Source organism: Paenibacillus anseongensis, assembly GCF_009757995.1.
GTDB classification, from domain to species: domain Bacteria; phylum Bacillota; class Bacilli; order Paenibacillales; family NBRC-103111; genus Paenibacillus_E; species Paenibacillus_E chondroitinus.
The window spans coordinates 165,375-553,491 of the sequence record NZ_WSEM01000020.1 but is presented as its reverse complement, the minus strand read 5'-3'; the positions used below and the strand labels follow the sequence as shown (position 1 = coordinate 553,491).

Annotated in this window: 342 protein-coding genes, 1 tRNA gene, 3 pseudogenes and 1 riboswitch (1 of these 347 running past the window's edge); of the genes and pseudogenes, 236 read left to right on the top strand and 110 right to left on the bottom strand. The window is 47.3% G+C overall.

The window, feature by feature from the left end:
- Window positions 1-425: 425 nt before the first annotated feature.
- From GON05_RS39460 to GON05_RS26150, 16 genes and pseudogenes are all read left to right on the top strand, one after another.
- Window positions 426-938: pseudogene (locus GON05_RS39460) on the top strand (TerD family protein); the annotation flags it as partial.
- A gap of 129 nt (window positions 939-1,067) precedes the next feature.
- Window positions 1,068-1,682, top strand: coding sequence for a vWA domain-containing protein (locus GON05_RS39455; RefSeq protein WP_246239474.1), 615 nt, complete (start codon window positions 1,068-1,070; stop codon window positions 1,680-1,682).
- A 190-nt stretch (window positions 1,683-1,872) separates the two neighbouring features.
- Complete coding sequence (locus GON05_RS26210; RefSeq protein WP_157323215.1) at window positions 1,873-2,457, top strand: DUF2269 domain-containing protein; 585 nt, start codon at window positions 1,873-1,875, stop codon at window positions 2,455-2,457.
- A 189-nt stretch (window positions 2,458-2,646) separates the two neighbouring features.
- Window positions 2,647-4,092, top strand: a complete 1,446-nt coding sequence (locus tag GON05_RS26205; protein ID WP_181646727.1) for a spore germination protein — start codon at window positions 2,647-2,649, stop codon at window positions 4,090-4,092.
- On the top strand, window positions 4,089-5,186 hold the full coding sequence (locus GON05_RS26200) for a GerAB/ArcD/ProY family transporter (RefSeq protein ID WP_157323213.1): 1,098 nt from the start codon (window positions 4,089-4,091) through the stop codon (window positions 5,184-5,186). Before GON05_RS26205 ends, GON05_RS26200 begins: the two co-directional genes overlap by 4 nt.
- The gene (locus GON05_RS26195; protein ID WP_181646726.1) at window positions 5,183-6,322 is read left to right on the top strand and encodes a Ger(x)C family spore germination C-terminal domain-containing protein; all 1,140 of its coding nucleotides are present in this window, start codon (window positions 5,183-5,185) and stop codon (window positions 6,320-6,322) included. The genes GON05_RS26200 and GON05_RS26195 overlap by 4 nt, the downstream gene beginning before the upstream one ends.
- Before the next feature lie 408 nt (window positions 6,323-6,730).
- On the top strand, window positions 6,731-7,111 hold the full coding sequence (locus GON05_RS26190; RefSeq protein WP_397371292.1) for a NucA/NucB deoxyribonuclease domain-containing protein: 381 nt from the start codon (window positions 6,731-6,733) through the stop codon (window positions 7,109-7,111).
- Between the two features lie 6 nt (window positions 7,112-7,117).
- The gene (locus GON05_RS38880) at window positions 7,118-7,309 is read left to right on the top strand and encodes a hypothetical protein (RefSeq protein WP_185157250.1); all 192 of its coding nucleotides are present in this window, start codon (window positions 7,118-7,120) and stop codon (window positions 7,307-7,309) included.
- The gene (locus GON05_RS40130; protein ID WP_157323207.1) at window positions 7,260-7,388 is read left to right on the top strand and encodes an S-layer homology domain-containing protein; all 129 of its coding nucleotides are present in this window, start codon (window positions 7,260-7,262) and stop codon (window positions 7,386-7,388) included. Before GON05_RS38880 ends, GON05_RS40130 begins: the two co-directional genes overlap by 50 nt.
- 428 nt (window positions 7,389-7,816) lie before the next feature.
- Window positions 7,817-8,362 (top strand): annotated as a pseudogene (locus GON05_RS26180) (GrpB family protein).
- A 112-nt stretch (window positions 8,363-8,474) separates the two neighbouring features.
- Window positions 8,475-8,825, top strand: a complete 351-nt coding sequence (locus GON05_RS26175) for a MerR family transcriptional regulator (protein ID WP_157323205.1) — start codon at window positions 8,475-8,477, stop codon at window positions 8,823-8,825.
- A gap of 256 nt (window positions 8,826-9,081) precedes the next feature.
- Complete coding sequence (locus GON05_RS26170; protein WP_157323203.1) at window positions 9,082-9,333, top strand: hypothetical protein; 252 nt, start codon at window positions 9,082-9,084, stop codon at window positions 9,331-9,333.
- A 282-nt stretch (window positions 9,334-9,615) separates the two neighbouring features.
- The gene (locus GON05_RS26165) at window positions 9,616-10,539 is read left to right on the top strand and encodes an NAD(P)/FAD-dependent oxidoreductase (RefSeq protein ID WP_157323201.1); all 924 of its coding nucleotides are present in this window, start codon (window positions 9,616-9,618) and stop codon (window positions 10,537-10,539) included.
- A 29-nt stretch (window positions 10,540-10,568) separates the two neighbouring features.
- Window positions 10,569-10,808 (top strand): glutaredoxin family protein, encoded by a 240-nt coding sequence (locus tag GON05_RS26160; protein WP_127457915.1) that lies wholly within the window; start codon window positions 10,569-10,571, stop codon window positions 10,806-10,808.
- Window positions 10,809-10,852: 44 nt separating this feature from the next.
- The gene (locus tag GON05_RS26155) at window positions 10,853-11,419 is read left to right on the top strand and encodes a peroxiredoxin (RefSeq protein ID WP_157323199.1); all 567 of its coding nucleotides are present in this window, start codon (window positions 10,853-10,855) and stop codon (window positions 11,417-11,419) included.
- 123 nt (window positions 11,420-11,542) lie between these two features.
- Window positions 11,543-11,809 carry a hypothetical protein gene (locus GON05_RS26150; RefSeq protein ID WP_181646725.1) on the top strand — a complete coding sequence of 89 codons (267 nt, stop codon included), beginning with the start codon at window positions 11,543-11,545 and terminating at the stop codon, window positions 11,807-11,809.
- A gap of 65 nt (window positions 11,810-11,874) precedes the next feature.
- On the opposite strand, the gene GON05_RS26145 is transcribed toward GON05_RS26150, so the two are convergent.
- Window positions 11,875-12,924: a LacI family DNA-binding transcriptional regulator gene (locus GON05_RS26145; RefSeq protein ID WP_309492879.1), complete on the bottom strand. Its 1,050-nt coding sequence runs from the start codon at window positions 12,922-12,924 to the stop codon at window positions 11,875-11,877.
- 209 nt (window positions 12,925-13,133) lie between these two features.
- Between GON05_RS26145 and GON05_RS26140 the strand changes: the two genes are divergently transcribed.
- Complete coding sequence (locus GON05_RS26140; protein ID WP_157323193.1) at window positions 13,134-16,265, top strand: alpha-amylase family protein; 3,132 nt, start codon at window positions 13,134-13,136, stop codon at window positions 16,263-16,265.
- Window positions 16,266-16,326: 61 nt separating this feature from the next.
- Here GON05_RS26140 and GON05_RS26135 read toward each other — a convergent pair whose 3' ends face one another.
- Entirely contained in the window at window positions 16,327-16,563 is a 237-nt protein-coding gene (locus GON05_RS26135) for an AbrB/MazE/SpoVT family DNA-binding domain-containing protein (RefSeq protein WP_127457910.1), read from the bottom strand.
- 264 nt (window positions 16,564-16,827) lie between these two features.
- Between GON05_RS26135 and GON05_RS26130 the strand changes: the two genes are divergently transcribed.
- The 9 genes from GON05_RS26130 (at window position 16,828) to GON05_RS26090 (ending at window position 29,356) form a co-directional block, all read left to right on the top strand.
- Complete coding sequence (locus tag GON05_RS26130) at window positions 16,828-18,144, top strand: ABC transporter substrate-binding protein (RefSeq protein ID WP_157323191.1); 1,317 nt, start codon at window positions 16,828-16,830, stop codon at window positions 18,142-18,144.
- A 79-nt stretch (window positions 18,145-18,223) separates the two neighbouring features.
- Complete coding sequence (locus GON05_RS26125) at window positions 18,224-19,015, top strand: Nif3-like dinuclear metal center hexameric protein (protein ID WP_157323333.1); 792 nt, start codon at window positions 18,224-18,226, stop codon at window positions 19,013-19,015.
- 48 nt (window positions 19,016-19,063) lie between these two features.
- Window positions 19,064-21,130 carry an alpha-glucuronidase family glycosyl hydrolase gene (locus GON05_RS26120; RefSeq protein WP_157323189.1) on the top strand — a complete coding sequence of 689 codons (2,067 nt, stop codon included), beginning with the start codon at window positions 19,064-19,066 and terminating at the stop codon, window positions 21,128-21,130.
- A 558-nt stretch (window positions 21,131-21,688) separates the two neighbouring features.
- Window positions 21,689-22,651 (top strand): carbohydrate ABC transporter permease, encoded by a 963-nt coding sequence (locus GON05_RS26115; protein ID WP_157323187.1) that lies wholly within the window; start codon window positions 21,689-21,691, stop codon window positions 22,649-22,651.
- Complete coding sequence (locus GON05_RS26110; RefSeq protein WP_157323185.1) at window positions 22,648-23,490, top strand: carbohydrate ABC transporter permease; 843 nt, start codon at window positions 22,648-22,650, stop codon at window positions 23,488-23,490. Before GON05_RS26115 ends, GON05_RS26110 begins: the two co-directional genes overlap by 4 nt.
- A 106-nt stretch (window positions 23,491-23,596) precedes the next feature.
- A complete protein-coding gene (locus GON05_RS26105) occupies window positions 23,597-25,354 on the top strand; it encodes a cache domain-containing sensor histidine kinase (RefSeq protein ID WP_157323183.1) in 1,758 nt (585 codons plus the stop codon).
- Window positions 25,355-25,537: 183 nt separating this feature from the next.
- A complete protein-coding gene (locus GON05_RS26100; RefSeq protein ID WP_181646724.1) occupies window positions 25,538-27,157 on the top strand; it encodes a response regulator transcription factor in 1,620 nt (539 codons plus the stop codon).
- Window positions 27,158-27,178: 21 nt separating this feature from the next.
- Window positions 27,179-28,246: an NAD(P)-dependent alcohol dehydrogenase gene (locus GON05_RS26095; protein WP_157323181.1), complete on the top strand. Its 1,068-nt coding sequence runs from the start codon at window positions 27,179-27,181 to the stop codon at window positions 28,244-28,246.
- Window positions 28,247-28,267: 21 nt separating this feature from the next.
- Entirely contained in the window at window positions 28,268-29,356 is a 1,089-nt protein-coding gene (locus tag GON05_RS26090) for a Gfo/Idh/MocA family protein (RefSeq protein WP_157323179.1), read from the top strand.
- Between the two features lie 46 nt (window positions 29,357-29,402).
- Here the strand turns inward: GON05_RS26090 and GON05_RS26085 are convergent, their stop codons facing one another.
- From GON05_RS26085 to GON05_RS26075, 3 genes are read right to left on the bottom strand one after another with little or no spacing between them, the layout of a single operon-like run.
- On the bottom strand, window positions 29,403-30,266 hold the full coding sequence (locus GON05_RS26085; RefSeq protein ID WP_157323177.1) for a transglutaminase family protein: 864 nt from the start codon (window positions 30,264-30,266) through the stop codon (window positions 29,403-29,405).
- Window positions 30,263-31,222: an alpha-E domain-containing protein gene (locus tag GON05_RS26080; protein ID WP_157323175.1), complete on the bottom strand. Its 960-nt coding sequence runs from the start codon at window positions 31,220-31,222 to the stop codon at window positions 30,263-30,265. The genes GON05_RS26085 and GON05_RS26080 overlap by 4 nt, the downstream gene beginning before the upstream one ends.
- Before the next feature lie 31 nt (window positions 31,223-31,253).
- Window positions 31,254-32,711 (bottom strand): circularly permuted type 2 ATP-grasp protein, encoded by a 1,458-nt coding sequence (locus GON05_RS26075; RefSeq protein WP_157323173.1) that lies wholly within the window; start codon window positions 32,709-32,711, stop codon window positions 31,254-31,256.
- A 347-nt stretch (window positions 32,712-33,058) separates the two neighbouring features.
- On the opposite strand from GON05_RS26075, the gene GON05_RS26070 reads away from it, so the two are divergent.
- From GON05_RS26070 to GON05_RS26040, 7 genes are all read left to right on the top strand, one after another.
- Window positions 33,059-35,266, top strand: coding sequence for a methyl-accepting chemotaxis protein (locus GON05_RS26070; protein ID WP_157323171.1), 2,208 nt, complete (start codon window positions 33,059-33,061; stop codon window positions 35,264-35,266).
- A 135-nt stretch (window positions 35,267-35,401) separates the two neighbouring features.
- On the top strand, window positions 35,402-35,932 hold the full coding sequence (locus GON05_RS26065) for a hemerythrin domain-containing protein (protein WP_157323169.1): 531 nt from the start codon (window positions 35,402-35,404) through the stop codon (window positions 35,930-35,932).
- 202 nt (window positions 35,933-36,134) lie between these two features.
- Window positions 36,135-38,483, top strand: coding sequence for an AraC family transcriptional regulator (locus GON05_RS26060; protein WP_157323167.1), 2,349 nt, complete (start codon window positions 36,135-36,137; stop codon window positions 38,481-38,483).
- A gap of 225 nt (window positions 38,484-38,708) precedes the next feature.
- Window positions 38,709-39,629 (top strand): ABC transporter permease, encoded by a 921-nt coding sequence (locus GON05_RS26055; RefSeq protein ID WP_309492866.1) that lies wholly within the window; start codon window positions 38,709-38,711, stop codon window positions 39,627-39,629.
- 19 nt (window positions 39,630-39,648) lie between these two features.
- Window positions 39,649-40,536, top strand: coding sequence for a carbohydrate ABC transporter permease (locus GON05_RS26050; protein WP_157323165.1), 888 nt, complete (start codon window positions 39,649-39,651; stop codon window positions 40,534-40,536).
- Between the two features lie 62 nt (window positions 40,537-40,598).
- Window positions 40,599-42,152: an ABC transporter substrate-binding protein gene (locus GON05_RS26045; RefSeq protein WP_157323163.1), complete on the top strand. Its 1,554-nt coding sequence runs from the start codon at window positions 40,599-40,601 to the stop codon at window positions 42,150-42,152.
- 191 nt (window positions 42,153-42,343) lie between these two features.
- The gene (locus GON05_RS26040; RefSeq protein WP_181646723.1) at window positions 42,344-46,333 is read left to right on the top strand and encodes a discoidin domain-containing protein; all 3,990 of its coding nucleotides are present in this window, start codon (window positions 42,344-42,346) and stop codon (window positions 46,331-46,333) included.
- A gap of 109 nt (window positions 46,334-46,442) precedes the next feature.
- On the opposite strand, the gene trhO is transcribed toward GON05_RS26040, so the two are convergent.
- Both trhO and GON05_RS26030 read right to left on the bottom strand, forming a co-directional pair.
- Window positions 46,443-47,348 (bottom strand): oxygen-dependent tRNA uridine(34) hydroxylase TrhO, encoded by a 906-nt coding sequence (gene trhO, locus GON05_RS26035; RefSeq protein WP_157323159.1) that lies wholly within the window; start codon window positions 47,346-47,348, stop codon window positions 46,443-46,445.
- Between the two features lie 84 nt (window positions 47,349-47,432).
- Window positions 47,433-51,191: a response regulator gene (locus tag GON05_RS26030; protein WP_181646722.1), complete on the bottom strand. Its 3,759-nt coding sequence runs from the start codon at window positions 51,189-51,191 to the stop codon at window positions 47,433-47,435.
- 173 nt (window positions 51,192-51,364) lie between these two features.
- Between GON05_RS26030 and GON05_RS26025 the strand changes: the two genes are divergently transcribed.
- The 10 genes from GON05_RS26025 (at window position 51,365) to GON05_RS25980 (ending at window position 62,750) form a co-directional block, all read left to right on the top strand.
- Entirely contained in the window at window positions 51,365-53,068 is a 1,704-nt protein-coding gene (locus tag GON05_RS26025) for a methyl-accepting chemotaxis protein (protein ID WP_157323155.1), read from the top strand.
- 681 nt (window positions 53,069-53,749) lie between these two features.
- Window positions 53,750-54,037: a hypothetical protein gene (locus GON05_RS26020; RefSeq protein WP_157323154.1), complete on the top strand. Its 288-nt coding sequence runs from the start codon at window positions 53,750-53,752 to the stop codon at window positions 54,035-54,037.
- 204 nt (window positions 54,038-54,241) lie between these two features.
- The gene (locus GON05_RS26015; protein WP_157323152.1) at window positions 54,242-55,369 is read left to right on the top strand and encodes a stalk domain-containing protein; all 1,128 of its coding nucleotides are present in this window, start codon (window positions 54,242-54,244) and stop codon (window positions 55,367-55,369) included.
- 158 nt (window positions 55,370-55,527) lie between these two features.
- Window positions 55,528-55,854, top strand: coding sequence for an SPW repeat domain-containing protein (locus GON05_RS26010; RefSeq protein WP_157323150.1), 327 nt, complete (start codon window positions 55,528-55,530; stop codon window positions 55,852-55,854).
- 52 nt (window positions 55,855-55,906) lie between these two features.
- Entirely contained in the window at window positions 55,907-57,979 is a 2,073-nt protein-coding gene (locus GON05_RS26005; protein WP_157323149.1) for a class I SAM-dependent methyltransferase, read from the top strand.
- A gap of 113 nt (window positions 57,980-58,092) precedes the next feature.
- Complete coding sequence (locus GON05_RS26000) at window positions 58,093-58,860, top strand: NUDIX domain-containing protein (protein ID WP_157323147.1); 768 nt, start codon at window positions 58,093-58,095, stop codon at window positions 58,858-58,860.
- 70 nt (window positions 58,861-58,930) lie between these two features.
- Window positions 58,931-59,473, top strand: coding sequence for a cysteine hydrolase family protein (locus GON05_RS25995; RefSeq protein WP_157323145.1), 543 nt, complete (start codon window positions 58,931-58,933; stop codon window positions 59,471-59,473).
- 63 nt (window positions 59,474-59,536) lie between these two features.
- Entirely contained in the window at window positions 59,537-60,370 is an 834-nt protein-coding gene (nadE, locus tag GON05_RS25990; RefSeq protein ID WP_246239431.1) for an ammonia-dependent NAD(+) synthetase, read from the top strand.
- An 18-nt stretch (window positions 60,371-60,388) separates the two neighbouring features.
- Window positions 60,389-61,834, top strand: a complete 1,446-nt coding sequence (locus tag GON05_RS25985) for a nicotinate phosphoribosyltransferase (RefSeq protein ID WP_127456769.1) — start codon at window positions 60,389-60,391, stop codon at window positions 61,832-61,834.
- Window positions 61,835-61,919: 85 nt separating this feature from the next.
- Entirely contained in the window at window positions 61,920-62,750 is an 831-nt protein-coding gene (locus GON05_RS25980) for an aldo/keto reductase (protein WP_157323144.1), read from the top strand.
- A gap of 262 nt (window positions 62,751-63,012) precedes the next feature.
- Here the strand turns inward: GON05_RS25980 and GON05_RS25975 are convergent, their stop codons facing one another.
- Complete coding sequence (locus GON05_RS25975; RefSeq protein ID WP_157323142.1) at window positions 63,013-63,432, bottom strand: winged helix-turn-helix transcriptional regulator; 420 nt, start codon at window positions 63,430-63,432, stop codon at window positions 63,013-63,015.
- Window positions 63,433-63,609: 177 nt separating this feature from the next.
- Here GON05_RS25975 and GON05_RS25970 point away from each other — a divergent pair, with 177 nt between their 5' ends.
- Window positions 63,610-64,248, top strand: coding sequence for a nitroreductase family protein (locus GON05_RS25970; RefSeq protein WP_157323140.1), 639 nt, complete (start codon window positions 63,610-63,612; stop codon window positions 64,246-64,248).
- Between the two features lie 116 nt (window positions 64,249-64,364).
- Here GON05_RS25970 and GON05_RS25965 read toward each other — a convergent pair whose 3' ends face one another.
- The gene (locus GON05_RS25965) at window positions 64,365-65,156 is read right to left on the bottom strand and encodes a hypothetical protein (RefSeq protein ID WP_185157249.1); all 792 of its coding nucleotides are present in this window, start codon (window positions 65,154-65,156) and stop codon (window positions 64,365-64,367) included.
- 149 nt (window positions 65,157-65,305) lie between these two features.
- A complete protein-coding gene (locus GON05_RS25960; RefSeq protein ID WP_157323138.1) occupies window positions 65,306-65,518 on the bottom strand; it encodes a hypothetical protein in 213 nt (70 codons plus the stop codon).
- A 225-nt stretch (window positions 65,519-65,743) separates the two neighbouring features.
- On the opposite strand from GON05_RS25960, the gene GON05_RS25955 reads away from it, so the two are divergent.
- The 3 genes from GON05_RS25955 (at window position 65,744) to GON05_RS25945 (ending at window position 66,965) form a co-directional block, all read left to right on the top strand.
- A complete protein-coding gene (locus tag GON05_RS25955; protein WP_309492861.1) occupies window positions 65,744-66,310 on the top strand; it encodes a Uma2 family endonuclease in 567 nt (188 codons plus the stop codon).
- Window positions 66,311-66,449: 139 nt separating this feature from the next.
- Window positions 66,450-66,683 carry a hypothetical protein gene (locus GON05_RS25950; protein WP_157323134.1) on the top strand — a complete coding sequence of 78 codons (234 nt, stop codon included), beginning with the start codon at window positions 66,450-66,452 and terminating at the stop codon, window positions 66,681-66,683.
- Window positions 66,684-66,965, top strand: a complete 282-nt coding sequence (locus tag GON05_RS25945) for a type II toxin-antitoxin system RelE/ParE family toxin (RefSeq protein WP_157323132.1) — start codon at window positions 66,684-66,686, stop codon at window positions 66,963-66,965.
- A gap of 3 nt (window positions 66,966-66,968) precedes the next feature.
- On the opposite strand, the gene GON05_RS25940 is transcribed toward GON05_RS25945, so the two are convergent.
- The 4 genes from GON05_RS25940 to yhbH all read right to left on the bottom strand — a co-directional run bounded on the left by GON05_RS25940 (window position 66,969) and on the right by yhbH (window position 70,153).
- Window positions 66,969-67,148: a hypothetical protein gene (locus tag GON05_RS25940; protein WP_157323130.1), complete on the bottom strand. Its 180-nt coding sequence runs from the start codon at window positions 67,146-67,148 to the stop codon at window positions 66,969-66,971.
- Window positions 67,138-67,395, bottom strand: coding sequence for a hypothetical protein (locus GON05_RS25935; RefSeq protein ID WP_157323128.1), 258 nt, complete (start codon window positions 67,393-67,395; stop codon window positions 67,138-67,140). Before GON05_RS25935 ends, GON05_RS25940 begins: the two co-directional genes overlap by 11 nt.
- A gap of 170 nt (window positions 67,396-67,565) precedes the next feature.
- Window positions 67,566-68,999: a SpoVR family protein gene (locus GON05_RS25930; RefSeq protein ID WP_181646721.1), complete on the bottom strand. Its 1,434-nt coding sequence runs from the start codon at window positions 68,997-68,999 to the stop codon at window positions 67,566-67,568.
- Window positions 68,996-70,153, bottom strand: a complete 1,158-nt coding sequence (gene yhbH / locus GON05_RS25925; protein WP_127456711.1) for a sporulation protein YhbH — start codon at window positions 70,151-70,153, stop codon at window positions 68,996-68,998. The genes GON05_RS25930 and yhbH overlap by 4 nt, the downstream gene beginning before the upstream one ends.
- A 287-nt stretch (window positions 70,154-70,440) precedes the next feature.
- Here yhbH and GON05_RS25920 point away from each other — a divergent pair, with 287 nt between their 5' ends.
- The 4 genes from GON05_RS25920 to GON05_RS25905 are packed head-to-tail and all read left to right on the top strand — an operon-like array spanning window position 70,441 to window position 74,251.
- A complete protein-coding gene (locus tag GON05_RS25920; protein ID WP_246239429.1) occupies window positions 70,441-71,484 on the top strand; it encodes a FecCD family ABC transporter permease in 1,044 nt (347 codons plus the stop codon).
- Window positions 71,484-72,515 (top strand): FecCD family ABC transporter permease, encoded by a 1,032-nt coding sequence (locus tag GON05_RS25915; RefSeq protein WP_157323123.1) that lies wholly within the window; start codon window positions 71,484-71,486, stop codon window positions 72,513-72,515. The genes GON05_RS25920 and GON05_RS25915 overlap by 1 nt, the downstream gene beginning before the upstream one ends.
- Window positions 72,516-72,544: 29 nt before the next feature.
- The gene (locus GON05_RS25910; RefSeq protein ID WP_157323121.1) at window positions 72,545-73,396 is read left to right on the top strand and encodes an ABC transporter ATP-binding protein; all 852 of its coding nucleotides are present in this window, start codon (window positions 72,545-72,547) and stop codon (window positions 73,394-73,396) included.
- A 21-nt stretch (window positions 73,397-73,417) separates the two neighbouring features.
- Window positions 73,418-74,251 (top strand): (2Fe-2S)-binding protein, encoded by an 834-nt coding sequence (locus GON05_RS25905; protein WP_157323119.1) that lies wholly within the window; start codon window positions 73,418-73,420, stop codon window positions 74,249-74,251.
- A 363-nt stretch (window positions 74,252-74,614) separates the two neighbouring features.
- On the opposite strand, the gene GON05_RS25900 is transcribed toward GON05_RS25905, so the two are convergent.
- From GON05_RS25900 to GON05_RS25890, 3 genes are read right to left on the bottom strand one after another with little or no spacing between them, the layout of a single operon-like run.
- Entirely contained in the window at window positions 74,615-75,691 is a 1,077-nt protein-coding gene (locus tag GON05_RS25900) for an aliphatic sulfonate ABC transporter substrate-binding protein (RefSeq protein WP_157323117.1), read from the bottom strand.
- A 34-nt stretch (window positions 75,692-75,725) separates the two neighbouring features.
- Window positions 75,726-77,090: an LLM class flavin-dependent oxidoreductase gene (locus GON05_RS25895; protein ID WP_157323115.1), complete on the bottom strand. Its 1,365-nt coding sequence runs from the start codon at window positions 77,088-77,090 to the stop codon at window positions 75,726-75,728.
- Between the two features lie 51 nt (window positions 77,091-77,141).
- Window positions 77,142-78,503 carry an LLM class flavin-dependent oxidoreductase gene (locus GON05_RS25890; RefSeq protein ID WP_157323113.1) on the bottom strand — a complete coding sequence of 454 codons (1,362 nt, stop codon included), beginning with the start codon at window positions 78,501-78,503 and terminating at the stop codon, window positions 77,142-77,144.
- A 357-nt stretch (window positions 78,504-78,860) separates the two neighbouring features.
- Between GON05_RS25890 and GON05_RS25885 the strand changes: the two genes are divergently transcribed.
- The 10 genes from GON05_RS25885 (at window position 78,861) to GON05_RS25840 (ending at window position 94,073) form a co-directional block, all read left to right on the top strand.
- A complete protein-coding gene (locus GON05_RS25885) occupies window positions 78,861-79,640 on the top strand; it encodes an ABC transporter ATP-binding protein (protein WP_157323111.1) in 780 nt (259 codons plus the stop codon).
- 30 nt (window positions 79,641-79,670) lie between these two features.
- Window positions 79,671-80,546 carry an ABC transporter permease gene (locus GON05_RS25880; protein ID WP_157323109.1) on the top strand — a complete coding sequence of 292 codons (876 nt, stop codon included), beginning with the start codon at window positions 79,671-79,673 and terminating at the stop codon, window positions 80,544-80,546.
- A gap of 238 nt (window positions 80,547-80,784) precedes the next feature.
- Window positions 80,785-83,115 carry a helix-turn-helix domain-containing protein gene (locus GON05_RS25875; protein ID WP_246239472.1) on the top strand — a complete coding sequence of 777 codons (2,331 nt, stop codon included), beginning with the start codon at window positions 80,785-80,787 and terminating at the stop codon, window positions 83,113-83,115.
- Between the two features lie 113 nt (window positions 83,116-83,228).
- Entirely contained in the window at window positions 83,229-85,616 is a 2,388-nt protein-coding gene (locus GON05_RS25870; protein WP_157323105.1) for a glycoside hydrolase family 95 protein, read from the top strand.
- Between the two features lie 309 nt (window positions 85,617-85,925).
- A complete protein-coding gene (locus tag GON05_RS25865) occupies window positions 85,926-86,780 on the top strand; it encodes an ABC transporter permease (protein ID WP_127456771.1) in 855 nt (284 codons plus the stop codon).
- Window positions 86,781-86,803: 23 nt separating this feature from the next.
- Window positions 86,804-87,703, top strand: a complete 900-nt coding sequence (locus GON05_RS25860; protein WP_127456723.1) for a carbohydrate ABC transporter permease — start codon at window positions 86,804-86,806, stop codon at window positions 87,701-87,703.
- A 114-nt stretch (window positions 87,704-87,817) separates the two neighbouring features.
- Entirely contained in the window at window positions 87,818-89,479 is a 1,662-nt protein-coding gene (locus GON05_RS25855; RefSeq protein WP_157323103.1) for a type 2 periplasmic-binding domain-containing protein, read from the top strand.
- 78 nt (window positions 89,480-89,557) lie between these two features.
- Window positions 89,558-91,939, top strand: coding sequence for a glycosyl hydrolase family 95 catalytic domain-containing protein (locus tag GON05_RS25850; protein ID WP_157323102.1), 2,382 nt, complete (start codon window positions 89,558-89,560; stop codon window positions 91,937-91,939).
- A 261-nt stretch (window positions 91,940-92,200) separates the two neighbouring features.
- Complete coding sequence (locus tag GON05_RS25845; RefSeq protein WP_157323100.1) at window positions 92,201-93,142, top strand: aldo/keto reductase family protein; 942 nt, start codon at window positions 92,201-92,203, stop codon at window positions 93,140-93,142.
- Window positions 93,143-93,176: 34 nt separating this feature from the next.
- Window positions 93,177-94,073: an aldo/keto reductase gene (locus tag GON05_RS25840; RefSeq protein WP_157323322.1), complete on the top strand. Its 897-nt coding sequence runs from the start codon at window positions 93,177-93,179 to the stop codon at window positions 94,071-94,073.
- A 75-nt stretch (window positions 94,074-94,148) separates the two neighbouring features.
- On the opposite strand, the gene GON05_RS25835 is transcribed toward GON05_RS25840, so the two are convergent.
- Window positions 94,149-94,991 carry a WYL domain-containing protein gene (locus GON05_RS25835; protein ID WP_157323098.1) on the bottom strand — a complete coding sequence of 281 codons (843 nt, stop codon included), beginning with the start codon at window positions 94,989-94,991 and terminating at the stop codon, window positions 94,149-94,151.
- Window positions 94,966-96,291, bottom strand: a complete 1,326-nt coding sequence (locus GON05_RS25830) for a WYL domain-containing protein (protein ID WP_181646720.1) — start codon at window positions 96,289-96,291, stop codon at window positions 94,966-94,968. The genes GON05_RS25835 and GON05_RS25830 overlap by 26 nt, the downstream gene beginning before the upstream one ends.
- A gap of 163 nt (window positions 96,292-96,454) precedes the next feature.
- Between GON05_RS25830 and GON05_RS25825 the strand changes: the two genes are divergently transcribed.
- From GON05_RS25825 to GON05_RS25770, 12 genes are all read left to right on the top strand, one after another.
- Entirely contained in the window at window positions 96,455-97,867 is a 1,413-nt protein-coding gene (locus GON05_RS25825; RefSeq protein ID WP_157323319.1) for an RtcB family protein, read from the top strand.
- A gap of 300 nt (window positions 97,868-98,167) precedes the next feature.
- The gene (locus GON05_RS25820) at window positions 98,168-98,944 is read left to right on the top strand and encodes a nucleotidyltransferase domain-containing protein (RefSeq protein ID WP_258567657.1); all 777 of its coding nucleotides are present in this window, start codon (window positions 98,168-98,170) and stop codon (window positions 98,942-98,944) included.
- A 15-nt stretch (window positions 98,945-98,959) separates the two neighbouring features.
- Window positions 98,960-100,381 carry an RtcB family protein gene (locus tag GON05_RS25815; RefSeq protein WP_157323094.1) on the top strand — a complete coding sequence of 474 codons (1,422 nt, stop codon included), beginning with the start codon at window positions 98,960-98,962 and terminating at the stop codon, window positions 100,379-100,381.
- Between the two features lie 14 nt (window positions 100,382-100,395).
- On the top strand, window positions 100,396-101,691 hold the full coding sequence (locus GON05_RS25810) for an AAA family ATPase (protein WP_246239428.1): 1,296 nt from the start codon (window positions 100,396-100,398) through the stop codon (window positions 101,689-101,691).
- Between the two features lie 33 nt (window positions 101,692-101,724).
- Window positions 101,725-102,297: an RNA 2'-phosphotransferase gene (locus GON05_RS25805; RefSeq protein ID WP_157323091.1), complete on the top strand. Its 573-nt coding sequence runs from the start codon at window positions 101,725-101,727 to the stop codon at window positions 102,295-102,297.
- Window positions 102,285-103,091 carry a TatD family hydrolase gene (locus GON05_RS25800; RefSeq protein WP_181646719.1) on the top strand — a complete coding sequence of 269 codons (807 nt, stop codon included), beginning with the start codon at window positions 102,285-102,287 and terminating at the stop codon, window positions 103,089-103,091. Before GON05_RS25805 ends, GON05_RS25800 begins: the two co-directional genes overlap by 13 nt.
- Before the next feature lie 213 nt (window positions 103,092-103,304).
- The gene (locus tag GON05_RS25795; RefSeq protein ID WP_157323089.1) at window positions 103,305-104,741 is read left to right on the top strand and encodes an SWIM zinc finger family protein; all 1,437 of its coding nucleotides are present in this window, start codon (window positions 103,305-103,307) and stop codon (window positions 104,739-104,741) included.
- A gap of 24 nt (window positions 104,742-104,765) precedes the next feature.
- Window positions 104,766-106,577, top strand: coding sequence for a HEAT repeat domain-containing protein (locus GON05_RS25790; RefSeq protein WP_157323087.1), 1,812 nt, complete (start codon window positions 104,766-104,768; stop codon window positions 106,575-106,577).
- Window positions 106,553-107,644 (top strand): ATP-binding protein, encoded by a 1,092-nt coding sequence (locus tag GON05_RS25785; protein ID WP_157323085.1) that lies wholly within the window; start codon window positions 106,553-106,555, stop codon window positions 107,642-107,644. The genes GON05_RS25790 and GON05_RS25785 overlap by 25 nt, the downstream gene beginning before the upstream one ends.
- Window positions 107,602-109,962: a DUF5682 family protein gene (locus GON05_RS25780; RefSeq protein ID WP_246239426.1), complete on the top strand. Its 2,361-nt coding sequence runs from the start codon at window positions 107,602-107,604 to the stop codon at window positions 109,960-109,962. Before GON05_RS25785 ends, GON05_RS25780 begins: the two co-directional genes overlap by 43 nt.
- A 3-nt stretch (window positions 109,963-109,965) precedes the next feature.
- Entirely contained in the window at window positions 109,966-111,177 is a 1,212-nt protein-coding gene (locus GON05_RS25775) for a VWA domain-containing protein (protein ID WP_157323082.1), read from the top strand.
- A gap of 123 nt (window positions 111,178-111,300) precedes the next feature.
- The gene (locus tag GON05_RS25770; RefSeq protein WP_127456736.1) at window positions 111,301-112,257 is read left to right on the top strand and encodes a 3'-5' exoribonuclease YhaM family protein; all 957 of its coding nucleotides are present in this window, start codon (window positions 111,301-111,303) and stop codon (window positions 112,255-112,257) included.
- A gap of 779 nt (window positions 112,258-113,036) precedes the next feature.
- Here the strand turns inward: GON05_RS25770 and GON05_RS25765 are convergent.
- Window positions 113,037-113,498, bottom strand: coding sequence for an Lrp/AsnC family transcriptional regulator (locus GON05_RS25765; protein WP_246239424.1), 462 nt, complete (start codon window positions 113,496-113,498; stop codon window positions 113,037-113,039).
- Window positions 113,499-113,771: 273 nt separating this feature from the next.
- On the opposite strand from GON05_RS25765, the gene GON05_RS25760 reads away from it, so the two are divergent.
- From GON05_RS25760 to GON05_RS25710, 11 genes are all read left to right on the top strand, one after another.
- Window positions 113,772-115,157: an amidohydrolase family protein gene (locus GON05_RS25760; RefSeq protein WP_157323080.1), complete on the top strand. Its 1,386-nt coding sequence runs from the start codon at window positions 113,772-113,774 to the stop codon at window positions 115,155-115,157.
- A gap of 70 nt (window positions 115,158-115,227) precedes the next feature.
- Window positions 115,228-116,223, top strand: coding sequence for an aromatic ring-hydroxylating dioxygenase subunit alpha (locus tag GON05_RS25755; RefSeq protein WP_246069242.1), 996 nt, complete (start codon window positions 115,228-115,230; stop codon window positions 116,221-116,223).
- 204 nt (window positions 116,224-116,427) lie between these two features.
- Window positions 116,428-117,522, top strand: coding sequence for an ABC transporter substrate-binding protein (locus tag GON05_RS25750; protein WP_157323078.1), 1,095 nt, complete (start codon window positions 116,428-116,430; stop codon window positions 117,520-117,522).
- A 23-nt stretch (window positions 117,523-117,545) separates the two neighbouring features.
- Window positions 117,546-118,925 carry an amidohydrolase family protein gene (locus tag GON05_RS25745; RefSeq protein WP_309492848.1) on the top strand — a complete coding sequence of 460 codons (1,380 nt, stop codon included), beginning with the start codon at window positions 117,546-117,548 and terminating at the stop codon, window positions 118,923-118,925.
- 8 nt (window positions 118,926-118,933) lie between these two features.
- Entirely contained in the window at window positions 118,934-119,644 is a 711-nt protein-coding gene (wrbA, locus tag GON05_RS25740) for an NAD(P)H:quinone oxidoreductase (RefSeq protein ID WP_181646718.1), read from the top strand.
- Window positions 119,645-119,748: 104 nt separating this feature from the next.
- A complete protein-coding gene (locus tag GON05_RS25735; protein WP_181646717.1) occupies window positions 119,749-120,561 on the top strand; it encodes a creatininase family protein in 813 nt (270 codons plus the stop codon).
- A gap of 39 nt (window positions 120,562-120,600) precedes the next feature.
- A complete protein-coding gene (locus GON05_RS25730) occupies window positions 120,601-121,404 on the top strand; it encodes an ABC transporter ATP-binding protein (RefSeq protein WP_181646716.1) in 804 nt (267 codons plus the stop codon).
- Window positions 121,405-121,413: 9 nt separating this feature from the next.
- Window positions 121,414-122,760, top strand: a complete 1,347-nt coding sequence (locus tag GON05_RS25725) for an FAD-binding oxidoreductase (RefSeq protein ID WP_246239423.1) — start codon at window positions 121,414-121,416, stop codon at window positions 122,758-122,760.
- A 136-nt stretch (window positions 122,761-122,896) separates the two neighbouring features.
- Window positions 122,897-123,676 (top strand): ABC transporter permease, encoded by a 780-nt coding sequence (locus GON05_RS25720; protein WP_246239471.1) that lies wholly within the window; start codon window positions 122,897-122,899, stop codon window positions 123,674-123,676.
- Between the two features lie 21 nt (window positions 123,677-123,697).
- Entirely contained in the window at window positions 123,698-124,945 is a 1,248-nt protein-coding gene (locus GON05_RS25715) for an amidohydrolase family protein (RefSeq protein ID WP_309492845.1), read from the top strand.
- Window positions 124,946-125,086: 141 nt separating this feature from the next.
- Entirely contained in the window at window positions 125,087-126,979 is a 1,893-nt protein-coding gene (locus GON05_RS25710) for a sensor histidine kinase (protein WP_157323073.1), read from the top strand.
- A 47-nt stretch (window positions 126,980-127,026) separates the two neighbouring features.
- Here the strand turns inward: GON05_RS25710 and GON05_RS25705 are convergent, their stop codons facing one another.
- Window positions 127,027-127,266, bottom strand: coding sequence for an NHLP leader peptide family RiPP precursor (locus tag GON05_RS25705; protein ID WP_157323071.1), 240 nt, complete (start codon window positions 127,264-127,266; stop codon window positions 127,027-127,029).
- 284 nt (window positions 127,267-127,550) lie between these two features.
- Window positions 127,551-128,489: a hypothetical protein gene (locus tag GON05_RS25700; protein WP_157323069.1), complete on the bottom strand. Its 939-nt coding sequence runs from the start codon at window positions 128,487-128,489 to the stop codon at window positions 127,551-127,553.
- 208 nt (window positions 128,490-128,697) lie between these two features.
- On the opposite strand from GON05_RS25700, the gene GON05_RS25695 reads away from it, so the two are divergent.
- The 6 genes from GON05_RS25695 to GON05_RS25670 all read left to right on the top strand — a co-directional run bounded on the left by GON05_RS25695 (window position 128,698) and on the right by GON05_RS25670 (window position 133,374).
- Window positions 128,698-129,144 (top strand): MarR family winged helix-turn-helix transcriptional regulator, encoded by a 447-nt coding sequence (locus GON05_RS25695; protein ID WP_127456750.1) that lies wholly within the window; start codon window positions 128,698-128,700, stop codon window positions 129,142-129,144.
- Window positions 129,145-129,180: 36 nt separating this feature from the next.
- Window positions 129,181-129,510 carry a DUF1904 family protein gene (locus tag GON05_RS25690; protein ID WP_157323067.1) on the top strand — a complete coding sequence of 110 codons (330 nt, stop codon included), beginning with the start codon at window positions 129,181-129,183 and terminating at the stop codon, window positions 129,508-129,510.
- A 9-nt stretch (window positions 129,511-129,519) separates the two neighbouring features.
- Window positions 129,520-130,440 (top strand): AEC family transporter, encoded by a 921-nt coding sequence (locus tag GON05_RS25685; protein ID WP_127456752.1) that lies wholly within the window; start codon window positions 129,520-129,522, stop codon window positions 130,438-130,440.
- Window positions 130,441-130,532: 92 nt separating this feature from the next.
- Window positions 130,533-130,835, top strand: a complete 303-nt coding sequence (locus GON05_RS25680; protein WP_127456753.1) for a hypothetical protein — start codon at window positions 130,533-130,535, stop codon at window positions 130,833-130,835.
- Between the two features lie 36 nt (window positions 130,836-130,871).
- Window positions 130,872-131,237, top strand: a complete 366-nt coding sequence (locus tag GON05_RS25675) for a DUF423 domain-containing protein (protein WP_164819722.1) — start codon at window positions 130,872-130,874, stop codon at window positions 131,235-131,237.
- A 286-nt stretch (window positions 131,238-131,523) separates the two neighbouring features.
- Window positions 131,524-133,374 (top strand): EAL domain-containing protein, encoded by a 1,851-nt coding sequence (locus tag GON05_RS25670; protein WP_181646715.1) that lies wholly within the window; start codon window positions 131,524-131,526, stop codon window positions 133,372-133,374.
- A gap of 44 nt (window positions 133,375-133,418) precedes the next feature.
- Here the strand turns inward: GON05_RS25670 and GON05_RS25665 are convergent, their stop codons facing one another.
- A complete protein-coding gene (locus GON05_RS25665; RefSeq protein ID WP_157323065.1) occupies window positions 133,419-133,916 on the bottom strand; it encodes a hypothetical protein in 498 nt (165 codons plus the stop codon).
- Window positions 133,917-134,033: 117 nt separating this feature from the next.
- On the opposite strand from GON05_RS25665, the gene ybaK reads away from it, so the two are divergent.
- The 13 genes from ybaK to GON05_RS25600 all read left to right on the top strand — a co-directional run bounded on the left by ybaK (window position 134,034) and on the right by GON05_RS25600 (window position 148,727).
- Window positions 134,034-134,507, top strand: a complete 474-nt coding sequence (gene ybaK / locus GON05_RS25660) for a Cys-tRNA(Pro) deacylase (RefSeq protein WP_157323063.1) — start codon at window positions 134,034-134,036, stop codon at window positions 134,505-134,507.
- 1,072 nt (window positions 134,508-135,579) lie between these two features.
- Complete coding sequence (locus GON05_RS25655) at window positions 135,580-135,882, top strand: YunC family protein (RefSeq protein WP_127456758.1); 303 nt, start codon at window positions 135,580-135,582, stop codon at window positions 135,880-135,882.
- Window positions 135,883-136,143: 261 nt separating this feature from the next.
- Window positions 136,144-136,938, top strand: coding sequence for a basic amino acid ABC transporter substrate-binding protein (locus GON05_RS25650; RefSeq protein WP_157323061.1), 795 nt, complete (start codon window positions 136,144-136,146; stop codon window positions 136,936-136,938).
- Between the two features lie 84 nt (window positions 136,939-137,022).
- Window positions 137,023-137,670 carry an amino acid ABC transporter permease gene (locus GON05_RS25645; RefSeq protein ID WP_127456760.1) on the top strand — a complete coding sequence of 216 codons (648 nt, stop codon included), beginning with the start codon at window positions 137,023-137,025 and terminating at the stop codon, window positions 137,668-137,670.
- 13 nt (window positions 137,671-137,683) lie between these two features.
- Window positions 137,684-138,406 carry an amino acid ABC transporter ATP-binding protein gene (locus tag GON05_RS25640; RefSeq protein ID WP_157323300.1) on the top strand — a complete coding sequence of 241 codons (723 nt, stop codon included), beginning with the start codon at window positions 137,684-137,686 and terminating at the stop codon, window positions 138,404-138,406.
- A gap of 183 nt (window positions 138,407-138,589) precedes the next feature.
- Window positions 138,590-139,279, top strand: coding sequence for an ABC transporter ATP-binding protein (locus tag GON05_RS25635; RefSeq protein ID WP_157323298.1), 690 nt, complete (start codon window positions 138,590-138,592; stop codon window positions 139,277-139,279).
- Window positions 139,269-140,303, top strand: a complete 1,035-nt coding sequence (locus tag GON05_RS25630; protein WP_157323297.1) for an efflux RND transporter periplasmic adaptor subunit — start codon at window positions 139,269-139,271, stop codon at window positions 140,301-140,303. Before GON05_RS25635 ends, GON05_RS25630 begins: the two co-directional genes overlap by 11 nt.
- A 20-nt stretch (window positions 140,304-140,323) precedes the next feature.
- Window positions 140,324-143,230 (top strand): ABC transporter permease, encoded by a 2,907-nt coding sequence (locus GON05_RS25625; RefSeq protein WP_157323059.1) that lies wholly within the window; start codon window positions 140,324-140,326, stop codon window positions 143,228-143,230.
- A 2-nt stretch (window positions 143,231-143,232) separates the two neighbouring features.
- Entirely contained in the window at window positions 143,233-144,117 is an 885-nt protein-coding gene (locus GON05_RS25620; protein WP_127456762.1) for an ABC transporter ATP-binding protein, read from the top strand.
- 170 nt (window positions 144,118-144,287) lie between these two features.
- Entirely contained in the window at window positions 144,288-145,583 is a 1,296-nt protein-coding gene (locus GON05_RS25615; RefSeq protein ID WP_157323057.1) for a homocysteine synthase, read from the top strand.
- 194 nt (window positions 145,584-145,777) lie between these two features.
- Window positions 145,778-146,626 carry a M15 family metallopeptidase gene (locus GON05_RS25610; RefSeq protein WP_157323055.1) on the top strand — a complete coding sequence of 283 codons (849 nt, stop codon included), beginning with the start codon at window positions 145,778-145,780 and terminating at the stop codon, window positions 146,624-146,626.
- A gap of 102 nt (window positions 146,627-146,728) precedes the next feature.
- Complete coding sequence (locus GON05_RS25605; RefSeq protein WP_157323053.1) at window positions 146,729-147,742, top strand: Gfo/Idh/MocA family protein; 1,014 nt, start codon at window positions 146,729-146,731, stop codon at window positions 147,740-147,742.
- A gap of 34 nt (window positions 147,743-147,776) precedes the next feature.
- Window positions 147,777-148,727 carry an AraC family transcriptional regulator gene (locus GON05_RS25600; RefSeq protein WP_157323051.1) on the top strand — a complete coding sequence of 317 codons (951 nt, stop codon included), beginning with the start codon at window positions 147,777-147,779 and terminating at the stop codon, window positions 148,725-148,727.
- Window positions 148,728-149,084: 357 nt separating this feature from the next.
- Here GON05_RS25600 and mtnA read toward each other — a convergent pair whose 3' ends face one another.
- Both mtnA and mtnK read right to left on the bottom strand, forming a co-directional pair.
- Window positions 149,085-150,155: an S-methyl-5-thioribose-1-phosphate isomerase gene (mtnA, locus tag GON05_RS25595; protein ID WP_157323049.1), complete on the bottom strand. Its 1,071-nt coding sequence runs from the start codon at window positions 150,153-150,155 to the stop codon at window positions 149,085-149,087.
- The gene (gene mtnK, locus GON05_RS25590; RefSeq protein WP_157323047.1) at window positions 150,152-151,378 is read right to left on the bottom strand and encodes an S-methyl-5-thioribose kinase; all 1,227 of its coding nucleotides are present in this window, start codon (window positions 151,376-151,378) and stop codon (window positions 150,152-150,154) included. The genes mtnA and mtnK overlap by 4 nt, the downstream gene beginning before the upstream one ends.
- Before the next feature lie 200 nt (window positions 151,379-151,578).
- Between mtnK and GON05_RS25585 the strand changes: the two genes are divergently transcribed.
- The 14 genes from GON05_RS25585 to GON05_RS25520 all read left to right on the top strand — a co-directional run bounded on the left by GON05_RS25585 (window position 151,579) and on the right by GON05_RS25520 (window position 163,034).
- The gene (locus tag GON05_RS25585) at window positions 151,579-152,037 is read left to right on the top strand and encodes a Dps family protein (RefSeq protein WP_127458389.1); all 459 of its coding nucleotides are present in this window, start codon (window positions 151,579-151,581) and stop codon (window positions 152,035-152,037) included.
- Between the two features lie 100 nt (window positions 152,038-152,137).
- Window positions 152,138-152,314, top strand: coding sequence for a hypothetical protein (locus GON05_RS25580; protein WP_157323045.1), 177 nt, complete (start codon window positions 152,138-152,140; stop codon window positions 152,312-152,314).
- Window positions 152,315-152,429: 115 nt separating this feature from the next.
- Window positions 152,430-152,999 carry a DUF1802 family protein gene (locus GON05_RS25575; protein ID WP_309492841.1) on the top strand — a complete coding sequence of 190 codons (570 nt, stop codon included), beginning with the start codon at window positions 152,430-152,432 and terminating at the stop codon, window positions 152,997-152,999.
- A gap of 166 nt (window positions 153,000-153,165) precedes the next feature.
- Window positions 153,166-153,996 carry a Fe-S cluster assembly ATPase SufC gene (gene sufC / locus GON05_RS25570; RefSeq protein ID WP_127458391.1) on the top strand — a complete coding sequence of 277 codons (831 nt, stop codon included), beginning with the start codon at window positions 153,166-153,168 and terminating at the stop codon, window positions 153,994-153,996.
- Between the two features lie 57 nt (window positions 153,997-154,053).
- On the top strand, window positions 154,054-155,349 hold the full coding sequence (gene sufD, locus GON05_RS25565; protein WP_157323042.1) for a Fe-S cluster assembly protein SufD: 1,296 nt from the start codon (window positions 154,054-154,056) through the stop codon (window positions 155,347-155,349).
- Window positions 155,346-156,572, top strand: a complete 1,227-nt coding sequence (locus tag GON05_RS25560) for a cysteine desulfurase (RefSeq protein ID WP_157323040.1) — start codon at window positions 155,346-155,348, stop codon at window positions 156,570-156,572. The genes sufD and GON05_RS25560 overlap by 4 nt, the downstream gene beginning before the upstream one ends.
- Window positions 156,559-156,993, top strand: coding sequence for a Fe-S cluster assembly sulfur transfer protein SufU (gene sufU / locus GON05_RS25555; RefSeq protein WP_127458394.1), 435 nt, complete (start codon window positions 156,559-156,561; stop codon window positions 156,991-156,993). The genes GON05_RS25560 and sufU overlap by 14 nt, the downstream gene beginning before the upstream one ends.
- Window positions 156,994-157,059: 66 nt before the next feature.
- Window positions 157,060-158,457: a Fe-S cluster assembly protein SufB gene (gene sufB / locus GON05_RS25550; RefSeq protein ID WP_127458395.1), complete on the top strand. Its 1,398-nt coding sequence runs from the start codon at window positions 157,060-157,062 to the stop codon at window positions 158,455-158,457.
- A 160-nt stretch (window positions 158,458-158,617) separates the two neighbouring features.
- Window positions 158,618-159,727: a C40 family peptidase gene (locus tag GON05_RS25545; RefSeq protein ID WP_157323038.1), complete on the top strand. Its 1,110-nt coding sequence runs from the start codon at window positions 158,618-158,620 to the stop codon at window positions 159,725-159,727.
- A 118-nt stretch (window positions 159,728-159,845) separates the two neighbouring features.
- Complete coding sequence (locus GON05_RS25540; protein ID WP_127458397.1) at window positions 159,846-160,067, top strand: hypothetical protein; 222 nt, start codon at window positions 159,846-159,848, stop codon at window positions 160,065-160,067.
- Complete coding sequence (locus GON05_RS25535; protein ID WP_181646714.1) at window positions 160,064-160,795, top strand: hypothetical protein; 732 nt, start codon at window positions 160,064-160,066, stop codon at window positions 160,793-160,795. Before GON05_RS25540 ends, GON05_RS25535 begins: the two co-directional genes overlap by 4 nt.
- A gap of 6 nt (window positions 160,796-160,801) precedes the next feature.
- Window positions 160,802-161,998: a glutathionylspermidine synthase family protein gene (locus GON05_RS25530; protein ID WP_181646713.1), complete on the top strand. Its 1,197-nt coding sequence runs from the start codon at window positions 160,802-160,804 to the stop codon at window positions 161,996-161,998.
- On the top strand, window positions 161,995-162,648 hold the full coding sequence (locus tag GON05_RS25525; RefSeq protein ID WP_246239422.1) for a hypothetical protein: 654 nt from the start codon (window positions 161,995-161,997) through the stop codon (window positions 162,646-162,648). The genes GON05_RS25530 and GON05_RS25525 overlap by 4 nt, the downstream gene beginning before the upstream one ends.
- Entirely contained in the window at window positions 162,645-163,034 is a 390-nt protein-coding gene (locus tag GON05_RS25520) for a DUF350 domain-containing protein (protein WP_127458400.1), read from the top strand. The genes GON05_RS25525 and GON05_RS25520 overlap by 4 nt, the downstream gene beginning before the upstream one ends.
- 7 nt (window positions 163,035-163,041) lie before the next feature.
- Here GON05_RS25520 and GON05_RS25515 read toward each other — a convergent pair whose 3' ends face one another.
- The 3 genes from GON05_RS25515 to GON05_RS39800 are packed head-to-tail and all read right to left on the bottom strand — an operon-like array spanning window position 163,042 to window position 165,919.
- Window positions 163,042-164,085: an HD-GYP domain-containing protein gene (locus tag GON05_RS25515; protein WP_157323036.1), complete on the bottom strand. Its 1,044-nt coding sequence runs from the start codon at window positions 164,083-164,085 to the stop codon at window positions 163,042-163,044.
- 46 nt (window positions 164,086-164,131) lie between these two features.
- Window positions 164,132-165,196: a ThiF family adenylyltransferase gene (locus tag GON05_RS25510; protein ID WP_309492835.1), complete on the bottom strand. Its 1,065-nt coding sequence runs from the start codon at window positions 165,194-165,196 to the stop codon at window positions 164,132-164,134.
- A gap of 21 nt (window positions 165,197-165,217) precedes the next feature.
- Entirely contained in the window at window positions 165,218-165,919 is a 702-nt protein-coding gene (locus GON05_RS39800; protein WP_181646712.1) for a molybdenum cofactor biosynthesis protein, read from the bottom strand.
- Window positions 165,920-166,048: 129 nt separating this feature from the next.
- Here GON05_RS39800 and GON05_RS25500 point away from each other — a divergent pair, with 129 nt between their 5' ends.
- The 8 genes from GON05_RS25500 to ytvI (GON05_RS25465) all read left to right on the top strand — a co-directional run bounded on the left by GON05_RS25500 (window position 166,049) and on the right by ytvI (GON05_RS25465) (window position 176,101).
- Window positions 166,049-166,519, top strand: coding sequence for a molybdopterin-binding protein (locus GON05_RS25500; RefSeq protein WP_157323034.1), 471 nt, complete (start codon window positions 166,049-166,051; stop codon window positions 166,517-166,519).
- Window positions 166,516-167,964, top strand: a complete 1,449-nt coding sequence (locus tag GON05_RS25495; protein WP_157323032.1) for a bifunctional metallophosphatase/5'-nucleotidase — start codon at window positions 166,516-166,518, stop codon at window positions 167,962-167,964. Before GON05_RS25500 ends, GON05_RS25495 begins: the two co-directional genes overlap by 4 nt.
- 103 nt (window positions 167,965-168,067) lie before the next feature.
- Window positions 168,068-168,883 (top strand): undecaprenyl-diphosphate phosphatase, encoded by an 816-nt coding sequence (locus tag GON05_RS25490; RefSeq protein WP_127458405.1) that lies wholly within the window; start codon window positions 168,068-168,070, stop codon window positions 168,881-168,883.
- A gap of 116 nt (window positions 168,884-168,999) precedes the next feature.
- On the top strand, window positions 169,000-170,133 hold the full coding sequence (locus GON05_RS25485) for an HD-GYP domain-containing protein (protein WP_157323030.1): 1,134 nt from the start codon (window positions 169,000-169,002) through the stop codon (window positions 170,131-170,133).
- Window positions 170,134-170,198: 65 nt separating this feature from the next.
- Window positions 170,199-172,427 carry an MMPL family transporter gene (locus GON05_RS25480; protein WP_157323028.1) on the top strand — a complete coding sequence of 743 codons (2,229 nt, stop codon included), beginning with the start codon at window positions 170,199-170,201 and terminating at the stop codon, window positions 172,425-172,427.
- A 118-nt stretch (window positions 172,428-172,545) separates the two neighbouring features.
- Complete coding sequence (gene yfkAB, locus GON05_RS25475) at window positions 172,546-173,673, top strand: radical SAM/CxCxxxxC motif protein YfkAB (RefSeq protein ID WP_157323026.1); 1,128 nt, start codon at window positions 172,546-172,548, stop codon at window positions 173,671-173,673.
- Window positions 173,674-173,702: 29 nt separating this feature from the next.
- The gene (locus GON05_RS25470) at window positions 173,703-175,040 is read left to right on the top strand and encodes a hemolysin family protein (protein ID WP_157323024.1); all 1,338 of its coding nucleotides are present in this window, start codon (window positions 173,703-173,705) and stop codon (window positions 175,038-175,040) included.
- Window positions 175,041-175,054: 14 nt separating this feature from the next.
- The gene (gene ytvI, locus GON05_RS25465) at window positions 175,055-176,101 is read left to right on the top strand and encodes a sporulation integral membrane protein YtvI (protein ID WP_157323015.1); all 1,047 of its coding nucleotides are present in this window, start codon (window positions 175,055-175,057) and stop codon (window positions 176,099-176,101) included.
- Window positions 176,102-176,372: 271 nt separating this feature from the next.
- On the opposite strand, the gene GON05_RS25460 is transcribed toward ytvI (GON05_RS25465), so the two are convergent.
- On the bottom strand, window positions 176,373-177,059 hold the full coding sequence (locus GON05_RS25460; RefSeq protein WP_157323013.1) for a C40 family peptidase: 687 nt from the start codon (window positions 177,057-177,059) through the stop codon (window positions 176,373-176,375).
- A gap of 205 nt (window positions 177,060-177,264) precedes the next feature.
- Between GON05_RS25460 and GON05_RS25455 the strand changes: the two genes are divergently transcribed.
- From GON05_RS25455 to GON05_RS25410, 10 genes are all read left to right on the top strand, one after another.
- On the top strand, window positions 177,265-177,489 hold the full coding sequence (locus GON05_RS25455; RefSeq protein ID WP_127458118.1) for a spore coat associated protein CotJA: 225 nt from the start codon (window positions 177,265-177,267) through the stop codon (window positions 177,487-177,489).
- Window positions 177,486-177,752, top strand: coding sequence for a spore coat protein CotJB (locus GON05_RS25450; RefSeq protein ID WP_157323011.1), 267 nt, complete (start codon window positions 177,486-177,488; stop codon window positions 177,750-177,752). Before GON05_RS25455 ends, GON05_RS25450 begins: the two co-directional genes overlap by 4 nt.
- A gap of 16 nt (window positions 177,753-177,768) precedes the next feature.
- Complete coding sequence (locus GON05_RS25445; protein WP_157323009.1) at window positions 177,769-178,338, top strand: manganese catalase family protein; 570 nt, start codon at window positions 177,769-177,771, stop codon at window positions 178,336-178,338.
- A gap of 225 nt (window positions 178,339-178,563) precedes the next feature.
- Entirely contained in the window at window positions 178,564-179,586 is a 1,023-nt protein-coding gene (locus GON05_RS25440) for a response regulator transcription factor (RefSeq protein WP_157323007.1), read from the top strand.
- Window positions 179,586-181,391, top strand: coding sequence for a cache domain-containing sensor histidine kinase (locus GON05_RS25435; protein WP_157323005.1), 1,806 nt, complete (start codon window positions 179,586-179,588; stop codon window positions 181,389-181,391). Before GON05_RS25440 ends, GON05_RS25435 begins: the two co-directional genes overlap by 1 nt.
- Before the next feature lie 95 nt (window positions 181,392-181,486).
- Window positions 181,487-182,461 carry an ABC transporter permease gene (locus tag GON05_RS25430; protein WP_127458113.1) on the top strand — a complete coding sequence of 325 codons (975 nt, stop codon included), beginning with the start codon at window positions 181,487-181,489 and terminating at the stop codon, window positions 182,459-182,461.
- 15 nt (window positions 182,462-182,476) lie between these two features.
- Window positions 182,477-183,370 (top strand): carbohydrate ABC transporter permease, encoded by an 894-nt coding sequence (locus GON05_RS25425; protein WP_127458112.1) that lies wholly within the window; start codon window positions 182,477-182,479, stop codon window positions 183,368-183,370.
- Between the two features lie 13 nt (window positions 183,371-183,383).
- Window positions 183,384-185,027 carry an ABC transporter substrate-binding protein gene (locus GON05_RS25420; protein WP_157323003.1) on the top strand — a complete coding sequence of 548 codons (1,644 nt, stop codon included), beginning with the start codon at window positions 183,384-183,386 and terminating at the stop codon, window positions 185,025-185,027.
- A 43-nt stretch (window positions 185,028-185,070) separates the two neighbouring features.
- Complete coding sequence (locus tag GON05_RS25415; protein WP_157323001.1) at window positions 185,071-186,552, top strand: sulfatase family protein; 1,482 nt, start codon at window positions 185,071-185,073, stop codon at window positions 186,550-186,552.
- Window positions 186,553-186,898: 346 nt separating this feature from the next.
- On the top strand, window positions 186,899-187,879 hold the full coding sequence (locus tag GON05_RS25410; protein WP_157322999.1) for an SGNH/GDSL hydrolase family protein: 981 nt from the start codon (window positions 186,899-186,901) through the stop codon (window positions 187,877-187,879).
- Here GON05_RS25410 and GON05_RS25405 read toward each other — a convergent pair.
- The 3 genes from GON05_RS25405 to nagB form a co-directional block, all read right to left on the bottom strand.
- Window positions 187,862-188,617, bottom strand: a complete 756-nt coding sequence (locus tag GON05_RS25405) for a YdcF family protein (RefSeq protein ID WP_157322998.1) — start codon at window positions 188,615-188,617, stop codon at window positions 187,862-187,864. The two genes, GON05_RS25410 and GON05_RS25405, sit on opposite strands and share 18 nt — an antisense overlap.
- 179 nt (window positions 188,618-188,796) lie before the next feature.
- Window positions 188,797-189,969, bottom strand: a complete 1,173-nt coding sequence (nagA, locus tag GON05_RS25400) for an N-acetylglucosamine-6-phosphate deacetylase (protein ID WP_157322996.1) — start codon at window positions 189,967-189,969, stop codon at window positions 188,797-188,799.
- Window positions 189,966-190,694: a glucosamine-6-phosphate deaminase gene (gene nagB / locus GON05_RS25395; protein ID WP_157322994.1), complete on the bottom strand. Its 729-nt coding sequence runs from the start codon at window positions 190,692-190,694 to the stop codon at window positions 189,966-189,968. The genes nagA and nagB overlap by 4 nt, the downstream gene beginning before the upstream one ends.
- A 242-nt stretch (window positions 190,695-190,936) precedes the next feature.
- Here nagB and GON05_RS25390 point away from each other — a divergent pair, with 242 nt between their 5' ends.
- From GON05_RS25390 to GON05_RS25380, 3 genes are all read left to right on the top strand, one after another.
- Complete coding sequence (locus tag GON05_RS25390; protein WP_157322992.1) at window positions 190,937-191,605, top strand: HAD family hydrolase; 669 nt, start codon at window positions 190,937-190,939, stop codon at window positions 191,603-191,605.
- A 72-nt stretch (window positions 191,606-191,677) separates the two neighbouring features.
- Window positions 191,678-191,902 carry a spore germination protein gene (locus tag GON05_RS25385; RefSeq protein WP_127458104.1) on the top strand — a complete coding sequence of 75 codons (225 nt, stop codon included), beginning with the start codon at window positions 191,678-191,680 and terminating at the stop codon, window positions 191,900-191,902.
- On the top strand, window positions 191,903-192,118 hold the full coding sequence (locus GON05_RS25380; protein WP_185157247.1) for a hypothetical protein: 216 nt from the start codon (window positions 191,903-191,905) through the stop codon (window positions 192,116-192,118).
- An 81-nt stretch (window positions 192,119-192,199) separates the two neighbouring features.
- Here the strand turns inward: GON05_RS25380 and GON05_RS25375 are convergent, their stop codons facing one another.
- Genes GON05_RS25375 through GON05_RS25355 form a run of 5 tightly spaced genes read right to left on the bottom strand, consistent with a single transcriptional unit; the run spans window position 192,200 to window position 198,374 of the window.
- The gene (locus GON05_RS25375; RefSeq protein WP_157322988.1) at window positions 192,200-193,333 is read right to left on the bottom strand and encodes a YheC/YheD family endospore coat-associated protein; all 1,134 of its coding nucleotides are present in this window, start codon (window positions 193,331-193,333) and stop codon (window positions 192,200-192,202) included.
- A gap of 6 nt (window positions 193,334-193,339) precedes the next feature.
- Window positions 193,340-194,467, bottom strand: a complete 1,128-nt coding sequence (locus GON05_RS25370; protein ID WP_157322986.1) for a YheC/YheD family endospore coat-associated protein — start codon at window positions 194,465-194,467, stop codon at window positions 193,340-193,342.
- Window positions 194,467-195,831, bottom strand: coding sequence for a YheC/YheD family endospore coat-associated protein (locus GON05_RS25365; RefSeq protein ID WP_157322985.1), 1,365 nt, complete (start codon window positions 195,829-195,831; stop codon window positions 194,467-194,469). Before GON05_RS25365 ends, GON05_RS25370 begins: the two co-directional genes overlap by 1 nt.
- Window positions 195,832-195,860: 29 nt before the next feature.
- Window positions 195,861-196,988, bottom strand: coding sequence for a YheC/YheD family endospore coat-associated protein (locus GON05_RS25360; protein ID WP_157322983.1), 1,128 nt, complete (start codon window positions 196,986-196,988; stop codon window positions 195,861-195,863).
- Between the two features lie 9 nt (window positions 196,989-196,997).
- Window positions 196,998-198,374, bottom strand: coding sequence for a YheC/YheD family endospore coat-associated protein (locus tag GON05_RS25355; protein ID WP_157322981.1), 1,377 nt, complete (start codon window positions 198,372-198,374; stop codon window positions 196,998-197,000).
- Between the two features lie 160 nt (window positions 198,375-198,534).
- Between GON05_RS25355 and GON05_RS25350 the strand changes: the two genes are divergently transcribed.
- The 6 genes from GON05_RS25350 to GON05_RS25325 all read left to right on the top strand — a co-directional run bounded on the left by GON05_RS25350 (window position 198,535) and on the right by GON05_RS25325 (window position 202,520).
- On the top strand, window positions 198,535-198,870 hold the full coding sequence (locus GON05_RS25350) for a YlbF family regulator (protein ID WP_127458097.1): 336 nt from the start codon (window positions 198,535-198,537) through the stop codon (window positions 198,868-198,870).
- A gap of 230 nt (window positions 198,871-199,100) precedes the next feature.
- On the top strand, window positions 199,101-199,460 hold the full coding sequence (locus GON05_RS25345) for a hypothetical protein (protein ID WP_157322979.1): 360 nt from the start codon (window positions 199,101-199,103) through the stop codon (window positions 199,458-199,460).
- Between the two features lie 18 nt (window positions 199,461-199,478).
- Window positions 199,479-200,465, top strand: a complete 987-nt coding sequence (locus GON05_RS25340; protein ID WP_157322977.1) for an FAD:protein FMN transferase — start codon at window positions 199,479-199,481, stop codon at window positions 200,463-200,465.
- Window positions 200,466-200,485: 20 nt separating this feature from the next.
- Window positions 200,486-201,058, top strand: a complete 573-nt coding sequence (locus GON05_RS25335; RefSeq protein WP_157322974.1) for a ferric reductase-like transmembrane domain-containing protein — start codon at window positions 200,486-200,488, stop codon at window positions 201,056-201,058.
- Between the two features lie 137 nt (window positions 201,059-201,195).
- Window positions 201,196-202,245, top strand: a complete 1,050-nt coding sequence (locus GON05_RS25330; RefSeq protein ID WP_157322972.1) for an acyltransferase — start codon at window positions 201,196-201,198, stop codon at window positions 202,243-202,245.
- On the top strand, window positions 202,245-202,520 hold the full coding sequence (locus GON05_RS25325; RefSeq protein WP_157322970.1) for a hypothetical protein: 276 nt from the start codon (window positions 202,245-202,247) through the stop codon (window positions 202,518-202,520). Before GON05_RS25330 ends, GON05_RS25325 begins: the two co-directional genes overlap by 1 nt.
- 256 nt (window positions 202,521-202,776) lie before the next feature.
- Here the strand turns inward: GON05_RS25325 and GON05_RS25320 are convergent, their stop codons facing one another.
- Entirely contained in the window at window positions 202,777-203,028 is a 252-nt protein-coding gene (locus GON05_RS25320) for a hypothetical protein (protein ID WP_185157246.1), read from the bottom strand.
- Window positions 203,029-203,391: 363 nt separating this feature from the next.
- A complete protein-coding gene (locus GON05_RS25315) occupies window positions 203,392-204,420 on the bottom strand; it encodes an NADH:flavin oxidoreductase/NADH oxidase (RefSeq protein ID WP_157322966.1) in 1,029 nt (342 codons plus the stop codon).
- A gap of 180 nt (window positions 204,421-204,600) precedes the next feature.
- Here GON05_RS25315 and nfsA point away from each other — a divergent pair, with 180 nt between their 5' ends.
- From nfsA to GON05_RS25300, 3 genes are all read left to right on the top strand, one after another.
- Window positions 204,601-205,329 carry an oxygen-insensitive NADPH nitroreductase gene (nfsA, locus tag GON05_RS25310; RefSeq protein WP_157322965.1) on the top strand — a complete coding sequence of 243 codons (729 nt, stop codon included), beginning with the start codon at window positions 204,601-204,603 and terminating at the stop codon, window positions 205,327-205,329.
- A 79-nt stretch (window positions 205,330-205,408) separates the two neighbouring features.
- Window positions 205,409-205,735 (top strand): hypothetical protein, encoded by a 327-nt coding sequence (locus tag GON05_RS25305; protein WP_181646710.1) that lies wholly within the window; start codon window positions 205,409-205,411, stop codon window positions 205,733-205,735.
- A gap of 190 nt (window positions 205,736-205,925) precedes the next feature.
- On the top strand, window positions 205,926-207,254 hold the full coding sequence (locus GON05_RS25300) for a DRTGG domain-containing protein (RefSeq protein WP_157322963.1): 1,329 nt from the start codon (window positions 205,926-205,928) through the stop codon (window positions 207,252-207,254).
- Here the strand turns inward: GON05_RS25300 and GON05_RS25295 are convergent.
- From GON05_RS25295 to GON05_RS25285, 3 genes are all read right to left on the bottom strand, one after another.
- A complete protein-coding gene (locus GON05_RS25295; protein WP_127458088.1) occupies window positions 207,251-207,544 on the bottom strand; it encodes a YtpI family protein in 294 nt (97 codons plus the stop codon). The two genes, GON05_RS25300 and GON05_RS25295, sit on opposite strands and share 4 nt — an antisense overlap.
- A gap of 94 nt (window positions 207,545-207,638) precedes the next feature.
- Entirely contained in the window at window positions 207,639-208,130 is a 492-nt protein-coding gene (locus GON05_RS25290; protein WP_157322955.1) for a sporulation membrane protein YtrI, read from the bottom strand.
- Complete coding sequence (locus GON05_RS25285) at window positions 208,127-208,459, bottom strand: YtrH family sporulation protein (protein WP_127458086.1); 333 nt, start codon at window positions 208,457-208,459, stop codon at window positions 208,127-208,129. The genes GON05_RS25290 and GON05_RS25285 overlap by 4 nt, the downstream gene beginning before the upstream one ends.
- Before the next feature lie 123 nt (window positions 208,460-208,582).
- Here GON05_RS25285 and GON05_RS25280 point away from each other — a divergent pair, with 123 nt between their 5' ends.
- From GON05_RS25280 to GON05_RS25245, 8 genes are all read left to right on the top strand, one after another.
- Window positions 208,583-212,185, top strand: coding sequence for a DNA polymerase III subunit alpha (locus GON05_RS25280; protein WP_157322953.1), 3,603 nt, complete (start codon window positions 208,583-208,585; stop codon window positions 212,183-212,185).
- 70 nt (window positions 212,186-212,255) lie between these two features.
- Window positions 212,256-212,756: a phosphatidylglycerophosphatase A family protein gene (locus GON05_RS25275; protein WP_157322951.1), complete on the top strand. Its 501-nt coding sequence runs from the start codon at window positions 212,256-212,258 to the stop codon at window positions 212,754-212,756.
- A gap of 173 nt (window positions 212,757-212,929) precedes the next feature.
- Window positions 212,930-213,118 carry a hypothetical protein gene (locus GON05_RS25270; protein ID WP_057307280.1) on the top strand — a complete coding sequence of 63 codons (189 nt, stop codon included), beginning with the start codon at window positions 212,930-212,932 and terminating at the stop codon, window positions 213,116-213,118.
- Window positions 213,119-213,185: 67 nt separating this feature from the next.
- Window positions 213,186-214,052, top strand: coding sequence for an acetyl-CoA carboxylase, carboxyltransferase subunit beta (gene accD, locus GON05_RS25265; protein WP_127457415.1), 867 nt, complete (start codon window positions 213,186-213,188; stop codon window positions 214,050-214,052).
- Window positions 214,042-215,016 (top strand): acetyl-CoA carboxylase carboxyl transferase subunit alpha, encoded by a 975-nt coding sequence (gene accA / locus GON05_RS25260; protein ID WP_127457416.1) that lies wholly within the window; start codon window positions 214,042-214,044, stop codon window positions 215,014-215,016. Before accD ends, accA begins: the two co-directional genes overlap by 11 nt.
- Window positions 215,009-216,763 (top strand): pyruvate kinase, encoded by a 1,755-nt coding sequence (pyk, locus tag GON05_RS25255; RefSeq protein ID WP_127457417.1) that lies wholly within the window; start codon window positions 215,009-215,011, stop codon window positions 216,761-216,763. The genes accA and pyk overlap by 8 nt, the downstream gene beginning before the upstream one ends.
- 159 nt (window positions 216,764-216,922) lie before the next feature.
- Window positions 216,923-217,375: an acyl-CoA thioesterase gene (locus GON05_RS25250; RefSeq protein WP_157322948.1), complete on the top strand. Its 453-nt coding sequence runs from the start codon at window positions 216,923-216,925 to the stop codon at window positions 217,373-217,375.
- A 13-nt stretch (window positions 217,376-217,388) separates the two neighbouring features.
- A complete protein-coding gene (locus GON05_RS25245) occupies window positions 217,389-217,784 on the top strand; it encodes an FxsA family protein (RefSeq protein WP_157322946.1) in 396 nt (131 codons plus the stop codon).
- Between the two features lie 37 nt (window positions 217,785-217,821).
- Here GON05_RS25245 and ytvI (GON05_RS25240) read toward each other — a convergent pair whose 3' ends face one another.
- Entirely contained in the window at window positions 217,822-218,958 is a 1,137-nt protein-coding gene (gene ytvI, locus GON05_RS25240; protein WP_127457420.1) for a sporulation integral membrane protein YtvI, read from the bottom strand.
- 174 nt (window positions 218,959-219,132) lie between these two features.
- On the opposite strand from ytvI (GON05_RS25240), the gene ppk1 reads away from it, so the two are divergent.
- Window positions 219,133-221,265, top strand: a complete 2,133-nt coding sequence (ppk1, locus tag GON05_RS25235; protein ID WP_157322944.1) for a polyphosphate kinase 1 — start codon at window positions 219,133-219,135, stop codon at window positions 221,263-221,265.
- On the opposite strand, the gene GON05_RS25230 is transcribed toward ppk1, so the two are convergent.
- Window positions 221,231-222,766 (bottom strand): Ppx/GppA phosphatase family protein, encoded by a 1,536-nt coding sequence (locus GON05_RS25230; RefSeq protein WP_157322942.1) that lies wholly within the window; start codon window positions 222,764-222,766, stop codon window positions 221,231-221,233. The genes ppk1 and GON05_RS25230 overlap by 35 nt on opposite strands.
- A 300-nt stretch (window positions 222,767-223,066) precedes the next feature.
- Here GON05_RS25230 and citZ point away from each other — a divergent pair, with 300 nt between their 5' ends.
- The 4 genes from citZ (at window position 223,067) to GON05_RS25210 (ending at window position 227,827) form a co-directional block, all read left to right on the top strand.
- Window positions 223,067-224,179: a citrate synthase gene (gene citZ, locus GON05_RS25225; protein ID WP_127457423.1), complete on the top strand. Its 1,113-nt coding sequence runs from the start codon at window positions 223,067-223,069 to the stop codon at window positions 224,177-224,179.
- A 368-nt stretch (window positions 224,180-224,547) separates the two neighbouring features.
- Window positions 224,548-225,846, top strand: a complete 1,299-nt coding sequence (gene icd / locus GON05_RS25220) for an NADP-dependent isocitrate dehydrogenase (protein ID WP_127457424.1) — start codon at window positions 224,548-224,550, stop codon at window positions 225,844-225,846.
- A gap of 57 nt (window positions 225,847-225,903) precedes the next feature.
- The gene (gene mdh, locus GON05_RS25215) at window positions 225,904-226,845 is read left to right on the top strand and encodes a malate dehydrogenase (protein ID WP_157322941.1); all 942 of its coding nucleotides are present in this window, start codon (window positions 225,904-225,906) and stop codon (window positions 226,843-226,845) included.
- 553 nt (window positions 226,846-227,398) lie between these two features.
- Entirely contained in the window at window positions 227,399-227,827 is a 429-nt protein-coding gene (locus GON05_RS25210) for a hypothetical protein (RefSeq protein ID WP_157322939.1), read from the top strand.
- A gap of 67 nt (window positions 227,828-227,894) precedes the next feature.
- Here GON05_RS25210 and yfbR read toward each other — a convergent pair whose 3' ends face one another.
- Both yfbR and GON05_RS25200 read right to left on the bottom strand, forming a co-directional pair.
- Window positions 227,895-228,491, bottom strand: coding sequence for a 5'-deoxynucleotidase (gene yfbR, locus GON05_RS25205; RefSeq protein ID WP_127457427.1), 597 nt, complete (start codon window positions 228,489-228,491; stop codon window positions 227,895-227,897).
- Between the two features lie 17 nt (window positions 228,492-228,508).
- Complete coding sequence (locus tag GON05_RS25200; RefSeq protein WP_157322937.1) at window positions 228,509-229,651, bottom strand: polysaccharide deacetylase family protein; 1,143 nt, start codon at window positions 229,649-229,651, stop codon at window positions 228,509-228,511.
- A 77-nt stretch (window positions 229,652-229,728) separates the two neighbouring features.
- Between GON05_RS25200 and GON05_RS25195 the strand changes: the two genes are divergently transcribed.
- The 4 genes from GON05_RS25195 to GON05_RS25180 all read left to right on the top strand — a co-directional run bounded on the left by GON05_RS25195 (window position 229,729) and on the right by GON05_RS25180 (window position 235,291).
- Entirely contained in the window at window positions 229,729-231,279 is a 1,551-nt protein-coding gene (locus tag GON05_RS25195; RefSeq protein ID WP_157322936.1) for a fumarate hydratase, read from the top strand.
- Between the two features lie 139 nt (window positions 231,280-231,418).
- Window positions 231,419-233,215 carry a two-component system histidine kinase PnpS gene (gene pnpS, locus GON05_RS25190; RefSeq protein ID WP_157322934.1) on the top strand — a complete coding sequence of 599 codons (1,797 nt, stop codon included), beginning with the start codon at window positions 231,419-231,421 and terminating at the stop codon, window positions 233,213-233,215.
- 96 nt (window positions 233,216-233,311) lie between these two features.
- The gene (locus tag GON05_RS25185; protein WP_127457431.1) at window positions 233,312-234,028 is read left to right on the top strand and encodes a response regulator transcription factor; all 717 of its coding nucleotides are present in this window, start codon (window positions 233,312-233,314) and stop codon (window positions 234,026-234,028) included.
- Window positions 234,029-234,208: 180 nt separating this feature from the next.
- The gene (locus tag GON05_RS25180) at window positions 234,209-235,291 is read left to right on the top strand and encodes a Gfo/Idh/MocA family protein (RefSeq protein ID WP_127457432.1); all 1,083 of its coding nucleotides are present in this window, start codon (window positions 234,209-234,211) and stop codon (window positions 235,289-235,291) included.
- Window positions 235,292-235,347: 56 nt separating this feature from the next.
- Here the strand turns inward: GON05_RS25180 and GON05_RS25175 are convergent, their stop codons facing one another.
- Complete coding sequence (locus GON05_RS25175) at window positions 235,348-236,226, bottom strand: helix-turn-helix domain-containing protein (RefSeq protein WP_157322932.1); 879 nt, start codon at window positions 236,224-236,226, stop codon at window positions 235,348-235,350.
- Window positions 236,227-236,343: 117 nt separating this feature from the next.
- On the opposite strand from GON05_RS25175, the gene GON05_RS25170 reads away from it, so the two are divergent.
- Window positions 236,344-237,195 carry a phytanoyl-CoA dioxygenase family protein gene (locus GON05_RS25170; protein WP_246239420.1) on the top strand — a complete coding sequence of 284 codons (852 nt, stop codon included), beginning with the start codon at window positions 236,344-236,346 and terminating at the stop codon, window positions 237,193-237,195.
- A 9-nt stretch (window positions 237,196-237,204) separates the two neighbouring features.
- Here the strand turns inward: GON05_RS25170 and GON05_RS25165 are convergent, their stop codons facing one another.
- The gene (locus GON05_RS25165) at window positions 237,205-238,083 is read right to left on the bottom strand and encodes an AraC family transcriptional regulator (protein WP_157322930.1); all 879 of its coding nucleotides are present in this window, start codon (window positions 238,081-238,083) and stop codon (window positions 237,205-237,207) included.
- Between the two features lie 123 nt (window positions 238,084-238,206).
- On the opposite strand from GON05_RS25165, the gene GON05_RS25160 reads away from it, so the two are divergent.
- Both GON05_RS25160 and GON05_RS25155 read left to right on the top strand, forming a co-directional pair.
- Window positions 238,207-238,980 carry a phytanoyl-CoA dioxygenase family protein gene (locus GON05_RS25160; RefSeq protein ID WP_127457435.1) on the top strand — a complete coding sequence of 258 codons (774 nt, stop codon included), beginning with the start codon at window positions 238,207-238,209 and terminating at the stop codon, window positions 238,978-238,980.
- Between the two features lie 86 nt (window positions 238,981-239,066).
- A complete protein-coding gene (locus GON05_RS25155; RefSeq protein WP_157322928.1) occupies window positions 239,067-239,855 on the top strand; it encodes a DUF975 family protein in 789 nt (262 codons plus the stop codon).
- A gap of 70 nt (window positions 239,856-239,925) precedes the next feature.
- Here the strand turns inward: GON05_RS25155 and GON05_RS25150 are convergent, their stop codons facing one another.
- Window positions 239,926-240,717, bottom strand: a complete 792-nt coding sequence (locus tag GON05_RS25150; RefSeq protein WP_157322926.1) for an HAD family hydrolase — start codon at window positions 240,715-240,717, stop codon at window positions 239,926-239,928.
- Window positions 240,718-240,981: 264 nt separating this feature from the next.
- Between GON05_RS25150 and phnX the strand changes: the two genes are divergently transcribed.
- From phnX to GON05_RS25110, 8 genes are all read left to right on the top strand, one after another.
- Window positions 240,982-241,779: a phosphonoacetaldehyde hydrolase gene (phnX, locus tag GON05_RS25145; protein ID WP_157322924.1), complete on the top strand. Its 798-nt coding sequence runs from the start codon at window positions 240,982-240,984 to the stop codon at window positions 241,777-241,779.
- Window positions 241,780-241,796: 17 nt separating this feature from the next.
- Window positions 241,797-242,903, top strand: a complete 1,107-nt coding sequence (phnW, locus tag GON05_RS25140; RefSeq protein WP_181646730.1) for a 2-aminoethylphosphonate--pyruvate transaminase — start codon at window positions 241,797-241,799, stop codon at window positions 242,901-242,903.
- A 133-nt stretch (window positions 242,904-243,036) separates the two neighbouring features.
- On the top strand, window positions 243,037-244,140 hold the full coding sequence (locus GON05_RS25135; RefSeq protein ID WP_157322922.1) for a putative 2-aminoethylphosphonate ABC transporter substrate-binding protein: 1,104 nt from the start codon (window positions 243,037-243,039) through the stop codon (window positions 244,138-244,140).
- A 131-nt stretch (window positions 244,141-244,271) separates the two neighbouring features.
- Window positions 244,272-245,309: a putative 2-aminoethylphosphonate ABC transporter ATP-binding protein gene (locus tag GON05_RS25130; RefSeq protein WP_157322920.1), complete on the top strand. Its 1,038-nt coding sequence runs from the start codon at window positions 244,272-244,274 to the stop codon at window positions 245,307-245,309.
- Complete coding sequence (locus tag GON05_RS25125; RefSeq protein ID WP_157322918.1) at window positions 245,310-247,031, top strand: putative 2-aminoethylphosphonate ABC transporter permease subunit; 1,722 nt, start codon at window positions 245,310-245,312, stop codon at window positions 247,029-247,031.
- A gap of 47 nt (window positions 247,032-247,078) precedes the next feature.
- Window positions 247,079-247,867 carry a DeoR/GlpR family DNA-binding transcription regulator gene (locus tag GON05_RS25120; RefSeq protein WP_157322916.1) on the top strand — a complete coding sequence of 263 codons (789 nt, stop codon included), beginning with the start codon at window positions 247,079-247,081 and terminating at the stop codon, window positions 247,865-247,867.
- Window positions 247,868-247,917: 50 nt separating this feature from the next.
- Window positions 247,918-248,937 carry a hypothetical protein gene (locus GON05_RS25115; RefSeq protein WP_157322914.1) on the top strand — a complete coding sequence of 340 codons (1,020 nt, stop codon included), beginning with the start codon at window positions 247,918-247,920 and terminating at the stop codon, window positions 248,935-248,937.
- The gene (locus GON05_RS25110; protein ID WP_157322912.1) at window positions 248,934-249,758 is read left to right on the top strand and encodes a hypothetical protein; all 825 of its coding nucleotides are present in this window, start codon (window positions 248,934-248,936) and stop codon (window positions 249,756-249,758) included. The genes GON05_RS25115 and GON05_RS25110 overlap by 4 nt, the downstream gene beginning before the upstream one ends.
- A 582-nt stretch (window positions 249,759-250,340) precedes the next feature.
- Here the strand turns inward: GON05_RS25110 and GON05_RS25105 are convergent.
- Window positions 250,341-250,889, bottom strand: a complete 549-nt coding sequence (locus tag GON05_RS25105; RefSeq protein ID WP_127457445.1) for a hypothetical protein — start codon at window positions 250,887-250,889, stop codon at window positions 250,341-250,343.
- Between the two features lie 227 nt (window positions 250,890-251,116).
- A complete protein-coding gene (locus GON05_RS25100; RefSeq protein ID WP_181646709.1) occupies window positions 251,117-252,805 on the bottom strand; it encodes a DUF2339 domain-containing protein in 1,689 nt (562 codons plus the stop codon).
- 160 nt (window positions 252,806-252,965) lie between these two features.
- Here GON05_RS25100 and GON05_RS25095 point away from each other — a divergent pair, with 160 nt between their 5' ends.
- Window positions 252,966-253,244: a hypothetical protein gene (locus GON05_RS25095; RefSeq protein WP_157322909.1), complete on the top strand. Its 279-nt coding sequence runs from the start codon at window positions 252,966-252,968 to the stop codon at window positions 253,242-253,244.
- Between the two features lie 324 nt (window positions 253,245-253,568).
- Here the strand turns inward: GON05_RS25095 and GON05_RS25090 are convergent, their stop codons facing one another.
- The gene (locus tag GON05_RS25090) at window positions 253,569-253,760 is read right to left on the bottom strand and encodes a hypothetical protein (protein ID WP_157322907.1); all 192 of its coding nucleotides are present in this window, start codon (window positions 253,758-253,760) and stop codon (window positions 253,569-253,571) included.
- A gap of 217 nt (window positions 253,761-253,977) precedes the next feature.
- Between GON05_RS25090 and GON05_RS25085 the strand changes: the two genes are divergently transcribed.
- Window positions 253,978-255,735: a glycoside hydrolase family 2 protein gene (locus GON05_RS25085; protein ID WP_157322905.1), complete on the top strand. Its 1,758-nt coding sequence runs from the start codon at window positions 253,978-253,980 to the stop codon at window positions 255,733-255,735.
- Window positions 255,736-255,767: 32 nt separating this feature from the next.
- Here the strand turns inward: GON05_RS25085 and GON05_RS25080 are convergent, their stop codons facing one another.
- The 8 genes from GON05_RS25080 to GON05_RS25045 form a co-directional block, all read right to left on the bottom strand.
- Entirely contained in the window at window positions 255,768-257,450 is a 1,683-nt protein-coding gene (locus GON05_RS25080; RefSeq protein ID WP_157322903.1) for a DUF11 domain-containing protein, read from the bottom strand.
- Complete coding sequence (locus GON05_RS25075) at window positions 257,447-264,157, bottom strand: DUF7507 domain-containing protein (protein WP_458351858.1); 6,711 nt, start codon at window positions 264,155-264,157, stop codon at window positions 257,447-257,449. Before GON05_RS25075 ends, GON05_RS25080 begins: the two co-directional genes overlap by 4 nt.
- A 148-nt stretch (window positions 264,158-264,305) precedes the next feature.
- Window positions 264,306-265,061, bottom strand: coding sequence for a class I SAM-dependent methyltransferase (locus GON05_RS25070; protein ID WP_157322902.1), 756 nt, complete (start codon window positions 265,059-265,061; stop codon window positions 264,306-264,308).
- A 156-nt stretch (window positions 265,062-265,217) separates the two neighbouring features.
- Window positions 265,218-266,093: a carbohydrate ABC transporter permease gene (locus GON05_RS25065; protein WP_181646707.1), complete on the bottom strand. Its 876-nt coding sequence runs from the start codon at window positions 266,091-266,093 to the stop codon at window positions 265,218-265,220.
- A gap of 16 nt (window positions 266,094-266,109) precedes the next feature.
- Entirely contained in the window at window positions 266,110-267,039 is a 930-nt protein-coding gene (locus GON05_RS25060; RefSeq protein ID WP_157322898.1) for an ABC transporter permease, read from the bottom strand.
- Between the two features lie 70 nt (window positions 267,040-267,109).
- Entirely contained in the window at window positions 267,110-268,762 is a 1,653-nt protein-coding gene (locus GON05_RS25055) for a type 2 periplasmic-binding domain-containing protein (protein WP_127457454.1), read from the bottom strand.
- 260 nt (window positions 268,763-269,022) lie between these two features.
- Window positions 269,023-271,392 (bottom strand): AraC family transcriptional regulator, encoded by a 2,370-nt coding sequence (locus GON05_RS25050; protein ID WP_157322896.1) that lies wholly within the window; start codon window positions 271,390-271,392, stop codon window positions 269,023-269,025.
- A 160-nt stretch (window positions 271,393-271,552) separates the two neighbouring features.
- Window positions 271,553-272,818 (bottom strand): MFS transporter, encoded by a 1,266-nt coding sequence (locus GON05_RS25045; RefSeq protein ID WP_157322894.1) that lies wholly within the window; start codon window positions 272,816-272,818, stop codon window positions 271,553-271,555.
- A 155-nt stretch (window positions 272,819-272,973) separates the two neighbouring features.
- On the opposite strand from GON05_RS25045, the gene GON05_RS25040 reads away from it, so the two are divergent.
- The 7 genes and pseudogenes from GON05_RS25040 to GON05_RS25010 all read left to right on the top strand — a co-directional run bounded on the left by GON05_RS25040 (window position 272,974) and on the right by GON05_RS25010 (window position 278,162).
- Entirely contained in the window at window positions 272,974-273,207 is a 234-nt protein-coding gene (locus GON05_RS25040; protein ID WP_127457457.1) for a cold-inducible protein YdjO-related protein, read from the top strand.
- 120 nt (window positions 273,208-273,327) lie between these two features.
- On the top strand, window positions 273,328-273,771 hold the full coding sequence (locus GON05_RS25035) for a DUF2663 family protein (protein WP_157322892.1): 444 nt from the start codon (window positions 273,328-273,330) through the stop codon (window positions 273,769-273,771).
- A gap of 864 nt (window positions 273,772-274,635) precedes the next feature.
- A pseudogene (locus GON05_RS25030) lies at window positions 274,636-274,972 on the top strand (PadR family transcriptional regulator).
- Window positions 274,973-274,985: 13 nt separating this feature from the next.
- Window positions 274,986-275,852: a pentapeptide repeat-containing protein gene (locus GON05_RS25025; protein ID WP_157322890.1), complete on the top strand. Its 867-nt coding sequence runs from the start codon at window positions 274,986-274,988 to the stop codon at window positions 275,850-275,852.
- Between the two features lie 27 nt (window positions 275,853-275,879).
- On the top strand, window positions 275,880-276,641 hold the full coding sequence (locus GON05_RS25020) for an ABC transporter ATP-binding protein (RefSeq protein WP_246239465.1): 762 nt from the start codon (window positions 275,880-275,882) through the stop codon (window positions 276,639-276,641).
- Window position 276,642: 1 nt separating this feature from the next.
- A complete protein-coding gene (locus GON05_RS25015; protein ID WP_157322886.1) occupies window positions 276,643-277,410 on the top strand; it encodes an ABC transporter permease in 768 nt (255 codons plus the stop codon).
- Window positions 277,411-277,541: 131 nt separating this feature from the next.
- The gene (locus GON05_RS25010) at window positions 277,542-278,162 is read left to right on the top strand and encodes a carbohydrate-binding family 9-like protein (RefSeq protein ID WP_157322884.1); all 621 of its coding nucleotides are present in this window, start codon (window positions 277,542-277,544) and stop codon (window positions 278,160-278,162) included.
- 266 nt (window positions 278,163-278,428) lie between these two features.
- Here the strand turns inward: GON05_RS25010 and GON05_RS25005 are convergent, their stop codons facing one another.
- The gene (locus GON05_RS25005; RefSeq protein WP_157322882.1) at window positions 278,429-279,628 is read right to left on the bottom strand and encodes an ornithine--oxo-acid transaminase; all 1,200 of its coding nucleotides are present in this window, start codon (window positions 279,626-279,628) and stop codon (window positions 278,429-278,431) included.
- A gap of 443 nt (window positions 279,629-280,071) precedes the next feature.
- Here GON05_RS25005 and aspA point away from each other — a divergent pair, with 443 nt between their 5' ends.
- A complete protein-coding gene (gene aspA / locus GON05_RS25000; RefSeq protein WP_157323281.1) occupies window positions 280,072-281,490 on the top strand; it encodes an aspartate ammonia-lyase in 1,419 nt (472 codons plus the stop codon).
- Window positions 281,491-281,552: 62 nt separating this feature from the next.
- On the opposite strand, the gene GON05_RS24995 is transcribed toward aspA, so the two are convergent.
- The 4 genes from GON05_RS24995 to GON05_RS24980 form a co-directional block, all read right to left on the bottom strand.
- Window positions 281,553-282,242 carry a DUF1361 domain-containing protein gene (locus tag GON05_RS24995; RefSeq protein ID WP_157322880.1) on the bottom strand — a complete coding sequence of 230 codons (690 nt, stop codon included), beginning with the start codon at window positions 282,240-282,242 and terminating at the stop codon, window positions 281,553-281,555.
- A gap of 121 nt (window positions 282,243-282,363) precedes the next feature.
- Complete coding sequence (rocF, locus tag GON05_RS24990) at window positions 282,364-283,281, bottom strand: arginase (protein ID WP_157322878.1); 918 nt, start codon at window positions 283,279-283,281, stop codon at window positions 282,364-282,366.
- 157 nt (window positions 283,282-283,438) lie between these two features.
- A complete protein-coding gene (locus tag GON05_RS24985) occupies window positions 283,439-284,671 on the bottom strand; it encodes an aminopeptidase (RefSeq protein WP_157322876.1) in 1,233 nt (410 codons plus the stop codon).
- Window positions 284,672-284,739: 68 nt separating this feature from the next.
- Window positions 284,740-285,513, bottom strand: a complete 774-nt coding sequence (locus GON05_RS24980) for a helix-turn-helix domain-containing protein (protein ID WP_246239418.1) — start codon at window positions 285,511-285,513, stop codon at window positions 284,740-284,742.
- Between the two features lie 163 nt (window positions 285,514-285,676).
- Here GON05_RS24980 and GON05_RS24975 point away from each other — a divergent pair, with 163 nt between their 5' ends.
- From GON05_RS24975 to uxaC, 3 genes are all read left to right on the top strand, one after another.
- Entirely contained in the window at window positions 285,677-286,486 is an 810-nt protein-coding gene (locus GON05_RS24975; protein WP_157322874.1) for a phytanoyl-CoA dioxygenase family protein, read from the top strand.
- 161 nt (window positions 286,487-286,647) lie between these two features.
- On the top strand, window positions 286,648-287,580 hold the full coding sequence (locus GON05_RS24970; RefSeq protein WP_157322872.1) for a VanW family protein: 933 nt from the start codon (window positions 286,648-286,650) through the stop codon (window positions 287,578-287,580).
- Window positions 287,581-287,703: 123 nt separating this feature from the next.
- Complete coding sequence (gene uxaC / locus GON05_RS24965) at window positions 287,704-289,104, top strand: glucuronate isomerase (RefSeq protein ID WP_157322870.1); 1,401 nt, start codon at window positions 287,704-287,706, stop codon at window positions 289,102-289,104.
- An 802-nt stretch (window positions 289,105-289,906) separates the two neighbouring features.
- Here the strand turns inward: uxaC and GON05_RS24960 are convergent.
- A complete protein-coding gene (locus tag GON05_RS24960) occupies window positions 289,907-290,749 on the bottom strand; it encodes a helix-turn-helix transcriptional regulator (RefSeq protein WP_221435260.1) in 843 nt (280 codons plus the stop codon).
- A gap of 137 nt (window positions 290,750-290,886) precedes the next feature.
- Between GON05_RS24960 and GON05_RS24955 the strand changes: the two genes are divergently transcribed.
- Genes GON05_RS24955 through GON05_RS24945 form a run of 3 tightly spaced genes read left to right on the top strand, consistent with a single transcriptional unit; the run spans window position 290,887 to window position 293,929 of the window.
- Entirely contained in the window at window positions 290,887-292,170 is a 1,284-nt protein-coding gene (locus tag GON05_RS24955) for a Gfo/Idh/MocA family protein (protein ID WP_157322866.1), read from the top strand.
- A gap of 22 nt (window positions 292,171-292,192) precedes the next feature.
- On the top strand, window positions 292,193-293,233 hold the full coding sequence (locus tag GON05_RS24950) for a dienelactone hydrolase family protein (RefSeq protein WP_157322864.1): 1,041 nt from the start codon (window positions 292,193-292,195) through the stop codon (window positions 293,231-293,233).
- 36 nt (window positions 293,234-293,269) lie between these two features.
- Window positions 293,270-293,929: an SLOG family protein gene (locus GON05_RS24945; protein ID WP_181646705.1), complete on the top strand. Its 660-nt coding sequence runs from the start codon at window positions 293,270-293,272 to the stop codon at window positions 293,927-293,929.
- A 12-nt stretch (window positions 293,930-293,941) separates the two neighbouring features.
- Here the strand turns inward: GON05_RS24945 and GON05_RS24940 are convergent, their stop codons facing one another.
- Entirely contained in the window at window positions 293,942-294,805 is an 864-nt protein-coding gene (locus GON05_RS24940; protein WP_157322860.1) for a LysR family transcriptional regulator, read from the bottom strand.
- 138 nt (window positions 294,806-294,943) lie between these two features.
- On the opposite strand from GON05_RS24940, the gene GON05_RS24935 reads away from it, so the two are divergent.
- The 8 genes from GON05_RS24935 (at window position 294,944) to GON05_RS24900 (ending at window position 305,345) form a co-directional block, all read left to right on the top strand.
- Window positions 294,944-295,825: a DMT family transporter gene (locus GON05_RS24935; RefSeq protein ID WP_157322859.1), complete on the top strand. Its 882-nt coding sequence runs from the start codon at window positions 294,944-294,946 to the stop codon at window positions 295,823-295,825.
- 824 nt (window positions 295,826-296,649) lie between these two features.
- The gene (locus tag GON05_RS24930) at window positions 296,650-298,719 is read left to right on the top strand and encodes a bifunctional aldolase/short-chain dehydrogenase (RefSeq protein WP_157322857.1); all 2,070 of its coding nucleotides are present in this window, start codon (window positions 296,650-296,652) and stop codon (window positions 298,717-298,719) included.
- A gap of 33 nt (window positions 298,720-298,752) precedes the next feature.
- Entirely contained in the window at window positions 298,753-299,973 is a 1,221-nt protein-coding gene (gene rhaI / locus GON05_RS24925; protein ID WP_157322855.1) for an L-rhamnose isomerase, read from the top strand.
- On the top strand, window positions 299,967-301,469 hold the full coding sequence (gene rhaB / locus GON05_RS24920) for a rhamnulokinase (protein WP_157323277.1): 1,503 nt from the start codon (window positions 299,967-299,969) through the stop codon (window positions 301,467-301,469). Before rhaI ends, rhaB begins: the two co-directional genes overlap by 7 nt.
- Window positions 301,470-301,478: 9 nt before the next feature.
- Window positions 301,479-302,246, top strand: a complete 768-nt coding sequence (locus GON05_RS24915) for a DeoR/GlpR family DNA-binding transcription regulator (protein WP_127457829.1) — start codon at window positions 301,479-301,481, stop codon at window positions 302,244-302,246.
- A gap of 112 nt (window positions 302,247-302,358) precedes the next feature.
- Entirely contained in the window at window positions 302,359-303,102 is a 744-nt protein-coding gene (locus tag GON05_RS24910; protein WP_157322853.1) for a (Fe-S)-binding protein, read from the top strand.
- Window positions 303,089-304,606, top strand: coding sequence for a LutB/LldF family L-lactate oxidation iron-sulfur protein (locus GON05_RS24905; protein ID WP_157322851.1), 1,518 nt, complete (start codon window positions 303,089-303,091; stop codon window positions 304,604-304,606). The genes GON05_RS24910 and GON05_RS24905 overlap by 14 nt, the downstream gene beginning before the upstream one ends.
- A complete protein-coding gene (locus tag GON05_RS24900; RefSeq protein WP_157322849.1) occupies window positions 304,599-305,345 on the top strand; it encodes a LutC/YkgG family protein in 747 nt (248 codons plus the stop codon). Before GON05_RS24905 ends, GON05_RS24900 begins: the two co-directional genes overlap by 8 nt.
- A gap of 390 nt (window positions 305,346-305,735) precedes the next feature.
- Here the strand turns inward: GON05_RS24900 and GON05_RS24895 are convergent, their stop codons facing one another.
- Window positions 305,736-306,599: an aldo/keto reductase gene (locus GON05_RS24895; RefSeq protein ID WP_181646704.1), complete on the bottom strand. Its 864-nt coding sequence runs from the start codon at window positions 306,597-306,599 to the stop codon at window positions 305,736-305,738.
- A 337-nt stretch (window positions 306,600-306,936) separates the two neighbouring features.
- On the opposite strand from GON05_RS24895, the gene motA reads away from it, so the two are divergent.
- Complete coding sequence (gene motA, locus GON05_RS24890) at window positions 306,937-307,731, top strand: flagellar motor stator protein MotA (protein ID WP_127457824.1); 795 nt, start codon at window positions 306,937-306,939, stop codon at window positions 307,729-307,731.
- Entirely contained in the window at window positions 307,728-308,534 is an 807-nt protein-coding gene (motB, locus tag GON05_RS24885) for a flagellar motor protein MotB (RefSeq protein ID WP_181646703.1), read from the top strand. The genes motA and motB overlap by 4 nt, the downstream gene beginning before the upstream one ends.
- A 58-nt stretch (window positions 308,535-308,592) precedes the next feature.
- On the opposite strand, the gene GON05_RS24880 is transcribed toward motB, so the two are convergent.
- On the bottom strand, window positions 308,593-309,354 hold the full coding sequence (locus GON05_RS24880; protein WP_157322845.1) for a DUF1836 domain-containing protein: 762 nt from the start codon (window positions 309,352-309,354) through the stop codon (window positions 308,593-308,595).
- Between the two features lie 241 nt (window positions 309,355-309,595).
- On the opposite strand from GON05_RS24880, the gene GON05_RS24875 reads away from it, so the two are divergent.
- A complete protein-coding gene (locus tag GON05_RS24875) occupies window positions 309,596-310,891 on the top strand; it encodes a hemolysin family protein (RefSeq protein ID WP_157322843.1) in 1,296 nt (431 codons plus the stop codon).
- A 119-nt stretch (window positions 310,892-311,010) separates the two neighbouring features.
- Complete coding sequence (locus GON05_RS24870) at window positions 311,011-311,850, top strand: MBL fold metallo-hydrolase (RefSeq protein ID WP_157322836.1); 840 nt, start codon at window positions 311,011-311,013, stop codon at window positions 311,848-311,850.
- 62 nt (window positions 311,851-311,912) lie between these two features.
- Here the strand turns inward: GON05_RS24870 and GON05_RS24865 are convergent, their stop codons facing one another.
- Entirely contained in the window at window positions 311,913-313,910 is a 1,998-nt protein-coding gene (locus GON05_RS24865; protein ID WP_181646702.1) for a methyl-accepting chemotaxis protein, read from the bottom strand.
- A 288-nt stretch (window positions 313,911-314,198) separates the two neighbouring features.
- Between GON05_RS24865 and GON05_RS24860 the strand changes: the two genes are divergently transcribed.
- The 5 genes from GON05_RS24860 to phoU all read left to right on the top strand — a co-directional run bounded on the left by GON05_RS24860 (window position 314,199) and on the right by phoU (window position 318,558).
- On the top strand, window positions 314,199-315,125 hold the full coding sequence (locus tag GON05_RS24860) for a phosphate ABC transporter substrate-binding protein (protein ID WP_157322832.1): 927 nt from the start codon (window positions 314,199-314,201) through the stop codon (window positions 315,123-315,125).
- Window positions 315,126-315,305: 180 nt separating this feature from the next.
- Complete coding sequence (gene pstC, locus GON05_RS24855) at window positions 315,306-316,244, top strand: phosphate ABC transporter permease subunit PstC (protein WP_181646701.1); 939 nt, start codon at window positions 315,306-315,308, stop codon at window positions 316,242-316,244.
- Window positions 316,241-317,098 carry a phosphate ABC transporter permease PstA gene (pstA, locus tag GON05_RS24850; RefSeq protein WP_127457816.1) on the top strand — a complete coding sequence of 286 codons (858 nt, stop codon included), beginning with the start codon at window positions 316,241-316,243 and terminating at the stop codon, window positions 317,096-317,098. The genes pstC and pstA overlap by 4 nt, the downstream gene beginning before the upstream one ends.
- Before the next feature lie 3 nt (window positions 317,099-317,101).
- The gene (gene pstB / locus GON05_RS24845) at window positions 317,102-317,875 is read left to right on the top strand and encodes a phosphate ABC transporter ATP-binding protein PstB (RefSeq protein ID WP_157322830.1); all 774 of its coding nucleotides are present in this window, start codon (window positions 317,102-317,104) and stop codon (window positions 317,873-317,875) included.
- A 23-nt stretch (window positions 317,876-317,898) separates the two neighbouring features.
- The gene (phoU, locus tag GON05_RS24840) at window positions 317,899-318,558 is read left to right on the top strand and encodes a phosphate signaling complex protein PhoU (RefSeq protein WP_127457814.1); all 660 of its coding nucleotides are present in this window, start codon (window positions 317,899-317,901) and stop codon (window positions 318,556-318,558) included.
- Between the two features lie 94 nt (window positions 318,559-318,652).
- Here phoU and GON05_RS24835 read toward each other — a convergent pair whose 3' ends face one another.
- Window positions 318,653-320,221 (bottom strand): response regulator, encoded by a 1,569-nt coding sequence (locus tag GON05_RS24835; protein ID WP_157322828.1) that lies wholly within the window; start codon window positions 320,219-320,221, stop codon window positions 318,653-318,655.
- Window positions 320,222-320,413: 192 nt separating this feature from the next.
- Between GON05_RS24835 and GON05_RS24830 the strand changes: the two genes are divergently transcribed.
- Window positions 320,414-322,156, top strand: a complete 1,743-nt coding sequence (locus tag GON05_RS24830; RefSeq protein WP_181646700.1) for a GGDEF domain-containing protein — start codon at window positions 320,414-320,416, stop codon at window positions 322,154-322,156.
- Between the two features lie 5 nt (window positions 322,157-322,161).
- Here GON05_RS24830 and GON05_RS24825 read toward each other — a convergent pair whose 3' ends face one another.
- Window positions 322,162-322,911, bottom strand: a complete 750-nt coding sequence (locus tag GON05_RS24825) for an HAD family hydrolase (protein WP_157322823.1) — start codon at window positions 322,909-322,911, stop codon at window positions 322,162-322,164.
- A gap of 133 nt (window positions 322,912-323,044) precedes the next feature.
- Between GON05_RS24825 and polA the strand changes: the two genes are divergently transcribed.
- The 5 genes from polA (at window position 323,045) to GON05_RS24800 (ending at window position 328,631) form a co-directional block, all read left to right on the top strand.
- The gene (polA, locus tag GON05_RS24820) at window positions 323,045-325,708 is read left to right on the top strand and encodes a DNA polymerase I (RefSeq protein WP_157322821.1); all 2,664 of its coding nucleotides are present in this window, start codon (window positions 323,045-323,047) and stop codon (window positions 325,706-325,708) included.
- A gap of 34 nt (window positions 325,709-325,742) precedes the next feature.
- Window positions 325,743-326,603, top strand: a complete 861-nt coding sequence (mutM, locus tag GON05_RS24815) for a DNA-formamidopyrimidine glycosylase (RefSeq protein WP_181646699.1) — start codon at window positions 325,743-325,745, stop codon at window positions 326,601-326,603.
- A 105-nt stretch (window positions 326,604-326,708) separates the two neighbouring features.
- Entirely contained in the window at window positions 326,709-327,428 is a 720-nt protein-coding gene (locus tag GON05_RS24810) for an MntP/YtaF family protein (RefSeq protein WP_127458078.1), read from the top strand.
- 31 nt (window positions 327,429-327,459) lie between these two features.
- Window positions 327,460-328,056, top strand: a complete 597-nt coding sequence (gene coaE, locus GON05_RS24805) for a dephospho-CoA kinase (protein WP_157322819.1) — start codon at window positions 327,460-327,462, stop codon at window positions 328,054-328,056.
- Complete coding sequence (locus tag GON05_RS24800) at window positions 328,053-328,631, top strand: lytic transglycosylase domain-containing protein (RefSeq protein WP_127458076.1); 579 nt, start codon at window positions 328,053-328,055, stop codon at window positions 328,629-328,631. Before coaE ends, GON05_RS24800 begins: the two co-directional genes overlap by 4 nt.
- Window positions 328,632-328,734: 103 nt before the next feature.
- On the opposite strand, the gene GON05_RS24795 is transcribed toward GON05_RS24800, so the two are convergent.
- Window positions 328,735-328,950, bottom strand: coding sequence for an alpha/beta-type small acid-soluble spore protein (locus GON05_RS24795; RefSeq protein WP_127458075.1), 216 nt, complete (start codon window positions 328,948-328,950; stop codon window positions 328,735-328,737).
- A 110-nt stretch (window positions 328,951-329,060) separates the two neighbouring features.
- On the opposite strand from GON05_RS24795, the gene nrdR reads away from it, so the two are divergent.
- Window positions 329,061-329,540: a transcriptional regulator NrdR gene (gene nrdR / locus GON05_RS24790; RefSeq protein ID WP_127458074.1), complete on the top strand. Its 480-nt coding sequence runs from the start codon at window positions 329,061-329,063 to the stop codon at window positions 329,538-329,540.
- Window positions 329,541-329,594: 54 nt separating this feature from the next.
- Here the strand turns inward: nrdR and GON05_RS24785 are convergent, their stop codons facing one another.
- Both GON05_RS24785 and GON05_RS24780 read right to left on the bottom strand, forming a co-directional pair.
- Entirely contained in the window at window positions 329,595-330,017 is a 423-nt protein-coding gene (locus GON05_RS24785; RefSeq protein WP_157322818.1) for a DUF4183 domain-containing protein, read from the bottom strand.
- Window positions 330,018-330,324: 307 nt separating this feature from the next.
- Window positions 330,325-330,513 carry a hypothetical protein gene (locus tag GON05_RS24780; protein WP_127458072.1) on the bottom strand — a complete coding sequence of 63 codons (189 nt, stop codon included), beginning with the start codon at window positions 330,511-330,513 and terminating at the stop codon, window positions 330,325-330,327.
- A gap of 49 nt (window positions 330,514-330,562) precedes the next feature.
- Window positions 330,563-330,659: riboswitch (cyclic di-GMP riboswitch) on the bottom strand.
- 74 nt (window positions 330,660-330,733) lie between these two features.
- Here GON05_RS24780 and GON05_RS24775 point away from each other — a divergent pair.
- Window positions 330,734-330,916, top strand: a complete 183-nt coding sequence (locus GON05_RS24775; protein WP_157322816.1) for a hypothetical protein — start codon at window positions 330,734-330,736, stop codon at window positions 330,914-330,916.
- A gap of 52 nt (window positions 330,917-330,968) precedes the next feature.
- Here the strand turns inward: GON05_RS24775 and htpG are convergent, their stop codons facing one another.
- From htpG to GON05_RS39945, 5 genes are all read right to left on the bottom strand, one after another.
- On the bottom strand, window positions 330,969-332,846 hold the full coding sequence (gene htpG, locus GON05_RS24770; protein WP_181646698.1) for a molecular chaperone HtpG: 1,878 nt from the start codon (window positions 332,844-332,846) through the stop codon (window positions 330,969-330,971).
- Window positions 332,847-333,036: 190 nt separating this feature from the next.
- Window positions 333,037-334,242: an MFS transporter gene (locus tag GON05_RS24765; RefSeq protein ID WP_181646697.1), complete on the bottom strand. Its 1,206-nt coding sequence runs from the start codon at window positions 334,240-334,242 to the stop codon at window positions 333,037-333,039.
- Window positions 334,239-334,688: a MarR family winged helix-turn-helix transcriptional regulator gene (locus GON05_RS24760; RefSeq protein WP_157322812.1), complete on the bottom strand. Its 450-nt coding sequence runs from the start codon at window positions 334,686-334,688 to the stop codon at window positions 334,239-334,241. The genes GON05_RS24765 and GON05_RS24760 overlap by 4 nt, the downstream gene beginning before the upstream one ends.
- A gap of 351 nt (window positions 334,689-335,039) precedes the next feature.
- On the bottom strand, window positions 335,040-335,699 hold the full coding sequence (locus GON05_RS24755; protein WP_157323269.1) for an NAD-dependent epimerase/dehydratase family protein: 660 nt from the start codon (window positions 335,697-335,699) through the stop codon (window positions 335,040-335,042).
- Between the two features lie 48 nt (window positions 335,700-335,747).
- Complete coding sequence (locus tag GON05_RS39945; protein ID WP_157322810.1) at window positions 335,748-336,551, bottom strand: helix-turn-helix domain-containing protein; 804 nt, start codon at window positions 336,549-336,551, stop codon at window positions 335,748-335,750.
- 175 nt (window positions 336,552-336,726) lie between these two features.
- On the opposite strand from GON05_RS39945, the gene GON05_RS24745 reads away from it, so the two are divergent.
- The gene (locus GON05_RS24745) at window positions 336,727-338,979 is read left to right on the top strand and encodes an FAD-dependent oxidoreductase (protein WP_157322808.1); all 2,253 of its coding nucleotides are present in this window, start codon (window positions 336,727-336,729) and stop codon (window positions 338,977-338,979) included.
- A 594-nt stretch (window positions 338,980-339,573) separates the two neighbouring features.
- On the opposite strand, the gene GON05_RS39795 is transcribed toward GON05_RS24745, so the two are convergent.
- From GON05_RS39795 to GON05_RS24675, 15 genes are all read right to left on the bottom strand, one after another.
- Window positions 339,574-340,461, bottom strand: coding sequence for a carbohydrate ABC transporter permease (locus GON05_RS39795; RefSeq protein ID WP_220138897.1), 888 nt, complete (start codon window positions 340,459-340,461; stop codon window positions 339,574-339,576).
- A gap of 18 nt (window positions 340,462-340,479) precedes the next feature.
- On the bottom strand, window positions 340,480-341,382 hold the full coding sequence (locus tag GON05_RS24735; RefSeq protein WP_157323265.1) for a carbohydrate ABC transporter permease: 903 nt from the start codon (window positions 341,380-341,382) through the stop codon (window positions 340,480-340,482).
- Window positions 341,383-341,485: 103 nt separating this feature from the next.
- Window positions 341,486-342,859, bottom strand: a complete 1,374-nt coding sequence (locus tag GON05_RS24730) for an ABC transporter substrate-binding protein (protein WP_157322806.1) — start codon at window positions 342,857-342,859, stop codon at window positions 341,486-341,488.
- Window positions 342,860-342,948: 89 nt separating this feature from the next.
- The gene (locus GON05_RS24725) at window positions 342,949-344,550 is read right to left on the bottom strand and encodes a response regulator (protein WP_157322804.1); all 1,602 of its coding nucleotides are present in this window, start codon (window positions 344,548-344,550) and stop codon (window positions 342,949-342,951) included.
- Window positions 344,525-346,318, bottom strand: coding sequence for a cache domain-containing sensor histidine kinase (locus GON05_RS24720; protein ID WP_181646696.1), 1,794 nt, complete (start codon window positions 346,316-346,318; stop codon window positions 344,525-344,527). Before GON05_RS24720 ends, GON05_RS24725 begins: the two co-directional genes overlap by 26 nt.
- Window positions 346,319-346,563: 245 nt before the next feature.
- Window positions 346,564-346,788 carry a hypothetical protein gene (locus tag GON05_RS24715; protein ID WP_157322800.1) on the bottom strand — a complete coding sequence of 75 codons (225 nt, stop codon included), beginning with the start codon at window positions 346,786-346,788 and terminating at the stop codon, window positions 346,564-346,566.
- A gap of 116 nt (window positions 346,789-346,904) precedes the next feature.
- Entirely contained in the window at window positions 346,905-347,867 is a 963-nt protein-coding gene (locus GON05_RS24710; RefSeq protein ID WP_157322798.1) for an NAD(P)-dependent alcohol dehydrogenase, read from the bottom strand.
- Window positions 347,868-347,990: 123 nt separating this feature from the next.
- Window positions 347,991-349,712 (bottom strand): LuxR C-terminal-related transcriptional regulator, encoded by a 1,722-nt coding sequence (locus GON05_RS24705; RefSeq protein ID WP_309492794.1) that lies wholly within the window; start codon window positions 349,710-349,712, stop codon window positions 347,991-347,993.
- A complete protein-coding gene (locus GON05_RS39940) occupies window positions 349,663-350,628 on the bottom strand; it encodes a winged helix-turn-helix domain-containing protein (protein WP_309492792.1) in 966 nt (321 codons plus the stop codon). The genes GON05_RS24705 and GON05_RS39940 overlap by 50 nt, the downstream gene beginning before the upstream one ends.
- Before the next feature lie 200 nt (window positions 350,629-350,828).
- Window positions 350,829-352,664, bottom strand: a complete 1,836-nt coding sequence (locus tag GON05_RS24700; RefSeq protein WP_157322796.1) for a UbiD family decarboxylase — start codon at window positions 352,662-352,664, stop codon at window positions 350,829-350,831.
- Between the two features lie 114 nt (window positions 352,665-352,778).
- On the bottom strand, window positions 352,779-353,300 hold the full coding sequence (locus GON05_RS24695; protein ID WP_157322794.1) for a cupin domain-containing protein: 522 nt from the start codon (window positions 353,298-353,300) through the stop codon (window positions 352,779-352,781).
- Window positions 353,301-353,779: 479 nt separating this feature from the next.
- On the bottom strand, window positions 353,780-354,433 hold the full coding sequence (locus GON05_RS24690; RefSeq protein WP_157322792.1) for a DUF1796 family putative cysteine peptidase: 654 nt from the start codon (window positions 354,431-354,433) through the stop codon (window positions 353,780-353,782).
- Window positions 354,434-354,978: 545 nt separating this feature from the next.
- A complete protein-coding gene (locus tag GON05_RS24685) occupies window positions 354,979-355,452 on the bottom strand; it encodes a CBO0543 family protein (RefSeq protein WP_157322789.1) in 474 nt (157 codons plus the stop codon).
- Between the two features lie 126 nt (window positions 355,453-355,578).
- Window positions 355,579-355,722 carry a hypothetical protein gene (locus GON05_RS39430; protein WP_246239416.1) on the bottom strand — a complete coding sequence of 48 codons (144 nt, stop codon included), beginning with the start codon at window positions 355,720-355,722 and terminating at the stop codon, window positions 355,579-355,581.
- A 462-nt stretch (window positions 355,723-356,184) separates the two neighbouring features.
- The gene (locus tag GON05_RS24675) at window positions 356,185-357,447 is read right to left on the bottom strand and encodes a P1 family peptidase (RefSeq protein ID WP_246239415.1); all 1,263 of its coding nucleotides are present in this window, start codon (window positions 357,445-357,447) and stop codon (window positions 356,185-356,187) included.
- Between the two features lie 588 nt (window positions 357,448-358,035).
- Between GON05_RS24675 and GON05_RS39425 the strand changes: the two genes are divergently transcribed.
- Together GON05_RS39425 and GON05_RS24670 are read left to right on the top strand one after the other, a co-directional pair.
- On the top strand, window positions 358,036-358,185 hold the full coding sequence (locus tag GON05_RS39425) for an Rpn family recombination-promoting nuclease/putative transposase (protein ID WP_246239414.1): 150 nt from the start codon (window positions 358,036-358,038) through the stop codon (window positions 358,183-358,185).
- A complete protein-coding gene (locus GON05_RS24670; protein ID WP_246239413.1) occupies window positions 358,145-358,582 on the top strand; it encodes an Rpn family recombination-promoting nuclease/putative transposase in 438 nt (145 codons plus the stop codon). Before GON05_RS39425 ends, GON05_RS24670 begins: the two co-directional genes overlap by 41 nt.
- Before the next feature lie 316 nt (window positions 358,583-358,898).
- Here the strand turns inward: GON05_RS24670 and GON05_RS24665 are convergent, their stop codons facing one another.
- From GON05_RS24665 to GON05_RS24650, 4 genes are all read right to left on the bottom strand, one after another.
- Window positions 358,899-359,303, bottom strand: coding sequence for an ASCH domain-containing protein (locus tag GON05_RS24665; protein WP_157322787.1), 405 nt, complete (start codon window positions 359,301-359,303; stop codon window positions 358,899-358,901).
- The gene (locus GON05_RS24660; RefSeq protein ID WP_157322785.1) at window positions 359,281-360,324 is read right to left on the bottom strand and encodes an N-acetyltransferase; all 1,044 of its coding nucleotides are present in this window, start codon (window positions 360,322-360,324) and stop codon (window positions 359,281-359,283) included. The genes GON05_RS24665 and GON05_RS24660 overlap by 23 nt, the downstream gene beginning before the upstream one ends.
- 32 nt (window positions 360,325-360,356) lie before the next feature.
- Complete coding sequence (locus GON05_RS24655; RefSeq protein WP_157322783.1) at window positions 360,357-360,884, bottom strand: ATP-binding protein; 528 nt, start codon at window positions 360,882-360,884, stop codon at window positions 360,357-360,359.
- A gap of 1,108 nt (window positions 360,885-361,992) precedes the next feature.
- Window positions 361,993-362,065: transfer RNA gene (locus GON05_RS24650), tRNA-Ala, on the bottom strand.
- Window positions 362,066-362,264: 199 nt separating this feature from the next.
- Here GON05_RS24650 and GON05_RS24645 point away from each other — a divergent pair.
- Window positions 362,265-362,552, top strand: a complete 288-nt coding sequence (locus tag GON05_RS24645) for a hypothetical protein (protein WP_157322781.1) — start codon at window positions 362,265-362,267, stop codon at window positions 362,550-362,552.
- A gap of 15 nt (window positions 362,553-362,567) precedes the next feature.
- The gene (locus GON05_RS24640; RefSeq protein WP_157322779.1) at window positions 362,568-363,086 is read left to right on the top strand and encodes a VanZ family protein; all 519 of its coding nucleotides are present in this window, start codon (window positions 362,568-362,570) and stop codon (window positions 363,084-363,086) included.
- Here GON05_RS24640 and GON05_RS24635 read toward each other — a convergent pair.
- Window positions 363,061-363,210 carry a hypothetical protein gene (locus tag GON05_RS24635; RefSeq protein WP_157322777.1) on the bottom strand — a complete coding sequence of 50 codons (150 nt, stop codon included), beginning with the start codon at window positions 363,208-363,210 and terminating at the stop codon, window positions 363,061-363,063. The genes GON05_RS24640 and GON05_RS24635 overlap by 26 nt on opposite strands.
- A gap of 116 nt (window positions 363,211-363,326) precedes the next feature.
- On the opposite strand from GON05_RS24635, the gene GON05_RS24630 reads away from it, so the two are divergent.
- Together GON05_RS24630 and GON05_RS24625 are read left to right on the top strand one after the other, a co-directional pair.
- On the top strand, window positions 363,327-365,153 hold the full coding sequence (locus GON05_RS24630; protein ID WP_157322776.1) for an ABC transporter substrate-binding protein: 1,827 nt from the start codon (window positions 363,327-363,329) through the stop codon (window positions 365,151-365,153).
- A gap of 63 nt (window positions 365,154-365,216) precedes the next feature.
- On the top strand, window positions 365,217-365,621 hold the full coding sequence (locus GON05_RS24625; protein WP_157322774.1) for a hypothetical protein: 405 nt from the start codon (window positions 365,217-365,219) through the stop codon (window positions 365,619-365,621).
- Window positions 365,622-365,653: 32 nt separating this feature from the next.
- Here GON05_RS24625 and GON05_RS24620 read toward each other — a convergent pair whose 3' ends face one another.
- Window positions 365,654-365,917 (bottom strand): hypothetical protein, encoded by a 264-nt coding sequence (locus tag GON05_RS24620; protein WP_157322772.1) that lies wholly within the window; start codon window positions 365,915-365,917, stop codon window positions 365,654-365,656.
- Between the two features lie 174 nt (window positions 365,918-366,091).
- Here GON05_RS24620 and GON05_RS24615 point away from each other — a divergent pair, with 174 nt between their 5' ends.
- Complete coding sequence (locus tag GON05_RS24615; protein ID WP_157322770.1) at window positions 366,092-366,757, top strand: tetratricopeptide repeat protein; 666 nt, start codon at window positions 366,092-366,094, stop codon at window positions 366,755-366,757.
- A 13-nt stretch (window positions 366,758-366,770) separates the two neighbouring features.
- Here GON05_RS24615 and GON05_RS24610 read toward each other — a convergent pair whose 3' ends face one another.
- Together GON05_RS24610 and GON05_RS24605 are read right to left on the bottom strand one after the other, a co-directional pair.
- Window positions 366,771-367,817: an acyltransferase gene (locus GON05_RS24610; RefSeq protein ID WP_157322768.1), complete on the bottom strand. Its 1,047-nt coding sequence runs from the start codon at window positions 367,815-367,817 to the stop codon at window positions 366,771-366,773.
- 71 nt (window positions 367,818-367,888) lie between these two features.
- Window positions 367,889-369,121, bottom strand: coding sequence for a Gfo/Idh/MocA family protein (locus GON05_RS24605; protein ID WP_246239451.1), 1,233 nt, complete (start codon window positions 369,119-369,121; stop codon window positions 367,889-367,891).
- A gap of 351 nt (window positions 369,122-369,472) precedes the next feature.
- Between GON05_RS24605 and GON05_RS24600 the strand changes: the two genes are divergently transcribed.
- Window positions 369,473-369,904, top strand: coding sequence for a DUF86 domain-containing protein (locus GON05_RS24600; RefSeq protein WP_157322765.1), 432 nt, complete (start codon window positions 369,473-369,475; stop codon window positions 369,902-369,904).
- A gap of 84 nt (window positions 369,905-369,988) precedes the next feature.
- Complete coding sequence (locus GON05_RS24595) at window positions 369,989-370,618, top strand: helix-turn-helix transcriptional regulator (RefSeq protein ID WP_157322763.1); 630 nt, start codon at window positions 369,989-369,991, stop codon at window positions 370,616-370,618.
- 619 nt (window positions 370,619-371,237) lie between these two features.
- On the opposite strand, the gene GON05_RS24590 is transcribed toward GON05_RS24595, so the two are convergent.
- Window positions 371,238-371,870 (bottom strand): bifunctional 4-hydroxy-2-oxoglutarate aldolase/2-dehydro-3-deoxy-phosphogluconate aldolase, encoded by a 633-nt coding sequence (locus GON05_RS24590; RefSeq protein WP_157322761.1) that lies wholly within the window; start codon window positions 371,868-371,870, stop codon window positions 371,238-371,240.
- A gap of 177 nt (window positions 371,871-372,047) precedes the next feature.
- On the opposite strand from GON05_RS24590, the gene GON05_RS24585 reads away from it, so the two are divergent.
- Window positions 372,048-372,494 carry a DUF948 domain-containing protein gene (locus GON05_RS24585; protein ID WP_157322759.1) on the top strand — a complete coding sequence of 149 codons (447 nt, stop codon included), beginning with the start codon at window positions 372,048-372,050 and terminating at the stop codon, window positions 372,492-372,494.
- A 14-nt stretch (window positions 372,495-372,508) separates the two neighbouring features.
- Window positions 372,509-372,880 carry a YtxH domain-containing protein gene (locus tag GON05_RS24580; protein ID WP_157322757.1) on the top strand — a complete coding sequence of 124 codons (372 nt, stop codon included), beginning with the start codon at window positions 372,509-372,511 and terminating at the stop codon, window positions 372,878-372,880.
- Between the two features lie 53 nt (window positions 372,881-372,933).
- Here GON05_RS24580 and GON05_RS24575 read toward each other — a convergent pair whose 3' ends face one another.
- Both GON05_RS24575 and GON05_RS24570 read right to left on the bottom strand, forming a co-directional pair.
- On the bottom strand, window positions 372,934-374,049 hold the full coding sequence (locus tag GON05_RS24575; RefSeq protein ID WP_157323261.1) for a phosphodiester glycosidase family protein: 1,116 nt from the start codon (window positions 374,047-374,049) through the stop codon (window positions 372,934-372,936).
- 118 nt (window positions 374,050-374,167) lie between these two features.
- Window positions 374,168-374,836 (bottom strand): helix-turn-helix domain-containing protein, encoded by a 669-nt coding sequence (locus GON05_RS24570; protein ID WP_157322755.1) that lies wholly within the window; start codon window positions 374,834-374,836, stop codon window positions 374,168-374,170.
- A gap of 170 nt (window positions 374,837-375,006) precedes the next feature.
- Between GON05_RS24570 and GON05_RS24565 the strand changes: the two genes are divergently transcribed.
- From GON05_RS24565 to GON05_RS24535, 7 genes are all read left to right on the top strand, one after another.
- Window positions 375,007-377,043, top strand: a complete 2,037-nt coding sequence (locus GON05_RS24565) for a glycoside hydrolase family 15 protein (RefSeq protein ID WP_157322753.1) — start codon at window positions 375,007-375,009, stop codon at window positions 377,041-377,043.
- An 18-nt stretch (window positions 377,044-377,061) separates the two neighbouring features.
- A complete protein-coding gene (locus GON05_RS24560; RefSeq protein WP_157322751.1) occupies window positions 377,062-378,213 on the top strand; it encodes a glucose 1-dehydrogenase in 1,152 nt (383 codons plus the stop codon).
- A gap of 114 nt (window positions 378,214-378,327) precedes the next feature.
- The gene (locus GON05_RS24555) at window positions 378,328-378,747 is read left to right on the top strand and encodes a disulfide oxidoreductase (protein WP_127454697.1); all 420 of its coding nucleotides are present in this window, start codon (window positions 378,328-378,330) and stop codon (window positions 378,745-378,747) included.
- A gap of 69 nt (window positions 378,748-378,816) precedes the next feature.
- Complete coding sequence (locus GON05_RS24550) at window positions 378,817-379,827, top strand: polysaccharide deacetylase family protein (protein ID WP_246239411.1); 1,011 nt, start codon at window positions 378,817-378,819, stop codon at window positions 379,825-379,827.
- A 114-nt stretch (window positions 379,828-379,941) separates the two neighbouring features.
- A complete protein-coding gene (gene racE / locus GON05_RS24545; RefSeq protein WP_181646695.1) occupies window positions 379,942-380,751 on the top strand; it encodes a glutamate racemase in 810 nt (269 codons plus the stop codon).
- A gap of 933 nt (window positions 380,752-381,684) precedes the next feature.
- The gene (locus GON05_RS24540; protein ID WP_157322745.1) at window positions 381,685-382,575 is read left to right on the top strand and encodes a M14 family metallopeptidase; all 891 of its coding nucleotides are present in this window, start codon (window positions 381,685-381,687) and stop codon (window positions 382,573-382,575) included.
- 89 nt (window positions 382,576-382,664) lie between these two features.
- Window positions 382,665-382,874 carry a hypothetical protein gene (locus GON05_RS24535; RefSeq protein WP_127454690.1) on the top strand — a complete coding sequence of 70 codons (210 nt, stop codon included), beginning with the start codon at window positions 382,665-382,667 and terminating at the stop codon, window positions 382,872-382,874.
- 290 nt (window positions 382,875-383,164) lie between these two features.
- Here the strand turns inward: GON05_RS24535 and GON05_RS24530 are convergent, their stop codons facing one another.
- Both GON05_RS24530 and GON05_RS24525 read right to left on the bottom strand, forming a co-directional pair.
- Window positions 383,165-383,344, bottom strand: coding sequence for a hypothetical protein (locus GON05_RS24530; protein WP_127454688.1), 180 nt, complete (start codon window positions 383,342-383,344; stop codon window positions 383,165-383,167).
- Window positions 383,345-383,541: 197 nt separating this feature from the next.
- Window positions 383,542-385,788: an FAD-dependent oxidoreductase gene (locus GON05_RS24525; RefSeq protein ID WP_157322744.1), complete on the bottom strand. Its 2,247-nt coding sequence runs from the start codon at window positions 385,786-385,788 to the stop codon at window positions 383,542-383,544.
- A gap of 121 nt (window positions 385,789-385,909) precedes the next feature.
- Between GON05_RS24525 and GON05_RS24520 the strand changes: the two genes are divergently transcribed.
- Complete coding sequence (locus GON05_RS24520) at window positions 385,910-386,692, top strand: AraC family transcriptional regulator (RefSeq protein ID WP_157322742.1); 783 nt, start codon at window positions 385,910-385,912, stop codon at window positions 386,690-386,692.
- A gap of 47 nt (window positions 386,693-386,739) precedes the next feature.
- On the opposite strand, the gene ytvI (GON05_RS24515) is transcribed toward GON05_RS24520, so the two are convergent.
- Window positions 386,740-387,852: a sporulation integral membrane protein YtvI gene (gene ytvI / locus GON05_RS24515; RefSeq protein ID WP_157322740.1), complete on the bottom strand. Its 1,113-nt coding sequence runs from the start codon at window positions 387,850-387,852 to the stop codon at window positions 386,740-386,742.
- A gap of 31 nt (window positions 387,853-387,883) precedes the next feature.
- Window positions 387,884-388,117 carry the 3' portion of a type I methionyl aminopeptidase gene (gene map / locus GON05_RS24510; RefSeq protein WP_127454680.1) on the bottom strand. It continues 513 nt past the right edge of the window, so 234 of the gene's 747 nt are visible here — the last part of the coding sequence; its start codon lies beyond the right edge, outside the window; its stop codon occupies window positions 387,884-387,886.

The window sequence follows — 388,117 nt, the reverse complement described above, 5'->3', positions numbered from 1 at the left end:
CCAGCGTCGATGGTACTTGAACCGCAGGGTTCTGGGAGAGTAGAACGTTGCCAAGCACACAGACTTCACTATAAAAGTGGGGTCTATTTTTTTTGTAAACATTATCGATTATGCTAGCGGTATTTAGCGATCAGGGAGCAGTTTGCCATCTTAGCAGCTGCTCCTTTTGTCGTTGCGTTTACGAGCAGTGTTGTCTATAAGATTTAAGTAACTCATTTGGTTGTGAATAATTTCAAAAAAGTGATAAAATACAAACGATATATCCAGATTTTAAAAAATCTATGAGATTGAAAAGGTAATCTTTTATTTTCGAATCAAGGACTAAAAAGAATGATAGGTGTAATGTTAGGGTCCAACATTCCCAAATCTATGATACTGTCGAAAAGGTCAAATAAATTATCTAGTACTACTAAGGGGATATATGAATGCTTCTGTCAAAAGGACAAAAAATAGATGTTACAAAGGGTAAAACCCTATCGAACATAAGCTTGCAATTCGGGTGGCTTTCAGATTCCAGAATGAGTATAGACGCCTCCTGTTTTATATTATCGAATAATAACCGATGCGAAAAGGATGAAGACTTTATTTTTTATGCGAATCCGAACGCGTTAGGTGGGGCAATAACTCATATTCAAGTAGGCGGGGTTGACAAAGAGGCCATAAAAATATGTCTATCAAAACTTCCAGATAGTGCTACAAAAATTGCGTTCTCTCTAACTATTCACGAAGGTGAGAAGTACGGATATAGCATGAAGGATGTCTCAAATATGTATGTAAAACTAATGGATGCCGAGCGTAACGAAGAACTATTTTGTTATGAATATGGATCAGATTTGTTGAAAGAAACAGCAATAGTCGTTGGGGAGTTATATAGGTATAATGGAGAATGGAAATTTAACGCGATAGGTAGCGGATTTTTTGGTGGATTAGAGGCGTTATGCACAAATTTCGGCCTTGTAGTCGAAAAAGAAGATTCGCAGGAAATTATTAAAATTGAGGAGAAACCAGTCTTTTCCTCAATTGATCTACGGAAGAAGATCGTTCAGATAACATTAGAAAAGAAAAAAATGAGTCATGTTGCAGCTAGAGTTGGCTTAGTGCTAGACATTTCGGGATCTATGCAACCCTTATACAAGAACGGAACAGTTCAGGAGGTCGTCGAACGGATATTGGCAGTTGCATGTAAGTTTGATGATAATGCGACTTTGGATATTTGGATTTATGATAACGAATTCAGTCGACTGAATGCAGCAACTGAGAGAGATTTTGATCAATACGTGGTAAGAAATATTTTAAATAATAATAATATACATAAGTTTGGTCGTAATAACGAGCCACCTGTAATGGAAGACGTAATTCGTAAATATACGATTGAAGAAGACTCATCTATTCCGGCTTTCATTATCTTTATCAATGATGGAGGAGTTCTAAAGTCGATTAAAAAAGTAATAGCTGAAGCCTCACTCAAGCCGTTGTTTTGGCAGTTTGTCGGAATTGGAGATTCTGACTTCGAGGTTCTCAAGAAACTAGATACGATGGAAGGCCGAATCGTAGACAATGCTAATTTTATTCATATCAAGGATATTGCTTCCGTTTCCGATGAGACTCTTTATAATCAGCTACTAAATGAATTTCCATTATGGCTTAAAGCAGCGACGGATAAAGGAATTATCTATAAATAAACGCTTGGCATCGTTTTTGGGAAAGTGTTTGTCTATGTGAAATATTCAAAGGTTCATTAAGCTAAAAATCATGATTAATATCAATTACATTAATTTTTAACACTGACACATCGCTGTCAGCAATCGACCTGTAAGATAAAACTTGTAAACAGTTGCAAGTAAAATTTTATGGGCGAGGGGTCAGATATTAATGATTGCTTTTTTGTGGACATTATTAATGGTTATACTAATTGTGGGATCGGTCATCTTGGTTGGCAAATCGAGGGCTGCCAGATTAGATGCAAAACGGAAAAAATGGTGGGTAATCTTCCATGTTCTCTTTGTGATTATGTATTTTACAGGGGTGTTAGGTAATTTCGTCTTAACGCTATTTACACTCTATTTAAAAGATCGTGAACTTATTTATGCTGCTCATTATTTCATCAAATATTTTGACTATTATTTAATTGTTCCAGGGGCTTTGGGGAGTTTGGCAACTGGTATTTGGCTAGCTGTCGGAGCGTGGGGGATCACCACACATTACTGGATTATCGCGAAGTGGGTCGGCAATTTGATGACGATTTTCTTTGGTAGTATTTTTATTGGTATGTGGATTGAAGAGGCATTAAATGCACTTTCTCTAAAAGAGCTTGAACCCATGTACAATTCCGAATACCTTCATAGTCAAAATATGATACTGATTGGAAGCGCATTAGTGTTAGCCATATTAGTCTTTTTAACCGCAATCTCCTATCTAAAACCGTGGGGGAAGAGAAAGGTAAGACAACAACGATAATACTGCATACATCATTCATTTTAATTTGCAGCTCTATTGTAAAACAGTCGCCTGGAACAAAAAATGTTCTAGCCGGCTGTTTATTTTTTTGTGTTTTATACCATGTCCTCCACCAAAAATTGGAATATAAAAAGCTGTATGTGGGGAAAATAACCGAAACTTTCCATTCATAGAAGAGAGGGAACTCATGTGAAAGTCGATCCATCTCTAAACGTCAACGAGAAGTCGCTGCAAAATATGCTGTTCAATAGCGCTGACTTCAAATCGAGCACCTTTCAATCCGGTAACCGCAGTTGTCGTCTCTTCTATTTAGATACCATGATTGAACTTGCAGTGGTACAGGAGCACGTTATTCGACCCTTGCTTCAGCAAACGGAAGACCTTAATCTTCGTGAAACTGTGTCTGTATTGGAATTTACAGAGACGGAGCTGCTGAACGATGCGGTGAATGCCCTTGTGGAAGGTAAAACGGTGCTTCAAATCGACGGAGAAATGAAGTTATATTTGCTTGGAACGGAAACGAAGAAAGAACGTGCAGTTAACCTGCCCGTGAATGAACGAGTGCTGCGCGGATCGAATGAAGCGTTGATTGAAAATGTGAGTACAAATATCAATTTGCTGCGTAAAATGATTGTCTCACCAGATCTCGTTGTCAAATACTATCGCCTTGGCAGACGATCGAATACGAAAGTCGCCTTACTGTACTTGCAAGAGCTTGCTAACGAACAAGTTATCCAAGAGTTTGAGCGTAGAATTAGCCATATTGACATCGATTATGTTGAAGCACCAGGCTTTATTCAAGAACTCATTGAGGATCGAAAATTCTCCCTATTTCCACAATTGATGATTACGGAGAGACCAGATCGTGTTAGATCCTACTTAATGAACGGAAAAATAGGGATCTTAACCGATGGTTCGCCGGATTGTATTATTACTCCCGTCTCCTTCTGGGCATTCTTGCAATCCCCTGATGATTATCAAGTAGGTTGGTTACTTGGCAGTGCTTTCAGGTTTCTTCGTATAGTAAGCTTTATTATTGCAATGAGCTTGCCTGGCGTGTATGTTGCGTTAGTCACATTTGATCCACGTATGCTTCCTTTTGAAATTTCATTGACGCTTCAAAGCTCTATGCAATACGTTGCCATGCCTCCGGTACTCGAAGCGATATTCATGTTGGTCACGCTCGAAATATTAAGAGAAGCGACGGTAAGGCTAGCAAGTCCTATTGGACAAACCATTGGTGTTGTTGGCGGTATAGTCATCGGAACTGTTGTCGTTCAGTCAAATCTGGTTTCCACTATGATGGTCATCATCGTTGCCTTTACGGCTGTCGCATCCTTTAGTATTCCGTCTTATGAAATGAGCAGTGCCGCACGTTTATTATCCTTTCCTTTCATCTTAATGGCTGCTACCTTTGGATTAATTGGCTTGGAATTGTCATATCTGATTGTGCTGACGCATTTAGCGCGTTTAAACACGATGGGACTCCCTTACTTTTACAGCGGACTCAGCAAAAGCACAATTATGGATACCTTTTTCAGGGGGCCTATTAAGAGACTAAGGGAACGCACGAAAGAAAGCTTGTCCAAAGATAAAACGAGAATCCGAATGCAAAGGGGTGGTGATAATGAATGATTCACCTTAAGAAGCTATCTTTAACACAGCTTTTTAATCTCATTATTTTAACTCAAGTGGGTGTATCCGTCTTATCAATTCCCTTTGCAGAGTCCAAACACTCAGGTTATGACTCATGGATCTCTGTATTCATCGGAGGGGTTATTGCGCAAGCGATTATCACAATTATCTATTGCCTTAGTGCGAGATACGCCGATCGGGCGTTGCCTCAGTATATGTCTAGCATTGTTGGAAAGGTAATGGGATCTATTCTGAATATGATCATAGGGTTATATTGTGCCGAATCCAGTCTAATGGTCATTGTTTCTTATTCCGATGTGTTAAGTAGATGGGTATTGATTAGGACGCCCTGGTTAGTTCTAGTTGGGATCTCAGTCGGAATTGCTGCGTACATCGCTTCTTCTTCACTCCGATCTATTGCTGTCATTACACAGAACATCATGATGATGTTTTTTATTGCCATGGTCATCATTTTTATCAGTGGGATAGGAAAAGGGGATATTCGTCATTTTTTCCCAATCGGCAGTCATGGGATGGGAGCCATCATGAGGGATGCTCTTCCAGCTTTTTGGGCATATGCGGGCTATGAGCTCCTTCTGTATGTCTTTCCAACATTATGTTATCGAAAAAAGAAAGATGTCTTTCTTGTAATGACTGTCGCTAATGGATGTACGACCCTTTTTTATACGTTAATCGCCTTAATTGTAACGTTTAATTTCAGTGAAAATCAGCTTAAAGTAATTCCTGAGCCAATGGTTTTTATACTTCGCCAATTCAAGTGGCCTGTCGTACAAAGTTTAGACATCGTATTCATGACAATTTGGCTTTCGGTTACGACTGTAACCGCGTATATGTATTTGTTTTTGGCAGCCCGATACCTTTCTTTTACTTTTGGAAAAGAGATGGGGAACCATACCGTCATCGTCTGGTTATTAGCGATCTTATGTTTCGGATTAGGTGCATTTGGATCGGACCGCAAGGTTATCTTTCAATTTTCCAACTATCATAGTTTTTCTACCATCATCGTTATTGCCATTATACCGTTACTCCTTCTGTTGATATCGATAACGCGGGGGAAGGTAGGGGCAAGATGAAGAGGGTTGTCGTAAGTATTATGATTTTGTTGCTTCTCACCGGATGCTGGGACAGATTGCCGCTGCGCAACCTTAAAATAGTTGACATAGCTGCAATTAATTATGATGAGAAGAGTAGAAAAGTATTGCTGAATTTTGTTGTTACCAAATTAAGTCGGGCTGGGCAAGGGAGCGATGTGTCTCTTTCGGAATCAACAGAGATTTCAGATTCAAATGTCGTCGAAGCGGTTGGGCAAGGGTTATATAAAGAACAGGGTCCCTTTATTGGGGTTAATACAAGATTGTTTTTATTGAGCGAAAGTTTTGCAGCACATCAACCTGTTCGTGAGCTTGCTTTTTTGCTCGATACGCCATTTACGACAATCAATTCTCCGGTAATCATTCTTGACGACCAAGATTCGTCATTTTTCAAACAGTTTAATAGCAGTACAATCACTGATAAAACGAAACTGTTAAATGATTTTGTGAAATCTTTAGAAACATACGGGATTGTTCCCAATGTTACGATGATGGATTTTCTTTTATCTAAGGAAGAGCCATTAAATGATTTAGTATTACCTGTAATGAAACATGTCAATTCTCGAATGGAATTTAATGGTGCTTTATTATTTCGTCAGAGCGAAAGCACAGGTATTAAGCTGAATAATGAACAAGTTCAAAGCTTAATGTTTCTTGTAGGGAACGGAAATGCTATGCAGAAATTAAAGGGATTCTCATCCAAATTCAACTATGGGCGGGTTGCAAGGACGGGCCACTTGGATGATAAGAATTATGCTTTTTTTATTAAGCAAATAAGCAGCAAAATCATCGCACGTCAACAGTTGAGTGAACTTCCGGATATTAAGATTAAGGTAAGCATGAATATATATGCAACCGAACTTGGAGAAGAGCTTTCAGGTCTTAAGTCTGAATATGTTGATAAAATGGAAAAAGCACTAAGTAATCATTTAAATGAAATAGCAACCGATACGATAAAAAAAATACAAGAGGCGAATTCGGATGTTCTTGGCATTGGAAAGGAATTAAGAGCGTTTCATCCAGCTCTATGGAAAACGTTGGAGTGGAGAAAGGATTATCCTCAAGTGTTGATTGAGCCACAATTTGAAGTTCGGATTTTGAATACAGAGATTGAGTGATAGAGTATTTTAGCACAGGCAAATGAATGAAGAAGTGGAAAACAAGCGGTCAATTCAATTTGACACGCTTGTTTTTTGTTTTTTAATTTACGCGTGGTAGCTGCCGTGGCTGCTGCAGTTATAGTACGACGACAGAATAATCCCGCTTTAGAACCTTGATATATCAAGGTGAAACAATGAATCATATACAATGTCTATGTGAAATATTCAATGGTTCAATAGTTTTTAACGCTGACACATTGCATTAAATTTTCGATTACATATATTTATGTTATGATGCTCCTAAAAGGAAGATTTAATTGAATGAACAATGACCTAGGAAAAGTGAAATGAATCTTTGATTGGAAGGGCTGAACCAGCATTAAGAAAAGGTATCTTGCGTTACTAGGCATCATCGTATTTATTGGCATTTCATACTATAGCTTAACTCAACCATTTGGTAGTAATGTTTCGCAAACCGACAGTGTTGCATTGACCATTGTTCTTCCAGCTGAGCGCTACCCTGAAACAGCAGCACACATCAAATCAGCAGAAGAGCATGGTAAGACTAATATCTGTACGATTGATCGAAAAGGCGCTGAAGAGAATCGTAAAAAGTCATTGAAAGGAATTCCCACAAAGAAAGGATTTGACCGCGACGAATTCCCTATGGCTATGTGTGCGGAAGGTAGAACAGGTGCGGATATCATGTATGTCACCCCCGAAGACAATAGGGGAGCAGGCTCATGGATCTCAAATCAATTAGAGAAATATCCGGATGGTACAAGGGTTAAGATATTTGCGAAATAAGATGAAATGGAATTTTTGGAATGTACCCATCGTCCGGGATTTTCATATCGTTTTAATCTAGGTCAGGCAGTCGTCACCGGTATCTTGGCGACGGAGCAGCCAGCTCCGCAGCCTTCAGCCGACACTAAGACTACACCGGAGTTTACGGATGCTCGCGAATATTGGGGTCGCAGCTGCGGTGGAGAACGGCTTCGTTAGTAGCTATGAGAACGGCAGCTTCAAGCCTCATGCAAAAGCAACGCGCGCCGGAGTCGTAACCGTTATATTAAAACAATGAAATAATAATCAATAGCAGCTTAGAGGAAGAGGCCGGGCATAAGATTTTTTTGCCTGGCTTCTTCCTTCTTGATTTAAATATGCGAAAGTAGGCCGAAATAAGCCATTAAGTATACATACAGCTCAACATTTGATTCATTGGACGGGCGGAAGTACAACGACATAATAATCCCGATTTAGAACCTTGATAAATCAAGGTTCTTTTTCATTTGTCCGTATTTTCTTGTCGTTTTGTTTTGAACGTGAAAATCCCTGTATACTGTGCTAGCGACAAGAAAACCACTTTATTGAGTATTGTATGAGCAATATTAGAGCGTGTTAGACTGAAAAAATGTAATGAAGACAGACAAGAGTTCATTAAGCTAACGGACAGTATACTTCCAATATCTGTTATAATCGATATGAATATTCTTTAGGAGGATGGGGCTAATGCTTGGTCTACCGAAAGGGGAAGTTTATCTTGCTCCCTGGACTAATGAGTGGTTAACAGAATTTAGGAATGAGAGTGGAAATATTAAATCTGAATTAGGTGAACTTGTCCTAGCAGTTCACCATATTGGGAGTACAGCGGTATAGAACTTATCGGCCAAGCCAATAATTGACATCGCAATCGAACTGAATGATTATCAACTCGGCATACAGTGTGTTAAGGGTTTGGAGCGACTTGGTTATGAATATAAAGGAACAGATATACTACCGGAAAGGTATTACTTTAGTAAAGGGGAGCCACGAACTCATCAGATACACATGTTCCAATCGGGCAATATTTATATGAAAAAGCAACTTGCATTCCGGGATTATTTACTGAATGACAATGAGGCATTGAATGGATACCAGGCTTTAAAAGAGACGCTTTCCAGAACACATCAAACCGATAAAATTACTTATTCTCATGCTAAAACGGATTTTATAGATACTACTTTGGAGAAGTTAGGATTCAACCAACTAAGGTACTATAGTTCAATTACGACATGACGGCAGCCAGCGCACACGGCTGCCGTTGTCCGTTGAAGTAACGGGCCAGGAAAGTTCCAATATGTGGTATAATTATTTTCTTACTACTTGTCTAGAATTTTGGAGGGAAATCGTGAAAAAAGAAAACATCTTATTACCAATTTCGATTATTATTTTCGGATTATGCTTAATTTTATCAGCTTGGTTAATATCTAATGGCTTGAAAAGCCAAGAACATGTAGAAAAATCTCTAAAAACCTCTACTCAAACTAAAGCACTTATGACTTCTGGTGAAGCAGCACAATACATGGGAATTTCTTTAAAAGATTTTGATTTTCTTATTAAGAGTCAAACCGAGTTGAAATCAGGAATTAGCACTTACAACACATATATGTTCATTCCTTATATCGACATAGGTAATCAAAAATACTTTAATGAAGTCGAGATAGATAAATGGATTGAATACAATATGCTTAATAAGTAATGCCTTAAGAGTCCTGCCAATATATATAACACCGCATTTTAGAAAATGCGGTTATTTTTATGTCGTGAATCAATGTTGTACTTTAAACATAGAGTCTTGTAAAAAGATAATTGTTTAAAGGGGAGGGTGAACTAACGGGATACTAGAGACTATAGCTTCAACGAAGACGCGGATACGGGCATGGATCGGCTGTCGGGTTATGCTCACCACCGGGAGTGATTAGAACATTTAACCAATATCAGAAGGTGATAAATAGGTGAACATAAACATAGAGGCTCTAACCCAAGTAATTAATGATTGGGACCCTGTTGGTCTTTTAGCAGGAGGTGCTCCAGAAAACGAATATAGCATTGAAGTAAGAGAAATCGCTCAGAAATCCACGTCATGTAAGTCTGAAACAGATTTAGCGATATTTATTTACAGAGTGTTCAACGATAAAATGGGGGTAAAATTAAATCAACTTGTTTGCTTAAAGCAGGCATTTAAAATTATCGAATACGGAAAATAACCGCAACAAATGATGATTAAGCTAACGTGTAACGTTAATTAAATGGGACAGTGCAGCAGCCGGTTAATAATGCCGGCTGCTGACGTTGTATTTAAGGGCAAATACTTGTTCAAAACTTAAACGGGACTCTCTTGTCGTTGTACTGCGGAGAAGGTTTTTTCTCTTATTTATAATAATTATCAAAAAGTATTGACTTTCATTTAAATTTATTTATAATAATTATTATCTGATATCAATTATCAGTGGACAAGCAGTGGAACGGATAGAAAGGGTGCAGCGGCAATGTACGATGTCATTATTATTGGAGCAGGACCGGCAGGAGCTTCAGCTGCCATCTATACAGCTAGAGGAAACTTGAAGACGTTGGTGATTGATAAGGCACCGAACACGGGAGCATTGGCCATCACGCACAAAATTGCCAATTACCCAGGGGTCATTGGGGCCTTGTCTGGCAAGGAACTGCTGGATACGATGCGGGAGCAAGCAAAAGGCTTCGGCGCTGAATTTATTCAAACGACAATTACGGCTGTAGATGTGGAAGATGAGACGAAAGTCGTGTTTACGGCGGACGGTATGTATGAAGGCAAATCGATTATCATTGCGACGGGGTCGAAAGGACGCAACCGTATGCTTCCTGGTGAAGAGAACCTGCTCGGGCGTGGGGTGAGTACTTGTGCAACGTGTGACGGAGCTTTTTTTGAGGGAAAAACGGTCGCAGTCATCGGTGATTCGGAAGAAGCGCTGGAAGAAGCCCAAGCACTAAGCAAATTTGCGGAAAAAATCCACTTCGTGGTGCCGCGCCCTGAATTGCAAGGCGTTCATCATACCCCTGAGATAGCGGGCACGGACATCCTCTACAAAGCCAAACCGCTTGAAGTGCTTGGCACCAATAAGGTAGAAGGGCTTCGCATTCGCACAGGCGTTGGTACGGAGGAAGTGCTTGAGGTGGACGGCGTTTTCGTCTTCCTATCCGGCAGCAAACCGGGGACAGACTTCCTGCAAGGTCAAGTGCCGCTGGATGAAGAGGGCTTTATGATTCTCGACAGCTCGATGCAATCATCGGTGCCAGGCGTGTTCGGCGCAGGCGAAGTGAGACGCACACCTGTTAAGCAAGCGGTTGTTGCAGCTGCGGATGGAGCGATTGCGGCCATGGCCGTTGATAAATTTATTAATAAACGGGCTCAATTGATCCCGCAATATAAATAATCTTACAACTTATTAGGAGATGAAATCATATGTCTAATGTCATTGTTTATTCAAGCACGAATTGCCCTTATTGCCAGCAGTTAAAAAAATACTTAACCGATCAGCAAGTGGCCTATGAAGAAAGAAATATTGATCTCAATGACCAATATGGTCAAGAGCTTCACGATATGGGCATGATGTCGCTGCCGGTAACGGTAATTGGCGAGCACAAAATTCTAGGTCTCAATGTGACCAAGCTCAAAAAGGCTTTGGCTGAAGTAACTGTTTAATCCACAATCCACATAAAATAGATAGATAAAGAGGAGAGAGAACCATGACACAATTAACCGTACAACCATCCCAATCTTTTGCTAAAATAGGACTGCCTGCACCAAGTTTTTCACTTCTGTCCACTAAAAATATGGAAACTTTAGAAGAAAAAATTTCTCTTGAGGACTACAGAGGCAAGTGGTTAGTATTCTTCTTCTGGCCTTTCGATTTCACTTATGTATGTCCAACGGAAATTACGGCTTTCAGCGACAACTATGAAGAGTTCCTGGATTTGGACTGCGAAATCGTAGGTGCATCCGTGGATAGCGTGTACACGCATAGAGCCTGGACACAAACGCCGCGCGATCAAAGCGGTATCGGTCCCGTGAAATTCCCGCTTGTCAGCGATTTCTCCAAAGAAACAGCGCGCGCTTATGGCGTTCTGGATGATGAAACAGGTGCGGCTCACCGCGGGTTGTTCATTATCGACCCTGAAGGCGTGCTGCGCTACCAAGTCGTGACAGACATGAACGTTGGACGTTCGGTAGACGAGACGCTGCGTGTGCTTCAAGCGCTTCAAGCTGGAGGGCTTTGCCCGGCGAACTGGAAACCCGGTGACAAAACACTATAATTGATAAATTTAGCAAGCCCCAATCCGTATCTCATCCACGGGTTGGGGCTTTTGTGTGCATTCGGGACTGCATTTGCAGTATAATAGGAAGGCAAATGAGGTAACGACAGAAAGGTTAGATCGATGATGCAGTCCATTTCGGACAAACTATTTATGGGTTCTTTGATTTTACTGATGATTTCCGTTGTGGTCAGCGGTATCGGGTTTCAATTCGTGAACTGGCGCACGCAAGTGACAGATGAGTTGGATGAGGAGACGAACTCCAGTTCCGCCCGCAAGAAGGCGGTCATGGAGCGTCAAGATAAGAGTTTAAAACGTGTGGTTCGTTCCTATTTATTTTGGATCGCGATTGCCGGTATGCTCGTATCCGTCCTACTCTCTCGATTGTAGGCTCTTTTAATACAGAAAAAGGCGTATAGCGGCTCTTTGAGCCATGCTATAGGCCTTTTTCTCATTTAACCGGAATCTCGCGCGATGAAACGGGACGAGAGGATGATTTTCTCTGCTTGCCTGCCCGGGTGTTTAAGCCGGTACAGGAGAGTTTCCACTGCACGAATGCCAAGCGATTCTTTCGCAAGCTCAATGGTACTAAGAGGCGGATGCGCATAGGCGGAGGCATCAATGTTATCGATCCCGATGACCTTAACCTGGCCCGGAACATCGATGCCATGGCGCTTAAGAAGGGGGATCAGCTCCAGAGCTATTTGATCGTTAGCACAGATCATGCCTTCGGGCAGGCTTTCAGGTGAAAGTACCGACACTTTGCGCTCCAAGTACTGGAGGACCTGACGACTCTGGTAGGGAATGCTCCATTTCTTCAACGAGTAGTCCGCGTCCGGTTTGCTCAAATCTTCCATGGCCATTCGGCAGCCCCAGAAGCGCTCCTTGAAGCTGACGGCAAATTGATCATCGCCGACGAAAACAAGCTGTTTCAAGCCGGCGGCGAGAAGGCGTTGACAGGCCATTTTACCCGAGTCCAAATTATTGTTGAGAACGCAATCCACATCCACCAGAGGTTCGGAATGGTCAATTAATACGAGCGGGATCCCGGTTTGCTGGAGTGAGATGACCGAAAGGGTAGGAAAAGTTCCTGCCAGAAGATGGCCCGCGCAGTGGTCAGGATTCACATACGAAGGAATCTGCAGCTGTTCGTTATGATGAGCCGGAACAGGGATAATCAGATGCTCGAATCCCAGCTCCTTGCTGGCCGCCCCGATCCCCGCGAGAACTTTCCCCCAGAAGGGATTATCCTGCTGATAAATGGCTTGAATCCAAACCAGAATGTAAGGCGTTTGCCCGTTAACGCTCATAGATTCATTATTCAGGCTTGTCTGCGCTGCTGATTGGAGGAGATATCCCATGGCTTTCGCCATTTCTTGAATACGCAGCCGGTTCTCCTCGCTTACACCTGATTTTCCGGATAACGCTTGGGACACGGTATATTTAGACAGCCCTAGTCGATCTGCTATTTGCTGCATGGAAACTTTCTTACTCAAAGATTGCACCTACTTCATAAAAATCAAAATTAACATAACAAAACTAACAAACTCCATTGTCGACTAAAAAAGAAATCTTGTCAATCTACAAGGAAGTCTACGTATAAAAATGAATTGACGTTAAGAGTGGAAATGATTACAGTAGGGATGTTGAAGTGAGTGTTAGCCTAACAAAAATAACAAAAAATTAAATGCGAAACACAACGGGAGGTTTTAAAATGGGTAACTGTGTAATTTTTTATGATGCAGCGTTTCCTTATGAAGGCACTCGGCCGGACAGCCGCAGTTTAGAAGCATTGGCACAATTTGGCCGCATTGTTGGCGCCGAGGAGCTACCGGAAGCTTTACTGCAAGGGACGGCTGACAATTTCCTTCATCTTCATGGGCGGTATTTTCCAAAAGCGGCTTGGGAAGCGGTGATGTCGCATGTTCGCAGAGGGAAAGGGCTGCTTCATATCGGGAGCGCGCCATTTCGAGTACCGGTTTATCCAAGCAGCGAGGGATGGACGGCGGAAGCAGAGCAAACCGGCTACCATCAGCTTTTGCAGATTCACGAGGTGCTTCCTGTCGATCCTGCACCCATCGCCCGTTATGCGGCTCATGCGGATCTGCCTTTGCTAGCCGGCAAAGAGGCGCTGTTTCAAGGGCAGCCAACGGTTGGTCTGGCACTTCACGTAACTCGCGCGGATGATCATCCGGGTCAGGTTGGCTCGAGCGGACCGATGGACGCCCACCTTTTGCCGCTGCTGAAAGGAGTTTCTCCAGAGGGCCGCGAAGTTGCGGCGCCAATCGTGCTGCTGGAGAACACGAAGGGTGATTTTGCAGGCGGACGCTGGATTTTCGCCAACTTGGTAACGGATGATGCCTTCTGGACACAAGGGGGAGCGGAAGTTCTAAGGGACCTAGCGGCCTTTACGGCGCGGGGAGTAACCGAAATTTGGTTCAAACCGAACTACGCCTGTTACGATCCCGGTGACCGAGCGGCATTGACCATCCAATTGCAAACGCTTGCCAATCGCGAAGCAGCTGCCTCGGCTAATACATCGTGGACTTTCCATGTTCAAGTGAAGAAAGACGGCGTTTCGGAACCGTTATGGTCAACTTCTGTTCAAATGGATGCATCTCGCGAGCTGACTTATAAAAAAATGAATGTGCCGGTCGATCTAGAACCCGGTTATTATTCGGCGGTATGTACAGCCGTTGCCAATACAGGAGAGACGCGCATCTACCAGCAAGGTTTCTGGGGATATGATGCGGAATTGCTGCGCGAAGGAACACCGCTTTCCTGTGATCGCGACTATTTCATCAAAGATGGACGTCCGCTGCCGATCGTTGGCATGACCTATATGACGAGCGATGTGGCGCGGAAATTTCTTTTTCTGCCTAACGTATCGGTTTGGGACAAGGATATCGCACAAATGGTCAAAGCAGGGATTAACCTGCTGCGCACAGGGATTTGGTCCGCGTGGCGCCAAGTGATGTTCGTCGATGGCCATCCCTACGAGGAAGTGCTGCGTGCCATTGATGCTTTCATTTTGACTTGTAAAAAGCACAACATTGAAGTCACGTTTAATTTCTTCGCCTTTACACCAGAGATGTGGGAAGGTGTCAATCCGTATCTGGATCCGCGCAGCGTGGAGGCTCAGAAGCGATTTATTTCGGCAGTCGTGTCGCGCCATAAAGAAACAACGAATGTCCATTGGGATCTGATCAATGAGCCGTCCATGTTTAACCCGAATAAGCCATTTTCCGGGCCGCAATCCGCTCAGGACAAATTTGAGAAAGCTGCGTTCACAGCATGGCTGGAAAACCGTCACGGCGATATTCGCAAGCTGCAGGAGCGTTGGAATATGACGCCAATGGAGCTGCCTGATTTTCAGAGCGCAAAACTACCCGATGTTTCAGAAATGAACATGAAGACGACCGAAATGCTGGAGAAAAAAGGCGGGCCGTGGCTGGATTATACGTATTTTACGATGGATATGCATAATCGTTGGGCTCGGGAATTAATTGCGACCATTCGCAGCATCAATCCTGCTCATTTGGCAACGGTCGGTCAGGATGAGGGACTTGGTGCACTGCGTCCATCACCATTTTTCTATGCAGAAGTAGTAGACTATACAACGGTTCATACCTGGTGGTTAATGGATCAGTTAGTGTGGGACGGTATTTTCTCCAAAGCGCCGGATAAGCCGAGCCTGATTCAGGAAACCGGCATCATGTATATAGAAACAGCGGATGGACGCGCAAAACGTTCGGAACATGAGCTGCGGAACATTCTGGAGCGCAAGTATGCCTATGCCTTTTCGACCGGTGGGGCGGGCGCTGTGCAGTGGATTTGGAATATTAACTTCTATATGAACAATATTAATGAATCACACATCGGTGCGCTGCGTGCAGATGGCACAGAGAAACCGGAAGCGGATGTTTCCTATGATTTCGGCGCTTTTATGGGGAGTATTCGGGATTTGTTTGTAGACCGTCAGTTGGAGGAAGTTGTGGCTATTTTCCCTTACTCCAATGATTTTTCAACGAGAAGATTAGCTGGCGAAGCCACTTCCAAGCTTACTCGTACGTTGGCGTATTCAATGAATGTGCCTTTCCGTGGCATGGGTGAGTATCAATTGGATGCTTTGGAACAAAGTCCTCCCAAGCTGATTATTGTACCTAGTGCTCACAATTTCAGCGATGAAGCGTTGGAAAAGTTGACTCAGCATGTGCGCACGCATGGCGGAACGCTTTTATTCACAGGACCGCTTGGACTGAATGAATACTGGACACCGGTATCGCGTCTGACAGACGTGGTGGGCGAGACGGTGCTGAGCAACATTTTGCGGGAAGAAATGATGGTTTTGAACGGTAGCCAGTACCCTGTCTCATTCGGCGGTGCCCGAATTTCACAAGTGAACAAAGAGATCGCGCTCTCTGAAGGTGATGATGAGAACAGCGGATGGAACTCGGGGCATGGAACCACAAGGCATTATGCGCTTGGCAAAGGGCAGCTCATCTGGTGTCCGCTGCCGGTTGAATTAAATGAACGCGGTGAAAGTATAGAAGCGTTGTACAACTATGCTTTGGCGGAGGCTGGCGTATCAGAGGAAATGACGTGGGTGAAAGGCGGGCAACTGCCGGGCGTTTACGGACGCAAGCTGAGCTTTGCCCAAGGTTCATTGTATATTTTCGTGTCGGAGTATAGTGTAGATACAGCGATTGAAGTGAAAGATCCGGGTACCGGCCGAAGCTATGACTTTGAGCTTGAGTCGGAGCGTACCGTCATGTTCGCGACAGATCGGGAAGGTGCATTGTTAGCTGTTTACCGCCCGAATCAAGTGGTTGTCAACGTGAAATAAATAAAAAAGCCTCTGCGCCGCAGCAGCTGACGACAGTCAGCTTAGCGGACAGAGGCTTTTATTAGTTGATTTCCTCAACGCAGGAGCTACAAACCATTTTCCCTTTGAAATAGGTCATATCCTCGAAATTACCGCAGAATACACAAGCTGGCATATACTTTTTCAAGGTGATACGTTCCGGATCGACATAGACTTCAATTGCGTCACCAATATCAATGTGCAGCGTTCTCCGAAGCTCAATCGGCAAAACGATACGCCCTAACTCGTCAACCTTCCTTACAATCCCCGTTGATCTCATGTTAAACAGCCTCCTGGACAATTTGAGTTTAATCGTTTCATTACATGGATAACTACCTTATTCCACATTTGAACTTGAATTCCTTTTATTTACTCGAAGGTATTATGTTAAACTTTGCATAAGTATTGGAGGATGCCTATAATGGTGATCAATATCGGGCAAATTTAAAATAATTCGTGCATCTCTCTTATATAAAGCCTAATCCACTATTGGTACTATAAATGTAAGCAAAACATCACTGACGAAGTAGGGGGATTACAAACGATGATTAAATGGAAGCGTTCTCTAGGCGTTGTGTTAGCGACCGCGTTGGCCGGATCTCTAGTAGCCTGTGCAAACGGCGGCAATACAAATAGCAAGGCAGATACACAAGGCACAGCGACAGCAACAACCGCGGCGGCTTCGAATGAGCCGGTGAAATTACGTATTATGTGGTGGGGGGCTACGGTTCGCCATGAAGCGACACTCGCTGCATTGAAATTGTATACGGAAAAACATCCTAACGTTACTTTTGAGCCTGAGTATTCCGGTATTGACGGATACTTGGACAAGCTGTCCACGCAAGCTGCTGCGAATAATGCGCCGGATATTATGCAGCTTGATCCAGGTTGGATTTCCGATTGGGCGGGACGCAATCAATTGGCTCCGCTGACAGGTGTTGATGTGAGCAAAATCGATACGAAAGTATTGTCCGGTGGACAAGCTGGGGGCAAGCAGTATGCAATGCCTTTAGGTTCAGTAGCCTACGGGATGATCTACGATAAAGCTGCTATGGACAAGCTTGGTTTGAAAGCTCCGGAAAACGGCTGGTCATGGGATGATTTCTTCGCGCTTGCGAAAGAAGCAAAAACGAAGCTTCCGGAAGGTCAATACTTCACGAAGGATTATGCCGGTGACTATTTCGCTTACTCCGCCTTCCAATATGCAAAAGGCAAAGGCATGGTCGTATCGGATACAGGGAAATTCAATGTGGACCAGGCTACTTTCTTAGAGTGGACACGTAATTTTGACGAGATGCGTAAAAATGGCATCGTACCTCCTGCGGATGTGAACTCCTCGGATAAAGAGTTTGATCCGAAAATGGATTTGATGGTTAACGGTAAAATCTTGTTCCGCATGGGCTTTTCCAGCAACTATGGCTCTTGGGATAGCTTGAAAAAAGGCGCTTATGCCCTTGTTACCATGCCTCGTACGGTTGAAGCGGGCGGTTGGTTGAAACCATCCTTGTACTTGGGTGTTTCCGCAACATCGAAGAAAGCGGAAGAGGCGAAGAAATTCGTGGATTGGTTCGTCAACGATCCGGAAGCTGCCAAAATTTTGACAACCGTACGCGGTTTGCCGGTTAACAAAGACATTGCCGCGTCCTTGGAGTCCAGTATGAGCGATGTTGATAAAATCGGATCTGCGCTCCTGCACGCAACCGAGAAAGACGGCCAAACCTGGAATCCAGGCGTGAAAGGCTGGACGAATTATATTGATAAGGATTGGCCGCTTGTTCGCGATCAACTGAGCTTCGGGAAATCAACGCCGGAGCAAGCTTTCCAACAACTGAAAGTGGCTGCACAAGCCTACGAAAAATAAGGCAAAATGAGTCCGGGACATGCCTGTTCCGGCTCTTGTTTTATTACTGTATAAGTCGGGAGAGAAGGGACTGATGGTTATGGCGATTCGCGTTCAAGATGTCCTGAATCAGTTAATCGAGCCGGTTGGACGGCTGGAGGTATCGGTGGATACGCTGAAGTCGGGTGACCCCTCGATGGAAGTAAAGGGAATTGCTACGACGTTCATGGCAACCCATGATGTTATTCAAAAGGCCATTGAGAAGGGTGTGAATTTGCTCATAACGCATGAAGGCACCTTTTATCATCATCATGACCAGATTGGGCATCTCGTAGATGATTCGGTTTATCAAGCGAAGCGAAAACTGATCGAGGATTCCGGGATTGCGATTTTCCGGTTCCACGATTATTGGCATCGATATCGGCCGGATGGTATCATGACGGGTTTAATTCAGAGCTTAGAATGGGCGCCGTTTGTAACGGAAAATAGCCCTGCCGCTTCGTTGCTGACGATTCCGCCAGTAACAGTGAAGGAGCTTGCTCTTTATGTGAAAAATAAGCTAGGGATCTCCTTCGTGCGAGTTGCCGGCGACGGGTCAATGATTTGCACGCGTATCGGTCTGCTTGCGGGGTACAGAGGCGGGGGCGGCATGGCCATTCCTCTTTTTCAGGAAGAGGTGGATGTGGTCATTGCCGGGGAAGGCCCCGAATGGGAAACGCCGGAATATGTGCGTGACGCTGTGCACCAAGGTAGGAAGAAGGCTTTCATTGCACTCGGACATGCGGAAAGCGAAGAGCCGGGTATGAAATATTTGGCGGAGATGTTGGCGGCGTTATATCCGAACCTGCCCGTTCATTTCATTTCGGAAAAGCAGGTTTTTCAAGTGATGTAATCACTAAAATACTAGAATAATCATGACAGGGAGAGGAAGATTTTTCTCATGAGCGATACAACAACACAACAAACCGGCTACCAGGCTTGGCTTGAATACCACCCGATAGCGCTGAACCAAGTTGAACAATATGCCGGATACAGCGGAATTGTTTGTACGGAAAAGGAAGAAGCGATTCAAACAGCTGTCCAAGAACTCTCCCGCGGCATCAGCAAGATGCTAGGCAAGGAGCTTGCTGTCTCTGAAAATGGCGAAGACAGAGTTGTGATTGCGCTGGGTACATTCGGCGGCGGTAATGCGCTGGTAGATCGCGTTTTTGACGAAGGAGCTCGGTCAGCTGTTAAACCTGAAGGGTTTGCGATCAAAACGGATCAAGCGAGCGGCAGCCTTGTAATCGGTGCTTCGTCGGCGTCTGGTGTTTTATATGGCGTTTTTCATTTGCTTCGACTTATTAGCACTCATCAATCCGTGAACCAGTTAGATGTTATTGAAAATCCAGTGAACATGCTGCGCATGATAAATCAATGGGATAATATCGATGGTAGTATTGAACGGGGCTACGCAGGAAAGTCGATATTTTTTGAAAATAACCGCATCACAACGGATCTGACACGCGTTCGTGATTATGCAAGATTGCTGGCTTCTTCGGGGCTTAATGCCATTTCCATCAACAATGTGAATGTTCATCACTGGGAAACGAAGTTCTTGACCGGAGAGTACCTGCCGGATGTTGCTAGGGTAGCTGGTGTATTTCGATCGTACGGCATCAAGCTGTTCTTGAGCGTCAACTATGCCAGCCCGCTTGAAATTGGCGGCTTATCGACGGCTGATCCTCTTGATCCTGCAGTACGCGAATGGTGGCGTGTAAAAGCAGCTGAAGTGTACGCCGCGATTCCAGATTTCGGCGGCTTCCTGGTGAAGGCGGATTCGGAGAACCGCCCAGGGCCGTTTACGTATGACCGCGATCATGCGGACGGCTCAAATATGCTGGCGGAGGCTCTTAAGCCTTACGGCGGCATTGTGATTTGGCGCTGCTTCGTCTATAACTGCAAGCAGGATTGGCGTGACCGGGCGACCGATCGGGCGCGGGCGGCGTATGATCATTTTAAACCGCTGGATGGAAGATTTATGGATAATGTCATTCTGCAGGTGAAAAATGGCCCGATGGATTTCCAAGTGCGGGAGCCTGTTTCTCCGCTGATCGGTGCCATGGAGACGACGAATCAAATGATCGAATTCCAGATTACGCAGGAATATACCGGTCAGCAGCGCCACTTGTGCTACCTCGTGCCACAATGGAAAGAAGTCCTTGATTTCGAGACTTACGTGAAAGGGGACGGCTCCAGTATTAAGCGTATTGTCGATGGCTCTCTGTATGGCAATCGATTTAGCGGTTTTGCCGCCGTCTCCAATATCGGAAACGATACCAATTGGACAGGCCATTTGTTGGCGCAAGCGAACCTGTATGGCTACGCCCGTTTGGCATGGAATCCAGAGCTGTCCGCGGAAGAGATCGCGGAGGAGTGGATTCGCATGGCGCTTGGCGGGGACGAGAAGATGGTGAGCGTTGTTATGGGGATGCTCATGGACTCATGGAGCATCTATGAAGCGTATACGTCGCCGCTCGGCGTGGGCTGGATGGTGAATCCAGACCATCACTACGGTCCGAACGTAGACGGCTATGAGTATTCGAAGTGGGGGACGTACCACTTTGCGGATTGTCATGGCATCGGCGTCGATCGGACGAAGGCGACAGGAACGGGGTATGCTGCGCAGTACAAAGGCATGAACTACGACACCTACGAGTCGGTTGAAAACTGCCCGGATGAGCTGCTGCTGTTTTTCCATCACGTGCCGTATACGCATGTGCTGCATTCGGGCCAAACCGTGATTCAGCATATTTATAACACGCATTTTGAAGGCGTGGAGCGTGCTGAACAGCTGGTGGCGAAGTGGGCTAGCCTGGAAGGAAGCGTGGGCGAGCTGGTGCATAAGCACGTAGCGGATCGTCTCGCGGAGCAGGCGGCACATGCACAAGAATGGCGTGATATGATCAACACGTATTTCTTCCGGAAAAGCGGCATTGCGGATGCGCTGGGAAGAAAGATTTATTGAGATTAGTTAAGGAGCAGCGTATTTGGCTGCTTCTTTTTTTATCGCAGACTGGTTCTGGAATAAGCGAAGCTTACCCCCAATTTCTTTATGCTGAGCACTCCACCCCATGAAATTTGCTGCTATCGCTTGGACGGTGGTTCCCTGGAGGGAACTACAAGGCGCTATTTCATCGAAATAGGCTCTTTTTCGCACGGAGCGGAACTGTGGGTCGCTATTTGTCCGTTTTCTTAAAGAAAACGGGATGAGGCGCTCAAATAAAGCCCTGTAGTTCCGCTTGATCGCGGAAACGGTTTGAATTGGCTAGAATAGCGGCCTGTAGTTCCTCAAGGTTGGTATCGTCGACCAACTTAACTCAGAACGTGGTTACTGGGGCGACAAGTGGACCAGAGGCGGGAATTAGAAGGAGTTATCGGCGTTATTTCAGGGAGATACGACGCCATCCCCGCTCTTTTCGGGATATTTTAAAAGAATTCGAGGATTCCTCTCATTTAGTACCTGAAGATAAGCCTTTATACTTGAGATATACAAGTAAACAGACTAATGCAGAGGTGAACTTACATGAATCGTTCCACAGCCGTTGCCGTGAAAGCCGCTGCGAGCACGAAGAAACGCCGTTCTTTCCTAAGTCGCTGGGACGCGCCGATCGCGGGATATTTATTTATTTTACCGTGGCTGCTCGGATTTTTTGGGCTTACCGCGTATCCCATGTTTTTATCGTTGTACTACTCCTTCACTGACTACACGCTGATGGAACCCATTAGTTGGGTCGGATTTCATAACTATGAGAGAATCTTCACGGCTGACGCGAAGTTTCTGCAATCCGTCAAAATCACGTTTTTCTACGTGCTGGCCTCCGTACCTTTGAAGCTGGTAGCGGCTCTACTAGTCGCTGTACTGCTGAACAAAGCCATGAGAGGAATCTCCGCTTACCGTACTGCGATTTATTTTCCGTCCCTGATTGGGGGCAGCATCGCGGTATCCTTGCTGTGGCGGAACATTTTCGGCATCGATGGGATTTTCAATGAAATCCTTGCGAAGTTCGGCATTCAAGGTATTGGCTGGATTACTAATCCGAGCACGGCCTTGTGGACGCTTATTTTATTAACCGTATGGCAATTCGGCTCCTCGATGGTTATTTTCTTAGCGGGACTGAAACAAATCCCAAGTGATCTGTATGAAGCTTCCGGCGTGGACGGAGCGAACCGATTTGTACAGTTTTTCAAAATTACACTGCCGATGCTTTCACCAACTTTATATTTCAACTTGATTATGGGTGTTATTAACGCGTTTCAAATGTTCACCTCGGCTTACGTCATCACAAACGGCGGTCCGATGAACTCGACTTACGTCTATGCCATGTACTTATACGAGAGGGCCTTCAGCCGTTACCAATTGGGGTACTCCTCTGCATTGGCCTGGATCATGCTCATTATGATTGTTATCGTGGCGGCTATTATTGCGGGCACCTCCAAATACTGGGTATTCTACGAAACCGATGCAGGAGGTAAAAAGAGCAAATGACGATCAAATGGAGTCAAGCTGTCCGTCACTTATTCATGATTGCCTTCAGTTTATTGATGGCTTATCCGGTCCTTTGGTGGATCGGCGCATCGCTCAAATCCAATAGTGAATTAAGTTCGCCGAACTTATTTCCGGCTTCGCCGCAATGGAGCAATTTTGTAAAAGGCTGGAATTCGGTTCCGGGACATTCGTTCACTGACTTTTATCTCAACACGTTCGGATTAGAAATTGCCGTTCTTGCCGTAACTTTGATTTCCAGCACGCTTGTCGCGTTCGGTTTCGGCCGTCTGAATTTCCCGCTCAAAACCTTCTGGTTCTCGCTGCTTATGGTCACGTTGATGCTTCCAGGACAAGTGCTCATTATTCCGCAGTATGCGATGTTCCATCAGTTGGGCTGGGTGAACACGTACCTGCCGTTTATTGTGCCTCATTTGCTCGCTAGCGGCGCGGGTGGAACGTTCTTCGTCTTCCTGCTCATCCAATTCGTACGCGGTATTCCCAAAGAACTGGACGAATCGGCGAAAATAGACGGCTGTTCCTGGTTCGGTATTTACTGGCGAATTGTTATGCCGCTTACGAAACCGGCAATTGTTACGGTCATGATTTTCTGCTTCCTTTGGAACTGGGATGATTTCCTAGGGCATCTGCTCTATATTAACTCGGTCGATAAGTACACGGTCGGTCTGGCTCTTCGGATGATTAATGATTCCCAGACCGGCCAAGAGTGGGGCCAGCTGCTGGCGATGTCGCTTGTTTCGATTGTGCCTGCGACACTTGTATTCATGTTCCTGCAGAAGTACTTTGTCGAAGGGATTGCAACGTCGGGCATTAAAGGATAAGATGAAAAACAAATAAGGAATCCATAGAACGGTAAAGCGGCGAAGCAGTTTCGTTGTTTTACCGTTTCTTTCGCCTAATCGGATACTTAATGGGAGCGAAGACCGCATGACGAATCCTTTTAAAAAGTTTAGAATCGATCACCTGTTTTTCCGCAGTTTTGCCGGATTTATTATCGTTGTATTGGCTTGCAGCGTATGGGCCAGTTATAGCATATCGTCCAAAGAGCTTGCCCAAACGACGTTTCAATACCAACAGAAGCTGCTCGATGAGCTGAATAACGAAATCACGACAAGGCTTGTTACCATCGAGCAAATCTCTTTGTCTACATCGCGCGACAACGAGCTCATCACCTTCCTGGTTAATAAGCAGGATGAGTTCGACCGCTATCGGAGATCCATTGGCGTTGAGAAAGCGCTTGCGAACTTGACGTATTCCATTCCACTCATCCAAGGCATTGATTTGTATATGAACCGACCGTTAGAGGGCGATGCGAAGAGCTACATCCAGTTCCGGGACATGGCGGATTTGGATAAGCAGTCATGGTCAACGCTGTTGACAGGCAATGATTTTACATGGTCGATCGAGCATTTTATTCCCAGTTTTCAAGGCGATGTGCCGGTCCTGAGCTTTGCCAGAAAAATTATGTATGACGACAAATACTTAGGTGTGCTGGTTATCCACGTGAAAGCGGATCAGATTAGAAGCTTGCTGGCGGGTCATTCTTCGGAAGCGAACCGGATCATGATAGACTCGCGGGGAGAGCAGTTTCTAAAGATTGGTCAGATCCCGGATCATAACGAATTGTCCAAATGGATGGAAAGCGGTGTGAAACAGAAGCAGTCGGGTTACGTGCGCACCAAAGGCAGCAGCGAAGCGGGCGATTCCCTTTTGGTTTACTCAAAGTTACTCGATTCTAACTGGACGCTGGTTGAAATCACGCCTTGGCAGCAAATTACCGCAGGCAGTATCAGGCTGGCCGAAGTCATCGGCATCATTGGTATTGCGGCTGTCCTGCTGACACTGATTTTGACGCACTTTTTGAGCCGACAATTCACGAAGCCCATTAAGAAACTCGTGAGCGCAATGGGCGTCTATTCCGTAGGCGGTAATAATGTGGAGCTTCCAGTCGATTATCAAAATGAGTTCGGCTACTTGTTCGCTGGATACCGCAAACAGAATGAGCGGATCGAAGAGTTATATCTCTCCTTGCAGCGCAGGTACGAACAGCAGCGCAAGGCGGAAATTGAGGCGCTGCAGGCGAATATTAACCCGCACTTCCTCTACAATACGCTGGATCAGCTGAATTGGATGGCGATCGAAGCGGGGCAGGATGAGATTAGCCGTATTTTGGAGCTCATGGGACGTATGTTTCGGATTGGCCTCTCGAACGGGGACAGCTTTATTACGATCGGCGAGGAGCTTATGCACATCGAGTGTTATTTGGAAATTCAGCAGCTGAGGTGGCGAACAGGGCTTGAGTATGGCATCGAGGCGTCTTCGGATCTTCGCAACCTGTTTATCCCGAAGCTGACACTGCAGCCATTTGTGGAAAATGCGATTGTTCATGGCTTTAATTCACGCCGTCAAGGTCATATTCAAATTCGACTACTAGACTCGCTGAATAACATTCAAATTATAATTGATGACGATGGCGTTGGGCTTCAGCAAGTGGTGGAGAAGAAACATAAACGCCATACAGGCGGTTATGGTATTCGAAATGTGAGAGAACGAATAGCAGGATATTTTGGTGGCGAGTATGGCATTACGCTGCAGGAACGGCCAGAAGGAGGAACGCGTGTTGTCATCGTCCTTCCGCGTCTGGACCAGCCGCCCGTGAAGGATCAGATAGAGAAGGCGGAGTAGTTCGTTGTATTTTAAAATAAATCGTTCAATCCTCTCATTTCAAAGATGGGCTTGAATTGATAGTATAAAGATAAGTGATCAAATAGGAATAATGAAGCCTGGAACAAAACCATGTTCCGGGCCGATGTTATATGACATAGCAGTTATCATCAAATAAAGGTTGAAGGTAAGGAGGCAGGCGTCGTGTGGAAAATCGCGATCATTGACGATGAACGCCAGGTTCTTCAAGGGATGAAACGAGCGATCCCTTGGGATGAGCTTGATGCAGATTGGGTTGGCGAAGCGCTCAACGGGCAGGACGGACTGGAGCTTATTCGAACGGTTGCCCCGGATATTGTCATTACGGATATCTATATGCCGGTCATGAATGGCCTTGATATGATTGAGCAGCTAAGAAAAGAAGGCTTCGGCGGGAAGTTTATTATTTTGAGCGGATACTCGGATTTTGAGCATGCGAGGCAAGCACTTCGGTGCAATGTGAGTGATTATTTATCTAAGCCAATCAGCGTCCCTACGTTAAAAACGATTCTCGGCAAAGCCATCGGTGAGCTGATGGAAGAAGAAGAGAAGCGGATTAAGCAGGACGAGCTTCAACAGAAATTAATGCTGTACGAGCCTTTTATTGAAAAAGAGTGGGTCAAGTCTGCGGTTGCCGGAACCCTGGACAGCTCCTATCGGAATGAAGATCGGCTGCCGAAGCCTTACCGCTTCTGGTGTGAGAGCAAGCATGTGGTCATAGGCATTGACCTGATTCGAGATGTTCGAACGTCGGACCTATCGCTGCCGGATTGGAGCTTGTTTCGTTTTGCAATTAGCAATATCGTCTGCGAGGTGGCGCGCGAAACGTTTCCGGCCATTGAATATGTAGAACTTCATGGAACGAGGGCTGTGCTTATCCTTCATCCTCAAGCGGACAGCTCGCAGCAAGAGCTGGAGCAGAAGCTCAGCAAGCTGGGGATCAGGCTCATCGATTGCATCAAAAGCTATTTGAAGCTGGTCATTCGTGTGGGCATCGGTGGCACCAAAGAAGCTTGGACGGAAATGCCGGATTCGACGGAGGAAGCGTTTCGAGCGATCGATTTGCGGAACCGTCGTGTGGATTCGGCTTATGATTTGTTCGTGTATAGCGAAGAAATGCGAAAAGATCAGGGGACGCTGGTGATGCGGCCGGCCAAGTTTTATTTTGAATTAGCCGGTGCAATGAAGGCTTCACAGGAGTCGCAGGCACAGCAGCTTGTGGCGCAGTATATCGATCAGTTAAAGGAACAGAAAGGGATAACACCGGACTATGTGCAAATGCTGGCGGGTGAGCTATGGGGGATTTTTGCCTATTGCCTCTATGAGGTCGGCATGGTGCTTGATGATATTTTTCCGAACGATCAGATTGTGAAAGAAATGGTCGGATTGACGTTACCGGGGCAATTAAGAGAATGGCTTACGGCCAAAATATCGGTTATTTTCAACAGCAGACAATGGAAAGGGAACAGCAAACACAGACAAGCCGTCGATTTTATGACACAATATATTCATGAGCATTACGCGGATGACATGACGCTTGCCGACTTGTCGGATAAGGTGTATATCTCGCGGAATCATCTGTCAATTATTTTCAAAAACATGACCGGAGAAACGTTCAATACCTACTTAACACGCGTGCGTATTGAAAAAGCCAGAGAACTGCTTCTGGAAAGAAACATGCTCGTTTATGAAGTGGCGGAGCGAGTGGGCTACAAAAACGTGCCTTATTTCAGCACGCTTTTCAAGAAATTTACCGGCATGAACCCGACAGAACTCATTAAATGATGCCAAAGGGAGAGAGAAGAAATGAATGGACAACTACCTGCAAAAATGAAAGCGGCTGTCATGATGAAGCCGGGAACAATTGTAATGGAGGAGCGCCCAGTCCCGCAAGTTGACGAGAATGAAGTCTTGATCAAGGTGATGGCTGTCGGGGTATGCGGTTCGGATGTTCATTATTTTGAAAATGGCCGAATTGGCCGCTACGTGGTCGAGAAGCCAATTATTCTCGGGCACGAATGCGCGGGCATCATTGTCGCTGCAGGCGCTTCGGTGACTAACGTGAGTCTTGGCGACCGCGTAGCCATCGAGCCGGGCGTCACTTGCGGATACTGTCAGGCCTGCAAAGAAGGCCGCTATAATCTGTGCCCGGATGTGCAGTTCCTGGCTACGCCGCCGGTGGACGGTGCTTTCGTTCAATATATGAAAATCCGCGCGGACATGGTATTTGCGATTCCGGAACATCTATCCTTCGAGGCTGCGGCGCTCAACGAGCCCTTCTCCGTCGGCATTCACGCGGCTAAGCGCTGCAACTTGCAGCCGGGTTCGACGGTTGCCATCATGGGCATGGGCCCGGTCGGCTTAATGGCCGTTGCGGCAGCAAAATCATTCGGTGCCAGCCGGATTATTGTCACCGATCTGGAACAGGTCCGCTTGGAGGCCGCCAAACGGTTGGGCGCAACGGACGTCATCAACGTCAAAGATGAGGATGCGGTTCAGCGCATCAAGGAGCTGACGGATGGGATTGGCGCGGATGCCGCTTGGGAAACGGCAGGCAATCCGAGAGCTTTGCAATCAGCGTTGTATTCCTTGCGCCGCGGCGGTAAGCTTGTCATCGTGGGCTTGCCTGCGCAGGATGAAATCCCTCTCAATGTCCCGTTCATCGCTGACAATGAGATTGATATTTATGGTGTTTTCCGGTATGCCAATACGTATCCGACAGGCATTAAATTCCTTGCCGGTGGCGGCATAGACACACAAGCGCTCATTACAGACCGCTATCCGCTTGAACAGACGCAAGACGCGTTGGAACGGGCGATTCATAATAAAAGCGGCAGTTTGAAAGTCATGGTATATCCGAACGAAATCCTGTAAACGCAGAATGGGGAGGTAGTTATGATGAAACCAGTGAAATTCAGCTTGATCGGCGGTGCGGGTTTTCGCGCGCAATATTTTCTACGCATTGCACAGGCGTTGCCTGAGCGGTTTGAAATTAGCGGCATGGTTGTCAGAAGTGAAGACAAAGGCAAGGAAATGGAAGCGAAATGGGGAACAGCTACATACCGGTCGCTTGAACAGCTGTTGGAAAACGAGCATCCAGATTTTGTCGTCGTTTCTGTTTCACCTTCACAAAGTCTGGATTACCTTCTGGCGTTGGCGGAGCGGGGGATTCCCGTTTTATTGGAAACGCCGCCTGCTCCTGATTTGAGCGGACTTCAGCTATTGTATGAGCGATTAACTCTTACGGGTGCGCGTATTCAGGTAGCGGAGCAGTATCATTTTCATCCCGTTCAACAAGCGCGTTTGGAACTTATTCGTACGGGTCAGTTGGGTAAAATTACGGAAACGACGGTTTCCATCTCACAAACGTATCATGCTGTCAGCTTAATTCGGAAAATGTTAGGGGTCAATTTCGAAGATGTTCGCATTAAGGCGATGCGTTTCGAGTCCTCGTGGGTTCAGGGGCCAAACCGCAGCGGTCCGCCAACAGAAGATAAGCTGATTCCTTTGCAGAGAGATTTGGCTTGGCTGGACTTTGGCGATCGGCTGGGCATTTATGATTTTACGAAAGATCAGCACCGCTCGTGGACACGCTCCAATCATTTAACCGTTAGAGGGCAGCGTGGGGAAATTTTCGATAATCGGGTTCTGATTCAGCAGGAATCATGCACAGAGCTTCGAATGGAGCTAAAGCGCATGAACAGAGGCGAGCTGGAAAATGCGGAAGGATATTACCTGAAAGGAATTCTGTGCGGTGACAAATGGGTCTACGAGAATCCATTCGCTCCAGCCAGATTATACGATGATGAAATTGCCATTGCCGCATGCCTGCAAAAAATGGCTGAATATACCTTTGGTGGGCCAAGCTTTTATAGCTTGGAAGAGGCTTCGCAGGACCATTATCTCGGGATGATGATCGAGAAAGCTATTACAACCGGAGAAACAATCACGACAGAGCCGCAGTGCTGGGTGCCCAAATCATAAGTGAGGAGCAAGCGGGATACCTATTCCTCACTCATTCAAGAGAGGCTTACTCAATTAGTTTGACATCGACAATGACTTCAAGGTCTTGCCCGCCGGCTCCGCGATAGACTCCTTTGACAGGAACGATATCGTTATAGTCACGACCATGGCCTAACTTGATATAACGCCAGTTGACCTCGCAGTCGTTGGTAGGGTCATACCCGAACCAGCCGCTGCCTGGGACCAGGCACTCCACCCAAGCATGGGAAGCTTGCGTGAATTCAGCGCTGCCTCCTTGCAAATCGCCGACAAAATGATAGCCGCTCACGTATCTGGCAGGTATCCCCTTATCCCGGCAAACGGCGATCATTAGATGCGAATAGTCCTGACACACGCCTCGCCTAAGCTTCAACATCTCACCCACTGTGGTCTGTACGGACGTAGCAGAGGGATCATAGGTAAAGTCGCGATGGATCGTTGTATTGATCGTGCCCAGCAAGTCATACAAAGAAATATGTTGGTCGTTAATGGCATCTGAATAGGCCTTAATTTCGCTTGTGAGTCCTGTATAGCTTGTAGGCAGCAAGTATTCCGCGTATTCATTTTGAAAATCATCGCTGAGCCGCAGCGCCTTCTCCTCATAAGGGGAGAGAGCTGCGCTCGGGATGTTATCGTTATCGTGTGTCACAACGGTAGACTTCATTTTGATGGTGAGCTCTCGGTGGATTTTATTCACGGTGAAGGCATGCACCCGATTATGAAAGTAATCCGAATACGTAAAGAAAGCAGATACAGGTTCGGTGATCAAACTATGATGATAGCAGGATTGACGATTGTCGGTCAGCGGTGTTAACCGTACTTCATTGACACTGTCCTGCACCGTATCTGCGTAGGAATAACGTGTGATATGCGTAATCTCCAGCTTCTTCATGCAATGACCTCCTCCCTGGAGGGAAAAAAGACTTTGGACATCCGTATGCCCATCAGGTTGCAAGATTCACGGAGAGCCTGCAGGGCCATTTCCAATTTGCCGGATAAAATATCTTCCTCATCCATGCAGGCCAGGTTAGCTTTCACTTTCCCGGCCAACTTGGCTAATTTGTGTACCGTCATGTTCAAATCTGGATCTTCAAGCTGAATGCTTTTTAAGGAACGTTCCATCGCTTGAAAAGAGTAGCTGATCGATCTCGGAAAGGCCTCATGCAGCATCAGAAATTTGATGATGTTGGTCAGGTTCACCGTGTCCGCATACTCTCTGCGGAATGATTCATAACCGCTGACTGATTTGAGAACAGAGAGCATAAGCGGGTAGGAGGACATTTCCTCTTTGGCATAGTCCTGGCATAAGGATTGCAGCAAGCGAAGCAAATTCTCTGCACGCTCCAGATACCGTCCTGCTTCTATGAAATGCCATTCATTTTGGCGCGGCATGACAGAGGTGGCGGCTCCGTGAAACATCGATAAATGATCCCGGACGTATCGGTAAAATAAATGCGGTGAATCGCTTGTGATATCACGGACGTCTTTTTCTTTTAGCCACAAATATAAGCCATTCATAATATCCCATAGCTCAGCCGGCATCTTCTCGCGTATATTGCGCAGATTCGTTCGCGCATGATTGGTGCAAGCGAGCAAAGAGTTCACATTATTTTTATCCAGTGTAATGTATTGAAGGACGTGCTGTTCCGTGCAACTGCTATATTGTTCGTTAAAAGCAGCTCTGTCGCCGATCGTGTCAATTAACCGGCTCCACATTTGACCGCTACTGCTCTCCCGTTCCTCGCGGATGTGATAATAAACATCAATTAACCTCGCGTGATTCTCCGTTCTTTCCGTGTACCGTCCGATCCAGAATAAAGCTTCCGCTGTTCGTCCCATCATCACCATGTTCCGCTGCCTCCCATCAAAATGTGAATTTCTACGAATTCGTCACCCATGTGTCTTTGCAGCCTCCGCCTTGGGAGGAATTCACGACAAGTGAACCTTCTTTGAGCGCTACCCGCGTAAGTCCGCCGGGAATCACCTCGATCGTTTCGCCAGCGATAACGAAGGCTCGAAGATCAATATGCCGTGCAGCCATTTGGCCATCCATCATGACAGGTGCTCTCGATAGCTGAATGGTGGGCTGGGCGATGTATCGATCAGGGTTCGCGATAATTTTCTGCCTGAAATCCGCCAGTTCGCTCTCCGAAGCCGTTGGTCCGATGAGCATACCGTATCCGCCCGAGAGGGACGTTTCTTTGACGACCATCGTGCTCAAATGTTGGAGGACATGCTCGCGTTCATCCGGTCTCGATAGAATGTACGTAGGCACGTTATTGAGAATGGGTTCTTCTTTCAAATAGTAGCGAATCATATCCGGAACGTAGGCGTAGATGGCTTTATCGTCCGCTACCCCTGTGCCTGGGGCGTTCACGATGTTGATGTTGCCGGCGCGATAGGCATTCATGATGCCTGCAACACCTAGCAGCGAATTAGGGTCAAAAGCAAGCGGATCGAGGAAATCGTCATCAATTCTGCGATAAAGCACATCAATTTGGCGAAGTCCTTTGATACTGCGGATGTACACCTTGTGATCGATGACGACGAGATCGTTTCCTTCTACAAGCTCGATTCCCATTTGCTGGGCAAGGAAGGTGTGCTCGAAGTAAGCTGAGTTATAGCAGCCTGGAGTCAGCAGGCCAATAACAGGATCTTTTTTTCCGGCGGGACTGAGTCTTCGCAAAGCGGATAGAAACACGTTCAAACTTTGTTCGATATCTTGGATGGAGTGGCTAAACACGAGCTCGGGGAATAAGTGCGTCATGATGGAACGGCTCTTATATAAGTAGGAAAATCCTGACGGCGATCGGAGGTTGTCTTCGAGAACAAAGTATTCGCCGTGCTCATCGCGGATTAAGTCAATGCCTGAAACGGTTACGTACACATCATTAGGAATGGATAAACGCATCATTTCGGGCCGGAAGTAGCAGTTCGAGAGAACCATTTTTCTTGGAATAATGCCATCCTTGAGGATGTTTTGGTCATGGTAGATATCCTTGAGAAATAAATTCAGCGCCTTCACGCGCTGCCTAAGCCCTTTCTCAAGCTTCAGCCATTCATCCCTTGGAATGATGCGCGGAATGGGATCGAAAGGAATCGTGCGTTCGAGCGCCTCGGTCTGATCAGGACTGTACAGTGTGAAGGTGATGCCTTCTTCCATCATCCGTTTCATGGTGGCTGTTTGGCGCTTGTTCAGATTGCCGGACTTCATCGTCATGAACTGGCGAAATACCGTTTGATAATGCGAACGAACTGAATAGGCGTTCATAAACATTTCATCGTAAAAGGGGTGTGGATTATAAGGCGTGGTGACCAGATTCTCAGGTTTTGACATCGCAGCTTCCTGGTTTCTTAACTATGCATTCGGAAGCTACATGGAGATATGGGCCCGAAGCAGAAACCAGGCCTCCTTTCTGATCTTCATTCTTAAAATGTGTTAGAAAATATAACGTAAATTGATGGCGATGCCTATATTTTCTTATATTGTAGATTTTTCAGAAAATTATGTCAATATAACTGACGTAAAATTAATATGACGAAAGTACCGTATAGTTCAAAAGTATTAAAAATTTTCGAAAATTCCTAATTTTGTATTGCGTTACGACAGAAACACCTATAGAATGTCGAATAAGGTAAATGTTAAAAAAATTCACACACTATGTGAATATAGGGGGACGGGGTATGTTTGATTGGCTAGGTTTTCGGAAAGGATTGCCGCTTTGGTGGTCATATCGGTTGAATCGTCACCTGAAGGAAGATGTGGAACATATCTTTGAAGGGATTGCTCATACACGGACAGAAATATTGCGCAGTTGGGTGGCAACGTATTGGTCACATCTGGACAGGCTGCATGCGATGTTATCCGAGTCGGCTGCAACTTCTTCACCGATTTCTCAGGACTCGGCAGTTATACAGAAAATGCTCACTGCTGCCCTGAAGAGCGGAGCGGATTTTTCGGAAATTTTTATATTGAATGAAAAAGCGGGTGTGAGTTACTCGACATACCCTGCTCATGTTGGCAAGACGTATGTTGTTGGAAGCGGTCTTATGAAAGGGTTGGAGGAGACGCGGAAAGGGGAGAAATGTTTGTTTGGGCCTTTTTCCGACCCGCTAACCCTGCAGATCGGACCAAGCACCTCGCCGTTTCATGATGCGATGACGATGGCTTTTATTTTGCCTTTGGTGAAGAACGGGGAGTGGCAAGGGGCTATCTGCGGCCGCGTGCCGAACGATGTGCTCGGGGATTTGATTCAACGGGAATCCGGACATGTCTACCCAGATTCAGGCGATAACTATTTATTCATGGCGAAGCCGATGTTGAATAAACAGATTGCGCCAGGAACGGCGTTGTCCCGAAGCCGGTTTGAGGATCTGACTTTCACGCATGGCGATAATTTAAAAGATGGCGTACGCACGGATTTCGGTACCGTTGGCGTTAAGGAACATACGGAACTGGAGCTGATCTTCACAGATCCGGCAACAGGGCAGCTGCACCCGGGTGTTGCAGGAACGATTGCCAAAGGAAGCAACCTGTTCGTGGAATTTCCAGGGTATTCGGATTACCGGCACATATCGGTTATTGGGAAGGGAGTTACGTTCCAACTGCCACATTGCCCGGATATTTGGGGGATGATGTGTGAAGGGGATCTTGAAGAGGTATATCGAATTCGCAGCATCGATTGGAAAATGTTCAGCTTACAACTTAAATTTATTGTAGGTTTTATATTACTCTCTGGCGCTGGCTTTTGGCTGTTAAACGGTCAAGTCTCAAACGGATTAGGCGCGGCGATTACAGCTGCTGCCAGTGCGATATACGGTTGGATCGGCTCCGGTATCCTCAGACGCAAAGGCAGTAAGCCGGTTGTTAAGCAGCTGGCCCAAATCAATAAGTTCATCCGTTTAAACGCGGAAGGCAGCGGGGATTTGACACAACGGTTGCGCGTACAGGAGTTTGCAGGGGATGAAACCCGGGAATTGGCGAAATGGATCAACAATATGATCGATTCCCTTGAGGGCATTATGCTGCAGGTGAAACAAGCGGCGGCTGAGGTTCAGATCAGTCAAGATCGGCTCAACGAATCGACCGGATCAACAGAGCAATCGACTGGTCGTATGAGCAGCCAGATCCATAATATGATCCGTTCCTTGCGCGGACAGCTGAAGGACATTGACGTCGCCAAGGATGTGACGCAAAATATGAGCGGCACGCTGCGTGAGCTTGAAGAGAAAGCATCCGATCAAATTGCGGTGGCCCAGGATGAAGTTGGCCGCATCGGCGATAAGATGTATCAGATTTCAGCCAAGGTAGCTGAAACGAATCAGACCATTCAGACGTTCCTGCTTACAACGCAAGAAATCCCGCAGCTGTTGAAAGTCATTGAGGAGATTTCGGCGCAGACGAATCTACTCTCATTGAATGCTTCGATCGAGGCTGCCCGAGTTGGCGAGCACGGCAAAGGTTTTGCCGTCGTCGCCGGCGAGATTCGTAAACTGGCCGATCTGACGAAGAAGTCGACGACGGAAATTAACGAGACGATTGAACAGATCGAGCGCCATGCGAATGAGGCCTTCCTCTCGATGGAGGAGGGCACGAAGGTTGTATTGGAGGGGACGCAAATTGTGGCGGCGGCCTCCGAAATTCTCAGCAGCGCAAGCGCCCATGACACCATGAAAACGCAAGTGGTGGAAGAAGTGGTAGCGCTGATGGAGAAGGTGGCGGGCGTGAGCAAGGAGAACCGCCAAATCTCCGCCGAGGTGGAGCAAACGGTGCATGAGCTGCTGCAGGACATGCTGCACGTGCGCCAAACGACGGGAGATGTCGGAGCGATTACACAATCGCTGCTCCAGCTCATGAATCAGTTCCAATTAACAGAAAGCCGTATTCGATAAATGTTCTAATCGTTCTTTATTCCTTCGCATGAGAGCTGACCCTACCTGCATAGAATGATAATGCAGAAGAGGTCAGCCTTTTTGCGTCTGCTCACGCATGAAGATTTCGAAGGAGAACTCAAAGGAGGATGTAGAATGAAAGACCGTTTGAGCATTCAAACGAATACGGAGTATATCGTGGATCCGAGTTATTTTCCCGTACTCGTAGAACGTCTGAAGGAGGAACATTTACAGATGCGCGGGCAGCTTGCCGAAATCCGCACGATGGCTGCTTCCTTGTACTCCCTCGAGGATTGCTCAATAGGCATGTGTAAGCTGATTGAACTCCAAGATCTGATTCTATCTCTGGTGGAAGAGCTGGAGCAGCATTCGGAATGGGAGGAAAGTGAGCTGTTTCCACTCCTGCAATCCTTCTTGCCTCCGACGACTGCGCTGTCGGTTTCCCGTTCTGTGACGGTTCTGGAACAGGATCATGACTTGGCTAAAAGGGTTGTGCAAACTTTCGTTGACGGTGTGAATGCGATGAAAGTGCCGATAGATGAAGAGTTCCTGCATGTGATGGCGTCGGAATTGATGACGGCCTGCTTAATCCTGCTCAGGCATTTCACCTTGGAGGAGGAACTTGTGTATCCGCTTGCCGACCGCATCGTGGAGCAATTATCTTAAGTACATAGAAAAAGGGTCTTTCTCAAGTTACTGAACTTGTAGAGGGGCCCTTTTTTTGTATAATTTGGATGTCTAACTCTATTTAGAATAAATAGAAAAAATATTGTAATAGACGAAGTCTGTCGAAATATTTAGAATATTAATGAAGGGATTGTAAAAGTTTGTAAAGAGATGAGAGCTGACTATGGTGGGGGAGTGCAGATTGAAAATTACCAAAAAGTTGGGTTCCAAAAAATATTTAGCCCGGATCTACTTATGGTTTGCATCATTGATCTTACTGGTTACAGCTATTTTATCGAGTGTCGTCTATTACAACGTACAAGAAAAAGTCTTTGATAACGAATACAAAAATAGCCGTAAACTTCTTGCCCAAACGAAATATAATATTGAATATTTGGATAACATGGTTCGAAATTTAATTTTGTCAACGTATAACAATAACGATGTGCGGGCGTTAATGTATTTGAATGACGATGAGAAGTTTGATTATATGAATGTCATTAATAAGCTGAAAAGTTCCGTCGTTTGGAGCAATTCCTTTGTTCAATCGGTCTACATTTATAACAATAACAAAAAGAACTACTACTCCACCTACGGACAATTCATACATAAAGACGTAGAGTGGGAAAAGCTGCTGCAGGCGCATGGCGGATCGATCCCGCCGTTAAAGCCGATTGTTCGTAATATGGATGTAAGCCTCGATGCTTCACATGTTCAAATGGAGAAAGTTCTGACCTATGTGATGTACGAGCTGACCGATGAGCAGGGCCGCATGGATGGCGCTGTCATCCTGAACATTAAACTGGAATGGCTGTTCAATAATATTAAAGCGATTAACAATGTTGAAATGGAACAGCTCAGTAAAATGTTCATCCTAAGTGATGATCAGCAATTCATGGAAGTAAATGAGGCATTGTCGGAGGAAGGAACGAAGCTGGCGGCTTTATTACAAGAGAAGTACCCAACACTCCGAGCGGCAGAGAATTATTTCACTATAAAATTGGACGGCAACAAATATTTGGCAGCTTACATTACCGTCGATCATACGGGATGGATATTGTTTAAGACGGTACCTTATGACGAAGCCTACGTGTATTTAAATAAGCTAAGGACAAGCATTATCATTATCACCGTCATTGTACTGCTAGCGACATTATTAGTTCTCTATCAAGTGTCCAGAGGGATCTACAGACCTGTGGAACAACTCGTTGCGCAGCTGCGCTCGAGTCATTTCTTGGGCGAGGAAACCGCAGCGTCAAAGGATGAATTTATTTTTTTACAGGACGTTTATAAGAATTCGGCTGCTCAACTGGGGCAGTTTCATCAAGAGAAGATCTCCGGCCAACAACGTATGAAGAACCGCTTTTTAAGCAAATGGATATTAAACAGCTTATCGGTCTCCATAGCCGATTTTGAAGCATCTTGCCTAGAGCATAAACTGCCATTCCGGCAAGAGCATAATTTTATGATCTGTGTGCTGAAGTTCGATAACTATAAACATGTGACTGAAAAAAGCTTCGAGGAGAAAGAACTCCTCGTATTCGCGGTCATGAACATTGCTTCGGAATTTCTAAGCCAAGCCTGCTATACAGAAGCGGTCGATTTACGCAATGATCACGTAGCTGTCATTTTACAGTCGGAGACGTCACTAGATCATCTTGAAGCGTTAATCTTGCAGCTGCTTAAGGAGTGCCAGACCTATTTGTTCCAATGCTATAACTTGTCGATTACCTCATCTTTAAGTGCCAGTGTCGGAGACCATACGTATGCAACAACGGCTTATCAGCAAGCACTGAATGTATCTATGTATCGGTTCATCGCTGGTAAAATGTCGGTCTTAACGCAAGGTTATATTAAGCAATTAGGTCAGATTCCCTCAATGGATCGGGTATTGGAGCTGGAGAATCAACTGCTTGAGCAGGTGAGGAATGGGAACTACCGAGGATCGGCGGATAAGCTTGCTGCACTTTTAGATGAAGTGAAAAAGCTTGAATATAGCGACATGATGCTGTCCTTGCTGCATGCCGTGAATCAGTTTAAGTATCTCGTTTACGACCTCAATAAATCGCGTAAAGAACCCGTTAAAGTAAATACGATTCTGATGAGTAAAGAAATGTTGCAGATTGAAACGATAGGCGAATTCCAAACCAAATGGATGGAGGTCATTGAGGAAATTACGAGTGACACTGAGGTTGAAAGAGATCGAATCTCTGAAGATGTCGTCATTGCACTGCGTATCCAAGAAATGATCGACGAGCGTTATGCAGATTTGAATCTGGGGGCTTCCGAGATCGCAACGGTGATAGGCATATCCCCTGCCAAGGTCGGAAAGATTTTCAAGGCGCACAAACAAATGTCCATTCCAGATTACATGAATCGAGTTCGGCTAGAGAGGGCTGTGGAGTGGATGGAGAACTCGCAATTAAACATTCAAGATATTATGCGTAAAGTCGGTTTTGAAAATGAAAGCTATTTTTACAAAGTTTTTAAAGCGAAATTTGGGACAACTCCCCGTGAATTTATGGCCAAGCGAATAAAGGAACGCATGTGAGGAAACAGACCGTTAACGTTGACTTAGGCCGCTCAGGCCTTGCTGCGTAACGGTTTTTTCATGCAGCAACAAAAAAGTACAGTCCTTGAGAGGAAACAAAATACAAAAAGTACGGTCGCAGCTTTAGGCGGAAATAAAATGAGCAGTATACGGGTTCTCGCTGTGCGTTTTACAGTTAGGGTGTCGATCAAGGTTAGACATACATTTACCCGAAGGAGTGGAGCTGTGATTCTACTAAAGAAAGAATTAACGCATTTAAGAAAAAATAAGAGTTTGTTTCTTATCTCGCTTCCGGCACTGTTGTTTGTTTTTGCTTTTTCTTATTTGCCGATGTTCGGCACGGTGCTGGCCTTCAAGGATTTTAACTATGCCAAAGGGATTTGGGGAAGTGATTGGGCAGGTTTGGATAACTTTAAATTTTTCTTTACTTCCCAGGATGCGCTCAGGGTGACGCGAAATACGCTGCTGTTGAATGCTTTGTTCATTCTTATTGGGCTTGCAGCTTCGGTCGTATGTGGAATTCTCCTGGCCGAGTTGGGAAGAAAGGCAGTGAGAGTGTTTCAAACCGTACTCTTTTTCCCCTATTTTTTATCCTGGGTAGTCGTCGGCTATCTCACGTATATCTTACTCAACCCTACATATGGTGCCGTCAATAAGCTGCTGGAATGGCTGAATTTAGCGCCGGTAGATTGGTACTCGGACCCCAAATATTGGCCTGTCATCTTGGTCATCACCTATCTATGGAAAAATGTCGGCTATACCGCAATCATTTTTTACACAGGATTGATGTCAATTGATCCAAGTTATTATGAAGCAGCCGCCATAGATGGAGCCTCGCGGTTTCAACAAATCTTGCGTATTTCCTATCCGCTCATTGTGCCTCTGGTGCTGCTGCTTTTCATGTTGAATGTGGGGAAAATCTTCTTTTCGGATTTCGGTTTGTTTTACTTCGTGCCTCGCAATGCAGGAGCCTTATATTCGGCTACCGACGTTATCGACACCTACGTGTATCGTTCATTACGAGTTGTCGGCGATATCGGTATGGCATCGGCAGCAGGCCTATACCAATCGTTCGTAGGACTGGTGCTTGTCCTTATCACCAATCGGATTGTCAAAAAAATAGACAGCGAGAGCGCGTTGTTCTAGCCCAAAAGGAGAGAAAGCTATGCCAATTCGAAGTCGGGCTCAGCAATGGTTCCAAGGTGTAAATATCACATTTTTCCTATTCATTTCATTGATTACGATTATTCCGCTGATCTACGTGCTCTCCGTATCCTTAACCTCCGATTCCGATATTGTTCATTACGGGTACAACCTCATTCCAGAGCATCTAACAGGCAAAGCGTATTCGTATTTACTGCAAACGCCGAAGCAACTGCTGAGTGCCTATTTCATTACGATTACCGTCACTGTTTTGGGCACGGTGTTAAGCCTTATTTTGACCACATCTGTTGCTTATGTTATGACGCGTAGAGATTACAGATATCACCGAATTACATCGTTTTATGTGTTCTTTACGATGATTTTTAATGGAGGATTGGTGCCCACCTATATGGTTGTGACCAAGATTCTGCATCTGCAGGACACGATATTTGCCTTATTCCTGCCCTATGGTGTAAGCGCGTGGTTCGCCATGCTTATGCGGGGATTTCTGATGAGTATGCCCTTTGAGATTATAGAGTCGGCCAAGATCGACGGAGCAAGCGAGATGCGTATATTCGCCGGTATCATCGTGCCTTTGTCGAAGCCGGCACTTGCGACTGTCGGGTTATTTTACGCGCTGGGCTATTGGAATGATTGGTGGTTGGCGATGTTGTACATTTCGGATACAAATCTAGTTCCCCTGCAATACTTGCTGCAGAGTATCATGTCGAACCTGGAGCATTTAACCAGTCATATGCAGGCGGGACTCCAGATCAATTTGGAGCAAATTCCAGGAGAATCGGTTCGCATGGCTATGGCTGTGCTGGCGATAGGTCCTATGATGTTCGTTTTTCCATTTTTTCAGAAATATATCGTAAAAGGTCTCACGTTAGGAGCAGTAAAAGGTTAGATTGTTATGGATTGTTACACTCATTTGAGTGTTCAATAATAGATAATTAGGGAGGTTCTACAATGAAAACTAGAAAAATGAAGTCGCTACCGCTCGCATTAACCACGATTCTGTTAGGCTCCATGATGTTGGCAGGTTGCAGCAAAACGGGAGTAAACCCTTCAACAGCTTCACCGGATGCAGCAATGAAAGAGACAGCGGCTCCGAGTACCGAAGCTAAGAAGCTTGATCCGGTAACGCTCAAGTGGTATCTCCCTCAAGGTGCTTTTCCCGATGCGAAAGCGGTATTTGCCGAAATGAACAAAATCACCAAAGAAAAAATTAATGCCGAAATTAATATCGAGTTTGTAGATTGGGGAAATTACGATCAAAAAATGCAAGCTGTGCTGGCTTCGGGTGAAAATGTAGATCTGATGTTCACATCCAACTGGACGAATGATTATGTTTCCGCTGTGAATAAAGGCGCTTATCTGGATATCACGGAGCAGCTTAAGAAGTATGGTCCGAACATTTTGAAACAGGTTCCTGAAAAAGCATGGGAAGCCCCGAAAATTAACGGCAAATTATATGGCATCATTAATACGCAGGTTCTTGCAAGAACACCGGGCATGCTGATCAATAAAACGTATGCGGATAAATACGGCTTCGATCCGTCGAAAGCCAAGAAGCTGGAAGATTTGACGCCTTTCTTGGAAAAGGTGGCTGCTGGCGAGAAGGATAAATATGCGTTTCGCGTAAAAGGTAACGATGATCAGTTAGGTTATATTGGGTCTGCGCTTGGCATTGAGTATTTCGCTGATACGAATCCAGGTGTACTTCTTATCAATGACAACGAGACGAAGGTCGTCAATCTCTTTGAGACAAAGGAATACGTGAACTTCCTGAAACTGATGCATGAGTGGTATCAAAAAGGCATTATCCGCAAAGATGCATCTACGATTACAGATCTTGATGCCGATGAGAAGGCTGGGAAATATATTACACGCACAGCTGTTATGAACCCCGATGTACCTGCTAACCAAGCGGATCGTTACGGCAATGGCAAGCCGGAAAATGTACTGACTGTCCAATTTTCTCCTCCCTATATGAGTACGGGTTCTATTATCGGAACTTTGACAGCAATTCCCCGTACATCGAAGAATCCGGAGCGTGCCATGATGTTTTATGATTTGATGTATTCGGATGCTAAGCTGTTTAATCTTATGAACTATGGGATTGAGGGCAAGCATTACAAAAAAACAGGCGAGGATCTAATCGAAACGATCCCTAACAGCGGCTACAACGTTGCTTCGGGTTGGGAGTATGGCAATATGTTTAATTCCTATCGCACAAGTCCGTTACAACCGAAATGGTTCCCGGCAGGCCCGGATATGAACAATTCGGCTATTTCGTCCAAAGTGCTCGGCTTCAGCTTCGACCCTTCTAAAGTGAAAAGTGAGTTGGCCCAATGCGCGTCCGCGATTAGTGAATTTAAAGCAGGTCTGATTACCGGATCGCTTGATCCTGATACGACATTGCCGAAATTAAATGAGAAGCTGAAAAAAGCAGGCATGGACAAGCTGCTGGCTGAAATGCAAACACAAATTGATGCTTGGAAGGCAGCGAATAAAAAGTAAGCGGTAATCGTGGCGGGGGTGATACGTACCTCCGCCACGTTTAAAAATAACCGTCAATAGTGGAAGGAGGGATAATAAACCATACAGAGTACGGTGATGACGATAGGGTTCTGACACAAGGGCTTGGCTTCTGAGACATGCTAGCTTGCGGGTTTAGACTGAGCAAAAATCCAAATAGAGGAGGTTATATTATGTTTATTAGAAAAACAATCGCCGGTGTGTTGGCGGCCTGTATGTTCGCATCTGTGCAAATCCCGATTGGATTTGCTTCACCGAATGAGCCATCTTTGACAAGGCTTCCGGGTGTTGTTGTAACGGGGAGCAGTGAGTGGAATAAAATGTATGCGAGCAGAACGATAGACGGAAGCGTGTCGGGAGACAGCTCTACCTGGACATCCAACCATAATGTGAGGCCTCATTGGCTGAAGATTCAGCTTCCTGCGGTAAAAACGATATCTAAGTATGTGCTTCACCATTATGGCGTACACGGTGATAAGATTTTAAATGCGAAAAGTTTCAAAGTTAGCGTAAGCACGGATGATGTCAATTGGACTCAAGTGGATCAAGTGGATAATAACATCTATGATGTCACTCAGCGTACGCTGACAGCGCCGGTTACAGCTCGTTATTTTAAAGTAGATTATATTACACCGGAGCAAGCCGGATCTGAAGGCAGCAGCGAAGCCCGTCTGGCCGAAATCGAACTCTTCAGCAGCAGCGATGCCGTAAGCACCTTGTATAATAGGACGCCTGTCATTACCTTGAATAATCGAACAATCGGTTATACCGGCGAACCGGTCAATTGGTATACGGATGGCGCAACCGTTCCGATCGCATACAAGGGCGCGGTTGATTATTTGCAAGTTCCTTTGAAGTATCTGTATAAAAAACATGGCGTAACAGAAGCTTTTACGGAAACGGCCCCCTCCCAAATAGGTCAGTATGATGTCAAAGCTTTATTTGCTGGAAATGACACGTATAGCGGCGCGGAGAGCAATGTCGCCGTTCTCACGATAACCAAAGCAGCCGTCAACCTTACGCTGGAGAGCAAGTCCTTTACCTATACTGGCGTAAATGTTCCGATGACAGGGGCGGTATCGTATCCTATTCAAGTGCCTTATATCTACAAATATAAAGCGCTTACGCCCGGTGCGACATGGAGGAATGCGCCTCCGATAGACGTAGGCACTTACATGGTGAAAGCTGATTTTGCCGGAAATAGCGTTGCGCTTCCTTCGGAAAGCAATGAAACGACAATGAGTATCGTCCCAGCTTCAGCAAATGTGAATTGGCCGGAATTGAACACACTTTTGTCTGGACTTACGGCCAAACAAACGACTCCAGTCGATACAGTTATTAACGCCAAGTATATGACTTCGGGTATGTTACTGGGCAATGGTACCTTTGGCGTTGTCTCCGATGCCCAGAAAAATCAACAAAGCTACTTCCTGGCCAGCGGTAATGCCTGGGGTGGCAAAAAAATTATGAATGCCCGTTTGACATTCGCCAACGGTGATCCTATTATTCCAACGCCTCCGAGTCCGCAAGCCCCATTTACATTTGACTCTTCTAATTCTGTTTTGGTGAATAACCAGAAAGATAATGAGGCCAATCCACAAAATTATAGTCCAGCCTACGCGTTTGATTCGAATGAGGGGACGGAGTGGATATCCTATACGCAAAAAGATTCGCAAACCTTCGGGCCGCGCCCGCTGGAAAAGTGGATCAAAGTGCAGGGAAGAGAGCCTTTTACATTCAACAAGATTGAACTCAAGCATCACAGCGTGCTTTTTCCGGATGAAGCGAAGTATAACCTTTACAATTACGATATTCAAACTTCAACTAACGGAACGAATTGGACGACGATCAAAAGTGTAACGGGCAGCGTGTATTCGTCTGTTTATACCAATACGTTTGATTTTGCAGCGCCGGTCACTGCCAAATACTTAAGGGTGTACACAACGACACCTGTAGACCCGCAATATGCTACGCTGCATTTTCCAAAAGATATGACTTCTGCGCGCATTACGGATATAAATTTGTATAATAACGGCGCTAATGTGATCAATCCCCCTAAGACAGATAATGGACGTTTCTCGCATGAACGCGATATTTTGAATGCTGAAATCCGCAGCAAAATGGAATATAACAGCAATTTGGTCAGTTACAAGACCTGGGTGGCGGACGATCAGAATGCCATGTTTACGAACGTAACTTTGGACAGCAGTGCGGCCGGTCCGCAGAAAGTGAAAATCGAATTGACTAGTCCGACAACGGATGGAGTCGTCAATGCAACGGGAACAGACGGAAATACGATTTGGTTGACTCGTGATAACGAAACTGGATTTGTATTCCGCGGAGCAACGGCAACCAAAGTGATTAAGGGTAACTATCAGATGGGCACGGGCAACGTCATTATGTTGACGCTGAATCCTGGAGAGACGGCCAAAATCGGTACTGTGCTGTATACGCACAGCGGACTGAAAGCGCCGGTAGGAACCGGTTCGATCCTCGTCACCAAAGATATAGCGACAGTGAAAAATACCGCTCTACAGAAACTAAATGCGATAACGGAAGCCTCGATCGATACAGCACGCACCTATCATCTGAACTGGTGGAAAAATTATTGGCTCAAATCCTATGTGAAGTTAAGCGATTCGATCATACAGGACTACTACTACACCACGCTTTATATTTTAGGTTGCGCTATTCGTCAAACGCCGGATTGGGCTGAGCAGCCGAATGTGGTCGGAGGTTTAAACGGCCTGTTCAACACGAATGATAATTCAGCGGCCGATGGGCATGCGGTCTTGAACTATAACTATGAAGCGCCATTCTACGGAGTGCATTCCAGTAACCGGACGGATATGCTTCAGCCCTATTATGCGGATGCTGTGAATTCATTGACCTTTGAGCAGCAAAGAACGGCCGCGAGAGGTTATCAAGGCACTCAGGCCGACAGACATACGTTGCCGATAATGGCCTATTACGGGAAGTTGGATCCTGCGCCGGTTGCAAGCGAAAGAATCCCTCAATTATCAAGTGACCAAAAGACGAACGTCGCTTTGTTCACTCGGGCATTGGAATGGGATTGGCTGTACAACAGAGATGACGAAGATTTGAAGAGGTTTATTTATCCTGCGATTAAACAAGTGGTGCAATTTTATTGTGATTTTGTAGTGAAAAAGGAAGACGGAAAATATTGGGTATATAATAGTGCGAATAACGAGGGGGGATGGAACATCAATGCCTCTATGGATATGGGGTATATCCGTTCAACATTCAGAGATTTTATGGAAATGGCGCAGCATTTGAATGTAGACGCGGACTTGATTGCGAAATGTCAGGAAATACTTGCGAATCTGTCTCCGATTCCGACAAGCACGAACAATCCGACGACTGTAAATCTGTTAACCCAACTTGGCTTTAACAACAATAAGGAGATTTTTGTAGGCGGTGTTGAGAGCGCAAATCCTATTCAGGTAAAATACTATGATTTACCATGGGCTGCTTACATCTCCAATAACAACCAGCCTGTTGTCATGGAGGGTTCTGTTCATCCGAGCGAATTGATCAACATTGGTTCAGACCCTGCGCTTCTTCAAATTGCGAAAGATACCTTCGATTATGGTGATTATTTAAATCCTCATTTCAATGGCGGCACACTGAATGGTTTCTCCAAATCATACACCATTGCAGCAAGAATAGGGGTTGATGCAGATCTATTAACTGACCGATTCCATAAAACGCTGAATATGATCTATAACAGCAAGAAGTTCTACGATAGCGGAGCCTCTTATGAAAACAGCGGTGCGTTGGAAAGTGTCAACAGCATGCTGCTGCAGAACGAATTGAATGACATTTCGGGAGGAACGTACGAAATGCGCCTATTCCCGGCATGGAGTAAAAATGTTGACGCCAAATTCGTCACTTTGCGCGCGAAGAACGCATTCCGTGTTTCCAGCGAACTGAAAAACGGCAAAGTGCTGTCGGCCGAAATCATCAGCGACGCCGGGAAATCTGTCACCTTGGTATCCCCATGGGCGAATGGCATCGTTGTCAAAGACAAAAACGGCAATACGGTCGCTGCAACACAAGGTACAACAAGGTATACCAATGAGGTTGCCTATACATTTAACACAGTTGTCAATGGCGTTTACACGGTTACAGAAAAACCATAAGTTTAACTTAATCTCTGCCCCTACTACCCTTCAAATGCCGAATCCCCCGGCAAAATAAAAGAACCTAGCGAAGATCGGCGATCTTCCGCTAGGTTCTTCATATTTGAATTTATGCTTCTAACGAGCTAAGCGTCTTCTCTTCACATTCCTTGGAGCAGAAGCTGTTATGCTCTTCTTCGCAAGCTTCACAGCATACATGCTTCAGGTGGCACAAATCGTTCGCACAGTTGATGTAGCGATCCTCAGGTTTGCCACAGTGGTAGCATTTGCCTACAATGATATCCTCGTCCGTACGGTTGATAGGAACCGAGATCCGCTCATCAAACACGTAACATTTACCATCAAAAAGGCGTCCCTTCACGTCTTCATCTTTCCCGTAAGTGACAATGCCGCCATCGAGTTGGTAAACATCTGTGAAGCCCTCTTGAATCAGAAAACCGGACAACTTCTCACAACGAATACCGCCAGTGCAATAAGTGAGAATCGGCTTGTTCTTAAATTCTTGAAGATTGTTGCGAATCCATTCTGGGAATTCGCGTGTTGTTTCCACTTCGGGACGAATGGCGCCGCGGAAGTGCCCGATTTCGTACTCGTAATGGTTGCGCCCGTCGAGGACGATAACATCCTCTTGTTGAAGCTTTTCATAGAATTCCTTGGGCTTCAAATGCGTGCCCGTCAGCTCATTCGGATTCACATCTTCTTCGAGACGGAAGGTAACGAGCTCTTTTTTAGGACGAACGAACAGCTTTTTGAAAGCATGTCCTTCGCTCTCATCAATTTTGTAGACCATATCTTTAAAAAGAGGCATTTGGTTCATCATGGCGATGTAAGCGTCGGTTTGTTCCACGGTTCCTGAGAGGGTACCGTTGATGCCTTCTGGGGCGATCAGGATACGGCCTTTGACGCCGAGCTTTTTGCAATAAGCCAGATGCTCTCGAGCTAATGCTTCATGATCTATCACATTAACGAATTTATAATACAACAAAATGCGGTATGGAGCGCTTTGTTCTGTCATGATCTTAAACCACCTATACGTATAAAATGCATGCTCCTGTCAGCAGGAGCCCTATGCATATAGTGACATAAAACCGCACATTTTTCAATCAAGCAGCAATTTTTGGATGGTGTGAAAGACCTCTTCCAAAGCGATCGCCAGGGATTGCACCTGGTTTTGGATCAGGATGGTTTTGGATTCATCCAGAGGAGTGGACTGTTTCAGCGTCTCTTCGAGCGCGGTTGCCGCGGCGTACACGCGATTGGCGGACAGGTTGCTTGATGAACCGCGCAGCGTATGCAGGAGATGCAAGGCATCCTCATATTTGATTTGTTGGATGGTTGTTGTTAGCTGCTCAATCAAATCTTGGGACTGTACATGAAATTTCCTAAGCATTTGATGATAAATGTCGGTTTTGCCAAGCAGCCGTTCCAGAGCTTCTTCCATATCCAGTCCAGGTGCCGCCATTTTGCCGCTCAAGCTTAAACAAGTGCTCACAGCGGCGAACAAACGATCAGGAATGATAGGTTTGGAGATGACTTCATTCATGCCAGCGCGAATGCAAGCTAGACGCTTCTCCAGGGTAGAGTCGGCGGTGACGGCTATAATGGGAATGTGCCGCCATTTGGGCTGAAGCCGAATGCGCTTAGCAGTTTCAATGCCATCAAGATCAGGCATATGGATATCCATCAGGATTAATTGGTAATCCGAGGTTTCCAGATGCTGCAAAGCTTCGTAACCATTAGAAGCTACTTGAACGACACCATTCATACTTTCCAAAAGGGAGCGAGCCACGGTCTGATTGATGTCATTATCCTCGACAAGCAGAATTCGCGGAAAGGATGGCCAGGTTTCTTTACTTTCATGATTATCGGCATGAGAAGTCTGGTCGGCGTCCTCCGTAGTAAAGCTGCCTGTGATCGTTTGCAGGGTTTGGTACAGAACGCTCCGGGAAACCGGCTTGACCAAAATCGCGTGCGGTGCGGCCTCCGCAGGCAGCTGCTCCAAGGCATCCCGGCCCGGCAAGGTCGTATAAATAATCGTTTTCAAGTTGTTCCGATTACAGGTCTCCAGCATGTCCAACCAGACTTCTTCCCCATACATATCAAAAGCCTCCATATCGAGCAGCACCAGATCCAGTGGAATGAGGTCGATAGCTTTCCTTGCTTCTTTCCAGGAGTAAACACCTGCCGCTTCCGAACACATGGATGCCAACGTTTGCAGCAGCACACGGTGCAGTTCGGGATGATCTTCCACAAGAAAGGCGCGAAGCTGGAAGCGGGTATGTGACTTCGTCGTTTGCAAGGTTAAAGCAAAAGGAATACTGACATGGAACACACTGCCCACGCCAGGCTGGCTGGAGGCTTCAATGGAGCCGCCCATATTATCAATGATGCTCTTGGAAATGACAAGTCCAAGCCCTGTTCCCCCGAATTTGCGGCTCGTGACTTCATCGGCCTGAACGAAAGGCTGGAACAGCTTGGCGAGTTGTTCATCATTCATGCCAATCCCAGTATCACTTATCGTGAAGCCGATAGATACTTGCTCTTCCTGAAGCTCCTGGGCATGGACACGCAGTGTGACGGTTCCTTGTTCTGTGAATTTAATCGCGTTGCTGGTTAAGTTCAAGAGAACCTGATACAGGCGCAAGGAATCGCCAATGAGGCCAAGCGGCACTCGCTCATCAATATCACAAATAAAATCGACCGACTTATGACCAAGTAGCACACTAAGCGTTTCGCACACACGGTCAATCGTATCATCCAGCAGGAAGGCATGATGTTCAATGGCCAGCTTGTCCACCTCCAGCTTGGAGAAGTCCAAGATGTCGCTGATGATCTGTGATAAAGAAAGCGAAGATTTGGTGATTTTGGCCATATAATCCTTCTGCAGTGGAGTCATCGCGGTTCGTTCCATCAAGTAGGATAACCCGACGATGCCGTTGAGCGGCGTTCGAATTTCATGGCTCATCCGCGCAAGGAAAATGCCCTTGGTCAGGTTGGCGTCGTCGGCCTCCTGTTTCGCCAGGATCAGCTCATCTTTGGCTAACATTTGGTCTGTAATATCCCGCGATATGGCGGAGAAGTAGCGTTCTCCCTTTTCGGCAGGCGTATGGGGAACGACCGTCACGGAGATGAAAATCCGGCGCTGCTCTTTCGTTAACGCTTCCGCTTCGAATTCCCAGAACCCTTCGCTTATTGCGGTAAGAAGCCCCTCTTCGAGATCGACATCACTTCGGATATCCACGTACTCGCTGAAATGATATTTGGCCGTTTGTTCATTCTCTAAGCCAATTAAATTTTTACCTGCTTGATTCATATAGAAAATGTAGCCTTGCTGATCAAAAGAAAGGATGGCATCCCGCGCGCTTTCTACAATGGTAAGCAGCCGCATCTTCGTTTCATTGCTTTCTTTAATGTCGCTGATATCGCGGGCAATGATGACGTAACCTTTGAGATCGCCCCCTGGATGCGAAATAGCGCTGACACTCAATTGGACAAAAAGGCGGGTTCCATCTTTATGATGCCATATCCATTCGCTATCTTCTTTCAGATGGCGAAGCGAGCGGATCACGAGTGCTGTGCAATCGGCAGGCACAAATTCTCCTAGCTCAATGGTGTATTTGGCAGCTCTTTCAACTAGCTGATCGTGATTCAACCATATCAGAGGGGTAGCTTTTTTATGTACATCCGTGAACGTATAGCCAAGAAGTTCGGTCGCCCGGCGGTTCAGGTGATTGATTGTAAAATGAGGGTCCGTGACGATCATTGCATATTGATTGTGCTGAATAAAAGCTTCAAACGGTTCGAAAAGTTCACGCAGATTTTCAATCATACCGTTTACGGAATGCGCAAGAGCGCCTAGCTCATCTTTGCTTTTGAACTGGAGCGGCTTGATATAAAAGTCGCCGGCAGCCACAGATTCTGTGACGCGAAGAATTTGTTGAATCCGTGAAATGATGAGCGAGTCCGCCGTTAAGCAAATCAGCAAGAACAAGATCGCGGCGGTTCCAGTGATTAAGCCAACGGTCCACCAAAGCAAAGAACTGGCTGGTTGCTGGTAAACCGTCATCGGCATGGAATAACCGAGATGCCAATTTAAATTGGGCACACGAGCATAGAACCATTGCGCTCTTTTACCGTTATCCAAATATTGGTCCAAATAGCCAGCATCCTGCTGGAAGGCTTCTTCCAAGACATAAGCTAATGAAGGGTTGTTGCTGAAAATATTCTGCTTTAATATTTTGCTGGCATCCGTATGGTACAGAATGGTTCCTTCATGGTTCACGATGACGGTCTGAACCCCTTCAAGGGGCGTATGCAGGTGATCGCGAAAGGTAGCTTCCGCGTCTAGTGAAATATCGACGATGCTAGTTACTTTTTTGTTTTCATCGCAAACAGGAGTGGTAATGGTAATGATATATTTGCCTGAAATTTCGCCGATATAGGGATCTGAGATATAAGTTTTGCCTAGCAAAGCCTCTTCAAATCTCCGCTGACCTTTGATATTCAGCTTTTGACCCGTGGTAAGAAGAAGATTCCCGTCCGGATCCGCCACCCCCATTGCCAAAAAGCGATTGTTCCCGGCTTGCAGTTCTTGGGTCAGGTAGGCCAGCCGTTCCTGAACAGTTCCATTCTTCATGACGCTAACACGACTTATCATCTCAACCTCGGCTAGGCGAATGGACAGGAAGTCATATAAATTTTGCGCGGAATTGGCGACAGAAGTGATGGACTGGGCTTTGATTTGCCCAATTAATTTATCTTTTGATAGCTTGTAATTCGTAAAACCTACAACCGTTAATGAAAAAGTAGTGATTAGAACAAGAAGTGCAACAAGTTTGAAACGTAAAGATAATAACATCGGAAGCCTCCATAAATCGTCAAGATTCATCAAAATGTTAGGAAAACTTACAATTTCGATGACAGTATTACGTAATTCATTTAACGATTTCGTTTTATGATGATAGGTAACAGGATGATTTGAGTATACATCATTGTGGGGTCATTCATTCATTACTTGGAGGGATTTCAATCATGCGTTTTACTGTAAGATCGAAAATGATGATGGTATTTGCAATTATTTTTCTCATGGTCGCAGGGTTAAGTTTAACCGATATGACGCGGATGGGCGTGCTCAAAGACAACAGTGCGGAGATGGCTACGAATTGGATGGTAGGGGTGCAAGTCATTGATGAGATTCATTTTAACTCAGAGCACATTTTAACACTCTACTATCAGAAAAAGTTAGAACCGGATCCCAAAAAACATGAGCCTCTCGATGCAGGCATTGCTCAAGCGATGACAGGAATCGACAAATTGTTAGAAAACTATAAGGGAAGTCTCTCCGGGGACGAAGATACCACCAAGTTCAATGAGCTTAACAAAAGCTGGGAAGATTTCAAAGCAGCCTTCTTGGTAAACAAACAACTATCCGCTGATCCGACGAAAACGAAGGAGGCTGCAGAAAGCCTTCAGGCGCTGGCAACCACATTTGGCAAAGCGCAAAAAACGATGGCGGAAATGGTAACTTTTAACCAGGATGGTGGAAAGCTGGCGGATCAAGAAAATAAAAATCTGTATCAAAAAAGTGTCATGATCTCACTAATTGTACTAGGTGCATTGATCGTCTTCATGCTGGCTGCTTGTTACGCACTTGTTAGTAATATCTCCACACCTGTTCGCAAAACGTCACAGGCTTTAAACCGCATTGCGAACGGCGATCTTACCGTGGAGCCCATTATCGTGAAAAATAAAGATGAAATCGGCGACTTGGCCGGCTCCGTGAATCAAATGGTCGACCACTTGCGCGATTCGGTGCATCATATGCTGCAAGCTGCAGGTAGTGTGGCAGCATCCTCCCAACAGCTTTTTGCCAGTTCGGAGCAAAATACGTCCGCTTCCCAGCACGTGGCGGCAGCTGTGCAGGAGTTCGCAACCGGTGCGGATATCCAAGCGCAAAGCTCGATGGAGTGCGGCAGAGCGATGGAGGAAATGTCGGTTGGCATTCAGCGGATCGCAGAGACGACCTCGGATGTATCAGAGCTATCCATTTCCGCTACGCAAATGGCAGAGGAAGGCACACACGCTATGGAGCGGGTTGTTTATAAAATGCAAGCGGTCAGCCATTCGGTTGACTCGGCGAATCAAGTCATTCAAGAGCTGGAGAGACACTCCCAGAGCATTGGGCAAATCTCGACGCTGATTGGAAATATCGCTTCCCAAACGAATTTGCTCGCTTTGAATGCGGCGATTGAGGCTGCGCGTGCCGGAGAGAGCGGCAAAGGATTTGCGGTTGTTGCGGGAGAGGTTCGCAAGCTGGCCTCCCAGACAGATGAATCCGTGCGTGACATCTCTGAACTCATCTCCAACATTCAAAGGGATTCCGTTCGCGCTGCGGGAGTTATGAACACTGGACTTCTGGAAGTACAGGAAGGCTTGAAAGAAGTAGGCAGCGCTGAGATGGCCTTCGGTCAGATCGTAGCAGCTTCGCAGGAAGTAGCGAGCAAAATTCAGGAAACTGCTGCAGCTGCACAACAGATGGCTGCTTCTACGGAGCAGATTGCCGCAACAGTGGCCAATGTCGGTTCTGTCGCACAGCAAACATCAGGGACAGCGCAGTCTGTAGCTGCTGCTACGGAAGAGCAGCTGGCTTCTACTGAGGAGATCACCTCTTCGGCGAGAAACCTGTCGACGATTGCCCAGGATCTGCATCAAGTGGTGACGGCTTTCCGTGTTTAGACCTGGATTCATAAGCTAGTTTAATAGAACTTCTCTGAGGCTGTCTCAGGGAAGTTTTTTTCTACTCAAACAAATATTTTTCGTTGTAAAGATGGCTGTGCAGCAAAGTTGAAGAGCTACGTTGTATTACATACAACGTAATGGTAGGGTCAGACCGCGATCGCGGTCTTTCGTTGCGCAAAATACAACTATTTGTTGCGAAAGGTGAATTGTAAGCGGTTTAAATGCAACAATCGTTGTACAAAGTGCACTATAGAGGCGAAGTGAGGCCCTTTTACGGCTAAATGGTTGCGCAAAATACAACATAGCTGTTACTGTCGCTGCTATCGCTGCTACGGTTCCTCCCTGAGGGGAACTACAGGGCCCTATTTCATCGAAATAGTTCTCTTCTTCACCTGGAGGGGAACTGACGTCCTCTATTTGTCCGTTTTCTTGAAGAAATCGGGATTAGGCGGTCAAATAGGGCCCTGCAGTTCCACTTGAACGCGGAAACGGGCTTAATTTGTTAGAATAGCGCCCTGCAGTTCCTCTAGGTGGCCAGCCAGCTTAGATCTCCTATGAGGATGCCCCCTCCGCCAAATGTCTCAGTAACGCTGGATTTTAGCGGCGTTGGGTGTTCTCCATCGCCAAAATACGTTGTATTAAAACAAAACAATTCCATCAACTAGGAGGTGCACTTCTGTGAGTCTAGTTAACAGTTCAAAATCACAATTCTCTTTTATCAAGAAAGAAAATCAAGATGACTTGGCCATTACGATTAACAACTCTTCGAAAGAAGCGCGTACTCTCTCTTTGGCTGTAAGAGATGCCGACACAGGAAACAGGCTGCCCGCGACAATAAATGGAGAGTATCTAGCAGATGAGGTACAAATTCCCCCGGAAACTCTGCGAGTTTTGCTCATTGATGTTTCTCACGCAGGTCGTCAGGTAGTTGTTGAGTTCACACGCAACTCTTCAGGTAGTTGTTGAGTTCACACGTAACTCTTCAGGAGGCGGAATGTCGATTAGACAAAAAAACAGTTCAATGAACGGCAAGGTCGTGGATTTTATTGAATTGCTTTTAAAATGATAAACCATATATTCAGACTTTTTCATTCGCTCGTGCGTCTTGTTATCGTGAAGGTTAGAACAAACACAGATAACTAGACAATAACGAATGAGGAGTGACGTGAAATGAGAAAAAATCCTTTTAACATGTTGAAAATGAGTGTGCTCGGATGTGCGGTGCTGGTTGGCGTAAGCGGTGCTGTACTGACCGCAGGCTCAGCTTCAGCAGAAACAGTGACGGCTGTTCCTATCAGCGCGAAGGTGACACCGATTGCCATACAAGCCGCAGCGGTTCAAATGAAAGAGGTAGTGCTCACCTCCAAGACGGAAAATTTGAAGACGAATGTCAAAGTTCCTCAGCTTTCCGGGATGCTGGATGCGAAATATGAGGAGCAGTTGAACGATATTCTTTTGTCCCATGCGAATGAAGATTTGGCGAACTGGGAGAAAGAGGCGGATGAAGCTGCAGCTGATGCCAAAACCAAAGGGTTTACGTATCGTCCTTATGAACTCACCATTATTTATGAGTTGAAGTCGGATGGCACGGGTTCCCCGGCGGGGCTCGTCTCCCTGCAAATTACGACGTACGGAGCCACTGGGGGAACCGGCATGCCGCGCGTTGACACCTACAATGTGTTAAACCGTGAAGAAGCCCAGCGCGTTACCTTGCAGGATGTGCTTGGTGACAGTTACAAGGAAACCGTAGATGCTGGAGTTAGAGCAGCCATGGATGAGCATCCGGAGAACTATTTTAAGGACGATTTCAAGGGCATTGGAGAATCACAGGGCTTTTATGTGGAAAAGGGCGAAGCGGTCGTCGTATTCCCGAAATATGCGATTGCACCGGGCGTGATGGGTTCTCCGGAATTCCGGTTTCCACTGGCTGCGGATTTGACCATTCCTGTTAAAACGGAGCCGGTTTCCAAAGTTGCTATGGATTTGGCTGCTGGTGACCAAATAACGAGTGCAGAAGGCGTAAGCTTGGTGCCATTCCGTAAGGTAGCAGAAGGTCTTGGTTATGAAGTAACTTGGAACCAAGCCACGTATGCGGCTGAGCTTCACAAGGGAGCGCAATGGACGAGTGTGACCGTGGGCAAAGACAGCTATTTTTATGCGAAAATGGCACCTGTTTCCTTGGGCGCAGCCCCTGTCATTCAGAATGATATCTTGTATGTGCCGCTCAAGTTCGTGTCAGACATCCTGAAAGCTGAAGTGAAAACAGGAGATTCCGGCGTTTTACACATTGAACAGTAATTCACTCATAAGCTCATAACCACGAAGCCTCTAGTCCGCCCAAATAAATGGGTGAGCTGGAGGCTTTTCTATATCACATTTTTGAAAGCGTTTGCGTATACTATATTATCTCGTAAAAGATCATCTTTTACGTTGCCAAAACTTGTAGGAGGTGGAAGATGACCATGTATTTGAAAAATGGATTGTCGGCGTGCATGGGACTCTGGTTTTTGGTCAGCCCCTGGGTGTTTGGATTTGAGACTCAAACGAATGCGTTCTTTGTCTGTGTGCTGCTTGGAAGCGTACAATTCGTGGGATCGCTGCTCGCTCTAGGCAAGTCAGGAAAGCGGGTCTGGCAGAACTGGCTGTGCCTGTTGATTGGTGCCATTTTTATTCTCTTTCCCAATGTGTTCTATGTAGAGTTGATGGCCTATTTCTTGTTTGTCGTGCTTGGTTTCTTGACCATTCTCATCAATTACGCGAATTTGTATGCCGACGAGCAATGATCGATTATACTGATGTTAAGTACCAACTTCCCATAGGAGGAAACACATAGATATGCTCCGTTCATTAGAACTGATACACAACTATCGAACAGGGGACACCGCAGCAGCTTCTGAGCATAAATGGCTATCCTACATGGTTTCGGCGGAAGAGCGCATCGTGAACTTCGAGCGGATTCAGTCGATCCAGGAGCTGGCTCAGGCGAACCCTGTTCTTGATTATGTCCAGCGGACCTTGCTCAGGTTGGACGAGCTTGCTTTGTCTTTTTGGAAGAAGGAAGTGTTGGAAGAAGTATTGATCTGGTCTGAGGTCTCTAAAGGAGGTACTCTGAGGGATCGCTTCACGTGGCAGAATCAAGGCATTCATCTCTATGTACATAATCAAGGCTCCGCCCAACTGTACAAGCTTCATGCTGGGAATTCAAGTGATAAATCGGCTGTGATACATACGTTAATTTATACGCACGGGCTCATTGGACAGACGATTCGAGGGGAAGTCCCTCTGCGGGAACACGCTCCGTTAACCCAATTAGTGGAAGATCGCTTGCTATCGGCAGATGAGTTAAGGGATTTGCTTCTGGCGCTGAACGAGTGCATCATTGCGGCGGTTTCGGAAGAGCTTTGGCTTTCGGTCAGCAGTCAAGTAAGGTCGTTGATTGAGAAGATTTTATTAGGAGCATTGAAACCAGAGATTTCTTTGAAAGACAGGTTGGCTAAATTACGCGGCAACTCTATCCGAAAAGGTGAAAATTTCGAGCGGGACTATCAACGGATTTTGGATGAAGCGCCTGATCTGCTAAATGGTTTAGGGGCTTTTTTGGAAGCGACAACCTTATGGTATGTAGAAGCGGCTTTTCAGGATTTTACATTAAGGCAGATGGTTCGTGTATTTCTGATTATCCAAGAGTCCTGCCGTGAAGGGGATTCGGTCCGCCATATCAGCTTTGAGCCCTTCATGAATATTTTGTATTACGATTACAAAGGCAGTAAGAAAGTCAACGTCTACAAGAAACGGATGATCGAAAAATATGTGGATGAGATGACCTGGGAAGAAATAGCCGAAGGAAAACTGGCGTGGAGCAACGGCCACTTGAAGCACCTCATTGAGCGGAAATCTCAACTTGCGGATACCGTGTTTTTTACATGCCAATTTTCCCCTGCTGCAGAGAAGCTGATTGAATTCTGCGTAGAGGCCGAGAAGTCCCCGTTATATGAAAAGGCTGTGCTGTTGCTATTCGATCTGTTTGAATTGCGGAGAGATGCCTACGACCGTTTTCACAATGAAGAAGATTATTTGACCACAATGAATCAGACGGCAGATTATAAAAAGTTGATGCTGGACTACGTTGTTGGGAAGCGTGTTGTCGATATCGGTCCGGGCGGTGGCGTTATGCTCGATCTGATTGAACAGTATTTACCGGACAAGCATCCCATTGGGATTGATATTTCCTCAAACGTGATCGAGGCGCTGGAGCGCAAGAAGCAGCTGGAAGGTCATCAATGGACTGTTCTGAAAGGGGATGCGCTTGATCTGAAGCAGTATGTGGAACAAGGAACCATTGATACGGTCATCTTTTCTTCCATCCTCCACGAGCTCTACTCCTATATCCCTTATGAAGGGCGAAAATTCAACCATGCGACCATTGCTGCGGCACTGCGCAGCGCTTATGATGTTCTCTCGCCTGGCGGGAGAATCGTGATTCGCGATGGGATTATGACGGAGCCTGTCGAGCAAAAGCGAACAATTCACTTTTTGCAGAACGGGGATATGGCGTATCTCGAACGGTATGCAAAGGATTTTGCCGGACGAGAGATTAAGTATGAGGTTGTTGAGGCGGATAAAGTGGTTATGCCAGTCAATGATGCGATGGAGTTTCTCTATACTTATACTTGGGGCGAGGAAGCGTATGTGCATGAAGTGCAGGAACAATTCGGTTACTTTACACCGAGTGAATACACAGCTTTTATTCATCGTACTCTGGGACCTGGGGCCAAAATTATTGAGAACAGGCATTTCCTGCAGGAAGGATACACGGAAGCGCTGAAGGGCAAAGTAAGACTGCTGGATGAAAGTGGAACCGCGGTTGCGCTGCCGGACAGCACCTGTTTAATAGTCATCGAAAAATAGGCTGTTGCGATTTGTCATTCTGGAAAAAAACTATTGCGTGCGTCATTTTAATATGTCATAATGAAAATATCAAAACGACAATATGATTAATCGCATCCAAGCAGGTGATCGCCTTGAACGCAGAAAATGAAAGCAATTATCAAGCCAGCAAATATCGTACACCAGACGGTGCGCCTGCCGACATTGTGATCTTCACTATCACTTCCGAAGGCAAGGATTCCACGAAGAAGTCGCTCCCGCATAGAGAGCTGCAAGTGCTGCTCATTCAAAGAAAGCAGTGGCCTTTCGAAGGACAATGGGCGCTGCCAGGCGGATTCTCGTCCGAGAACGAAACGATCCAGGAGAGCGCGCGGCGCGAGCTGACGGAGGAAACGGGAGTTTCCGATGTCCACCTTGCCTACTTCAACGTGTACAGCACGCCGAAACGCGATCCTCGGGGGTGGATCATCTCCCACGCATTCTTCGCGTTAGTGCATGAGCGCTTTCTGGAAAAGCGCCAAGCCGCAGATGATGCCGCAGATGTCCGGCTGTTTCCTGTGGAGGAAGCGCTCGCGATGGATCTTGCGTTTGACCACGAAATCATCGTTCGTGATGCGCTTGCCCAAATTCAGACGAAGATGCTCACGACAACGATTGCGAAAGAGTTCTTGTCCGAGGAATTCACCATCAGCGAATTGTATCAAGTGATTCAGACGGTCGTCCCGACCTTCAACGAGCGGAATTTTATCCGTAAAATTACATCTACACAGAGCCGCAAAGGTATTATTGAAGAGGTTCTGGACCACAACGGACAAGGGAAAATGTCAAATCGGTATTCCCAACGTGCGGCTCAGCTCTACCGTTTCACTGATTATGTGCCTCAGCTGTCCATTTACAGCTAGGCCTCTCTTTTACCCTTTGATATTGTCTTATTAATACTATCAAATATACTGAATCAAGGAGTTGGTTAAGATGAAAGCATTGATTGTTATTGATTATACGGTCGATTTTGTTGATGGGAAGCTTCCTTGCGGGGAACCAGGCATTGCCATAGAAACACGGATCTCCGAGATCACGGAGGCATTCGTAGAACAGCAGGATTTCGTCGTTATGGCAGTGGATCTGCATGATGAACAGGACCCGTATCATCCGGAGACGAAGCTGTTCCCGCCGCACAATATCAGAGGCACAGCGGGCCGCGATTTGTACGGCCGCTTGAAAACCGTGTATGAGCAGCATAAAAACGATATTTATTGGATGGATAAAACGAGATACAGCGCCTTCTGCGGTACGGATTTGGAGCTGAAGCTCAGAGCCAGAGGCATTCAGGAGCTTCATCTCATTGGCGTCTGCACAGATATTTGCGTGCTGCACACAGCGGTGGATGCTTACAATAAAGGGTTTGATATCGTGGTCCATGAGGATGCGGTTGCCAGCTTTAACGGCCAAGGCCATGAATGGGCTTTGCAGCATTTTGAGAGCACACTTGGGGCTAAAGTTGTTCGCGGTTGGTAGTATGAAACAGCGGCATTAACTGGAATGCTAGGATTATCCAATATCATGAAGGAGATGTCCCCAATGCCACATACGACACAAGCTGAAATTCAAACCATATTGCATGTAGAAAGCGAAATTAACCCGGAGAACGAAATTCAACGCCGTATCCAATTCCTTAAAGAATATCTTCGCTATACAGGAGCCAAAGGTTACGTACTGGGCATGTCCGGAGGCCAAGACTCCACATTAGCAGGCAAGCTGGCTCAAATGGCGATCGATGAAATGAATGCGGAAAGCGGCAAGGATGCTTATCAGTTTATGGCGGTTAGACTGCCGTATGGCATTCAAAAAGATGAAGAAGACGCGCAAGCAGCCATTCAGTTCATTGCGGCAAGCCGAGTTGTCACGGTCAATATTCAACCGGCCGTTGATGCATCTGTGAAGCAATTTGCGGAAGCGACAGGAGAAACGCTGAGTGATTTTCATAAAGGGAACGTCAAGGCTCGCGAGCGTATGAAGGTGCAGTATGATTTAGCTGCGCATTATGGGCTTTTGGTGCTAGGGACGGATCACGCTGCTGAGGCTATTACGGGCTTTTATACGAAACATGGGGATGGCGCCTGCGATGTAGCTCCCATCTATGGGCTAGATAAACGGCAAGGCAAGGAACTGCTCAAGCGGCTGGGATGCCCGGAGCATTTGTATTTGAAGAAGCCTACGGCTGACTTGGAGGATTTGAAGCCCGGTCTTCCCGATGAAGATGCCCTTGGCGTTAGCTATGTGCAATTGGATCACTACTTGGAGGGCCGCCCTGTTCCTGCTGAAATTGTTCAGAAAATTGAGGAGCGTTATGCGATTACGGAACATAAACGTAGAGGACCGGTAACCTGCTACGACACTTGGTGGAAAGGATGATTTTATATGAACTACGAAATGAATTATGAAAATTTGACGCTTCACACAGATAAATATCAAATCAATATGATGTACGCGCATTGGTTGAAAGGCACTTATCAAGAGAAAGCCGTTTTCGAGGTGTATTTCCGCAAGCTGCCGTTTGACGGCGGATACGCTGTTTTTGCCGGCTTGGAGCGGCTCGTTCACTATATCAAGCACCTGCGTTTCGGGGATGACGAAATTGCTTATCTGCGCGAACAGGAAGAGCATTACCGCGAAGACTTTCTTGAAGCGCTGCGCGCGTTCAAGTTCAGCGGCGATCTGCAATGCGTACCGGAAGGTACGCTCGTTTTCCCGAACGTGCCGCTTGTGCGCGTAGTCGCCAGCATCTTTGAGGCGCAGTTTGTCGAGACGGCGATTCTCAACTTCGTGAACTACCAGACGCTCATCGCGACGAAAGCTTCGCGGATCAAACAGGTCGTTCCGAACGAGGTGCTGCTCGAGTTCGGGACCCGGCGCGCCCAAGAGGCTGACGCCGCGATCTGGGGCGCAAGAGCCGCTTACATCGCGGGCTTCCACGCGACGTCGAACTTGCGGGCCGGGATGCTGTTCGGCATCCCGACCAAGGGCACCCACGCGCACGCATGGGTGCAGGCCTTCGACACGGAAGAGGAAGCTTTCCGTGTGTATGCTGAGGCGCTGCCGGAGCAAGTGACGCTGCTCGTGGATACGTACGACACGCTGCGCAGCGGCGTGCCGAACGCCATTAAGATCGCGCGCATGCTGCAGCAGCAAGGCAAGCGAATGAACGCCATTCGCCTCGACAGCGGCGATTTGGCGTATTTATCCCAGCAAGCGAGGCTTATGCTGGATGAGGCGGGTTTTCCCGAGGTGGCGATCGTCGCCTCGAACGATCTCGATGAGAATATCATCGAGGGGCTGAAAGCCCAAGGGGCCAAAATCGATGTCTGGGGCGTAGGCACCCAGCTCATTACCGCTGCCGATCAGCCCGCGCTCGGCGGGGTTTACAAGCTTGTTGCCCTGGAGAAAAACGGCTCGTTCGAGCCGGTTATCAAAATCTCGGGCAACCCCGAGAAAGTATCCAATCCCGGCTTCAAGGAAGCCTACCGGATTATCAACAAAAAAACCGGTAAAGCGGAAGCCGATTACCTGGCTATGGAGCACGAGGTCGATATTCAGCGCGGCGAGCGAGTGAAGTTGTTCGATCCCACGCATACGTATATATACAAGTATATCGAGGACTACGAAGCGGTTCCGCTGCTTAAACCGATTTTTACGGGAGGCGAGCTTGTCTACGAGCTGCCTACGTTGGATGAGATTCGGGCTTATCATAAGGAGCAAATCCGCACGTTTTGGCCGCAATATTTACGCAAACTCAACCCGGAAGGCTATCGTGTGAACTTAAGCACAGAGCTATGGGAGCTGAAAATGAATTTGATCCATGCGCATACCATTATGTGATTGGATACCCCGAGTGGTATGATAGGGATTGTGCGTACTCTTTCAAGAGCCGTCATATCCTATGAACTGATGGAGGGATTATCCAATGTCGACGCAAGCATTCACTCAAGGAGTTCAACTCAATAATGGCGTGCATATGCCATGGCTGGGGCTAGGTGTTTGGAAAAGCAAAGAAGGCCAGGAAGTCATTAGCGCTGTAAAAACGGCCCTTCAACTGGGCTACCGAAGTATTGATACGGCCGCAATCTATCAGAATGAAGAAGGTGTCGGTCAGGGGCTGCGTGAAAGCGGTGTGCCGCGCGACGAGATTTTCGTCACCACCAAAGTATGGAACTCGGATCAGGGCTATGAGTCCACCCTGAAGGCCTTTGAAGCAAGCCGCAAACGGCTTGGCCTCGAGACGATCGATCTGTATTTAGTTCACTGGGCTAAACCGGCGACGTATCGGGAAACTTGGAAAGCCCTTGTTCATTTACAAAAAGAAGGCCATGTGCGCGCGATTGGCGTTAGCAATTTTCAAATTCATCATTTGCACCATGTGATTGAGGATACAGGTGTTGTGCCTGCTGTGAACCAAGTCGAATACCATCCACAGCTGGCGCAAAAAGAACTTCTCGCCTTCACTCGCGAGAATAACATTCAGCTGGAAGCTTGGAGTCCGCTGATGCAGGGGAATCTCGATCATCCGGTGCTGACGCAGCTCGCGGCCAAGCATGAGAAATCGGCGGCACAAATTGTACTGCGTTGGGACATACAGAACGGTGTCGTCACGATTCCGAAATCGGTGACAGCGCATCGGATTCGCGAGAATGCGAATATCTTTGATTTTGAGCTGAGCGCTGAGGATATGGCTCTCGTGGATTCGTTGAACCAGAACAAACGAATTGGAGCGGATCCGGACAACGTTCCGTTCTAAAAATGTGGAATTCCCGCGGTTTGTTGGCGGGAGTTCTTTTTTTTGTCTTGATTACCCTTGTCCTGGTCATGGTCGTGGCGTGGATTTGGACAAAGGCGTGTATGTACGCAGTCTTAGGCTCCGATGGGAACTACAGGGCGTTACTTGCCCGCGAAACAGCACTTTTGCGGCTGGAGGGGAACTAGGGTCCTTTATTTGAGCAAATTTGCCGCGAGGCGCGGGTATTGGCCAGAAATAAGACCCTGTAGATCCGCTTCAGCAGCTACAAAGACTGATTTTGTGAGATTAGCGGATCATAGTTCCCATTCGTGTCTGTCTTGGTGTCCTTGTTATTCTCATTGGTCCTAATGGTAACTTCACCGTCGGGGTATCTACGCTTAACATAATCATCTCCCCAATCGCAAACTACTTTTAAAATATCTTTCAATGAAGAACCATAATCTGTAAGGGAGTATTCAACCTTCGGTGGTACTTGATTGTAAACTTTTCTAGAAACTAAACCATCTTGTTCCAGCTCTTTTAATTGCTCAATCAGCATCTTCTGTGTTACTCCTGTAACCAAACGTATTAGTTCGCCAGTTCTTACAGGGCCACTTCCTAAATGAAAAATAATATGTGACTTCCATTTCCCCCTAATTATGTCTAGCACAACTTCAATTTGATTATTGTATGTTTTTTTCATTTTGATCTCCTTGTGATCATGCAATTCTTACTTTTTCGTGTGTATATCACAGAAAAGTGCGTACTTTTCAATGTATATGCACTATACCATAATAAACCCTGTTAGCAATTTAGTTTAGCCATGTGGCAGTTAACTATATGTGACTAATCACAAAACTAAGTCGGAGGTAAGGGGAAAATGGAAAAATATGCTAATTTTTATGATGTCATTCATGATCGTCGATCTGTTCGGAATTATGATACTTCAGTTAAGGTTCCTGATGAAGAGATTAAAGAACTTATTGGAGAAGCTATCCTTGCTCCAAATGCACATAATCTAAATACCTGGAGATTTATGGTGTTCACTGATCCTATCCTTAAAGAAAGACTACACAAAATTGCTTTAGGACAACGTCAAGTACTTGAGGCACCTGCTGTTGTTGCTTTGTTAGGCGATATGAATGCTTATTCTGTAGAAAATTCAGATAGAATAAATCAAAAAGCTGTGGATGCAGGTTATATGACAGAAGAGGCTAAGGAAAAAATTAATAATAGTATGGACGATTTTTCAGGACATGTAAGTGAACAAGTAAAACGAGAATGGCTAATGATTGATAGCGGTCTGGCAGCTATGCAGTTTATGTTAGCTGCAAAAGCAAGAGGTTATGATACAGTACCTATGATTGGTTATAATGTTGAAGAGTTTCGTAAAGAGTTCAATATTCCAGAAAATCTCGTAAATGTTCTAATGATTGCTATTGGTAAAGCTAAGAAACCGGGATATACATCGGTGAGGTTAGGCGTAGATGAAGTGACATATTGGAATGGGAAGCTTTAATAATAACGAGCACGTTCAATAATACAGCGATAGTCTAGGATTTTATTTTCTGGTCCGTGGCTGTCGCTGTTTCAGTCTCCACGATCAAGTTTGACGACTTGTCCCTCCGACTCTACTTACTTCCGCAGCGTAATCATCTGATACACCTCGCGATGATCGCCGGGCAGCACGTAGTCCTCAACCTTGAGCTGCGAGGAACCGTCGCCGTCCAGAAAAAGCCCGTCCACGAGCTGACCGCTCCCCACTTGCTCCAATATGGCTGTGCGGAATTGTTCACCCGTGCATGGTGTAGGAGCTACGACCAGGTACACGTTATTGTTCCGGTCATACACGATACCTGAGCGCATGCGCTTCTCGTCAATGACCGGCATCTCTTCCGAAACCGCTTGTGCCGCCCAACCGTCTGGGTTCGTCAGTCCCATGCTCACACCGCCCTGCGCCCAGTACTGGTTGCGATCCATGACCTTCAGTTCATTGGCGTTTTCGACCACTTGAATCGTGAAAGTTTGCGCCTTTTCATCCCAGACCAACGTCCCTCGTTTGCGGTCGATATTAAACCAGCCGGAGCCGTAATCGCCGGGCTGCCCTTTAACCGGGAGGTCGTTAATGACGGCAATGCTTAGCAGATAACCCTGCCAGAAGAACCCGCCGTTGATCCCATTGTCGCTCAGATCCGTTATATTCGCAGTGATCGCTTTGAGTCCTATATTTTGCGGCGGAGTTTGGATCGTGTGGAGGGTAACGCCATTGCTTGCCTGATCGACGCGATACTCGGAAATGGGGAGGTTCGGCGGTCGGACATGACCATGAGTCCCCCAGACGATGGTCCATATGAAACTAGTTATCATAATTAGGAGATAGATAAGTAGGGAGGCTGCTTTATTTTTGGCGAGACGGATCGTGTACATAAAGGCAACTCCTATCATTTCATTCATTTCATTTCTATCAGTCTATGAAACTCAGAACTAAATTATGCTAAGTCGCACGAAAAAAGCCCATCCGTAAAGTGAATGAGTCACTCTAGCGAATAGGCTTTTCTTGTATGTACGTATCCTGATTAAAAAATTGGAATTCTCGCTTTATTTCCATCCTTTGCGTATAAAATGGCTTCGGAGCTGAATAAGTCTACATGCTCTAAAGTATGACCAAGATTCGTCGTTGTGAATTTGTTATAACGAAGAGCGTTGATCAGAGAGGGAATTAGTTTGTGGTCCGTGCCGATAAAGTTCACAGAAATTGGTCTCTTGTTAAATAAAATATTCATTCTCACTTTCAACTCATCTCCTGACATGAAAATTATTATCAATTAACTGAGTTTTAAGCGTAACATCCCTTGAATAGGATGTCCGTCGATTACCGTTGTCGGAATAGCACTATTTTTGTCGGTTGGAAAATAGCTCTTGATCGTTTGTTTTTGCTTATTAACAATGGTTCGTTTGAACATGATACACTTAATAAATGTCACAGCAAAATCAGAAGGAGGTTGAACATCATCGTGTCAAATCCGGATGAAAAGAATATTCACACCTATCAAGACTGGCTAACATGGGACGGAACATGGGAGTTAATTGATGGCAAAGCCTATAATATGTCGTTAGCTCCGACTTCTTTGCATCAATTCATTGTAGGAGAACTGCATTTCGCTTTGCGGACATTTTTTGAGAGTCGGAGTTGCTTTGTGTTCGTCGCTCCATTTGATGTGTTTTTTAGCGAAAGTGAAGCGTATGACTCGCCCGACCATGTTACACAGCCCGATCTGACCGTTGTTTGTTCAAAAGATCAAATTTCAAAAAAAGGCTGCAATGGTGCTCCAGCTCTTATCATTGAAGTGCTTTCCCCTTCTACGGCATTGAAAGACTTTAATGAGAAGTTCAATTTATATCAAAAGTACGGGGTACAGGAGTATTGGATTGTTGATCCTGGCAACCGAACAGCTCACGTCTATTATCTGCAGGATGGTAGTTACCAGGTACGGCGTCTGTATACGGAGCAGGAAGCAATCCAGTCCATTACATTTAAAGAATTACAGATACCTATGAACAGGCTATTCAGTATAGAATAGAACTTAAATTCAAAACCCTCCAAAGCCACAAGGTTCGGAGGGTTTTTCATTCTACACTATAGAAATACGGTTAAAAGTGAACATACTGCAGTTACAACACTGAATATGGTATAATTCAAACAAAAAGGAGGCGAAGCTCATGAATTTTAGTCTCAAGGCTCCAGACGGCACAGTTATTGATTCGTATCTGAAAGACCACAAAGAGTTTATCCAAATTGCAGGCATGGAATATGAGGTCTACTGTCCCGTGGATGAGTTTGATTCCGATCCGGAAGTTAGACAAATGATTGAGGCTTCCGAGAAAGACTTAAAGCAAGGGAAAGTTTATTCTACAGAAGAGATGGTTGAAGCTATAAAGCGTGGTGAAATATAGTTGATCGTACAATGGACCGAAACGGCGCGAAATCGATTCAGACAAATTAAGAGTGATCATTATAGCGAACAGGAGACCATTGACTATAAGATTGATTTGCTGCGTTTAGTGGAGCAGAAGGTTGTAAGTATGGGCACGATGATGCCTTCACGTGAATACAACAACACATATTACTGTATAGTAGACCGATATATAGTGTCCTATAAAGTGTTAGATAACGGTGAGCGATATGTGATCACTTCATTTAAGCATGGAGCCATGAAACGTAAATTTAAATATTAATTCTCATTCACTTCTATTTGAGTAGCTTTCAATCGTTAATGGGCTATTAGAAAAAAATGATTGAATTGGATGTGTGTGGGAAGCATCGGTATCAATGACCATCTTGTCTATCGTGAGTGTTTGTCCCTTGTAATTTATCGTAATCGAGGTCTGCAGCAATCCATCCACAAGATTAACTTTCATGCTGTACTACTCCTCGTAAGCCTCTAAGTGCACGGAGCTCAATCTTCAGCTCTTCATTCGAAGTGTGAGACACAACGATACCGTCCTTTGCACGGAGCAGTTCCAGAGTTGCATCCTTGGGATCCTGAATAGCTTTAATCAAAGCAACTTCGTCTACATATTTGGTATTGCCTTCGGTATGGGATGCAAGGATTTGTAGCCTAACGTATTGGTCAGGATAAATCTTACGAACTTCTTCCCATTGCATAGCTGGCACACCTCCACTAGGTTCTTATAAAGCTATTTTATCACAAAACAGGTAACAACCAAGCTCTCACAAAAATCCGTGATCGTTCTTAGAGAGCTTATTTGCGGCTGTTTAAATTCAAAAACCTCCAAAGCCACAAGTCTTGGAGGTTTATATTTTTCCGCCCTACACTACAGAAATCTGCGATGATGCTTCTTACCGTCAAAAGAGAACAAAACCGGCTTCTCTTCCACAACCGTATGCATATGAATGGACTTACCCCAGAGCTTGTAAATATAGGGAAGCGTCCGTTCCACGTATTTGAGATCCAGCTCGACGCCCTCATAGCAATGCTTCAAATACAGCTCGCCATTGCGCTGATAGTCGCCATCTTCCACGACAATATACGGGAACCCTCCGTTGACACGGGATGCGAATAGCTGATCCCGCGTATTCTCCCATGTTTTATCCGTGATTTTCCACTCAGGCCCTTTCTTCTCAAATACGTATAGATCCAGTTCCTCCACTAACGGTTTGTTCAAATAGTTCCGGATGAAGGAGGTATCGGATTCGTACTCGCGCACCTCGAACATTTTGTTCCGGCCTTCGCCTTTTTTACGGCCTTGCGTCCGTATTTCCTCTTCGGTCGGATTATCCCAGTGCTTTTCGATATCCTCGAAAATTTTTACGCCCAAATAATACGGGTTCAGCGTATGACGGGAGGGAACAACGACGGACGAATTGAGTTTGGAGTATTCAATCGTCTCTTCTTCGGTCAAATCAAGCTCGCGCAAAATGCGTTGATGCCAGTAAGAAGCCCAGCCTTCGTTCATGATTTTGGTCTCCAACTGCGGCCAGAAGTACAGCATTTCATCACGCAGCATGGTCAAAATGTCCCGCTGCCAATTCTCCATATAGGGCGCATTCTCTTCAATAAAGAGCAGGATATCCTTCTCAGGCTTGGGTGGGAAGCGCTTGACTTCTTCTTTATCCGTTGAAGGAGCGGGTTTACTTTTAGCATCCAAACTCCATAAGTCCTCATAACCGTAAGTCGCTTCCGACTTCGCAGCGGGGGTTGAGGCTTTATTGGTTTCTTGGCGATCGCGCGTCTGCCTGTAAGAAAGGGTGAGCACAGGATCAATATGCTCTTGAATGGCGAGTACCGCGTCAATGAATTGCTCGACTTCGTCAATACCGTACTCGATTTCATATTGTCGGATACGTTCGGCCGTGGCGGACATGCTTTCGACCATGTTGCGGTTCGTTTTGGAGAAGCGGACGTTATTTTTGAAAAAATCACAGTGCGCCAGCACGTGAGCGACAATGAGCTTGTTTTGAATGAGCGAGTTGCCATCCAGTAAGAAAGCATAGCAAGGGTCGGAGTTGATGACCAGCTCGTAAATTTTACTTAACCCCAGATCGTATTGCGTTTTCATACGGTGAAAGTTTTTCCCGAAGCTCCAATGGCTATAACGGGTTGGCATCCCATAGGCCCCAAATGTATAGATTATTTCGGCAGGACATATTTCGTACCTCATGGGATAGAAGTCGAGCCCAAACCCTTTGGCAATCTCCGTTATCTCATCAATGGCGTATTCAAGCTGCTGAATTTCGGATTTACTCACGGAACAGCCACTCCCTCCTGCTTGGTAAAAAAGGTTTTCAACGCTTTGTAAACTTCGCCTTTTTCGCGGATGACATAATGTAGAAATTTAGGATCATGAATGTGGCGAAAAGCGGACATCAGCGTAGAGCTGCGGTTATATTGGTTGACCTCTCCGTAACCAAACATGTTGCAGCGCTCCATTAATTGGGAGATGAGCTTCACACAGCGTTCGTTATCCGACGTTAAATTATCTCCATCAGAGAAATGGAACGGATAAATATTAAACTGAGAAGGCGGGTACCTTTTATCAATGATATCAATGGCGGTTTGGTATGCGGAGGAGCAGATCGTACCGCCGCTTTCTCCTTTGGTGAAAAATTCCTCTTCCGTAACCTCTTTGGCTTCCGTATGGTGAGCAATGAACACAATTTCCACGTTTTCGTATTTGGTACGCAGAAACCGCGTCATCCAGAAGAAGAAGCTGCGTGCAATATATTTCTCAAAGGACCCCATGGAGCCTGACGTATCCATCATGGCGATGATGAGGGCATTCGAGTGCGGCTTCTCGACCTCATCCCACGTTTTGAAACGAAGGTCATCGGGGCTTATATGGTGAATACCCGGCGAATTCGAGCGTGAATTCCGGCGTAAATTTTCAATGATGGTGCGCTTTTTATCGATGTTGGACATGATGCCTTTTTTGCGGATATCATTGAAAATCACTTCTGTGGTCGTCATGTTGCGCTTCTCTTTTTTCTGCAAATTCGGCAGCTCCAGCTCAGAGAACAGCATCGCTTGCAGCTCCTCCATGCTGACTTCGGCCTCATAATAATCTTCACCGGCCTGATCGCCCGCGCCTTCGCCTTTCCCAGGTCCTTGAGCAGGCTGAGGGTCGGTTCCAAGCACATCACCCACTTGCGAGTCGCCGTCTCCCTGTCCGACATGTTTCCCTTTGTTAAAGTTATACCGAAAACGGTACTCATCCAGACTCTTAATAGGTACCTTCACAACCTGCTTCCCGTTGGACATTACAATGCTTTCATCTGTAACCAAATCAGGGAGGTTCTGTTTAATGGCATCTTTGACCTTCTCTTGGTGTCGGGTTTGATCTTGGTACCCTTTACGGTGCAATGACCAATCCTCACGCGAAACGGTAAATAGGGGTTCTGTCATGTTGACACCTCCTTGGGGGTGATCTTCCTAGGCAAGTAGCTCCTTACCCTTATCGTATGGCATGCACAAAGCAATGATTTAGATGTGAAAAAAAGCTTGTTACTAAATATATTCAAGAGCGTGGGGGATATGTGATGATTCAAAAGATTACCTGAACACACTTTGTCAGGTTTAAATAGTCAATTTAACAATGATAATCATTATCATCTGTGTTATAATGTTTTTCATGAGTAAGATGAAGCTGATTTCATCTTGATTGGGGTACATATCGGAAGGGGATTATGTTCATGCGTTCAACTGCAGCATCAACAGATGCTCCACGTCCTAAGCTGCGAAGCCGACCGCTTGTAGCTTCATTTATTATTTTCGGAGGGTTGGCTGCTTTACTGCTCGGTCTTGCTGTGTCCGTATCGGTAGGAGCGGCTGATATTAAGCTGTCTACCGTTTGGGAAGCCGTATTTCGGTTCAACCCGGATTTAACCCAGCATCAAATCATTAAGGAGTTGAGACTGCCTAGGGCGTTGGCCGGAGCGCTGGTTGGCATTGGATTTGCTGTTTCTGGCGCAATTATGCAAGGAATGACACGGAATCCGCTTGCTGATCCGGGTTTGCTCGGGATTAATGCTGGAGCAGGCTTTGTGCTTGCGCTTTGTTTTGCTTTTTTCCCGGGGCTGCCCTTTCATTATTTGATTTTGTTCTCCTTCGCCGGAGCTGCTATCGGTGCTGGGCTTGTTTATGGCGTAAGCTCCATGGCAAAAGGAGGTTTATCCCCCGTACGGCTTGCTTTGGCCGGCGCTGCGGTGAGTGCCTTGCTTTTAGCGCTTAGCGAGGGGATTGCGATTTATTTTCACATTTCGCAGGACTTGGCGTTCTGGTATGCGGGCGGCGTAGCCGGAACGAAATGGCTGCAAATCAAAATCGTCTGGCCATGGATTCTCGGCGGCATCATCGGTGCGCTTGTAATATCCAGATCGATTACGGTGTTAAGTCTCGGCGATGAAATAGCCGCAGGACTAGGGCAGCGCACGGGCTGGGTGAAAGCGGCCGGCATGCTGCTGTCTCTTGTACTCGCAGGAACATCGGTATCGGCCGTTGGTTCTATTGGCTTCGTGGGGCTGGTTATCCCGCATATGGCAAGGGCATTAGTCGGCGTCGATTATCGCTGGATTATTCCCTGCTCGGGCATACTGGGCGCGCTGCTTATGGTGATCGCCGATATTGGCGCAAGGATGATTAATCCGCCATTTGAGACCCCAATCGGCGCTTTGATCGCGCTGATTGGCGTGCCGTTTTTCCTCTATTTGGCTCGTAAGGAAAGGAGAGAACTGTAATGGCCTCTCTGGTAGAAATTTCAACACGCAAGCGATCAGTCAAAGCCTATACCATGTTAACTATTTTGCTTGTGGCGATCGTGCTTGTTTTTATTATCAGTATGAATACAGGATTCATTCGCTTGTCTCCAATGGATGTGCTACGCACGTTGTTCGGCCAAGGAACGGATAAACAGGAACTGATTCTTTTCGAATTTCGCCTCCCTCGGATTATTATTTCGGTGCTGGTTGGTGCAGGACTTGCCTTATCGGGTGCTATTCTGCAGGGGCTCTCGCGCAATCCGCTGGCAGATCCAGGGATTCTGGGTATTAACGCCGGCGCGGGGCTTGCGGTTGTGCTGTTTATTTCGTTTTTCCCTGTGAAACAGGCGGCTCCCGTCTACATGATGCCGCTTCTTGCCATGCTTGGGGCTGGAGCTGCAGCAGCATTGATTTATGTTTTGGCCTATAAAAAAGGGTTCGGCATTTCACCGACGAGGCTCGTTCTGGTAGGTATTGCGGTCGCAGCTGGAATCAATGCAGCGATGCTAGTGCTTACGATCAAAATGGATCCTCAAAACTACCAGTTTGTTGCCATTTGGTTGGCAGGCAGTATCTGGGGAACGAATTGGAAGTTTGTGATGGCTCTGCTGCCATGGCTTATTATTTTTATCCCCTATGTCCTATATAAAGCGCAGACCTTGAACGTGCTGCATTTGGGAGATCAGTTGGCAAGTGGGCTAGGGACGTCTGTCGAAAAGGAACGGCTAGGCCTGCTTGCATCGGCTGTTGCTCTTGCAGGAGCTTGCGTTGCTGTTGGCGGCGGCATTGGTTTTGTAGGCTTAATTGGTCCTCATCTTGCCAAACAATTGGTTGGCCCCAAGCATCAGTATTTGCTTCCGGCTTCCATGTTAACGGGAGGTCTCCTGCTGATTGTGGCAGATACGCTGGCTCGCTGGATTTTACAGCCAAGTGAAATTCCAACCGGCATAATCGTAGCTGTCATCGGCGCTCCTTATTTTTTATTTTTGCTTGCGAAATCCAAAGCTTAAAAAAGCTTATTTTGAGAGGAGACATCCCCATGACTCGTTTGTATACACAGCAAGTAGACATTGCTTACGACGATCGTTTGATTGTCAGCAACTTGAATTTATCCATACCAGATGCCAAAATCACAGCACTTGTTGGCGCCAATGGCTCAGGCAAGTCCACGATTTTGAAATCACTTGCGCGTATTATGAAAATAAAAGGCGGCCAGGTGTACCTCGACGGGAAATCGATTCACCAACGGACGACGAAGGAAGTCGCACGGGAACTGGCGATTTTGCCGCAGAATCCGACTGCGCCTGAGGGCTTGACGGTGAGCGAATTAGTTTCCTACGGAAGATTCCCGCATCAGAAGGGCTTCGGCTCTATGACGAAGGAAGATAAGGAGACGATTAGCTGGGCGATCGAAGTTACCGGTATGATGCCATTTGCCGATCGGCCGGTAGATCAGCTGTCCGGCGGTCAGCGTCAGCGGGCGTGGATTGCCATGGCATTGGCGCAGCAGACCGACATCCTTTTCTTGGATGAGCCGACGACGTTCCTGGATATGGCGCATCAGCTTGAGGTACTGAAGCTGCTTCAAAAGCTGAATAAGGAAGAAGGAAGGACCATCATCATGGTCGTTCATGACCTGAACCATGCGACTCATTATGCGCATCACATGGTCGCGATTATGCAGGGCAAGGTCGTAAGCGAAGGGACGCCGGAGGAGGTAGTGACGCAGCCGGTGCTTCGCGAAGTTTTCGGCATTGAGGCGGATATCGTGAAGGATCCGCGCACGGGTGTGCCGCTTTGTATCCCTTATGATCTGGTAGGTACAGAGAAAAAGGAAAAATCGGAGCCAGAATTAGCTAGAGCCACGGTGGCGGTTGGCGAATCTCGTTAAATAGCAGAAGGAGGCCAGATCATGGATTCATCTTTACAACATGTTCTTGCGGAGCAGTTCGGGGTTACTACGGAGTCGCATCCACAGCCGTTATTTACAATAGCAGGCAGCCGCCTCTCTACAGTGGACGGGATGCGGGAGTTAATTAGCGCTTACTCGCCGCTTATGAAGGCGCTTGAGCCTGCGGCGGCTTGTGTATATTTTATAAGCAGGCTAGGTGTTTTGAACATGGCTGTGCATGGCATGATGTTGAAGGATGAGTTGATTGATTTGGCTCCGGAGCTTTGGACGCTGCAAATCTACATGCACAAACAAGGATATGCAGAGTTCCGCTATGTGCTTGATGATATTCGGCAGCTGGAAGGACCGCGAGAGGGAGTGCGCAGCGCATGGCGCAAAGAGCACTTAAGCCACTGGTATGGCACTCACATTCGACCCATTGTAGAAGCGGCTTCCTTGGCTGCCGATATGGATATCACTCATTTGTGGAAGTTGTTTCCGACACGGATGCGTTATATGTTCGACCGTTTGAAAGAGCAGGCCGGTTCGGAGCAGGAACAGCTGCGTATCGAGGATGAATGGACGTTTGTTTCGCGGGAGCTAAACGGCCAAGTTTTCGGACGTGCGGGAAATCCGCTGAACGTTAAGTTCATCTACCTGGATTACCCGAGCGCTCCCGGTGAACCGGATACTCAGGTGCGGATGAAGTCGGGCTGTTGTATGTTTTACTGCACGGAAGGCGGCTACTATTGCTACACATGTCCTCGGCTGAAACCGAGTGAACGCGAAGAGCGAAAGGTGCAGATTAGGGAGAAGCTGGCACAGGAAGCCGCGTCTAAGGCGGCTGCGACATAGCACAGTAGATTGGAGGTTATCTGATTTAGTCAGAAGAAATGACTGAATCAGATGGCCTTTTTTGTTTGTTCGCAGTTACCCACGCGGAAAATAAGGGAACCTGCGGCCGTTATTTTGGCAAAATCAGCCGTTTCCGCATGCTTGCGGAACTACAGGGCTTTATTTGTCTGCCAATCTCCGTTTTCCTTGCGAAACCGGAGAAATAGCGGACGCTAGTTCCCTTCAGCTCCGAAATAGAGGTCTGCAGAGGCGTTATTTGTAAGTAGTAGGCCCGACGGGACGACCTGATGAAGGTGCCACAGTTAATACACAAAACAAAAGACCACCCGCAAGATGATGTATCAACTTGAGGCGGCCTTAAGCTTACTTTTTCAACGCTTGATCTATGAATTTGCTCTCAAGGATCTGTGACGTGTCGAGCTTCTTATTAATAGCTCCGACGGATTGCAGGAAGTCAGCCTGTTCCTGATGCGCTTTGGCGAATTCCGGTGTGATCGAAGAGAGGATCGGGAATGTGTTTTTCAAAACATCGACAACGATGGCTTTGTCCAGCTTCTGGGATTTGGACAGTTCATCCGCGATTTCATCCTGATGGTCGACGTAATACTTGCGTGCTTCTTCGTAAGTTTTGAGGAAAAGCACGGTCAGATCCGGATGCTCCTGTGTAAATTTGGTGCGGGCAATCAAGAAGGAGGGTGCGTTGATATTGAGATTTTCGCCGGTGACCAAAATCGTTGCTCCCGTTTGGTACACGGCCGTAGTCGCATAAGGCTCCCAAATGGACCACGCGTCGATGGCGCCGCTGTCAAGAGCGGGTCTCGCTTCATCCGGTTGAAGCTGAATAACTTTGACGTCATCGCCCTTTAACCCGGCCTTATCGATGGCCATGTACAGGAAGTTATAGGCGCTGCTGCCTTTGGCTACGGCGACTTTTTTGCCTTTCAGATCTTTTAGTTCCTTGATGGGACTATTTTTCGGCACGATAATCATGTTGCCTTTTTTGCCGTCGCTTGTCACCGCGATGCCTTTGAAATCAACCCCGCCGACTTGCCCCGAAATGAGGGGAGTTCCGCCGGTGGCGCCAAAATCGAGTCTGCCTGCCGCAATCGCCTCGAAGTGCGGAGGACCGCTGGCGAATTCGTTCCATTTGACTTCAGCGCCGGCAGCCTGGAATGCTTTTTCGAAGTATCCCTTCTCACGAGCGAAGTTCAGGACGCCTGTTTTACCTTGGATGCCAATGTTTACAACGACCTTCTCTTTCGAAGCAGTCGAGGGAGTAGCTGCCGCACTGCTGCTTTGCGCAGCGGAGGTTCCGCCTGGAGCGGCAGTTCCGCCGTTTGTCGGAGCGCCCGCCGTTTTGGCGCCGCATGCGGACAAAAGTACTAACGTAACAATGGTCAGGAAGGATAAGCTTTTATTATAAAATGATTTCTGTTTCATACGGACATGACCCCTCTCGTGGTAACGCTATAATTTAGTGAACAGATGTGGCAGAGCGCTGAGCAAAGCGATTCGCAGGCTCAGCCAAACCGAGATGATCGCGCAGCGTAGTTCCCGCGTAATCGGAGCGGAATAAGCCCCGCCGCTGCAATTCGGGAATGACCAGATCGACGAATTCATCCAGTCCGCCGGGCAAATAAGGCGGCATAATGTTGAAGCCGTCGCAGGCTTTATTCACGAACCATTCTTCCAATTGGTCCGCAATTTGGACCGGCGTTCCAGCGATGGTTCGATGTCCGCGAGCCCCGGTCACCCGGTGGATGAGTTGGCGAATCGTAAGCTGCTCTCTGCGCGCCATATCCAGCAGCAGCTGGTAGCGGCTTTTGCCGCCATTAATCTCGGTGGCATCCGGCAATTCAGGCAGCGGTCCGTCCAGCGGATAACCGGAAAGATCGACTCTCAGGATGTTCTGCACCATCCCCAGCCCAACGGCAGGGAGGACAAGATCCTGAAATTCGGCTTCCTTCGCTTTCGCTTCTTCTTCTGTCGCGCCGATGAAGGGCAGAACGCCAGGCAATATTTTCAGTTCGTCCGGCGAACGTCCATAAGCGGGAAGCTGCCCTTTAAGGGAGGCATAAAAGCTTTGTGCTTCTTCCAGTGTCTGCCAAGCTGTGAATACGACCTCTGCCGTCTGGGCAGCAAAGGCTTGACCCGTCGTGGAAGAACCGGCCTGCACGACAACGGGACGTCCCTGCACTGAACGGTGAACGTTCAAGGGGCCGCGTACGGAAAAATGTTCACCAACATGATTGATCTCATGGACTTTATCCGGATCAGCAAATTGGCCGGTTGCTTTATCGATAACGAGCGCGCCTTCTTCCCAGCTATCCCAGAGAGCGGTTACGACATCAACGAATTCCTTGGCCCGCTCGTAACGGAGGGAGTGATCCAAATGATGGTCGCGCCCGAAGTTTTTGGCGGTATTTTCCATGCTGGTTGTGACAGCATTCCAGCCTGCCCGCCCGCCGCTTAAATGGTCGAGGGAAGCAAATTTACGCGCCACATGAAAGGGCTCGCTGTAGGTCGTCGATACGGTTCCGACCAGTCCGATCTTCTTGGTGACCGAAGCCAGTGCAGATAGCAGGGTCAAAGGTTCCGCCCGGACCGGCAGCGTATACTGGACAGCACGGTTCAGCGGCTCCGGCAGCACGGGGATGTCTTCGATAAAAACGAGATCGAATTTCCCTCGCTCCGCTGTTTGGGCAAATCGCTTGTAGAAATCAAGCTTCAATAGCCCGTCTGTATCTGTCAAAGGATAACGCCAAGCCGCGATATGATGCCCAACGCCAAATATAAAAGCCCCCAAATGAAGCTGTCTTTGCCCATGGTTAGTTCCCATTGATACATTCCCCCAATTCTCAATGCTTACGTATCACTTATCATTTATTACTTAATATCCACTTACGGATTCAGCCTTCTGAAAACGGCTTTGCGGCTTAGACAGCCCTAGATGATCGCGCAAGGTTGTTCCTTCATATTCGGTGCGGAACAGCCCTCTTCGCTGAAGCTCAGGAATGACGAGGTCCACGAATTCCTCCAAGCCTCCCGGCAAATAAGGTGGCATGATATTAAAGCCGTCGCAAGCGCCACCCTTGAACCATTCTTCCAGCTGATCGGCGATTTGGACCGGTGTGCCATAAATGGTGCGGTGACCGCGAGCGCCCGTTACCCGGTACATTAATTGGCGGATCGTCAAGCCTTCCCGGCGCGCCATATCGGAGACGAGCTGGAAGCGGCTTTTACCGCCATTCACTTGCTGCAGCTCCGGGAGATCAGGGAGTGGGCCATCCAGCGGATAGCCGGTCAAATCGACATTCAGCGATGCAGAGAGCATGGATAGCCCGACGGCAGGCAGCACTTGGGATTGGAGCAGCGCTTCCTTCTCACGCGCCTCTTCTTCGGTGGCTCCGATAACCGGGAAAATGCCCGGCATGATGAGGATGTCGTCCGGCGATCTACCGTAAGTGACAGCCAGCTCCTTGACGCTGCGGTAAAAGAGCTGCGCCTCTTCCAGCGTTTGCCAAGCGGTGAAGACAACTTCCGCCGTCTCGGCAGCAAGATGTTTCCCTGTCTCCGATGCTCCCGCTTGAATCACAACGGGTCTGCCTTGCGGTGAGCGCGGCAAGTTCAAAGGACCGCGTACAGCGAAAAATTCGCCGCGATGATTCAACTCATGCACTTTGTTGGGATCAGCGAAAATGCCATTTTCTTTGTCTGCCACAATAGCGTCATCTTCCCAGCTATCCCAGAGGGAGGTGACGACATCAACAAATTCACGTGCTCGTTCATATCTTTTATCATGGGCGAGGTGACGGTCTTGGCTGAAATTATGCGCTTCTTCATCGCGGCCTGAGGTCACGACATTCCACGCTGCGCGCCCTCCGCTCAAGTGATCCAAGCAGGAAAATTCACGCGCCAAATTGTACGGTTCATGGTACGAAGTAGATACAGTAGCCGCTAATCCGATATGTTCCGTAACGCCTGCCAAATAGGAAAGCAGCGTGATGGGTTCAGGCCGAACGGTTACGGTATGCTTGATGTTCGTTTTAAATCGATCCACGACCGCAAGTGTGTCTGCGAGGAAAATCATATCGAATTTGCCGCGCTCCGCTGTCTGGGCAAAATGCTCGTAAAACGCATGCTGCAAAATGCCTTGGGCATCCGTATCCGGATAACGCCAAGACGCCACGTGGTGGCCCACTTGAAATAGAAATGCTCCTAAACGCAGTTGTCTCTGCTCAGGTGTACTCATCTTTCATCCCTCCCGAATAATGTCCTTACATATAAGCGCCCCGAGTATGCAAAAAGGCTCTCACAAGCTAGCCGCTGATGAGCGGTGCTTGGAGAGCCTTTGGTGGACCAATGGGCTGTATGGGTTATTGATTAGTTATGCTAGCACACTAATTCCGATAAAACAAGTGGGTTATATAAGAATTATAGGATTGACTTCCATTTTTTGTAGTGATATGATCCCCTTATATCCAAGTTAAACACTATGAATTAAATCATGTCGACCAGATATCTGGAGACTTCCCACCTTCCCCGTAATGGGGTTCTTATGGGAGTCTCTTTTTTTATATTCGAATAAATGACTAAAGGGGGAAGCTTGATGAGCGTACTATCATTAGATATTGATTTGCCGAGCAAATGGTTTCAGACGCCCCAAGGGCACCGGGTTGAAGCACTTCATAACATTCAATTACAAATTAAAGAAGGTGAATTTATAACCATTATCGGTCCAAGCGGCTGCGGTAAAAGCACACTGCTCAAGATCATCGCCGGGCTGGATACCGAACATAACGGAAAAGTACTGCTCGAACAGAAACAGGTAGAAAAGCCTGGTATTGATAAAGGATTTATTTTTCAGGAGCATCGCTTATTCCCTTGGTTGACCGTCGAAAAGAACATCGCCGCCGATCTTAGTTTGAAAGATCCTGACGTCCGGGCACGCGTAGATCGTCTGATTGAGCTAGTGAGGCTGAAAGGTTTTGAGAAATCGTACCCGAGGGAGCTATCGGGAGGAATGTCGCAGCGCGTTGCCATTGCAAGAGCTTTGCTCAGGAATCCGAAGGTGCTTTTGTTGGATGAGCCGTTTGGGGCCTTGGACGCCTTCACGCGTTCGCACTTGCAAGAGGTTGCGCTCGACATCTGGGAGAAGAACCGGACAACGATGATCCTTGTCACGCATGATATCGATGAAGCTGTGTTTCTGGCTACCCGAGTCGTCGTGATGGATGCGCGTCCGGGCACGATCCGTAATATCATCTCAGTCGATTTGCCCTATCCGCGAAAAAAGACTACCGTCTCGTTCCAAGAGCTGCGCAAACTGGTGCTCAGTGAATTTGAACCTATTGATGAATTAGAGCTGATCGACAGCTCGGGTATTTAACTAAATGAGAATGAAAGTGAGGGAGCAGCGATGAGTCAAGCCGAAGTTATTGTTGCAAAAAATCAGCCCATATCCCGGCCCAAGGCAGCGGAACCACCCGTTTCAACGGAACAGCCGAACCTTTCAAAGCCGCAAAGGAAAGAAGCCAAATGGGAGCTTGTTGTGCGAGGGAGCATTTTGCCGCTGACCGTTCTGATTCTATGGCAGATTTTCGGGTCATTAGGCATCGTTTCCAAAACCCTGCTGCCCACGCCGTATGCGATAGGTCAGGCTTTTTATGATTTACTCATGAGCGGTGAACTTTTCAGGCATGTGAGAATTAGTATTTGGCGTGCGGCTGTCGGCTTTCTGATTGGCGGCAGTTTAGGGCTGGCATTTGGCTTGCTCGTCGGCCTGTTTCGCAAATTCGAGCAGACGCTTGATCCTTCTGTGCAGATGCTGCGGACGATCCCGCATTTGGCCATCACGCCGCTCTTTATTCTCTGGTTTGGATTTGGTGAGTTCTCCAAGGTGCTGCTTATTGCGAAAGGGGCGTTTTTCCCGCTGTATGTGCAGACTTTCCTGGGGATTCGGAACGTGGATTCCAAGCTGTTCGATGTCGCTCGGGTGCTGGAATTCAGTAAGTTTAAACAAATTACGAAATTGGTCCTGCCAGCAGCGCTGCCTAATATTTTGCTTGGCTTACGGCTATCGATCGGCGTTGCTTGGTTAGGTTTAGTAGTAGCTGAACTCATGGGCTCGAGCGAGGGAGTTGGCTATTTGATTTTGGATGCCAGACAGTTCTCGCAGACGGCGATTGTGTTTGTTGGGATTTTGATCTTTGCTTTCGTGGGCAAGGGTTCTGATTCCTTGGTGCGGATTCTGGAAAAGAAACTATTGAAGTGGCGCGATAGCTTTAACGGATAATCGTTTGAAAATCGGGAAAAAAAGAGCCCCAGAGACACCTATCTCAGTCGAAAAGAACCATTTTCGTCAGATAAAAGTCTCTGGAGGCTCTTTTTGGCGTCGGAACCGGCCCGTCTTGGATTTTAGCCGGCCGCCTAATTTCGACAGACAAAATCCAGCTTTTATTTTATGATAGAAGGTGAAATGAAAACGCTTACTCGAATGAGCTTCTACAAATAGATGAGGTGAACAAGTTGTGATGAAGCTGACTTCCAACCTGAAGCTGGAGCATTCCCCCATTTTCAGAAGTTTTCTTGTTTCCTATGTGCTCATCCTGTTTATTCCAATGGTGACGGGGTTCATCTCCTATTATGTTTCTTCGGACATTATTAAGTCCAGTTCGCTTGAAGCAAGCGCAATGATGCTGAACCAAAGTAAAGACGTCTTGGATCGCAGAATGGAAGAGGTCGAAAATATCACAAGACAGCTGTCGTTGGACCAGGAACTGAACTATGTGCTGAACCAGCAAGTGGATGTCGATCACTACGACGTTTATGCACTATGGAAATCATGGCGCAATACGGCGGCTTACAGCTTGACGAACACTTTTCTGGAGGATTTCTACATTTATCTGAACAATTATCATGCTATTTTTACGCCATCCGGTGTGTATGTACGCCCTGATGATTACTTCGACCTGTACCATTACGAGGATGTAGATCCGGTCCAGTGGAAGCAGAGTCTGCTCGGTAATATTCATCGCAGGGAAACGCTGCCGTCAAAGCCGTTTATCGGTAATGGGAAGAAAAGCAACGTAATTACCTATTTGCAGTCAATTCCGTTCGATAGCTTTCAGCATTCGCTCGGTACGGCCGTGATTTTAATTGATGAAAATGAAATCGCCAAAATGCTGGAACGCATTCCGCAGCAGTATGGAGGCTGGGCCTATATCAGCGATAAGGACGGTCATCCGATTGCCAGAGTCGGCATTGATGATGCCCAAATTCGAGCGATGAATATCCCGCAGATGATCGGTCAACAACCTGGGAACATCGTCGAAGGCGAAACGCTGCTTATCTCCTCGAAGTCAACCTATAACGGTTGGGTATATGTTGTCGGCTTACCCAAAAGCGTCGTTTTGAAGCAGTCGGTATTCATTGCCAAAGTAACTTGGACGATCACGATTTCAACGTTATTGTTAGGGATTATTGCGGCCTTATTATTTGCCTACAGGAACAGTGCGCCCATCAATCGGATCGTTTCGGTTTTCCGGGAGCAAATTGGCCAAGGCGGGTACAAAGGGAAAAATGCGTTCGATTTTCTGCAAGGGAATATTTCCGACTTATTAGCCAGTCAGCGTTCTTTGGAAGAGGAGCTGAAGCGCCAGCTGCCTTTGTTAGAAGATGCTTTTGTAAAGCGGCTATTGAAAGGGGAATTTGATTCTCTGCAGGAAGTCCAGACATTAATGCACTCCCTGCCAAGCATGAATTTGAAAAATGAAACCGGCCATGTAGCGATCATTCGGATTAACGGTTATAGCGGTTTGGTCAGTCAGGAAATTATTCACGAGCTGAATGCGGCAAGGCTTTTGATCAAAAAATGTCTCGTTGATTTGAGCCATGTTTTTCAACTCAATGTAACGGATATCGATTCGGATAAAATCGCCATGCTGATGACGCTGAAGGAAGAGGACGCTGAATTGGAAGGGGAGGACATGACGGCTAATTTGTCTGGATTGTTTGAACAACTGAGAGAATATGTGAAAGAGGAGTACCGAATTCAAATGACGGTGGCCATTGGCGGCAGCTTCCAGTCCCTTTCCGACAGCAGTCGCTCCTTTGAGGAAGCGAGGGGTGCGCTTGATTATTCGGTTTTTATGGAAGAGGCGGAAACGATCTGGTACCGGGATGTGATCAAGGAATCAACGAGCTACTACTACCCGATTGATATGGAGCTGCGGATGCTGAATGCGGTCAAGATCGGCGAGCTGCAAGAGGTTCATCGCATTTTTGAGCAGCTGCTGGCACAGAACTTCACAGAACGGCAGCTATCGGCGGAGATGGTTCAGCAATTATTCGGCGAGTTAAAAGGGACGTTCTTTAAGCTGCTGCAGCATAGTCCCTTCACGGATCAGGCTGTTTCGCAAGGGCTGAAAGCGCGGATTGAGCATTTGCAGCTCTCCGCCAGTCTCGATCGTTTCCGCAATGACATTCTTGAACTGCTCGAAGCGTTCTGCAGTAGAGTGCTTAAGAAAAAAGAGGATAGTACGGGGGAAATGATCAACAAAATTGTGGATTTCCTCGATCAACATTACTCAGATGCTGATTTGAATCTGTATAAGATATCGGTTGACGTCGAGCTGCCGGAGAAGTATATTTCCCAGTTATTTAAGGATCACACCGGTGAAAATTTATCGGACTATGTAGAGAAAATACGGATTAAGAAAGCAACGGATCTTCTGTTTAACAGCCAACATACGATTGATGAAATTTCGCACTATGTCGGCTATAATAGCGCGCATGCGTTCCGGCGAGCTTTCAAGCGCGTATCAGGCGTTTCCCCCAGCTTTTACCGAAAAACGGTCAATTAAGGCGGTTTTTGCATAGACGTACCCTTGTGATAGAAGTGTACCTATACAGGAGGTCCGTTTTGTGATTAAGTGGGGGAGTTCATGATTTTATTCGTAAAAAGGAGCTGTTAACTTTGAAATTACGTTATCAAAGCTACGCCAAAGCATGGACGGAAGCGCTTCCTATCGGGAACGGCCGACTCGGGGCCATGGTTTTCGGCGATCCGGAAGTTGAGCATTTGCAGCTGAATGAAGATACGCTTTGGTCAGGCCGTGGGCCTGTTGACGGAAACAATCCGAATGCGAAGCATGTTCTGGCGGAAGTTCGCGAACTCCTTGCAGAAGGTCGCTACGAGGAAGCGGACAAAAAGAGCAAGGGGATGATGGGGCCATATAACCAATCCTATATGCCGCTTGGCGATCTTTATTTGAAATTTCTCCACGGGGGCGTGGTTCGCGCCTATGAGCGCAATTTGGATTTGACGAATGCCATCACCAGGGTGGAGTATCGCATTGGGGAAATCGTGTATAAACGCGAAATGTTCGCTTCATATCCGGATCAAGTCATTGTAATTCGTCTTGAAGCAAGCGCTCCAGGTGCTTTGAATTTCACAGCTCGGCTGGATAGCCCTCATCCGTATCGAACAATTCAGTCGGTCGAGCATCTATTTTTGCAAGGCATCTGCCCGGAGCATGTCGATCCTAACTATTACAACCGGGATGAGCCTGTCCTGTACGGGGATCCTGAGACAACGGAGGCCATACGCTTTGAAGGGCGACTTGGCGTTCGTCTGGAAGATGGCGCTGCTACCCTTGATCATGATGGCTTGCATATTAGAAAAGCCAGTGCTGTAACGCTAATCTTCAGCGCGGAAACCAGCTTTCAAGGATACGATAAACCTCCTGCGAGGGAGATTGGCGATATGTCCGCCACGAATGAGGTACGCCTGGAGCAGGCGCTCAGCAAATCCTATGAGCAATTACGGCAAGCTCACATTCAGGATTACACGACGCTCTTTAATCGTGTAGAGCTGAACCTTGGCGCTTCTGAGGCGCCTGAGGGGATGCCAACGGACCGGCGAATTAAGCAGTATGGGGCGAAGGATGCCGGACTCGTCGAGCTGCTGTTTCAATATGGCAGGTATTTGCTGATTGCAAGCTCACGCGCCGGATCGCAGCCAGCCAATCTCCAGGGCATATGGAACAAAGAATTGAGACCGCCATGGAGCAGTAATTTGACGTTGAACATTAATGCGGAGATGAACTATTGGCTTGCAGAAACGTGTAATTTATCAGAATGCCATGAACCTTTGCTCGGCTATATACAGAACTTGTCCACCAATGGGCGGAAAACGGCTGAAACGAATTATGGCTGCCGTGGCTGGGTGGCGCATCATAACGGAGACATCTGGTGCCAGTCAGCGCCTGTCGGGGATTATGGACAAGGTGATCCGGTATGGGCGCTGTGGCCGATGTCGGGGGCATGGCTTAGCCAGCATCTTTGGGAGCATTATGCGTTCACCAAGGATGAGACCTATTTGCGTGAGCACGCTTATCCGATCATGAGAGAAGCAGCGCTATTCTGTCTGGATTGGCTTCATACGGACGAAAGCGGTCATTTGATCACTTCGCCTTCCACCTCGCCGGAGCACAAGTTTGTGACGGCAGATGGGCAGAAGGCTGGTGTGAGCCAGGCAACGACGATGGATATGTCGTTAATTTGGGATTTGTTTACGAATAGCATCGAGGCTGTCGATGTGCTGAAGCGAGCGGAGGATGAGTCCCTTAGAAACGAGATAGCGGCAGCTTTAGAGAAGTTGAAGCCGATGCAGATCGGCAAGCACGGCCAGCTGCAGGAATGGTCGGTGGATTGGGAGGATGAGGATGTCCACCATCGTCATGTGTCGCACTTGTTCGGTGTATACCCTGGACGTCAATTGACGGAGCAGGGAACGCCGGAGTTGTATCAGGCTGCGCGAAATTCCTTGGAGCGGCGCGGGGATGGCGGCACAGGGTGGAGCTTGGCTTGGAAAATCTGCTTATGGGCACGTTTCCAGGACGGAAACCGCACGCTGCAGTTGATTTCCAATCTGCTTCAGCTGGTGGAGGAAGACGCTACGAACTATCATCGTGGTGGTGTTTATGCCAACTTGTTCGATGCGCATCCGCCTTTCCAAATTGACGGCAACTTCGGTTTCACCGCCGGTGTGGCGGAAATGCTCGTCCAATCGCATGCCGGCGAGATTGCCTTGCTGCCTGCTTTGCCAGACGCATGGCCGAATGGCTATGTGAAGGGCCTTCGAGCAAGAGGAGCGATAGGCGTTAGTCTCTCTTGGGAGAGCGGCGCTCTGAAGGAAGCAGAGGTCGAAGCGCAAGTAGGTGGCAGCTGCCGCATTCGCACCAAGGAGACTTTGCTCACGGTCGAATCCGAAGGCAAGCCAGTACCTTTTGAACGTGTGATGGAGGGGGTCATCCGTTTTGATACGGAGGCAGGTCGAACGTACAAGCTGCGCAGTGTATAAAGGCTACTAACAGAACGGCGGGTTCCATCAGGACCTGCCGTTTGGCATTTCTTCTGAGAATTGTACCTCTCAAATGCAAGTGTACCCTTTCTATTTTTGGCGGATGTACGCATCATTTTGAGGTGTACCTTTACGCTGCTGGGGGAAATGTGGTCTTGTATAGATAGAAAGCGCTACCAAACAGGAGGGATTGATCTGGATACCGTATCCGTCAGAGAAACACGCGCTCCCAGTGTGACCAAGAAGAAGTCCAGGCTGTGGATGGAGGCGAGCAAGAGCTTTCGGAAGCACTGGCAGTTCTACTTACTTATTATACCTGCTGTTCTGTACTTCCTTATCTTTAAGTACATTCCGATGGTGAACGCCGTCATCGCCTTCAAGGATTACAGCGTCGTCAAAGGGATTTGGCACAGCCCCTGGGCCGGGCTCAAGCATTTCCATCTCTTCTTCAATAACCCGCAATTTTGGGTGTTGATCAAAAACACGCTGTTCCTTAGTTTATATCAGATCGCAATTGGATTTCCCGTTCCGATTTTACTCGCTTTGGCGCTAAATGAAATCCGGAACGGCTTCTTCAAAAGAGCCGTGCAGCTCGTCACTTACGCGCCTTACTTCATTTCAACCGTTGTCATGGTTTCCATGATTATGCTGCTTCTCTCCCCGAGATTAGGCGTGATCAATATCATTTTGCAAAGCTTTGGCATAGAATCGATTAACTTTCTTGGCATCCCTAGCATGTTCCGTAGTGTTTACGTATGGTCTGATGTATGGCAAGGCGCAGGGTACTCAGCCGTGATTTATTTGGCCGCATTGGCCGGGGTGGACCCATCGCTGTACGAAGCGGCTAAAGTGGATGGAGCTTCTCGATTTCAGAAAATCATCCATATTGATATACCTGGCATTATGCCCACAGCCGTCATCATTTTGATATTAAGTGTGGGTAACATCATGTCCGTCGGATTTGAAAAAATTTATTTGCTGCAAAATCCGCTGAATCTCGAAACCGCTGAGATTATCGCTACTTATGTCTATAAAATCGGGCTGTTGAATGCAAATTTCAGCTTCGCAACGGCAGTTGGTTTGTTCAATTCGGTTGTTAATTTGATTCTACTTTTGCTGGTTAATGCGATAGCCAAAAGAATTTCTAGTACAAGTCTCTGGTAAAAAGAAAGGAGAGGACCCGCCAAATGATCAAGATGGGGCGTCGCATTCGTGAATCGACGGGGGACCGGCTGTTCCTGACGGGTGTGTATCTATTTCTGGGGATCGCACTGATCGTCGTTCTTTATCCGCTAGTCTTCATTGTCAGCTCATCCTTAAGCAGCCCGCTCGCCGTTTCATCCGGAAGGGTGTGGTTATGGCCCGTGGACCTGACATTCGTGGGATACAAGGTTGTATTAAGCAATCCGCAGGTGCTGCAGGGCTATGGAAACTCGTTATTCTATGCGTTCTTCGGCACATTAATCAGCGTTACGTTAACGATTGTTTTGGCTTATCCGCTGTCGCGAAGGACCTTTTTTGGGCGCAGCGCGCTGATGATGTTCATTACCTTTACGATGCTTTTCTCCGGCGGTCTGATTCCGACGTATTTGGTCGTCAAACAGCTGGGACTGCTCGATACGAGGTGGGCGCTGCTTATCCCGCAAGCCATTTGGGTATGGCAAATCATTATTGCCAGGACGTTTTTCCAGTCTTCCATACCGGAAGAATTGGCGGAAGCAAGTGAAATGGATGGTTGCAGCGATTTCCGTTTTCTGTGGAGCGTTGTGCTTCCTTTGTCCAAACCGATCATCGCTGTGCTGATATTGATGTATGCCATCGGGCAGTGGAACGCTTACTTTGATGCTTTAATCTATTTGAAAACACAAAGTTTATACCCGTTGCAGTTAATCCTTCGCGGTATTCTAATTCTCAATTCGGCGGCGTCAGGCAATATTGATGCGGCAGAGCAGCTGAGAAGGCAGCAGTTTGCTGATTTGACCAAATACTCGCTTATTGTCATAGCAAGCTTACCTGTTTTGGTCATTTATCCTTTTGTGCAGCGGTATTTCGTCAAAGGGATGCTGATTGGCTCTGTAAAAGGATAAGAGACACCTAAGAGAGGTGGTGGTGCGGCTCGGTATTACAGGAGAAGGAGTTTGAAAGCTTGGATAAAACACATGCAGGGGTTACCATTTGACAACGAAAGGGAGAGGGCGCATTTGAAAAAAACAGTTTCAACCTTATGGATAATGCTGCTTACGATCAGCTTGGTTCTCACAGCTTGTACATCCCCAACTGCTTCTGATACCAGTACACCAGGCGCAACGGGCGCAGCAAAACCAGCGGAGGGCACGGGCGCTCCGGTTCCAATTAAGATCTTTGCTCAACAGGACGCGAATGTCGATCTGGCGACAAACAGTTTTTCCAAATTGGCGGAGCAAAAATTCAACATTAAATTCTCATGGCAGACCGTTCCTTTCGATGGTGCGGCTGAGAAAAGACAAATCTCACTGGCCAGCGGCGATTACCCGGATCTGTACATGCTGATTCCATGGGTGGATAAATTTTCACAGACCGATATTCTTCGTTACTCGCAGCAGGGCGTGATTCTTCCGCTGGACGATCTCATTAAACAATATGCACCAAATGTACAAAAGGCTTTGGATAAATACCCTTACTTTAAGGCGATGAACACAGCTCCCGATGGCAAAATATATGGGTTAACGCAACTGGTAGAATGTTATCACTGCTCGTATCCGAATAAAATGTGGATCAATTCGTCCTGGCTGAAAAAGCTGAATCTGACGATGCCCAAAACACTGGATGAATATAAGCAAGTTTTGGAGGCTTTTAAAACAAAGGACCCGAACGGCAACGGCAAAGCCGACGAAGTGCCGCTAAGCGGATCTATTGAGGACTATGGGGTTCACATCATCCCTTATTTCATGAACGGTTTTATCTATGACGACGATCGCACCTACCTCTTGCTGAACAATGGCAAAGTGGATGTAGCAGCGAATAAAGATGAATGGAAGCAGGGCTTGCAGTTCGTGAAGTCCATGTATGACGCCGGCTTAATTGATAAAGGAGCATTTACGCAAAATGCAACCGCCTACAAGAAGATTGGCGACAATGCGGATGCGCAAATTCTAGGCGCCGGTGCCGCTATGCACCCGTACATTTTTGTTACGGGCGGATCGGATAATTCCAAAACGTATGATCCAGTTCCACCGCTGACAGGACCGAATGGGGCGTTTGCCACTTATAATTACCCGAGCGATCCGGGCGCGACTTTCGTACTTACGAATAAAGCAAGCAAGGAAGCGCAAATCGCCGCTATTAAATTAGTCGACTACATGTTTACGCAGGAAGGCCAGATCCGCGGTCATTTCGGCGAAGAAGGGAAAGACTGGCGGAAACCGAAGGATGGGGATTCTCCTGTTGAGAAATCAGCGACTCCGCTTCTGGCTACGATTCCAACGCCGACAGGGGAAACTCCGCACAACTCGTCTTGGGGTGCGATGGCGCAATATTTCCAACCGAAAGAGTTCCGGGACAGCTGGGTAGCCGCTACGGATATCTATGACACAACAGGCTATGAGCGCAGATTGCAAGAAGCTACGCATCTGTATGACGGCAAGCAGCCAAAAGATGTATTCCCGCATTGGGCGATCTGGATCGATCCGTCAACAGCTGACGAAGCCGCTATGTTGAAGACGAATATTAAAAACTACATTGATCAGAACTCGCTGCAGTTCGTCACCGGCGCCAAGGATTTGAACAAGGATTGGGATGCCTATGTAGCTGGTTTGAATAAATTGAACCTCAAACGTTACACGGAAATCATGCAGCAATCCTACGATAAGTCATTCAAAAAATAACGCAGGGGGTCCTGTACGGCCCGGAGGGTCGTACAGGACTTTTACGCTGCCAAACGATAGGTAAGGGAGAGGATCGTCATGAACAGGAATGAGCAAGCGAAGCGACACCCCATTAGCTATGACAAGCCGGCGCCGGATTTTTTTGAAGGCGCATTGATGGGGAACGGCGGCCTTGGCGCCGTGGTCACAACCCGTCCGGATGCGGTTGTCATCCATTTTGGACATAACAATGTGTGGGACATTCGAATTGCAGAGAATAATCAAGAGAAGATCGGCACGTTTCAAGACGTATTCGAGCAATTGAAGCAGATTCCGCAAGATCTGGATACGTTCCGAGAGAACGAATGGTATCGCGAATACTGTGATATGACGGCGGAGAACTATAGCAAGCCATACCCTCGCCCTATGCCGTGCGGCTCTCTACTTCTCGGCTATGACCGGCGTAAGGCGGAAGTGCTGGGCCATAAAATACATATTCACAATGGTCTCTGTGAAGTATATTTCAAGCTGGAAGCGGGGGAGGAGGCTACCCTGCAATTGTTTATCGAGCCTGAGGCGGATCGGATGTGGATGCAGCTTGTATCACCGGAAGGCGGCGTCGGCGGACTATTCGATCGGGTCAAGCTCATCCCCGATCCCGATACGCCGAAGGAGCTGCCGCTTGCGCAGCTGGCTGTTGAGGCTGAGCGGAGTCAGCTCAGCTTCAGGCAGACGCTCCCTTGGGCGCCAGAAGGGAATGAGCGTGATGTCAAGGACAAAGCATTCCGCTTGGATGTTCGTGTTGCCGAGGATATCGAGGCTATGGATACCAAAGGCGGCGTACAGGCCAAGCTGCTCCAAACGGAGCCGTTCCTTGCTTATGTCGAACTGACAGAAGGCTTGGATGCTGCCGTTGCGGCAGGACTTCAGGAGCTGGAGGTGCCTGTGGAGCAAGGGGTTGCCGCCGCTTTCGCTGCTTGCGAGAACAATTGGACATCGTACTGGAATTGTTCGGGTGTAAGTCTCGGCGATGAATTTCTAGAGCAGATCTGGTATTGGAATTTATATTTCTATCACTGCTCTGTCAAACCCGAAGCGACCTGTCCGGGGTTGTTCGCGAATTGGAGCTACCGTTCCATAGGCTCGGAGTGGCATGGCGACTACCACATGAACTACAATACACAGCAGCCGTTCTGGCTTGCTTTTTCCAGCAACCATGTCGACAAACATCTGGCTTACGTCAATATGGTCGATCATATTCTTCCTGTGAGCCGAAAATGGGCAAGTGAATACTACGGCATGCGAGGAGCCTATTATCCGCATTCCGCCTACCCTGTCGAAATGAACATCATGCCTTATCCAGTGCCGCATTGGGGCTGGGAAGTCTGTGAAACACCGTGGACGGTACAAAGTCTATGGTGGCATTACCTGTACACGATGGACCGGGACTTCCTGGCGGATCGTGCTTTTGTACCCATTAAGGAAGCTGTGTTGTTTTTGACGGATTACATGCGCAGGCCTGATACACACGGGGAGGCGTGGGGAGATGACCGTTATCACATTTTCCCTACTGTCGTTCCTGAACTGTATGAGTTGACGCCTGGTTTTAAGAAAAATTATGACTGCCTTGTTGATTTGACGTTGACCAAATTTGTGTTTCACGCTTTTAAGGAGGCTTGTGAAACACTTGGAATTGAGCAGCAAGAGGAAGAGCTTCTGGGCAGCGTGCAAGAAATTTTAAGCAAATTTCCAGAATATGCAACGGCTGAATCTCAGCGTGGTACTGTATTCGTATCTGTGCCAGGGGAGGATGCCGAGGTTGTCTATAACACGCCGAACGGCATTATGACGATTTTTCCGGGAGAGGAGCATGGTCTTCACTCAACGGGTGAAGCGTACCAAACCGCGCTCAATTCCTATCTGAATCATCGGAACGAGGGCGGCAACGAGCTTGTTTTCTACCATCTTGCCGGAGCTCGAATGGGCCATCTGGACCTGGGAAAATTCAAACGGCAAATAAGCTACTGCCTGCTGCCTAATGGCACATGCACAGACCGTGTTCTGCTGTCCGGGGGCAGGTACAGTGACACGCTAAGCTTTGATTTTATGCGCAGAGTCGGCATTTGGTTCGAGAACTTCGCGCTGCCGGTCGTCATTAATGAGTGCCTGCTGCAAAGCTATAATGGCATTCTTCGCCTGTTCCCGAACTGGCCTAGCGAGCAGGATGCTGAATTTGCCACGCTGAGGGCGGTCGGAGCTTTTCTGGTGAGCGCATCGTTTTCGGGCGGCGAAGTGCAATGGGTGGAGATCGAAAGCGAAGCCGGTGCTGAGCTGCGGTTCTACAATCCATGGGAGCACGGGGCTGTGTGCAAGCAAGCTAGTGGAGATGTAACCGTCTATGATGACATCGTTCACTTATCGACAAGCCCGGGCGAGAGAATCCGGTTGGTGAAAGCGAAAGCTCAAGTAGCGGCGAGTTGAACGGATTATGGCCTGATCTCTAAGCCGAGGGCTGGGGATCAGGTTTTCTGCTTTTAGACCGCCACCTTAACTCATTCAAGAGGCTGAGTGACCTCGGCGCTTCCCTCGAACGCTGATTTCATCAGCAAAGCCAGTTACCTCCAAGTAACTAACTTACTAATTTGATATTATGTAAGAAACTTTTCACTACTTATAATCCTTAATCAACTATTGATATAATAGTAGAGCCTGTAATTGAAAATATTAGGAGGTTAGCATGAAATGAAATATCGTAAATTAGGGCTTTCAGGGTTAAAGGTAAGTGAAATTAGTTTAGGCAGCTGGTTGACATATGGTGGTTACGTTGAGCGTGAGAATGCAGTCAACTCCATTCATAAAGCTTATGAATTGGGGATTAATTTTTTTGATACAGCGAATGTGTATGAGCGTGGGGAAGCCGAGAAGGTCGTAGGCGAGGTTTTGAAAAATTACCCGCGTCATTCCTATGTGCTTGCTACCAAAGTATTCGGTAGCATGGGCGATGGGCCGAATGACAGAGGGCTCTCTCGCAAACATATTTTTGAACAGCTGCATGCGAGTTTGCAGCGCCTTGGCACGGATTATGTGGATGTGTATTATTGCCATCGCTATGATAAGGAAACGCCGATTGAGGAGACACTGCGCGCACTGGATGATCTTGTCACACAAGGCAAAGTGCTGTATGTCGGCGTAAGTGAGTGGACAGCTGCCCAAATGGCGCAAGCTTTAGCGGTAGCTGATAAATATTTGCTGGATAGAATTATCGTCAATCAGCCTCTTTATAACCTTTTTAATCGGTATATCGAGAAAGAAGTGATTCCGCTAGGCGAACAGCAGGGAATTGGGCAGGTGGTCTTCTCGCCATTAGCGCAGGGCTTGCTGACGGGCAAATACAAGTCTGTATCTGACATTCCTCAAGATAGCCGAGCAGCGAAGCTGGATAATTTCCGCAAAGGCTTGACGGAGGAAAATATCGCGAAAGTTCAGCAGCTTGAAACGGTTGCGTCGGATCTGAACATTTCAATCGGGAACTTGGCGCTTGCTTGGATCTTGCGTCAGTCTAATGTTTCCAGCGCCTTAGTAGGTGCGAGCCGTCCTGCACAAGTTGAGGACAATGCGAAAGCTTCAGATATTACATTATCCTCTGACGTTCTAGAGCGCGTAGAAGCAATAATGACGAAGTAATCAGACGAAATTTCTTCAAAGGAGACAAGTGATGATGGAGAAGCGTCTTTATGGCAAAACAGGCATGCAGGTTAGCGTTCTAGGTTTTGGTGGCGCTGAAATCGGTTTTTCTTCGGCTTCACCAGAAGATGTAGATAAGCTTCTAGGCAGTGCGCTCGATGCTGGTTTAAATGTGATCGATACGGCTGAATGCTATAATGTCAGCGAAGAGTTAATCGGCAAAACGGTATCGCACCGCCGAGATGACTACTATTTATTCACCAAATGCGGCCATGCATCCGGGTTTGATCTCCCTGATTGGGATCCGAAGCTGCTGGAATTGAGCATTGACCGCAGTTTAAAACGTCTGAACACAGACTATATCGACGTCATTCACTTGCACAGCTGCTCGGAAGAATTGCTTCGGCGTGGGGAAGTTATTGAGGTTTTACAGCGCGTGAAGGAGCAAGGGAAAACGCGGTTCATCGGCTACAGCGGTGATCATAAAGCGGCTCAGTATGCGGTGCAATCCGGCTTATTCGACTCGTTGGAGACATCGATCAATATTGCCGATCAGGAAGCTATCGAGCTTACGATTCCGGTTGCTATTGAGAGAGGCATGGGTGTGGTTGTGAAGCGCCCGATTGCGAATGCAGCGTGGAAAACGGGCCAGAAGCCGGAAAGCGCCTATCATCATGCTTATTGGGATCGTCTGCAGCAGTTGAAATACGATTTCCTGGAAACGGAACTTCAGGAATCTATTGAAGTTGCTCTGCGTTTCACGCTGACAGTACCAGGCGTCCATACCGCTATTGTCGGCACGGCGAATCCAGCGCGTTGGTTGGAAAACGCCAAGCTGCTGGAACGAGGCAATTTACCCGAAGAAGCTTATGCTACGATTCGCAAAAGATGGCAGGAAATCGCCGAAGCCGATTGGATCGGCAAAGGTTAACAGGTTTGCCTGCGAAGAGGCCGTCCCAAGATTTGGGGACGGCCTTTTCAGCACGGTCTACCTCCAGCTCCATCCTCACAAGCCGCCTCCCGCTGCACCCTCAGCAGGCTCCACGCCAACTGGCGCCTCGTACCTGGCCAAAGCCTTTTGCGCGGACTCCAGCATCCTTTTTTGCAAATACTCGCCTCGCACGACGCGCACCCGCTTGCCAAGGAAACGAAGCTTGCTTAACACATATTCAGCTTCATTGTTGAGATAGATGAGCTGGATGGTGTATGTACCCTCTTTTTCGTCATAATCGACCTGTTTCTCGAAGCAAGAGAACGCATAAAGAATCCGGGACAATTCTCGATTGTATATTTTGACGACGGTGATGGTTGCCTGAATGTGACGTTTGTGCAGCAGCTTTTCGATTTGAATTTGCACTTGGGCAGCCCGCTCGGCGGAGAAGGGCAGATCATGAACAGCTTCAATGTTGTCGAGCTTCGTGCTCATGATGGCCCGGTGTCTGAGATGATACCAGAGCAAATACCAGTCTTTTTTGACCTGGGAATATTCGAGTTTGTACGGAAAGGCCATTTCATTAACAAAAATGCGCTCATCCTTCACGCGGTAAGTCAGCCTGATGGCGCCTTGCCGTGTAATCACTCGGCGGAGTATACGCAGCTGTGGATGAAACACCTGTTTTTCTTTGCTGCGCGCTTTCTCCATGAAGGCTTCGGACAAATCCAGGGCAGGTTCTGCATCAAGTACCCTCTGAAGTTTCTCCATGGCAGCTGGTGTGAAAGCATGCAAGGCAGCAGGGTGATTCAGCATGGTTTTCAACCATGAGCGCTCAACAGATGTCACCATGAACGTCCCTGCATTTTCCAATTTCGTAACCATATCATAGTTAAATATTTTCTCGAACAGGTTCATAATAGCCTGACAGCTCCTTCCACTCCGCAATCATCTCCTGCCGGAATTCGCTAGGTTCCAGCACCTCACAGCTCGATCCAAAACTTCGAATCCAAGGTTTAATTTCCGTAGTCCCATTGACGGTGATCTCATAAACGAACGAATCTCCCTGCTCCTCTGTGATTTCTCCCCATTGGCCTTGAAGAAGCACGCGCTCTTTAATAAAATTCGGACCCGTTCGGCCTGGATTGAAGAAGCGCACTTTGACCGTTACGGCATTCCCAGTGTCTATGACCCAGCTTAGCTTGATTCGCTCTTCTAAATCCTGTTTCTTCTCGGTGAAAAAAGAGGGATCAACCGGTTCGTCATGCTCAATTTGCGTCATCCCTTCGACCCGGAATTTACGGATGCCATGCCGCGAATCATGGGCCAGCAAATACCACCGCCCGTACTGGTGATCATACACAATTTGCAGCGGCAGAGCCTTCTGCAGCTTCCCTTCCATTTCCCGCTCGAATAAGGGATTCGTATTTTTTGAAGAATAAGATTGGCCGGCTTTGGGTGAAAAATAAAGGAATTGGACCTTGCGGCGCTGTGTGATAGCAGACAGCAATCCGGACAGATGGGCTTCGTCCAAAATTCGAGAGTAATACTGATATTTATAAAGAAATGGCTCTACAGCCGTTAGTTCGGCCGAGTTCCGATTCATATGCTTTTTAAGCCCATCACGCAGTAAATAACCCTGTACCGAAGGCACCTGCGTATTAGACATAACGTCTATAAAATCATACAGATCAATAAGCTCATCCTGCGAAAGCTCGTCGATGAACGCATTATGTATACGGTACCGATAGGGGCGTGACCCGGAAGTTTTCATGATTACGCCGACTTCTTCCAGATATTTCAGATCGTTACGAATGGTTTTCTCATCTGGAAGAGCACCTTCGTTGGGGATTCCTTTACTGCAAGCGTCTAGCAGCTCAATCGCGGTTAAAGGCCCTTCATTCAAAGCGGCCAGCAGCGCAGCGATTCGATGGCTCTCCGACTCTTTCAGCGATTTGGCCCGAAATAAGAACAGCAGCATGGGCTCTGTTGAATCAAAATAGCTGTAGCGCAGCATATCGGCAAATTCTTTTTGTTGTGCGTCCGGTGCTTGCTGGTACATCGTGGCGATGATTTCTTTTAACCGGCGCAGCGTTTTATCAAAGGTATGTACCGAAATTCCAAGCCTCTCCGCAAATTGCTGACGGCTGTACGCCCCGCTTGTCAGCACGAACATCCGCAGAAACTGGACTTCTTTATCAAAGCTTTCCCTAGCCACACAATCCCCTCACTCTTCCTCTATCCTGATCTTATTGTAGCAGGGGTGGGTTTTGGAGAAAATGGAAAACTTTTCAGATGTCGTCATACTTTCGCCATGTTCGCCTCATCCTAAATAAGCGAAGATAGGTGTAGAAGACAAATGGAGGAGAAACGTTATGGAAATGAAAATGAAAAACCACGGCAACAATCATTACGAAATGGAGCTGGACCATGGCCGCCTTCACGTTTTTGCTAACGACGAGGTGTTCCACTCTTTTGAACAACGTGTTTATGAAATGGCAGACAATAATCTGCGGATTCCCCGCAATTTGCATATGAGCTACACGCCGGATACCCACGTGGGGATCGGAACTTGCATTGGAACAACAGCTGTTTGGAGTCTAAAAGACGGCTTCGTGTCCCCTTCCATTGTGGGCGTGGATATCGGCTGCGGTATGCGCGTTCATACGACGTCGCTGCACAAAAAAGACATTCAGGATAAAGGCGTACGCAGGGAGTTAATTAAAGCGATTGAAAAGTATGTGCCGACCAATGAGCGCACGAACACGAATTACGAAGACATTGATATTATGGAAGTTGTGAAGCATGGGTTGAAAGGACTTCCAGAATCATATATCCCGAGCGAACGGTGGTTGACGCATGTTGAGGAAGCTACATTCCAGTTCGACCATACGGATCTTGAAAAATTGCCTGCAAAAATCGGCAAATATGCGCATGGCCAGCTGGGGACGTTGGGCGGAGGGAATCATTTTATCGAGATTCAATATTTGGAAATAGCCGAAAAGCACCAACAGTTGGCAGCACAGTGGGGACTGTTCAATGGTCAGGTGGTCGTTATGATCCACTCCGGCTCACGCGCTTGGGGGGCAAGATTAGGCCAAGAATTTACCAAAGTTTTCAGAGAAGCGATGCATAGTTGGGGGATTGAAAACCCTGACCGCAATCTCATGTACGCTCCGGTTTCAAGCGTTGAAGGCCAGACTTACTTGAATCTGATGTATTCAGCCTTAAACTTTGCGGTGAGTAACCGGCATATGATTGCCTTCGGGGTACGTGAAGCGTTCCGGGAAGTTTTTGGCGAAAAGGAAGAGCTGCCTGTGCTCTACGATCTTATGCATAACTATGCGCTAAAGGAGTTTCATCGCAATCAGCCGATGCTTGTTCACCGCAAGGGGGCGACAAGGGCGCTGCCTGCGGGACATTTTCTAAATACAGCTGCGTACAAAGCTACCGGCCATCCGGCCTTGATTCCGGGTTCGATGGGAACCTCGTCTTTTATCATGGTGGGGAGAGAGGAAGGGCTCAAGAACTTTTACTCCATCTGCCATGGCGCCGGAAGGGCAAGATCGCGGAAAGCAACGAAAGAACTGGTCACGGTCGATGAATTTGCGCAATCGCTCAAAGTAGGCACGGAGGAAGAGATCCTGGTGAACCATCGTTCTCTGCAAACGATCCTGGATGAGTGCCCGCAAGCCTATAAGGATGTGGATCAGATTATTGACAGCGTAGTGGGTGCTTCCCTTGCGGATGTGGTGGCGGTTTGTAAGCCTATGGTGGCGATCAAAGGAGTTTAGACAAATCAGTATAACGATTTTTTCCGCCGCAGGGTAATTGACGTGATATAGGTTTCGCTCGTATGATGTTTGTAAATGAATGGAAAGGAGGCCGACGATATGATTCGCAATCAATTTTCTATCCTTAATTTGACAATTGAATTAAACAGATTACCTTCGGTCTCAGCCGGGTTTGTGACGAATACGTAAGTCCTCTATGGAGTGGCTTCGTTAAAATTTGACATGAAAAGCCGTAGACGCTGTTGGTCTATGGCTTTTTTGTATGCACATTTTGAAGAAGAAAGGGTGAGTCCAGTGACGTTGGATGTTAGAAAAATAGAGGCAGAGCTTAAAGAAATTGAACAAGAAGAAGGCGTTCGGATCTTATATGCCTGTGAGTCAGGCAGCAGGGCTTGGGGATTTCCGTCCAAGGATAGCGATTACGATGTGAGGTTCATCTATGTAAGACCCGTGAATTGGTATTTGTCTATCTTGGAGAAACGGGATGTGATCGAGCGCCCAATCAACGATCTTCTCGACATCAATGGCTGGGATTTGAAGAAGGCTTTGAATTTGTTTCGTAAATCGAACCCGCCTTTGCTTGAGTGGCTCCAATCGCCGATTCCCTATTTGGAGCAGTTCAGTGTAACAGAGAAAATCCGCCAGCTTTCTCCGCTGACTTTTTCTCCGCGATCCACTATGTATCACTACCTGCACATGGCTAAAGGGAACTTAAGAGCATATTTGCAAGGCGATTTCGTTAAAATCAAAAAATATTTCTATGTGCTGCGGCCCATACTCGCATGCGGATGGATTGAGAAATACGGCTCGATGCCGCCGGTGGAATTCGAAGAGCTGGTGGAGCAGATGCTTCCAGACTCGATATTGAAAAAAGAAATATACACCTTGTTAGCTCGGAAAAAGGCTGGTGTGGAACTCGACTTAGAGCCGAAAATCTCGGTGATCAACGACTTTTTAGAGCGGCAAATCGCTTATTTTGAAGAAACCGCCAAACACATTTCAGTCTCTGGAGAACAGCAGGATCAAGCTTTAGATGATTTGTTCCGGGATGCGCTGAAGGAGGTTTGGGGTTCATAGAGAGGATACAAATAAATGAAAGAAAATTATGTTCAACACGTTCAGCTTCCTTCGGGGGTTGTCCATGTTTATGCAGCGCCTGAGCTGTTTAAAACGTTAGATTATCAAATTTTTCAGATGGCGAACAACAATTTGCAGATTCCGAATCAAAAATTTATGAGCTATACGCCAGACGTACATGTCGGTGTAGGCACTTGTATCGGTACAACGGCTGCGTGGCAAACCCACGATGGTTATGTGTCGCCGTCGATTGTCGGCAGCGATATCGGGTGCGGCATGAGAGTGCATATGACCAATGTGCATAAAGATGAGCTCAAGGATGTGAAGCTGCGCCGCAAGCTCGTGAAGACCATCGAGAAATATTTGCCTGTGGAAGATCACGCGCGCGGTCACTTCTCCGATGTTCGTTTGGAACACGTTGTGACGAAAGGATTGCACGGCTTGCCGAAAAAATATATCCCGGATGGCTATACGCCAAGGAAAGCGACCTCCCTTACACATGTCGAGTGCAGCAAATTTACACTGGATGAAAATGTGTTGAATCGGTTCCCGAATGCCGTCTGGCATCGTTCGCACCGTCAGCTTGGTACGCTGGGGAATGGGAATCATTTTGCCGAAATTCAAGCGATTGAGATCGCTGAAGAGAACCGCGAAGTGGCGGAAGCCTGGGGGCTGTTCGACGGCCAAGTCGTTGTGATGATCCATTCCGGATCACGCGCCTGGGGCGGCTCCGTGAGTCAAGTCAGCAGCAGCGACATGATGAAAGTCATGCGCACGCTGGGATTGGGAACCGCAGATCCTAAGCTGCTCTTTGCTCCACTCGAGCACCAGGCAGCGCAGACTTATGTTCATTTGATGTACTCAGCGCTGAATTATGCCGTTGTGAATCGCCATCTCATTGCTTACGCCATTCGTGAGGCTGGCAAAGATGTATTTGGCTCAAAGTTTGAAATGACGACCCTGTACGATCTCATGCATAACTATGCCTGGGAGGAGAAACAGGAAGGTGAGTCCTATTTTGTCCATCGCAAAGGGGCGACGCGCTCGCTTCCTGCGGGGCACCCGGATAATCCGCAGCCCTATATGCACACGGGCCACCCTGCGCTGATTCCGGGCTCGATGGGAACGGCTTCCTATATCATGGTTGGTGCGCCGGGCGGCAAAGCCAACTTTCACTCGATCTGCCATGGCGCAGGCCGCATCCGCTCGCGTAGTGCAACGAAAAAGCTGATTACGCTGAGCGAATTCGCCGCCTCCATGCGTGTAGGGACTGACGAGGAAATCGTTGTTAATCAAAAGTCATTAGAGGCGATTCTTGATGAATCTCCGCAAGCTTATAAAGATGTCGATCAAATCATAGAGAGTGTCGTCGGGGCGGATTTGGCTCAGGTTGTAGCAAAGTGCAAGCCTATGGCGGCAGTAAAAGGTGCCAAATGAAGAGGGATTCCAATTTGAAAATAAGAGAAGTAACTGCGGCGGCTGTATCCGCTAAGATCGGGTCTGATGGCAGCCCGCTGGCCGCATATGGGGATTACGCTTATGTGCTGGGTAGCATTCAAAGCGTATTGAGCGATTTATTTGGGGAGTATTTTGAACCCTATGTCAGCGACGACGGGAAAGAGGAATATTGGGAAATGCTGGAGCAGGACGTCAAAGCGGGTAGTCCTCAAGTTCAGCACGTTTCGAAAATTTTTGATCTTATGGAATCTCGCGCATTTGGCATCCAAGGGGATGAGGCATCTTCGGCGTACGGGATATTTCCGACCTTGCGCAATAACGTCTTTGCCTATCCCGACTGGGGGATCGCACTAGCGAGGGTACCGATTTTCCGGATGCATGGCATTGGCGCTGAGGATTTTGTTTTTGCCGTAGATGATGCCAGCCTTAAACGGTTTCTGGAGCACGCGCGGCAGCGGCGAAGAGATTTGGATCGGCGGCAAGTGACGATTTTTACGGATGGACCGCATGGGATGGAAAAAGAGCTGGCTCCGATTACTCGCATGGTCGACCGTTCTGAAGTCATTATGAAGGAGGAACTGAAGCGGGACATTTACAGAGCCATCGATCAGTTTTTTGATGAGGATCGGACCTTTTTCAAGGAATATGAGCTTCCTTATAAAAGAGGCATTCTGCTCTATGGCAAACCGGGGAATGGGAAAACAACGCTCGTGAAGTCCATCGCCGGCAGCGTGAAAGCCCCTGTTGCTTATTGGCAAATCACAGAAAATACTTGCAGCGACTCCATTCAGGAGGTATTTCATGCAGCGGCGAATCTGGCGCCAATGATTCTTGTAATCGAGGATATCGATGCGATGCCCCAGCGGGCCCGGTCTTATTTTTTAAATATTTTGGATGGCGCCACATCGAAAGAGGGGATTTTCCTCATTGGCACGACGAATTATCCAGAGCAAATTGATCCGGCGTTAATGAACCGTGCAGGTCGTTTTGATCGCGCTTATGAAATTAAGCTTCCTGATATGGCACTTAGGCAGATCTATTTGGAGCAAAAAGGGATGGGTAAACTGCTGACCGATGATTTACTAAGGGTAACCGCGAAGCAAACGGAAGGATTTACTTTTGCCCAGTTAAATGAATTGTACGCAGCGGCGGCGCTTCAGTGCCATTACGAGATGAGTGTGGATATAGAAAAGCTGGTGAAATCCATGAAATCGGATTTGCAAAAGGGACAGTCGATGTCGTGGCTGAAGGAAGACTCGGAGGTTCGGGTTGGATTTTTGGTGGGTTAGTTAGTGAAGATAAATGTAAGGATGTGATTCGGAATGTTAACTAAACAAGTACAAACAAGATTAAGCAAATTGATGAGTAAAATACTGCGGCATTCTCCGGAACAATTCGGGCTGATGCTCGACTCGGCTGATGGTTCCTGTGCGGTTGCTGATTTATTGCAAGTACTTCGTGGCCAGTCAGGGTGGTCGGAACTTAGCTTGCCTGATTTGGAGGAAGTGGTCGAAAGCTGTGAAAAGCAGCGTTTTGAGATCATTGGCGATCGCATCAGGGCAAGGTATGGGCACAGCCATGACAAAGTCAGTTATCCGATCGGAGTGCCGCCGACGGTGCTCTATCATGGTACGAATGCACAAGCTGCACCGATAATTCTGGAGCAAGGATTGCGTCCCATGCAGCGTCAATATGTTCATTTGTCTGAAGGGCTGCATTTTGCGACATTGGCTGGTAAGCGTAGAGGAGAACTTGTCATTCTCAACATTGATACGGTAAAAGCTGGTCTCGCTGGGATCAAGTTTTATTATGCAGGTAATGAAGTTTGGCTTGCTGATGCTGTTCCTGCTGAGTTTTGCAGTATTTATGAGCACAAAGAGGAGTGGTCGGAGTGAATAAGCGGCTTATTGACATAGGCGTTAACTTGATGCATCGATCATTTGAGAGCGACCGTGATGAGGTCGTCGCAAGGGCGATTGAGGCAGGTGTATCGCCTCTGATCCTGACCGGCACAAGCGAGAGAAATAGCGATTCCGCTGCGCGGTATGCGGTGAAATTCCCCGGGCAGCTGTTCACGACAGCCGGCATTCATCCGCATGATGCGCGGAATTGCACAGGGCAAACGATGGATACATTGCGGCGCTTAGCCGTTAAGCAGCAGGTTGTTGCCATTGGAGAATGCGGTTTGGATTACAACCGCGATTTCTCGCCTCGTGATGTGCAGCGCAAATGGTTTGAGGAACAGATTCAGCTTGCCTGCGAATTGGAAAAGCCGCTTTTTCTGCACGAGCGAGAAGCACATCTCGATTTCGTGCGAATTCTGAAGCCTTACTTGGGCAAAGGGAATGTTAAGGCTGTTGTCCATTGCTTCACGGGCTCAGCTCAGGAGCTTGAAGTTTATTTGCGGCTCGGCCTGCATATTGGGATTACCGGCTGGATTTGCGATGAACGTAGAGGGCGGCATCTGCGCGAGCTGGTGAAGCGAATCCCTCTGGATCGCCTGATGCTGGAAACCGACGCCCCTTTCCTGACGCCACGTGATTTGCCCGTTAAGCCGCAGGATGGCCGGAATGAACCGATGTTTCTTCCTCATGTGGCGGCTGCTGTTGCTAGTTGTTTAGGTGTAACGGTGGAGGAGGTTGCGGAGGCGACGACGAGTACGGCGAGGTCGTTTTTTGGGCTGCGGTAGGTGGTTGCACCTTCCTCCACCGGCCTCTTCAGAGAAGAACTACAGGGCGCTATTCCCAAGAATGTATGAGTAAGAGCCTATAGGGCTCTTTTTTCATTATGAGCGCTTCAGTTATTTTCGTTCTAATCAATGGGGAAAAGCCATACCCTTGAAACAGGAAATTTAGGTGCTATGTGGAAACAGTTTATATAACCATGTTATGAGGAGTACGAGATGAATCATTTAACTGAAGCTTATGTCGATAGTTTGGCGCAAAACAGCAGTGCAATTAAGAATGGCAAAGATTTGGTGAAGAAAAATAGCTTTCCCCTGCTCTGTCAGTCTGATGATGGGACAATCATTTTCGGGGAGTGCAAAGGAAGCGGAAAGGAACCTTATCGCTGTTCGATTGATTGGCAGCAAGAAGGGAATCCCGTATTTCGCTGCACCTGTCCGAGCCGTCAGTTCCCGTGCAAGCACAATCTCGGTTTGATGTATGCATTTACCTCAGGAAAAACATTCCTCCATGCCCCCATTCCTCCAGATATCTTGGACAAAAGGGAAAAGGCGGAGAAACGGGAAGAGAAGAAGAAAGCCGTCGATCCTGAGGCACCAACCGCAAAGCGTAAGACGAATAAGTCGGCATTGTTGAAAAAAATAGCGGCACAGCTGGAAGGGATCAGCATCGCGGAGAAGCTCATCCTTCAGCTTGTTTCTTCGGGGCTTGGCAGTTTGGATAAAAAGGCATTGCAAACCGCAGATGAACAAACGAAGCAGTTAGGTAACTATTACATCCCAGGAATCCAATCCGCATTGAAAGATTTGACGCTTCAATTTCGCGTTGAGGAAAATCGGGAAGCCGTCTATGCCGTCGTGATTGAGCAGCTAACTACCCTGCAGTCGCTGATCAAGAAAAGCAGGGAATATCTGAATGGCAGACTGGAAAACCCTGATCTTCCAATAGATGCGGAATCGACATTGGAGGAATGGATCGGGCATGCTTGGCAAATGGCAGAGCTGAGAGAACAAGGCCGGGTCCGCGCGGAGGCTCAGCTGCTGCAGCTTGCTTTCCGGTCCTATACGGATCAAGCAAGAGGAGAGTTCATCGATGAGGGATACTGGTCCGATCTCGAAAACGGGCAAATTCACCTTACAAGGACGTATCGCCCCTTTCGTGCAGCCAAACATATACGTGAAGAAGATTCCATCTTTCAAGTAGTGCAAATAAAGGAGCTCGCGCAATACCCGGGTGAGTTAAACAGGAGAGTGCGGTGGGAGGAGGCAACGTTTCGCACTTCTGTTTCGCAGGATTTTAATAAAATCTATGCCAGTGCTCAAAGCTCATTCCCGGAAGTGATCAAGCAGGTGAAAAATGTAATCAAAAATCCGCTATCTGATAAACATCCTGTCATGCTGCTTCGTTTTACTGAGATTAGAAAGACGGATGCTGATTCTTATGTGCTGTTGGATGAACAGGGCAAGCAGCTCCCTCTTGCGGACATCCAGTATCTCAATGAAACTACGACCAATCTGCTGCCAATGCTGAATAAGGCGTTACTGACGAATCAAGCTATTTTGGTTATGTTTGAGCAAAATTGGAAGTTTAACAGGCTCGAAGCACAGCCTTTAAGCATTGTAACCGCCAATGAAGTAGTTCGCTTACTGTATTGATGAAAAGAATTAGGAGACGATTCTATGAGTATAGATGTTTTGTTTGAGCTGCAGCACGAGATACGCCGCTTGTTTATTGCGGGAAGCGGGATGGCGGCAGGCGATTTGCGATTGCAGAAAATGCTGCCTCAACTGCAAAAGCTGGGCGAATCGGTGCCGATTTTTAATCGAATGGCACAGGCAGTCAGCCAAGTGTTAGAGGCGGAAGTGAGCAGTTCGGCCGGGAAACTGTTGGAACTGGGTACGCTGCTGAACTCGGTGCTGTACACACAAGGGAAAACAGAAACGAAGGAAGATCTTTTCCCCGTTAAGGGGGCAGAAGCCACCCTTGTATCCCCCATTCCTTACCGCAAGCTGCAACCTCTAATTGAGGCGTTAACTCAAAAGGGACAGGGCAGAATGGAACAACTTCGGCTTGGGCACGAAGAGAATTTGTTTCAAGATTTCCGTGTCATTTCAGCAGCTGTAACAGCCTTGGATGACAGCTATGCGGAAATTCCTGATTTTCTGCACCGCAAGGTGCTGCCTTCCCTAGGTCAAGCGGCGCTACCGGCGTTGAAGCAGCAGTTTAGGCAGGATGGCGGGAAGGGGGATGCCCGTCGACTAGAGCTAATTCATCCGTTACTTCCCGAACCGGAAGCTGTAGATTGGCTGCTCCAAGCGGCGACGAAAGGTTCGACAGATGTTCGCTCGACAGGTATTGAACGCTTAGGCGACTATCCCGAACAAGAAGAATTTATTTTGGATCAGGCAGATGATAAGAAAAAAGAGATTCGCAGAGCGGCACTATTCGCCTTGTCGCGTCTTGGAACCGAGCAAGCGATTGCTCGATTATACAAAGCTCTTAATTCGAAGGATCAGGATATCGCTATTGAACCTGTTCAGTTGTGTAGAGCCAATGTATTGACACTTCGAGTCATCGACCATGCCAATGCCATGCTGGAGCAAATCGTACAGCGCATAAATGTTGAAGAATCCGCCCAGATGCTAATGGCGGACATTCGCAGCTTACAAGGTAAGCGAGTACCTGAGGTCGTAAATTTGCTGGAAACATTGCTGTCAACAGCCGGTTTTATCGTGCCGGAAACAGAAACTGTTCAAGAGGCTGCTGCGGATCTTCTGCTTCAATTGGATTTACCCGAAGCAGACCGTTTTGCGGTTAAGCTGCATGAGGCATACAATCGCAAATTTATTGGGTACAGCTTGAGAGCGGCTATCAAAATCCTGCCGCCAGAGGATGTTTATGAACGTTTTTATCATGATCTCAAGGATAAAAAGCAGCCTGCAGCCAAGGATTTGCTGCGTGTTATGTATGACGTAACTCCCTCGCTGCATGCGCAGGTGTTTGATCAGATGAATGCGCCGATTCGCACACAATGGGATCCGAGATGGGTGCATCTGTTTATTAAACTGGATGAGGAAGAATTGGTATGCCGGTTCGCCGGTGAGCCAGATCCTAAAGTGACAGATTATCTCGTTAAAAAGTGTGAGGAACGGCCTAATTTTAATGCAAATAAGACAACGTTACTATTAGCCGTTTTGTTTAAGCAAAATTACGCAAAAGCGCCAACTCTCCTGATGGATATTTTGGAGAAACCCGGTAACAAGCAGTTTTATTACTTGGACCGCCTCCAACTTACGTTGTTGTCATTGCTTCCGAAATCTTATGCCGAAAGACTGAGCAAATTCGCGGAGGGGCTCTCTTATCAGGGGATGAAAAGTCAATTGCTGGACATCGCGGAAACAGTAGCCGCTAAGCCAGAACAAGCCAATCACTTAGAAACAGATGAGAAAGGACAGGGATTATGGGGATGGATCAGAAGCAAGATGTCGTAAGGTTGCCTTCCGAAAGACTTTACCTGGAGGAGCTGGAAGCATTAAAGAAATGGGATGAAGATGCCAAGCCGGTTGGATGGCAGCTTTCTCCAAAGGCTGTACTGATGTTTTTGACGGGCGGGAAGGTAAAAGGAGTCTCTATTACGCCTAAGTACATTGGGAACAAAAGGCTTGTGGAAATGGCGATAGCGACGCTGTTAACCGACCGTGCACTTATGTTAATAGGGGAACCGGGGACAGCGAAGTCATGGCTTTCGGAAAATTTAACGGCTGCGATTACCGGTGACTCCGGCAAAGTGATCCAAGGCACGGCAGGGACGAGTGAGGAGCATATCCGCTATTCCTGGAATTATGCGATGCTGCTTGCACAAGGACCTTCGGATACGGCCATTATTAAAAGTCCGATATTCCGAGCGATGGAAACCGGCGGTATTGCGCGTTTCGAGGAGATATCTCGCTGCGCATCGGAAGTGCAGGACGCATTGATTTCGATTTTATCGGAAAAGACGATTTCCATTCCGGAGCTGGGTAGAGAAGTATTCGCGTCCAGAGGATTCTCAATCATCGCAACGGCCAACACACGCGATCGCGGCGTGAACGAGATGTCTGCGGCTTTGAAACGGCGCTTTAACATTATCGTGCTTCCTTCGCCGTCGGATATTGAAACGGAAGTCGAAATTGTCCGTAAGCGGGTCGGCGAAATATCGGCCAGCTATGAACTGAAAGCTTCGCTGCCGGATGAGGAATCGGTGCGGAAGGTTGTGACGATTTTCCGTGAGCTGCGCAGCGGAATGACGCTTGATGGCAAAGAGAAGGTGAAAGGGCCGAGCGGAGTTATTTCCACGGCTGAGGCGATATCGCTGCTGACGGGAAGCATGGCGCTTGCGGGCAGCTTTGGAAGCGGCAAGATCAGTGAAGAGGATATTGCGGCCGGGCTGCAAGGGGCAATTGTAAAGGATGAAGAGAAGGATCGTGTTGTATGGAAGGAATATCTTGATAATGTGATGAAAAAGCGAGGATCGACATGGAGAAATCTGTACTTCGCATGCTCGGAGATGAACAACTAGCTCAAGATTCGGGATTTCACGTTTTCGGTATTCGGCATCTATCTCCTGCAGGTGCTCATCATCTGCTCGCATTCTTGGATGAGATAAGGCCCACAGCTGTGCTCGTAGAAGGACCGAACGATGCAAGTCCATATATCGAAGAGTTATCATCGTCCGGCGTTGTTCCGCCAATTGCCATTTTAGCCTATACCAATGAATTGCCTGTAAGAACCTTGCTGTATCCATATGCTTCTTACTCACCGGAATATCAGGCTTTTCAATGGGCGAGCCGAAATTCGGCACTGGCAGCTTTCATTGATTTGCCTTCTGAGCACGCTTTGTCGTTGTATGAGCAAAGACAGCGAACGTCATTTATTTCAGAATCCGCAAAGGCAGAAGAATACCAGACGTATGTTCATCAGCAGAGAACGCTGTATCAGCAGCTTGCTGAACTCTCGGAGGAGCCGGATTATGAGGCTTATTGGGAGCGGCATTTTGAGCATAATCTTCAAAAAAACGCCTACCGGATGAGCATACATCAATTTTCATTACAAATGCGGGAGCTGACCGCTCGACAAGAAATGAAGTTCGCGCCGCAAGAAACGGCTTATAACGAGATTCGCGAAGGATACATGCGGCGTAAAATTCAAGAAACAATCGCATCCGGTCATGCACCTGAGAAAATCGTTGTCGTCACGGGTGCGCACCATGCCTCGGCTTTGGATTTCCGGTTCCCTTCTATGACGGATCAAGAGTTGAATGGGCTGCCAAAGACAGCAACGAAGTTAACACTAATGCCCTATTCCTACTATAAGCTTTCTTCGCATTCCGGCTACGGAGCTGGGAATCAGGCACCTGCTTATTTCGAACTCCTCTGGCAGTGTTTGCAAAAAGGGGATCTTAAGCGACTACCCGCTTTGTATTTCTCACAGGTAGCCGTTCATCTCAGGGAGCAGGGGACACATCGATCTACAGCTTCGCTTATTGAGGCGGTAAGGCTCTCCGAAGCTCTTGCTGCGATGCATGAAGGCAGCCAGCCGACGTGGAGGGATATGCGGGATGCGGCGATGGTATGTCTTGGTTATGGGGAACTTTCGACCATTTCCGAAGCCCTGGCAAGAACAGATATAGGCACAGCAATTGGGAGATTGCCTGAAGGCGTCAGTCAAACGCCTATTCAAGACGATCTGAACAGAGAGCTTAGCAGGCTTAAGCTTGGCAAGTTTAAGTCTGCGGTAGCGACAACCTTAGAGCTGGATTTACGTGAAAACCGCAAGGTAAAGTCGGAGGAAGCCGCGTTTCTGGATTTAAAACGTTCAATTTTCTTACAGCGGTTGGAGCTTCTGGGCATTAGCTTCGCCAAGAAACAAAGAGTTAATCAAGTATCTGCTTCGTGGGCAGAGGTATGGGTGCTGCAATGGACGCCGGAAGCTGAAATCCAGGCGGTGGAATCAACCCTAAAGGGGGAGACTATCGAATTGGCGGCGGCTTATGCGCTGAAGGAAAGACTCGATAGCTGTGCAGATATTGCCGAAGCTTCACGCATCATTCGAATCGCTTGTGATTGTGATTTGACAGAGCTGATGGAGCAAGCCACATCCGCGCTGCAAGGGCTTGCTGTGGACGCCGGCAGCTTTGAACAAGTCGCTGCAGCGGCTTACGAACTATCAGTCTTGATCCGATATGGATCAATCCGCCGAATTGAAACCAACAGCCTGCTTCCGCTGCTCCGGCAATTGTTCCTACGAGGAACGCTGCTGCTTATGGACGCTTCGAGCTGTAACGATGATGCCGCTCACGGCATGGTCCGCGCGATGCAATCTTTGAACACAATAGCTCAAGATGAGTTTGAAGTGGTGGACGATCTTTTATGGTTCAGCAAACTGCAGGAGCTGGCTTCGCGGGATGATCGCAATGCGAAGCTTTCGGGCTTCGCCTTCGCCATCTTGCTTGAACGGAATGATATAACGGATGAACGTGTTGCACAAGAGGTTTCGCGACGGCTCTCACCGGGGATTCCCGTGGATCTTGGGGCAGGCTGGTTCGAAGGGATGTCCATGCGCAATCGGTATGCGTTATTGTCGCGAGTAACACTATGGCAGCAGCTTGATACGTATATCGGATCACTTGAAAAAGAGGCCTTCCATCGTTCGCTTGTTTTTCTGCGCCGGGCTTTTGGCTCGTTTGAGCCCAGGGAAAAGGCGGCAGTTGCTGAAATGATGGGCGATATCTGGGGCGTTGGCGCAGACCGAACAGGAGCTGCTTTGCAGCAGCCTCTTAGTGAAGAAGAGAAGGGGAAGCTGGATGAGCTCAATGATTTTGACTTTGGAGATTTGTAGCCTATGACAATGATTGATCAAGAACAATTGAACCGTTGGCGGTTGATTCTAGGCGCAGCTTCCGAAGAAAAGCTGCAGTCTTTCGGTACAGGCGGAGTTCAACTTGACGAGGAGTCGAGGCTGATGGATGAGGCTCTGGCTGCGATCTATGACGACACTTCAGCCGGCAGTGCAGAGTCCGGTGTAGATACTGGCGGCTCCCGCAAAGCCGGGCTGGGGGCATCCGCTCCTAAGCTCGCCAAATGGCTAGGCGATATTCGCACTTTTTTTCCACCGGATGTCGTATCCGTCATTCAAGCAGACGCCATCGAGCGCAAAGGATTGCATCAACTGCTTTATGAGCCGGAACTTCTGTCCCAAGTCAAGCCGGATATTCAGATGGTTGCCACGTTAATGGCGCTAAAAGGTAAAATTCCGGAGAGGACCAAAGAAACGGCAAGGCAGCTGGTCAAAGCCGTTGTCGATGAAATCGTAAAACGGCTTTCCCAGGATTTGCGTCGTGCGGTTACAGGTGCTCTCAACCGCAGGCAGCATTCGCCCCTGCCATCTGCTACAGGGCTGGACTGGAACACAACCATCCGCAAGAATCTCAAGCATTACGACAAGGAACGCGGACTTCTGCTGCCGGAAAAAGTTTATTTCTTCGATCGTGCTCGCAGAAGCAAGGAATGGACGGTTATCCTAGACATAGACCAAAGTGGTTCGATGGCAGGGTCTGTCATCTATGCCTCAATTATTGGTTCGATTTTCGCCAGTATGCCAGCACTGGATACACGTGTGGTTGCTTTCGACACCGAGGTCGTTGATTTGAGCGAGCAGTGTGCAGAGGATCCCGTCGATATGCTATTTGGGATTCAGCTCGGCGGAGGGACCGACATTAACAAGTCGATCTCGTACTGCTCCTCTTTTATCATGGAACCGAAGAAAACGTTGTTTATCTTGGTCTCGGATCTCTATGAAGGCGGCAATCGTACGGAAATGCTGCAAAGGCTTATCGACATGCACCAAGCCGGCGTGAAAACCATATGCTTGCTCGCTTTATCCGATGAGGGGGTGCCTTCCTATGACGAAGCTGTTGCCAAAAAGCTGTCCCAATACGGCATTCCTTGCTTTGGTTGTTCACCGGATAAGCTGCCGGAGTTGATTGAAGGGGCTCTGAAAGGACACGATCTTTCAGTGCTTGCGGAGAAAGTGAAGCAGGGGCAGGGGAAATAGGGAGCTGGACGAAGTGCGGCGGCTAGTCGCTCCTGATCTCCTCAGCCGAATCTATGAATGAATTCAGCCATTTTTGTCATTTTCATAGTATAATAGTTCCTAATGACATGTGGAGGAACTAAAATGACATTAATTAAACAGCTTCAAGCACCAGAAGAATTTGTTGGATTTTATCTCATTAAAGAATTGGAAATTAAGCAAACGAATACGACGCCTGCGAAGGATTTCATGGATATTGTGCTGTGTGATGCCAGCGGGCAAATTTCGGCGAAAATGTGGGACGTCAGCGCTGCAGATAAGGAAACCTTTTTCCCGATGACATTGGTGAAGGTTCAAGGGCTGGTTCAAACCTATCGCGATAGATTGCAAGTGAAAATTGGTAGAATACGCAAGGTATTGCCGGAAGATGGCGTACAAATGACTGATTTCATTCGGTCGGCTCCTATCAGTCCAGTCGATCTTATTCATACCATAAATGGTGTTCTGGAAAGCATTGAGAATCCAAACATCAAATCAATCGTTTCTTTCTGTGTGGCGAAGGTAGGAGAGAAGCTTAATCACTATCCTGCTGCCAAAACACACCATCATGCCTATTTCGCCGGGTTAGCTTATCACATCGTGCGGATGCTGGAAATTGGCGAATTCATCTGCAAGCAGCGCCCGTTTCTTAATCCGGATTTGATCAAAGCGGGCATCATTTTGCATGATATCGCGAAACCGGAGGAGATGATTGCACAGCTGGGCATCGTTACGGAGTACAGCGTGCAAGGTAAGCTGCTCGGTCATATTTCAATGGCCTCGAATTGGATTACGGAAGCGGCTTTGCACCATGCGCTTGATCTGCAATCCGATGTCGTGATCGGTCTGCAGCATATCGTGTTGTCGCATCATAATTTGCCGGAATGGGGAAGCCCGGTGCTGCCGCAAATTCCTGAGGCTGTTGCTTTGCACTATATCGATTCGATGGATGCGAAGCTGCAGATGGTCGAGGATACGCTGCAAGTGACTCCGGAGACGGACGCATGGACGCCTATGATTCGCGGACTAGAGAATAAGGCGATGTATCGTTTGAATTTATAAAAAAACCGTTAGGGCATTTATCATGCTCTGACGGTTTTTTTTGAAAGTTAAGAATTTATCTACTCAAATAAATATTTTTCGCTGTAAAGACGGCTGTGCAGCAAAGTTGAAGGGCTACGTTGCATGACATACAACGAAATGGTGTGGTCAGACCGCGATTGCGGTCTTTCGTTGCACATCATACAACCATTTGCTGCAAAAGGTGAATTATAAGCGGTTTAAATGCAACAATTGTTGTATTAATTGCAATATAGAGGCGAAGTGAGGCCCCTTTACGGCCAAATGGTTGCGCAAAATACAACATAGCTGTCACTGTCGCTGCTATCGCTCCAGCGGTTCCTCCTGGAGGGGAACTACAGGGCTCTATTTCATCGAAATAGGCTCCTCTTCACGTGGAGGGGAACTGACGTCCTCTATTTGTCCGTTTTCTTGAAGAAATCGGGGTTAGGCGGTCAAATAAGGCCCTGCAGTTCCGCTGAACGCGGAAACGGGCTTAATTTGTTAGAATAGCGCCCTGTAGTTCCTCTAGGTGGCCAGCCAGCATACCTCTCCTAAGAGGATGCCCCTCTCCGCCAAATGTCTCAGTAACGCTGGATTGTTAGCGGCGCTGGGTGTTCTCCACCGCCAAAATTCGCTCCCACAGGGCTCTTAACAAGCTAAACTACGGAGGGAAATTAACTCTCCAACGAAAGTATAAGTGTTATACTTTTGCTTCGCATCTACCTTGACGAACGCGCTCGTCCTAAAAGGACGACGAAGTCGTTATCCTTGGTTGCTAATCAAAGCTCCAGCCCAGTCCCCTGCTTAAAACGTTTGATCACCACTTGCGTATTCACGCGAACAACGCCACCCAGTTTATAGATGTTCTGATACAAAAATGCTTCTAACGCGGCGTCATCCTTCAACAGAGCATGCATATGCAGCGAACTGCTTCCTGTCATTTGATAAATTGAGATGACATTGGGGTCCGCCGATAGTTGATTGCCCACCTCTTCAGCAAAACGCGGTTCAACCTCCACTTCAAAAAAAGCGCTGACGACCTTTCCTAGCTTTGTTGCATTCAATCGAATAGTGAAGTTCTCGATGACCTCATTGTCGATCAGATTTTCGACCCTTTTTTGAATAGCTACACGCGACAGATTAAGGATTTCGCCAATTTTGGCGTAGGACAGGCGGCCATTCTCATGCAGCAGCCTGATAATTTCTTGATCCACTTGATCGAGATGTGGGAGATCCATCATGACACAACTCCTTACACAGAAAAATATATACAGATGATTATAAAAAACATATTTTCACGAAAAAACAGCACCGATACCTTCGAAAATCAAAAAATGTTAATCAGTTTGATGATAATCTGCTAAAAAACGTTACAAACTGTTTGGTTTTCATTTACAAGTGACGTTGACGGAAAAGATTGCCGCTCCTATAATCGTGTTAATAAACATAACACATAAACATAAAATTTTAAATGGTGTAATAAAAGTTAACGTTTGAAGGGTGGCGGCAATCGAATGTCCAAGAAGCTGATCTACAACGGTACGATTATGACCATGAATGCCACCAATCAGATATTTAAACCAGGTTACGTCTATCTGGAGCACGATGTCATCGTGGAAGTGGGAGCATGGAGCGAAGATGGAAGAATGGACGGCCTCAAAGCGGAAGCGGCATATGTCTACGATGCAAAAGGGAAAGTTGTGATACCTGGCATCATCAACGGGCATACGCATTTGTTTCAGACATTCATGCGAGGCGTTTCCGATCACTCCCCGCTTGCGCAGTGGCTGAAGGAGATTATTTGGCCGATGAGCTTGGCGATGGAGCCCGAAGATTTCTATCTAGCTGCATTGATTGGATGCATTGAAAATCTGAAATCGGGCGCCACTTATATCATGGATCACCATTATATCCACACCTACCCGGAGAATGACGCGAGTGTGCTGCGAGCCATGGTCGATTCCGGCATTCGCGGGCATTTGGCCCGAGGAGGATCGGATTTGGCCGGAGAAGTCCGATTGCGGGAGACCGAGGAACAGATCTTTGGCGCTACGGACCGCTTGCTTGATGAATGGGAAGGAGCAGCTTCAGGACGAATCCGCATCGCGCTTGGGCCGCTCAATTTATATGGCTGTTCGCGTGGCTATCTGGAGCGGGCGGCGGTTTTCAGCCGGGATCGCCATCTCATTTCACATGTGCATGTGGCGGAAACGAGCGAGCAAATCGATACGACGATGGCACGTTATGGGCTGCGCAACTTGGAGCTACTGAATGAAGTTGGACTTCTAGGCGAGCAAACGCAGGTTGTGCACGGGGTTTGGCTGGATGACGGCGAACTGGCCATGATTAGCGACCAAGGGGCATCGGTTATCCACTGCCCAGTTTCCAACATGTATTTAGCATCTGGCGTGGCCCGAGTGCCTGAAATGCTAAGCATGGGCATAAATGTCGCATTGGGGACGGATGGTCCCGGCAGCAACAACTGCCAAGACAATTTAGAGGTTCTAAAGTTCACGGCTTGCTTGCACAAGGTGAATGAGCTGGATGCCACCTTATTGCCTCCGATGGATGTGCTGCGCATGGCGACGGTGAATGGCGCGAAGGCGGTTGGAAGGAGCGATGAGTTGGGCAGTCTGGAGCCTGGCAAGAAGGCCGACCTAGTGGCGGTAGATATGATGAAGGCACATATCAGCCCTGTCCATCGCGCATCTTCTGCCTTGGTATACAACGCGAACGGCAATGACGTAGATCTTGTCATCGTCGGCGGCAACGTCGTTGTCGACAAAGGCGTATGCACCTGGGTGGATGAGCAGGAGATTTTACAGAGAGCACAAGCAAGGGTCAACGTCCTGCGGGCCAAATTAGCTGGAAAATATCCTGTTTTCGCAAACAACGAGTAGTTTTCACATTTTTTCACAGGCTCAAATGATGTTCATAAATTTTCATAAATTCCTTAGGAGGATGATAGTTATGGCCTTACAACGTCTACATGATCCCGTTCTGGAAAATGATTGGCATGCGGTGTACCTCGCATCAGAACTAAAGGAGCAGCCTGTTGGTGTCATTATTTTGGGCGAAAGAGTCGCGCTTTACCGTTCCAGCAAAGGGGTTCATGCCATGCAGGACCTATGTGTTCATCGTGGAGCGATGCTTTCCAAAGGCTGGGTGCAAAACGATGCGTTAGTCTGCCCTTACCACGGTTGGCAATATGATTCCTCCGGCCAATGTGTGTGTATTCCCGCACAGCCTAAGGGGGAGAAAATCCCGCCAAGAGCCAAAGCCCAGCTTTTCCACTGCGAAGAAAAATACGGTTTTATTTGGGTGTGTATCGGTGAGCCGACAGCACCGCTGCCTCATTTCGACGAGTTTGCCAATCCGGAGTTTCGTCCACTGCCATGCGGCCCTTATAAGGTGGCGGCGGCGGGTACGAGAGTGATCGAAAACTTTACGGATTTCGCCCATCTGATGTTCGTCCACCAGAATTTGCTGGGACACCCGGACTATGCGGAGCTGCCTGACTTCGAGGTCATCAAAGAAAAAGAGCGGATTTATATTGAACATATTCCGATTTTTCAGCCTGTAGCCCATTCCGGTTCAGATAAAAGTGAAGGAACGACTTACGTGTATAGGAAGGAAGTGTACCGGCCTTTATCGGCCCGGCTAAGTAAAGCGGATCCGAGCAACGGCCAAACCTTGTGGATCATGCTGACGGTTCTCCCTGTGGCCGCAGAAGAATGTATTGTTCACATGATGGTGTCACGTAATTATGCCTTTGATGTGGATGATGCGAATTTCATCCGGTTTCAGGATATCGTCTTTGACCAAGATGCAAAGGTGATTGAGACGCAGAAACCGGAGCTGCTCCCGCTTGATCTGCAAGTGGAGCTCAATCACAAGGTAGACCGCTTTTCTATCGCCTATCGCCGGTGGTTGCGGGAGCTCGGAGTTAAGGTTGGCGTCGTATGAAACTGCTTAATGTTCGTTTTTAAGTGTATATTACAGCTTGTCATTCAATATATTCTTGAAAATATAATAAAAAGGCGTACTTTTATTGTAATTAAACACAAAACGTTAGCATCTTCGTTGACGTGCATAGACGATCAATTCTATATTTGACTAAAGGTCGATAAGTACTTTGTAGAGATAACCAAATATGGAGGGGATGTTCAAATGAAACGATTCAATGATACGAATCCGCTAGTCGCCAAACGCCCGGTACTCTTGTCAATTAGCTTTATTGCAATCTCAAGTATGCTTGCCGCCTGCGGTAGTGGAAGCACCTCAGTTTCATCATCGCCAAGTGCACCACCTTCCACAGCGCCGGCGGCTTCGACAGCTCCTGCTGCATCAACGGCGGCTACGACGGCGCCTAAAGCTATCGTTCCAGCGACGGTTGTTTTGAACTGGTTCGCTGAGCCGGAGCATGGCGGGAACTTTGCTGCGGTAGCCAAAGGTTACTACAAAGATGCAGGCTTGGATATGACGCTGATGCCGGGCGGACCTCAGGTGTCGTCTACACAGATTGTCGCCTCAGGCAAAGCGCAATTCGGGATGGCTAACGGCGACGATATTTTGGTGGCCAGACAAGAAGGTATTCCTATTGTAGCGATTGCAACCTCGTTGCAGAAGAGCCCGCAAGCTTTGTTTTACCATAAAGATTCAGGCGTGAAAGATTTTGCTGATCTCAATGGTCACAAAGTGTATGTGGCTTCCACGGCGAGCTTCTGGCAGTTCATTAAGAAGAAATACAAATTAGACTCGGCTCAAGAAATGAAATACACAGGTCAATTAGTCAATTTTGTCAATGATAAAACATCGCTCACACAAGGATACGTGACTAGCGAACCTTTCACCCTAGATCAGCAAAAAGTGGAATATGGCACGCTGCTGAATGCCGATTCCGGATACAACATTTATGGCGGAGTTTACTTCACAACGGAGAAAATGATTGCCGAACATCCGGATCAAGTGAAAGCTTTCGTGGAAGCCACGGTCAAAGGATGGGATTACTACAAAGATCATTCGGAAGAGATTAACCCGAGCATTCAACAAAAGAACCCCGATATGGGCCTAGATATGATGAAATTTAGCGCTGCAAAAGAAATGGATTTCGTGTTTGGCGGCGATGCTGCAACCAAAGGGACCGGCGTCATGACCAAGGAACGCTGGGAGGAAGTTCAGAAGCAATTAGTGGATGTTGGTGTGCTAAAAACAGCTGAAAGTATTGATAAGGTGTTCACAACGCAATTTTTACCTAAAAAATAATAACGGTTCAGGAGGTGGCGGCAGTGGCTTCTGTTACGAATTTGGATTTCATCAATGTTCGATTACCCATGGAAGATGAGGGGCATTTGTTTCGCCTATCGATTCGAGATGGAGTTTGGACACAGATTCTCAAGCAAGAAGGAGATGCCGCCCCGCCTGGCGCTGTTTCTTTGGAAACGTGGAATCCGACGCAGGCTTTTCTGGACCCCAACAGGCCGATCATTGATTTGGAAGGTAAAATCATGCTGCCGGGCTTTGTGGATGCACACATGCATCTGGACAAAGCTTTCTCCTTAACTTCGGTTGAGAATCGAAGCGGAACGTTAGAAGAAGCTGTGCAGAATTACTCGCAAGCATCGCCTTCTTTTAGCAAACAGGAAATTAAATCTAGAATGATTCGTGCGGCTATGCAAGCTTTGTCGTTTGGTACGACACGGATTCGGACGCATTTGGATTTTAACCTGCGAGTTTCGAGGGAAGTTGCCTTACGTACGATTGAAGCTGCGCTAGAAGCAAAAGAAGCACTGGCCCCTTACCTAACGTTGCAGCTGTTTCCAATGTGTCCTTACAACTTTATGTCCATGGACGTAGACGCCATCGAGGAAGCATTAAGGATGGGCGTTGACGGAATTGGGGGAGCGCCTCATTTATCCATGACCCCAAAAGAAGATATTGATTATGTATTCAAATTAGCGGAGAAATACGACGTACCGATCGATCTTCATTGTGATGAAACCGACAATCCGGCTATTCGCACGATTGAGCATATCGCCTATCGAACGAAGGCGGAAGGCTACGAAGGACGCGTGACAGTTGATCATTTATGCGCGTTGGCATCCATGACCGATCAAGATGCGCATAGCATCATCGCTCAAATGGCGGATGCGGGGCTCAAAGCCGTTTCGTTGCCTGCGGTGAATCTGTATTTGCAAGGCAGACATGACAGTTTTCCGATTCGGCGCGGGGTTACCAGACTGAAGGAAATATGGGAGGCAGGCATTCCTATTGCGGTAGCTTCCGATAATATTCACGATCCTTTTCATCCATTCGGGCGAGGTGATTTGCTGCAAATTGCTTTGATCAGCTCCTACGCTGCTCATATGGGAAGGCCGGACGATCTTCGAACGTTACTGCGCATGATGACGGATGTTCCCGCTAAAGTGTTGGGACTTACCGATGATGCCATCAAGGCGGGCAATGAAGCGAACTTTGTCGTCATCGACGGTAGTACACCCGAAGAGATCTTTACCATGCTGCCGGAACGGCGTTGGGTGTACAGCGGGGGAAGGTGGGTGCGCATGGCCGCAGCCAAAACCAAATGGCAGGACAACACGTTAGCCCGCTATTGGGATGAGGCTTCACGGGAAGTATCCTTCCATAAACATGAATTTGCGAAAGGGTGAAAGTGAGGGTGGCTAACCTATTGGTCGTTTATTACAGTGCATTCGGTCATGTCTTTCAGATGGCACAAGCTGTGGCCGATGGGGCCAGCCAGTCAGGGGCTCATCAGGTAAAAATCGTGCGAATTCCCGAAATGGCCGCTCCTCAGAATCGCATCATACAGCCAGATAAGGAGAAGCCGGCAAACAGCAGCAGAAGCTTATCCAATCAATTTCGGTTGACAGATCGCTATAGTAAATATGAAGCAGCAGGTGTGTTACAGGAGAATATTCCCTATGCAACTAATGATGATTTGCGGTGGGCTGACGGTATATTGTGGGGGTTTCCCACTTATTATGGCACGATGCCCGCTCAAGTTAAGTTGTTTCTAGAAATGGCTGGAGAGTTATGTGTGGAAGGGGCTTTGGAAGGGAAGCCAACGGGTATTTTTAACTCGACGGCTTCCATTCATACAGGCCATGAAGCAGCGATTTTGACTGCCATGGTGCCATTATTTCATTTCGGTATGATTTTCGTAGGTCTTCCGTACTCCGAGAATCCAGAATATTTAACAGCGGACGCGATTGGCTGCTCGCCTTATGGTGCTTCCACGTTAGCTGGTCCAGACAGCTCGTTGTCTCCTGATCCGAGGGAGCTGCTGATGGCTGCTCGGTTAGGGGAGCGGGTTGCGGATGTTGCCGCAGCTTTACAGCTTTTCTGGTCAAGAGAAGCTTCCGGTTAAAACGTTGCTACATTGAAAGTTAGGATCCGTTCTTGTCCATGAGATTGGGTCTTTTTTCATACAGGTGAAAAATAAATCTTACGACGCATAAGGAGGCGCTCATTGTGACATTCAGTCGCTATACAGGTAAAGCATGGGATCGCCACTTTTTCCCTCGATTAAGTAAGCTGGAGGTAGATCAGCTACCAAAAGATGACGCACTGATTGTTCTGCCGGTGGGCGCGGTTGAGCAGCATGGTCCGCATATGCCAGTGTTTACGGACACGTTGATCTCCGAGGTGCTGCTCACAGAAGCGTTCCGTCAGCTTCCGGATGATGCGAATATTTGGCTGCTGCCGGCCATCCCCTATGGCAAAAGCACCGAGCATCTCGGTCATCCTGGAACAATCACTTTATCTGCAACAACGTTGATGGCCGTCGTTATGGATATCGCCAAAAGCCTCACTAGAAGCGGCTTTCAAAAGTTAGTCCTGGTGAATTCGCATGGCGGCAACACGGATCTGCTTAATATGATGGCTCGTGAAATCCGCATTGAGACTGGATTGGCCGTCTTCCGGTTAGACCCTGGCGGACTTGGCGGTGCCGATGAATGGATTACTCCGCTGGAAAAGCAGGCTGGAATCCATGCGGGTGATATGGAAACGTCGCTCGTGATGTCGGCAGTTCCACATTGGGTGCATATGGAAGCAGCGCCAACGGAGTTTCCAAATTATCCGAGCTCCCGCTATCTAGGGCTGCGCAACCGTGCTTTTGCATGGGTGATGGACGATTTATCCCACTCCGGCATCTCCGGGGACGCTACGCAAGCTACGATTCAAAAAGGAGAAGCGATGACGGCTTCTTATGGAGCGATGATCGCCGAAGCGCTGCTCGAATTTCAAGCTTTTGACATGAAATCACTGAAACAGTACCGATAGATCAGCTGAATCCAAAAACAAGTATAGGAGATGATCGATATGGCCCTGAATTCCCCCCTCATCCATGATCCAAGCAAGCTCGGAACAAGTCCTACATTTGTAAGTATGGAAAATCTGTCTAAAACGTACCCGAACGGAACGATTGCCTTGCAGGATGTGAATCTATCTATCCAAGAAGGGGAGTTCTTATGCTTCGTGGGTCCTTCTGGCTGCGGGAAATCTACAATTTTCAAAATGATTACAGGGCTGGCCAAACCGAGCAGCGGTAAGTTGGACGTATTTGGGACGACGCCCAAGGAAGCGCGAAAGCAAAGCGATATCGCTTTCGTCTTTCAAGACCATACGCTGCTGCCGTGGTCGACGGTCGAAGCGAATGTTAGATTGCCGCTGGAATTGCGAGGGGTAGACAAGAAGACGCAAAAAGATGAGGCGCAGCGTGTGCTTGAGCTCGTCGGCTTGAAGGATTATATGAAGGTGCTGCCAAGGCAGCTTTCCGGTGGTATGAAAATGCGTGTCTCGATCGCCCGCGCGCTGATCTCCAGGCCTAAGCTGCTGCTTATGGATGAGCCGTTTGGCGCTTTGGACGAAATTACTCGCCAAACGCTGCAGATGGAGCTGCTTAATATTTGGCAGCAGGATAAATCAATGACGGTGCTGTTCGTGACGCACAATGTGTTTGAATCCGTGTTTTTATCCACAAGTGTTGTTGTGATGACACCGCGTCCTGGCAAAATATCGGCGCGATTGGATATTCCGGTGCCTTTTCCACGGGATGAAAGCTTCAGGACCACGGCGCAATTCAGCGATTTGGTGCGGGAAGTATCCGCAGCGTTAGAGCATTAAGACGAGAGGATGACGCAGATGGCGATGCAAATGAACTGGGAGCAAATCATGCAGGAACAGCTCGGGGATGAGATCGTGCATGTGGATGGTGCAACGAGAGAAAAACTTTCGAAAGATTACTACTGGTATTCTCCTGTCCTTAATCGGCAATTGCAGCATATGAAAGCAGCGGATGTCATTGCTATACCGCGTTCTGAGGCTGAGGTGGCTGAAATTATCGCCTTTGGTTACCACCACAACATTCCGGTGACGGTGCGTGGAGCCGGAACAGGTAATTACGGTCAGGCGGTTCCCCTACAGGGCGGTATTGTCCTTGATCTAAGCCGGATGGATGAGATTCTCGAAATCGGACCTGGCTATGCAAAGCTTCAATGCGGAGTGCGTCTGGGTGTCATAGATAAAAAGGCACGAGAGGCTGGGCAGGAGATTCGCATCTATCCGAGCACTTATGTCAAAGCAACGGTGGGCGGTTTTGTCAGCGGAGGTTCCGGGGGAATCGGTTCTATCACGCATGGCAACCTCTGGGACGGCAATGTGCTTGAAGCTGTGATCTATACAATGGAAGAGACGCCACAGCGCCTCGTAGTTCAAGGTCGTGATTTATTTAATTATATTCATAATTATGGAACGACAGGTATTTTAACCGAGGTGACGATTCCGCTTTCCCCGCGCACCGAATGGGCTCAGCTTATTGTAAGCTTTGATACGCTGCAGCAATCCATGAAGTTCGGGGAGGCTTTGGCGAGAGAGGCAGCAATTCCGAAGAGGCTTATTGCTCCGATGGAGTGGCCGATTCCGTCCTATTTTGTTCCATTTGCCAAAGTGATTAAAGCTGGCAAGGCTGCCGTCATGCTTGAGGTTGCGGAGGGGAGTATGGATTCCGTTGAAGCGTTGGTTAATAGCTATGGCGGATGTATTGACCATTTTATAGAAGCCAAGCAATATCGGAAAACGATTGGTGTGTCGGATTTTACATGGAATCATACGACATTATGGGCAATGAAGACGGACTCCTCTATGACTTATTTGCAGGCAGGCTTTGAATTGGGACGCTATGAGGAACAAATCGTGCTGCTGAAAGCAAAATGGGGCGACGAAGTTTACTTGCATTTTGAATGGGTGCGTAGCGGTGGAGAACTCGCGCTAAATGCGCTTCCAATTGTTCGCTTTCAAAGTGAAGAACGGTTGTATGAGATCGTTGCTTTTTGCGAATCCATCGGGGTCAAGATCTTCGATCCGCACACATGGGTGCTTGAACAAGGCGGACGTGGTGAGGTTGGCAGCATGGCGCGCAAGAAACGCGAGAATGACCCCAGAGGACTTCTGAATCCAGGCAAAATGAAGGTTGAGCCTTAAATGAAGGGAGACACGACAAATGGCTGTTGATTCTAACTATCTAAAAATGCTGCCTGACGAAATATTTCCTGCCCGTGAGCGTTCCGCTTGGGCTAACCGACTTGATGAAGGCGCCTCACCAGGCTATCGCTTCCTCATGTTGTTGAAGCACATGCTGCCTCCCTTGGTTGCCTTTGTCGTTTTCATCGGTGGCTGGGAACTCATTGCTTATTTAGCTAAGGCGCCTGTTTATCTGGTACCTAAGCCTTCTGACATCGTGGCTGCCGCCGTGGAAAACAAACATGCGTTATGGGTGTCAGTCACAACGACGACGCTAGAAGCTGTGCTCGGATTTTTCCTCAGCATCATCATGGGGGTAGCGGGCGCCATTCTGCTTGCCAGTTCCAAGTGGATCGAGAAAAGCGTGTACCCGTACGCCATCATTTTGCAAACCATTCCGATTGTTGCCATTGCTCCATTAATCGTCATCTGGTTCGATGCGGGCATGAATGCCATTGTCATCATTACTTTCTTGATTGGGTTTTTCCCCATGCTCTCAAATACCTTAATCGGTTTAAATTCTACGGATCAAAATATGAGCAACTTGTTTTACCTGTATAATGCCAATGCCTTTCAAACGATGTGGAGACTTCGCATCCCGGCCGCTCTGCCTTATATTATTGCGGGGCTGAAAATCTCCTGTACCTTATCCGTTGTCGGCGCCATCGTCGGTGAGTATATCGCTGGCATCGGCGGGGGAGCCGGTGGGCTTGGTTATGCGATTACGTATGCAGCTGCCCGGTTAAAAACGGCGTATTTATTCGCTTGCGGGCTGTCGGCTTCAGCGCTGGGCATTTCCTTTTTCCTCTTGGTTAATGCTTTCTCCAAATGGGTGTTAAGCTCCTGGCATGAATCCGAAATGAAAAAAGACAGCTAATGAACACGCCATAGGAAGAGGGTGATCGCACTGCTTGATTTAATCATTCGACAGGTACGTCTGCTGGATGACCCGGGTGTTGTCGATGTCGGCGTGAAGGACGGCAGGATCGTCGGAATTGGCGTTATCGACAGTGGAGCCGAACGAGAAATTGATGGCAGCGGGCATTTGCTGCTCCCTCCATTCGTGGAGTCGCATATCCATTTGGACACGGTCCTAACGGCGGGGGAACCTGCTTGGAACGAAAGCGGCACGCTGTTTGAAGGCATCGGGTTATGGCAAAAGCGCAAGCAATCGCTCACCTATGACGATGTCACGAAGCGGGCGGAGAAGGTGCTGCAGCTGCAAATGGCAGCAGGCATTCTCCATGTTCGCACGCAGGCGGACATCTCGGACCCGAACCTGACGGCGCTGCGAGCGCTTCTTGACCTGCGCGAGCGCGTGAAGCCGCATATGCAGCTGCAGGTCATCGCTTTCCCGCAGGACGGGATTCGCGCCTGCCTGGAGAATGAGCGCCGGCTGGAAGAGGCGCTCGAGCTTGGCGCTGATGGGATCGGCGCCATTCCGCATCTTGAACCTACGCGTGAGGAAGGCCTCGCGTCGCTCGACATCGTGTTCCGCCTAGCCGAGAAGTATGGCTGCTTCGTCCATGTGTTCTGCGATGAAATGGACGATGAGCATTCCACTTTCCTTGAGAGCACGGCTCACTTGGCCATTCGTTATGGCCTAAGGGAGCGTGTTACCGCAGCGCATGCGAATGCTTCCGCGTATTATAGTGACGCCTACTTTCAGAAAGTGGTAGGCATCACGGCTCGATCCGGCGTGAACGTCGTCTGCTGCCCGCTCATCAACAGTGCTATGCAAGGCCGCTTCGACCGCTTTCCCAAAGGGCGTGGGATCGCCAGGATCAAGGAGATGCAGGCGGCCGGTGTGAATGTTAGTATCGCGCACGATGACATTCAGACGCCTTTTTATCCGCTCGGCACTGGAAATATACTGGCAGCAGCTCATATGGCAGCCCATCTCGCGCATATGACGGGGCGGGAAGAAATTGCCGAGCTTGTGCGCATGGTGACGGTGCGCGCTGCGGAAGTGCTGCAGCTGCACGAATATGGGCTGGAAGTTGGCCAGCCGGCATCCTTTATCCTGCTGCCTGGCCGGGATGCCATGGACCTTGTACGCGTTCAGCCGGATTGCCGGTATGTGATTAGCCAAGGCCGTGTTGTAGCTGAAACAGAGCCTGCACGTTGCCGCTTATACGGTATGTAATAGCCACCCCCTAATTGGCAGGGGGTGGCTATATTTGTTTGACTATTGTTTACTTGGTAAAAGAAGGGAAAGAGTGCATCCTGTCGAATTTGATTTATTGTTAAACATTGTAAGTTAAGTTTTGACGGGGATGGTGAACACATGAAGCGGTTTCCTCAAACGCTTTGGTTAGTGGTACTTGTTGCTGTGTTGAGTAGTTCGTTTTTAATGCCGCGAGCATTTGCCGATGATGTTCCAGAAGAAATGAAAACGATTTCAGAGTACTCGATCCTGTGGGGGGATCCATCAGAGAGTTTGGAAAGTGTTAGGGCTGCCTCGCCTGAGCGTTGGAAGGCGGTGAAGATTGGTGACGTCATTCCAGAGAAACCGAAGGATGTTACTACGGCTTGGATCAGGCTTCAACTGCCCTCGCAAATTCCTAAAGGCTACGGCCTGTACATACAAGGGATATACGCGCAGCACCTTTCGGTGTACATTGACCAAAGATTAGTCAAGGAAACTAAGTTTGATTTCAATTATGATCAACAAAGCAGTCTATTCCCAATTAGCAGTGAGGACGAAGGACACATGGTTTTAATGAAGTCGGAGACTTCAATGGGGCGTTTGGGCATAACTTCCATTATAAAACTAGATCATTATGATGTCTTATTAAGAACCTTTGTGCTTGGGGATTTACAGAACATTATTCTAGGCAGTGCTCTTCTGTTTATTGCTGTAATCGTGTTGATAGGTTCAATATTCATAAAAAGAGTTCAACGTACAGACTGGGTTTTAGTTAGTACATTATTTATTTCGCTTGGCATTATTTTTATTACCTACACCCCATTCATGTATGAAAGCCTCACGAAATATGGTGCGTTGTATAGTGCTCTGTTTGATATTTCACTTGTTGTATTTTTGCCGGCACTTACGTTTTATTTTGAACGCATTTTTGGAAAGGGTAAGTATAAGGTCATTTATTGGCTTAGAAAAAGTCAAACGGTCTATTCCGTCTTTGTAATCATATGTTTGTTCATTAACATATTGAGTGATTACGGGTTTAATAAGTTTTACTTTTTTGTAGCTGTTACCATATTGGGGTTTATTATGATCCTTCAGTTTAGTTTGCTTATTGGATCATCCATTTTGCTTATGTTTAAAGGGAATAAAGAAGCTGTCATTTTTTCAGTTGGTTTTGCCTCACTGGCTTTTATGAGTACGTTGGATCTTATTCTATACTATATGAATTCACAGAATAAGCAGATTTTCTTATGGAAATGGGGTATTTTAGGATTTATTGTTGCTCTTATTGTTATACTGGGCAGGCGCTTTGCGATCAATCAGGAAAGGATTATTAATTATTCTAAAGAACTGGAATTTTATAATCGTCAACTTCAACAATCCGAAAAAATGGAAATTATAAGTCAATTGGCGGCATCGATTGCTCATGAGGTGAGAAATCCACTTCAAGTGACAAGAGGTTTTTTGCAGCTCGTTGCTTCACGATCGGATAAGAAGAATCAGGAATATATGATGATTGCGATTGAGGAGTTGGATCGAGCCTCCGTCATTATTTCGGATTTTCTAACCTTTTCCAAGCCTCAGGGAGAAGAAACTAAGAAATTAAATCTTTTCGAGGAGTTCAGGCAAATTGAGGGTATCATCTTTCCCTTGGTTGCGCTGCACAGTGGAAGGATATCCGTCGATGTTCCCGAGCATTTGATTATCCAAGGTAACTCATCAAAATTGAAACAAGTTCTGATTAATCTAATTAAAAATAGCATTGAAGCTTTTCAGGACGATGGCGTTGTGGACATATGGGCTTACGAAAAAGATGAAGAGGTTTTTATACATATTAAAGATAATGGAGAAGGAATTGAAGCGGCGCAGTTGGCCCAACTGGGGGTTCCTTATTATTCCACCAAAACAAAAGGAACAGGACTTGGGCTAATGGTTTCTTTTCAGATTATCGAAAATATGAAAGGGTATATCCAGTTTAAAAGTCAAAAAAACTTGGGCACAGAAGTTATTCTTCGCTTTCCAACTAATAGATAAACATAAAGAGGTGCTACGTATGAACGTAGCACCTCTTTTATATTATTTTACCAAGTAAGCGCAACAACACCCGCCGGAACCAATACCTTAGCCGGATTCGCCGGAATAACAAGCACAAAGTCCGTCGAAGTTTCTTCTACCGCTTTCACTGTAAAATCACCGGGGAGCGTAATACCAAAGGATTCTTTTAGCGCTGCTTTTGGATTGGCAAGAAGTTGGTTTTTGAATGCTTCATCTTCCCACGCTTTTTGAATGATTTTTGCTTTTAATTGTTCATGTGATGACATGATCAGTCACTCCCCTTTAATTGTAACGGACATAGAAGCCGCTATTTCTGATGTTTAACGATGAAATGGGAAGTTATCGGACTGAGGAGGCGTTATTCACTGTTACTATCCTTGTTATAGGCTATTTTGAGAAGGAATAGCGTCGCTCAGGTCCATTAAATCCTATTTCATGCTTAAAACCATGAATAAGGGCGTTTCAGTCCGTTAGACTCAGCAACTTTGCACGAGTCATTGGTTAATATTCCCAATAAGTGGAGTATAGCATGAATATTCAAAATATTCTATCAAAAATTACTAGAATTCGACATAAAATAGGATAAACCACCAGAAAGAAGTTGGTTGCGCTTTTCTTTGATCTCTTTTGCTGCCAAACGCAAATGATTCACAAGATGAAGATGAAATTGACTAAGCTCTTTCATCGATAAATCTAACGCTAGCAGCTCCTCATGATGCCTAACGGCCACCTCGCTATATCCCTCCAACCCGTCACGAACATATATCATCTGTTTGACCCAATCAGGAGTTGGTGAAACACCTTCCGACCCTTCAACACTTCCACGCAAAAAAGCTAGCAAACAATTATAGGAACCCTCGTCCAAATCTTCCTCCCAATCCGCCCAGTCATCAAGCATTTGCAGCGTCACGAGCACTTGTTCTACAGCTCCCGTCACAGCGGGGATCAGCTCAACTTGACCGGCGTGGAGCAGAGCTCCAGTGCTGGCGTTTTTGACAGGACTGGCTTTCCAGGCAACCTTTCTTTTGTCCGTATGAAAGTAATCGCCACCCGGCTCGCCGGCCACTGCGTCGGCCCATTCCAGCACGTAAGTCTCGTAATAATGCCAGAAAGGGGATTGCGGCGGGAACAATACACGATACATCATTTGAAATTGCAATTGAAATAAGTTCGCAAGCGGAAGCTTGTCCTTATGGGTCCCTTTAGTAGAATCCATAATGTCATCTACCACAAAGTAATAGAGCATGACGAAAACGTTAGCTAAGCTCAACCTTTTGACCACGTCAGTCGGCAGCTGAGTTACTTCCTGCATCCAATAGGGAAGCAGATAGCAGATGTAATTTTTCGTGCTCTCTTGCTGCCGCAAATCAAATTTAGCGAAGTAGGCTAGTCCGTGATGATTCAGCGGTTCCGGAAATGTGCGAATAAGATGTTCCGCTTCTCCGAATACCTCATCCATACTCTCTTTATGAGCAGAAAACCAATCCATAGGTCATATTCCCCTTTATTGGTATAATTTTGAAACAAGCGTAGCATGAATGCGGCGCGGAGACAATTCCTTTTTAAACCCGGTCGTATCAACGTTTAGCAACATTTATGAACTTATCTGACTATTCGCATTGACAGTAAGGTTATTTTTATATACATTTGAAGCAAATCGATTGTTCGCAATATGAATGAGAAAGGAAGTCGATGGTATGAGCACCAATGAAGAATTATTAAAACTTGATAATCAGCTCTGCTTCAGTTTATACGCCAGTTCAAGAGCTATTACACGGATGTATCGTCCTTTTCTGGAAGACTTGGGAATTACTTATCCGCAGTATTTGGTGCTGCTCGTTCTGTGGGATCAAAAAGAGAGCACCGTCAAGGAGCTCAGCGAGAAGCTGGATCTGGATTCAGGCACGTTGACGCCGATGCTCAAACGGATGGAGACTCAGAAGTTGGTGGAGCGGAAAAGGTCTATCGAAGATGAGCGTGTTGTGAACATTGTGATTACGGAAACGGGACTTGCGCTTTATGAAAAAGCATTTTGCATCCCACAGACGCTGCTTGAATCCAGTGGGTTGTCCCTGGAAGAAATTCATAATTTCAATGTACAGTTGAAACGTATCATTAACAGTGTAAACGCATCAACGAAATGAGAAGCCGAATGGCGATAAGGGATTGGAGTTTGGAGCATGCCTAGATTAACGTTCAGAGGAGTAACGATCGAACAAGTTTGTGGAATGAGTGAGAGCTTAGTTGAGCAGCTTGCGGCGATCTGCGAGTGTGACAGCGATAATTTTACGTTAGAGTGTGTCCAGCATGCAGCTATATTCGGCGGTAAAATCGTGCCCGCCTACCCGTTTGTTGAAGTCGCCTGGTTTGAAAGAGGGGACGAGATCAGGGATGCCGTCGCTGCGGCAGTTACGACCCATGTCCTTGGGCTTGGCTTGCCTGAGGTTGAAGTTGCTTTTACGACCTACAGCAAGGATGCGTACTACAGCAACGGAACTTCATTTAAGTGAGGAACAGAAATGAGTTATTTTATTTATATTCTAATTAATAATATTGTGCCCATTTCGATCATGATCGCGATTGGCGCAGTCATGTATCGTGCCTTTCATCTTGATATTAAAACGTTATCCAAGCTCAATTTCTATGTGTTTTCTCCTGCAATCGTTTTCGTCAAACTGTATGAGTCTGAAATGAACCTGAATGTCATTCTGCAAGTCCTTTTGTTTTTCGCTTTGTTTTTCAGCCTTCTGTTTGCAGTGATTGAGATCTATATACGCATTAAGAAAATGAAGCGGGGCATGCGGATCGCCATGCGAAACAGCGTTATTTTCTATAATAGCGCCAACTACGCGCTGCCGCTTAATCAAACCGTATTCGGCGGGAATGCCTATACGCTTTCCATCCAAATTATTATCATGATTATGCAAAATTTGATCCCTAACACGTACGGCATTTACACGTTAAATGCCCACAAATCAACCTGGAAGGCAACGATGAAGACGATCTTGTCTTTACCTGTTATTTATGCCATTCCGGTTGCTCTATTGCTGAGATACTTCCATTTGCCCGTCCCGTCGTCCATTCATCTGCCGCTGACGTATATATCCAATGCCTTCATGGCAACTGCGCTCTTAACACTTGGCGTACAGCTTGGCGGGATGAAGTGGGAATTTCACTTCTCGAATGTGGCTGTTTCGAATATTTTACGGCTGATTGCGGGGCCATTGCTCGGATTTTTGGTCGTGTGGATGCTCGGAATCAATGGTCTGACCGCACAGGCGCTAGTTCTTTCATGTGCTGTGCCGACCTCTCTTAGCAGTGTGCTGCTGGCGATTGAGTATGAGAATGAACCGGAGTTTTCTTCACAGGCCGTGTTTACCTCGACTTTGTTTAGTATGTTTACTATTCCTGTTGTCATTTATTTTACGGGTTTTCTGTGAACATTCTTGGTCATACTGAATGATGCAGGAATTTCGACATTTTCCGGCGAATTGGTAAGTACATTTTACTAATTTAAAGGGGGCAGTTTTTGATGAAGTACCAATTTTGCCAGTATGTTACGATTGTGGACATGAATGAAGAAATTTTATCCGAGGTATTGTTTGAGCACGGGGAGTTCGAGTCTAACGCACTTTCCATCGGTTCTTCCGTTCTGATTTATCAGTTGGGACTCAAGCAATTCGAGGTCGTTTATGACAAAAGAGAAGGCAAAATAGCCCGCAATAAAATTGTAGATATTGAGATCGATTTAATTACACATCCGACAGTCACCAAGGTTTACCTGGAGCCAGTACGACTGATCGTTGGACAGCATGATATCGGTGAAGTAGAATAAATTTAAGCTTTAATGAAGGGAAGTTTGGAAACGATGATGAAACTTTTTGTGCTGATCGGCAGCTTGAACGCGTTTCTTTCTGTTGCATTGGGCGCTTTCGGGGCACATATCTTGAAACAAAAATTAACGCCTGACAAACTAGAGGTTTTTCAAACCGGTGTGCATTATCACATGATTCATGCGGTCGCGTTAATCGCCATTGCCATTTTGTCAGACAAGCTTGGGAACACTTCGATGGTGAATGCTTCCGGATGGGCGATTTTTATCGGAATCATCTTATTCTCGGGCAGCTTATATGCGCTTAGTTTGACAGGAATCAAATTTTTTGGACCGATTACACCGCTTGGCGGCTTGAGTTTCTTAGTGGGATGGATTCTGCTAGCGATTGCCGCTCTAAAATAATAAAATTGGAAAGAGTCAGGAAATTCCGACTCTTTTTTCTTTATTTTGTGCCCTATTTGCAGGAAAAGCTCGACTTATGTAGAAAGTAGTAGTTAACGCAAATGGTTTTAAACTACATATTGATTTTCCCATAGGTGTCGGATGAATCACACAAGGAAACAAGTGAAGTGCGGGCTTGTTTCTTTCATTGCGGCAAATTCGTTATGAAGATTAAGCGGGAGAAGGAACGGTAGTCCGTGCGACGCTTCCTATTACCTAGAGTGAGATCGTAAGAGGAGGCAAATTTGTGAAAAACCGGCTCTATATTGGCGGATATTTGATTGTCGCCATATTCGTAAGCCTTTACGTAAAGCCGTATGCTGTATGGATATGCGTTCTAGCCGCCCTGCCGCTGTTTATTCAGCTGTTGAGAAAAGAAAGGGACGTACAGCACTTATCAAAATCAGCTCAGCAGCATCACTCCTATCAGCATGTGCTGGATTCCTTATTTGAGCATAATCCGAATGCGATTGGCATTTTTGACCAAGAAGGGACGTTCATCCGGATTAATGCAGCGGCAGAAACTATCCTCGGATATTCGGCATCGGAATTGCTGGAGAAACGTTTCAGCCACTTTGTAACGCAAGAGCAATATGAGCTGACGATCAACCAACTTCAACTGGCAACGGATGGAGAACCGCTTACCTTTGAAACTTCTGTGTCTCATAAAAGCGGTTATCGGGTTGACTTGCATGCAACAGCCGTTCCCGTTCAACTGAGCACGGATGCCATGGGCTTTATCCTCATTTGCCAGGATATTACAGAACGTAAGCGCAGCGATGAACAAGTCCGCTATATGGCATATTACGATGACATGACGGGGCTGCCGAATCGGCGTATGTTTAGGGACCACCTGAATGAGCGATTGAGCCTGGCCAGATCAGCGGGGCAGCAGGTCGCCGTCTTTTATCTGGATATCGATAGGTTCAAATTAGTCAACGATAGTTTCGGATACGATTACGGCAACATGATGCTACTGCAGCTTGCTGAACGATTCACAAGATGCATTACCGAAAATGATTATTTGGCACGGACCGAAGGCGATGAGTTTGCTTTTTTCTATACGAATGTCGCTGACTCCAATGATGTCATTGCTGTAATCGCAGAGATTAATCGCGTTCTGGAGAAACCATTTGTTCTTGAGCAATACGAGCTGCATGTTACAGCAAGTATTGGTGTCGCCATCTCTACGGCAGATGAGGAAGATGCGGATACACTGATGAAGTATGCCGATATCGCACTCGCCAGAGCGAAAGAGAAAGGGCGCAACGACTTCCAGATTTTCAACGCGGATATGAAATCCGTATCCATCAATCGTCTCAAGTTGGAGAATGAACTCCGCAGAGCGATCGCCTTGGAGGAGTTTGTTTTATTCTATCAACCACAGGTTGATATTGAGACGGGACGCATTGTCGGTGTAGAGGCGTTGATTCGCTGGAATCACCCGGAGAAAGGGCTGATCTCGCCGAACTATTTCATATCCTTTGCAGAAGAGTCCGGTTTGATCGTACCGATCGGAGAATGGGTGCTGCGCGCGGCATGCAAGCAAAATAAAGCCTGGCAAAATCAAGGCTTCTCCCCGATGCCGATTTCCGTGAATTTATCCATGCGGCAGTTTTTCCAGCACAATCTGAAAGGCAAGATCTCTCATGTGTTGGAGCAAACGGGGCTAGATCCGCAGTATTTGGAACTTGAAATTACGGAAAGCATGACCATGGACGTCGATCACGCGATTCAATCTCTGCTTGAGCTCAAGGAGCTGGGGGTTCACGTGAGCATTGATGATTTCGGGACCGGCTATAGTTCCTTATATTATTTGAAAAAGTTCCCGATTGATAAGTTGAAAATAGATCGTTCCTTTGTCCGTGACATTATGGTGGATCCCAACGACGCAGCCATCGTAACAACGATTATCGCCATGACGCGCCATCTGAATTTGAAAGTCATTGCGGAAGGTGTAGAAACGGAAGAGCAGCTGCACTTCTTGCATCAGAACCGCTGCAACGAAGTACAGGGCTATTGGTTCAGCCCGCCTGTGAACGCCGTCCAGCTGGAGAATATGCTAAGCCATGGCGTGCATGCCGCGGCTTCGGGTTAAGTAAAAGAGGATGTCCCTGGTCGGTCAGGGAACATCCTCTTTGTTTAGAAAGCGACGTAATCGTCGATTTCATTTAGTTTAAATGAGTAAACCTTCTTCTCATCCACATGATACACGGCAACGTTTTGATTGCTGCTGTCATAATTCAAAATCCGGCAGGGAAGATTGAGCTTAATGCCCTGACCTTTGATAACGGTTAGCCGAATCAATGTGTTGTTAGCTTTGAAGCCTTCTAGCTGTGTGATAATGTGATCGGCCGCTCCGCTTGGCGCTGTCGACGTCATCGTTGGCGCGGGAGTTGCAGGCGGGGGAGAAGTTACTGCCTTTTTGCCAGTATATGAAGGAGGCGTGCTCTCTTTGTTCGTTGTATTCATTTCAATTAGCTTACCGAGCTCGATGCCCTTGAGGATTTGGTAATCTTTGACTGTCTGTGCGTTAAGAAGATGTAGGAGCTTTTCCATCGCAAGACCATTTGTAGCCTCTTCAATTAAAATTTCTACAGTGAATAAGTGACCTGTGTGGTTCTGTTTACCTTGACTCATATGGCCTCCTTGCAGCCTAGAAATTGCTCATATCCTAACTATATCATGTTATGATATCCAAATATAGATTGGTTTTTCATTCGTACAATTTTTTGTATACAAAAAGAGGAGGAACCTATGTCAAACAAAACGAATGCCTGCCGAATCCTCGATTCGCTCCAAATTGCTTATTCGCTACACGAATATGAGTGGGATGAGGATCAGTTGGACGCCACTACCGTTGCTGCTAAAGTGGAGCTTCAACCTAGTCAGCTGTACAAAACGCTCATCTTAAAAGGGGACAAAACAGGTGTCCTCGCAGCCTGCATTCCCGGCGACCAGGAACTGAACTTGAAGAGTCTCGCTTCCGTAAGCGGGAATAAAAAAATTGAAATGGTGGCTGTCAAAGACATCCAATCCCTTACAGGCTACATACGAGGCGGCGTTTCTCCGCTGGGGATGAAGAAGAAGTACCCCTTTTACCTGCATGCGACTGTGGAGTCCATGGAGCTGGTTAGCATCAGCGGCGGCCGCCGGGGGTTGCAGATATTTCTGCGGGGGGAAGATTTGGTGACCGCCTCTGAGGGGCGGTTGGTGGATATTGCTTATTAGACAGAGGGACTCGAGGTTGCTCGAGAGTCTATGGGGCAGAGGCCATGTGCCGGCGAGGCTACTTGCAGCCAGATTTCGCGGTCGTTGGCTTGTGGGAGAGCTAGCGACAGCGGTGTCGGAGCTAGTGAACGCGTTAACGGAACTCACCGCCGCGGCTCGTGGAGAACTAACCGACTGCAGAGCCGTTATTCTCCGAAAATGGCCCTCTTCGCAGATCTAACGGACTCCAGGGCCGTTATTTGCCCCAAATCAGCCTGAATTTCATGGGAATCGCGCAAATAGCTACGTTGGAGTCCGTTAGAAATTCGGACGTCTGTTTTTTTTGCCGCATAAGGTCTCCTCAGTCCGTTAGCAGCCCAATAAGCGTTGCGCAACTACGTAAAACGCAAATCACCGCGTCACTCCTCCACGCTTGTTTATCGCTAACGGACCCCACAGCCGTTATTCCGCGGAAATAGTGTCTCTTCCAAATCCAACGGACTCAAGAGGCGTTAATTAATCAAAAAGTAGCTAAATTTCATGCTTTTCATGAGAATAGCAGCTGTGGTGTCCGTTAGAATTTGAAAATGGCCTATTTTCTCCGAATAAGGGCCGCTCGGTCCGTAAGGTTTTCGTACGACGCATCCCGAGCTCGTCCTGAGGATATAGCTTCTTTAAACAAAGGGCTCGAGGTAACTCGGGGCTTGTCGTCGGAGTTTGTGTTGAGAACTAACGGACCACAGAGCCGTTATTCTCGAAAAATGACCCTCTTCACAAATCTAACGGACTCCAGAGCCGTTATTTGATCAATAAGCAGCGAAATTTCATGCTTTTCATGAGAATAGCAGCTGTGGAGTCCGTTAGAATTTGAAAATGTCCTATTTCTCCGAATAAGGGCCGCTCGGTCCGTAAAGTTCTCGTACGGCGCAAATCCGAGCTCGTCCTGGCCTCTCGGTCCAAAAGCACCTCGAAGTTCCACTTAGTCCGTAAGCACCTCGAACTACCCAAAAATTCTTTTTCCACCAAACATCACACCGTACTAGCCGCACGCGCATATACTACCGTAAGACTGCAAAGAGGAGCTGTGCAGAGCATGATGCGCGTTGAACCTATTCTCCTTGAGGGACATACTGCAATTGCGATAGAGGTTAAATTGCCCAAGACGACGCTGCTGGTAGTAACGACAGATAAAGGATACATTATGTGCGGCGCGTTAGACGTTGCACTGCTCAACGAGCGTTTGAGCGAACGCAACATTGTCGCGGCAAGAGCTACTGGCGTTCGCACGATTGAGGAGCTTCTGGAAGCTCCGCTTGAATCGGTGACGTACACGGCGGAAGATCTGGGCATTTATGCTGGCATGACGGGAAGGGAAGCCATTTTAAAAATGATGTAAGGGTCTGCATTCGGCGACGGCAACTTACGGAAATAGAACGCTTCGGATCAGCAGATCCGGGCGTTTTTCTATTTATTTTTCTATTTTTTATCAGCAAATGGAACAAAGGCTGTCCGTTTTCATTGTGCAAAAAAACAAAAATCAAAGAGAAAGGCAATTACCTGCAATTTCCTGAGTATTTTTCTAAACACAGGCGTTGTCATTTTATTGACCAGATGTTAAAATATGATTCGTTCCATACATAGCACGGGGGGAATTTTAATGAAAAAAATATCATTTCTTGTTTTAACAGCAGCTCTAGTTATCGGATTAACAGGTTGTGGAGCTAAAGATAGCGGCGCCGGCGGCACGAAGATCAAGTTTGCAACAGATGCTGCTTATGCACCAATGGAATACATGGACAAAGACAAAATGACCGGGTTTGACGTCGATTTTCTTGCAGAAGTTATGAAAGAAGCAGGACTATCCTATGAACTAACGAATACAGGTTGGGATACCATGCTTACAAGTGTTAAACAAGGTAAAGAGTATCAAGCTGGTATTTCCAGCGTTTCAATCACGGATGAGCGTAAGCAGTCTTATGACTACTCCGTCCCGTATTTCGAATCAACCAACATGATTCTGGTCAAAGAAGGCAGCCCGATCAAAAGCGCGACTGACCTGAAAGACAAGAAGGTGGCTGTTCAAATCTCCACAACAGCTGATACGCTTATGAGCAAAATCATGGGTGATAAAAATCCATCCTTGAAACGTCTTGATAACAACACGCTTGCACTGATGGAGCTTGAAAATAACGGGGTAGACGCAGTTGTTGCGGATATCGCCATCGTTCGTGAATATGTGAAAAATAACCCGAACAAAAAATTAGTCGCGATTCCCGATCCTAAGAACTTTGAGTCCGAATACTATGGCATCCTGCTTCCAAAAGGCAGTGAGCTGAAAGCGAAACTTGACCCGGCAATCAAAAAAGTGATTGAAAACGGGGCTTATGCAAAAGTGTACAAAAAATGGTTTGGTCAAGATCCTGACACGAAAAAATTGCTTGAACAAAAATAAGAAGAGAAGCAGCATGCGTGACTTCAACCTTACGCATGCTGTTGTTCTGTTATCGGCATAATAAGGTAAGAAAGGAAGTGTGGAATGGAGTTTCGTTTTGATATTATTATTGAATATTTACCGCTTTTATTAAAAGGTACGCTCTGGACCATTGGGATATCCATTCTGTCCATTTGTTTCGGCTCCGTGCTGGGGCTGGCAGTTGGATTAGGCAAAATGTCTCACCGTGGCTACTTAAGATGGCCAACCAGCATCTACGTGAATTTTTTCCGCGGCACACCGCTGTTGGTGCAAATTTTGCTCGTTCATTTCGGGGTCGTTCCCTTATTTTTAGGTACAACCAATGCCATCATTGCTTCTATTGTTGCTTTATCTTTGAACTCCGCAGGATATATGGCCGAAATTTTCAGAGCAGGTATTCAGTCCATCGATAAAGGCCAGACAGAAGCCGCGCATTCGCTAGGTATGACACATTATCAAACGATGAAAAAGGTCATTTTGCCGCAAGCGATCAAGCGGATGATTCCTCCATTTGGAAATGAGTTTATCGTATTAATCAAGGATTCCTCCCTGTTTGCAATTATTGCTGCACCGGAATTGATGTATTGGTCTAATGCGATGCGCAGCCAATATTTCGCTGTGTGGGAGCCGTATTTGACGGCAGCATTGATTTATTTCATCCTCACTTATTCTCTAAGCAAGCTGCTTAGCTATGTGGAAAGGAGAGTGTAGAGATATGACCGCAATGATTGAAGTTAGAAATCTTCAAAAAGCTTTCGGCAATAACGTTGTTTTGCGGGATATTTCCGCAGATATTCAGCACCAAGAGGTTTTGGTCGTGATTGGTCCTTCGGGATCGGGGAAGTCGACGTTTCTGCGTTGTCTGAACCTTTTGGAGCAGCCTAATGGCGGTTCTATCAAGGTTGAGGGCAAGAACATCATGGACCCGACGAATAAAATCAATGAGATCCGCATGGAGCTCGGCATGGTGTTCCAGCGTTTTCATTTGTTCCCGCATATGAAAGTTATTGATAATATTATGCTGGCGCCGATTCAAGTACGTAAATGGCCGGAGGATAAAGCGCGTAAAAAAGCGTTGGAGCTTCTAACGAAAGTTGGGCTCGCTGATAAAGCTGATGCTTATCCCGATTCGCTTTCCGGAGGTCAAGCGCAACGTGTTGCGATTGCTCGCGCACTTGCGATGGAGCCGAAGATTATGCTGTTCGACGAGCCGACATCAGCGCTGGATCCCGAAATGGTCGGAGAGGTGCTGGCCGTTATGAAACAGCTGGCGAAGGAAGGGATGACGATGGTTGTCGTGACCCATGAAATGGGCTTCGCCCGCGAGGTCGGCGACCGCGTTATGTTTATGGAGCAAGGCGTCATTGTAGAAGAAGGCAATCCGAAGCAAATTTTTGAAAACCCGCAACAAGAGCGGACGAAGTCGTTTTTGTCCAAAGTGCTTTAGTACGGTGAATAAGAATAGTAGAAGCAGGAAAGAGGAGCTATTACATTGGGGCAGAAATGACCTGATGGGTGGCTCTTTTTTCTGTCTATCTTTTTGGCAAAAAATAGATTTATAATGTGTAAAGGCTTACATTTAGAAGGAGATCCAAGATTTAGGAATGAAAATGAGGTGCTAACTTTGACGATGCAGGTAGAACAGCTGCCAATGGTGCAAGCTGTCGGTGTTACGCGAGTGTTTGGAAAAGGATCTGGAGCGGTCCACGCATTGCGGGGAGCTCATCTCAGCATTCCCAAAGGCAATCTCGTGGCCTTGCGCGGAAGATCAGGGTCCGGCAAGACAACGCTGCTCAATATTCTCGGGGCACTCGACCATCCTTCGGAAGGCGCCGTTTATTTGGAAGGTCTGGAGATCAGCAGCCTATCCGAGGCCAAGCGCAATGAAGTCAGACGGAAGCAGATCGGTCTTATTTTTCAATCTTTTGCCTTAGTTCCTTATATGTCCGCGTACGAGAATGTTGAATTTGGTTTGCGCATTTCGGGTATTCCTCCCAAGCATTATAAACAATTAGCGGAAGAAGCACTGGATTTCGTCGGTTTGAAAATGAGAATGAAGCATCGTCCTTATGAACTTTCTGGCGGCGAGCAGCAGCGGGTTGCGATTGCCAGAGCGATTGCTCACAAACCCAAGTTGATTTTGGCCGATGAGCCTACAGCGGAGTTAGACAGCAGAATGGGGCTTCAAGTGCTGAAATTGTTCAAAGATTTGGTGCAAGAAGGAATGACCATTATTTTGACCACGCATGATCTCGCAATTATGGAAATTGTAGATAAAGTGTATGCATTGGAGGATGGTACCATTGTCGATGAAGGTTAATCCATTTGCGTCTAAGCTCGTTCTGATCACGGGAGTTGTGCTAGTCCTGGCAGGGTGTTCCCTATTGCCCAAAGAAGAGGAGGCGCTGAAGCCGCCATTAGTCAAACCGGTGAAAGAAAACTTTGATCTTTATGAAGTGAAGAAAGGCAACATTACGAAAAAAGCGGTTTTTATGGGGACGTTCAAGTCTAGCCAAACGAGCAATTATTATTTTAAAGAGTCTGACCATCACTTATCTGGTTTGCGCGTCAAATTAGGCGATGTGGTCAAGCCGGGCGATGTGCTTGCTGAGCTGGAGCAGGGGGATCTGGTAACGCGGATTGCGCTGCAGAAACTAAGTTTGGAGAAAGCCCAGATTGCCAGTGTGCAGTCCAGGCAAGCTGATCCTGATCAAACGCTTGCGCTGCGTTTAAAGGATATCGATATTGAAGCTGCGCAGCTGCAATTGACTTCCTTGCAAGATCAGTTGAATAAGACAAGGTTAGTGGCAGAGACCGGTGGCGTTGTCACTTTTGTAACGGATGCACAGCAAGGAAGTGTAGTGGATGCCTTCAATACGCTTGTGGTTCTGTCCGATCCCGAGCATTTGGAGCTCTCTTATGAAGCTACAGACGTTGGAACACTTACGGGAATAGAAGTTGGCATGAACGTAGAAGTCAAACTCGCGAAGTCGGGGAATACGGTACAAGGCAAAGTGCTGCGAACACCTTCAAGCTCGCCGCCAACCGATAACAAGGCACAAGCTGAAAGAAACGCCAAAACGATTATTATCGGGGTTCCTCTAGGTACAGAGGGGGCAGAGATCGGCGCATCCGGCGATATGACGATTGTTGTTGAGCAGCGGGAAAATGTCATCGTAATCCCGAGAAAAGGCCTTCGGACTTATTTGGGCAGAGATTATGTGCAAGTGCTGAATGGAGAGAGCCGAAAAGAAGTTGATGTCGAAAAGGGCCTTGTCACCCCAACGGAAGTTGAAATCCGGACAGGACTTAAGGAAGGCCAAAGTGTCATTTTGGAGAACTAGATCAACTTAGGAGGATTGCAATGGCTTTAATTCTGATGATTCTCCGTAAAATGGTTAAAAATCGTTGGCTCGAGCTGAGTTTATTAGTTGGGCTCATTATTTCCGTAGCTCTTGCAAGCTCGATGCCTATTTATACGCACGCCATTTTACAGCGCATGCTGATTAAAGACTTGGAAGTTCTGCAAGCAGACACCACGCAATATCCGGGGCAAGTGTATGACTACGCGTACTTTGTGAGATCTGAGAAGGATCCGGATGAAGATCGTCTTCTCGCGGAAACGGATGCTTTTTTGACAGAAAAAAGTAAGGCATTTGGCGTTCCTATCCTGCTTTCAACGACCACGCGCAGTACGATGAATTTCAATTTTAAACCGAGTGATCCGAGTAAAGTCGACCCAAGTGTAAAGCGTCTGGGCGAACTGACAACGATGTCGGAGTTAGAAAAGCATATTCGGCTCGTTGACGGTGTTATGCCTTCCGCAGAGCCCGTGAACGGCGTATATGAGGCATGGGTGTTCCCTGAACTGCTAACGGAGATGAAAATTGTACTTGGCAATGAATTAACCATTCAAGACGAGGATTTGAAACAAACGATACGCATTAAACCCGTAGCGGTCATTGATCGCAGCGATTACGCCGATCCTTATTGGACGAATAATATGTATGATTTGCGTTCAAGATTTTTCATTCCTTTTGGATTATTTGAGAAAGAAATTACGAATAACAAAGCGTTTACTAGTCTGTATTGCTTTTGGAATTACGTACTCGATTATCATCAATTAAAGTTGGAAGGGCTGGGAGCTTATACCGCAGCGCATGCACAAATGGAAGGCTACTTAAGCAGTCGGTTCAATTCTTATAAAGCGGAGAACCCTTCGCTTCCTACCTTGAAAGTGTACGGCGAGAAAGAGAAGAAATTAAGAATGATGTTATGGTCGTTGAACGTGCCCGTCAGCATATTGTTAGCCTTTTATTTATTCATGGTGGCCAATTTGATTACAGAGAGGCAGAAAACAGAAATTGCCGTTCTGCGAAGTAGAGGAGCTAGCCGTACACAAATTATATTAGGTTATGTACTGGAGGGAGCATTGCTGGGGGGAATTGCTCTTCTGGTAGGACCAGCCATCGGCATGCAGTTGACCAAAATCTTGGGTGCCTCCAATGGGTTTCTGGAGTTTGTACAGCGCGCTGCTATGGAAGTGAAGCTGAATCAGGAAGCATACCAATATGCTTTGGTCGCTGTGGTGGCATCGGTTTGCATGACGCTCATTCCGGCTGTTATCGCGACGCGCACGACCATTGTCGGCCATAAGCAATCACTTGCGAGGAAAAATAAGCTTTCTTTTGTTCATAAAATATTTCTCGACATTGTCTTACTAGCGGTATCCATTTATTTATTGCAGAGCTTTAATCGAAGGATGTCTGATCTGGTAGCTCTTGGGCTGGATTCCATGGACATGAAGGTCGATCCCCTTCTGTTTGTTGTACCGGCTTTATTCATATTTGCAATGGGCTTGTTCCTCCTGCGGATTTATCCGTGGGTGATTCAACTGATCTATACGGTGGGGCGCAAATGGTGGCCGCCATATCTGTATTCGACACTCCTTCAGGTAGGCAGGTCTACTACCCAGTACCAATTTATCATGCTGTTTATTGTGATGACATTGGCCACCGGCTTGTTTAGTGCAAGCGCAGCCCGGACGATGAACAAAAACATCGAAGAGAAGATCCGCTATACGAATGGGAGCGATATTGTTTTGCAGACGCCATGGGATAACGACGCTCCACCGCCACAGTCTGGCCCTTCTGGACCTGAGGGTGATGCGAGTTCTCCTGCTAATGAAGTTACCGTGAAAAAAAGAGTGCAATATACAGAGCCGCCGTTTCTCCCATTTACCCAACTGACGGGTGTAGAATCTGCTGCTCGTGTTTTTCAGAAGAAAGATGCTTACCTCTCAATCGGCAAAGAAACAAAGCGGACAACGCTGATGGGTATCGATACGGATGAATTCGGCCAAACCGCCTGGCTACGCGATCAATTGCTGGATCATCACTTCTACGATTATTTGAATTTGCTCGCGGGGGATTCCAAGGCTGTGCTTATTTCCAGGTCCATCGCCGAAGAAACAGGAGCCAAAGTAGGCGATACGGTGAATATTGGCTGGGGGGATGTAAGAGGAACCTCATCCATCGTCTATGGAATTATCGACTACTGGCCAAGCTGGAACCCTAATCCGATACTGACGGCTCCGTCGAGTAGCGGGAGCACGTCAGGCACGACGAAGAAGACGAAAGTGGATGCGCCTAAGCTTGTCGTGGGACATCTTTCTTACTTCCAAAATAATTTGGCTGTTGAGCCGTATGAGGTATGGCTTAAGCTGAAACCTGACATGACCAGTCAAGCTTTGTATGAAGCGCTAGAGCTTAAGAGTATCAAGATTACCAGCTTGGTTGATACGAAACAGATGTTAGTCCGTTCCAAAAACGATCCCTTTCAACTGGCCGTGAACGGCGTTATGACGCTTGGCTTCTTGATTGCGATCGGCATCAGCTTCATGGGATTCCTTTTATACTGGGTGCTCTCCTTATCCGGTCGAATTCTACAATTTGGCGTGCTTCGCGCGATGGGAATTTCTTATGCGCAATTAATCGGGATGCTGGTTGCCGAGCAGCTCTTAACCTCCGGCGCAGCCGTCCTGATTGGGATGATCACAGGGAATACGGCCAGCCGTTTATTTGTTCCCTTGTTCCAATTAACGTTTGACTCATCGAGTCAAGTGCCGCCTTTTCAAGTGAGTTTCGATCCTAACGATCAGCTGCATTTATACGTCATTGTTTTAGTGATGATAGGGATTGGACTGCTGCTGCTTGGCGGGATGCTCTCCAGAATTAAGATTCATCAAGCCATTAAGCTTGGGGAGGATTAAGCATGATTCACTGTGAAAATTTGGTTAAAATTTATAAGGCCGCCGATCTTGAAGTTGTCGCTTTGCAAGGGCTTGACCTCCACGTTGAGGAAGGGGAACTGATGGCGATTATCGGAAACAGCGGCAGCGGGAAATCGACGTTGTTGAATATGCTGGGAGGGCTGGATCGGCCCTCAGCTGGTAATCTCCATGTAGATGGGAAGGATTTGCTGAAGTTTAAGGAAGCTGATCTGGTCAAGTATAAAAGGGAAACCGTTGGTTTCGTCTGGCAAAATAATGCGAGAAACCTGATTCCTTATTTGACAGCTTTGGAAAATGTGGAGCTGCCCATCCTTCTCCAAGGGCGACGCAAGCGCCACCGTGCTTTGGAGTTGCTGGAAGCTGTAGGTTTGAGCCATCGTAGAAGCAATAAGCTTAATGAGCTCTCTGGCGGGGAGCAGCAGCGTGTCGCTATTGCGATTGCGCTTGCGAATCAGCCCAGGCTCCTGCTGGCGGATGAACCCACGGGATCTGTTGATACGAAAATGGCGAATCAAATTCTTGATCTATTTCGTGAGCTGAACCGCAGCTTTGGATTAACTGTTGTGATTGTTACGCATGACCCGCTTTTGGCCAAGAAGGTGGACCGGGTGGTTGCCATTCGGGACGGCAAAACGTCCTCGGAGATTCTAAGGCGTAAATCCTATCAAGAGGAATTGCTGGAGCTTGAGCAGGGTATCCTGGCTGCTGAAGAGGATTCCCATGTGGAATATGCCGTTGTTGATAAAGCGGGCAGACTGCAAATTCCGGCCAATTTTCTCGACTCGATTGGAGCTTCACGCACGAATAAGGTGCGCGTTGCTATGGAGGATGGACGGATCGTCCTGTTACCGCCAGACAAGACATAGGGGGAATGGAAGGAATACCTTCTTTACTATGAAACAAGTATAGAAAAAAATGCCGATATGGTATATTGACTATGACTAGATATTTCCATTAGAATGAATACATAGTATTCCAGTAGGAATTATCGAGTTAATATCTGCGAATCCATCGACCATCCAAGGAGGCATGTGCAATGTCAGGTTCAAAACGCCAGTACTTACCGGAAACACTAGCTATTCATGCAGGTCAAGAGATCGATCCTGCAACCAATTCAAGAGCTGTTCCGATTTATCAAACAACGTCTTACACTTTTAACGATACGGACCACGCCGCCAATTTATTTGCGCTCAAAGAGTTTGGTAATATTTATACGCGAATTATGAATCCAACGACCGATGTTTTTGAAAAACGGATTGCTGCACTGGAAGGTGCTCCAGCGGCTCTTGCCGTAGCGTCCGGGCAGGCTGCTATTACGTTTGCCATTTTGAACATCGCGGGAGCCGGCGATGAGATCGTATCCGCAGCTTCCTTGTATGGCGGAACTTATAATTTATTTTCAAATACACTAGCTAAGCTGGGAATTAACGTTAAGTTCGTTGACCCAAGCAATCCTGAAAATTTCCGCAGCGCTATTACGGATAAAACAAAAGCAGTTTACGCCGAGTCAATCGGCAATCCCAAAGGAGATATCCTTGATATCGAAGCTGTGGCGGCTATTGCACATGAGAATGGCATTCCATTGATTGTCGATAATACATTCCCAAGTCCTTACCTCCTAAGACCCATCGAGCACGGTGCTGACATTGTCGTTCACTCGGCAACGAAATTTATTGGCGGCCACGGAACGACGATCGGCGGCGTCATTGTTGACGGCGGCAAGTTCGATTGGGTAGCGAGCGGCAAATTCCCGGGCCTGACGAAGCCTGATCCAAGCTATAACGGTGTTGTCTACACAGATGCGGTAGGGCCAATTGCTTATATTATCAAAGCAAGAGTTCAGCTGCTTCGCGACTTAGGTGCCTCACTGTCACCAAACAGCGCGTTCTTGCTCCTGCAAGGACTGGAGACCCTGCATTTGCGTCTGGAACGCCATAGCTCGAATGCCTTGAAAGTGGCTCAATATTTGGAGTCTCATGATGCTGTAGAGTCGGTAAGCTATTCAGGGCTGGAAAGCCATCCTTCCCATCCGCTTGCCCAGAAGTATTTGCCTAAAGGTCAAGGGGCTATCTTGAGCTTTGAGATCAAAGGCGGCGTTGATGCGGGTAAGAAGCTGATTCATTCCGTCGAGCTCTTCTCACATTTGGCCAATGTTGGAGATTCCAAATCACTCATTATTCATCCGGCCAGCACGACGCACGCTCAATTGAATGAACAGGAACAAATTTCCGCAGGCGTGACTCCTGGACTTATACGTTTATCCATTGGAACTGAAGCTATTGAAGATATCATCTATGATCTAGAGCAGGCAATTGCCGCAAGTCAGGCTTAGGCAAACGCTGCGAAACAGAAGAAACTTGTAACCAACAACCGTTAGGCATAAAATATGAGAAGGCTGCGATTTAGGCGCAAAACCTAGATGGCAGTCTTTTTACGTTGAAATTCGACTTCATGCAACTTTTACTGGAGATGAGAAGTCTATTTCAAGTGTAAGTTTTTCAATTTCGAGGAGGCATTCACCTGAGCATGAACAAAATGACAACATACTCGCTCGCCCTACTAGTGGTGTTATCCATACTAGCGGGATGCGGCAAAGAGGAAGCTGTACCAAGCACGAGCCCAACTGCCAGCGCGACGACAACGGCTACACCAAATACGGCGACTTCCACAACATCGCCTGTGACAACGGCGACAGCTTCGCCGCAAACAAGTACTAAGCCGGTTCAGAGTCCTTCGGCTTCTCCGAAGGCATCCAGCACACCTTCCAAAAGCGATGGACTTCAAGTCATTGCCAAGCCTGAAAGTGTAACGGTCCTTGTGAATAAACAATTTTCACTTCCTTCAAGTTATGAGCCGACGGATTTGGTCTATCCGGATATCCCTTTTACATTCGCGGAAAAGATTGAAAAACGCAAAATGCGCAGCGTCGCAGCGGAAGCGATTGAAAAGCTGGTTGCAGGCGCGAAAAAGGATGGAATCAACATAGCGGGCGTTTCGGCTTATCGGTCCTATGCCACGCAGAAGTCGCTATTCCAACGTTACGTTCAGAAGGATGGCGAGGAGAAGGCGAAGATGTACAGCGCCGTGCCGGGAACCAGTGAGCATGAAACGGGACTTGCGATCGATGTATCCGGCAGTGATGGGAAATGTGCCGCGGAAGACTGCTTTGGTGGGACCAAAGAAGCGAATTGGCTGGAGAAGCATGTCCAGGAGTACGGATTTGTGATCCGCTATCCTAAGGGAAAAGAGAAAATTACCGGCTACCAATACGAGCCATGGCACATTCGATATGTAGGTGTTGATACGGCCAAGGATATGGTTGCCAAAAAGATGACGATGGAAGAGTACTACAATGCGGTGCCTGTAAGCAAGTAATGTGATGTCGTTATTTTGCACCCTCGTCTGTCGCTAATTCGAAATTTATCAAGCTGCTTAGGCATGTTAAAATGAAGCCAAGTCACTTATTTGGAGGTTAACATGATTAAAGTAGCAATGTTAAGTTTTTGGCACGTGCATGCAAGGGACTATGCAAAACAGGTTACTGAGCACAAAGATACCGAGATTGTAGCGGTGTGGGATGAAATTCCTGAGCGCGGACAAGCAGAAGCGTCGCAGCGTGGTGTTGCCTTTTATACGGATCTTGCTGAGTTACTGGCAAATAAGGATATTGACGGCGTCGTTGTAGACACACCGACAAACATGCACCGTGATGTAATGGTTGCCGCTGCCAAGGCGGGTAAACATATTTTTACGGAGAAAGTTATTGCTCCTACGTTACATGAAGTGAATGAAATTTTGGACGCGGTGAATGAAGCCGGTGTAACTTTGACTGTTTCATTGCCGCGTTTGAATCCAACGTATACATTAGCGGTTCAAGAGATTATTGAGAAGGAACTGCTGGGCCAAATTACTTTGGTGCGCACTCGTCTATCCCACAATGGCGGTATTTCGACAGATGTGAATCCGAAAGGCTGGCTGCCTGAACATTTCTATAATGCTGAACAATGCGGCGGCGGCGCGCTAATCGACCTTGGCTGTCATCCGATGTATTTAACTCGTTTATTCTTGGGTCTTCCTGAATCTGTAAGCGCTTCTTATGGCTACGTGACAGGTAGAGAAGTTGAAGATAATGCTGTAGCTACGCTTCAATATGCGAATGGCGCTCTAGGTATCGTAGAGGCTGGTTTTGTGAACGCTCACTCACCATTCGTGATTGAAGTTCATGGCACAGAAGGCAGCGTGCTGTATTCTGATCATGACGGAAGAGTTCTAGTGCGCACTAGAAAAAATGCTGACGCTGGCTGGACAGCCTATGAGAATGGGCCGAAAGAGAAACCGTCTGCTTTTGATCAATGGGTAGCTCACATTCAAAACGGAACAAAAGCGACTGAAAATATTCAATTGGCTGTGGACTTAACGAAGCTGATGGAGGCTTCCAACCGCTCCGCGGGGTCCAAACAACAAGTACGTATTGATTCTCTAGCTCAGTAATAAATCATCTGCACAGAATGGATGGAGGTTCAGCATGAGTCAGCCCTTTTACTTCGAACCGATGCTTGAAAATCCAACGGCTCTTGATCGTTTGGACTTGCGATTTCGGTGGGGATCTTACGGAATCCGTGTGCTTCGCTGTCATCTGACCTCCTTTCCGGCTGGAACGGTAATCGATTTCCATCATCATTCCGAATTCGAGTTTCATTACATCCCTAGCGGAAAAGGCAAAGTCATCCTGGATGGGGTTACCCATCCTTTGCAAGAAGGGATGCTGTATGTCACAGCTCCGGGTGTTTTGCACCGTCAAGAGGCGGATGAACACGAGAAGATGGATGAGTTGTGCTTGCATGTTGATTTTGTGCGGCTGGAAGGGTCACCGCTGGACGGAGACGCTGGAATCGAATCGCAGGCTTGGGGAGAAGCGTGGGAGATTGCAGAGGCTGATGCTTGCATTAAGCAGCTAAGCGAGCTTCCGCAGCTTCCTGCCTTTGACCGTCAGGAAGCGATGAAATGCTTTCTGGTCGCCTTTGAAGCTTGGCGAGACAACCAGCTCGGCCAATATACGATCATCAAGCAATCGATTATCCAGATGCTGCTCAGAACCATCGGCGCTTACAAAGCGGATCATCAGGGGCTCGATTTGCCGGCACGCGATATGAAAAGCTACCGCTATCAGCTTGCGGTACAGTTCATCGAAGACAACTTCCGGCGTCCGTTGACACTGGAAGGCGTTGCCGAGCGGCTGCAGATCTCCTCGCGGCAGCTTCAGCGCATCTTTAAAGAACAAGCGAACATTTCATTCAGTGAATATTTGGAGCAGGTTCGTTTAAAGCACGTGTGCACAGAGCTGTTGCAGACCACGATGACCTTGGAGAAAATCGCCGAGAAGAGCGGCTTTGCTTCCAGCAATTATTTGCATTATGTTTTCAAAAAAGCGCATGGCGTCACGCCAAACCGGTATCGTGAGCGCCTGCATGGATAAGAAAAAGGCTGTTTCTGCCGTTATCGTAGTTGAGTTCAACTAGGATGCGGCAGGAACAGCCTTTTTTAGTTGGTGAGTCATTAAAGGGCGCGGACGATGCCAGGGCCGGGACCGGGGTCCGAGGTCCGAGGTCTAACATGCGATGCGGCTCGGCGAGGAACTACAGGGTCCTATTTCTGCGAAAGCAGCCCTTTACGCAAGGAAGGGGAACTATAGTCCCTTATTTCAACGGATTGGGCTGAAATCACGCTCAAAACGTTGAAATAAGGACCTGTAGTTCCCCAAGAACTTGAAAACGAACCGATAGGGCAGTAATAGCGCCCTCAGGTTCCGCTATGTGTGCAAAAGAGTGTTAGCTTATTCAAAAAGCTTACGCAAGTTCTCCGCATAAGGAGCACGAACGATGCCTTTTTCCGTAATAATCGCCGTTACATACTCGTTCGGTGTGACATCGAAGGCAGGGTTAAACACTTTCACACCTTGCGGTGCTGTACGTTTGCCGAAGCCTTGCGTGATTTCATCCTCATGGCGTTCTTCAATCGGAATGTCCCCACCCGTAGGTGTGTTCAAATCGATCGTGGAGATCGGGCTCGCCACGTAGAACGGAATCCCGTGCGCTTTCGCCAGGACCGCCACGCTGTACGTGCCGATCTTGTTGGCTACATCGCCGTTAGCCGCTACGCGGTCGGTTCCGACGATGACCGCCTGGATCCAACCCTTGGACATGACCGCGCCGGCCATGTTGTCACAGATCAGCGTCACGTCGACGCCGGCCTGCTGCAGTTCAAAGGCTGTAAGCCGCGCGCCTTGCAGCACGGGCCGAGTCTCATCCGCGAACACTTTCAGGTTCACGCCTTTTTCCTTAGCCAAGTAGAACGGCGCTAGCGCCGTGCCGTACTTGGCTGTCGCCAAACCGCCGGCGTTGCAGTGCGTCAGCACGCCGAAGCCATCCTCGAACAGCGTCAGCGCGTGTTCGCCGATTTGGCGGTTCGTCTCCTCGTCCTCCGCTTGAATCTTCTGCGCTTCGTCGAGAAGCGCTGCCTTGAAAGCATCTGCGCTAACGCCAGCTGCTGCCAAAACACCTGCCTGCGCTCTCATCCGATCGAGCGCCCAGAACAAGTTCACCGCTGTCGGACGAGACGTCGCCAGGTAGTCGGCTTGCTTCTGGACTTCCGCCAGAAGCCCATCAACGGCAGCATCCACGTTACGGATGCCTAAATATACACCATACGCGGCGGCGATTCCGATAGCCGGTGCGCCGCGAACTTTCAAGTGACGAATCGCTTCCCACACCTCGATCGGTGTTTCAAGCGGCAAATACACAATCTCTTCCGGCAGCAAACGTTGATCTAACAGATCAAGCTGCTGGCCATTCCAACGCAAGGATTGCAAGGCACCTTGCGCCTCTACATTTTCTAAGTTAGTCATAGAACAAATCCTCTTTCTACTGCTGATTCTTTGGTGACGATGGCAATGAGCTCATCGATAGAAGTGACTTGACGGTTAGCGCGAATACAGCTTGTGCCGATCGCTAACGCCAAACGCTGAGCGCGTTCTCTAGCGGCGTTATTCTCAATTTTATCAATATCTGCAACATGCGCAAGTCCTACGATACGGCGGACCATTTTTGCCCCGGTGAAGCCAATTGTATCCTGAAGCAGGTTTTTAATGAAATGATCCTGGTAGCCTGGCGTTTGGAAAACACGATCTACACCATGTTCGTTCCACAAGGCGCGGAAATTCGCTTCAAAATGCGTCCATACCTCTTTCACCGTTTTCAACAGATAAGCGCGGAAAGCTTCGCGGCTTTCGTGATCTTGACTCCAGCCTTCCTGTCCGGCGAAGTTGAGAATCAGATTCGCGAGCACAGCCCCGATATCGAAGCCCATTGGCCCGTAATAAGCGAATTCCGGATCGATGACTTTCGTGGAATCCGGTTTGATGAAAATACTTCCGGTGTGCAAATCGCCATGAAGCAGCGCTTGCGCGTTCGTCAAAAATTTCTGGCGAAGAATCGCGACTTCCAAGTGAAGCTCGCTGTCAGCCCAAAGCTGCTCTGCCGCATCGCGGATCTGATCTTCAATGCTATTCGTATCGGCATCGCGGTACGGATCGTCGAAAATCAAATCCTCCGTAATTTTGCAAAGCTCCGGATTGATGAAGCGGCCTTGCTGGATTTTCTTTTCCTGTTGATTTTTGCCCAAATCGGATGTGAAAAACAGGGTGTTTGCCATAAAACGGCCGATATGCTCGGCGAACAGCGGATATTCGTTCCGTTCAATTAAGCCCCTGCGCATAATAATATGATCGCTTAGATCCTCCATGACCGTCAGCGCAAGATCTGCATCATATGCATAAACATGTGGAACAAGATCCGGAACTAATCCTTCTTCGATAATCAGCGCTTCGCTTTCAATACGTGCCCGATCAAGCGTCAACGGCCAGGATTCTCCGACTACCTTGGCATAAGGAAGGGCTTGCTTCAAAATGATGCTTTTTCCTGAAGTCTTTTCTGAGATGCGAAAAACAAGATTTAAGTTGCCGTCGCCGATTTCCTGGCTGGTCAATTCCGATGCCGGCTGGAACAAATCCGGGATTTGACGAGCGTATTCAATCGCTTGAGCTTCACTTAAAGGATGATATGTAGACATGGTTTGCCTCCTAATAAGTCATTGAAATTAATTCCAACTAGTTTACTGTGTATTAATCGTCTTTCCCTAGTATAAGGCAAAAAGGGGCCGCTTGAAATACTCTCCTCGGAAATGTTGCACAAATTACATAAAATAAGTGCAAAGAACGCACAGTAACGTGTACATGCTCTACCGACAACAACAACAAGGAGGCATTTCTTATGGCAACTACGACCTTAACATCAGCTCAATCCATCCAAACCATTCTCAATAAGCAAATTGCCAATTGGGGTTTGCTTTTTGTGAAGCTCCATAACTTCCATTGGTATGTAAAAGGCAATCAATTTTTCACGCTGCACGTCAAATTCGAGGAGCTGTACAATGAAGCGGCTCTGCACATTGATGAACTTGCGGAACGTCTTCTTTCCATTGGCGGCCAACCTGCAGCAACCATGAAAGCCTATATTGAACTATCCTCCTTGAAAGAAGCGCAAGGAACCGAAACAGCAACCAAAATGGTTGAAGCTGTGATCGAAGATTTCACGATTCTCACCCAAGAGTTAAAAGCCGGTATGCAGGCTTGTGAAGAAGTGCAGGACGAAACGACTTCGGACATGCTGTTAGCCATTCAGACTTCGCTGGAAAAACACCGCTGGATGCTGCAATCTTTCCTGGGGTAGGTTCAAATTACCAACCTCTTTACAATTTCTTTAACCTGAAAAAACATGAGCCTAACGATACTTCGTTATACTGGTACCAAATTCGCTTTCGGAGGATCTTATGATGATGAAAATCCTGAATGTGCTGCTGGTAATGGCCGCGTGCTTTTTCTTGTTATTCATGGCTTTCGAGGCGGAGTCTCCCGGGAAGAATCAAGACCCAAATCCGATGAAACAGAATCAAACACAGTTTGCCCGTATACAACAATCGTATTACGCCGAAGATGTAAATAAGTAGACTTAGGGATGGCCTGAGAGCCATCCCTTTCTTTTCGTCCTTCAAGGTGTGTTGTTTTGCTTCTCCAAATTCCTTATAATAAATGGATTATTGGGTGAACAAGGAGTTGGCGTCGGTGGAAAAACCAAAAGCCCTGAAAGAATGGGCTTCGGCTATCAAAGCACTGGAAGACGGCACACAAATTTTTATTATGCGCAAAGGGGGTATTGTTGAAGAAACGAGGGATTTTCAAGTCGAATCGAATGATTTTTTTCTTTATCCTACTTACGAGCACCAGAGAAAAGAGTTACTCAAGGAAAATTATCGCAATGTGATTGACGAAACCTTGGCCCTCTGGAGTGCGCAGGATGATCAAGTCACAATCCGTTCGTATGCCCGGATGATCGAGGATATTGAGATTAATGATGGAGAGCTGCTGAATAAGCTGTATCCCTATCACATTTGGACGGAAAATTTCACGGAAGAAAGATTGAAGTGGAAACGTAAAAATCCGCTGCATCTCATGCTTTTAAGAGTGTATAAACTGACAGAACCTTTACATATTCCAATTGAGGAAGCCTATATCGGCTGTAAATCATGGATTGCGCTTGGGGCCGAAACACCGCCCGAATCCTCGTTGATACCGGTTTTGAGCGATGAGGATTTTGCTGCACAGGTTGCTGAAATCAAGCAAACTTTGTCGTAAGAAAATGGTTGCATTTTCACAGAATGCCCATCTTTTTCAAGCAATTGCCCTTTCTTGATTTGACATAGTAAGTTATAATAGAATTATTCTAATGAGAATCAATGATAATCATTTTTATGATTATTGTTTATCTAGAACATTTAAACATTATGGAGGCTTAATGAAAATGGCAAACTCACCAACATTTACAATAGACGGTCTTAGAGCGAACGTCGAAGGAAAGGAAATTTTGAAAGGGCTGAGCCTTGAGATTAAAGGCGGAGAAGTTCATGCCATCATGGGACCGAACGGTACTGGTAAAAGTACGCTTGCATCCGCGCTGATGGGTCACCCGAAATATGAAGTGACAGAGGGTTCCGTTACTTTAGACGGGGAAGATGTTTTGGAAATGGCGGTTGACGAGAGAGCACGCGCTGGCTTGTTCCTGGCTATGCAGTATCCAAGTGAAATCACTGGCGTAACGAACGCTGACTTCTTGCGCAGTGCAATCAACGTGCGTCGCGGCGAAGGCAACGAGATCTCCCTGATCAAGTTTATCCGCCAAATGGAAGCGAAAATGAAACAGCTTGAAATGAACCCTGAGTTCATGCACCGTTATTTGAACGAAGGTTTCTCCGGCGGTGAGAAAAAACGTAACGAAATCCTGCAAATGCTTTTGCTTGAGCCTAAATTCGTTATTCTTGACGAAATTGACTCCGGTCTGGATATCGATGCTTTGCGTATCGTTGCTGAAGGCGTTAACGCTATGCGCAGTGAAGAACGCGGCTTCTTGATCATTACGCATTACCAACGTTTGCTGAACTATGTTAAACCTGATTTTGTACATGTTATGATGCAAGGTCGCATCGTGAAGTCCGGTGGTCCAGAGCTAGCTGAGCGTCTGGAAGCGGAAGGTTACGATTGGATCAAAGAAGAACTCGGCATCGTGGACGAAACAGTTGGCCAAGACGAGGAAGAATTCAAAATCCCAATGAACACGACTGCGCCGAAGTACTAAAGAGAGGAGAGACTTTGATCTTAGGGTCAAAGGTCCTTATATATTAGGAGGAATACCATGAGTACTCAAACACAACTTTCCATAGATTCTAATGCTGTCATCGAGCTCTCCCGCGGCAAGCAGGAGCCGGAATGGATGACTGCCCTTCGTACAGAAGGGTTGGCATTAGCGAATTCTTTGGAATTACCTACGCTTGAAAAGACAAGAATTGATCGTTGGAGCATTTCCTCCTACGGTTCCTATAAAACGCAAGCCCCTTTGACTTCCCTTGAATCTTTACCGGAAGTTGCCCAAGGTCTGACAAATTCAGATAACCTGATCGTTCAACGCAACTCCGGAGTTGTGTTCAGCCAGGTTTCCGAAGAACTCAAGAAGCAAGGTGTTATTTTCACTGATTTGGAAACGGCGATTCGTGACCATGCCGATCTAGTGAAGCCTTACTTCATGAAAGCTGTCGAAGCGAACGAAAATCAATTGACAGCTTTGCACGCTGCGCTTTGGAACGGTGGTATTTTCATCTACGTGCCAAAAGACGTTCGTGTGGATGTTCCGCTTCAAGCGTTGTTTGTTACGGATGATGCTGAAGCTACATTCGCTCCGCACGTGCTGATCGTTGCAGAGCAATTCAGCTCTGTTTCATACGTGGATAACTTCGTATCCTCCCTATCTGGAGCTGAACTCGTACAAAACGGTATCGTTGAAGTATTTGCGAAGCCGGGTGCACGCGTAAATTACGCATCCGTTCACAACTTTGAAGAGTCCGTTACGGACTTAACATACCGCCGCGCTATCCTGGATAATGATGCTAGCATCGCGTGGGTAGTTGGAGAAATGAACTACGGGAATACCATGTCGGATACGACGTCTATTCTTAAAGGCAAAGGTTCCGACTCCGATGCCAAGGTGATCTGTGTGGGTACGCAAGAGCAGAAGCTTAACTTAACGACACGCGCTGTTCACTGGGGCAAAGCTTCCACGAGCGATATGATTACGCGTGCTGTTATGCGAGATGGCGCAACGGCAATCATCAACGGGATTACGAAGATCGAAAAAGGAGCTCAAGGCTGTAACGGTCAACAAACGGAGAAAGTGTTGATGCTTAGCCCGAAAGCTCGTGGAGACGCGAACCCGATCCTTCTCATCGATGAGGATGATGTTAAAGCAGGCCATGCTGCGAGTGTTGGTCAAGTAAATGCAGAGCAAGTGCATTACCTGATGTCCCGTGGTATTACCAAAGAAGAAGCTCAGCGCTTAATCATTTACGGATTCTTGGCGCCAGTCGTTTCCGAAATTCCGATTAAAAGCGTTGAAGAACAGCTGCAAAGCTTAGTGGAGAGGAAGCTGGGACAATGAAAACAGCCGAGATACGTGAACTTTTTCCCATTCTAAAACAAGAAGTGAACGGTCATCCACTGGTGTATTTGGACAGCGCTGCTACATCCCAGAAGCCCATTCAGGTGATTGAGGCACTCAAGCATTATTATGAATGGGACAATGCGAACGTACATCGCGGTGTTCATACCCTAGGTTCCCGGGCAACAGATGCGTACGAAGGAGCACGAGCGAAAGTCGCTAAGTTCATCGGCGCATCCAGCGAGCAAGAAATTATTTTCACCAGAGGCACGACAACAGCCATCAATATTGTGGCAAGCAGCTACGCCAAAGCGGTATTGCGTGAAGGCGACGAAATCGTTCTTACGCCAATGGAACATCACAGTAATTTGATTCCATGGCAGCAAGCCGCTAAGGCAACAGGCGCCACTTTAAAATATATTCCTTTACAGCCCGACGGATCGATTTCCCTGGCAGATGTAGAGAACACAATTACAGACCGCACCAAGATCGTTTCGGTTGTTTATGTGTCTAACGTGCTGGGGGTTATCAACCCTGTCAAAGAAATCGCCCAAATTGCCCATAAACACGGCGCAAAGATGGTGGTTGACGGCGCACAAAGCACTCCGCATATGAAAGTGGATGTGCAGGATTTGGATTGCGACTTTTATGCGCTTTCCGGACATAAAATGTGTGGACCAACCGGAATTGGGGCATTGTATGGCAAGAAGGCTTTGCTCGAAAACATGGAGCCCGTTGAGTTTGGCGGCGAGATGATCGACCATGTGGATCTGTATGAATCGACATGGAAGGAACTGCCTTGGAAGTTCGAAGGCGGAACGCCAATCATCGGAGGGGCTGTTGCCCTTGGCGCGGCGATTGATTTCCTGCAAGAAGTCGGCATGGACAATATTTTCAAACATGATATTCAGCTCACGAATTATGCGATGGAACGTATGACGCAGATCGAAGATCTGACTGTCTATGGACCAACTAGCAATCGTGCGGGACTTGTTACGTTTAACTTGGGTGATGTTCATCCACATGACGTGGCAACGGTTCTGGATGCAGAGGGAGTAGCTATTCGTGCAGGCCATCACTGCGCTCAGCCTCTGATGAGATGGCTTGAAGTAAGCAGTACGGCTCGTGCCAGCTTTTATCTATACAATACAGAAGAAGATATTGACCGTCTTGTGATGGCCTTACAAAAAACAAAGGAGTACTTCGGCCATGCAATTGGATGATTTATACCGTAGAGTCATTATGGATCACTATAAAACTCCTCGTAACCGGGGGAAATTTGAGTCTGGTGAAGCGGTCACCATCGATCTGAACAATCCAACTTGCGGTGACAAAATTTCACTGCAAATGTTGGTGGAAGACGGTGTCGTGAAACAGGCAAAATTCACAGGTGAAGGCTGTTCGATCTCGCTGTCTTCCGCATCCATGATGACGGATGCCGTCAAAGGCAAAACGATCGAAGAGGCGCTGAAGATGGCCGAAGATTTTTCTGGCCTGATGAAGGGCGAATCTGTTGAATTTGAATATGAAGATATAGAGGCTCTATCCGGGGTGAATAAGTTCCCGGCGCGGATCAAATGCGCAACCCTGGCATGGAATGCACTTCGCAAAGGTATTGAACATACCCAAAAGACCGATAACTAACGCATTTCGCGATCGCATAGAACTTGTTATTGATCTGTAAACCATAACGCTAAGGAGGAAATAACCATGGCAAAACAAATGCCAGATCTCGAAGATTATAAGTATGGTTTCCGAGATGAGCACAAATCTATTTTCCAGTCGGGAAAAGGTTTGACTCGTGAAATCGTTGAAGAAATCTCCAGAATGAAGGGCGAGCCGGATTGGATGCTGGAGTTCCGTCTGAAATCCTTGGAGCAGTTCTTCAAAATGCCAATGCCTCGTTGGGGCGGCAACATGGATGATCTTGATTTTGATGACATCCAGTACTATGTGAAACCGTCCGAGAAACAAGGGAAAACATGGGAAGAAGTTCCGACTGAAATTAAAGAAACATTCGATAAGCTAGGTATTCCGGAAGCCGAGCAAAAGTTCCTTGCCGGCGTTTCCGCGCAATACGAATCCGAAGTTGTTTACCACAGCATGCAAAAGGAACTCGAAGATCAAGGCGTTATCTTCACAGATACGGATACTGCTCTTCGTGAACACCCTGAGCTGTTCAAAAAATACTTCGGTACCATCATCCCGCCTAGCGACAACAAATTCGCTGCTTTGAACAGTGCGGTATGGTCCGGTGGTTCCTTTATCTACGTACCAAAAGGCGTTAAATGTGAAGTTCCGTTACAGGCTTACTTCCGTATTAACTCCGAGAACATGGGTCAATTCGAGCGTACATTGATCATTACGGATGAAGAAAGCTTTGTGCACTACGTAGAAGGCTGTACAGCTCCTATCTACAGCACAAACTCCCTTCACAGTGCGGTTGTTGAGATCGTATGTCTCAAAAACTCCCGTGCTCGTTATACAACGATCCAAAACTGGGCACCAAACATCTACAACCTCGTTACCAAACGTGCAGTTGCAGAAGAAGGCGCTACAATGGAGTGGGTCGATGGTAACATCGGTTCCAAGCTGACTATGAAGTACCCGGCAGTTGTACTCAAAGGCCGCGGCGCGAAAGGGATGGTTCTTTCCATCGCTGTAGCCGGCAAAGGACAACACCAAGATGCAGGGGCGAAAATGACGCATCTGGCTCCGGATACAACATCAACGATCGTATCCAAATCGATCTCCAAACACGGCGGTAAAGTAACATACCGCGGTCTGGCTTCCTTCGGACGCAACTCCCAAGGTTCCAAAGCGAATATCAAATGTGATACGTTGATTCTCGATAACGAGTCAACATCCGATACAATCCCTTACAATGAAATCATGAACGATAACATTACGCTTGAGCATGAAGCTACGGTATCCAAGGTTTCTGAGGACCAATTGTTCTACCTCATGAGCCGTGGTTTGACGGAAGCAGAAGCAACGCAAATGATCGTTATGGGCTTCATTGAGCCATTCACCAAAGAACTTCCAATGGAATATGCCGTGGAAATGAACCGTCTTATCAAGTTCGAGATGGAAGGTTCGATCGGTTAATTTTGACGAAGCGTACCCGATGTATCGGGTACGCTTTTTTTGTGCGTCTGCTTTCCAACAAGCTCCATGCATTTCTAGACGTGACTAACGTATATTTATTTCCCGCAATTCTCACCCTATAGAGGATCATAATGTGTCCCTAAAGGAGAGAAGTGAAGGTATGTGGAAAAGGCTGAAACTTGCAGCAATCGGGAGTATGGCTGTCGTCCTTGCGACAACAACAGCTTGTGGGAAGGATAATGCGGCCCCTAATCACTCAGCACCAACGCCGAACGGAGTGACACAATCAGGTGCAGGCACAGCGATGCCGCACAGCTTGTCGCAAGCAGGTAACGGAATAACGAAATTAGGCAATGACGATGCTGTTTTACCCATTAAAATGATCAACAATGTCAAATATGTAGCAGCCAATCAACTCATTCAAACTTTGAAGTTTCGATCCGAGTGGGAAGCAGGAGCACAGAAGCTGCTAATCGGCGATAATGACGCGAGTTTTGAATTATCGGCCAATTCCAAAAAGGCGATGAAAGACGGAGCAGAAATCCATGTAGGAGAGCCTTTCGTCAAAGAAGGCGATGCCCTCTACTTGCCGGTCTCGGCCATAGCGGACTTATTCCAAGACGAGATGTCGTATGATGTTAGCGGCAATCAATTAAACATACATCCCTCGCACGGTGCTCAGCTTGAGAATGAAGATTCTCCTGACCCTAGCGCGGATATCCCTGAGCTTGCATTTGCAGACGATCCGAATGATCCTTTCAAAGACAACACAACGTATGGAACGAACCCAGCCTCATTGGGAATACAGCTCAACGACGATCTACAAGTGTGGGCATCTTCCGAAGAGAAAGCTATTCCCGTTCTGAAAAATATCAACATTAATGCGTTGATTAGTAAAGGTGAGCAGTACGAAGGGGTTAAATATAAATTTGGCACAGGGCCTTATCCTCAAACCGGAAAATTTGATTGCTCAACGTTTACCCAATACGTGTATGGTAAATACAGCGTTAAACTTCCAAGATTGGCGCGTGAACAAGCAGGTGTGGGGAATTTGGTTAGCCGCAAATCTTTGCGGAAAGGGGATTTGATGTTTTTCTATGTCCCCGGCCGCTTCAAAACAAATAAAAAGGTAGGGCATGTAGGAATCTATATTGGTGGCAAGAGAATGCTCCATGCCTCCCCGGAACCGAAGAACGGCGTTCAGATCAGTAATATCGATAAAGCGTACTGGAAAAAAACATTTCTGCGAGCAAAACGTGTTGTAACTTAAAGCTTTCAAGTCTATCCTTTAGGGGTAGGCTTTTTTTATTTTTGGCTATTATGAAACAAAAGGCTGGTTCATGCGTTTTATCTAATAGGAAGTCATCGATGAAGGAGGAGGAAACCGAATGACAATTACACTTTTCGAAAAATTGGCCGATGGACAGCTTTTGAAAATTAGTGAGCGTCCATGGGATGAAAAGCTGATGCAGGCTTTAGATGCAGCGAATTATGTGCTCATTGGCGGCAAGGAATATGAAATGATTGAAGGAAGACTGAATTTAGATTTGAATGTGTTTGAGCTTCTATTGGTTGCAATTGGTTCTGAAGGGGGAGGGAACAAGCAGTGAAAAGACCGCTCAAGGTATTTTCAGCTTCGATAAGTCTGGTATTAGTCGGACAACTGCTGCTGTTGCCAGTTAATGCCGCGGAGACGCCGGCACCGAACACAGCCTCTTCTAAGCTGGTCGAATGGTCGACCGATGAAGTGAAAGCTTATTTTGACCCAGCCGTTGACTGGAATTTACCTGTTCCTCCGACTGCAGGCACAGCATCGCCATCACCTTCTCCAACACCGACGGCAGGCAGCGGTTCAACAGGAGGCGGCACAGCCCCTATCGTTGTTAATAACTATGGTGGAGGAGGCAGCGGGTTTGGATGGGATGATCTTCTGCTATATCATCTGATTTTCAACAGCCCAAGTCCTTATTCCTCAAGCAGCTGGGGGAGCAGCCACCGTTCTTATTACTATCGTTCTAATACCCCTTATGTGACAAAAACATATCAACCAAGCTCGTTCTCCAATCGATCAACGACCAAAGCACCAACGACATCAAGCGGAACGGGAACCTTTACCACCAATAAGTCATCTTCATCTAACACGAAATCCGGGACTACAGGAAGTACAAAAAGTACAGGTAGTACAGGAAATGTAGGAAGCACAGGGAATACAGGTTCCGTAAGCAGCTCCGGCACGAGCAGCGGCACAACTTCAGGCTCGAAATCGACATCAACTTCAACTGGCAGCATTGGCGGCAAATCGAGCGGTTTCAGCTCCTCTTCCAGCTCAGGGGGTTAACACACTGTGGTATTCGAAGTCATAGGCACGCCAGCTCCGGATAGAGAGCATCGCGTTCAACAACTATATGAGCTTGGCTTCACATGGGCTAATCTGGAAGATGAAGCGTACTGGATTGATCAGTTAGTCCTGATGGAACAATCAACTTATAAAGAGCTAATTCTCGCGGCAAATTTTTTGTGGCGCGTCTTTGATAAAGCTGTTCGTTACGTGAAAGGGAACAGGTTGTTATACCAGCAGCTTTCGATTCCCGAAGTGCTTTGGGATGGACTTGATCGGCTGGAACTGAATGACATAGGGGCTATAAGCCGTTATGCAAGATTTGATTTCACCGTGGATCAGCAGGGCGGAATCAAGCTCTTAGAGCTAAATGCAGACACTCCTACCGGCTATGTGGAAGCAGCAATTGCGACACCATGGTTGTGTGAGCAAAAAGGTTACGCCTCCCCGAACACGGAGATGAAGGACCTGGTGCGTGCTGCATGGGCCATTGAGGCGCCCGATTTCGCAGCATGTATTGCCTATGGTCAGCATGCCGAGGATACAGGAACAATTGAGGCGCTCGTTGCTCATAGCGGGAGAAATATGACGTGTGTCGATTGTCTGGATTTGTGGATTGACGAGGGAATCGTTAAGGTCGGAGAACAACAAAACATTTCCCGTATGTTCGCGCTGTATCCAAAAGAATGGATGGGTGTTGATGACGGGGGAGAGGCGCTCTCTTATGCGATTGAAGAACAATTCATCGAATTGTTTAATCCTTTGCATGCGGTTATCTTGCAATCCAAAGGGCTGCAAGCCATTGTCTGGAGATTACACACGGATAACGCAGCGTTGTTCACCGCGGATGAGCATAAAGCGATAGCTGCTTATATGCTGCCTACCTTTTTTTTACCAGAGTTGTCGGGGAATTATGTGTCCAAATCGATGTTTGGAAGAGAAGGAGGCTCCGTTGAGCTTTACGACGCTGAGGGGGAGCTTGAGGTCAAAGACGAAGTCGGCTTTGATACCAGTGTCTTTTTTAAACGTATCTATCAGCAAAGAGCTGACTTGCCTGAGTTAACTTTTACTCATGGAAATAGGCATTTATTAACGGGGTTGTTTGTATTGAACGGAACACCTTGTGGACTGTTAGGGCGAGCCGGCGGGAAAATTACAGGCAATGCAAGTCAATTTGTACCGATTGGAGTGAAAATACCTTGAAACAAAGACGATTCTGGCTGATGGCGTCAATTGTCCTGGTCGTCATTCTGATGATCTGGGGCATTAGCAGCCTGTTCAATAAGAAGCCTTCTGTCTTAAGCAAACCGGCTGTTGGAAGCTCGGCAGCGACAAATGTTAGCGGCATGAATGGCGATGTACCTTGGGATTATCAGGTGCAGCAAGCAAAAGTCGGGGATTTGCTCGACGGAGATATGGTTTTGCTGCCGAACAACGAGCGCATATCGAATGATCAGAACTTTGCAACCGGTGATCAAATCTATGTGCTTAGCTATATGCAGGCAACGATGACAACGGACAGCCAAGGGAAAAACGATGTGACACTTTCGCAATGGAAACCGATTAAGACGTTCAAAACCAAGGAAGAAGCTGATAAAGATTTGGCAGAACTGAAAGTTGAAATTAAGACGGATGTGAAGCTGATCGGTGTTTATAAAACGGAGCTGGATGGCAAATTCCGCTATTTCGCAGTGGCTGATCTGCCGACAGGGCAAAAGGTGAAACAGCCAATCCCGGAGGATCGTTATGCAAACTTTAAAAACAAGAAGGAAGTTCAGGTTATTTTAGAGGAAGTTCACGATTACAGCAATTATGATCAATCTATGGCGAAGTTCCGGGGGTGGGCAGAATGATAGTATTAAATATTGTGATCAGTTTATTTGTCATAGTCCTGCTGCAATTTGCGGGGATGTATGTCTTTAGTTTAATGACGCCCTACCGCGATATGGAAGAAATAAACAAAGGAAATGTAGCCGTCGGAATTACAATGGGCGGTAAATTTGTAGCAACTGCCATCGTGCTGGCGATTGCCGCATATAGCAATTCATCGATCTGGCACATGAGCTTGTGGTTTGCGGTAGGTTACGTCTGTTTGTTAGCGACTTATTGGGTTTTTGATTGGTTAACGCCTGGCGTGAAGCTATCCGATCAGTTAAAAGACGGCAATGTAGCCGTCGGTACATTGCTGGCTGCCGTCTATATCGGTATTGCACTAGCAATAAGCTCTCTAATCATCTAAAGAGCGGCTAAATTGCAATGGTTGCAATTTCGACGTCTCTAAGCTGCGAAAGATCCAGGAATTGATTATTGATTTTGATTAGCGGACGGAAAAAGTCGGTAGGATTGGTCAATACGATTGTACCGACTCGTCCGTCGCTAAGGGACACTTTTTTCCCAATAAAGTTAGGAATCATGTTGCGAATAAATACCTGCGTGATTTTCGGATCAAGCTGTCCGAAGCTCATCCGGTGAAGCTCCTTAAGAACGAACAAGAGGTCACGCTTATCTTGGTACACGCGCTTGCTGATCATAGCGCTATAAACGTCTGCAACGGCAACAATGAGTGAATAAGTATGTATTTCCGTGTTTTTTTTGCGTAACGGATAGCCATTGCCGTCCAAGCGCTCATGATGTTGTAAAGCTACCAGCGCCAGAGTGTTGTCCTTCAAAGAGTTTTTGATGATTTCGTACCCGTAGATGGTATGTTTTTGAATCTCATTGAACTCGTCATTCGTTAGCTTGCCAGGTTTAGATAAGATTTCCTGTGGAATTTTACACTTTCCTACATCGTGCAAATAGCCGGCTTTGCCAATGGTAAGAGCTTCTTTTTCACTTTTGTTCATCCATTTGGCAATATAGTAGGAGAGCATACCGACTTGTACACTATGCTGAAAAGTGTAATCATCCTGGCTGTTTAAGGAAAGCAGCAAGGAAACGACGTCATTTTCTTCCTCAAAGCTCGCAATTAAGGGATTGAAAGCGGATTCTATCATCTCGTTGGAAAGAACATCCCCGCTTTTAGCAGAGTGGAATATGTCTTTGATGCCAGAAATGCAATCATGAAAAGAATTAATTTGAGCCGGCTTTACTTTCGGTGATTCTGCCGGCTCACTTTCTCTTTCGTTAACCCTCGGCGCAATATCCACATATTCCACATTATGGCGATTAAGCATCAAGATGTCGCCCGCATCAACCACGGTACCTGCTGATAGAAGATGAAGTCCTTTTGTATTGTAGGAATCGGAAATCAGTTTATCACCAACAATTAGTTGAAGTACGTGTATATGCATTGAAATTCCTCTCCCAGTCCTATATTCGTGTAGGTATATTGTAATACTACATCCCTATATAACGGCTGTAAAGACTTTTGGCTTGAATTAAATCTTCTGTTCCTTGAACAAGGACGCGACCATCTGGGAAAATAACCATATACAAATCTGGGCCAGCCTGGAATTTCAAGAGGAACCGGTTTCGCTCAACCGAGCCTAGCGGTTTCAAGCGCTCTTCCCAGTATTCAAGCGGCTTGGCAGCCGGATTAACAGGATGGATCTGAACCGAATTACGACCGCATAAGGATTGAATGGTGTCGCTGTCTATGTCAGTCTCCAAGTAGTCGTACTGCTTGCTCGCACAGGCAGGGCAATCCGCTTTTAGGGCGCTGGTCACGTTAATCGCGGAGTGCTGATTGAACCAAAGGTCCCATTGCTGCATCCGGAGATTCAGCTGCTCAGTAGCGCCAACTAGTAGTTTAAGAGCTTCAGTTGCTTGGAACGAAGCAACGACATGGATAATTCCGCCTATGACGCCTGCTGTATCGCAGGTTTCTGTCGTGCCCGCAGCGGGAGCTTGGGTGAACAAACAACGCAGACATGGCGTTTGTCCTGGAAGAATCGTCAAAGAGACGCCTCTTGAAGCAACAGCACCGCCATAAATCCAGGGAATACCCAATTTGATACTCACATCATTGATAAGGAAACGGACGGAGAAATTATCGGTACCGTCTAGTATTAAATCTACATCCCCTAACAAGTCTTCAGCATTCGTGGCGTTGAGATCCATGACATGAGGTTCGATTGTGACCAGGGAGTTGACTAACTGCAATCGTTTGGCTGCTGCAATAGCCTTGGGAGTCATTGTCGCCGCATCTTCTTCGTCGTACAACATTTGCCTTTGCAAATTGCTTGCTTCTACAAAATCGCGATCAATCAAGCGAACATATCCAACCCCGGCGCGCACCATATGATTGGCAAGCACTGTACCAAGAGCGCCCATACCAACGATGGCGACACGGCTGCCGATTAGTTTGCGCTGTCCTTCCAGACCGATAGGGGAGAACAGCACTTGTCTTGAATAACGCGTATCTACACCATTTTCCTGCTCCGTATATAAAAAGGTATCCACGTAAGTCATCTCCGATTTCATCTATTCCTTATTTGTTATTTGAAGCGGGTTCCAGGGGCCTGTTTGACTGCCCTTCCATTCCGATCCATCTTCCCAAATTTCTTTTTTCCATATGGGTACAATTTGTTTCAATCGTTCTATGGCGTAGCGGCTTGCTTCGTAGCAGCTTTCCCGGTGAGGGGAAGAAACGGCAATCACGACGCTGGCTTCCGCAATCGCCACCTTGCCCAGTCGGTGGGTAATCGCACTAAGCGTTCCCGGCCAACGGTCGGCTATTTCTTGACCGATTGCTTCCATTGTTTTGATCGCCATAGGCACATAGGCTTCATACTCCAAGAGGACTGTGCGCTGCCCATGCGTCATCTCTCTCGTAGTCCCAATGAAGAGGAGCGAAGCCCCATGATTGGGATGGTTGACTTTGGCGGCAACTTGTCCGGCATCTATCGAGTCGTAGGTTATTTCATATAAGGTGGGCTGCCCTCCGGACACAGGCGGTATGAGAGCAAGCTCATCAGCAGAAGTGACCCAATCGGTCTCGCCTGCGTAAGCTTGATTTTTAGCGAAGAAACATGTTTGCAGCTGTGAAGCTGCGGCCGGATTCTTATCCGTGATCAGTTTTCTAAGATCCTCAATGGAGATGGCATCTTGGTCAATCGTTATATGTAGGACGGAAGTCCCGAAAAGCTCAACAAGTCCTGCGAAAAGTTGGATGTTTATATTCACAATTTTGCTCCTAAATGCTTAGTGTGAGATTCCCTTACAGCATATCATATTTTGACCAAGGAATGGTATAATGGATAGGGCCTTGGGAAAAGCAAAATGAGCTTATGGGATGAAAGGAGAATGGTCAGGATGCAAGTAGATTTACGCATACAAGTGTCAGACCCCCATCTAACAAATGAAACATTTACTGTACAAGAACTCGTTGATCTGGCGGAGATGAAATTGGCGCTTGAGGACCGTGTTCCGAACGTTTCAGGGGATGCCTTTGAATTAAAAGCCTGGTACCGCAGTTGGAAAACCAGTCGTGGCGGACAAGCTGAAGGCGAGCCTACGCATGTAAAGGTCGAAGCCGTTGATGAATTTCAGGCGTTAATGTCGTGGTCGGAAGTAGACTCAGCTCTAATTCTCTACGCTCAAGACGATGAACCCTTGAAGAAGGGGTACCCGATTCGCCTGTATGTGCCGGATGGAAGCAGTGAATGCCTCAATGTCAAAAGCGTTGTACATATCTGGTTTCTACATGATGCTACACTAGGCCAAGAAGCCACCTTTGGATTTAAAAATAAAGTAACACTCGATGAGTTGAAAATTAAAAAATGAGACGACTCCTGATTTTACATACGAATGATTTGCACAGCCATTTTGAGATGATGCCCAAAATTAGCGCCTATTTTAATCAAGCCCGCCGGAACTGGCCCTCCGATCAAGTGTTGACGCTGGATATTGGCGATCATATGGACCGGATGAGTCCGGAGACAGAAGGCACCAATGCCATTGCCAATGTGGAGATTATGAACGCAACCGGCTATGATGCGATGGTGCTTGGCAATAACGAAGGGCTGACGTTTACGCCGGACTTTTTAAGAAATGTTTTCAAAGAGAATGCGCGTTTTCCTGTTCTTGGAAGTAATATTTACGAAAGAGCAACCCACTTGACGCCAGATTGGCTGCTGCCTTCTTTGATAATTGAAAAGTCCGGTTTGAAGATCGGAATTATCGGCGTAACAGCGGCTTATCCGGCTTATTATGAGCTGCTCGGTTGGGATGTGACAGATCCTTACGAAGCAGTGAAGACTCTCACGGAGCAGCTGCGTCCGCACACGGACCTCATCGTGGTCATGTCGCATCTCGGTCTGCCGATGGATCGGCGCCTAGCGGAAGGCATCGAGGGCATCGATGTGATCCTTGGCGGCCACACACATCATGTCCTGGAGGAGCCGCTCCTGATCAGCGGCACCTATCTGGCTGCGGCCGGCAAGTTCGGGCAGTATGCCGGCCACATCGAGCTGGCCTACGATCCGGCGCAACGCCGGATCGCCCAGTTCCAGAGCCGCGTCGTCCCGATGACGACGGGCAGCGAAGATGACAGCAGCGTAGCCGCGCTGCTGGACCGCTTTCGCATCGCCGGCGCAGCGGCGCTGGACGAAGAAGTGGCGCAGCTGCGGGAACCGCTGCGCCTGGATTGGTACGGCGAATCCCCGCTCGGCAACTTGCTTGCCGCTGGGATTCGCCGCTGGACCAGCGCCGATATCGGGCTGGTCAACAGCGGCCAGCTCCTTCAGGGACTGAAGGAGGGGCGCTTGACGCGCGGCAGATTGCTGGACATCTGCCCGGGGCCGATCAACCCGTGCCGCATGCTGCTTAGCGGCGCGGACTTGCTGCAGGCGCTGGAGGAGTCGCTGCTGCCTGAATTCATGGAGAAGCCGATTCGGGGACTCGGCTTCCGGGGCGAAGTGCTGGGCGCGCTTAGCGTCGACGGTCTCACGGTCGAGTGGGACAGCTCCCGCGCGCCTAATGAACGTATCCTCGCCGTGCATGTAGGCGAGGAGCTCTTGGACCTTGGCCGTGACTATGTCGTGGGCACGATCGATATGTTTACGTTCGGATCGGGCTACTTATCCTTAAGTCGAGGGAAAGACGTGGTTTACATGCTGCCGGAGTTTATCCGTGACGTGCTGGCCCGCGAAGTGACGGATCGTGAGGCGATGGCAGACAGTCACAAAGCAAGATTTATTGACAAAATGTCCTTCGATGCAAGGGGATAGATTCGCGCATTTCGTCAATAAAGTTGTCAGATCGTACATGTTCCAAGTAAAATAAATAATTGGACAGGAGTCCGACCATAAATTCTACCTTTAGGGGGAAACCATGCATACTATTTTTGAAGCGATCATTATCGGGATTGTAGAGGGATTGACCGAGTTTTTACCGGTATCCTCAACAGGACATATGATTTTGGCGCAAAGTTTGCTCAACACGCAAAACGACGAAGTGATGAAAACCTTTGATTTTGTGATTCAGCTTGGGGCCATTATGGCTGTCGTCATTATTTATTGGAAACGAATCTTATCGCTGTTTGGCTTGGTGAAAAGAAAAAGCGAGAGCAGAAGCGGGAAAAAACTGAATCTGCTGCATATTCTGATCGGTATTATTCCTGCTGGAGTCGTCGGCGTATTGTTTAATGATGTTGTGGATGAGAAGTTGTTTAATTCAACGACGGTTGTAATCGGACTTATTCTTGGCGGTATTTTGCTCATTATTGCAGAGCAGAAGAAAGGGAGACCGAGCACTGAGGTATTGGATGACTTAACTTACCGCCAAGCCTTCTTTATCGGCTTATGGCAGCTTGTGTCAATCTGGCCAGGATTCTCTCGTTCCGGTTCCACGATTGCAGGGGGGATGCTTTCCGGCGTTAGCCGCGCGGCGTCTGCTGACTTTACGTTTATCATGGCGATCCCAATCATGTTCGGAGCTTCCGGCGTCTACTTTTTGAAAAACTATGAAGCTCTTTCTTCCAATGACTTCGCATTTTTCGCAGTAGGGTTTGTAGTAGCTTTCATCGTAGCTCTATTAGCGGTTGTTTCTTTCATTAAGTTTGTCCAAAACATGAAATTGACCTATTTTGCCTACTATCGTTTCGCAGTAGCCATTGTATTTGCTCTTTATATGTTTTTAAGTAAATAGTCTTTGAAATAAAGTAGCGAACCGCGTCGAAAGATGCGGTTTTTTATGTTGAACTTTTAGGTGAAATCTATTACATTTAGATAGATAATAACGTTCAGCTACTCGGGGGTCCTTACATGCTGTTAATGCCGATCAACAAGTGTCATCCTGGAATGAGGCTGGCAAAGAATATTTACAACGAAGATGGTATGGTTTTGCTCGCTGTTAACGTTGAGCTGACACAGAGACTAATCGATCGGCTATTTTCATATGGTATCGACTATATTTATATCGCAGATTCCCGGACTGATGACGTTATTCAAGCCGATATTATTCAAGATGAAACGCGAAGCAAAGCTATTCATGAAATTCGGCATACCTTTAAGAAGGTTATGGAAGATTCGAACAAACGTGGAGCTGTTAGCTATTACGATATCGGACGTAACTTCCGTGATGTAATGAACATGATTATTGATGATCTCAGTGCTCATCAAGGTGCAATGGTCATGTTAAACAACATGAATATCAAGGATAATTATTTATTCCAGCATTCAGTGAATGTTAGTATATATGCGATCATGCTCGGCATTAGCTATGGATACAGCCGTGAAAAGCTGGAGACGCTTGGACTTGGCGCTTTGCTTCATGATATTGGAAAGACCAAAATTCCGCTAGGCATCCTGCGCAAGCCTTCTCAGTTGACTAGTGATGAATTCAAGGAGATGAAAAATCATACCACGTATGGTTTTCAAATTCTGAAGGATGAACCGAACATCCCGTTGCTGTCAGCGCATTGTGCTCTGCAGCATCACGAACGGATAAACGGAAGCGGATATCCGCGAGGTCTGCAAGGTCCGGATATTAATGAGTTTGCGAGATGGATCGGCTTAGTGGATTCCTACGACGCTATGACAACTACGCGTGTATATCGCAGGCCGTTATTGCCTCATGAAGCGATGGAACAACTTTTTGCAGGTTCAGGCACGATGTATGATCAAAGTCAAATTGCTTTATTCCGCGATAAAATTGCCATCTACCCGCTTGGCATCACTGTGAAATTGAACACAGGCGAATTCGGGATTGTTTCCAAATTAAACTTAACGGTTCCACAGAGGCCGGTCGTTCGCATCCTGCAGGATGAAACAGGCAGAGAACTCAAAGAGCCGTATGAAATCGATCTCTCCATCAAGCATTCCATCCTCATTTCCGAAATCGGTGAAATTAAAATCGAAGAACTCGACACGGAATCGGGTATGCCAACCCTACTTTGAGATAAAATAAAAGATAACAAACATGAAGAACCTGGGATCCCAGGTTCTTTTTGCAGATCAGGGGGATGTGTGTGAGAGAATCAGCGGTGAAAGGGAAATTTTGGAGATGGGGATACGCCATGCACCGTTATCGCTGGCTAGTCCTTACGCTTTGCGTGCTATTGTTCCTTAGTTTCGCGCTATTTGCACAGAAAACACCCGGCATACTCAAAGATAATGGTTTTACGCCAAAAGGAAGCGAGTCGGATCTCGGTCTCATCCAACTGCGGGATGAGCTTGGTGTGCCTCTTACGACGATCAATCTGGTTTATACAGGGGATGGCCTCGATATGACCAAGCAAGAGCAGCAGATGGCGATCATGGATTCTCTCAGTGAATTAAAAAAGCTGCCCTATGTAGAAAATGTGAATTTCGTTGCTGCACCTAGAAATGAAGGGCATTTAAATGTTCAGGCTGTGAACGTTTCGCTGGATTTGGACACGGACCCGGCACTGGAGAAATACCCCGAGTTGAAGGAACGGGTGCAACCTCCCGCTGGCATGAAGGTTTATGTAACCGGGGGACCTGCTATTTTGCATGACATGCAGGAAGCGAGTAAACATGATATTGCCAAATCGGAAGCCATTGGCCTGCCCATCGCGCTTATCGTATTGTTAATTGTTTTTGGAACGTTAGTCGCGGCGCTTCTGCCAATGATCGTGGGACTCATGAGTGTTACTCTCACGCTCGGGATTACCTATTTTATCGCCCAGCATCAGTCCTTATCGAATTTTCTTCCCAATATGGTGACGATGTTGGGACTAGCCGTAGGCATTGATTATGCCTTGTTCCTGGTTAGCCGTTTCCGGGAGGAACTGAAGGTTCAACCTAATGTGGCTGAAGCTGTGGCAATGACTTGTCAGACCGCCGGGAAATCTATTTTCTTCTCCGGCATTGCGGTACTGATTGGATTATTAGGCATGCTGTTCGTGGATCTCACGTTTTTTCGCTCCCTGTGTTTAGGCGGGATCATTGTCGTCTCCATATCTGTTGTTGTCGCCAACACGATGCTGCTTGCGCTGCTGGCGGTGCTCGGCAAGCGAATTAATTCGCTTCAGGTGCTGCCTAAGCGCTTCCGGAAGCAGGAATCTTCCCAATTCTGGGAAAAGATGGCTTATGGTGTGATGAAACGCCCGGTTCTGCTTGTCATTCTGGTTGGGGGCGCTTTGATCTATGCGATGACCCCCATTGGTCAGATGAAGTTGAGCGTGCCTAACGCCGAGGTGCTGCCTCCTAACTATGAGTCGCGCTACGGATCGGACTTGCTTAAAACGACTTATGATCCTCGGATGACGGGACCCATCCAAATCGTCGTACATACAGGTGATGACATATGGGCAGAGTCTGCAATTCGTCAAGTTCGGACGTACGGCGATAAAGTAAAAGGCGTTTCAGGCGTAAAAGAGGTTCAAAGCTACCTCACCTCGTTAGGACAACATACGGATGCAGAATTAGCCGGCATGCTGAAGGCTCCAGGAGTTAAAGAGCAGATCGAAGGGGCCAAGCTGGCAAAGGGACATACGGCGCTGCTCGTTGTTGTGCCTGAGAATGACCCGGATGATCCTTCGACGGACGGGCTTGTACGGAAACTTCGGTCCTTGGAGCGGGAGGGTCTGGATGTGGCCGTCACTGGCGGACCGGCTTACCGGCTGGATATCATCGACCGCATTCAAGATGAAATACCTTACGTGCTCACTTTTGTCATGGGGATTACGTATTTCGTCCTTCTGATTGCCTTCCGGTCCATTCTGCTGCCTCTGAAGGCTGTCCTTATGAATATGCTAAGTCTAGGGGCGAGCCTAGGATGTGTGGTTTTAGTGTTTCAGCACGGTTATCTGGCAGATTTGCTGCATATCACATCCATTGGTTATGTCAGCGCAACGCTGCCGGTTATTATTTTTTGCGTGGTGTTCGGCATCTCGATGGATTATGAAGTTTTCTTAATCTCCCGCATTATGGAGGAATATGAAGCGAGCGGAGATAATGACAAGAGTACAGCGGAGGGGCTCAAAAAAACAGGCAGCTTGATTACAAGCGCTGCTTTTATTCTGGTTGTAGTCGTCGGTTCGTTTATCTTCACAGATATAGAAATCATGAAGGCGCTAGGTCTAGGTCTTGGCCTCGCGGTCCTCATTGATGCAACGATTGTTCGCGTCATGCTCGTTCCCGCTTTGATGAAGCTGCTTGGCAACGCGAACTGGTGGGCACCGAAGTGGCTGCGGGTGAAATCGCCGATTCCAGCGGAGAAACCGTAGCGAATGACAAGTTGGTTTCCTTTTTTTCGCATCATAAGTTACAATAAAGGGCATAGGTATAGGCATGATAAGAACAAAATGCAAGTGAATAGGAAATGATAGGTCAGGTGTGAACAGCATGAATATGAATGAAACACGCTCCTTTTTACCGGAGCTAACTCCCGCTTATGACCCTTGGGACCCGATTCGGTCTTATCGGCAATACGGGAAACACGTACTTACTAGTGTAGAGTTGACGATTACCAATCTGTGCAATATGCGCTGTGAGCATTGCGCGGTAGGCGATTCGTTAACGATGACGGAAGGGCCACGTATTCCCTTACCCGTTATTTTGAATAAGCTGGATCAGGTAGAGCATTTGGAGACAATCAGTTTGACAGGCGGAGAGCCTTCGTATCACATTAAGATTGTCAAAGATTACATGCTGCCCATCCTTAAATATGCACGGGAGCGGGGAATTCGTACCCAAATCAACTCGAACTTGACGCTCGACTTGGAGCGATATGAACTGCTTGCTCCGTATCTAGATGTTATGCATATCTCCTTTAATTACTTGAATGCTGATGATTTCCACCAAGTCGGTTTCGTTAATTCCCAGCATCCGGTAGGCCGTGAAACAGCGGTGCGCATGTATGAACGTATGGTGGACAATACGATAGCGCTAAGCAAAGGCGGATTGTACGTATCGGCGGAATCCATGATTAACACGCGAACGCATGAGAAACTTCCGCAAATTCACAAGCTGATTGATGAAATGGGCTGCAAACGGCATGAGGTTCATCCGATGTATGCGAGCTCTTTCGCTTCCCACTTGCCCATGGTTTCACTAGACGAGTTAAGAAGCAGCATTCATCGCTTGCTGGACAATAGGAATCGCGATATGTGGATGCTATTCGGCACACTGCCGTTTTTTGCTTGCAATGAGCTCGAAGAGGACCGATTACTGGTTAAAAGGCTTCGCGAAGAACCAAATGTCACGGTCCGGAACGATCCGGATGGACGAAACCGCTTAAATGTGAGCACATTTACCGGCGAGGTGTTTGTCACCGATTTTGCGAATGAACCGCCTCTGGGCAATATCCATGATGATCACTTGGATACGATTTTTGCAAGATGGGAGCATAATCCCCTGAATCAAAAGGTGAACTGCTTCTGCAGCGCAGCTTCCTGCTGCGGCCCGAACTTGCTGGTGGCCGATTCGTATTATCGTTCCATTGATTTCAAAAGCCGACAAGCTATTATCTAATATCATCTATCTGAAGGAGATATCCGCACTTGCCACATACTTCCTTTGAAATTGGACCTATTGTTCTTAATCTGGTATTAGTAATCATCCTCGTTCTGCTGAACGGTTTCTTCGTTGCTGCTGAATTTGCGCTTGTTAAAGTGCGGCATTCCCGCATTCAGCAGCTGCTCAATGAAGGCAGCAGCAAGGCAAAGTATGCCGACAAGGTTACATCGGAATTGGATACTTATTTGTCAGCTACACAGCTCGGAATTACTTTAGCCTCATTAGGCTTAGGTTGGGTAGGGGAGCCGGCTGTTTCCGAGTTGATCATGGAACCGCTCTTCCACACGCTAGGTTTAGAAGCATCTGTGTACACGCATGCGATATCTTTCATCTTCGCCTTTGGTTTCATTACCTTCCTTCATATCGTGCTGGGGGAACTGGCGCCTAAGTCTTTCGCCATTCAGAAAGCGGAGTTAACCTCCCTGTGGCTCTCAGCACCGCTGCTGTACTTCTATCGCTTGTTTCGTCCGATCATCTGGGTGCTCAATGGCGCGGCCAATAAGTTTTTGTCCTGGATTGGCGTCGAACCTGCAAGTGAACATGAGGCGGCGCATACCGAGGAAGAAATCCGCATTCTGATGGACGAGAGCGTGAAGAGCGGGCATATCGATCAGGATGAAATGGTGCTTTTTGATAACATTTTTGAATTCTCAGAGCGTATAGCAAGGGAGGTCATGCTGCCGCGGACCGATATGGATTGTTTGTATCTGGAAATGAGCTTTATCGAGAACCTGCGGATGGTTCATGAAACGAAGCATACCCGGTATCCCGTCGCTGACGAGGATAAGGATCGAATTGTCGGATTCGTACATATTACCGATTTGTTTACGGCTGATCCTGATGTAGAGCACGAGATTAGCGAATTCATTCGACCTATTTTGAATGTGCCGGAATCGATGGAAGTAAGCCGTGTTTTGAAGCTCATGCAGAAAAAACATTCGCAATTAGCGATTGTTGTGGATGAATACGGTGGTACCGCGGGTCTTCTTACTCTAGAGGACATTATGGAGGAAATCGTTGGCGAGCTGCACGACGAATTCGATATCGACGAACGGCCTGAAGTTGAGGTAAAAGATAAGTATACATCCGTTGACGGGCGTGTGCTCATTGAAGATTTGAACGATATGCTCGATTTGGAGATTGAAGACGAGGATGTAGACTCCATAGGCGGATGGTTATTCAAGAAGCTGGAAGGAGCCCCGGTTAAAGGTAAAAGAGTGGCTTCAGGCAATCATGTTTTTGAAGTTTCTGAGGTAGATCGATTGCGTATTGTACGTATACATATTACAAAAATCAACGTTATAAAGCCTGGAAATGAATAATCGGAGGAATTCCTATGTCGCTTAAGACGACACTAATCATAGTGCTTGGATTGCTGGTCCTATATGGATTATTCACGATAGGGTTACCTTTCCTGCTTGCTTTGGTTACAGCTATCTTTTTGGATCCTCTAACGCTGCTGCTCATGCGAGCTATTAAGGTTAATCGGTTGGTTGCCGCGTCGATCATCAGTACCATTTTTACGCTGCTATTGGTGGCTTTGTTCTATTTCATAGGATTTAATGTCGTGACAGAAGTCATTGAGCTGGGTCGGAAAGCCCCGAATTATATGGACGAAGTCAATAAATATGTCGATCACGCCGTTAGCCAAACGCAGGTGTTCTATGATTCCTTGTCGCCCGAAATGGCGGCTCAGGTGCAAACGTGGGTGGAGCGAAGCACCGAAACGTTAACCGCGACGTTAACGGACATGTTGAGCGGGATTTCCGGATTTTTCCTGAATATGGCAGGTAAAATTCCGAATTTCTTTATCGTTATGATCGTCTACGTCATCGCTTTATATCTGTGCATGTTCAGCTTGCCGAAATTGAGAGTCGCGTTCCTGTCAATGTTCGAGGAGCAGACGAGAGCCAAAATGGAAAATGTCCTTGTGTATTTGCGGGAAGCTATTTTCGGATTCATTCGTGCTCAGCTCATCATGGCGATATTAACGTATTTGGTCACTTTCGTAGGCTTATTGGTGCTTAGAGCGGAATATCCGTTAGCGATCTCTTTACTCGTAATGGTTATGGAATTCGTTCCTGTCATTGGTACGGGGCTGGTGTTCATCCCATGGCTGGGTTATCAGCTGTTAGTTGGGCATACGGGGATGGGAATTGGACTATTGGTCCTGTTCCTGGCCTTGACAATCTTCCGCCGCATTGTGGAGCCTAAGGTGCTGAGCGAAGCAGTAGGGATTAATGCCCTCGCCGCTTTAATAAGCTTGTACATTGGCTTTGAACTGCTGGGCGTAGCCGGGTTGTTCTTGGGACCTTTGGTCGTCATTATCTATCAGGCGATGCGGAAGGCTGGACTTTTGAAATTGAATATTAAGTTGGATTAAAAGCGTGGATGTTTTGCGCTGCGTAACATGAAAGTCCCTGTTGGCTGCCGATTATGGCAGGAGCAGGGACTTTTTTTATTGGCAAGAATGTGCCTTCGCCGTCTGAGAGGTCAAAAAAAGCCGTCTCCGTAGGGAGATCGGCGTGAAAGAGCAGTGGAAGGCCGAAAAGGCCGTTTCGGTTAGGGTAAGCAGTCGGAAAAGAGCCCTCGCCGTCTGAGAGTCAAAAAAAGCCGTCTCATGCACACTTAGTTTGCTACCAGCGAGTGAAAAATTAATATACGCGCTTAGCTCCCATATACTTAGGACCCCAATATGAGCTTGTCAGACTTTGCGGGTAAATGCCTGCTGACCGTGTGGCAGATAGGAATTGCCCGTTCCCCAAATAGAAGCCTACATGGTCAATAACGCCCGGGGATGCTATAGCGAAGAACACCAGGTCACCAGGCTGCAAATTAGCCTGACTTACGGCTGAGCCTGTGTTGTAAAGCTCCTTGGAGGTTGTTCGAACAGCAGGAATCCCATGCTTTTGAAACATGTAATAAATAAAGCCGGAGCAGTCAAAACCTTGTGGCGTCGCTCCGCCCCATAGATAGGGGACATTCACAAAGTTCATAGCGTCGTCCAGCAGCAGCCGTTTATTTATCGAGTGGGAGATGCTGGTTTGGGTTGCAGTATCCACTACGCCAGTCGGAGATAACAGATAGGCCTTTTGATAATCTTTAACAGCTTGTGCTGTGATTGTGCCGAAGTAACCGGTGATAGTTGGATATGTAAAATAACCAAGTGTTTTTAAATTGGTTTGCAGGGCAGACACGGATGAGCTTGTCATTCCTTGCGTTAACGTCATGCTGCTTGTTGAAACCGAGGCCGCAGATGCAGGTGGTGTGGGAATAAGGCTATTTAGTGTGACGCTTACAAGAATTGCTGCAGAAATAATGATTTGTTTAGATCGTATCATTGTGAGTTCCTCCAAGGTGTTAGATTGTGTAAGTCATGGTATCACATGGATTGTTCTTATTGTAAGCGCTCAAAGCGCCTCTGACCATGAGGAAATATTGGAATATCTGTGATTTTGGCCAAGTTGTGCCGCATATACGTGCATATAGGCCTCTCTGCCGCTATGACTATTTCTCACGTACCCAAGTGAGAAGAGGAGGAGACGTATGCAATCGCAATTCAGAAAGTACTATCCCTATATTAGTCCATTTGATCCTTGTCCACCGATTCAAGTGAAATTGTATAATGTACCGCCGCACCTCTTTATTGCCTTCCAACCACCCGGTTTGCCGCAATTCAGTCCATATGAAGCTTTGAAAAAAGGGACGCTATGGCCCGCTCTATACGGACCTTACGAATCCAAAATAGAAGAAGGGAGCCCATGGTTATGAATCCACCAGCAGTACCGGAATCTTACTACAAGATGATGTACGACTTGCAGGCTGTTGATTTCGTATTGGTCGAGCTAACGCTGTATTTGGATACACATCCGAACGATCTCGCAGCCATCCAGCAATACAATCAATTCGCACAAAAAAGGAAGGCGATGGTTCAGGAGTTTGAGCTGGAGTTCGGCCCACTTATGCCTTTTGGTCATGCCTATAGCAAAAATCCTTGGCAATGGGTGGATACGCCATGGCCATGGCAGGTCTGAAGAAGGAGGAAGAAGCATGTGGATATATGAGAAGAAACTTCAGTATCCGGTCAGAGTCAGCAAATGCGACCCAAGGATGGCGAAGCTTCTACTGGAGCAATATGGGGGAGCTGATGGCGAGCTGGCAGCGGCACTGCGTTATTTGAATCAGCGCTATGCGATTCCGGATAAGGTCGTGGGGTTGCTTACGGATATTGGGACAGAGGAATTCGCTCATCTCGAGATGATAGCAACAATGGTTTATAAGCTCATGAAAGATGCAACGCTTGATCAACTTAAGGCTGCTGGTATGGACGATCAGTACGTGATTCACGATAGGGCGCCATTCTATCAGAACGCGTCAGGCGTGCCGTGGACGGCTGCTTACATACAAGCGAAGGGTGATCCTATTGCCGATTTATATGAGGATATAGCTGCCGAGGAGAAGGCTAGAACGACTTACCAATGGCTGATTGATTTGACCGATGACGTCGATCTGCAGGATAGTCTGAAGTTTCTCCGTGAGCGGGAAATTGTGCATTCCCTTCGATTCCGAGAAGCCGTGGAAATTTTGAAGGATGACAGGATGCAGAAGAAGATTTTTTGAGGATCTGACGGTGAAGGCACACCTAAGTTAAAGAGAATATTGTGATTTGTTATAACCCCTCACTGGCTGTCATGGCTGGCGGGGGTTTTTTATTGATGAAAACGGAAGGGAATTTTCGATTTTGATGACTGTGTTTAGATTTTAAGGGGTATTCAGGCTAAAAACATATGTAACATAATGAAGGCATGAAGCTAATTCGTGAAATTATCGGCAGGGGGTAAGCGAATGGCTAGAATCTTTATTGTTGACGATGAACCTATCATCGGGGTTGGCCTCAAAACGCTAATTGGGGAATATAAACGGTTTAGCGAGATCGAAACGTTTACTAACAGCGTATCCGCGTTATCGAGCATCAGGGCTAATCCACCGGACGTTGTGATGACGGATATTCGGATGCCTCGTATGGACGGTCTGGAGTTATGCCGGAATATCCAGCAGCTAAAGCTGCTCACCAAAGTCGTTGTTCTTTCGGGATACGGGGATTTTGTTTATGCGCAAAAATGTATGTCGTACGGCGTGCAGGAATATTTGCTGAAGCCTATTACAGAAATTGAGCTTTATCCTGTGTTGGATAAACTGCTCGCTACGAGAGACGCGGCACTTGTTTCCTTCTCCCTTTTTGAACAGTGGGTTGATCAATTGGAAGAAGCGGTTTGGATGTTGGACAAGATCCGGGTTAGTGAACTGCTCGAAGAGGGAAAGAGGGAGTTGTTCGCCGGTGAATCGGACGTTCAACAGTACCAGCGGGTATACGATGCTGTCAGCCTGCTTCTCAAAAAATTGAATGCCAGAGGGACTTACCGGATTGAGGCAAAGCCGCTTTTCGAAGAGAACACGGTCATCACAATTACGTACGAATGGTTTCAGGCTGAAATCGGTATATGGATGCAGCGACTGAGCGAGTACCGCAAGTATGAGAGAATTAATGTCTTGGAGGCGGCTATCCAGTACATCGATGAGCATCTTTTCGAGGAGGAGCTTTCGTTGGATAGGGTTGCTGGGAAGTTAGGCATAACGCCAACCTATTTCAGCCATTATTTTAAGAAAAATACGAATGAGACCTTCGTTCAATACCGAATGCGTAAACGCATTGACAAAGCTAAACAACTGCTTGCCGTTCCGCACTACAGAATAACTGACATCGGAGCCGAGGTCGGTTACGAAAGCTACCCCCATTTTTCCAGAGTTTTCAAAAAGGCAACGGGCTATTCCCCTACTGAATATCGCGCACTGCTTGGGATTAAGTAATGAAAAACAGTTTGGTACACAAGGTTTATCTGTACTTTGTCATTATTATCGCGCTGACCTTGGTGACGGTGGGGGTTACCGGTTATTGGCGGTCGTCCAACGAATTGGAGAATCAGTATGAAGGGCTGCTGACTCAAATTGTTGATAATGTGTTGCATGAAACCGATTTATTCCTGAAGAGCTACGAGCGGGCAACGCTTTCTATTCTAATTTCTCCTGTCGTGAAAGAGGCGTTGGATCTTCCAACCAATTCGACCTCCGGCTTTTATACATCCGAAATTGCTATGAAGGGGGTATTTCAACCTGTTCTCATCAACAACCCGGAAATATCCATGACGTACATTGTCGGTTATAACGGGTTTCAGGCAACGGATTTCAATGTCCATATTGTTCCTTTTAATTACAAAGGATTTGAAGAATATATCGAACAGATGAAGGAAAACGATGATATCAACGGGGAGTTGACGATTCAGGAATCCGGATTTCTGGACGGTCATCTCACCCTCATTCGCAAATTGGCGGACCGTACCTCATCGAAATCATTTAAAGGCATTATGGGCTTTGAACTGAAGATTGGGGAATTGAACACACTCTGGAAGGGCATAAAACTTGGTCAATCCGGCTATTTTTTTATCGTGAATGACCGAGGGAGAATTTTATATCATCCGGACCCGAGCCGGATTGGCAAACAGCTTGACGGTATGCATTTCAATACGGTTGAAGCCAATAAAGACCAAATATTTGAATTGCCCGGTGAACCGGGGCGGGTTTTCTTTAGTCGGAAATCCGACTATTCCGGCTGGACCCTCGTGGCCAGCATGTCGGTTGCTGAGCAGAGCAAACCGATTTCAGACCTGCGGCAAACAACGCTGTTTGTAGGTATCTTTACTTTGATTTTGGCCTTATTTCTAGCCTATCGTTTCGGACAATCGATTGTTCGTCCAGTTCGGCTTCTGGAAAATGGGATGCGTCAGACGGCCAAAGGTCACTGGACCCGAGTACCTCTGACGGGAAGCCGTGATGAGATGGATCAGCTTATTACCAGCTACAATACGATGGTTACCCGACTGGAAGAGCTAGTCGAGCGGGTTTACGAGACTGAGCTGCGCAACCAGGACAATTTAATGAAACGGCAGCTGGCCGAATTCCAATCCCTGCAATTACAGATTAATCCTCATTTCTTGTACAACACATTAGAAATTATTATTTGTTATGCCGTTATCCAGAAATCAAACGAGATTAAAGACATCGTTCGCTCTCTGTCCTATATGTTGCGCTATTCGATACGCACCGATTTGGAGAAAATTACGGTTGCCAACGAGCTTAAACACATTCTGTATTTTATGTCCATTATGAAATACCGCAACCAACGCGAGTTTGAAATCGATGTTCGCATAAGCGCAGATTATTTGCTGGACAGTATGGTCCGTTTGACACTGCAGCCCTTGGTCGAAAACGTGTTCAAGCATGCATTTCCCGAAGGGATCGAGGATGCTCACACGATTATTATTGACGCTTGGAAGGATGCCGAGGATCTTTACGTCACGGTAGAAGATAATGGCTGCGGTATTGATGCGGATTCCCTTTTACAATTAAACACACGATTTCTGAACAGCAAAGAGGAGAGGCTGTTGGATGCACAACCAACATTCGAAGGCAGCATCGGGCTGCTTAATGTGCATAACCGGATTCAAATGGTGTTCGGACAACAGTACGGCCTTTCTATACAAAGTGAGCTAGGCGTGGGTACAAAGGTTACGATTCGGATGCCGGCGTCCAGCACAAAAAAAGTCATGCCAGTATAAAACAGCACAATGCCCGGCCGTCCTTTTTTCTGTATGCTACATATCGAAAGGCATGAAACATACCGAGTCATGGACATCGAGAGAGGGAGGGATTTATGGAGGTTTCCGCTAGCAAGAGTCATACATTGTCTGTAACTGTCGGTAAAAAGGAAAATTACTTGTCTAGACTGAAAAAGAACGCATCCAGCCATTGGCAGCTCTACCTGCTTATGCTGCTGCCGATTATTTATTTGCTCATATTCAAGTATGTGCCGATGTACGGGGCTTTGATTGCGTTCAAAAATTATATCCCGACGAAAGGGGTATGGGGCAGCGAATGGGTAGGCCTGAAGCATTTCGATCGTTTTTTCCATTCGTATGAGTTTGTTCGGATTATGAAAAATACAATCGTTCTCAGCCTGTACAGTTTGCTTGCGGGGTTCCCGTTCCCGATCATTCTGGCGCTTTCCTTGAATTACGTAAACGCTCGTTTTTTTAAGAAAACCGTACAAATGATTACTTACGCGCCGCATTTTATTTCCGTAGTTGTCATGGTGGGTATCATTCTGCAAATGATGGACCCGAGGGTTGGCCTGGTTCAAACCATTATGAAATATTTCGGCTTGCCGGCAATCAATTTCATGGGCATACCTGAATGGTTTTCACACGTATTTGTTTGGTCGGGGATTTGGCAAAATGTTGGTTTTTCCTGCATCATCTATTTGGCAGCGCTTGCAGCTGTAGATCCTTCGCTGCACGAGGCAGCGGTTGTGGATGGAGCCAATAAAGTGCAGCGAATGTGGCACGTTGACTTGCCGGGTATTATGCCGGTTGCCGTTATTTTGCTGATTATGAACACCGGCCATGTGTTGGACATAGGCTTCGAGAAAGTATTGCTGATGCAGAATCCGCTCAATATGAGCTCATCCGAGGTCATTGATACCTTCGTGTATAAAGTTGGTTTGGCATCAACAGCCATTAATTACTCCTACTCATCTGCTATTGGATTGTTCAAATCAGTCATTAATTTGCTTCTACTGGTTCTCGTCAATCGGCTAGCCAGAAAGTTGGGACAAACGAGTCTGTGGTAATAAGGAGGTGCATCGATGACAGGACGCATACAAGAAACTGCGGATGACAGGCTTTTTACAATCCTGAATTACATCATCCTATTCATTTTTACGATTACGATTCTTTATCCTCTGGTGTACATTGTCAGTGCTTCCTTCAGCTCATCCACAGCGGTTATTTCCGGCAGAGTCTGGTTGTATCCGGTAGAGCCGACGCTAGCGGGTTATGAGGCTGTATTTAAGCATCGTTTAATTATGTCGAGTTTTTTGAATTCGGTCTTTTATACGGTAGTGGGAACGACGATTAATGTGCTTTTTACCCTTATTGCGGCTTATCCGCTTTCAAGAAAAGATTTTATGCCACGTAATGCCATAATGGCCTTGTTTGTATTCACCATGATGTTTTCAGGCGGATTGATACCGTCTTATCTGGTTGTGAAAGAGCTCGGTATGATCGACACAAGGTGGTCTTTACTTATTCCGGGAGCGCTTGCCGTTATGAATATGATTATTGCCCGCACGTATTTCCAAACGACCATTCCGGAAGAATTGCTTGAAGCCGCTCAAATGGATGGATGCAGTGATTTTACGTTTGTGCGGAAAATCGTGATTCCTTTGTCAGGTCCGATCATTGCTGTCATTTCCTTGTTTTATGCCGTGGGACATTGGAACCAATATTTTAACGCGCTGCTTTATTTAAAACATCAGGAGCTGTACCCGATTCAATTGGTATTAAGGGATATTTTGGTGCAAAACGAGGTGGATGCGTCGATGATCACTGACGTTGCGGATCAAGCAGCAAGGGATGGCCTGCGGGAGCTTTTGAAGTTTTCCCTTATTGTCGTGTCTACGCTGCCCGTGCTAATCATCTATCCATTCATACAAAAGCATTTTGTCAAAGGCATGATGATTGGATCACTCAAAGGCTAAAGGGGGCTTTTACATGAAAAAAGGTTTAACGGCTTTAGTAGCGATTACGGCATCTCTAGCGCTTCTAAGCGCATGTGCGGACAGCGGACCCAAGGATACTGCCCAAAAGACGGAAGCAAGTATGGACGATCAAGTGACGCCAGCGGGCGAATTCCCGATTACGAAAGAAAAGACGACGCTTAAGGTCATGGTCAAAGGCTCCAGCATTGTCGAAAACTTTGCAACGAACGAGTTCACCAAGTGGCTGGAGGAGAAAACGAACATTCATATCGATTGGGAAGTCGCTCCTGAAAAAACATTTGCAGAGAAGCTTAACGTTTCACTCGCAAGCGGGGATTATCCGGACGTGCTGCTTAATATGAGCGTATCGCCGATTCAACAGTCCATTTACGGTAAGGATGGCGTGTTCATCCCACTGAATCCGTATATTGATAAATACGGTGTGGAAATGAAGAAGATGTTCGAGCAGGTGACCTATGTCAAAGATTTGATTACGATGCCGGATGGAAAAATTTATTCGGTTCCTCAAGTTAATGATTGCTACCACTGCTCGCTTGGTCAAAAAATGTGGATTTATCAACCATGGCTAGATAAACTCGGATTAAAAATGCCGGAAACGACGGAAGAGTTTTATCAAGTGCTTAAAGCTTTTAAAGAAAAAGACCCTAATGGAAACGGTAAAGCAGATGAAATCCCGCTTGTTGGTGCTACGAATGGCCCCTCCTCGACGTTGGACCTTTTTCTGACCAGTCCGTTTATCGAGAAGGATTTCAACCTGCGTTTTGTTAAGGATGGAAAAGTTCAAGTTGCCTATAATCAACCGGAGTGGAAGGAAGCTCTGACGTATCTTCATAAGCTGTTTGCTGAAGGTTTAATTTCTCCGCAAACGTTTACACAAGATAGAAACCAGTTGAAACAAATGGGAATGAACCCGGAGATCCCAATCGCAGGAGCTATTGCCTCACAAAACCAAACGGTATTTGTCGATGTCGATAACCCGAGATTCAAAGACTACGTCTCCGTACCGCCACTCAAAGGGCCGTCAGGTATACGCTCAACGGCGTACAATCCATATGCGGTATCTACCGGTCAATACGTCGTTACCAATAAGGCGAAAAACCCAGCTGCCGCATTCCGTATGGCCGACTTGCTGCTTTCAGAAGAAGCAACACTGCGCAGTACGCAGGGCCGTCCTGATCAGGAGTGGGTGCGTCCGGCGCAAGGTGAACTTGGCATTAACGGGAAGCCGGCAAAATGGAAACCTATTGCCACGTTCGGCAAACTGCAAAACATCCACTGGGCACAGGCGGGGCCGTCGCTGCGAACAAACGATTTGCGATTAAGCGTAGTAGCGGATCCGAAAAATTCGCTTGAACTTATTTTGTATAATGAGACGAAAAAATACGAGCCATATGCCACCGATCCGAGCAAAATTGTACCGCCACTGTTCTTCACCAACGAACAAGCGGAAGAGCTTTCTACGATTGAGAAGACGCTTACGGACTACAGAACGGAATTTTTTGCAAAAACGGTTACAGGGTCGCTGGACATTGATAAAGAGTGGAACAACTACTTGAGCACTTTGGACAAAATGAACATTAAACGCTACTTGGAAATCTATCAGCAAGCTTACACCCAGTATAAATCGAAAAAGTAACCAAACTCGGAATCAAATCTGTCCCGTGAGAGTGAGGTAAAAGATGAAAGAAAAGAATACGAAGAAGTTTTCGTCTGAAGGAACTTCAGCTGGTAAACCTTTATACGATAAACCTTTACCCGGTAAACCTTCAATCGGCAAACCTTCACCAGGTAAACCTAATGTTGTGTTTATCATAGCGGACGATCATCGTGGCGAAGCAATTGGCGCGTTCGGTAATGAAACGGTAAAGACGCCGGTATTGGATTCGTTGGCCGCCGACGGGACATCATGCCGTAACACGCGTATATTCGGCGGCCTTAGTGGGGCGGTTTGCGCACCAAGCAGAGCGTGTGTGCATACGGGCATCCCGATCTTCCGGGCGATGATCGGTAAAGACATGAAGAACCGGGAGCATTCGAGCGTGATTCGTCCGGATGTTCGACTCATGCCGCAAACGATGCAGGATGCCGGTTACCTGACGCATGCAATCGGCAAATGGCATAACGACAAAGCAAGCTTCGCCCGAAGTTTCGGGGGAGGGGATAAGCTGGCGTTTCACGGTATGAGCGAACATACGAGTGTTCCTGTGTACGACTACGACGTGACCGGGGTCTATCCCAAGGAAAATGAATATATGGAACATACGTTCTCAACGGAGCTGTTTACGGACGCTGCCGTCAACTTTATTGAGAATTACCAGGTGGATCAGCCGTTTTTCCTGTATGTGGCTTATACAGCGCCGCATGATCCACGAACCGCGCCGGAGCCGTATGCCAGCATGTACGACAAATCCGATATTCAGCTGCCTCCCAACTTTGTGAGCGAGCATCCATTCGATACCGGCGATATGACGGTTAGGGACGAGAAGCTTGCCCAATGGCCGAGGGACGAAAACGAGATTCGTGGGCATATCGCTGATTATTATGCCATGATTAGCCATTTGGACGCACAAATCGGCAGAGTCGTCGAAGCGCTGAAGGCTAAGGGCATCTTTGACGATACGTTGTTCGTGTATACCGCCGACCATGGCTTGGCGGTTGGGCAACACGGACTGATGGGCAAACAGAACCTATACGATCACAGTGTTCGAATCCCGCTTATATTCAGGGGACCAGGGATGCCGAAGGGCAAGCAGGAGCTTGCGTTGGCAAGCAATATCGATATTTTTCCTACCGTTGCCGGCCTATGCGGCGTCGAACTGCCGGAGGAGACGGAAGGTATTAGTCTATGTCCTATCTTTGCAGGGGAAAGTGACGTTATTCGCAATATCGTGGGCGCTATTTATCGAGATGTCCAGCGGATGGTAACGGATGGCAGATGGAAGCTGATTCGTTATTATCGCTCTCCTGAAACGAACACAGGAACGGAACGCATCCAGTTGTTCGATCTACTAAACGATCCTTGGGAAACGCAAGATGTATCGGCAGATCCGGCAAATGCCAGGGTTATCGAACAGCTTGCCTCCGAAATGGCTTCGTGGATGCAAGAGAGCGGCGATATTTTGCAGGATAAACCGGTAAATCCCGTTGCACCCTTGGCTTAATGATTGCATAAAAAGTCGCGGAAATCGCGACTTTTTGTTTTAATCATGCTTTTGGAGTGGAGTTTCCTGTTTAGCCCGGCTGTTTCGCGCGGAGGGAACTACAGGGGGCTATTCGAGTCAAAAGTGTCAATATGGCGAGGTAGAGGGAACTACAGGACGTTATTTTGCCTTTTGCTGGGAAATTTCAGCAGTTTTTGTGGAAACAAGGCCCTGTAGTTCCGCTAGCGCTCCAGCATTTCAGCTTTTAGCCGTAATAACGTCCCACAGTTCCCATATATAGAGATCCCCCCACATTGGCAGAGTAGGAATTCCTGTCTGGCCTATTTATAAAGAGGTGATTGGAAGCATGCAAACGATTGAACTAAATAAACAATGGTTTCGGGGAGTCGTTTCAATAGAAACGACGGAAATTGGACACCGGCCATGGCGATTGCCATATGATCAGCTCGGCTTATTCGCAACTAAATTAGTGGAGACGGCAGGGGAAACCGCGGGGGTTCGAGTTGCTTTTCAAAGCGATTCCACTTCAGTGGAGCTGCATGTCGCAAAAACGGATAAAGAGATACGGTTTGACATCGTGATTGAAGATGAACTCGTTGCTACCAAAACGCTTCTTGCAGGAGAGGAAATTTGTTTATTTACAAACTTAAGAGGCAGCATGAAGAGGATTGAAGTTTATCTGTCACAAGAAGCAGCTGTTATTGTGAAAGCACTAAAAGTCGATGAGGGGGCATCAGCGGCTCCCTTGCCCAGCAATCAACCCCGCTGGATTACTTATGGAAGCTCGATCACACAATGCCGATCAGCAGAAAGCCCCGCTCTGACTTGGCCGGCAATCGTAGCACGCAACAAAGGTTGGGACTTAACCTGTATGGGATATGCGGGACAATGTCATTTGGAACCAATGGTCGCTCGCATCATCCGCGACCTTCCCGCTGACATTATTTCCATGTGCCTCGGCATTAACGTGATGGGAGGTAACACGTTAAATATCCGTACGTTTCGTTCAGCGATTATTGGCATGGTATCGATTATTCGGGAAAAGCATCGGAGCACGCCCCTGCTTTTAATTTCTCCTATTTATTGCCCGCACAGGGAAACAAGTGAAAACTTAGTAGGAATGAACCTGGTTATAATGAGGAAGGAAATTCAGGAAGCGGTGAATCTTTTAACTTTTTACGGGGATACAAATCTTGCTTATGTAGATGGTCTGGATATTCTTGGTGAAGCCTATGTGGACCACCTGCCAGACCACCTGCATCCAAACGCTGAAGGAAATAAAATTATGGCTAGTCATTTACAGGAAAAGCTAATTCTTAGCCGCTAATAAGCCTAAGTACTCTTTCAAGGCGATTGAAGTATTGGACAATCCGCTGGCAGAAGGAATGAATTTACTTATACCAAGCGCCTGCTGACCCTGCGAAATGTAGTCGGTTGGATAAGGAGTTACATCCACCTTGAGCTTTTGAAACTGCTTGACGGAGCGGGCCATGTGGAAAGCAGATGTCACGAGAATCGGATGCTGCCAGCCATTAGCCGTTAGCATAGCTTGGGTATGCAGCGCATTTTCTTCTGTGTTACGGCTCGTATCGTCCAGAAAAATAGATGCTTCAGGAACGCCGAGTGCGATAAGATGACGTTTGGAAATTTGCGATTCATTGCCGGAGTCCGTGAAAACTTGTCCACCCGAGAGGAGGATGGGCAGCTTCGTGCTGCGATACAGCTCCGCTATGGTCAGCACACGGGCAGCTGTGTTCCCTGTCAAATATCCTTCGCCTTTGGTTAAAGGGTCTGGTGTGTCAAGCGTCGCGCCGCCTGTCAACATGACAATCACATCACCGCTCACCTGAGCCGGTGGGGTGTATCTTCGTTCGATTGAATTTAGGAGCTCGTTACTGAAATAGGGCATGGAGCAAACGTACAAGAGAAGGACGGCCAGCCCGATAAGCAGAGTACCTATGTACTCTTTTTTTTGCTGCAGCCATAAGGCAATGCAGAAGAGCAGCAAAATAACAATCCCTGGGGGAAACAATAACGTGTAGGCGATTTTGATCAAATAGAGCATAGGGATGATGAGATCCTTTCTTGGAAAAAGCAGCTATTTGCGTTATTAAGCTTTTTCGACAAACATAGGGAATATCCTGCAAAAAAATAAAGAGAGGCTGTCTCGTAAGTCATCGAATGACCGAGGGACAGGCTCTCTTTTGAATGTTTGGAACAGAAATACCGCGCTGGGAAGCTGCGTTACGCTTGCAGCTCCTTACCGCGAATCCACACGCGTTCGAGCTCCAGCTCAGGGCTGACCAAGAGCAGGTCAGCCTGCTTGCCTTGCGCAATCGAGCCGTGCGACGCCTGCAGCTGCAGCAACCGCGCCGGGTTGCCGCTCGCGAAGCGGCTCGCTTCTTCCACGCTGACCCCAACCTCGCGCACCATAAAACGGAGCGCATCGATCATCGTCAGCGTACTGCCGGCGAGCGCGCCCCCTTCCGTCAACCGGGCCACGCCCGATTGGACGGTAACGGCTTGCCCGCCAAGATCGTACTGCCCGTCGCCAAGCCCTGCGGCCGACATGGCATCCGTGATCAGCAGCAGGCCATCCGGCTGCTTAGTCTTCACCAGCAGGCGAATCGCTGCCGGGTGCACATGGTGCCCATCGGCGATGACTTCGCCGCTGATGCGATCGTCGGTAAGGACCGCACCGACGGTTCCGGGCTCGCGATGATGCAGCGGCTTCATCGCGTTGAAGGTGTGCACCGCGTGCGAGAGCCCCGCGCCAACCGCCGACTGAATGTCGGCGTAGGAAGCGTCGGTGTGGCCGCACGCGGCAACGATGCCGTGATCGCGCAGCCACGCGATCGTCTCATGAGCACCCTCGACCTCAGGGGCGAGGGTAAGCTGTTTCACGAGCTGCGGAAAGCGCTCGTGCCAGTCTTGCAGCCAGGAAAGCTGCGGTGGCAGCATCAGCTTCGGATCTTGCGCGCCAGCCCACTTCGGCGAGATGAAAGGGCCTTCCATATGCACGCCAAGCAGCTGCGCATATGGCATTGGTTCTTGCATGTAGCGGCTGACTTCGCCAAGGACGCGGTCAATCGCTTCATGCGTTTGCGTCATTGTCGTAGCCAGCATGGCGGTAGTTCCGTTCTTCGCGTGAAACCGTGTAATGGTATCAAGCGTTTCGGGGCTGGCTTCCATGAAGTCAGCGCCATACCCGCCATGCACGTGAACATCGATGAAGCCCGGCAATAACCAGCTGCCGCGAGCATCGACGGTTTCAGCAGCCGGATCAGCCGTGCTGGAATTCCACGCTGAGCTGCTTTGGACGGAAGCGATAACGCCATCTTTTAGATGAACGACACCTTGTTCGATGACGCCTTGTTCCGTAACGATCCTGGCACCTGTAATGACAAGTTCGCTCATTCGAACAACCTCCCTGCCTCAGCATCCAACAGAACGACAAGGTGTGGGTGAGTTTGCAGCAGAGTAGCCGGGACTTCGGTTGTAATAGGTCCTGTAAGCGCGCGATGCACGATTTCAGCTTTGTCAGCACCGCGAACGATCAGCAGAATCGTTTTGGCTTTGAGAATTGTGCCTACGCCCATCGTTAGAGCGTGAGTCGGAACCTCTTCAATTGAGTTGAAAAAACGCGCATTCGCTTCGCGGGTTTCTTCCTTCAATTCGACGAGATGCGTCCCGCTGATCAGTGAATCGTCAGGCTCGTTAAAGCCAATATGTCCGTTATGGCCAAGGCCAAGGATTTGCAAATCAATCTGCTTAGCTTCTTCAAGAAGTTCATTAAATCTGGAGCATTCCGCTTCCAGGTCAGGCGCATTTCCGTTAGGAAGGTGAGCTGAAGCGGCTGGCAAGTCAATATGAGCAAATAAATGCTGCTGCATATAAGCGTGATAACTTTCTGGATGATCTACCGGCAAGCCGACATATTCGTCCAGATTAAAGGAAGTGACATTTTTAAAGCTGACGCGGCCCTTCTCATAGGCTTTCACCAGCTCTTCATAAATACCTACAGGCGTACCGCCAGTGGCTAAGCCAAGAACAGCTTTTGGCTGCATTTGGACAAGGGATGTAATAATACCGGCTCCGGCCTCATTAAGTTCTTGTTGATTTTGAAAAATATGAAGATTCATAGGGGTGTTCCTCACTCTCATGGACAAGTTATTTGCATTAGATGCATGATTTATGAAATCATTTTGCATAAAAATATCATTTTTAATATTAATTCTACTCATTTCAATCATAACTGAATTCATTAGTCTCGGCAACAGGCTTTTTCCCAAATATGAACATTGACTTACATGGGTATGTTTGCCATTCTTAACTTAGATCATTACACGTTTTATATAATTCATGATGGTGAAGGAGCTTGAAGATGAGTACACAGAGAAACTTACCTGAGGCTATGTTTTTTGACATGGATGGCACGTTATTTCAAACCGAGACGATTCTATTGCCCGCTTATCATGCGACATTTGATGTGCTCAGAGAGAAGGGCCTTTTCACGGGAGAGACGCCGCCGGAAGAAAGAATTCTGGGAGCGCTCGGCATGCTGCTTGAACATATTTGGCAGCGAGTTATGCCGGAATCATCAGTGGAAGCGCGTCAAGCCGCTGATGAACTGTTGCTTCATTTTCAAATGGAAGCGCTGAAGCAAGGACAGGGGAAATTGTACGATGGTGTGGCAGAGACCTTACAGGCTTTGCGGGACAAAGGTGTCCGCTTATTTGTGGCGAGCAATGGATTAGAGGACTACGTCGGTCATGTGACCGAGGCGATGGGCTTGTCCCCTTTATTTGAGGACCTGTACAGTGCGGGGAAATATCAAACCAGATCCAAAGTGGATTTGGTTAAAATAGCGCTCGACACGCATCAAATCAGCTCCGCGTGGATGGTGGGAGATCGTTCCTCCGATGTGGAGGCAGGACTTAAAAATAATCTGACTGTAGCTGCCTGCGATTATGCCGGCTTCCGGGAAGCGGGGGAGCTCGAAGGAGCGCACATTCGAATTCGCAGCTTTGCTGAGCTGCTGGAATACGTTTAAGATGAAATTGTCGCAAACGTGGTCGTCTGGGCATACACTATAGCACATTGACAGATAAAGGTGCTGATTAGAATGCCTTCTTTTGTAGGGATTTTCAACATTATAAGGAACGAAGGAAGCCTGGTGAACGGTGATACGTTAGTGATTGCTCCGACGAGCGCAGCCAAAACGTACTCCGGAAGCGGTGGAGGCATAACAGGAGATTTCGCCGTTTCTAATGTTCTATTTAGCGCGACGATATCGCTGGACCCGGATGTTGTGGATGCGGGTGCTAATAAGGTAGCTACTGGGACGTAAATGCATGGCAGAAGATTGGCTTCAAGCTCGGGTTGTGACGGGCTTGGAGCCTTTTTTTGCGTGTGGGTGTGGGCACACTATCCGGGAACTACAGTACACTATTTCGTAGAATTCCCATGCGATGAGGCATGTACAGGTACAGGGGCTGCCAAGGAAGGACATAATCTGCCTATGACGGAGGATCTAGCGGTGGGCGTAGGAGCTTTGCGTCCATGATCTTTCGACATTTCTTTCGATGGGGCAATATGTAAATCGGAAGCTCCTTACAGCTTAATGCTGCTGCTTCCGATTGCGCGCTTAATCACTTTCATTGGATGCATCGCCGGGAGGCGATTCTATTCTTCGAGTGTTTTGCCTTAGCATCCAGACGGCATATTCGAGAGGGCGTGAAACCGCCTTCTGATAGGTGGCGATTTCGCCGATCTTACGGAATACTTCCCGGGAAGGCTTGGGATTGACTTCCAGCAGCCAAACATTTCCCTTCGGATCTACGGCAATATCCATGCCCAACTCACACAGCTTGCCGAATTTCGTTTCTAGAAACTCTGCCAGTTTATAGGCGAAGTTGTTCATTTCTTTCTTAATGCTTTCCGTTTTCTCAGGTGAAGCGAAACGGTATGCTAACAGCTTATCTTGCGAAACCGCGCTTCCGCCTCCGTGCAGGTTCGAGGTGATGCTGCGGTGAGGACCGATGCGGCCCGCACAGCCGGTTACTTCCCATTCACCGCGGCCGTTTTTTTGAATCAGCAACCGATAATCATGCACGCGTCCATCCTTCAGCGTAAGCTGTATGCCTTGTTGAACCACATAGTCCGGGCTCAGCTTTAGCGTATGCAGCTTGATTGACAGCTGTTTTTCGCTTGCGCGGTAAGGGGCGATGATGGTTCTTTGCTGATTTCTTCCTTGCAATAAAAACAGGTCGGGACCCAGCTGCTCAATACGCAGGATGCCTCTTCCACCTGTACCGTTTTTCGGTTTGACATAGACAAGCGAATGCTTCTTTGTAAACTTCAGCAGCTCCTGCACGGTGCTGTATCGCACGGTAACCGGCAGGAAGGGGCGTATGCCTTCATTTTCAGATAGAATTTGATGCATTGACCATTTATTGGCCAGCGGTCTGCTCAGAAAGATCAGCTTTGCATGCCGATTGCGAAATGCTTTGAGCATTTGATAGTTCGCAGCTGCTTTGTAGCGGCAACGGTCATAAATGACAGGCGGCATCGATGTGCGGCGGCGAACCCATTTGCGTAAGGTAGCGTCGTAGGTTAATGAGCGCACCGAGTTGTCAGCTTCGACATCGGTCGGCGAGAAAACTTCGACTTGAACCCCCATCTTTTTACCTTCTTTACTGAGCTTTTGAAAGTAAGAGAGTTCTTCGAGCCGAGTTTTGCTTAAATAGATAGCGAGTACGCCCAGTCGTTGTGAAGACAAGCATAATCACCTTCTTCTTCCATTATTAATTAAATAAAGGCTATAACGAATAATACGTTCAAGTGATTTTTTGCGGATTTTCGGTTCGTCGAATTTCATTGGTTTGGAGTTCGCTTCGAAGAACCAGATATGGCCTCCAACATCGACGCCAATATCCATCGACATTTCGCCAAGTTGATTGCCGGATGATTTTTCAATCTGAGTCGCGAGTGTGACGGCAGCTGTTTCAACTCGTTTTAGTATGCTTTTTGCTTCTTTGGGTCCAAAACCCTGTGAGAGCAGCTTGAACGGATCATCAATCGAACCGCCGCGTGGAACGTGCGTGGTGATGCTCGCTTTCCCCGCTACACGTGCGCCGACGCCTGACACGCTCCATTCTCCTTTGGACGTTTTCTGGATGAGAGCGCGCAAATCATAAGCCCGCTGTTTGTACCTTGCTAGAGCAATGCCTTGCTGAACAATGTATTCGTTGGAGCCGCGGTGCCGATTCCATTCGTTCCAAAGTTCGGAAGTGGAATGATGCACACTGTAAGTCATTTGCTTATCTACCTGACGGCTTAGCCGGTATTGCGTTTGACTGCCCTTCGTTGTTATTCGGTCAATCCGCATAATGCCTTTTCCCGCTTTGCCTTTCACCGGTTTCAAATACAATACGGCGTGTTTGCGCAAAAGGGAAGTCAGGTCGTCAGCTGAACTTAATTGTTTGGTATCGGGCATATAGGGCTTGCTATCTTTGGCTCCATTAAGCCAACTGAATAAGGTCCATTTGTTAAAAAAGGAAGAATTGAATAAATGAACGCTGGAGCTGCGATTGCAAGCTTGAATCGTTTGTTGGACTTCGGGCTTCATTTCCATTTTGCGATAAGGAATGCGATTGTAGACGACTTGAGGAGCGGGAACGAGTTCCCTGCTCCATTTTTTGGTTTGGTTATTGTAGCGATAACCGTGAATTTCATTGCCTGATAGGTTGAAATCCTTGGTGGTCACGACATAAACATCAACCCCAAGCCGCTCACCGGTCTGAATGAGATCAAGGAAATTGTGTAAATTGCCTCGAAATACGCGATTACTGTCCTTAACGGTGAGAATGGCCAGCCTCGGATTCTGCTCTTTGTTGTGCAGGAAGAAAGCCATTAGTTTTCCCTCCTAGCACGGAATCGGCTTAAATACAGGCAGTGCTCATAAATATTTTGTAAAGTAGCCAGGTCTCCTTCTTTCAATGACGGGTGTTTGAAAATCGATCTGCCTGGTTTGGCATTGGCTTCAAACATCCAGATTTTCTCATTTTGATCGATACCAATATCGAATCCGAGCTCTCCGAGCAAATGGTTATAATTATTCTCGATGCCTTCGGCGAGCTTGATCGCCGTTTCTTTGGCATTGCTAAGCACGCTCTCTGCACGGCTGCCGTAGATTTGACGAAGCACCTGCTCTGGCGTCATTAATTGACCACCGTTGCGGATATGGGTGGTTACGCTGCCCTTGCCGGATTTCTTGGCCCCGATGGCGGCGACAACCCAGTTGTTGCTGCCGTTTTTCGTCATGTGGAAACGGAAATCAATAGGGCAGTTGTCAATTTCTATTAGGCGGATGCCTTGCTGTGCCACGTAATTGGATAGACGACCCCGTCCAGTCCCGAGCATTTGCATAAGCCCTTCGAATTTTCCATAACGGATGAGCACGTTTTTGCCGCCTTTGCGGTAGCGAACAAAATAACCGCGTTTCGGGTTATAGGTCACCCGGAAAATACCGATGCCCAAGCTGCCCGCCGTTGGTTTCAAATAAATGAATTTATGCTTGTCGAGCATTTCTTTAATTTGATCCGCAGATGGATTAATTTTGGACTCTGGAACGAATTTGTAAGCATCGTCGCCAGCTAACATTTTGTACACATCCCATTTGTCAAAAAAGCTCCAGTTAAACAGCGGGATGCCTCTGCGTACAAAACGGTCCTTAAAGCCCTCCATCCCGGCCGACTTCTCTGCTATACGGCTGGATAGGCGGTTATAGACGACATCCGGCAGCGGGAACGTTTTACGAATCCAGCCTCCGCCTTCTTTGGGAATGATCCCTGTAACGGTTTCCTGTACCCAATTGACCCCTTTCGGGCTGAAAGCGAAAATAAAAGATTTGTTCGAACCTGTATTTAGAACCTGACGGATGAACCCGGTTTTTGTACCAAACGGAGATGAACCGCCTGCAATATTTGTTAAGACGCCGATGAGCGGTCCGATACGCAGTTCTTTATTTGTCGCGCTCGCGACCATTACGCTCCCCGAGCGAGGAACTCGCAGAGAAGCCATCAAAGAAAGCGGAATGTACATATGCTGGCCACTTTTTTTAATCAGGCGGATCGGTAGGGTGGCTGTTTTGCTGCCGACCTTTACAGTAATCGATTTGGTACCGGTTAACCGTAAAGCTTTGACGACCTCACTTGTTAAGTAGACCGATCTATCTGTTCGTTGTACGGCGTGGAGCATACACGTTGTCAAACTCATTAGGTTACCCTCCTAAACTTGTTCCAAGCTTAACTCAGCTTTTTGTGCAGCAAATATCCAGCATAATAAATAGGGTTAGCTATGGATTTCAACCGTGCTTTCTCGTTGCGCATGCGCGCGAAAATCGTTCTGCCTGGCTTGGAATTCACTTCGAGAATCCAGACGCGCCCCCACGTATCGATCCCAAGATCGATACCGAGCTCAGCCAATCGTCCGTGATGGGTTTCTAGAAGCGGGGGGATTCGATTCGAGAGCATGGTTAGTGTGGCTATGAGCTCATTAGCCTTGGTATCTCCGAATTCCCTGGTTAGAAAGGCGGAAACCTCTTCAGCACTTCCTCCGCCATGCAGATTGGAAGTCACACTGCCAGGTTTGCCGACACGAACCGCCATGCCGGTGCTTTCCCATATGCCGGAACCGTTCTTTTGGACGAGAGAGCGAATATCGTAAGCCATTCCTTCTGAAGAATGCAGGTGCAGATATTCTTGCATCAGATACGGCCTGGTGCCGATACAGCTGCGCAGCCATTGCCAGCAGGAATAGAAATCATGAAACTCATGATCGACAAGCCCGTTTTGAGCATTGCGACCTTTGATATGGTAGGTGCTTTTTCCGTTCATTGTGTTTACTTTGTGAAGATGCAGGGCACCCTTTCCTTGACTGCCGCCCTGTGGTTTAAGAAACACATCTTCCCTTGTTTGAAACCAATTTCTAAGAATGTTGCCGCTTGTGAGCAAGTTCGTTTCAGGCAAGTAGCGGCTGATCATGCGGTCTTTCTGCAAAATTTGATCAACTTCCCATTTTCCTCCCAGTCCATAGCCCAGGAAGCGTATTAGGGGTGATTCGCGCAGCTTTCTCACATGGTATTGATACTGTTCATAGCTGCGTTTATTGCTAAAGAAACATCGATCATAAATCAGTGAGGGCAGCGGAACGAGTTTGGCCACCCATTCCTTCGTTTCCGTCAAGTAGGTGTAACCCTGTACTGTACGCCCTTTCCAATCGATGCGATTCGGTGAGAACACGACGACGTCCAGACCTTCACGGGCGCCATAATAAGTCAGATGCTTATAAAAGCCTGAGCTGGCAAAAGGCAGTTCCCGTTTCAATTCTGTGACCATAATCCCGAGCAAGGGACGTTTGGTGCTTAACCGCATAGTTCCACCTCAAATCTTTGCTAAGAATTTGGCGTATTGCACGAGTTGTTTCACGGAAGGTCTTATTTTCTTCTCCGTATTTAATGGCGTATTATCATCCTTAGAAGGTTTGGAGTTTACCTCAAGCAACCAGACCTTCCCCATTTTATCTACAGCAAGATCGATCCCCAGCTCTCCAAAATGACTCGGGATTTGGGCTTCAATCCCTTTGGCAATGTCGATAGAGGCCTTGCGCAAACGAGCCGTTACAGAGACACGAGTGGCAGAAGAAAACGGCGTTTTGGCAAGTGCGCCCACGACATTGGTCAGACTTCCGCCTCGTGCAAGGTTGGAGACGAAATGCTGAGATCCGGCAATGCGGCCGACAATGGAGGTGATAGCCCACTCACCTTTGGCCCCACGCTGGACAAGCGAACGGAAATCAATCGATCTGCCGTCTGTTGTGATGAGATCAAGTCCTTGCTGCAGCTGATAGCGCTGGGTCTTGAGTTTGCCGGATATCGCTTGAAAGACAGCAGAAAGGGAAGGAAACGTTTGTTTGCGAACGCCGGTTAGATTCGTATAATGACACGTATAGACGTCACCGGGCTCTCGGCGAATACGGATAATCCCTTTTCCCAAGCTGCCGGTAATTGGTTTGAGGAATAGAACGGGATGGCGGGAGGCCATCGATTTTAACATTTGATAATTTTTGAAGAGGTAGGATTCCGGTAAATACCCATGAAGGGAACTATCTTTGCGCAAAGCTTCGAACACTTCCGTTTTGTTCAAATATTTCTCGTTGAAGACCTCGGTTCCATAACGGCTCTTGGCATCTTTCAAAAATTGTTGAACATTCGGCAAGTTCTCGTATTTACGCGAAGTAAGCCGGTTGTAGATCACATTGGGGATCGGAAACGTTTTTTTGCTCCAGGAACCATTGGCATACGCATACGCGGAAATGGAACTGGCATTCGCTTGCATTTCACCAGGTGGGAAGAAGCAGACAACAGCCCCATAACGTTCACATGCGTCGGTCATTTCTTTACAAAAAGCGGTAATCGCACCAAATGGGCGGTCGTGTGAACTTGAATAAACGCGGCTGATCATCACGCCAATTAAAGGTCCAATCGACAAAGTGCCCACATTTTGCCTATAATGGATATTGAGCTGCGCCCCTTGATGAATACCGATCTTGGTAGCGAGGACAGGATTGAACCGTAAACTGTTCGATGTAGCGGCGGTGACGACCTTGACATCCTGTTTGGCAGAGCCGAAGCGCAGAGTCATCGATTGATTGGACGGAACTTTCCATTTTCTTGCAATGGCTTCACTTAGAACAACGGTCCGATCATCCAAATAGATGCTGGTGCCTTGAATGGATATTCCGACTTTCGTCCTGGTCAATAGCGAACACTCCTTCCAGCATCAAAAATGGCATTGCTGTTTAAGCAAAGTAAACTACTCCATCATATGAGGACATATATACCTTGGTGCTTGGTATGTCGTCGAAACTGTTTGGAGGAAGAGCCCAACCGCGTTTGGGTTAAATTAGGAGGTCATGGAAATGAACGTACACGATAGAGCTTATGAGCTGGCAAAAGCGATTAAGGAAAGCAGCGAATACAAGGATATGTTGGAGATTCGCTCGAAGATTAACCAGGATGCATCTAGCAAAAACTTATTGGAAGATTTTCGCTCGCGTCAAAATGAACTTCAACAGAAAATGGCTGTAGGCGAGATGCCGCCTGAAGAGGAGATGGAGCAGCTGCAGAAGCTGTATGACGTACTTGCTCTGAATCCGGGGATTAAGCAGTTATTTGATGCGGAACGCCGTTTATCGGTTGTGCTTGAGGATGTGCAGCGCATTATTGCAGAGCCGTTGCAAGCGATGTTGCAGTAGAAGAAAGATGCTCAAACAGAAGATCTTCAAATAGAAGATAAATGTAAGGCTATTCAGGAAGAAGTAGTTGATCTACTTACACCTGGATAGCCTTTTTTTGTATATCAGGGTTGAAGTGTTATGGATTCAGTTAAGTTTCAGTCTTTGTTAAGGCTATGCTCAGGCAAGTGAACCAGCTAACAAATATAATGAAGCTATGATCAGGCCATTCGTTAGGAGGAGAGATAGGAATGAAAAAGTCCAAATGGACAAAATGGCAGATTGGGATGGTCGTGGGCGTTCTCCTCTTCTATTTATTTCAAGAAGTGAAAGAAAGTCCGCAGTTTCTATCGGCAGTCTCTACAGCTGCCTTATCCAAGGATCAAACTGCTACGGTAACGGCTCAGAAGGAAACCCCCAACAATCGGGTGGCGGAAAATACGCCGGTCCGTCGGGGAAGAAACCATGACCGGATGGCAGCGGGGACAGGGTCCACAGGATCAACAGGCTCCACCGGATCATCAGGCTCATCAAGCTCTTCAGGTTCCACAGGAAGCTCCGAATCTTCCCAGCCGCAGTTGAAAGCACATACTAGAAGTCAAGCTTCATAAAACAAGGAGATGGCCGTTATGCTCCAGGAATCAAGCTTTCGTTCGATGAACACGCAAATTCAAGTGATATTGGCTGCAAGCCGTGAGATGTCTGAATTTGAGCCGCTTATTCAGTCTTATTTTGCCAAGGCAGAACAGCGGTTTAGCAGGTTTTTGGCATCAAGCGAATGTTCCCTGCTTAATAGGAACTCAGGAAGCCGTTGTATGATATCGGATGAAATGGCGAATGTACTTGAGCTGTGCCAGCATTATTTTGAAGTTACGGAGGGAGTGTTTAATATTTTCATTCTTCCTGCGCTAGAGCATGCTGGTTACCAACGTAGTTTCGAAACGATAGCAAATGACGATGAATTCGCAGAAATATGCAACCCTCCGCTGCTGCCTTTCCCAAAGGATCGGTTACAGATAGATCTGGACACGGCGATGTCATCCGTACGATTTCCTGCTAATCAGCAAATGGATTTAGGCGGCATTGTAAAAAGCTGGACCGTTCAGGGGTTATCAGATTTACTACGCATCGAGCGGCAAATGCAAAGAGGCCTCGTGAATGCCGGCGGTGACGTTGAAGTATGGGGAGGCGCTTCAGACATGGAGCCGTGGGTAATTGCTATTGATAGACCGAATAGCAGTCGTATACATCGGTTGGATGAACTTCTCCTCCTGCTAGTAGATGGGTCAGTTGCTACCTCGAACACACAAAAGAGAAGTTGGCGGAACAGCGGAGGCAGCATGCATCATCTCATTGATCCCAATACGATGAAGCCTAGTCGCTCATCCGTGATTCAGTGTTCTGTCGTGGGGGAGCATTTGGTTGAGTGCGAAATTTGGGCTAAGGTCATGTGCATTCGTGGGCTGGAAGATGGACTACCTCTTTTTAAGCGCCATGCGCAGCGGTTGGAAGCTCTTATTTTTACAGAGGATGGAACTCTCCATCATGTGAAGCCGTCGGCGAATGGATCCAAGGGTCAATGGTTAGGGCTTGAAGCAGACTATGTATATGTTTGAAAAGGTTAGGAGGGGTAAAATTGATTCAAATCCTGCTAGATTTACCCATTTGGATGTTGATTCGCGTATTTGGCATCTTATCTTATCTCAGTCTATTCGTGGGGATGGCGCTGGGCATTGCGTATAGCTTTCCTCAGTGGAAGGGTCAAACGAAGGCGCGGTTGCTTCGATCGCATACATATGCGAATCATTTGGGTACTTGCTTAGCTTTACTGCATACCGTGCTTTTGGTCATCGATACGTTCATGCCGTATGATTGGAAGGAGATCCTAGTTCCATTCGCGGCCAAGCATTCTGCGGTATTGAGTGGTACCGGCTCGATAGCACTGTATGGCTTGCTGTTGTTGATTTTCACGACCGATATCCGTCAGAAGCTGAAGAAGAAGCTTTGGTTCGCTTTCCATTTGCTATCGTATCCTATTTTTGTGTTAGCCCTGATTCATGGGGTATTTATAGGGACGGATAGCTCGAACATCCTGATCAAAACGATGTATGTGACTACTGCGCTCCTCTTGATTGGTTTAACTGTTTTACGTGCTGTTGTACGTCCCCGCAAACAAGCGGCCAGGGCGAAAGAGACGTATTCCGTTTAGCGCTTGGAAGGCTCCTATTTCAATGAAATAGGGGCTTTTTGCGTAGAAAAGAAAGTCATCTAAAAAGTTGCGAAATGTGTCGAAACTGTCTATAGTAAAAGGGATTGTTGAATACGAAAAGAGGACCTGAAACCGATATGGCCAAACAAAAAATCACGGAGCTGGATATCGTCAGAGCGATAGCTATCCTAGCTGTCGTCACGATCCATGTCACGGCAGACTGGACAGTAGATCCGACTTTGAAGGGCAGCAGTTCGCAGTTGCTCGTCTTATTTTTGAACAAAATGAGTTATTTTGCAGTTCCCGTGTTTATCTTTTTAAGCGGAATTGTGCTTTTCTACATTTATACGGATAATTGGAGCGCCAAGCAGGCCGGCGTCTTCTACTGGAAGCGGGTCAGGCAGGTTCTTGTTCCTTATATTGTATGGTCGTTTTTCTACTATATTTATAATCCGTGGCTATGGACGCCAGGGCATCCCTTCAAGCTGGAACCACGTGTGTTCCTGGAGCAGCTAAAATGGGCGGATTCCGGCTATCATTTGTATTTTATGATCATTATCGTGCAATTTTATTTGTTGTTTCCGTTGTTGGTTTGGGCAGTGAGAAATGCGGCTTGGTTCCGCAAAACGCTGGCGCTTTGGGGGCTGGCGATTCAAGCTGGCGTGTACATATACAGCCATTGGTTCGGGACCATCGACCACAAGCCGGAGCTGTGTATCACCTACTTTGCTTACTTCCTTATCGGAGGCGCGATCGGCATGAACTACGGGGCATTTCGCGCATGGCTGGAACGAAACAAAGGCTGGGTCATTCCGGCTTCGATCCTCAGCGGCCTTGTCTATACGGGACTTTATCTGCTAGGCCTAAAAGGATATACGTTTGAGAATACTTGGTTCGAGGTGCTTTGGCTCCTGTATAGCATCGGAATCGGCATTAGCTTCATTTGGGTAGGCAAATGGCTTTTGCAAAAAGCAGCGCCAGTCGGCCGCTTCTTTGTCTCACTCGGCTCCGTGTCGTTCGGCGTGTATCTGATGCATCCAGCGCTGCTTTCTCTGTGGAAATATAAAGTGCATACGCCGGGCTCTATTGTGCTCTTTCATGCGTATAATGCGATCGTGTTGGTGCTAATTGTAGCGATTCCTTGGTTATTAACGCTGCTGTACCGTAAGGTAAGGAAGTTGATTTGATGAAAAAGACAGTGCAGGTGTTGTTTCCTGCACTGTCTTTTTTGGTGTTTGGGGAGGACTCTGCCAAGAGGGCGCGTAAGCTTCGCTTCGCAAACTTGGGCTTGGCGGTGAGGTTGAACCTCACCGCCAAGCCCTTCAGCGGCGCTGAATGCGAAGCGTGCATTCAGCGAAGGGAACTCCATGGCGCTATTTCATCGAAATGCGCCCTTTTGCGCGCGGAGGGGAACTGGGGGCTCTTATTTCTTCATGTTTGGCTAAAAACCAGCCAAATGTGAAGAAATAAGGCCCTGTAGTTCCCCAAGAGCTGTCATGACCCCACTATTCACCGGAATAGTGGCCTGTAGTTCCGTTCTGCTAGCCGCGCAGCCTGGCTGTAATAAGTACAACGGAGAGGAGCGAAGGCGCCCAAATCCAAGCATTACGTTGTAGAAAATACAACTATTTCAGCTAAAACGGCCAAAATCAGCTCCTTGACGCGCTCTCCGTTGTAAAAAGTACAACGGAGAGGAGCGAAGGCGCCCAATTCAAGCATTATGTTGTAGAAAGTACAACCATTTCAGCTAAAACGGCCCAAATCAGCGCCTTCACGCTCTCTCCGTTGTAATATGTACAACGGAGAGGAGCGAAGGCGCCTAAATCCAGGTGGTACGTTGTAGAAAGTACAACCATTGCAGCTAAAACGGCCAAAATCAACTCCTTGACGCGCTCTCCGTTGTAATAAGTACAACGGAGAGGAGCGAAGGCGCCTAAATCCAGGTGGTACGTTGTACAAAGTACAACCATTGCAGCTAAAACAGCCCAAATCAGCGCCTTCACGCTTTCTCCGTTGTAATAAGTACAACGGAGAGGAGCGAAGGCGCCCAAATCCAGGCATTACGTTGTACAAAGTACAACCATTGCAGCTAAAACGGCCAAAATCAGCGCCTTCACGCTTTCTCCGTTGTAAAAAGTACAACGGAGAGGAGCGAAAGTGCCCAAATCCAAGCATTATGTTGTAGAAAGTACAACCATTTCAGCTAAAACACCCCAAATCAGCGCCTTTACGCTCTCTACGTTGTAATAAATACAACGGAGAGGAGCGAAGGCGCCGAAATCCAAGCATTACGTTGTACAAAGTACAACATACCAGCGGCGCCGGCCAAGAACTCAGTACCCGCGCTGATATTGCCGCGGGATATAAGGATGCTCATGCCCTAGCTGCACGGCAGCATGCGTCGCCCAATAAGGATCGCGCAGCAAGCCGCGTGCGATGGCGACAAGATCCGCATCCTCGTTAGCGATGACGGACTGCGCCAGTTCCGCATCCGCCAGCAGGCCGACGGCGATGACCGGCACTTGCAGCGCTTCGCGAATCTGACGCGCGAAAGGCACTTGATAACCGGGGGAGTTGCCCGGTTTCCGTTGCCCGGCAAGGCCTTCCCCGCCTGAGCTCACATGAAACGCATCGACGCCTGCGGCTTGATACGCTTTGGAGAGCTCGATGGCGTGGTCGATATCATAGCCGCCGTCCGCGTACTCAACGGCAGAAATACGGAAAATAAGCGGCATGTCGGCAGGCATTTCTTTTTTCACAGCTTGAATGACTTCCACGCCGAATTGGGCCAGATTTTGCCCATAGACATCGTCTCTTTTATTCGTTAGCGGCGACTGGAATTGATGGATCAAATAACCGTGAGCGCCATGCAGCTCGATGGTATCTACGCCTGCTTGCACCGCACGGCGGGCCGCGTCGCCGAACAGTTTCACGATGTCGCGTACCTCATCTGTCGTTAACGCCCGCGGAATTTTGTAGGCATCACCCGGGAATGGGATAGCGGACGGAGCGACAGGAACTTCCGCGTCCTCTGCTTTGCGGCCTGCATGAGCAATTTGAATGCCGATTTTTGCACCATGCGCATGAACGCCGTCAATGATTCTGGCAAACGCAGGGATATGATCGTCAGACCAGAGACCCAAATCATGATCTGTGATGCGGCCATCCGGATGCACATCCGTCATTTCCATAATAAGCAGGCCGGTGCCTCCGATTGCGCGCGTGAGATAGTGGACGTAGTGCCATTCATTAGGTTTTCCGTCCTTAGCTGTTACTGAATATTGACACATCGGCGCCATGACGATGCGGTTTCTAATTTGTAAGCCTTTCAGCTCATAGGGAGAAAATAAATCTTTTTTCATGATGATGCACCTCCGATAATATAAATATCTAGATATCTAGATATTTGCTGCCAAGTTAGGTTGCAAGGTATGGCAAAACTATGTACCCTAGTATCGGTTGTATTATAATTAAATTCAAGTAGCCACTTTTAAGTGCTATAGTTACTAAAAGTATACTATTGGGAGAAAGGTTGCATCGATATGAACGAAATCATTCAATTATTGCAAAATCATCGCTCGATTCGCAAGTTTACGGATCAACCTGTCACCGACGAGCAGCTAAAAAACATCCTGGTTTCCGCTCAAGCCGCTTCAACGTCCAGTAACATGCAGGCATATAGCGTCATTCACGTATCGGATAGCGAGTTAAAAAGCCAACTTGCCGCGTTCGCCGGCAACCAGAGTTATGTCAGCGAATGTCCGGTGTTTCTCGTATGGTGCGCAGACTTGCGGCGTTATTCGCAGGCGTCACACCGGCATGCGGATACGCCAATAACCGGCAATGCGGAGAATTTCATCATTGCCACAGTCGATGCTGCACTCGCTGCGCAGAATGCAGCTATTGCAGCCGAGTCGCTCGGGCTCGGCGTCGTCTACATCGGCGGGCTGCGCAACAAGCCCGCGGAGGTCGCCCAGCTGCTGGGCCTGCCGCAGCTGGTGTACCCCATCTTCGGCATGTGCATCGGCACGCCGGATCAAGAGCCGCTGCAGCGTCCGCGGCTCCCTCTTGAAGCCGTATACCACGAGAATCGGTATACGGATAACGAAGAAGCGGTTCGTCAGTATGACGAGACGATCCGCGACTACATGCACGTTCGTACGGGAGGCAAAGTCGATACGACTTGGTCCAAGGAGATGGCGGGCAAGGCGCAGCGCCCGCGCGAGCACATGAAAGCTTTCCTTAACTCGCAAGGCTTCGGAGAGGTCTGAGCTAAGCTCTATACTTTCGATTCTTTTCGCAGATGAACTCATATTGCAAGAACTTGTCTCATACATATGAATGAGGACCATGAAGACAGGCTTGGAGAGTTCATCAGGCGAAAGGAGTGTGATCAGGTTGAAAGGCTTTAAAAATGTCGTGTACATGAGCGTAGCGCTAGGCATGCTGATTTATTCGCTGCCCCAATTGCAGCTGCGGGAAGTCGGTTCCCTGCCGATGATTTTTAGCAGCATTTGGATCGCTATGGCGCTGCTCGTTATTGCGTCTCATTTGCATCAGATTCTGGGTGTGGATGAAGAGAAGCGAAGAGAGCTTAAACGCATTAATCGGATGAAAAAATGGCAGCTGGAGCAGCTCGTTCAAGGCCGCAGAAAAATGCTGCAATTTCGTAAATAGCCCGGAACGGGCGATGTTAAGCTTTACCTTTTGACAACGAACATATGTTTGGTATAATACAAATGAAGCATCCAATCCAATAGGGTTGGATTTTTCTTATTATAGATGTTGTTCGCATTGTTCTTGCTCTTTCGAACGTTTATACTAGTAGTACAGAGTAGTACAGGAACAGGCGAATGGGGTGTAACAGTTGGATACTCAATCCGTTGATGCGTTAACGAAACATGAACAAATTTTACGTCATATAGAAAGCTTGAAGCTCGGCAGTCGAATCTCCGTTCGCAAAATTGCCAAGAACATGGAAGTAAGTGAAGGCACGGCTTACCGGGCGATCAAAGAGGCCGAGAATCAAGGTCTCGTATCAACCAAAGAACGAATCGGAACCGTGCGAGTGGAGAAAAAGCTGCGGCAAAACATCGATAAGCTCACTTTTGCAGAAGTCGTGAACATGGTGGACGGTCAGGTGCTTGGAGGCTCGCGAGGACTGCACAAAACGCTGAATAAATTCGTCATTGGCGCGATGGAGCAGGACGCCATGATGCGATATATCGAAGCCGGCAGCCTGCTTATCGTCGGAAACCGGAACGAGGCACATAGTTGTGCACTCGAATATGGCGCAGGGGTGCTGATCACAGGTGGATTCGATACTAGCTCAGAAGTGAAGCTGCTTGCCGACAAGCTGGAGCTGCCGATCATTTCAAGCAGTTACGATACTTTTACCGTCGCCTCTATGATCAATCGAGCGATTTACGATCGTTTAATCAAGAAGAAGATTATGCTTGTCGAGGATATCCTGGCGTCGGGTGCATCGCTCTATGCGCTTAAGGCGAACAGCACGCTGAGAGATTGGCAGCGACTGTCGGAGGATACAGGCTACAGCCGTTTTCCGGTCGTCGATGAGTGGAACCGCATTATCGGCGTTGTGACGTCCAAGGATATGGTCGGGGCGAACGCTTTGCAGACGGTCGACAAACTCATGACGCGCAGCCCGCTCACGGTCACGCCGCAGACTTCGGTAGCTTCTGCTGCCCACATGATGGTGTGGGAGGGCATTGAGCTGCTGCCTGTTGTGGATTTGAATCGCAAAATGGTGGGCGTGCTGAACCGCAGCGATGTGCTCAAAGCGATGCAGTATATTCAGAAGCAGCCGCAGAACGGGGAAACGTTCGAGGATTTGATCTGGTCCGGGTTGGAAGAGGTCAGAGATGAGAAGGGAACACTGCAGTTCCATGGCGTCATAACTCCTCAGATGACGAATCATCTGGGTACCGTGTCAGAGGGAGTTCTTACAACGTTAATGACCCAAGCGGCCTACCGCATTGTACAGGAATTTAAAAAAGGCGACCTCGTCATGGACAACATGTCCACCTATTTCCTCAAACCGCTGCAGATTGATTCTAAAATAGAAATACGACCCACCATTATTGAGGTGAGCCGTAAATTTGGCAAAATCGATGTGGAAATTTATCATGCCGGGGCTTTGGTTTCCAAAGCGATGCTGACCGCTCAAGTCATCTAGCGCAGCAGGCGATCGAAGTGCCCGTGATTGCGAATGCCTGCGAATAAGTTAAACAATCCGAGCAGGACCAGTACGGTGCCGAAGATCCGGCGGAAGCTGGATTCGCTGAAGAAGAAGAGCTGCGTGATGGCAATCATCACAAGCATCAAGCCCATGCAAATATTCATACGAGCGGAGTAGAGACCGCGTTTGGCGGGTTCCTTTTCACGGCGCGCCCGAAAGCTGAAAAAGACCGATAGGGCAAGCAGCAGGCAAATGAGAGAAAATAAAGAAACTTGAATCGCGAACATGTGGTTCATCCGTCCTTTTAAGCGAGTTTACTGTTAACTTTAGCGATTTTGGGCGGAGAATGCAATCACATCTCGTACAGATCAATCCGAATAATTAAGTTCGCTTCTCTTGGGCGGTGATCCAAACCGTCAATTCCGTCTGAATTAACACGATCGATTTCACTTCAACAATATATTTTTTATCATGCAAAACGTAAGTTTTTTGAGTAATCAACTTCTCATAAAGCGGTTGAGCGTCTTTGACATAAGTGGCTTTCTGGCCGATGACGAGCTTGAGCTCGCTTTTAATATCACTCTCAATTTCCTTCTGAATATCTTCGCTAATAAGCTCATCCTGATTTTTGGGAACCAGATGCACATTGACGACATTAATTAAGGATTGTTTATTTTTTGTCTTGTTTAAACTGTCGATATCGGCCCGCAAATCACGATTTTCTTGCAGATATTTATGCATTTCCACATATAACTGCGTGTACGTATGCTGATGAATGCTCATATAGACGGCGCTCCCAATGATGGCTCCCGAAACCATCAGTGCAAAGTTCGCAAGCAAGCGCTGATAGCGGGCAAAAGGAGGAACCCTCAAGGCTGGTGGCCTCCCTTGCAGATCATTTGGATGAGCGAGGTACCGATTTGTGCTCCCACGAAGGCGACGACAATCAGAATGATTTGTTTGATCGCAGGATTCAAATGTCCAACGGCTACATGACTTTCTATATAGCGTATCGGATCAATCGTGCCGCCTACTGCAGCCACCATGGCCCAGATTTTAATATTTTCAGCCACAGTCATCATTTTCTCCGTCGGTGATTGAAGGGTCAGCACAGCTGCAATGCCGCTTAACATGCTGCCCCCGAAGACGACCCCGAAAGCAATGCAGAAGTACAAAATAATATTTGCCCAAAAGATTCCCATGACTTTACCGCTTCCTTTCCCATCCGTTATGGAGGACAAACTCTCTATACTTAATGTATGGGAATGCACGTCTACAATATGATACTATGTAAGGAATAAAATGAGAGCAGGGAGGAAATGCTGATGAGTTCGTTTGTACACTTGCACGTGCATAGTGAATACAGTTTATTGGATGGTGCCGCACGCATGGAGGAGCTTGTTACACAAGCAGCTAATCTGGGCATGACCTCTCTGGCTTTGACGGATCACGGTGTGATGTACGGAGCTATTGCCTTCTACAAGGCGTGCAAGCAGCGTGGCATAAAGCCCATTATTGGGTGTGAAGTTTATTTTACAGCGGGCTCGATTCGTGACAAAGGGACAAGACAAGAACAGCCGATCTATCATCTCATTCTGCTTGCCAAGAACTACCAAGGTTATCAGAATCTGATGAAGCTTTGCTCGATTGGGCATTTGGAAGGTTTTCATTATAAGCCGCGTATCGATTTGGAACACTTATCCAAACATTCCGAAGGACTTATCTGTCTGAGTTCCTGTTTAGGCAGTGAGATTTCGCAGCATTTGCTGCATAACCGGAACGATGAAGCCAGAGAGGCAGCGGAGCGATATCGACGTATTTTCGGGGATGACTTTTTTCTGGAGATTCAAGATCACGGCATGATTGAGCAGAAAAAAGTCATGGTTTCCATGATCGAGCTGAGCAAGCAAACGGGCATTCCGCTGATTGCGACGAACGATGTCCACTATGTGACGGAGCCGGATCATGTCATGCAGGATATTCTGATCTGTATTGGCACTGGCAAAACCGTGGATGATACGGATCGGCTCAAAATGGGAACAAGCCAGATGTACTTGAAAAGCGAAGAGGAGATGCGGCGTTTATTCGTCCATGTGCCCGAAGCGCTGACCAATACGGCTGTTGTGGCCTCGCGCTGCGAGCTGGAGCTTGAGTTTGGCAAGTCGATTCTGCCAAGCTTCCGTCCAATCCCTGAGCAGCTTACCTCCGTCGAATATTTAAGAGAGCTGTGCGAAAAGGGCTTGAATCAGCGGTATGGGGCAAAACCGGAATGGGAGCAGCCCGACTCGCCGCTAAGGAAACAAGCGGAAGAGCGCTTGGCTTATGAATTAGGCGTCATTGAGAAAATGGGATTCTCCGATTATTTCTTGATCGTATGGGATTTCATTCGTTTTGCTCATGAGAAAAATATCATGACAGGTCCAGGGCGGGGTTCCTCGGCCGGAAGCCTTGTCGCTTATGTGCTGCGCATCACCAATGTTGATCCGCTTCAATATAAGCTGCTCTTTGAGCGCTTTCTGAATCCTGAGCGGATTACAATGCCCGATATCGATATCGATTTTAGCGATGAACGGCGGGATGAAGTCATTGATTACGTCGTTGCCAAATATGGGCACGAGCATGTCGCCCAAATTATTACCTTCGGAACGATGGCGGCCAAAGCGGCGGTCAGAGATGTCGGACGTGTGTTGAACGTTCCATACGGAGACGTCGATCGCGCGGCGAAAGCCATTCCGAATCAGCTCGGCATGACGTTGACGGAGGCGCTGCAGGTCAGTTCGGATCTCAAGTCGCTAGTCGCCAGACAGCCCAAGACTGCAGAACTGCTTGAAATGGCTATGCGTGTAGAAGGCATGCCGCGTCATGCATCGACGCATGCAGCCGGGGTCGTCATTTCCCGAGAACCGCTCACGCAATATGTCCCCCTGCAAGAAGGGACGACACAGACGGCGCTAACGCAATATACGATGGAGCATTTGGAAGCCATTGGACTTTTGAAAATGGATTTTCTAGGACTGCGGACATTGTCGATTATTGAACGAACCGTGGATTGGATTGCCCAGATGGAAGGCTTGCAGCTGGATTTTGATGGGCTGGATATGGACGCGGACGCGGTCACTTACGGGATGCTGAGCAAAGGGGAAACAACCGGTGTTTTCCAATTGGAGTCAACGGGTGTCCGTAAGGTGCTGAAGGACTTGAAGCCTTCTGTTTTTGAAGATATCATCTCTGTTCTTGCCTTGTACCGTCCAGGCCCGATGGAGTTCATTCCCAAGTATATTTACGGTAAACACGGTCAAGTGGAAGTGGTTTATCCGCACCCGACTTTAGAGCCGATCCTTCGAGATACGTACGGCATTATCGTGTATCAGGAGCAAATTATGCAAATTGCCTCCTCGATGGCCGGTTTTTCCTTAGGAGAAGCGGATTTGCTACGGCGTGCGGTTTCCAAAAAGAAGCGGGAAGTCCTCGACGAAGAACGTGCCCATTTCGTCAAAGGCAGCTTGCAGCAAGGGTTTAGTGCGGAAGAAGCGAATCATGTCTACGATATGATCGTCCGTTTCGCCGACTATGGCTTTCCTAGAGCGCATGCTACGGCGTATGGGGTATTAGCTTTTCAGACGGCCTATCTCAAAGCGCATTACCCGATTTATTTCATGGCTTCCATGTTAACCGCTGTGATGGGCAATCACAGGAAGGTAGCTGAATATGTCGATGAGTGCAGACGGACGAAAATCGCTGTTCTTCCGCCGGATGTGAATAAGAGCGGAACGGTCTTTACGCCGGATCCTCAAACAGGAGCGATCCGGTTTGGGCTTGCGGCTATCAAAAATGTGGGCACGCAAGCGATCGATGCCATTTTATTTGAACGTAAGAAGTCTTCCTTCGAGAGTTTGCTTGATTTCTGTAGACGTGTTGATCTCCGAGTCTGCAACAAGCGGGTCATCGAATCATTGATTCAAGGCGGAGCTTTCGACTCTTTGGGCGGTCACCGTGCCCAGCTTATGGCCATTCTCGACGAAACGATTGCTTCCGCTACAAAATGGCGCAAGGAGCGGGATGACTTGCAGCTTCACTTGTTCGGCTTCGTCGAAGAACCGAATTGGGAAGTCGAGTATCCGAACATTCCGGTCATGCCGCAGAGCAAGCAGCTGGAGCTGGAGAAGGAGCTTCTGGGCATGTACATCTCGGGGCATCCGCTGGATGCCTACACACAGCCTCTTGAGGAGATGGACGCGGCCATGGTCTATCAGCTCGCTGAGCTGCCGGATAATAGCGAAGTTCTTGTAGCCGGGATGATCCTTTCGCACAAGACGATCATTACCAAGAAGGGGCAGCCGATGGCATTCATGGAGCTGGAGGATCGCATCGACAAGGTCGAGGTGGTGCTCTTCCCCGAGACCTGGAAGCAGGCGGCTCCGCTCGTGCAGAAGGGCAGACTCGTCCTCGTTAAGGCGAAGCTGCAGCTTCAGGACGAGGATCCACCCAAGCTGCTCGCCGATCAGGTGGCCGCGCTGGACGACCCGGCGGCCGTTCAGCGGCTTCGCCGGCAGCCTGGGGCGCCTAGGCGCGCTGTTGGCGCAGCCAGCGGGCAGCAGCCTGCTCGCGCGGCTGCCGCATCTGGGGCAGCGCGCAGCGGCGCCGCGGTCAAGCAAGCGGCCCCGCCTGCGGGCCGCCAGGCAGCCGCTGATGAGGCGAAGCCTCAGCGGGTGTTCGTTAAGATCTCGGCTGACTGCGAGCAGCCGGATAAGCTCTTGCAGCTGAAGGCGCTGCTCAAGCTGCACAAAGGGCCGCTCGCGGTTGCGCTTTTCTACGAAAGCAGCAACAAGCTTTTGGCCCTGAGCGACCAATATTTGATCGATCCATCCAAGGATCTGATTCGGATGATTGAAACGATCATGGGTAAAGATTCCGTAAGGGTGAAATAAAGCATGCTTCCACCGCATATGAATAGGAACCCGGCATTTCAGGGGCATTCCATATGTAGGAGGGGGACTTATGACCGAACAACATATGATCCAATTGCTGCAAAAACGCGGTGTTACGGTTGAACAAATTTCCGAAATTGTGTTCAAGCTGCAGAAGCCCTATAATGTTCATCTGACGGAACAAGAGTGTACCGACAGTGTAATGGCTGTACTTGCCAAGCGGGAAGTACAATACACGCTGTACACGGGCATCGCGCTGGATGAGCTGGCAGAGAAGAAGCTGTTGCCGGAACCTTTGCAATCCATCCTTGAGGCAGATGAACCCTTGTTCGGTGTTGATGAAACACTGGCCCTAGGCATTGTGCATGTATACGGAATGATCGGATTAACCAGCTTTGGCTACCTGGACAAAGAAAAGATGGGAATTATTAGGGCTCTCAACGATGATAAAACTTCTGTGCATGTTTTTCTGGATGATTTAATTTGCGGATTAGCGGCTGCTGCGTCTGCAAGAATCGCCCATCAGAATGAGCATGCGCCTGATTATAGCAGTAAATTGCGTCTGGACTAACTCGTTTAGTTCAGACTTCACTTTTTTTTCATGAACGTGCTCTGTTGCGGGAAAAAGAGAAATTATGATATCATTATTCCATTGTGTGTGCCTATGCTTATTACAGGATGTTTATTATCATCGTACTAAATGCCCTAATCCATGTAGCAGTACTTCATAGGAGGTTTTTTTTCATGTGGACGGTGATATACATAGCTCCTACCGCGAAAATTGCAGAGCGGATTAAACAGAGGCTGACCGAAGAAGGATTTCTCGTACAAGTAAGAGGCATCTCCTTATCCAAAAATCAGTTTGAAATTGTCGTTCCCGCAGGGGAAGTTGAAGAAGTACAAGAAGTACTCAATTCTATTTTACATAGATAATGAAAAGTAGAAGCAAGTAACCTGGCTTGTCAGAGATTCACGATAACAGCCAATTAGAGGTGGAAATGTGCTAAAGGATTTATTTCAAAAGCGTAAATACGCAACGATTCCTTCCGAGAAAACAAAAAGGGAAATTCCCGAAGGGTTAATGAATAAATGCCCGAAATGCGGTACCATTCAAACGAGTAAAGAGCTAGAGAAAAACTTAAAAGTCTGTACAGCTTGCGGCTACCACTATCGTTTAAGCGCATTGGAACGTATTCAATTAACGCTCGATGAAGGCCAGATTCTGGAATACGATGCGGATATGATTTCTGAGGACCCTTTGCAGTTTCCTGATTATGTTGAGAAATTAGATAAAGCGAAGAGCACGACGAAATTACAAGATGCGATTATTACCGGTGAAGGCACCATTGGCGGCTATCCGGTTGTGATTGCGGCAATGAGCTTTGATTTCATGGGCGGATCACTTGGGTCCGTTGTAGGAGAGCGAATCACGAGAGCTGTTGAGGCTGCCATCGAGAAGAAAGTTCCTATTATTATTTATTCCACTTCAGGTGGCGCTCGTATGCAAGAAAGCATCCTTAGTTTGATGCAAATGGCCAAAACAAGCGCAGCCTTATCCAAGCTGAGCAACGAAGGCGGGCTTTTTATTTCCGTCATCACGGATCCGACATTCGGCGGTGTATCCGCAAGCTTTGCGATGCTGGGCGACATTATTATCGCTGAACCAGCAGCACCGTTTGGATTCACAGGCCGCCGTGTTATTGAACAAACCATTAAACAAAAGCTGCCGGACAATTTCCAGACATCAGAATTCAATCTCGAGCATGGTCAGCTCGATAAGGTCGTACCTCGTAAGGATCTGCGACCTACGTTAATCAAGCTGTTGGACATGCACGGAGTGAAGGGGGAAGCGACTTATGGCGGGTGAAATGCCGTTTGAACAGCCGCTGGCGGAACTGAAGAGCAAAATTGCTGAGCTGCGCAAATTTGGAGCAGAGAAGCAAATTGACTTTTCGGAAGAAATTCGCCGTTTGGAAGAAAGATACGCAGAGCTTGAGGATGAACTTTATGCAAGTATGTCTTCTGCGGAAAAAATGCAATTGGCTCGTCATCCGCAAAGACCGACGACGATTGATTATATTTTATCTATTTTTACTGATTTCATAGAGTTTCATGGAGATCGCTTGTATGGAGACGACCTTGCGATTGTAGGTGGACTAGCCAAATTTAACGGCATTCCCGTTACAGTTGTCGGGCACCAAAAAGGGAAAGATACGAAGGATAATATTGCTCGCAACTTCGGTTGTCCCCACCCGGAAGGCTTCCGTAAGGCGCTGCGCATGATGCGCCAAGCGAACAAGTTTAACCGCCCAATTATTACGTTTATTGATACGAAAGGCGCATTCCCCGGGAATGCTGCTGAAGAGCGTGGTCAAGGAGAAGCGATTGCCAGAAATTTGCTGGAAATGGCCTCTTTTCGCGTGCCGATCATCTGTATTGTTATTGGTGAAGGCGGCAGCGGCGGCGCGTTGGCATTAGGAGTTGGCAACAAGGTGTTGATGTTGGAAAATGCGATTTATTCGGTTATCAGTCCGGAAGGCGCGGCTTCCATCTTATATAAAGATGCTTCCAAAGCTTTACATGCGGCAGAAGCAATGAAAATTACGGCAGATCACATTAAGGATCTGAACGTCATTGACGGCATCATCCCAGAGCCAAAAGGCGGCGCACACCGTGATCTGGCTGCACAAGCAGAATTTATTAAAACAGCGATCTGGGAACAGCTTCAGCCTTTGCTAAGCTTGACCGAACAGGAGCTGCTAGAGGACCGTTACCGTAAATTTAGAGACATTGGTCGGTTCACATTCACTCAGGAGGGAAACCATGCGTAAAACGAAAATTGTCTGTACCATTGGACCAGCAAGCGAATCACAAGAAAATTTGAAAAAACTCTTGTTAGCGGGAATGAATGTTGCCCGTCTCAACTTCTCCCACGGAGATTTTGAAGAGCATGGCGCACGTATCCGCAACCTTCGCGCTGCATCCGCTGAGACTGGCAAAGTAGCAGCTATCTTGCTTGATACGAAAGGACCGGAAATCCGTACCGGTAAATTGAAAGAAGAACCGATTGAGCTTGTTCAGGACAAGCACATTGTTTTGACAACAGAAGAAATTCTGGGAGATGCAGATCGTATCTCAGTTACTTACTCGGATCTGCCGCGTGACGTCGAAGTAGGATCCACGATTCTGATCGATGACGGTTTGATTGGTCTTACTGTCGTTGACATTCGCGGAACTGAAATCGAGTGCCGTATCGTCAACGGTGGAACAATCAAAAGCAAAAAAGGCGTTAACGTGCCAGGCGTGAAAATCTCCCTTCCAGGTATCACAGAAAAAGATGCCAACGATATTATTTTCGGTATCGAGCAAGGTGTTGATTTCATCGCAGCTTCCTTCGTTCGTAAAGCGAGCGACGTTATGGAAATTCGTGAATTGCTGGAAAGACATAACGCAACGCACATCCAAATCATCAGTAAAATTGAGAACCAAGAAGGCGTAGACAATCTGGATGAAATCCTTGAGGTTTCCGATGGTTTGATGGTTGCCCGTGGAGATCTTGGTGTTGAAATTCCAGCTGAAGATGTGCCGGTTGTTCAAAAACAAATGATCAAAAAATGTAACATCGTTGGTAAACCGGTTATCACAGCAACAATGATGCTTGATTCCATGCAGCGCAACCCGCGTCCAACTCGCGCAGAAGCAAGTGACGTGGCGAACGCCGTATTCGACGGAACAGACGCAGTAATGTTGTCTGGTGAGACAGCTGCAGGGAAATACCCAGTTGAGTCCGTACAAACGATGGCTCGTATTGCTGAGCGTGCAGAAGAAGCTTTGGAATACAAAGAAATCTTCCTTCGTCAAGCACAAGCACAACAAGTTACAGTTACGGAAGCTATCTCTCAAGCAGTAGCTAACTCGGCGCTGGAGCTTGGAGCGAAAGCGATTTTGACAGCTACAGAAAGTGGATATACTGCAAGAATGGTATCCAAATACCGTCCAAAATCACCGATCATCGCGATTACACCAAGCGAGCAAGTGATCCGTCGTTTATCTCTCGTTTGGGGTGTTATCCCTGTAATGAGCGAACAAGCCAAAACGACAGACGAGCTGTTCAACCTTGCAGTGGATAGCAGCATCAAAACAGGACTCGTGTCCTTAGGTGATATCGTTGTTATCACGGCTGGTGTCCCAGTTGGACGCTCTGGAACAACGAACTTGATCAAAGTTCATCATGTTGGCGAAATGCTTGCCAAAGGTACTGGTATCGGTATGCAAACGGCTACGGGCATCGTTGTCACAGCTCGCACACCTGAAGAAGCTAATGCCAAAATGGTCGATGGAGCCGTGCTAGTTACGGTAACTACAGACAAAGAGTACATGCCGGCTGTACAAAGAGCTTCCGCGTTGATTACGGAAGTTGGCGGCATCACGTCTCATGCGGCTGTTGTTGCGCTTAGCCTAGGCATCCCGGTTATCGTAGGCGTTGAGAACGCGGTTGAACTCATTAAAGACGGTACAGAAGTTTCGATCTATCCGGAGGTAGGCATTATCTACTCTGGACAAGCGAGCGTTCTGTAGGATATAAACGAAGAGGTTATCTAGAAAGGGTCGATAAGACCCCTGTCTGGATAGCCTCTTTTTTGTTGCCGAGGGAACTATGCTCCGCCCAAAAGAGAGTTCCTCCATCCACTATGTTATACTTAGCACATAAAGATATCTCAGGAGGAATGGATAATCATGAACGAGGAACACTGGTATCAGCATCAGCTGCGCGTGCGATATGCGGAAACGGATCAGATGGGTGTTGTGTATCATGCCAATTATTTGAACTGGTTCGAAATCGGGCGAACAGAGCTGATCAGGGAGCTTGGCTATCCTTACCGCAGAATTGAGCAACAAGGTCTGCTACTTCCCGTCGTAGAAGCGGATCTGAAGTTTAAGAAGCCGGCTCGTTACGACGATTTGGTAAGTGTTAACACTCGCGTGCTGGAGATGACCTCGGTGCGGATCCATTTTACCTATGAAATTCGTAAAGTGAACGAGGATATGGCGGAAGGCTCAGAGGGGAATACGGGGGAATTACTTGTAACAGGAACAACGCGGCATGTTTGGGTGAATCCTTCTTGGAGGCCAGTACGTATAGAGAAGGAAGCGCCGGAATTGTGGCAGCTGTTATCTAAGTACTCTTAAAGGGGATGGGCTTATGCTTCGTATCATTCTTGCTATTTTCATTATAGTGCCTGCCATTGAAATTTCTGTGTTGATTGCGCTCGGTCATTTTATCGGCGGCTGGACGACATTCGGGCTTATCCTGTTAAGTGGTTTCCTGGGCATTTATTTCGCTAAGCGCGAAGGGCGCAAAGTGTTGGAATATGCTCGATTCGAGTGGTCGCAAGGGCAGCTGCCGGCACAGCATCTGCTGGATGGCATTTGTATTTTCCTCGGCGGTATTTTGTTGATTACACCAGGCTTTATTACGGACATCTTCGGTTTTCTGCTTGTTTTTCCGTATACGAGACCGATATTTAAAGTCATCCTGCTTGCATTGATCCAAAGACAAATTAGTAAAGGCAATATTCATTGGATTAACCGAAGATAAGCCGCACACAAACCATCACAAAAAAGCTCGGACCCTCTTATTCAGAAGGTGCCGAGCCTTTTTTTATGTAGGTAGCGATATCATGAAAGATTCTTGCCCTATAAAATGCGGAAATGAGAATGAGGGACACAGGGCCAATAATGAGCCCCAGGAGTCCGAACAGCTTCAGCCCCACGAACATCGCAATTAACGTAGCCAAAGGATCTAGACCGACGGAGGAGGCGAGTACTTTAGGCTCCATAATCTGTCTGGCTATCACGATGACGCCGTACAGGACACTAAGTCCGATCCCCAGAACCAGATTGCCTTGTGCAAAAAACACGTACAGGATCCACGGCACCATGACCGCACCAGTTCCCAAGTAAGGCATCAAGTCTGCCAAACCTGTCAGTAAACCGATGGTGATCGCATAGTCGACACGCAGGACAAGCAAACCGATAATGACAACCAATGCTGTCAGCGATACCAGGATAAGCTGTGCGCGTATGTACCCGAACAGTGCTTTTTGCAAATCGTTGCGAATCAATTGCGTGGTTTTCACGATGAGATCGGAGAAAATGCCTTTGTATCTTTGAATGAGTTGGTACCAGTCTTTACTTATAAAGAAAGTAGCTAACATGATGATAATCGTAATTGTTGCAATATTCGGCAGCGAGGTGAGCAAACTTTTCAGCGTGTTAAAGACATAATTAATAATAAATTTACTCACATCAGCAATGGAACCTGCCGTGGACGAGAGGTTGTTATTAACGGTTTCTTGATATTTGGGGTTATTTTCAAAAAACTCATTGATTTTCTCGATCCAATCTTGGAAAGCTGTTGAATTGATGAACACATTGAACTGCTCCACCCAACGATTAATCTGAAGCTGCAGGGTATCCGCAAGCGATCCTAATTCCACAACAATATTGGCAACCAGCAGGGTGATGGCCGTAACCATGGCCGCTAAAAAGAGAAGCATAGAGAAGCTGACGGCAAGCCATCGCGGAAATTTGAGCTTGAATTGAAAAAAATTCACAATTGGATTGAGCATAAGCGCCAAAATCCAGCCAAAAATAAAAGGATAAATCAGTGGAATAACGTAGTAGAAAGCGTAGGCGATTCCAGCTATGATTAAAGCCACCCAAATACCTCTGAAAATCTGGTGAACTAAGCGCGGATTGAGGATACCCATCGTTCTTCTCTCCTTGGTTCAGTTCCTTGTATTGTAACATGAACATGGATAAATACGGAAACGAACATCCCTTTACAAAATCTTAATATAATAGTGAAGGGGGATCTGCATTGTCGGTATTCCAGACACATAGTACAATGAAACCATAAACTAGATCATTTAATTGGAGGCTTTATGAGTATTGCGCGAGAACCCGATCTGAAGGAAGTTAAAGAGCTCAAGGAACAAAAGGAACTCAAAGAGATTTCGACCAAATACTTAAATCGTGATTTAAGCTGGATCGAATTCAACTGGCGAGTTTTGGAGGAAGCTCAAGATCCAAGCACTCCACTGCTTGAGCGTGTGAAATTTCTGGCTATCGTATCTAGCAATCTCGACGAGTTCATGAGTGTTCGTGTTGCAGGTCTGAAGGATCAAATTAAAGCTGGATATACGAAAAAAGATTTTACCGGCTACACGCCTGCGGGGCTAATCAAACGGATTATGAAACGCACGAACAAAATGGTGAATGAACAATACAAAACGTATCGCGAAGTCACGAGATTGTTGACGAGAGAAGGCATCGTGTTCACCGAATACGAGGACTTGAATACGAGTCAGAAGAAAGCGATGGATGCCTACTACCACGATATTATTTTTCCGGTATTAACGCCGATGGCCGTGGACCAGAGCCGACCGTTCCCACTCGTACATAATCATTCTGTTTATTTGGCTGTCCTACTCATCCGAGAAGGCGATGATCCGGATGATGAGCCGTATTTTGCCATTGTTCAAGTTCCTAGCAATTTATCCCGTTATATCTCCGTACCTTCACGGCCTAATAGCAAGAAACAGGAATTTATTCTTCTTGAAGAATTGATGGAGCATCATATACAATCGTTGTTCAGCGGATATATCCCAATTTCCGTTCATGGCTTCAGGGTGACTCGTAATGCCGATTTAACGCTCAATGAAGAAGGGGCCGAAGATCTGCTTGAGGAGATCGAGAAAGAGCTAAGACGCAGGCGCTGGGGCTCTCCTGTGCGGCTTGAGGTTCAAGAAGGCATTCACCCTTATGCGCTTGCCCAATTGCAGGAAGAGTTCGAAATCGAAGAGCAGACCTTTGAAATCGACGGACCGATCGATATCACTTATTTTATGAAACTGGCGAATACGCTGAATGGTTTTGAAAATCTTCGCTACCCGCGGATCAACCCCAAATATCCGGTGGAATTTGAGGATGAAGTGGATTTCTTTGATGTGTTGAAGCAAAAGGATGTTCTCGTTCATCACCCATATGAAACTTTCGATGCCGTGACGGATTTCATTGTCCATGCGGCCTATGATCCTAAAGTGCTTGCGATTAAAATGACCTTGTACCGGGCAAGCGGAAACTCGCTGATTATTCAATCCTTGGCACGAGCCGCGGAATCCGGCAAACAGGTTACGGTCGTTGTGGAGCTGAAGGCACGTTTCGATGAAGAACGGAATATCGCTTGGGCGAGAATGCTGGAGAAGTCAGGGTGTCATGTCGTTTATGGACTTGTGGGGCTTAAGACACACGCCAAAATTACCTTGGTCGTACGCCAAGAAGAGAATACTCTCCGCCGATATGTGCATGTGGGGACAGGGAATTATAATGACATTACAGCCCGTCTCTACACGGATGTAGGGCTTTTCACTTCCAATAGTGTCATTGGCGAGGATGCTTCGGCGTTGTTCAATGAAATTACCGGCTACTCGGCTCCGCATGACTGGCAGTCTTTTGCTGTAGCTCCTACAGATCTTAAAGATAAGCTGTTCGAACTGATTGAAAGGGAAGCGGCCCATGCGAGAGAAGGTAAACCGGCGAAAATCATTGCCAAAATGAATTCATTGTCAAATCAAGAAATGGTAGATGCTCTGTATGCGGCGTCGCAGGCAGGCGTGAAGATTGAATTAATTGTTCGCGGCGTCTGCTGCTTGCGTCCGGGAGTTCCTGGACTTAGCGAGAATATTACGGTGCGGAGTATCGTAGACAGGTTCCTAGAGCATTCACGGATTTACTATTTCCAAAATGGCGGTCTCGTTGATGTTTATTTATCTTCCGCGGACTGGATGACTCGGAATTTGACGCGTCGAATTGAGTTGATGTGTCCGGTTATTGACCCGCAGATGAAGAAGATGATGATTTCGATTCTGAACGTCAGTCTGAATGATAATGTGAAAGCCAGAGAGCTTATGTCTAACGGCATGTATACCAGCATAAAAAATGAACTGACCCCTTATCGGAGCCAGTTCGAGGCCATGAAAATTACGTCTTGGAAAAAACTCCAGCTTGAATTTTAAGTTTGAGGCCCCACGCTTTTTCGAAATCTTTGGTTATGGCTGCGAGCTCTTTCAACTCTAAGATCGGATTGTGTACGCAGAGCAGTTTAAGCGTCAAGGACGTATCGGATCGTGTAACAACCAGCTTTTGAACAGGCTGAGTTTCACTGTGATCCAGTGCAGTTGCAAGCTTTAGGAGTGTGCCTAACTTTACAATCAACATCTCGTCGGATTCTTTCAACAAATCCTTGTAAGCAAGGGATTGCTGATGGGTCCGGCTTTTTGTTTTGTACGTCGCGATGAGCGAGCAGATCACGATCTCACGATGCGTGAGCCCATCGATGCGGGCATTTGCTAGCATATACTGCGTATGCTTTAGATATTGATAATAGTGTACACTGACACCAATACGATGCAGGAGAGCGGTAGTGTGTAGATAACGCCAACTGCCTTCTTCAAGGTTCGCGTGAATCTCAAGCTTGTCATAGAGCAGCATGGCAAGCTGGTCGACGCGTCGAACATGCTTCTCCGCTCCATTGGGATGAAGGCACAGCAAGTTGTGGATGCTGGCTTCCAGGACATCCTGCTTAATCGGGTGCTTGGGATCGAACATCTCGAAGAATATACCGTCTCGCAGTCCCGAACCGCTGACGATGCACTGGGAGGCATTTGCAGCTTGGAACAAGGTATCTAAAATAAGAAGTCCCGGCACGATAATATCGGAGCGTTCTTTGGATAGGCCGTCGACTTTCTTCCTCTTTTCGATGGGAAGGGAAGACAGCAGGGTGACGAAGGATCGAAGCTCTCCGGGCTTTAGTTCGTAGTTATGCGCAAGCTGCAAGGAGTACTTCGAGCGTTTCTGGCTCATTTTGCCGAGCGTTCGAATCGTACCGCCGAGTCCGATCATCGGGAGATTCGGAGACTGGGTAATCCAAGGGTGATCGGCGATCGCCTCTTCAACCATGCGACGAATATCGGCTGCCCCTTGTTCCGTGAGATTTGCATTTTTCATAAATTGATGCGTTGTGTTCACGGCACCGAATGGAAAGGACACACTGTTCATCAGCTTCCGATCGCGCAATAAAGTTACCTCTGTGCTGCCGCCGCCAATGTCGATGACGAGAGCGTCTCGAATATCGATGGTGTTGATAACTCCCAAATAGCCATAGCGCGCTTCTTCCGATCCGCTGAGCACTTCGATCTGGAGGCTGGTCTGTTCCTCAAGGACACGTACGATCTCTTCTGAATTAACCGCGTTGCGAATGGCTGCAGTGGCCACGGCTCTAACCGTTTGAACTTCATGTACCCGGCATAAAAGCGCATAATGCGAAAGAATGGGGACAATAGAAATAATATCTTTGCTATGTAAAATGCCATCATAACCGATGCGCTCGCTGAGCCTTGCGGAATCCTTGTGCTCGCTTACAACACGGTAGGCTCCCAGCTCATTGATTTCATAGATCACGAGTCGTATCGAGTTGGACCCGATATCGATGATGCCGATTTTTGTGCCGCTGCTCATGTATTTGCTCCTTTATCCGAGAAATCACTGATGCTTTGCCTACATTGTATCAAGGGAAGGGCGACTCGACAAACTTTTGCAAATTTCTTGTATAATTCGGGGAAATAAACAAAAACTTGTAGCGTGTGTTTTTCGTTGTGAAGCGAAATAAAATGGCTTTTTTGTGTCAAAAAGATTCTTTATGGTAGTGATAATGAAGTTTTATGTCCTCTTTTGTTCACTTACCGAGTAAAATACTTTATTATTAAAGTTAGGAAAAAAGCAATTTTTTGCTAATAGAGTAGCTAAGGAGAGATTCCAATGACTGCAACCAAAGGTTTAGAAGGAATTGTAGCCACGACCTCGTCGATTAGCTCCATTGTAGATGGAGTGTTAACATATCGCGGGATTGATATTGATGACCTCGCAGAAAATGCGACATTTGAAGAAGTAATTTATTTGCTTTGGTTCGGCAAACTCCCTAACCAAGCTGAGCTTGAGAAACTGCAAAGCGACCTGAACGCTTATAGCAAGGTGCCTGATGCGGTGATCAACCAGTTGAAAACATTCCCGAAAGATGTTAATTCCATGGCTGCGCTTCGCACGGCTGTTTCCGCTCTTGCTCTGTACGATGAAGAAGCGAACGACTTGAGCCAAGAGTCCAACGTTCGTAAAGCGATCAAATTGCAAGCACAAATCCCTGGAATCATTGCAGCATTCGCTCGTATCCGTGAAGGTAAAGAACCGTTAGCTTCCCCAGGATATTCTTCCGTAGCGGCTAACTTCTTGTACCAATTGACGGGCAAAGAGCCGGACAAAGTTGCGATTGAAGCTTTGGACAAAGCGTTAGTGCTTCACGCTGACCACGAACTGAATGCATCGACATTCGCGGCGCGCGTAACAGTTGCAACACTTACTGATATTTACTCCGGTATTACTTCAGCTATCGGCACGCTCAAAGGACCTCTTCACGGTGGTGCGAACGAAGCTGTTATGGCTATGCTGGAAGAGATCGGTACTGTAGAGAACGTAGTTCCTTACATTAACGGCAAATTAGAGCGTAAAGACAAAATCATGGGCTTCGGCCACCGTGTTTACAAAAACGGAGATCCGCGTGCGAAGCACCTGCAAAAAATGTCTTACGAGCTTGGCAAATTGACTGGCAACCTGAAATGGTACGAAATGTCCGTCAAAGCGGATGAACTGGTGACAGGACTTAAAGGCTTGAAACCGAATGTAGACTTCTACTCCGCTTCCGTCTACACAACACTTGAAATCCCGCGCGACCTGTTCACACCGATCTTCGCGATCAGCCGTACATCCGGTTGGACTGCACACATTCTTGAGCAGTACGAAAACAACCGCTTGATCCGTCCTCGCGCTGAGTATACAGGTCCGGTTAACCAAAAATACATTCCGATTAGCGCTCGCTAATTGGGTCTGGATTAGATGTAAACTCAAGGTGCGGGCAGTTCGGTACCCGGCTTCAGGGACTTATGTTCCCTGGGGTGTACCGCAACTCCCGTCACTTTTTGTATGTCTGCCACTCTTCTGCCCTCTACTACGGTGACGAGAAAAATTTTTAAAATTGTTCTCTTTGTAGTAAAGTAGCTAGTGGAGTGCTTGGCAGTGCCTGGAGAAACGTAGTGCCCGCCTTTATAATCGATTTATTTACATATGAAAATTGTTCAAAGAAAATGGATTATAACAAGCGGTCGGAAGGGACTGCCATAAGCATGCAGCGTTTTGCACCATAGTTAACTCATTAATGCTATTTTAAACAAATCTTAGGAGGAACTATCATGCCACAATTCGAATCTTACGAACTGCCAACAGAAGGTCAAAAAATCACCATCGAGAATGGCGTTCTGCAAGTACCTAACAACCCAATCATTCCTTACATTGAAGGTGACGGTACAGGTCCTGACATCTGGGCGGCTTCCGTACGCGTTCTTGATGCTGCAGTAGAGAAAGCTTACAAAGGCGAGAAAAAAATCGCTTGGTACGAAGTTTTCGCAGGTGAGAAAGCTTTTAACAAATTCAACAACTGGTTGCCTAACGATACACTAACAGCTATGCGCGAATACATCGTGTCCATCAAAGGACCTCTGACTACACCAATCGGTGGCGGTATTCGTTCCCTGAACGTTGCGCTTCGTCAAGAGCTTGATCTATACGTATGTTCCCGTCCAGTTCGTTACTTCAACGGCGTACCTTCACCGGTTAAACGTCCTGAGTTGGTTGACATGGTTATTTTCCGTGAAAACACAGAAGATATCTATGCAGGTATCGAGTGGGAAGCTGGTTCCGACGCAGTTAAGAAAGTTATTTCCTTCTTGCAAAACGAAATGGGCGTTAAGAAAATCCGTTTCCCAGAAACTTCCGGTATCGGTGTAAAACCAGTATCTTCCGAAGGTTCTGAGCGCCTAGTTCGCGCGGCTATTGAGTATGCTATCAAACATGGCCGTAAAACAGTTACATTGGTCCACAAAGGCAACATCATGAAGTTCACAGAAGGCGCGTTCAAAAACTGGGGTTACGAGTTGGCTGAGCGTGAGTTCGGCGACAAAACATTCACATGGGCTCAATACGACCGCATCAAAGAAGAGCAAGGCGCAGAAGCAGCTAACAAAGCTCAAAAAGATGCAGAAGCTGCTGGCAAAATCATCGTAAAAGATGCGATTGCTGACATCGCGTTGCAACAAGTATTGACACGTCCAACTGATTTTGATGTTATCGCAACATTGAACTTGAACGGTGACTACCTGTCTGATGCACTTGCTGCACAAGTAGGCGGTATCGGTATCGCTCCAGGAGCAAACATCAACTACTTGACAGGTCACGCGATCTTCGAAGCTACACATGGTACAGCTCCTAAATACGCAGGTCTTGACGTTGTTAACCCAGGTTCCGTAATCCTTTCCGGCGTAATGCTTCTTGAGCACCTTGGCTGGTTGGAAGCAGCTCAATTGATCTACAAAGGCTTGGAAACTTCGATCAACAACAAAACCGTTACTTATGACTTTGCTCGCTTGATGGATGGCGCAACTGAAATTAAATGCTCCGAATTCGCGAACGAAATCATCAAAAACATGGCTTAATCATTTTTAACGCTCCAAGGGTACGATAACTAATCATTATTAGGAGGCACATCTCAAATGGCAATCCGTCGTAATAAAATTACTGTTGTCGGTGCAGGCTTCACAGGAGCAACAACTGCTCTTATGTTAGCTCAAAAAGAACTTGGTAATGTTGTTCTTCTAGATATCCCGCAATTGGAAAACCCTACAAAAGGGAAAGCGCTCGACATGCTCGAAGCTGGCCCGGTTCAAGGTTACGACGCTCAAATCACTGGTACTTCCAGTTATGCAGATGCAGCTGATTCCGATATCGTGATCATCACCGCTGGTATCGCCCGTAAACCGGGAATGAGCCGCGATGATCTGGTAAACACGAATGCGGGTATCGTGAAATCCGTTTGTGAAAACGTAAAAGAAGTGGCTCCGAACTCCATCGTTATCATCTTGAGTAATCCAGTTGATGCAATGACTTATGTTGCCTATCAAGCTCTGGGCTTCCCGAAAAACCGTGTAATCGGCCAATCGGGTGTACTGGATACAGCTCGTTACTTGACGTTCATCTCACAAGAGTTGAATGTATCGGTTGAGGACGTTAAAGGAGTTGTAATCGGCGGACACGGCGATGACATGGTTCCACTTGTTCGTTACACTTACGCAGGCGGAGTGCCAATTGAGAAGCTGATTCCAGCTGACCGTATTGAAGCCATTGTACAACGGACTCGTACGGGCGGCGGGGAGATTGTTAACCTGCTTGGTAACGGTAGTGCATACTACGCGCCAGCAGCGTCCCTTGTGCAAATGACTGAAGCTATTTTAAAAGATAAAAAACGTATCATTCCTACAATCGCTCTTCTTGAAGGCGAATATGGCTATGATAACTTGTTCATGGGCGTTCTGACTGTCCTTGGTGGGAATGGTATCGAGAAAATTATGGATATCGAACTGACTGAGGCAGAAAAATCAGCTTTGGACAAAACAGCAGCGTCTGTTCGCAGCGTAATTAAAGTTGTAACAGGCTAATGAGATAACAAGCGAAGAGTCGGTCTCCCACAAGGGGATTGGCTCTTTTTTGTTGAATGCATAGGATGCCGCAGTTCTCTTCTCTGACAGACAGACAGACAGACAGACAGACAGTTTTCATTGGATGAATTCCAATAAGAGGGCATGTATAATGGCTTAATTGATCAACTCGTTGGACGAAATCCAATGAGGTGTTCGAGTTTGCCATTTATTGAGGTGCTTTTAGGGGGTTCCATTGGATTTGATCCAATGGAAAGGAGAAATTATGATCAAAACGGACACTTTCGTTGGATTTCATCCAATGAAAAAGCAAAGAGACTATTAAGAAGCGCTAAAGATGAAGTATCCCATCACCAACCCGCCGGGTTATGTACGGATCAAGAGATTAGAGCCTGAACTGGTTGATTGGGCTAGTTATGACAGAGTTGGTCACATTTATATGGAGATATGGTGAAAAAGAACAATTGTTGACATCGCTTTCTTGTCCCCAAGATAGGTATTCGGTATACTTAGATAAGAACGATTCTAATTCAAAATTGCGGAGGTTATTAGAATGTATCAAGTCATGATTTTTTTACATGTGCTTAGTGCCTTGCTGCTTGGCGTATACGTCGTGTTCCCGTTCATTGTGGGACGTGCTGCAACGTTAACTGGCGCTGCATTAGAGGGCTTTATGGGGCTGCTGTCTACGTTAAATCGCATTGGACAATTTTCATTAATTGTGACCTTCATCACGGGCGGAGCTATGGTTTCCAAAGTTGATGCTTCTGTATTGTGGATGGTGCTGGCTGTTGTTTTACTGCTTATCGTTGGAGCGGTGACTGGCATGATCGGCGGAAGAATGAAGAAGTTGGTAGCTAACGCCAAGGCAGGAAACAGCACGGCAACTGATGCTGCGAAAATCAAAACATTCAGCTGGATTGCGGCAGTAGCTGTAGTAGTTGCTATTTTGTTTATGACGAATCCTCAAATACTGGCTTAGAAATAAAGGGGCTGTTCCAAACGTAGAGATTTCTACGTTTGGAACAGCCCTTCTTCATTAAGGCGTGTTACTCGCCTTGACTTGGATTAAGCGTAATTTCGTCCAGTGTTTTCTCAAACGAAGCGCTCATATGTTCAAGGAAATAATCCACTTCCGGCATATTCATTTTCTTCAAGCTTTCTAGAATTTGCTGCTTCGCAACGACGAATTCGCGGTTGCCGGTGGAAAGCTCCGTTAAGCACTTGATGTAAGCCTCGAGCAAGTCGGCAGCTTTCACCCAGCGGTAGAGCTCAGGATCCGGTTCCTGAATCAGCTTGCGGTAGATGTCGCTAATTTCCGGTGGAATCGTCTGAATGAGCCGCTCTACAGCGACATCTTCGATTTCACGGAAGTTGCGCAGGATCTGCTCGTTGTTGTGTTTGACAGGCTGAGGGATATCGCCTGTTAATACTTCAGACGCATCGTGGAACAATGCGATGGAAACAACGCGATCCGTTGGGACATTGCGGCCATAGACTTCATTAGCGATCGTACAAAGCATATGCGCGATCGTGGAGACGTAGAAAGAATGCTCAGCTACGTTTTCCCTGCGCATGTTCCACATGAGGCTCCAACGGTCAATATATTTGAGGCGGTACAAATAGGCAAAAAAGTGATGATTCATGAGGTTCCTGTACTCCTTCAGTTTGATTTCACGCTCGGCACCACCCGCGCAGCCACCGTTCCGGTGGCCGGGGTGTAGACGAGCGGCAGCTCGATCAGCGCGCTCAAATCCTCGAGCGCGATCGTGACCTGCCCGTGCTCGCGGAGCACGGGCTCCTTCAGCTTCACGCGCGCCGATCCACGCGTGGCCTCAGCCGCATTCACCTGCAGGGTGAATGCCTCTTGCCCCAGGCGGAGGCGAAGCGCTCCGCCTTCTGCACTTGCGCTGCCGCCGAGCTGCGCTACGGCAGCGGCCGCGTCAACGCGCAGCGGGGCGCTGCCCGGCTGCGCCTGAATGCGGCGCTGGATCGAGCGGTCCAGCAGCTCCGGCGTGATGCCGGGGCTGCCCGCGTTGATCCGCGGGATCAGCAGATGGTCGGCGCTGCGCGTCGCCATCTCGGGGGAGATCGTGAAGGCGTAGCGGATGCCCGCCTTCTGAATTTGTTCCGTCGCCGCAGGCGACGTGATGCCGTATGGATACGCCATGACGTCGAGCGGCGCATCCGTAAGCCCTGCAAGCTTGCCGACGCAAGCTTGTGTATCCTGCAACACGCGCTGCTTGTAGGCGTCGTCGTTTTCTCCATCCATGCGGCCGACAAGCGCAGCATCACCGCTCGGCAGCTTGTTATGCAAGCTATCGGTGTGGCACCCGATATCGATGAAGTTCGTCGCATGGGTCATTTCACTGATTTGCTCTTTGGACATCGAAGGAATATAGGATGCCAGCGGATCGGCCAAATCATGCGTGATAACAAAATTGACAGCGGGAACTCGCAAGCTTTTCAAAATCGGATAAGCCCCGGTATAAAAGCTCTGATACCCATCATCAAACGTCACAAGGACTGCATTGGAAGGTACTGTGGCTCCAGCCAAATATTGCTTGAATTCATTCAGTGAAATAAAATGATAGCCTTTGCTTAGTAAATACTGCAGCTGATTTTGAAACAGCGAGGATGTAATGGTGCTGGAGCTTGTATCAGTTTCATGGATATGATGATACATGAGGACAGCAACTTGATCCTGATAGTAGATATCTTGAGATCGCTTAGCGGAGAGCGGCGTAAGCAGAAGCGTGAGTCCTATCAGACTCAGCAGAATCGTAATCCCGATTCTTTTGGACATGTCAGCGTAACTCCTTATATGGTATAATAGTTTGTAATTATTATTATTTGTTAAGTCGAGAGGAGCCATTTTTAGTCATGCAGCATTTTTATCAAAGCGTCTACGATCTAATTGTCGAAACGTCCACAAACCTTCCGGGTGATGTACGTCGTGCGGTACAAGCCGCAAGCGAAAAAGAAGACAAAGGAACTCGCTCAGCGCTCTCCTTATCCCGTATTGCCGATAACATTCATATGGCGGAATGCAATGTCTCTCCGATTTGCCAAGATACAGGCATGCCAACGTTTATTATACACTGTCCGGTTGGGGCAAACCAAATTATTATGAAGAAGCAGATTCTTGAAGCCGTTGCTAATGCGACTAAAGCAAGCAAGCTTCGTACGAATTCGGTGGATTCCTTAACAGGCGCCAATACCGGCGACAATTTGGGACCTGGAACTCCGGTTATTCATTTTGAGCAATGGGAACGTGATGAAGTAGAAGTGAAGCTGATCCTTAAGGGCGGCGGCTGTGAAAATAAAAATATTCAATACAGCCTGCCAGCTGATTTGGAAGGCGTAGGCAAAGCCGGGCGCGATCTTGACGGAATCCGCAAATGTATCATGCATGCCGTGTACCAAGCACAAGGGCAAGGGTGCAGCGCAGGCTTTATTGGCGTTGGCATCGGCGGCGATCGGACTAGCGGTTACGAGCTGGCGAAACATCAATTGTTCCGCCATGTTGATGACGTGAACCCGCATCCTGAGCTTCGGAAAGTTGAAGAGTATGTGATGGAGCATGCGAATACACTGGGAATTGGTACAATGGGCTTCGGCGGGCAAGTGACATTGCTAGGCTGTAAAGTTGGCGTGGCTAACCGCTTGCCAGCTAGTTTCTTCGTTTCCGTTGCCTACAACTGTTGGGCGTTCCGCCGTCAAGGCGTGCTTCTTAATCCCGAAACTGGCGAAATCAACGGCTGGTCGTATCCGAGAGGAAGCGAAGTCTCCTTCCAGGAAGCTTTTGAGGCGAGTGCGGAAGCTGCGAAAAATGTGAAAGAAGATGAGCGTCGCGAGATCGTCTTGACGACTCCGATTTCCGAAGAGCAGATTCGCAGTCTGAAAGTTGGCGACGTGGTCGTTATTAACGGTACGATGCATACAGGACGCGATGCGCTGCACAAATATTTGATGGATCACGATGCTCCGCTCGATTTGAATGGTGCAGCAATTTACCACTGTGGACCGGTTATGAGCAAGGATGAAGCCGGTGAGTGGCATGTGAAAGCGGCCGGCCCGACGACAAGTATTCGTGAGGAGCCTTACCAAGGTGATATCATCAAGAAGTTCGGGATTCGTGCGGTTATTGGAAAAGGCGGAATGGGTCCGAAAACATTGGCTGCTTTGCAAGATCATGGCGGTGTTTATTTGAACGCTATTGGTGGTGCGGCGCAATACTACGCTCAATGCTTTAAGAAGGTAGAAGGCGTTGATTTCATGGAATTCGGTATTCCAGAAGCGATGTGGCATTTGGAGACAGAAGGTTTCGCAGCCATCGTAACGATGGATTCACATGGCAACAGCTTGCATGCGGACGTTGAGAAAAACGCATTTGAGAAGCTGTCAGCGTTGAAAGAGCCTGTTTTTAAATAAGCTTAAAGGTTTATTGCTTTTGCACTTTTTCATCTTTACAATTAAATAACTGGATTTGGTACGGGAGAAGGGGTTACTATGTAGAGTAGCCCTTTTCTCTTTGAATTCAGACTTGATCTATCGGAGGCAAGATAAACAGATGACGAAATTCCGTGCCAAACTAACATTTATTTTGATTGTATTGATTGGTTCATCCATGCTGCTTGCCGGTATCTTTATGGCAAAAGTACTTGAGGATTCTCATGTGAAGTCCCTGGAGGAAAATATGGAGCGCGAGCTGCATGTCCTTGTAGCGACGGGAGATTGGGGCAGGATGGGATCAGAACCTGAATTGGTATCTTATTTCTCCGAACAAGCCAAACGGATTAAAGCAGCAACGAATGAACGGCTGACCTTTGTTCGTGCAGACGGCAAAGTGATCGGTGATTCCGATCAAAATCCAGAGCAAATGGACAACCATTTAACTCGTCCGGAAATTGCTGAAGCTGCTTCTAACGGTGTAGGTTACGCTACGCGATACAGTGATACCCTGAATGAGAAGATGCTGTACGCCGCCATTCCCGTGAAGAATGAGTCGAAGGTCACAACCGGCTTTTTACGCATTTCGTTGAGCCTGGAGCAAGTGGATAATTCAATCCGCAGCTTGTGGTATTTTCTGATTGTCGGTTTGATGATCTTATTCGTGATCGCCGGTCTGGTTAGCTATCGAATTGCGAAGGGGATTACACATCCAATTGAGAAAATGACGAAAGTCGCCCAGCAAATCACGAATATGAACTATGAATCTCGTGTTCCGGCTTACAGCAATGATGAAGTTGGGCAGCTAGGGCAGGCCATCAATCGGATGTCCGAAAGCTTGCAGCAGCAAATGGCGCGGATTCAGGAGAATGAACGCAGACTCCAGGGCGTTATGGAAAATATGCTGAGCGGCATTATGATGATTGACCGGGAAGAGCGGATTATGCTGTTAAATCCTTCAGCTGAATATATTTTGGGCTTTTCTTCACAGGAACTATTGGGGAAAAGATATAATGAAGCCAAGCAGCAGTTTGAGTTTACGAAGCTGATTCAGGAATGTATAGAGACGCGCGAATCCATCCGTGACGAAATGATTTTCTATTATCCGGCCGAGCGCATTCTGGATATTCATTTAAGTCCAATTGCCCATGAAGACGAGGAATGGTCAGGGGTACTGATCGTGATTCATGATATCACGGCTGTTCGCAGGCTTGAGCGGATGAGAAGCGAATTTGTTGCGAATGTATCCCATGAGCTCAAGACGCCGATTGCCGCAGTCAAGGGTTTCGCTGAGACACTGCTGGCAGGGGCGCTGAATGATAAGGAAACGGCGGTATCGTTCCTGCAAATTATTTTTGATGAGAGCGAACGGTTGAACCGGTTGATTGGGGATATTCTCGAGCTGTCCAAAATTGAATCCAAGCGGATTCCAATGAATTTTTCGCCGATTTATTTACCTGAATTTCTGGAAAGATCGCTGAACGTGTTAAGGAAAGAAGCGGAGAAAAAGCATATCGAGCTGGGGTTGCAGGTTGATGAAGATATGTATATTGAAGCGGATGAAGATCGCCTGCGCCAAATTATTATCAATCTTCTCTCCAATGGTATTGCGTACACGCAGGAAGGCGGCAAAGTCAAGCTGCGGATTGAGCCGCTTGATCCGAATAGCGAAGGCGATTACGAGCGTCTGCGTTTAATCGTTTCCGATACGGGTATGGGGATTCCGAAGAAGGATTTACCGCGTATTTTTGAACGCTTTTACCGAGTAGACAAAGCTCGTTCGCGAAGTTCAGGTGGAACAGGACTGGGCTTATCCATTGTGAAACATTTGGTTGAGCTGCATAAAGGGACCATTCGCGTGGATAGCGAGGTTGGAGTTGGAACGAGATTTACCATTGAATTGCCAGTCATCCACTAAATTATATGGCGAAAATGCAACATTTACATTCACGTAGCAAAATTGTGTTATTATATGGATGTGCAATGTTAATAAACTGTAAATACGGGGGATCCCATGGCACAAAAAATATTAGTTATTGAAGACGAGCCTACCTTGGCTCGATTGTTATCGTACAATCTTTCCCAGGAAGGGTATCATACAAAAGTTGTGGATCATGGTGGAGATGGTCTGCAAGAAGCGCTTCAGCAGTCCTATGATTTAATTATTTTGGACATAATGCTGCCGGGCTTGAATGGGTTTGAGGTGCTGGCTAAGCTTAGACAAAAAGGAAATAGCACGCCAGTGATTATCTTAACGGCCCGCAATGCAGAAGATGAGGTTGTCCAAGGCTTGAAGCACGGAGCGGATGATTATATCACGAAGCCTTTTGGTGTAGCGGAGTTGCTGGCACGAGTATCCGCCGTATTGCGCAGAACGATGTCGGAGGATGTCACGGTAGACAAGCAGGGAACGAATGAGAAAGTCATTCAGGCCGGCGAGCTCTTCATCTATCCAGAGAAATATGAAGTCGTTCTGAATGGCGAATCGATTCCATTGAGACCTAAAGAGTTCGAGGTACTGCTGTATCTCGTACAACGTCCAGGCGTAGTCGTGACGAGAGACGATCTTATGAATATTGTTTGGGGCTTTGATTATATCGGCGGACAGCGTACCGTGGATGTTCACGTAAGTTCGCTGCGCAAAAAGCTGGAGATGAATCAGCAATCCGTACAGATTGATTCGATTCGCGGGGTCGGATATAAGCTGGTGGCGTCAATTATCAAAAAGTAAGGAGCCTAGGGGGCTGGTGAAACAGCTACCCGGGCTTATTTTTTTGCCTAGATTCATCTCTCGCAAGTTCAGATAACACAATCGGATATAATTATCGCCAGATCAGAAATTTTATTTTTGCAGGTTTTTGATATACTGATAAATAGTACGAGCTCAGACGAAAACCTAAGGAGGACCATCATGTCCAAAACGTATCGAATCGCCATTATCGGCTGTGGAGGCATTGCCAACGGCAAACATATGCCAAGTTTGAACAAATTAAAAAACGTAGAAATGGTTGCTTTCTGTGATATCATTCCTGAAAAAGCGCAAGAAGCTGCCGACAAGTATGGAAAAGGCGAAACACGCGTCTATGAAGATTACCGTGAACTTCTGAAAGACAGCACAATTGATATCGTTCATGTTTGTACACCAAATGATTCGCATGCAGAGATTACGATTGCGGCATTGGAAGCCGGTAAACACGTAATGTCCGAGAAGCCGATGGCCAAAACAGCAGCGGATGCTCGCCGAATGGTAGAAGCAGCGAAACGCACAGGCAAAAAATTGACCGTCGGTTACAACAATCGCTTCCGCAGCGACAGCCAACACCTGCACCAACTTTGTTCGGAAGGTGAGCTAGGCGATATTTATTTCGCAAAAGCTCATGCGATCCGCCGCCGCGCGGTACCGACATGGGGCGTTTTCCTTGATGAAGAGAAGCAAGGCGGAGGTCCTTTGATTGATATCGGGACGCATGCCCTCGATTTGACGCTGTGGATGATGAACAACTATGAGCCGAAGGTTGTTCTTGGTACTTCGTATCATAAATTGTCCCAACGCGAAAACGCTGCAAACGCATGGGGCCCTTGGGATCCATCCAAGTTTACTGTTGAAGATTCCGCTTTCGGGATGATTACGATGAAAAATGGCGCAACCATTATCCTAGAATCAAGTTGGGCGCTGAATACACTGGAAGTCGACGAAGCTAAATGTACACTTAGCGGTACAGAAGGCGGCGCGGACATGAAAAATGGCCTTCGCATCAACGGCGAAAAACACAGCCGTTTGTATACAACAGAGGTTGAGCTGAATGCCGGAGGCGTTGCCTTCTATGATGGCGCAACGGAAAGCGCGCCGGATCTGGAAATGCGTCTATGGATTCAAGCCATTGAAAACGATACAGATCCAGTCGTTACTCCGGAGCAAGCTTGCGTCGTTTCTGAGATTCTGGAAGCAATCTACGAATCCGCTAAAACAGGTAAAGCTGTTTATTTCGACTAATTTCAACGATTTCCCAGGAAATAACTAAGAAATAAAGAATCCCCTTTTTCGAGTGGTTAAGCTCGAATGAAGGGGATTTTGCTTTTTTTCAACTCTCCTGGCGTTAGACCGGTTCGTTTCTTAAAGGTTTTGGAGAAATGATGCAGATCCGCAAATCCGCAATAGCTGGCAATGGATTCCTGACTAAGATCCGTATGGGTCAGCAATTCTTTGGCATGATTCACCCGCATGTTCATCAAATATTGGTGAGGGGAGATGCCATAACGCTGTTTGAACACCATGCTGAATCGGGAGATCGACAGATTCGCTCGTGCGGCCATATCCGCCAACGAGATAGGATCACTTAAATGATGCGAAAAGTAGGAAGTAATCCAATCAAACGACTGTGACCCTGTGTAGGGTTCTTGATAGTAGGTCTCTAATAAAGAGAGGATGATCTCAGTAACCAGATGCTGCGTCTTAAGTTGGATGAGCGGATCCTGCTTCTCGGCTTGCTCGATAACTTGCAGCAGTGTTTCTTTCAATTTTAACGGCTTGGACGGTTCAACCTGCACAGGCATTTCCACCCCGTACAAGTCTCTGATGGTTGGCTGTAAGAGATGCTGATAAGCCGATAAATCAATTTGTCCTGGGCGGGTAGGAAAACTGTGCTCACGTTCAGGGTTAAAACTGAGATCAAAATGGATATACGGCGTAACAGTATTCGTTAACCCTTCCAAAGAAAGCAGGCTGCCGGGCTGTACAAGGCAAAACTGGCCTGCGTTAAATGTATATTTTTTATGATCGACATGGAAACAACAAGTGCCTTCTTGAATGTAGACCAATAAATAATCAAGCAATCTGCGCTCCGGATAAGACCATGGTTTACGAACGGCAAAGTCGCTTTGTCTAACGAATGGTACGATGGGATGTAGTTTCAGAAAATCGCTTAGCATCGAAGATCCTTTCCACTTCAGTTGTTTTTGACAATAATATAACCTTGTTTGACAAAGATTTGGAACCGCTTGAACCCTATAATAAAGCTATAATTATACAAATTGAGGTGATCCGAGATGAGCATGAAAGAAACAAGCCATACCCAAGCGTTGCCCTCTTTGGAAGACAGCTATACCTTGTCGGAGCAGCAGATCCAAAGCTATCAGCAGAAAGGGCATATTTTACTTCGGCAGGTAGCTAGCCCATCGGAAATCACTTCTTACGAGCCGGTTATTACCGATTTGGTGAAGGAACTGAATTATCATAACAAACCGGTTGAACAGCGTGATACGTATGGCAAGGCTTTTATCCAAATTTCTAACTTATGGGAAAAAAGCGAAGCGGCTCGCAGGTTCGTATTAGCCAAAAGATTCGCCAAAATAGCAGCGGAATTGATGGGCGTAGAAGGCGTGCGCATTTATCATGATCAGGCTTTGTATAAAGAGCCTCATGGAGGACACACCCCCTGGCATCAAGACCAAATCTATTGGCCGCTGGATACAGATAAAACAATTACGATGTGGATGCCGCTGGTGCCCATTTCCGAAGAAATAGGATCCATGACCTTTGCTTCTGAGTCTCACCGCATTGGTTACATTAACAAAATGGTGATTTCCGATGAATCCCACCGCACTTTAGCAGGTTATATTGAAGGTAAAGGGTATGAAACGATGTCCCATGGCGCTATGGAAGCCGGAGATGCAACATTTCATGCCGGGTGGACGCTGCACAGTGCGCCTGGGAACCCGACGGATGCTATGCGCAAAGTGATGACGGTCATCTACTATGCGGACGGACTACGTATTGCGGAGCCGGATAGTAAAGCGCGCGAAAGCGATTTGAAAGCGTGGTTTCCTGGCGCTAAGCCCGGCGATTTGGCGGCAACCGCTCTTAACCCGCTGGTTTACAGTCGATCCGCCTCACGATAGCCATTGAGGCTACCTGCTGGTTTGTTCCTGTTTGCGGAACTTGCCGGGGGGTAGCTTTTTTTCTTTTTTGAACGTATGAGTAAAATAATGAACGGATGAAAAGCCTGTAACCTCCGCAATTTCGTTAATCGACAGCTCACTTGTCAGCAGCAGGTGGGCTGCTTGGCGTATGCGCTCACTGCGGATGAAATCCGTATAGGTTTCGTGAATCCCCTCTGAAAATAAGCGTGAAAGATGGCGCTCGGAAACATTGAGATAGCCGGCGACATCGCTAAGGTGAAGTGGTTGAGACAGGTTGTCGCGGATATAAAGTTTAGCTCGCTGCAGCAGGATGTTCGTATTTTTACGGATGACCATAGGTTTGCCGGTTTCTTTACCAAATAAGCTGAGAAACGACACGAGAAGCGTGTAAGCTAACGTTGGAACGGCTGCAGCGGGCAAGCTGCCATGATCCTCACGAATCAAAAGAGACTTCCACAAGAGGGCCGTCGGGTGATGGTCACCATCATATAGACAAACCTCGGCATGTTCAGCTAGCTCCTGAAAGGCATCTCGCATCGCATCTTCACTTTGTGTTTCATCCAATTCAAATGCCACAAACAGAATAAAGAGCCCTTTTTGCGTGCGGATTTGATGTTTGATGCCAGGTCTGGAGCAAAAGTGAGTGCCTGCGCGCAGCGGGTAAAGGACGCCATTTTCGGTATATTCGCCATCTCCACTAATGACATAGCAGACTTCAAAGAAAGAATGTTTATGGGGTTGGTTATCGAATAGGCATGGATCTACGCCCCAATATTGAATTTTAAAGCATGCCGCAGGTCCATGAATGACGGTTGCAACCTCGTTCAGCAGGGATCTGGTTTCTTTGCACAAGTACACATGCATCATCCTTCATGTCCTTATTTTGCAAAAAGCTGTCCTTTGCAGAAAAAGACAGTTCTCTCTTTCATTCCTTATAATTATAGATAAGAAAGCGGTTTATAATCAACTTCAATGATGGAGGAATGAATAGTGATTACTCGTGAGGATGTAGAATTTTATAAAGAAAATGGGTATTTGCTTGTTAAAGGGGTATTCAATCAGCAAGAAGTAGAGGAAATGAGGCAAGCTGTAGAAGAAATTATTATTCGTGCCGCTGAGGCCAAAGCAGACCGTAATGATCAATGGAGGGGGGATTTCCTTCCACCGGAAGAGCTGAAGAAGCTGGTTTTAAAAGGCTTCCACGACGTGCACTATCACGATGCTGCGTTTATGCGCGCTGTGATTCATCCCAATATGGCGGCTGTGCTGCAGCAAATCATTGGACCAAACGTGCAGCTGCATCATTCCAAAATGCTCGTGAAGCCGCCGGAAAATGGTGCAGCCTTCCCTATGCATCAGGATCACCCTTACTTTCCGCATGAGAAACATACGATGCTTGCTGCAAGCGTGCATTTGGATTATGCGGATGAGGAGAACGGCTGCCTGCGAGTAATTCCGGGCTCGCACCGCTCAGGCAGCATACCGCACGTGGGTCAGCATTACTTGAACCACAAAGAGTATCCCGTCAAAGAAGGCACGCCTTGTGTGGCTGAAGCCGGCGATGTGCTGTTCTTTAACTACTTGACGATTCATGGCTCGGAATCCAATCGGAGTTCCCGAACAAGACGGAACGTGTTGTTCCAGTATCGGGATCCGAGCGATTTCCCGACGGAGAATACGCATTTTGACTGGGGCATGGGCCTCATGGTCACAGGGAAAAACCCGCATTTCACAAAGGTGAAACCGGAATATAAAATTCTTTAAGGATGAGAAGGCGCCTGCGGGTGCCTTTTTTCGTTGTCAGGTAGGGTTCTACTTTTGGACATTCTGTTGTAGGATAGTTAGTAAATATGTGGAAATTGGATGGTGATTTCTTGGACTGGACGCGTAGTGAACTAAAGGGACGAGCCAAGCAAGTCTTGCGAACGTCCTACTGGAAGGCTTTTCTCGTAAGCCTGCTGCTAGCGGTGCTGAGCGGAGGGGTGTCGAGCTGTTCCTTCAATTCGAACGGCGGGACTTCGGTCAAATTTCCCTTGACCGGCAGTCACGACAGTTGGACCGATTTTTATAACAGCCCGGTATTTGTTGCCGTCGTTGTTGGAGCGATCTTGTTATTTATCTTCCTTATCCTTGCATCCATCGCGTTTCATGTTTTTGTTACAGCGCCTTTCGAAGTAAGCGTTATGCAATATTTTAAACAGGCTGCCTCTGAAGATGTGAATATGAATTATCTGGTCTACTCGTTTCAAAAAGGCAGGTATCTAGCTATTGTCAAGGGAATGTTTTGGAAAAACTTTCTCAACTTTCTGTGGTTTTGGCTGCTGATTATTCCGGGATTTGTAAAAGGTTATGCGTACAGCATGGTGCCCTTTCTTCTGGGAGACAATCCGGGGATTGGCACGAAGAGGGCGGTTGAGCTTAGCAATCGGATGACGAACGGACATAAATGGAAAATGTTCGTACTGGACCTCTCTTTTCTTGGATGGTATATCCTAGGTTTCCTGGCACTTGGCATCGGCGTTCTGTTTGTCATGCCTTATGATCACTCGACGAAGGCTGAGCTTTATAAGGTGCTCAGGCAGCAGGCGCTGTATGATGGGCTTAGCAACAGCAAGGAATTGAATCTGCCCGAGGTATGAATCATCGGCGGGCATATAAGAAGGACTTTCCCAATAAGGTCACACTAGACCTTGTTGAGAAAGTCCTTTTTCATGGCTGCACGATATCTAGGAGCTCCACTAATGCAGCGATTTCATGGCTCGGCAAGTTGTGCGGCGGCGCCGTCCGCTGATGATGATTGATCCAAACATTTCGCATGCCTATCGCTAAAGCCCCTTTGATATCGGTATCCAGATTATCACCGACCATAAGTGCTTCTTCCGCCGTGACACCGAGCAGCTTCAAAGCGTGCTCAAAAATAGACGGATCAGGCTTCCCGCGGCCAAAGGTACCGGAAATCAAGATATGATCAAAGTAATCCGCCAGCCCCGGAATACTATCTACCTTCTCCTGCTGCAGGTCAGGCGCGCCATTCGTTAACAAAAGCAGCTGATACTTCGGTCGCAAAGCCTTTAATACTTCGAAAGTGGCTTCATACACCAATGGACGCTCCCGACGCTCCTTAGCAAACCTCAGCGCTAGCGTTGCGCCTAACTCCGGATCGTTAACGCCTAGTTGGAGCAGGCCCTGCGTCCACGCGCTTTTTTGATACTCTGGGGCTAATTGGCCCAGTTCCAGAAAGGCAGGATGCTCTTTTGCATCAAATCTTCCCCACAGCGCTTCCAAATGGGTGACTTCAATCATTTTAGCATAGTCATAACAGGCCATTTCCTCAAATAAACGTTCCGATAATGCGCGCACCGCGTGCTCTAATTCGGACGGGTTTACGTTTACGGAAGCTGCCGCTGCCTCGCAAGTCGCCTCAAATGCTTCCTGGATACTTCTTTCATCCCACAATAACGTATTATCCAAATCGAAAATAATCGCTTTGATCGGCTTCATTTCTATGATCCCTCCCAGTGTCCTATCCTTAATTTCCAACATAATAACAAGGAAGTCAACAGAAAACTGATAGGCGGACTTCAAATTCGGAGAATAGAAACCTCTAATGCAAATTAAATCAAATTAAATCAAATTAAAAACACAAATTTTACACGCGTTTAACGCTGCGATTACAAATGCGGGTTATTATGTACCTATAGACGCAACCAAAACCAACAAAAGGTGCTCGAATAACAAGTAAAACAGTCAAACAGGAGGGTTTCAATGATACAGGCAGTTGTTTTTGATTGGGCAGGGACGATGGTGGATTATGGATGTTTTGCTCCCCTTAACGTATTTATGGAGGTCTTCAGAAAAAGAGAGATTGCTATTACCTTGTCAGAAGCAAGAGCGCCGATGGGACTTCTCAAACGCGATCATATCAGCGAAATTTTAAAAATGGAACGTGTCGCCGGCTTATGGCTTGAACGCTATGGTCAATTGCCGCAGGAAACGGACGTTGACGCACTTTATGCAGATTTTGAACCCATGATGCTAGCTGTAGTCCATGAATATGCTGAACCGGTCCCTGGTGCGCTTGCACTCGTAGAACGTTTACGTCAAAATGGCCTTCGAATCGGTTCCACAACGGGGTACACGGCTGAGATGATGGCGATCGTCACGGTCGAAGCGAAAAAGCGCGGGTATGCGCCGGACCACTTGGTTACCCCGAATGATGTGCCCGCAGGACGTCCATATCCTTGGATGATCTACGAGAACGCGGCTGCTCTGAACGTGTATCCCATGTACAACGTAATGAAGGTGGGCGATACGGTCAGCGATATAAGGGAAGGCGTCAACGCCGGCACTTGGACAATTGGTGTGGTGCTAGGAAGCAGTGAACTGGGCATGAATGAAGTGGAAGTGGAAGCTTGTGATCCTGAAATTCTAAAAGCGCGCGTAGAAGCAGTCACGGCTAAGTTCCAAGAAGAAGGCGCTCATTATGTCATTCAAACCATTGGCGAGCTGGATCAGCTTATTCCGGTTATTAATCAAAAACTTCAAAGAGGTGAACGTCCATGACAGCAACGATGAATCAATTGCCGGATAACCCTTATTTACTGCTTACACCAGGTCCTCTATCTACGAGTAAAAAAGTAAAAGCAGCGATGCTGCGCGATTGGTGCACATGGGACCAAGATTATAATCAACTCGTCCAGTCGATCCGCAGCCGATTAGTGACAATGGCTTCGAGCAAACCGGATCATTACACAACCGTGCTGATGCAGGGAAGCGGAACGTTCAGTGTTGAATCGGTCATTGGATCTGTGATTCCGAAAGACGGTAAGCTGCTTGTTTTGGCTAACGGAGCTTATGGCAAACGAATTGCCCAAATAGCGGAAGTCCTCGGCATCTACTCGATCGTTCTGGATGCGGGGGAAACGAAGCCGGTGAATGTTAAGCAGCTGGAGGAAGTGCTGAAGGTGGATTCGTCGATCACGCACGTGGCGGTTGTTCATGTGGAAACTACGACGGGGATGATGAATCCGATCGCTGACGTTGCCCGCATTGCCAAGCAATACGGCAAAACGCTGATTCTCGACGCGATGAGCTCTTTTGGCGGTATCCCGATTGATATCGCGGAACTGGACATCGATTATTTAATTAGCAGCGCCAATAAATGCATTCAAGGCGTGCCTGGTTTTGGTTTTATCATTGCGCGTAAAGAATCACTGCTCAAATGCAAAGGAGTAGCACGTTCCTTATCATTAGATCTCTACGATCAGTGGGAGACTATGGAGCAAGGTAACGGCAAATGGCGTTATACATCGCCAACGCATACCGTTAGGGCATTTGATCAAGCGCTCCAAGAGCTGGAGGAAGAAGGCGGCGTTGCGCGCAGATTCGAAAGATTCACCCGTAACCAACAAACGTTGGTTGCCGGCATGCAGCGGATGGGGCTGCAGCCCTTGCTTCCGACTGAGCTGCAGTCACCGATCATTACTTCCTTCTTATATCCGGATTCGCCTGTGTTTTCCTTTGATGAGTTCTATGCACGCATTAAACAAGAAGGCTTTGTTATCTACCCAGGCAAAATAACAGCCGCGGCTACGTTCCGAATCGGTAACATTGGCGATATTCATGGGTCCGACATTGAACGTCTGTTGCAAGGCATTGAAAGACAGTCTTTCTGGAAAACAACTTAAAAACAACAAATAAAATATAAATACAAATATTTTACGTGCATTTAATACTGATTTTACAATTCTAAATTATACTAATATTTATCAGGTGATAGATAGTCAAACCGATAATTCGAATGAAGGTGGGAGTAAGAAGATGAAGAAATCATTGGGAAGTGCAGTAGCGTTGTTGACAGTTGCTTTAATGTTAGGGGCTTGCGGCGGGAAAGCGGTTGGTACAGACGGAGCAAAGACAAGTGCTGCTCCAGCAGCAAGCGCAAACGCAGATGTAACAGTGGATACAAAAAGCAAGGATCTAACGGTTTACACGGCTTTGGAAGATGATCAAATCAAAACTTATCTCACGACTTTCAAAGCGAAATATCCGGATGTAAAAGTCAACATTGTTCGTGATTCCACGGGAATTGTAACAGCGAAATTACTTGCTGAGAAAGACAATACACAAGCAGATGTTGTATGGGGCTTAGCGGCAACAAGCTTGCTCGTTCTTGACCAGAACAGCATGTTAGAGCCTTACGCGCCAAAAGGCGTAGAGCGTATTCTTTCTGATTTTAAAGACAAAAATGCAGTAACGCACTGGGTTGGTATCGATGCTTGGGAAACAGCGTTCATCGTGAACAAAGTTGAGATGGAGAAGCGCAAGCTGGCCATTCCTCAATCTTATGAGGATCTGGTGAAGCCGGAATATAAAGGGCTGATCACCATGCCGAATCCTTCGTCTTCAGGGACTGGTTTCCTGACCGTTTCCGGATTGGTTCAATTGAAAGGCAATGACGCTGCATGGGATTATATGAACAAATTGCATAACAACATTGCGATGTACGTTCACTCCGGTTCCAAACCTGCTAAATTAGCCGGTACTGGCGAATATCCAATTGGTATTTCCTTTGGTTACCGCGGCATTCAAGAGAAGAAAGCAGGTTCACCGGTTGAAGTTGTATTCCCGAAAGAAGGCTCCGGTTGGGACGTTGAAGCTAATGCTTTGATGAAGAAGAAGGTCGTGAAACAAGTAGCGAAAGACTTCTTGGATTGGGCGATTACGGATGATGTGATGAAAGAATACAACAAAAACTATGCGATTCTTGCAGTGAAAACTGATTCTGCCAAAATCCCTGATGGTTACAGCGTTGATCCAGTGAAACAACTTATCAAAAATGATCTGAATGATGCTGCGAAAAAACGTGACAGCGTTCTAGCTGAGTGGGACAAGCGCTTCAACGCGAAAAGCGAACCCAAATAATAAACGGCAAACCTAGAAAAAGGCTGACTGCGAACCATGCTTGCAGCAGCCTTTTTTCTATAACCTTTTTACAAAGCGATAACATATCACACTTATACTAGAGCTAATAAGACTAAGGAGGCTGCTTGATCATGACACAAGCTTACTTGTCCATTCAAGGGGTAAATAAAACATTTGGATCTTTCAGCGCTTTGAACAATATTCATATTGATATTCAGAAAAATGAGTTCATTTGTTTATTAGGCCCAAGCGGTTGCGGTAAAACAACATTGCTTCGCATTATTGCAGGATTAGAAAAACCGACACAAGGACGGATTACGGTTGACGGGAAGGACATTACCCAGCTGCCGCCAGCGAAAAGAAATTTCGGCATGGTGTTTCAGTCGTATGCGCTTTTTCCGAATCTCACGGCTTATCAGAATGTAGCTTATGGTTTGCAGGGCAAGAAATTGAAGAAGAAAGAGATTGACGAGAAGGTAAGGGAAGTCCTGAATTTAGTGGATCTGCTGCACCTCCAAGATCGCTACCCGGCACAAATGTCCGGCGGACAGCAGCAGCGTGTGGCTTTGGCTCGTGCTATTGTACTGTCTCCAGATTTCTTGCTGCTGGATGAACCTCTTTCCGCGTTAGATGCCAAAGTTCGGGTGAAACTTCGCGAGCAAATTTGCGAGCTGCAGGACAAGCTTGGCATTACAACCGTGTTGGTCACGCACGATCAAGAGGAAGCGCTCACGATGGCAGATCGTATTGTGGTGATGAAAAACTCCGAAGTCGTGCAAATGGGAACGCCGGAACAAGTCTATGAAACACCGAATTCAGCATTTGTCGCTGATTTTATCGGATCGATTAATTTCTTGGAAAACGGGGAGCAAGGAAATCTAGCGCAGCGTAGAAGTCTTGCCATTCGTCCCGAACATATTCGCCTGTCAGCCTCTGGATCAAGCAATGGAGTGAAGGCGGTTGTCAAGCATGTAGAGTTCCGTGGAGCTTTCTACCGAGTGACGCTTCAGCCAACAGCAGGTTCTGGTTACCAGCATGTAATCCTTGCAGTTGATGTCTCTTCACAAGCTGCGCATCAACTGAGGCTTGCCAAACATGCCGAGGTATTCGTTGAATTCCCGCAGGAAAAGATGATCACATTCCCAGCTGATTCTATGGTAGGTGCCTAAATGAACAAGGGAATCGTCAGCATGAATCCGCCGATCCGCCGTCACCTGGGAGCATTTTTTACATTACAAAATGTGTTGATTGTCGTGCTCGTGCTCACATTAACAACTAGTACTCTGATTCCGTTAATCCTCTTATTCAGCAAATCTTTGCTAAATAAGAATGAGGAGTTTATTGGATTGGCTAACTTTGTCCAATACTTCTCTACGCCTTCCTTGCTTCAATCGTTAACAAACACGATTTGGATTTCAGTTTTATCTACCGTACTTGCCGTTGTTCTCGCATTCGCGTATGCCTATGGAATTAGCCGTACGGCTATTCGGGGCAAAAGTTATTTCCGCTATATTGCGTTATTGCCGCTTTTTCAACCGACGATGATGCATGGGATTGCGCTTACTTATTTGTTTGGGAATCAAGGCATGGTTACGCACGGTTTTTTCGGACTCTTGCCTGGTATAAGGATACCGATCTATGGTCCCGTTGGGATCGTCATCTCTGAAGTCATTTACTTATTTCCTCAAGCTTTTCTGATTTTTATCACAGCTTTGTCAATGACCGATCAGCGACTGTATGAGGCCGCGGAATCGCTGGGCGCGAATAAATGGAAGACCTTTTTTACGGTGACTTTGCCCTCCGTTAAATACGGCCTCATCAGCGCCATTTTCGTCTGTTTCACAGCCAGCTTCACGGATTTCGGGGCTCCGCAGGCGATCGGCGGAAAGTTTAACGTGCTTGCCACGGATATTTACAAACAGGTCATCGGCCAGCAAAATTTATCCATGGGTGCGACGGTGGGTATCCTGCTCACGATTCCAGCCATTATTGCTTTTGCTGTGGACCGATTCGTAGAGCGCAAACAACGTTCGCTGCTCTCTTCCAAGTCAACGCCCTATCGAGTACCGGAAGGACAAGCTCGGGACAGATTTTATCGTACATTTTGTATCATCGTCTCGATTGCTATTTTGGTGCCGTTATTCACAATTGTTTTTGCTTCCTTAGTGAAGGTGTGGCCGTACAATATCAGTTTAAGCTTCAAACATTATGATTTTTCCAGTGTGGCAGGGTCAGGTCTGGAACCGTTTTGGAATTCACTGAAAGTTTCACTCATCACAGCAGTGGTGGGGACGATCATGACTTTTGTTTTTGCTTATTTAATTGAAAAAACCAGATCGATGAAAGGCTTGCGTCAAGTCGGTTACTTTTTGTCGATTTTACCGCTTGCGCTTCCGGGTATGGTTATCGGCCTTGCCTACATTTTCTTCTTTAATGATTCCAGCAATCCGCTGAATTGGATTTATGGCACTATGGCGATTATCGTGCTTGCGAACATCACACATTTCTACGCAGTTCCCTTCATTACGGCTACGACTGCGCTGAAAAAGCTGGACAAGGAATTCGAACTCGTTTCGGAGTCTATGCGCGTTCCTTTCTACCGAACATTTTTGCGGGTCACAGTGCCCATGTCCCTTCCGGCCATTATCGAAATTGCCATGTACTTTTTCGTGAATTCCATGGTTACGGTGTCTGCGGTTGTGTTCCTCCGGGCTGCTGATATGAATCTTGCGGCTGTCGCTTTAGTGAATATGGAAGATGCAGGCGACGTAGCTGCCGCAGCGGCGATGTCTACCCTGATCGTCGGAACGAATATTATCGTTCGTTTGTCTTATGAGTTCATTTTAAAAAAGGTAAAAAAGCGCACGGCTGCTTGGCAAATGCCGAAGTAAAGCCCTATCATGCAAAATGTGATGCATAAATTGGAGGGTCTAACCTTATGTCTTTGATTGGTGAAGAGCGAAAGAATTATATTCTCAATCAGTTGAATTTGGATGGCAAAGTGAAGACGAATGAGCTGGTCGAAGCTCTGGATGTTTCATCTGAGACGATACGTCGTTATTTGGAAGAGTTGGAAGATGAAAATAAGCTGAAGCGGGTATATGGCGGCGCGGTCAAAATTAATTTGTCCCGAGACGAGCCGTCACACTTGAAGAGAGAGGTGCTGTACGCGGATGAGAAGCGGAAAATCGGACGTGCAGCAGCCACCCTCGTGGAGGATAATGACGTCATTTTCATCGATGACGGCACTACGACCTTGCATATCATTGATTATTTGCTGAACAAGAAAAACCTGACAGTTCTAACGATCTCCATACCTGCCCTGTACCTGTTGATTGACTACAAAAACAAAGGATTGTTCAACGGGGACATCTTTTTAATTGGTGGCAAAGTGAATGCCCTGCATTCCAGGGTCACAGGCCTGTTGGCTGAGAAGATGGTGGAAAATTTCAACGCGGATAAAGCGTTTTTATCTGTGGATGGCATGATGCTGGACAAAGGAATTACAGGCTTCGAAGAAAGTAAAGGCCAACTGACGCAGAAAATGATGAAATATGCCAAGCAAAATATTGTGCTCTGCGATCACTCCAAGTTCGGGCTCGTGCAATTCTACAAAATTGCAGATTTGAGAGAGATCGATCTCATTGTCAGTGATGTGCCAGCTCCAAAGGAATGGTTAACCGAATTGCAGAAAAAAGGAGTTGTATGGGTCTCATCAAACGATTAGCTGTGTTATGATAGAACGGTAATCATGACAAATGTTGGGAGCTGATTCGTTTGTCGGTACAACTGAAAGTGAAGCAATCCCCGAGTACTGTTGGTATTTTCAAGCATGCCGTCACCATGGTGATGGGGATGTGGCTGATTGTCGGCTTGTTTATCGATGGCTTTGCCCATAATCACGGGGCTGTTGAGACCTTTTTTACGCCATGGCATGCGATTTTGTACTCCGGTTATTTGGCCTGCGCCATTTGGATTCTTATCATTACTTATCAGAACAAAATAAAAGCCCATCATGCTACTTGGGCAGCGTCTATTCCTACGGGATATAGGCTCGGTGTCGCCGGTGTCATCATCTTTTTTGTCGGCGGTATCGGGGATATGTTATGGCATACGATATTTGGCATTGAGAAAAATATTGAAGCGCTCTTAAGCCCGACCCATCTGATTTTATTGACCGGGGCGCTGATGATTCTGACCAGCCCATATCGCGCGATGAGTGTTGCGGAGAAGGACGTTTCTCCCAGCTTTCGCCGGCTTCTGCCTGCCTTGACTTCCGTGGCGCTGACCTTTGCCGTGATGGCTTTTTTTCTTATGTATGCCTGGTCGTTTCGTCAGAATTTATGGATGGCAAGGGAAGAAGACGCAGTGGCTAAAGCGGTTGTGGATTTCCTCGTTACAACGATGCTGCTCGTTTTGCCAATTATGCTTGTGATGAGAAGGTGGAAGCTGCCTTTCGGAACGGTGACCTATTTCTTTGTGTTTGAGGCGGTATTGATGGCGGTGCTGGATGGGTTCTCGCACTATGGTTCTATCGTGATTCTGCTCATTAGCGGGATAATCGGTGATTTGCTTTTGAAATCGATCAAAGAAAAAAAAGCCGGTGCGTGGCAGTATCGCGGCGTTTTCTTCCTGCTGCCGGTTCTTATCTGGAGCTTGTATTTTACCGATTTGCGCCTGTTTCACACGTTAGATTGGTCTCCTGAGCTGTGGGGTGGCACGATCTTTATTTGCGGCCTCTGTTCGATGGGATTAAGCATGCTGACGGCCCCGCTCACGACTGGAAGAAATCAATGAAGCAGCTTGTCATCCTTCTCATGGGTTTGGCTGTTCTCTTAGCCGCTTGTGGGAATCAAAACACGACTATGGATATGTCAGGGATGCAGATGTCTGGGAATATGGAGGCCATGCCGACACATGCCCACAGCGATGATGCCATTGCGCATTTCTCGGTTGCCATGGATCGTTACATACCGGGGGAAGAGGCGACAATCACGATTCTTATTCAGGATAAATGGAATAAACCGATTGATCGTTTCGACCTCATGCATGAGAAGCTGATGCATTTGATCGTGGTGAGCAAGGATCTGTCCTATTTTGATCATCTTCATCCGGAGCATGTCGGTCAAGGCCAATTCACCGTCAAAACGAAGTTCCCAGCCAGTGGCTATTATCAGCTGATTGCTGATTTTACCCCGCAGGGAAGTGGAGAGACGGTGCAGACGCACTGGGTCACGATTAAGGGGAAAGAGCCGAAGATGACGGTTCTTCAACCGGATACCTCGTTGACGAAAGAGGTGGGCGGTAAGGAAGTTACGCTTGCATTCGACCACCTCATGGCGGGGATGGGGCTGGATATGATCTTCACGATCAAGGATGCCCGGACGAAACAGCCGATCACCGATCTGCAGCCCTATCTGGGCAGCTTGGGGCATGTGGTGGCCATCAGCGCCGATGCGAAGGAGTATGTCCATGTCCACCCGAATGAGCAGAAGGGTTCAGGGCCTACGGCAGCTTTCACGATTATTTTCCCAAAGAGCGGCGTTTATAAAATCTGGGGCCAATTTCAGCATCAGAATGAAGTATTTATCGTACCTTTTACCATAAAAGTGCCATAAAGGCGTTACCTTTACAATTTGAACTTAATTTTGTAATCAAAAAGAAATATGTTATTCATCTGGCTTTAATGAAGCGGGCTTATAATAGAACTCGACCCCCTTTAAAATATATATATCTTAAGACCCGCAGCCCGTTGCTGTGGGTCTCTTTTTATTGATGAGGGGTGGCGTGTCGCGCTAAGTAAGCATAGCTTGGCGGTTGGCCACCTTGCGCCAAGTAATTCCATTTACTCGGCATGACCGCCACTTGCTATGGGCCCTTGCTTAGATGTCTATGTATGTTGTACTTTGTACAACATACAACCGCTTAAAACGCCGCTACCTGGCTCTTCATTGCACAAAGTACAATGAATTCAATCAAAATAGCGCGAAAATCACCCTATTCTGTCTTCTACGTTGCACTTTGTACAGCGTAGAAGGCGGCATCGGCCGTCATGATGCCGCTAGATTGCAAAAAGTGCAATTTAGGAGAAGGTATCGATCCAATGTCATACACATCTACAGCGCGTCTGTGCCGTGGAAATAGCAGGGAAAAGAAAAGACAGGTCGAATCTCGGATTCGCCTGTCTTATGTCGATATGCTTATTTTTTCGCTACGTCGGAGATAACGAATTTGTCGTTTACTTTTTTCGTTGTATAAGTGGCGCCGTCTTTCGTCGTGAATTTGACTTGATCCGCCGTATTTGCCGTGTCAAATGTAACGTCTGCTTTGGTTGTATCTAGCAGGTTCGTCGGGAAAAAGGAAGTCGGGTTCGTTACAATCGCTCCGTCCGCTTGCTGTTCCGTCAAATAGTGGGCTGCCAATTTATCAGCCATTGCTGCATCGAAGTAGCTGGAAAGGAATTTTACAGCTTTCTCTTTACTATCAGCGGCGATAGGGTTAAGAATCAGCTTGCCATCTTTGGATTTGGCTTCTCCGAAGAGGAAGCCGACCTTCTCTTGAGAAATTCTAGCGCCGATGTAGCCTTTCATGTTGATCGTATCCTGCGTTTCCGCTGTTGCTTGTGGGGAAGCTGCTGCACTTGCGCTTGGAGACGGGCTAGCTGTATTTTTTGGTGCGGAGGAACAAGCTGCTCCAGTCACCATCATTGTAAGCAGGATCACGCCTGCGGCTGTTTGTTTCAATGTCATAAACGATACACCTCTTCATCTGTATGAATGTATTTATTTGTAAGTAAATACATATTATATTCAATTTAAATAACCACAAGTGTAGAATATACGCTATTTTGAGACGTAATGCAATGAATTCAAGGAAAGTTCACATTCTATTTTGTCCCTGAAAAAGCGAAAAAAACCCTCATTTCCACTAGATAATTGGAGATGAAGGCCTCTCGATTGCGTCTATGATAGCTTGTTTATTTACGCTTATAAAACAACCTGGAAATCCCGACGCCAATAGCCCCAAGTCCGATAAACAGGATCGCACGAATGGCGGTAGACACATCAGGCAGATCAATGAAAATAATTTTGAGCAGGGTTACAAACAAGAACAGGATGCCGATTAGATTTGCTTTTGCTTTTCGAACAAATAGTCCTGCGACAATCAAGAGCACCGCATAAATCGCCCAAACACCGGAGAGAACGAGATGTTGGTAATCACTATTGAGAGCCTTCGTTAAGGCATTCGTTACTTGTGAGACGAAAATGAGGAGCAGTATGAATGCCATCCATAGCAAAAGAAGTGAGATGCGTGAAGGTGCAAGGCCTTTTTGAGCAGAAGAGCGATAGAACGCATAAAGGCCGCCGATGGTAGCCACGAGCACAAACCAAGCAAAAGTTTCATGTGAACCTATATCATGGATCGGATGGGTGAGAACAAATAGCATACCGATAAAATAGGTAAGAGCTCCGCTGATTTGCTGCAGCCTGCTTTGGAAGCGGACACCCAGGCAAAGCGCGATGCCGCCTTCGACTAGCAGCGCTGATCCGGCTTGATCGGCATGTAGGACGAAAATCAGCCATAAAAAGATGCTGAACGTTGCGATGGATACATGGACGGAGAAGGCCCTCTTTTGCAAGTAAAGCCAAGAGGAAGTGCCGATGTACAAAAGCGACCACAGAGCGAGCATCCATTCATAGACGTGCCTATCGTTGACAGCAGTGCCGTAGAAACCATATGTCCAGGCTGCGACGAGGCCAAAGCTTAAGAACAACGTGATGCGCTGTCCGATGCGGCTGTCTTCCGAGCGCAGAAGTGATATGCCGAAAAGGAGCAGGTGCTGCAAGATGATAACGGTTAGCACGGCCGGTTTGTCACTCTCTGAATGGCTGAGCAGGGTCGATATGAGCAATGGCAGATGAAGTACGCCAAAAGCTGTGAAATAAGCACCGCGGAAGGCATAGCGCAGCGATAACACCATCATAGCCATGGAAAAGAGACCTTCATAGCCAGCGAAAATCCACATATTTGGATGCGCAGAATCGACCATGAACGGAACAAGATAACCCGCAAGCAAGGTAATAATCATGAGGGCTTGTGAACGATGGCGAATCGCTATGAACACACTAGCTGCAATCGAAACAATGTAAAGCACAAAAGCAAACCAGGACGGGATCAACTCAAACAGCATGTGGGCAGCGAAAAGGGATAAGATCAGAACCCCGCTCGCTCCGCCTAGCAGCACTTGCCCCAATGCTGTGCGTTTGCGGCGTATTTGCGCTTCCCCTTGCCAATACATGAGACCTGCTGCGACAACTCCGAGTAGGCAGCGGACAGGCTCTGTAATGAAGCCGGCGCTTACGGCGGCTGTAAACCCCCAGAGCACGCCAAGCAGGAAAACGATGATAAAAATGCGCGGCAGCCAGACGCGGGCGATCAAGTGCTCCCAATCTCTAGGGGGAGCGGGCTCTTTGGCGGGAACTGCGGGCACGGTTTCTTGCTGGAGTTGCGGGCGCGGAGCTGGCTGGGCATGCTCGATAGCAGGAGCTGATATCTCTGTACGTTCAGATTCTGATGCATTTGGTCGGTTAAGTACATGGTCCAGCAGCAACTCGAGCTCTTTTACTCTTTTTTCCAATGCGGCTACTCGTAATTCTAGATCCATGATAGCCCCCTTTGTTGTGCGTATTTTAGGTATGTTTTTCCATCTCATTCTATGTTAACATGGGCCTGGCAAGACGTGTAGGCTGACGGAAAAAATAAAAGCGGGACAACTATGCTACAATAGTCATAGACACGAATAGGACATTAGGAGATGAACCGTCATGAGTAAGGAATTAAACGAACAAGAGCTTATCCAATTTATCGTAGAAAAATCAAAAGCAGATGCCAAACAAATTCAGCTCGTGCTGAAATATGAGAAAGCGTATATTTTGAAGGCTGAACAAAGTTCCAAAGGGGAAGTGGACATCGACAGCGACGATTTGATCGATCATATTCTGAGCAGGCCGGATGTGAAATTGACGGAGCTCGCGGTGGACACCATTTTGGAAGCGGAAATGGCCTACTTAATGAAACATGGATTAGCCGGTTACATGGATTAAGGAAAGAGGACGATGCAGGGGACTTCTCCGGTGTCGTCCTTTTTTCATGCGCTATGTTGGCGTGTTAGGGAATTATTGGGGAACCACGGGGCGCTATTTTTCTGAAAGGGGGCATGTTGTAGGTGTCAGGAGAACTACAGGGCGCTATTTCGCCAACTTCCTGCAAAAAACATTGCATGACGGCTGAATAAGGTCCTGTAGTTCTCATTCAGAGAGGAAACAACGTGTTTCTCTTCAAATAGAGGCCTCCAGTTCCCTTGAGCGAACCCTTAGCAGGATTTCGGTAGAATGTCACGCTACTCGCACGGTTATCCCGCAGTACTCCTACACCCGCTGCACACTGGTGTACCTGACACATGCTGCACCCGTAGCACCCGATACACTTGTCATACCCATCATACCCATCATACCCGCCATACTCGTCGCCCCCGCGGCACTCGCCACACTTGCCGCACTCACCGCCCCCGTCGCACCGCTGCCCGCCGCCCTCGCCACCCGTGCCGCACCGGCGCACACCCGCCCCCCTCAGTTCTCATGTAAAATTGGTAAGGACTCATGTATCATACGCATGACTGAGGAGGTCATGTGCACGCCACTCATTCACTTAAAATAACTTGCAAGTTAATTGAATAACATGTATTGACAGAAAATGAGCTTGGGATGATAATAGTCTTAGTTGCAATGGACTTATTTAATTAACTTATTAATTAACTTTATGGAGGTAGCGTTACCCATGACGAATCAACCCCGAGCAGATTACCCAAGGCCACAATTTGTACGAGACAGCTGGATGAACCTGAATGGCGAATGGGAATTTGAATTTGATGATGACCGCGTAGGCAGCAAAGAGAAGTGGCATTTAGGGAACAAGGCGTTATCCAAAAGGATCCAAGTGCCTTTCGCTTTTCAAAGTAAATTAAGCGGTATTGGCAGCAATGATTTTCATGATGTTGTTTGGTATCGCAGAGATTTGGCGATTCCGGATTCCTTTGCAAATAAGCGGATTTTGCTCCACTTTGGAGCTGTTGATTATGAGGCGTCCGTTTGGGTGAACGGCACTTTGGTTGCTACGCATGAAGGCGGGCATACGCCGTTTCACGCGGACATTACCGATGCTCTTCAGTCAGGTACGAATAAGTTAGTAGTTAAGGCTGTTGATTACAGCACAGACGTGACGCTGCCTAGAGGGAAGCAATACTGGCTCTCCGATTCAGCGAGCATTTTCTATACGAGAACAACGGGTATTTGGCAAACCGTATGGATGGAAGCGGTAAGCGCCGATGCATTTTTAGATAAAGTGAGAATTACGCCGGACATTGATAATAAGCAGGTGGAATTGCAATTTTTCATTGAAGCCGCCAAAGCGCATGAGAAGCAGCAGGTGAAGGTTGAAATTTCTTTTAAAGGAAATCTTGTTTCTGAGGACACATATTTGTTGAAAGACAGCGTGGGGACAAGAGCGGTTCGTCTGAATGATTTTAATGATCATGGACTTGGTGGTTGGTGGACGCCGGAACGTCCGAATTTGTACGACGTGAAGTTCACACTGCTGGTTGATGAACAACCTGTTGATCAGGTGACGAGCTATTTCGGGATGCGTAAAGTGTCGATCGAGAATGGTAAGCTTTGTCTTAACAACCGTCCTTATTTCCTGAAAATGGTACTGGACCAAGGTTATTTCCCGGATGGAAACTTGACGCCGCCGAGTGATGAGGCGATCAAACAGGATGTGGAACTGACGAAAGCGATGGGCTTTAACGGAGCACGTAAGCATCAGAAGCTGGAAGATCCTAGATTTCTGTACTGGTGCGATCAACTCGGACTTGTTGTCTGGAGCGAAGCGGCTAACGCTTACGAGTACACGGAAAAGTATGTAGAACGGTTTACGAAAGAGTGGCAAGCCTCTGTCGATCGCGATTACAACCATCCATCGATTATTGCATGGGTGCCTTTGAATGAGAGCTGGGGGGTTCCCAATATCCAGATCGATAAAAGGCAGCAGCAGCACGCGTTGACGATGTATCATTTGACCAAATCGATTGATTCAATGCGTCCTGTTATTTCGAATGACGGTTGGGAATTGGTAAAAACGGATTTGTTCGCGATTCACGATTATGAGTGGCGGGAAGAGGTCTTGACAGAGCGTTACAGCACCAAGGAGAAAGCCGTTCATGCGATGCCGGCTAATCGCCGCCTGTTTGTCGAAGGTTTCCCCTATGAGAATCAGCCGATTCTGGTTACTGAGTTTGGCGGGATCGCTTATAAGAAAAGCGAGTGGGAAGGCTGGGGTTACTCAGGTGCAGAAAACGATGAAGATTACGAGCAAAAGCTGCGCGCCGTCATTCGTCCGCTTCTGAACTCCGGTGTTGTTCAAGGCTATTGCTATACGCAATTAACGGATGTGGAACAAGAAATTAACGGTTTGCTCACGTATGATCGGAAACCGAAAATTCCGGTTGAACTGATTAAAGCGATCAATGACCGTAAATAAAAAAGTCGGGGCAGATAGTTGCCCCGGCTTTTTTATTCTTCCGCCTCCTCGATTCGAATAACAACTTCATTGGACAATGCCGTTCCCGTATGAACCGGGTCATTTACTTGATACACATATTTGGCAGATGCTCTTAGCGAAATGCGTTTGGCATTCGGTCTATGAACTACTGTCGCAGAATAGGTGATTTCGGATGTGGCTTGAGGCAGGATGACTCCAAGCGATAAAGGCTGAGATGAACTCAGGATTTGGTTCATGGGAGTGCCATTGATTCGCAGGGTACCGGCGTTCAACGTAGTCAAGGGAGAAATCCAATCGTGAAGAAACACGCTGCCTGCAGCAAGATTGCCTGAATTGGATACTTGGATCCTGTAATGGACCGTGGATTCAGGCTCGGCAATTAAAGGATTTGCAAAGATTACGATGGTTACAATCGGCCGCAGCAATTCGACACTTACCGTATTGGACAGCACATGATCGGAGACAACTCGATCATCCGGCAGACGGAAATTAAATAACACGTCGGTATGGCTGGTTAGCTCGGTCTGTTCGGCGGAAATTGCAACGGCGTTGACCGTAACTTGGAATGTGACTGCCATTTGGTTTTTTGCCGGCAATTGTCCGACATAAACAGAGCTGGATAACAGTGAATTGCCATAAGGAGTTCCATTCACTGTCAAGCTTCCCAGTACGTAGGAACTGCCCTCAGGGATGAAGTCGGACAGCCAAATTTCGGCCGCAATGTTGCCTTTGTTTGCAACGATTAAGGAGTAGGTCAAGGTATCGCCCAGAGTAGCCTTTGGCTGCAGGACGGACTCGACAACCGAAATCGCAGGATCGTAAACCTCCAATGAAATAGAGTTGGATGTCATTTTTTGCTTGTGGTCTCTGAGGTGTAAGACAAGCTCCGCGTCATTCACGATGCGTCCCGATGAGGGGGCATGAGTAACGGTGACTTGGAACTGTAGAGAAAGGGTCTCATGCGCGGGCAGTTCGCTCAGTGAAATGCCATCCGCGGGATTTGCCGACGGGTAGGAAGTATGCCCGATTTTTACGCTGCCTGCAACGAAACGAACGCTGGTTGGCAGTCGATCTATAAAAAGCATTTTGTTAATCGTATAGCTTCCTTCATTTTTGATGGTGAATAGAAAGGTGACTGTATCGCCGACAAAAGTATAAGGTTTATCCGCGTGTTTCTTAAAGCTGATTTTCGTTTCCTCGAAAGGAATGATGACGGTATTTGATTTTGAGCTCCCTGTTGCTGATCTACCTCCTGCTGTATGGAAGGTATAGGTTGCTGTTGCTTGATTTTTTAGTTGTGAAGATGGATGAAGTATAACCACTTGGAAGTTTACTTCTATGTGCTGGCCGATATGAATGGTCCCCACATAGATGCCCTTGTCGGGTTTGGCCATGGGCATGGGAACGCCATCCACGATGACACTGTTAGGAACTAGCGAAGTCCCGTCCGGCATGGTGTCAAAAAGGGTAACTTGTGCATCCAAGTTACCCTTATTGGCTATTGTCAAGGTGTAAGTCACGACTTGACCGAGCACGGCTTCAGAAGTATTCGCCCTTTTTCGAATCGTAATGACAGGACCAACCACTGGGGTATCTACGGTGTTGGAATAGGCGTGGCTAGTCAAATTACCTGAACTGAAACGGACGACAGATTGATTAATTAAATGTTTGGGAGGTTGGGATTCGGCCGTCATACGACCGTCACCTCGAAAGTAACGGTAACAGATGCTCCTGCAGCAATGGTGTTGAGTGGAACGCCAGTACTTGGATTTTGGCCTGGTCTAGCGCTGCCATTCACCGTTACACTATCTGTGACAAATACAGTTCCAGTTGGGATTGGATCCGTTAGAACAACATTATTGACTGCTTCTATACCGTTATTGGTGACAATTACTGTGTACGTAATCGTATCGCCAACGATTGCGTCAATTACATCGGAGCTTTTCACTACTGAAACGTTTGGTGAGGATACTGGAATCACGAGCGTGTTGGAAGCAACGGAACCTGACAGTACCCGACCATCTGGCGGCGAATAGGTGTAATTGGCGGTTGCTGTGTTCACTAATTGCTGTGGAGACGGCAAGGATTCTACGGTGACGGCCAACGATATTTTCACAGTAATCGTATCGCCCGGAGGAATTGTTCCAGCATTGATACCGGTAGCTGGATTAGCGCCAGGCTGAAGTTGACCGTCGACAATTACGCTATTAGGGACAAATTCGGCTCCTGCCGGAATGGTGTCGAAGACAGTTGCAACCGCAGGCAGATTCCCGGAATTGTGAAGCGTAAGCGTGTAAACGACCGTATCGCCGACAGTAGCATTGGTTGTATTTGCGCTCTTGATGACAGCGATAATCGGCTGATAGACCGGCACGATGACGGTGTTGGAGAAGGCGGATGCGGCAAAGGCGCCGCTCGTAAAGCTGACGGACGATTGATTCGTAAGGAGTCCAGATGTCGGCAAGGTGTTAACGGTGACTTTGAAAGAAACGGCAACGGATATGCCTGGCTGAATTGTGCCAAGCGATATGCCTTTGGTTGGATCAGCGGTGAGTGCCGGAGTGCCATCGATCGTAACGCTGCCTGGAACGAAGCTTGTGGAACTAGGAAGCTGATCAAAGAATTGAACACTGTTGATGGCCGCAATGCCGTTATTGCTCACGTTAGCGAAATAAGTGATCGTATCCCCGACTACGGCATCAGTAGCGGTTGTCAATTTCCCAACCGTGACATTCGGAGCGGATACCGGGATGGTTACGGTATTGGAATTCGTTGAGCCTGTAATCACCCTGCCATCTGGCGGACTAAAGCTGAAGTTCGCCGTAGCTGTATTCGTTAGTACTTGCGGATTCGGCAGCGAAGTAATGACAACAGCAAAGGTTACCGTGTTAGTAACACCGGGTTGTGCAGTGAATGGAATGCCTGTAGTAGGGTCAGCTCCTGGCTGGGTGATTCCGTTAAGTACAACAGAGTTCTGTTGGAAAGTAGCGCCACTAGGAATTGGATCGACTAAGTTGACGCTAGCTGCATAGTTGCCAGTATTACTGACATTTACCGTATAAATAATGAGATCGCCAATTGTGGCATTGGTGGAGTTCGCCGATTTGGCTGCAGCAAGAATTGGTTGATAAACCGGTGTTGTAATGGTGTTGGAGAAAGCAACCGCCGAAAGGGCGCCGGAGGTAAAGCTGACGATACCTTGGTTGCTTAACTGTGCTGGATTAGGCAGAGCAACGACTCTGACATTGAACGTGATGGTAACCGTTCCGCCTGCCGCGATGGTACCAAGCGCAATCCCGGATATTGGATTTGGCGGCACAGGTGGTGTTGGCGCTCCGACAATAACGACGCTGCCTGGAATAAACGCTAAACCGGATGGGATCGGATCCGAGAAAACAACATTGTTAACCGGCGCAATCCCGTTATTCGTAATGACAATTGTATAAGGAAGAATATCACCTACGACGGCATCCGTTACGGTTGTGCTCTTCGTCACTTTGACGTCAGGCGAAGATACGGAAATCGTGACGGTATTCGACGTGGCGGAACGGTTGAACGGTCGGCCGTCCGGCAGAGTGAACGAATAAGCAGCCGTTCCGGTGTTGGATAGCACCTGTGGATTTGGTAGGCTGTCGATTACGACTGAAAAAGAGACAGGAATCGTGGCACCTGGCTGTACGGAACCGATATCAATCCCAGTTGAAGGATCTGCTCCCGGAGCGGGCGTCGTTCCAACGAACACGCTGTTTGGTTGAAAGGAGGTGCCGGCTGGGATTGTATCTGTCAGGATGGCTGAAGCTGCATAGTTACCTGTGTTAGAAACATTCAACGTGTATACGATGGTGTCCCCGACCGTTGCATTCGAAGTGCTTCCGGCTTTTAGAACACCAATGACAGGTTGGTAAACAGGTGTTGTTATCGGATTCGAGAAGGTTGTGCTTGAGAGCGCGCCTGATGTGAAAGTTACGGCAGATTGGTTCGTTAATTGTGCTGGAGTCGGCACAGAGGTAACGAGCACGTTGAAAAGCACCGTGACCGTTGCTCCGACCGCAATCGTGCCTAACTGAACGCCTGTGGCCGGGTTCGGAGGAACAACCGGCGGAGGAGCGCCAATGATGACCACACTGCCAGGAACAAATGTGCCCCCTGCAGGAATTTGATCCGTGAATATGACATTGTTGACAGGGGCGATCCCGCTATTCATGATGGACGTGCTGTACGTAATGGTATCGCCTATGGTTAAAGCCGTAGAAGTCGTGCTTTTCGATACGGTTACGTTTGGCGAAGAAACAGGGAACGTAACGGTATTTGATGTAACCGAACGAGTGATGATACGGCCATCCGGCGGGGTGAACGTGTATGTAGCCGTAGCAATGTTGCTGATTGTTTGCGGGCTGGGCAAAGTTTCAATTAAGACCGAAAAGGTTACTGTCTTAAAGGTACCTGGCGCGATGGAACCGGCATTAATCCCTGCAACGGGATCTGAGCCCGGCTGAGGCATCCCATCGACTTGCGCACTATTCGCTACATAAGAGGTTCCAGCAGGAATCGTATCGGTGACAATAACATTCCCTGCCAGGTTGCCTGTGTTGGACACAACGATGCTGTATAGAACCGTGTCGCCGACAGTTGCGCTGGTCGTGTTGGCTGTCTTAACAGCCGTGATATTCGGTTGGGTAACGGGAGTTATGACATCGTTGGAGGATGATGAGCCTGAGAAGGTTCCCGATGTGAAGCTGACCGAAGATTGGTTAATGATTTGTGGTGTTGGCATTGTGATTTTCACCTCAAAAGTCACGGTAGCCGGGCTGTTAGGCGCCAGGGTACCGATTGGAATACCGGTCGACGGATTGGCATTCGGCAGCGATGTGCCGTTCACCTTGACGCTTCCGGGAATAAATGAAGTGCTCGGATCGGCAATGCTCGTAAGTATTACATTGTTGACGTTCTCGATGCCTTGATTGGTAATGACGATGGTATAGGTGACGGTATCTCCTTGTACGGCAGAGCTGACATTGCTGGTGGTCATCACTTTCACGTCAGGAGCTGAAACAGGTATGGTTACTGTGTTTGAAAGACCGGAACCAGAGAGCGTTCGGCCATCTGAGAGTGTAAAGGTGTAGGAGGCGCTCGCCTGATCGACCAATTGCTGCGGAGTCGGCAGGGAAGTTACCGTCGCTTCAAATGTAACGGTTTTTTTTGCACCCACATCAAGCGTGCCGAGCGGAATACCGCTCACAGGATCAACGCCTGGCAGAGGGGCGTCATTGATGATAACGCTATTCACGATAAACGTCGTGCCTGCGGGAATGTTATCCGTTAACGTCACATTGGCAGGAGAACTGCCGCTATTGCCCACCTCCAATTTGTAAACGACAATATCGCCGAGAACGGCCAGCGTCAGGTTGGAGCTTTTGACAATGGATAAGATGGGCTGCTGAATTTGCGTGATGACGCTGTTCGAGAAAGCCGCTCCGGAGAAAACGCCGGAGTTAAAGCTTACACTGGCATGATTCTCAGCCTGCGCTGGCGTGGGAACCGAAGTGACAGTTGCCCGGAAAATAACCTGTGTGGTGGCGCCGGCCGCAATGTTACCCACCGAGAAGCCGGTATTCGGGTCCGCTGAAGATCTTGGCACACCGTCTATCGTCACGCTTCCGGCTTGGAACGTAACCCCGGCCGGCAGAGAATCCTGCAGGGTGACGCTGCTTACTTGAACAACGCTGCTGTTCGTAATGTTGAGCGTGTAAATCAGTGTTTCACCGAGTGCTGCATACGCTAGATTAACGGATTTGGTTACGGCAACATTGGGGGCGGATACGGGAATATCCGTCGTATTTGACACGGCACTGCCATTTAGCGTGCGTCCGTCCGGCGGTTGGTACGTGTAATTTGCCGTTGCTTGATTTTGAAGTCTTGGCGGAGACGGCAGGTTCTGCACGACGACTTGAAACTTGATTTCACTTGTGCCGGAAGGCGGAATAGATCCTACCGGAATGCCAAGCGCAGGATTAGCGCTTGGACTGGAAACGCCATTTATTGTAACACTGCCTATCACAAACGTCGTGGATGGCGAGATGGTATCCACGACCGTTGGTTGAACAGCGATATTACCTTGATTGCGAACCAGAAGCGTGTAGGTCAGCGTTGCCCCAACGGTGACATTTGTGCTATTCACACTCTTGGTCACAGAGACAACAGCTTGAAACACGGGTGTCGTAATCGTATTCGTTAAGGTTGTTCCGGTAAAAGTGCCGGAGCTGTAAGAGATAGAAGCTTGGTTGCTCAATTGACCAGAAGCGGGTAAAGAAACGACATTGACCTGGAAGGTGACGGTCACGGAGTTGCCTGCCGTTATGGTACCTACGGCGATGCCGCCGCCAGGGACTGCACTTGGCCTCGAACTTCCTCCAACGACGACAGTGCCGGTTACAAATGTCGCGCCTTGGGGAATGGCATCCGTGAGAATGACATTCGTCACACTTTCTACCCCTGAATTCGTAATCACCGTACTGTATGTAAAGGTATCTCCGACAACCGCATCGACAACATTAACACTTTTGACAGCCCCGACGCTTGGCAAACGGACGGGAATGGTCACGGTATTGGAGCCGGCGGTTCCCGAGATCGTGCGACCGTCAGGCGGTTGAAACGTGTATGTACTATTCGCTGTATTCACGAGCTGCGGCGGAGACGGTAGGGAATTAATCAGTACATCAAAGGTGACCGTTGACGTGCCGCCGGCTGCTACAGTGCCAATGTTTACACCTGTGACCGGATTGGCGCCAGGAACTGTGACTCCGTTAACTTTGAAGCTGTTCGTAACGAAAGATGTTCCCGCCGGTATGTTATCGGTAACGGTCATGACGGCACTTCTATTCCCGGTATTCGCAATCTGCAGGGTATAGGTTACCGTGCTCCCGACAGAACCGTTCGCCGTACTTGCGGATTTCACAATCGCAATCTTCGGTGAATAAACGGTTGTTGACACCGTATTTGATGGAATGACCCCTGAAATCACATTACCGCCTGCAACGCTTTGGAAAGTGAAGGCGGCATTCGCCGTATTCGCCAGCGATTGTGGATCCGGGAGACTTGTGACCGTAGCTCTATAAGATACGGTGATAGATGAGCCGAAGGCCAGGGAGCCAAGGGGCGCACCTGTTGTAATATCGTAGGTTGGCTGTGATACGCCTGCTACGATGACACTGCCTGGCACGAAGGTTGAACCGGCTGGCAAGGCATCGGACAATACGATGCTGGCGGCGCTGGCCGTCCCTGAGTTGGTGGTCGTTACCGTGTAGGTGATGGTATCGCCTACGACCGCACCGGTTACATTGGCGCTTTTGGTCACACTAATTTTGGGTGCGTTAATATCAACTTGAATGGCGTTTGCATTGACAACATATGCATCCCCGGAGGTTGTTAATTGCAGGATGGCGGAGGATTGATTGTTCGTTAACCGTGCGGAGACATCAACGTTCGTAATGTCCCAGCCTTGGCGGCCTCCGCTAATGTTCGATCCGGGAGCTCCGTTGATTTGGTTGAGTGAGCCGAACGTCCCTGTGGTGTTAAGCTGTCCTGCATCGTTATTGATCTGGGAAGCAAAAAAGTTAGCGGCAAAGTTATTGGGTCCGGATAACGCGACGAGTGATGCCGTTGTAGGCCCGAATAACGCCTGATCGCCCGTACGGTTAGCATCACCTTCCTGAGCACTGAACAGCGCTCTACCGCCTAATGTCCCTGTTACCGGTGTAGCAAATCCGGTAATGGTCGTGTTCACAGGAGGAGAGGTAGACTGTACGAGTACGGCACCGACGCGCAAAGACATGTTTCGGAAAGGGAGGCTCGTATTCTGGTAGATAACGGCGAGTGTCCAACCGCAATGGTTCGCTGTCGGATCGCCGGTAATGACAATCGTACCAGGCACGCTTCCTACGGTGTAAGTACCGCCCATCCCTTGCTGCACCTGATTCGTGACATTGGCTGTGCGCACATAGCCGAATGCACCACTGCCCAAGTTAAACTCATTTTTCGTTGCATTATCAGGCGTGATGCTAAACGTTGCTGCAGGTGTCGTAAACGAAACCGGATTGTTGATCACAGCGCTCAGATCAACAGTGCCGTTAATATAAGATCCGCCCCAGATCAGCTCTGCATAAAGCACGGTACTTCCGGCAGGGATTGTGAGAATGGCAGCTGAGTTGTTCGAGGTGTAGAGATTGGTCGTACCTGCGGGATACGTTCCGAATTTCAGCGCGGTATTCACCGTTGTGAAAGCACCGATGCTGTCTTGTGTTCCCGGTTGGCCTGCCGTATCGGAGCGACTTAAGCCAAGTGTGTTTCCGGTGAACGTGATCGCGCCAGTCGCGTTGAGTGTGGACCTGACGACGAGAGCTATGATCGTCACCCCCTAGATTTTGAACGTTCGTTAGATAGCTGAAGGAAGTTCGCTGTGGTGGTTGGTGAATTTAGGCCGATGGTTACATGGTATGATGCGAATTAGAAAACATGATCAGAAAATATAAAGTTTTATTATGATGTCAAATTTAGAGGGGCTTCTTTTTGGGGCTGCGGGGGATGGTTTTGGTTGATTTAACAGGCTTATGGACATAGAAGTCCGGAGCTGGAGGATTAAACGGCATAGGTGTTTCCGGTGCGGCGGATTCCACAACTATAGTCGGGGCAGGCTGTCTTAACGCTTCGGCCCACTGAGGTTCACGGTATTGCTGATTGCACATCCATAGCCATTCGTCGGCAGAGAGCTCTTTTTTGACAACAACGAATTGATACATAATCTCACTCACGACATTCGGCTGAAGCTGGAGCAACAAGTCCAATTCATCCTGATCATACAGCGGGGGGCTAAAGGGAGATTCATAAAAAAACTCCATCTTCAACAGCCGGAAATCAAATGGCACAGAACTGCCAGTATAGCTGGGGACATTGGGGCTGAGGGGACTGCCTGGGGGCTGTTGGAAATGATTGGTGAAATAACGAGGCGTATATTCATCAAATTTTTGCTTAAGATGGGGATTGGACATATGGCGAAAATGATGGGCGTACGGAGATAAGATACAGACGATCGCTTTGTGGACACAAATCCGGTACAGCTCGGACATGACAGCCAGGAGATCGTTTACATAAGGCAGACTGCGGCTGGCCATGACAAATTCAACGGAATGATTGGGCAGCGGAATTCCGTCATTGATATCGCAAACCATGTCCACTTCCGGGCCGCCAACACGATCAATTCCAAAAAAATGCCTATGTTTATGCTCGCCGCATCCCAGATCAACTTTCATGTAGGCCTCTCCTCTCAAATGAGCACTGCTGTCCTATAGTGTATGGCCAAGTTTTACACAAGAAACTGCTGTTGCCTAAAGCTTTCAAAAAGTAAACGAAAAAACAAAAACGCCGCACTCTACGAAGTAGGTGAACGGCGCATAAGTACAGTGATTTTACCCTTTGACAGCGCCAATCATGACGCCTTTGACGAAATACTTTTGCACGAATGGATACAGAATAAGAATGGGCACGGAAGCTACCATGATCGTTGCATATTTGATCGTTTCCCCAATTTGAAATTGATCGGCTGCATTGGCACCGGTTGACATGGAGTCGGTGTTATTCGAAATTAGAATTTCCCTTAACGTGAGCTGAAGCGGATACAGGTCTCGATCCTTCAGGAAGATGGAGGCATAGAACCAGCCATTCCATTTCTCAACGGCATAATAGAGAATCATAACAGCAATAACCGGCATGGAGAGCGGGATAATAATGCGGAATAAAATGACGAAGTGATTGGCCCCGTCCATTTTCGCAGATTCCTCAAGGCTTTCAGGTACGGCCATGAAGGCTGTACGCATGATGATCAAATTGAAAGTGTTAACGGCAAAAGGTAGAATCGTAGCCCACAAGGAGTCGATTAAGCCCACGCCTTTGACCACCAAGTAGAGCGGAATGAGACCGCCGCTGAAAAACATCGTAACGACAACGATGAAGATAAACACATTGTTCCACATCACATTTTTACGCGAAAGCACATACGCCCCTAAGGACGTAACGATGAGGTTGGTAATGACCCCGAATACGAGGATAAAAAGTGTGTTTTGGTAACCTTTGAGAATAGCAGGGTTTTTAAATACGCTTTTGTAAGCTTCAATGCTGAAACCTAAAGGCTTGAACAAAAACCCTTTGTGGGTAATCAACTGCCCTGCATCACTGATGGAAGCGAAGGTGACGTAGAGAAGTGGATACAACGTAATAACAACGAGTAAAAGCAATACAATGTGGTTGACCGTAGTAAATACTTTGTCTGAGTAGCTGGTTTTCACTTCAGTCCCTCCTTCCTCACCATAAGCTGCTTTGACTGACTTTTTTACTGATTTTATTTGCTGCAATGAGTAAAGCCAGATTGATGACGGAATTGAACAAACCGACCGCTGAGCTGTAGCTCCAGCCGAATTCAATTAATCCTTTTCGATAAACGAAGGAGGAAATGACATCAGCCGTATCGTACGTGCTGGGGTTATACAGCAAAATAATTTTCTCGAAACCAACGTTTAGTAGATTCCCCATGCGCAGAATGAACATGATCGCGATGGTCGGTAGAATACCCGGGAGGGTAATATGCCAAATCTGCTTGATTTTGTTGGCCCCGTCCATTTTCGCCGCTTCATACTGCTCCTGATCAATTCCCATGAGAGCCGCTAAATAAATGATAGACTCCCATCCGATTTTCTGCCAAATTTCCGATAAAATATAGATCGTCCGAAACATCTCAGGCTTCTGCAGCATCGCCGTATCACTGGCGCCAAAGTGCGTCAGAAAGTTATTAATTAAGCCGCCATTATTCGTAAAATCTTTGATCATCCCGGCGATTACGATGAGGGAGATGAAATAAGGCATGTACGTAACGGTTTGTACGAAACGCTGAAACCTTTTATTCGCCAACTCATTGATCAGAATCGCCAAAATAATAGGTGCAGGAAACTCAAAACATAAAGAGTAAAGTGAGATAATAACCGTGTTTTTGAGAATTCGCCAGAAATAATAGGAACTGAAGAAATCATTGAAGTGCTGGAAGCCGACCCATGAGCTGCCCAAAATACCTTTAATCGGGGTGTACTCTTTAAAAGCGATCAGAGCTCCATACATCGGCGCATAATGGAAGACAATGTAGTAGGCCAGCACGGGAACCATCATCAGGTACAAATATTTGTTGAGCAAAAAATCACGCTTGAAACGTACTTGGAACGTTGCTTGTCCTGCTTTGCGCATGAAATCTCTCCTTTCGCCGCGAAGTTCTAGTAAAGCAGGGAGGGCGATTGCCCTCCCCCTGGCCTGTTATCTATCTTTTGTTGAAACGATCCAAGGATGCTTTCTTGATTTCAAGCGCACGGCTCAGTTTAACAGACTTGAATTTCTCTTGGTATTTGTCAAAGGAATCGACAGGCTCAGTGCCCAGAATGATTTTAAGCGTCATTTCATCAACTAACGTGTTGACGTCAGTCATGATTTTGGCCAACTCTGTACTTTCTTCCGGTGTAGCCGTGACTGGCGGCAGTTTGTGTTTATCTACATCTGTTTTTTGCCAAGTTGTAACGGCATCGCGTTGCGTTTGCAATGCCAAATACTGCTCGATGTAACGTTTATCTTGAACGAATGGACCATTGTAGTTACCGCGTACATACAAGGACAGAGCCTGTGCCGGTGCTAATTTATCCGGATTTTTCATGAGCAAGTCCGTATATTTCGGGTATCCATTTTCCATTTTGTAGGAAACGCCTTCGGTGCCGAAGTTGAAGTAATTATGACCTTCTTCGGAGTAACCATAGTCAAGAAGCTTAGCAGCCGTCTCAATATTTTTGGAAGAAGCTGTGATCGCAACCATGCCGCCTGGCGAGAAGGATGGATCTTTCTGGCCGTACATCGCGATATCGCCTTTTTTGAGTACCGGATATGGCGCTGCAACGAGCACGCCTTTCGGATCTTTCGCCGTAATCAGCGGCTGCCATTTACCGATACCGCCGCCTGCATTATTGACGGTAACGCCAGTTGCGCCGGAAGCCATATTCGCATCCAAAGCTTTGCCGTCCGCTGTTGCGAAGTTCTTATCAATCAAACCTTCTTCATACCATTTGTGCATGGTAGCCAAGAAGTCTTTGTAGCCTTTTTCAGCCGGACCAAATTTAATCGTGCCATTGTCAATATAGAAATCACGCGTCACGCCATAAGCACCTGCGAAAGCACCGTTTCCTAACTCATTAAACGGTCTAGGCACACTGACAACGGAGAAGGCAGCTGTAGCGCCTTTCTTCTCTTTGAAGGCTTTCAATGTCGTATACCAATCGTCAATCGTCTCTGGAATCGGCAGACCTAGTTCATCGAGCCAGTCTTTGCGGATAATCGGACCTTGATAGACACGCAAGTAATCATCGCCGCGAATGAACGGGAAGGAATAGTAGCTGCCGTTATCGGTTTTTACTTGTTTGTCGATCTCAGGATGTTCTTTGAGATATTTCTTCAAGTTAGGTGCAAATTTATCAATCGTATCATTCAATTTCAAAATGTAGCCGTCTTTGATCGCTTTTTCAGGACCGCCAGGGAACGCCCCTTGCCAGTCAAATTCGATCATATCTGGAAGATCGCCTGATGCTAACAAAACGTTCAATGCTTGCGAAGCTTGGTTGGTAGGAGGTGCAAGGAACTTTAATGGAACACCGGTCTTTTTCTGCCATTCTTGGAAGAAGGGAATGTCAGCGTGAGCCGCTTTAACCCCTGTCACGTTGCCGGGCAGTTCGCCCCAGTACGTCAGAGTCTTATCTGTTTTGAGCGGGTACGAAGCAGGGGCGGCAGCCGCAGGAGCGGTTGTTCCTCCGGCAGTCGCTTTCGGACTAGCGTCTGTACTCGGCGTGTTCGATGAAGAACAAGCGACAGTCAGGCTTCCCATTAACGTTGTTGCAACAAGCACGGTGAACATTTTTTTTCTGTTTTTTTGCATAGATTGACCTCCTAAGAGTAACTAAGTTTTTCGCCAGACAACCTGGCTTCGCAGACGCTACTTCATTTTGTGCAAATGTACGAGGTGCTCTCTGTCACACCTTTACTATATGATAACGCTTACAATACAGCCATCTGCAAATTGTCCAATTGCTTCTCGAATTGTTGTAGCATGCTCTACAAAATATCCAATCGGGTCTTCAAAATAGCCAAAATAGGCCTATAAAAAGGAGCGGACAGCCCATTGGCTGCCCAAAACATCTATTTTTCAATCAGTTCTTTGTATTTTCCCGGCGTGATACCTTCGACTTTTTTGAATACACGGATAAAGGCATTAATATCGTTGAACCCCACTCCGTTCGCGGCATCGCCGACCGATTGCTCTTGGCTCTTCAGAAGCTGCTTGGATTTGTCGATCCTGACTTTATTGATGCGATCCAGGAGACCTTCTCCCACATAATCTTTGAAGAGCTTCGACAAGTAAGTGGCTTTGCGGTCAAAATGGCTGCCGATCATGGTCACATTCAAGTTGGCATCGGAGTAATTATTTTCGATATAAACAGAAATTTCTTCGACCAGCTCCTGCAAGGCTTTTTGCCGCGTTTGCGAGATGGCTACCTGCCGTTTGGCCGCTGTATATGTGCAGATTTGCTCTAGCATTTCATTCAAATACAGATTCATTTCCGGGACGGTTATGCTGTTTAAAAGCCGGTCGACCAGCTTGGGATTGCGGATGAAGAAGCTTTCCTGAATGTCTCCGGTTTCACTAATGCTCTTCATCATGGTCGTAACCAAGCCTAACATTAGGCATTTGGTTAAGGAGACGGAAATCCCGCGGATTTCAAAATTTTTGTTCATAATCTCGGCAAGAATGCTCTTCGCTTCTTCCAATTCACCCGATTTCACGGCGTACAGGAACTGTTGTTCAATTTGCGGTGGGTAATAGTAGCCGGAAACCGGCTCACAGGCACGGTTAGCTTGCAAATCATCATAAGCGAGAATTTCATGTCCGCCCATGACCAGCTTGTAGGCCATAGAATCCAGCGCTTCCAAGAAAGCTTGAGGCACATTTGAAATTTTCTCATGTATGCTGCTGATCGATATCGTCAAATGAATGTTATAGGTCGTTGAGAGGAAAAGTTGGGTTTCTTTGGCGATGCGCAGCAGTTCCTCCTTACCGTTAGCATCTTCTTCCGACGTTAAATTGACTAAGCAGGCAATCGAATCGTCAATCTCCGTGGCATAGCCGCGATGTCGCTTGGATGTCAGCTCTTCCACAACATTCATAATAATGAAATGCAGCAGCTTCCACTTATCCTCATCGGACGTATGGGTAATCCGTTCGAAGAACGGCGCGCTTTGATCAACAACAAACAGCATAACGGCAAAGTCTTTACGATCCAGCTTCATATCAAAAGTCGTCAGGGCTTCGGCAATCGGCATGTGCCGGTCCAGCTTTCCTTTTAATAGCTTTTCAAGGAAATGAGAGCGGACCATGTGCCGCTGCTGTTCCATTTTGCTTTTGAAATCAGCCATCTCAAGCAAGGTGCTGTCGACTGCTTCCTGGATGAAATGAAACTCGTTATAGCGCTGGCCTGAGGCAAGGGTCATTTTTTTGGAAAATGCATGGACAAGGCGCCGGACGGGATTATAGTTGCGCCGTAAAAAGAAGAAAGTTAGAATGCCGCCGCCAAGCAGCGAAATCGCCATACTCATATACGTCAAATTGCGGATGTGAGCAGCCTTTTGCCAATAAATCGTACTCGGCATGATGGATACATATTTTAATTTGGAAATAGGGGACTGAATGTTAAAAACCTCATATTTCTCATGATCAGAGCCGGAGAAATAGAAGTTTGGCGTGTTTATTAATTTGTCGTATGGGAAATCGCTGGGAAGCGCATGGGCCGAATTGGAAGCCAGAATCTGATTCTCATTATTCAATATAAAGACGTGGCCTTTATTGAAAATCTCCATATTTTGAATAGCGCCAAGAATGCGAGACTGATCGACCATGATGACGTTCGTAGCAAGCGGCTGATTGTGTTCCATCGGGTAGGTGCTGATATAGGCCACCGTTTTGCGCAGCATGTTATCGTCACCGATTCGGGTCATGGGAATAAACCCTTTGAAGTTGGGACGAGTCATAATTTCTTGCCAAGATGCAAAAGAAAATTCATCGCTCATATGCAAGGTTTGATAGGCAAAAGCGCTTGGTCTGACCGTAGTTGGGAGAATAACGGATTGATCCTTATACAAATAGACATAGAAAGAGTCAATCAGCGGATAGGAGGTTTTGTACATCGATAGATTACGTGCGATTTGAGAAATATCATAGCGATATTCTTTGGGAAAGGCTTCATATTTATTCGAGTAGAGCAGCTCCTGCATGTTCACATTCCAAGTGATCTCAAAATTGAGCTGTTCCATCGCTTTGAATTGGTTATCCATGACTTCACGAACCTGCTTCAATAGGGAATCATTGGCTTGTTGAATTTCATCCTTCAACGTTTTATTGGATTCCACATACACAAGTAAACCGATGACGACAGGTAAAAGGAGAATAACAATATAGGAGATCATCCACGTTAAGACAATACTTTGTCCATTAAAGATGATTTTATTCTTCATACTAGCAATCTCCTCACAATCAAAATCGGAATAGAAAACGAGTTCAATGCGATTCTATGAATGCGCTCTCATTTCATTGTATTTCCTTTCCATCGCTGAAGTCAACGATAGAAAAGAACCAATTTTTATCCGTGATCTATGCGAAACTTTTTCTCTTCCTTTACTGAGACTCTTCAACCGGTTTGAACCGATTTTTCCCGAAAAAGAAATAAAAGAAATAAGAGATCACCACGTAAACGACGGCTGTAATACAAAAGGCATAAGCGTAACCGTAATAGGCGCCATGGCGGAATACCAGGCCTGTACTAATCGGAGCCGCCAAGAACCAACCTAAGTTGAAAACCGCTTCTCCGGAAGATGAGGCTAGTCCGCGGAGCGAGCGGTCGACGTAGCTCATTTTGACCGAGTTGTAAAAAGGGTTCGCCGCGTTCATCAAAGCCTGTCGGAACAAATAACCGCCGGAGGATAAGTAGAAATTAGCGGAGAAAGCCGTCAGGAGGAGAAATGGGATGGAACAGAGCTGCAAATACACAACGGACCTGACTTCCCCGAATCTCTTCACAATCATTGGACCAATAAGGAAGGCAATTGCCGTTGCTCCTTGTCCTAAGGCAACAACAATGCCGATTGCAGACTTGGAAGCTTCAAATCGATCCTCGAAATATACATTCAAGTACGGGACAATCATTCCCCCGCCGATCGCGGACAGCAAGCCGAGCACGCAGAAGATGCCGATGACTTGAAGAGAAGATTTGTGTGAGTGCCACGAACGCTTCCAATTGAGCGGTTCCCTCCGCGGCTGAATTTCCTGCTCGCTTTTTTCGAACAAAGCCACAGGGATGATGCCAAGCGCAGCGAACACAACGCCAAGTAATAATGTGAAACGTAAACTTAAAATTTCCTCTAAACCGATGACGAATTGAAAAAAGTCACATAACAGGCCGCCGAGCGCGATACCTACAACATTGGCAATCATCACAAGGGCCATATTGAAACTGAACAAATGCACACGCTGCTGTGGCGTGGAATTGTTAGCCATAAAAGGCAGAATGGTCGCCGAAACAACGGCAAGTGCCATGCCTCCGAAGAAGGATGAAACGAGCATGCCTGCTTCAACCTCGAATAAAGAGCGCACCGTCAATGCGATAATGGTGAAAACAAGACCAAACGTAATGACGCGCTTCGGTCCGAATCGGTCATTCATAATACCTGCGGGAATAAGAATGATGGCTGCTGCCAGTGAAGTCATGCCTACGATGCTGCCGACAGTCGTTTGCTCATAGCCAAGACTTTTGACATACAGGTTATAAACGAGTCCGAACATACCCAAACCTAAATTCCAAACAAAGTTGAAGCAAAAGAACAGCAAAATATTTCGGCTGTATCCCTGAAACTGAGACTTCCATTCTTGTAGCAAATTCGTCATGCGAGATTCCTGCCTTCATTGTGTGTCTAATTTGTAGCTGCTTTACCCATTCTACCATCGGTAAATAATTTTGAACACGGGAAAGACTTGATATTAAATTGGATCTGTATAATAATAAGTAGTCTAATCTACGAAACAGGGAGAACATGCTGAAAATGTCTACATCAACGAGTACCGTTACGGAAGAACAGAAACCAGAAGTCGAACAGATTGAAATTTGGAAATGTAAAGAGGCAGATTGTAAAGCATGGGTTCGCAAAGAATTCGTTACGGAAGCTTTACCAAGCTGCCCGCTCTGCAAAAATCCGATGATCCGCAGCTATAAGCACGTGCCTGTAACTGCAAAAAAAGGAAACAAAAAATTCCTGGTAGGGAAAAAACGTTTCTAAAACACGAATATTCAAGACCAAAGCATCTTCGACAACGCTCTTAGAGTGATGCTTTCGGTCTTTTTTTCTTGCAAGATTAACGGTGAACAAGCATACGATGGTTAGTGAGGGGGAATGCGGATGAAGCAGCCTGATCTAAATCTAAGTAATGATACCTTAGTGTTGATAGAAAAACTGAAAAAGAGAAAGAAAGAATGGGACAGACTGAAGAAGACGCAATGGATATTCCTCATTGTAACTGCCGCGTTGCTGTTATATTTCACAATATCCTTCTATCATAAGGTTTTATTAGTTTCGGGTGGTAATGCTATGGTCATTCTTGATTTGCTTGTTTCGGACAAAAGATTATCGGCTTCCCTGCTGGCTTTGATCAGTTTTTTCATGTTTACAAGAAATCTAGTGAAGCAAAAAGAGAAAGCCAAAACGAAATACGAGAACATCCGAATGGAAACTGTGGATCGACTTGATGCTGATTGGTTGCTTGACGTTAAGTCGGAAGCGCGTGATCAGATTTCTAGTTATCTGGATAAAGAGTATGATATAAATATTGCTTATAAAAGTTGATTTGGTCTTGAAAGGGAGCAGTATTCTCGAGAAATTGGGAATGCTGCTTTTTTGTTGTTAGGGCGCTGCCAAAGTGATAACTGCTTACGCTATGGATGTTCGTTGGGGGAGCAGCTGGGACTCCCACGGTTAAACAAGGCGCGGAGGATGAGGGGATGTAGAGACGGACGGCTGTGCAGCAAAGTCGAAGGCATATGTTTGACGACCGTCATGCGACGCCACACCGCACGCTGGGAGCTGGGCCGGAGCTGGGAGCTACGAGCTACGTTCTACGTTGCATTATATACAACGTAATGGTGTGGTCAGACCGCGATTGCGGTCTTTCGTTGCATATAATACAACCAATTGTTGCAAAAGATGTGATGTAAGCGGTTTAAACGCACCAATCGTTGTATTAAGTGCAATATAGGAGGCGAAGTGAGGCCATATACGGCCAAATGGTTGCACAAAATACAACATAGGTTGTCACAGTCGCAATTCGGACCTCACCGCAAAAAATTTGCAGGTATCGCTTGGACGGTTCCTCCCTGCAGTTCCTCAAGGTGGCCTGCTAGCCAACTTACCTCTCGTATGAGGTTACACCCTCCGCCAAATGTCTCAGTAACGCTGAATTTTTAGCAGCGTTACGTGTTCCCACCCCCAAAATTCGCTCCTACTGGGCTCTTAACAAGCTAAACTACGGAGGGGAAATTAACTCCTCCAACGATTCCTTTCTCCCCAACGCAGAACTACAGGGCTCTATTTCATCGAAATAGGCCTTTTTTCATGTTTGCATGAAATTATCCTAGGCAAGGTATTTAATTTAAAATAGTACCTTGACAGTCATAGTAGTATGCTTTATTATGCAGATATGGAGGTGATGACATGAGCGAGAACAAGATCACATCCGACCTGTTTCGCGGACATACGGATACGATGATTTTAAGGCTCTTGTCTGAAGCTGATCGCTACGGTTATGAGGTTGTTAAGCTGATAACCGAGCGCCGAGCGCTCAGGGGGCGAATACGAACTTAAGGAAGCGACGATGTACTCTAGTTTTCGCCGGCTCGAGGCCGACTTGGATATCGAGTGGTATTGGGGCGATGAAACGCAAGGCGGAAGTCGCAAGTACTTCAGGATTACGGAAAAGGGCAAAGCAACTTATGTCCGCAACTTCAACAACTGGGAATATGCCAAACGCGTGTTAGAAAATTTATTATAAGGAGATTGATACGATGAATACGAAATTGACGAACTATTTGAACGGTGTTTTCACGCCATACGATGGGGTAAAAAGCGTTAATGAATTAAAGGCGGACCTGCACTCGGATTTGCAGGAACGCTACAGAGAACTGAAAGCAGCTGGTAAGGACGATGAAACCGCATTAAAGATGACAATCGAGAGTATCGGAGATATCGAGGAAACGATCTTGGAGGTTGCCAATCTCTCTCGTTCATTGGAACGGCAAGTGCTGATTAACTTCAGCGCAAGCAATTTGGCTAATAGCGACTTTGCAGGCGTTACGGCCCACAAAGGACAGTTCAAAGGCAGTGCGTTGCGCGGTTCTGACTTTGCAGGGGCGGATTTGACAGGCAGCACGTTTAAAAGCAGCGACGTAAGAGAAGCCAATTTTGACCGCGCAAACCTGACGGACTGCAGCTTATCCACACTTGACCTGACAAATGCAAGCTTCCGTAACGCGATCCTTGTTCGAACCAATTTCAGCAAGTCGGGACTTGAAGGAGCCCATTTTACAGGATCAAGATTGACCGACGTGACGTTAACGATGACCGATCTTAGAAAAACCGTTTTTGAAGGTTGTTCATTTGATGGGGTTGATTTCAAGTACACGGATCTGACTGGACAATGTTTTGATGGGCAGACGTTTATCAGCGTTAAATTTGACAAAGCAGCCTTAAACGGTGTTTCGTTCAGAAACGCAACACTCAAAAATGTGTCTTTCTTATCGGGATTCACCTTGTCTAAGAAGTATTACAGGGCTATCCAAAGCATCATCTTTGACGGCGCCACGATGGATAAACTGACTTATGCCGCGCTTAAAGGGATGGAAGCCAATTTGTCAAAAGTGACAGTCATTTAAAGGAAGGGAGGGATTCTGATGCAGACCATGCATAGCAAACCCATTCAAGTAAAAGGATTGACGAAATCCTATAAGGAACATCAAGTGCTGAAGGGTGTAGATTTTGAGGTGGAAAAGGGCAGCATATTCGCCCTCCTTGGCTCCAACGGCGCCGGCAAAACAACGGTGGTCAAAATCCTTACGACACTGCTCAAACCGGATGGCGGATCCGTCGCCGTTGGCGGACTCGATGTCGCATCAAAACCAGATCGTGTACGGCAGGTGATCAGTTTGACCGGGCAGTTTGCCGCGGTGGATGAAATTTTGACGGGCCGTGAAAATCTGATCATGATTGCGAAGCTGCGATATCTCAAGGATCCGCGACAGGTTGCGGATGACTTGCTCAGGCGCTTCGGCCTGACCGACGCGGCTGACCGCAGAGTGGCTACTTATTCCGGGGGGATGCGACGCAGGCTGGATATTGCCTTAAGCCTTGTGGGAAAACCCCAGATCATTTTCCTTGATGAACCAACCACAGGGCTTGATCCCGAAGCGCGCATCGAAGTTTGGAAAATCGTTAAGGAGCTTGCGGATGGTGGCACGACAGTACTCCTCACCACGCAGTATTTGGAGGAGGCTGAGCAGCTAGCTGATCGAATTGCCATTTTGCATGAGGGCAAGATTATCGCCAGTGGCACACTCTCGGATCTCAAAAAGCTATTCCCATCCACTAAGGTGGAATATGTGGAGAAGCAGCCGACACTTGAGGAGATTTTCCTGGCTATCGTCGGCAAAAAGGAGGAGAAGTAAAATGGAGACGGTAAAAAATCATTTTTTCAGCGATATCAGCGTCATGCTGGGACGCTCCATGCGCCATATTTTCCGCAGCATGGACACGATCGTCACGGTGACCATTATGCCGATCGCGATGATGCTGCTGTTCGTTTATGTGTTAGGCGGTGCCATTCAAACTGGAACGGATAACTATGTGAATTACCTTTTGCCCGGTATCTTATTAATTGCTATTGCCAGCGGGGTGTCCTACACGGCTTACCGATTATTTATCGATGTGCAGCGGGGCATCTTCGAGAGGTTTCACACCATGCCGATTGCCCGCTCCACCTTACTGTGGGGGCATGTCATAACTTCGCTGGTATCCAACGCGATCTCCGTTGTCGTCATCCTTCTCGTCTCGCTGCTTATGGGCTTTCGTTCCTCTGCCGGCTTACTGCCGTGGCTTGCCGTTGCCGGGATACTCGCCCTCTTTACGTTGGCCTTAACTTGGGTCGCAGCAATAGCTGGCCTGTCCGCAAAAAGCGTCGATGGCGCCAGCGCCTTCTCCTATCCGATTATCTTCCTGCCGTTCATCAGCTCGGCTTTTGTACCAACCGAGTCCATGCCGACCATCGTTCGTATCTTCGCAGAAAATCAACCCGTGACCTCGATTGTAGAAGCTATCCGCGCTTTGTTGTCAGGCCAGCCTTTGAATAATGATATATGGATTGCGCTTGCGTGGTGCGTCGGAATTATGCTAGTGGCCTATATTTTTGCCATGAGGGTTTATAAAAAGAGGATATGAACAATTTTACCGCCGATAGGCGGTTTTATTTTGTTAATGGCACACTCTCACACTTTTACCTATTGGCATCGATGTAAGAAGATATTAATATTGGTTACAAAGATAAATAGCAAAGTGAGGAACAAGCCGGAATGAGATACGAATGCCAATACATAGCTGATGAAAAAATACGTATTCCTTGGGATAAAATTACCCCGGAGAGGCTGTACGATGTTGTAACCGGAGCCACGCCTCGTTTGGAAACGCAGTTTCGGGCATGCTGGACTGAGGAGGCCTTGCATGTCCGGTTTGAGTGTGAGGACGATCATACTGTGGCGACGATGGAACGCCGTGATGATCCGATCTATGAGGAGGACGTCGTGGAAGTGTTCCTTGACCCCATGGGTACGGGCAAAGTTTACTACGAATTCGAACTGAGCCCGCGGGGCGTTGAATTCGATGCGTTGATTCACAACAACCTTGACGGGAATAAAAAAGTGGATGTGGCTTGGGACGCTAAGGGCTTACGTACGTCTGTCTCCGATGGGGCAGAGGGCTGGAAGCATTACGAGCTGCGAATTCCTTTTGCCGATTTAAGGGAGGGGCAGGAGCAAGCGCAAGTTCCGCGGCATGGTGCCGAGTGGGGCTGGAATGTATACCGGATCGATGACGATACGGAAGGCACGCGGCATTATTGGGCCTGGTCTCCGACCGGTGCAGTCAATTTCCATATTCCGCAGCGTTTTGGGACGCTCGTGTTTGTGAAAAAATAACAAAAGCTCCGACTTCTCTTACGGGAAGCGGAGCTTTTTATTTAGCAGAACTATTGGCCGCTATATAACAAGAATTGCGGCTATTGGCAGCTATGCGGGAACTGTGGTCCGCTATTCCAGCATCATGGGCTGGAAAGAGGCCAATTCGAGTCAATTAAGACCGTGTAGTTCCGCTTCACACGAAAAATTGGCTAAATTCGCTCCAATAACGCCCTGTAGTTCCACAATGGTTGATTTCCTCGACGATAATCAGCTTCAGTTTAAGCTTAAGCGCCAGTCAGCACATCATGCACATGCTGCCAAGCCCAATCCAGCTCCTCCCGCGTAATGGTTAACGGAGGAGCAAAGCGAATAATGTGCTCGTGTGTCTCCTTGCACAACAGTCCCTTCTCCTTCAGCTGTTCGCAGAAGGGGCGGGCCGGGACCTTAAGGTCAATACCAATGAACAGCCCGCGTCCGCGAATCTCCGCGATCAGCGGCGATTGAATTTCCTGAAGCCGCTTCAGGAAATAAGCCCCAAGCTCATCCGAGCGCTCTGCGAGCCGCTCGTCTTCGATCACTTCCAGCGCCGCGATCGCGACGGCGCAGCCGAGCGGGTTCCCACCGAAGGTGGAGCCGTGGGACCCGGGCTCGAACACCTCAAGGACCTCCCGATCTCCGGCTACGGCCGAGATCGGAAAGACACCGCCGCCGAGGGCTTTGCCCATGATGTACAGGTTCGGCGTGACGCCTTCCCAGTCCGTGGCGAAGCGGCGGCCCGTACGGCCGAATCCGGTCTGGATTTCGTCCGCGACGAAAAGCACGCGATTCGCTTGGCATAGCTCATAACATTCCCGCAGGTAACCGTCCTGCGGGATCACGATGCCGGCTTCGCCCTGAATCGGCTCGAACAAAAACCCGGCTGTATGCGGTCCGATGGCCGCCCGAAGCGCCTCCACATCCCCGTAAGGGATGATGCGGAAGCCCGGCGTGAAAGGCCCGAAGCCGCGCTTGTACTCCGGCGATGACGAGAAGGAAGTGACCGTCACCGTGCGCCCATGGAAATTCCCTTCACAGACGATAATTTCCGCTTGATCTTCCGGAATCCCTTTGACGTCGTAGCCCCAGCGGCGGATCGCTTTGACCGCCGTTTCGACCGCTTCGGCACCGGTGTTCATCGGCAAAACCATCGGTTTATTAGTGTAATTCGCTAATTTTTCATAAAAAGTTCCGAGTGTTTCGCTGTGAAAAGCTCTTGAAGTCAAGGTGACCTTCTCAGCTTGTTCATGGAGCGCTTTCAAGATATGGGGATGACGATGCCCTTGATTCAAAGCTGAGTATGCGCTAAGCATATCCATGAAGCGGTTGCCGGCTGGATCCTCGACCCACACGCCTTCCGCTTTGGAAATGACGATAGGCAGTGGATGGTAATTATGGGCTCCGTACTTTTCTGTCTTTTCAATGATCAAAGAACTTTTTGTGTCCATAAGTATTCCTCCTTGGAGTGCAACCTGGCCAAACGTGTTTTGATACTTGTATTGTCGCATAATGCGAGCTTGTAATCTATTGTATTCTTCTGGTTATAACGTTGCTCATGTACGGGCATAAGTCTAAGATCGTTCAATATTCGGGCAGCGTATTTTCTGGGAATGTCCTTGCATCGGCCGCCTGCGAGCATATATTAGTAGAGAAAGGTAATATTATTTGAAGAATACTAAAACATTTCGAATTATGAAAATGCTTTCATTTTCGCATAAATTTATTACAAGGCGTGTCAGATATTGCAGGAATATGAGCAGGAAGGCGCGAATAGTTCTGATAACCACTTTACATTACGGTGGTCAATTAAAATCATCCCCTGATGGATGCTGTTAGAGCACCTACTTCGCGAACGAGCAGTTACTTTAATGAAAAAGGAACGGTGTGTACGATGAGTATTCGCATTGAAAAAGATTTTTTAGGTGAAAAGCAAGTTCCAGCCGAGGCCTATTACGGCATCCAAACGATGCGTGCCCTTGAAAATTTTCCAATTACAGGCGTAAAAATTCATGCAGAACTTATAACGGCGTTAGCAGAAGTAAAGCGAGCGGCAGCTCTGGCGAATATGGAAACCCATATGTTGCCTAAGAAGATTGCTGAGCACTTGGTAAAAGCAGCTGAAGAAGTTAGAGCGGGCAAACTTTTGGATCAGTTCATCGTAGACTCTATCCAAGGGGGAGCTGGAACTTCAATTAATATGAATATGAATGAAGTACTGGCCAATCGGACGCTGGAGTTGATGGGTGAGGAGAAAGGCAGTTACTTTCACTGTAATCCAAATAATCATGTGAATATGTCGCAGTCGACGAATGACGTCATTCCTACGGCGATCAAGATAGCCGCATACCGCTTATCCCAACAATTAATCGAGACGATGATCTCGCTGCAGAGCGCTTTTGCCAAGAAAGAAAAAGAATTTGATGATGTGATAAAAATGGGAAGAACGCATCTTCAGGATGCTGTTCCGATTCGTCTTGGACAAGAATTCGGCGCCTATGCACGTGTCTTGCAGCGTGATATTAATCGGATTCGCCAAGCTTCATCGGGTCTTTTGACGGTGAACATGGGAGCAACTGCCGTAGGGACGGGGCTGAATGCGAAGACGGAGTATGTCAATCGCGTGATGTTTCATTTGAAAGATGAGTGCGGAATCCCGGTTGAGAATGCCGAACATTTGGTTGACGGCACGCAAAACATGGATGCTTATACAGAACTCTCAGCATCTTTGAAGGTTTGTGCCGTGAATCTGTCCAAAATATGCAACGATATTCGTCTGATGGCTTCAGGTCCGCGTGCAGGTCTAGGGGAGCTGAAATTGCCGCCAAGACAACCAGGGTCCTCGATCATGCCGGGCAAGGTGAACCCTGTTATGCCGGAGGTTGTAAACCAGGTGGCCTTCCAGGTGATTGGGAACGACCATACGATTTGCTTGGCATGTGAAGCAGGCCAGTTCGAGCTTAACGTCATGGGCCCTGTACTTGCGTTTAACTTACTGCAATCGCTCAAAATATTGCGCAACGCGGCGGATGTCTTCGAGCGCTTCGCGATTGAAGGTCTGGAAGCGGACCGCGACCGATGCCGCACTTATGTCGAGCAAAGCTTCGGCATCGTTACGGCTTTGAATCCGCATCTGGGCTATGAGGTAGCCGCGCAGCTGGTTAAAGAGGCCGTGCGCACAGGCATGACGCTGAAAGAGCTGATTCTGGAGCGCGGATTGCTGACTACGGAGGAGATTGAAGAAATCCTCAATCCGATTCAGATGACGACGCCGGGCATTGCCGGCGAAAGACTGCTGCATCCTGCCGACTAAGCCAGGCTGGAGTGAATAAAACGCCCTCAACTCATCGAAATGATGGGCTGGGGGCGTTTTCGTTATCTTTTATATACAGCAACCTTGGAGCTGCCTATGCCATTGATAAGCAAATAGAAAGTTGCGTACATGGCAAGGATGACAAAGCCGACTAGCACGCAGAAAATAATTGCTTCTTTGTGTATACTCTTTTGTAGGGTGTCCACGATATCCAGACTCAACAGAGCATCCCAGCTGTTCAATCGATATTCTCTGCCCAAAAGGATGCCATATCCGCTTAGCAGCGAGGTTAGGATCATGAGGAACCATGAGAGGATGTGGCCCCAATGCTTCATCAAAATGAGATGAATCATATACATGGAGCTGCAGCCAAGTAATAAGCCATTCCACGCATATAAAAAAATGGTGAAAAAATCATTCCAAAAGCTCATGCTCCAGGCTTTTTTGGTTATGTATAAGTCTTTCAACAGTGTTAAATGGATGAAATCGGTGATGATATACGGGGCATTCGGCAGGAATAAAAGCCAGGCTAGTCCAAAGATGAAGGTGAGTAGTTGGACGGCAACCGAAGGTCGGCGCAAATGTAACAAATAAGCCAACAAGGCAAAGAAATTGGGGATCCAGGCAAGGAATAGATTCCAATTCAGGAATTCAAAATACGTTTGGTTTTTGAAGATCAGGTAGATGCCAATCGTGGATAAGGAAAGCAGTGCGAGTAAAAGCTGCAAAACCCAGTGATTTATCGTTTTCATGCAATCTCCAATCCTGTGTCCGTCTTGTAAGTCATCTATATTTTACCAATTAAACCTGCTTGCAACAAGCACAAAAACCCGTATTCCTAGTGAAGGATACGGGTTTCAAATCGGGCTTCGGCTATAGAATTTGTTTCCCCAGCAAGGAACTAATGAGGCCGACCGCCAGGTGCGAAGTTTTGTTATTATCGTCGAGCAGCGGATTGACTTCAACGAATTCCGCGGATGTGACGATGCCTGCTTCATGCAGCATCTCGACGGCGAGATGGGCTTCGCGGAATTGGAGTCCGCCTTTGACCGCTGTACCGGTTCCTGGCGCTTCAAGCGGGTCTAAGGAATCAACATCAAAACTAACATGGACGCCGTCAGTTTTGCCGCTTATATATGCGATGGCATCCTGCATGACAGTTGCCATCCCTTTGCGATCGATATCATGCATGGTATAGCATCTGATGCCGAGTGAACGGATCAGCTTTTTCTCGCCTTCATCCAGAGAACGCGAACCGATAAGGACGATATTTTCCGGCTTCACCTTGGCTTGAGCCCCTTTAATGCCGGTTAGCAGAGGATGCCCCATCCCAAGGCTGATCGCGAGCGACATGCCGTGAATATTGCCGGACGGGCTCGTGTCCGCTGTATTTAAATCCGAATGCGCATCAATCCATATGACACCCAAATTCGTATAATGCCCGGATAAACCTGCCAATGTCCCGATGGCAATGCTATGATCGCCGCCGATTACGAGGGGGAACTGGCCTTGTTCTGCTGCCTTAGAAACTTGCTCAGCCAAGCGAGTATTTATGTCGATGACTTCTGCTAAATATTTTAAATTTTTTTTATCCACCTCAGGTGGAAGAGGAGCTGCTGTATCGTTCGGAAGGCGTATCTCCGGCACTTGCTGAATCGTCATATTCATTTGCTGCAAGCCCCGCAACAAGCCTGCCTGGAAAATAGCTTTAGGTCCTTTACTAGCCCCGCGTCGGCCTGCTCCAAGATCAAATGGCACGCTAATCGCAGCAATCGTCGGTTTGGTACTCATACGATCAACTCCTCTTGTTTGGATGGGGTGCAAGAAATTCCGTCTACCTTCTGACTAACATTCCCAATTTGGTAAAAACCAATGCTCCTATACTATATGAAAAAAGAACCTTCCGCTCCACACCTATTGCGGGATTAGAAGGTCTCTTTTGTCTAATTTAAAATGCCCAGTTGCCTTTGCGGAAAATAGGTTCCACTCGGCCGTCCACATGCTCGCCGTCAATATCCATGTCGGCCGAACCGACCATGAAATCGACATGAATCAGGCTGACGTTAAGCCCTGCTGCCAACTGCTCATCCTTGGACATGGCAGGCCCACCCTCCACACAGGTAGGAAAAGCTCTTCCCAAGGCCAAATGATTGGAGGCATTTTCATCAAAAAGGGTATTGAAAAAGATCAGATTCGAATTGGAAATCGGTGAATCATGAGGAACAAGCGCGATTTCGCCTAAATAATGGGCGCCTTCATCCATTTCGATCATCGCTTTCAGGGACTCAAACCCTACCTCAGCTTTGTAATCGACAACACGTCCGTTATCGAAGGTGATTGTAAAGTTGTCGATCAAATTCCCTTGATAACTTAACGGCTTCGAACTGCGCACCGTACCTTGTGTCCCTAGGCGATTCGGTGAAATAAACACCTCTTCCGTCGGGATATTCGGATTGAAATCGAAACCTCCCGTTCCGTTCGTAGCCGATCCACCGCGCCAAATATGGTTTTTCGGCAGTTCGACCGTCAGCTCTGTGCCCGGGGCACGGTAATGAATTTTATGGAACTGCTTCTCGTTGAGCTGTTCTCTTTTGCTGCGCAGCGTAGCGTTATGCTCGTGCCAAGTCTGCACAGGGTTGTCTTGATCGACGCGCGTTGCTTTGAAGATCGCCTCCCACAGGGCAGCCATGGCCGCATCTTCATCCAAGTTCGGGAATACCTTGGAGGCCCAGGCAGGGGTAGGTGCTGCGGCAATCGACCAGGTCATGAGATAGGAGGACATGCTTTCTCTCCATTTTATCAACATAGGCCCAGCCGCTTTGGAAAATGCGGAAATACGTGCTGGATCGACGTCCTTCAGCAGCTCGGGATCTGCGGCATCAATTAATAAATAAGCGCCGTTATTTTCCGCTAAATCGTTAAGTGCTTGAGCGCGCCAAGTGGGATACTCGTGAAAAGCTTCTTCTGGTGCATGCATATATTTAATTTGAGTGCTGATTTCATCTTGCCATTCTATATGTACGTGTTTGGCTCCTGCTTCATAAGCTTTCCGAGAGATGAGGCGTACAAGAGCCGGATGGAGAATGGGAGCATTAATCCACAGCGTTTGCCCGGATTGGATATTCACACCCACGCGGACGATCAGTTCCGCATACTTATCAAGATTACGTTCAAAGGTCATAGAAATCCTCCTTTTTTCTATAGCTTGCTTGCAGTTTATCGTGGAGTTTATGAACTGTCAAATAATTTTTACCGTCGTTCCTTCATAAAAGTGCTAGGGTTCGTGCCATGCCATTTGCGGAATTGATTGGTGAAGTGATTATAGTTCTGAAAACCGACGTCATAACAAACATCTGAGGCGCTTCGCTGCGTATGTTCAAGCAAGAGAGCGGCCTGTTGAATTCGCATGCGGTTCACAGAATCAATGATGGAATACCCTGTGCTGGCTTTAAAAAGATGGGCAAGCCGCGATGGAGAGAGTCCGACGCGCTGAGCTAATTCTTCGATGCGGACGGGTTCGCGCATTTGTTGGGACAAGAGATGGAGGACCTCTTCAATACGAGGGTCCATTTTACGGCTTGTTTTCTGCGCCATGATAAGCAGGATTTCCCGCAAGGAAGAAAGGATCAGCTCAAACCAGTATTCCCCGCGTTCTCTGGAATCCTGCAGAATACGCGCGAAAGCTTGATAGATGCGTTCCCGGAGCGACTCACTTTCAATGGCGAGGAAAAGCTGCTCTTCCTTAGGCAGCAGATTCGTCTCTGCGAGGATGGAGGGAAAATGGGCCCAAACAAACTCCCAATGATGATTTTTCCTTGTCCCATAATGCTGCGGAGTTCCTGGAGCAAGCAGTGTGAGATCCCCCGCCCGGCAGCGTCTTTCATTTCCGCCAAGTTTGAAGTAGCCTTCGCCGCCTAGCGTGAAGCAGAGAAGCCAATCGTTGCGCCCTTCAGGGCGGATGGTGAAGTAGGAATCCGATTCATTGAAGTGCCCTGCCAAAAATGTGTTTGCTTCCGCATTCATGAACATCGTTCCTTCCTGAGCACTGATGACTGCTATTAAACTGAGTATATCAGAAAATAGCAGGATTGTAGGATTTATTAGCAGCATTCTTACTTCTGCCAATACGCATTATTCGATATGCTGAATACATGGAAAACAACAGATAACTTGGAGGGAAGACAAGATGGCGAACACATTGCTTAAACTGACGGAGGAGCAAAAACAGCATTTTGAACGGGAAGGGTATTTGATCGTAAAAGGTTTATTTTCTGCGGATCATTTGGCGGAAATTGATGCTACATTTGAAGAGATTTCGATGCAGGCGGTACCCGGACATTTCGAACCTGACTTGCAGGGAGATGGATCGGACCCTCTTAAGCGTTATCCGCGGGTGATGCATCCGCACCGTTTTAACGAGACTGCTAGGAAGTATATGCTGCACCAGCCAGTGATGGAGGTGTTAGCTGATTTGTATGAAGAGGAAGCACTTGCTGCACAGAGCATGTTCTATTACAAACCGCCGGGCTCCCGCGGCCAAGCGCTGCATCAGGATAACTTCTACCTGCAAGTTGAGCCAGGCAACTGTATTGCCGCTTGGACAGCGATAGATGCTGCTGATGAGGAAAACGGCGGTCTGCTCGTCGTTCCCAAGACGAATACGCTGGATCTTTCTTGCCCCGATCTTGCCGATGCCAAAGAATCGTTTACCACGCATTATGTAAAGCCACCAAAAGACGAAAAGGCAATGCCGGTCGTCATGGAACGAGGCGACGTGCTGTTTTTTAACGGCAATCTGATCCATGGATCGTACCGCAACAAAACGAAAGATCGCTTCCGCCGAGCGTTCATCTGCCATTATGCCAACGAATCCGCTACGCACATTAGTCATTATTATTGCCCTTTGTACCGCCAAAACGGTGAGACCATCGATCTGGAAAATAACCCAAGCGGAGGACCATGCGGGAATGAATTCGAAGCCGCTTATCCGCATTAAGGCGATGCTATAATCTTACAAGCAAGGGACTGTTCCTTAGGCCAATCATTTGGTCGGGGGCGGTCCTTTTTTGCATTCTTTTTTACATTCCAGTCAGGAATTGAGTTATTTGGTATGGAAAATTTTCAATTGTTTACAATAGGGGAGGGGTGATTGATTAGATGATGCAGGGATGGATTGCAGGTCTCATGCTTTTAATGCAAATGAATGAAATGGCGGATCAAACAACCAAGGATGGAAGTTCTCAAATTCAAGCGAATGTGCAGCGTGAGGCTTACCGACTTGATTATGTTGACGTGCCGTTGGTGAATAACGAGCGATTAGACCGTCTCATGACCGAAATGGAGAAGAAAGCGTACCGGAAACCCGTGAATGCGACAATTAGCGATGCGGGAGGGATTGTGAAGGAAATTCCAGGAGCACAGTTGAATCGGCGTGCTTTTGTGGAACAGTTTTACAAGCAGTTTTACAGTGAGGGACCTATGAAATTTGATGTTCCCACGCTGCCTATATATCCGAAAGTAGATAGTGAACTGCTGGCTAGCATCCGCGTACATCCAATCGGCTATTATGTGACGTATTTTAATTCAAATAATAAGCACCGCTTTACGAATATTAAGCTTGCTACTCAGGCTATTAACAACTACGTGGTTCTCCCGAATGAAACGTTCTCTTTTAACCGGGTGGTTGGCGTTCGTACGCGTGGAAGAGGTTATATGCCGGCGAAAGTCATTGTGAGGGGAGAATTTTCTGAAGGGATTGGCGGTGGCATTTGTCAAACCTCCTCGACCCTTTTTAATGCGGTGGACCGGGCTGGCCTAACAATTGTCGAAAGGTACTCTCACAGCAGATCTGTGCCCTACGTACCTTCAGGGAGAGACGCGACGGTGAACTGGGGGGGACCGGATTTTAGCTTCAAAAACAACTATAATCAGCCGATCCTGATCAGAGCGCAGGCTTTGCCCGGCCGGGTCTATGTCAGCATTTACTCGTCGGAGTTAATTAATCATAAACCGCGGCATGTTCCAGGCGCTTCCAAGACGATACCGGAAGAAATAACGGCGGGTGCAGATGCCGAGAATTCGAATCCATAGACTTTGAGAGGTCAATATATGCATATTTCGCAAAATTAAAGCAAAAAATCACAAGACTTCGCTTCCACCTTCGGCTAAAATAAGGGCAGATCATTCAGGTCGAGAAAGGTGGAAATTTGCTTTATGAAAACGTTTTTAGATGAAAACTTCCTACTTACGAATCAAACCGCTGTTCATTTGTTCCACGAATACGCCAAAGATCTGCCGATTATTGACTATCACTGCCACTTGAGCCCTAAAGAGATTTATGAAAATAAACAATTCAATAACATTACGGAAGCGTGGCTTTACGGTGACCACTATAAGTGGAGAATGATGCGCGCTAACGGCGTTGAAGAGAATAAAGTGACTGGAGAAGCTAGCGATTATGACCGTTTCGTTGCTTGGGCAGGTACGCTGCCAATGGCGATCGGTAACCCGCTGTACCACTGGTCTCACATGGAGCTTCGCACGTTTTTTGGTGTGAATGACTTGATTAACGAGCAGAACGCACCTGCTATCTGGGAAAAAGTGAACGCGAAGCTGGCTGAAGGCGGTTCACGCGCCAGAGACCTGATCACGAATTCCAAAGTAACGGTCATCTGCACAACGGACGATCCGGTTGATTCCTTGGAATATCATATCAAAATCAAAGAAATCAAAGATTTCAACACGCAAGTACTGCCGTCTTACCGTCCTGACAAAGCGCTCGAAATTAACCGAGCTACGTTCCTTCCTTGGATCGCTCAATTGGAAAAAGCGGCAGGCATCACGATTTCGTCTTACGACGATCTGCTTGCGGGACTTGAGAGCAGAGCGGAATTCTTTAATTCCGTAGGCTGTAAAGTGTCTGACCATGCTTTGGATTACGTGCCTTTTGGGGTGGCGACCAAAGAAGAAGTTGAACAAATTTTCAAATCGGCCTTGGCTGGCAATGCAGTTAGCTTGGAAGATGAGAAAAAATATAAAGCTTTCACTTTACTGTTCCTCGGCGGCGTTTATAAAAAGCTCGACTGGGCGATGCAGTACCACATCAACGCATCCCGTAACAACAATGGACAAGCTTTTGCCAAACTTGGGCCGGATACAGGTTTCGACTCCATTAACGATAGCCCTGTAGCGAGCGCGCTTACTGGTTTGCTGTCCTCCCTGGCTGTTGCAGATTCGCTGCCAAGAACTATTCTTTACTCATTGAACGCGCGTGATAATGAAATTCTTGCTTCGCTGATGGGCAGCTTCCAGGGCGACGGAATCCCAGGCAAAATTCAGCTTGGAGCCGCTTGGTGGTTCAACGATACGAAAGACGGCATGGTTTCGCAGATGAAATCGCTTGGCAATTTCGGATTGCTTGGCCGTTTCGTCGGCATGCTAACCGACTCCAGAAGCTTCTTGTCGTACACGAGACATGATTATTTCCGCAGAATCCTGTGCAACATGATTGGCGAATGGGTTGAAGATGGCGAGTTCCCGAATGACGAACAGCTGCTCAAGCAGTTGGTTCAAGGTATTTCCTACGATAACGCGAAGCAATATTTCGGATTTTAAAAAGAAAAGGCCTCCACTTGTTGATACTTGTGGGGGCTTTATTTTGTTTGGTCGCGCTGCCGGGTGACCGGTGGTGAGCGACCGCGGGCAGGGAGCCGCGGATTGTGAGCGAGGGGATGTGCTGAGCATTGAACATCGAGCGTAGAACATTAAACAATACATTAGACCTTAGTTCTTAGTCACCTGTCATCAGCCACTACCACTAGCATCATCATCACCAGTAGCTATAACGAGTAACATTACCGCCATTAGTCACCAGTAACCATAACGAGTAACATTACCACCATCAGTCACCAAGTAGCTATAACGAATAACATTACCGCGATCAGTCAACAGTAGCCATAACGAGTAACATCACCGCGATCAGTCACCAAGTAGTTATAACGAATAACATTACCGCGATCAGTCACCAAGTAGCTATAACGAGTAACATTACCGCGATCAGTCACCAAGTAGCTATAACGAGTAACATTACCGCCATTAGTCACCAGTAACCATAACGAGTAACATTACCGCGATCAGTCACCAGTAGCTATAATCAGTAACATTACCGCCTCAGTCACCAGTAGCAAATCCCTCCCCGGCCGCGACCGTAAGCTGAAAGGGAACTATGATCCTCTATTTCGGTGAAACGGGCTGTTTTCGGGGCAAATGGGAACTACAGGGTCTTATTTCTCGTCTTGAACGTGAAATCCGGCTGAAAACATCAAAATAGAGGCCGGTAGTTCCCTTGGATCTGCCAATTGGCGATTTTGGGCAAATTAGCGACCCGTAGTTCCCTTAAAGTTGTCACGGCCACCAACTACTGGCTCAGCCGCATCAGCTTCCGGCACTCAAGCGGCGTCTGCGAGGTGACCTGCTTAAACACGCGGCCAAAATGGGCGACGCTATCGAAGCCCGATTGCTCCGCAATGTGAATCACCTTCAGCTTGGTTTCTCTTAGCAGCCGCTGAGCTTCCCGGATCCGCACATTGTTCAAATACTCAACGAACGAGAAGCCCGTCGTTTCTTTAAAAGAGCGGCAAAAATAGCTGGGACTAATATAAAAGGTCTCCGAGATCGAAGCCAGCGTCAGCCGATTCCGGTAATGCTCGTTGATATAAGCCACAATCTCAAATATTTTGGGATTGTGCGCTTGCGCGTGACTTTGAGCGGTGCTGATCCTATCCGTCATGCGCGAGCAGAAGATCAACAGCTGCGTAAACAGCGCGCGACTGTTTAATTGCCAACCGCCTAGCGCCTGCTGCTGCTCCCGGAGCAGTTGAAACAGCAGATTCTCAACCAGGGTACGATTCGTACCGCTCAGAGAGAATACATGCTGTTTTTGCACAAAAGGCACAAGCAGATGCTCGGAAGCATCTTCCCCAATGGAGCGAATCCATCGATCATCGAAGCTGAGCAAGATACGCTCATGAGCCTCCGCATCAGCATTTCGCGTTTTGTGCAGTTGATTTTTATCGATAAGAACGAGGTCGCCCTCTTGAATGAGATACGAACGGTCTTGTATAAAGTAGTAGCGTTTGCCACTCAGCAAATAGTAGATTTCATAATGATCATGGAAATGATTCACCTGCATGGAGTAGGGCCGATCTCTGCGCAGTCTTTCGATTTCATATTGGATCACAACGGACACCTCTTCGTTCAAATCAAACTAAATGTACTGTTATTATAGCAAAATATGCAAGGATTGAAAGACATTAGATAAGATTTGATTAGAAACACAGCAAATATTGTATTAATCTTGAGGTAAGAAAACTTATTCTCGAGAGGGGCTTACCGGTTATGAAAAAACGTTATGCAGTCGTTGGCACCGGAGGACGTGCTGAATTTTTCTATGGCGCTATTGTAAGGGATTTCCAAGATACATCTGAGCTTGTTGCAATCTGTGATATCAATCAAACGAGAATGGACTTTACAAACGGTTTGCTGCAAAAAAAATACGAATACAAGGCTGTGCCTACTTATAAAGCGCATGAATTCGAAGAGATGATCCGCAGAGAGAAGCCGGATTATGTCATTGTAACTTCCGTTGATCGCACGCATCACACCTACATTATTAAAGCGATGGAGATGGGTTGCGATGTCATTTCGGAGAAACCGATGACGGTGGATGAAGAGAAATGTCAAGAGATTCTAGATGCTATCAAGCGGACAGGACGTCAGCTTCGCGTAACTTTCAACTACCGTTATGCCCCGCACAATACGAAAATCCGCGAGCTGATCATGGATGGAACAATTGGTGACGTGCATTCCGTGCATTTCGAGTGGCTGCTTAACACCCAGCATGGAGCAGACTATTTCCGCAGATGGCACCGGGATAAACGCAATGGCGGCGGTTTGCTTGTGCACAAATCGACGCATCATTTCGATCTCGTGAATTTCTGGTTGGGAACACGTCCTGAAACTGTATATGCAATGGGCGGATTGATGTTCTATGGTAGAGAAAATGCTGAGAAACGCGGCGAAACCAAGTTCTACCAACGCGCGACTGGCAACGAAAATGCGAAGGACGATCCTTTTGCACTACATTTGGACAAAAACGAGCACCTCAAAGGCTTATATTTAAACGCGGAGCATGAAGACGGCTATCAGCGCGATCAAAGCGTTTTCGGCGACGGTATTAGCATCGAAGACACAATGGGCGTTATGGTCCGCTACAAAAATAAAGCGATTCTGACATACTCTTTGAACGCCTATATGCCATGGGAAGGCTTCAATGTGCATATTAACGGCAGTAAAGGCCGTATTGAAATGAGAGTCGTTGAGCAATCCTACGTGAATTCCGGAGGCAAAAAAGAAGACGAAGGTGCTTTGAAGGAGAAAACAATCAAAGTTTTCCCAATGTTCGCAGCGCCTTATCAGGTTCAAATCGAAGAAGGCGTTGGCGGTCACGGCGGCGGAGACCCTGTGCTGCTGCGGGATATTTTCGAAAAAGCATCTGACGATCGCTTCCAAAGAGCTGCTTCGCATGTAGATGGCGCAATGTCCATCCTTACTGGTATCGCAGGTAACATTTCCCTACGCACAGGACAACCTGTGGCTGTAGATAAGCTGGTCACTTTTTAACAAATGAGGGTGAGGTGACTGTATGTGGAATCCAGATGCTATTATGGAGAATCTTTATCTCTCCTACGAGCAGAAACGTCTGGCGCAGATGGGGGAAGAGAGTGCTGAACAGACCCGGGAAAGGCTTAAGCAAGGGCTGGCCAGTTCTTTGGACATAGGGCTGATGACGAAGGATGAGCTTCGCCCTGTTCTTCTCGAGCGTATCGAACGGGATCATCATATTCAGGAACGAATCGAATTTGGAACGGTGGCGGGATTCCGTGTCCCTGCTTACGTGCTAATTCCCAAGGGTAAAAAGGAGCGTTCAACCGCCGTCCTTGCCCTGCATGGGCATGGCTACGGCAGCAGGCAGATTTCCGGTATGCATGCGGATGGCAGCGAAAATACCGGAGAACCGGATTCTCACGGCAATTATGCCCTTGAATTAGTGAAACGCGGCTTTATCGTGATGGTGCCGGAAATTATCGGTTTCGGCGATCGTCGATTGGCGGAGGAGCTGAAGGACGGGAAAGTCGGCAACTCCTCTTGCCAGGCACTCGCTTCTCATCTGCTGCTGTACGGCATATCGCTGGCGGGGCTGCGTGTGCATGAAGCGCAGTGGGCCATTGACTATCTGCTGACACGCGAAGATGTTGAAGGTGACAGCGTAGGCTGCTTTGGCTTCTCGGGTGGCGCATTAGTTGCTTCTTACCTGGCTGCGCTGGATGAACGCGTCAAGGCTACGGTGTTATGCGCTTTTGGGAATACGTTTAAGGGTAGTATTATGCATCTTCGGCACTGTATTGACAACTACTTGCCAGGCGTATTGGCTTATGCGGAGCTCCCTGACTTGATGGGGCTGATTGCGCCACGATCGTTGTTCATTGCTTCCGGTCGGCAGGATCGGATTTTCCCGATAGCTACGACGGAAGTGGCGATCGAGCAATTGAAGGCCGAGTACACGAAAGCCGGTGCGGCTGAGCGGTTGGGATTCCATTTGTACGAAGGCAAGCATGAAGTGAATGGGAGCCAGGCTTATCCTTGGCTTGTTGAGGCTATGCGCAGAGAGCTGTCCGGTTGTTAACCGGCGGCTCTTTTTGCTTTCTATCGTTATCTTTCTATGCTACCCTGTAGGAAGAGTTATCAAGGTGGTGTGCTTCTTTTGAAAAGAATATTAGTGACAGGATATAAAGCATCAGAGCTAGGCATTTTTTCATTAAAACATCCAGGCATTTCGATTATTAAAAAAGCGATCCAAAAGAGGCTCACTCCGCTGATTGAAGAGGGACTTGAATGGGTTGTTGTAAGCGGCGGGTGGGGCGTCGAGCTGTGGGCAGCGGAGGCCGTTCTTGACCTTAGAGCAAGCACCTATCCAGAGCTCAAATTGGCTATTATCACGCCTTTTTTGGAGCAAGAAGAGAAGTGGAGCGACGAGAAAAAGAATAGCTATACGAGCGTTATAACTCGGGCGAATTACGTCAATAGCATCACAAAAACGAAATATGAGGGCCCTTGGCAGTTTAAGGAGCGGGACAAGTTCTTGCTGCGCAATTCGGACGGTATTCTTCTTGTTTATGATGAGGATACAGAAGGGTCTCCGAAGTTCATGAAACAGCAAGCTGCTCAGGTAGCGGCTCATCACGATTATCCCATTATCACAATTAACGCCAGCGATCTCCAAAATGTCGCCGAAGATGAACAGGATATGGAGCAAGGCGATCCGTGGGGAGATATGGACACCTTGCATCCAAATGAGCCTACTGATTATGAAGAAATTTGAGGGGCTTGCTGCTTACGCCTCCACGGCTCCCGGCAGCATACCGACAAAAGCGCTTAATGAGCTGCTTATAAAAGCATCCTTGCGCATGATAAATTCCGTTTTGATAAAACGGTAATGCTGAGGAATTGCAAAAGTGCGGATTAACCCTTCCTCTTCATGCTTCTGTATGACGGCCTTTGGCATAAGCGAGATGCCTAATCCTGCGGAAATACCGCCAATAATGGCTTCCAGCATACCAAATTCCATCATGATCGGTTGTGTGATGCCAATGGACTGCAGCCACTGATCCAGAACGTCGCGATAGGAGCAGCCTGTGGTGAAAACAAGAACTGGCTTCGTCAAGGCTTCCTGAAGGCTGGCAACGCCAGGACCCGCTGCGACGACCAATTCTTCTTCATACGCCTGAATGGACTGCAGATCAGGGTGCGTACAGGAACAACCGATGAATGCGCCGTCCAGCTCATAGTGGAGAACTTTTTCAATTAGAAATTGCGTGTGTCCTGTTGTTAACGAGAGCTGCACATTCGAATGCTGCGCATAATAAGAGGCAAAAAGTTTGGGAAGACGGACCGCTGCAGCAGTCTGTGTGGAACCAATCAATAGTGGACCGCTGGGTTCGCCTGATGAAGATAACGCCACGACCGCCTCATCCAGTAGACCGACGATTTTATCCGCATAGGTTAGCAACGTTTTGCCGCTAGAAGTTAAGGACATGCCTCGATTATGCCGGGCAAAGAGGACCGTTTGCAGCTCAGATTCCAATTGTTGAATCCGGGCCGTAATGTTGGATTGTACATAACCGAGACGTCCCGCTGCTTTGGTAACGGAGCCTTCTCGGGCCACCATTTGGAACACTCGCAAATCTGAGCTTTCCATCGTTGTGAACCTCCTGTGCGTGTTTTTGAATGTTTTTGCTATCACTATTTATGATTTCAAGTATCTATAGTAATCATTATACATAATTCCGAGCCTCCTATACAATGAGATCATCTTATTGATATGGAGGTTTTTATGATGAGCAAAATGAAATATATTACACTCATTATTGTCACGACCTTTGTTATGGGAGTCGCATTTCCTGTAGGCAAAGTCGGGCTGGAATATTCGACGCCGTTCTTTTTGATGGGTCTGCGCTTTGTTCTGGCGGGAGGTATCCTAGCGATCATTGTAAGGAAGAAGCCACAGCCTACAAAATTGAAAATGTGGGGAAAAGCGGGCTTGATCGGCTTATTGCAATCAGCAGGTGTGATGGGCTGCGCCTACTACAGCATGCACTGGATTAGCTCAGGCGAGTCTTCCATCATTACTTGTACGAACCCACTGCTGGTGATCGTGTTAGGCACTTTCCTCACAGGAGCCAAATATCGAGGGCGGCAATGGCTCGGTGTAGCCCTTGGTTTTATCGGAGTCGTCGTTACCTTCGGATTACAACTGAACTTTCAGGCAGGCATGTTGATCGGTTTCCTTGGCGCCATATTTTTTGCCGCATCTACACTGCTTATTAAACAGTGGGGAGCCGAGTTCGACATGATGGTGCTGGTCGCGTATCAAATGCTTGCGGGAGGCATTGCGCTCCTTTTTCTCGGCGCGCTGTCGGAACATCCGCATTTCACCTTTACGACTGTGTCCGTAGTCGTGCTGCTCTGGCTTATCATCATGGGATCGATTGTCCAATTTTGCCTATGGCTTTATTTGCTTCGCAGCGGAGATCCGGCCAAAACAAGCGCGTTTCTGTTCCTGGTGCCCGTGTTTGGGCTGCTCTCCAGCTGGCTGCTGCTTGGAGAGAAGGTCGCTTGGTATGTCGGTTTGGGTGGTGCTTTTATTTGTGTGGGTATCTTTTTGGTGAATTGGGAAGGGAAGGCCCGATCGGGAGGACGATTGGTGCGAGTGCAGTGATTGGGACTGTGCGGAGCATGCAGGAGAATAGTTTCTATTCTACTGGATGAAATCCAATGAAATGGCGTTTTTGTTGGTCCAAATGGAGTTCTTGTTGGATGAATTCCAACGAGAGCATTCTTGAAGCCGTGGAAACAGCGGTGGAAACAGCGGCGAAGTGGTGAACTCACTGGATTTTGTCCAATGCGATTGCCGATTCTACGGCAAAAAGTGAACGTTCATTGGAATTCGTCCAATGAAAACTCAGGTGGATCTGCACTTGGGGAACTACAGGGTTCTATTTAGCAGAAACCGTACATTTTCCACCTCCGAGGGGAACTACGGACCATTATTTTGTTGTTATCACCCGAGATTCGTGAAATGGAAGCTAGATAAGACCCTGTAGTTCCCGATCAGGGAGAAAAAGCGTGTTTTTCTCCAAATAAGGGACTGGAGTTCCCTTAAGATAAAGTGGCAGGTGGCTGTGTGGAGATATCGTGATGCGATGGTGGCAGGTTAGAAAAGTAGCTAATAGAAAGTCTGGCGGAGCATACCGCCAGGCTTTTTTTGACTTGTTTTCGGCAGACGAGGTGGCAGGATTGAAAAGTAGCTAATACGAAAGCCTAGAGGAGCATTGCCGCCAGGCTTTTTATGATGTTTTCCGAGCAAGCGCCAGCCATGCCACAAGTCTACCTGGTGCAAAGAAAAACAAAAATAAAAATAATGATTCAAAAATAAACAAAGATGTGATACGATGAATCCATCAAAAACAAAACACATCATGGGATGTGAAGAGGAGAGACTTTGGGCGGCGCTCAGAGATCCCTATACTTAGGAGGGTACTTATGGTTGCGAATTTGTGGGAAGCAGAAAAGGCGAGCAACGTTTCAAAAGGCGTGGAGGAATTGGTTTACCGCTCCAATTTACTAGGAACAGATCGTGCTGTTGCAAACTGGGGCGGGGGCAACACTTCGTACAAAACCATCGAGAAGGATTTCCGTGGCCGTGATGTTGAAGTCATGTGGGTCAAAGGAAGCGGTTCCGACCTTGCGACGATGAAAGCAAAGAATTTCACAGGTCTTCGGATGGAAGACATCCGTCCTTTGTACGAAAGAGACGAAATGTCCGACGAGGAAATGGTTGCGTACTTGGTGAACTGCATGATCGACAGCAAGCATCCGCGTGCTTCCATTGAAACGCTTTTGCATGCGTTCTTACCGTTCAAACATGTGGATCACACGCATCCGGATGCGATTATCTCGCTATGCTGCGCACACAATGGCCGTGAGCTGGCGAAAGAAATCTACGGTGACCGCTTCGTATGGGTACCTTATGTCCGTCCTGGCTTCACATTGTCCAAAATGATCGCAGAAGGCGTAAGAAACAATCCAAAAGCTGAGCTAGTGTTGATGGAGAAGCACGGTCTGGTTACTTGGGGCGAAACGTCCGAGGAGAGCTACCTCAAAACACTTGCCATCATCAATGAAGCTGCAAGCTTTATCGAAGCGCGAGTTCAGGAGGACAACCTGTACGGCGGCTCCAAATATGAGTCTCTGTCCGATTCCGAGCGCAACGATATTTTGGCGCAAGTGCTGCCAACGGTTCGCGGTGCAGTAAGCAAAGAGAAGAAAATGATCCTGACAGTTGACAGCGCGGCCGATGTCTTGAAATTCGTTAACAGCAAAGATGCAGCTGTCTTGTCTCAAGTAGGTGCAGCTTGTCCGGACCACTTGGTTCATACAAAAATGAAGCCGCTGTACATCGACTGGAATCCGAATTCCCGTGATGCCGTTTCCCTGACGGAAGCTTTGCAGGCCGGCATTGCCGCTTACAAAGAAGAGTACAAAGCGTACTTCGAACGCAACAAAAATGAAGGCGACGTTATTTTCGAAACGGCTCCACGCGTTATTTTGATCCCAGGAATCGGGATGATTAACACAGGCAAAAGCTGGGCTATGGCGCAAGTCAGCGGCGCGCTTTACCACCGTGCCATCTCCGTGATGAGAGGCGCAACAGCACTTGGAACTTTCGTTTCCTTGAGCGAAAATGAATCTTACAACGTGGAATACTGGCCGCTTGAGTTATACAAATTGACACTTGCCCCTGCAGAAGCGGAATTCTCCCGGAAAATTGCTTTCATCACTGGCGGCGCAGGCGGAATCGGCAGCGTAACGGCTCGTCAATTCCTCAAAGAAGGTGCGCACGTTGTGTTGGCTGACTTGAATTTGGAAGGCGCACAAAAATTAGCGGCCGAGCTGAACGAGCAATATGGCGAGAACAGAGCCATTGCAGTGAAAATGGATGTAACGAAAGAAGAAGAGGTAGAAGCGGCTTACCGCGATTCGATCCTTAGCTACGGCGGTATCGATGTTATCGTAAATAACGCGGGTCTTGCGACATCGAGTCCTTTTGATGAAACATCCCTCAAAGAGTGGAACTTGAACATGAACGTGCTCAGCACAGGATATTTCCTGGTCGCTAGAGAAGCTTTTAAAATTATGAAAAAACAAAATGTCGGCGGCAGCATGGTATTCGTCGGCTCCAAAAACTCGGTATTTGCAGGTAAAAATGCTTCTGCTTATTCAACAGCAAAAGCCGCTGAAATTCACTTGGCGCGTTGCATCGCAGCAGAAGGCGGCGAGTACGGTATTCGTGTGAACTCCGTATTGCCGGATGCGATTCTGCAAGGTTCCGCGATCTGGAATTCCAACTGGCGTAATGAGCGCGCTGCGGCTTACGGCATCGAACCGGACCAACTGGAAGAGCATTACCGCAAAAGAACGACTTTGCTTGTTAACATTTTCCCGAAAGACGTTGCGGAAGCCATCGTGTACTTCTCATCTTCCAAAGCTGAGAAAACAACAGGCTGCATGATAACCGTTGACGGCGGCGTTCCAGCTGCTTTCACCCGCTAATCCGTTTCATACCCAAAAGGAGGCTATTATCCGATGAGTGATAAAGCATATGCACTGTTTGAAGAGCAGCAAGCAAGTAGAGGTATTGATCTGGCTACTGTAAAAGCCAAGCTGAAGGCCCTCAAAGTAGAAACTCCATCCTGGGGCTACGGGGATTCTGGAACTCGCTTCAAAGTGTACAAACAAAACGGTGTGCCGCGTAATCCTTTTGAGAAATTCGAAGATGCTGCGCAGGTTCATAAACTGACGGGTGCTTGCCCGTCGGTGGCGATCCACATTCCTTGGGACAAAGTGGACGATTACGCAAAATTGAAGCAGCATGCAGCAGATTTAGGCGTTTCCATCGGCGCTGTGAACCCGAATCTATTCCAAGAAGATGATTATATCTTCGGGAGCGTGACGAATTCGAACGCTGCAATTCGCCGCAAAGCGACGGATCACTTGCTGGAGTGCGTGGACATCGCCAAAACCGTTGGCTCTGATGTTCTGAGCCTCTGGTTCGCAGACGGTTCCAACTACCCAGGCCAAGTTGACATTCGCGCTCGCAAAGCATGGATGTATGAATCGCTCAAAGAGATGTACAACGCAATGACGCCAAACATGCGCATGTTGATTGAATACAAATTCTATGAGCCTGCCTTCTACCACACGGATTTGGCGGATTGGGGCATGGCGTTCAACATGGCGAACAAGTTGGGTCCTCAAGCGGAAGTGCTTGTAGACACAGGCCATCACCCGCAAGGCACCAACATTGAGCATATCGTGACTTATTTGTTAGATGAAAATAAACTCGGCGGCTTCCACTTTAACTCCCGCAAATATGGGGATGACGATTTGATCGTAGGCTCCGTGAATCCATACGAATTGTTCCTGATTTTCTACCAAATCATTGATGCGGCGAACGATAAAAACCCGCAAATCCGCCAAGCTGCAAACAACATTGCGTATATGATCGATCAAAGCCATAACATCGAGCGCAAAATCCCTGCGATGCTGCGTTCTGTGCTGAACGTTCAAACACAATACGCAAAAGCGCTGCTCATCAACCTGGACGAAGTGAAAGACGCTCAAGAGCGTCAAGACGTTCTTGGTGCTGAAGACGCGGTTCGTAAAGCGTTCGAATTCGACGTGACACCGCTGCTGCAAGCCGTTCGCGAAGAAATCGGCGTTCCGGTTGATCCGATGAAAGCTTACCTGGAAAGCGGCTACGACGAAAGCATTAATGTTCGCGGCAAAGGCGGTGCGAGCTGGTGAGTAAACCCTCAAGCGTTCTGGCCTTTGATTTGGGAGCAAGCAGCGGCAGAGCGATCGTCGGACGCCTTGATTCTGAAGCGGGCCAAGTGACGATCGAGGAAATTCACCGCTTTCCGAATGATCCAGTGAAGGTGGGCGACCATCTTCACTGGGACATATTGCGCTTGTTTCATGAGTTGAAACAAGGGATTTTACAGACGAAGCAGCTAGGTTATACGGATATCGAGAGTTTGGCAATCGATTCTTGGGCGGTAGATTTCGGTCTGCTTTCCAAAAACGGCGAGCTGCTGGGCAATCCTTATCATTACCGTGACCACCAGACGGACCATGCGATGGAAAAGGTGTTTGCAAAAGTTGGACGCGAAAAGCTTTATGCCAAAACGGGGCTCCAATTTCTGCAATTCAATTCGATTTTTCAACTTGCTGCAATCAAGGAAAGAAATGCGGAACTATTGGAACGCGCTGAAACGTTGTTGATGATTCCAGATTTGCTCCGTTATTTCTTAACTGGGGAAAAGCATAGTGAATTCACGAACGCTACGACGACTCAGCTCTTGAATGCCACAACGAAGGCGTGGGATGCGGAGCTTCTCGAGCAGCTTGATCTTCCGGCTGGTTTATTGCTCAATCCAGTACCTTCGGGTACGCGGGTAGGTGCCTTAACTGAAGATATCTGCGAGGATCTTGATGTTGCTTCAATTCCTGTCATTGCCGTAGGCGAGCATGACACGGCTTCCGCCGTTGTCGCTGTTCCTGCACTGGACGATCATTTTGCCTTCCTAAGCTGCGGCACTTGGTCTCTGTTGGGGACAGAAACGAAGGAACCTGTCTTAACGGAGCAGGCGTTGGCTTGGAACTTCACGAACGAAGGCGGCGTGTATGGCACGAACCGTTTGCTGAAGAACATTATGGGCTTGTGGCTGATCCAAGAGTGTAAACGGACGTGGGATAAAGAAGGCAAAAACCTCAGCTTTGCCGATCTCGTCAAGCTTGCTGAGCAAGCGAAACCTTTCCAATCCTTCATCGATCCTGATGACGACATGTTTCTTAATCCGCAGCATATGCCGAAGCAAATTCAGCAATATTGCCGGGATACGCAGCAGGCTGTACCTCAATCCGAAGGCGAAATCGCGCGCTGCATTTTAGAAAGCCTGGCATTCAAATATCGGTTTGTTCTGGAATGGACCGAGCAGCTTACGGGTGTTACGTACCCTGGACTTCACATTGTTGGCGGCGGCATTCAGAATGAGCTGCTTTGCCAATTCACTGCGAGCGCTACAGGGCGCGAGGTTTGGGCAGGTCCTGTCGAGGGTAGTGCCTTAGGAAACCTTGTAGTACAATGGATAGCATTAGGGTATATCGCGAATTTGCGCGAAGCCAGGAAGCTGATTCGGAATTCGTTTCCGGTCAAAACGTACATCCCCGAGGATGCTGCGGGTTGGCAGGCGGCGTATGCAACATTTTGTCAGGTGGCGTCCCGATCGAGGATGAAATGAGGGAAGACGATGCTGGTAGCGGAAAGATGGCAGAGAATCGTTCAGTTAGTGAATGAAAGAGGAAGCATTCGTGTGACGGAGCTCAGCGAGCTGTGTCAAGTGACGGAAGAGACGATTCGAAGAGATTTGGATCGATTGGAAAGCGAAGGCAAGCTGATGCGCAGCCATGGCGGCGCCGTAAGCGTGAAAGAAGCGCAGTCGGAAGTGCCTTTCCTGGAAAGGGAAACGGAGCACGCCGATTTCAAGAACGCTATCGCGAAGGAAGCGGTATCGCATATTCGCGAAGGTGACCGCATTATTTTGGATGCGAGCACAACGGCTTGGTATATGGCCAAATTGATTCCGGATATGCAGCTGACCATCCTTACGAATTCGATGAAAGTCGCGCTCGAGGTTAGCGGCAAGGAGAAGATCCAAGTGATTTCTACGGGAGGACTTCTCTCGCCCAAATCGTTGTCCTATGTAGGACCACTAGCAGAGAGATCATTGGACATGTACCACGTTCATAAGCTATTCCTTTCTTGCAAAGGGGTTCATATTCAACGCGGCATCAGCGAATCGAATGAGCTACAAGCGCTTATTAAGCGCAAAATGATCTCCATTGCGGATGAAACATACCTGCTAGCCGATCACAGTAAATTCGGGATGCAGTCTTTGACGCAAGTCGCAGCGTGGCCTGAAATCAAGCATGTGATCACAGACGGACAAACCAATAAGGAGGACGTGGACCGTATTCGGGAGAAAGGGGTTCACGTCATCCAATTAGATAAAGAGTAGAAGACATTGTTCCTTCCATCTCCAGTATGTTCGCTTTCGTACTGAGGATGGTTTTTTGTATAACCACCTGCCTCTGTGGGGGGAACGATGCAGGAAGGGAGTCAGCTGCAACATGAAAGTATCGATGTTCATAACGTGCCTCAGCGATCTTGTCTATCCCAAGGTTGGCGAGTCTATCGTTCATTTACTTGCAAAATACGGAGTCAAGCTAGACTTCCCGGCGAAGCAAACCTGCTGCGGCCAACCCGCGTTCAACAGCGGTTATTGGGATGAGGCGCGAGGCTCCGCCATGACCCTGCTGGAGGCTTTTGAAGACAGCGATTTTGTCATATCGCCTTCGGGTTCCTGCACGAGCATGATTCACCATTATTATCCGAAGCTTTTTGAAAATGACCCTGTTAATCTAGCACGCGCGAATCGGCTCGTTGAGAAAACCTATGAGTTCACGCAGTTCCTCGTGCAAGTGTTAGGGGTTACGGACGTGGGAGCCGTATTCCCGCACAAAGTGACCTACCATCCGTCCTGCCATGGCAGCCGGCTGTTGGGGGTTAAGGCTGAACCGATGCAGCTGATGCAGCATGTTCGCGGCATGGAACTGCTGCCGCTTCCTCATGCCGAGGATTGCTGCGGATTTGGCGGTACTTTTGCGGTGAAAATGTGCGATATATCCGGGGCAATGGTGTCCGAGAAATCCGACCACGTCTTGGAGACGGAAGCCGAAGTGCTCGTCGGGCTCGATATGGGCTGTTTAATGAATATTGCCGGTAATTTATCGTTTCGAGGAAAACCTGTCAAGGTGATGCATCTGGCGGAATTATTGGCTGAGGGAGTGAAACTTGCCCATGAGCGAGCATAAACCTGGCGGGACGGTGAAGGAAAGATCCAAAATTGCGCTGAACAACGATTTTTTGCGCAATGCGGTGAAATTTACGACGGAACGATTGAAGAACGGGAAGCTGGCTGCGGCCGCCGAGCATGGCAATTGGGAAGAGTGGCGCGAACGCGGACGAGAAATTCGGCTGCATACGATCGCGCATCTCGATTACTACCTTGGCAAATTTGTTGAAAATGCAAGGGCACAAGGGGTGCACGTCCATTTCGCTGCTGATGCGGCGGACGCGGTTAAGATAACGATGCAGATTGCCGAGCACAAGAAGGCGAAAAGCGCCGTGAAATCCAAGTCGATGGTTTCCGAGGAGCTGCACATCAACCGAGCGCTGGAGCAAATCGGCGTAGAAGCGATTGAGACGGACCTTGGTGAATATATCATTCAACTGGCTGGCGAAACACCGTCGCATATCATTATCCCGGCGATTCACAAAAACCGGTACCAGATCGCTGATCTGCTGTCTGAAGACGCAGGAGAGAAGCTTGAGCCCGATACGGGGATTTTGGCCGGATACGTACGCAGAAAACTGAGGGAGAAATTCCTTGAAGCTGACATCGGGATGACGGGCTGTAATTTTGCCATTGCCGAAACAGGTTCGATGGTGCTCTTTGAAAATGAAGGCAATGCGCGGATGGTTAGCACGATTCCGAAGACACAGATCACCTACATGGGAATGGAACGCATCATTCCTACGCTGGATGATCTCGAGGTCATGGCGACGCTGCTGCCTCGCTCTGCAACCGGACAGAAACTGACAGTGTATATGTCCGTTATTTCCGGTCCGCAGCGCAAGCAGGACGGCGATGGCCCCGAGGAGATGCATATCATCATCCTCGATAATGGCCGATCTCTGCAGCTAGGAGATCCGCAATTCCAGGAGTTGCTGAATTGCATTCGCTGCGGCGCTTGCTTGAACGCCTGCCCGGTGTACCGCCATATCGGCGGTCATGCCTACGGCGGCGTCTACAGCGGACCGATCGGCGCTGTGCTTACGCCAGCTTTGAACAAAAATGTCGACCAGTGGGACGACATCGCAAACGCCTCCAGCCTCTGCGGGGCGTGTTATGAGGCTTGTCCGGTCAAAATCCCGCTGCACGATATGCTCGTTTATCTCCGCCAACGCAAAGTAGAGCGGGGGTCGACGGATTTAGCGGAGAAAGTGGGGATGAAAGGCTTTAACTTCCTCATGTCCGATGCCAAAAGGGTAAAGGCGCTCATTAAGCTCGGTCGCGTCGGGCAAAAGCTGCTCGTTCGGGATGGCCATATCAAAGCGCGGATTGGCCCGCTCAAAGGCTGGAACTCCTACCGGTATGCGCCAAGTATGGCGAGCAAGACATTCCGCGAGTCGTGGAAGGACATCGAGCAGGAGTTGGAAGGCACGTTCCCTGAGCTTGACGCCGTCATGAAAGCACGTATGGAGAAACTGGTGGCTGATCGCAAAAACGGCGAAGGAGGACATCATCATGGCTAAATCAGATCCGGCATTTCTGCAGCAATTGCACGAAGAAGCGCTCAAGAAGCAGGAATCCTTCTTCGCTAATATTTCGACGCGCCTCGGCCGAGCCAAGCCGCTGCAGAGCGCTCCGGCACATCCGATGAAGGGGGCTCCAGCTTTTTGGGAGGAGGTAAACCTCCCGCTGGAGGAGCGGATTCAGCTCTTCATGGCGAACTGGCAAAAAGCAGGCGGACACACCTTCCGGTTGTCGGGCATGGCAGAAGCGCAAGCTTTTATCACGGATTTTATCGCTAAAACGCAGGCCAAAAATCTAATCATGCAGGATCAGCCTGAGCTGGAAACGTTGCGCGCTAGCCTATCGGCCGGCACGGAAACGAACATCACCGTTTGGAATGCGCAAGGCGCTACTGCTGAGGCCAAAGATGAGCTGGTCGCCAAGGCTGCCGGCGCAGATATTGGGATCGTGGCTGTCGAGCATGCGGTCGCTTACACGGGCTCGCTAGTCGTCACGTCCGACGCTACGCGAGGCCGAAGCGTTAGTCTGCTCCCGACGACGTTCATCGCGATCATCCCTGTGGAGCGTCTGCGGACGAAGCTTGGCGAGGTTCTGCGGCCTTTCGACGAGCTTGCCTTAGGCGAGCGGCCGGCCGGCATTCATTTCATATCAGGCCCGAGCCGGTCAGCCGATATCGAAAACGATTTGACCATTGGGGTACATGGTCCCGGGATCGTTTATGCACTCATTATTGAATGAGGTATCGTGAACCTATACCGGCAAGTGAACATTGTACGGGTGGGGAGTTGTTTATGGGAACTACGAGCCCCTATTCCCTGAAAATCGACACTTTTGCCAGCGAGAGGGAACTAGGGGCCTCTATTTGTTCAAAATTGGGGTTCATATAGGTTTTTAATCGCAAATAAGACCCCACAGCTCCTCCCCGACTCAAAAATCAGCGTACTTGGCATAAATAACGCCCTGTAGTTCCCGTTTCCACTGCGTAAGTCATGAAGCGGGGGTTTTCACTTTCATAACGATTGACGCAAAAAGCAAAGGAGCTAAGCGCATTCAAGCCGCTTAGCTCCTTTACTTTTGCTTCGCATCTACCCTAGAAGGATGACGAAAGCATTTATCCTTGTGCGCCTTCTAACGAACGTACCATTCCCCCGACACCCAGTCGGTTGATTTCCAACGCAGTACATCCGGATTAGCCAGATGCATGATCTCTTTCAAGAAGGACAACTGCTCAAGGTCCGTCATAGGTTTGAAGCTCTTGGCGATAGCCAGGTTCTGCTCCAGCTGCTCCATCGACTCCATGCCAACGATTGACGTGGAAATCGGTAGAGAGAACGTGTATTGCAAGGCCTTCTCGTACCACGGAGCAAGCTTGCCAAGCGCCATCACTTTCATGCCGATCACGGCAATGCCTTTCTCATTCGCTTTCGGCAGGAATTCATGCGCGAAGCTGTATACGAGGTGGTCGGCGGCGGAAAGAGCCACAAGCGCGCTATCGAACGGGTACCGGTCGATGGCTTCGAGCTGTACACGAGGATTCGTGTGTCCGCTGATCGAGATATGCTTGATCAAGCCTTGGTCTTTTGCTTCAATCAGCGCTTCCAACGCACCGCCTTTGGCAAAGCATTTGTCCAGCTCTTCCATTGTCATGATATTGTGCAGGCGCCATTCTTCCACATGGTCGGTTTGCAGTCTTTTCAGGCTCTCTTCGAGCAGCTTCAAAGAACCGTCTCTCGTGCGGTCGTTTGTTTTGGTCGCAATCCAGACATCGTTTCTGCGGCCATGGAGCGCTAAAGCTTTGCCGAGTCTTTCTTCTGATTGGCCTTTCGAATAACTCGGCGCCGTATCGAAATAAGTGATGCCTTCGTCAATCGCGCGATTCACGATCGCAATAGCCTCATCTTCCGTACAGTTATGCTCGTCTACGATGCGTTGTGCGCCAAAGCTGAGCAGTGGAAATTGCTGCCCTGTCCGGCCGAACATTCGTTTCTCCACGTTCATCTCTCCTTATGTATGAAGATTGCTTGTTTCTTTTCTATCGTTTCCACAAAGGCTGCCAGATCATACCAACTTGCTTCAGATTTTGCTGATATCGATTTTAGCAGGAGTATTCTCTCCTTAAGTATAAATTAGGTAAGAGAGAGACGCCAGATTTCGTCATTCCCCTTTGAACTTCACAAAAAATACATGACTATAGTCCTATTTATCTCTCGAAAATGATTGTAATTTATAGCAAATAAACCTATCATTATGTACAAAGACAGTATTTTTGTCGAATTATGGAATGCATGCTACATGGCTTTTATGACTAGAGAAAAGAGGGTGTCGGCATATGGAGAAATCATCTTTAATTGGAATTGTTTTAGCGCTTATATCGATTGGTGTGGGCATGGTGTTAAAAGGGGCAAGTTTGGTGGCGCTTTTAAACCCCGCGGCTGCGCTTATTATTTTCGGAGGAACCGCTTCAGCCTTGTTTATCGCGTTTTCTTTAGAGGAAATAAAAAAGATTCCGACCTTATTGAAAATTATTTTTACCGAACAAAAATTAATGCCTAAAAAAGAACTGATCAATACATTTATCGAATGGGTATCCATCACACGCCGTGAGGGCCTTCTTTCCCTGGAAAAGCAAGCGGAAGAGCTGTCGGATCCTTTTATGAAAAGCGGGATGCGCCTCATTATTGATGGGAATGATCCTGATTTCGTACGCGATGTTCTGCTTGAGGATATTGCCGAAATGGAAGCAAGACATAAGAAATATGCGGGAATTTTTACGCAAGCCGGTACATATGCACCAACACTTGGCGTTCTTGGCGCCGTTGTAGGTTTGATTGCTGCCCTTGGGAACTTAAGCGAAGTAGAGAAGCTGGGGCATTTGATTTCCGCTGCGTTCGTTGCTACGATGTTTGGTATTTTCCTTGGTTATGTTATTTTTCACCCCTTCGCGAACAAGCTGAAACAGAAGTCGAAGAAGGAAGTTGAAATCAAACTCATGATCGTCGAAGGTTTACTATCCATTCAGTCCGGTGTATCGGCCAACTCTGTGAAGCAAAAAATGATGATCTTCGTAGCGAACAGCGACCGCGCATCGTATGACGAAGAGGCGAAAGGGGAAGCCGCTCAGTGAGTAAAAAGAAGAAGCATGAGGACCATGAAGAACACGTTGATGAATCCTGGCTTATTCCCTATGCGGATTTGCTTACTTTGCTTCTAGCTCTTTTTATCATTCTATTTGCATCCAGCCAGTTGGATTCGAAGAAGTATAACTCGATTATGAGGTCCTTGAATAATGCGTTTACGGGTGGAGAAGCGCCATTCGCGGTATCTAATTTGATCCCGATTGACGACGCGGCGAGCTCTACCCGGAACAATAACAAGAATCAGAACCCGCCGCCGAAGGAGCCGAGTCATACGGACAGTCAACTGGCCGCGAAGTTGCAAAAGGAAGAAAAGGATCTGGAAGAACTGAAGAAAAGCATGGATGCCTTCATCAAAGAAAATCAGTTGAACGAGCAGCTAACGACGAAGCTGGATAACGAGAAACTGACGATTACCATTAGTGATCGTGCACTGTTCGACTCGGGCTCTGCGACCATGAAGCAAGATTCTCAGAAGCTGGCTGTTTCCATCGCAGGCATGCTGGCGAATTACCCGGGCTATCAGGTTGAGGTGGGAGGGCACACGGATAATATCCCGATTCACCGCGCGGATTTTGAAACAAACTGGGATCTGAGTGCCAAACGGTCCGTTAATTTTATGAAACTCTTATTGAATAATGGTAAAATCGACCCTTCCTCGTACTCTTCAGTCGGATACGGTGAGTATCGCCCCATTGCCTCGAATGATACAACAGAAGGCCGCGCCCAGAATCGCAGGGTTGAAGTAAGTATTCTGCGCAACATTAAGGCAACGGATGAGATTGCGAAATAACGTTTTACAGAGAAAGGCCAAGAACCGGTGAATGGTTCTTGGCCTTTTTTGTCTATTATTATTTAAAACTGTGCAGAAATACCATGCCGTTCACATATCGTCTTGCCAAAGAGTTAAAACTAGACGAATGTACGGAAATGATAGCGACATGAATGGCATTTTTGAGCATCTCCTGCTCCTTGGCATTCGCATGCGGGCAATGTGAAACGGCGTACTCATGTGCCGCCTCATCCAACATTTGATCCCACTTGGAGATGAAATCCTGGCTATTTCCCACGTAATTTCTGTAACGAGCATCCAATACTTCGTACAGCTCCGAATAGATCGAATAAAACTTAAGAGGAGTAATGGTTTGTTCTGCGCAGCTGTAGGATGTGGAACTAAATAATATATGGAACAATTTGCGAATGGAGTCATAGTCCAACGAAGAACGCAGGTCCTCGATGATAAAAAACAAAGCGACTTGTTGAAGGGAATATTTCTTCCCATCCTCCGGAAGTCCGATCAGTTCTTTGAAATCACGTTTCACCCAGTTCTGAATAGAGGTAACACTAAATTGTGTAAACTCTACTTGAGTACCAAGTGCAACGATGTCGCTTAAGGAGAAAGCCGGCTTTATCGCCGACTTGATCATTTTCTCAATTAATGGAGGAAGCGTCGTTGAAAGAAAGGCAGACATGGATTTTCCCTGCTCCAAATCATTTTCATGCTGGATTCGCCATGTGTCTTGCAGGATAGCCAGAGGTGATTTCTCTAGATGACCACTCAAAGACAACATTAAATCAGCCATATCTTTGCGTCTAAAAGTTAATGTTTCCATATTGACATCACCTCGTCTGTGATTGAACAGTTCATATGAACTTATAATAAAATACGGTTTAGGCCATGTCAAAAGGAAAGATTTCATGAGAAGGCCGGCATCTGCCAACGATTTCCCCCAATAAAGTAAAAAATAATCGATTATGGCTTAAAACGAACTTTGTTTGTTTCATCATATTATATTAGAATAGTTCATAAGAACTGTTTATAAGAATAATTCATTTCGTAAAGGATGAGTTGCCATGGTGTTGAATCTATTTTTAATTGCTTTGCTCATATTATTAACCGCTTTTTTCGTGGCTACCGAATTTGCAATCATTAAGCTCCGTCCCAGCCGTGTTGAACAGATGGTACTTGAAGGTAGCAAGAACGCGCTTGCCGTGCAGAAGGTAACAACAAATCTAGATGCTTACTTGTCCGCCTGCCAACTGGGGATTACAATCACAGCTCTCGGTCTTGGTTGGTTAGGGGAGCCGACCGTAGAGAAATTGCTGCACCCCTTATTCGAACTATTAACCATAAGTGACAGCTTGTCACACATCTTATCTTTCGGTATCGCTTTTGTTTTGATGACATATCTTCATGTTGTTCTGGGTGAACTTGCGCCAAAGTCGCTTGCCATTCAAAAAGCTGAGCAAATCGCAGTGCTAACAGCACCTATTATTGTTATTTTCCACAAAATCATGTACCCATTTATTTGGCTGCTTAATGGGTCTGCGAATGGCATGATCAAATTGCTCGGTATGAAGCCGGCCAGCGAACATGAAGAAGCCCACTCCGAGGAAGAGATTCGCCTAATTCTTCAGGAAAGTTACCAAAGCGGCAAAATTAATAAAACAGAATACGGCTACACAGATCGAATTTTTACATTTGATGAGTTGTTGGCTCGTGAAATCATGGTTCCGCGGACCGACATGGTCTGCTTATACGCTAACAAATCGTTGAAAGAGAATTTGGAGATCATTAAACGAGAACAATATACCCGTTTTCCTGTGGCCAAAGAGAGTAAGGATGATATTATTGGTATCGTGAATACCAAACAGTTTTTCTTGAGTTATGATAACAATCCTAATTGTGATTTTACCGAGTTACTGCAGCCTGTCATGACCGTGCCTGATGTCATGCCCATCAAACAGCTATTGAAAAAAATGCAGCAAGAACAGGTGCATATCGCGTTGTTATTGGATGAGTACGGCGGTACTGCCGGATTAATCACCATTGAGGACATCCTTGAGGAGATCGTCGGTGAGATTCGGGACGAATTTGATAAGGACGAGAAGCGCGATATTGAAACGCTGGATGACAACAGATTTTTAATCAAAGGAACCGCGCTAGTCAATGAAGTGAATCATTATCTTGACTCGAAACTGGATCATGAGGAAGTCGATTCGATTGGCGGGTGGCTGTATAGCAAGCAACCTGAGCTGGAAAAAGGCGAGCCATGGGATTATGAGGATTTGACCTTTATCGTGCGGGAGAGGGATGCCAACCGCATCCGGAAGATAGAAATTATTAGAAAACTTCCGCAACAAATTTAAGCCAAAAGACCAACCTGCGCTAAAAGTTAAAGCAGGTTGGTCTTTCTTATGTTTGTTCAGATAATCCGAATCGGTAAAGGAGATGATAATAGAAATCCATCTGAAAAGGGGCAAGACGAATGGAGTCAACCTACGAGCATACACATATCCCGTTAACGACGGTATCAAGCGGGGAAGGCCACGAAGTGAGCATCGATATGTACTGCTACTGCATTCAGTTCGTTAATATATGTTTGATCGGCAATCCAACCAGTAAATCGAAGACTTGGTTTCTGGTCGACGCTGGGATGCCACATTCCGCGGACAACATCATTCAGTTGGCGGAGGCGCGTTTTGGGACAATGACGAAGCCGCAGGGCATTATTTTGACCCATGGACATTTTGATCATGTGGGTGCGCTTGCAGAACTGCTTGAACATTGGGATGTGCCTGTATACGCGCATGAGCAGGAAATCCCGTATTTAACAGGAAAAGCGAATTACCCGGAAGGGGATTCAACGGTGAACGGGGGACTCATGAGTGAGCTTTCTCCGTTGTTTCCGAATCATGGCATCAACCTCGGGGATCATGTGAAGGCGTTACAGGAGGGTGGTTCCATTCCAGGTCTGCCTGATTGGCAGTGGATACATACACCGGGCCATACGCCAGGCCATATTTCGCTTTTCCGGGAAAAAGACCGCTCACTAATCGCTGGTGATGCTTTTGTCACTGTAAAACAAGAGTCGCTCTACCGCGTGCTTCTTCAAACGCAGGAAATCAGTGGTCCGCCGAAGTATTTTACAACTGATTGGGAAGCTGCGGCAGCCTCCGTCAAGAAATTGAATGAACTTCACCCGAGCCTGGCAGTGACCGGACATGGCACACCGATGCGCGGGGAGGAACTGACGAGTCAATTGGCGAATTTGGCTGACCATTTCAACGAAGTTGCAATGCCGAAAGAAGGGCGTTTCGTGCATTAAAAGAGGCTCTCCCACAAGTCATCGAGTGACTGAGGGAGAGCCTCTATTTTCAACTTTGCAGGTTATCCAATAAGTACGGGCTCTTTTTTATCCTTCGAATTTGCCTCCGCTGTCTTTGTATTGGCTTCAGCTTCCTTAACTTCTTTCGCTTCCTTCGCATGAGCGGCATCGTCCGAAATCGTGGTTACTTCCTCTTTAGCCACTGTGAAGTCTGCTTCAATATGCTCAGGGCTGTGTCCGTCACCGTCAATATCACTATGACCTTCCGCATCTTCATCGCCAGGAGTATGACCCTTATCCGCGCTATCCTGACCATTCGCCATTTCTTCATCGGTTTCAATGATCTGGAACTTGCTAATCTCTGCGAATAATCGGTCAGCCAACGCGAGAATGTCATCGGACTCTTCGGCAATGCGGCGGATGGACGCATCCTGCTGGATGGAAGTGGAGTTGACTTCCTCTACACCGGCCGCGGTTTCTTGGGCAATCGCCGCCACGAACTGAACGGAGCCAACAAGCTGATCGTTCTTGGAACGCGCCTGCTCTATTTTCAAATGAATGTGCTCAATCTGCTCCTTGATGCCGGTCATGGAATGCTCGATGCTCTCGAAAGAGCTGAGCGTGTCCGCAACACGATGATTCTGGGTAACCGCAGAATCTTTTGCTTCCAAGAGCGAGCTTTGCAGCTCTTGGATTTGTTTCTGCAGCGCCTGCGTAATGCCGCTGATCGTCTTGGACGAATCGTTCGTCTGCTGCGACAGCTGACGAACCTCATCCGCGATCACGGAGAAGCCGCGGCCGTGCACGCCGGCCCTGGCCGCTTCAATCGCGGCGTTCAGGGCCAGGACGTTCGTTTGCGTCGATATCTCCGTAATCGAACGTGTGATGGCGCCAATCTGCTTCGAGCTGGCGGCTAAGGTCTGCATGGCTGCATCGACTTTATGCAGCACCTCTTGCGACTGCTCGGACGATGCCTTCAGCGCACGAACATAACCTGTGCCTTGCAGTGTACCCGCTGCGGCCTCATCACTTGCTTTTATCAATTCATATGTATAGGCGGTAATGTCCCGAATCTCCGCTTCCAGCTCTGTAATGATCAGGGAGCTGGACTCGGTTTGAATGGCCTGCTCATCGGCCCCGTGTGAAATTTCATTGATCGCTTTCAAGATGTCCGTGTTTGCCGACGCCGTAAGCTGGGAGAAACGATGAAATTCATGCGAGTGATCGCTTAAAGAAGAGGCGATTTGCTTCGTAGCATAAAGCATATGGCGCACCTGGCGAATCATATGATCGAAGCTTTGGCTGAGTTGACCCAGCTCATCTTTGGATGTGGCATTGATCGTATGTGTTAAATCTCCTGCCGCGATAAGCGAAACGGCTTTTTGCAGTTTTTGAATCGGCCGGATGAAAGAACGAATCAAGAAGAAAGCAATTAAAACTGTAATCACAAGCACAATGATAGATGCGTACATCATAACCAGACTCGTGCTGTCCAAAGCTTTGGTGGAGGACACGATGGCTTGATCAGCCGACTCCGCATAGGTCAAATAGAACTTATCGACTAGATCAAAGATCACAGTTTTCAGATCCTGAGACTCATTATAGAGATACATCAGGTTGATTTCTAAATCCTTAGTGCTCGTACCATTATTAACTTGTATCATTTTGGCGGCAGAATCAAAGTTATTAATGTAGTCAACAGAGGCTTGGATTAATTGGCTGCGCCATTTCAGCTGATCAGGCGTAGAGGCGGTATCTCCTATTTTTTTAATATAATCATTGAAAGGCTGGCGTTTGGCATTGTACTTAAATATGTATTCGGGTTTCTTCGAAATCTCCAATCCTGACGCAATAATGTTCATGTCTTGGACCATTTCCTTTAGTTCCAAAGCCATTACTTTGAGTTCGACCTTGTCATTCTGATCGTTCATATGTTGTTTGATTTGACTAACCTGATGAAGATTGAAATAAGCAACAGCCAGAAAAATCAAGAGCACCCCACTGAAACTGACGATTAATTTGGCACGCATGGTCATGTTGAAGAAAAATAATCGGCTCACATTCATCCCCCCATAAATAGACAAGATATGACGCGTTTCTTGTTTCTACTTATAAATATAGGAGACTTCTATTAACTAAAGCGTCGAACTGTGTAAATAAGATGTAAAATTAACCATACAACTCTATCAAAAGTCCTATGAAAAAGTTTTACATTACGTTTACGTTTCATGGGTTTGGATTTTACATTCGATTGTTACGATGTATTTGTAAGTTAGTTGCGAGGAACAAACAAGGAAATCGAAACTAACAAGAGAAGCAACATAAAATAAAAGGAGGACATGCTGACTATGTTCAAGTTCATGTCGAAAAAAGGAATTACATTAACACTATCCGCGGTATTAATGATGGGGTCATTGGTTGGATGCGGAGCAAAAACAGAAACAAAAACAAATGGCGCTTCCGCTACACCTGCTGCAACAACAGCTGCTACAGCGTCTGCAAAGCCTTCTGATACACCTAAAACAGAACTTACTGGTACAATCACGGCTTCCGGTTCAAGCGCATTGCTTCCGCTAGTTAAACAAGCGGCAACTGAGTTTATGGAAAAGAACCCAAAAGTAACGATCAACGTTACAGCTGGTGGTTCAGGCACAGGAATTAAAAACGTAGCTGACGGCACTTCCGATATCGGTAACTCCGACGTTGAGCCAGGCGCTGAATATAAAGATAAAGGTCTTGTTGACCACCAAGTAGCAATTGCTCCATTCGCATTCATCGTAAACAAAGACGTTAAAGTAGACAACGTAACAAAACAACAAGCTGCTGATATTTACATGGGTAAAATCACTAACTGGAAAGATGTTGGCGGTAACGATGCGAAAATCGTTCTTGTACACCGTCCAGATAGCTCCGGTTCCCGTACGCTTGTAAAAACGATCATTCTTGATGGTAAAGACTTCACGAAAGACGGTATTACACAAGAAAACAGCGGTGCTATGAAAACAGCTGTTGTTGGTCAATCCGGTTCCATCGGTTATGTAGATACTCCTTACATCGATGATACAGTTAAAGCATTGAAAATCGACGGCGTAGCTTTCTCCGAAGATAACATCAAAAACGGCACTTACAAACTGTTTGGTGTTGAGCACATGTATACAAAAGGTGAAGCAAAAGATCCAGCTAAAGCTTTCATCGAGTATATGTCCACAAAAGAATTCCAAGGTAAACAAGTTCGTGACTTGAAATTCTTGCCAGCTGATTTGCTTAAAAAATAAGTAGTTCTCTCATCTAGGGCGTTCGCATCATGCGGGCGCTCTTTTTGCTGTGTGAGTGCCTAAATCAATAAACTTTTACATTGCCTTTACAATTCATTAACGATGCAATGACATTCATGTCCTATCATAACAGTATGACATGTTAGGGCATGTGGTATTAAATAAAGGGGGATTAACCCAGTGAATTCCGTAGCAGACAAACTATCAAATGCGAGTTCAGACAGCAAAAGCCGTCCAATTGTTTCCAAGTGGACCCGAGGACAACATAGACAAGACAGCATCATGCGCTGGGTATTTGTCCTTAGTGCTGCACTTGTATCGGCGATTATTTTCTCCATCATTGTTTTCGTAGGTATGCAAGGGATCAAGACGTTTCAGGGTGTAAGTCCTTTGGAGTTTTTCTTCTCGACGGACTGGACGCCAGGCTCGAATAAATTCGGAGCGTTTCCTTTCTTATACAGCACCTTGCTGATGACGCTTGTTTCCGTCGTTTTCTCCGTACCGCTGGCTTTGTCCGGCGCGTTATTCATGGCCAAAATTGCGCCAAAATGGATGCGCGAAATCATGCGCCCAGCGACTGATTTATTCGTAGGGATTCCCTCAGTTGTCTACGGTTTGATCGGGATGACAGTCATTGTTCCTGCCATAGGCAAAATAACCGGCGATGTCGCTTACGGCATTCTGCCTGCTTCTATCATATTAGCAATTATGATTCTACCAACCATTCTCTCCATCTCTGAGGACGCGATCCGAGCGCTTCCTAGCCGTCTGGAGGAAGCATCTCTTGCGCTTGGAGCAACACGCTGGCAAACGATGTGGCGCGTGCTGCTGCCAGCAGCTAGACCGGGTATTTTAACGGCAATTATTCTTGGGATGGGCCGTGCAATTGGAGAAACCATGGCTGTATTTATGGTTATTGGTAACTCACCTCAAATGCCTAAATCATTGCTGGATTCTACAACGGTATTAACAACAGCAATCGTGAAAGACATGGGGAATACAAATTACGGATCAACTTGGAACAATGCGTTGTACATGATGGCGCTGCTTTTACTTGTGATCTCCTTATCCTTAATTATCATCATTCGTATTGTTGCAAAAAGGAGTGAAGTGAAATGACAAGTAAATCAACGGACCGGATTGCGACGGTATATTTTTGGGCGTCAGGCATTCTTATCATAGGGATTTTGGCTTGGTTTCTCTTTCGGATTTTGGGAGATGGCATTCCTCATCTGTCCTGGCATTTCATCTTCGGAAAGCCGGAAGAAATTAAAGCCGGCGGGGGCGTTGGGCCTCAATTGTTCAACTCTTTCTATGTCTTGATCTTATCTCTCCTGATTTCCATTCCAATCGGATTGTTCTCAGGCATTTACTTAGCGATTTATGCACAAAAGAATTGGTTTACGGATCTTGTCCGTATATCCGTTGAGGCTTTGTCTTCTGTACCTTCCATCGTTTTTGGATTGTTTGGATTCTTGCTTTTCGCCAATTTGCTCGGGCTGAAGTTTTCCATTCTCGGCGGCGCGGCGACGGTAGCCCTGTTGAATTTACCTGTTATGGTCAGGGTTACGGAAGAATCGATCCGCACGGTTCCGGAGTCCTATTGGGAAGCAAGCTTGGCGTTGGGGTCAACTAAGTGGCAGGCTATCCGCAAAGTTCTAATTCCAGCAGCTCTGCCTAGTTTGATCACTGGAATCACGCTGATTGCAGGTCGTGCGTTAGGTGAATCCGCCATTCTTATTTACACAGCCGGGTTATCGGTTTCCCGTTTCTTCCCGGATTTCAACCCGCTGAACATGGGTGAAACGTTATCTGTTCATCTATGGTATGTAGGTGCTGAAGCGCTTGTGCCGGATGCGAAAGACATTGCCAAAGGAAGTGCCGCGCTGCTTCTGATCGTTGTACTTATCTTTAACCTGTTGGTCAGCATACCAAGCCGAATCTTACAAAAAAGACTTTCCGGGGGGAAATAAACAATGTCGACTTCAACCATGACGAAAACAAAGATTAAAGCAGATAAATTGAACTTATTCTACGGAGAAAATCACGCGCTTCACGATATTGACCTAACGATTGAAAAAGGAAGTATTGCGGCATTGATTGGACCTTCAGGCTGTGGGAAATCAACGTTCCTGCGTACTTTGAACCGTATGAATGACTTGATTGACAGTGTTCGTATTACGGGAAATGTCGCAGTAGACGGCCATAACATTTATGGTTCTGATTCAGATGTCGTTTCTTTGCGTAAACGTGTAGGCATGGTGTTTCAACGCCCGAATCCGTTCCCGATGAGTATTTATGACAATATTGCTTATGGCCCGCGCATTCACGGAATCAAGAAAAAAGCCTTGCTTGATGAAATCGTAGAACGCAGCCTTGTACAAGCCGCATTATGGGATGAAGTTAAGGATCGGTTGAACAAATCCGCACTTGGATTGTCTGGTGGACAGCAGCAGCGTTTATGTATCGCTCGTTTGCTTGCCGTAGAGCCGGATGTTCTGTTGATGGATGAACCTACGTCTGCCTTAGACCCAATTTCAACGTTGAAGGTTGAAGAGCTTACACAAACCCTGAAAGACAAATATACAATCATTATCGTAACTCACAACATGCAGCAAGCAGCTAGGATTTCCGATATGACCTCCTTTTTCTTGAATGGGTATTTAGTCGAAACTGACAAAACCGATAAAATCTTTACAAATCCGAACGATCAACGTACTGAAGATTACATCACAGGAAGATTCGGTTAACACTACTGGAAGGGGCAACGTACATGGATGCAAGACCCGGGTTTCATCAATCATTAACTTTGCTGCAAAAAGAATTGCTTGAGATGGGGGAAAGCGTTAAGGAATTGATTCTTACTTCCGTTAATTCTCTGGCAACGCTCAATGAAAAAGCCGCGCAGCAAGTAATTAACAATGACGATCAAATCGATGATTATTTAACAAGGATTGATGAACTGTCGCTGCGTCTCATTGCTTTGCAGCAGCCGATGGCAAGTGATTTGCGCATTATCGGCACAGCACTCAAAATTGCGATTGACTTGGAGCGTATTGCTGATCATGCGGTAGACATCGCGAAAATTACGATCCGCTTCGCCGGAGAGGAGCTTGTGAAGCCTCTCGAGACGATTCCGCAAATGGCGAATATCGCCATCGAGATGCTGCAGGAAAGCCTTCTGTCCTACACTGAGCGCGATGTACATCGTGCGGCGGCATTAGCTGAAAAGGATGATCGTGTTGATAAAATGTACAGCACGGTCATGACAGAGCTGATGGGAATGATGAATTCCGATTACAACCGCAATCGCCAGCTGACACATTTACTGCTGGTTGCCCACTTCCTGGAGCGGGTAGCGGATCACACGACCAATATTGGTGAAGGCGTCATTTATATGGTGACTGGGAAGCGTAAAGACTTGAACGTGTAATAAGGACAAAAAAGACCGTACAACGAAGCGGAATTCGCTTGGTTTACGGTCTTTTTTTGATGCCATGTGCCACGAAGGGATTCGCAGCCGCGGCTCATTCAGGAATAGGGAAGCGAATAAGAAAGGTTGTCCCCTCCGAGCTGGATTGGACCTCAATCGATGCACGGTGCCTTGCAGCGATGCTGTAGCAAATGGCTAAACCAAGACCTGTGCCTTCATCCTTCGTGGTGAAGAATGGGCGCCCAAGCTTCTCCAGATGCTTCTCATCAATGCCTGTCCCCTCGTCCGAAATGAGCAAGACAACATAGCCGTTCTCTTCGAAAGTTTGGATCGTAAGCGTTCCGCCAATCGTCATGGCTTCAAGCCCATTCATGCACATATTGAGAATAAGCTGCCGCATCTCTTTATCATCCAGGTGAATAACCGGGCAATCGACGAATTGGAACTGAACGTGTTTGCCTGACATGACAGCTTCAGCTTGGATGAGTGGAAGGAGCATTTCAATGATCCGGTTGATTTGATCCGGCTGTTGATGGGATTGTTTGTTTTTGGCCAGCGACAAATATTCGGTAATAATTTCGTTGGCGCGATCCAGCTCCTCAAGCATAATTGGGATATATTCTTTTTGCATATTGCGATCGTTTTCACGAAACAATTGCAGAAAGCCGCGGATCGTCGTCATCGGATTGCGAATTTCATGGGCGATGCCAGCCGCCATTTCCCCAACTAGATTCAGCTGAGCAAGACGAGCCATTTCCGTCTCAAAGCGCAAGCTTTCCGTAATGTCAACGGCTACCTGAAGCAAGCAGCTTTCATTTTCAATATCGATGATCTCCGTAGAGAGAAGTGCCGTCCGTGTCTCTTTGGATTTGGTTTCATACTTTACCTTGCAGTTATGAATAACCTCATCGCAGCTGATAGATTCCCCGGAATCCGCTCGTAATAAATCCATATTGGTCCCGATGATTTCGTCACCATATCCCGTATATTGCTTCCAGCTTTCATTTATTTCGATATAAGTAAGATCCGGCAGACGGCGAATGGCCATCAAGGAAGGGGAGAGCATGAACATTTTCTGAAAATGGTCCTGAGACTTCAGCAGCTTCTCATGGGCATCTACTAGTTCCGTAGTCCGTTCTTCGACCCATTGTTCTAGAAGTGAATTCTGCTGCTTCAGTTTCTCCTCGGCTTCAGCCAGTTTACGATTCGTCTCTTCGAGATCAAGCGTCCGTTTGTGAAGCAGCTCGCTTTGAAATTTGATTTTTTGATGTCCCAAATGCATATTGACGAAAGCATCGACTTTCATGCGCAGCATTTCGGGATGAACAGGCTTGAACAAGTAATCAATGGAGCCCACATGATATCCTTTTAGAACATGCTCAATGGATGTGCTGAGGGCGGTTAAGAAGATGATCGGAATATCCTGACAGGCTTTGCGCTGCTTGATCAGCTCAACCGTTTCAAAGCCGCTAAGCCCAGGCATTTGAACATCCATGAGAATGACAGCAATATGATCGGCGGGTTCCTTTAATAAATATCGAAGAACTTCCTCACCCGATTGCAGCGAAATCACGTCATAGTGGGAAGAGGCCAGAATGCTATTGAGAGCCAGCAAGTTCTCGTAGCGGTCATCTACCGCCAAGATTTTGACTTGTTGTTCCATTTCAAATCCTTTCCGTGCTTGTACAAGCCTTTGTACGCACCTAGCAATCGTCCTTCTATTTTTTCGTGGCGAAAAGGCAATTCCCTCTTTTTTATTTGAACTCTTTACACACATTTTACATATTGATAATAAAGCCTGACATTTGGTTTGATAGACTGATAATAAACTTAAATGACGCAAGGGATGATGGACATGGGTATTCAGTCAGAAGAGCTCCTCCAATTTTACGATATCATTGAAAAAGGTTCCATTTATTCTGTCTATCAGCCTATTGTTTCTATGCAAGATGGTCTAGTAATGGGGTACGAAGCACTAATTCGTGGTCCCAAAGATAGTAACTTTCACTCGCCGCTAACCATGTTTCAATTCGCAGAGCAGCACGGTGAGTTGTACAAGCTTGAACAGTTGGCACGGGAGAAAGCGATTCAGGGTTCAATTTTGGAGCATCCGCAGCAATTGCTTTTTATTAATATTTCTTCGCATGTGTTGTATGATCCAGGGTTCGTTCCGGGGAAAACGCTGGAAATTTTACAGAAATACGGGCTTCGTCCAAACAACGTTGTTTTTGAAATAACAGAAAGAACCTCCATTGAAGATTTCTCTTTGGCTCAAAAAATATTGGCGCATTACCGGAAACAAGGTTATCGGATTGCAATCGATGATGCCGGGGCCGGATACTCGTCTATGCAAGCTATTGCTGAGCTTCAACCGGATTTTATCAAGATCGACCGGTCTCTCATCCAGGATATCCATATCAATAAAGTCAAAGAGTACATATTGGAGACATTTGTTACTTTTGCGCAAAAAATGAACATCTCTTTGATCGCTGAGGGCATTGAACATGTCGATGAACTGACCAAATTGGCGAGGCTTGGGGTGCACTATGCCCAAGGTTTTTTGCTGGGCAGACCACAGGCGGATCCTGCAACGATTCAGGAAAGCTTGAAGATGTTGATTTGGCAGCAGCGCAAAGTACAAGGAGGACATATGACCTGGGCCATTGGCGATCTCAAAACACCGGTGAAAGTGTTCGATAAGAAAGCGCCTATTTCGGAAGTGGCGGACTATTTCAAAAAAAACCAGGAATCAGTGGGAGCTGTCATCGTTAGTGAAGAAGAACCGGTCGGCCTTATGATGAGAGATCGCTTGTTCCAGCAGTTGGCGGGACAATATGCGTTCTCTTTGTTTTGGAACCGGACGATTGACAATATTATGGACGACTCGCCGCTCATTGTGGACGAGTTTATTTCCGTCGAGCAGGTGTCACAGATGGCAACCTCGCGGTCGATTCATCATTTATATGACCTTGTCATCATTACAAGCAACGGAAAGATGGCTGGCATTGCTTCAATCAGAGCCATTCTAGAGAGCATAACGAATGTCCGGATGGAGTCCGCTCGAGTGGCGAATCCATTAACGGGCTTGCCAGGGAATTTGCAAATCAATAGGGAATTGAATAAACGGATTCATGAAAGTAAGCCATTCCACGTCGTTTATGCGGATCTGGACTATTTCAAATGGTTCAATGATAGGTTCGGTTTTCAAAAAGGGGATCAACTGATTCAATATACCGCTGACATTATGCAGCAGGCGATTTCGGTTTGCGGGACACCGCTTGATTTCGTGGGGCATGTGGGAGGCGATGATTTTATCGCGATTTCTTCTACGGATGAGCCAGAGCTTCTGTGCCAGGAAATGATTCGCAGGTTCGAAATGGGCGTGCAGATGTTCTATGAAGATGAGGAATGGGAGTATGTATGGGACCGTAGCGGCAATAAGGTCAAAAGCGAGGGAGTCACACTGTCGCTGTCATTAGTCGTTTGCATCTGTGAATCTCCCATTTCACTTGAACATATTTCACAAACCGCGGCTGTTCTCAAGAAGAAAGCCAAGGCGTATCCAGGCAGCATTTATTATTTCCAAAATATAGGGTGAACACGTTAGAAGGTGTAGATCAACTGTTTAAATGAACGGATGATAACGACCTTCTGTTTGCCGATTCGCCGTTCGGAAATTTTCTTCATATTCCCGGGATGTATCCAGATAGCGTCCAGACCGCTGGACGCGGCTCCTACCACGTCATTGCGCCACGAATTGCCAACCATCACACTTTGGCTTGAAGCCGCGTTCATGGTCTTCAGAGCCCTCTCAAATATAGCGGGGTGCGGTTTACGCGGACCGTCCTTCTCCGAGCTGAATAAGCGATCCTCGGTAATCCACCGGGTCAGCTTCAATTTATCCAAATTGCTCTGCAATCTTCTGCGGTTTCCGTTGCTGATTATGGCCAGCTTATAATTCTGGGATAACGCTTCGAGCGTGTCCTCTACGCCGGGAAAAAGCGCAACAAAATGATCCTCTTGCTCCTCGACCTGCTCGAAAAAAGCTCGGGTAAAAGCCGTGCTCACATTCACGGGCAGAGGGTGCAGCGCCTTGCGCAAACAAATGTGCCGAAGCTCATCCGGCGATAGAGGGCTGCGCACCGGTGCTTTGCGGTGCCGGCTCCACTCCATTTTATAACTCTGAAGAACATCTTGGGCAGTGAAGAGAGTTTCGTCCGGCTCCCACCTCGCCGTGTAGTCATTCATGACCTCAAGGAATGCAGAGTCAAAGCATTGTCTGCGATCCAGAATCGTATTATTCATATCGAAAAATATAACCTTTTTACGTGTTGGTGAGAAAAAAGGGCTCATTCGGAGAACCTCCTTTTGAAGACCGGAACATCGATTATTGGATTCCTTACATGTTTATGTGCGCTAGCGTTTTTTTATTTTAATTTCGTATGCTATGATGAAGGAAGTATGTCTAAAAACGGGGTGTGAACTTATGGATAAGCTTATTATTATTGATGGTAACTCGATTGCAAACAGAGCTTTCTATGCTTTACCGCTTCTCAGCAATTCTAGCGGATTGCACACGAATGCCGTTTATGGTTTTACAACGATGCTGCTTAAATTAATAGAAGAAGAAAAGCCGACGCATTTTCTTGTTGCTTTTGATGCCGGGAAGATTACGTTTCGACATAAAGAATATACCGAATACAAGGGTGGACGGGCCAAAACGCCGTCGGAGCTTTCCGAACAATTTCCGCTGATCAAAGAACTGTTGCAAGCGTTCAAAATTCCGCAGTTTGAGCTGTCCGGCTATGAAGCTGACGACATCATCGGCACGCTGACCAAAGCCGCAGACGCCAAAGGCGAGAAAGTGCTGCTTGTCTCGGGAGACAAGGATATGCTGCAGCTCGCTTCCGATCACGTTACAGTTGCGATAACACGCAAAGGAATTACGGAAGTTGAGCTATACAACCCGGCTGAGATCAAGGAGAAGTACGGTCTTACACCAGCGCAGATTATTGATCTAAAGGGACTCATGGGTGATACGTCAGATAACATCCCCGGCATTCCGGGAGTTGGAGAGAAGACTGCGCTCAAGATGCTTCATGAATTCGGCACTGTTGAAGAAGTGCTTGCGAATACAGCCAGCCTGAAGGGCAAGATGAAAGAAAAGGTCGAGGAGCACGCGAAAGACGCGATTATGAGTAAAGAGCTCGCGACGATTTTCCGCGAAGTGCCGATGGAAACCGAGTGGGATACGTTCCGTTACGATGGATTTGACGGACAAGCCTTGGCTGGCATGTTCCGTAAGCTGGAATTTAAATCCTTGCTGGAGAAAATGGATTTCGGCGTTGTGGACTTGGAAGCGGAAGGACAAATTGTTGAAAGCATGGAAGCGGTTGTTGTTACGGAAGCCAATGTGGGTGAGTTAGTTGGCAAATTAAGCGACAGCGGGACGATCCATGTGGAAGCTGTCGGTGAAAATCCACATCAAGCCGTTAATGTCGGCGTGGTTTGGTTTACTCACGAGGGGGAGACGAATACCTCTTATTATGTACCTATCCAGCTGCTAAGCGGGGAAGCAGGCGAGCCGCTGCGGGCATGGCTGGCGGATGATTCGAAGAAGAAGCAGCTCTTCGATCTGCATCGCTCGATTCTCGCTTTGGCTTGGCAGGGCATCGCGCTCAAAGGCGTGGATTTCGACGTCTTGCTCGCCGCTTACCTGCTCGACCCAACGGAGTCGAATCTGACGTTGAGCGGCTTATCGGCGAAATACAGCCTGCCGGGTCTGAAGGCAGACGAAGACGTGTTCGGCAAAGGCGCGAAATTCCGCCTGCCGGAGCTAACGGCGCTTAGCGACCACTTGGGACGCAAAGCAATGGCAACCGCGCGCCTGGTGCCGGTGCTCGCGGAAGAGCTGGAGAAGGGCGAGATGCATCAGCTCTTCTATGAACTGGAGCAGCCGCTGGCCAGCGTGCTGGCGGAGATGGAGCTGCGCGGCATCGCCGTAGATGCCGAAGGGCTTAAAGCGCTCGGCGTGGAGCTCGTCAATAAACTGGACACGATTATGTCCAGTATTTACAAGCTCGCCGGCGTCGAGTTCAACATCAACTCGCCGAAGCAGCTTGGCGAGATTCTATTCGAGAAGCTGGGGCTGCCAGCTTGGAAGAAGACCAAAACCGGCTACTCGACCGATGCTGAGGTGCTGGAGCGCCTCGCGCCCTACAACGAAGTGGTCGGGCAGATCTTGAACTACCGTCAGCTGGCGAAGCTGCAATCGACGTACGTTGAAGGGCTGCTGAAAGAGGTGCGCCCGGAGACCGGTAAGGTGCATACCTATTACCGGCAGACCATTGCCGCCACAGGACGGCTCAGCAGCCAGTTCCCGAACCTCCAGAACATTCCGATTCGTCTGGAGGAGGGCCGGAAGATCCGCAAAGTGTTCGTGCCATCCGAGCCTGGATGGTACATTCTCGCTGCGGATTACTCGCAGATCGAGCTGCGCGTGCTGGCGCACATCTCGCAGGATGAGAAGCTGAAGGAAGCTTTCCTTCAGAATATGGACATCCACACGAAGACGGCGATGGACGTCTTCGGGGTGGAAGAGAGCGCCGTCGATGCGAATATGCGTCGTCAGGCCAAAGCCGTTAACTTCGGGATCGTTTACGGGATCAGCGACTATGGCTTGTCTCAGAACTTGGACATTACTCGCCGGGATGCAGCACAGTTCATTGAACAATATTTTGCTGTCTTCCAAGGCGTACGCAAATATATGGACGATATCGTGAAGGATGCGCGCAGAGACGGCTACGTGACGACGCTGCTGCAGCGCCGCCGGTATTTGCCGGAGATTACACATTCGAACTTCAACCTTCGCTCCTTTGCGGAGCGTACCGCAATGAATACGCCGATTCAGGGTACGGCGGCAGACATCATTAAGCTTGCAATGGTGCAGATGGATGCCCGCTTGAAGAAAGAGGGCTTGAAGAGCCGCATGCTGCTTCAAGTACACGATGAGCTCGTCTTCGAGGTCCCGGAAGAGGAGCTCGAGACGATGCGCCGCCTGGTGCCGGAAGTTATGGCAGGGGCATTGAAACTGGACGTGCCGCTGAGTGCGGACGTCGATTATGGCCTTACTTGGTATGACGCCAAGTAAGGAAGCTGAACAAATTCAAAAGAGGTGAACATCCGTGCCTGAACTACCCGAAGTCGAGACGGTCAAGCGCACACTGAACAATCTGATCACCGGTAAAACGATCGAGCAGGTTCAGGTCAGACTGCCCCGCATTATACAGAAACCTGATGATATTCAGATGTTTGAAGTGCTGCTGCAAGGGCAGCAGATCGAAACGATTGAGCGCAGAGGCAAGTTTTTACGATTTGTTTTAACGGATTACGTCATGGTCTCTCATCTGCGGATGGAAGGCCGCTATGGCCTGTACAGCACGGAAGATCCGCTGGAGTCTCATACGCATGTGTTATTTCGGTTTACCGACGGCAGCGAGCTGCGGTACAAGGATGTAAGACAATTTGGCACTATGCATTTGTTCCCGAGAGGGGAAGAGCTTACACAGCCGCCGCTGCATAAACTTGGTTTGGAGCCGCTGGATGAGGCCTTCACATTGGAAGCTTTCCGGGACCGGATCGCCCACAAAAAGACGAAGATTAAGCCGCTGCTCCTGAATCAAGAATATATTGTCGGCATCGGTAATATTTATGTAGACGAGTCCCTTTTCCTTGCCGGTATCCATCCGGAACGCGAGGCATCGTCGCTCAGCAAGAAGGAGCTCATGCTGCTGCATGAGGCGATTATTCGTACGTTGAGCGATTCCGTTGAGGTGGGGGGATCTTCCATCAAATCGTATGTAAACGGCCAAGGTGAAATCGGCTTATTCCAGCATCAGCTGAACATTTATGGCAGACAGTCGCAAAGCTGCAAAACATGCGGCAGCGAAATCTACAAAACCGTGGTGGGCGGTCGCGGAACGCACATTTGTCCAACCTGTCAACCGTTAAAGCGAAAGAGAATCATAAAGAAGTCTGAGAAATAGGCACGTGAAGCGCGCCCTTCCCATATGATATGGAGTACTTAGCCCAGATGATGTGCTGCTATCCAGCTTATTGTCGTCAGTGGTAAAACTCTTAGGAGGGGTATTATGCTTCCGGTGCTTTCTTTGCTGGTTCTGGCTTTCGCAGTTTCATTGGACGGTTTCGGCGTTGGCGTCATGTACGGATTACGCAAAATTCGAATCCCATTTCTGTCTATTGGTATTATATCCCTTTGGTCTGGTATCATTATTTATAGCTCGATGCAAATTGGTGTCCTGATGTCTTCCTTTATGTCTCCCGAGTTTGCCAAACGGATCGGTGCACTCATCCTGATCGGGATTGGCATTTGGGCGCTTTACCAACAGAGACAACAGAAATCGCAGGATCTCCAAGAGACAGCCAAGTCATCTGACGACCAGATATCTCTGAGCAGTATTCCACCTTCCGGCAATGAGCCTGCCACACTCGATACGCTCCAAAGGACGAAGGAAATCCTGAATATTGAACTCAAGCGTTTTGGTTTGGTTATTCAAATTTTGCGTACACCATCCATCGCTGATGTGGATAAATCGGGTAATATTTCAGCTTCCGAGGCTACTTTGCTAGGGCTAGCCCTTTCATTGGACGCATTTGGAGCGGGGATTGGCGCTGCATTAATTGGTTTTGTTCCTTTGTTAACGGCATCCGTGATTTCTATTTCGAGCGGTTCGTTTATTGCACTAGGCTTGCGCATTGGCTTTCGTTATGCGGAAATGACGTGGATGAAGAAGTTATCTATTCTTCCGGGATGTGTACTTATTCTTATGGGTTTATTGAAAATGCTGTAGTAACAGGAATACATTTAGGAGAGATTTGCCTATGAATATCGGGTTAACAGGAGGAATCGCTTGCGGCAAAAGCACAGTTAGCGCCATGCTGGTTAGCCGCGGCGCTCTATTAGTAGATGCAGATCAAATCGCGCGCGATGTTGTCCAGCCCGGCAGCCCTGTTCTCGAACAGGTTGCTGCGCATTTTGGACAAGCGGTCATTCAGGAAGACGGCTCACTGCACCGTAAAAAGCTGGGTGAGATCGTTTTTGGAAATACGGATGCCCGTAAACAACTAGAACACATCTTGCATCCGCCTATTCGCAAGATGATCAGAGAACAGATGGAAGCGTATGAGAAGCAATTTCCTGACAAACTGGTTGTCGTCGATATTCCTTTATTGTTTGAATCGGATCTATCTTTTATGTTCGAAGAGGTTCTGGTTGTGTATGTGCCTCCTCACATTCAGGTGGAACGTTTAATGCGAAGAGACAACTTAACGGAAAGCGCGGCCAACAACCGAATCAACGCGCAAATGTCGATAGAAGAAAAACGCAAATTAGCGGATATCGTGATCGACAACAGCGGAACCTGGGAAGATACCTTATCTTCGGTCGAACGGTTTTGGCTAGGGAAGGGGCTTTCATGAAGTTTTTGCGCAAAAAACGAGTGTTTGCCCTTTTACTCGTTTGTTTCGTTCTAGTCCTCTTTATGAACAGCGATTTTATAGGAAGAAAGTTGTATCCCATTTATTTTGAGCAGGAAATCAAGCAAAGTGCGGCGAAGCACAATATAGACCCTTTTCTCATTGCGGCCATCATCAGGGTGGAGACGAACTATAAGCATCATTTGGAATCAAGAAAAGGTGCTCTGGGACTTATGCAGTTGATGCCAGACACGGCAGATTGGATTGTGGAGTCCACCAATTTAGGACCACACACCCAGGAAGATTTGTTAAAAGCGGATGTGAACATTAATCTCGGTTCTTGGTATTTAAGCTGGCTGAACAAGCATTACAATGGAAATTTAATTTATGCGATTGCAGCTTACAATGCCGGACAAGGGAATGTGAATAAATGGAAGCAAACGAACGTATGGGACGGTTCACAAGAACGCATTGACCAAATTCCATTCGGCGAAACGCGTCATTATGTTCAGCGAGTTATTTATTATTATGAGAAATACACCAAGCTTTACTCCGAACAATGGAAGAATGAGCAATGATGACTTTACATAACAAAGAAGCATTGGACTAGCTCCTTTGTGGGGGCTTAAAGAAAGTCCAATGCTTCCCGTTTGCAGATTCAGCGGCTACTTCATCTCAAGATTACTTGAATTGACCAGCCAAAGATTGTTCTGCGATTTGCACCAGGCGACGAGTAATGTGACCACCGATGGCACCAGTGTCACGAGTAGCCATGTTACCGTAGTATCCATCTTGTGGGATAGAGATACCAAGTTCTTGGGCTACTTCGTATTTCAACTGATCCAACGCTGCGTTAGCTTGAGGAACAACTAGTGTGTTGCTGTTTCCTGCGCTCATGTCTGTTCACCTCCTTGTCGGTTGGTACTAGTATTGTGCGCACTTCTTCCTTGTTCATGACATGTAACATATGGTAATCCATCAGATAGAAGAGAAAGGAGAGATAGCGAATGAAGTGTCCGTTCTGTGATTATTCCGGTACGAAAGTGCTTGACTCACGTTCAGCTAATGAAAACAAATCGATCCGCCGTCGCCGGGAATGTGAGAAATGCGCCCGAAGATTTACCACCTTTGAGATGGTGGAAGAAACTCCGCTTATTGTGATTAAAAAAGATGGCAGCAGGGAAGAATTTAGTCGTGAGAAAATTTTAAGAGGCTTAATACGCGCTTGTGAGAAACGTCCGGTGTCCATGGAGAGACTCGAGATGCTCGTATCCGAAGTTGAGATGCAGCTTCGCACGACGGCTCATGCGGAAGTAGACAGTTTAGGCATTGGCGAAATCGTCATGGAGCAATTGTACCCAGTCGATGAAGTGGCTTACATTCGCTTCGCCTCCGTTTACCGGCAATTCAAGGACATTAACATGTTCCTCAAAGAGTTAACGCAAATATTGGGAAAGCATGATCCCGGCCTACTCCGGGACAAATAAAGAAAGCCGGTTCTGATTCGTTCGCTTGAACGTCTTCAGATCGGCTTTTATTTGTTAGATAGAATGAATTAGAGTAGTGACTACTAAATTATTTGTTGTTGAAGTAGAAGACGAGGTAGCCGTAAAGGAGAGCGTCTCTAAGACGACTGTAACGCCAATCGTAAGGGCGTTGTTAATAGCCAGACTGGCCGTTGTTAGCGTCGTGAGACCTCCTGCGATGAGAGTGCCATTCACGAATACATTGTAGTATCCATTGCTGCCTGGAACGGTAAGACCATTAGCGGGCAAATTCGCGCCGGAGTCATCCTTGAAGCTGGTGGAGGGAATGGTGGTTACACCAGAGAGAATGTTGCCTATGACGACAGTGGCTGTGAAGCGTTTGACCAATGGCGTAATGGTCGTGGTGGTCGTTGTAGTAATGGTCCCCGAAACCGTACTGGTTGCAGTCAAATGCAAGGTAATCAAGCCTGAACTCATCGTCATTCTCCCTTTCTATCCTCAGTTCAAGGACTAATCTAGTAATCTAGTATAGTATATGTCGTTTATTTGGAAATTCTTGGATACTAGCATATTGAATGAGCATGTATAAAAAAATGTTTCAATCCACTAAACTTTAAACCTTAAATCTGACAAAAAATAAGAAAAAGACAGCGGGATTCCCGTTGTCTTTTTGCTATGTTTATTCTTAAAAAGCTATCATGACGCGATTTCCTTCGATTTTAAAAAAAATAATTCTATAGACACCAACCGACTGCATTTTTGTGGGCGTTCGTGCATAATTCTGTTATTGGGTACGTTTGTCCAGTTCACTCCTAAGAAATTGAATAAAACGAATTGATTCCTCGGGGGTAAGCAGGTTGTTATTAAACTTAAAGGAGAACATGTTCAAAATATCACTTTCCGGTAGATGCAGGTTAGCAATCAAGTTTTCCACATCCAAGCTCATGTTCCCATTCAACACAATCTTCTCCATCCTTATCAGCTCCTCCTAGTCATTTCTACATTAATCGGACGGAGGCGGTCTTGGCAGCTGGCTGACATTTTGGACATGTAAATCAAGCCAAATTAGTCCCTATAGCTTTGCGTCACCACTTTTCAGTGGTTTTGCCTTTGTCGTGCCGATTAATGCTTGTAAGAAAACTATATCACATTATTTCCAATTATTACATCTATTCGAAGGATGGTTGAAGCATATGTCCGTCAAATCCAATCAAATTCCAGGCTTTTCTTATGAATTAGATATTATGAAGGTAGCCAATTCGTTAGGAATTGATCAAGATCGATTATTGGCTTATGTGTATTCGAATATGGAGGCCAATAATCGGAGTGAGGATAGAGCCGCGCAGCCAATGATTAGGCTTGATGAGCATTCCTGATGACAAGAAAGAGCACTGCAGCCATAGCGGCGGCAGTGCTCTTGATCATGGATTACACCATGATTTTACAGATATCATTCGTGAACTCAACCGGATCTTGAAGCGGCAAGCCTTCGATGAGGAGAGCTTGGTTGTACAAGAGGGCTGTGTAAAGGTTCAGCTTCTCTTTGTCTTTTTCGAAAGCGTCCTTCAACGAGCCGAATACCTCATGGTTCATGTTGATTTCAAGCACTTTTTCGGCTTTCACATTCGGATTATTCGGCATCGCATTCAAGATTTTTTCCATCTCGATGGTCACGTCACCGTCTGTAGACAGGCAAACCGGATGCTTTTTGAGTCGTTTGGATGCCTTGACGTTCGTAACTTTACCGGACAATAAGCTGGTCATGTATTCGAAAAGCTCTTTGTTATCGTTTGTTTCCGCTTCGGTTTCGGATTTATCATCCGCTTCAATGCCGAGATCGCCGCTGGAAACCGATTTGAATTCTTTTTCCTTGTAAGTCATGATCATTTTGATTGCGAACTCGTCGATATCGTCGGTGAAATACAAGATTTCATAGCCTTTATCCGTAACAAGCTCCGTTTGTGGAAGCTTATCGATGCGCTCCATGGATTCCCCGGATGCATAGTAGATGAACTTCTGATCTTCCGGCATTCTCGCGATGTATTCGTCGAGTGTAACGAGCTTTTTCTCCTTGGAGGAGTGGAACATCAACAGGTCCTGCAGAACGTCTTTATGGGTGCCGTAGTCGCTGTAGACGCCGAATTTGAGCTGACGGCCAAACGCTTTGTAGAAGGTTTCGTATTTCTCTCTTTCATCCTTCAGCATGGATTGAAGTTGGCCTTTGATTTTGCTTTGAATGTTTTTGGCAATCAGCTTTAATTGACGATCATGCTGCAACATCTCTCTGGAAATGTTCAGAGACAAGCTTTCGGAATCGACCATCCCTTTCACGAAGCTGAAATAGTCAGGCAGCAGGTCCGCGCATTTGTTCATGATCAAAACGCCATTGGCATATAGCTCCAAACCTTTTTCATATTCCTTGGAATAGTAGTCGAAAGGCATGCTTTCCGGAACAAAAAGGATCGCTTGGTAGACAACAGCCCCGTCCGCGCTAACATGAATATGCTTAAGCGGCTTATCGAAGCCGTAATGCTTCTCATGATAGAACTTCTCATAATCCTCAGGCGTTAGTTCGCTTTTATTTTTTCTCCAGATAGGCACCATGCTGTTAAGCTGCTGCTCTTCTTGATAATCTTCGAATTCATTTTCCGTGCCTTCTTTGGGTCTTTTGCCGGCAACGTCCATTTTGATCGGATAACGAATGAAGTCGGAATATTTTTTGATGATCGCTTTCAGGCGGTACTCGTCCAAATATTCGTCGTAGTTGTCATCTTCGGTATTCGCTTTGATTTGCAGTACGATTTCTGTACCAACGGAATCTTTCTCGGCTGTTTCGATGGTATACCCATCAGCGCCAGTGGACTCCCATTTGTAAGCTGTGTCGCTGCCAAGCGCTTTACTTGTCACCGTAACAACATCCGCTACCATGAACGCGGAGTAGAAGCCTACGCCGAATTGGCCGATGATATTGTGGCCGTCTTTGGCTTCGTTTTCTTTTTTGAACGCAAGAGAACCGCTTTTCGCAATGATCCCTAAATTGTTCTCCAAATCTTCTTTCGTCATCCCGATACCGGTATCGCGGATTGTTAATGTTCTGTTCGTTTTGTCTGCAATGACTTTAATAAAGTAACTGTCTTTGTCAAATACCAATGAGTCGTCTGTGAGTGCTTTGTAGTAAATTTTATCAATGGCATCGCTGGAATTGGAGATAAGCTCTCTCAAGAAGATTTCTCTTTGCGTGTAAATGGAGTTAATCATCATTTCTAATAGTCTTTTGGACTCAGCCTGAAACTGTTTCTTTTCCACGGATAAATCTCCTTTCGATATGTAACAATAGTTCAATATTAGCACTCTCTCTACTTGAGTGCTACACATTATTTTTATATCATTCCGTTAATTCAATGTCAATTGCTATTCCCAGTTAAATTCCTGTGAAAATGATAAAAACGCCGTCCCTCTCTACCACTCAGAAGTGTTAGTGAGAAACGGCGTTTGTTTATTTCATAGAAGCCGCTGTACCGGATTTCAGGGCGACACTCGATTTCCGGTGATGCAGGCCGTAATACAACAGTGACGAACATGCAACAACGATGCCTGCCACGAAGTACATCGTATGATAGTCGGTTTTGGATGCGACGAGGCCAAGCACGTACGAGCCGATCCCATAGCCGGTATCGAAGAGCAAGAAATACGTGCCGGTGGCAAGTCCTCTGCGGTGAGCTGGCGCCGCTTGAATCGCGATGGTCTGGAAGCTCGGAAGCATGGCGCCGAAGCCAAGTCCCAGCAGTCCGCCGGCCACTAAAAAGGGCACGGCGGAAGATGTCAGGCTGAGGCCAATCATCCCCAGCGTGAACAAAACAACGCCTGGGTAAACCAAGCCGTTAGGTCCTGAACGGTCGAACCATTTGCCGGTAAACGGTCTGGAAATGACAATCATCAAAGCGAAAACCATGAAGAAGTAGCTGGCGTATTTCTCCAATCCGTTCGCTTTGGCATAAACGGACAGAAACGTTGTGATGGCACCATAGGAGAAAGCGAGCACGCTGCCTGTCAGGGAAATCGGGATCGCCCGCGGCTCGATGAATTTTCTCCAGCCCTTTTCCGGTTTCACGGATGCCTGCACAACGCGCTGGGGAATGCGGAGGGATAACCCGAATAGAAGGGATAGAACAGCGAACACGATACAGACGCCAAATAGGAGAGCATTATTGTTAGATTGCATAATGGTTAAACCGAGAAACGGTCCGACAACCATGGCCAAGCTCATGAACAGGCTGAAATAGCCGATGCCTTCGCCCTTGCGGCGATCCGGCACAAGATCAATGGCTACAGCGCCCGCGGCTGTTGTAGCCATCCCAAAGCCGATGCCATGCAGGAACCGTACGCCTAGCAAGACACCGTACTGATGGATAAACGGATACATCGCGGTGCAAATCATAAACAGGGCAAGGGCGAAGGAGATGATCTTCTTCCGATTCCATTCATCCATCCACTTGCCGGTTAACGGACGTAAAATAACGGTTGAGATAATAAAGATTGTCATCACCAGGCCAATTTGCTGCTGCCCGGCATGCAACGTATCGGTGACAAAGATTGGCAAAGTTACGGCTAGAATATAAAACGTCATGAATAAAAAAAAGCTGCTGAGACATACAGCAACAAAATCGCGATTCCACAATTTCTGATCGGTCTCGGTACTCACTGTGATTCCTCCACTTCCTTAATGCGTGCATTGGCTTCTTGGGTGATTTGTATGAGCAGCGACTTGAGCAGGGAAGCCTGTTCCTCCGTAAAGCCGCTAAGCAGTGAAGCGATGACCTTCTGCTCAATCGGGGTGAGAATGTCATTCATCGCTCTGCCCTGATCCGTAATGAACGTCAGAAAGGAACGGCGATCAGCTTCATTAGCGCGGCGTTCAATCATTCCTTTGCGCTCCAATTGGTCGAGGATTCGTGTAATATTCGTTTGATCCTTCTCCGCTCGAATAGCGAGCAGTTTCTGGGTAATCCCGTCCTCGCACGCCAGACGATGAAGCACGACCCACTGTTCCGTCGTCATATCGTAGGGCTGAAATTGAGAGCCCAAAAGCTGTGTCATGCGGCGCCCGGCATGATTCAGAATAAACCCCAGGGAATGATCCATCTGCATAACACAAACCTCCTCTCGAAAATTAGTTGCTATAGCAATTATATTCTTAGCATATATATTCGTCAATCATTTTGAGATGCTTTGTATAAGATAAGGGAGATCGGACATACTAATTTTCGACGGTGATTCAGAGAGGTGTTGTGTCGCATACAATGTAGACGAAATACCAGGGAAGTTGTTGTTGAATCTACCGTAAAGCGAGGAGATGTGCCGCAGGCCATTAATGTAGCTAAAAACTGCAGGAATGTGATGAGGTAGTTACCGAGCGAAGTAGGTTTCAAGGCAAAAGTACCATCAATTTGTCACCGTCGAAAAGGACTCCGCGAGGAGTCCTTTTTCTTGCGTGATGAGTTAGAAACGATTCAAATCACTGCTCTCAATGATTGGCTTGGGATAACCGTTAATAGCGGCTTCAATCATGGCGCGGCCAACCTTTTCCGAGGTCGTCACCGAATTCGGGAACCATTTTTCCAGCAGCGGGTAAAAAGGTTTCATGATCGTATATACGGCTTGATATAGCTTCGTTTTGGATCTAACGCCATGCAGGGGCAGAATGCCTCCAGGTCTGAACATATACGCCGCTTTAAAAGGCAGCTTGAGCAGGTCATTTTCTGTTTTGCCTTTGATCCGGGCCCACATGCTGCGCCCTCGCTCAGAGCTATCCGTGCCGGCTCCGGTCACATAGGTGAACGTCATGGCGGGGTTCAATCTCACTAACGTTTTTGCCACACTCATCGTTAAATCATACGTTATCGCTGTATATTTCTCCTCGCTCATAGCCGCAGAAGAGACGCCCAGGCAGAAGAAGCAAGCATCAAATCCGGAAAGTTCCCCCTCCAAGGCTGATAAATCCAGTAAATTCGCATGCACGAGCTCGCTGAGTTTCGGGTGCTGCTGGCCAGTAGCATTTCGCCCGATTGTTACTACTCTCTTGATCCGAGGATCCAGGAGACATTCACGCAGCACAGATTGCCCTACCATGCCGGTTGCTCCGAATAGAAGAACGTTCAATAAGTTCACACCTTTCTCTTTATATCCATTGTTTCCGCTAAAAAGGGTTCATAACCGATGCAGCTTGCGGTAATGCGAAGGGGTAATACGCATGCGCTTTTTAAACACACGGCTCAAGTAGAATTCATTCTCGAACCCGCATAGCCCCGCAATTTGCTGCAACGTCAAGTCGCTATCGAGTAAAAGTTTCTGTACCTTCTGCAATCGCAAAGAAGTGAGGTAATCCAGCGGCGCCATGCCGGTCGTTTTTTTGAATCTCCGCGTGAACTGCACCTGTGTTAGCCCCAGCTCCATGGCGAGCCGTTTCAAATTGAACGAGGATGCTGCATGCTCCAGCATGTAGGCAATGGCTTTCTGCACAAGGATGTCCTCACCTGATGGTTCACGTGAATCTGACAGCCATTCTTCCACAACCTGCATCCAAATATCCGTCACATAGTGATGACGCAAAGCAGTGGAGGTATCTGTATGAACCTCCGTCCACTTTCGCAAATACGTATAAGTAGATGTCAGCCGATGCAGATCCTGGACTGTTACTTTGCCGGCAGGGATGTTGTCCTCCGTAACCAAGGCTCCGTTCTCTTCAAGGACCCATCGCAGCAAAAAAACGTGAAAAGACGAGGGATGGACCATTTCTCTCTGAAAAGCAACACCAGGCGGACAAAACACGAGATCACCGAAAGAAGCTGTGCCTTCGTGCGGACCGATGCGATAAGTGAAACTGCCATCTTCCACGCCAAATACCACCCAGAAGTCGTTGATGTCCACATGAACTTGAAAGGCGGCTTTCTCCTTCCAGTAAACATGGCTGATCACTTCCGGTTTCGTGCTTGTTATCTCGCGTATGCGCACGATTTGTCCCTCGCTTCTGCCAATTTGTCCCACATGATTAGCATATACGAAACCTTAGAAGCAAGATAGACAGGGATGAAATTTTGTATATGTTTTTGTTGTTTGCGTGCATGGAGTAAAGCGTTTACTATGCATTAAAATGAGGATATAAGCGAGCGTTGAGGGGGAAAAGTGAATGAAAGAGGAACTCGTAAAAACGGATATCTCCGTCATTGGCGGCGGGTTATCCGGTGTGTGTGCTGCCATTGCTGCGGCAAGGCTTGGGCAAACGGTTACGCTCGTCCAGAATCGGCCTGTATTAGGCGGAAATTCCTCCAGCGAGGTGCGTGTTTGGGTCTGTGGCGCGACTGGGCATGGAGTCAACCGCTATGCGCGGGAAACAGGCATTATGGGGGAGCTGTTCGTCGAAAACCAATTTCAGAATATGGACGGCAATCCGTATTTATGGGATTTGACGGTGCTCGAAGCGGTGCGCGCCGAGAATCGTATTCAGCTTTTTCTCAACACGGACGTTCATGAGGTGGAAGCTGATGGTGATGAGGATCATCGGAAGATCCGCAGTGTTACGGGCTGGATGATGGGTTCTGAGCGAAAAATTCGTTTCGAAAGCGAAGTGTTTCTGGATTGCACAGGGGATGGGCTCATCGGGTTTCTGGCTGGTGCGAAGTATCGGATTGGACGGGAAGCGAGAGCGGAGCATGGCGAGGATTGGGCGCCGGAGGTGGCGGACGGGATTACGCTGGGCAGTACGATTTTATTTTACACGAAAGATGCAGGCCATCCTGTTAAATTCCATCCTCCGACTTTTGCCAAAGATATTACGAAAACATCGATACCGATCAAAAGAGTTATACGCAGCGGAGATTCGGGCTGTCATTATTGGTGGATTGAGTGGGGCGGCGAGCTGGACACTGTGCATGAAAATGAAAAGATTCGTGATGAGCTATGGTCGGTTATCTACGGAATTTGGGACTATATTAAGAACTCCGGCAACTTTGAAGCGCAGCAGATGACGCTCGAATGGGTGGGGGCTTTACCTGGAAAAAGGGAGTACCGGCGATTTGTCGGCGATTATGTGCTGACTCAAAACGACATTATGGCGCAGACGCCTTTTGAGGACCGCATCGCCTTCGGCGGGTGGTCGATTGATTTGCATCCCCCGCAGGGCATGTACGCTGCGGAAAGTGGATCTAAGCACTTGCATGCCGATGGCGTCTACCATATTCCGTTTCGTTCGCTGTACTCGGTGAATGTCAGCAACCTGTTGATGGCGGGACGCAATATCAGCGCTTCGCATGTTGCGTTCGGGACGACGCGAGTCATGGCCACGTGCGCCGTCCTTGGAGAGGCGGCAGGGACGGGGGCAGCCCTGTGCGTGCAAAAGCAGGTGATGCCGCGCGAGCTGCATCAGAAGCATCTGAAGGAGCTGCAGATGGCGTTGCTGCGTCAGGATGCTTCGATCATCGGCCTGCGCAGCGAAGATGAAGCGGATCTGGCCCGCCGTGCCCAGGTAACGGCGTCGAGTACGTTACGCCAGGTGGGCGTGGAGCGGGCTGTGGAGCCCAGGCGCTTGGACACGGACGTGGCTGTGCTATTCCCAGTGGCTCCGGCGCTGCGGGGCTTTGAGCTTCTGGCGGATGTCTCGGAGGCTACGACGATGACTGTAGAGCTGTGGGATACGGGACGCGCTGAGAACTACGTGCCGAAGAGCTTGATTGCGGCGGCATCAGCACGTGTTGCGGCCGGTGAGCGGCAGTGGGTGGCTTTTGAGCTGAGTTGGCAGCCGGAGGTGGAGCAGAACGCGTTCGTCATTGTCAAGGCGAACGAGCACGTTACTGTTTACCATGCGGATGAGCCGGTAACAGGGACGATCGCATTCGTAAAGGGTGCGAAGCCGATTGTTGATCCGAAGCTGGAGGATCATCAGCCGGAGCAGCCGGTTGTGCTGTGGAGCATGAAGGGCGGCTTGGATCGTAAGCCGATCTGTTTCCGAGCACCGGAAGCGACAACCGCTTTCTCGGCGGAGCGTGTGACGGATGGCTACCTGCGTCCTTACGGCGGGCCGCATCTGTGGATGTCGGAGAGGATGGCAGCAGGCAGGGAAGAGTGGCTTGAGCTGACATGGGAGGCGCCGAAGGAGATTAAGCGGGTGCAGGTGACTTTCAATGACAATGTGAATCAGGATTTGATTAATTTGCATGCGTTCAGGACGTCCTGTGACGTCATGCCGGAATTGGTGAAAGACTACCGGATTGAGGCTTATGTGGACGGGGCGTGGGTTGTTCTGCTGCGTGAGACGAACAATCGGAGGCGGACGCGGAGACATGAGTTGGCAAGCAACGTTTCTGCTGTACGATTGCGGCTGATCGTCGAGTCGACGAACGGGAGTCCGAGTGCGGAAGTGGTGGAAGTTCGGGTGTATGGATAAATAGAGCGGATTCGCCTGATAGCACGTTTGAATTGGCACCTTCGTTGGACGTATTCCTATGAAAGTATGGTTTCGGCTGCTGAAACGGCAATCTCATTGGATGAAATCCAAGACAGAGATAGAATTGAAGGCAGTAATGGGGGCTTTACGCGGAGTACGTTGGATTTCGTCCAACGAAAGGTGTGTTTGGCCTGCTAATAAAGCCAGTTCATTGGAAATCATCCAACGAGGACAAAAGCCCCCCTTGTTTGGCCAAACCCATCCAACTTCTGGATAGCATGGCCAAGGGGGAGCCCTTCAGGCAGTTGCCCTTCAGGCAGTTGCCTTCCGGCAGTTGCCCTTCAGGCAGTTGCCCTTCAGGCAGTTGTCCTTCCGGCAGTTGCCCTTCCGGCAGTTGCCCTTCAGGCAGTTGCCCTTTAGGCAGTTGCCCTTCAGGCAGTTGCCCTTCAGGCAGTTGCCCTTCAGACAGTTGTCCTTCTGGCAGTTGCCTTCCGGCAGTTGTCCTTCCGGCAGTTGCCTTCCGGCAGTTCTCTTCCGGTCAGTACCTTCCCGCCCGGTGCCTTCCAGCTCGTCGCCTCACCGAAAAGCTGCCTGCTAACCCTTCAACCCTGAGCTGGCGAAGCCCTCAACGAACCATTTCTGACAGACGATGACGACGATGAGAAGCGGCAGCAGAGCGGATACCGAAGCAGCCATGGTAAGGACATAATTGGTCCCGAACTCTTCGACGTAGCTGGTTAACCCCAGTGGAATCGTAAAGAGATGTTTGTCTCTGAGGTAAATAAGCGGACCTTCGTATTCATTCCAGTGTGAAGTGAAGGAGAGGATGAGCAGAGTGACGATGGCAGGTTTGATCAGCGGCAATGAAATTTGCCAGAAGGTGCGCCAATATCCGGCTCCGTCTACACGTGCTGCCTCGAGCAGTTCATTGGGAAGCGTGCTGAAGAACTGTCTCATCAAAAATGTGCCAAATACCGTAAACAAACCTGGCAAAATAAGCGAATAATGCGTGTTGATCAGCTTCATCGAATCGAACAGGATAAAGCGCGGAAGGAGTAGCACTTGGCTTGGAATCATCATCGTTGATAGATAGAGCAGGAACAGAAAGTTGCGGCCTTTGAAGCGGATTTTGGCGAAGGCATAGCCAGCCATTGCACTCGTGAGTAAGTTGCCTGCAACTGTAATCCCAGTAATTTTAATGGAGTTCAAATAGAACAGATAAAAAGGGTTAGGCCCCGTCCACACTTGCTTGTAATTTTCAAAATGCCAGGTCTTTGGAATCCAATCAATCGGATACTTGAAAACTTCGCCATTGATTTTAAAAGAGGTAGAGATCATCCAGATATAGGGCAGTATCATGATTAGCGCGAAGGCTGCCAATACGACGGTAATGATGGCTTTGATAACCCAGGGCAGCTGCTTGTTTTTAGCACGCGTTTTTTGTTGGGTGGATTGCACCGGATAGGTAGTTTCCATTTCCATGATGGTTCTCCTTTCTTCCTAGAAGTGATCCTGCCAACGCTTTTGGCTTTGCCACTGGATGAGCGTAATGATGAAGATAATGGTGAACAGGACCCACGAGACCGCAGCCGCATAACCCATTTTATAGAAACGGAAAGCCAGCAGATAAATGTGATAGGACAGCACCATCGTTGAGTCGATCGGACCTCCTTGCGTCATAACAGCGACAGGACCGAATACCTGGAAAGACCAAATGATGAGCGTAATGGCAATAAGAAATGTGGTTGGTGTTAGCATGGGAACGGTGATTTGGAAAAACTGCCGCATCATGGAGGCGCCGTCAATCTCAGCTGCTTCGTACAAATCTTTAGAAATGCCTTGCAGGCCTGCCAAGTAAATGACCATGGCATAACCGATTGTGACCCATACGGACATGATAATAATGGCAAAAAGCGCGGATTTGGGACTGGATAGCCAGCCTGGCGGATGTTCGATGCCGATCGATAACAGGAACTGGTTGATGGGTCCGTTCGTTGCACGGTACATGATGCTCCAAATGACGGAGACCGCAACCAGGGAAGAGACGTAAGGTAGAAAAATCAGCAGCCGCAACGTATTTTTGAAAAATACATATTTGTTTAGAATCACGGCCATGAACAAGCCGATTACGATGGAGGCCGGTACGCTGACTAAGGTAAACACGGTATTATTTTGCAGCGATTTAAGAAATTTCGGATCACTTGGAAGCGCTTTGAAATTATCGAAGCCCACCCATGTGATGCCGGCGAAGCCTTTGAGGTACTCCCAATCCACGAAGACCAGATACAGACTGAATAGAATGGGCAATAAAATAAACGCGAGATACCCGGTAAGATTGGGTAAAATGAACAGGTAACCGGCGAGATTTTCCCTGAATTTCGCGGTTTGCCAGAATGGTCTCATGGGCGAGTCATCCTTTCGTTTCATGGGTTAGGCTTACTTTATGAAAAAGCTGTCCCTAGGTCATTGGATGACGTTTGGGGACAGCTTCGATGGCAGCACGAGCTTATTTTTTGGCGCCTTTGATCGTTGCATCGGAGCGGGTTTTCATCGTTTCGAGCGTTTTATCAATCGGTTGGACGCCGAGTAAATATTTCTCCATTTCGTCCTTGTAGATGGCTTTCAGTTCTGTAGGGACAGGTACATTGTAAGCTGTTGGGAATGTGTAGCTTCCAGCGAGCAATGCTTTCAAGGAATCTTCATCGATTAAATCTTTGGCGTCACCGATCAGAATAGAAGCGATTTTGCCGGCATCGGCTTTTTTATTCGTCGGGATACGACCACCGGGAACCATCGACATGTTGCCTTCTTGCAGGTACCAGGAAATGAATTTCATGGCGGCTTCTTTGTTTTTACTGTTTTTGTTAATGGACATATAGTCGCCCATACCGCCTCCAGGGTTCACGTTGCCGCCGGCTGTGAATTGCGGATACGGAGCGAAAGCTACTTTGAAATCGTGAGGGAAGCTTTTCGTATCTTTGATATAACGGATGATATAGATTTGAGAAGGCGTCATAGCCGCTTTACCCGTCAGCAGCTCGTTCTGCACCGTAATTTTACCGGCGACGGCTTCGGAATATTTCATCATGATGCCTTTGCTTTCCAAGCTTTGCTGCAGCTCCAAACCTTTCTTAAGAGCGGGGCTGTTGAAGTTGGACGTACCGTCGTCCGCGATGAAGGAGTCTTTGGCTTTGCCGGTTTGCAGGACAATTTCCCCGAAGGTGGACAAGGCGGGATCAAGCATTGTGCCTTTACGCTCGCCTTTGTTGAGCTTCGCTGCAAGGGCGCTGAAGTCATCCCAGGTCCAGGCGGTTGGCAGCTTCTCGCCGGCTTCGTCTAGTGCCTTTTTATTGAAAAGGACGGCACCGACGTTCTTGTTGGCAGGCAGATAATAATATTTGCCGTCGGCAAATTTCTTGATGTTGGCGCTGCCGATAATCCCTTCCACGTCAAAGCCCGCTTTGGCAATCAGATCATCGAGAGGTTCTGCCATGCCGGCGGCTTGGCGCTTCGTCATTTTATCATCGCCGTAGTTCATATAGATGTCCGGTGCGTCGGTATTGGAGAGCAGAGCAGTCTCAAGCTTCAAGTTACCGGGATCGTCATTCACATAACGAATATATTCAACCTTAATGTTCGGGTTAGCTTTATTCCAATTGTCGACGGCTTCTTGCGGACCGCTTTCGGGCGGGACGCCTCCCCAGAACTTCAGTGAAACCGGCTTCTGGGCTTCCGGCGTCGGAGCTGCGGCAGCTGTTGTTGCTGCTGCTGGTGCTACAGTGGCGGAAGCTGTGGGTGCAACATCGGTTTTAGCGCAACCAGCCACGAAAACGCTTACAGACAGGGCGAGCGATGCACTTACTCCAAAAAGTTTCTTCATGTGTTCATCCCCTTTTCTTTTGGTAATTCAATCGTATTGGAATCCTCCAGAAAAAGACACGCACGATTCTTTTCAAGTTAAGCATTATTCTATGATGTTCGCCCGCCGAAATACAATTTGCGGAATTCGGTAGGATACATACCTTCGAGTTGTTTAAAGCTGCGGCTGAAATGATTCGGGTCGGCGTAGCCGATTTTCTCCGAGATTTCGAATATTTTGTAATCGGGATTTTTGAGCAGCTCTCTAGCCGTTTTCATCCGAACGTTGGTGATGTAATCCGTGATCGTTTTGCCGGTCTCCTTTTTAAATAAATTGCTCAAGTAATTTTCGGTGTAACCGACTTTGCACGCCAAATCCGCTACTTTCATCGGCAAATTATACTGATCCGTAATGATGCGCATGACGGTTTGAATCTCGGGACGCAGCTTTTCTTTGCCATGCTGCCTCTTGTAATCCATAAAGACAGGAATCCAGCCGACGAACCAATCCGCCAATTCCTGAAGCGTTTCCGCGTTCCGGATCACATGATACGGGTATTGATTCTCGTGAAGTGTCACGGAATAAATATCGTTGCCATCCGCTTTAAGACTGCGTGAAAACATATGCAGCAGACTGAGCCACGTCTCGCGCAGCATAAGCGGCGGTACGTCTTTTTTACCTAGCAGCTCTTGCGTCCAGTCCTTCAGTTGCTGCCTAAGTCCAGAGGCATCCTGTTCGTCAATTCGTTTGCGTAAGTCCTCTTCGTCCCAAGGTTCAGATTGTCGGTGCGCAGCAGGGGGAATCTGGTGGTAGGCAACGATGCACGAGCGTCCGAAATAAAACCGATAGTTAAGCGAATAATCCGCCTTCTCATAGGCTTGCTGAAGCAGATATGGATCCTCTAGTGGCGGTGAAACTCCGCAGGAGATGGAAATTTTCAGGAAAGTATGCACCGCGTTTTGCATTTCCTGCAGGACTGCAGGGTTCAATTGGCCGATGAGCACGCAAAATTTGCCGCCGCCGATCTCGAGCAATTCTCCATTGCCATATTTTTTTAAAATCTCGCTGAGCACATTCTTGACCGTATAGGTCAGAAGCCGATCGCTTTGAAATCGGTTGTTATGCGTTAGTTCCTCATAAGATTCGATCTGAATCGCAATCGCGGACAGAGGAGCAGGGAAAGGCTCCAGTTGAAATTCAATGAATTCCTGTTCGATTTCCCTGCGGGAGGAATGACCCAGCACGAGCTCACGCAGCCGCTTCTCCTTTACTTCGCTGCTGTATTGATTCACTTTTTGCTCCAGCTTTGTGTAGGCGGTTTGGCCTTGCTTCTCAATCTGAAGCTGTTCCTTAATAGCACGAAGCTTTTGCATAAGCTCGGAAGGTTGAATTTCCAGTTTCGTTATGTATTCTGTAGCCCCAAGACGCAGGGCCTTTTGTACATAAGCAAAATCGCTATGATTTGATAGAATGAGGCATTTCATGGCTGGCCAGCGTTCTCGGATGATTTGGAGCAGCTCCAGTCCGTCCATGTCCGGCATGCGGATATCCGTAAGCACGATTTCGCAAGGATGATTTTCCAGAATCGCCAAAGCTTCCAGGCCGCTCGCTGCTTCGCCGATCACTTGGAATTCCTCGTTATTCATAGGAATAATCGTTTTTAACCCAATACGTACCAAAATCTCATCATCTACGATCAGAATGCGCATCATGAGGCTCCCTCCTGTTAAGTGGCAGTATCAATGTCAATCGAACACCTTCGTTCGGAGAGCTGGCGATGTGTATGCCGTATTGTGCGCCGAAATGCAGCTTGATTCGTTCATTCACATTCCGAATGCCGATGCCGCTGAACTTGACGTGGGGTTGATGAAGTTCCTTCTCCACTTGTTGGATTTTCTCCAAGCTCATGCCCACACCATTATCTTGCAGAAGGATGTGCAGCTTGCCGGCGACTTCCATCGCTTGGAGCTCGATGATTAGCGGAAAGTGGTTGCCGTGTATAATGCTATTCTCAATAGCCGGCTGAAGCGTAAATTTCAACATTTCACAGTCGAGCAGCGATTCCGGAATATCAAAAGAGAATTTGATTTGGTCATGATAACGAATTTCCTGCAAGGAGAGGTAGACCTGAATGTAGTCCAGCTCTTCACGGAGCGTCACGAATTCCTGTTCGTTGCGCATAGTGAAGCCCAGCAGCTTGCCCAGCTTCGTAATCATTTCGCTGACGTGTTCTGCGCCCGAGAGAATCGCCATCCACTTAATGGAATTGAGCGTATTCAGCAGAAAGTGAGGATTGATTTGCGCTTGAAGCGCTTGAAACTGCGCCTTCTGCTTGCGCTGCTCCTCATCGTATAAATTTTCGATTAAATGCTGCAGATGGCTGACCATTTTGTTGAAATTACTGCCCAAGACGGCGATTTCATCTTCGCCTTTTATCGTGACCATCGTATTAAATTCGCCTTTTCCGACCTTGTTCATCGACTTCGCGAGCTGCTTGAAAGGACTTGTCACGCGAAGCATTAGTATGATGAAAGCGATCGCAAATAAGAAAAACCAAGCGATGATCCAACTGATGGACTTATCTTTCTCACGGCTTAGCTGTGTGGCAAAATCCTTTTGATTCATCAGTTGGACCAGCCGCCAGCCAAGCTGGGGGACATAGGCGTCATTTACGAGGTAATCCTGGCCGTCCAACGTTATTTTTTGAATGCCGCTTGCGTTTTTGTGCATGTCTTGAAGTGACTCTGAGGCTTTAAAATGACTCGACGAACTGTCGCCGAGCAAAAGCTTCTGGTCCTGATCTAACAGAAATGAGATGACGCCGGATTCCTGCTGCTGGCGCAGCTCCTGCGCGTTATAGAAAAATATCGGGATCGGAACCCCGATCATGAAAATTCCGTAATTGCTCGTATATTCGCCATTAACTTGTCTGGTCATGACAACGAGGTCTTGGCTGCTGGCCGCTGTGCGCAGCGTGTAGGGCACTGACCAGTAGGGAGAGCCGCCAAGCTGCAGGGTGGGTTGATACCAGCTTTCCTTGCGATAGGAGGCAATATCCGTCTTGGTGACCGCTGACCAGGTGGTGTGTGTAAAGCCGCGGTTGTCATAGAGGCCCAAGTAAGCATCGCTGTCGAGCAGCAGATCTTTCACGTTGGACAGTTTTTTTTGCAAGCTGGTCAGTTTAATGAAAGAGCTGTAATTATCGGACCAATCAGCAGGCTCTCGAAGGAATTTTTCAGTTTCCGGATCGTTGATAATAAGGCTGGAGGCTTTAATAATACGAACGGCCAAATCGTTCATCCTATCTGCTTTTTGGGCAACCGCGGCTTGGTTAGATTGATTGAGCTGCATCTGGACAATAAGCTCAGAGGAATTGTAGAAACGGTAAAGAATGATGACGACGGGTAAAATGATGAGAACAAATAAGGAAATAAGTATTTTCCCGCGCAGTGTTTTGAAGGGACTTCGCAATAGATTCATGGCCGTCACCATTCCTGTATTTTCCTAGTAGGGAGAACTATCTCTATCATACAACGGATGATTCCGATCATGCCACAGAACTTGAAAGCGTTTCAAAAGATCAAAGAATTTGCCGTAAACGAAAAAGAATTGTGCTAGTTCGGGTAGATGGATGTTAAATTAAAAAAATCCCTCGAGGTATAACCTCAAGGGAAGGAATTTTGCAGCTGAACTTTTTCGTGCCGCGGTGAAAAGTGAACCCAAGTTTACAAATTCACCTTGGATTGCACGATATTTTTAAGTACGTCACAGGAAAGATCCGATTTAAAATCTTGTATGGTATACAAAGCTTGCTGCTCATCAATTCCTAGCACGCTTGTGAAGTAATAAAGCATATGATCATAGATTGAACCATAATCTTTAAGCTCACTGGGGTTATCAGACGAATAGTGTTGATGCTGCTTGATGAGCTTCTCGGTGACTGCTTTCAAAGTGAGTACCTCCAACGGATGATACAATCAATCTACCATATTTATTGAAGGGAGAACAGGGATATTTTTAAGTTTTTATTGTTTTTCTTTATGGTTAATTCAGGATTCCATTCGTTTTATCCCAGCGTAATGACAACATTGCCTTTTTTATGCCCGGTATCCACGTATCGGTGCGCCTCGGCTATTTGTTCCAAGGAATAGCGCCTGTCTATGACGGATTTAATGTTCTCAGCTTCGGCAAGCTCTTTGAGAAAGGTGAGGTTTTCTTTCTTTTGCTTGAGCCCTGTTGCTGCAAAGTATGCTCTTTTCCCGCCAAACGTTGATGTCCACGCCATCTGAAGCAAAATAGCGAGTGAAGGGACCGCTGAAAGGTAGATGCCATTTTGCTTAAGCGAGCTTTTGCAGCGTGCAAATGAACTTTTTCCCACAGCATCAAAAATAATATCGTAGGTATGGCCGGTTTTAGAAAAGTCCATTTTGGTATAATCAATGACGTGGTCGGCACCTAGCGATTTGACCAAACTCATATTCACTTGACTGCACACTCCAGTAACTTCCGCCCCGAAGTACTTGGCAAGCTGTACCCCATAAGCACCAACCGCTCCAGAAGCGCCATTGATAAGGATTTGTTGTCCGCGCTGAATTTTGCCAATGTCTCTAAGGAAGGACAAGGCCGTTAAGGCTCCATCACAGACAGCAACGGCGTCGGCATAGGTCATGTTTGCCGGTTTAGTGGCTACCACGCCGGTTTCCGGCAGGCATTTGTATTCAGCATGTGCGCCGAAACCAGTGCCGGCCGTTCCAAATATCTGGTCCCCTTTTTTAAAAAGAGTTACCCCACCGCCCACTTCCTCAATTTCCCCGGCCAGCTCAAATCCCGGTATGCAGTTGGGTTTCGTCAGACCGCTGAACAGCCTTGTCATGAAAGGGTCGGCTTTTCGAAAAGCGCAGTCTGCTGGCGTGACGACGGTCGCATGGATTTTGATCAATATTTCATGGTCCTTTGGAATAGGTTTATCAACCTCTTTAAGCTGAAGGACATCGGGTGATCCATATTTTGTAGTTATGATTGCTTTCATAAGCACTCCCTCCGAGATCTCGCGGATTCGGCCGCACCCGTATAAGCCGGATGTGCCGCTTGCTTCATCTACAAACAATATAGCTACATGCAGGTATCCCTGTGTAGATACTAAAGTATTGTTTTATCGGAAAAGACCTAGCTCGCGGGCGCGGGCAATCGCTTCGGTACGCCTTTTGACTTGGAGCTTGTCAAAGATGCGTTGATTGTGCCCTTTTACCGTGCTCAAAGCGACGAAAAGCCGCTCACTAATCTCACGGTTGGAGAGTCCCATGGCAATAAGTTCAAGCACCTTTAACTCGCGTACGCTTAATGGTTCAATTAAGTTCTGTATAAGCGGAGGAGCAGGATGCAAACAAGAGTTGTCAGCGTGAAAATGTTCCACAATTTCGGCTGATGCTAGTAATTTAATCAGGTAGTCCTTCTTGATTCCATGCGGATCTGCTTCGGGAACCAGCTCTGCGATTGGAATCCCTTCGTCAACAAAAAGCCGAATGTAACCGCCAGGCTCTGCCAGCTTTAGTCCTTCAACAAGCAGTTTAGCAGCTTTTGGCTTGTCCCCGTTAGCATAGAGCACAGCCACTTGCAGCGCCATTCCTTTAAGCTGTTCATCTATTGATCTGCTTTTAATGGCGTGCTGTCGTAGCGGCTCCAACAAGGCCAGTGCGGCTGGCGCATCGCCTAGGGCTAAATGTACGCGAGCCTGGCTGAAGGGGAGCTTCTGAGAATGGGCCAGCCTAGCAGCTCCCGTCAGATCGCCCTGATGGAGCAGTAAAAGCACTTGCATAGCAGCTACATCGGGTTCCCGCGATACCAAGTTTATCTTACGGATGTGCTGATCTGCTTTGGCTAAACAAGCGGCGGCACCGGCGACATCCCCCTGGGCAAGCCTGAGCCGCGTGAAAAACAGTTCACAGAGAGCGTAGGTGTCTACGCTTTCTACCTGCTTCGCTAATTGGAGGCTTTGTTGTCCGTGCCGTTCAGCGGCATCCGACTCGTTCCATTCGTAGTGTATACGAGCGAGTCCCAGATGTGCTTCGCAAGCCGCCGGGAGAGGAGGGACGCCTGCTAACTCGATCGCGCGCTCGTAAGACTCCACAGCCAGATGAAGCTGGCTGTCTGCTTCTTGTATGCTGCCAAGGCCCGTTGTTGCAGCAATCGTAATCATGACGGATGAAGTCGATTGTCCGAATGAGTTGACTTCTCTATACGCCCGGCTTGCTGCGGCGCGGTCTCCTAGAAGCTGATAAGCAAAACCGAGCGTCCAAGTGGCTGCAGCACGAACGGGCAAATGGTCAGGGTGCAGCAACTCTAAAGCACGGAGTGACTGGGTGAGGATGATGTCACTTTGATATTGGGGGATCGCCAACATAGCTCTTATGGAGGCGATGTGTCCGGCAAGATCAAGCGCTTTGTCGTCTAGTTTGACTTTTTTTAGTGCTTTTTCTGCAGTGACCAATTTGTGTTCTACGCTGCTGTTTTGCCCCGTAAAGACTAAAGCCGAGGCATAGATCACTAACAAAGAAGGTCTGGCTTCCAGAACATTCGTGGGCAGCGAGGCCAGCCAATGTAATACTGGGGTCATCATACCGCGATAATGCAGCGGCATCCCGTTGCCTTCGACTAGACGAGCAGCGCGATCTATATGCTTCGCGGCGGCAGCATGGTGAAAAGCTTCAAGCTCGAGACCATTTTCCTCGTACCAGCTGCTCGCACGAAGATGCAATTCAGCTTCGGTATCTTCGCTGGATGATGCAGTGAATGCGGCGTTTTGCTGCAGCCGCTTCCGCAGTAACTCAGCAAAGAGATGGTGATAACGGAACCAGAAAAAGGTTGGCCAGCTCAAGCTGTTTCAACGTTTCTTCACTGGAAGACGAGGGAGCGAGGCGCATAACGGCATCACACAAAGGAGCGCAGAAGCGGTCGAGAATCGATGTGTGCAGCAAGAAGGTCTGGACCCTTTCCGATTGCTTATGCAGAACCTCTTCAACCAAATAGTCAAGAACGAATCGGTGGCTGCCGGTAAAAGACTTGATGAAGCTGGTGGCATCATGAAGCCCTTCCATGGAAATGGCGGCTAATTGCAGGCCGGTTATCCAGCCCTCCGTGCGCGATTCCAGCAGGGCGATATTATCTGGTGACAGGTTCAGCCCCATCGTCTGGTTGAGGAAAGCAGCAGCTTCCGAAAGGGTGAAACGTAAGTCGGCGGCGCGCAGCTCTGTCAATTGTCCGCGTGCACGCAGCCGGGCTAGCGGAAGGGGCGGATCTTCTCGCGTAGTGATAACCAGATGCATCTGCGGCGGCAGGTGCTCAATCAGAAAGATGAGCGCATCGTGGACCGGGTCGGCATCAATGAGGTGGTAGTCATCAAGCACGAGGACGAATGGGTGCGGCATACTGCTGACTTCATTGATCAGCAGAATGAGAACCGACGCTGCGGGCGGAGGATGTGGAGATTGGAGTGCACGAAACAAGCCTTCCTCCATATTCGCTCCAATGCTCTGAAGTGCTGCCGCTAGGTAAGACAGGAAACGTGAAGAATCGTTATCGCCCTCATCGATGGACACCCATGCGACAGGCCGTTTGCACGTTGTAAGCCACTGGCTTACTAATTGGGTTTTACCAAACCCCGCCGAGGCCGAGAGGAGGGTCAGCTTGCGGTGCAGGCCTCCATTCAGCTTTTCTATCAGGGAGGTGCGAAGAACCAATTTAGGCCGCGGAGGGGGGATATGCAGTTTCGTATATAAAAGTGTCTGAGACATGGATTGGTAACCACCGTTCTACGCCATCCTTGCAGCGCTTTGATAGGGTTTTGTTAAACGCGTTCGTCTTAAAGGACGACGAAATCGTGTATCCTTGGTATGTTCGACGGTGTCCATGCTTTTCCTTTGCCCACTGAGCTCCAAATAGAAACAGCACCACAACCTGATTGGTCGTGATGCTGCTTAATGCTGCGACGGTCTTACTTGTGTAAGCCGTTTAAACTTGCGCCATCGGCGAAGAATCGCATAATGTTCGTCTCAACGGTTGGATCCGGTATTAAAGGAGGCGCCTGGTGCGGTTTGATTCGGGCATCGATGACGATATTATCGCAAGCCCAATGTTTATTCTCATAATAACTGTTCACGCCATGAATATCATGGGACGGGTTGCTGCGCGTAAAAGTGCCCCAAACGAAATTGTCTATGGACTCGCTTATAAATTGGCTGTCATCGCAGACGATGAGGAGCGGACAAGTCGGGAGCGGGCCTTTTGCCGCGATGGCCTCGCATAATTCGCTCATTTCCTTTTGCGTATCGTCATAACTTTTAAATTCAGAAACCTGAATGGCGACGATTCCCGGCATGACCAGATGAGCGTGCTCAATTCCTTTGATGTCATTGAAAACCTCAGGCACCTGGGTGCACAATTCTCTTTTTACATCCCCAACGGCCGCAAAAACAACCTTACTTCCGCTATTGAGCCCAGTACCCGAGTAATCGAGCGTATCGATGGTCGTATTAGTATGAAAATGAAGATCGCGATGAAGATCCATTCTAGCTAAAATGTACGTTAAAAAATGCTCGACATCATGCGAATCCAGAGGCTGGCTCTCTTCCGCCGTAATGAACAAATATTTGGCCAAGCTCACTTGCCCCGTTCCTAGAATGCGATTGGCAATTGTGAGCAGCTCCGCCGGTTGTTTGACTTGTTGATAAGGGGTGTACCTTTCACTTCCGATTGCAAAAAGCAAGGGATGCACGCCCGCTGCATCGACGGCATGAACTTCTTTGACACCAGGAATTTCTTGCTTGATCGCATCCCCAGTTAGTTCATGAATCAAAGCGCCGAACGCCGTATCCTCTTGAGGCGGCCTGCCAACGACGGTGAATGGAAAGACTGCATCTTTCTTGGTGTATACTTTATGCACTCTCATGAGTGGAAAAGGATGCGTGAGGCTGTAATAACCCAAATGATCGCCAAAAGGGCCTTCCGGCTTCGTTTCACCCGGATATATTTCGCCTGTGATAACAAAATCAGCATCATGGCTAATGCAATATCCATCGATATAGCTGTAGCGGAAGCGGCGCCCCGAAAGCAAGCCGGCAAAGGTGATTTCACTCATGCCTTCCGGCAAAGGCATAACGGCTGACAACGTATGGGCCGGAGGCCCACCGATAAAAATGCTTACTTTCAGAGGAAGCCCCTTCTTGGTTGCTTTATCCTGGTGCACGCCGATGCCGCGATGAATTTGATAATGCAGGCCAATCTCCTTATTCAATTCGTACTCGTTTCCGCTCAGTTGAATCCGATACATCCCCAGATTGGAATTCATAATGCCCGGTTTCTCCGGATCTTCCGAATAGACCTGAGGCAACGTGACGAAGGCACCGCCATCTTCCGGCCAGTGTCGAATGAGAGGAAGATCAGCAATGCTGACCTCTTCGAAAGAAGCCGGCAGTCCGCCGGATACTTGGAGCGGCAGTGCTTTCCATGCAGCGAGCCCTGTTCCGAAATGTTTCAAAGGGCTTTTCATGGCCTTCATAGGATCGCTTCGCAAAGAAATGACCTGCTGTACGCCTTCCCACGTATGACGAAAAATATATTTGCTGCGCTCAACCGTGCCAAAAAGGTTGGATACTGCGCGAAACTTCGATCCTTTTACATTCTCGAATAACAAGGCCGGGCCTCCGGCAGCATGTACTTTCATGTGAATGGCGGCCATCTCAAGCTCAGGATCGACTTCTTCATGAATGCGAACCAAATGTCCGTTTTTCTCTAAATCGATGAGGCATTCTTCTAAATTTTGATAGATCATGATTTTCTCCAATCGGATAGCTTCCCCAAAGGTCTTATTTGATACTGTCATTTTACAACAAATATCGCCAAAAATAAAAAACACGTCAGATCGACGTGTTGATCGCGCCTCCTTTTAAACAGGAAGCAGTTCATAGGCTAACTTTTTGATAACATCCTTGTGTTGCGGGTACAGCTTAAGCAGCTCATCCTGGGAAAATAGTTCGAAATCCTGAAAATCAAATCCAGGCGCTACCATGCATCCGACAAGCGAAAACGTATTTTTTTCCATGACCGAGGATCCGAAAATACAGTTTTTTGGCACCAAATATTGTGGGGTTTCGCCATTTTCTAAATGAAGGCCTAGCTTAACTTCCTCATACGTGCCATCCTCGTGAATGACATGAATCGTAAGTGGGCTTCCGGCGTGAAAATACCATAACTCATCCGATTTCAAGCGATGGAAATGCGAGACATCGTGCGATTGCAGGAGAAAGTAGATGCTCGTATAAAGCAGTCGTGAGCCGTTGAATTCGACGGACAACTCTTGATCCGTAATTTTTTCTTCCGCTTGAAAAGTACGTTTATAATAACCGCCCTCGGGATGAGCTTCGAGTTCAAGTTTAGAAATCCAATATTCAGGGCTATTTGTAAGCATGTCATCAATTCCTTTAGTTTAGTGTAGCATTCCAAGCTTGTATTATAATCTAGCAGGTCTGTGAGATCAATCATAGCTTGCTAGATAGAGAGTTTCAGTTGGCGATTTGCACGGCACGGACGTGCTGTGGATGTAAGTAGCATTGGATTTCATCCAATGCTAGACGCTAGCAATGGCCGCTGCAATTTCTATGTTGCATTTTATGCAATATTAAGGCCTTGGATCGGCTGTTGCCGCCTTCTACGTTGTACGAAGTACAACGAGTAAGGCTGAATAGCGCGGTTTTCATGCTATTTTGATTGAATTCATTGTAGTTTGTGCAATGAAGAGCGAGGTAGTGGGGGATAAAGCTGTTTTATGTTGTACGGAGTACAACAAAGGCATGGGGGCGAGGGCGCATGGCGTGGCGCAAGGCGGTCATGCAGAGTAATCAAAAAAACCGCGATCCAAAAGGGACGCGGGTTAGCAAGATCGCCAGCTTACAGTCTTATTTTAAGTCCATTTAAAATATAATCCCATTCTTTCAAGTTGTTCGTGCTTGGAATTTGGACCACACAGACATGATCCAATCCCCAATCTAACTCGGTAACTCGCTCTAAATTCGCGATAGGATTAACGATAAGTATTTTGAAATCACCATTGGTAATTTTGCGCAAAACAGTTTGCAATTCGGCCGCTTGGTCATAGGTGGCAAGGAGTCTAACAAAAAGTGAGGAGTTGGATTCTGCGGATTCTTCTAGGAACCGTCGAATGCGCAAATTCAATTTCGCTTTATAAACATGATAAGTGTAGTACCAACTTTCATTTGGAATAATTGGAAAGTCATGAACGGAGGTCACATTATAGTGCGTGTCTTGGATGAAATAAGAGGGGGCTTTCTGAACAACGGCTGCAAATTCATCGACATACTGTGAACTGCCCTCTATGACTCGCAAGTTTGAGAGGTCCATAAATCCTTGGAATTTATTAGCTAGTAACCTATTTACATCTGTAAGCGATGTAGAAATAACCCAATCCAAAGGCATCGAAAATTTCCTTAACTTGTGTCTTCTAAGGTGACCTGCCGGGTCACAGTTTTGACCCAAGCTTGCAACTAAATCATACGTTGTTCGGCTGAGCTCTTGTAAGTTCATCCTATATCCTCCACCTTTCCACTATATATTAGATTCAAATCTAGTTGGAAAAGGTTGGATAGATGAACCGGTGTGAGTGTCACTATTTTTACAAATTATCCCATGGTAGACTTGCGGGCATTAGTGCTGATATTAGGGCGGAAATTTCGCTACACGTCTAAGAGAGCGAAAAGCCAATTGAAGTGGAGAACTCGCCCGGTTGAGGAAACCGTTTAATGCAGTTATTTGCGACTTTTGCATGCAATTAGGTCTTTTATCGGTCTATTAATGGCTCTGGTGTCCGTTATTTTTTGAAAAAGGGTTGTAAATCGAAAATATGGACTACGCCCGATTTTTGGTAACCGACCATCACCGACCATTGGATCCGGCCGTCGATGATTTCGTGGCATTTTTTTGAGACATTTGCGGAGGGCGTATGGCTTCATTTCCATTACCGTTGGCGGTGTGGGATGCGCAAGTTAGAACGCCTTGGTCTGTATGGAGTCGAAAATGATAGAGATGCCGCATTCTCCTTTCGGGGAGGATGCTGTGTTTTTTCGTTTTAGTTACTGGTATTTTTCTTTGATTTTTTTAAAAAACCAGAGGTAAAACCAGTAAGAAATTAATAAAGTAATCGTTAATGTGAGGTAGCTCAAGTACCAAGTCCAATGTATGTATTTGATTAATTCGGTATGAGTCTCTAAAATGACTTCAGTTATTGTAATTACCGTGGGAAAACTAAGGGTATAAATTGTTTTAACAAGCCATGATTTTTGCTTAGGGAAATAGACGTTAAAAATGGCACTCACAGCTGGCAAGATGAAAAACTCAAAAGTAAAACTCGCTTTGTAAGCCATTTGTAGAATGCCGACAGGATACTCGATTAATCCGCCTTCGACAACTAAAGCTCCGAACAACCAGGAAGGTACTTGCATAAATAAAAAGCTTAGAATGGCTTGCATCAGGTTTTTTCGGTTGATAAAAATTAACAGAAGAATCGCAGTAACGATCCAAGCGGACCAAAGGAGTATCGTATCCATGAGTATGACCATCCATGTTTGTAATACATCCATTATGATCCGAAAAGATGAGCTTTAATCGTTCGGAGCAAGCTGCTCCATTTCATTTTTTCTTTAAGACTCCGGATCATTGTAAGGGCATTAAACTCACTCTGAAATACCTTTCTGGATGTCTGCGAGTGCTTCACGAAAAGGTCGTACTTTCTGCTTTTTCAAAGCTTTTATACCTTCATCCAGCAGTTTATATAGCTCGAATTTACCAACTATTTTTTCGTATCTTTCAATACTCATCACAACAAGATCACCTTAGCCATTTTTCGTAATGCAGAAAGGTTCATCAAATTTATGGCAAAACTCGGAGATCTCGTTGTAATGATTTCTTAGATCTGAACTTGGTCGAGTAGTGGGCAAGTCATTTCCTCCTCGTTAGTTATATCGATATTTTATCTGAAAAACGATATATATTCGAGGGTATCACGCGGATTTTTATTTTAGCGGTAAATTCAGATGCTGTGCTCCTACACTCGACGCAAAGCTGTGAGGTCAACGTATCTATTCCGTTCGCATGGGCGAAAGCCTAGGGCGCATCGCTGTCAGCGATGCGCCCTCTCAGTGTAGTCAGTTTCACTATCCCAAAAACGTACTGTATGAACCAACAGTTTGCGAATGAGAAATAACTCAATTTATATGGAGGCAGTGCTAAGTGGAATTTTATATGGCTTTGGGTGAATCATACGGGGGAGAAACATCATTTCACTTTGTACTTTGTTGATGTTTAATTTCTGCTTGGGCTGCCATTACTCCCCTAACGATAGCCTGCTCAAGTACTACCGCTGCCACTGTTCCGACTGCGGTCACGGCAGCATTCCCTATAAGTCCGCTAGTATCGGTTCTGGTAGCTATACAGAATACAGTATCCCCATCGGCTTGAATATGCACCGGTGAAATCGCTCGCGCCATTCCGTCATGGGCGAGTGTCGCTACCCTCCCTGCCTCAGCTTTGTCTAGTTTGGCAGTGGTTGCGATAACAGCGATGGTTGTGCTCCTGTTCTGGATCGAGCTCGGCATAGGGGGGATTCCTTCAAGAATTGCCCTGGTTTGGTTAACGAATTTACCATTACGTTTGAGCGCCCCGGCTATGATATGATCATGATCCCAAATATCTCCAAGAGCATTAACTACTACAATAGCAGCTACGATAGGCCCGCCCGGGATTTGCCAAGAGGCGGTTCCAACTCCACCTTTCATTGGCGTACCATAAATTTTCCCTACTGTCGCACCTGCTCCAGCACCAACACTACCTTGCGCCACGGTACCGGCCTTTGCAGCTTTTGCTGCCTTGTAGCCCAGCTGTGCGTCAGGTCTGCGGGAGGCTTTCGCATAATAAAGGTCAAAAATAACAGCCGCAGGTACGGTAGGAAGTGGTCCAACATTTGTCGGAGTACCATATCCATGCTCTGCAAGCCAGTTCACAACCCCTGCTGTTGCCGCAAGGCCGAAGTTGCTGCCGCCAGTAAGAAGAACCCCCTGGATGAGGTCCGTTGAAGTACCAGGTTTAATAGCATCTGTCTGCTCCGTACCCGGAAAGCCGCCTCTAACATCCACGCCGGGAACCGCGCCCTCAGGATATAAAATAACCGTACAACCAGTACGACCGCTTTTATCCTCAGCATGCCCCACTAGGACACCCGGAACATCGGTGATACTCCCTTTGGGATGAACTTTTGTTCCCTGACCAATTAAATTGTTGGCACTCGGCCCAATCGGTTGATTAAGTATACTGCGATCGTCTTGATATATGGTCTGGTCGGGATTTTTATCACTATTGAAAAAAACTGTGTTGTATCTTTTAGTTATTCCCTTGCCTCGGTAAATTCCTGAAGTCCTCATTCGAACTGGAGAACCCCAGTATTTCGCCGATCGATTAGTATTGTCTGCGTTCCTGCGCTTATCATCATGCGATGCATCCGCTGGGCGTATGATTTTCGCGGTCAATTTTGCTTTCTTTCTATCCATCATTTCATCTCCGATTTCATGCAGTATGGACTGCTTCAAGCCTTATTTGATGACATTCACCTATAAATTGTATGTTTGGGATGATAAATGTGCTCTGATAAAAAGCAATTTTTTCAATCGGATTGTTTATTTAAAAAATAAAAAAGATTTGCTTCGGGATCGAAATTAAAGCTTTCCGAGGAAATAGTGGTCGTGAGAGGGGGGGGGATGTGAGCGCGGAGTGATTGAGCGGCTTTTTCTTGAAAATGAAAATTAGACCTACAGCTTTCTAGGGCTGTAAGTCCAATTTTCTTTATGCTCTAACAGTGGGGTGGTCTTTAGAGTAACGAATTAAGATTAAACCAAGATTAAGTTTAGATAATTATTGTATGAAAAAAACTAGCGGAGGCTGGAGTATGTAATTAGGCTTTATCAAGTCTTGCAAAAAAGCAAACATCAGTGCGTAGAATTGAATTTACAGTTATCATTTGATCTAAAAAGAGAAAAATAGTAACGGACAGATATGACATTCAAGCTAAAACCGTAAAGGGCAAGCTAATTAATATCCAATTGTAGCTATTTAACCGCTATGACAACGAGAAGCGAACGTTGTATTATTGGAATAAGCAATACGCTAGGCAGCTTGCGGAAGGGCAACCATATAAGAATTTAATTAAGTGTGTCACAATTAATATTCTAAACTTCTCCATCATTCCAAATGACAGATGTCATAACATATTTCATTTTACGGGAAGATAATAGTGGCATTTCATTAACAGTCGATCTTGAATTACACTTTCTTGAGCTGTCAAAATTGAATCATCAACAGAGCGCCGTTTCTGGCGGATTGTTAAATTGGTTACCTTTACCAATAAGTGATAATACAGATAATTGGGAGGTGCTGAAAATGCAGGAACCTGAACTCGGCAAAGCGTTGATTGTTTTGGAATTCCCTAGTCAAGACACAGAAGCGCGACGGTTTTATGAAATGAGACAAAAGGCTTTGCATGACAAGGCTTCGTCTATAGAGGGAGCAAGAGAAGAAGGCGAAAGAAAGGGAAAACTTGAGGTTGCATCCAAAATGCTCGCAAAGGGCATGGATTTGAAATTGGTCTCTGAGCTTACCGGGATATTAATCGAGGACTTAAAAAATTAACTCAAGCTCATTAACTTACTGCTGTCAGGGATATTCTCCTTGGTAGCTTTTTCTTTGTTGCTTTTGCACTGTCTGATAAAAATAGAAAACCCTTGATATACAAGGTTTTTTCTAAAATGGAGCCTAGGGGGATGTATGAATCTCTATTTAAATAGCTGACGAAGCAAACTCGACGAGCTTAAGCCTAGCGGTAGATTCAGATGCCGTGCTCCTATACTCGAAGCAAAGCTACGAAGTCTACACATCCGTTCCGTCCGTGCGGGCGAACCCACCTGGGTTCTCATACCTTGCACCTAGAATGTACAAGGTATTTTTGTTATGAAATCTTGGTAAGTATTCTTAACTCTGCATCATCAATATAACGGTAAGATTGTGGAGCTACAAAACCTTTAAAAATGTCTTGTGGTTCGATAGGAGTTTCATATTCTCGAAATTCTTTAATTTCAATGGCAAATCCTTCAATTTTATCAATGAAGTAATCCCTAAAGAAAATCTCTGAAATTCCTGAGTATCGATTCGTTAGGTCCCAAATAACATCGGGGGAATCGTTTATTATTTTATCAATGGTAAACTCTCCAATGATTTTCCCAACCGGCATAGTGGAGTAAATCACTACAGATTCAACTTGTTTCTTAAAGATGCGTTTGCGATATTCAAACTTCTTGTTACCTTTGATGATTTGTTCAACAAACTCAGGTTTAATCGACAACAATACCTTCAAGTACTTCACCTTCTTTTAGAATTCGATTAAATTGTTCGTCAGTAAGACGGACAAATCCCGGATAAGCATTTCTATCGAGTCCTATTTCTTCGATAAGTTTTTTTCGGATCAGTCTTTTGCTGAGAGCAGCGTTGTAGGTCATCTTGATGGTAAAACAACCGCCTTTTTCATACCAATATTGTAAATCTTTTCGATCAAAAATACTATATGTTGTTGCGTAATTAAAGAATTGTTCAAAATCTGTAAAGCTAGTTTGCTTTCGAATTTCTTCAACAACGCAAATAGAAGAAACAACAGAAGTGTATTCCGCGTTCTGGCCTTCTGTCTTGGTACGATAGATCGCAAAAACATCTCCACGTGCCGCTTCAGATACTCCTTTCATACGACAGACATATACTTTATGAATACTATTTGTATAAGATACATCCTCAAGTATGTTCAAATTTTCAGTATGTAAAATTGAATCGGGGAACATGTTAGTGTGGTATTGAGGGTATATAGAGAGTAGGAATTTTCCATTACCTTTTGTATTAATCAATGGATAATCATCTAATATGTCGCCGGTTAGTATTTTCATGTTTTTAACTAGCACAAGTTCATTGTTTGATGGTTTAGAACCTTGCCTTGAAAAACCGTATCTTTCTAGCAAAAGTACTAATGCTGTATGCTTTTCGAAAATAGTAACATAGCACAATTCAGCCTTAATGGAGAGGGCATAATCAAGCGCCTTTTTTATAAAGCGTTCACCTAACCTAGTGCCATGTGGATTTATTTTGAAAGTACCGATTTTGAGAATAACTTCACCTTCTATCACTGGAGTTACGTCGTCCAACAGACCCTTCTCTCTTTTTAAATATAAAAAGCCTTGAATCTCACCATTTTCATATGTTATATAAGCTTCCTCATCCTTCTTTTTGTTGAACCATACATCAAATCCAGGGTAGTCTTCTTTTAATGAATTAAAAAACGGATCATCCAATCTAATTTTATCAAATTTCTTTTTTTCTAAAAGACCACTCATAGTCAATATCCCCTTCTGTTTAAGTATTTGTATTACTTTTGATATCCTAATAAACTTAAAAAATCGTGGTATATCTCAGGTTTATCTGAAGAGTCGTATACTAAAAAAGGAACATTTAAACGACTTGCAATAGTTTCTGCGTAATTTACTTCGTCTTTCTGGAAGGAGTTTAAAAGAGATTTCTCATATGACCGGCCGTCCCTGGCTTGCAATCTCTCTGAGACTGTATCAATTGAATCAGTCAAGACGATTATCCCTTTTGGAGAAAGTGCCGAAAACGTCTCAAAAGGAATTTGAGATATCTCTCCAACTTTATTAAGCAGACAAAAGTGACCGTCCAGCAAAAAACGTTCTTGCAATTTTACCTTTCTGTTCAAAGCCATAAGAAGTAGATCTTGGTTCCTATCAATTTGGTCAACACGCTTGTCTTTAGCCAATAATTCTTTCTTTTCCTCGGAAATCAAACTACTTGCTGAGTAATGTTCGATGCTATAGTACACAGATAACTTATTACAAAAATAAGTTTTCCCCACACCGTGAATTCCACCTATAAATAACATAGAAATATTCCTCCCTTGCGTTATTTTCTTTAAAGTGCCTGCCAAATTACTAGATGAGCCTTTTAGAAAAAATCATTTTAAAGATGAATCTCATCATCCACTCATGACAGCAGTTGCAGTGTCATTGCACCTAATTACCATTAATTTTACAGTTACTAAAGTCTCGTGGTAAACGGGAATCTTGTCGAAAAAGATAAAAATTTGCTAAAAAAAGAAGTTGTATCTAGCGATTTACAATCGACGTTTGTTTTAAGAAGATACTCATTAGTTTAAGGGGTACATACGATTCGACTGACCATTTGTCTCCATTCCCAAGGGAATCCAGGCTTAAAGATAAAAGGCTATTTATTTTCAATAAAACCTGCAAGATTCGAATTGGGGGAGAAACCTTAAATAGTTTAGATGGGTTCGATAATTTACTGTGGAGTTAAGGGATTAATGCTGACTGGCGACCGCGGTAAACCAGTGCTCTCAATTAACCTAGATGAGCATTTGGAAAATTTTCCAGACCGAAAAGGAGGTAATTGCGATGGCCGAGGAAAACCTCAAATGTTGTCCCGAAATCATATCTATAATGAAGTATGTGAGCTATCACTTGTCGGGGCCAAAGCCAGCGGGGTTCTCTCTCCACGGCTCCAAAAGAAAGAAGCACCACAACCGAAATGGTTGTGATGCTTGGGATGTATGAATCTCGATTTAAATGGCTGACGAAGCAAACTCGACGAGGCCAAGCCTAGCGGAAGATTCAAACGCCGTGCTCCTACACTCGAAGCAAAGCTACGAAGTCAACGCATCCGTTCGTCCGCGCGGGCGAACCCTCGGGGGTTCTCACCCCCATGGTCCATACAAAAAAACTCGATCCCAAGGGATCGAGTTTTTTAATTGTATGGAGCCTAGGGGGATGTATGAATCTCGATTTAAATAGCTGACGAAGCAAACTCGACGAGGCCAAGCCTAGCGGAAGCTTCAAACGCCGTGCTCCTACACTCGAATCAAAGCTACGAAGTCAACTCATCCGTTCCGTCCGCGCGGACGAACCCAGCGGGGTTCTCTCCCCACAGCTCCATACAAAAAAACGCGATCCCGAAGGACCGCGGTTTTTCTATTATGGAGCCTAGGGGGATCGAACCCCTGACCTCATCGCTGCCAGCGATGCGCTCTCCCAGCTGAGCTAAGGCCCCGAAATGACGTGTATCAACGTCGACTTTTCGTATTATACATGAAATATTTGCAGCAGGCAAGCCCTTTGTGCAGATATTTCATATTGTCTTTTATGCCTGCGACGTTTCTGTTGCAAACGGTGCCAAACGTTGTTTTCATTCACATTTTCATGCTAACCTAGTAACAGAAACTAGTTGATCGTGTAGGAGTGACGAAAGAGTGTCAAACGGGGTTTTGTATTGGGTTTACTTGGGAATAGCTTTTATATTGCCATTTGTGATCGGCGTGTGGTTAATGCGGAAAACGAACCGGCTCGGATTCTCTTTCTGGATAACGACAGCCTTAAATATTGTTTTGACTTTAGCTGCAGCATTTTGGTGGAAATCAGTGACGGAGGATCCGTTCCGCATGATGTTTGGGATGGCGTTTTATGGGGTGTCGGCGGTGAATTTGATGGTCATCGAGTTTTTTGCGCTATTTAGCATTCGCAAGAAAATGAATTCGTAGAGGGATGGTTTCTTCATGACGCAATCTTCTTCTAAGGTTTACTTTTATGTATTTACAATTGCTGCCGTCCTCTGGATGGCCTTTATTTTTTTTAAGTCAGGGCAGACCTATCAGCAGCAGACACTGCGTCCGCTTTTAGAATCAAAGCTTAGTGGATCTCCTCTGTTAAATTACTCCCCGTATTTGGCATTCACCTACGATGGGCAAAAACTGTCATGGCAGGACCCCGCCGGCGTTATCGAATTCTTCATAAGAAAAGCAGGGCACGTAAGCGAGTTCGCTTTACTTACCCTGCTCTGGATCTTGGCCTTACTTGCGAAACGAGTACAAGTAAACATGGCACTGCTCACCTCCTTTATCATTTCGATTTTGTATGCAGTGACCGATGAATGGCATCAAACGTTTATTGAAGGCCGCACAGGTCATGCGATTGACGTGGTCGTCGATTCCATAGGAGCACTATTGGCTGTTTTCTTGGTGCTGGCGGTTCTCGGGATCCGCGCTGCGATTAGACGAAGAAGAACAAACTTGTAATCATCATATACACTTTTCTTTTTTTGATGGATTTGAATTTCCAAAGCTCGCGAGCTTCGACTTCCAATTCGTGCTGCTGCCACTGCATTAATTTCTCAGATACATATAAGTTGGATGGTTGCATGATTCGATTCACCTTCCTTTCTTTTCCTGTTAGATCCAGTTTACATCTAGAATAAGGGGAACAAAAAGTGTATAATTCACTTTAACAATTTCCCCTTTTGGAGAAGGAGGTGGATCATGCAGCTGTTATCTCATTTTTTGGAGTTGCGAGCGAGCTTTGCCCATGACATAGAGCATGAACCGCAGCCTATTACGTTAGAAGAATTATCCGAAAGAATGTATTGTACGACACGGAATGTGAAGATTTTGCTGAAAAAAATGATGGAGCAGGACTGGATTTCCTGGAAGCCCGGAAGAGGCCGAGGGAACGTATCCGAGCTGACGTTTCTGGTTTCGGCGGAGGACATGGTGTCCCAACAGGCGATGGAACTGGCGGCACAAGGGGATTATCGTGGAACGATCGAACTCATCCACCAATTGGGCAGGGGAGAGTCGTTACAGGACTCTTTTGTTGATTGGCTGTTCAGCTACTTCGGCTATCGCGCGGTTGTTCAAGCGGAGTGCTCCAGGGATACGCTCCGTTTCCCAGTGTACAAATGGCTGGTATCGCTGGATCCGGCTTTTTCTTTTTTTGCTTTTGACACGCATTTGATGAATCAAATTTTTGACACGCTCGTTCTGTACAATCCCGGTACGATGGTAGCTGAGCCGCATTTGGCACATTATTGGGAGAAAAGTGAGGACGGTCTTCACTATACGTTTTATTTGCGAAAAGGCGTCCTGTTTCATCATGGCAGAGAAATGACGGCGAACGACGTGTATTACTCGCTGTCCAGAGTCAAGGAACTTGGCGCAAAGGCTTGTCAAGGGTGGATGACGGAAAGCATCGAGAATATGCGGGTGCTGAATCGAAGCGCTATTGCGATTGAACTGAAGCAGCCCAATGAGCTTTTTCTGCAGCAGCTGGCACATACTTCTTTAGCGATCGTGCCGGAGGAGATTTGCAGGGATAACGAAAATATATTCGGAAGAATGCCGATAGGGACCGGGCCGTTCAAACTGGAGCGAAATGATGATTACATCTGTAAGCTTCGGGCATTTGACGGCTATTTTGGGGTCAGGCCGCATCTGGATCAATTGGAAATTTGGCTGCTGCCGCATGAACTGTCCGAGGTTGGACCTAGCTGGGATATGGTGCAGGTGTTGTGCGATCATACGAATTCCCGTAAACCGGCCGGTGCCGTCGGCAAAGATGCCGAATGGCATCAAATTGAGCAGTCGATTCTGGGCTGCAGCTTGCTAACGTTTAATGAGGGCAAAATGGGGCCGCAACGCCATCTGAACTTTCGCAAGGCGATTGATTTGGTCATCGATCGGGAAAGGATGATTGAACAGCTTGGAGGCTTCAGGGAAGCGCCGGCCAGCTCTTTTTTGCCAACGATGAATCTCAAACGTACGTCAGCAGAGTACCGCACCGATGTGGAGGAGGCGAAACGCCTGCTTGAGGAGATGGGGTACAACGGCGAGCCGATTCAAATGTACATCTACAGCAATAACAGTGAAGATGCCCAGTGGATTGGTGCGCAGTGTGCCAAAGCTGGAATACGCATCGAGCTCACCACCCGAGGCATGGGGGAAATGATGCAGCTGAACACGATTCACGAGGCCGATCTCATTTTTTATCACATTTGTCTGGAGAGTGAGTACGATCTTCATATTATTCAGACGCTGAAACAGTGCAACAGCTATGTTCGGGCTCACTTAAGTCCGGAACGTATGGGATGGATCGATGCGGAAATCGACCGTATTCTCACGATTGCATCCCGGGACGAAAGGATTAAGAGACTTCATGAGGTGGTTGAGGTGCTTCAGGAGGAGAAAACATTTTTGTTCGTTCTTCACCGCTCTCAGCAAACGACCTATCATGATTCGATCAAAGGCGTATGTATTAACGATTTGGGCTGGGTTGATTTTCGGAAAATATGGTTCACGCCTAGTACTTGATAAATCTTGGCTTATCTGGAAATACTCTTGGTAACAATCATAATTGACCAGGAGGGCATGGGTATGGGCAAAATAAAAGAGGCTAATCTTGTTCGATTTCTTGAACGTCACGATGTGTGGTGCGCAGATGTCGAAGTCATCGCTGAAGGTATCTCAGGTACGTTGGTTGCTGAGTTCTCGTCGACCAAAGGGAGTCAATTCGAGATGAGTCACGTGTACCGCAAAAACTTGTCCCGTGAAATTGATTGGTATGATAATCATTTGCACAATGCCTATGAAGACGTTTCCAAAGAGTTGTTCGGAACGAAATCCCATGAATCGAAAAAATGGGGGAAACGCGAAGAATTTGAAGAGGAAATCCTTGCTTTCGGCTCTATTCGCGAAGAGTTGAAAGAGCATTTTCAACTTAGTCGCACAGCAGCCTTATTTCATACGGAAGATGTGGAGGACCAAACCTACTTGCATTAATTTTTTGTTCCTACCAAATAAAAAAACGACCGTTAAGGTCGTCGACTTCTAGGCTCGTAACGGTTTTCCATCGCCATCCAGCGACCATTCGCAACGAAAAAACCAATAAAAAAGAACAAAACTAAACGAATAGGCACCCAAACTAAGCTAATCTCATGCGTGTTTAGTAATTCAATGATGCTAAATAAGGCGGTAAGCCCAACACCCCAGGGGAGAAGGCCGAAATTCACTAAATATTTGTTTCTGCCGAGCTGTTTTCTTTTTAGCCATATGGCCTTGCGTGGATCCTCGTTCATATCGAAACTCCCTTTTTCTTTTTATTATAGCATTGCTTGAAATAAATCTCGAATCAGTATTCATAAGAAGCCTCCATTCATATGCTAGTCATAGGACGGAAGCTTTTTTTATGGAAGAGATGACCAAAGTCCTCATATTATGGTAGTATAAGGAAGTTGAAAGGAGGTATCACTTTGCTGCTTAAATTTCTTGCTTTTGGCCTGTTATGGCGACTTGTCGGCAATCCATTTCTTGCACTTCTTATTCTATTAATCATTTTATATGTGTTAGATAGAAGATTTATCGGATTAACGCCGAATATTTTTAAGCCATTTCAATTAAGGCGCAGGGCGTCTAGGCTACGAACGGAATTGCATGCGAACCCGCATCATACGTCTGCAAAGCTGGAGCTTGCAAGGAACTTGCTGCAGCGTAATAAATTCCAAGAAGCGCTTCCTTACTTGGAACAAGCGCTGCCCATTATGGAAGATTCCGCAGATGTACATTACGAAATCGGACTTTGTTATCTGAAGCTGGGGGATTTGAAAAAAGGAGAGAGCTTCATGCTCCAAGCGGTAGAGCTGAATCCGAGGGTTAAATATGGCGAGGCCTATTTACGCCTAGGGGAAGCTTTAGCGCCTGTTGCACCCGAAAGGGCTGCGCAGCTTATCGAGCAGTTTCGTGATCTGCACTCCTCTTCGGTTGAGGCGTATTACCGCCTTGGCTTGCTGTATCAGCAGCTTGGGCGCAGCAATGATGCGAAAGCAACGTACCGCGAAGCGCTGGACATTTACCGCGGCTTGCCGCGATACAGCCGCAGACAGCAGCGTCGCTGGGCCATGCTCGCTCGCTTCAAATGAAAAGGTTCCGCTGTTAAGCGGAACCTTTTTTCATAGCTGCGTACATTCGTATGAGCAGCCAAGAGCCGAGCACGCCGATGAAAAATGCGGCGATGGTGTGCAGATCATAGAGCCAGATCTGATCCTGGTTCGGCGTGAGGCGCCCCCAGAGCGTAAGAAGCGCAGGATGCACAAGATAGATGCCGAAAGAAGCGGCTCCTAATGCGGTGAGTACAATGCTAAGCTTCGGGCTAGCGGCTAGACGCCTTAGCGACCATTGGACGGCCCATAGTGGAACCGCCATGCAATACACGAGGAGCGCCAGTTCAAACCAACTATTGCCGATGCTCGCCCGACCATACTGATGCAGAAGAAGCATTCCCACGAATGTGGCTCCTGCAAGGCACATAATGCTTCCCGTTAAGTGTCTGTAACGTTCCGACCAGGCAGCAATAGCCGAATAATGAATGCCCACGAAAGCTCCAAAGGCGAAAAGCGCGGTGTAGCTGACAAAAAGCGAGGCATATTCCGGCAAAGGATACACCTCATGATGGATAAAATAGGCTCCGGCTTGAACAACGATACCTATCGGAATTAGCGCTCGGCGAACCGTAGTTGACCGCCTCACCATCGTGATCAGAAGCGGGAACAAAAGGTAGAACTGAACAATGATGACCATATAATAGAGATGATAGCTGGCATTCCCCGAAATAAGCAGTTTGATGAAGTAAATCATGTCAAAACGAACGGTTCCATGAAACATAAATTGGTTAAACAAATAATAGAAAAGAGAACACAGTACATAAGGAATCAGGATTCTTTGCAGTCGTTTTGTCCAGAAAACATGCGACATTCCTGGGCCCCATCGATCATAATACGTATAAAAAAGCACGACGCCACTGATCCAAATGAATAGCGGCACGGTGAATAAACTGGCTTTGTTCAGGATGAAAAAGATGGTTTGCGAGCCGCTCCCGATGGGAAGCAGCGTAGCGCCCGATGTGCTGTGAATAAGCACGACGGCGATGATGGCGATTGCGCGAATGAGGTCGATCTCGGGTAATTTGGGTCTTGACGGCATGACGGTATTCTTCTCCTTTTTTCACTTTGTCCAATGTAACATGAATGAAAAAGGAGGACAATACACATCAATTAATCGCGATAAGCAACAAAACTGTCTGGATCCAGCAGCTGCCACTCGGATGGAGGAGACCCGAAATCAGGGACGTCCAACATTTCACCTTCCCGTTTGGAGGATTCATGAGCAACCAACCCTGGCGCCAAGTAATCTGCCGCCCGCCAAGCGTTATTTGGCGGCAATTTTTTCGTGTATATGGCTTTCAAATAATCATCAACAAGGAATTGATGCGAGCCGAAGTGCCCGTTAGGAAGCCCCTCAAAGGTATGCGGCAGACGGAAGCTGTGATGCACCTTGGCAAGGCTGGCATGGAAATCGTTTTGCAGCGTTTGATTCATATTGGCATCGCTCACATGTACATACCGATCCTTGCAGGCAAGCTGTGGTGTCAGATTCTCGACCGCCCCCCATTTCAGAGAAGTCCACGCAGAACCACCCGCATGCTCCTCATAGCTGCCGTTTGTTCCGAACATGCTCATATATACGCTGTTGTTCCCTCCCCAGCCTACGCGTCGGAACTCATTGAGTCGCATCATTCCGCCATCTGAGGTACGCACTAAAGCGCTCTGATTGCTGAAGGTATTGTCCCATAGGTTAGCCCCTTCCCGAAAAATCCGATCCTCATGCTGGTCGACATAGCCCAAACAGGATACCTTGGTTGCCTTAGCTCCGGTAACAGACAGAACCATAGAGACGGAATGCGTCGGATAATACATCGGCGGAATGCCGGCCACTTGCTTCCAATCCTTCCCGCCCGAATATTTGAAAGCATCGTAAAACCCATGCGTCATATCATGCAAATACTGAGCTTCACCGTAGACAAAGTTGCCGAAGTGGCCCGCTTTGAATTGATCCCGGCAGTAAACCGTAGAGGGGTAGTAGTAACTTGTCTCCCCAGTCATGTAGATTAATCCGGACCGCTGCACTTCCTGGATAATGGCGGATATTTCCTCTAAGCTTTGCGCCATCGGCACAGCACAATAGACATGTTTGCCAGCCTGCAGAGCTTGTATGGTTTGAGGGCCATGTAGATGTCTTTGTGTAAAAATTGCAACGGCATCCACATCGCTGCTTAGCAACTCCTCCAATGAAGCGTAAGTCTGTTTGAGAGAAAAAGCTTTTGCAAATTTTTCGCGGCGATCCTCGTGCAATTCCGCCAAAACAACCTCATCCACATAAGGATGAGCTTGAAACAGCTGTACGAAGCATTGTGAGAATTGGCCAGCCCCAACAATCCCTATTTTCATACCCACGAGAGTTCCTCCTATAATGAAAGCTTCAAATTCTGTTTCCGATATGTGTGACATCTCTTTTATTGTAAGGAGGTTTGCGCGTCAAGTATTTAGTCCAAAGTAACAATATGGTTTCCAAAATCACAGTAAGATGAGCTAGTCTTTTGCAGCAAGAGTGCTTGCTTGACGCTCTACAGCTAGCGCGATACACTATATAGAAGTGAAAACAGCGAAAGTCAAGAGGGTGATAGTACATGAGTTACGAATATCTCATGCAAGCGGTATTGTTAATTTTCCTGGTTATCATTACTTTTTTTGCAATGTTGATTTGGACGAAATGGCGAAAAAGAGGACGGAGATAGACAGATGTATTTTATTAATCATGAACAGATTGATGCGCGTATTCAATTTCTTTCGGATTTGACCGATGCAGTCAAACAATTGGAGCAGCAGTGGGAGCAAGGCGATAACGGCCTCGTTTGGCAGCTGGCTCAGGAGCGGGTACTCCACTTGGCTATCGAAACCGTGACCGATGTGGGCAGCTTGTTGATCGACGCATTTATATTAAGAGATGCGAGCAGCTACGAGGATATCGTAGAAATTGTACACGGCGAAGGTGCCTATTCCGAATCATTGACAGCTACGTTGCTTGAGCTTGTGAAGCTGAGAAAGCCGCTCGTGCAAGATTTTGTGGACTGGAACCGTCAAGCGCTGCATCCCGTATTGCCTAAGCTTCCTGCGGCATTTGAAGAGTTTGCTGCGAGTGTTAGGGCATTTATCAAGAGTGAATTGGAATAACATACATAGATGTTTCTTAATTTACAACTTCGATATGATGCTGTAAAATGAAGCATAATGATTGTTCCGAGGGTAGGTGAGCTAATGAATCAAACACTTGAGACATCCACACGCAAAGTGATTCTTTCCATGCTCAAAACTGGGGGACCTCTCAGTGTTCAAGAGATGTCCAAACAGCTCGGAATTACAGAGATGGCCGTCAGGCGGCATATTCATTCTATGGAAAAGGACGATCTGCTCGAAACGAAGCTTGTCAGGCAGGCGATGGGGAGACCTACGAATGTTTACACATTAGCTCCCAAGGCAGATGAATTATTTCCCAAGAAATATATGCAATTGACACTCGATTTACTGGATGAGTTACTTGAAGATCAAGGGCATGAGAAGATAGAGCGGCTTTTTGAAGGCAGACAGGATAAGCTTGAGTCTCGCTACCAGCCGCGCATGGTGGATAAGAACTTGGAAGAGCGCGTAGCTGAATTAGCGCATATCCAGAACGAAAACGGGTATATGGTCGATTGGGCGCAGACAGATGCCGACGCCTATACATTCAGCGAGCATAATTGCCCGATCTCCCAGGTGGCGAATACGTTCGGTCAGGCCTGCCAATGTGAGCTTGCTTTGTTCCGAAATTTGCTGGACGCCAACGTGGAGCGCACTGAATGTTTAGCCAAAGGCGCGAACAAGTGCGTCTATATCATTAGTAAAAAATAAATAAGGCTGTCCCGGAGGTAGAATACTTCTGGGACAGCCTTTTCTTGTGGTTGCTAACTTTGTCAACGCTACCAATCTCTTATAGCTGCTGGGCAACTACACTCTTCTTACAGTTCCGTCGCATGGGAAAGGAAACCACCTTACGCGCGCTCGCCTGACAATTTTAACGGACTCCACAGACGCTATTATCGTGAAAATTGCACTGTTTAATTTCTAACGGACACAGGAACCCTTATTTAGCGATTTCGGGGCGAAATCATGGCTGAAACAAGCAAATAGCGGCGCTGGAGTCCGTTAGATTTTCAAAACGGCTAAATTTCGCCGAATAAGGGCCGCTGTGTCCGTTAGACGGTCGGGCATCGTTGGTACACCGTGCGATCACTACTAACGTTGCCTATCTGGTAGGCACTCGTTCAGCTCCGTTCAGTCTCATCTTGTACTGATCCGTTGCGTTCAGCCCCGTCCAGCCAATCCGGACCTCTCGGCGGCCCCGAAGCAAGAGGGAACCACCTTAAGTGTACGTGCCGGCCAATTCTAACGGACACATTCCGTCCGTCCCCAAACCGCGCAGGAAAGAATCAAATTAGCAACTGATTCCCCTCTCCTACCAGTCCAGCACTTAACGCGAAGCCGCAATAAGCCGGGCAGCCTTGTCTGTCACCCACTCGAAGCGGCCGGCTTCGATTTCTTTTAAATTAATAAGCGAACCGCCGATACCAAGCCCGTAGCAGCCCAGGTCCAGAAATTGTTTAATGTTCTCTTCGGTAACGCCGCCAACAGCCATCATTGGAATATGGTCAAGCGGTCCCATCAATTCCTTGATATAGGAGAGACCCAGGCTCGCGCTCGGGAAAATTTTAATCGCTGTAGCGCCTGCTTTCCATGCTTTGACGACCTCGGTCGGTGTCATCGCTCCTGGGAAAATCGGAACTCCCTCACGGCTCGCATAACGAATGACGTCCTCGTCCAAATTCGGCGTTACCAGAAAAGCGGCGCCTGCTTGTACAGCTTTTTGCGCATCCTCTACATCGAGTACGGTGCCAGCGCCAATATACATTTGTTCGCCCAACTTCGCCTGCAACTCGCTAATCATCGTCAAAGCGCCAGGTGTGTTGAGCGTCACCTCCATAACGGTAACTCCGCCCTTCAAGAGTGCTTCCGCTACGGAAAAAATGTGAGCTTCTTTCACGCCACGAACAATGGCGATAATGCGCGTTCGTTCAATTTCCTTCAATCCTTGCTCTCGATTCATGTGGATCCTCCAGTTGTTCAAAGTTCGATTTGCTTTTCATTATGACAGGTCCCTGAAATTTTTCCAGTTTTTTTGTGTCAAAACAAGCTGCTCCTACCTATACTGTAGTAATTCATAGGCATTCGTCTAGAAGCCGCCATCGATCAACGCAGTTTGCAGACTCGGGAGGTGCTCGTCATGACTTGGATGGAGATTAGTGCAGTTAGTTCGGCTGTCGCTTTTATTGTGCTCGTCGTTTTTGCCGTTCGCATGCTGATTACTGCAAAAAGGCTGTTACAACAACTTAGCGATACGGTCGCTGAAACGGAACAGCATGTAGCCAAAGCAGCAGGGGAAGCTGAGCAATTGCTGAACAAAGCGGGGCAGCTGACCGAAGAGGTGCACTTGCAAGTGCTGGCGTTAGAGTCAACCGTTCATTCCATCGAGAAGACTGGAGCAGCTATAGGGGATGTCGCTTCGGTCCTTCGCAAAGGTGCACGCATGATGAGTGATTCGCTTCACGGTGCGGAAAGGGTTGTACATACCCACCAGAAGCGGATAGAGGACGTCATGGAGTGGGCAACGACGGGGTATGAGCTGTGGCAGAGGTGGCAGGCGAATCGGAAAGCCAAATCAGACCATTAAGGAGTGGATTTCACATGGCAAGCGAAAAAAAAGGTAAAGATCTTCTCATCGGTGCGATTGTTGGAGGTTTACTGGGCGCAGCGACAGCTCTGCTGTTCGCACCGAAATCCGGACGCGAGCTTAGAAGCGACATTGCCGAGAATGCCAAAGCCGTTAGCGACAAGACGGTTCAACTGGCAACTTCGGTCTCGCAAAAAACGCAAGAGGTTGCAAAATCCGTTAGCACCACAACATCTGATTTCGTAGGCAAAGCAAAAGACACAGCAACAAATGTGGTGGGCACGGTTCGTTCCTGGAAAGAGTCCAAGATTGACGATGTGGAATTGCAGGATGATGTTGAAACATCTGAAGCCGCAGAAGATTTAGTCATCCTAGGAAATCGCTAATATAAAACAAAAAAGCAGCAAGCTCATGAATTCGAGCTTGCTGCTTTTTGCCTTTACCACTTCGATGGATCAATCTTGCGAATATCCAAGCCTTCCCATACGTTTTTGATGGGAGCCGTTTCCGGATGTTCGAAGACCAGCCATGCCGTAGGGAGATACCTCTCCCCGTATTCACTGGATGGCTTGTTGATGATGGCATTATTATGCACAAGAACGGTAGAAGCTCCACCGTCTAAATTAGCGGCTGTGACAGCGCCATGCGCCAGGAAAATCTCCTGAATATCGTACAGTGTTGCTCCTATGCTGTGTGTCTGCCTGCCGTCGATGACAGCGAATAGAATGGAGCCGTCTTTCGTTTGCGCCATGCTGGTACGCGGAGCAATCCCCCAGCCGTCCGCTTGGCTTTTGATTTGTCCAACTCCGTTGACAATGAACCGCGGGGAAAAGGAAACGGCTTCCTGAACACCCATCGCTACCAGCTCGGAGACTTTATATTTGCCGGCGATCATACGGCCTTCTTTATCGATGCCAACCACTTGCACAGTGCCGTTCATGCCTTTGTCATTGTAAAAGATTTTGCCCCCGGACATGACGATGCCTTCCGGTTGGAATCCGTTCCCCTCCCAGTTCGGGTCGATGAAACCTCCGCCGTTAACGCCGAGGATCGCTCCCGTTCTTTTGACCATGGAGGATACTTTCTCGCCTTTGCCCACTTTATCAGGAACAGCAATGCGAAGCTTCTTTGGATCCGAAATGGTGACAAGCTGTCCTTTGAAATTCGTCCCTGAAATGGGTTCAATGGTGACGAGCTCCTTCTTGACGGCCGCCGTCGGGGCTGTAGAACTTACAGGCTCAATCTGTACGATGCCTTTATCTTTCTCATCGCCCATTTCGTCAAACTTCTTCCAATAAGCTTCTACGCGCTTCTGCAATTCCTCGGAGCCAATTAAATATTTGGCCCAATCGCGATGCTGGGTTGTAATCAAAGTATCGGCCATCATGAGCCGAACAGTCGTACCTGACGCTGTAAGGAAAAACCAACATAAAGACAGAATAGAAAGAAGGACAAAACTAAAAATCGTATACAGAAAAAAACGCATGCCCACAGAACGTTTTCTGTTCTTTCTCGCTAGTCGAGATTGCGTGGAGGCGGTCTGTTGAACAGCCATGATTTCTTTACCAACCCTCTCTACCAAAAAATCAATGCAATCAACCTTTATAGATAGACGAAAAAAAAGGAGTAAAGTTTCATTCTTCATGAACTTTACTCCTTTTTAACAATTCGTATTAGATTGGGCGCTTTACTGAAGACAGCAATGAATCTGCTGCGGAAGGACGCTCGTAATGAAATTCCAAGCCCATTCCCGTATTCCGGGCTACGCTGCGAATAATGAGATCGTGGTACTTCTTTTGTCGGATGGCGGCAATAACAACAAATTTTGAAATGCCGAGCGTGTCAAAATAAAGTTTACCTTCTTTTTCAATATATTTTTGCACATGATTCATATTGACGAAAAGGTCGGTATCCATCTTTTTAAAGCCCATTTCTTCGAGCTTATCCAAGAAAAGACTGAAATCAAGCAACGAATTTACAGCTTGGCTGATACGTTCAAAACGGGTATGATAAATCATTTCTTTCGAGCTGACTTCAATAAATAATGTATCGTTCATGGAAACCGGTTCCTGCAAGGCTTCTTTGCTGCTTGCTTGCTCACTCTCGTTCTCGAGGTAGCCAGCTTTCTCCATTAAATCGGTGTATGGAATGTTGTAGGCATCCGACAGCTTTTTTAACGTAACAGGCGATGGGTTGATTTTTTCATTGGTCGAGCGATTGCGCTCCAGTTCCAAATCTCTGATGTAGGCGTGTGAAAGTCCGCTTTTGTTAGCTGCTTCGCGCAGGGACATTTTGCCCCGTAAGCTTTCCAAAAATTTACCGAATCCTTCTAATTGCTTCATAGTGATGAATCCCTCCATATTGTTTAATTGTAAATGAGTTTGGTGGAAATGAAAATGTTTACGCTTGAATTGGTGCTATTTCCCTGAAGTCCCTGCCATGTGGGCAGCGTGCATATTTATGCTTGGCGATTGGAAAATTAGTAGCATCATCATGGAAAGAGGCTGATCGCATGGCAAGAGATTTACCCATTGGGAACGGGAATGTACTCATTAATTTTGACGCTGCTTATAATATTCGTGACATGTATTACCCTTTAGTAGGTCAAGAGAATCAATCTAGCGATCATCTTTCACATTTTGGTATTTGGTGTGCGCGAGATTTCTTCTGGATCGACCATCCGGAAGTTTCGAAAAAGCTGAAATACCTAGAAGATTCGCTGGTTACGAACGTTGAATGCGCCCATGAGAGATTGGGATTAAGCTTCATTATTCGAGATGGTGTAGATGTTCAACAAAATATTTTTTTACGCAAAATAATGATGGAAAACCATTTTGATGAGGAAAGAGAGATCAAACTTTACTTTCATTTGGATTTGCAAATCTATGGCAACGGTGTCGGCGATACCATTTATTTTGACCCGGAGTTGAATTCGCTTCTGTTTTATAAAGGGCATCGTTATATGTCGTTGTCGGGTTTATCTCCAGATGTCGATAAGCCGTATCCCAGCGGTTATGCAACGGGGCAGAAAGGCATACATGGCCTTGAAGGCACATGGCGTGATGCGGAAGACGGCCATTTAGGGGGAAATCCGATTGCGCAGGGTTCTGTTGACGGGACGCTAGAGTTGACGATGATGCTGCCTCCCAAAAGCTCGAAAGAAGCGTGGTTCTGGGTTTGTTTCGGCCATACGAAGCAGGAGGTCGAGCGATTGGAAAGCTTGCTGCGCACAGAGTCGCCACAAGCTTTGCTGCAGCGCACCCATGATCACTGGGTAAGATGGGTCAACCAGGATGCTCATCAGCTTAGCTTGCTGAAGCCGGAATTGGCTTCCTTTTACAAAAGATGCCTGTTGATCACTAGAACGAATGTTGACAATCGTGGCGCGATTATTGCAGCAAATGACTCGGATATTTTGAAGTTTGCCAAAGATACCTACTCCTACATGTGGCCGCGGGACGGGGCACTGGTATCTCATGCCTTAGACCGGGCCGGGTATTATGATCTGTCCAGGAAATTTTTTGATTTTTGCATAAAAGTATTGACGCCTGAAGGGTATCTCATGCACAAATACAACCCCGATAGCTCCGTAGGCTCAAGCTGGCACCCATGGGTGGACGGTCAGGGGAAAAAGCAGCTGGCCATTCAAGAGGATGAAACAGCACTCGTTCTGTATACGTTGTGGCATCATCACAAGCTGGCAGGCACGATAGAGCGTTCCCGTGAAGATTATGAGAAATTTGTGAAACCCGCTGCGGACTTTCTCGTTCATTATCGGGATGCATCCGGGCTTCCGCTGCCCTCCTACGATCTTTGGGAAGAGCGCTATGGTGTGCTAGCCTTTACCGTTGCCTCTGTCTATGCGGGTCTGGTTGCTGCCGCTCGTTTCGCTGATTATCACCAGGATAAAGCGCGTGCCGTTTATTATGCCGATATCGCGGATCAGGTAAAAAAGGCTGCCGAACAGCAGTTGTTTGCGGCTGATCAGAATCGCTTTTTGCGAGCTTTATATTGGAGTTATGGTGAAAATAAATATGTGCCTGACTATACGATGGATATGAGTATGTACGGGTTATTCGATTTTGGCTTGTTCGAGCTGGAGGATCCGAGGCTCGTGGCGACGATGAAGATTCTAAAAGAGAAATTGTGGGTACATACGGATATCGGCGGCATCGCCAGATATGAAAATGACTACTACCATCAGGTGACGAATGATGTCGCTAAGGTGCCAGGCAATCCGTGGTTTATCTGTACGCTATGGTATGCGGAATGGCTGGTGGCCTCGGCAAAAGTGATTGAAGATTTGCAAGAAGCGGAAAATCTGATGTTCTGGGCAATACACCATGCGCTGCCCTCAGGCACAATGGCGGAGCAGGTACATCCGTTCACAGGCGCGCCGCTTTCCGTTTCGCCTTTAACATGGTCACACGCTTCTTTTATCAAAGTTACGCAAGAGTATTTATCTAAACTAAAAAAAATGACCTCGACAGGAACCAAACAAGCGGCGGATGCCAGTGAAGACAAAGTGTTGGAGCCAATTGTTCAATAGTTGGGAGGAGATGATGAGATGAGAGCGATTCGCGTCAAACAACTGCGACAAGGTAACCCTTCGATTGCTCTGGAAACCGTGGATGATCCCGTGATTTCTCATCCGCAAGAGGTTATTGTCAAGGTATTGGCAGTAGGTTTAGACGGCACGGATAAGGAAATTTTACAGGAAAAATACGGTGTTCCTCCGCAAGGTGAGGACGACTTGACGACAGGTCATGAATCTTTAGGGGTTGTTGCTGAAGCTGGCGCAGAGAGCGGATTCCAAGCAGGAGATCTCGTGACCGCCATTGTCCGGCGGCCCTGCCGGAATCAAAGCTGTGTCAATTGCCGGAACGGTCACTCAGACTTCTGTCAAACCGGGGAATTTGTGGAGCGTGGTATCAAAGGCGCCCACGGTTTTCTCTCCGAATATTACAGAGAAGACGGACGTTATCTCGTACAAGTTCCTACGGATCTGCTCGAGCACGGCGTTCTGGTTGAGCCGCAGAGTATTGTAGAGAAAGTGTGGGATCAGGTGCTGCGCGTACAGCAGCGGCTGATCTGGGAGCCGAAGACAGCGCTTGTCCTTGGCTCAGGCCCTTTAGGGCTGCTTGCTGCTATAACGTGCAGGCTGCTCGGTTTGGACGTGTACGTTTGGTCGAGATCCCCGCAGGATAGCCTACAAGCGCAGCTTGTTAAGGACTGCGGGGGCGTGTATCAAACGGCGGACGAAGACGGCGGTTTGACGGCTTACGCGGAGGGACTCGGTAAGCCGATAGATTTTGTGCTTGAATGCACGGGCTTCAGCCCGCTGGCCTTCGAGGCTATGGCTGTGCTAGCGCCGAATGGCGTGCTGGCGCTGCTCGGGGTTACGCCAGCTGACCGCAAGCTGGAGATTTCCTCCGACATGCTCAATCAGAGCATGGTGCTGGAGAACAAATGCGTGATCGGTTCGGTGAATGCCGCACGCAAGGATTTTGAGACGGCCATCTATCGGCTGCAGCAGATGGAGCGGGTGTATTCCGGTTGGCTTGACCGGCTGGTCACCAACCGGATGAAGCTGGAGGCCGTGCCGAAGCTGGACTTTGCAAGCATCCCGATCAAAGCGGTTGTCGACATCGTTCCGGTGGAGCAGTGGCGCGGCCTGGTGAAACAAACGATCGAAGTTGAGTACAGTTTTTCGGTATGATTAGAGCCAAGCAGGTTGGGAAGTGCCTGCTTGGTTTTTTTGCAACCTGACCCAAAATGTTAGACTTCCCTCCTATATTTTTCTATAATATGGGGAAAGGGAGGACGAGCACAAATGTCAAAAAAATTCTTAAGAGAAAACGGTATGCACCTATCATGGCTGATTGCTTTAATTGCCACATTAGGAAGCTTGTATTTCTCGGAAATTATGCATTTTATACCTTGCAAACTATGTTGGTATCAACGTATTCTCATGTATCCGCTGGCCATCATTCTGGGGATCGCTGCTGTGCGCAGAGACTACAAGCTGACGATTTATGTATTACCCCTCACGATTTGGGGAGCCTGTATTTCCGTTTATCACGTTTTGCTTCAATCCGGGGTTTTTCACGAATCCGCGACTGGTTGCGGGCCGATTCCATGTGATGTAGATTACTTGAACTGGCTTGGTTTTATCACCATTCCTATGCTAGCCGGAACGGCTTTTATTTTGATCACTATTCTCCAATATTTGACATACCGAGCTACGAAATAACACCATGTTCCAAAAATAGGCAGGTAATTTGTCTAGCACTGTCGAAAGGAGTACTGAACGTATTCCATCATGCGAGGTGCTACAATGACATCTATTACCAAAAGTGCTGCACTGCTGATCCTTTTAAGCGCAACATTGGTCGGTTGTGCAGACAAAAGCCTGTTCTCTCCTGCTGCCGAAGCTGTAACGACACCAAGTCCGCAAGCAACCACCAAAGCAGCGGAGCCTACGCCAACTTCAACTCCAACTCCTAAACCAACAGCAAAGCCCATAGCTACTCCCAAACAGACCGTAGTTCCGAGCGCTACTCCGCATCCTACGACTGCCCCTAGCCCTGCAGCATCCGCAAAGCCGGCAACCGACGCTACCAAAACAAAGCCAGTCGCAGGGGACAAGACCCCCTACTCCTGGTATTACATGAAGAAGAAAACCGGGCAGGTTCCTGATTTTCCGAAAGAAACGAAATCATTTACCGCTGATCAGAAAGCCGTTTGGGTTGGGACCGGGAAAAAGGTTTATCTAACGATTGATGCGGGAGGCCCGCTGATTGAAGTGGATTTAATGCTAAAATCCTTGAAGGAAAACGGAGTGAAAGCGAACTTTTTCATCTCAGGGAACAATATCAAGTCTAACCCGGATTATTTGAAAAGAGTTGTGGCAGACGGTCATTTTGTAGCTAATCATACGATGACGCACAAAGATTTCAATGAGCTGAGCGATGACCAAATTCGCAAGGAAATTACGGATTTTGAAGCCTTATATAAGAAGATAACCGGTAAAGAGGTCGAGAAATACTTTCGCTTCCCTTACGGTCACTACAATATGCATAATTTGAGTTTAGTATCGAGCATGGGGTATACGTCTGTCTTTTGGTCGACGGCTATGCGCGATTGGGAACCGCGGGAGAATGGGGCCGAGGATCCGTACAACGATATCATGAATAATTTGCATGATGGCAATGTTATTTTGATGCATCAGGGATCTTTGGAAAACATGCAGGCGCTCGCGCGCATCTGCAAGGAAATCAAGAAGAAGGGCTACGAATTCGCACTTGTGAATGATTTGCAGCCAAAAAAATAGGTGACCGACCACCAAGAATCAGTGTTGTAAGCCTAGGTACCTTTCAGCTTGTACGTTCATATTCTATCCATGTAGCCTTTGAAATTCATTAACCGGCAAAGGAAGCGGATAGGTGTGCAGCAAGCGATAGCCGTACTGGACTCCGGAGTCGGAGGATTAACTGTAGTAAAAGAACTCATGAGGCAGCTGCCGCAGGAAAAAGTCATCTATTTCGGTGATACGGCTCGAAGTCCTTATGGACCGCGATCAGCTGTAGAAGTACGTACATTTACCCGGCAAATTGTAGATTATTTAATTCAATTTAACCCTAAAATGATTGTGATTGCATGCAATACGGCAACGGCGGTTGCCATAGAAGATATTCGAGAGCGCGTCTCGATACCAGTGTTGGGTGTTATCTCGCCAGGCGCACGAGCCGCAATCAAGCACACGCGAACCGGGATCGTCGGGGTGATCGGCACGGAAGGTACGATCAAAAGCAAGGCCTACGAACATGCCTTAAGGTTAATCTCGCCGGGCATACAGGTGTACAGCGAGTCTTGCCCGCTTTTGGCGCCTTTCGTAGAAAAGGGGCTTTTTGGAAGAGAGCAAGAGCAGGAGATTGTGGCGCAGTCGCTTCAGCCGTTGATCGACAAGCCCATTGATTGTTTAATATTGGGATGTACGCATTATCCGTTTTTGATGGAGCCGATCTCCCGGGTGATGGGACCGGACGTCACCTTGATTTCATCTGCCGATGAAACGGCAAGAGAAATCAGCACGATTTTGTACCATCGCGATCGGATGGAAACATCGGGGATATTGCCGATTCACCAATTTTTTTGCAGTGGAGAACCTACGTTATTTAAGCGCATAACGGAAAGCTGGCTCAAAGATCAGATAGCCATTACACCTGTCGTTTGGCAGGTACCAACTATTTTTTGAATAGACCCTCAGGGGTCTGTTTTTAAAGAAAAGAGTTGTTCTGGGTTGAGCGAAAGCTCAACTTTTTTTTGTTAAAATCTAAGTATGGAATCGAATCTACTCAAACAAATATTTATCGTTGTAAAGATAGTTGTGCAGCAAGTTGAAGGGCTACGTTGCATTACATACAACGGAATGGTGTGGTCAGACCGCGATTGCGGTCTTTCGTTGCACATCATACAACCATTTGTTGCAAAAGGTGAATTGTAAGCGATTTAAATGCAACAATCGTTGTATGAAGTGCAATATAGATGCGAAGTGAGGCCCCTTTACGGCCAAATGGTTGCGCAAAATACAACATAGACTGTCACAGTCGCAACTCGGACACCACCCCATGAAATTTGCTGCTATCGCTCCAGCGGCAGCGGTTCCTCCCTGGAAGAGAACTACAGGGCTCTATTTCATCGAAATAAGCTCTTCTTCGCGTGGAGGGGAACTGACATCCTCTATTTGTTCGTTTTCTTGAAGAAAACGGGATTAGGCGGTCAAATAAAACCTTGTAGTTCCGCTTGACTGATCGCGGAAACGGGCTTAATTTTTTAGAATAGCGCCTTGTAGTTCCTCAAAGGGGCCTGCTAGCCCAATTATCTCTCCTATGAGGATGCCCCTCCGCCAATTGTCTCAGTAACGATGAATTATTATCGGCGTTGGGTGTTCTCCACTCCAAACTTCGCTCCTACTGGTCTCTTAACAAGCTAAACTACGGAGGGAAATTAACGCCTTCAACGATTCCTTTCTCCTCAACGAGGAACTACAGGGCTCTATTTCATTGAAATAGGCCATTTTTCATTGTAGGAAGTGTGCAACAACTTAACTTTGTTACGCCGCATGTTTCTAATGGAGAAGGCATATTCATAACCTACGTAGGAGATCAAAGAGCTGTGAGGTGGTCGTATGTTGGGTTACGGGTATGGGACGTTGTGTGATGAATTGAATCGGCTTGGCAGGATTTATCCTTTCCTGCATGTCGAAGTTATAGGAGAAAGTGTGATGGGAAAAGGCATACCTGCGCTGCGCATCGGCCAGGGAGCCAGAGAGCTCCATGTCAACGCAGCGATCCATGCAAATGAATGGATTACGACCCCGCTTGTTATGCAGTTCGTAGAGGATCTCGCTTGTTCCTATGCCAGAGGAACGGCTTGGCAGGGCAGAAACACCAGACGCCTGCTTTCCGAGTACTCCTTATGGGTTGTTCCGATGGTGAATCCTGACGGTGTAGAACTTGTGCTTAATGGCATCGGACCTGATCATCCCTACCAAGCCAATCTGCTGGAGTTGAACGGAGATCAGCCTGATTTTAGCAGCTGGAAAGCGAATATAAGGGGCGTAGACCTTAATGACCAGTTCCCTGCCCATTGGGAAGAAGAGGCTGAGCGCAGGGGGCAGTTGGGGCCGGGGCCGCGGGATTATGGCGGTGAGACGCCGCTATCGGAGCCGGAGACTGCCGCGCTTGCGCGTTTTACAGAATGCCACCCGTTTGAGCTCGTTGTTGCCCTGCATACGCAAGGTAGAGAGATTTATTGGAATTACCGGGGGTATGAACCTCCGGAATCCGAGTCATTTGCCGACCAATTAGCGGTTGTCAGCGGTTATGAAGCCGTGAAATTAACCGATAGCGATGCAGGGTATAAGGATTGGTTCATTCAACAATTCCGCAGGCCTGGATTTACCGTCGAGTTGGGTTATGGTGTCAATCCGCTGCCCGTGGAAGCCTTCGCCGAATTGTATGGAGAGATCGTCCCGATCCTGCTGACTGCGCTGGATTTACAAACCGTTAACCGCTAGACAAGATCAGGAACATAACCTTGTCCCTCAAGAACCGTTCTGTCCAGACTTCATATACTGGAGTAAGTAGACGGTTGGGAGGCGAGGTTATGGCACCACCTAAAGGCAAAGGCAAAGTTGCTAAGAAGAAAATAGTATCTTCCAGAGAGCAGTACACGATGAGAATAGTGGAGTCGTCTACGTGTGCGGTTTGTAAAACACAATGTACAAGAGGACTTCGTTATTTGGAGCATATGGCTCAACCTGGGGCTGTAGGTAGAGGGGTTCCCTGTATTTTAACAAGAAGAAAAATCAATTAACGAAAAAAAGTCCACGCCTAAAGCAAGAGAGGCATGGACTTTTCTTTATTTACTTGTGCCCTTTATTGCTTTTCTGATCATGCGTTTTCGTCGTTGTATTTTTGCGGGATTGTCCTTGCTGTTTATGATCTGCTGACATGGCTGGTCCTCCTTGAATATCGTTGTTGAGAAGCGCGTGATTATTATAAGCAGTTGGTTGATTTTGATACAGTGGTACCAAGAGGAAAATAAAAACCCAACGCACGATGGTAATCGTTCGTTGGGCTGTATGCGAAGATGGTAGAGTGCAATTAATGGTTAGGAGGAAGCAGTTTATCTTCGAGGCGTTGTTTTACCTTCTTGATGGCATCTCGCTCTAATTTGTGGTTTAAGTTGAACTTCGCACCTGTTAATGCAAGCGCTTCCTTAACAGTCATTTCTACATAAATAATCTCTTCACCTTGACGAATTTGAATAGAATTTTGTTCCATTTCCATCACTCCTATGTCAACTTTTTGAAGAGGAAACCTTGATTTGTCGCACTTTTAATATAACATATCATGTAAGGTTAAACAAGGGTTATTAAGACCTATTTATAGAAAAAGAATGTCGGAAACGATGTCGGCCACCAAAGAAAAAAGCACGCGAAACGGCAGCATTTGCTAGGCCATTAAGCGTGCTTATGAGACTAACTGTAGCAGCGAATTTCTACGATTTCAGCTCGCTCAGCTCCGTTTGTTGATTCCACTAGCAAGCGTAAGCGGCTGGTTACAACGGTCTCAAGGAATGTATGAGTATGAAGGCGAGTGTGATTATTACATTCTTCAGCGACAGTTTTCCATTCCCCTCCAACAAAGGCCTGGAGTTTGTAGTCTTTAACCAACTCAGGAATAATCTCGAATGCTGTCCGATGATGATGCAAATTAATTAAATCCTCATGGACGTCATCATTCAAGGTCAACTGTACGCTGCGGATTGGCACGGCATTCGGCCAGCTGACTTCAAGCCACTCCGGCTTACCAGCTTGCAGATGAGCGGAAGACCACATGTTCGGGCCGCCGTATGGCCGTTTAAAGCCATTAGCCGCTTTATCCGGAGAGTAAGCCGAAGTAGGTGAGAGCAGCCGGAAGCAGATCGGCTTGCGGTTGAACTCGCCAGGCGTCCAATCAACGACAGGCTGGTTCGGTGTCGTGTCGCCATAATCTGCGGCATTGCTATTATCTTTATGCTTGAGCCCAAGGACGCCGGATTGCAGCTGGTCGGACTTATGGACCGATAGTGCAGGATTGCTGCGTAGAATAATAAAAGCATTTTGAGCGGTATCCGGATGCCAGCTTAACGGAACTTGGATCCACTGTCCAGATCCTTGCGGGACCGCTACTTGAACGGCTGTTACCTGTGTGTGCGGGACGTAGTTCTGCGGCTTCCCTGTGCTCCACAGCTCCACAGAGAGTTGCGTAGCCTCCGAGGCGTCAAGCAGCAGTTCCAAGCCTTCGATATGTGGATCTACAGGCACAAGAAGCGCCACACTATCCGCAAGCGGGAACACCGATGCGGATTTCTCTACGGCCAGCTGGCTCAAGGTGCTGGACGCTGTCAAGGTCGCGCCTAGCACAAGGTCGGCTGCGTCGGCGTTTTTGATCCCGAGCACGGAGGCATCCTGCCGCAGCAGCGTTTGCTGCAGCTCGCTCAGATGGCTGCCGTGCAGCTCGCGAGGGGAAATACCTTTCGCTGCGCAAAGGGCAGCGCCCGTTCCTGCGGCTTCGCCGATGACGGCACAAGTCGCCATGACGCGTGTCGTGCCGAAAGCGACGTGGGACGCGCTGATATTGCGCCCAGCCATAAGCATATTCGTCGTATTGACCGAATAGAGGGAACGGAACGGAATGTGGTAGCTGCCGTCCACATGCATATGCTTGGAGCCCTTCGCCGTGGCGTACATGCCTTGCGGTGGATGCAGGTCAATTGACCAGCCTCCGAAGGCGACGCGGTCTTCGAACAGCTCCTGTGCGATGACATCGTTTTGATTCAGCACGTAGTCCCCTACGAAACGACGGTATTCCCGTTTGCCCGGAACCGAACCGATCCATTCGAGTGTAAGGTTATCCGCTTCGAATTTACCGGAATTTTTAATATAATCCCAAATCCCGTAAATCACGGAAGACAGTTCATCACGGATTCTTTCGTTATCATGAACCGTATCCAGTTCGCCGCCCCACTCAATCCACCAGTAAGCGCAACCATTATCGCCGCTGCGAATAACCCGTTTCATCGGAATTGTGGTCTGCGTAATGTCTTTGGCGAAACTAGGCGGGATGTACTTCACAGGTCGGCCGGCATCTTTGGTGTAGAAGAGCAGAGTGCTGCCTAGTGTAATATCATCCGGGACGAGAGGAGCCCATTCTTCATTAAACTCCTCCTGTGCTTCACGGCCAATACGGAATTTCGCACCTGCCAGAAAACCGACAAGCCCGTCGCCTGTGCAGTCGAGATAGACACGGCTGTCGAAGCGGATACGGCGTTCCGACCCCATCATCCAGCCTGTAACGGATCGGATGGTCCGGGAAGTTTCGTCTCCGTCTGCATCAACTTCATGAACGTCCGTATTCAAGAAGAGAGTAATATTTTTCTCGGCTTTAACTTTTTCGAGTACAATCAGATCCCATAGATAGGGATTTCCATCGATATTGCGGTATTGATTCTCAACGAACATTTCCCCCATGATACCGGTTTCACGCGCATACCGATGAAGCCCGTGGGAAGTAGCTCCGCAAACCCACACGCGTACTTCACTACTGGAATTACCACCTAGAACAGGACGATTTTGAACAAGGGAAACGGTTTGACCTAATCTGGCTGCAGCGATCGCGGCACACACGCCGGCTAAACCTCCGCCGACAACGGTGATGTCGGATGTAACGATTTCGTGTTTCATGACCAGCACCTCACTAGTTGATAGAATATCTTTGATTTCATTGTAAAAGATTATATTCCTATTGAACATGCAGTCAGTTACAATGAGCATATACTTTATTTCACTTAAAGAGGGTGCGGGTATGGCTTTTCGTGATGTAGCGGTGAAACTTATTTCGCATGTTTACTGGCATCGTAAAGATGAGTTTATGTATAACGAGGACACGTATCCTTGCTGGACGTTATTTGCTGTGGAGGAAGGCAGATTTGTTTATGGAATCGGAGAGCACAAAGGGGAAGCGGGATTTGGCGATTTTGTTATTTGCCCGCCCCATGTTGGTTTTCGAAGGAGGACGCTGGAGCCATTGTCGTTTCATTTTCTGCAGTTTGTTTGGCTGTCGGAACCAAGTTCAGAGGAAGCAACCAGCTGGAGAGGCAAACTCGTCATTAAGGATATCGAGAGATTAGCCTCAAATTATCATTATTTGAAGGAGCTTCCGGGGTGGGATGAAGAGAGCACGCTGCATAAGCAGCACATGCTCAGCGATATGTTTCGATTAGTCGCAATTGAACGAGAGCTCAGAGAGGACCTTACTACAGAAACAGACAGTCTGATGGAAAAGGCACGCAAATATGTAACGGATCATGCGTACGGAAGTTTATCCATGTCGGATTTGGCAGAGAGCCTGGGGCTGACTCCCGTGCAGCTTACGCGAAGGTTTCGCAGAGCTTTCTCGCAAACACCTTCTGAATTTCTAAATGAATTGCGTTTAACCAGAGCGCGCCATTTACTGGAAGGGTCGACTTTGACGTTAGATGCAATCGCAGGAAAATGCGGTTTTGAAAACGGTTTTTACTTGAGTCGCGTGTTTACACAAAAAATGGGGATGGCTCCATCGGTGTACCGCAGTATGTATCGCGTATAATACGAAAAAAGCTCATCTTTCCAGAAAGGAAGGATGGGCTTTTAAGTTTATGGACCACTCGTAGGAAGATTGCCCTGTGCATATTCATCCTCAGGCTGGCGTATCCAGCGATGGAAATAGCCTTGTGTATACAGAGCTTTGAGCAAAATGATTAAAACAGGCGACAGGATGACTCCCGCAACGCCAAACAATGAAAGGGACACGATCATAAAGGCTAACGTCGTAAAGGCCGACACGCCCAGGGATTCCCCTGTAATTTTGGGTTCCATGATTTGTCTGACAAGGATAACGACAAGCAGCAGCGCGCTTAACCAGATCGCAAGTGTTGTCTGACCCACGATAAACAAATAAATGATCCACGGAATGAACAAAGTGGAGACACCTAGCAGCGGCAAAACATCGAAAATAGCCGAGAGCAGGGAGATAGAGAAAGCATTATTGACGTCGAGCAGAAGCAAAGCAACAAAAACGACGATAAACGTTAGGGAAATCAGCTTAAATTGGGCTTTTACGTAAGAGACAATCCCCTTCACGACATTTTCCTTTAGAAAGAAAAATACCGATTTAAACGTTCTTGGTGTTTTCTCACTGGCAAGGCGTTTCCAAGAGTCGATTTCTATGCTGAGGAAGTAGGCCAAAATGATTCCGACAATGAAGTTGAACATGAAGGTGGAAAAGGAAGTCAGCGAGGCTACTAGTCCGGATAAGAAAGTAATAATGAATTTTGAGGCATTACCTGCAAATTGTCCGGCATATTCTTTAATTTTCACAATGACATCAGGGGGCAATGTTTGGAAGCGATTATTTAGTTCGCTAATTTTATGTATGATTTGGTCATTAAAAACGGCTTGGTAATCGTCTACTTTATCGACAAGGCTCATGATCTGGCTTGTGAAAATAACGGCGGCGCCCGCCAGCGCGCCCAAGATGATCAGGACGAAGAGGAGCGTCGAGATCGCTGATGCAATCGACTTTCGCATCCCTTTCCGGTTCAGAAACCTAGCAAAAGGCTCGATCATCATGAAAATGATCAGAGCCAGAAAGATAGGTGTCGCGATGCGATACAAATAGCTGAACAACAGCATGAAGAGGTAGACGGTTAGAACAATGAGAGCAATGTCAAAAGCAGTTCTCCAATATTTCTTGTAAAAAGAAATCATGCATGTTCCTCCGGGCTTAAATGTTAATTGTTTATTGTTCCGTCAAAATAACCGGACCTTGGCTCGTAATCGCAATCGTGTGTTCATATTGTGCAGACAGACTGCCGTCGTACGTTCTTGCTGTCCACCCGTCGCTATCTACTTTGGAATGATATTTGCCGACATTTAGCATCGGTTCAATGGTGAACACCATGCCTTCTTTAATGCGCGGCCCTTTGCCTGCTGGTCCGTAATGCGGAACTTGCGGTTCTTCATGCATTTCGGA

Bases quoted from the DNA above. Each gene is read 5' to 3' on its own strand.
- GON05_RS39455 (WP_246239474.1), top strand. From the start codon at position 1,068: ATGAGTCATGTTGCAGCTAGAGTTGGCTTAGTGCTAGACATTTCGGGA.
- GON05_RS26210 (WP_157323215.1), top strand. From the start codon at position 1,873: ATGATTGCTTTTTTGTGGACATTATTAATGGTTATACTAATTGTGGGA.
- GON05_RS26200 (WP_157323213.1), top strand. From the start codon at position 4,089: ATGATTCACCTTAAGAAGCTATCTTTAACACAGCTTTTTAATCTCATT.
- GON05_RS26195 (WP_181646726.1), top strand. From the start codon at position 5,183: ATGAAGAGGGTTGTCGTAAGTATTATGATTTTGTTGCTTCTCACCGGA.
- GON05_RS38880 (WP_185157250.1), top strand. From the start codon at position 7,118: ATGGAATTTTTGGAATGTACCCATCGTCCGGGATTTTCATATCGTTTT.
- GON05_RS40130 (WP_157323207.1), top strand. From the start codon at position 7,260: ATGCTCGCGAATATTGGGGTCGCAGCTGCGGTGGAGAACGGCTTCGTT.
- GON05_RS26165 (WP_157323201.1), top strand. From the start codon at position 9,616: ATGTACGATGTCATTATTATTGGAGCAGGACCGGCAGGAGCTTCAGCT.
- GON05_RS26160 (WP_127457915.1), top strand. From the start codon at position 10,569: ATGTCTAATGTCATTGTTTATTCAAGCACGAATTGCCCTTATTGCCAG.
- GON05_RS26155 (WP_157323199.1), top strand. From the start codon at position 10,853: ATGACACAATTAACCGTACAACCATCCCAATCTTTTGCTAAAATAGGA.
- GON05_RS26150 (WP_181646725.1), top strand. From the start codon at position 11,543: ATGATGCAGTCCATTTCGGACAAACTATTTATGGGTTCTTTGATTTTA.
- GON05_RS26140 (WP_157323193.1), top strand. From the start codon at position 13,134: ATGGGTAACTGTGTAATTTTTTATGATGCAGCGTTTCCTTATGAAGGC.
- GON05_RS26135 (WP_127457910.1), bottom strand. From the start codon at position 16,563: ATGAGATCAACGGGGATTGTAAGGAAGGTTGACGAGTTAGGGCGTATC.
- GON05_RS26130 (WP_157323191.1), top strand. From the start codon at position 16,828: ATGATTAAATGGAAGCGTTCTCTAGGCGTTGTGTTAGCGACCGCGTTG.
- GON05_RS26125 (WP_157323333.1), top strand. From the start codon at position 18,224: ATGGCGATTCGCGTTCAAGATGTCCTGAATCAGTTAATCGAGCCGGTT.
- GON05_RS26120 (WP_157323189.1), top strand. From the start codon at position 19,064: ATGAGCGATACAACAACACAACAAACCGGCTACCAGGCTTGGCTTGAA.
- GON05_RS26115 (WP_157323187.1), top strand. From the start codon at position 21,689: ATGAATCGTTCCACAGCCGTTGCCGTGAAAGCCGCTGCGAGCACGAAG.
- GON05_RS26110 (WP_157323185.1), top strand. From the start codon at position 22,648: ATGACGATCAAATGGAGTCAAGCTGTCCGTCACTTATTCATGATTGCC.
- GON05_RS26105 (WP_157323183.1), top strand. From the start codon at position 23,597: ATGACGAATCCTTTTAAAAAGTTTAGAATCGATCACCTGTTTTTCCGC.
- GON05_RS26095 (WP_157323181.1), top strand. From the start codon at position 27,179: ATGAATGGACAACTACCTGCAAAAATGAAAGCGGCTGTCATGATGAAG.
- GON05_RS26090 (WP_157323179.1), top strand. From the start codon at position 28,268: ATGATGAAACCAGTGAAATTCAGCTTGATCGGCGGTGCGGGTTTTCGC.
- GON05_RS26085 (WP_157323177.1), bottom strand. From the start codon at position 30,266: ATGAAGAAGCTGGAGATTACGCATATCACACGTTATTCCTACGCAGAT.
- GON05_RS26080 (WP_157323175.1), bottom strand. From the start codon at position 31,222: ATGGTGATGATGGGACGAACAGCGGAAGCTTTATTCTGGATCGGACGG.
- GON05_RS26075 (WP_157323173.1), bottom strand. From the start codon at position 32,711: ATGTCAAAACCTGAGAATCTGGTCACCACGCCTTATAATCCACACCCC.
- GON05_RS26070 (WP_157323171.1), top strand. From the start codon at position 33,059: ATGTTTGATTGGCTAGGTTTTCGGAAAGGATTGCCGCTTTGGTGGTCA.
- GON05_RS26065 (WP_157323169.1), top strand. From the start codon at position 35,402: ATGAAAGACCGTTTGAGCATTCAAACGAATACGGAGTATATCGTGGAT.
- GON05_RS26050 (WP_157323165.1), top strand. From the start codon at position 39,649: ATGCCAATTCGAAGTCGGGCTCAGCAATGGTTCCAAGGTGTAAATATC.
- GON05_RS26045 (WP_157323163.1), top strand. From the start codon at position 40,599: ATGAAAACTAGAAAAATGAAGTCGCTACCGCTCGCATTAACCACGATT.
- GON05_RS26040 (WP_181646723.1), top strand. From the start codon at position 42,344: ATGTTTATTAGAAAAACAATCGCCGGTGTGTTGGCGGCCTGTATGTTC.
- trhO (WP_157323159.1), bottom strand. From the start codon at position 47,348: ATGACAGAACAAAGCGCTCCATACCGCATTTTGTTGTATTATAAATTC.
- GON05_RS26030 (WP_181646722.1), bottom strand. From the start codon at position 51,191: ATGTTATTATCTTTACGTTTCAAACTTGTTGCACTTCTTGTTCTAATC.
- GON05_RS26025 (WP_157323155.1), top strand. From the start codon at position 51,365: ATGCGTTTTACTGTAAGATCGAAAATGATGATGGTATTTGCAATTATT.
- GON05_RS26015 (WP_157323152.1), top strand. From the start codon at position 54,242: ATGAGAAAAAATCCTTTTAACATGTTGAAAATGAGTGTGCTCGGATGT.
- GON05_RS26010 (WP_157323150.1), top strand. From the start codon at position 55,528: ATGACCATGTATTTGAAAAATGGATTGTCGGCGTGCATGGGACTCTGG.
- GON05_RS26005 (WP_157323149.1), top strand. From the start codon at position 55,907: ATGCTCCGTTCATTAGAACTGATACACAACTATCGAACAGGGGACACC.
- GON05_RS25995 (WP_157323145.1), top strand. From the start codon at position 58,931: ATGAAAGCATTGATTGTTATTGATTATACGGTCGATTTTGTTGATGGG.
- nadE (WP_246239431.1), top strand. From the start codon at position 59,537: ATGCCACATACGACACAAGCTGAAATTCAAACCATATTGCATGTAGAA.
- GON05_RS25985 (WP_127456769.1), top strand. From the start codon at position 60,389: ATGAATTATGAAAATTTGACGCTTCACACAGATAAATATCAAATCAAT.
- GON05_RS25980 (WP_157323144.1), top strand. From the start codon at position 61,920: ATGTCGACGCAAGCATTCACTCAAGGAGTTCAACTCAATAATGGCGTG.
- GON05_RS25975 (WP_157323142.1), bottom strand. From the start codon at position 63,432: ATGAAAAAAACATACAATAATCAAATTGAAGTTGTGCTAGACATAATT.
- GON05_RS25970 (WP_157323140.1), top strand. From the start codon at position 63,610: ATGGAAAAATATGCTAATTTTTATGATGTCATTCATGATCGTCGATCT.
- GON05_RS25965 (WP_185157249.1), bottom strand. From the start codon at position 65,156: ATGTACACGATCCGTCTCGCCAAAAATAAAGCAGCCTCCCTACTTATC.
- GON05_RS25950 (WP_157323134.1), top strand. From the start codon at position 66,450: ATGAATTTTAGTCTCAAGGCTCCAGACGGCACAGTTATTGATTCGTAT.
- GON05_RS25940 (WP_157323130.1), bottom strand. From the start codon at position 67,148: ATGAAAGTTAATCTTGTGGATGGATTGCTGCAGACCTCGATTACGATA.
- GON05_RS25935 (WP_157323128.1), bottom strand. From the start codon at position 67,395: ATGCAATGGGAAGAAGTTCGTAAGATTTATCCTGACCAATACGTTAGG.
- yhbH (WP_127456711.1), bottom strand. From the start codon at position 70,153: ATGACAGAACCCCTATTTACCGTTTCGCGTGAGGATTGGTCATTGCAC.
- GON05_RS25920 (WP_246239429.1), top strand. From the start codon at position 70,441: ATGCGTTCAACTGCAGCATCAACAGATGCTCCACGTCCTAAGCTGCGA.
- GON05_RS25915 (WP_157323123.1), top strand. From the start codon at position 71,484: ATGGCCTCTCTGGTAGAAATTTCAACACGCAAGCGATCAGTCAAAGCC.
- GON05_RS25910 (WP_157323121.1), top strand. From the start codon at position 72,545: ATGACTCGTTTGTATACACAGCAAGTAGACATTGCTTACGACGATCGT.
- GON05_RS25905 (WP_157323119.1), top strand. From the start codon at position 73,418: ATGGATTCATCTTTACAACATGTTCTTGCGGAGCAGTTCGGGGTTACT.
- GON05_RS25900 (WP_157323117.1), bottom strand. From the start codon at position 75,691: ATGAAACAGAAATCATTTTATAATAAAAGCTTATCCTTCCTGACCATT.
- GON05_RS25895 (WP_157323115.1), bottom strand. From the start codon at position 77,090: ATGGGAACTAACCATGGGCAAAGACAGCTTCATTTGGGGGCTTTTATA.
- GON05_RS25890 (WP_157323113.1), bottom strand. From the start codon at position 78,503: ATGAGTACACCTGAGCAGAGACAACTGCGTTTAGGAGCATTTCTATTT.
- GON05_RS25885 (WP_157323111.1), top strand. From the start codon at position 78,861: ATGAGCGTACTATCATTAGATATTGATTTGCCGAGCAAATGGTTTCAG.
- GON05_RS25880 (WP_157323109.1), top strand. From the start codon at position 79,671: ATGAGTCAAGCCGAAGTTATTGTTGCAAAAAATCAGCCCATATCCCGG.
- GON05_RS25875 (WP_246239472.1), top strand. From the start codon at position 80,785: ATGAAGCTGACTTCCAACCTGAAGCTGGAGCATTCCCCCATTTTCAGA.
- GON05_RS25860 (WP_127456723.1), top strand. From the start codon at position 86,804: ATGATCAAGATGGGGCGTCGCATTCGTGAATCGACGGGGGACCGGCTG.
- GON05_RS25850 (WP_157323102.1), top strand. From the start codon at position 89,558: ATGAACAGGAATGAGCAAGCGAAGCGACACCCCATTAGCTATGACAAG.
- GON05_RS25845 (WP_157323100.1), top strand. From the start codon at position 92,201: ATGAAATATCGTAAATTAGGGCTTTCAGGGTTAAAGGTAAGTGAAATT.
- GON05_RS25840 (WP_157323322.1), top strand. From the start codon at position 93,177: ATGGAGAAGCGTCTTTATGGCAAAACAGGCATGCAGGTTAGCGTTCTA.
- GON05_RS25835 (WP_157323098.1), bottom strand. From the start codon at position 94,991: ATGAACCTGTTCGAGAAAATATTTAACTATGATATGGTTACGAAATTG.
- GON05_RS25825 (WP_157323319.1), top strand. From the start codon at position 96,455: ATGAAAATGAAAAACCACGGCAACAATCATTACGAAATGGAGCTGGAC.
- GON05_RS25815 (WP_157323094.1), top strand. From the start codon at position 98,960: ATGAAAGAAAATTATGTTCAACACGTTCAGCTTCCTTCGGGGGTTGTC.
- GON05_RS25805 (WP_157323091.1), top strand. From the start codon at position 101,725: ATGTTAACTAAACAAGTACAAACAAGATTAAGCAAATTGATGAGTAAA.
- GON05_RS25795 (WP_157323089.1), top strand. From the start codon at position 103,305: ATGAATCATTTAACTGAAGCTTATGTCGATAGTTTGGCGCAAAACAGC.
- GON05_RS25790 (WP_157323087.1), top strand. From the start codon at position 104,766: ATGAGTATAGATGTTTTGTTTGAGCTGCAGCACGAGATACGCCGCTTG.
- GON05_RS25785 (WP_157323085.1), top strand. From the start codon at position 106,553: ATGGATCAGAAGCAAGATGTCGTAAGGTTGCCTTCCGAAAGACTTTAC.
- GON05_RS25780 (WP_246239426.1), top strand. From the start codon at position 107,602: ATGGAGAAATCTGTACTTCGCATGCTCGGAGATGAACAACTAGCTCAA.
- GON05_RS25775 (WP_157323082.1), top strand. From the start codon at position 109,966: ATGACAATGATTGATCAAGAACAATTGAACCGTTGGCGGTTGATTCTA.
- GON05_RS25770 (WP_127456736.1), top strand. From the start codon at position 111,301: ATGACATTAATTAAACAGCTTCAAGCACCAGAAGAATTTGTTGGATTT.
- GON05_RS25765 (WP_246239424.1), bottom strand. From the start codon at position 113,498: ATGATGGATCTCCCACATCTCGATCAAGTGGATCAAGAAATTATCAGG.
- GON05_RS25760 (WP_157323080.1), top strand. From the start codon at position 113,772: ATGTCCAAGAAGCTGATCTACAACGGTACGATTATGACCATGAATGCC.
- GON05_RS25755 (WP_246069242.1), top strand. From the start codon at position 115,228: ATGGCCTTACAACGTCTACATGATCCCGTTCTGGAAAATGATTGGCAT.
- GON05_RS25750 (WP_157323078.1), top strand. From the start codon at position 116,428: ATGAAACGATTCAATGATACGAATCCGCTAGTCGCCAAACGCCCGGTA.
- GON05_RS25730 (WP_181646716.1), top strand. From the start codon at position 120,601: ATGGCCCTGAATTCCCCCCTCATCCATGATCCAAGCAAGCTCGGAACA.
- GON05_RS25725 (WP_246239423.1), top strand. From the start codon at position 121,414: ATGACGCAGATGGCGATGCAAATGAACTGGGAGCAAATCATGCAGGAA.
- GON05_RS25720 (WP_246239471.1), top strand. From the start codon at position 122,897: ATGTTGTTGAAGCACATGCTGCCTCCCTTGGTTGCCTTTGTCGTTTTC.
- GON05_RS25710 (WP_157323073.1), top strand. From the start codon at position 125,087: ATGAAGCGGTTTCCTCAAACGCTTTGGTTAGTGGTACTTGTTGCTGTG.
- GON05_RS25705 (WP_157323071.1), bottom strand. From the start codon at position 127,266: ATGTCATCACATGAACAATTAAAAGCAAAAATCATTCAAAAAGCGTGG.
- GON05_RS25700 (WP_157323069.1), bottom strand. From the start codon at position 128,489: ATGGATTGGTTTTCTGCTCATAAAGAGAGTATGGATGAGGTATTCGGA.
- GON05_RS25695 (WP_127456750.1), top strand. From the start codon at position 128,698: ATGAGCACCAATGAAGAATTATTAAAACTTGATAATCAGCTCTGCTTC.
- GON05_RS25690 (WP_157323067.1), top strand. From the start codon at position 129,181: ATGCCTAGATTAACGTTCAGAGGAGTAACGATCGAACAAGTTTGTGGA.
- GON05_RS25685 (WP_127456752.1), top strand. From the start codon at position 129,520: ATGAGTTATTTTATTTATATTCTAATTAATAATATTGTGCCCATTTCG.
- GON05_RS25680 (WP_127456753.1), top strand. From the start codon at position 130,533: ATGAAGTACCAATTTTGCCAGTATGTTACGATTGTGGACATGAATGAA.
- GON05_RS25675 (WP_164819722.1), top strand. From the start codon at position 130,872: ATGAAACTTTTTGTGCTGATCGGCAGCTTGAACGCGTTTCTTTCTGTT.
- GON05_RS25665 (WP_157323065.1), bottom strand. From the start codon at position 133,916: ATGAGTCAAGGTAAACAGAACCACACAGGTCACTTATTCACTGTAGAA.
- ybaK (WP_157323063.1), top strand. From the start codon at position 134,034: ATGTCAAACAAAACGAATGCCTGCCGAATCCTCGATTCGCTCCAAATT.
- GON05_RS25655 (WP_127456758.1), top strand. From the start codon at position 135,580: ATGATGCGCGTTGAACCTATTCTCCTTGAGGGACATACTGCAATTGCG.
- GON05_RS25650 (WP_157323061.1), top strand. From the start codon at position 136,144: ATGAAAAAAATATCATTTCTTGTTTTAACAGCAGCTCTAGTTATCGGA.
- GON05_RS25645 (WP_127456760.1), top strand. From the start codon at position 137,023: ATGGAGTTTCGTTTTGATATTATTATTGAATATTTACCGCTTTTATTA.
- GON05_RS25640 (WP_157323300.1), top strand. From the start codon at position 137,684: ATGATTGAAGTTAGAAATCTTCAAAAAGCTTTCGGCAATAACGTTGTT.
- GON05_RS25635 (WP_157323298.1), top strand. From the start codon at position 138,590: ATGCAGGTAGAACAGCTGCCAATGGTGCAAGCTGTCGGTGTTACGCGA.
- GON05_RS25630 (WP_157323297.1), top strand. From the start codon at position 139,269: ATGAAGGTTAATCCATTTGCGTCTAAGCTCGTTCTGATCACGGGAGTT.
- GON05_RS25625 (WP_157323059.1), top strand. From the start codon at position 140,324: ATGGCTTTAATTCTGATGATTCTCCGTAAAATGGTTAAAAATCGTTGG.
- GON05_RS25620 (WP_127456762.1), top strand. From the start codon at position 143,233: ATGATTCACTGTGAAAATTTGGTTAAAATTTATAAGGCCGCCGATCTT.
- GON05_RS25615 (WP_157323057.1), top strand. From the start codon at position 144,288: ATGTCAGGTTCAAAACGCCAGTACTTACCGGAAACACTAGCTATTCAT.
- GON05_RS25610 (WP_157323055.1), top strand. From the start codon at position 145,778: ATGAACAAAATGACAACATACTCGCTCGCCCTACTAGTGGTGTTATCC.
- GON05_RS25605 (WP_157323053.1), top strand. From the start codon at position 146,729: ATGATTAAAGTAGCAATGTTAAGTTTTTGGCACGTGCATGCAAGGGAC.
- GON05_RS25600 (WP_157323051.1), top strand. From the start codon at position 147,777: ATGAGTCAGCCCTTTTACTTCGAACCGATGCTTGAAAATCCAACGGCT.
- mtnA (WP_157323049.1), bottom strand. From the start codon at position 150,155: ATGACTAACTTAGAAAATGTAGAGGCGCAAGGTGCCTTGCAATCCTTG.
- mtnK (WP_157323047.1), bottom strand. From the start codon at position 151,378: ATGTCTACATATCATCCTTTAAGTGAAGCTCAAGCGATTGAATACGCT.
- GON05_RS25585 (WP_127458389.1), top strand. From the start codon at position 151,579: ATGGCAACTACGACCTTAACATCAGCTCAATCCATCCAAACCATTCTC.
- GON05_RS25580 (WP_157323045.1), top strand. From the start codon at position 152,138: ATGATGATGAAAATCCTGAATGTGCTGCTGGTAATGGCCGCGTGCTTT.
- sufC (WP_127458391.1), top strand. From the start codon at position 153,166: ATGGCAAACTCACCAACATTTACAATAGACGGTCTTAGAGCGAACGTC.
- sufD (WP_157323042.1), top strand. From the start codon at position 154,054: ATGAGTACTCAAACACAACTTTCCATAGATTCTAATGCTGTCATCGAG.
- GON05_RS25560 (WP_157323040.1), top strand. From the start codon at position 155,346: ATGAAAACAGCCGAGATACGTGAACTTTTTCCCATTCTAAAACAAGAA.
- sufU (WP_127458394.1), top strand. From the start codon at position 156,559: ATGCAATTGGATGATTTATACCGTAGAGTCATTATGGATCACTATAAA.
- sufB (WP_127458395.1), top strand. From the start codon at position 157,060: ATGGCAAAACAAATGCCAGATCTCGAAGATTATAAGTATGGTTTCCGA.
- GON05_RS25545 (WP_157323038.1), top strand. From the start codon at position 158,618: ATGTGGAAAAGGCTGAAACTTGCAGCAATCGGGAGTATGGCTGTCGTC.
- GON05_RS25540 (WP_127458397.1), top strand. From the start codon at position 159,846: ATGACAATTACACTTTTCGAAAAATTGGCCGATGGACAGCTTTTGAAA.
- GON05_RS25520 (WP_127458400.1), top strand. From the start codon at position 162,645: ATGATAGTATTAAATATTGTGATCAGTTTATTTGTCATAGTCCTGCTG.
- GON05_RS25515 (WP_157323036.1), bottom strand. From the start codon at position 164,085: ATGCATATACACGTACTTCAACTAATTGTTGGTGATAAACTGATTTCC.
- GON05_RS25500 (WP_157323034.1), top strand. From the start codon at position 166,049: ATGCAAGTAGATTTACGCATACAAGTGTCAGACCCCCATCTAACAAAT.
- GON05_RS25495 (WP_157323032.1), top strand. From the start codon at position 166,516: ATGAGACGACTCCTGATTTTACATACGAATGATTTGCACAGCCATTTT.
- GON05_RS25490 (WP_127458405.1), top strand. From the start codon at position 168,068: ATGCATACTATTTTTGAAGCGATCATTATCGGGATTGTAGAGGGATTG.
- GON05_RS25485 (WP_157323030.1), top strand. From the start codon at position 169,000: ATGCTGTTAATGCCGATCAACAAGTGTCATCCTGGAATGAGGCTGGCA.
- GON05_RS25480 (WP_157323028.1), top strand. From the start codon at position 170,199: ATGTGTGTGAGAGAATCAGCGGTGAAAGGGAAATTTTGGAGATGGGGA.
- yfkAB (WP_157323026.1), top strand. From the start codon at position 172,546: ATGAATATGAATGAAACACGCTCCTTTTTACCGGAGCTAACTCCCGCT.
- ytvI (WP_157323015.1), top strand. From the start codon at position 175,055: ATGTCGCTTAAGACGACACTAATCATAGTGCTTGGATTGCTGGTCCTA.
- GON05_RS25460 (WP_157323013.1), bottom strand. From the start codon at position 177,059: ATGATACGATCTAAACAAATCATTATTTCTGCAGCAATTCTTGTAAGC.
- GON05_RS25455 (WP_127458118.1), top strand. From the start codon at position 177,265: ATGCAATCGCAATTCAGAAAGTACTATCCCTATATTAGTCCATTTGAT.
- GON05_RS25450 (WP_157323011.1), top strand. From the start codon at position 177,486: ATGAATCCACCAGCAGTACCGGAATCTTACTACAAGATGATGTACGAC.
- GON05_RS25445 (WP_157323009.1), top strand. From the start codon at position 177,769: ATGTGGATATATGAGAAGAAACTTCAGTATCCGGTCAGAGTCAGCAAA.
- GON05_RS25440 (WP_157323007.1), top strand. From the start codon at position 178,564: ATGGCTAGAATCTTTATTGTTGACGATGAACCTATCATCGGGGTTGGC.
- GON05_RS25435 (WP_157323005.1), top strand. From the start codon at position 179,586: ATGAAAAACAGTTTGGTACACAAGGTTTATCTGTACTTTGTCATTATT.
- GON05_RS25430 (WP_127458113.1), top strand. From the start codon at position 181,487: ATGGAGGTTTCCGCTAGCAAGAGTCATACATTGTCTGTAACTGTCGGT.
- GON05_RS25425 (WP_127458112.1), top strand. From the start codon at position 182,477: ATGACAGGACGCATACAAGAAACTGCGGATGACAGGCTTTTTACAATC.
- GON05_RS25420 (WP_157323003.1), top strand. From the start codon at position 183,384: ATGAAAAAAGGTTTAACGGCTTTAGTAGCGATTACGGCATCTCTAGCG.
- GON05_RS25415 (WP_157323001.1), top strand. From the start codon at position 185,071: ATGAAAGAAAAGAATACGAAGAAGTTTTCGTCTGAAGGAACTTCAGCT.
- GON05_RS25410 (WP_157322999.1), top strand. From the start codon at position 186,899: ATGCAAACGATTGAACTAAATAAACAATGGTTTCGGGGAGTCGTTTCA.
- GON05_RS25405 (WP_157322998.1), bottom strand. From the start codon at position 188,617: ATGCTCTATTTGATCAAAATCGCCTACACGTTATTGTTTCCCCCAGGG.
- nagA (WP_157322996.1), bottom strand. From the start codon at position 189,969: ATGAGCGAACTTGTCATTACAGGTGCCAGGATCGTTACGGAACAAGGC.
- nagB (WP_157322994.1), bottom strand. From the start codon at position 190,694: ATGAATCTTCATATTTTTCAAAATCAACAAGAACTTAATGAGGCCGGA.
- GON05_RS25390 (WP_157322992.1), top strand. From the start codon at position 190,937: ATGAGTACACAGAGAAACTTACCTGAGGCTATGTTTTTTGACATGGAT.
- GON05_RS25385 (WP_127458104.1), top strand. From the start codon at position 191,678: ATGCCTTCTTTTGTAGGGATTTTCAACATTATAAGGAACGAAGGAAGC.
- GON05_RS25380 (WP_185157247.1), top strand. From the start codon at position 191,903: ATGCATGGCAGAAGATTGGCTTCAAGCTCGGGTTGTGACGGGCTTGGA.
- GON05_RS25370 (WP_157322986.1), bottom strand. From the start codon at position 194,467: ATGGCTTTCTTCCTGCACAACAAAGAGCAGAATCCGAGGCTGGCCATT.
- GON05_RS25365 (WP_157322985.1), bottom strand. From the start codon at position 195,831: ATGAGTTTGACAACGTGTATGCTCCACGCCGTACAACGAACAGATAGA.
- GON05_RS25360 (WP_157322983.1), bottom strand. From the start codon at position 196,988: ATGCGGTTAAGCACCAAACGTCCCTTGCTCGGGATTATGGTCACAGAA.
- GON05_RS25350 (WP_127458097.1), top strand. From the start codon at position 198,535: ATGAACGTACACGATAGAGCTTATGAGCTGGCAAAAGCGATTAAGGAA.
- GON05_RS25345 (WP_157322979.1), top strand. From the start codon at position 199,101: ATGAAAAAGTCCAAATGGACAAAATGGCAGATTGGGATGGTCGTGGGC.
- GON05_RS25340 (WP_157322977.1), top strand. From the start codon at position 199,479: ATGCTCCAGGAATCAAGCTTTCGTTCGATGAACACGCAAATTCAAGTG.
- GON05_RS25330 (WP_157322972.1), top strand. From the start codon at position 201,196: ATGGCCAAACAAAAAATCACGGAGCTGGATATCGTCAGAGCGATAGCT.
- GON05_RS25325 (WP_157322970.1), top strand. From the start codon at position 202,245: ATGAAAAAGACAGTGCAGGTGTTGTTTCCTGCACTGTCTTTTTTGGTG.
- GON05_RS25320 (WP_185157246.1), bottom strand. From the start codon at position 203,028: ATGGTTGTACTTTGTACAACGTACCACCTGGATTTAGGCGCCTTCGCT.
- GON05_RS25315 (WP_157322966.1), bottom strand. From the start codon at position 204,420: ATGAAAAAAGATTTATTTTCTCCCTATGAGCTGAAAGGCTTACAAATT.
- nfsA (WP_157322965.1), top strand. From the start codon at position 204,601: ATGAACGAAATCATTCAATTATTGCAAAATCATCGCTCGATTCGCAAG.
- GON05_RS25305 (WP_181646710.1), top strand. From the start codon at position 205,409: ATGAAGACAGGCTTGGAGAGTTCATCAGGCGAAAGGAGTGTGATCAGG.
- GON05_RS25295 (WP_127458088.1), bottom strand. From the start codon at position 207,544: ATGTTCGCGATTCAAGTTTCTTTATTTTCTCTCATTTGCCTGCTGCTT.
- GON05_RS25285 (WP_127458086.1), bottom strand. From the start codon at position 208,459: ATGGGAATCTTTTGGGCAAATATTATTTTGTACTTCTGCATTGCTTTC.
- GON05_RS25280 (WP_157322953.1), top strand. From the start codon at position 208,583: ATGAGTTCGTTTGTACACTTGCACGTGCATAGTGAATACAGTTTATTG.
- GON05_RS25275 (WP_157322951.1), top strand. From the start codon at position 212,256: ATGACCGAACAACATATGATCCAATTGCTGCAAAAACGCGGTGTTACG.
- GON05_RS25270 (WP_057307280.1), top strand. From the start codon at position 212,930: ATGTGGACGGTGATATACATAGCTCCTACCGCGAAAATTGCAGAGCGG.
- accA (WP_127457416.1), top strand. From the start codon at position 214,042: ATGGCGGGTGAAATGCCGTTTGAACAGCCGCTGGCGGAACTGAAGAGC.
- pyk (WP_127457417.1), top strand. From the start codon at position 215,009: ATGCGTAAAACGAAAATTGTCTGTACCATTGGACCAGCAAGCGAATCA.
- GON05_RS25250 (WP_157322948.1), top strand. From the start codon at position 216,923: ATGAACGAGGAACACTGGTATCAGCATCAGCTGCGCGTGCGATATGCG.
- GON05_RS25245 (WP_157322946.1), top strand. From the start codon at position 217,389: ATGCTTCGTATCATTCTTGCTATTTTCATTATAGTGCCTGCCATTGAA.
- ytvI (WP_127457420.1), bottom strand. From the start codon at position 218,958: ATGGGTATCCTCAATCCGCGCTTAGTTCACCAGATTTTCAGAGGTATT.
- ppk1 (WP_157322944.1), top strand. From the start codon at position 219,133: ATGAGTATTGCGCGAGAACCCGATCTGAAGGAAGTTAAAGAGCTCAAG.
- GON05_RS25230 (WP_157322942.1), bottom strand. From the start codon at position 222,766: ATGAGCAGCGGCACAAAAATCGGCATCATCGATATCGGGTCCAACTCG.
- citZ (WP_127457423.1), top strand. From the start codon at position 223,067: ATGACTGCAACCAAAGGTTTAGAAGGAATTGTAGCCACGACCTCGTCG.
- icd (WP_127457424.1), top strand. From the start codon at position 224,548: ATGCCACAATTCGAATCTTACGAACTGCCAACAGAAGGTCAAAAAATC.
- mdh (WP_157322941.1), top strand. From the start codon at position 225,904: ATGGCAATCCGTCGTAATAAAATTACTGTTGTCGGTGCAGGCTTCACA.
- GON05_RS25210 (WP_157322939.1), top strand. From the start codon at position 227,399: ATGTATCAAGTCATGATTTTTTTACATGTGCTTAGTGCCTTGCTGCTT.
- yfbR (WP_127457427.1), bottom strand. From the start codon at position 228,491: ATGAATCATCACTTTTTTGCCTATTTGTACCGCCTCAAATATATTGAC.
- GON05_RS25200 (WP_157322937.1), bottom strand. From the start codon at position 229,651: ATGTCCAAAAGAATCGGGATTACGATTCTGCTGAGTCTGATAGGACTC.
- GON05_RS25195 (WP_157322936.1), top strand. From the start codon at position 229,729: ATGCAGCATTTTTATCAAAGCGTCTACGATCTAATTGTCGAAACGTCC.
- pnpS (WP_157322934.1), top strand. From the start codon at position 231,419: ATGACGAAATTCCGTGCCAAACTAACATTTATTTTGATTGTATTGATT.
- GON05_RS25185 (WP_127457431.1), top strand. From the start codon at position 233,312: ATGGCACAAAAAATATTAGTTATTGAAGACGAGCCTACCTTGGCTCGA.
- GON05_RS25180 (WP_127457432.1), top strand. From the start codon at position 234,209: ATGTCCAAAACGTATCGAATCGCCATTATCGGCTGTGGAGGCATTGCC.
- GON05_RS25175 (WP_157322932.1), bottom strand. From the start codon at position 236,226: ATGCTAAGCGATTTTCTGAAACTACATCCCATCGTACCATTCGTTAGA.
- GON05_RS25170 (WP_246239420.1), top strand. From the start codon at position 236,344: ATGAGCATGAAAGAAACAAGCCATACCCAAGCGTTGCCCTCTTTGGAA.
- GON05_RS25165 (WP_157322930.1), bottom strand. From the start codon at position 238,083: ATGATGCATGTGTACTTGTGCAAAGAAACCAGATCCCTGCTGAACGAG.
- GON05_RS25155 (WP_157322928.1), top strand. From the start codon at position 239,067: ATGTGGAAATTGGATGGTGATTTCTTGGACTGGACGCGTAGTGAACTA.
- GON05_RS25150 (WP_157322926.1), bottom strand. From the start codon at position 240,717: ATGAAGCCGATCAAAGCGATTATTTTCGATTTGGATAATACGTTATTG.
- phnX (WP_157322924.1), top strand. From the start codon at position 240,982: ATGATACAGGCAGTTGTTTTTGATTGGGCAGGGACGATGGTGGATTAT.
- GON05_RS25135 (WP_157322922.1), top strand. From the start codon at position 243,037: ATGAAGAAATCATTGGGAAGTGCAGTAGCGTTGTTGACAGTTGCTTTA.
- GON05_RS25130 (WP_157322920.1), top strand. From the start codon at position 244,272: ATGACACAAGCTTACTTGTCCATTCAAGGGGTAAATAAAACATTTGGA.
- GON05_RS25125 (WP_157322918.1), top strand. From the start codon at position 245,310: ATGAACAAGGGAATCGTCAGCATGAATCCGCCGATCCGCCGTCACCTG.
- GON05_RS25120 (WP_157322916.1), top strand. From the start codon at position 247,079: ATGTCTTTGATTGGTGAAGAGCGAAAGAATTATATTCTCAATCAGTTG.
- GON05_RS25110 (WP_157322912.1), top strand. From the start codon at position 248,934: ATGAAGCAGCTTGTCATCCTTCTCATGGGTTTGGCTGTTCTCTTAGCC.
- GON05_RS25105 (WP_127457445.1), bottom strand. From the start codon at position 250,889: ATGACATTGAAACAAACAGCCGCAGGCGTGATCCTGCTTACAATGATG.
- GON05_RS25100 (WP_181646709.1), bottom strand. From the start codon at position 252,805: ATGGATCTAGAATTACGAGTAGCCGCATTGGAAAAAAGAGTAAAAGAG.
- GON05_RS25095 (WP_157322909.1), top strand. From the start codon at position 252,966: ATGAGTAAGGAATTAAACGAACAAGAGCTTATCCAATTTATCGTAGAA.
- GON05_RS25085 (WP_157322905.1), top strand. From the start codon at position 253,978: ATGACGAATCAACCCCGAGCAGATTACCCAAGGCCACAATTTGTACGA.
- GON05_RS25080 (WP_157322903.1), bottom strand. From the start codon at position 257,450: ATGACGGCCGAATCCCAACCTCCCAAACATTTAATTAATCAATCTGTC.
- GON05_RS25070 (WP_157322902.1), bottom strand. From the start codon at position 265,061: ATGAAAGTTGATCTGGGATGCGGCGAGCATAAACATAGGCATTTTTTT.
- GON05_RS25060 (WP_157322898.1), bottom strand. From the start codon at position 267,039: ATGCGCAAAGCAGGACAAGCAACGTTCCAAGTACGTTTCAAGCGTGAT.
- GON05_RS25055 (WP_127457454.1), bottom strand. From the start codon at position 268,762: ATGCAAAAAAACAGAAAAAAAATGTTCACCGTGCTTGTTGCAACAACG.
- GON05_RS25050 (WP_157322896.1), bottom strand. From the start codon at position 271,392: ATGAAGAATAAAATCATCTTTAATGGACAAAGTATTGTCTTAACGTGG.
- GON05_RS25045 (WP_157322894.1), bottom strand. From the start codon at position 272,818: ATGACGAATTTGCTACAAGAATGGAAGTCTCAGTTTCAGGGATACAGC.
- GON05_RS25040 (WP_127457457.1), top strand. From the start codon at position 272,974: ATGTCTACATCAACGAGTACCGTTACGGAAGAACAGAAACCAGAAGTC.
- GON05_RS25035 (WP_157322892.1), top strand. From the start codon at position 273,328: ATGAAGCAGCCTGATCTAAATCTAAGTAATGATACCTTAGTGTTGATA.
- GON05_RS25025 (WP_157322890.1), top strand. From the start codon at position 274,986: ATGAATACGAAATTGACGAACTATTTGAACGGTGTTTTCACGCCATAC.
- GON05_RS25020 (WP_246239465.1), top strand. From the start codon at position 275,880: ATGCATAGCAAACCCATTCAAGTAAAAGGATTGACGAAATCCTATAAG.
- GON05_RS25015 (WP_157322886.1), top strand. From the start codon at position 276,643: ATGGAGACGGTAAAAAATCATTTTTTCAGCGATATCAGCGTCATGCTG.
- GON05_RS25010 (WP_157322884.1), top strand. From the start codon at position 277,542: ATGAGATACGAATGCCAATACATAGCTGATGAAAAAATACGTATTCCT.
- GON05_RS25005 (WP_157322882.1), bottom strand. From the start codon at position 279,628: ATGGACACAAAAAGTTCTTTGATCATTGAAAAGACAGAAAAGTACGGA.
- aspA (WP_157323281.1), top strand. From the start codon at position 280,072: ATGAGTATTCGCATTGAAAAAGATTTTTTAGGTGAAAAGCAAGTTCCA.
- GON05_RS24995 (WP_157322880.1), bottom strand. From the start codon at position 282,242: ATGAAAACGATAAATCACTGGGTTTTGCAGCTTTTACTCGCACTGCTT.
- rocF (WP_157322878.1), bottom strand. From the start codon at position 283,281: ATGAGTACCAAACCGACGATTGCTGCGATTAGCGTGCCATTTGATCTT.
- GON05_RS24985 (WP_157322876.1), bottom strand. From the start codon at position 284,671: ATGACCTTTGAACGTAATCTTGATAAGTATGCGGAACTGATCGTCCGC.
- GON05_RS24980 (WP_246239418.1), bottom strand. From the start codon at position 285,513: ATGAATGCGGAAGCAAACACATTTTTGGCAGGGCACTTCAATGAATCG.
- GON05_RS24975 (WP_157322874.1), top strand. From the start codon at position 285,677: ATGGCGAACACATTGCTTAAACTGACGGAGGAGCAAAAACAGCATTTT.
- GON05_RS24970 (WP_157322872.1), top strand. From the start codon at position 286,648: ATGATGCAGGGATGGATTGCAGGTCTCATGCTTTTAATGCAAATGAAT.
- uxaC (WP_157322870.1), top strand. From the start codon at position 287,704: ATGAAAACGTTTTTAGATGAAAACTTCCTACTTACGAATCAAACCGCT.
- GON05_RS24955 (WP_157322866.1), top strand. From the start codon at position 290,887: ATGAAAAAACGTTATGCAGTCGTTGGCACCGGAGGACGTGCTGAATTT.
- GON05_RS24950 (WP_157322864.1), top strand. From the start codon at position 292,193: ATGTGGAATCCAGATGCTATTATGGAGAATCTTTATCTCTCCTACGAG.
- GON05_RS24945 (WP_181646705.1), top strand. From the start codon at position 293,270: ATGCTACCCTGTAGGAAGAGTTATCAAGGTGGTGTGCTTCTTTTGAAA.
- GON05_RS24940 (WP_157322860.1), bottom strand. From the start codon at position 294,805: ATGGAAAGCTCAGATTTGCGAGTGTTCCAAATGGTGGCCCGAGAAGGC.
- GON05_RS24935 (WP_157322859.1), top strand. From the start codon at position 294,944: ATGAGCAAAATGAAATATATTACACTCATTATTGTCACGACCTTTGTT.
- GON05_RS24930 (WP_157322857.1), top strand. From the start codon at position 296,650: ATGGTTGCGAATTTGTGGGAAGCAGAAAAGGCGAGCAACGTTTCAAAA.
- rhaI (WP_157322855.1), top strand. From the start codon at position 298,753: ATGAGTGATAAAGCATATGCACTGTTTGAAGAGCAGCAAGCAAGTAGA.
- GON05_RS24915 (WP_127457829.1), top strand. From the start codon at position 301,479: ATGCTGGTAGCGGAAAGATGGCAGAGAATCGTTCAGTTAGTGAATGAA.
- GON05_RS24910 (WP_157322853.1), top strand. From the start codon at position 302,359: ATGAAAGTATCGATGTTCATAACGTGCCTCAGCGATCTTGTCTATCCC.
- GON05_RS24905 (WP_157322851.1), top strand. From the start codon at position 303,089: ATGAGCGAGCATAAACCTGGCGGGACGGTGAAGGAAAGATCCAAAATT.
- GON05_RS24900 (WP_157322849.1), top strand. From the start codon at position 304,599: ATGGCTAAATCAGATCCGGCATTTCTGCAGCAATTGCACGAAGAAGCG.
- motA (WP_127457824.1), top strand. From the start codon at position 306,937: ATGGAGAAATCATCTTTAATTGGAATTGTTTTAGCGCTTATATCGATT.
- GON05_RS24880 (WP_157322845.1), bottom strand. From the start codon at position 309,354: ATGGAAACATTAACTTTTAGACGCAAAGATATGGCTGATTTAATGTTG.
- GON05_RS24875 (WP_157322843.1), top strand. From the start codon at position 309,596: ATGGTGTTGAATCTATTTTTAATTGCTTTGCTCATATTATTAACCGCT.
- GON05_RS24870 (WP_157322836.1), top strand. From the start codon at position 311,011: ATGGAGTCAACCTACGAGCATACACATATCCCGTTAACGACGGTATCA.
- GON05_RS24860 (WP_157322832.1), top strand. From the start codon at position 314,199: ATGTTCAAGTTCATGTCGAAAAAAGGAATTACATTAACACTATCCGCG.
- pstA (WP_127457816.1), top strand. From the start codon at position 316,241: ATGACAAGTAAATCAACGGACCGGATTGCGACGGTATATTTTTGGGCG.
- pstB (WP_157322830.1), top strand. From the start codon at position 317,102: ATGTCGACTTCAACCATGACGAAAACAAAGATTAAAGCAGATAAATTG.
- phoU (WP_127457814.1), top strand. From the start codon at position 317,899: ATGGATGCAAGACCCGGGTTTCATCAATCATTAACTTTGCTGCAAAAA.
- GON05_RS24835 (WP_157322828.1), bottom strand. From the start codon at position 320,221: ATGGAACAACAAGTCAAAATCTTGGCGGTAGATGACCGCTACGAGAAC.
- GON05_RS24830 (WP_181646700.1), top strand. From the start codon at position 320,414: ATGGGTATTCAGTCAGAAGAGCTCCTCCAATTTTACGATATCATTGAA.
- GON05_RS24825 (WP_157322823.1), bottom strand. From the start codon at position 322,911: ATGAGCCCTTTTTTCTCACCAACACGTAAAAAGGTTATATTTTTCGAT.
- polA (WP_157322821.1), top strand. From the start codon at position 323,045: ATGGATAAGCTTATTATTATTGATGGTAACTCGATTGCAAACAGAGCT.
- GON05_RS24810 (WP_127458078.1), top strand. From the start codon at position 326,709: ATGCTTCCGGTGCTTTCTTTGCTGGTTCTGGCTTTCGCAGTTTCATTG.
- coaE (WP_157322819.1), top strand. From the start codon at position 327,460: ATGAATATCGGGTTAACAGGAGGAATCGCTTGCGGCAAAAGCACAGTT.
- GON05_RS24800 (WP_127458076.1), top strand. From the start codon at position 328,053: ATGAAGTTTTTGCGCAAAAAACGAGTGTTTGCCCTTTTACTCGTTTGT.
- GON05_RS24795 (WP_127458075.1), bottom strand. From the start codon at position 328,950: ATGAGCGCAGGAAACAGCAACACACTAGTTGTTCCTCAAGCTAACGCA.
- nrdR (WP_127458074.1), top strand. From the start codon at position 329,061: ATGAAGTGTCCGTTCTGTGATTATTCCGGTACGAAAGTGCTTGACTCA.
- GON05_RS24785 (WP_157322818.1), bottom strand. From the start codon at position 330,017: ATGAGTTCAGGCTTGATTACCTTGCATTTGACTGCAACCAGTACGGTT.
- GON05_RS24780 (WP_127458072.1), bottom strand. From the start codon at position 330,513: ATGGAGAAGATTGTGTTGAATGGGAACATGAGCTTGGATGTGGAAAAC.
- GON05_RS24775 (WP_157322816.1), top strand. From the start codon at position 330,734: ATGTCCGTCAAATCCAATCAAATTCCAGGCTTTTCTTATGAATTAGAT.
- GON05_RS24760 (WP_157322812.1), bottom strand. From the start codon at position 334,688: ATGCAGATGGATCATTCCCTGGGGTTTATTCTGAATCATGCCGGGCGC.
- GON05_RS24745 (WP_157322808.1), top strand. From the start codon at position 336,727: ATGAAAGAGGAACTCGTAAAAACGGATATCTCCGTCATTGGCGGCGGG.
- GON05_RS39795 (WP_220138897.1), bottom strand. From the start codon at position 340,461: ATGGAAATGGAAACTACCTATCCGGTGCAATCCACCCAACAAAAAACG.
- GON05_RS24735 (WP_157323265.1), bottom strand. From the start codon at position 341,382: ATGAGACCATTCTGGCAAACCGCGAAATTCAGGGAAAATCTCGCCGGT.
- GON05_RS24730 (WP_157322806.1), bottom strand. From the start codon at position 342,859: ATGAAGAAACTTTTTGGAGTAAGTGCATCGCTCGCCCTGTCTGTAAGC.
- GON05_RS24725 (WP_157322804.1), bottom strand. From the start codon at position 344,550: ATGATGCGCATTCTGATCGTAGATGATGAGATTTTGGTACGTATTGGG.
- GON05_RS24720 (WP_181646696.1), bottom strand. From the start codon at position 346,318: ATGAATCTATTGCGAAGTCCCTTCAAAACACTGCGCGGGAAAATACTT.
- GON05_RS24710 (WP_157322798.1), bottom strand. From the start codon at position 347,867: ATGAAAGCAATCATAACTACAAAATATGGATCACCCGATGTCCTTCAG.
- GON05_RS39940 (WP_309492792.1), bottom strand. From the start codon at position 350,628: ATGTCTCAGACACTTTTATATACGAAACTGCATATCCCCCCTCCGCGG.
- GON05_RS24700 (WP_157322796.1), bottom strand. From the start codon at position 352,664: ATGATCTATCAAAATTTAGAAGAATGCCTCATCGATTTAGAGAAAAAC.
- GON05_RS24695 (WP_157322794.1), bottom strand. From the start codon at position 353,300: ATGCTTACAAATAGCCCTGAATATTGGATTTCTAAACTTGAACTCGAA.
- GON05_RS24690 (WP_157322792.1), bottom strand. From the start codon at position 354,433: ATGAACTTACAAGAGCTCAGCCGAACAACGTATGATTTAGTTGCAAGC.
- GON05_RS24685 (WP_157322789.1), bottom strand. From the start codon at position 355,452: ATGGATACGATACTCCTTTGGTCCGCTTGGATCGTTACTGCGATTCTT.
- GON05_RS39430 (WP_246239416.1), bottom strand. From the start codon at position 355,722: ATGAGTATTGAAAGATACGAAAAAATAGTTGGTAAATTCGAGCTATAT.
- GON05_RS24675 (WP_246239415.1), bottom strand. From the start codon at position 357,447: ATGGATAGAAAGAAAGCAAAATTGACCGCGAAAATCATACGCCCAGCG.
- GON05_RS24670 (WP_246239413.1), top strand. From the start codon at position 358,145: ATGACAGATGTCATAACATATTTCATTTTACGGGAAGATAATAGTGGC.
- GON05_RS24660 (WP_157322785.1), bottom strand. From the start codon at position 360,324: ATGAGTGGTCTTTTAGAAAAAAAGAAATTTGATAAAATTAGATTGGAT.
- GON05_RS24655 (WP_157322783.1), bottom strand. From the start codon at position 360,884: ATGTTATTTATAGGTGGAATTCACGGTGTGGGGAAAACTTATTTTTGT.
- GON05_RS24640 (WP_157322779.1), top strand. From the start codon at position 362,568: ATGACGCAATCTTCTTCTAAGGTTTACTTTTATGTATTTACAATTGCT.
- GON05_RS24635 (WP_157322777.1), bottom strand. From the start codon at position 363,210: ATGCAACCATCCAACTTATATGTATCTGAGAAATTAATGCAGTGGCAG.
- GON05_RS24630 (WP_157322776.1), top strand. From the start codon at position 363,327: ATGCAGCTGTTATCTCATTTTTTGGAGTTGCGAGCGAGCTTTGCCCAT.
- GON05_RS24625 (WP_157322774.1), top strand. From the start codon at position 365,217: ATGGGCAAAATAAAAGAGGCTAATCTTGTTCGATTTCTTGAACGTCAC.
- GON05_RS24620 (WP_157322772.1), bottom strand. From the start codon at position 365,917: ATGAACGAGGATCCACGCAAGGCCATATGGCTAAAAAGAAAACAGCTC.
- GON05_RS24610 (WP_157322768.1), bottom strand. From the start codon at position 367,817: ATGCCGTCAAGACCCAAATTACCCGAGATCGACCTCATTCGCGCAATC.
- GON05_RS24605 (WP_246239451.1), bottom strand. From the start codon at position 369,121: ATGAAAATAGGGATTGTTGGGGCTGGCCAATTCTCACAATGCTTCGTA.
- GON05_RS24600 (WP_157322765.1), top strand. From the start codon at position 369,473: ATGTATTTTATTAATCATGAACAGATTGATGCGCGTATTCAATTTCTT.
- GON05_RS24595 (WP_157322763.1), top strand. From the start codon at position 369,989: ATGAATCAAACACTTGAGACATCCACACGCAAAGTGATTCTTTCCATG.
- GON05_RS24590 (WP_157322761.1), bottom strand. From the start codon at position 371,870: ATGAATCGAGAGCAAGGATTGAAGGAAATTGAACGAACGCGCATTATC.
- GON05_RS24585 (WP_157322759.1), top strand. From the start codon at position 372,048: ATGACTTGGATGGAGATTAGTGCAGTTAGTTCGGCTGTCGCTTTTATT.
- GON05_RS24580 (WP_157322757.1), top strand. From the start codon at position 372,509: ATGGCAAGCGAAAAAAAAGGTAAAGATCTTCTCATCGGTGCGATTGTT.
- GON05_RS24575 (WP_157323261.1), bottom strand. From the start codon at position 374,049: ATGGCTGTTCAACAGACCGCCTCCACGCAATCTCGACTAGCGAGAAAG.
- GON05_RS24570 (WP_157322755.1), bottom strand. From the start codon at position 374,836: ATGAAGCAATTAGAAGGATTCGGTAAATTTTTGGAAAGCTTACGGGGC.
- GON05_RS24565 (WP_157322753.1), top strand. From the start codon at position 375,007: ATGGCAAGAGATTTACCCATTGGGAACGGGAATGTACTCATTAATTTT.
- GON05_RS24560 (WP_157322751.1), top strand. From the start codon at position 377,062: ATGAGAGCGATTCGCGTCAAACAACTGCGACAAGGTAACCCTTCGATT.
- GON05_RS24555 (WP_127454697.1), top strand. From the start codon at position 378,328: ATGTCAAAAAAATTCTTAAGAGAAAACGGTATGCACCTATCATGGCTG.
- GON05_RS24550 (WP_246239411.1), top strand. From the start codon at position 378,817: ATGCGAGGTGCTACAATGACATCTATTACCAAAAGTGCTGCACTGCTG.
- GON05_RS24540 (WP_157322745.1), top strand. From the start codon at position 381,685: ATGTTGGGTTACGGGTATGGGACGTTGTGTGATGAATTGAATCGGCTT.
- GON05_RS24535 (WP_127454690.1), top strand. From the start codon at position 382,665: ATGGCACCACCTAAAGGCAAAGGCAAAGTTGCTAAGAAGAAAATAGTA.
- GON05_RS24530 (WP_127454688.1), bottom strand. From the start codon at position 383,344: ATGGAACAAAATTCTATTCAAATTCGTCAAGGTGAAGAGATTATTTAT.
- GON05_RS24525 (WP_157322744.1), bottom strand. From the start codon at position 385,788: ATGAAACACGAAATCGTTACATCCGACATCACCGTTGTCGGCGGAGGT.
- GON05_RS24520 (WP_157322742.1), top strand. From the start codon at position 385,910: ATGGCTTTTCGTGATGTAGCGGTGAAACTTATTTCGCATGTTTACTGG.
- ytvI (WP_157322740.1), bottom strand. From the start codon at position 387,852: ATGATTTCTTTTTACAAGAAATATTGGAGAACTGCTTTTGACATTGCT.